The 453,717-nt window shown below is 66.7% G+C and carries 412 protein-coding genes, 4 tRNA genes and 2 pseudogenes (2 of these 418 running past the window's edge); 190 read left to right on the forward strand and 228 right to left on the reverse strand.

What is annotated here, in order from left to right; genetic code table 11:
• Positions 1-406 carry the 3' end of a BstA C-terminal domain-containing protein gene (locus PcP3B5_RS22615; RefSeq protein ID WP_061562471.1) on the forward strand. The gene continues 518 nt to the left of window position 1, outside the view, so the window shows 406 of its 924 coding nt (coding positions 519-924); its start codon lies beyond the left edge, outside the window; the stop codon is at positions 404-406.
• 176 nt (positions 407-582) lie between these two features.
• Positions 583-798 carry a hypothetical protein gene (locus PcP3B5_RS22620; RefSeq protein WP_061562472.1) on the forward strand — a complete coding sequence of 72 codons (216 nt, stop codon included), beginning with the start codon at positions 583-585 and terminating at the stop codon, positions 796-798.
• A gap of 17 nt (positions 799-815) precedes the next feature.
• Here the strand turns inward: PcP3B5_RS22620 and PcP3B5_RS22625 are convergent, their stop codons facing one another.
• From PcP3B5_RS22625 to PcP3B5_RS22640, 4 genes are all read right to left on the reverse strand, one after another.
• Entirely contained in the window at positions 816-1,226 is a 411-nt protein-coding gene (locus tag PcP3B5_RS22625) for a hypothetical protein (RefSeq protein ID WP_061562473.1), read from the reverse strand.
• The gene (locus tag PcP3B5_RS22630) at positions 1,223-1,687 is read right to left on the reverse strand and encodes an ImmA/IrrE family metallo-endopeptidase (protein ID WP_061562474.1); all 465 of its coding nucleotides are present in this window, start codon (positions 1,685-1,687) and stop codon (positions 1,223-1,225) included. Before PcP3B5_RS22630 ends, PcP3B5_RS22625 begins: the two co-directional genes overlap by 4 nt.
• A 111-nt stretch (positions 1,688-1,798) precedes the next feature.
• A complete protein-coding gene (locus tag PcP3B5_RS22635; RefSeq protein WP_237143058.1) occupies positions 1,799-2,062 on the reverse strand; it encodes a hypothetical protein in 264 nt (87 codons plus the stop codon).
• 14 nt (positions 2,063-2,076) lie between these two features.
• A complete protein-coding gene (locus PcP3B5_RS22640) occupies positions 2,077-2,313 on the reverse strand; it encodes a hypothetical protein (protein ID WP_061562475.1) in 237 nt (78 codons plus the stop codon).
• Between the two features lie 149 nt (positions 2,314-2,462).
• Between PcP3B5_RS22640 and PcP3B5_RS31630 the strand changes: the two genes are divergently transcribed.
• The 28 genes from PcP3B5_RS31630 (at position 2,463) to PcP3B5_RS22765 (ending at position 17,158) form a co-directional block, all read left to right on the forward strand.
• The gene (locus tag PcP3B5_RS31630; RefSeq protein ID WP_145923941.1) at positions 2,463-2,972 is read left to right on the forward strand and encodes a hypothetical protein; all 510 of its coding nucleotides are present in this window, start codon (positions 2,463-2,465) and stop codon (positions 2,970-2,972) included.
• 709 nt (positions 2,973-3,681) lie between these two features.
• Positions 3,682-3,894, forward strand: a complete 213-nt coding sequence (locus PcP3B5_RS22645) for a hypothetical protein (protein ID WP_061562476.1) — start codon at positions 3,682-3,684, stop codon at positions 3,892-3,894.
• 3 nt (positions 3,895-3,897) lie between these two features.
• On the forward strand, positions 3,898-4,161 hold the full coding sequence (locus PcP3B5_RS22650; protein ID WP_061562477.1) for a hypothetical protein: 264 nt from the start codon (positions 3,898-3,900) through the stop codon (positions 4,159-4,161).
• A gap of 272 nt (positions 4,162-4,433) precedes the next feature.
• Positions 4,434-4,628: a hypothetical protein gene (locus PcP3B5_RS22655; RefSeq protein ID WP_061562478.1), complete on the forward strand. Its 195-nt coding sequence runs from the start codon at positions 4,434-4,436 to the stop codon at positions 4,626-4,628.
• A 190-nt stretch (positions 4,629-4,818) separates the two neighbouring features.
• Entirely contained in the window at positions 4,819-5,310 is a 492-nt protein-coding gene (locus PcP3B5_RS31045; RefSeq protein ID WP_082656981.1) for an HNH endonuclease, read from the forward strand.
• Complete coding sequence (locus PcP3B5_RS22660) at positions 5,303-6,409, forward strand: DUF7666 domain-containing protein (protein WP_061563329.1); 1,107 nt, start codon at positions 5,303-5,305, stop codon at positions 6,407-6,409. The genes PcP3B5_RS31045 and PcP3B5_RS22660 overlap by 8 nt, the downstream gene beginning before the upstream one ends.
• Entirely contained in the window at positions 6,409-6,900 is a 492-nt protein-coding gene (locus PcP3B5_RS31050; protein ID WP_082816403.1) for an HNH endonuclease signature motif containing protein, read from the forward strand. Before PcP3B5_RS22660 ends, PcP3B5_RS31050 begins: the two co-directional genes overlap by 1 nt.
• Positions 6,901-6,996: 96 nt before the next feature.
• Positions 6,997-7,323, forward strand: a complete 327-nt coding sequence (locus PcP3B5_RS22665; protein ID WP_061562479.1) for a hypothetical protein — start codon at positions 6,997-6,999, stop codon at positions 7,321-7,323.
• Positions 7,320-7,511, forward strand: coding sequence for a hypothetical protein (locus tag PcP3B5_RS22670; protein ID WP_061562480.1), 192 nt, complete (start codon positions 7,320-7,322; stop codon positions 7,509-7,511). Before PcP3B5_RS22665 ends, PcP3B5_RS22670 begins: the two co-directional genes overlap by 4 nt.
• Positions 7,512-7,798: 287 nt before the next feature.
• The gene (locus PcP3B5_RS31910) at positions 7,799-7,942 is read left to right on the forward strand and encodes a hypothetical protein (RefSeq protein ID WP_162493535.1); all 144 of its coding nucleotides are present in this window, start codon (positions 7,799-7,801) and stop codon (positions 7,940-7,942) included.
• 162 nt (positions 7,943-8,104) lie between these two features.
• Positions 8,105-9,163, forward strand: a complete 1,059-nt coding sequence (locus PcP3B5_RS22675; protein ID WP_061562481.1) for a coiled-coil domain-containing protein — start codon at positions 8,105-8,107, stop codon at positions 9,161-9,163.
• A gap of 8 nt (positions 9,164-9,171) precedes the next feature.
• Positions 9,172-10,092: a recombinase RecT gene (locus PcP3B5_RS22680; protein ID WP_061562482.1), complete on the forward strand. Its 921-nt coding sequence runs from the start codon at positions 9,172-9,174 to the stop codon at positions 10,090-10,092.
• Entirely contained in the window at positions 10,089-10,733 is a 645-nt protein-coding gene (locus PcP3B5_RS22685; protein WP_061562483.1) for a lambda exonuclease family protein, read from the forward strand. The genes PcP3B5_RS22680 and PcP3B5_RS22685 overlap by 4 nt, the downstream gene beginning before the upstream one ends.
• Entirely contained in the window at positions 10,730-11,182 is a 453-nt protein-coding gene (locus PcP3B5_RS22690) for a hypothetical protein (protein ID WP_061562484.1), read from the forward strand. Before PcP3B5_RS22685 ends, PcP3B5_RS22690 begins: the two co-directional genes overlap by 4 nt.
• On the forward strand, positions 11,179-11,643 hold the full coding sequence (locus tag PcP3B5_RS22695) for a hypothetical protein (protein ID WP_061562485.1): 465 nt from the start codon (positions 11,179-11,181) through the stop codon (positions 11,641-11,643). Before PcP3B5_RS22690 ends, PcP3B5_RS22695 begins: the two co-directional genes overlap by 4 nt.
• Positions 11,640-11,888 carry a hypothetical protein gene (locus PcP3B5_RS22700; RefSeq protein WP_061562486.1) on the forward strand — a complete coding sequence of 83 codons (249 nt, stop codon included), beginning with the start codon at positions 11,640-11,642 and terminating at the stop codon, positions 11,886-11,888. The genes PcP3B5_RS22695 and PcP3B5_RS22700 overlap by 4 nt, the downstream gene beginning before the upstream one ends.
• Before the next feature lie 305 nt (positions 11,889-12,193).
• On the forward strand, positions 12,194-12,346 hold the full coding sequence (locus tag PcP3B5_RS22710) for a hypothetical protein (protein ID WP_237143059.1): 153 nt from the start codon (positions 12,194-12,196) through the stop codon (positions 12,344-12,346).
• A 109-nt stretch (positions 12,347-12,455) separates the two neighbouring features.
• Complete coding sequence (locus PcP3B5_RS22715; RefSeq protein ID WP_061562488.1) at positions 12,456-12,680, forward strand: hypothetical protein; 225 nt, start codon at positions 12,456-12,458, stop codon at positions 12,678-12,680.
• Entirely contained in the window at positions 12,677-13,678 is a 1,002-nt protein-coding gene (locus PcP3B5_RS22720) for a hypothetical protein (RefSeq protein ID WP_061562489.1), read from the forward strand. The genes PcP3B5_RS22715 and PcP3B5_RS22720 overlap by 4 nt, the downstream gene beginning before the upstream one ends.
• Positions 13,678-14,157: a hypothetical protein gene (locus PcP3B5_RS32260; RefSeq protein WP_237143060.1), complete on the forward strand. Its 480-nt coding sequence runs from the start codon at positions 13,678-13,680 to the stop codon at positions 14,155-14,157. The genes PcP3B5_RS22720 and PcP3B5_RS32260 overlap by 1 nt, the downstream gene beginning before the upstream one ends.
• Positions 14,157-14,519 carry a hypothetical protein gene (locus PcP3B5_RS22730; protein WP_061562490.1) on the forward strand — a complete coding sequence of 121 codons (363 nt, stop codon included), beginning with the start codon at positions 14,157-14,159 and terminating at the stop codon, positions 14,517-14,519. Before PcP3B5_RS32260 ends, PcP3B5_RS22730 begins: the two co-directional genes overlap by 1 nt.
• Positions 14,512-15,003, forward strand: coding sequence for a hypothetical protein (locus PcP3B5_RS22735; RefSeq protein WP_061562491.1), 492 nt, complete (start codon positions 14,512-14,514; stop codon positions 15,001-15,003). The genes PcP3B5_RS22730 and PcP3B5_RS22735 overlap by 8 nt, the downstream gene beginning before the upstream one ends.
• Positions 14,987-15,397 carry a hypothetical protein gene (locus PcP3B5_RS32065; protein WP_070065511.1) on the forward strand — a complete coding sequence of 137 codons (411 nt, stop codon included), beginning with the start codon at positions 14,987-14,989 and terminating at the stop codon, positions 15,395-15,397. Before PcP3B5_RS22735 ends, PcP3B5_RS32065 begins: the two co-directional genes overlap by 17 nt.
• Positions 15,390-15,728, forward strand: coding sequence for a hypothetical protein (locus tag PcP3B5_RS22745; RefSeq protein WP_061562492.1), 339 nt, complete (start codon positions 15,390-15,392; stop codon positions 15,726-15,728). Before PcP3B5_RS32065 ends, PcP3B5_RS22745 begins: the two co-directional genes overlap by 8 nt.
• 57 nt (positions 15,729-15,785) lie before the next feature.
• Positions 15,786-16,064: a phiTE_015 family protein gene (locus tag PcP3B5_RS32720; protein WP_476726660.1), complete on the forward strand. Its 279-nt coding sequence runs from the start codon at positions 15,786-15,788 to the stop codon at positions 16,062-16,064.
• Positions 16,061-16,378 (forward strand): hypothetical protein, encoded by a 318-nt coding sequence (locus PcP3B5_RS22755; protein ID WP_061562494.1) that lies wholly within the window; start codon positions 16,061-16,063, stop codon positions 16,376-16,378. Before PcP3B5_RS32720 ends, PcP3B5_RS22755 begins: the two co-directional genes overlap by 4 nt.
• Complete coding sequence (locus PcP3B5_RS22760; protein WP_061562495.1) at positions 16,375-16,704, forward strand: hypothetical protein; 330 nt, start codon at positions 16,375-16,377, stop codon at positions 16,702-16,704. Before PcP3B5_RS22755 ends, PcP3B5_RS22760 begins: the two co-directional genes overlap by 4 nt.
• Before the next feature lie 208 nt (positions 16,705-16,912).
• Entirely contained in the window at positions 16,913-17,158 is a 246-nt protein-coding gene (locus tag PcP3B5_RS22765; RefSeq protein ID WP_057380215.1) for a hypothetical protein, read from the forward strand.
• Here the strand turns inward: PcP3B5_RS22765 and PcP3B5_RS22770 are convergent.
• From PcP3B5_RS22770 to dapA (PcP3B5_RS22795), 6 genes are all read right to left on the reverse strand, one after another.
• Positions 17,155-18,129, reverse strand: coding sequence for a tyrosine-type recombinase/integrase (locus PcP3B5_RS22770; protein WP_061562496.1), 975 nt, complete (start codon positions 18,127-18,129; stop codon positions 17,155-17,157). The two genes, PcP3B5_RS22765 and PcP3B5_RS22770, sit on opposite strands and share 4 nt — an antisense overlap.
• Before the next feature lie 109 nt (positions 18,130-18,238).
• Positions 18,239-18,328 (reverse strand) — tRNA-Ser (locus PcP3B5_RS22775).
• Between the two features lie 95 nt (positions 18,329-18,423).
• A complete protein-coding gene (gene purC, locus PcP3B5_RS22780; protein WP_009620599.1) occupies positions 18,424-19,134 on the reverse strand; it encodes a phosphoribosylaminoimidazolesuccinocarboxamide synthase in 711 nt (236 codons plus the stop codon).
• Between the two features lie 31 nt (positions 19,135-19,165).
• Complete coding sequence (locus PcP3B5_RS22785; RefSeq protein ID WP_043271106.1) at positions 19,166-19,924, reverse strand: MBL fold metallo-hydrolase; 759 nt, start codon at positions 19,922-19,924, stop codon at positions 19,166-19,168.
• The gene (gene bamC, locus PcP3B5_RS22790; RefSeq protein ID WP_043271108.1) at positions 19,863-21,059 is read right to left on the reverse strand and encodes an outer membrane protein assembly factor BamC; all 1,197 of its coding nucleotides are present in this window, start codon (positions 21,057-21,059) and stop codon (positions 19,863-19,865) included. The genes PcP3B5_RS22785 and bamC overlap by 62 nt, the downstream gene beginning before the upstream one ends.
• 10 nt (positions 21,060-21,069) lie before the next feature.
• Complete coding sequence (gene dapA / locus PcP3B5_RS22795; protein WP_043271110.1) at positions 21,070-21,948, reverse strand: 4-hydroxy-tetrahydrodipicolinate synthase; 879 nt, start codon at positions 21,946-21,948, stop codon at positions 21,070-21,072.
• A gap of 171 nt (positions 21,949-22,119) precedes the next feature.
• Here dapA (PcP3B5_RS22795) and PcP3B5_RS22800 point away from each other — a divergent pair, with 171 nt between their 5' ends.
• Entirely contained in the window at positions 22,120-22,677 is a 558-nt protein-coding gene (locus PcP3B5_RS22800; protein WP_043271112.1) for a glycine cleavage system transcriptional repressor, read from the forward strand.
• A 42-nt stretch (positions 22,678-22,719) separates the two neighbouring features.
• Positions 22,720-23,193, forward strand: a complete 474-nt coding sequence (locus PcP3B5_RS22805) for a peroxiredoxin (RefSeq protein ID WP_009620610.1) — start codon at positions 22,720-22,722, stop codon at positions 23,191-23,193.
• Positions 23,194-23,385: 192 nt separating this feature from the next.
• Here PcP3B5_RS22805 and PcP3B5_RS22810 read toward each other — a convergent pair whose 3' ends face one another.
• Positions 23,386-24,465: an AI-2E family transporter gene (locus PcP3B5_RS22810; protein WP_061562497.1), complete on the reverse strand. Its 1,080-nt coding sequence runs from the start codon at positions 24,463-24,465 to the stop codon at positions 23,386-23,388.
• Between the two features lie 50 nt (positions 24,466-24,515).
• Complete coding sequence (locus PcP3B5_RS22815; protein WP_009620615.1) at positions 24,516-24,767, reverse strand: sulfurtransferase TusA family protein; 252 nt, start codon at positions 24,765-24,767, stop codon at positions 24,516-24,518.
• Between the two features lie 216 nt (positions 24,768-24,983).
• On the opposite strand from PcP3B5_RS22815, the gene PcP3B5_RS22820 reads away from it, so the two are divergent.
• Entirely contained in the window at positions 24,984-26,420 is a 1,437-nt protein-coding gene (locus PcP3B5_RS22820; protein ID WP_009620617.1) for a M48 family metalloprotease, read from the forward strand.
• 401 nt (positions 26,421-26,821) lie between these two features.
• Here PcP3B5_RS22820 and nadA read toward each other — a convergent pair whose 3' ends face one another.
• A complete protein-coding gene (nadA, locus tag PcP3B5_RS22825) occupies positions 26,822-27,880 on the reverse strand; it encodes a quinolinate synthase NadA (RefSeq protein ID WP_009616958.1) in 1,059 nt (352 codons plus the stop codon).
• Between the two features lie 446 nt (positions 27,881-28,326).
• On the opposite strand from nadA, the gene PcP3B5_RS22830 reads away from it, so the two are divergent.
• Genes PcP3B5_RS22830 through PcP3B5_RS22840 form a run of 3 tightly spaced genes read left to right on the forward strand, consistent with a single transcriptional unit; the run spans position 28,327 to position 30,281 of the window.
• Entirely contained in the window at positions 28,327-29,130 is an 804-nt protein-coding gene (locus PcP3B5_RS22830; RefSeq protein WP_009616957.1) for an energy transducer TonB, read from the forward strand.
• 31 nt (positions 29,131-29,161) lie between these two features.
• On the forward strand, positions 29,162-29,878 hold the full coding sequence (locus PcP3B5_RS22835) for a MotA/TolQ/ExbB proton channel family protein (protein ID WP_043271114.1): 717 nt from the start codon (positions 29,162-29,164) through the stop codon (positions 29,876-29,878).
• Between the two features lies 1 nt (position 29,879).
• Positions 29,880-30,281 carry an ExbD/TolR family protein gene (locus PcP3B5_RS22840; protein WP_009616955.1) on the forward strand — a complete coding sequence of 134 codons (402 nt, stop codon included), beginning with the start codon at positions 29,880-29,882 and terminating at the stop codon, positions 30,279-30,281.
• 287 nt (positions 30,282-30,568) lie between these two features.
• Here PcP3B5_RS22840 and gcvT read toward each other — a convergent pair whose 3' ends face one another.
• The 5 genes from gcvT to dinB form a co-directional block, all read right to left on the reverse strand.
• Positions 30,569-31,681, reverse strand: coding sequence for a glycine cleavage system aminomethyltransferase GcvT (gcvT, locus tag PcP3B5_RS22845; RefSeq protein ID WP_043271116.1), 1,113 nt, complete (start codon positions 31,679-31,681; stop codon positions 30,569-30,571).
• A 93-nt stretch (positions 31,682-31,774) separates the two neighbouring features.
• A complete protein-coding gene (gcvP, locus tag PcP3B5_RS22850) occupies positions 31,775-34,636 on the reverse strand; it encodes an aminomethyl-transferring glycine dehydrogenase (protein WP_043271118.1) in 2,862 nt (953 codons plus the stop codon).
• Between the two features lie 14 nt (positions 34,637-34,650).
• Positions 34,651-35,028 (reverse strand): glycine cleavage system protein GcvH, encoded by a 378-nt coding sequence (gcvH, locus tag PcP3B5_RS22855; protein ID WP_043271120.1) that lies wholly within the window; start codon positions 35,026-35,028, stop codon positions 34,651-34,653.
• Between the two features lie 265 nt (positions 35,029-35,293).
• Complete coding sequence (locus PcP3B5_RS22860; protein ID WP_061562498.1) at positions 35,294-36,820, reverse strand: sigma-54-dependent transcriptional regulator; 1,527 nt, start codon at positions 36,818-36,820, stop codon at positions 35,294-35,296.
• Positions 36,821-37,021: 201 nt separating this feature from the next.
• Entirely contained in the window at positions 37,022-38,020 is a 999-nt protein-coding gene (dinB, locus tag PcP3B5_RS22865; RefSeq protein WP_061563330.1) for a DNA polymerase IV, read from the reverse strand.
• Between the two features lie 276 nt (positions 38,021-38,296).
• Between dinB and PcP3B5_RS22870 the strand changes: the two genes are divergently transcribed.
• From PcP3B5_RS22870 to PcP3B5_RS22890, 5 genes are all read left to right on the forward strand, one after another.
• Positions 38,297-38,373 (forward strand) — tRNA-Met (locus PcP3B5_RS22870).
• A gap of 114 nt (positions 38,374-38,487) precedes the next feature.
• Positions 38,488-38,564 (forward strand) — tRNA-Met (locus tag PcP3B5_RS22875).
• Positions 38,565-38,728: 164 nt separating this feature from the next.
• On the forward strand, positions 38,729-41,362 hold the full coding sequence (gene mprF / locus PcP3B5_RS22880; RefSeq protein ID WP_058490887.1) for a bifunctional lysylphosphatidylglycerol flippase/synthetase MprF: 2,634 nt from the start codon (positions 38,729-38,731) through the stop codon (positions 41,360-41,362).
• Between the two features lies 1 nt (position 41,363).
• Positions 41,364-42,644, forward strand: a complete 1,281-nt coding sequence (locus PcP3B5_RS22885; RefSeq protein ID WP_061562499.1) for a virulence factor family protein — start codon at positions 41,364-41,366, stop codon at positions 42,642-42,644.
• A gap of 119 nt (positions 42,645-42,763) precedes the next feature.
• Positions 42,764-43,327: a cytochrome b gene (locus tag PcP3B5_RS22890; RefSeq protein WP_061562500.1), complete on the forward strand. Its 564-nt coding sequence runs from the start codon at positions 42,764-42,766 to the stop codon at positions 43,325-43,327.
• Positions 43,328-43,577: 250 nt separating this feature from the next.
• Here PcP3B5_RS22890 and PcP3B5_RS22895 read toward each other — a convergent pair whose 3' ends face one another.
• A complete protein-coding gene (locus PcP3B5_RS22895) occupies positions 43,578-45,482 on the reverse strand; it encodes a potassium transporter Kup (RefSeq protein WP_061562501.1) in 1,905 nt (634 codons plus the stop codon).
• Positions 45,483-45,732: 250 nt separating this feature from the next.
• On the opposite strand from PcP3B5_RS22895, the gene rimO reads away from it, so the two are divergent.
• The 3 genes from rimO to tsaA all read left to right on the forward strand — a co-directional run bounded on the left by rimO (position 45,733) and on the right by tsaA (position 48,661).
• Positions 45,733-47,055 (forward strand): 30S ribosomal protein S12 methylthiotransferase RimO, encoded by a 1,323-nt coding sequence (gene rimO, locus PcP3B5_RS22900; protein ID WP_061562502.1) that lies wholly within the window; start codon positions 45,733-45,735, stop codon positions 47,053-47,055.
• A 53-nt stretch (positions 47,056-47,108) separates the two neighbouring features.
• The gene (locus tag PcP3B5_RS22905) at positions 47,109-47,570 is read left to right on the forward strand and encodes a YehS family protein (RefSeq protein ID WP_061562503.1); all 462 of its coding nucleotides are present in this window, start codon (positions 47,109-47,111) and stop codon (positions 47,568-47,570) included.
• A 383-nt stretch (positions 47,571-47,953) separates the two neighbouring features.
• Entirely contained in the window at positions 47,954-48,661 is a 708-nt protein-coding gene (tsaA, locus tag PcP3B5_RS22910; RefSeq protein WP_061563331.1) for a tRNA (N6-threonylcarbamoyladenosine(37)-N6)-methyltransferase TrmO, read from the forward strand.
• A gap of 242 nt (positions 48,662-48,903) precedes the next feature.
• Here tsaA and fpr read toward each other — a convergent pair whose 3' ends face one another.
• Positions 48,904-49,680, reverse strand: coding sequence for a ferredoxin-NADP reductase (gene fpr / locus PcP3B5_RS22915; protein ID WP_009616858.1), 777 nt, complete (start codon positions 49,678-49,680; stop codon positions 48,904-48,906).
• 233 nt (positions 49,681-49,913) lie between these two features.
• Here fpr and PcP3B5_RS22920 point away from each other — a divergent pair, with 233 nt between their 5' ends.
• The gene (locus PcP3B5_RS22920) at positions 49,914-50,840 is read left to right on the forward strand and encodes a LysR family transcriptional regulator (protein WP_061562504.1); all 927 of its coding nucleotides are present in this window, start codon (positions 49,914-49,916) and stop codon (positions 50,838-50,840) included.
• 314 nt (positions 50,841-51,154) lie between these two features.
• Here the strand turns inward: PcP3B5_RS22920 and PcP3B5_RS22925 are convergent, their stop codons facing one another.
• Positions 51,155-51,526: a diacylglycerol kinase gene (locus PcP3B5_RS22925; protein WP_009616854.1), complete on the reverse strand. Its 372-nt coding sequence runs from the start codon at positions 51,524-51,526 to the stop codon at positions 51,155-51,157.
• A gap of 82 nt (positions 51,527-51,608) precedes the next feature.
• The gene (gene erdR / locus PcP3B5_RS22930) at positions 51,609-52,259 is read right to left on the reverse strand and encodes a response regulator transcription factor ErdR (RefSeq protein ID WP_009616852.1); all 651 of its coding nucleotides are present in this window, start codon (positions 52,257-52,259) and stop codon (positions 51,609-51,611) included.
• A gap of 226 nt (positions 52,260-52,485) precedes the next feature.
• Between erdR and PcP3B5_RS22935 the strand changes: the two genes are divergently transcribed.
• Positions 52,486-53,367, forward strand: coding sequence for a DMT family transporter (locus PcP3B5_RS22935; protein ID WP_009616850.1), 882 nt, complete (start codon positions 52,486-52,488; stop codon positions 53,365-53,367).
• A gap of 3 nt (positions 53,368-53,370) precedes the next feature.
• Here PcP3B5_RS22935 and PcP3B5_RS22940 read toward each other — a convergent pair whose 3' ends face one another.
• The gene (locus tag PcP3B5_RS22940) at positions 53,371-54,111 is read right to left on the reverse strand and encodes a tRNA-uridine aminocarboxypropyltransferase (RefSeq protein WP_043271142.1); all 741 of its coding nucleotides are present in this window, start codon (positions 54,109-54,111) and stop codon (positions 53,371-53,373) included.
• Positions 54,112-54,278: 167 nt separating this feature from the next.
• Between PcP3B5_RS22940 and PcP3B5_RS22945 the strand changes: the two genes are divergently transcribed.
• Positions 54,279-54,686, forward strand: a complete 408-nt coding sequence (locus PcP3B5_RS22945; protein WP_061562505.1) for a quorum-sensing-regulated virulence factor family protein — start codon at positions 54,279-54,281, stop codon at positions 54,684-54,686.
• Between the two features lie 10 nt (positions 54,687-54,696).
• Positions 54,697-54,918 carry a DUF3820 family protein gene (locus tag PcP3B5_RS22950; protein WP_009616847.1) on the forward strand — a complete coding sequence of 74 codons (222 nt, stop codon included), beginning with the start codon at positions 54,697-54,699 and terminating at the stop codon, positions 54,916-54,918.
• A 14-nt stretch (positions 54,919-54,932) separates the two neighbouring features.
• On the opposite strand, the gene PcP3B5_RS22955 is transcribed toward PcP3B5_RS22950, so the two are convergent.
• Positions 54,933-57,338 carry a phosphoketolase family protein gene (locus tag PcP3B5_RS22955; RefSeq protein WP_061562506.1) on the reverse strand — a complete coding sequence of 802 codons (2,406 nt, stop codon included), beginning with the start codon at positions 57,336-57,338 and terminating at the stop codon, positions 54,933-54,935.
• A gap of 128 nt (positions 57,339-57,466) precedes the next feature.
• On the opposite strand from PcP3B5_RS22955, the gene PcP3B5_RS22960 reads away from it, so the two are divergent.
• Both PcP3B5_RS22960 and PcP3B5_RS22965 read left to right on the forward strand, forming a co-directional pair.
• Positions 57,467-58,888, forward strand: a complete 1,422-nt coding sequence (locus tag PcP3B5_RS22960) for an MBL fold metallo-hydrolase RNA specificity domain-containing protein (protein WP_043271148.1) — start codon at positions 57,467-57,469, stop codon at positions 58,886-58,888.
• An 85-nt stretch (positions 58,889-58,973) separates the two neighbouring features.
• Positions 58,974-60,065, forward strand: coding sequence for an LOG family protein (locus PcP3B5_RS22965; protein WP_058070963.1), 1,092 nt, complete (start codon positions 58,974-58,976; stop codon positions 60,063-60,065).
• 648 nt (positions 60,066-60,713) lie between these two features.
• Here the strand turns inward: PcP3B5_RS22965 and recX are convergent.
• The 3 genes from recX to PcP3B5_RS22980 all read right to left on the reverse strand — a co-directional run bounded on the left by recX (position 60,714) and on the right by PcP3B5_RS22980 (position 62,848).
• Complete coding sequence (gene recX / locus PcP3B5_RS22970; RefSeq protein WP_043271149.1) at positions 60,714-61,178, reverse strand: recombination regulator RecX; 465 nt, start codon at positions 61,176-61,178, stop codon at positions 60,714-60,716.
• Between the two features lie 8 nt (positions 61,179-61,186).
• Complete coding sequence (recA, locus tag PcP3B5_RS22975) at positions 61,187-62,248, reverse strand: recombinase RecA (protein ID WP_043271151.1); 1,062 nt, start codon at positions 62,246-62,248, stop codon at positions 61,187-61,189.
• 87 nt (positions 62,249-62,335) lie between these two features.
• Positions 62,336-62,848, reverse strand: a complete 513-nt coding sequence (locus tag PcP3B5_RS22980) for a CinA family protein (RefSeq protein ID WP_043271153.1) — start codon at positions 62,846-62,848, stop codon at positions 62,336-62,338.
• An 82-nt stretch (positions 62,849-62,930) separates the two neighbouring features.
• Here PcP3B5_RS22980 and mutS point away from each other — a divergent pair, with 82 nt between their 5' ends.
• Together mutS and fdxA are read left to right on the forward strand one after the other, a co-directional pair.
• Positions 62,931-65,504 (forward strand): DNA mismatch repair protein MutS, encoded by a 2,574-nt coding sequence (mutS, locus tag PcP3B5_RS22985; RefSeq protein WP_177330910.1) that lies wholly within the window; start codon positions 62,931-62,933, stop codon positions 65,502-65,504.
• Between the two features lie 66 nt (positions 65,505-65,570).
• Positions 65,571-65,894, forward strand: coding sequence for a ferredoxin FdxA (fdxA, locus tag PcP3B5_RS22990; RefSeq protein ID WP_009616706.1), 324 nt, complete (start codon positions 65,571-65,573; stop codon positions 65,892-65,894).
• Between the two features lie 967 nt (positions 65,895-66,861).
• Here the strand turns inward: fdxA and rpoS are convergent.
• From rpoS to PcP3B5_RS23030, 8 genes are all read right to left on the reverse strand, one after another.
• Positions 66,862-67,863, reverse strand: a complete 1,002-nt coding sequence (gene rpoS / locus PcP3B5_RS22995; RefSeq protein WP_009616703.1) for an RNA polymerase sigma factor RpoS — start codon at positions 67,861-67,863, stop codon at positions 66,862-66,864.
• A gap of 95 nt (positions 67,864-67,958) precedes the next feature.
• Positions 67,959-68,837, reverse strand: a complete 879-nt coding sequence (locus PcP3B5_RS23000) for a peptidoglycan DD-metalloendopeptidase family protein (protein WP_051879000.1) — start codon at positions 68,835-68,837, stop codon at positions 67,959-67,961.
• A gap of 66 nt (positions 68,838-68,903) precedes the next feature.
• Positions 68,904-69,539, reverse strand: a complete 636-nt coding sequence (locus PcP3B5_RS23005; protein ID WP_099049128.1) for a protein-L-isoaspartate(D-aspartate) O-methyltransferase — start codon at positions 69,537-69,539, stop codon at positions 68,904-68,906.
• A 22-nt stretch (positions 69,540-69,561) separates the two neighbouring features.
• Positions 69,562-70,320 (reverse strand): 5'/3'-nucleotidase SurE, encoded by a 759-nt coding sequence (surE, locus tag PcP3B5_RS23010; RefSeq protein ID WP_043271156.1) that lies wholly within the window; start codon positions 70,318-70,320, stop codon positions 69,562-69,564.
• Positions 70,308-71,366, reverse strand: a complete 1,059-nt coding sequence (gene truD, locus PcP3B5_RS23015; RefSeq protein ID WP_043271158.1) for a tRNA pseudouridine(13) synthase TruD — start codon at positions 71,364-71,366, stop codon at positions 70,308-70,310. The genes surE and truD overlap by 13 nt, the downstream gene beginning before the upstream one ends.
• Positions 71,363-71,836, reverse strand: a complete 474-nt coding sequence (ispF, locus tag PcP3B5_RS23020) for a 2-C-methyl-D-erythritol 2,4-cyclodiphosphate synthase (RefSeq protein WP_043271160.1) — start codon at positions 71,834-71,836, stop codon at positions 71,363-71,365. Before ispF ends, truD begins: the two co-directional genes overlap by 4 nt.
• 56 nt (positions 71,837-71,892) lie before the next feature.
• Positions 71,893-72,729, reverse strand: coding sequence for an S-formylglutathione hydrolase (fghA, locus tag PcP3B5_RS23025; protein WP_043271162.1), 837 nt, complete (start codon positions 72,727-72,729; stop codon positions 71,893-71,895).
• Positions 72,730-73,143: 414 nt separating this feature from the next.
• Positions 73,144-74,256 (reverse strand): S-(hydroxymethyl)glutathione dehydrogenase/class III alcohol dehydrogenase, encoded by a 1,113-nt coding sequence (locus tag PcP3B5_RS23030; protein ID WP_043271164.1) that lies wholly within the window; start codon positions 74,254-74,256, stop codon positions 73,144-73,146.
• Between the two features lie 189 nt (positions 74,257-74,445).
• Between PcP3B5_RS23030 and PcP3B5_RS23035 the strand changes: the two genes are divergently transcribed.
• The 3 genes from PcP3B5_RS23035 to yedF all read left to right on the forward strand — a co-directional run bounded on the left by PcP3B5_RS23035 (position 74,446) and on the right by yedF (position 76,846).
• Entirely contained in the window at positions 74,446-75,336 is an 891-nt protein-coding gene (locus PcP3B5_RS23035) for a LysR substrate-binding domain-containing protein (protein ID WP_009616686.1), read from the forward strand.
• Positions 75,337-75,405: 69 nt separating this feature from the next.
• Positions 75,406-76,632, forward strand: coding sequence for a selenium metabolism membrane protein YedE/FdhT (gene yedE, locus PcP3B5_RS23040; protein WP_051878958.1), 1,227 nt, complete (start codon positions 75,406-75,408; stop codon positions 76,630-76,632).
• A complete protein-coding gene (gene yedF / locus PcP3B5_RS23045; protein ID WP_009616683.1) occupies positions 76,598-76,846 on the forward strand; it encodes a sulfurtransferase-like selenium metabolism protein YedF in 249 nt (82 codons plus the stop codon). Before yedE ends, yedF begins: the two co-directional genes overlap by 35 nt.
• Positions 76,847-77,079: 233 nt before the next feature.
• On the opposite strand, the gene PcP3B5_RS23050 is transcribed toward yedF, so the two are convergent.
• The 24 genes from PcP3B5_RS23050 to rpsB form a co-directional block, all read right to left on the reverse strand.
• Positions 77,080-77,652 (reverse strand): glycosyltransferase family protein, encoded by a 573-nt coding sequence (locus PcP3B5_RS23050; RefSeq protein ID WP_051878960.1) that lies wholly within the window; start codon positions 77,650-77,652, stop codon positions 77,080-77,082.
• A gap of 4 nt (positions 77,653-77,656) precedes the next feature.
• Entirely contained in the window at positions 77,657-78,370 is a 714-nt protein-coding gene (ispD, locus tag PcP3B5_RS23055; protein WP_043271166.1) for a 2-C-methyl-D-erythritol 4-phosphate cytidylyltransferase, read from the reverse strand.
• Complete coding sequence (gene ftsB, locus PcP3B5_RS23060; protein WP_024128518.1) at positions 78,367-78,645, reverse strand: cell division protein FtsB; 279 nt, start codon at positions 78,643-78,645, stop codon at positions 78,367-78,369. The genes ispD and ftsB overlap by 4 nt, the downstream gene beginning before the upstream one ends.
• A gap of 75 nt (positions 78,646-78,720) precedes the next feature.
• Positions 78,721-80,010: a phosphopyruvate hydratase gene (gene eno, locus PcP3B5_RS23065; protein ID WP_009616677.1), complete on the reverse strand. Its 1,290-nt coding sequence runs from the start codon at positions 80,008-80,010 to the stop codon at positions 78,721-78,723.
• A 191-nt stretch (positions 80,011-80,201) separates the two neighbouring features.
• Positions 80,202-81,047 (reverse strand): 3-deoxy-8-phosphooctulonate synthase, encoded by an 846-nt coding sequence (kdsA, locus tag PcP3B5_RS23070; protein ID WP_043271168.1) that lies wholly within the window; start codon positions 81,045-81,047, stop codon positions 80,202-80,204.
• Positions 81,048-81,049: 2 nt separating this feature from the next.
• Positions 81,050-82,678 carry a CTP synthase gene (locus tag PcP3B5_RS23075; protein WP_009616672.1) on the reverse strand — a complete coding sequence of 543 codons (1,629 nt, stop codon included), beginning with the start codon at positions 82,676-82,678 and terminating at the stop codon, positions 81,050-81,052.
• A gap of 170 nt (positions 82,679-82,848) precedes the next feature.
• Positions 82,849-84,162 (reverse strand): tRNA lysidine(34) synthetase TilS, encoded by a 1,314-nt coding sequence (gene tilS / locus PcP3B5_RS23080; protein WP_043271170.1) that lies wholly within the window; start codon positions 84,160-84,162, stop codon positions 82,849-82,851.
• Positions 84,163-84,282: 120 nt separating this feature from the next.
• Positions 84,283-85,233 (reverse strand): acetyl-CoA carboxylase carboxyl transferase subunit alpha, encoded by a 951-nt coding sequence (gene accA, locus PcP3B5_RS23085; protein ID WP_043271172.1) that lies wholly within the window; start codon positions 85,231-85,233, stop codon positions 84,283-84,285.
• A gap of 116 nt (positions 85,234-85,349) precedes the next feature.
• Positions 85,350-88,877: a DNA polymerase III subunit alpha gene (gene dnaE / locus PcP3B5_RS23090; protein ID WP_009616667.1), complete on the reverse strand. Its 3,528-nt coding sequence runs from the start codon at positions 88,875-88,877 to the stop codon at positions 85,350-85,352.
• A 97-nt stretch (positions 88,878-88,974) separates the two neighbouring features.
• On the reverse strand, positions 88,975-89,586 hold the full coding sequence (gene rnhB / locus PcP3B5_RS23095; protein ID WP_043271176.1) for a ribonuclease HII: 612 nt from the start codon (positions 89,584-89,586) through the stop codon (positions 88,975-88,977).
• Positions 89,586-90,728 (reverse strand): lipid-A-disaccharide synthase, encoded by a 1,143-nt coding sequence (gene lpxB / locus PcP3B5_RS23100; protein WP_061562507.1) that lies wholly within the window; start codon positions 90,726-90,728, stop codon positions 89,586-89,588. The genes rnhB and lpxB overlap by 1 nt, the downstream gene beginning before the upstream one ends.
• 2 nt (positions 90,729-90,730) lie before the next feature.
• Positions 90,731-91,507: an acyl-ACP--UDP-N-acetylglucosamine O-acyltransferase gene (gene lpxA, locus PcP3B5_RS23105; RefSeq protein WP_009616654.1), complete on the reverse strand. Its 777-nt coding sequence runs from the start codon at positions 91,505-91,507 to the stop codon at positions 90,731-90,733.
• A complete protein-coding gene (gene fabZ / locus PcP3B5_RS23110) occupies positions 91,504-91,944 on the reverse strand; it encodes a 3-hydroxyacyl-ACP dehydratase FabZ (RefSeq protein ID WP_009616653.1) in 441 nt (146 codons plus the stop codon). The genes lpxA and fabZ overlap by 4 nt, the downstream gene beginning before the upstream one ends.
• 48 nt (positions 91,945-91,992) lie before the next feature.
• Positions 91,993-93,054: a UDP-3-O-(3-hydroxymyristoyl)glucosamine N-acyltransferase gene (lpxD, locus tag PcP3B5_RS23115; RefSeq protein ID WP_043271182.1), complete on the reverse strand. Its 1,062-nt coding sequence runs from the start codon at positions 93,052-93,054 to the stop codon at positions 91,993-91,995.
• The gene (locus tag PcP3B5_RS23120) at positions 93,054-93,557 is read right to left on the reverse strand and encodes an OmpH/Skp family outer membrane protein (RefSeq protein ID WP_009616651.1); all 504 of its coding nucleotides are present in this window, start codon (positions 93,555-93,557) and stop codon (positions 93,054-93,056) included. The genes lpxD and PcP3B5_RS23120 overlap by 1 nt, the downstream gene beginning before the upstream one ends.
• A gap of 48 nt (positions 93,558-93,605) precedes the next feature.
• Positions 93,606-95,996, reverse strand: coding sequence for an outer membrane protein assembly factor BamA (gene bamA / locus PcP3B5_RS23125; protein WP_043271184.1), 2,391 nt, complete (start codon positions 95,994-95,996; stop codon positions 93,606-93,608).
• Between the two features lie 73 nt (positions 95,997-96,069).
• A complete protein-coding gene (gene rseP / locus PcP3B5_RS23130) occupies positions 96,070-97,422 on the reverse strand; it encodes an RIP metalloprotease RseP (protein ID WP_043271186.1) in 1,353 nt (450 codons plus the stop codon).
• A 22-nt stretch (positions 97,423-97,444) separates the two neighbouring features.
• The gene (gene ispC / locus PcP3B5_RS23135; RefSeq protein ID WP_061562508.1) at positions 97,445-98,635 is read right to left on the reverse strand and encodes a 1-deoxy-D-xylulose-5-phosphate reductoisomerase; all 1,191 of its coding nucleotides are present in this window, start codon (positions 98,633-98,635) and stop codon (positions 97,445-97,447) included.
• Entirely contained in the window at positions 98,632-99,447 is an 816-nt protein-coding gene (locus PcP3B5_RS23140; protein ID WP_043271190.1) for a phosphatidate cytidylyltransferase, read from the reverse strand. Before PcP3B5_RS23140 ends, ispC begins: the two co-directional genes overlap by 4 nt.
• On the reverse strand, positions 99,441-100,196 hold the full coding sequence (locus PcP3B5_RS23145; RefSeq protein WP_061562509.1) for an isoprenyl transferase: 756 nt from the start codon (positions 100,194-100,196) through the stop codon (positions 99,441-99,443). Before PcP3B5_RS23145 ends, PcP3B5_RS23140 begins: the two co-directional genes overlap by 7 nt.
• A 16-nt stretch (positions 100,197-100,212) precedes the next feature.
• Positions 100,213-100,770 carry a ribosome recycling factor gene (gene frr / locus PcP3B5_RS23150; RefSeq protein WP_043271194.1) on the reverse strand — a complete coding sequence of 186 codons (558 nt, stop codon included), beginning with the start codon at positions 100,768-100,770 and terminating at the stop codon, positions 100,213-100,215.
• A 1-nt stretch (position 100,771) separates the two neighbouring features.
• Complete coding sequence (gene pyrH / locus PcP3B5_RS23155; protein WP_009616635.1) at positions 100,772-101,509, reverse strand: UMP kinase; 738 nt, start codon at positions 101,507-101,509, stop codon at positions 100,772-100,774.
• 204 nt (positions 101,510-101,713) lie between these two features.
• Positions 101,714-102,583: a translation elongation factor Ts gene (gene tsf / locus PcP3B5_RS23160; protein WP_043271196.1), complete on the reverse strand. Its 870-nt coding sequence runs from the start codon at positions 102,581-102,583 to the stop codon at positions 101,714-101,716.
• Between the two features lie 125 nt (positions 102,584-102,708).
• A complete protein-coding gene (gene rpsB / locus PcP3B5_RS23165) occupies positions 102,709-103,449 on the reverse strand; it encodes a 30S ribosomal protein S2 (RefSeq protein WP_009616632.1) in 741 nt (246 codons plus the stop codon).
• A gap of 333 nt (positions 103,450-103,782) precedes the next feature.
• On the opposite strand from rpsB, the gene map reads away from it, so the two are divergent.
• From map to dapC, 3 genes are all read left to right on the forward strand, one after another.
• Complete coding sequence (gene map, locus PcP3B5_RS23170) at positions 103,783-104,565, forward strand: type I methionyl aminopeptidase (RefSeq protein ID WP_009616630.1); 783 nt, start codon at positions 103,783-103,785, stop codon at positions 104,563-104,565.
• A gap of 140 nt (positions 104,566-104,705) precedes the next feature.
• Positions 104,706-107,408: a [protein-PII] uridylyltransferase gene (locus tag PcP3B5_RS23175; RefSeq protein WP_061562510.1), complete on the forward strand. Its 2,703-nt coding sequence runs from the start codon at positions 104,706-104,708 to the stop codon at positions 107,406-107,408.
• Positions 107,409-107,420: 12 nt separating this feature from the next.
• The gene (gene dapC / locus PcP3B5_RS23180) at positions 107,421-108,641 is read left to right on the forward strand and encodes a succinyldiaminopimelate transaminase (protein WP_061562511.1); all 1,221 of its coding nucleotides are present in this window, start codon (positions 107,421-107,423) and stop codon (positions 108,639-108,641) included.
• Positions 108,642-108,940: 299 nt separating this feature from the next.
• On the opposite strand, the gene PcP3B5_RS23185 is transcribed toward dapC, so the two are convergent.
• On the reverse strand, positions 108,941-110,602 hold the full coding sequence (locus PcP3B5_RS23185; protein ID WP_061562512.1) for a Na+/H+ antiporter: 1,662 nt from the start codon (positions 110,600-110,602) through the stop codon (positions 108,941-108,943).
• Positions 110,603-110,790: 188 nt separating this feature from the next.
• Here PcP3B5_RS23185 and PcP3B5_RS23190 point away from each other — a divergent pair, with 188 nt between their 5' ends.
• The 4 genes from PcP3B5_RS23190 to PcP3B5_RS23205 all read left to right on the forward strand — a co-directional run bounded on the left by PcP3B5_RS23190 (position 110,791) and on the right by PcP3B5_RS23205 (position 113,900).
• Entirely contained in the window at positions 110,791-111,141 is a 351-nt protein-coding gene (locus PcP3B5_RS23190; RefSeq protein ID WP_009616622.1) for an ArsC family reductase, read from the forward strand.
• A 32-nt stretch (positions 111,142-111,173) separates the two neighbouring features.
• Positions 111,174-112,208, forward strand: a complete 1,035-nt coding sequence (gene dapD, locus PcP3B5_RS23195; protein WP_061562513.1) for a 2,3,4,5-tetrahydropyridine-2,6-dicarboxylate N-succinyltransferase — start codon at positions 111,174-111,176, stop codon at positions 112,206-112,208.
• 88 nt (positions 112,209-112,296) lie between these two features.
• The gene (locus PcP3B5_RS23200; protein WP_061562514.1) at positions 112,297-113,499 is read left to right on the forward strand and encodes an aminotransferase class V-fold PLP-dependent enzyme; all 1,203 of its coding nucleotides are present in this window, start codon (positions 112,297-112,299) and stop codon (positions 113,497-113,499) included.
• Entirely contained in the window at positions 113,496-113,900 is a 405-nt protein-coding gene (locus tag PcP3B5_RS23205) for a SufE family protein (RefSeq protein ID WP_061562515.1), read from the forward strand. The genes PcP3B5_RS23200 and PcP3B5_RS23205 overlap by 4 nt, the downstream gene beginning before the upstream one ends.
• A 265-nt stretch (positions 113,901-114,165) precedes the next feature.
• Here PcP3B5_RS23205 and tcdA read toward each other — a convergent pair whose 3' ends face one another.
• Positions 114,166-114,984, reverse strand: coding sequence for a tRNA cyclic N6-threonylcarbamoyladenosine(37) synthase TcdA (tcdA, locus tag PcP3B5_RS23210; RefSeq protein WP_061562516.1), 819 nt, complete (start codon positions 114,982-114,984; stop codon positions 114,166-114,168).
• A 215-nt stretch (positions 114,985-115,199) separates the two neighbouring features.
• Between tcdA and PcP3B5_RS23215 the strand changes: the two genes are divergently transcribed.
• The 5 genes from PcP3B5_RS23215 to PcP3B5_RS23230 all read left to right on the forward strand — a co-directional run bounded on the left by PcP3B5_RS23215 (position 115,200) and on the right by PcP3B5_RS23230 (position 120,737).
• Positions 115,200-117,809, forward strand: coding sequence for a glycosyltransferase (locus tag PcP3B5_RS23215; protein ID WP_061562517.1), 2,610 nt, complete (start codon positions 115,200-115,202; stop codon positions 117,807-117,809).
• A 403-nt stretch (positions 117,810-118,212) separates the two neighbouring features.
• Entirely contained in the window at positions 118,213-119,361 is a 1,149-nt protein-coding gene (gene dapE / locus PcP3B5_RS23220; protein ID WP_061562518.1) for a succinyl-diaminopimelate desuccinylase, read from the forward strand.
• Positions 119,358-119,531: a hypothetical protein gene (locus PcP3B5_RS32070; protein WP_167361010.1), complete on the forward strand. Its 174-nt coding sequence runs from the start codon at positions 119,358-119,360 to the stop codon at positions 119,529-119,531. The genes dapE and PcP3B5_RS32070 overlap by 4 nt, the downstream gene beginning before the upstream one ends.
• 1 nt (position 119,532) lies before the next feature.
• Complete coding sequence (locus tag PcP3B5_RS23225; RefSeq protein ID WP_058490947.1) at positions 119,533-120,342, forward strand: putative RNA methyltransferase; 810 nt, start codon at positions 119,533-119,535, stop codon at positions 120,340-120,342.
• Positions 120,343-120,353: 11 nt separating this feature from the next.
• A complete protein-coding gene (locus tag PcP3B5_RS23230; protein WP_061562519.1) occupies positions 120,354-120,737 on the forward strand; it encodes a hypothetical protein in 384 nt (127 codons plus the stop codon).
• 310 nt (positions 120,738-121,047) lie between these two features.
• On the opposite strand, the gene PcP3B5_RS23235 is transcribed toward PcP3B5_RS23230, so the two are convergent.
• The 5 genes from PcP3B5_RS23235 to PcP3B5_RS23255 all read right to left on the reverse strand — a co-directional run bounded on the left by PcP3B5_RS23235 (position 121,048) and on the right by PcP3B5_RS23255 (position 126,131).
• Positions 121,048-121,257, reverse strand: coding sequence for a cold-shock protein (locus PcP3B5_RS23235; protein WP_003082372.1), 210 nt, complete (start codon positions 121,255-121,257; stop codon positions 121,048-121,050).
• 388 nt (positions 121,258-121,645) lie between these two features.
• Complete coding sequence (locus PcP3B5_RS23240; RefSeq protein ID WP_061562520.1) at positions 121,646-122,620, reverse strand: DUF4340 domain-containing protein; 975 nt, start codon at positions 122,618-122,620, stop codon at positions 121,646-121,648.
• Positions 122,621-122,630: 10 nt separating this feature from the next.
• Positions 122,631-124,466 carry a GldG family protein gene (locus PcP3B5_RS23245; RefSeq protein ID WP_061562521.1) on the reverse strand — a complete coding sequence of 612 codons (1,836 nt, stop codon included), beginning with the start codon at positions 124,464-124,466 and terminating at the stop codon, positions 122,631-122,633.
• Positions 124,467-124,476: 10 nt separating this feature from the next.
• Positions 124,477-125,211, reverse strand: a complete 735-nt coding sequence (locus PcP3B5_RS23250) for an ABC transporter permease subunit (RefSeq protein ID WP_009616584.1) — start codon at positions 125,209-125,211, stop codon at positions 124,477-124,479.
• Entirely contained in the window at positions 125,208-126,131 is a 924-nt protein-coding gene (locus tag PcP3B5_RS23255) for an ABC transporter ATP-binding protein (protein ID WP_061562522.1), read from the reverse strand. The genes PcP3B5_RS23250 and PcP3B5_RS23255 overlap by 4 nt, the downstream gene beginning before the upstream one ends.
• A 312-nt stretch (positions 126,132-126,443) precedes the next feature.
• Between PcP3B5_RS23255 and plsB the strand changes: the two genes are divergently transcribed.
• From plsB to PcP3B5_RS23320, 20 genes are all read left to right on the forward strand, one after another.
• A complete protein-coding gene (gene plsB / locus PcP3B5_RS23260; RefSeq protein ID WP_061562523.1) occupies positions 126,444-128,936 on the forward strand; it encodes a glycerol-3-phosphate 1-O-acyltransferase PlsB in 2,493 nt (830 codons plus the stop codon).
• Between the two features lie 191 nt (positions 128,937-129,127).
• Positions 129,128-129,574, forward strand: coding sequence for a low molecular weight protein-tyrosine-phosphatase (locus PcP3B5_RS23265; RefSeq protein WP_043271232.1), 447 nt, complete (start codon positions 129,128-129,130; stop codon positions 129,572-129,574).
• A gap of 32 nt (positions 129,575-129,606) precedes the next feature.
• Positions 129,607-131,835: a polysaccharide biosynthesis tyrosine autokinase gene (locus PcP3B5_RS23270; protein WP_061562524.1), complete on the forward strand. Its 2,229-nt coding sequence runs from the start codon at positions 129,607-129,609 to the stop codon at positions 131,833-131,835.
• Between the two features lie 95 nt (positions 131,836-131,930).
• Complete coding sequence (gene rfaH / locus PcP3B5_RS23275) at positions 131,931-132,431, forward strand: transcription/translation regulatory transformer protein RfaH (protein ID WP_061562525.1); 501 nt, start codon at positions 131,931-131,933, stop codon at positions 132,429-132,431.
• 105 nt (positions 132,432-132,536) lie between these two features.
• Positions 132,537-133,859: an oligosaccharide flippase family protein gene (locus PcP3B5_RS31060; protein ID WP_082816405.1), complete on the forward strand. Its 1,323-nt coding sequence runs from the start codon at positions 132,537-132,539 to the stop codon at positions 133,857-133,859.
• The gene (locus PcP3B5_RS23280) at positions 133,843-135,237 is read left to right on the forward strand and encodes a bifunctional cytidylyltransferase/SDR family oxidoreductase (RefSeq protein ID WP_061562526.1); all 1,395 of its coding nucleotides are present in this window, start codon (positions 133,843-133,845) and stop codon (positions 135,235-135,237) included. The genes PcP3B5_RS31060 and PcP3B5_RS23280 overlap by 17 nt, the downstream gene beginning before the upstream one ends.
• 4 nt (positions 135,238-135,241) lie before the next feature.
• Complete coding sequence (locus tag PcP3B5_RS31065) at positions 135,242-136,063, forward strand: LicD family protein (protein WP_082816406.1); 822 nt, start codon at positions 135,242-135,244, stop codon at positions 136,061-136,063.
• Between the two features lie 20 nt (positions 136,064-136,083).
• Positions 136,084-137,178, forward strand: coding sequence for a hypothetical protein (locus PcP3B5_RS31635; RefSeq protein WP_145923942.1), 1,095 nt, complete (start codon positions 136,084-136,086; stop codon positions 137,176-137,178).
• Between the two features lie 54 nt (positions 137,179-137,232).
• Positions 137,233-138,324, forward strand: a complete 1,092-nt coding sequence (locus PcP3B5_RS30415; protein ID WP_070065512.1) for a glycosyltransferase — start codon at positions 137,233-137,235, stop codon at positions 138,322-138,324.
• Positions 138,325-138,336: 12 nt separating this feature from the next.
• The gene (locus tag PcP3B5_RS31070) at positions 138,337-139,356 is read left to right on the forward strand and encodes an NAD-dependent epimerase/dehydratase family protein (RefSeq protein WP_082816407.1); all 1,020 of its coding nucleotides are present in this window, start codon (positions 138,337-138,339) and stop codon (positions 139,354-139,356) included.
• Between the two features lie 27 nt (positions 139,357-139,383).
• On the forward strand, positions 139,384-140,406 hold the full coding sequence (galE, locus tag PcP3B5_RS31075; protein WP_082816408.1) for a UDP-glucose 4-epimerase GalE: 1,023 nt from the start codon (positions 139,384-139,386) through the stop codon (positions 140,404-140,406).
• Positions 140,407-140,647: 241 nt separating this feature from the next.
• Entirely contained in the window at positions 140,648-142,060 is a 1,413-nt protein-coding gene (locus PcP3B5_RS23290) for an undecaprenyl-phosphate glucose phosphotransferase (RefSeq protein WP_061562528.1), read from the forward strand.
• A 181-nt stretch (positions 142,061-142,241) separates the two neighbouring features.
• Positions 142,242-142,514, forward strand: a complete 273-nt coding sequence (locus tag PcP3B5_RS31080) for a hypothetical protein (RefSeq protein ID WP_082816409.1) — start codon at positions 142,242-142,244, stop codon at positions 142,512-142,514.
• Between the two features lie 139 nt (positions 142,515-142,653).
• Positions 142,654-143,757 carry a polysaccharide biosynthesis/export family protein gene (locus PcP3B5_RS23295; protein WP_061562529.1) on the forward strand — a complete coding sequence of 368 codons (1,104 nt, stop codon included), beginning with the start codon at positions 142,654-142,656 and terminating at the stop codon, positions 143,755-143,757.
• 18 nt (positions 143,758-143,775) lie between these two features.
• Positions 143,776-144,435: a YjbF family lipoprotein gene (locus tag PcP3B5_RS23300; protein WP_061562530.1), complete on the forward strand. Its 660-nt coding sequence runs from the start codon at positions 143,776-143,778 to the stop codon at positions 144,433-144,435.
• Positions 144,432-145,199 (forward strand): capsule biosynthesis GfcC family protein, encoded by a 768-nt coding sequence (locus PcP3B5_RS23305; RefSeq protein WP_061562531.1) that lies wholly within the window; start codon positions 144,432-144,434, stop codon positions 145,197-145,199. The genes PcP3B5_RS23300 and PcP3B5_RS23305 overlap by 4 nt, the downstream gene beginning before the upstream one ends.
• Entirely contained in the window at positions 145,196-147,280 is a 2,085-nt protein-coding gene (locus PcP3B5_RS23310) for a YjbH domain-containing protein (RefSeq protein WP_061562532.1), read from the forward strand. The genes PcP3B5_RS23305 and PcP3B5_RS23310 overlap by 4 nt, the downstream gene beginning before the upstream one ends.
• Positions 147,281-147,357: 77 nt before the next feature.
• Complete coding sequence (locus PcP3B5_RS31085) at positions 147,358-148,392, forward strand: acyltransferase family protein (RefSeq protein WP_082816410.1); 1,035 nt, start codon at positions 147,358-147,360, stop codon at positions 148,390-148,392.
• A gap of 281 nt (positions 148,393-148,673) precedes the next feature.
• Complete coding sequence (locus PcP3B5_RS23315; RefSeq protein ID WP_061562533.1) at positions 148,674-149,078, forward strand: YbaY family lipoprotein; 405 nt, start codon at positions 148,674-148,676, stop codon at positions 149,076-149,078.
• 112 nt (positions 149,079-149,190) lie between these two features.
• Complete coding sequence (locus PcP3B5_RS23320) at positions 149,191-149,868, forward strand: DUF4197 domain-containing protein (RefSeq protein WP_043314638.1); 678 nt, start codon at positions 149,191-149,193, stop codon at positions 149,866-149,868.
• Between the two features lie 245 nt (positions 149,869-150,113).
• Here the strand turns inward: PcP3B5_RS23320 and PcP3B5_RS23325 are convergent, their stop codons facing one another.
• Positions 150,114-153,185, reverse strand: coding sequence for an efflux RND transporter permease subunit (locus PcP3B5_RS23325; RefSeq protein ID WP_061562534.1), 3,072 nt, complete (start codon positions 153,183-153,185; stop codon positions 150,114-150,116).
• 6 nt (positions 153,186-153,191) lie between these two features.
• Positions 153,192-154,295 (reverse strand): efflux RND transporter periplasmic adaptor subunit, encoded by a 1,104-nt coding sequence (locus PcP3B5_RS23330; RefSeq protein ID WP_043271249.1) that lies wholly within the window; start codon positions 154,293-154,295, stop codon positions 153,192-153,194.
• A gap of 97 nt (positions 154,296-154,392) precedes the next feature.
• On the opposite strand from PcP3B5_RS23330, the gene PcP3B5_RS23335 reads away from it, so the two are divergent.
• Positions 154,393-155,025, forward strand: a complete 633-nt coding sequence (locus tag PcP3B5_RS23335; RefSeq protein ID WP_043271250.1) for a TetR/AcrR family transcriptional regulator — start codon at positions 154,393-154,395, stop codon at positions 155,023-155,025.
• Between the two features lie 354 nt (positions 155,026-155,379).
• Here the strand turns inward: PcP3B5_RS23335 and PcP3B5_RS23340 are convergent, their stop codons facing one another.
• The 7 genes from PcP3B5_RS23340 to ppc all read right to left on the reverse strand — a co-directional run bounded on the left by PcP3B5_RS23340 (position 155,380) and on the right by ppc (position 162,569).
• Entirely contained in the window at positions 155,380-156,165 is a 786-nt protein-coding gene (locus PcP3B5_RS23340; RefSeq protein WP_061562535.1) for a class I SAM-dependent methyltransferase, read from the reverse strand.
• A 47-nt stretch (positions 156,166-156,212) separates the two neighbouring features.
• The gene (locus PcP3B5_RS23345) at positions 156,213-157,040 is read right to left on the reverse strand and encodes an isocitrate lyase/PEP mutase family protein (RefSeq protein ID WP_009616552.1); all 828 of its coding nucleotides are present in this window, start codon (positions 157,038-157,040) and stop codon (positions 156,213-156,215) included.
• A gap of 51 nt (positions 157,041-157,091) precedes the next feature.
• Positions 157,092-157,952, reverse strand: coding sequence for a DUF72 domain-containing protein (locus PcP3B5_RS23350; protein ID WP_141766176.1), 861 nt, complete (start codon positions 157,950-157,952; stop codon positions 157,092-157,094).
• On the reverse strand, positions 157,949-158,299 hold the full coding sequence (locus tag PcP3B5_RS23355) for a hypothetical protein (protein ID WP_009616550.1): 351 nt from the start codon (positions 158,297-158,299) through the stop codon (positions 157,949-157,951). The genes PcP3B5_RS23350 and PcP3B5_RS23355 overlap by 4 nt, the downstream gene beginning before the upstream one ends.
• Positions 158,300-158,362: 63 nt before the next feature.
• Entirely contained in the window at positions 158,363-159,037 is a 675-nt protein-coding gene (tsaB, locus tag PcP3B5_RS23360; protein ID WP_061562536.1) for a tRNA (adenosine(37)-N6)-threonylcarbamoyltransferase complex dimerization subunit type 1 TsaB, read from the reverse strand.
• A gap of 87 nt (positions 159,038-159,124) precedes the next feature.
• The gene (gene adk, locus PcP3B5_RS23365) at positions 159,125-159,772 is read right to left on the reverse strand and encodes an adenylate kinase (RefSeq protein ID WP_009616548.1); all 648 of its coding nucleotides are present in this window, start codon (positions 159,770-159,772) and stop codon (positions 159,125-159,127) included.
• A 160-nt stretch (positions 159,773-159,932) separates the two neighbouring features.
• Entirely contained in the window at positions 159,933-162,569 is a 2,637-nt protein-coding gene (gene ppc, locus PcP3B5_RS23370; RefSeq protein WP_061562537.1) for a phosphoenolpyruvate carboxylase, read from the reverse strand.
• A gap of 194 nt (positions 162,570-162,763) precedes the next feature.
• On the opposite strand from ppc, the gene PcP3B5_RS23375 reads away from it, so the two are divergent.
• Entirely contained in the window at positions 162,764-163,111 is a 348-nt protein-coding gene (locus tag PcP3B5_RS23375; RefSeq protein WP_009616546.1) for a hypothetical protein, read from the forward strand.
• A gap of 457 nt (positions 163,112-163,568) precedes the next feature.
• Here the strand turns inward: PcP3B5_RS23375 and hda are convergent, their stop codons facing one another.
• Both hda and PcP3B5_RS23385 read right to left on the reverse strand, forming a co-directional pair.
• Entirely contained in the window at positions 163,569-164,276 is a 708-nt protein-coding gene (hda, locus tag PcP3B5_RS23380; RefSeq protein ID WP_009616904.1) for a DnaA regulatory inactivator Hda, read from the reverse strand.
• Between the two features lie 144 nt (positions 164,277-164,420).
• Positions 164,421-165,461: a DUF2066 domain-containing protein gene (locus PcP3B5_RS23385; RefSeq protein ID WP_061562538.1), complete on the reverse strand. Its 1,041-nt coding sequence runs from the start codon at positions 165,459-165,461 to the stop codon at positions 164,421-164,423.
• A gap of 215 nt (positions 165,462-165,676) precedes the next feature.
• On the opposite strand from PcP3B5_RS23385, the gene purM reads away from it, so the two are divergent.
• Genes purM through PcP3B5_RS23400 form a run of 3 tightly spaced genes read left to right on the forward strand, consistent with a single transcriptional unit; the run spans position 165,677 to position 168,115 of the window.
• The gene (gene purM / locus PcP3B5_RS23390) at positions 165,677-166,738 is read left to right on the forward strand and encodes a phosphoribosylformylglycinamidine cyclo-ligase (RefSeq protein ID WP_043271266.1); all 1,062 of its coding nucleotides are present in this window, start codon (positions 165,677-165,679) and stop codon (positions 166,736-166,738) included.
• Positions 166,738-167,388: a phosphoribosylglycinamide formyltransferase gene (gene purN, locus PcP3B5_RS23395; RefSeq protein ID WP_009616901.1), complete on the forward strand. Its 651-nt coding sequence runs from the start codon at positions 166,738-166,740 to the stop codon at positions 167,386-167,388. The genes purM and purN overlap by 1 nt, the downstream gene beginning before the upstream one ends.
• Positions 167,389-167,398: 10 nt before the next feature.
• Positions 167,399-168,115, forward strand: coding sequence for a DUF3108 domain-containing protein (locus PcP3B5_RS23400; protein ID WP_009616899.1), 717 nt, complete (start codon positions 167,399-167,401; stop codon positions 168,113-168,115).
• Positions 168,116-168,172: 57 nt separating this feature from the next.
• On the opposite strand, the gene PcP3B5_RS23405 is transcribed toward PcP3B5_RS23400, so the two are convergent.
• Entirely contained in the window at positions 168,173-168,712 is a 540-nt protein-coding gene (locus PcP3B5_RS23405; protein ID WP_043271268.1) for a DUF2058 domain-containing protein, read from the reverse strand.
• A 163-nt stretch (positions 168,713-168,875) separates the two neighbouring features.
• Between PcP3B5_RS23405 and PcP3B5_RS23410 the strand changes: the two genes are divergently transcribed.
• On the forward strand, positions 168,876-169,808 hold the full coding sequence (locus PcP3B5_RS23410) for an aspartyl/asparaginyl beta-hydroxylase domain-containing protein (protein ID WP_061562539.1): 933 nt from the start codon (positions 168,876-168,878) through the stop codon (positions 169,806-169,808).
• Positions 169,809-170,098: 290 nt separating this feature from the next.
• On the opposite strand, the gene mazG is transcribed toward PcP3B5_RS23410, so the two are convergent.
• From mazG to cysM, 4 genes are all read right to left on the reverse strand, one after another.
• Positions 170,099-170,932, reverse strand: a complete 834-nt coding sequence (gene mazG / locus PcP3B5_RS23415; protein WP_061562540.1) for a nucleoside triphosphate pyrophosphohydrolase — start codon at positions 170,930-170,932, stop codon at positions 170,099-170,101.
• Positions 170,925-173,183: a GTP diphosphokinase gene (gene relA / locus PcP3B5_RS23420; protein WP_061562541.1), complete on the reverse strand. Its 2,259-nt coding sequence runs from the start codon at positions 173,181-173,183 to the stop codon at positions 170,925-170,927. Before relA ends, mazG begins: the two co-directional genes overlap by 8 nt.
• A 90-nt stretch (positions 173,184-173,273) precedes the next feature.
• Positions 173,274-174,638, reverse strand: a complete 1,365-nt coding sequence (rlmD, locus tag PcP3B5_RS23425; RefSeq protein ID WP_061562542.1) for a 23S rRNA (uracil(1939)-C(5))-methyltransferase RlmD — start codon at positions 174,636-174,638, stop codon at positions 173,274-173,276.
• 1 nt (position 174,639) lies between these two features.
• A complete protein-coding gene (gene cysM / locus PcP3B5_RS23430) occupies positions 174,640-175,539 on the reverse strand; it encodes a cysteine synthase CysM (RefSeq protein ID WP_058487256.1) in 900 nt (299 codons plus the stop codon).
• A gap of 332 nt (positions 175,540-175,871) precedes the next feature.
• On the opposite strand from cysM, the gene PcP3B5_RS23435 reads away from it, so the two are divergent.
• Complete coding sequence (locus PcP3B5_RS23435) at positions 175,872-178,100, forward strand: TonB-dependent receptor domain-containing protein (RefSeq protein ID WP_043271276.1); 2,229 nt, start codon at positions 175,872-175,874, stop codon at positions 178,098-178,100.
• A 30-nt stretch (positions 178,101-178,130) separates the two neighbouring features.
• On the opposite strand, the gene PcP3B5_RS23440 is transcribed toward PcP3B5_RS23435, so the two are convergent.
• Positions 178,131-179,510, reverse strand: coding sequence for a HAMP domain-containing sensor histidine kinase (locus PcP3B5_RS23440; RefSeq protein ID WP_061562543.1), 1,380 nt, complete (start codon positions 179,508-179,510; stop codon positions 178,131-178,133).
• The gene (locus PcP3B5_RS23445; RefSeq protein WP_061562544.1) at positions 179,488-180,198 is read right to left on the reverse strand and encodes a response regulator transcription factor; all 711 of its coding nucleotides are present in this window, start codon (positions 180,196-180,198) and stop codon (positions 179,488-179,490) included. The genes PcP3B5_RS23440 and PcP3B5_RS23445 overlap by 23 nt, the downstream gene beginning before the upstream one ends.
• 140 nt (positions 180,199-180,338) lie before the next feature.
• On the opposite strand from PcP3B5_RS23445, the gene PcP3B5_RS23450 reads away from it, so the two are divergent.
• The 4 genes from PcP3B5_RS23450 (at position 180,339) to PcP3B5_RS23465 (ending at position 185,029) form a co-directional block, all read left to right on the forward strand.
• Positions 180,339-183,113 (forward strand): response regulator, encoded by a 2,775-nt coding sequence (locus PcP3B5_RS23450; RefSeq protein WP_061562545.1) that lies wholly within the window; start codon positions 180,339-180,341, stop codon positions 183,111-183,113.
• Positions 183,114-183,121: 8 nt separating this feature from the next.
• Positions 183,122-184,111 (forward strand): 2-hydroxyacid dehydrogenase, encoded by a 990-nt coding sequence (locus PcP3B5_RS23455; protein WP_043317768.1) that lies wholly within the window; start codon positions 183,122-183,124, stop codon positions 184,109-184,111.
• Positions 184,112-184,190: 79 nt separating this feature from the next.
• A complete protein-coding gene (locus PcP3B5_RS23460; protein ID WP_061562546.1) occupies positions 184,191-184,631 on the forward strand; it encodes a hypothetical protein in 441 nt (146 codons plus the stop codon).
• On the forward strand, positions 184,628-185,029 hold the full coding sequence (locus PcP3B5_RS23465) for an META domain-containing protein (protein WP_009616877.1): 402 nt from the start codon (positions 184,628-184,630) through the stop codon (positions 185,027-185,029). The genes PcP3B5_RS23460 and PcP3B5_RS23465 overlap by 4 nt, the downstream gene beginning before the upstream one ends.
• A 153-nt stretch (positions 185,030-185,182) precedes the next feature.
• On the opposite strand, the gene cadR is transcribed toward PcP3B5_RS23465, so the two are convergent.
• Positions 185,183-185,650, reverse strand: a complete 468-nt coding sequence (gene cadR / locus PcP3B5_RS23470) for a Cd(II)/Pb(II)-responsive transcriptional regulator (RefSeq protein WP_009616544.1) — start codon at positions 185,648-185,650, stop codon at positions 185,183-185,185.
• Positions 185,651-185,735: 85 nt separating this feature from the next.
• Between cadR and PcP3B5_RS23475 the strand changes: the two genes are divergently transcribed.
• The 3 genes from PcP3B5_RS23475 (at position 185,736) to lptF (PcP3B5_RS23485) (ending at position 189,410) form a co-directional block, all read left to right on the forward strand.
• The gene (locus PcP3B5_RS23475; RefSeq protein ID WP_061563332.1) at positions 185,736-188,000 is read left to right on the forward strand and encodes a heavy metal translocating P-type ATPase; all 2,265 of its coding nucleotides are present in this window, start codon (positions 185,736-185,738) and stop codon (positions 187,998-188,000) included.
• A gap of 183 nt (positions 188,001-188,183) precedes the next feature.
• The gene (locus tag PcP3B5_RS23480; RefSeq protein ID WP_043314625.1) at positions 188,184-188,585 is read left to right on the forward strand and encodes a DUF4398 domain-containing protein; all 402 of its coding nucleotides are present in this window, start codon (positions 188,184-188,186) and stop codon (positions 188,583-188,585) included.
• Positions 188,586-188,630: 45 nt separating this feature from the next.
• A complete protein-coding gene (gene lptF / locus PcP3B5_RS23485; RefSeq protein ID WP_043314624.1) occupies positions 188,631-189,410 on the forward strand; it encodes a lipotoxin F family OmpA-related lipoprotein LptF in 780 nt (259 codons plus the stop codon).
• A gap of 446 nt (positions 189,411-189,856) precedes the next feature.
• Here the strand turns inward: lptF (PcP3B5_RS23485) and PcP3B5_RS23490 are convergent, their stop codons facing one another.
• The 18 genes from PcP3B5_RS23490 to PcP3B5_RS23575 all read right to left on the reverse strand — a co-directional run bounded on the left by PcP3B5_RS23490 (position 189,857) and on the right by PcP3B5_RS23575 (position 209,660).
• The gene (locus PcP3B5_RS23490) at positions 189,857-190,375 is read right to left on the reverse strand and encodes an O-acetyl-ADP-ribose deacetylase (RefSeq protein ID WP_061562547.1); all 519 of its coding nucleotides are present in this window, start codon (positions 190,373-190,375) and stop codon (positions 189,857-189,859) included.
• A gap of 47 nt (positions 190,376-190,422) precedes the next feature.
• Complete coding sequence (locus PcP3B5_RS23495) at positions 190,423-190,755, reverse strand: PA3694 family proteiin (RefSeq protein ID WP_043271290.1); 333 nt, start codon at positions 190,753-190,755, stop codon at positions 190,423-190,425.
• Positions 190,752-191,672, reverse strand: a complete 921-nt coding sequence (locus tag PcP3B5_RS23500; RefSeq protein ID WP_061562548.1) for an alpha/beta hydrolase — start codon at positions 191,670-191,672, stop codon at positions 190,752-190,754. Before PcP3B5_RS23500 ends, PcP3B5_RS23495 begins: the two co-directional genes overlap by 4 nt.
• A 146-nt stretch (positions 191,673-191,818) precedes the next feature.
• Positions 191,819-193,123 (reverse strand): flavohemoglobin expression-modulating QEGLA motif protein, encoded by a 1,305-nt coding sequence (locus tag PcP3B5_RS23505; protein ID WP_043271293.1) that lies wholly within the window; start codon positions 193,121-193,123, stop codon positions 191,819-191,821.
• Positions 193,120-193,683: a hypothetical protein gene (locus PcP3B5_RS23510; RefSeq protein ID WP_043271295.1), complete on the reverse strand. Its 564-nt coding sequence runs from the start codon at positions 193,681-193,683 to the stop codon at positions 193,120-193,122. Before PcP3B5_RS23510 ends, PcP3B5_RS23505 begins: the two co-directional genes overlap by 4 nt.
• Before the next feature lie 54 nt (positions 193,684-193,737).
• Positions 193,738-194,451: a TetR/AcrR family transcriptional regulator gene (locus PcP3B5_RS23515; RefSeq protein WP_061562549.1), complete on the reverse strand. Its 714-nt coding sequence runs from the start codon at positions 194,449-194,451 to the stop codon at positions 193,738-193,740.
• Positions 194,452-194,844: 393 nt separating this feature from the next.
• A complete protein-coding gene (gene lysS, locus PcP3B5_RS23520) occupies positions 194,845-196,350 on the reverse strand; it encodes a lysine--tRNA ligase (RefSeq protein ID WP_061562550.1) in 1,506 nt (501 codons plus the stop codon).
• Positions 196,351-196,468: 118 nt separating this feature from the next.
• Positions 196,469-197,564, reverse strand: a protein-coding gene (gene prfB, locus PcP3B5_RS23525) for a peptide chain release factor 2 (protein WP_116422981.1) whose coding sequence is annotated in 2 segments (ribosomal slippage) — positions 196,469-197,491 and positions 197,493-197,564 — 1,095 coding nt in all. Because the reading frame shifts where the segments join, the coding sequence is not laid out codon by codon here.
• A gap of 78 nt (positions 197,565-197,642) precedes the next feature.
• Positions 197,643-198,665 carry a response regulator gene (locus PcP3B5_RS23530; protein WP_061562551.1) on the reverse strand — a complete coding sequence of 341 codons (1,023 nt, stop codon included), beginning with the start codon at positions 198,663-198,665 and terminating at the stop codon, positions 197,643-197,645.
• Positions 198,666-198,701: 36 nt separating this feature from the next.
• A complete protein-coding gene (gene cheB / locus PcP3B5_RS23535; protein WP_058073167.1) occupies positions 198,702-199,709 on the reverse strand; it encodes a chemotaxis response regulator protein-glutamate methylesterase in 1,008 nt (335 codons plus the stop codon).
• 180 nt (positions 199,710-199,889) lie between these two features.
• Positions 199,890-202,142, reverse strand: a complete 2,253-nt coding sequence (locus PcP3B5_RS23540; RefSeq protein WP_061562552.1) for a hybrid sensor histidine kinase/response regulator — start codon at positions 202,140-202,142, stop codon at positions 199,890-199,892.
• Positions 202,139-202,807 (reverse strand): chemotaxis protein CheW, encoded by a 669-nt coding sequence (locus PcP3B5_RS23545; RefSeq protein ID WP_061562553.1) that lies wholly within the window; start codon positions 202,805-202,807, stop codon positions 202,139-202,141. Before PcP3B5_RS23545 ends, PcP3B5_RS23540 begins: the two co-directional genes overlap by 4 nt.
• On the reverse strand, positions 202,800-204,041 hold the full coding sequence (locus PcP3B5_RS23550) for a CheR family methyltransferase (RefSeq protein WP_061562554.1): 1,242 nt from the start codon (positions 204,039-204,041) through the stop codon (positions 202,800-202,802). Before PcP3B5_RS23550 ends, PcP3B5_RS23545 begins: the two co-directional genes overlap by 8 nt.
• A complete protein-coding gene (locus tag PcP3B5_RS23555) occupies positions 204,038-204,538 on the reverse strand; it encodes a chemotaxis protein CheW (RefSeq protein WP_061562555.1) in 501 nt (166 codons plus the stop codon). The genes PcP3B5_RS23550 and PcP3B5_RS23555 overlap by 4 nt, the downstream gene beginning before the upstream one ends.
• Positions 204,513-206,132: a methyl-accepting chemotaxis protein gene (locus tag PcP3B5_RS23560; protein WP_061562556.1), complete on the reverse strand. Its 1,620-nt coding sequence runs from the start codon at positions 206,130-206,132 to the stop codon at positions 204,513-204,515. The genes PcP3B5_RS23555 and PcP3B5_RS23560 overlap by 26 nt, the downstream gene beginning before the upstream one ends.
• Positions 206,133-206,304: 172 nt before the next feature.
• Positions 206,305-207,048 (reverse strand): YkgJ family cysteine cluster protein, encoded by a 744-nt coding sequence (locus PcP3B5_RS23565; protein WP_061562557.1) that lies wholly within the window; start codon positions 207,046-207,048, stop codon positions 206,305-206,307.
• Between the two features lie 102 nt (positions 207,049-207,150).
• Positions 207,151-208,092 (reverse strand): class I SAM-dependent methyltransferase, encoded by a 942-nt coding sequence (locus PcP3B5_RS23570; RefSeq protein WP_061562558.1) that lies wholly within the window; start codon positions 208,090-208,092, stop codon positions 207,151-207,153.
• Between the two features lie 71 nt (positions 208,093-208,163).
• Positions 208,164-209,660, reverse strand: coding sequence for a methyl-accepting chemotaxis protein (locus tag PcP3B5_RS23575; RefSeq protein WP_061562559.1), 1,497 nt, complete (start codon positions 209,658-209,660; stop codon positions 208,164-208,166).
• Between the two features lie 148 nt (positions 209,661-209,808).
• On the opposite strand from PcP3B5_RS23575, the gene PcP3B5_RS23580 reads away from it, so the two are divergent.
• Positions 209,809-212,172 carry a DNA polymerase II gene (locus tag PcP3B5_RS23580; protein ID WP_061562560.1) on the forward strand — a complete coding sequence of 788 codons (2,364 nt, stop codon included), beginning with the start codon at positions 209,809-209,811 and terminating at the stop codon, positions 212,170-212,172.
• 412 nt (positions 212,173-212,584) lie between these two features.
• On the opposite strand, the gene PcP3B5_RS23585 is transcribed toward PcP3B5_RS23580, so the two are convergent.
• Both PcP3B5_RS23585 and PcP3B5_RS23590 read right to left on the reverse strand, forming a co-directional pair.
• Complete coding sequence (locus PcP3B5_RS23585; protein WP_043314602.1) at positions 212,585-214,207, reverse strand: MFS transporter; 1,623 nt, start codon at positions 214,205-214,207, stop codon at positions 212,585-212,587.
• A 120-nt stretch (positions 214,208-214,327) separates the two neighbouring features.
• Entirely contained in the window at positions 214,328-215,986 is a 1,659-nt protein-coding gene (locus PcP3B5_RS23590) for a GMC family oxidoreductase (protein ID WP_061562561.1), read from the reverse strand.
• Positions 215,987-216,118: 132 nt separating this feature from the next.
• Between PcP3B5_RS23590 and PcP3B5_RS23595 the strand changes: the two genes are divergently transcribed.
• The gene (locus PcP3B5_RS23595; protein WP_061562562.1) at positions 216,119-217,012 is read left to right on the forward strand and encodes a LysR family transcriptional regulator; all 894 of its coding nucleotides are present in this window, start codon (positions 216,119-216,121) and stop codon (positions 217,010-217,012) included.
• Positions 217,013-217,069: 57 nt separating this feature from the next.
• On the opposite strand, the gene PcP3B5_RS23600 is transcribed toward PcP3B5_RS23595, so the two are convergent.
• The 5 genes from PcP3B5_RS23600 to PcP3B5_RS23620 all read right to left on the reverse strand — a co-directional run bounded on the left by PcP3B5_RS23600 (position 217,070) and on the right by PcP3B5_RS23620 (position 220,594).
• Complete coding sequence (locus tag PcP3B5_RS23600) at positions 217,070-217,396, reverse strand: hypothetical protein (protein WP_058073170.1); 327 nt, start codon at positions 217,394-217,396, stop codon at positions 217,070-217,072.
• The gene (locus tag PcP3B5_RS23605; protein WP_061562563.1) at positions 217,393-217,968 is read right to left on the reverse strand and encodes a hypothetical protein; all 576 of its coding nucleotides are present in this window, start codon (positions 217,966-217,968) and stop codon (positions 217,393-217,395) included. The genes PcP3B5_RS23600 and PcP3B5_RS23605 overlap by 4 nt, the downstream gene beginning before the upstream one ends.
• 471 nt (positions 217,969-218,439) lie before the next feature.
• Positions 218,440-218,922 (reverse strand): serine protease inhibitor ecotin, encoded by a 483-nt coding sequence (gene eco, locus PcP3B5_RS23610; RefSeq protein ID WP_009616510.1) that lies wholly within the window; start codon positions 218,920-218,922, stop codon positions 218,440-218,442.
• A gap of 119 nt (positions 218,923-219,041) precedes the next feature.
• Complete coding sequence (locus PcP3B5_RS23615) at positions 219,042-219,776, reverse strand: DUF533 domain-containing protein (protein WP_061562564.1); 735 nt, start codon at positions 219,774-219,776, stop codon at positions 219,042-219,044.
• A 95-nt stretch (positions 219,777-219,871) separates the two neighbouring features.
• Complete coding sequence (locus PcP3B5_RS23620; protein ID WP_061562565.1) at positions 219,872-220,594, reverse strand: tellurite resistance TerB family protein; 723 nt, start codon at positions 220,592-220,594, stop codon at positions 219,872-219,874.
• A 326-nt stretch (positions 220,595-220,920) separates the two neighbouring features.
• Here PcP3B5_RS23620 and PcP3B5_RS23625 point away from each other — a divergent pair, with 326 nt between their 5' ends.
• The 8 genes from PcP3B5_RS23625 to PcP3B5_RS23660 all read left to right on the forward strand — a co-directional run bounded on the left by PcP3B5_RS23625 (position 220,921) and on the right by PcP3B5_RS23660 (position 229,771).
• Positions 220,921-221,832 (forward strand): LysR family transcriptional regulator, encoded by a 912-nt coding sequence (locus tag PcP3B5_RS23625; protein ID WP_009616507.1) that lies wholly within the window; start codon positions 220,921-220,923, stop codon positions 221,830-221,832.
• A 114-nt stretch (positions 221,833-221,946) separates the two neighbouring features.
• On the forward strand, positions 221,947-223,455 hold the full coding sequence (locus PcP3B5_RS23630; protein ID WP_061562566.1) for a gamma-aminobutyraldehyde dehydrogenase: 1,509 nt from the start codon (positions 221,947-221,949) through the stop codon (positions 223,453-223,455).
• Between the two features lie 119 nt (positions 223,456-223,574).
• Positions 223,575-224,720, forward strand: coding sequence for a putative ABC transporter substrate-binding protein YdcS (gene ydcS / locus PcP3B5_RS23635; protein ID WP_061562567.1), 1,146 nt, complete (start codon positions 223,575-223,577; stop codon positions 224,718-224,720).
• A gap of 218 nt (positions 224,721-224,938) precedes the next feature.
• Positions 224,939-225,967, forward strand: coding sequence for an ABC transporter ATP-binding protein (locus PcP3B5_RS23640; protein ID WP_061562568.1), 1,029 nt, complete (start codon positions 224,939-224,941; stop codon positions 225,965-225,967).
• A 1-nt stretch (position 225,968) separates the two neighbouring features.
• Positions 225,969-226,919: an ABC transporter permease gene (locus tag PcP3B5_RS23645; protein WP_061562569.1), complete on the forward strand. Its 951-nt coding sequence runs from the start codon at positions 225,969-225,971 to the stop codon at positions 226,917-226,919.
• Positions 226,909-227,730 (forward strand): ABC transporter permease, encoded by an 822-nt coding sequence (locus PcP3B5_RS23650; protein WP_043314960.1) that lies wholly within the window; start codon positions 226,909-226,911, stop codon positions 227,728-227,730. Before PcP3B5_RS23645 ends, PcP3B5_RS23650 begins: the two co-directional genes overlap by 11 nt.
• A gap of 85 nt (positions 227,731-227,815) precedes the next feature.
• Positions 227,816-229,240, forward strand: a complete 1,425-nt coding sequence (locus PcP3B5_RS23655) for a gamma-aminobutyraldehyde dehydrogenase (protein WP_061562570.1) — start codon at positions 227,816-227,818, stop codon at positions 229,238-229,240.
• 39 nt (positions 229,241-229,279) lie between these two features.
• The gene (locus tag PcP3B5_RS23660) at positions 229,280-229,771 is read left to right on the forward strand and encodes an ester cyclase (protein WP_058073172.1); all 492 of its coding nucleotides are present in this window, start codon (positions 229,280-229,282) and stop codon (positions 229,769-229,771) included.
• Positions 229,772-230,042: 271 nt separating this feature from the next.
• Here PcP3B5_RS23660 and PcP3B5_RS23665 read toward each other — a convergent pair whose 3' ends face one another.
• From PcP3B5_RS23665 to PcP3B5_RS23680, 4 genes are all read right to left on the reverse strand, one after another.
• The gene (locus PcP3B5_RS23665; RefSeq protein WP_061562571.1) at positions 230,043-231,080 is read right to left on the reverse strand and encodes a zinc-dependent alcohol dehydrogenase family protein; all 1,038 of its coding nucleotides are present in this window, start codon (positions 231,078-231,080) and stop codon (positions 230,043-230,045) included.
• A 77-nt stretch (positions 231,081-231,157) separates the two neighbouring features.
• Positions 231,158-231,487 carry a hypothetical protein gene (locus PcP3B5_RS23670; protein ID WP_061562572.1) on the reverse strand — a complete coding sequence of 110 codons (330 nt, stop codon included), beginning with the start codon at positions 231,485-231,487 and terminating at the stop codon, positions 231,158-231,160.
• Positions 231,488-231,623: 136 nt separating this feature from the next.
• Positions 231,624-232,730 (reverse strand): NADH:flavin oxidoreductase/NADH oxidase, encoded by a 1,107-nt coding sequence (locus PcP3B5_RS23675; protein ID WP_009616489.1) that lies wholly within the window; start codon positions 232,728-232,730, stop codon positions 231,624-231,626.
• Positions 232,731-232,832: 102 nt separating this feature from the next.
• Entirely contained in the window at positions 232,833-233,159 is a 327-nt protein-coding gene (locus PcP3B5_RS23680) for a ferric uptake regulator family protein (RefSeq protein WP_237143061.1), read from the reverse strand.
• A 210-nt stretch (positions 233,160-233,369) separates the two neighbouring features.
• Between PcP3B5_RS23680 and PcP3B5_RS23685 the strand changes: the two genes are divergently transcribed.
• From PcP3B5_RS23685 to PcP3B5_RS23695, 3 genes are read left to right on the forward strand one after another with little or no spacing between them, the layout of a single operon-like run.
• Positions 233,370-234,539, forward strand: a complete 1,170-nt coding sequence (locus PcP3B5_RS23685) for a PepSY-associated TM helix domain-containing protein (RefSeq protein ID WP_061562573.1) — start codon at positions 233,370-233,372, stop codon at positions 234,537-234,539.
• A 5-nt stretch (positions 234,540-234,544) separates the two neighbouring features.
• Positions 234,545-235,075: a hypothetical protein gene (locus PcP3B5_RS23690; RefSeq protein ID WP_061562574.1), complete on the forward strand. Its 531-nt coding sequence runs from the start codon at positions 234,545-234,547 to the stop codon at positions 235,073-235,075.
• A complete protein-coding gene (locus tag PcP3B5_RS23695; RefSeq protein WP_061562575.1) occupies positions 235,072-235,380 on the forward strand; it encodes a hypothetical protein in 309 nt (102 codons plus the stop codon). The genes PcP3B5_RS23690 and PcP3B5_RS23695 overlap by 4 nt, the downstream gene beginning before the upstream one ends.
• A 10-nt stretch (positions 235,381-235,390) precedes the next feature.
• Here PcP3B5_RS23695 and PcP3B5_RS23700 read toward each other — a convergent pair whose 3' ends face one another.
• Both PcP3B5_RS23700 and PcP3B5_RS23705 read right to left on the reverse strand, forming a co-directional pair.
• Positions 235,391-236,140, reverse strand: a complete 750-nt coding sequence (locus tag PcP3B5_RS23700; protein WP_009616479.1) for an AraC family transcriptional regulator — start codon at positions 236,138-236,140, stop codon at positions 235,391-235,393.
• 67 nt (positions 236,141-236,207) lie between these two features.
• Positions 236,208-237,098, reverse strand: a complete 891-nt coding sequence (locus PcP3B5_RS23705) for an ATP-binding protein (RefSeq protein WP_058487291.1) — start codon at positions 237,096-237,098, stop codon at positions 236,208-236,210.
• Positions 237,099-237,179: 81 nt separating this feature from the next.
• Between PcP3B5_RS23705 and PcP3B5_RS23710 the strand changes: the two genes are divergently transcribed.
• The 8 genes from PcP3B5_RS23710 (at position 237,180) to cmoB (ending at position 245,624) form a co-directional block, all read left to right on the forward strand.
• A complete protein-coding gene (locus PcP3B5_RS23710; RefSeq protein ID WP_061562576.1) occupies positions 237,180-237,986 on the forward strand; it encodes an AraC family transcriptional regulator in 807 nt (268 codons plus the stop codon).
• A gap of 55 nt (positions 237,987-238,041) precedes the next feature.
• Positions 238,042-240,441 (forward strand): endopeptidase La, encoded by a 2,400-nt coding sequence (gene lon / locus PcP3B5_RS23715; protein WP_061562577.1) that lies wholly within the window; start codon positions 238,042-238,044, stop codon positions 240,439-240,441.
• A 789-nt stretch (positions 240,442-241,230) separates the two neighbouring features.
• Positions 241,231-241,626, forward strand: a complete 396-nt coding sequence (locus tag PcP3B5_RS23720) for a protease inhibitor I42 family protein (protein ID WP_043271366.1) — start codon at positions 241,231-241,233, stop codon at positions 241,624-241,626.
• Between the two features lie 97 nt (positions 241,627-241,723).
• Positions 241,724-242,386 carry a lysoplasmalogenase gene (locus tag PcP3B5_RS23725; RefSeq protein WP_061562578.1) on the forward strand — a complete coding sequence of 221 codons (663 nt, stop codon included), beginning with the start codon at positions 241,724-241,726 and terminating at the stop codon, positions 242,384-242,386.
• 7 nt (positions 242,387-242,393) lie between these two features.
• Entirely contained in the window at positions 242,394-243,143 is a 750-nt protein-coding gene (locus PcP3B5_RS23730) for a substrate-binding periplasmic protein (RefSeq protein WP_061562579.1), read from the forward strand.
• Between the two features lie 86 nt (positions 243,144-243,229).
• Positions 243,230-243,802, forward strand: a complete 573-nt coding sequence (locus PcP3B5_RS23735; RefSeq protein ID WP_009616464.1) for a hypothetical protein — start codon at positions 243,230-243,232, stop codon at positions 243,800-243,802.
• A 116-nt stretch (positions 243,803-243,918) separates the two neighbouring features.
• The gene (gene cmoA, locus PcP3B5_RS23740; protein ID WP_061562580.1) at positions 243,919-244,659 is read left to right on the forward strand and encodes a carboxy-S-adenosyl-L-methionine synthase CmoA; all 741 of its coding nucleotides are present in this window, start codon (positions 243,919-243,921) and stop codon (positions 244,657-244,659) included.
• Positions 244,656-245,624: a tRNA 5-methoxyuridine(34)/uridine 5-oxyacetic acid(34) synthase CmoB gene (gene cmoB / locus PcP3B5_RS23745; protein WP_061562581.1), complete on the forward strand. Its 969-nt coding sequence runs from the start codon at positions 244,656-244,658 to the stop codon at positions 245,622-245,624. Before cmoA ends, cmoB begins: the two co-directional genes overlap by 4 nt.
• A gap of 246 nt (positions 245,625-245,870) precedes the next feature.
• On the opposite strand, the gene pdxJ is transcribed toward cmoB, so the two are convergent.
• From pdxJ to lepA, 7 genes are all read right to left on the reverse strand, one after another.
• Positions 245,871-246,614, reverse strand: a complete 744-nt coding sequence (gene pdxJ, locus PcP3B5_RS23750) for a pyridoxine 5'-phosphate synthase (protein ID WP_009616458.1) — start codon at positions 246,612-246,614, stop codon at positions 245,871-245,873.
• Positions 246,607-247,311 carry a DNA repair protein RecO gene (gene recO, locus PcP3B5_RS23755; RefSeq protein WP_009616456.1) on the reverse strand — a complete coding sequence of 235 codons (705 nt, stop codon included), beginning with the start codon at positions 247,309-247,311 and terminating at the stop codon, positions 246,607-246,609. The genes pdxJ and recO overlap by 8 nt, the downstream gene beginning before the upstream one ends.
• A gap of 52 nt (positions 247,312-247,363) precedes the next feature.
• Positions 247,364-248,272, reverse strand: a complete 909-nt coding sequence (era, locus tag PcP3B5_RS23760; protein ID WP_058487298.1) for a GTPase Era — start codon at positions 248,270-248,272, stop codon at positions 247,364-247,366.
• Positions 248,265-248,954 (reverse strand): ribonuclease III, encoded by a 690-nt coding sequence (rnc, locus tag PcP3B5_RS23765; protein WP_009616452.1) that lies wholly within the window; start codon positions 248,952-248,954, stop codon positions 248,265-248,267. The genes era and rnc overlap by 8 nt, the downstream gene beginning before the upstream one ends.
• Complete coding sequence (locus tag PcP3B5_RS23770) at positions 248,951-249,328, reverse strand: DUF4845 domain-containing protein (RefSeq protein WP_009616451.1); 378 nt, start codon at positions 249,326-249,328, stop codon at positions 248,951-248,953. The genes rnc and PcP3B5_RS23770 overlap by 4 nt, the downstream gene beginning before the upstream one ends.
• 138 nt (positions 249,329-249,466) lie before the next feature.
• Positions 249,467-250,321: a signal peptidase I gene (gene lepB / locus PcP3B5_RS23775; protein WP_009616449.1), complete on the reverse strand. Its 855-nt coding sequence runs from the start codon at positions 250,319-250,321 to the stop codon at positions 249,467-249,469.
• A 5-nt stretch (positions 250,322-250,326) separates the two neighbouring features.
• Entirely contained in the window at positions 250,327-252,126 is a 1,800-nt protein-coding gene (gene lepA, locus PcP3B5_RS23780; protein ID WP_009616447.1) for a translation elongation factor 4, read from the reverse strand.
• A gap of 318 nt (positions 252,127-252,444) precedes the next feature.
• Between lepA and PcP3B5_RS23785 the strand changes: the two genes are divergently transcribed.
• A complete protein-coding gene (locus PcP3B5_RS23785) occupies positions 252,445-254,934 on the forward strand; it encodes a TonB-dependent receptor (protein WP_061562582.1) in 2,490 nt (829 codons plus the stop codon).
• Positions 254,935-255,315: 381 nt separating this feature from the next.
• Here PcP3B5_RS23785 and PcP3B5_RS23790 read toward each other — a convergent pair whose 3' ends face one another.
• Genes PcP3B5_RS23790 through rpoE form a run of 5 tightly spaced genes read right to left on the reverse strand, consistent with a single transcriptional unit; the run spans position 255,316 to position 259,399 of the window.
• A complete protein-coding gene (locus tag PcP3B5_RS23790; protein WP_009616442.1) occupies positions 255,316-256,731 on the reverse strand; it encodes a DegQ family serine endoprotease in 1,416 nt (471 codons plus the stop codon).
• A 34-nt stretch (positions 256,732-256,765) separates the two neighbouring features.
• On the reverse strand, positions 256,766-257,221 hold the full coding sequence (locus tag PcP3B5_RS23795; protein WP_061562583.1) for a SoxR reducing system RseC family protein: 456 nt from the start codon (positions 257,219-257,221) through the stop codon (positions 256,766-256,768).
• Positions 257,218-258,174 carry a MucB/RseB C-terminal domain-containing protein gene (locus PcP3B5_RS23800; RefSeq protein WP_061562584.1) on the reverse strand — a complete coding sequence of 319 codons (957 nt, stop codon included), beginning with the start codon at positions 258,172-258,174 and terminating at the stop codon, positions 257,218-257,220. Before PcP3B5_RS23800 ends, PcP3B5_RS23795 begins: the two co-directional genes overlap by 4 nt.
• Before the next feature lie 19 nt (positions 258,175-258,193).
• Positions 258,194-258,781, reverse strand: a complete 588-nt coding sequence (locus tag PcP3B5_RS23805; protein WP_043271382.1) for a sigma-E factor negative regulatory protein — start codon at positions 258,779-258,781, stop codon at positions 258,194-258,196.
• Positions 258,782-258,811: 30 nt separating this feature from the next.
• Positions 258,812-259,399 carry an RNA polymerase sigma factor RpoE/AlgU gene (gene rpoE, locus PcP3B5_RS23810; protein ID WP_009616435.1) on the reverse strand — a complete coding sequence of 196 codons (588 nt, stop codon included), beginning with the start codon at positions 259,397-259,399 and terminating at the stop codon, positions 258,812-258,814.
• 393 nt (positions 259,400-259,792) lie between these two features.
• Between rpoE and nadB the strand changes: the two genes are divergently transcribed.
• The 5 genes from nadB (at position 259,793) to pdxA (ending at position 265,735) form a co-directional block, all read left to right on the forward strand.
• Positions 259,793-261,397 carry an L-aspartate oxidase gene (gene nadB / locus PcP3B5_RS23815; protein WP_009616433.1) on the forward strand — a complete coding sequence of 535 codons (1,605 nt, stop codon included), beginning with the start codon at positions 259,793-259,795 and terminating at the stop codon, positions 261,395-261,397.
• A gap of 73 nt (positions 261,398-261,470) precedes the next feature.
• The gene (locus tag PcP3B5_RS23820; RefSeq protein WP_061562585.1) at positions 261,471-262,253 is read left to right on the forward strand and encodes a DeoR/GlpR family DNA-binding transcription regulator; all 783 of its coding nucleotides are present in this window, start codon (positions 261,471-261,473) and stop codon (positions 262,251-262,253) included.
• 213 nt (positions 262,254-262,466) lie between these two features.
• Positions 262,467-263,471 carry a 2-keto-3-deoxygluconate permease gene (locus tag PcP3B5_RS23825; protein WP_043314938.1) on the forward strand — a complete coding sequence of 335 codons (1,005 nt, stop codon included), beginning with the start codon at positions 262,467-262,469 and terminating at the stop codon, positions 263,469-263,471.
• Positions 263,468-264,715, forward strand: a complete 1,248-nt coding sequence (locus PcP3B5_RS23830) for a four-carbon acid sugar kinase family protein (RefSeq protein WP_061562586.1) — start codon at positions 263,468-263,470, stop codon at positions 264,713-264,715. Before PcP3B5_RS23825 ends, PcP3B5_RS23830 begins: the two co-directional genes overlap by 4 nt.
• 18 nt (positions 264,716-264,733) lie before the next feature.
• On the forward strand, positions 264,734-265,735 hold the full coding sequence (pdxA, locus tag PcP3B5_RS23835; protein ID WP_043271390.1) for a 4-hydroxythreonine-4-phosphate dehydrogenase PdxA: 1,002 nt from the start codon (positions 264,734-264,736) through the stop codon (positions 265,733-265,735).
• A gap of 2 nt (positions 265,736-265,737) precedes the next feature.
• On the opposite strand, the gene PcP3B5_RS23840 is transcribed toward pdxA, so the two are convergent.
• Both PcP3B5_RS23840 and PcP3B5_RS23845 read right to left on the reverse strand, forming a co-directional pair.
• Positions 265,738-266,190 (reverse strand): protein YgfX, encoded by a 453-nt coding sequence (locus PcP3B5_RS23840; protein ID WP_058073181.1) that lies wholly within the window; start codon positions 266,188-266,190, stop codon positions 265,738-265,740.
• Positions 266,174-266,428, reverse strand: a complete 255-nt coding sequence (locus PcP3B5_RS23845) for an FAD assembly factor SdhE (protein WP_009616418.1) — start codon at positions 266,426-266,428, stop codon at positions 266,174-266,176. The genes PcP3B5_RS23840 and PcP3B5_RS23845 overlap by 17 nt, the downstream gene beginning before the upstream one ends.
• A gap of 162 nt (positions 266,429-266,590) precedes the next feature.
• Between PcP3B5_RS23845 and ygfZ the strand changes: the two genes are divergently transcribed.
• Together ygfZ and PcP3B5_RS23855 are read left to right on the forward strand one after the other, a co-directional pair.
• Positions 266,591-267,535: a CAF17-like 4Fe-4S cluster assembly/insertion protein YgfZ gene (gene ygfZ / locus PcP3B5_RS23850; protein WP_061562587.1), complete on the forward strand. Its 945-nt coding sequence runs from the start codon at positions 266,591-266,593 to the stop codon at positions 267,533-267,535.
• A 48-nt stretch (positions 267,536-267,583) separates the two neighbouring features.
• On the forward strand, positions 267,584-268,420 hold the full coding sequence (locus tag PcP3B5_RS23855; protein WP_009616407.1) for an HDOD domain-containing protein: 837 nt from the start codon (positions 267,584-267,586) through the stop codon (positions 268,418-268,420).
• Between the two features lie 346 nt (positions 268,421-268,766).
• On the opposite strand, the gene PcP3B5_RS23860 is transcribed toward PcP3B5_RS23855, so the two are convergent.
• Together PcP3B5_RS23860 and PcP3B5_RS23865 are read right to left on the reverse strand one after the other, a co-directional pair.
• Entirely contained in the window at positions 268,767-270,182 is a 1,416-nt protein-coding gene (locus PcP3B5_RS23860) for a sensor histidine kinase (RefSeq protein WP_052267731.1), read from the reverse strand.
• Positions 270,175-270,846: a response regulator gene (locus PcP3B5_RS23865; RefSeq protein ID WP_009616396.1), complete on the reverse strand. Its 672-nt coding sequence runs from the start codon at positions 270,844-270,846 to the stop codon at positions 270,175-270,177. Before PcP3B5_RS23865 ends, PcP3B5_RS23860 begins: the two co-directional genes overlap by 8 nt.
• 185 nt (positions 270,847-271,031) lie before the next feature.
• Here PcP3B5_RS23865 and PcP3B5_RS23870 point away from each other — a divergent pair, with 185 nt between their 5' ends.
• The 4 genes from PcP3B5_RS23870 to PcP3B5_RS23885 are packed head-to-tail and all read left to right on the forward strand — an operon-like array spanning position 271,032 to position 275,346.
• Positions 271,032-272,324: an OprD family porin gene (locus PcP3B5_RS23870; protein ID WP_061562588.1), complete on the forward strand. Its 1,293-nt coding sequence runs from the start codon at positions 271,032-271,034 to the stop codon at positions 272,322-272,324.
• A 22-nt stretch (positions 272,325-272,346) separates the two neighbouring features.
• Positions 272,347-273,330, forward strand: coding sequence for a Bug family tripartite tricarboxylate transporter substrate binding protein (locus PcP3B5_RS23875; protein ID WP_058487308.1), 984 nt, complete (start codon positions 272,347-272,349; stop codon positions 273,328-273,330).
• Positions 273,331-273,347: 17 nt separating this feature from the next.
• The gene (locus tag PcP3B5_RS23880) at positions 273,348-273,818 is read left to right on the forward strand and encodes a tripartite tricarboxylate transporter TctB family protein (RefSeq protein WP_061562589.1); all 471 of its coding nucleotides are present in this window, start codon (positions 273,348-273,350) and stop codon (positions 273,816-273,818) included.
• 10 nt (positions 273,819-273,828) lie between these two features.
• Entirely contained in the window at positions 273,829-275,346 is a 1,518-nt protein-coding gene (locus PcP3B5_RS23885; RefSeq protein ID WP_043271401.1) for a tripartite tricarboxylate transporter permease, read from the forward strand.
• A gap of 126 nt (positions 275,347-275,472) precedes the next feature.
• Here the strand turns inward: PcP3B5_RS23885 and recJ are convergent, their stop codons facing one another.
• The 3 genes from recJ to PcP3B5_RS23900 all read right to left on the reverse strand — a co-directional run bounded on the left by recJ (position 275,473) and on the right by PcP3B5_RS23900 (position 279,127).
• Positions 275,473-277,188 carry a single-stranded-DNA-specific exonuclease RecJ gene (gene recJ, locus PcP3B5_RS23890; protein WP_061562590.1) on the reverse strand — a complete coding sequence of 572 codons (1,716 nt, stop codon included), beginning with the start codon at positions 277,186-277,188 and terminating at the stop codon, positions 275,473-275,475.
• 157 nt (positions 277,189-277,345) lie between these two features.
• Positions 277,346-277,885: a YaeQ family protein gene (locus PcP3B5_RS23895; protein ID WP_009616386.1), complete on the reverse strand. Its 540-nt coding sequence runs from the start codon at positions 277,883-277,885 to the stop codon at positions 277,346-277,348.
• Positions 277,886-277,954: 69 nt separating this feature from the next.
• Positions 277,955-279,127: a GGDEF domain-containing protein gene (locus tag PcP3B5_RS23900; protein ID WP_058073188.1), complete on the reverse strand. Its 1,173-nt coding sequence runs from the start codon at positions 279,125-279,127 to the stop codon at positions 277,955-277,957.
• Positions 279,128-279,385: 258 nt separating this feature from the next.
• On the opposite strand from PcP3B5_RS23900, the gene PcP3B5_RS23905 reads away from it, so the two are divergent.
• Positions 279,386-280,585 (forward strand): CaiB/BaiF CoA transferase family protein, encoded by a 1,200-nt coding sequence (locus PcP3B5_RS23905; RefSeq protein ID WP_061562591.1) that lies wholly within the window; start codon positions 279,386-279,388, stop codon positions 280,583-280,585.
• Positions 280,586-281,005: 420 nt separating this feature from the next.
• On the forward strand, positions 281,006-281,329 hold the full coding sequence (locus PcP3B5_RS23910; protein WP_043314928.1) for a hypothetical protein: 324 nt from the start codon (positions 281,006-281,008) through the stop codon (positions 281,327-281,329).
• Between the two features lie 60 nt (positions 281,330-281,389).
• Here the strand turns inward: PcP3B5_RS23910 and PcP3B5_RS23915 are convergent, their stop codons facing one another.
• The 5 genes from PcP3B5_RS23915 to xerD form a co-directional block, all read right to left on the reverse strand.
• The gene (locus PcP3B5_RS23915) at positions 281,390-281,674 is read right to left on the reverse strand and encodes a DUF3509 domain-containing protein (protein WP_061562592.1); all 285 of its coding nucleotides are present in this window, start codon (positions 281,672-281,674) and stop codon (positions 281,390-281,392) included.
• Positions 281,675-281,805: 131 nt separating this feature from the next.
• Positions 281,806-283,215 (reverse strand): threonine synthase, encoded by a 1,410-nt coding sequence (thrC, locus tag PcP3B5_RS23920; RefSeq protein WP_061562593.1) that lies wholly within the window; start codon positions 283,213-283,215, stop codon positions 281,806-281,808.
• Positions 283,216-283,304: 89 nt separating this feature from the next.
• Positions 283,305-284,609 carry a homoserine dehydrogenase gene (locus PcP3B5_RS23925; RefSeq protein WP_061562594.1) on the reverse strand — a complete coding sequence of 435 codons (1,305 nt, stop codon included), beginning with the start codon at positions 284,607-284,609 and terminating at the stop codon, positions 283,305-283,307.
• A gap of 172 nt (positions 284,610-284,781) precedes the next feature.
• On the reverse strand, positions 284,782-285,510 hold the full coding sequence (locus tag PcP3B5_RS23930) for a DsbC family protein (protein WP_009616374.1): 729 nt from the start codon (positions 285,508-285,510) through the stop codon (positions 284,782-284,784).
• 298 nt (positions 285,511-285,808) lie between these two features.
• Complete coding sequence (xerD, locus tag PcP3B5_RS23935; RefSeq protein WP_009616372.1) at positions 285,809-286,705, reverse strand: site-specific tyrosine recombinase XerD; 897 nt, start codon at positions 286,703-286,705, stop codon at positions 285,809-285,811.
• A 95-nt stretch (positions 286,706-286,800) separates the two neighbouring features.
• Here xerD and PcP3B5_RS23940 point away from each other — a divergent pair, with 95 nt between their 5' ends.
• Together PcP3B5_RS23940 and PcP3B5_RS23945 are read left to right on the forward strand one after the other, a co-directional pair.
• The gene (locus tag PcP3B5_RS23940; RefSeq protein WP_043271413.1) at positions 286,801-288,633 is read left to right on the forward strand and encodes a cation:proton antiporter; all 1,833 of its coding nucleotides are present in this window, start codon (positions 286,801-286,803) and stop codon (positions 288,631-288,633) included.
• 116 nt (positions 288,634-288,749) lie between these two features.
• Positions 288,750-289,427 (forward strand): cyclic di-GMP-binding domain-containing protein, MshE-related, encoded by a 678-nt coding sequence (locus tag PcP3B5_RS23945; protein WP_061562595.1) that lies wholly within the window; start codon positions 288,750-288,752, stop codon positions 289,425-289,427.
• A 350-nt stretch (positions 289,428-289,777) separates the two neighbouring features.
• Here the strand turns inward: PcP3B5_RS23945 and rplS are convergent, their stop codons facing one another.
• The 5 genes from rplS to ffh form a co-directional block, all read right to left on the reverse strand.
• Positions 289,778-290,128: a 50S ribosomal protein L19 gene (gene rplS / locus PcP3B5_RS23950; RefSeq protein ID WP_009616363.1), complete on the reverse strand. Its 351-nt coding sequence runs from the start codon at positions 290,126-290,128 to the stop codon at positions 289,778-289,780.
• 44 nt (positions 290,129-290,172) lie between these two features.
• Positions 290,173-290,916, reverse strand: coding sequence for a tRNA (guanosine(37)-N1)-methyltransferase TrmD (trmD, locus tag PcP3B5_RS23955; protein ID WP_009616361.1), 744 nt, complete (start codon positions 290,914-290,916; stop codon positions 290,173-290,175).
• A gap of 24 nt (positions 290,917-290,940) precedes the next feature.
• Positions 290,941-291,474, reverse strand: a complete 534-nt coding sequence (gene rimM / locus PcP3B5_RS23960; protein WP_009616348.1) for a ribosome maturation factor RimM — start codon at positions 291,472-291,474, stop codon at positions 290,941-290,943.
• A 5-nt stretch (positions 291,475-291,479) separates the two neighbouring features.
• Positions 291,480-291,728, reverse strand: a complete 249-nt coding sequence (gene rpsP / locus PcP3B5_RS23965; protein WP_009616346.1) for a 30S ribosomal protein S16 — start codon at positions 291,726-291,728, stop codon at positions 291,480-291,482.
• Positions 291,729-291,870: 142 nt separating this feature from the next.
• Positions 291,871-293,244: a signal recognition particle protein gene (gene ffh, locus PcP3B5_RS23970; RefSeq protein WP_061562596.1), complete on the reverse strand. Its 1,374-nt coding sequence runs from the start codon at positions 293,242-293,244 to the stop codon at positions 291,871-291,873.
• A gap of 192 nt (positions 293,245-293,436) precedes the next feature.
• Here ffh and PcP3B5_RS23975 point away from each other — a divergent pair, with 192 nt between their 5' ends.
• From PcP3B5_RS23975 to PcP3B5_RS23985, 3 genes are all read left to right on the forward strand, one after another.
• Positions 293,437-294,237: a cytochrome C assembly family protein gene (locus tag PcP3B5_RS23975; RefSeq protein ID WP_009616342.1), complete on the forward strand. Its 801-nt coding sequence runs from the start codon at positions 293,437-293,439 to the stop codon at positions 294,235-294,237.
• Positions 294,238-294,283: 46 nt separating this feature from the next.
• Positions 294,284-295,582, forward strand: a complete 1,299-nt coding sequence (locus PcP3B5_RS23980; RefSeq protein ID WP_061562597.1) for an HlyC/CorC family transporter — start codon at positions 294,284-294,286, stop codon at positions 295,580-295,582.
• A 281-nt stretch (positions 295,583-295,863) separates the two neighbouring features.
• Positions 295,864-297,165 (forward strand): MFS transporter, encoded by a 1,302-nt coding sequence (locus PcP3B5_RS23985; protein ID WP_061562598.1) that lies wholly within the window; start codon positions 295,864-295,866, stop codon positions 297,163-297,165.
• A gap of 330 nt (positions 297,166-297,495) precedes the next feature.
• On the opposite strand, the gene PcP3B5_RS23990 is transcribed toward PcP3B5_RS23985, so the two are convergent.
• Genes PcP3B5_RS23990 through PcP3B5_RS24010 form a run of 5 tightly spaced genes read right to left on the reverse strand, consistent with a single transcriptional unit; the run spans position 297,496 to position 300,788 of the window.
• Positions 297,496-298,227: an SGNH/GDSL hydrolase family protein gene (locus PcP3B5_RS23990; RefSeq protein ID WP_061562599.1), complete on the reverse strand. Its 732-nt coding sequence runs from the start codon at positions 298,225-298,227 to the stop codon at positions 297,496-297,498.
• Complete coding sequence (purT, locus tag PcP3B5_RS23995; protein WP_043271419.1) at positions 298,224-299,405, reverse strand: formate-dependent phosphoribosylglycinamide formyltransferase; 1,182 nt, start codon at positions 299,403-299,405, stop codon at positions 298,224-298,226. Before purT ends, PcP3B5_RS23990 begins: the two co-directional genes overlap by 4 nt.
• Positions 299,406-299,443: 38 nt before the next feature.
• A complete protein-coding gene (locus tag PcP3B5_RS24000; RefSeq protein WP_009616323.1) occupies positions 299,444-299,632 on the reverse strand; it encodes a DUF1289 domain-containing protein in 189 nt (62 codons plus the stop codon).
• Positions 299,629-300,153: a gamma carbonic anhydrase family protein gene (locus PcP3B5_RS24005; RefSeq protein WP_061562600.1), complete on the reverse strand. Its 525-nt coding sequence runs from the start codon at positions 300,151-300,153 to the stop codon at positions 299,629-299,631. The genes PcP3B5_RS24000 and PcP3B5_RS24005 overlap by 4 nt, the downstream gene beginning before the upstream one ends.
• 38 nt (positions 300,154-300,191) lie before the next feature.
• Positions 300,192-300,788 (reverse strand): CoA pyrophosphatase, encoded by a 597-nt coding sequence (locus PcP3B5_RS24010; RefSeq protein ID WP_009616320.1) that lies wholly within the window; start codon positions 300,786-300,788, stop codon positions 300,192-300,194.
• A gap of 136 nt (positions 300,789-300,924) precedes the next feature.
• On the opposite strand from PcP3B5_RS24010, the gene PcP3B5_RS24015 reads away from it, so the two are divergent.
• On the forward strand, positions 300,925-301,479 hold the full coding sequence (locus PcP3B5_RS24015; protein WP_009616318.1) for an NUDIX hydrolase: 555 nt from the start codon (positions 300,925-300,927) through the stop codon (positions 301,477-301,479).
• 59 nt (positions 301,480-301,538) lie between these two features.
• Entirely contained in the window at positions 301,539-302,039 is a 501-nt protein-coding gene (locus PcP3B5_RS24020) for a L,D-transpeptidase family protein (protein WP_009616312.1), read from the forward strand.
• Positions 302,040-302,098: 59 nt separating this feature from the next.
• Here the strand turns inward: PcP3B5_RS24020 and PcP3B5_RS24025 are convergent.
• From PcP3B5_RS24025 to purL, 5 genes and pseudogenes are all read right to left on the reverse strand, one after another.
• Positions 302,099-303,040 (reverse strand): annotated as a pseudogene (locus PcP3B5_RS24025) (IS4 family transposase); the annotation flags it as partial.
• A gap of 23 nt (positions 303,041-303,063) precedes the next feature.
• The gene (locus PcP3B5_RS24030) at positions 303,064-304,236 is read right to left on the reverse strand and encodes an IS4 family transposase (protein WP_061560270.1); all 1,173 of its coding nucleotides are present in this window, start codon (positions 304,234-304,236) and stop codon (positions 303,064-303,066) included.
• Positions 304,237-304,287: 51 nt separating this feature from the next.
• Positions 304,288-304,740 (reverse strand): transposase domain-containing protein, encoded by a 453-nt coding sequence (locus PcP3B5_RS24035; RefSeq protein ID WP_420820137.1) that lies wholly within the window; start codon positions 304,738-304,740, stop codon positions 304,288-304,290.
• Positions 304,741-304,833: 93 nt separating this feature from the next.
• The gene (locus tag PcP3B5_RS24040) at positions 304,834-305,151 is read right to left on the reverse strand and encodes a YqfO family protein (RefSeq protein ID WP_043271426.1); all 318 of its coding nucleotides are present in this window, start codon (positions 305,149-305,151) and stop codon (positions 304,834-304,836) included.
• Positions 305,152-305,688: 537 nt separating this feature from the next.
• Entirely contained in the window at positions 305,689-309,585 is a 3,897-nt protein-coding gene (gene purL / locus PcP3B5_RS24045) for a phosphoribosylformylglycinamidine synthase (protein ID WP_061562601.1), read from the reverse strand.
• A gap of 315 nt (positions 309,586-309,900) precedes the next feature.
• Here purL and mltF point away from each other — a divergent pair, with 315 nt between their 5' ends.
• Entirely contained in the window at positions 309,901-311,370 is a 1,470-nt protein-coding gene (gene mltF / locus PcP3B5_RS24050; RefSeq protein WP_043271429.1) for a membrane-bound lytic murein transglycosylase MltF, read from the forward strand.
• Positions 311,371-311,727: 357 nt separating this feature from the next.
• Here the strand turns inward: mltF and tadA are convergent, their stop codons facing one another.
• On the reverse strand, positions 311,728-312,246 hold the full coding sequence (tadA, locus tag PcP3B5_RS24055; protein ID WP_043314914.1) for a tRNA adenosine(34) deaminase TadA: 519 nt from the start codon (positions 312,244-312,246) through the stop codon (positions 311,728-311,730).
• On the reverse strand, positions 312,234-313,625 hold the full coding sequence (locus PcP3B5_RS24060; protein WP_009616296.1) for a multicopper oxidase family protein: 1,392 nt from the start codon (positions 313,623-313,625) through the stop codon (positions 312,234-312,236). Before PcP3B5_RS24060 ends, tadA begins: the two co-directional genes overlap by 13 nt.
• A gap of 209 nt (positions 313,626-313,834) precedes the next feature.
• On the opposite strand from PcP3B5_RS24060, the gene PcP3B5_RS24065 reads away from it, so the two are divergent.
• A complete protein-coding gene (locus PcP3B5_RS24065; protein WP_061562602.1) occupies positions 313,835-314,620 on the forward strand; it encodes a crotonase/enoyl-CoA hydratase family protein in 786 nt (261 codons plus the stop codon).
• Positions 314,621-314,703: 83 nt separating this feature from the next.
• Here PcP3B5_RS24065 and guaA read toward each other — a convergent pair whose 3' ends face one another.
• Positions 314,704-316,281: a glutamine-hydrolyzing GMP synthase gene (gene guaA / locus PcP3B5_RS24070; RefSeq protein WP_043271436.1), complete on the reverse strand. Its 1,578-nt coding sequence runs from the start codon at positions 316,279-316,281 to the stop codon at positions 314,704-314,706.
• Positions 316,282-316,395: 114 nt separating this feature from the next.
• A complete protein-coding gene (gene guaB, locus PcP3B5_RS24075; protein WP_009616195.1) occupies positions 316,396-317,865 on the reverse strand; it encodes an IMP dehydrogenase in 1,470 nt (489 codons plus the stop codon).
• 137 nt (positions 317,866-318,002) lie between these two features.
• On the opposite strand from guaB, the gene xseA reads away from it, so the two are divergent.
• Together xseA and PcP3B5_RS24085 are read left to right on the forward strand one after the other, a co-directional pair.
• Positions 318,003-319,382, forward strand: coding sequence for an exodeoxyribonuclease VII large subunit (gene xseA, locus PcP3B5_RS24080; protein ID WP_061562603.1), 1,380 nt, complete (start codon positions 318,003-318,005; stop codon positions 319,380-319,382).
• Between the two features lie 314 nt (positions 319,383-319,696).
• Positions 319,697-320,533, forward strand: a complete 837-nt coding sequence (locus PcP3B5_RS24085) for a M23 family metallopeptidase (RefSeq protein ID WP_043314909.1) — start codon at positions 319,697-319,699, stop codon at positions 320,531-320,533.
• A 3-nt stretch (positions 320,534-320,536) separates the two neighbouring features.
• Here PcP3B5_RS24085 and PcP3B5_RS24090 read toward each other — a convergent pair whose 3' ends face one another.
• From PcP3B5_RS24090 to PcP3B5_RS24105, 4 genes are all read right to left on the reverse strand, one after another.
• A complete protein-coding gene (locus PcP3B5_RS24090; protein WP_061562604.1) occupies positions 320,537-320,944 on the reverse strand; it encodes a DUF6491 family protein in 408 nt (135 codons plus the stop codon).
• A gap of 100 nt (positions 320,945-321,044) precedes the next feature.
• Positions 321,045-321,557, reverse strand: coding sequence for a copper chaperone PCu(A)C (locus PcP3B5_RS24095; RefSeq protein WP_061562605.1), 513 nt, complete (start codon positions 321,555-321,557; stop codon positions 321,045-321,047).
• A 117-nt stretch (positions 321,558-321,674) separates the two neighbouring features.
• A complete protein-coding gene (locus PcP3B5_RS24100) occupies positions 321,675-323,786 on the reverse strand; it encodes a TonB-dependent copper receptor (RefSeq protein WP_145923943.1) in 2,112 nt (703 codons plus the stop codon).
• Between the two features lie 115 nt (positions 323,787-323,901).
• Positions 323,902-324,249 carry a DUF2946 domain-containing protein gene (locus PcP3B5_RS24105; protein ID WP_061562607.1) on the reverse strand — a complete coding sequence of 116 codons (348 nt, stop codon included), beginning with the start codon at positions 324,247-324,249 and terminating at the stop codon, positions 323,902-323,904.
• A gap of 467 nt (positions 324,250-324,716) precedes the next feature.
• Between PcP3B5_RS24105 and leuA the strand changes: the two genes are divergently transcribed.
• On the forward strand, positions 324,717-326,387 hold the full coding sequence (gene leuA, locus PcP3B5_RS24110; protein WP_043314905.1) for a 2-isopropylmalate synthase: 1,671 nt from the start codon (positions 324,717-324,719) through the stop codon (positions 326,385-326,387).
• A gap of 693 nt (positions 326,388-327,080) precedes the next feature.
• On the opposite strand, the gene PcP3B5_RS24115 is transcribed toward leuA, so the two are convergent.
• From PcP3B5_RS24115 to dapA (PcP3B5_RS24130), 4 genes are all read right to left on the reverse strand, one after another.
• Positions 327,081-327,365: a type II toxin-antitoxin system RelE/ParE family toxin gene (locus PcP3B5_RS24115; RefSeq protein WP_009616187.1), complete on the reverse strand. Its 285-nt coding sequence runs from the start codon at positions 327,363-327,365 to the stop codon at positions 327,081-327,083.
• Positions 327,355-327,594, reverse strand: coding sequence for a CopG family ribbon-helix-helix protein (locus tag PcP3B5_RS24120; RefSeq protein ID WP_009616186.1), 240 nt, complete (start codon positions 327,592-327,594; stop codon positions 327,355-327,357). The genes PcP3B5_RS24115 and PcP3B5_RS24120 overlap by 11 nt, the downstream gene beginning before the upstream one ends.
• A gap of 106 nt (positions 327,595-327,700) precedes the next feature.
• On the reverse strand, positions 327,701-328,036 hold the full coding sequence (locus PcP3B5_RS24125; protein WP_043315869.1) for a DUF5629 family protein: 336 nt from the start codon (positions 328,034-328,036) through the stop codon (positions 327,701-327,703).
• Positions 328,037-328,101: 65 nt separating this feature from the next.
• Complete coding sequence (gene dapA / locus PcP3B5_RS24130) at positions 328,102-328,968, reverse strand: 4-hydroxy-tetrahydrodipicolinate synthase (protein WP_061562608.1); 867 nt, start codon at positions 328,966-328,968, stop codon at positions 328,102-328,104.
• A 342-nt stretch (positions 328,969-329,310) separates the two neighbouring features.
• Here dapA (PcP3B5_RS24130) and PcP3B5_RS24135 point away from each other — a divergent pair, with 342 nt between their 5' ends.
• Both PcP3B5_RS24135 and PcP3B5_RS24140 read left to right on the forward strand, forming a co-directional pair.
• On the forward strand, positions 329,311-330,264 hold the full coding sequence (locus PcP3B5_RS24135; protein ID WP_061562609.1) for an aldo/keto reductase: 954 nt from the start codon (positions 329,311-329,313) through the stop codon (positions 330,262-330,264).
• An 87-nt stretch (positions 330,265-330,351) separates the two neighbouring features.
• A complete protein-coding gene (locus tag PcP3B5_RS24140) occupies positions 330,352-331,293 on the forward strand; it encodes a sulfotransferase (RefSeq protein WP_082816412.1) in 942 nt (313 codons plus the stop codon).
• Positions 331,294-331,906: 613 nt separating this feature from the next.
• On the opposite strand, the gene PcP3B5_RS24145 is transcribed toward PcP3B5_RS24140, so the two are convergent.
• The 22 genes from PcP3B5_RS24145 to trmJ form a co-directional block, all read right to left on the reverse strand.
• Positions 331,907-333,010: an IS110 family RNA-guided transposase gene (locus tag PcP3B5_RS24145; protein WP_061561966.1), complete on the reverse strand. Its 1,104-nt coding sequence runs from the start codon at positions 333,008-333,010 to the stop codon at positions 331,907-331,909.
• 198 nt (positions 333,011-333,208) lie between these two features.
• Positions 333,209-334,003 carry an amidohydrolase gene (locus PcP3B5_RS24150; protein ID WP_061562611.1) on the reverse strand — a complete coding sequence of 265 codons (795 nt, stop codon included), beginning with the start codon at positions 334,001-334,003 and terminating at the stop codon, positions 333,209-333,211.
• On the reverse strand, positions 333,991-335,139 hold the full coding sequence (locus PcP3B5_RS24155) for a pyridoxal phosphate-dependent aminotransferase (RefSeq protein ID WP_061562612.1): 1,149 nt from the start codon (positions 335,137-335,139) through the stop codon (positions 333,991-333,993). Before PcP3B5_RS24155 ends, PcP3B5_RS24150 begins: the two co-directional genes overlap by 13 nt.
• A gap of 96 nt (positions 335,140-335,235) precedes the next feature.
• Complete coding sequence (gene der / locus PcP3B5_RS24160) at positions 335,236-336,723, reverse strand: ribosome biogenesis GTPase Der (RefSeq protein ID WP_009616178.1); 1,488 nt, start codon at positions 336,721-336,723, stop codon at positions 335,236-335,238.
• An 86-nt stretch (positions 336,724-336,809) separates the two neighbouring features.
• Positions 336,810-337,952, reverse strand: coding sequence for an outer membrane protein assembly factor BamB (gene bamB, locus PcP3B5_RS24165; protein ID WP_145923944.1), 1,143 nt, complete (start codon positions 337,950-337,952; stop codon positions 336,810-336,812).
• 1 nt (position 337,953) lies between these two features.
• Complete coding sequence (locus PcP3B5_RS24170) at positions 337,954-338,598, reverse strand: YfgM family protein (protein WP_009616176.1); 645 nt, start codon at positions 338,596-338,598, stop codon at positions 337,954-337,956.
• Positions 338,599-338,624: 26 nt separating this feature from the next.
• Complete coding sequence (gene hisS, locus PcP3B5_RS24175; protein ID WP_043271459.1) at positions 338,625-339,914, reverse strand: histidine--tRNA ligase; 1,290 nt, start codon at positions 339,912-339,914, stop codon at positions 338,625-338,627.
• Positions 339,915-339,932: 18 nt separating this feature from the next.
• Positions 339,933-341,045 (reverse strand): flavodoxin-dependent (E)-4-hydroxy-3-methylbut-2-enyl-diphosphate synthase, encoded by a 1,113-nt coding sequence (gene ispG / locus PcP3B5_RS24180; RefSeq protein WP_009616174.1) that lies wholly within the window; start codon positions 341,043-341,045, stop codon positions 339,933-339,935.
• Between the two features lie 2 nt (positions 341,046-341,047).
• Positions 341,048-342,082, reverse strand: a complete 1,035-nt coding sequence (locus PcP3B5_RS24185; protein WP_009616173.1) for a helix-turn-helix domain-containing protein — start codon at positions 342,080-342,082, stop codon at positions 341,048-341,050.
• A complete protein-coding gene (gene pilW / locus PcP3B5_RS24190; protein WP_009616172.1) occupies positions 342,079-342,834 on the reverse strand; it encodes a type IV pilus biogenesis/stability protein PilW in 756 nt (251 codons plus the stop codon). The genes PcP3B5_RS24185 and pilW overlap by 4 nt, the downstream gene beginning before the upstream one ends.
• An 18-nt stretch (positions 342,835-342,852) precedes the next feature.
• Positions 342,853-343,995, reverse strand: a complete 1,143-nt coding sequence (gene rlmN / locus PcP3B5_RS24195; RefSeq protein WP_009616171.1) for a dual-specificity RNA methyltransferase RlmN — start codon at positions 343,993-343,995, stop codon at positions 342,853-342,855.
• A 27-nt stretch (positions 343,996-344,022) separates the two neighbouring features.
• A complete protein-coding gene (gene ndk, locus PcP3B5_RS24200) occupies positions 344,023-344,454 on the reverse strand; it encodes a nucleoside-diphosphate kinase (RefSeq protein ID WP_009616170.1) in 432 nt (143 codons plus the stop codon).
• Positions 344,455-344,941: 487 nt separating this feature from the next.
• Positions 344,942-345,142 (reverse strand): Fe-S cluster assembly protein IscX, encoded by a 201-nt coding sequence (gene iscX, locus PcP3B5_RS24205; protein WP_009616169.1) that lies wholly within the window; start codon positions 345,140-345,142, stop codon positions 344,942-344,944.
• A gap of 10 nt (positions 345,143-345,152) precedes the next feature.
• Positions 345,153-345,491, reverse strand: a complete 339-nt coding sequence (gene fdx / locus PcP3B5_RS24210) for an ISC system 2Fe-2S type ferredoxin (RefSeq protein WP_009616168.1) — start codon at positions 345,489-345,491, stop codon at positions 345,153-345,155.
• Positions 345,492-345,497: 6 nt separating this feature from the next.
• A complete protein-coding gene (hscA, locus tag PcP3B5_RS24215; RefSeq protein WP_061562614.1) occupies positions 345,498-347,357 on the reverse strand; it encodes a Fe-S protein assembly chaperone HscA in 1,860 nt (619 codons plus the stop codon).
• Positions 347,358-347,402: 45 nt separating this feature from the next.
• Positions 347,403-347,924, reverse strand: a complete 522-nt coding sequence (hscB, locus tag PcP3B5_RS24220) for a co-chaperone HscB (protein ID WP_043273029.1) — start codon at positions 347,922-347,924, stop codon at positions 347,403-347,405.
• A 7-nt stretch (positions 347,925-347,931) separates the two neighbouring features.
• Positions 347,932-348,255: an iron-sulfur cluster assembly protein IscA gene (iscA, locus tag PcP3B5_RS24225; RefSeq protein WP_009616165.1), complete on the reverse strand. Its 324-nt coding sequence runs from the start codon at positions 348,253-348,255 to the stop codon at positions 347,932-347,934.
• A gap of 25 nt (positions 348,256-348,280) precedes the next feature.
• Complete coding sequence (iscU, locus tag PcP3B5_RS24230) at positions 348,281-348,667, reverse strand: Fe-S cluster assembly scaffold IscU (protein ID WP_009616164.1); 387 nt, start codon at positions 348,665-348,667, stop codon at positions 348,281-348,283.
• Positions 348,668-348,695: 28 nt separating this feature from the next.
• The gene (locus PcP3B5_RS24235; RefSeq protein ID WP_009616163.1) at positions 348,696-349,910 is read right to left on the reverse strand and encodes an IscS subfamily cysteine desulfurase; all 1,215 of its coding nucleotides are present in this window, start codon (positions 349,908-349,910) and stop codon (positions 348,696-348,698) included.
• A 28-nt stretch (positions 349,911-349,938) separates the two neighbouring features.
• Positions 349,939-350,436 (reverse strand): Fe-S cluster assembly transcriptional regulator IscR, encoded by a 498-nt coding sequence (iscR, locus tag PcP3B5_RS24240; RefSeq protein ID WP_009616162.1) that lies wholly within the window; start codon positions 350,434-350,436, stop codon positions 349,939-349,941.
• 139 nt (positions 350,437-350,575) lie between these two features.
• Positions 350,576-351,352 carry a serine O-acetyltransferase gene (gene cysE / locus PcP3B5_RS24245; RefSeq protein WP_009616161.1) on the reverse strand — a complete coding sequence of 259 codons (777 nt, stop codon included), beginning with the start codon at positions 351,350-351,352 and terminating at the stop codon, positions 350,576-350,578.
• Positions 351,345-352,124, reverse strand: coding sequence for a tRNA (cytosine(32)/uridine(32)-2'-O)-methyltransferase TrmJ (gene trmJ / locus PcP3B5_RS24250; protein WP_043273030.1), 780 nt, complete (start codon positions 352,122-352,124; stop codon positions 351,345-351,347). Before trmJ ends, cysE begins: the two co-directional genes overlap by 8 nt.
• Positions 352,125-352,276: 152 nt before the next feature.
• Between trmJ and suhB the strand changes: the two genes are divergently transcribed.
• A complete protein-coding gene (gene suhB, locus PcP3B5_RS24255) occupies positions 352,277-353,092 on the forward strand; it encodes a type III secretion system regulator SuhB (protein ID WP_043315890.1) in 816 nt (271 codons plus the stop codon).
• A 357-nt stretch (positions 353,093-353,449) separates the two neighbouring features.
• Here the strand turns inward: suhB and PcP3B5_RS24260 are convergent, their stop codons facing one another.
• The 6 genes from PcP3B5_RS24260 to queA form a co-directional block, all read right to left on the reverse strand.
• Positions 353,450-353,986, reverse strand: coding sequence for a glycine zipper 2TM domain-containing protein (locus PcP3B5_RS24260; protein ID WP_009616158.1), 537 nt, complete (start codon positions 353,984-353,986; stop codon positions 353,450-353,452).
• A gap of 182 nt (positions 353,987-354,168) precedes the next feature.
• The gene (secF, locus tag PcP3B5_RS24265) at positions 354,169-355,086 is read right to left on the reverse strand and encodes a protein translocase subunit SecF (protein WP_009616157.1); all 918 of its coding nucleotides are present in this window, start codon (positions 355,084-355,086) and stop codon (positions 354,169-354,171) included.
• A 13-nt stretch (positions 355,087-355,099) separates the two neighbouring features.
• Complete coding sequence (gene secD / locus PcP3B5_RS24270; protein WP_061562615.1) at positions 355,100-356,962, reverse strand: protein translocase subunit SecD; 1,863 nt, start codon at positions 356,960-356,962, stop codon at positions 355,100-355,102.
• A gap of 66 nt (positions 356,963-357,028) precedes the next feature.
• Positions 357,029-357,370 (reverse strand): preprotein translocase subunit YajC, encoded by a 342-nt coding sequence (yajC, locus tag PcP3B5_RS24275; protein WP_009616155.1) that lies wholly within the window; start codon positions 357,368-357,370, stop codon positions 357,029-357,031.
• Positions 357,371-357,409: 39 nt separating this feature from the next.
• Positions 357,410-358,528 carry a tRNA guanosine(34) transglycosylase Tgt gene (tgt, locus tag PcP3B5_RS24280; RefSeq protein ID WP_134163504.1) on the reverse strand — a complete coding sequence of 373 codons (1,119 nt, stop codon included), beginning with the start codon at positions 358,526-358,528 and terminating at the stop codon, positions 357,410-357,412.
• Positions 358,529-358,540: 12 nt separating this feature from the next.
• On the reverse strand, positions 358,541-359,584 hold the full coding sequence (gene queA / locus PcP3B5_RS24285; RefSeq protein ID WP_061562616.1) for a tRNA preQ1(34) S-adenosylmethionine ribosyltransferase-isomerase QueA: 1,044 nt from the start codon (positions 359,582-359,584) through the stop codon (positions 358,541-358,543).
• A gap of 103 nt (positions 359,585-359,687) precedes the next feature.
• Here queA and PcP3B5_RS24290 point away from each other — a divergent pair.
• From PcP3B5_RS24290 to PcP3B5_RS24320, 7 genes are all read left to right on the forward strand, one after another.
• A tRNA-Leu gene (locus PcP3B5_RS24290) sits at positions 359,688-359,773 on the forward strand.
• A 216-nt stretch (positions 359,774-359,989) separates the two neighbouring features.
• On the forward strand, positions 359,990-361,684 hold the full coding sequence (locus PcP3B5_RS24295) for a LuxR C-terminal-related transcriptional regulator (RefSeq protein WP_061562617.1): 1,695 nt from the start codon (positions 359,990-359,992) through the stop codon (positions 361,682-361,684).
• Positions 361,685-361,776: 92 nt separating this feature from the next.
• On the forward strand, positions 361,777-362,622 hold the full coding sequence (locus PcP3B5_RS24300; protein ID WP_009616151.1) for a hypothetical protein: 846 nt from the start codon (positions 361,777-361,779) through the stop codon (positions 362,620-362,622).
• A 55-nt stretch (positions 362,623-362,677) separates the two neighbouring features.
• The gene (locus PcP3B5_RS31645) at positions 362,678-367,006 is read left to right on the forward strand and encodes a YadA-like family protein (protein ID WP_061562618.1); all 4,329 of its coding nucleotides are present in this window, start codon (positions 362,678-362,680) and stop codon (positions 367,004-367,006) included.
• A gap of 46 nt (positions 367,007-367,052) precedes the next feature.
• Positions 367,053-367,283, forward strand: coding sequence for a hypothetical protein (locus PcP3B5_RS24310; RefSeq protein WP_009616149.1), 231 nt, complete (start codon positions 367,053-367,055; stop codon positions 367,281-367,283).
• Positions 367,284-367,501: 218 nt separating this feature from the next.
• A complete protein-coding gene (locus PcP3B5_RS24315) occupies positions 367,502-368,947 on the forward strand; it encodes a SulP family inorganic anion transporter (protein WP_061562619.1) in 1,446 nt (481 codons plus the stop codon).
• A 90-nt stretch (positions 368,948-369,037) separates the two neighbouring features.
• The gene (locus PcP3B5_RS24320; RefSeq protein ID WP_058487342.1) at positions 369,038-369,370 is read left to right on the forward strand and encodes a hypothetical protein; all 333 of its coding nucleotides are present in this window, start codon (positions 369,038-369,040) and stop codon (positions 369,368-369,370) included.
• A gap of 78 nt (positions 369,371-369,448) precedes the next feature.
• On the opposite strand, the gene PcP3B5_RS24325 is transcribed toward PcP3B5_RS24320, so the two are convergent.
• A complete protein-coding gene (locus PcP3B5_RS24325) occupies positions 369,449-370,990 on the reverse strand; it encodes an EAL domain-containing protein (protein ID WP_061562620.1) in 1,542 nt (513 codons plus the stop codon).
• A 167-nt stretch (positions 370,991-371,157) separates the two neighbouring features.
• On the opposite strand from PcP3B5_RS24325, the gene PcP3B5_RS24330 reads away from it, so the two are divergent.
• Entirely contained in the window at positions 371,158-371,670 is a 513-nt protein-coding gene (locus tag PcP3B5_RS24330) for an RDD family protein (protein WP_061562621.1), read from the forward strand.
• A 271-nt stretch (positions 371,671-371,941) separates the two neighbouring features.
• Here the strand turns inward: PcP3B5_RS24330 and lptG are convergent, their stop codons facing one another.
• Positions 371,942-373,009, reverse strand: coding sequence for an LPS export ABC transporter permease LptG (lptG, locus tag PcP3B5_RS24335; protein WP_009616143.1), 1,068 nt, complete (start codon positions 373,007-373,009; stop codon positions 371,942-371,944).
• Positions 373,002-374,126, reverse strand: coding sequence for an LPS export ABC transporter permease LptF (gene lptF, locus PcP3B5_RS24340; RefSeq protein ID WP_061562622.1), 1,125 nt, complete (start codon positions 374,124-374,126; stop codon positions 373,002-373,004). Before lptF (PcP3B5_RS24340) ends, lptG begins: the two co-directional genes overlap by 8 nt.
• A 200-nt stretch (positions 374,127-374,326) precedes the next feature.
• Here lptF (PcP3B5_RS24340) and PcP3B5_RS24345 point away from each other — a divergent pair, with 200 nt between their 5' ends.
• From PcP3B5_RS24345 to PcP3B5_RS24365, 5 genes are all read left to right on the forward strand, one after another.
• Positions 374,327-375,814 carry a leucyl aminopeptidase gene (locus tag PcP3B5_RS24345; RefSeq protein ID WP_061562623.1) on the forward strand — a complete coding sequence of 496 codons (1,488 nt, stop codon included), beginning with the start codon at positions 374,327-374,329 and terminating at the stop codon, positions 375,812-375,814.
• Between the two features lie 34 nt (positions 375,815-375,848).
• Positions 375,849-376,277 carry a DNA polymerase III subunit chi gene (locus PcP3B5_RS24350; RefSeq protein ID WP_061562624.1) on the forward strand — a complete coding sequence of 143 codons (429 nt, stop codon included), beginning with the start codon at positions 375,849-375,851 and terminating at the stop codon, positions 376,275-376,277.
• 15 nt (positions 376,278-376,292) lie between these two features.
• Entirely contained in the window at positions 376,293-376,664 is a 372-nt protein-coding gene (locus PcP3B5_RS24355; protein WP_009616139.1) for a hypothetical protein, read from the forward strand.
• 398 nt (positions 376,665-377,062) lie between these two features.
• Complete coding sequence (locus PcP3B5_RS24360; RefSeq protein ID WP_061562625.1) at positions 377,063-379,912, forward strand: valine--tRNA ligase; 2,850 nt, start codon at positions 377,063-377,065, stop codon at positions 379,910-379,912.
• Positions 379,913-380,001: 89 nt separating this feature from the next.
• Positions 380,002-380,292 carry a nucleotidyltransferase family protein gene (locus PcP3B5_RS24365; RefSeq protein WP_043273056.1) on the forward strand — a complete coding sequence of 97 codons (291 nt, stop codon included), beginning with the start codon at positions 380,002-380,004 and terminating at the stop codon, positions 380,290-380,292.
• Between the two features lie 667 nt (positions 380,293-380,959).
• Here the strand turns inward: PcP3B5_RS24365 and PcP3B5_RS24370 are convergent.
• The gene (locus PcP3B5_RS24370; RefSeq protein ID WP_061562626.1) at positions 380,960-382,864 is read right to left on the reverse strand and encodes a M14 family metallopeptidase; all 1,905 of its coding nucleotides are present in this window, start codon (positions 382,862-382,864) and stop codon (positions 380,960-380,962) included.
• A gap of 210 nt (positions 382,865-383,074) precedes the next feature.
• Between PcP3B5_RS24370 and PcP3B5_RS24375 the strand changes: the two genes are divergently transcribed.
• The 4 genes from PcP3B5_RS24375 (at position 383,075) to rlmF (ending at position 388,709) form a co-directional block, all read left to right on the forward strand.
• Positions 383,075-384,730 carry a thiamine pyrophosphate-binding protein gene (locus PcP3B5_RS24375; protein WP_061562627.1) on the forward strand — a complete coding sequence of 552 codons (1,656 nt, stop codon included), beginning with the start codon at positions 383,075-383,077 and terminating at the stop codon, positions 384,728-384,730.
• Between the two features lie 94 nt (positions 384,731-384,824).
• Positions 384,825-386,657, forward strand: coding sequence for an SLC13 family permease (locus tag PcP3B5_RS24380; protein ID WP_061562628.1), 1,833 nt, complete (start codon positions 384,825-384,827; stop codon positions 386,655-386,657).
• A 17-nt stretch (positions 386,658-386,674) separates the two neighbouring features.
• Positions 386,675-386,971, forward strand: coding sequence for a winged helix-turn-helix domain-containing protein (locus tag PcP3B5_RS24385; RefSeq protein WP_009616132.1), 297 nt, complete (start codon positions 386,675-386,677; stop codon positions 386,969-386,971).
• A 748-nt stretch (positions 386,972-387,719) separates the two neighbouring features.
• A complete protein-coding gene (rlmF, locus tag PcP3B5_RS24390; protein WP_061562629.1) occupies positions 387,720-388,709 on the forward strand; it encodes a 23S rRNA (adenine(1618)-N(6))-methyltransferase RlmF in 990 nt (329 codons plus the stop codon).
• Here the strand turns inward: rlmF and PcP3B5_RS24395 are convergent, their stop codons facing one another.
• The 4 genes from PcP3B5_RS24395 to sbcD form a co-directional block, all read right to left on the reverse strand.
• The gene (locus PcP3B5_RS24395) at positions 388,710-389,252 is read right to left on the reverse strand and encodes a hydrolase (protein WP_043315924.1); all 543 of its coding nucleotides are present in this window, start codon (positions 389,250-389,252) and stop codon (positions 388,710-388,712) included.
• Positions 389,253-389,646: 394 nt separating this feature from the next.
• Positions 389,647-390,333, reverse strand: coding sequence for a Dps family protein (locus PcP3B5_RS24400; RefSeq protein ID WP_203228526.1), 687 nt, complete (start codon positions 390,331-390,333; stop codon positions 389,647-389,649).
• A 191-nt stretch (positions 390,334-390,524) separates the two neighbouring features.
• Complete coding sequence (locus PcP3B5_RS24405; protein ID WP_061562630.1) at positions 390,525-393,965, reverse strand: AAA family ATPase; 3,441 nt, start codon at positions 393,963-393,965, stop codon at positions 390,525-390,527.
• Positions 393,965-395,185, reverse strand: coding sequence for an exonuclease subunit SbcD (gene sbcD / locus PcP3B5_RS24410; RefSeq protein WP_061562631.1), 1,221 nt, complete (start codon positions 395,183-395,185; stop codon positions 393,965-393,967). Before sbcD ends, PcP3B5_RS24405 begins: the two co-directional genes overlap by 1 nt.
• A gap of 106 nt (positions 395,186-395,291) precedes the next feature.
• Between sbcD and PcP3B5_RS24415 the strand changes: the two genes are divergently transcribed.
• Complete coding sequence (locus PcP3B5_RS24415; RefSeq protein WP_061562632.1) at positions 395,292-396,659, forward strand: TAXI family TRAP transporter solute-binding subunit; 1,368 nt, start codon at positions 395,292-395,294, stop codon at positions 396,657-396,659.
• 64 nt (positions 396,660-396,723) lie between these two features.
• Positions 396,724-397,728: a nucleoid-associated protein YejK gene (gene yejK, locus PcP3B5_RS24420; RefSeq protein ID WP_009616125.1), complete on the forward strand. Its 1,005-nt coding sequence runs from the start codon at positions 396,724-396,726 to the stop codon at positions 397,726-397,728.
• A gap of 430 nt (positions 397,729-398,158) precedes the next feature.
• On the opposite strand, the gene PcP3B5_RS24425 is transcribed toward yejK, so the two are convergent.
• The 3 genes from PcP3B5_RS24425 to PcP3B5_RS24435 form a co-directional block, all read right to left on the reverse strand.
• Complete coding sequence (locus PcP3B5_RS24425; RefSeq protein ID WP_061562633.1) at positions 398,159-399,094, reverse strand: glutathione S-transferase family protein; 936 nt, start codon at positions 399,092-399,094, stop codon at positions 398,159-398,161.
• Between the two features lie 74 nt (positions 399,095-399,168).
• Positions 399,169-399,468, reverse strand: coding sequence for a GIY-YIG nuclease family protein (locus tag PcP3B5_RS24430; RefSeq protein WP_061562634.1), 300 nt, complete (start codon positions 399,466-399,468; stop codon positions 399,169-399,171).
• Positions 399,465-400,163, reverse strand: coding sequence for a glutathione S-transferase C-terminal domain-containing protein (locus PcP3B5_RS24435; protein WP_061562635.1), 699 nt, complete (start codon positions 400,161-400,163; stop codon positions 399,465-399,467). Before PcP3B5_RS24435 ends, PcP3B5_RS24430 begins: the two co-directional genes overlap by 4 nt.
• A 260-nt stretch (positions 400,164-400,423) precedes the next feature.
• Here PcP3B5_RS24435 and PcP3B5_RS24440 point away from each other — a divergent pair, with 260 nt between their 5' ends.
• Positions 400,424-401,596, forward strand: coding sequence for an IS4 family transposase (locus PcP3B5_RS24440; RefSeq protein WP_061560270.1), 1,173 nt, complete (start codon positions 400,424-400,426; stop codon positions 401,594-401,596).
• 328 nt (positions 401,597-401,924) lie between these two features.
• Here PcP3B5_RS24440 and pcsA read toward each other — a convergent pair whose 3' ends face one another.
• The 5 genes from pcsA to PcP3B5_RS24465 all read right to left on the reverse strand — a co-directional run bounded on the left by pcsA (position 401,925) and on the right by PcP3B5_RS24465 (position 407,127).
• Complete coding sequence (gene pcsA, locus PcP3B5_RS24445; RefSeq protein ID WP_099049080.1) at positions 401,925-402,641, reverse strand: phosphatidylcholine synthase; 717 nt, start codon at positions 402,639-402,641, stop codon at positions 401,925-401,927.
• 261 nt (positions 402,642-402,902) lie between these two features.
• The gene (locus tag PcP3B5_RS24450) at positions 402,903-403,676 is read right to left on the reverse strand and encodes an amino acid ABC transporter ATP-binding protein (RefSeq protein WP_009616120.1); all 774 of its coding nucleotides are present in this window, start codon (positions 403,674-403,676) and stop codon (positions 402,903-402,905) included.
• Between the two features lie 12 nt (positions 403,677-403,688).
• The gene (locus tag PcP3B5_RS24455; RefSeq protein ID WP_043273078.1) at positions 403,689-404,786 is read right to left on the reverse strand and encodes an amino acid ABC transporter permease; all 1,098 of its coding nucleotides are present in this window, start codon (positions 404,784-404,786) and stop codon (positions 403,689-403,691) included.
• A gap of 9 nt (positions 404,787-404,795) precedes the next feature.
• Complete coding sequence (locus PcP3B5_RS24460) at positions 404,796-405,980, reverse strand: amino acid ABC transporter permease (protein ID WP_043273080.1); 1,185 nt, start codon at positions 405,978-405,980, stop codon at positions 404,796-404,798.
• A gap of 118 nt (positions 405,981-406,098) precedes the next feature.
• A complete protein-coding gene (locus PcP3B5_RS24465; RefSeq protein WP_058487356.1) occupies positions 406,099-407,127 on the reverse strand; it encodes an amino acid ABC transporter substrate-binding protein in 1,029 nt (342 codons plus the stop codon).
• Between the two features lie 468 nt (positions 407,128-407,595).
• On the opposite strand from PcP3B5_RS24465, the gene PcP3B5_RS24470 reads away from it, so the two are divergent.
• The 6 genes and pseudogenes from PcP3B5_RS24470 to PcP3B5_RS24495 all read left to right on the forward strand — a co-directional run bounded on the left by PcP3B5_RS24470 (position 407,596) and on the right by PcP3B5_RS24495 (position 415,596).
• Complete coding sequence (locus PcP3B5_RS24470) at positions 407,596-408,249, forward strand: alpha/beta hydrolase (RefSeq protein WP_058072566.1); 654 nt, start codon at positions 407,596-407,598, stop codon at positions 408,247-408,249.
• Positions 408,250-408,428: 179 nt separating this feature from the next.
• Positions 408,429-409,367 (forward strand): GGDEF domain-containing protein, encoded by a 939-nt coding sequence (locus tag PcP3B5_RS24475; RefSeq protein ID WP_009616115.1) that lies wholly within the window; start codon positions 408,429-408,431, stop codon positions 409,365-409,367.
• Positions 409,368-409,471: 104 nt separating this feature from the next.
• Complete coding sequence (gene rhlB / locus PcP3B5_RS24480) at positions 409,472-411,010, forward strand: ATP-dependent RNA helicase RhlB (protein ID WP_009616114.1); 1,539 nt, start codon at positions 409,472-409,474, stop codon at positions 411,008-411,010.
• A 1,780-nt stretch (positions 411,011-412,790) separates the two neighbouring features.
• Positions 412,791-413,297 (forward strand): annotated as a pseudogene (locus tag PcP3B5_RS32665) (methyl-accepting chemotaxis protein); the annotation flags it as partial.
• A 412-nt stretch (positions 413,298-413,709) separates the two neighbouring features.
• Positions 413,710-414,852 carry an NAD(P)/FAD-dependent oxidoreductase gene (locus PcP3B5_RS24490; protein ID WP_061562637.1) on the forward strand — a complete coding sequence of 381 codons (1,143 nt, stop codon included), beginning with the start codon at positions 413,710-413,712 and terminating at the stop codon, positions 414,850-414,852.
• A gap of 513 nt (positions 414,853-415,365) precedes the next feature.
• Positions 415,366-415,596 (forward strand): hypothetical protein, encoded by a 231-nt coding sequence (locus tag PcP3B5_RS24495; protein WP_009616111.1) that lies wholly within the window; start codon positions 415,366-415,368, stop codon positions 415,594-415,596.
• Between the two features lie 331 nt (positions 415,597-415,927).
• Here the strand turns inward: PcP3B5_RS24495 and moaA are convergent, their stop codons facing one another.
• The 8 genes from moaA to PcP3B5_RS24535 all read right to left on the reverse strand — a co-directional run bounded on the left by moaA (position 415,928) and on the right by PcP3B5_RS24535 (position 427,450).
• Positions 415,928-416,917: a GTP 3',8-cyclase MoaA gene (gene moaA / locus PcP3B5_RS24500; RefSeq protein ID WP_061562638.1), complete on the reverse strand. Its 990-nt coding sequence runs from the start codon at positions 416,915-416,917 to the stop codon at positions 415,928-415,930.
• A gap of 100 nt (positions 416,918-417,017) precedes the next feature.
• Positions 417,018-417,836 carry a peptidylprolyl isomerase gene (locus PcP3B5_RS24505; protein WP_061562639.1) on the reverse strand — a complete coding sequence of 273 codons (819 nt, stop codon included), beginning with the start codon at positions 417,834-417,836 and terminating at the stop codon, positions 417,018-417,020.
• A gap of 65 nt (positions 417,837-417,901) precedes the next feature.
• Entirely contained in the window at positions 417,902-418,588 is a 687-nt protein-coding gene (narI, locus tag PcP3B5_RS24510) for a respiratory nitrate reductase subunit gamma (RefSeq protein WP_061562640.1), read from the reverse strand.
• A 2-nt stretch (positions 418,589-418,590) separates the two neighbouring features.
• Positions 418,591-419,322: a nitrate reductase molybdenum cofactor assembly chaperone gene (gene narJ, locus PcP3B5_RS24515; RefSeq protein WP_141679736.1), complete on the reverse strand. Its 732-nt coding sequence runs from the start codon at positions 419,320-419,322 to the stop codon at positions 418,591-418,593.
• Positions 419,323-419,339: 17 nt separating this feature from the next.
• Positions 419,340-420,875: a nitrate reductase subunit beta gene (gene narH, locus PcP3B5_RS24520; protein WP_043273090.1), complete on the reverse strand. Its 1,536-nt coding sequence runs from the start codon at positions 420,873-420,875 to the stop codon at positions 419,340-419,342.
• An 11-nt stretch (positions 420,876-420,886) separates the two neighbouring features.
• Positions 420,887-424,666, reverse strand: coding sequence for a nitrate reductase subunit alpha (locus tag PcP3B5_RS24525; RefSeq protein ID WP_043273091.1), 3,780 nt, complete (start codon positions 424,664-424,666; stop codon positions 420,887-420,889).
• Positions 424,667-424,729: 63 nt separating this feature from the next.
• Positions 424,730-426,136, reverse strand: a complete 1,407-nt coding sequence (locus tag PcP3B5_RS24530; RefSeq protein WP_051879269.1) for a NarK family nitrate/nitrite MFS transporter — start codon at positions 426,134-426,136, stop codon at positions 424,730-424,732.
• A 12-nt stretch (positions 426,137-426,148) separates the two neighbouring features.
• A complete protein-coding gene (locus PcP3B5_RS24535) occupies positions 426,149-427,450 on the reverse strand; it encodes a nitrate/nitrite transporter (RefSeq protein ID WP_009616103.1) in 1,302 nt (433 codons plus the stop codon).
• Between the two features lie 173 nt (positions 427,451-427,623).
• Between PcP3B5_RS24535 and PcP3B5_RS24540 the strand changes: the two genes are divergently transcribed.
• The 3 genes from PcP3B5_RS24540 (at position 427,624) to PcP3B5_RS24550 (ending at position 431,457) form a co-directional block, all read left to right on the forward strand.
• Positions 427,624-429,486, forward strand: coding sequence for a histidine kinase (locus PcP3B5_RS24540; protein WP_061562641.1), 1,863 nt, complete (start codon positions 427,624-427,626; stop codon positions 429,484-429,486).
• The gene (narL, locus tag PcP3B5_RS24545; RefSeq protein ID WP_009616101.1) at positions 429,483-430,136 is read left to right on the forward strand and encodes a two-component system response regulator NarL; all 654 of its coding nucleotides are present in this window, start codon (positions 429,483-429,485) and stop codon (positions 430,134-430,136) included. Before PcP3B5_RS24540 ends, narL begins: the two co-directional genes overlap by 4 nt.
• A 952-nt stretch (positions 430,137-431,088) precedes the next feature.
• Positions 431,089-431,457, forward strand: coding sequence for a putative zinc-binding protein (locus PcP3B5_RS24550; protein WP_009616100.1), 369 nt, complete (start codon positions 431,089-431,091; stop codon positions 431,455-431,457).
• A gap of 8 nt (positions 431,458-431,465) precedes the next feature.
• On the opposite strand, the gene ubiT is transcribed toward PcP3B5_RS24550, so the two are convergent.
• The 9 genes from ubiT to PcP3B5_RS24595 form a co-directional block, all read right to left on the reverse strand.
• Positions 431,466-431,942, reverse strand: a complete 477-nt coding sequence (ubiT, locus tag PcP3B5_RS24555; RefSeq protein WP_058072773.1) for a ubiquinone anaerobic biosynthesis accessory factor UbiT — start codon at positions 431,940-431,942, stop codon at positions 431,466-431,468.
• A complete protein-coding gene (locus PcP3B5_RS24560) occupies positions 431,936-432,826 on the reverse strand; it encodes a U32 family peptidase (RefSeq protein ID WP_043315940.1) in 891 nt (296 codons plus the stop codon). The genes ubiT and PcP3B5_RS24560 overlap by 7 nt, the downstream gene beginning before the upstream one ends.
• An 11-nt stretch (positions 432,827-432,837) precedes the next feature.
• Complete coding sequence (ubiU, locus tag PcP3B5_RS24565) at positions 432,838-433,833, reverse strand: ubiquinone anaerobic biosynthesis protein UbiU (protein ID WP_009616097.1); 996 nt, start codon at positions 433,831-433,833, stop codon at positions 432,838-432,840.
• 60 nt (positions 433,834-433,893) lie between these two features.
• Positions 433,894-435,129: a molybdopterin molybdotransferase MoeA gene (locus PcP3B5_RS24570; protein ID WP_061563334.1), complete on the reverse strand. Its 1,236-nt coding sequence runs from the start codon at positions 435,127-435,129 to the stop codon at positions 433,894-433,896.
• The gene (gene moaB, locus PcP3B5_RS24575; protein WP_009616095.1) at positions 435,126-435,698 is read right to left on the reverse strand and encodes a molybdenum cofactor biosynthesis protein B; all 573 of its coding nucleotides are present in this window, start codon (positions 435,696-435,698) and stop codon (positions 435,126-435,128) included. The genes PcP3B5_RS24570 and moaB overlap by 4 nt, the downstream gene beginning before the upstream one ends.
• A gap of 83 nt (positions 435,699-435,781) precedes the next feature.
• Complete coding sequence (gene moaE, locus PcP3B5_RS24580; protein ID WP_009616094.1) at positions 435,782-436,234, reverse strand: molybdopterin synthase catalytic subunit MoaE; 453 nt, start codon at positions 436,232-436,234, stop codon at positions 435,782-435,784.
• 4 nt (positions 436,235-436,238) lie between these two features.
• Positions 436,239-436,487: a MoaD/ThiS family protein gene (locus tag PcP3B5_RS24585; RefSeq protein ID WP_009616093.1), complete on the reverse strand. Its 249-nt coding sequence runs from the start codon at positions 436,485-436,487 to the stop codon at positions 436,239-436,241.
• Positions 436,484-436,960, reverse strand: coding sequence for a cyclic pyranopterin monophosphate synthase MoaC (gene moaC / locus PcP3B5_RS24590; RefSeq protein WP_009616092.1), 477 nt, complete (start codon positions 436,958-436,960; stop codon positions 436,484-436,486). The genes PcP3B5_RS24585 and moaC overlap by 4 nt, the downstream gene beginning before the upstream one ends.
• A gap of 1,085 nt (positions 436,961-438,045) precedes the next feature.
• Positions 438,046-439,437, reverse strand: coding sequence for a PhoH family protein (locus tag PcP3B5_RS24595; RefSeq protein ID WP_061562642.1), 1,392 nt, complete (start codon positions 439,435-439,437; stop codon positions 438,046-438,048).
• Between the two features lie 407 nt (positions 439,438-439,844).
• On the opposite strand from PcP3B5_RS24595, the gene yaaA reads away from it, so the two are divergent.
• From yaaA to PcP3B5_RS24645, 10 genes are all read left to right on the forward strand, one after another.
• Positions 439,845-440,624 carry a peroxide stress protein YaaA gene (yaaA, locus tag PcP3B5_RS24600; protein WP_061562643.1) on the forward strand — a complete coding sequence of 260 codons (780 nt, stop codon included), beginning with the start codon at positions 439,845-439,847 and terminating at the stop codon, positions 440,622-440,624.
• An 854-nt stretch (positions 440,625-441,478) separates the two neighbouring features.
• On the forward strand, positions 441,479-442,789 hold the full coding sequence (gene algD / locus PcP3B5_RS24605; RefSeq protein ID WP_043312658.1) for a GDP-mannose 6-dehydrogenase: 1,311 nt from the start codon (positions 441,479-441,481) through the stop codon (positions 442,787-442,789).
• A gap of 144 nt (positions 442,790-442,933) precedes the next feature.
• On the forward strand, positions 442,934-444,415 hold the full coding sequence (gene alg8, locus PcP3B5_RS24610; protein ID WP_009616088.1) for a mannuronan synthase: 1,482 nt from the start codon (positions 442,934-442,936) through the stop codon (positions 444,413-444,415).
• A gap of 58 nt (positions 444,416-444,473) precedes the next feature.
• Entirely contained in the window at positions 444,474-445,661 is a 1,188-nt protein-coding gene (locus tag PcP3B5_RS24615; RefSeq protein ID WP_061562644.1) for an alginate biosynthesis protein Alg44, read from the forward strand.
• 10 nt (positions 445,662-445,671) lie between these two features.
• Positions 445,672-447,069, forward strand: a complete 1,398-nt coding sequence (algK, locus tag PcP3B5_RS24620; protein WP_009616086.1) for an alginate biosynthesis TPR repeat lipoprotein AlgK — start codon at positions 445,672-445,674, stop codon at positions 447,067-447,069.
• An 83-nt stretch (positions 447,070-447,152) separates the two neighbouring features.
• Positions 447,153-448,586: an alginate export family protein gene (locus PcP3B5_RS24625; protein WP_061563335.1), complete on the forward strand. Its 1,434-nt coding sequence runs from the start codon at positions 447,153-447,155 to the stop codon at positions 448,584-448,586.
• Positions 448,587-448,771: 185 nt separating this feature from the next.
• Positions 448,772-450,382 (forward strand): mannuronan 5-epimerase AlgG, encoded by a 1,611-nt coding sequence (gene algG, locus PcP3B5_RS24630; RefSeq protein ID WP_061562645.1) that lies wholly within the window; start codon positions 448,772-448,774, stop codon positions 450,380-450,382.
• 11 nt (positions 450,383-450,393) lie between these two features.
• The gene (locus PcP3B5_RS24635; protein WP_043273116.1) at positions 450,394-451,827 is read left to right on the forward strand and encodes an alginate O-acetyltransferase; all 1,434 of its coding nucleotides are present in this window, start codon (positions 450,394-450,396) and stop codon (positions 451,825-451,827) included.
• 57 nt (positions 451,828-451,884) lie between these two features.
• Positions 451,885-452,958 carry a mannuronate-specific alginate lyase gene (locus tag PcP3B5_RS24640; protein ID WP_145923995.1) on the forward strand — a complete coding sequence of 358 codons (1,074 nt, stop codon included), beginning with the start codon at positions 451,885-451,887 and terminating at the stop codon, positions 452,956-452,958.
• A gap of 327 nt (positions 452,959-453,285) precedes the next feature.
• Positions 453,286-453,717, forward strand: the 5' end (the start) of a protein-coding gene (locus tag PcP3B5_RS24645) for an MBOAT family O-acyltransferase (RefSeq protein ID WP_061562647.1). The gene runs 1,131 nt beyond the window's last position; 432 of the gene's 1,563 nt are visible here — the first part of the coding sequence; it begins with the start codon at positions 453,286-453,288; its stop codon lies beyond the right edge, outside the window.

Genomic DNA, 453,717 nt, shown 5'->3' on the forward strand with positions numbered 1-453,717 from the left:
GCCTATCGGTCATTTCACAATTTTCTCAGAAATCAATGGATTGGCAGTTGACCTGATCAATGCTGATCTTCCAGTGAACGACAAGACAATCCCTGACATCAGCGTAGGTCTCGCCTGGGGTAAGTATTGGAGAGACAATGATCTTGCAGTGATGTACGGCGCGAGGATCGAGTACGAGCACAATTTCCCAAGCTACTATCCACAATCCGCAAGCAACCCTCAAAAGCCTTTTGCATATCCTGATGCGGCACTACCTACTTTCAGGAACTGGTTCAGGGAAGAATACCTCCCTACCAAGTTCCCCAAGTACATACTGACGAAAGCCAAGGTACTGCGCGGAGGCACAGAAGAAGCGACAGCCATCGCCAATATGTACACGCAGGGGAAATTGCCTGGGCGAGATTAGAACCCAGCCCCGCACCGCGGGGCTTTTCGTTTCTGCCCCTTGACCGTCCTACTCGTTTTGGTAAATTTCTCCTGCCCTGGAGCTGGGAAGACAGCAGCTATCAGGACAAGGCCGCGCCATTGAGTGCGGCCTTTTCGTTTCCGGCCTAAGCTGAGTCCTCCGCTCTGGAGGTTTCCATGGCCGACTCCCCTCTCCCCGCCCTGCTCTACCGTCTCAACCTGAACATCAACGCCATCGGCTCGGCTGTCGAAGAGTTGGCGATCTGGGTTGAGCAACGAGGCTCCATCGAAACCTCAGACGCAGTGAAGCTCCACCTGGAGACGCTGACCGAGAACGCGGACTTCATTTCGGAGGCGCTGGTGGAGCTGATCGCGCGCGAAGAAGAGAGATAGCAAAGCCCCGCTGCGGGCTACTGCTTTTGGTCCTTCATGATGTCGAGAAGGTCCTTTGCCGTTTGCATGCTCAACGGCAGCGGCGAGTCCTGCCCCTCTGATGCTTTCTCCCGATGGTGGAAGTAACGCATCAAAGCTATGAGCAGGACCGTTGGTATAGACGCCAAAGCCAGAATGATAGGAATGTCAGTGGCTGCATGGGACTTAAAACTGAGCACGACATACCACTTCCCAAAGACGAAGCGACCATTACCGAGGAAGATGAACCCAACCAGCATAAGGTAGAAAAACCCAACCAATTGCATGGCTCGCCGGGCCAGCTTCTGCTCCCATTCGAAGCGCCAAATCTCCTTTCTCAGATAGTTCTGAAGGATTCTTGGATCTACGGAGCTTTCGCCTTCGGCCAATCCCTGGTCGTCGTTCCTCATAGGATGCCGAGGTTTCTCAGGCGATATTCCATTGCAGCGGTCGAAACACCGAAGGTAGCGGCCAGCTTTTTAAGATCGGCAACCTTCTCTTCGAAAATCATGTGCTTCACCAAGGCGGCGGGCATCAGAAGCGATGCGGCAAAGCGGTTTGCCGCAACCTCTCTAGGATCGCGCACGCTAGCGCTCATCTGCTTGTCGGTATCACGCGGGGCGTCAACATCGCCATTTATATGGTGCCCGATCTCATGAGCTACCGTGAAGCGACGGCGTACTGCGGAATCAGCAGGATTGTAGGTAATCAGCGGATCACCATCGCGATAGCTGTAATGGCCGCTTTCGCGGTCAAGCGGCGAACCTGCCTGAACCTCAATGCCCATCTTCTCGGCAATGGTGATGGGGTCGACTGGAAGCTTGAAGTCCCAATGAGCCTTCAGGACGTCAAGCGCGGTGCTGTATCTCATGCGTCCCTCCTCTCTATGGCTGATGACAAGCTTTTGGCGGCGACATTATGCTTGCGCCGCCGTAATAGTCAATTTGGGCGCAATTGGCATTGTTTGCAAGGGTGGTACGAGTCAGAACTGCTCGACGTCCAGCAGCGCCCAGGGCCGCAGTCCCTGCGCCTTGGCCTGCTTCTCGGCCGCCAATATTGCCTCGGTCCGGCTGATGCTCCGCGAGCGGTGCTCGAAGCGGAACGCCGGGCCGCTATCGCCCCTCACGCTCAAGACCACCAGGTAGCCGCCAACCGGCCTGCTGGCGTCCTTTGTCGTCTTCTTTCTCGCCGGGACTATGCCCAGGGCTTCGCGCATCTGTAGTTCGAGGTCTTCAGTAGATGACATGGCTGTTTCTCGCCTCAGCGCCCCACTTCCCTTCTGACCATCTCCCGATACTGCTCAGGCTGTAGCGCCTCGATCTGCTCTGCGGCCCACTCCCGCCACTTCCCCTTCCGCCGATCCTTCTCGCCCAGGATGCGCGCGGCCTCTCCCTTCGCTCTGTCCAGGTTCTGCTGCCAGTAGGCGAACAACTCCGACTTCTCGTCTTCTATCGCCCGGCGTTCGTCCATCGGTAGGTTCGCAAGGTTGTAGCTCATAAGCCCTCCGTTTTGAGGGGGGGATTGTACCTGATGGGGCGCCCATTCCCGCCTGATACGAAGCCTGAGGATACTTGGCGCGGTCAACGTCTGCGTGATGGCTACGGGCCAGGATGATAGGATGCCGGTTTCACCTCAAGGAGAGAGCCATGCGACACGCCATTACCGCCTTCCTGGTATCTGCTTCTCTGCTAGCTGGGTGCGCAGCTTCTAGCCAGTCGTCTAGATCGCAATACACAGCAGTGCCTGCAAAGAAAGATCCACACACTTTCAAGCCGATTGATTTTGAGTACGACTCAAAATTGCCAGAGGCGACGAATTTCTCCCGACAACTGGACATACCAATTTTCCAGTGCTCTCTTGAGGCGGAAACTGGCAGCTATGCCGTTCGCTACGGGGATAGACAAGGCATTGCTGAATATACTCAATCGCTGCTCGACTGCATTAAGCACGCTAGAGGCGAGAGTGATGCTGCCGTCTCCCGTCTGAAGGCCGCGAAAGTCCCTAGAAAGCAGTCCGATCTAGCAAAAGACCTTTACGCCAAATGGTCAGCCTACCTATTGACGATGAGCCCCTATTCCCGTCCAGACCTTAAGGCCAAGGCCGACTACCTTGCTGCCAAGCAGGCGCTCATCACAGAAGTGAAATTCTCGGAGTAGCCAACGCCCGCCAGTTACCACTGGAAGCCCGCCGCGTGCGGGCTTTTTTGTGCCTGCAAGAAAAAATTTAGCGTTTGCTATTGCAATGCAATTTAGCAGTTGCTAATTTTACCTCACACCAACGCAATCCACCGCGCTGGCAAGGCAGAGATGCCTCGGCGAAGCCGGAAGCTCTTTTCACAATTCGGGAACCCTCTGCTGCACCACCGTCGCGACGACGCTGGAAGAGGCAAAAGACGCAGCCTGAGCTGGGCCAGATAGTCCAGCCGTGCAAGCCCATGCATTGCACGCGACGTCGCTCAAGTCACCTGCCAATAGACCAAAGAAGCAAACGCAGGAGTGGGAATGAACCCCGACATGGAGAAGCGACCGAGATGACACCAATAGGAGGAACCCACCCATGCAGTAACAAGCCCAGCCGATGTTCGGATCGGCACCTCGCGAGCAGCTGCCCACATCACCAGGCCGCCGGGCTGCAGTAGGCCGCGAGAGAAATCGGAACCCCATGACCTGCTCCGTATGCCGATTGAAGGCGCAGCGAGGGAAGCCCAAGGCCAAACACATCGAGTCCGAGCTGCTATCGGCAGTGGTGAGGACAGCACCACCCGCGGGTTGTAGAAGCCCAGTTAGGCGAACGCGGAGCAACACCGATTTCCCAGATGCCCTTCGTAAGAGGGGCATCGAGGAAGTCAACCAGGAGGAAAGGCTCATGAACATCAGCGTTTTTAGCTTCAGCGCCTACAAGCTCGACGTAAACCCATCAAGTCGAACCGAGGTCAGCGTTTCTGCCTATGACGCTGATGGCGCCTCGGTGCTGGAGAACTTCGACATCGAGCAGATCGTTAACCACTTTGGCGCCGAGGCCCTTCTCGATGAGATCGGGGAGCAGGTCGCCCGCCGCCACTTCGACATTGAGGGATAAGAGATGGCCGCTACCTACGGGCGCAGCCCGGCAGAGATCGCCGAGGACATGGTGCTGACCATGGCCTCCCCCATCTTCAACATCAGCCGCGAGTTTGCAGCGCGTTATTGCGAGCAGCGCTTTGAGCTCGAATCAGCCAAGCCCATTCGTGAGCAGGCAGCGGAACTGCTGGATGGGTGGGAAGGCACGAACGCGAATATCGCCGCAGCGATGCAGCTTTGGCCGGTTTGGTGCTACGCCACTCGTGCGCACCGGTCCAACACCTGACCCGAAACACGCCGCGCGAGACGCCAGATTGCTGAGCGCGGCGGGAAAGCATCACTTCTGCACCTGGGCGACCGGGTGCAGCGGGATGACAACCGGAGGAACCAGCAATGGCCACCAAAGCTTACGAGTGCGGCCGATGCAATGAGGTCTATGAGTAGCACTGGCAAGCTGAGCGGTGCTGCCAGCCAGAGATTTACGACGTCTGGACCTGCGATATATGCGGCGAAGTCCATGAAGAGAAGGACGACGCAAATAGCTGCTGCCACGACAAGATGCCTGCCGAGGAGACCGTCAGCTGCCCGAACTGTCTTCGTCTGCACGCCCATGCGCAACAGGTCTACGCGATTGAGGTCGCCGGGCACTGCTCCGAATGCAACCCGAACTACTCGCTCGATCAGCGCTGGAGCATCGAGGACAAGCTCGAAGAACTGGCAGACGAGCGTGCCGTGCAATGCGGCAGTACCTGATCAAGCGCCATCTGAACCACGGCACCGAAGACCCGCGATCGGCAGCCTGACTTCCCCGGCAAAGACGCCACCTCTTAGCCCGGTTCGCCGGGCATTTTTCCGCCCTCTTTCGCATGCCGACGCATCGCCGGCAGCCGAAATCGCGCACCAGCCCTCGGCCAAGGGCATTCGCACTCAAAAGGAACGCATCATGACCAGTAAAAACGTACTGACAGCGGAGCGATTGCGCTCGCTGATGGAGTACTCACCGGAAAGCGGGGTGTTTACGTGGCTTAAGGGTAAGAGAGCTGGGCATGAAGCAACTTCTCGACATGGATGCGGATACCTAACAGCGCGAGTTGATGGGCGCGCATACCTTCTGCATCGCCTCGCTTGGCTGTACGTACACGGACGATGGCCCAACGACCAGATCGACCATATCAATGGGGATCGATCTGACAACAGGCTCTCCAATCTTCGCGAATGCACAAACGCAGAAAACTGCCAGAACGTCAGGGCTCACTGCGACGGATCGGGTTTTATCGGTGCCGCATTCGATAAGCGTCGAGGCCGATGGCAAGCAGGCATCGGGATAAACGGACGCCGACGATTCCTGGGTTATTTCGACACCCCTGAGCAAGCCTCAGCTGCATATCAAGAGGCCAAGAAAAACATTCATGCATTTGGAGGCAAGAATGCCTAATCGCGCACCTGCAAAAGAAGAGGTCGTTACCTCATTTAAGGGCTTCAACCAGGACCTGACCTGCCGCGGCTACCAGTTCGAGATCGGCGGCACCTATAAGCACGAAGGGGATGTCGAGGCATGTGCCTCCGGCTTCCACGCCTGCGAGTATCCGCTGGATGTGTTGGGCTACTACCACCCTGTAGGTAGCCGCTTCGCGCTGGTCGAGCAGTCCGGCGACCTGAGTCGCCACGACGGCGATTCGAAGGTCGCCAGCCGCAAGATATCCATCAAGACCGAGTTGACCATCGCGGGCCTGGTGAAGGCGGCCATCGAGTACACCACCAGCCGGTGCAAGCCGGTCGACCCGGAGTCGCCTGCGTCGAGCACCGGCGACTACGGCGCGGCGTCGAGCACCGGCAACCGCGGAGCGGCGTCGAGCACCGGCGACTACGGCGCGGCGTCGAGCACCGGCAACTACGGCGCGGCGTCGAGCACCGGCGACCAGGGCGCGGCGTCGAGCACCGGCGACTACGGCGCGGCGTCGAGCACCGGCGACTACGGCGCGGCGTCGAGCACCGGCTACCAGGGCGCGGCGTCGAGCACCGGCTACCAGGGCGCGGCGTCGAGCACCGGCTACCGCGGAGCGGCGTCGAGCACCGGCTACCAGGGCGCGGCGTCGAGCACCGGCTACCAGGGCGCGGCGTCGAGCACCGGCGACTACGGCGCGGCGTCGAGCACCGGCTACCAGGGCGCGGCGTCGAGCACCGGCGACTACGGCGCGGCGTCGAGCACCGGCAACTACGGCGCGGCGTCGAGCACCGGCGACTACGGCGCGGCGTCGAGCACCGGCGACCAGGGCGCGGCGTCGAGCACCGGCGACCAGGGCGCGGCGTCGAGCACCGGCAAGCACTCGGTGGCAATGGCATGCGGAATCGAAGGCAAAGCCAAGGCATCCGCCGGTAGCGCCATCGTTCTCTGCTACCGAGACACCGACGCGGAAGGCGATGACTACGCCCGAATCGTGCACATCAAGGCAGCCATCGCCGGACAGGACGGCATCAAGCCGGATGTTTTCTACGTTCTCAATAAGAACGGTGAGTTTGTGGAGTGCGATTAATGAAAACCGTAGAAGAACGTTTCTGGGAGAAGGTCCCAAACAGGCCAGAAGAAGGGTGCTGGGAATGGGGCGCATCAACTAAGCCTGAGGGCTATGGACAAATGAACGTGAATGGCCGCCCGGCATTTGCGCACAGAGTTAGCTTCGAGATCGCGAATGGACCAATCCCCGCTGGGATGTTGGTGAGGCACAAATGCGATAACAGCCTGTGTGTTCGTCCTGATCATCTGGAGCTCGGAACGCAGACCGACAACATGCGAGACATGATTTCCAGAGGGAGAGCCAGACATCCAGGACAGCCAGGAGAGCTCAATCCTGCCGCCAAGTTAACTAATGCTGAAGTCTCTGAAATTCGCTCGGACACGACTAGAAGTCTGTCTTCACTGGCGCGCGAGCATGGTGTCTCGCCACAGCGGATTTCGCAAATACAACAGCGCAAAACTCGCCATCAGTTGAGCGCCGAAGGCGAGTTCGTCGAAGTCGACGAATGACCAGAACAGCGAACGAGTCGAGGGGCTAGCGCAGCCAGGCCTGACACATCCGGGGAAGTGCCCGGCGCTCGTCCTAATCCCTCCCAGGAGGAAACCATGAACGCAGTCCAGCACTTCAAAGCGGAGGAGGAAGACTCGCTCCGCCGCGAATACCTCACCGAACAGGTGGCCCAGCTGCTCAAGGGCAACGACGCCGACAACGTCCTGTTCTTCACCAAGACGCGCCCACAGGTCGTTCAGGGGTTCGCTGATGCGGTCATGGAACTGCTTGGTGAGCTTGGCGGCCGGGAATGTCCTGTGGTGCAAATCCTCATCGCCCTGGAGCAGGACAAGCCTGAACTGGCATCGGCCATCTACCATGCCAGGTTGCGAGAACACATCGTTGCCCTGGCCGAGCAGATCATTCAGGAGCGTGCCGCATGAAGTACGACGTCGATCTTCACTATCCGAAGCAGACCCGCCAGCCGGTCTATACGGTTCGCCTTGAGGCGATCAGCGAAAGCCAGGCCGTGGCCCATGCCAAGATCTTCGCGCGCCAGGAAGGCTGGAAAGGCGATCCGCTGAAGCATCGCGTGTACCAGGCCAGGGAGGACGAAGCATGGTCTGCATAGCTGCTACCTTCCCGGACTTGATCAAAGCCCTGCACTGCCAGGGCTTTTCTTTGCCCGTCTTCCGGCGCTCGCCGTTCAAGCAGGCTGGGCGCTGGGTGTGCGAGGTGTGCGATGGCCGGTAAAGCTTCAGCAAAGCGCGCACACGCTGTGGCTAAACGTGCCGCACGCCTGTACCGCGACGGACTATCGCTAACGCAGATATCGGAAGCGACCGAAATCCCGCGCGAGCAGGTCAAATCACGGATTGAGTTAGGCCAACGTCTTCTGCAGTTGGAGGCACAGCCGTGATGCGCAAAGCCCTCCAGAACGGCCTGATCCTCGCCGTCGTCTCCATGCTGATCTTCTTCAAAGCCATCGAGTTCGCCGACGCGATCACTGGCCGGCACACCATCGAACAGCCCATTACGTACCCGAGTTCGGCGGGCGGGTAGTCCTGATATCCGAAACGGGATCAGCCGGTGAGTGCCCGGTGAGTTAACCCCGGCAGCCAAGGCCCGGAGCGCCCTTTTCTACGCCCGTGCGACTTGGCCGAGTGGCGCCGTAAGCGCCTCCCTTCTTTCAACTGGCTGCGCGATGCGCGGCAAGGACTCCCTATGAACGCAGCAACCGAAATTGCCTTGGTACCCAAGGAAAACGCCCTGCAGGTCTACAGCGCCGAGAATGGCCTTGACCCTTACCTGCAGCAGATTCGCGCCGAGATAGACTCCTTTGCGCCCGACGTGAGCACTCGCAAGGGTCGTGAGGCAATCGCCTCGATCGCCCACAAGGTTGCCCGCTCCAAGACTGCGCTCGACAACATCGGCAAAGACCTGGTGGCTGAGCTGAAGGAAGTCCCGAAGAAGATCGACGCCGAGCGCAAGCGTATGCGCGATCTGCTGGATGCCTGGAAGGATGAGGTGCGCCGACCGCTGACCGAGTGGGAAGAGGCTGAGGCGGCACGGGTAGCTCGCATCCAGGCCCAGGTAAGCCGGCTGGCTGATACCGATTTAACCGACATGTCGGCGGCGGATATCAAGGCATCGATCGACAACCTTGAAGCGCACGTCATCGATGCGCGCTACGAGGAATTCGAAGCCGAGGCACATCGGATAAAGGCATCCAGCCTCTCCACCCTTCGCGAAGCCTTGGTCAAGCGTGAACGGCAAGAAGCCGAGCAGGCCGAACTGGAGCGCCTGCGCGCCGAAGCAGCGGCACGCGAGCAGAAAGAGCGCGAGGAGCGCATTGCCCGGGAAGCGGCTGAAGCCGAACGACTGGCCGCCGAACGCCGCGCCCAGGAAGAGCGCGACGCCGCCACTCGCCGCGAAGCAGAAGCCAAGGCTGCTGCTGAGCGCCGTGAATTGGAGCTGAAGCTGCAGGCCGAGCACGCCGAACGCGAGAAGGTGGAGGCTCAGCGCCGCGCCGAACAGGCAGAGCGTGATGCTCAGGCCCGCGTCGAGGCAGCCGCTGCGGCTGAACGCCAACGCCAGGCCGACGAGCAGGCCCGCATCGAACGCGAGACCGCTGCCCGCGAAGCCGACAAGGCCCACAAGAAAGCCATCAACAATGAAGCCCTGGCGGCTCTGATCGCCGGCGGCATGCCCGAGGAATGCGCCAAGCAGGCGATCACCCTGATCGCTCAGCGCAAGGTTCCTCACATCACGATCAATTACTGAGGTTCACCATGGCCAACGACCTTGCCCTCATCGAGCAGGACATCTATGGCGCCCGCGACTCGTTCGCCAGCGTCCTGACCGACAGAACCCTGAACTTCGAGCGCGAGGCCGGCTTCGCCATCCAGGCCATCGCGGCGAATGACTACAGCATCGGTATCGCGAAGAGCAATCGGCAGTCTGTCGTCGATGCGATCACCAACATCGCCGCCATCGGCATCAGCCTGAACCCTGCCAAGAAACAGGCCTATCTGGTTCCTCGGGACAAGAAGATCTGCCTGGACATCAGCTATATCGGGCTGATGGATCTCGCCATGGCAACCGGTGCGATCCGGTGGGCGCAGGCCGAATTAGTCTATAGCGGCGATAGCTTTGCGCTGAACGGCTTCGACAAGCCTCCTTCTCACTCCTACCAGCCATTCGCCAAGGATCGCGGTGATGTAGTTGGCGTGTACGTGGTGGTGAAGACCGCAGACGGTGACTACCTGACCGAGACCATGAGCATCGACGACGTGAATAAGATTCGCGACCGGTCGAGCGCCTGGAAGGCATGGATCGAGAAGAAGAAGTCGTGCCCCTGGGTCACTGATCCAGGCGAGATGGCTAAGAAGACCTGCGTCAAGCGTGCCTACAAGTTCTGGCCGAAGACCGAGCGCCTGGAGCAGGCCATCCACTACCTCAATACAGAGGGAAACGAGGGGCTGGCCTCCCTCAACCGGCAGCCGGACAGTGATCTGTCCGAGAAGTGGATTTCTCTAGCTGTCGAGGCCGTATCCGCCGAAGCGCTCAGGTCCGTATGGACCCAGGGACTAGCCGAGATTAAGAAGGCCGGCGATATGGCGGCCTACAGCAAATTCAAGGCCTGCATCGAGAAGCGCAACGAGTTCTTCAAGGCGCAAGAGGCCAACACCATCGAGGGTGAAACAGCATGATCCTCATCGAATGCGATCAAGGCTCGGAACGCTGGCATTCGGCGCGGGCTGGAGTAATCACCGCCAGTATGTTCGGTGACGCACGGGCGAAGCTGAAGACTGGACCAAGCAAGGGGAAACCGACTGCTGCCGCCCTGGACTATGCATTCAGGCTCGCCGTTGAGCGCATCAGTGGAGAGCCTCTGGATGGCGGTTTTGAAACCTGGCAAATGCGCCGAGGCAACGAGCTCGAACCTCAGGCCCGAATGGAGCATGAGATACAGACCGGCCTCTTTATACAGCGTGCAGGGTTCGTGACCACCGACGATGGATGTTTTGGTGCCAGTGCCGACGGCCTGATCGGCGAGGACGGGGGCAGCGAGTACAAGTGCTTCCTGGCCCCCGAGAAGCTCCGCGCCTTCCACATCGACAACGACGCCAGCGGGATCATGGACCAGGTGCAAGGCTGCATGTGGATCACGGGCCGCAAGTTCTGGCACGTCGGCATGTACTGTCCTGCACTGGAGCCTGTAGGCCGTCAGCTCTGGTGGCAGGAGTTCAAGCGCGACGACGACTACATCGAGGCCCTGGAGGAAGACCTGTGGCAGTTCAAGCTGCTGGTCGACCAGTACGAGGCCAAGCTACGGGAGAAGGCAGCATGAGTATGATCCCCATCTACTACCGCACACGTCATCCGCTGAAAGATCGTCGAGATGAACTGGCCGGACTAATCGAAGAGTTCTTGGCGCACGGCGGCGAGATTCAACAGATCCCTGACGGGGTATCTGGCTTCGAGGACTCACCCACCTTCAACCATGCCATCTCTCACCCTGAGCGTCGGGCTCACGAGAAGAAGCTGTCGGCCAAGGCGCGCAGTAGCGACATGAGCCTGGCCATCGAGGGTCACAAGAAGGCAGCGCAGCTCACCAGAGATCAGAAGTCTCGAGAGCTTCGCAAGATGGCGGCGGATGGAATGTCGATCCAGGCATCCGCCAAGGCCATGGGCATCTCCTACAACTACGCCCGCCGCATTGCCAACGAAAACCAGATCACTTTCCGGACTAGGACGATCAAGGACGTCGCGGACAAGTTCTGCGGAGATGCGCCATGAGCAAGCGGAAGCCGAACAACATGCGTCATCGCATGGAGCGATCCTGCCGCGCGCTGCTCAGATCGAACCACGTCGCAGTGGTCAACCTCGACCCGAGCGGCCGTCAGGGCATGGTCAACTGGAAGAACTGCAAGTCCATCCCGCCGGGTAGGCAGATCGCCGACGCTATCTGCGATATCGCCCACAGATGGACCATCTACATCAGCGCCTTCTGCATCGACCAACGCGGCCAGCGCTACATCAAGTCGGTCGAGATCGCGCCGCAGGGCATCTACCTGGCGGCGCACCTCACCGATGCAATCGAGGCCACCTACAAGGCCCTGGTCGATGAGTGCAATCCGAACCACCTGGTAGCATCCGGCTGGATCGCCATTCCCTCCGCCGTCTCGCTCGACGAAGACCAGGCCGCGCGCGTGTTTGATGCCGTAGGTGCCTGGGATCAGCAAATGGTGGCCGCATGACTGCCAAGACAGCAGCCGAACGCAAAGCCGAACAGAGAGAACGCGACAAACTGAAGGAGGCCGAACGCCTGGCGCGCCTCCTCTCCCGCCGCATCAGTCTGGACCTGTTCAAGGCCACTGACATGGCACTGATTCGCACCATGGCAAGGCTTGGAATCGACAAGCCGCAGGACGTGATTCAACGCCTGATCCATGGCTCTGACCGACTCGACGACGAATCACTGGCCGAGCTGACCAGCTATTAGTCACGCCACCTTGTCACGCATCACTTAAGCCACCCCACCCCATCCCTTACACGCCATAAGCAGTAGCGCTTAGGCGGAGCTTTGTCTGGAGAAATCATGAAGCTCACAACAATCCCTCGCATCAAGGGTATCGACCTGCGCCGCAAGAGATTCCAGGCGAGGCGCCGGCTGTTCGCGCACAAGAAAGCGTGGCCGATGCATGGAGGCCCGTTGCACAAGGCATGGCTCTGCAGCCCTGGAACCCTTCGCTTCAGCATTCCCGGATGGGCCGGCTACTACGACGGCGATAACAGGTGGATAGAGTCATGAGCACGCACGAATTCCTGAAGAAGCAGATCGACCAGCAATTGCAGGCTGAGGGCTTCAACTCGCGCATCTCCTTCCAGGTTGCCGATGAAGCGCTGGAATACTTCCGCAGGACTGCTCACTTCAAAGGGGGGCTCTCGCTGATTGCCTGACCTTCGCTCGCAGACGTGCCAAGGAGCTTGCCAAGCTCAGCGGCGACAAGAAGTCCGCCTGACCTACCCCACTCCCTGCCATTGCGCCACTACGGCGCGAGGACACCCCATGCCCCTCGACGAATCAGCCGTTCAGCGCGGTATCACCGAGCTGATCGCGAACCCGCACGCGCATTACCAGGCCCAGCTTGAGGAAGCCCTGTTCCACGAGCAGGCTCTCGATCTGATCCGGCGCCTGAAGGTCTATGCGGACCGCAGCGCCTCACCGATAGCCCATGAACTCTGCGTTGAAGCGACTGAGTTCGTGGCCAAGCATACGAGGACGAAACCATGACCATGGCAATGGAACTGATCCGTCACATCGCCGGCCTCTACAGCGGGAAGGCCATCAAAGGGGATTTCACCCAGGTCTACATCACCGGGAACGAAATCTGGATGGCTCAGCAAATCCTCGCCTCGCAGCAGGCAGAGGGCGCGCAGGGGGACCTGGACGAGTACGCCGAGTTCGAAAGCTGGCTTGAGCGTGAGAAGCCCGCAGGTTGCGTTGGCGACATGGAGCGCGGCTGGATGGCCCGCGCCGCCCGGGCGCAACCCCCCTCGGCGCCGGATCTGGACGATCAATCGTTCGACGACAACGCCGAGCGCCTCACCAGAGACGCGCTCGGCCCAGGAGCGGGAATCAATCCGAACGCCACGTCAATCGACGACCTGTTCCTCGACGAAACCCCGGCGCCGGAACTGGAGCGGCCGGAGGTGATGGCTGTGCTCGTTCTAGGCGGAGTGTTCGATGGCGGGGAGCTTGGCGACAACGATATTGTTACCGTCAATCCCGCAATTGAGCGCCTTCAGGCAGCACTGGTCACCGATGGGGAGGTGCTTGTCGAGCTGATGACCGTCGCCCAGCACGAGCGCATCGTCGGGGCGCTGCGGGAGAAGATTGACGGGGCTGAATCGCAGGCTGAATACCAAACCCGAAGGGCCGAACACTTCGCAAAAGAACGCGACGCCGTTCTGTCTCGCCTGGCCGAGTTGGAGAAGCAAGCGCCAGTGGCAGCAGTCTCGGAAGAGACGTTCAGCGCTGACGGCACGAGCGACATCATCACTCGCAACCTGCCCATCGGAACGATGCTCTACGCCGCCCCGGTCGCCCAGGCTGGGCAGGTGCCGGAGGAAGTGCGCGAGGCTGTCGAATGGGCAGATCACCTGCTCTTTGAGTGCGGGGCCCTGGTGCAAACCCGAGCACCTTCGGTCCACGTTTACAACAAGGCATTCGCGGCAATCGAAGCAGCCAAGACGTTGCTTGCCGGCGCGCCGGCGAAGGGGGGTGAGTGATGGCCGTCTTCGAAGTGGTGAGCGGCGGCGACCGCAGCAGCCTGATCAAGCGCTTCGAGCGCAAGAGCAAGCAGCAGGCCATCAGTGAACTGGTGGACTTCCATCTCCTCAGCTGCGCCCGCATCGAGAAGCTGGAGTTGGAACTGGCTAAGTACGAGCCGGACATCGCCGCCTGGCGCGACGTGGCAGCCGAGCGCCGCCGGCAGGTTGAATCCAAGGGCTTCGACGCAGGCCACGACGACATGGCCACCCGGGGACAGATCGCCCGGGCGGCCAGCTGTTACGCGCTCCATGCCGGTGGCATCGGCACGGACTGGCCGGACGGCATTCGGAATGGCTCGGCACTGTTCTGGCCCTGGGACAAGGAGTGGTGGAAGCCCAAGTCGGCGCGCGAGAACCTGGTGCGCGCTGCCGCACTGATCCTGGCCGAGATCGAACGCCTTGACCGTGCCGCCGCTCCGGCGCAGGGAGGTGAGTGATGAATGACATTTGCGCGACCTTCATCCTCTGCTGCCAGCTCGGCACACTCTGTGGGCAGGCGTCGATTAAGGACCTCCCAGGGTGCTGGGAGCACAAGGTGGACGAGGACTGGAGCATATCGTTCAACGGGCACAGCGAAGAGGTCCGCGACTCCACCGGGTCGCCGGTGCCGCCGCTTTCAATTTGGGTCAAACACAGCCGCTATTTCGCCGACGGCATCATCACGCCATTCGGCGGAATGATCGTCGGTGGACGCGAGGCAGAAGATGACTTGATGTCAGCGCTTGAGGCAGCCATTCGCGCCAAAGGCGGCACACCAGCGACTGAAGCCGAGCAGGCTCAGGGAGGTCGCGATGACTGATATCGACGCAATGGCGACCCGCTTCGCTGAGCTGTACATGGCAAAGCTGGAAGAGCGCGGGCAGTGCATCCTCGCGAAGGCTGACATAGAGCGCCTAGAAGCCGAGGCCCAGGCGCTAAGGGAGGAAGTCGCAGCCCTGCGCGCAAGGGTGGTGGTTATGCCGGAGCGCATGGAGTTCCCGCCTATGCCAATGCACCCATGCGTCGAAGATCACGAGGCGTGCGGAGAAGTCCACGGATGGAACGCCTGCCTCAACGAACTGGCGCGTCTCAACGGCCAGACGGTGAGTGAAAGGCTGTTGCGTGATCTGCTGAAGTCCGCACAGAAGCTCTCAGATCGTGCCTCTAACTTCATGGTGTCCGGCGTTGAGTTCATCGAGATCGGCGACAACAACAGCGCAGTCATGGAGCTTGAAGTGACGCTAGAAGCGCTGCGCGCCCTGCTCGACGAGGGGAAGGAGGACGTCAATGCGCCAAGCCACTGAACGAGATTTCCGCCGTCCCGAGTTTATGGATGCTAATGCCGAGGATTATGAAATTCGCGATGACGGCGCAGTTGTTCGGAAGGATCGATGGGAAATGGGAATTCGCCACCTGGCCTGCTTGGTTGGCCTCTCTCGTGAATTTGAGATTCCTGATGTCCTAGCGCGCGCAGAGGAAGTGCTCGGAGGCTGGATGATAGCTGAGCCAGATGATTTCTCCGACATGCTGACGGGCAAGGTCGACCTAAAGCTAAGTTGCGGATCGATTCTGGTTGGCTGCGAGGAAAGTGGTGGTTATTTGACTTGGGGTTTCAGCATGAAGCGATTCATAGCCGAGGACATGGGAGCAGACGTTATCGAGTGGCGTCGAACGAAGGAGGGAGACGGTCATGCCTGAGCTGAAGCTCTGTCCGTTCTGCGGGGATGCCTTGGAGTTCCTTGTCATTGCGCGTGACTGGTACCGGGTCGCTCATCCCGAGAACGATCTGTGCCCGCTCAGCGGACACGACTACACCTACGCGCAAACCGCTCAGGGGCTGAAAACTCTGCAGGAGGACTGGAACCGGCGCGCCATCCCCGCCGACCAGGTGCTGGTGCCGCGCCGCCTCCTCGAAGACATCGAGAAAACCTGGCGCATCCCACACCCTCAGGCGCGGGAGCTCAATGAGCGCACCAAGCGGGCAATCGAAGAAGGCCTGCACGAACTCCGCGCCCTCCTCCAGCGCTAACCACGCCGGCTCATAGAAGCTCATAGCCGGCTCATATCCCCTTAACCGCACACCCATATGGGAGGCAGAACTGTGCCTGACATTCGAGAAGAGTTTGAAGCTTGGGCGACCAGCCGGTGCGTATCCATCACGAGAGCGCCTGAAGCGATGATGTTCTTCGGGGGTCGCCGTGTCCCTGCTGGTGGCTACATCATGGCTGACACAGAGCTTGCCTGGACCGCCTGGCAAGCCAGCCGCGCGGCTCCGAGGGTGGAGCTGCCGGACTGGGAGTTCCCGCATCACTCCGAGGTAGTCGAAGCCCTCCAGCAAGCCGGAATCGAGGTGAAGCAGCCATGACCGACACCAACAAGCTGAAGGACCTGGCGGAGCGGGCCCTTGGTTCTTCCTTCAACGCAGACGCCATGAGCTCACCGCTTGGCCAGTTCATCGCCGCCGCCAACCCTCAAGCCATCCTCGGGCTGATTGAGCGCCTGGAACGCCTGCAGGAGGCCTTCGACGAAGCCAACGAGATGCTGGCTCGCATAGGTGACTTCGCACACGACAAGAGCACCGGCCCGGGAGTGCCAGATGCATTATGGGAGGTCCGCAGCATGGCCTACAGCGCAGTTCGGATTGGTTTCGACGCAGCCCTGGAAGGAGGCGAGAGATGAGCGACCGTGAACTGCTGGAACTGGCGGCCAGGGCGGTCGGCATCGAAGGGAAGTTCTTCGAAAGCGAGAACGGCATCCACACCGGTATCTACCGGCCTGGGCTCGACTACTACTGGAACCCGCTGATCAGCGACTCCGAAGCGTTTCGGCTGGCTGTTGATCTCCAGCTCTGCACGTCCACCGGCGAACTGGCCTGCGCTGCAAGTTGGTCTCCGCATTCAGCGTGGTTGCATGAGGTTGTCGAGAAGCATGATGGCGATAAGCGCGCAGCTATGCGCAGAGCCATCACCCGTGCCGCGGCCGAGATCGGGAGGCAGATGGAATGAGCGATCCACCCTGCCCTCCAAATCGTCACGTCTGGATCTTCTCCACACCCCTGCATATTCGCTGCAGCAAGTGCGGTGCCATCGGCCAGCGGTGGCCGTCCCGGGCTGAGCGCGCCGAGTTCATCCGCGGTCGCTGGTTCTACCTGCAGCCCAAGTTCTGATCACCATTCCACCATCGCCGCACCAGCGGCGCGATGAGGTATTGCCCATGGAACCAGAAATCATCCATATCCCGGAGGTGGCCAGGCTGCTCGGGAGGACCGAATCGTCTATCCGCAGCGCAATCCAGGCGCGTCCGGATTGGCTTCCGCCGTACTTCAAACAGGGGGTTCGGGTGTGCTGGAGGCTGGAGACGGTGCGCAAGTTCCTGCGCGAATACGAGGCGGGAGAGCACAAGGCTCCGAAGGTTGGTCGGCCACGGCGTGATCCGCCGCGGCTGCTGAAGATAGGCTAGCCGAGCTTGTCTGCCAGATCGTGCGGGGAAAGGTGGGTGTAGCGTTTGAGCATGGCCAGCGTCTTGTGGCCGGTGATCGCAGCAACCTCCATCATCGAGAAGCCCCGTTCGAATAGGCGGGACGTGGCTTCGTGGCGCAAGTCGTGGAAGGTGAGGTCCTTCACTCCTGCGGCCTCGCAAGCCCTGGGGAAGTAGTTGCTGACGGTGTTCGGCGCCAGGCTGAACACCTTGCCGTCAATCCGCGCCGGCAGGGACTTGAGCAGCTCGCGTGCGCGGGAGGACAGCGGCACAGACCGACGCTCGCCGTTCTTCGTGTCCTCCAGGATCGCCACCTTGTCGCGGATCTGCTCGCGACGCAGCAGAAGCAGTTCTGAGCGGCGCATTGCCGTGTCGGCCGCCAACTCGATAATCACGGGCAATTCAGGGTGGAGCTTCGCCGCTTCCTCGTAGAGCTTCCTTAGCTCAACAGTGGTCGGTCGTCGCTCCCGTGCCTTGCTGCCCTTTGGCATGCGCAGGTTCTTGCAGGGATTGGTCAGCCCTTCCAGTCGCCATTCCTTCGCCGCCACGGTGTAGAGGTGGCTGATAATGGCCAGGTTCAGACGAACGGTAGCAGGCGAAGCGCCAGCCTTGAATCGTTCATCGCGGTACTCGGCCAGGTCGGAGGGGGTGATTTCTCCAAGCGCCTTGTCGGCGAGCGGGTGCTCAAGCCAGCGCTTGATCCGAACACGCTCCTGGTCGGCGCCTTTCTTGTGCTCGGTAACCTCCTCCTGATACTGCCTCAGGGCTTTGCCGAGCGTGGTCCGCATGGCTGCTCTGGTATCGACGAAGCGCGAGCGCGACATATCACCTTCGATCTCGGCCGCCCAGCGCTGGGCCTCGGCCTTGGTATCGAAGGTTGCAGAAAGAGTGGGGTGTCCTTTGCGGCGAATCTGCGCCCGCCAGGCGCTGCCGCGCTTTTCGTAGTACGCCATGCGGCGAACTCTAGTGGGGGAATGGGGGAATGTCACGCAAAGTCATTCCCCCAAAATTCCCCCAAAAGAAAAGGGCTCCAGAAGCGTAAACCTCTGGAGCCCTTGTATATGGCGGAGAGATAGGGATTTGAACCCTAGGAGCCATTGCTGACTCAACGGATTTCGAATCCGTCCCGTTCGACCACTCCGGCATCTCTCCGTGCGGCGCGCATCATATCAGCTTGATCGGCGAACGCGAAGCCTTCTTTTGAGAAATTTTCGCGTGCTATCAGATGCTTGCGCGCCTGGAACAGGTCAGAGCGGTACGCCCAGGCGCTGCGCCACTTCCTCGTAGGCCTCGATCACACCGCCCAGGCCCTGGCGGAAGCGGTCCTTGTCCATCTTCTTGCGGGTTTCCTTGTCCCACAGGCGGCAGCCGTCGGGGCTGAATTCGTCGCCGAGGACGATCTGGCCGTGGAACACGCCGAATTCCAGCTTGAAGTCCACCAGCAGCAGGCCGGCGTCGTCGAACAGCTTGCTCAGCACTTCGTTGACCTTGAAGGAGTAGGCCTTCATCTGCGCCAGCTGTTCCAGGGTCGCCCAGCCGAAGGCCTGGACGTGGGATTCGTTGATGAAGGGGTCGCCCAGGGCGTCGTTCTTCAGGAACAGCTCGAAGGTCGGCGGGTTGAGCTGCAGGCCCTCTTCCACGCCCAGGCGGCGCACCAGGCTGCCGGCGGCGTAGTTGCGCACCACGCACTCGACCGGGATCATCGCCAGCTTCTTCACCAGCACTTCGTTGTCGGCCAGCAGCTTGTCGAACTGGGTCGGGATGCCCGCCGCTTCCAGCTTCTGCATGATGAAGGCGTTGAACTTGTTGTTCACCATGCCCTTGCGGTCCAGCTGTTCGATGCGCTTGCCGTCGAACGCCGAGGTGTCGTTGCGGAACAGCAGGACGAGGCGGTCGGGGTCGTCGGTGGTGTAAACCGATTTGGCCTTGCCGCGATAGAGTTCTTCGCGTTTTTCCATGATGGGCTCCGCTTGCTAGGTTGGTAGGGGGTCAGGCGATTTCGCGCCAGTCCAGCCCCGAATGCTGATCGGCTACCTGCAGCCAGTCCGGGTCGCACCCGAGGGTGTCGACGAAACATTGCCGGGCCAGCTGCGGCGTGTTGTTCTTTTCGCTGAGGTGGGCCAGCACCAGGTGCTGCAGCCCTTCCCAGCCCAGTTCCGCGACGAACTGCGCGGACTGACGGTTGTTCAGGTGTCCCCACTGGCCGCCCACGCGGACCTTCAGCGGGTAGGGATAGGGGCCGCGCGCCAGCATGTCGCTGTCGTGGTTGGCCTCCACTACCAGGGCATCCAGGCCACGATAGCATTCCAGCACCTCGGCGGTGACGCTGCCCAGGTCGGTGAGCTGGCCGAAACGCCGCCGGCCATCGGAAATCACGTATTGCAGGGGCTCGCGGGCATCGTGGGCCACGCCCACCGCGGTCACTTCCAGGCCCTTCAGCTCCAGGCGCTGGCCGGCCTTGAGCAGGCCCGCCGGCTGCAGCGGCTTGCGCAGCCCGCGCAGGGTGCCGTCACTGAGGTACACGGGAATGCCGTAGTGCCGGGCCAGCAGCTCGACGCCGTGGACATGATCGGAATGCTCGTGGGTCACCAGGATGGCGTCCAGCTCGCCGGGGTGCACACCCAGGCGAGCCAGACGCTTGATGGTTTCACGCAGCGCAAAGCCGCAATCGATCAGTACCCGGGTGTCAGAACTGCTCACCAAGGCCGAATTGCCCCGGCTTCCGCTCCCCAGTACCGCGAAACGCATTGCGCATGCTCTCTTGAAGTTTTTCCAGGACGCTCTGCGCGACGTCGGTCGGCGCGGAGGTGTTGATGTCCTTGTCGAGGGTGACCTGCACCGTGTTGCTCACGGTGGTCAGGCGCACCTGGTAGCGCTGCGCCTTGGCGTCTTCCTCGGCCTTGGCCTTCTCTTCGCTGGCGCCGAACAGGCGGCTGAAGAAGCCGGGCTTCTTCGCTTCCTCGAGCTTCTTCGCGCCCTCGGCGACGTTCACGTAGTAAACGCCCAGGCTGCGGTTGAGGTCGTCGACGCGGATGTCGGCGCGTTCCAGGGCGCGGCCGACGCTGACCCAGGCGCGGTCGAAGTCGGAGTCGAGGGTCAGCATCGGGTTGCCGTTACCGTCCTTCTCCAGGGTCACGCTGCCGGGGGTGTCGTAGGTGGAGTGCGCGGCCAGCAGGGACACCGAACCGCCCTTCTCGGCGCTGGTGGACATGTTGGCGAGCATTTCGTCGAGCAGCGCGGCGTCCAGCGCCGGGACCACCGGCTTGCCCGGCCAGTCGGCGCTGGCGCTGCTGCCGGCCGGACGGGTTTCGCTGAGGACGTAGACTTCGCTGGTGTTGGTCTGCACGCCCGGCTCGATGCGCACGCGCACGCGCGCCTCGCTGCTGGGGTCGACGCCGGCGACGCGGCTGCCCAGGCGGCGGGCCAGGGGCGCGGAGAGCTGCGTCAGCGGCTGCCAGTTGGTGGAGAACTCACCGGTCTGCGGACGCTCGTCGGCGAAGGAGAAGCCGTTGTCCTGGAAGAACTGGTGGGCCACCGGCCAGACTTCCGCCGGCGGGCGCTGAGCGATCAGCCAGCGCGAGTCGCCGCTCTTCTGCAGGCTGTAGTCGCTGGAGCTGCCGGCGTTGGCCAGGGGCAGCGGGCGCGGCACTTCGAACTCGCCCGCCTTCTCGTGGCTGTCGGCGATGTTCATGGGAATCGGCAGCAGCGGGTCGAGCTGCTTGCTCTGCAGCCCTTCGGGCACCTTCATCGGCCCGGTCTGCCGGGAATCCAGATAGTCGGTGCCGCGGTCACGGAAGTAGCCATCCTTGCCCCACAGCCAGCCGCAGCCGGAGGTGTTGCCGATGACCAGGGCGAGCGCGGTCAGTCCTGCCAGTCGCTTCATGCGATGCTCCTCAGGCCAGCACGCCGGTCTGGCGCATGGCCTGACGCAGCGGCTCGTGGCAACGCGGGCTGAGCCAGGTCAGGGGCAGGCGGATGCCCTCGGGGATCAGGCCCATCTCGTGCAGGGCCCATTTCACCGGAATGGGGTTGGATTCGATGAACAACGCCTTGTGCAGCGGCATCAGGCGGTCATTGATGGCGCGCGCGGCGGCGGCGTCACCGCGCATGGCGGCGGCGCACAGCTCGCTCATGGCGCGCGGGGCGACGTTGGCGGTCACCGAGATGTTGCCCTTGCCGCCCATCAGCATCAGCTCGACGGCGGTGGCGTCGTCGCCGGAGTAGACCAGGAAGTCCTTGCCGACGCGCTCGAGCACTTCCTTGCCGCGCTGCAGGTCGCCGGTGGCTTCCTTGATGCCGATGATGTTCGGCACCTTGGACAGGCGCTCGATGGTCTCCGGCAGCATGTCGCAGGCGGTGCGGCCGGGGACGTTGTAGAGGATCTGCGGGATGGCCACGGCTTCGGCGATGTGGCGGAAGTGCTGGTACAGGCCTTCCTGGGTCGGCTTGTTGTAGTACGGGGTGACCAGCAGGCAAGCGTCGGCGCCGCCGCTCTTGGCCGCTTCGGTCAGTTCGACCGCCTCGCGAGTGGAGTTGGCGCCGGTACCGGCGATCACCGGGATGCGGCCCTTGACCTGGTCGACCACGCGGCGGATGACTTCCAGGTGCTCGGCGACGTCGAGGGTCGCCGATTCACCGGTGGTGCCGACGGCGACTATGGCGTTGGTGCCTTCCTGCAGGTGGAAGTCCACCAGCTTGGCGAGGCTGTCCCAGTCCAGTCGACCCTGAGCATCGAAGGGGGTGACCAGCGCCACCATACTGCCCGCAATCATGCAACCGCTCCTGCCGGAAAAAGAAAGCCGTAATGGTACTGGTGCCACCTGCCTTGCACAAGCTGAGCGCGGCGCCCGGCGCACGCCGGACATTCCCCTGGCGGCCGCTTTTCGCTACCCTTCCCCCTTTGTCGACGCGGCCCTCTTGGCCGCCCATCCCAGGAAAGCTGCATGTCCGCCTCCCACCCCCGTGAACAATTCCTGCTGATCAGTGCCCTGGGGCCCAACCCCATGGAGCTGACCAGCGTGCTCTGCCGCACCTGCGTGGACAACCGCTGCTCGGTCGTCAGCAGCCGCCTGACCCGCCACGGCGAGTTCAGCGCGCTGGTGCTCCAGGTGTCCGGCAGCTGGGACGCCCTGGCCCGCCTCGAGGGCGGCCTGCCGGCGCTGGCCAAGCGCCATGCCTTCACCCTCAGCCTGACCCGCAGCAACGCCCACGTCACCCGCGCCCAGGCCCTGCCCTACGTGGCGTACGTCAGCGCGGTGTACCGCCCGGACATCCTCAACGAGCTGTGCCAGTTCTTCATCGACCACAACATCGAGCTGGAGAACCTGACCTGCGACACCTACCAGGCGCCGCACACCAACACCAGCATGCTCAACGCCACCATCACCGTGACGCTGCCGGCCGGCACCCAGATCAGCTGGCTGCGCGACCAGTTCCTCGACTTCGCCGACGCCCTGAACCTGGACGCGCTGATCGAACCCTGGCGCCCGCAGCACCCGTAAGTCGCCAGTATTTCCAAGGCCGATATTTCCAAGGAGAGCTCCATGGCCGTCGAACTCGACAAACCCGTCGCCGATTTCCAGGCCCCGGCCACCAGTGGCCAGCAGGTGCAACTCTCGGCCCTGAAAGGCCAGCAGGTGGTGCTGTACTTCTACCCCAAGGACAGCACCCCGGGCTGCACCACCGAAGGCCAGGGCTTCCGCGACAAGATCGAGGCCTTCGCCAAGGCCAACACCGTGATCTTCGGCGTCTCCCGCGACGGCCTGAAGTCCCATGAGAACTTCAAGGCCAAGCAGTGCTTCCCCTTCGAGCTGATCAGCGACAAGGACGAGGCGCTGTGCCAGCTGTTCGACGTGATCAAGCTGAAGAAGCTCTACGGCAAGGAATACATGGGCGTGGACCGCAGCACCTTCCTGATCGACGCCAAGGGCGTGCTGCGTCGTGAGTGGCGCGGGGTCAAGGTGCCTGGCCATGTCGACGAGGTTCTTGCCGCTGCCCAGGAGCTGGCCAAGGCCTGAGCCCGCTGCCAGGAAATCCCTCTCCACACCAGGAGAGGGAGCTGTTCGTGCCACCGGGGCGGCCGGCACGGCCGGAGAATCCAATCGCGGACGGAATCCGCTCCTACGCCCGCGCTTCCCTGTAACTGTAGGAGCGGACTCCGTCCGCGATGTAGGACGGAGCGGCCTGGGCTCCCCCGCTCAGCCAAACGCTCACATCATCGGACTGACCTGAGGCTGCGCCTCCGGCTGCCGCGGCCAGGCATCGAGCACCGCCTTGACCAGGGTGGCCAGGGGAATGGCGAAGAACACCCCCCAGAACCCCCACAGCCCGCCGAACAGCAGCACCGCGCAAATGATCGCTACCGGATGCAGGTTCACCGCCTCGGAGAACAGCAGCGGCACCAGCACGTTGCCATCCAGCGCCTGGATGATCGCGTGGGCAACCATCAGGTAGATGAACTGGTCGCTCCAGCCCCACTGGAACAGCGCGATCAGCGCCACCGGCACGGTCACCACCACCGCGCCTATGTAGGGCACCACCACCGACAGGCCGACCAGCAGGGCCAGCAGCGCCGCGTAGTTCAGCCCCAGGGCGACGAAGGCCACGTAGGTGACGCCGCCGGTGATGATGATCTCGATCACCTTGCCGCGGATGTAGTTGGCGATCTGCTTGTCCATCTCCGCCCACACCTGCTTCATCAGCCCGCGCTCGCGCGGCAGGTAGCTGCGGAACCAGTTGTAGAAGCGCCGGCGGTCCTTGAGGAAGAAGAACACCAGGATCGGCACCAGCACCAGGTAGATCATCACGTTGACCAGCACCGGCAGGCCCGACAGGGAGAAGGTCAGCGCCCACTGGCCGAGCTGGCCGAGTTCGTTGCGCGCGGTCTCGATCAGGCGCAGCACCTGCTCCTCGGTGACCATCGCCGGGTAGCGCTCGGGCAGCATCAGCAGCACCGACTGCCATTCGCCGAACATCCGCGGCAACTCGTTGAGCAGGGTGAACAGCTGCTTCCAGATCAGCGGCACCAGCACCAGCAGGAACAGCGCGAGCATGCCCAGGAACAGCGCGTAGACCAGCCACAGGGCGAACAGCCGCGGCACCCGCAGGCGCTCCAGGTGGCCCTGCAGGCCCTTGATCAGGAAGGCGATGACCATGGCCGCGAGCACCGGCGCGAGCATGCTGCCGAAGGCCAGGATGACGGTGAAGCCAAGGGCCAGGATGACCGCCAGCACCACTGCTTCCTCGTCGGAAAAGTAGCGCTGCATCCAGCCTTGCAGAACTTTGAGCATCGGGGTTCCTGCGATCGATGAGGACGCCGTCCCGGGCGTCCGGGGGCGGGTTACTTCTTGCGCAACCAGTAGCGGTACAGGCCGTCTTCGACCTCTTCATGCAGCAACTGGTGCCCGGCCAGCTGGGCGAAGGCGCGGAAATCGCGCTGCGAGCCGGCATCGGTGGCCGTCACCTTGAGCACCTGGCCACTGGCCAGGCGGTTGAGCTCCAGCTTGGCCTTGAGCAGGGGCAAGGGACAATTGAGACCGCTGGCGTCCAGTTCCGCGTCACAAGGAATTTCGGCGGACGAGACAGGTGGCATGGCGACGCACTCCGAGATGGGCGCCCAAGAATACCGAATCCGTTGGAAAAGCCGCCAGGGGCCGGCATGCACGCGGCCTTAAGCGATCCTTCAGGCGCGCGGCCTACAAGGGTTGGACGGCCTTCGCACAGACGGCCGCCGGGCGCCGCCCCGACCTAGGCATGGGCGACGACCTGCGGCTAAAGTAGAGCCTTTCCCGGAACGAGCTCCCTGTACATGAAAGTACTGCGCCCCGCCCTGCTGTCGCTTGCCTGCCTGTTGGCCATGCCCACCCTGGCCGACGACCTGCCCGCCCTGGGCGACGCCAGCTCGTCCATCGTCTCGCCGGAACAGGAGTTCCAGCTCGGCCGCGCCTGGCTGAGCATGCTGCGCAACCAGGTCGACTCGATCAACGACACCCAGCTCAAGGACTTCGTCGAAAGCAGTGTCTACCGCCTGGCGGAAACCAGCGACCTGCAGGACCACCGCCTGGCCTTCATCCTGATCAAGGACCCGCAGATCAACGCCTTCGCCGCCCCCGGCGGCGTCATCGGCGTCAACGGCGGCCTGTTCCTCTACGCCCAGACCGAAGGCGAGTACGCCGCGGTGCTGGCCCACGAACTCGGCCACCTGATCCAGCGCCACTTCGCCCGCGGCCTGGAAGCGCAGAAGCAGATGCAGCTGCCGGTGATGGCGGCGATGCTCGCCGGCATCGTGGCCGCGGCGGCGGGCGCCGGGGATGCCGGCATCGCCGCCATCGCCTCGACCCAGGCGGCGGCGATCCAGAACCAGCTGCGCTTCTCCCGGCAGAACGAACAGGAAGCCGACCGCGTCGGGGTGACCAACATGGTCCGCGCCGGCTACGACCCGCGCTCCATGCCGACCATGTTCGAGCGCCTGGCGCGGCAGTACCGCTACGACGCCAGGCCGCCGGAGTTCCTGCTCACCCACCCGGTGACCGACTCGCGTATCGCCGACACCCGCAACCGCGCCGAGCAGTACCCGCAGGGCGGCAAGGAAGACTCGCTGCGCTACCAGCAGATGCGCGCCCGCGTACAGCTGCTCTTCGAGGAAACCCCGGGCATCGCCGGCAAGCGCTTCCGCGCCATGCTCGACGACAATCCCAAGCTCGACGCCGCGCGCTACGGCCTGGCGCTGTCGCAGATCCGCGTCGGCCAGCTCAACGACGCCCGCGCCACCCTCCAGCCGCTGCTGGCCAAGGCGCCCAACGACGTGGCCTACAACCTGGCCCAGGTCGACCTGGACATCACCTCGAACAAGCTCGGCGACGCTCTCGCCCGGGTCCAGCGCCTGCTCGGCCAGTACCCCGGCAACTACCCGCTGGTCCAGGCCCAGGCCGACATCCTGCTCAAGCAGAACAAGGCCGCCGACGCCGAGAAGATCCTGATCAAGCTGACCCAGGACCGCCCGCTGGACCCGGACGTCTGGAGCCGCCTGGCCGACGCCCGCACCATCGACGGCAACGCCATCGGCGTGCACCAGGCCCGCGCCGAGTACCTGGCGCTGACCGGCGACTACCCCTCGGCCATCGAGCAGCTGGACTTCGCCAAGCGCCGCGCCGGCGGCAACTTCACCCTGGCCGCCAAGCTGGACGCGCGCCAGCAGGCGTTCCGCGAGCAGGAGAAGATCCTCAAGGAGATGATGCGCGGTTGACCGGCCTGGCGGCCGGATCGCGGTCGTAGAAGCGATTGCGGGCTCTTCGTAGGAGCGGACCTTGTCCGCGATAGCCGGACGTTCCGGCGCGATTCGCGGATGAGATCCGCTTACGCCGCCCCACCCGCGCCATTCCCCTGTAGGAGCGCGCCCTGCGCGCGAATCGCGGGCAGGGCCCGCTCCTACAACTCACCATGAGGCATGGCGTCCCCCGTAGGAGCGGACCTTGTCCGCGATAGCCGGACGTTCCGGCGCGATTCGCGGATAAGATCCTACGCGCCGCCCCACCCGCGCCATTCCCCTGTAGGAGCGCGCCCTGCGCGCGAATCGCGGGCAGGGCCCGCTCCTACAGTAAAAGAAAAGCCCGGCATCGCCGGGCTTTTTCATCTCCGCTGGAAGGCTCAGGCGTTGCCCGCCACCTTCAGCCTCGCCGCCTGGGTGAACTCCAGCATGCGCTTGAGCGGGCGGATGGCCCGCGGGATCAGCGCCGGGTCGACGAAGATCTCGCCGCTGCCTTCCTTCAGGCAGGCCAGGGTGCGCTCCAGGGTGTTCATGGCCATCCACGGGCAGTGCGCGCAGCTGCGGCAGGCCGCGCCGTTGCCGGCGGTGGGGGCCTCGATGAACTCCTTGTCCGGGCACAGCTGCTGCATCTTGTAGAAGATGCCGCGGTCGGTGGCGACGATGAAGCGCTTGTTCGGCAGGGTCTGCGCGGCCTTGATCAACTGGCTGGTGGAACCCACCGCGTCAGCCAGCTCTACCACCGCCTCAGGCGATTCCGGGTGGACCAGGATGGCCGCGTCCGGGTACAGCGCCTTAAGGTCTTCCAGCTGCTTGGCCTTGAACTCCTCGTGGACGATGCAGGCGCCGTCCCAGAGCAGCATGTCGGCGCCGGTCTCGCGCTGGATGTAGCGGCCCAGGTGCTGGTCGGGGGCCCAGAGGATCGGCTCGCCGTTGTCCATCAGGTGCTCGACGATCTCCACCGCGCAGCTGGAGGTCACCACCCAGTCGGCGCGCGCCTTCACTGCCGCCGAGGTGTTCGCGTACACCACCACGGTGCGTTCCGGGTGCTGGTCGCAGAAGGCCGAGAACTCCTCCACCGGGCAGCCCAGGTCCAGCGAGCAGGTGGCCTCGAGGGTCGGCATCAGCACGCGCTTCTCGGGGTTGAGGATCTTCGCCGTCTCGCCCATGAAGCGCACTCCGGCCACCACCACGGTCTGCGCCGGGTGCTGGTTGCCGAAGCGGGCCATCTCCAGGGAGTCGGAGACGCAACCGCCGGTCTCCTCGGCCAGGGCCTGGATCACCGGGTCGCAATAGTAGTGCGCCACCAGCACGGCGTTCTGCGCCTTCAGCTCGGCGGCGATGGCCGCGCGGTACTCGGCCTCTTCCTGCGCGCTCAGCACACGGGGCTGCTTGGCGGCGAGGTGGGCCTGGACCAGGAGGCGTTCGGATATCTGCGTCATGTCTTCACTGCACCTGCGGGGGTACGACCAGCTGTGGGGGCGATTTTACATCGCCGCGAAAGCGAGCGCGCGATCTTGCGGGGAAAGCCGCCGGGAGGCAAGCGCCAGGCGGCCGCGGGCTGGCGCGGGCCTGGGTATGGAACTCGGCAACGGCGATGGTTTCGGGGCACCTGGCGACGCCCTGTCGCGAAGGCTCTGGAACGGGCTTCGGCGCCCAGCCCTGCGGGCATATTTTTCATGCCGCAAAGGCATGAAGGCTTCCAGCGGATCGGCCAAGCCCTAGTGCCACGCCGCCTGCAGCGATCCGCACGAATCACTTATTCCTTAAGGAAATTTAAATAAGGCAAACAATTACTTTAATAGCTAAGGCGTTCCCTCAATCATCCAGCCCGTACCCGGTGCCTCCACGGTGCCGCGCTTTCGCTAGAAACCCGAGGAGATCGTCCATGGCCAACCCCCAGCCCGCCGTCGCGCAGGACCCGCTCCTGCGCCACGCGCCCGGTGGCGATATGGTCGAGCTGGGCCGGCCGCTGCGCCCGCCCCTGCAGCTGGTGCGCCACGTGCCGGCGAAACACAGTGTGCTGGGCCGCCGCGAAGCGCTGCTGCTCGGCCTGCTGGTCCTGACCCTGCATGGCTCCGTGGCCTACTGGCTGAGCCAGCAGCCCACGCCCAGGCTGCCCGAGGTGCCGCCGCAGGTACCGCCCATGACCATCGAATTCAGCGCTCCCACCCCGCCGGTGGTGGAACCGCCGCCACCCGAGCCGACGCCGCCGGTGGTGGAGGAACCGCCGCCGCCCGTGGTGGACGAGAACGCGGTGAAACCGCCGCCGCCCAAGCCGATCCCCAAGCCCAAGCCGAAACCGGTGGCCAAGCCCAAACCCAAGCCGGTGGAACAGCCGCCCGCGCCGCCCAAGGCGGAAACCCCGCCGGCACCGCCCGCGCCCCCGGCTCCACCGGCGCCGGCCCCGGTCACGCCGCCCTCGGCCCACGCCGGCTACCTGCACAACCCGGCGCCGGAATACCCGGCCCTGGCGCAGCGCCGCGGCTGGGAAGGCACGGTGCTGCTGCGCGTCCACGTGCTGGCCAGCGGCGGCCCGAGCGAAATCCAGGTGCAGACCTCCAGCGGCCGCGAGGCCCTCGACCAGGCGGCGATCAAGGCCGTGCAGCGCTGGAAGTTCGTACCCGCCAAACGCGGCGACGTGGCCCAGGACGGCTGGGTCAGCGTGCCCATCGACTTCAAACTGAATTGATCTGCGACCCGTTCGCACAGGAGAGAACCCCATGAGTCTGCCCCTCAACCCCGTGGAATCCGTCGAAGGCGCGGTGATCTGGCTGCTGGCCGGCTTCTCCGTCCTCACCTGGAGCCTGGCCCTGGTCAAGGGCATCCAGTTCGGCCGGCAGAAGTCCCAGGACCGCCGCTTCCAGAAGCAGTTCTGGGGCGCCACCAGCCTCGAATCGGCCGGCGAGCAGTCCGCCGGCCAGCCCGGCGCCGGCGCCCGCGTGGCCCAGGCCGGCTTCGCCGCCATCCAGGTGCCGGACGGCAACCAGCATGACCTGGCCCAGTCGATCAACCACCAGGACCGCCTGGAACGCGCCCTGCGCCAGCAGATCCAGCGCGAGCGCCGCTCCCTGGAATCGGGCTTGGCGGTGCTCGCCTCGATCGGCTCCACCTCGCCCTTCATCGGCCTGTTCGGCACCGTGTGGGGCATCATGGAAGCGCTCAAGGGCATCAGCGCCGCGGGCTCGGCGAGCCTGGAAACCGTGGCCGGCCCGATCGGCTCGGCACTGATCGCCACCGGCGTGGGCATCGCCGTCGCCGTGCCCGCGGTGCTGGTCTACAACTACTTCCTGCGCCGCCTGAAGCTCACCGCGGCCGACCTCGACGACTTCGCCCACGACTTCTACAGCCTCGCCCAGAAGAGCGCCTTCCGCGTCATCGTGCACCCCGCCACGGCCCGCAAGCCGGTGGCCGGCAAGAACGTGAAGGAGGCGAGCTGACATGGCCTTCTCGACCCAGGACAGCGACGAGGTTCTTTCCGAGATCAACGTCACCCCGCTGGTGGACGTGATGCTGGTGCTGCTGGTGGTGTTCATCGTCACCGCGCCGCTGCTGACCAACGCCATCCCGATCAACCTGCCCAAGACCGAATCGGTGGCCCCGCCGGAACAGAAGGATCCGCTGGTGGTGAGCATCGACGGCGCCGGCAAGTGGTTCATCAACAAGGACGAAATCCAGCCCGAGCTGCTGCAGGGCAGCCTGGAGGCCGCCAAGGCCAAGGAACCTGAACTGCGCGTGCAGCTGCAGGCCGACGAGGGCGTGAACTACGGCCAGGTGGCCAAGGCCATGGCCTCGATCGAAAAGGCCGGGATCACCAAGCTATCGGTGATCACGGCGCGCTGAGAGGCTCCGCGCGGATCTTCATGTAATACCCCACCGAAACATCCGTTCTTCCAGGTCGCTTTCTTCAACTCAGGCAGGGGAAAGCGGCCTTTTTTTATCTTCGCGAAAGAGCCTTGAGGTCGGACACATCGACCGTAGGGCGCATAACGCCTGCGGCGTTATCCGCCGTTCGGACGCTTCATTTCGCACCCGCATGACCATGGCGCTCGGAACTACGGCGTATAACCGCGAACGGTCATACGCCCTACCCCGCTTTTCGTAGGAGCGGACTCCGTCCGCAATGCTCCTCAACCGCGGTAATACCGCTGCGGCACGAACGGCGTGCGCGCCACCTTCATCGGCACGCGCTTGCCGCGCACCATGGCGAACACTTCGCTGTCCAGCGCGGCATGGGCGCTGGCCACGTAGCCCATGGCCACCGGCGCGCCCAGGCTCGGGCCGAAGCCGCCGCTGCTGACCTTGCCGATCACCGCACCTTGCGCGTCGACTATCTCCGCACCCTCGCGCACCGGCACCCGCTCCTGCGGCAGCAGGCCGACGCGCTTGCTGGCCACGCCTTCGCGCTGCTGGGCGAAGATGCGCTCGGCGCCGGGGAAGCCACCGGCACGCTCGCCATCGGCGCGGCGCACCTTGGAGATGGCCCAGCCCAGGCTCGCTTCCACCGGGGTGGTGGCGCTGTCCATGTCGTGGCCATACAGGCACAGGCCGGCTTCCAGGCGCAGCGAGTCGCGCGCGCCAAGGCCGATCGGCTGCACTTCTTCCTCGGCCAGCAGCGCGCGGGCCAGGGCTTCGGCCTGGGCCACGGGCACGGAAATCTCGTAGCCGTCCTCGCCGGTGTAGCCGGAGCGGCTGACGTTGCATTGCGCGCCCAGCAGCTCGACGCTCGCCACCTGCATGAAGGTCAGGTCCTTCACCGCCGGGGCGAAGCGCGCCAGCACCTCGGCCGCGGCCGGGCCTTGCAGGGCCAGCAGGGCGTGGCTGTCGAACAGCGACTCGATCTCGCAGCGCGCGCCGATGTGCTGGCGCAGGTGCGCCAGGTCCTGGTCCTTGCAGGCGGCGTTGACCACCAGGAACAGGTGGTCGCCGGCGTTGGCCACCATCAGGTCGTCGAGGATGCCGCCCTCGGCGTTGGTGAACAGCGCGTAGCGCTGCTGGCCGAGCGGCAGGTCGAGGATGTCCACCGGCACCAGGCTTTCCAGCGCAGCAGCGGCGTCGGCGCCGCGCAGGCGCAGCTGGCCCATGTGCGACACGTCGAACAGGCCGGCCCGGGCGCGGGTGTGCAGGTGCTCCTTGAGCACGCCCAGCGGATATTGCACCGGCATCTCGTAGCCGGCGAAGGGAACCATCTTCGCACCCAGTTCCAGGTGCAGGTCGTACAGCGGCGTCTTGGCGAGGCTCATGGCGTCTCCTTGGCGAAAAAAAGGCCGCGCCGGCGCATCCGGCGCCCACCGCGGCCACGGCGCCCGCAGGAGCGGGCACAGGGACTTAAGGGTTCACGCGTCCTGGTAGTCGGCGATCGACGGGCAGGAGCAGGCCAGGTTGCGGTCGCCGTAGACGTTGTCCACGCGGCCCACCGGCGGCCAGTACTTGCCGTCCACCAGGCTCGCCAGCGGGTACACCGCCTGCTCGCGGCTGTAGGGGTGCGACCACTCGCCAACCAGCTCCGCCGCGGTGTGCGGAGCGTTCTTCAGCGGGTTGTCGTCCTTGTCCAGCTCGCCGCGTTCCACCGCGCGGATTTCCTCGCGGATGCGGATCATGGCGTCGCAGAAGCGGTCCAGCTCCTCTTTCGACTCGCTCTCGGTGGGCTCCACCATCAGCGTGCCGGCCACCGGGAAGGACATGGTCGGGGCGTGGAAGCCGAAGTCGATCAGGCGCTTGGCCACGTCGTCGACGTTGATCCCGCTGGTTTCCTTGAGCGGGCGCAGGTCGAGGATGCACTCGTGGGCCACCAGGCCGTTCTCACCGGTATAGAGCACCGGGTAGTGCTCTTCCAGGCGGCGGGCGATGTAGTTGGCGCCGAGGATGGCCGCCTGGGACGCGCGCTTGAGGCCCTGCCCGCCCATCATGCGGATGTACATCCAGGTGATCGGCAGGATGCTGGCGCTGCCGAAGGGCGCCGCGCTCACCGCGCCCTGCTTGCGCTCCAGCTGCTCGCCGTGGCCGGGCAGGAAGGGCGCCAGGTGCGCCTTCACGCCGATCGGGCCGACGCCCGGGCCGCCGCCGCCGTGGGGGATGCAGAAGGTCTTGTGCAGGTTCAGGTGCGAGACGTCGCCGCCGAACCTGCCCGGCGCGCACAGGCCGACCATGGCGTTCATGTTGGCGCCGTCGATGTACACCTGGCCGCCGTTGTCGTGGACGATGGCGCAAATGTCGCGCACCGCTTCCTCGAACACGCCATGGGTCGACGGGTAGGTGATCATGATCGCCGCCAGGCGCTCGCGGTGTTCCTCGGCCTTGGCCTTGAGGTCGGCCAGGTCGACGTTGCCGCGCGCGTCGCAGGCGGTGACCACCACGCGCAGGCCGGCCATCTGGGCGGTGGCCGGGTTGGTGCCGTGGGCCGAGGACGGGATCAGGCAGATGTCGCGGTGCCCTTCGCCACGGCTGGCGTGGTAGGCGCGGATGGCCAGCAGGCCGGCGTATTCGCCCTGGGAGCCGGCGTTGGGCTGCAGCGACACGGCGTCGTAGCCGGTGGCGGCGCAGAGCATGGCCTCCAGTTCCGCGGTCATGGCCCGGTAGCCGGCGGCCTGCTCGGCCGGGGCGAAGGGGTGCAGGTTGCCGAACTCGGCCCAGGTGATCGGGATCATCTCGCTGGCGGCGTTCAGCTTCATGGTGCAGGAGCCCAGCGGGATCATGCTGCGGTCCAGCGCCAGGTCCTTGTCGGCCAGCTTGCGCAGGTAGCGCATCAGCTCGGTTTCCGAGTGGTAGCGGTTGAACACTTCGTGGCGCAGGAAGGCCGAGGTGCGCAGCAGCGCTTGCGGCAGCTGGTCGCCGACACTGGCGGCCAGGGCGGCGAAGTCCGGCAGCGCCTGGCCGGCGGCGAACACCGCCCACAGGGCTTCGACGGCGGCCTGCTCGCAGGTCTCGTCGAGTGAGACGCCGACGCGGCCGTCGTCGATCACCCGCAGGTTGATGCCGGCGGCCTGGGCGGCGGCGTGGACTTCGGCGGCCGGGCGCGCGGTGGCGACGCTCAGGGTGTCGAAGAAGTATTCCTGCTCGACCTTGTGGCCCAGCTGCGCCAGGCCGGCGGCGAGGATGGCGGTCAGCCGGTGCACGCGCCGGGCGATATCGCTCAGGCCCTGCGGGCCATGGTAGACCGCGTACATGCTGGCGATGTTGGCCAGCAGCACCTGGGCGGTGCAGATGTTGCTGGTGGCCTTCTCGCGGCGGATGTGCTGCTCGCGGGTCTGCATGGCCAGGCGCAGCGCCGGGTTGCCGAAGCGGTCGATGGAGATGCCGACCAGGCGGCCGGGCATGTCGCGCTTGAAGGCGTCGCGGGTGGCGAAGTAGGCCGCGTGCGGGCCGCCGAAGCCCAGCGGCACGCCGAAGCGCTGGGCGCTGCCGAGGACCACGTCGGCGCCGAATTCGCCCGGCGGGGTGAGCAGGGTCAGCGCCAGCAGGTCGGCGGCCACGGCTACCAGGGTGCCGGCGGCGTGGGCGCGCTCGATCAGCTCGCGGTAGTCGATGACCGCGCCGGTGCTGGCCGGGTATTGCAGCAGCACGCCGAAGTAGGCGGAAAAGTCCTGCAGCGCGGCTTCGTCGCCGACCACCACTTCGATGCCCAGCGGCTCGGCGCGGGTGCGCAGCACGTCGAGGGTCTGCGGGTGGCAGTGCGCGGAGGCGAAGAAGGCCTGGGCGGCCTTGTTCTTCGACAGGCGCTTGCAGAAGGTCATGGCCTCGGCGGCGGCGGTGGCTTCGTCCAGCAGCGAGGCGTTGGCGATCTGCATGCCGGTGAGGTCGCCGATCAGCGTCTGGAAGTTCAGCAGCGCTTCCAGGCGGCCCTGGGAGATTTCCGGCTGGTAGGGGGTGTAGGCGGTGTACCAGGCCGGGTTTTCCAGGAGGTTGCGCAGGATCGGCGCCGGGGTGTGGCAGGGGTAGTAGCCCTGGCCGATGTGGTTGCGTAGCAGCTGGTTCTGCGCGGCGATGGCGCGCAGGTCGGCCAGGGCCTGGGCCTCGCCCTGCCCCGCGCTGCCGTCGAGCACGCTGGTGCCCTTGATGCTGTTGGGGATGACGCTGTCGGTCAGGGCGTCGAGGCTGGCGTAGCCGACCAGTTCGAGCATGGCCTGGGTGTCGGCCTCGCGCGGGCCGATGTGGCGGGCGATGAATTCGTTGCGGGTGCTCAGTTGGACCTTGCTCATGCGGGCTCCCCGGTTCAGGCGCGGGCGGACAGGTAGGCTTCGTAGCCGGCCTGGTCCATCAGGGTGTCGAGGGCGGCGGCGTCATCCAGGCGGATGCGGAAGAACCAGCCGTCGGCCAGCGGCGCCTGGTTGACCAGCTCCGGGCCGTCGATCAGCGCGGGGTTGACCTCGGTGACCTCGCCGGCCAGCGGCATGACGATGTTGCTGGCGGCCTTCACCGACTCCAGCACCGCCACTTCGGCGCCCTGCTCATGGCGGCCGAGCTCCGGCAGCTGGACGTAGACCACGTCGCCCAGGGCCTCCTGGGCATAGTCGGTGACGCCAACGGTCACTTCGCCGGAAGCTTCGAGGCGCAGCCATTCATGGTCGGGTGTGAAGCGCAGGGTGGTCATGGGTCGTCCTCTTGGTCTCGAATCGAGCCGTCGGGTGGCTCGCGATTTTTCCCGGCACGAGAGCAAGGGTGATGCCAAAACCAATAAAACACTTATAAATCAATCAGTTGATTAATATAACCGCCAGGTGCGATCCAGCCTTTGGAACGAAATCATTCCACAAAAACCAACCAGTCTCCTGGCCTTTAGCGCATCAGGGCCCCGGCTGGCGCGGCCGCCGCCAAATGGAACGAAAACGCTCCACCGGAGCGAAATCGTTCCACTCTCAGCGCTCGCCGATCCCGTATTTGCGCAGGCGCTGGCCGATGGCGGTGTGCGAGGTGCGCAGCCGCGCGGCCAGCTGACGCGTCGAGGGGTAGGCCGCGTAGAGCCGTTGCAGCAGCGACTTCTCGAACTGCTGCACGGCCTCCTCCAGGCTGGTGACTTCCTCGTCGGCGGCCTGGCGGGTGTCCAGCTCGGTGCCGGCCACTTCCAGGTCCTCGACGCCGATCACCTCGCCCTCGCCGATGGCCGCGGCGCGGAAGATCTTGTTCTGCAACTGGCGCACGTTGCCGGCCCAGCGGTTGCCCAGCAGCAGCGGATGGGTTTCCGGCGCCAGGCGGCACGCCGGGCGCTGGATCTGCGTGCAGGCCAGGCGCAGGAAGTGCTCGGCCAGCAGCAGGATGTCCTGGCCGCGCTCGCGCAGCGGCGGCACCTGCAGGTTGAGCACGTTGAGGCGGTAGTAGAGGTCTTCGCGGAAGCTGCCCTCGCCAACCATCTTCGCCAGGTTGCGGTGGGTGGCGCAGAGCACCCGCACGTTCACCCGCACCTCGCGCTCGCCGCCGATGCGGCGGAAGCAGCCGTCGCTGAGGAAGCGCAGCAGCTTGGCCTGCAGGTAGGGCGACATCTCGCCCACTTCGTCGAGGAACACTGTGCCGCGGTCGGCCAGCTCCAGCAGGCCCGGCTTGCCGCCGCGCTGGGCGCCGGTGAAGGCGCCGGAGGCATAGCCGAACAGCTCGCTCTCGGCCAGGCTTTCCGGCAGCGCCGCGCAGTTCAGCGCCAGGAAGGGCTCCTCGCGGCGCGCGCTCAAGGCGTGGCAGGCGCGCGCCACCAGTTCCTTGCCGGTGCCGGTCTCGCCCTGGATCAGCAGCGGCGCGTCCAGCCCGGCGACCTTGCGCACCCGCGCCTTCAATTGCATCAGCGGCGCGGAACGGCCGATCAGGCCTTGCAAGCCCTCGGCGTGGTCGTGGTGCAGCAGCGACAGACGTTCGCCGATGCGGCTCGGCGGGTAGAGCGTCAGCAGGCCGCCGTCCAGCGCATCGCCAGTGCCGCGGATCGGCGTGGCGTCCAGCAGCAGCGGCTGGCCACCGAGGCTGACCTCGTGCATCGGCAGGCGGAAGCCCTTCTCCACCAGGTGCTCGGCCAGGCCCGGTTCATCGAACAGGGTAGACAGCGACTCGCCGGCCGGCTGGCGGCCGCACAGGTCGATCAGCCGCGGGTTGGCGAGGAGCACCCGGGCCTGGGCGTCCACCGCCAGCACCGGGTCGCCCATGGCCGCCAGCAGCGCGTCCAGGTGCAGGCTACGGCGCTGGCCGGGGAGCATGTCGACGATCTGCACCGAGAGCACGCCGCGCACCCGCAGCAACGCGCCGTGCAGTTCGTGCAGCACTTCCTGGCGCAGCTCGGGGGCGTCTATATAGACGTTCGGCGGCACCATCTCCACCGCGTCCAGATTCAGGTTGCGCGCGCCCAGCAGCGCCAGGACTTCCTGGGTGATGCCGACGCGGTCGGTGAAGGTGACGTGGATTCGCATGCTCGGGGCCCTGGCTACGCGCTGCGCATGATCGGACTTTTACCCAACGCCGGCAACGCTCAGAACCTGTCTACGAGCTCGCGAGCTAGAGCAGAACAAGGCAAAAACAGGGGAGGGAGCGCAGTTTAGTCCACTAAATGAGCATCACTCGCCTGTTTTTAACGCAGTTATGCCGACGCGCAGCAGATCGTAGGCAGGTTCTCAGAACAGGCTGAGTTGCTCGGCCCTGCCACGCAGGTCGACCAGGCGCACGCCCACGCCGATCAGCCGCACCGGCCGCTCGCCGCGCTGGAAGGCCTGGGCCAGCAGCAGCCGGTAGCTGTCCAGGTCGCGGCTGGCGTTGGCCTGCTCCAGGGTGGTCTGGGTGAAGTCGTGGAACTTCAGCTTGACGAAGGGCTTGCCCGGCCGGTAGCTGGCGTCCAGGCGCTGCATGCGCCGCTGCAGTTCGTCGAGCAGGCCGGGCAGCTCGGCCAGGCAGGCGTCGACGTCGGGCAGGTCGCGGTCGAAGGTGTTCTCCACGCTGATCGACTGGCGCCGGCTGTCCACCTGCACCGGGCGCTCGTCGATGCCGCGGGCGAGGTTCCACAGGCGCTCGCCGAAGCCGCCGAACTCGCGCACCAGCGCCAGGCGCGACCAGTCGCGCAGTTGCCGGCAGTCCTGCACGCCCAGGCGCGCCAGCTTCTCGGCGGTGACCTTGCCCACGCCGTGGAGCTTTTTCACTGGCAGCGCGGCGACGAAGTCCTCGACCTGCTCCGGGGTGACCACGAACAGGCCGTTGGGCTTGCGCCAGTCGCTGGCGATCTTGGCCAGGAACTTGTTCGGCGCCACCCCGGCGGACACCGTGATGCCCAGCGACGACCAGACGCGCCGGCGGATGTCCTGGGCGATCAGCGTGGCGCTGCCGGAAAACTGCTGGCAGTCGCTGACGTCGAGGTAGGCCTCGTCCAGGGACAGCGGCTCGATGAGGTCGGTGTAGTCGCGGAAAATCCCGTGGATTTCCCGCGACACGCCTTTATAGACGTCCATGCGCGGGCGCACGATGGTCAGGTCCGGGCACAGCTTGACCGCGGTGCGCATGGCCATGGCCGAGTGCAGGCCGTAGACGCGCGCCTCGTAGTTGCAGGTGGCGACCACCCCGCGCTTGTCCGGCGAGCCGCCCACGGCCAGCGGCTTGCCCGCAAGGCTCGGGTCGTCGCGCATCTCGATGGCGGCGTAGAAGCAGTCGCAATCGATGTGGATGATCTTTCGCTGCCGGGAACTCAACGCGGAACCTGCTCGGAGGGGATAGCGCCGGAACTCGGAGGAGATACCCCGTCCGTTCCTGCGCATTAGCTGAAGGCTTCCATGGTAATGCAAAACGGCGCGAACGCCTGCGCCGCCCGCCCGCTGCGGCCCCGCTTCGCTAAGCATCTGAAGAAAAACCAGTTTTTCTGAAAAAACGGTTGACAGGGTGGCCGTCCTGAGTAGAATGGCCGCCGCGGGATGGAGCAGTCTGGTAGCTCGTCGGGCTCATAACCCGAAGGTCGTTGGTTCAAATCCAGCTCCCGCAACCAACATAGAAAAAGGCCACTCTTCGGAGTGGCCTTTTTCGTTTGCGCTCAATTTAAATAATTGATCGGAAAGCAGAAATCGATTGACAGGGTGTTCATCCCGAGTAGAATGGCCGGCGCGGGATGGAGCAGTCTGGTAGCTCGTCGGGCTCATAACCCGAAGGTCGTTGGTTCAAATCCAGCTCCCGCAACCAACATAGAAAAAAGCCACTCTGCGGAGTGGCTTTTTTCGTTACAGCGGAAAAAGACCGAGCCTGATCCAGGCCGCGGCCCCCATAATTGCAGTCATTTGTTCCCATGGACTTGGGAATTCGCGCGGGTGCCCCCACCTGTCGCGCAACAGCCATTGAGGTGCCCGATGCGCGTCGACTCCACCGCGCCTGAGACTCCGGAAACTGCCAGCGCTCCTTCCCGCCCGCGCCTGATCGAACGGCTCGGCGCCCACCGCCAGGCCATCGGCGTCGGCGTCACCCTGCTGCTGTTCGCCCTGGCGCTGGTGGCCTGCTACCACCTGCTGCGCGACATCGACCCCTATTCCCTGCACGACGCCCTGCTGGACATCCCCGGCAACGCCCTGCTCGGCGCCCTGGCCGCCACCGTGGCCGGCTTCGTCTGCCTGCTCGGCTACGAATGGTCGGCCACCCGCTTCGCCGGGGTGAAGCTGCCGCTGCCGACGCTGCTCACCGGCGGCTTCAGCGCCTTCGCCATCGGCAACGCGGTGGGCCTGTCGATGCTCTCCGGCGGCTCGGTGCGCTACCGCCTGTACGCCCGCGCCGGGCTGAACGCCATGGAAGTGGCGCGCATGACGCTGTTCGCCAGCCTGTCCCTGGGTTGCGCGCTGCCGGTGCTGGCGGCCATGGCGGCGCTCAGCGACCTGCCCGACGCGGCCCTGGCGCTACGCCTGCCGCAGTGGCTGGTAGCGGTCCTGGCAGTAGCGATCCTGGCCTTCTGCGTGCTGCTGGTGATCGGCATGGAGCGGCGCCGCGAGGCGGAACAGCCGTCGCCGGACAGCCAGCTGATCCGCATCGGCCGACGCTCGGTGCGCCTGCCGGGCCTGCGCCTGTCGCTGCTGCAGCTGCTGATCACCGCGCTGGACGTGGCCGCCGCCGCCACCGTGCTCTACCTGCTGCTGCCCGAGGCGCCGCCGTTCGGCGCCTTCCTGCTGGTCTACATGATCGCCCTGGCCGCCGGCGTGCTCAGCCACGTGCCCGGTGGCGTCGGGGTGTTCGAGGCGATCCTGCTGGCGGCCTTCTCCGGGCAGATCGGCGCCGCGCCCCTGGCCGCCGCGCTGCTGATGTACCGCCTCATCTATGTGGTGCTGCCGCTGCTGCTGGCCTGCCTGCTGCTGCTGGTGGTCGAGGCGCGGCGCATGCTCCTGGCGCGCCAGGCCATGCGCGTGGCCTCCGGCCTGGCCGCGCCGGTGCTGGCGGTGCTGGTGTTCATTTCCGGCATCGTCCTGCTGTTCTCCGGCGCCACCCCGTCCATCGACACCCGCCTGGAGGAGCTGGACTTCCTGGTCCCGCACCGCCTGGTGGACGCCTCGCACTTCGCCGCCAGCCTGATCGGCGTGCTCTGCCTGCTGCTGGCCCAGGGCCTGCGCCGGCGCCTGTCGGCGGCCTGGGCGATCACCCTGGTGCTGCTGCTCAGCGGCGCGGTGCTGTCGCTGCTCAAGGGCGTGGACTGGGAGGAAGCGTCGATTCTCGGCGTCACCGCCCTGCTCCTGGCGATATTCCGCCGCTCCTTCTACCGCCGCAGCCGGCTGATGGAAGTGCCCTTCTCGCCGCTGTACCTGGCCGCCGCCGGCTGCGTGCTGGCCAGCTCCATCTGGCTGTTCCTCTTCGCCTACCAGGACGTGCCCTACAGCCACGAGCTGTGGTGGCAGTTCGCCCTCGACGCCGACGCCCCGCGCGGCCTGCGCGCCCTGCTGGGCAGCTGCCTGCTGCTGGCCGCGGTGGGCCTGACCTGGCTGCTGCGCACCTCGCCGCCAGCGATCCACGAGCCAACGCCCGAGGAACTGGACCGCGCCGCCGCCATCCTCGCCCGCTCCGAGCAGCCCGACGGCGGCCTGGCGCTGTCCGGCGACAAGGCCCTGCTGTTCCACCCGAGCCAGGACGCCTTCCTCATGTACGCCCGCCGCGGCCGCAGCCTGGTGGCGCTGTACGACCCGATCGGCCCGACCCAGGCCCGCGCCGAGCTGATCTGGCAGTTCCGCGACCTCTGCGACCTGCACCACGCGCGCCCGGTGTTCTACCAGGTGCGCGCGGAGAACCTGCCGTTCTACATGGACATCGGCCTGACCGCCCTCAAGCTCGGCGAGGAAGCGCGCGTGGACCTGCAGCGCTTCGACCTGGAAGCCAAGGGCAAGGACATGAAGGACCTGCGCTACACCTGGAACCGCGGCCAGCGCGACGGCCTGGCCATCGAGTTCCACGAAGCCGGGCAGGCGCCGCTGGACGAGCTGCGGGCGATTTCCGACGCCTGGCTGGGCGGCAAGGCCACCCGCGAGAAAGGCTTCTCCCTGGGCCGTTTCACTCCCGAATACCTGCGCTACTTCCGCGTCGCCGTGGTGCGCCATCAGGGTCGCGCGGTGGCCTTCGTCAACCTGCTGGAAACCGCCAGCCACGGGCTGGCCAGCCTGGACCTGATGCGCGTGGTGCCGGACGCGCCGAAGATGACCATGGAATTCCTCATGCTCGGCCTGATCCTGCACTACAAGGAGCACGGCTACGCCCGCTTCAGCCTCGGCATGGTGCCGCTCTCGGGCCTGCAGCCGCGCCGCGGCGCGCCGCTGGCCCAGCGCCTGGGCGCGCTGGTGTTCCACCGCGGCGAACAGTTCTACAACTTCCAGGGGCTGCGTCGCTTCAAGGACAAGTTCCAGCCCGACTGGGAACCCCGCTACCTGGCCGTGCCCGCCGGACTGGATCCGCTGGTGGCGCTGGCCGATACCGCCGCCCTGATCGCGGGCGGCCTGTCCGGACTGGTGAAACGCTGATATGTCGAAACGTCGCTGGCGCCTGTTGGCCATCGTCCTGCTGCTGATAGTCGCCGCTGCCGCCGCAGCCGTGGCGCTGTGGTTCCACCCGCTGTCCCAGGCGCGCCTGGAGCACGGCAAGTTGCCCGACGGCAGCCCGGTGAGCCTGGCCATTCCCGCCCGCCATCCGACCGCCACCGTGCTGTTGGCGGTGCCCCAGGACAACAAGCTGGACGACGCCCAGCTGCTGGCCCTGGCCCACGACAACGGCGCCCGGGTAGTGCAGTTCCTCTTCCCCGACAACGACTGCGTGGCCCAGCAGCACCGCGTGCAGGCCGCGCTGAACCTGCTCGACGCCCAGCCCACCCTGGTCGCCGGCGTGCGCCAGGGCGGCGCCTGGGCCTGGCGCTGGCTGGCCGGGCAGAACAGCGACAAGGCCAAGGCCCTGTCGGTCGGCTTCGCCCTCGACAAGCCCGACTGCGCCGCGCCCAAGCTGCCGCAGAGCGCGCCCCACGGCCACTGGACCGCGGCCTGGAACGACAACCCGGACGACGGGACCGCGCGCTTCGCCCGCACCCAGCAGAATGCCGAGACCGTCATCGCCAACTACTACGACAGCCTGCCGGTGGTCCTCGACGACCAGCTCAAGCGCCTGATCCAGGGCAGCGGCGACGACTTCCCGGTGGTCGAGGTGCCGGCCGCCAAGCCGTCGCCCACCGTCACCCTGTTCTATTCCGGCGACGGCGGCTGGCGCGACCTGGACCGCGACGTCGCCGGGCAGATGGCCGAGCTGGGCTACCCGGTGGTGGGCATCGACGCGCTGCGCTACTTCTGGGAGCACAAGAGCCCCGAGCAGAGCGCCGCCGACCTCGCCCTGCTGATGCAGCACTATCGCGAGAAATGGGGCGCCACCCACTTCGTGCTGGCCGGCTACTCCTTCGGCGCCGACGTGCTGCCGGCCATCTACAACCGCCTGCCCGAGGCCGACAAGCAGCAGGTCAGCGCCGTGCTGCTGCTGGCCCTGGCGCGCAGCGGCAGCTTCGAGATCGAAGTGCAGGGCTGGCTGGGCAAGGCCGGCCAGGAAGCCGCCACCGGCCCGGAACTGGCGCGCATGCCCGGGCCCAAGGTGCTCTGCGTGTACGGCATCGACGAGAAGGACGAGAGCGGCTGCACCCAGCCCCAGGCCATCGGCGAGAACCTCGAACTGCCCGGCGGCCATCACTTCGACGAGAACTACCCGGCCCTGGCCAAGCGCCTGGTCAACGCCATTCGCGCGCGCCAGGTGCCGCCGAACGAGTCCTGAGCCGAAGGCTGGCTTACACTTCAGGCATTGGCTGCGTCTTCAGCCTGGCTTCAGGCTGCGGACGCAAGCTGCCCCGACCCGCCGCCACGAGCGGGACAGCCTGAAGAGAAGGAGTTTCCATGAGCCAGCCCCCCTACCCGCGCCGCTACGGCAGCCTGTCCATCGCCCTGCACTGGCTGATGCTGGTGCTGATCGCCGGCGTCTACACCTGCATCGAACTCAAGGGCAACTACCCCAAGGGCAGCGACACCCGCGCCCTGCTCAGCCAATGGCATTTCATGCTCGGCCTGAGCGTGTTCTGCCTGGTCTGGCTGCGCCTGATCGGCCGCTTCATCTACCCCACCCCGCCGATAGTGCCCGCCCCGCCGGCCTGGCAGATGCTGCTGGCCAAGGCCGTGCACGTGGCGCTCTACGCGATGATGATCGGCCTGCCGCTGGCCGGCTGGACCATCCTCAGCGCCGCCGGCAAGCCGATCCCCTTCTGGGGCCTGCAACTGCCGCCGCTGGTGGCGGAGAACGCGGACCTGGCCAAGCAGGTCAAGGCCGTGCACGAGACCGTCGGCAACATCGGCTACTTCCTGATCGGCCTGCACGCCGTCGCCGCGCTGTTCCACCACTTCATCAGCCGCGACAACACCCTGGTGCGCATGCTGCCCGGCGCCGGCGAGGCGCGGCCGGAGTAACCGCGCCATCCCGCACCTGCGCGCGAATCGCGGACGGAGTCCCGTAGGATGGGTTGAGCTTGCGAAACCCATGCGGTTGCGGTGATGGGTATCGCTTCGCTCAACACCATCCTACGAAAAGCCGTGCATCCTGGAACCGTAGGAGCGGACTCCGTCCGCGATCGGCCGATCCCATGCACGGTCGCTTGGCGAGCCCCCAGAACGAAAAAGCGCGCCCTCAGGCGCGCTTTGTCTTCCCCAGCAAAACCACTCAGATCTCCACCTGCGTCCCCAGCTCGATCACCCGGTTCAGCGGCAGGTTGAAGTAGCGCAGGTTGCCGTTGGCATTCTTCAGCAGGAAGGCGAACAGCCCCTCGCGCCAGCGCGCCATGCCGATGCGCCGGGACGGGATGACCGTCTCGCGGCTGAGGAAGTAGGTGGTGCGCATGGGGCTGAAGTCCAGCTCGTTGAGGTGGCAGTACTTCAGCGCCGCCGGGATGTCCGGGTCCTCCATGAAGCCGAAGTGCAGCAGCACGCGGAAGAAGCCCTCGCCGTAGGCATCCACCTCGAAGCGGCGGTCGGTGGCGACCCGCGGGCTGTCTTCGTTGACCACCGTGAGCAGCACCACCTGCTCGTGCAGCACCTGGTTGTGCAGCAGGTTGTGCAACAGCGCGTGGGGCACGGCGTCGGAGCGCGCGGTGAGGAACACGGCGGTGCCCTGCACGCGGTGCGGCGGCTGCGAGCGGATGCTGGCGATGAACAGCGGCAGCGGCAGCGAGCCTTCGTCCAGGCGCTCCACCAGCAACTGGCGGCCGCGCTTCCAGGTGGTCATCAGGATGAACAGGGCGATACCGGCCACCACCGGGAAGGCGCCGCCCTGCACCACCTTCGGCAGGTTGGCCGAGAAGAACAGCACGTCCACCAGCAGCATCATGCAGAAGAACGGAATGGCCAGCCACAGCGGCCACTTCCAGTGCAGCCAGAGCACCACGCCCATCAGCAGGGTGGTCACCAGCATGGTCCCGGTCACCGCCACGCCGTAGGCCGAGGCCAGCGCCGCGGACGACTCGAAGCCCAGCACCAGCAGCACCACGCCGACCATCAGCGCCCAGTTCACCCCGGCGATGTAGATCTGCCCCTGCTCCTGGCTGGAGGTGTGCTGCACGAACATGCGCGGCACGAAGCCCAGCTGGATGGCCTGGCGGGTCAGTGAGAAGGCCCCGGAAATCACCGCCTGGGAGGCGATCACCGTGGCCACGGTGGACAGCGCCACCATCGGCAGCAACGCCCAGGACGGCGCCAGCAGGTAGAAAGGGTTACGCGCGGCCTCCGGGTTGTAGAGGATCATCGCGCCCTGGCCGAAGTAGTTCAGCACCAGGCCCGGCAGCACCAGGGCGAACCAGGCGCGGGAAATCGGCTTGCGGCCGAAGTGGCCCATGTCCGCGTACAGCGCCTCGGCGCCGGTCAGCGCCAGCACGGTGGCGCCGAGGATGGCCACGCCGATGCCCGGATGGACGATGAAGAAGTTCGCCGCCCAGTAGGGGTTCATCGCGTTCAGCACCACCGGGTGCTGGTAGATGCCGTACAGGCCGAGCGCGCCCAGCACCACGAACCAGATCACCATCACCGGGCCGAACAGGATGCCGATGCGCGCCGTGCCATGGCGCTGGATGAGGAACAGGCCGACCAGCACGATCAGCGCCAGCGGCACCACCCAGTGCTCCAGGCCGTCGAAGGCGATCTCCAGGCCCTCGATCGCCGAGAGCACCGAGATCGCCGGGGTGATCATGCTGTCGCCATAGAACAGCGAGGCGCCGAACAGGCCCAGCACCACCAGCACCGAGCTCAGCCGCGGGTAATCGTGGGCGGCGCGGCGCGCCAGCGCGGTCAGCGCCATCACCCCGCCCTCGCCCTGGTTGTCAGCGCGCAGGACGAAGATCACGTACTTGATCGAGACCACCCAGACCAGCGACCAGAAGATCAGCGAGAGGATGCCGAGGATGGCGTCGTGCCCCACCTGCACGCCGTAGCCGCCGACGAAGACTTCCTTGAGCGTGTACAGCGGGCTGGTGCCGATGTCGCCGTAGCAGACGCCCACCGCGGCCACCATCATGCCCAGGGCGGAGCTTGAATGGTTTTCCTGCTGCTCCGCGGTTCCAGCGCTGGCGTTGGACATGTAACAAAATTCCTCTAGGAAAAATTCGGCGCATCCTGCGCCGACGGGCCCGGCGATGCAAGAGCCACGAAAACCTGATCTGAGTGACTATAGAAGGTGTTTGCCGCCCTTACCCTGTGTCTGCCGGCGCTTTCGCCGGCCGCTGCGGCAGCTTGTCTCACGGAGGCTGGTCAAGCGCGTGGGACGCCGCTAGAATTGCGCACTTTTTGATCAGAGGCGCCGCCAGCGCGCCCTTAGAGGTTAGCCGCCCATGTCCACCGCAACGCCCAAAGTCGGTTTCGTCAGCCTCGGTTGCCCCAAGGCAACGGTCGACTCCGAACGCATCCTCACCCAGCTGCGCATGGAGGGCTACGAGATCGTGCCCACCTACGAGGACGCCGACGTCGTTGTGGTGAACACCTGCGGCTTCATCGACAGCGCCAAGGCCGAGTCTCTGGACGCCATCGGCGAGGCCATCGCCGAGAACGGCAAGGTCATCGTCACCGGCTGCATGGGCGTGGCCGAGGACAGCATCCGCGACGTGCACCCCAGTGTGCTGGCCGTGACCGGCCCGCAGCAGTACGAGCAGGTGGTCAGCGCCGTGCACGAGGTGGTGCCGCCCAGGGCCGAGCACAATCCGCTGGTCGACCTGGTGCCGCCGCAGGGCATCAAGCTCACCCCGCGCCACTACGCCTACCTGAAGATTTCCGAGGGCTGCAACCACAGCTGCAGCTTCTGCATCATCCCGTCGATGCGCGGCAAGCTGGTCAGCCGCCCGGTGGGCGACGTGCTCAGCGAGGCCCAGCGCCTGGTCAAGGCCGGCGTCAAGGAACTGCTGGTGATCTCCCAGGACACCAGCGCCTACGGCGTGGACCTGAAGTACAAGCTGGACTTCTGGGACGGCCAGCCGGTGAAGACGCGCATGCTGGAGCTGTGCGAAGCTCTGTCGAGCATGGGCGTGTGGGTGCGCCTGCACTACGTCTACCCCTACCCCAACGTCGACGACGTCATCCCGCTGATGGCCCAGGGCAAGCTGCTGCCCTACCTGGACATCCCCTTCCAGCACGCCAGCCCGAAAGTGCTCAAGTCCATGAAGCGCCCGGCCTTCGAGGACAAGACCCTGGCGCGCATCAAGAAGTGGCGCGAGCTCTGCCCCGAGCTGACCATCCGCTCGACCTTCATCGTCGGCTTCCCCGGCGAGACCGAGGAAGACTTCCAGTACCTGCTCGACTGGCTGACCGAAGCCCAGCTCGACCGCGTCGGCTGCTTCCAGTACTCCCCGGTGGAAGGCGCCCCGGCCAACGACCTGGGCCTGGAGTCGGTGCCCGATGACGTCAAGCAGGAGCGCTGGGAGCGCTTCATGGCGCACCAGCAGGCGATTTCCGCCGCGCGCCTGCAGCTGAAGATCGGCAAGGAAATCGAAGTGCTGATCGACGAAGTGGACGCCGAAGGCGCGGTGGGCCGTTCCTGGGCCGACGCTCCGGAGATCGACGGCGCCGTCTACATCGATACCTTCGACGTGAAGCCGGGCGACAAGGTGCGCGTGCGCATCACCGATGCCGACGAGTACGATCTCTGGGCCGAGCTGGCCTGAGTCGCCGAAAGCCCCGCCTTGCGGGGCTTTTTCTTTCAACCGGGACACTACCGATGCTCAACAACGACATCCTGCGCAGCCTGCGCTACAGCCTCGACATCGCCGACCGCGAGGTCGCCGCCATCGCCGGCCTGGCCGGATTGGCGCTGGACGAGGCCGAAGTCGCCGCGCTGCTGGCCCGCGAGGACGAACCCGGTTACCGCGAGTGCCCGGACGAAGTGCTGGCGCGCTTTCTCGACGGCCTGATCATCCACCGCCGCGGCCGCGACGACAGCCGGCCGCTGCCACCGCTGGAACTGCCGCTGACCAACAATCTGGTGTTGAAGAAGTTGCGGGTGGCCTTCGAACTGCGCGACCACGACCTGCTGGCGATCCTCGACGACGCTGGGCTGGTGATGACCAAGGGGGAACTCAACGCGCTGTTCCGCACCCCCGGCCACAGTAACTACCGTCCCTGTGGCGACCAGTTGCTGCGCAATTTCCTCAAGGGCCTGGTCCGGCGCGACAGGCGCTGAGCCGCGGGCGGCCATGCCCTGGGTCTGGCCGCCCACGCACTTGTCTTGCGCCGAGGTGCTCTTCGTAGGATAGGTTGAGCTTGCGAAACCCATGCGGTCGTGGCGATGGGTATCGCTTCGCTCAACACCATCCTACGAAAAGCCGTGCTTCCTGGAACGTAGGACTTTGTCCGCGATTGGGTTCACCGGCCACGCCGGAGGCCCCGGTGGCACGAACGGCTCCCTCTCTCCCTCCGGGAGAGGACTGGGGTGAGGAGCGAAACCAGACCTGGACACCTTCTACGGCTGGCTGTTGCTGCGCAGGCGCCGGCGATGACGCAAGCGGCGGGGTTTGCAGTGCCGATCGGGTAACATTGCAGCCCCTGCTCCACGCGCGTGCCACCATGTCCTACTCCGTCTCCCCCATCGGCCATATCCGCTCCTGCTTCAAGGAGAAGTTCGCCATCCCGCGCCAACCGCAGCTGGCCCCGGCGGCGCGGGGCGTGCTGGAGCTGCTGCCGCCATTCGACGGCGGCGAGGCGGTGGAAGGCCTGGAGCAGGTCAGCCACGTCTGGCTGCTGTTCCTCTTCCACCAGGCCCTGGAAGACAAGCCGCGGCTCAAGGTGCGCCCGCCGCGCCTGGGCGGCAACCGCTCCCTGGGCGTATTCGCCACCCGCGCCACGCACCGGCCCAACGGCATCGGCCAGTCGGTGGTGCGCCTGGAGAAGGTCGAGCCCGGGCGCCTGTGGCTGTCGGGCATCGACCTGCTGGATGGCACCCCGGTGCTCGACATCAAGCCCTACGTGCCCTATGCCGACGCCGTGGCCGACGCGCGCAACGCCATCGCCGAGGCGCCGCCGGCGCCGATCCCGGTGCAGTGGAGCGACGCCGCCCTGGCCCAGGCCCGGGAGCAGGCCCTGCGCCTGGGCGAGCCGGTAGTCGAGCTGGTCGAACAGTGCCTGGCCCAGGACCCACGCCCGGCCTACCAGCAACCCACGCCCGAACGCCGCTACGGCGCACGGCTGTGGGACCTGGACGTGCATTGGCATTACCCCGAGGCGGGGGTGATCCGGGTATTGGATGTGCAACCCGCCCCCTCTAATCGCGGATAAATTTGCACGGCGCGCCGAGGCGCTTTTCGTAGGATGGGTTGAGCTTGCGATACCCATCGGACCGTGGTGATGGGTATCGCTTCGCTCAACCCATCCTACGCCAGCGTTTCGCCACCTCACCTTGTAGGAGCGCGCCCTGCGCGCGATTCGCGGGCAGGGCCCGCTCCTACGCACGGCATTTCCCCGTATCCGCCATGAACGAAAAAGCCCGCCGGGTGGCGGGCTTTTTCAGCGGGCTGCGCTTACTTCTCGACGAAGGCGCGCTCGATCAGGTAGTCGCCCGGCTCGCCCATGCGCGGGGAGATCTGCAGGCCGAAGCCGTTCAGCACTTCGCTGGTCTCGTCCAGCATGCTCGGGCTGCCGCAGATCATGGCACGGTCGTCCTGCGGGTTCATCGGCGGCAGGCCGATGTCGGCGAACAGCTTGCCGCTGCGCATCAGGTCGGTCTGGCGGCCCATGTTGCGGAACTCTTCACGGGTGACCAGGGGGTAGTAGATCAGCTTCTCTTTCACCATGTCGCCGAAGTACTCGTGCTCCGGCAGGACCTTGGTGATGAAGTCGGCGTAGGCCAGCTCGCTGACCCAGCGCACGCCGTGGACCAGGATGACCTTGTCGAACTTCTCGTAGACTTCCGGGTCCTGGATCACGCTCAGGAACGGCGCCATGCCGGTGCCGGTGCTCAGCAGGTACAGGTGCTTGCCGGGCTTGAGGTCGTCCAGCACCAGGGTGCCGGTGGGCTTGCGGCTGACCATCAGCTCGTCGCCTTCCTTCAGGTGCTGCAGGCGCGAGGTCAGCGGGCCGTCCGGGACCTTGATGCTGAAGAACTCCAGGTGCTCCTCGTAGTTCGGGCTGGCGATGGAGTAGGCGCGCATCAGCGGGCGGCCGTTGACTTCCAGGCCGATCATCACGAACTGGCCGGTCTTGAAGCGCAGGCCCGGGTTACGGGTGGTCTTGAAGCTGAAGAGGGTGTCGTTCCAGTGGTGCACGCTGAGAACGCGCTCGGTGTACAGGTTGCTCATCAAGGACTCCTAGAGATTCGTGGCGCACCCCAGCAGATCCCGGACGTAGCGCGATTGCGCGACATTTTATAGGGGGCGAGAATATCCGCAAAATAAATTATCTGGATATTGCTAATCCAAAACGCAGATAAGGGACGCCTGGCGGCCAGCGCGCGCCAGCTTACGCCCCCTGCCGCCCCGCCTGGGGCGACCGAATGTCGCGCCCCTCGCCCGCCACGGAGCCAGCCGAACCGATGAAATTCACCCTGCGCCAGATGGAAGTCTTCGTCGCCGTGGCCCAGCAGGAGAGCGTGTCACGCGCCGCCGAGGCGCTGTCGATGTCGCAGTCGGCCACCAGCACGGCCCTGGGCGAACTGGAGCGGCAGTTCGACTGCAAGCTGTTCGACCGCGCCGGCAAGCGCCTGACGCTGAACGCCCTGGGCCGCCAGTTGCTGCCCCAGGCGGTGGCGCTGCTGGACCGCGGCAGCGAGATCGAAACGCTGCTCAACGGCAAGAGCGCCTTCGGCTCCCTGGACCTGGGCGCCACCCTGACCATCGGCAACTACCTGGCCACCCTGCTGATCGGCACCTTCATGCAGCGCCAGCCGGACTGCCGGGTGCGCCTGCACGTGCACAACACCGCCCACGTGGTGCAGCGCATCGCCCACTACGAGCTGGACCTGGGCCTGATCGAGGGCGACTGCCAGCACCCGGACATCGAGGTGCAGCCGTGGATGGAGGACGAGCTGGTGGTGTTCTGCGCGCCGCAGCACCCGCTGGCCAACGCCGGGCCGGTGGACCTGCAGCGGCTCAGCAGCGAGGCCTGGATCCTCCGCGAGCAAGGCTCGGGCACCCGCCTGACCTTCGACCAGGCCATGCGCCATCACATCGAGCCGCTGAATATCCGCCTGGAGCTGGAGCACACCGAGGCGATCAAGCGCGCCGTGGAGTCGGGCCTGGGCATCGGCTGCATCTCGCGCCTGGCCCTGCGCGACGCCTTCCGCCGCGGCAGCCTGGTGCCGGTGGACACCCCGCAGCTGGACCTGCGCCGGCAGTTCTACTTCATCTGGCACCGGCAGAAGTACCAGACCGCGACCATGCGCGAATTCCTCGACCTGTGCCGCAGCGAGACGGCGGGCATCAGCCGCAGCGACGAGATCGTGCTGCCGATGATTCCCTGAGGCGGTCTTGTCGACCACGCCGGGACGCTCTTCGTAGGATGGGTTGAGCCTGCGAAACCCATGCTGCCGTGGTGATGGGTATCGCTTCGCTCAACCCATCCTACGACGGCATTTCTCCGCACTTTGTAGAGCGTAGGGCGGATAACGTTCGACGTTATCCGCCGTTTGGCCTTGGCTTCAGGCGCGCTCCGGGTTTGGCCACGGAGTGCCTGTTTCAGGGCACTCCGGGCTCGACCGAGGAGCCGGGCACGAGGCCGGTGTAGCGGCGTATGACCGCGAACGGTCATACGCCCTACGCGCCTGCTCCCATGGGCTCAGCCCAGCAGGATCACCGCCCAGGTCACGGTGATGATGCTCAGCGCGACGAACTGCGCGGCGCTGCCCATGTCCTTGGCGTTCTTCGACAGCGGGTGGCGCTCCAGGGAGACGCGGTCGACCACCGCTTCCACCGCCGAGTTGAGCAGCTCGACGATCAGCGCCAGCAGGCACACGGCGATCATCAGCGCGCGCTCGCCGCGGCTGACGTCGCAGAAGAACGCCAGCGGGACGAGGATGACGTTGATCAGCACCAGTTGGCGGAAGGCCGCCTCGCCACGGAAGGCGGCGACGAAACCGGCCATGGAATAGCCGGCGGCGTTGAGGATGCGCTTCAGGCCGGTCTGGCCCTTGAAGGGGGAAGAAGTCACGAAGGGCTCTCTGCGAAAAAAGACGCGGCACTCTAAACCAGGTGCCGTAGGAAAGTGTGAAACCGAGGTCACGGGCGGCCGATCAGGCGCCCGGAACCGTTTCCATCTGTTGCAGCAACAGCGCCGCCTGGGTGCGGGTGCGCACGTTGAGCTTGCGGAAGATCGCCGTGACATGGGCTTTGACGGTGGCCTCGGAAACGCTCAGTTCGAAGGCGATCTGCTTGTTCAGCAGGCCCTCGCAGACCATGGTCAGCACGCGGAACTGCTGCGGCGTCAGGCTCGCCAGGCCGGCGCTGGCGGCGCGCACTTCCTCGCTCAGCTCGGTCACCGCGTCGGCCTGCGGCGGCCACCAGACGTCGCCGTCGAGCACCGCGCGCACCGCCTGCTGCAGGGTGGCCATCTCGCTGGACTTGGGGATGAAGCCGCTGGCGCCGAACTCGCGGGAGCGCTGCACCACGGCGGCGTCCTCCTGGGCCGAGATCATCACCACCGGGATCTGCGGGTACTGCCCGCGCAGCAGCACCAGGCCGGAAAAGCCGTAGGCGCCGGGCATGTTCAGGTCCAGCAGGACCAGGTCCCAGTCGGCCTTCTCGTTGAGCCTGGCTTCCAGCTCGGCGATGCTCGCCGCCTCCACCAGTTTCGCTTCGGGGCCCAGGCCCAAGGTGAGGGCCTGGTGCAGGGCACTGCGGAACAGCGGATGATCGTCAGCGATCAGGATTTCATAGGAAGCCATGTAAGTTCCTTGATGGCCAGGCTCGATCCCGGCCGCGGATAACGGCGGGGCCAGCATGGGAAAGGTCGTGACCTGATTGGCGCATTGTACGCAAATGCATCGGCCGATGCCTGCCGAGAATGCAGATGCGGGCGACTCCCGGCGCACCCGCTGACGGAATGGACAGCTTTTCAAAGTCCCCGGCTTGCGGCAGAGTTGCGCTCTTTTTTTGCCTGCCGAGAACACCATGAAGAGCCATGCCCTGCGCGCCGATATCCTGATGCTGGTCACCGCCATGATCTGGGGCGTGTCCTTCGTCGCGCAGCGCCTGGGGATGGATGCCATCGGACCCTTCCTCTATACCGGCCTGCGCTTCGCCCTCGGCGCGCTGATGCTGCTGCCGCTGCTGGCCTGGTCGGCCAGGCGCGGGGCCCAGCCGTTCAACCGCGGCCTGCTGCTGGCGGGCCTGGCCATCGGCACCGCGCTGACCCTGGGCATCAACCTGCAGCAGGTCGGCCTGCTGTTCACCAGCGTGACCAACTCCGGCTTCATCACCGGCCTGTACGTGATCATCGTGCCGCTGCTGGGCCTGCTGCTGGGCCACCGCACCGGCACGGGCACCTGGCTCGGCGCGGCGCTGGCGGTGGTGGGCATGGCCATGCTGAGCATCGGCCCGGGCTTCAAGGTGGCCTCCGGCGACTGGCTGCAACTGACCGGCGCGCTGGTGTGGGGCTGCCACGTGTTGCTGGTGGGCCTGTTCGCCAGCCGCTACGACGCCATCCGCCTGGCCTTCCTGCAGTTCGTCACCTGCTCGGTGGTGAGCATGGCGCTGGCGCTGGTGTTCGAGGAAATCCACTGGGACGCCATCGTCCAGGCCGGCCCGGCGCTGCTCTACGGCGGCCTGCTCGGCGTCGGCACCGGCTTCACCCTGCAGGTGATCGCGCAGAAGCACGCCATCGCCTCCCACGCTGCGATCATCCTCTCGCTGGAAGCGGTATTCGCCGCCATCGCCGGGGCGATCTTCCTCGACGAGAGCCTGCACGCGCGCGGTTACTTCGGCTGCGCGCTGATGCTCGCCGGCATGCTGGTGGCCCAGCTGTGGCCGCAGAAGAAGGCCGCGGCGGCCTGAACCCTAGAGCGCGGTGTAGGGCCGCAGGGCCTGGTGCGCCGGGCTCTGCTCGTCCAGACCGCGCTGGTGCTTGGCGCCCAGGTAGCGCTCGCTGAACACGTCCAGGTAGGCATCCAGCGCATCCCCCGCGCGCTGGTCGCCAGACAGGCCCAGGCACAGCGCCGCCACTTCCGCGGTGCACAGGTGCTCGTCGAACTTGGAGCGGCGCAGGCGGTAGCGCGACAACGCGTCCGGGGTGATGCTCAGCACCGGGAAGCGGTCCAGGTAGGGGCTCTTGCGGAACATCTTGCGCGCCTCGTTCCAGGTGGCGTCCAGCAGGATGAACAGCGGGCGCTTGCCGGGCTGCGGCGCGACCTTCTCCACCACCCGCTCGGCGGCGACGAACTCCCCCGGAAACACCACGTAGGGCTGCCACTGCGGATCGTCCAGCAGCGCCAGCAGGGCCGGGTCGACCTCGATCCGCGACCAGCCGAAGGCCCAGGTGTCCGGCACCGTCTCGGCGATCAGCCAGCCGGTATTGCTCGGCTTCAGCGGCTCGGTATCGAACATCACCAGGCACATGCCGGCGTTGGCCTGCACCTGCGGCTGCCAAGCGCACATGCAGTAGTCCGGGCGCAGGCGGCAGCCGGCGCAGCGCGGCGAACGCGAGCCGCGGGCCACGAAGGGCTTCACGCAACGGGCCAGGCGCTCGGCGCGCAGGCGGGCGACGGCATGGTTCTTGGTGGCGGGATGGACGGGCGACATCGGCGACTCGGGTGGGCGATCACGGCGGGCGGCGATTGTAACAGAGCCCCTGCGCGCCAAGGCCGCTCGGCAGCCAGGCGGTTTTCAGGGACAATGGGGGATTTGCGGCGCCGGCGAACCGTGCCGGCGTCGCGCGGTCGAATACGCACCCGTTTCAGGAGAAGCCCATGCTGCGCCTAACCGCCCTCGCCCTCTGCCTCGTCCTGCCCGTGGCCCACGCCGCGTCGCTCAAGGACTTCGAACTGGCCAAGACACTGGAGAAAGTCGCCAAGGAAAGCAGCGAAGGCACTCCGCGCGCGATCAACGAGGACATCCTCGACCAGGGCTATACCGTCGAAGGCAACCAGTTGATCAACCACCTCAGCGTGCGCGCCAGCCACGCCGCGAAGATGCGCGCCAACCCCGAGAGCGTGCGCAGCCAACTGGGCGACAGCGTGTGCAGCAACACCGGCTACCGCCAGTTGCTGGCCCAGGGCGCGGTGCTCACCTACGACTTCACCGAGTACCACAGCAACGCCCCGGTGGCCGTCGAGCGCTTCGATGCCGGCAGTTGCCGCATCAAGCTGCAGAAGTGAAGCCGGCGCCATGCTGGAGTCGGAAAAGCTCAACCTGCTGAAGATCGCCCGCACGCCGATGCCCTTCGGCAAGTACCAGGGACGCATGCTGGTGGACCTGCCGGAGGAGTACCTGCTGTGGTTCCAGCGCAATGACAGCTTTCCCAAGGGCGAGCTGGGCCGCCTGATGCAGATTGTGCTGGAACTGAAGGTCGAGGGCCTGGACTCCCTGGTCAAGCCGCTGAAGCGCTGAGGCGCCTCAGCGTTTCAGCGCAGGGCCCGCGGGTCCCCCTTGCCGGCCAGCGCCGCGACCTCCTCGGCGGTCAGCAGCGCGCTGCGCGGTACTTCCAGCAGGCGCGCGCAGGCCGCCAGCACATCGCCCCAGCAGGCCCGGTTGGCGAAGAGCATGCCGGGCTCGTCGAGGGTCCCGCCGCGGTTGCGGTAGCCCAGCACCGAGCTGCGCAGCGCATCCGGCAGGATCGGCCAGAGATGCCCGCGCGCCACTTCCGGGCGCATGTGGGTGAGCAGCACGCGGCGCCCGTAGGCGTCCGGGAACAGTTGTTCGATCAGCGCCTCGTCGGCCACCGCCGCCAGTTCCCAGTTGTCCCTCGGCGCGCGGAAGCGCCCGGGCTCCTGCAGGTAGACCAGGCGGTACGGGTAGCCGGCTTCGGCCAGGCGCTCCACGGCGCGGCGCATCTCGCCGAGCTGGTAGCTGCCGTTGGCGATCAGCAGCAACGGATCGCTGCCGGGATGTTCTTCCACCACGATGGCGCCATCGCGCGCCAGTTGTTCCGCCTGGGCCCGGTCGAACAGGTTCGGCCGCTCGCGCTTGGGCGCCACCACACAGGCGAGCTGCCCGCGGCTGCGGTAGATCTGCGGCAGCAGCGCCAGCAGGCTGTTGTGGTCGGCGGGGAACAGCACCCGCACCATGTCGCTCATCTCGCCCAGCAGGCTTTCGCAGAAGGTGGTGTCCTGGTGCGATTGCTGGTTCTTGCCGTTCTCCCAGGTGTGCGAGGTGGCCACCAGCGGCCAGCCGAGCCAGCCGGCCGGGCGCCCCGCCTCTTTCTGCAGGCGGGCGAAGATCAGCGTCTGGCGCACCGCGCCGAGCATCTTCACGCAGAACGCCTCGTAGCTGGCCACCAGGTTGAGCCCGCCCTGGTTGGCCAGGCAGGCGGAGACCACGGCCTCCTCGTTGAGCGCGGTGATGACCCGCCCGTCGACGGCCTCCAGCGCGCTCTCCGGCTGGCAGACGCGGTGCTTCAGCGCCTTGAGCACGCCGCCCAGGCGGTTGCTGGCCAGCTCGTCGGGGTTGCCGACGCGGGCCCGCAGGTCCGGGTTCGCCGCGCACAGTTCGCTGAAGAAGCGGTCCAGCGCCAGCATCGGCGAGCACTGGTCGTTGCGGTAGTGCAGCTCCGGCAGGCTGGGCTCGATGGGCCGCCGCACCGCCAGCGGGTTGTCGCGCTCCAGCAGGCGCCCCTGGCGGCTCGCGGTGAACAGCGCGCAGGCGGCGTCCAGCTCCGTTTCCGGCACCCACAGCCGCGCCGCGTGCTGGTTGAACAGCTCACGGGCGTTCGCGTCGTCGCGGGGGTTGCCCGGCAGCGGCAGGTTGTGCGCGGCGTTGCTGCCGGCGCCGTAGAAGCCGAAGCCCTTGACCGTCTCGGCGATGCCGTAGGGAATCGGCAGCGGGTACTGCAGGATGCCGCTGTTCTTCTCGTGCACGCGGTGCGCCAGGCGCTGTTCCATCTCCCAGAGCGCGCAGACGAAGGCGGCCGGGTCGCGGCCGTCGAAACTCAGCGGGTCGAAGCCGCAGCCGCTCAGGTGGTGCTTGAAGCCTTCCAGGCCTTCTCGGGTGCCCAACTGGGTACGCTGCTCGATGCGCCGGCCATTGGCGATCATCACCGGCAGGGCCACGCCGCAGTCTTCGGCGCGCCACCAGCGCGGCATCCAGTCGCTGCCGCGCTGCTCCTCGGCGGCGCCGTCGGAGAGGAAGGCCACCAGGGTCTCGCCGGGCAGCGGCAGGTGCGCATACTGCAGTTCGGCGAAGCCCAGGTAGCCGCCTTCGGCGATGCCGCCGGCGGTATGCGGGTTGACGTGGCTGCCCAGGGGCACGGCGACGCTGCCGTCCGGCGCCTGGGCGTAGCTGTAGAAGTCCTGCACCAGGCGCTCCAGGCCGGCGGCGTCGATGCTGTAGCGCCGCGCCTGCTCGGGGTGCAGGTTGGCGGTCAGCACGTTGAGCGCCTCGATGGCCGCCACGCAGTGCCCCTGCCCCATCAGCCAGCCGCGGGTGGTGCCGGTCAGGGCATTGAGCGCCAGGTAGCCGGCGTAGGCCGGCACCATGTTCAGGGCGCCGCCGGTGTGGCCCTCAGGGTTGGCCTTGAAATCCTCGGCCTGCAGCGGCGTGCCATCCAGGTGCACACGGCGCGCGTAGGTCATGTGCACCACCAGCCAGAGCCCGGCGCAGGTCAGCCGGTCCAGCGCGCGGAACATCCGGTAGACGCTCGCCAGGTCCGGCTGCAGGCCGGCCTGGACCAATTGATGAGTCACGCGGAAGACCGCAGCCTGGGTCAGCGCGCTATGCTCAAGCGGACCGTATCCGCTCAGCCATTCGGCGAATGCCGGCTGCTCCGCCGCGTGCGCGGCCAGTTCGTCCGGACTGGGCAGTATCTGCGACATGCTCGACGTTCTCCCTGGGGCTATGGGGGAAGTCTAGGTCGCCGGATGGGAGGGGCGCTGACCTGTATCAACGCCATTTCGTTCCAGCTACGCGAGTCTGAAATACCGAATCCTGCTAAGGAGGCCCCATGGCCCTACTCACCTTCATCGGCGCAGCCCAGGAAGTCACCGGCTCCTGCTACCTGCTGGAAACCCGGGACGGCGCGCGTGTGCTGCTCGAGTGCGGCATGCGCCAGGGCCGCAGCAACGGCAAGAGCACCCGCGACAACGAGGCCGGCAACCGCACGCCCTTCCCCTTCGACCCGAAGAGCCTGAACGCGGTGGTCATCTCCCATGCCCACATCGACCACAGCGGGCTGCTGCCGCGCCTGGCGAAGGAAGGCTACAAGGGGCCGATCTATGCCACCGAGTCCTGCTGCGAGCTGCTGGAACTGATGCTGATGGATTCGGCCAACATCCAGGAAAAGGACGCCGAGTGGGAGAGCAAGTGGCGCGCCCGCCTGAACAAGCCGCCGGTCACCCCGATCTACACCGTGGAAGACACCGAGAAGGCCCTGAAGCTGCGCCGCAGCGTCAGCTACGGCAGCACCGTGGAAGTGGCGCCCGGCATTCGCGTGACCTTCCACAACGCCGGGCACATCCTCGGCTCGGCCATCGTCGAGATCGAGATCCACGAGCAGGGCCTGACGCGCCGCCTGGTGTTCTCCGGCGACCTGGGCAACACCTGCTCGCCGCTGATGCGCACGCCGACGCCACTGAGCCGCGCCGACGTGGTGCTGCTGGAATCCACCTACGGCGACCGCGACCACCGCGACAACAACGAGACGCTGCTGGAACTGGCGGACATCCTCGAACAGGCGCAGAAGGACGGCGGCAACGTGCTGATCCCCGCCTTCGCCGTCGGCCGCACCCAGGACCTGCTGTTCTACCTCGGGCGCTTCTACCAGGAAGGCCGCCTGCCGCAGCAGATGGTCTTCCTCGACAGCCCCATGGCCGCCCGGGCCAACGACATCTACCTGCGCCACTCCGGCGAGTTCTCCGACAGCGACCGCGAATACATCCGCGGCACCGGCACCGTGAAGCTGTCCGAATGGCTGCCGCTGCTACGCACCACGCAGACGCCGGAAGACTCCATGGCGATCAACCGCATCAAGAGCGGCGCCATCATCATCGCCGGCAGCGGCATGTGCACCGGCGGGCGCATCGTCCACCACTTCAAGCACAACCTCTGGCGCGAGGAGTGCCACATCGTCTTCCCCGGCTTCCAGGCCAAGGGCACGCTGGGCCGCGCCATCGTCGACGGCGCCGAGAGCGTGCGCGTGCTGCGCCAGCGCATCGCCGTGCGGGCGAAGGTCCACACCCTCGGCGGCTTCTCCGCCCATGCCGGACAATCGCAATTGATTCAGTGGGTTGGCCACTTCGAGAACAAACCCGAGCTATACCTGATACATGGCGAGCGGGAAAAGATGGATGCCCTGCAGGCCGCACTGCTCGAACGCCTCGACTGGAAAGCCAACATTCCCGAACAGGGGGACCGTATCGCAATCTGAAACAGGGTCATCGCCGACTGTCATCGGCGGCATGTCAGACTGGCGCACGCCTACGACAAGGGGTTGAAGAACAAGGAGTATCCCCATGCCCTATGAACCCGAGGACTACCTTTCCCGGCACTTCCAGACCAGCGGCACCGACCTGACGCAAAAGGTCGAGGAGCTGGCCGCCCTCGCCGCGCCGGGCGACAGCCCGAACCTGCCGCTGTACCGCGAGATGCTCTTCACCGTGGCGCGCATGGCCCAGGCCGACCGCAACCGCTGGGACGCCAAGATCATGCTGCAGACGCTGCGCGAGATGGAGCACGCCTTCGCCACCCTCGAGCAGTTCAAGCGCCGGCGCAAGGTCACGGTGTTCGGCTCGGCGCGCACGCCCCCGGACCACCCGCTGTACGCCCTGGCCCGGGACCTGGGGCGCACCCTGGCGCGCTACGACCTGATGGTCGTCACCGGCGCCGGCGGCGGCATCATGGCCGCCGCCCACGAAGGCGCGGGGCTGGAGAACAGCCTGGGCTTCAACATCACCCTGCCCTTCGAGCAGCAGGCCAACCACACGGTGGCCGGCACCAACAACCTGCTGTCGTTCCACTTCTTCTTCTTGCGCAAGCTGTTCTTCGTCAAGGAAGCCGACGCCCTGGTGCTCTGCCCTGGTGGCTTCGGCACCCTGGACGAGGCGCTGGAAGTGCTGACGCTGATCCAGACCGGCAAGAGCCCGCTGGTGCCGGTGGTGCTGCTCGACCAACCCGGCGGGCATTACTGGGAGCAGGCGCTGCAGTTCATGCAGGAGCAACTGCTGGACAACCGCTACATCCTGCCCAGCGACATGCACCTGATGAAACTGGCCCGCTCGGTGGAGGACGCGGTCGGGGAGATCGCCCACTTCTACAGCAACTTCCACTCCAGCCGCTGGCTCAAGGACAACTTCGTCATCCGCCTCAACCACCGCCTCAGCGACAGCGCCATGCAGCGCCTGCACGAGGAGTTCGGCAACCTCTGCCTGCACGACGGCTTCCACCAGCAGGCCTGCGGCGAACTGGAAAAGGACGAGCCGGAATTCACCCAGCTCACGCGCCTGGCCTTCGCCTTCAACGGCCGCGACCACGGCCGCTTGCGCGAGTTGGTGAACTTCATCAACGACAAGCAGAACTGGACCGAAGCCTGCCCCGTTCCGGCATAGGCCACCGCACCTGTAAGCGGGCCCTGCCCGCGATTCGCGCGCAGGGCGCGCTCCTACATGGGATGGCGCGGGTGGATGGCGCGCGGATCTCATCCGCGATCCGCGCCGGGACGTCCGGCTATCACGGACGGAGTCCGCTCCTACGCTCTCCGGCCCCCGTGGGATGGGTTGAACGAAGCGATACCCATCACCATGGCCCGATGGGTATCGCAAGCTCAACCCATCCTACGAAAAGCGCCTCGGTGCGGTGGACAAGGCCCCCATGTCCAACCGTAGGGCGTATAACCGTTCGCGGTTATACGCCGTTGGCCCGACGTGACACCGAATCGACGAATAACGCTGGCGCGTGATTCCGGGAAAACGGTGTATGGAATGGCGTAGGGGCAACTGTCTTGCCAACCACGCCGGGGTGTTCTCTGTAGGAGCGAGCTTGCTCGCGAACAAACTCCACTGCAGGGTTTATTCGCGAGCAAGCTCGCTCCTACGATAAGCCGTGCCCGCATCTGTACAAACGGATCTTATCCACGAACCACGCCGATACCGCCAGCTATCGCGGACCAGCCAGGGGAACGTGGTATGTGAATGGCGTAGGAGCGGACTCCGTCCGCGATCCGGCCGACAGGCCGGTCACTGGTGCCGGCCCGGGACTCAATCGTCCCCGCCCCGCCCGCTGAACAGGCGGTTGATGGCTTCCATGGAAAACCCCCGGTAGGCGAGGAAACGCCCCTGCTGGGCACGCTCCCTGGCGTCCTGGGGCAGGCGGGGGAACTTGCGTCGCCACACATCCTGCAATTGCGCTCGCCAATCGACATCCGCCTCGCCCAGGGCCTTTTCGATCTCGCCACGGGGCAGGCCGCGCTGGCTCAGTTCCTCGCGGATGCGCAAGGGGCCATAGCCGCTGCGCGCCTTGCTGGCGATGAAGGCTTCCAGGTAACGGGATTCGTTGAGCAGCCCTTCCTCGGCCAGGCGGTCGAGGGCGGGCTCGATAAGTTCCGCAGGCGCGCCGCGCTGGCGCAACTTGCGGACGAGCTCGGCGCGACCGTGCTCGCGTCGCGCCAGGAGGTCCATGGCGGCCCGCCGCACGGCGACGGGCGTATCGAGCACGGTCGGCATCGGCGGGATCAGTAGTCGAGGTCGGCTTCAGCGGCCTCGGCAGCTTCGGCTGCAGCCAGCTCGGCCTTGGTCGGCGCCGGCTGGTTGTTCAGCAGTTGCTCGCGGATGGCCTTGTCCAGCACCGCGCAGATTTCCCCGTTCTCTTCCAGGTACTTGGCGGCGTTGGCCTTGCCCTGGCCGATCTTGCTGCCCTGGTAGCTGTACCAGGCGCCGGATTTCTCCACCAGGCCCAGCTGCACGCCCAGGTCGATGATCTCGCCGGTGCGGTAGATGCCCTTGCCGTAGAGGATCTGGAACTCGGCCTGGCGGAACGGCGGGGCGACCTTGTTCTTCACCACCTTGACGCGGGTTTCGCTGCCGACCACCTCGTCGCCTTCCTTCACCGCGCCGGTACGGCGGATGTCCAGGCGCACGGAGGCGTAGAACTTCAGGGCGTTGCCGCCGGTGGTGGTCTCCGGGTTGCCGAACATCACGCCGATCTTCATGCGGATCTGGTTGATGAAGATGACCAGGCAGTTGGCGTTCTTGATGTTGCCGGTGATCTTGCGCAGCGCCTGGGACATCAGGCGGGCCTGCAGGCCGACGTGGGCATCGCCCATCTCGCCTTCGATCTCGGCCTTGGGCACCAGCGCCGCCACGGAGTCGACGATGATCACGTCCACCGCGTTGGAGCGCACCAGCATGTCGGTGATTTCCAGGGCCTGCTCGCCGGTGTCCGGCTGCGAGACCAGCAGGTCGTCGACGTTGACGCCCAGCTTGCCGGCGTAGTCCGGGTCCAGCGCGTGCTCGGCGTCGACGAAGGCACAGGTGGCGCCCTGGCGCTGGGCTTCGGCGATGACCGAGAGGGTCAGGGTGGTCTTGCCCGAGGATTCCGGGCCGTAGATCTCGACGATCCGGCCTTTCGGCAGGCCGCCGATGCCCAGGGCGATGTCCAGGCCGAGGGAGCCGGTGGAGATGGCCGGGATGGCCTGGCGCTCGTGGTCGCCCATGCGCATGACCGCGCCCTTGCCGAATTGGCGTTCGATCTGTCCCAGGGCCGCGGCCAGGGCGCGCTTCTTGTTGTCGTCCATTGAAGTCCTCGCGAAGTCAGGCGGCCGGGATGGGCCACGAACAACTGTATAAGTAGACAGTATTATTTCACAGGGCAAGGCGCTCGCCTACCCCCGAACGGGATTTTCCCCGACGGCCAGTCGCAACACCCCGTCCAGAGCGGTCGCCACCGCCTGCCGGCGCACCGCGAGGCGGTCGCCGGGAAAATGGAAGCACTGCGGGTAGCATTGTTCGCCATCGGCCCAGCACAACCAGACGGTTCCTACAGGCTTCTCTGGCGAACCACCGTCCGGACCGGCGATGCCGCTGACCGCCACAGTGAAACGCGCGCCGCTGCGCGCCTGTGCGCCGCGGGCCATGGCCTCGACCACTTCCCGGCTGACTGCGCCAACCTGTGGGAAAAGTTCGTCAGGCACGCCCAGCTGCGCGGTCTTCTGCGCATTGGAATAGGTGACGTAGCCGGCGTCGAACCAGGCCGAGCTGCCGGCGATCCGCGTGATCGCCTCGGCGATGCCGCCGCCGGTGCAGGACTCGGCGGTGCTGACCCGCGCCCCAAGCCGCTGCAATTGCGCGCCCAGGCGCGCGGCCAGGTCGGTGATGCCCTCGTCGCTGATGCTCATTGCGTACTCCGATGCTTAAGCCGCCAGGCCGGATACCGTACACTAGGCGCTTTTGCATATAGAAGACGGACCGCCCAAAGTCATGAGCCAAAGCGACCTTTCCGCCCACACCCCGATGATGCAGCAATACTGGAAGCTGAAGAGACAGCATCCGGAACAACTGCTGTTCTACCGCATGGGCGACTTCTACGAGCTGTTCTACGAGGACGCGAAGAAGGCCGCCAAGCTGCTCGACATCACCCTCACCACCCGCGGCCAGTCCGCCGGCACGCCGATTCCCATGGCCGGCATTCCCTTCCACGCCGTGGAGGGCTACCTGGCCAAGCTGGTCAAGCTCGGCGAGTCGGTGGCGATCTGCGAGCAGATCGGCGACCCGGCCACCAGCAAGGGCCCGGTGGAACGCCAGGTGGTGCGCATCCTCACCCCCGGCACGGTCAGCGACGAGGCGCTGCTGGACGAACGCCGCGACAACCTGCTGGCCGCCCTGCTGGGCGACGAGCGGTTGTTCGGCCTGGCGGTGCTGGACATCACCAGCGGCCGCTTCAGCGTCCAGGAAATCCGCGGCTGGGAAACCCTGCTGGCCGAGCTGGAGCGCCTGAACCCCGCGGAACTGCTGATCCCCGATGACTGGCCCGCCGGCCTGCCGGCGGAGAAGCGCCGTGGCGTGCGGCGTCGCGCGCCCTGGGACTTCGACCGCGACTCGGCGTTCAAGAGCCTCTGCCAACAGTTCGCCACCCAGGACCTGAAGGGCTTCGGCTGCCAGGACCTGACCCTGGCCATCGGCGCCGCCGGCTGCCTGCTGGCCTACGCCAAGGAAACCCAGCGCACCGCCCTGCCGCACCTACGCAGCCTGCGCCACGAGCGCCTGGACGACACCGTCATCCTCGACGGCGCCAGCCGCCGCAACCTGGAGCTGGACACCAACCTCTCCGGCGGCCGCGACAACACCCTGCAATCGGTGGTGGACCGCTGCCAGACCGCCATGGGCAGCCGCCTGCTGACACGCTGGCTGAACCGCCCGCTACGCGACCGCGCCGTGCTGGAAGCCCGCCAGGAATCCATCGCCTGCCTGCTGGAGCGCTACCGTTTCGAGAACCTTCAGCCACAGCTGAAGGAAATCGGCGATGTCGAGCGCATCCTCGCCCGTATCGGTCTGCGCAACGCCCGCCCGCGCGACCTGGCGCGCCTGCGCGACGCCCTGGCCGCCCTGCCGGAGCTGCAACGCGGCATGACCGAGCTGGAAGCCCCGCACCTGGGCGAACTGGCCGCCAGCATCCGCACCTACCCGGAACTGGCCGACCTGCTGGCGCGCGCGATCATCGACAACCCGCCGGCGGTGATCCGCGACGGCGGCGTCATCAAGCGCGGCTACGACGCCGAGCTGGACGAACTGCAGACGCTCAGCGAGAACGCCGGCCAGTACCTGATGGACCTGGAGATCCGCGAGAAGGAACGCACCGGACTGTCGGGTCTGAAGGTCGGCTACAACCGCATCCATGGCTACTACATCGAGCTGCCGCGCATGCAGGCCGAGCAGGCGCCGGCCGATTACCAGCGGCGCCAGACGCTGAAGGGCGCCGAACGCTTCATAACCCCGGAGCTGAAGGCCTTCGAGGACAAGGCGCTGTCCGCCCAGAGCCGCGCCCTGGCCCGCGAGAAGCAGCTCTACGAGGAGCTGGTGGAGCTGCTGATCGCCCAGTTGGCGCCGCTGCAGGACACCGCCGCCGCCCTGGCCGAGCTGGACGTGCTGGCGAACCTGGCCGAGCGCGCGCTGAACCTCGACCTGAACCGCCCGCGCTTCGTCGAGGAGTCGGGCATCCTCATCGAGCAGGGCCGCCACCCGGTGGTGGAGCAGGTGCTGGATACGCCCTTCGTGGCCAACGACCTGAAGCTCGACGAAGACACCCGCATGCTGGTGATTACTGGCCCGAACATGGGCGGTAAATCTACCTATATGCGGCAAACGGCGCTGATCGTGCTGCTGGCGCACATCGGCAGTTTCGTCCCGGCGGCGCGCTGCGAGTTGTCGCTGGTGGACCGCATCTTCACCCGTATCGGCTCGTCCGACGACCTCGCCGGCGGCCGTTCCACCTTCATGGTGGAGATGAGCGAAACCGCCAACATCCTGCACAACGCCACCGACCGCAGCCTGGTACTGATGGACGAAGTGGGCCGCGGCACCAGCACCTTCGACGGCCTGTCGCTGGCCTGGTCCGCCGCCGAGCACCTGGCGCACCTGCGCGCCTTCACCCTGTTCGCCACCCACTATTTCGAGCTGACCGTGCTGCCGGAAAGCGAACCGGTGGTGGCCAACGTGCACCTGAACGCCACCGAGCACAACGAGCGCATCGTCTTCCTGCACCACGTGCTGCCCGGCCCGGCGAGCCAGAGCTACGGCCTGGCGGTGGCGCAACTGGCCGGCGTGCCCGGCCCGGTGATCCTGCGCGCCCGCGAGCACCTGGCGCGCCTGGAAACCACCAGCCTGCCCCACGAGGCGCCGCGCCAGGAGGCCGGCCAGCCCGCCGCGCCGATGCAGAGCGACCTGTTCGCCAGCCTGCCGCACCCGCTGATCGACGAGCTTGCACGCATCAAACCCGATGACCTGACACCGCGCCAGGCGCTCGATTTGTTATATGCATGGAAGACGCGAATCTGACGGACAGCGGAACAAGCTGCTAGAATCGCGCGCGCTTAGCCGCCCGCCTGAGGAGAGAATTAGAAAATGACCTTCGTCGTCACCGACAACTGCATCAAGTGCAAATACACCGACTGCGTGGAAGTCTGCCCGGTGGACTGCTTCTACGAAGGCCCGAACTTCCTGGTGATTCACCCGGATGAGTGCATCGACTGCGCCCTGTGCGAACCGGAATGCCCGGCACAGGCGATCTTCTCCGAGGACGAGGTCCCGGAGAACATGCAGGAGTTCATCGAGCTGAACAAGGATCTGGCCGAGGTCTGGCCGAACATCACCGAGAAGAAGGACCCGTTGCCGGATGCGGAAGAGTGGGACGGCGTCGCCGACAAGCTCAAGCACCTGGAGCGCTGATCGCATCCTCCAAGCTCCAAGGCCCGCCTCGCGCGGGCCTTGTGCCATCTGTGACGGCACTTTTTCGCGGGCAAAAAAAGGGGCGGGATGGCCCGCCCTTTTTTCCCTACCCCATCATCCTGATGAATCGCATCCCGCGACGTCCTGACCGGCATCCCTGTCGGCCTGCGTCATTCCCTGTACGCAAGAGTGATATTAGCTTTCCGTACAAAAGCGGCAAGCGGCTGCGGGTCGCACCCCGGAAGGACCAGGATTAGTGCAGTCGAAAATAAAGCCTTTTAAATTCAATTGGTTATTTATAAAGACTGAAGAAAAGGGCCCCTTGCCGGCAAGCCGAATCGTCAAAGGCTCACAGCACGTGTAAGCGATGGCTTACAAAACCAAACTCAAAAACTGCTGTCTCGCCTGGTTCGAGCGGCCGGGGAGTCCGCTCCTACCGCACGAGCGAGCATGGCTTTTCGTAGGATGGTGTTGAGCGAAGCGATACCCATCAGCGCAACCGCATGGGTTTCGCAAGCTCGAAGCTCGGGCGTAGGAGCAACTGTCTGCGTCGAGGTGCGTAGGATGGGTTGAGCTTGCGAAACCCATCGGGCCATGGTGATGGGTATCGCTTCGCTCAACCCATCCTACGGGGCTTTCCTGGAACTGTAGGAGCGGATCTCATCCGCGAATCGCGCCGATACGTCCGGCCATCGCGGACAAGGTCCGCTCCTACGGGGGAGGAATGCCGTGCTTCCCGGCTACCTGTATGTCCGCGATTGGATACACCGACCACGCCGGACGCCCCGGTGGCACGAAAGGCCCCCTCTCCCGCTTGCGGGAGAGGGTTGGGGAGAGGGCGCTCTTGGAACCCGGCACAACAACCATCGGCAAACCCCATTCGCGGCAAGGCCCGCTCCCACAATTGGCACAGGCGAAAAAAAGCCCGGCAACCAACGCTCCGGGCTTTTTCGTTACGGGCGGCGCCTTACTGGAACAGCGCGTCGCTCGACAGGCCGTTCTTCTCCAGGATCTCCCGCAGGCGCTTGAGCGCCTCGACCTGGATCTGCCGCACCCGCTCGCGGGTCAGGCCGATTTCCTGGCCGACCTCTTCCAGGGTGCTGCTTTCGTGGCCGCGCAGGCCGAAGCGGCGGATCACCACCTCGCGCTGCTTGTCGGTCAACTCGGACAGCCACTGGTCGATGCTCTGGCTCAGATCGTCATCCTGCAGCAGTTCGCAGGGGTCGGTGGGACGATCGTCGGTCAGGGTGTCGAGCAGCGTCTTGTCCGAATCCGGGCCGAGGGACACGTCCACCGAAGTCACCCGCTCGTTGAGGCCGAGCATGCGCTTGACCTCGTCGACCGGCTTCTCCAGCAGGTTGGCGATTTCCTCGGGGGACGGCTCGTGGTCCAGCTTGTGCGTCAGCTCGCGGGCCGCGCGCAGGTAGACGTTGAGTTCCTTGACCACGTGGATCGGCAGGCGGATGGTGCGGGTCTGGTTCATGATGGCCCGTTCGATGGTCTGGCGAATCCACCATGTCGCGTAGGTGGAGAAGCGGAAACCCCGTTCCGGATCGAACTTCTCCACCGCCCGGATCAACCCCAGGTTGCCTTCCTCGATCAGGTCGAGCAGGGACAGGCCGCGGTTGACGTAGCGCCGGGCGATCTTCACCACCAGGCGCAGGTTGCTTTCGATCATGCGCCGACGCCCGGCGGGATCGCCCCTTTGCGCGAGCCGCGCGAAGTGGACCTCCTCCTCGGGAGTCAGCAGTGGGGAAAAACCGATTTCGTTGAGGTAGAGCTGAGTGGCATCCAGGGCTCGGCTGTAATCGATGTGCTTGTGCTGCTTCGATGACAGCGAGCTGGCCTTGCCGGTGACCTGAAGTGAGACCTGCTCTTCGGCAAGTGACTCGTCGAATGTGATGGCGGGCTCCAGCAACAGCAGCTCGTCATCCACGTCAAACTCCGGCCCTTCTTTTTTGAGTGCCATGTCGTTATCCCTTGCTGAGTTCGACAACAAGCCCGGACGAATCCATATCCTTGGGACGTCCAAGCCCGCTCACCCACGCGGGATGCGGCGGTCGATCAACGAGGAGGCAGGTATTGCAAGGGGTCCACGGGTTTGCCCTGACGGCGAATCTCGAAGTGCAGCTTCACCCGGTCCGTGCCCGTGGAGCCCATCTCGGCAATGCTCTGCCCGACCTTGACCTGTTGCCCTTCCCGAACGAGCAGCCTGCGGTTGTGGCCGTAGGCACTCACGTAGGTATCGCTGTGCTTGATGATCACGAGTTCGCCGTAGCCCCGCAAACCACTACCGGCGTACACAACCGTGCCATTCGACGCAGCCAGGACAGGCTGGCCCAATTGCCCGGCTATATCAATCCCTTTATTCAAACTCCCGTTTGATGCAAAGCGGCCTATCAAAGTGCCACTGGTCGGCCACATCCAGCCCTCCACACCCTTGCCGGAAGCCTGCGAAGGGGCAGTGCTGGCGGGGGGTGTCGAATTGCTGACGGTAGCCGCGGGAGCGGGCTTGGCCGGTGCCGGAGAACCGGCGGCGGGCTTGCCGACCACTACCGGCGCGACGGACGGCGTGGTTTTGGCGACGACGGGCTGTGCCGACGTGCTGGAGCCGGCGCCGCCGAAACGAATGGCCTGCCCCGGGCGGATGGTGTAGGGCGGCGGGATGTTGTTGTGCGCGGCCAAGGCCTTCCAGTCCCAGCCGTAGCGGAAGGCGATCGAGTACAGAGTGTCGCCGCGGCGCACCACGTACTGCCCGCTGGTGGTCGCCGGCGTGCGCTCGGCCTGGTTGCGGTCGACCACCTTGACCTTGCCCCCGGAGGAGGATGCGCAGGCCGCGAGCAGGGAACAGAATGCTGCCGCCAGCAGCAAGCGAACGCCGCTCCGAATCCAGATCCATTGCTTCTGGGCCGCGATAGGGCTCACCCCTTCCCCCTTATCCATCGAATATGTGCCCTGCATCTCGCCGTTATGCTTCCCCTGGCCGCGCGACGGCGCTCCCGCCGCCGTTCAGCCCAGGGGGCCGTTGAGCAGGGGAACGAAGCGCACCGAATCCAGCACGCGCCGGTCGAATCCGTCGCCGGTGCGCTCGATCAGCATCAGTTGCTGCACTTCGCCGCTGCCCACCGGGATCACCAGGCGCCCGCCCGGCGCCAACTGGTCGAGCAGCGCCTGCGGGACCTCGGCGGCTGCCGCGGTGACGATGATACCGTTGTACGGTGCCAGCGCCGACCAGCCTTCCCAGCCATCCCCCCAGCGAAAGACAACATTTCTCAGGTTTAGCTCCGCAAGGCGCTCCTTGGCGCGGTCCTGCAGGGCCTGAATCCGCTCGACGGAGAACACCCGCTCGACCAGTTGCGCCAGCACCGCGGTCTGGTAGCCGGAGCCGGTGCCGATCTCCAGCACCTTGTCCAGGGGGCCGGCGGCCAGCAGCAGCTCGGTCATCCGCGCCACCATGAAGGGTTGCGAGATGGTCTGATTGTGGCCGATGGGCAGCGCGGTGTCCTCGTAGGCGCGGTGCGACAGCGCCTCGTCGACGAACAGGTGGCGCGGCGTGCGGCGGATCACCTCGAGCACCCGGGCGTTGGATAGGCCTTCCTCGTACAGGCGCTGGATCAGCCTTTCGCGGGTGCGCTGGGAGGTCATGCCGATGCCGCGGCGGCTCAGTTCATCGGCCATGGTCCAGCCCTCCGATCCAGTCCTGCAGTCCATTGAACGCCTCGCGGAAGGTTCGGTCCAGTTGCAGCGGCGTGACCGAGACGTAGCCCTGCATCACCGCATGGAAGTCAGTGCCCTCGCCGCCGTCCTCGACGTCGCCCGCCGCCGCGATCCAGTAGCCTTCGCGCCCGCGCGGATTGACCACCTTGACCGGCGCCGCGGCGCGCTTGCGGTGGCCCAGGCGGGTCAGCTGGACGCCGCGGATGCGTTCCAGCGGCAGGTTCGGGATGTTGACGTTGAGTACGGTGCGCGGCGGCAGTTCGAGCCGCTCGTGGTTCTGCACCAGCAGGCGGGCGAAGTGCATGGCGCTGTAGAGGTTGTCCGGCTGCCGCGAGAGCAGCGAGAAGGCGAACGCCGGCCGCTCCAGGAAGCGGCCCTCGATGGCGGCGGCCACGGTGCCGGAATAGAGCACGTCATCGCCCAGGTTGGCGCCCAGGTTGATACCCGAGACGACCATGTCCGGCAAGGTGTCCAGCAGGCCGTTGAGGCCCAGGTGCACGCAGTCGGTCGGCGTACCGTCGACGCCGATGAATCCATTGCTCAGGCGCTGCGCGTGCAGCGGCCGGTCCAGGGTCAGCGAGCTGCTGGCGCCGCTGCGGTCCTGTTCGGGAGCGACCACCACGCATTCGGCATGTTCGCTCAGCGCGTCGTAAAGCGCGGCGATACCGGGTGCGTTCACCCCGTCGTCGTTGGCAATCAGTATGCGCATGGGTTTTCCGTCTGCCCTGCCGGTACCAGCTCGACCAGCTCGCGCACGACGACGGTGGCGAAGCAGCCTGCCGGCAGGACGAATTCCAGTTGCAGAATGTCAGGGGCCGGATAATGCCATGCCAGGGCCTGGATGGGGAGGCGCAGGATGCGCCGTTCGTGCGCCAGGTCAGCATTGCCCAGCCACTGGCAAAGCGCCACTTCGGCGGCGCCCACGGCATTTTCCAGCTCGCCGCTGGCGCCGCCGGCCGGCGAGGCGCCCTTGCCCCAGAGCGGTCCGGTGGGGTGCAGGTCGAGTTCGGCCAGGCGCGGGTCGGCGCATTCCGCCTCGCCCGCCGGGAAGAAACTGCGGCTGTCGGTGAAGGCCAGCAGGTCGCCGACCTGGGCGTGGTTCCAGCTACCGTCCGTCACCCGCCGCGCCAGCACCTGGTTGAACAGGTAGCTGCGTCCGGCCGAGAGCAGGCGCGAGCGCAGGTTGCGCTGCTCCGGCAGGATGCCGCGCTCGGCACAGCTGCGGGCGTCCACGACGTTGCCGCCGTCGAAGCCGAAGCGCTGGCTGCCGAAATAGTTGGGCACGCCCTCGGCGGCGATACGTCGCAGCCGCTCGTCGAGCGCCTGGTGCTCGCCTTGCAGTTGCGTCAGGCGCAGGGTGAAGCCGTTGGCCGCGTGGGCGCCACGCTGCAGCTTGCGCTGGTGGCGGGTGCGCTTGAGGATGCGCAGGGCGTCGTCCTCGGCCGCGGTCAGGTCGGGGTCGGCCTTGCCCGGCAGGTGCAGGCTGAACCACTGGCGCGTCAGGGCCTGGCGATCCTTGAGCCCGGCATAGCTGATCAGCCGCTGCGACACTCCAGCCGCACGGGCCAGGCGGCGCGCGGCATCCTCGGTGTTCAGCCCGCGCTTCTCCACCCATAGCCAGAGGTGTTCGCCTTCGCCAGACAGCGGGATGTCCAGCACCTCGTCGACCTGGAAGTCCTCGGCCACCGCCTTGAGCACCGCCTGCCCGCAGGGTTCGCCATGGGCGCGCGGGCCCAGCAGTTCCAGCTCGGTCATGGGCGGGCCAGCAGGGCGACGGCGTGCACCGCAATGCCTTCCTCGCGCCCGGTGAAGCCGAGCTTCTCGGTGGTGGTGGCCTTGACGTTGACCTGGTCGAGGTCGACCTGCAGGTCCTCGGCGATGCTGCCGCGCATGGCTTCGATGTGCGGCGCCATCTTCGGCGCCTGGGCGATGATGGTGGCGTCGACGTTGCCGATCACGTAGCCCTTCCCGTGCACCAGGGCCACCACGTGGCGCAGCAGCGCGCGGCTGTCGGCGCCCTTGAAACGCGGATCGGTATCGGGGAAGTGCTTGCCGATGTCCCCCAGGGCGCAGGCGCCGAGCAGCGCGTCGCTCAGCGCGTGCAGCAGCACGTCGCCGTCGGAGTGGGCGATGAGCCCGAACTTGTGGGGGATGCGCACGCCGCCGAGGGTGATGAAGTCGCCCTCGCCGAAGCGGTGTACGTCGTAGCCATGGCCGATACGCATAGAAAAACGCCCTGAGTCAGTCAGGGCGTCGATTCTACCGGAAAGCCGCGACGCCTTCAGGACAGCGCCCGCGCGTGGTGGCGCAGGTGGTCGTCGATGAAGCTGGCGATGAAGTAGTAGCTGTGGTCGTAGCCCGGGTGCAGGCGCAGCTCCAGCGGGTGCCCCGCCGCTTCCGCCGCCTGGCGCAGGGCCTCGGGCTTGAGCTGGGTGGCGAGGAAGTCGTCGCGCTCGCCCTGGTCGACCAGGATCGGCAGGCGCTCGCTCGCGCTGGCCAGCAGTTCGCAGGCATCCCACTCGGCCCAGGCGCTGCGGTCTTCGCCCAGGTAGCGGCCGAAGGCCTTCTGCCCCCAGGGGCAGTCGCTGGGATGAGCGATGGGCGCGAAGGCCGACAGCGACTGGTAGCGCCCCGGATTGCGCAGCGCGCAGACCAGCGCGCCGTGGCCACCCATGGAGTGCCCGGCGATGCCGCGGCGGCTGGAGACCGGGAAGTTATCCTCGATCAGCGCCGGCAACTCGTGCACCACGTAGTCGTGCATGCGGTAGTTGCGCGCCCAGGGTTCCTGGGTGGCGTTGAGGTAGAAGCCGGCGCCCAGGCCGAAGTCCCAGGCGCCCTCCGGGTCGCCCGGCACGTCCGCGCCACGCGGGCTGGTGTCCGGCGCCACTATCACCAGGCCCAGTTCGGCGGCCAGACGCTGGGCGCCGGCCTTCTGCATGAAGTTCTCGTCGGTGCAGGTCAGCCCCGACAGCCAGTAGAGCACCGGCAGTCCGGCCTCGGGCTCGGCCTGGGGCGGCAGGTAGATGGCGAACACCATGTCGCAGCCGAGCGCCTGGGAACGGTGGCGGTAGCGCTGGTGCCAGCCGCCGAAGCTCTTGGTGCTGGAGACGATTTCCATAAAAAGCTCCGTGTAAAGACGAGGAAAGCGCTGGAGGCTGGACGAAAAAGCGCTACGTATAGCCTTCAGCCTCCAGCGCTCTCGTCGGCTTTTCAGTAATGGATGACCAAGTGGATGCTCTTGCCTTCGTGCATCAGGTCGAAGGCCTCGACGATTTCCATAAAAAGCTCCGTGTAAGGACGAGGAAAACGCTGGAGGCTGGACGAAAAAGCGCTACGTATAGCCTTCAGCCTCCAGCGCTCCCGTCGGCTTTTCAGTAATGGATGACCAAGTGGATGCTCTTGCCTTCGTGCATCAGGTCGAAGGCCTCGACGATTTCCATAAAAAGCTCCGTGTAAGGACGAGGAAAGCGCTGGAGGCTGGACGAAAAAGCGCTACGTATAGCCTTCAGCCTCCAGCGCTCTCGTCGGCTTTTCAGTAATGGATGACCGAGCGGATGCTCTTGCCTTCGTGCATCAGGTCGAAGGCCTCGTTGATCTTGTCCAGGCCCATGGTGTGGGTGATGAAGGTGTCCAGCGGGATTTCGCCCTTCTGCGCCTTCTCCACGTAGCTGGGCAGCTCGGTGCGGCCGCGCACGCCGCCGAACGCCGAACCGCGCCAGACGCGCCCGGTGACCAGCTGGAACGGCCGGGTGCTGATCTCCTGGCCGGCGCCGGCGACGCCGATGATGGTCGACTCGCCCCAGCCCTTGTGGCAGCACTCCAGCGCCGCGCGCATCAGCTGCACGTTGCCGACGCACTCGAAGGAGTAGTCCACGCCGCCGTCGGTCATCTCGACGATGACGTCCTGGATCGGCTTCTGGTGGTCCTTCGGATTGACGAAGTCGGTGGCGCCCAGTTCCCTGGCGATGTCGAACTTGGCCGGGTTGATGTCGACGGCGATGATCCGCGAGGCCTTGGCCATCCTGGCGCCGATGATCGCCGCCAGGCCAATGCCGCCCAGGCCGAAGATCGCCACGGTGGCGCCCTCTTCCACCTTGGCGGTGTTGAGCACGGCGCCGATGCCGGTGGTGACGCCGCAGCCGAGCAGGCAGACCTTCTCCAGCGGGGCGTCCTTGGGAATCTTGGCCAGGGAGATTTCCGGCAGCACGGTGTACTCGGAGAAGGTCGAGCAGCCCATGTAGTGGTAGATCGGCTGGCCGTTGTAGGAGAAGCGGCTGGTGCCGTCGGGCATCAGGCCCTTGCCCTGGGTGGCGCGCACGGCCTGGCAGAGATTGGTCTTGCCGGATTTGCAGAATTTGCACTCGCGGCATTCGGCGGTATACAGCGGGATCACGTGGTCGCCAACCTGCAGCGAGGTCACGCCCTCGCCCACCGCTTCGACGATGCCGCCACCCTCGTGACCGAGGATGCACGGGAAGACGCCTTCGGAATCCTCGCCGGACAGGGTGTAGGCGTCGGTGTGGCAGACCCCGGTGGCGACGATGCGTACCAGCACCTCGCCCTTCTTCGGCGGCGCCACGTCCACCTCGACCACCTGCAGCGGCTGGTTGGGGGCGAAGGCGACGGCGGCACGGGACTTGATCATCTCGGAACTCCTGGCGGGTTGATGCATGGGCCTCCGCCTTCGGGGCGGAAGCGGCCGGCGATGGATGCCGGCGGAAACCGGGTGGCCCGGCGAAAAACGCGGGGCACAGCCTTGGAAGTGTAGAAAAGTGCCTGGAAAGAAATAATCAGGCAATAATCAAAACTTTATTGCCATACAGGGACAATCCAGATGAATCGCTGGGAAGGCCTCGACGAATTCGTCGCGGTGGCGGAAACCGGGCAGTTCACCGCCGCCGCCGAACGCCTGGGCGTGTCCTCCTCCCACGTCAGCCGGCAGATCGCCCGCCTGGAGGAACGCCTGCAGACCCGTCTGCTCTACCGCAGCACCCGCCGCGTGTCGCTGAGCGAAGCCGGGCAGACCTTCCTGCAACACTGCCAGCGCCTGCAGGACGCCCGCGACGAGGCGCTGCGCGCGGTCAGCGACCTCTCCGCCGAGCCCAAGGGCCTGCTGCGCATGACCTGCGCGGTGGCCTACGGCGAGCGCTTCGTGGTGCCGCTGGTGAACGCCTTCATGGCCGACTACCCGCAGCTGCGGGTGGACATCGAGCTGTCCAACCGCCAGCTCGACCTGCTCCACGAGGGCTTCGACCTGGCCATCCGCCTCGGCCGCCTGAGCGACTCGCGCCTGGTGGCCACGCGCCTGGCGCCGCGGCTGATGTACCTGTGCGCCACGCCCGGCTACCTGGAGCGCCACGGCGCGCCGCGTTCGCCGGCAGAATTGGCGCAGCACAACTGCCTGGTGGGCAGCAGCGACATCTGGACCTTCCTCGAGGACAGCCGCGAGACGCAGCACCGCGTGCAGGGCAACTGGCGCTGCAACAGCGGCCAGGCGGTGCTCGACGCCGCGCTGCGCGGCTTCGGCCTGTGCCAGTTGCCGGACTACTACGTGCTGGAGCACCTGCGCAGCGGGCGGCTGGTTTCCCTGCTGGAGGAACACCAGCCGCCGAACACCGCGGTCTGGGCGCTGTACCCACAGCAGCGGCATCTGTCGCCGAAGGTGCGGCAACTGGTGGACTTCCTCAAGGACGGCCTGCAGCGGACGCATCCGGGGTTGTCCTGAAACAGGGTGGTTTCCGGCGATTCGGTTAGAATTACCGGTTTACCACGCTACCCTGCCAAGGATGCCGCCATGTCCGCTCTTTCTGCCTTCCGCGAGCGCTACCTGCTGCGCTTCTGGTCACCGCTGCCGACCCTGGTCGCGCTCGGCGTCGCCTCTGCCTACTACTTCGCCCTGACCGGGACCTTCTGGGCCGTCACCGGGGAGTTCACCCGCTGGGGCGGCCACGTGCTGTCCTGGTTCGGCGTGCCGGTGCAGGACTGGAGCTACTTCAAGATCATCGGCCTGCAGGGCACGCCGCTGGACCGCATCGACGGGGTGATGATCATCGGCATGTTCCTCGGCGCGCTGTGCTGCGCGCTCTGGGCCGGCAACGTCAGCCTGCGCTGGCCGACCAGCCGACGCCGCCTGCTGCAGGGCCTGGTGGGCGGCATCATCGCCGGCTTCGGCGCGCGCCTGGCCATGGGCTGCAACCTGGCGGCGTTCTTCACCGGCATCCCGATGTTCTCGGTGCATGCCTGGGCCTTCATGCTTTCCACCGTGATCGGCGCCTGGTTCGGCGTGAAGCTGAGCCTGCTGCCGTTCCTGCGCACGCCGCTGAAGGTCACCGGCAAGGCCGCCAGCCTGCCCGACGCGGCCAGCCTCGCCCGCCGCGCGAAAGTGCAGTGGCGCCTGGGCCTGGCGGTGCTGGCCGTGGCCGCGCTGTTCGCCGCCTGGCGCTTCGAGGTGTCGCTGGTGCTGGGCCTGGCCACCCTGTTCGGCCTGCTGTTCGGCGGCCTGATCGAACGCGCGCAGATCTGCTTCACCAGCGCCGCCCGCGACCTCTGGACCACCGGCCGGACCAAGGCCGCCTTCGGCATCCTGCTGGGCATGGCCGCGGCCTGCGTCGGCACCTTCGCGGCGATCCACCTGGGCGTGGCGCCGAAGACCTTCTGGATGGGCCCCAACGCGGTGATCGGCGGCGTGCTGTTCGGCATCGGCATCGTCCTCGCCGGCGGCTGCGAGACCGGCTGGATGTACCGCTCGATGGAAGGCCAGGTGCATTTCTGGGTGGTCGGCGTCGGCAACGTCATCGGCGGCACCCTGGTGGCGGTGTACTGGGATGCGCTGGGCAGCGCCCTGGCCCTACCCTATCCCAAGCTCAACCTGCTGCAGATGTTCGGTCCCGGCGGCGGCCTGCTGCTGACCTTCGCCGGCCTGGCGCTGTGCATGCTGCTGGTACAGTTGAACGCCAACCGTTTCACCCATTCGAGGAAACCCGCCAATGAGCGCGAACAAGACGCCGACGCTGTCGCTTGACCTGCGCGGCGAGCACTGCCCGTACAACGCCATCGCCACCCTGGAAACCCTGGAGACGCTGAAGCCGGGCGACCTGCTGGAAGTGGTCACCGACTGCTCGCAGTCGGTGCACGGCATCCCCGAGGATACAAAGCGCCACGGTTACAACTGCCTGGCGGTGGAACAGCATGGGGCGCTGTTCCGTTTTCTCATCGAGGTGCCGTTGTTGGGGTGAGCCCTGGCGATCCCCATGCGGGCGGGGTTTCTCGTAGGAGCGAGCTTGCTCGCGAACGGACTCCGCTGCGGGCTCATTCGCGAGCAAGCTCGCTCCTACGAAAAGCGCCCACACCGCTCCTACGTTGTTTATTGGGTTCCCGCGTTCGCGGGAACCCAATAAACAATTGCTCCTACGCACAACCCCACCTTGTAGGAGCGCGCCCTGCGCGCGAAATCGCGGGCAAGGCCCGCCTAGGCCGAATCGCCACGGCCGGTATTGCGGCCGTGGCGGTGCAGGAAATCGTGGATGTGCCCGGGGAAGCGCGAGCCGACCCAGGCGAATGCCAGGTACTTGAGCAACTTGCCGGTGAAGATCGCCAGCAGCACGCCGGGATAGTGCAGCGGCACGTTGGACAGCACCACCAACGCCGGCGTCTGCGGCAGCGGCGAGATGGACACCAGGAACAGCGCCAGCAGGCCGTAGCGGCGGGTCCAGTCCATCACCTGCGCCCAGCTTGGGTCCTGCAGCAATTGCGGGAAATGGGCGTACAGGCTGGCCCAGCCCATGTGGTGCAGGACGATCACCAGCAGCAGCGCCCCCAGCGCGCTGCCCAAGGCGGCGCTCAGTGCTATGCCGCCCCAGCGCCGTGGCGCCACCAGGACCGCCGGCACCACCACAGAGGTGATCGGGTAGGCGGCGGTGCAGGTACCCAGCAGCGCCAGGCCCAGGCACAGCCAGGGCATGCGCCAGCCGTCGCCGGCCCAGCGCAGGATGCGGTGCAAGTCGCCTTCGAGCCTGGGCAGGAACCTCGCAAGGCGCTTCATGGTTTCAGCGTTTTCCGAAAGTCCGTTGCAGCCGCTGCAGGTCTTCCGGGGTGGTGACCTTGATGTTGTCGGCGCGGCCTTCGACCATCTTCGGCGCGTTGCCGGCCCACTCCATCGCCGAGGCCTCGTCGGTGATCGCCGCCCCCGCCACCAGGGCATCGGCCAGGGCGCGGTGCAGGGCGCCGAGGTGGAACATCTGCGGCGTGTAGGCCTGCCAGACCACGCTGCGGTCGACGGTTTCCAGCACCCGGCCATCGGCGCCGACGCGCTTGAGCGTGTCCCGCGCCGGCACGCCGAGCAGGCCGCCCACCGGGTCGTTGTCCAGTTCGCCGAGCAGCCGGTCCAGGTCGCCGCGGCTCAGGTTCGGTCGCGCCGCGTCGTGCACCAGCACCCAGTCGTCGCTGGCGGCGCCCCGTTCGTTGAGCAGCAGCAGGCCGTTGAGTACGGAGTCCGCGCGCTCGCGGCCGCCTTCGGCACGCAGGATGCGCGGGTCGGCGGCACAGGGCAGGTTCGGCCACCAGGGATCGTCAGGCGCCAGGCAGACCACCAGGCCCTTGAGCATGGGGTGGCCGAGGAAGCAGTCGAGGGTATGTTCGAGAATGCTGCGGCCGGCGAGGTCGAGGTATTGCTTGGGGCGGTCGGCGCGCATCCGCGAACCGATGCCCGCGGCGGGGATCACGGCCCAGAAGGCCGGCAGGGAGATGTCGCGGAATTTCATTGCGCCAGCTGGTAGAGGGTTTCCTTGTCCTTGACCATGCCGAGTTCGTGGCGGGCACGCTCCTCGACCGTCTCGGTGCCTTTCTTCAGTTCCGCCACCTCGGCCTCGAGGATGCGGTTGCGCTCGAGCAGGCGCTGGTTCTCGCCCTGCTGGTCGGCGATCTGCTTCTCCAGCTCGCGCACTTGCGCCAGGCTGCCGTCCCCTACCCACAGGCGATACTGCAGGCCGGCGAGGCCCAGGAGCAGGACGAGGAACAGCCAGTAGGGGCTGCGCAGCTTACTCAGACGCAATTGTGGACTCCATGTGCGAAGGGGTGGCTCGCGCCACCCCTTCACCGTACCAGACTAGCCTCAGCCGCGGAATTCCGCGCGGCCACGGTACGGCGCCTTGGCGCCCAGCTGCTCTTCGATGCGCAGCAGCTGGTTGTACTTGGACACGCGGTCGGAACGGCACAGCGAACCGGTCTTGATCTGGCCGGCGGCGGTGCCTACGGCCAGGTCGGCGATGGTGCTGTCCTCGGTTTCGCCGCTGCGGTGCGAGATCACCGCGGTGTAGCCGGCAGCCTTGGCCATCTGGATGGCTTCGAGGGTCTCGGTCAGCGAGCCGATCTGGTTGAACTTGATCAGGATGGAGTTGCCGATGCCCTTCTCGATGCCTTCCTTGAGGATCTTGGTGTTGGTCACGAACAGGTCGTCGCCGACCAGTTGCACCTTGCCGCCGATCTTGTCGGTGAGGACTTTCCAGCCGGCCCAGTCGGACTCGTCCATGCCGTCTTCGATGGAGATGATCGGGAAGCGCTCGGCCAGGCCGGCCAGGTAATCGGCGAAGCCGGCGGCGTCGAACACCTTGCCTTCGCCTTCGAGGTCGTACTTGCCGTCCTTGAAGAATTCGCTGGAGGCGCAGTCCAGGGCCAGGGTCACGTCGTCACCCAGCTTGTAGCCGGCGTTGGCCACGGCTTCGGCGATGGCGGCCAGGGCGTCTTCGTTGGAAGCCAGGTTCGGTGCGAAACCGCCTTCGTCGCCCACCGAGGTGCTCAGGCCACGGGCCTTCAGCACGGCCTTGAGGTGGTGGAAGATCTCGGCGCCCATGCGCAACGCGTCGGCGAAGGTCTTGGCGCCTACCGGCTGGACCATGAACTCCTGGATGTCGACGTTGTTGTCGGCATGCTCGCCGCCGTTGATGATGTTCATCATCGGCACCGGCATGGAGTACACGCCCGGGGTGCCGTTCAGGTCGGCGATGTGCGCGTACAGCGGCACGCCCTTGGCCTGCGCGGCGGCCTTGGCGGCGGCCAGGGACACGGCCAGGATGGCGTTGGCGCCCAGCTTGGCCTTGTTGTCGGTGCCGTCGAGTTCGATCATCGCCTGGTCCAGCGCCCGCTGCTCGACCGGGTCCTTGCCCAGCAGCAGGTCGCGGATCGGGCCGTTGATGTTGGCCACGGCCTTCAGCACGCCCTTGCCCAGGTAACGGCTCTTGTCGCCATCGCGCAGTTCGAGTGCCTCGCGGGAACCGGTGGAAGCACCGGACGGGGCGCAGGCGCTGCCGACGATGCCGTTGTCCAGGATCACGTCCGCTTCAACGGTCGGGTTGCCGCGGGAGTCCAGGACCTCACGGCCCTTGATGTCGACGATCTTTGCCATTCTTGATAACACTCCGAAGATAGATAAACGGGGCGGCTGGTGAGACTTTAGAACCTGTTCAAGGTCTCGCCGAGCGCAGCTCAGGCAAGGCGGAAGCAAGCGAAAAAGCGCAGTTTACATAGAGTAAATGAGCATCTTTTCGATTGTTTCCAACGCAGCATGGGCAAGCGCAGGCAGACATTGTCAGGTTCTCAGGCGGTCTCGATGGTGGGGAAACTCTTCACCAGGTCGTCCAGCTGCTTGAGCTGGGACAGGAAAGGCTCGAGCTTGTTCAAGCGCAGGGCGCACGGGCCGTCGCACTTGGCGTGCTCGGGGTCCGGGTGGGCCTCGAGGAACAGGCCGGCCAGGCCCTGGCTCATGCCGGCCTTGGCCAGGTCGGTGACCTGGGCGCGGCGGCCGCCGGCGGAGTCGGCGCGGCCGCCCGGCATCTGCAGGGCGTGGGTCACGTCGAAGAACACCGGGTACTGGAACTGCTTCATGATGCCGAAGCCGAGCATGTCCACCACCAGGTTGTTGTAACCGAAGGAGGAGCCACGCTCGCAGAGGATCAGTTGGTCGTTACCGGCTTCCTCGCACTTGGTCAGGATGTGTTTCATCTCCTGGGGCGCGAGGAACTGGGCCTTCTTGATGTTGATCACCGCGCCGGTCCTGGCCATGGCCACCACCAGGTCGGTCTGCCGGGACAGGAACGCCGGCAGTTGGATGATGTCGCAGACCTCGGCCACCGGGGCGGCCTGGAAGGGCTCGTGGACGTCGGTGATGACCGGCACCTTGAAGGTCTTCTTGATCTCTTCGAAGATCTTCAGCCCCTCTTCCAGCCCCGGACCGCGGTACGAGTTGATGGACGAGCGGTTGGCCTTGTCGAAGCTGGCCTTGAACACGTAGGGGATGCCGAGCTTCTCGGTGACCCGCACGTATTCCTCGCAGACCTGCATGGCCAGGTCGCGCGACTCCAGCACGTTCATGCCGCCGAACAGCACGAAGGGCAGCTCGTTGCCGATCTGGATGTCGCCGACGCGGATGATCTTCTGGCTCATGTTCAGGCCTTCCCGGCTTGCTTCAGGGCGGCGTTGACGAAGCCGCTGAACAGCGGGTGGCCATCACGCGGAGTGGAGGTGAACTCCGGGTGGAACTGGCAGGCGACGAACCACGGATGGTCCGGGGACTCGACCACTTCCACCAGGGCGCCGTCGCCGGAGCGGCCGGAAATCTTCAGGCCGGCTTCCTGCAGTTGCGGCAGCAGGTTGTTGTTCACTTCGTAGCGGTGGCGGTGACGTTCGACGATCACGTCCTTGCCGTAGCAGTCGTGCACCAGGGTGCCGGCTTCGAGCTGGCATTCTTGGGCGCCCAGGCGCATGGTGCCGCCCAGGTCGGAGGCCTCGGTGCGCACTTCGGTGGCGCCGGTGGAGTCCTGCCATTCGGTGATCAGGCCGACCACCGGGTGGCCGCTGGACTTGTCGAATTCGGTGGAGTTGGCGTCCTTCCAGCCCAGCACGTTGCGGGCGTATTCGATGACCGCCACCTGCATGCCCAGGCAGATGCCCAGGTAGGGGACCTTGTTCTCGCGGGCGTACTGCACGGCGGTGATCTTGCCTTCCACGCCGCGCAGGCCGAAGCCGCCCGGGACCAGGATGGCGTCGGCGCCGTCGAGCAGGCCGGTGCCCTGCTGCTCGATGTCCTCGGAGTCGATGTAGCGCAGGTTGACCTTGGTGCGGCTCTGGATGCCGGCGTGGGTCATGGCCTCGATCAGCGACTTGTAGGCGTCGAGCAGTTCCATGTACTTGCCGACCATGGCGATGGTGACTTCACGCTCGGGGTTGAGCTTGGCGTCGACCACCCGGTCCCACTCGGACAGGTCGGCCGGGCCGCACTCCAGGCCGAAGCGCTCGACGACGATGTCGTCCAGGCCCTGGGCATGCAGCACCGACGGAATGCGGTAGATGGTGTCGACGTCTTCCAGGGAGATGACCGCGCGCTCTTCGACGTTGGTGAACAGGGCGATCTTGCGGCGCGAGGAGACGTCCACCGGGTGGTCGGAGCGGCAGACCAGCACGTCCGGCTGCAGGCCGATGGAGCGCAGCTCCTTGACCGAGTGCTGGGTCGGCTTGGTCTTGGTCTCGCCGGCGGTGGCGATGTACGGGACCAGTGTCAGGTGCATCAGCATGGCGCGGCGCGAGCCGATTTCCACGCGCAGCTGGCGGATCGCCTCGAGGAACGGCTGCGACTCGATGTCGCCGACGGTGCCGCCGACTTCCACCAGGGCCACGTCGGCATCGCCGGCGCCCTTGATGATGCGCCGCTTGATCTCGTCGGTGATGTGCGGGATCACCTGCACGGTGGCGCCCAGGTAGTCGCCGCGGCGCTCCTTGCGCAGCACGTCCATGTAGACGCGGCCGGTGGTGAAGTTGTTGTTCTGGGTCATGGTGGTGCGCACGAAGCGCTCGTAATGGCCCAGGTCGAGGTCGGTCTCGGCGCCATCGTGGGTGACGAACACCTCACCGTGCTGGAACGGGCTCATGGTGCCCGGATCGACGTTGATGTAGGGGTCCAGCTTGAGCATCGTGATCTTCAAGCCACGCGCTTCCAGAATGGCAGCCAAGGAAGCCGAGGCGATGCCTTTCCCCAATGAAGAAACAACACCACCCGTGACGAAGATGTAGCGCGTCATGAAAAGCCCTGAATGTCAGCGTTTAGGCGGCTGGGCCGCCGGGGAAGCGAATGAATGGGCCGCGGCCCAAACCGCGGCGCATGCCGCGCTCAATAGCGAACTCCCGCCGATTCCGTGGGAATCGACGGGAGCGGTACAAGACGGGAGCGTAGTCTACCGGAAAGGCCCTTTCAGCTCAAACCCGGGTCATTCGTCGGGGCTGTCCAGCGCAGGCGCCAGCCCGTCTCGCCGGCCTGGCGCAGCGCCGGCAGGTTGGCCACGCCGAGCAGTTGCCCGCCGCGCCAGAGCAGCGGCAGCCGCGGCCGGACGAAGGCCGGCACGGCGCTTTCGTTGAGCAGCCGCTTGAGGTCGCGGTGGCCGCGTTGGGCCAGTTCCAGCTGCTCGCCGCCGCGCCGGCAGGTCACCCGCAGCGGCCCGACGGGCGGTGCACCTTCCAGGTGCAGAAGGCCATTGCCGGGCAGCGCCAGGGGCTGCGACGGGTCGTCCCAGGGCAGCTCGCACGCCGGCGCCTGCAGCCAGGCGCCCGACAGCCACCAGAGCCGCCCGCCGCTGCGCTGCAGCTCGCCGCCGCCCAGGCGCCAGACCGGCGCGGCATCCCCGGCGGCATCGCGCAGGGCCTGCCAGCCGGCCCAGTGGGCGCTGTCCGGCATCGGCGTGAAGGGCGCCAGCCAGTGGCGCAGGGCGTTGCGCTGGCGGCTTTCGCCAAGCGCCAGCAGCGGCGCGAGGGCCAGCGAAGGTACATGCAGCCAGTCGAAGTCGTTGCCGGGCAGCGCCGCCGCCAGGTCCTGCTGCGCCAGTTCGGCCAGCAGCGCCTCGGCCTCGGCCAGGTGCGCGGCGCTGCGGGCGATGTTATCCACAGCCCGCGGCCAGCGCTCGGCGAGCAGCGGCAGCACGCGCTGGCGCAGGTAGTTGCGGGCGAAGGCGGTATCGGTGTTGGACGGGTCTTCGATCCAGCGCAGGCCATGCTCGCGAGCGTAGGCTTCGAGTTCGGCGCGGGAGACGTCCAGCAAGGGCCGCAGCAGCATGCCTCGCCCCAGCGGCCGGGCTGCGGGAATGCCGGCCAGGCCACGCACACCGGCGCCGCGCAGCAGGCGGAACAGCAGGGTCTCGGCCTGGTCGTCGCGGTGCTGGGCGGCCAGCAGGCAGTCGCCCGTTTTCAGGTGTTTCGCAAAAGCCTCGTAGCGTGCACGACGCGCGGCCTGCTCCAGGCTCGCGCCCGTCGGTACCGTTACCCGTTCGACCAGCAGAGGAACGCCCAGCTCGCGGCAGAACGCCTCGCAGTGCGCCGGCCAGGCGTCGGCCGCGGCCTGCAGGCCGTGGTGGACATGGATGGCGGACAGAGGCGGCAGGGATTCAGTCTTGGTCAGTTGTACCAGCAGGTGCAACAGCACGGAGGAATCCAACCCACCGGAGAAGCCTACCCGCCACGCCGGGGCCTGGCGCCAGGGGGCCAGGGCGGAGAGCAGGCGGGATGGTAGGGGCATAGAGGGGACAGGGGGCTGGAAGCTGGAAGCTGGAAGCTGGAAGCTGGAAGCCGAAGAGCGTGAGGGAGGCGGGCTTTTCGCTCTTGCCTTCAGCTTCCAGCTTCCAGCTTCCAGCCGCCCTCAAGCGATCCCGTAGCTCATCAGCCGCTCGTAGCGGCGCGCCAGCAGCTCCTGGGTGCTCAGGCCCTTGAGCATGCCCAGCTGCGACTTGAGCGCGTTGCGGATGCTTTCCGCTGCAGCGGCCGGGTCGCGGTGGGCGCTGCCCAGCGGTTCGGGGATCACGGTGTCGACGATGCCCAGGTCCTTCAGGCGCGCCGCGGTGATGCCCATGGCTTCGGCGGCTTCCGGGGCCTTTTCGGCGGTGCGCCAGAGGATCGAGGCGCAGCCTTCCGGGGAGATCACCGCGTAGGTGGAGTACTGCAGCATGTTCAGGTTGTCGCAGACGCCGATGGCCAGGGCGCCGCCGGAGCCGCCCTCGCCGATGACGGTGGCGATGATCGGCGTCTTCAGGCGCGCCATCACGCGCAGGTTCCAGGCGATGGCCTCGCTCTGGCCGCGCTCTTCGGCGTCGATGCCCGGGTAGGCGCCGGGAGTGTCGATGAAGGTCAGGATCGGCATCTTGAAGCGTTCGGCCATTTCCATCAGGCGGCAGGCCTTGCGGTAGCCTTCCGGACGCGGCATGCCGAAGTTGCGGCGCACCTTCTCGCGCACTTCGCGGCCCTTCTGGTGGCCGATGACCATCACCGGCTGCTCGTCCAGGCGGGCGACGCCGCCGACGATGGCGGCGTCGTCGGCGAAGTGGCGGTCGCCGTGCAGTTCTTCGAACTCGGTGAAGATGTGCTCGATGTAGTCCAGGGTGTAGGGCCGGCGCGGGTGGCGCGCGAGCTGGGCGATCTGCCAGCTGCTCAGGTTGCCGAAGATGTTCTCGGTCAGCGCGCGGCTCTTGTCTTCCAGGCGGGCGATTTCATCGCTGATGTTGATGGAGTTGTCGTTGCCGACCAGACGCAGCTCTTCGATCTTGGCTTGCATGTCGGCGATCGGCTGTTCGAAATCGAGGAAGTTCGGGTTCATGGGCTATCCGTCGTGCTGAATGGCGGCAGGGCCTGGTCCGTATGGCGCCCTACCTTACGGTATCGGGCGCCCAGGGTCGAGACTGGCGGGCGGGCGGCGTTCGGCCACCGGCCACGCTAGCGGTAGTTGAGGAAGACGTTGTCGCGTCCGAACTGGTCACGCAATGCCTGAATCAGCGCATCGGCCGGGTCGATGCGCCAGTCGTCGCCGAACTGCAGCAGGGCGCGGGCGTCGCTGGAACTGTAGTCGACGGTGACCGGGCAGTTGCCGCGATGGCGGCCGCACAGCTCGGCCAGCCAGCGCAGGCGGTCGCCCTTGAGCGCATCCGCGGCGACCTTCAGCCGCAGGCTCTCGGCCAGCGCGGTGCGCGCCTCCTCCAGGCCCATGACGCGCTTGGCGCGCAGGCGCAGGCCGCCGGAGAAGTCGTCCTGGCTGACCTCGCCCTCGATCACCACCATGGCGTCGGTCTGCAGCAGGCCCTGGTTGGCGGCGAAGGCCTCGGCGAACAGCGAGGCCTCGATGCGCCCGGAGCGGTCGTCGAGGGTGACGAAGCCCATCTTGTCGCCGCGCTTGTTCTTCATCACCCGCAGGTTGACGATCAGCCCGGCCACGGTCTGGGTGTCGCGCGCCGGCTTCAGCTCGACGATGCGCTGGCGGGCGAAGCGGCGCACCTCGCCTTCGTACTCGTCGATCGGGTGGCCGGTGAGGTACAGGCCGAGGGTGTCCTTCTCGCCTTTCAGGCGTTCCTTGAGGGTCAGTTCCTTGGCCTTGCGGTGGTTGGCGTAAACGTCGGCTTCCGGCTCGGCGAACAGCCCGCCGAACAGGTCCATGTGGCCGCTGTCGTGGCTGCGCGAGGTCTGCTCGGCGGCCTTGATGGCTTCCTCCATGGACGCCAGCAGCACCGCGCGGTTGCGGTCGATATCGGCCAGGTAGGCCTTGGGCTCTTCGTGGAAATACGGCCCCAGGCGGTCCAGGGCGCCGGCGCGGATCAGCGCATCGAGGGTGCGCTTGTTGATGCGCTTGAGGTCGATGCGGTCGCAGAAGTCGAACAGGTCCTTGAACGGCCCGCCCTCGGCGCGGCATTCGGTGATGGCTTCCACCGGGCCTTCGCCGACGCCCTTGATCGCGCCCAGGCCGTAGACGATCTGGTTGTCGTCGTCGACGGTGAAGCGGAATTCGGAGTTGTTCACGTCCGGGGCGACGATGCGCAGCTTCATGTGCCGGCATTCTTCGATCAGCGTCACCACCTTGTCAGTGTTCTGCATATCCGCGGTGAGTACCGCGGCCATGAAGGGCGCGGCCCAGTGCGTCTTCAGCCAGGCGGTCTGGTAGGACACCAGGCCGTAGGCGGCCGAGTGCGACTTGTTGAAGCCGTAGCCGGCGAACTTTTCCACCAGGTCGAAGATGTTGCCCGCCAGGTCCTTGTCGATGCCGTTGTTGGCGCAGCCCTCGATGAAGCCGCCGCGCTGCTTGGCCATCTCCTCGGGCTTCTTCTTGCCCATGGCGCGGCGCAGCATGTCCGCGCCGCCGAGGGTGTAGCCGGCCATCACCTGGGCGATCTGCATCACCTGTTCCTGGTACAGGATGATGCCGTAGGTGGGCTTGAGCACCGGCTCCAGGCCCGCATACTGGTAGTCCGGGTGCGGGTAGGAGATTTCCTCGCGGCCGTGCTTACGGTTGATGAAGTCGTCCACCATGCCCGACTGCAGCGGGCCGGGACGGAACAGCGCCACCAGTGCGATCAGGTCTTCCAGACAGTCCGGCTTGAGCTTCTTGATCAGCTCCTTCATGCCGCGCGATTCCAGCTGGAACACCGCGGTGGTCTCGGCCTTCTGCAGCAGGTCGTAGGTCTTTTTGTCGTCCAGCGGGATGCGGTCGATGTCGACCAGGTTCTCGTCGCCGGCCTTGCGCTGGATGCGATGGATGATCTCCATCGCCCACTTGATGATGGTCAGGGTGCGCAGGCCGAGGAAGTCGAACTTCACCAGGCCGGCGGCCTCCACGTCGTCCTTGTCGAACTGGGTCACCAGGCCGCCGCCCTCTTCGTCGCAGGCGATGGGCGAGAAGTCGGTGAGCTTGGTCGGCGCGATCACCACGCCGCCGGCGTGCTTGCCGGTGCCGCGGGTGACGCCTTCCAGCTTCAGGGCCATGTCCCAGATTTCCTGGGCTTCCTCGTCGGACTTGAGGAAGTCGCGGAGCATTTCCTCCTGCTCGAAGGCCTTGTCCAGGGTCATGCCGACTTCGAAGGGGATCATCTTCGACAGCTTGTCGGCCAGGCCGTAGGACTTGCCCTGCACCCGCGCCACGTCGCGCACCACCGCCTTGGCGGCCATGGAGCCGAAGGTGATGATCTGGCTCACCGCGTTGCGCCCGTAGGCGTCGGCCACGTAGTCGATCACCCGGTCGCGGCCTTCCATGCAGAAGTCCACGTCGAAGTCGGGCATGGAGATACGTTCGGGGTTGAGGAAGCGTTCGAACAGCAGGTCGTAGGCCAGCGGGTCGAGGTCGGTGATCTTCAACACGTAGGCAACCAGCGAGCCGGCACCCGAACCCCGGCCTGGCCCCACCGGCACGCCGTTGTTCTTGGCCCACTTGATGAAGTCCATCACGATCAGGAAGTAGCCGGGGAAGCCCATCTGGATGATGGTGCCCAACTCGAACTCCAGGCGGTCGACGTAGACCTGGCGCTTTTCCTCGTAGTTCGGCGTGTCCTTGGGCAGCAGCACCGCCAGGCGCTCCTCCAGCCCCTCGTAGGAGACATGGCGCAGGTAGTCGTTGATGTCCATGCCTTCGATGGGAATCGGGAAGTTGGGCAGGAAGTACTTGCCCAGCTGCACTTCGATGTTGCAGCGCTTGGCGATCTCGACGGTATTTTCCAGGGCCTCGGGCAGGTCGCTGAACAGCTCGGCCATTTCTGCCGGCGATTTCAGGTACTGCTGGTCGGAGTAGTTGCGCGAGCGGCGCGGGTCGTCCAGGGCGCGGCCTTCGCCGATGCACACACGGGTCTCGTGGGCCTCGAAGTCTTCCTGCTTGATGAAGCGCACGTCGTTGGTGGCCACCAGCGGCGCGCCGCTGCGCTCGGCCAGCGCCACGGCGGCGTGCAGGTGTTCCTCGTCGTTGACCCGCGCGGTGCGCTGCACTTCCAGGTAGAAGCGGTCGGGGAAGACTTCCATCCACTCGGCCAGCAGCGAGTCGGCCAGCGCGTCCTCGCCGTCGAGCAGGGCATGGCCGATCTCCCCTTCCTTGGCCGCGGATAGCGCGATCAGGCCTTCGGCGGCCTCTTTCACCCAGTCGCGCTCGATGATGATCTCGCCGTTGCGCTGGCCTTCCTGCCAGCCGCGGGAGATCAGCTCGGTGAGGTTGCGGTAGCCCTTGGCGTTCATCACCAGCAGGCTCAGGCGGCTGAGCGGGCCGTCCTCGTCGCGGCTGGCCAGCCAGATGTCGGCGCCGCAGATCGGCTTGATGCCGGCGCCCATGGCGGTCTTGTAGAACTTCACCAGCGAGCACATGTTGCTCTGGTCGGTGATCGCCACCGCCGGCATGCCGGCGCCGGCCACTGCCTTGCACAACGGTTTGACCCTGACCAGGCCGTCGACCAGGGAGTACTCGGAGTGCAGACGCAGGTGGACGAAGGAGGCGGTCATGGTGGTCCTATGCAACGCGGAAACGATAAGCGGCCGATTGTACCGGCCCGCTCCGCAAAGCTACAGGCTTCAGATCGCCACTGCCGCCCTGCGGCGCTCAGAGGATGCCGGACGGGCTTTCCAGCAGCGCGCGCACCGGGGCGAAGGAGCGCCGGTGGATGGGCGTCGGGCCCAGGCGCTTGAGGGCTTCCAGGTGCACCGGCGTCGGGTAGCCCTTGTGCCCGCCGATGCCGTAGCCCGGGTAGAGGGCTTCCATTTCCTGCATCTCGCGGTCGCGGGAGACCTTGGCCAGGATGGAGGCGGCGGCGATGGCCGGCACCTTGGCATCGCCCTGCACCACCGGGGCCGCCGGCACCCTGAGTTTCGGGCAGCGGTTGCCGTCGATCAGCGCCAGTTTCGGGGTGACGCTCAGGCCCTCCACCGCGCGCTGCATGGCCAGCATGGTGGCGTGGAGGATGTTCAGCCGGTCGATCTCCTCGACCTCGGCGCGGGCGATGAACCAGGCCAGGGCTTTCTCGCGGATCTCGTCGAACAGCGCCTCGCGACGCGCCTCGCTGAGCTTCTTCGAGTCGTTCAGGCCGATGATCGGCCGCGCCGGGTCGAGGATCACCGCGGCGGTGACCACCGGGCCGCAGAGCGGGCCGCGGCCCACCTCGTCGACCCCGGCCACCAGTTCCTCGACCAGGTCGAAATCCAGGCCCATCTGCATCAGCGTTTCTCCACCAGGGCGAGCACCGCCTCGGCGGCCTGCGCGGACGCATCCTGGCGCAGGGCGCGGTGGATGGCGTCGAAGGATTCGGTCTGCGCGCTGCCGTCGTCCAGCAGCGGCAACAGGTGTTGCGCCAGGGCCTCGGGGGTCGCCGCGTCCTGGATCAGCTCGGGGGCCAGCAGGCGCCCGGCGAGCAGGTTCGGCAGCGAGATGTAGGGGCTCTTCACCAGGCGCTTGAGGATGGCATAGGTCAGCGGCGCGACCTTGTAGGCCACGACCATCGGCCGCTTGTACAGCAGCGCTTCGAGGGTCGCGGTGCCGGAGGCGATCAGTACCGCATCGCAGGCGGCCAGGGCCTCGTGGGACTGGCCGTCGAGCAGTTGCAGCGGCAACTGGCGGCCCTGCAGCATCTGCTCCAGTTGCGCGCGCCGCTCGGGGCTGGCGCAGGGCAGCACGAAGTGCAGGCCCGGGCGCTGCTGCAGCAGGCGTTCGGCGGTATCCAGGAACAGCGCGCCGAGCTTGCCCACCTCGCCGCCGCGGCTGCCCGGCAGCAGCGCCACCACCTGGGCGTCGGCCGGCAGGCCGAGCTGCGCGCGCGCGGCGGCGCGGTCGGCTTCCAGGGGGATGGTGTTGGCCAGCGGATGGCCGACGAAGCGCACCGGCACGCCGTGCTCTTCGTAGAACTTCGCCTCGAAGGGGAACAGAGCCAGCATCAGGTCGCAGGCCTGCTTGATCTTCAGCACGCGCTTCTGCCGCCAGGCCCAGACCGAGGGGCTGACGTAGTGCACGGTGCGAATGCCGGCGCGGCGCAGTTGCAGCTCCAGCCCGAGGTTGAAGTCCGGCGCGTCGATGCCGATGAAGACGTCGGGGCGCGCGAGTATCAGGTTGCGGATCAGGTCCTTGCGCCGGCGCAGCAGCTCGCGCAGGCGGCCGAGGACCTCGACCAGGCCCATGACCGCCAGGCGCTCCATGGGGAATTCGGAAACCAGGCCCTGGGCCTGCATGCGCGCACCGCCCACGCCGATGAACTCGACCTCGGGGTGGCGTTCGCGCAGGGCCTGCATCAGGCCGGCGCCAAGGATGTCCCCCGAGGCCTCGCCCGCCACCAGGGCGACGCGCAGCTTGCCGGTGCCCGCCGCCATGGTCAGCGGGTGATGCCGCGGGTGGCGCTCTGGATGGAGTCGCAGAACACCGCGACTTCCGGGAACTGCGCGGCGGATTCGGCCAGCTCGGCGAGCGCCTCTTCCACTGTCAGGCCCTGGCGGTACACCACCTTGTAGGCCCGGCGCAGGGCGTGGATGGCCTCGGCACTGAAGCCGCGGCGGCGCATGCCCTCGAAGTTCATGCTGCGCGCCTCGGCGGGGTTGCCGAAGACGGTCACGTAGGCCGGTACGTCCTTGCCGATGGCGGTGCCCATGCCGGAGAAGCTGTGGGCGCCGATGCGACAGAACTGGTGCACCAGGGTGTAGCCGGAGAGGATCGCCCAGTCGTCCACGTGCACGTGGCCGGCCAGCGCGGTGTTGTTGACCAGGATGCAGTGGTTGCCGATCACGCTGTCATGGCCGACGTGGACGTAGGCCATGAACAGATTGTGGTCGCCGATGGTGGTTTCCGAGCGGTCCTGGATGGTGCCGCGGTGGATGGTCACACCCTCGCGGATCACGTTGTGGTCGCCGATCACCAGGCGAGTCGGCTCGCCCTTGTACTTCAGGTCGGGAGTGTCCTCGCCGACGCTGGAGAACTGGAAAATCCGGTTGTGTCTGCCGATCTTCGTGGGGCCCTTGAGCACCACGTGCGGACCGATCACCGTACCTTCGCCGATTTCCACATCCGGCCCGACGATGGACCAGGGGCCCACCTCTACGTCGTCGGCCAGCTTTGCCCGCGGATCGATGATGGCGCGAGGATCGATCAAACTCATAGTTTGCGTTCCGCACAGATGATTTCGGCCGAGCACACCGGCTTGTCATCGACGGTGGCGTGGCAGTCGAACTTCCAGATGCCGCGCTTCACGCTGATGAACTGGGCATGCAGGTTCAACTGGTCGCCCGGCAGCACCGGCTGGCGGAAGCGCAGCTTGTCGGAGCCGACGAAGTAGTACAGGGTGCCGTCGGCCGGCTTCACGTCGAGCATCTTGAAGCCGAGGATGCCGGCCGCCTGGGCCATGGCCTCGATGATCAGCACGCCGGGCATGATCGGGTGCTGCGGGAAGTGGCCATTGAAGAACGGCTCGTTGATGCTGACATTCTTGTAGGCGCGAATGCGCTTGCCTTCGATGTCCAGCTCTACCACCCGGTCCACCAGCAGGAAGGGGTAGCGATGAGGCAGGTATTCGCGAATCTCGTTGATGTCCATCATGTTCAGGGGAGCCTGTTCAGAAAAGGGAAACGCCAAAAAATGCGTGACTCACGCATCAGATGGAGTGTCTCCGCTCGGGGTCACGGCGGCCAGGCGCTTTTCCAGCTGTTGCAGACGACGGGCCATGTCGTCCAACTGGCGAATACGGGCAGCGCTCTTCTTCCATTCAGCGGCGGGCTGCATGGCCGTGCCGGATGAGTAGGCGCCCGGCTCGGTGATCGAGCGGGTGACCATGGTCATGCCGGTGACGAAGACGTTGTCGCAGATCTCGATGTGCCCGACCAGGCCGACGCCGCCGGCGAGCATGCAATGCCTGCCGATCTTGGCGCTGCCGGAAATCCCGCAGCAGCCGGCCATGGCGGTGTGATCGCCGATCTGCACGTTGTGCGCGATCATGATCTGGTTGTCCAGCTTGACGCCGTTGCCAACCAGGGTATCGGACAGCGCACCACGGTCGATGGTGGTGTTGGCGCCGATCTCGACGTCGTCGCCAATGGTGACGCCGCCGATCTGCGCGATCTTCTGCCAGGCGCCCTGCTGCTTGGCGAAGCCGAAGCCTTCGCCGCCGAGCACCGCGCCGGACTGGATCACCACGCGCTTGCCGATGCGCACGTCGTGGTAGAGGGTCACGCGCGGGGCCAGCCAGCCGCCCTCGCCGATCACGCTGCGCGCACCGACGAAGCAGTGGGCGCCGAGGGTGACGCCGGCGCCGATCTGCGCGCCGGCCTCGATCACCACGTAGGGGCCGATGCTGGCAGTGGGATCGACGCTGGCGCTGGCATCGACCACCGCGGTGGGATGGATGCCGGCAGGCGCCCTGGGCTTGGGATCGAACTGGTGCGACAGCCCGGCGTAGGCCAGGTAGGGGTCGGGCACCACCAGCGCGTTGCCGGTGAAGCCTTCGGCGTCGGCGGCGGTGAGCAGCACCGCGCCGGCCCGGCTGTCGGCCAGGAACTTGCGGTACTGCGGGTTGGCCAGGAAGCTCAGTTGCTCCGGGCCTGCGTCCTGCAGGGTGGCCAGGCCGTGGATGACCACGGCCGGGTCGCCACGCAGCTCCGCCTGGAGCTGAGCGGCCAGTTCGGCGAGGGTATGGGACCGCGGGCTCATCATCAGCGCAGCTGGTTCATCCGCTCGATGACCTGGCGGGTGATGTCGTACTGGGGTTTGACGTCGACCACCGCGCCGCGCTCGACCACCAGGTCGTAGCCGCCCTTCTTGATGGTTTCCTCGACGGCCTGGTCCAGCTTCGGCTTGAGCTTCTTGAGCATTTCGCGGTCGGCGGAGGCCTTGGCTTCGTTCAGCTCCTTGGACTGGAACTGGAAGTCGCGGGCCTTCTGCTTGAAGTCGTCCTCGGCCTTGTCGCGCTCGGACTTGGACAGCTTGCTGCCGCCATTGACCAGCTTGTCCTGCAGGGCCTTGGCGTCGCTTTCCAGGGCGCGCAGCTTGCTCAGCTGCGGGCCGAATTTCTTCTCGGCATCGACGGCGTACTGCTTGGCCGCATCGGACTCGAGGAGCGCCATCTGGTAGTTGAGCACCGCGATCTTCATGTCGGCGAACGCGGGGCTCGCCATCAGGGCGGCGGTGATCAGGACGAACTGGGTCAACTTACGCACATTGCACTCCTGCACAAAGCTAGGTTGTCTATACAACAAGATGGCGAATCAGAAGGTCTGCCCCAGGGAGAACTGGAAGATCTGGGTTTCCGCGTTGTCCGGCTTCTTGATCGGGGTACCGAGGCTGAAGCTCAGCGGGCCGAGCGCGGTGATCCAGGTCAGACCGACACCCACGGACATGGCCATGTCGTTCAGCTTGATACCGTCGCAACCCTGGGTGGTGGACAGCGGGCAGTCCGAGTCGAACACGTTGCCCACGTCCCAGAACAGTACGGTACGCAGCTGGCTCTGGTCCTTGACGAAGGGCAGCGGGAACAGCAGTTCGGCGCCGCCGGTGATCATCACGTTACCACCGAAGGCCTGCGGATCCTGGTCCGGGTCGGTGTAGCGGCCCTTGCCGTCGGGCCCGGATACCACGGCGCCAGTGGCCGGGTCAACGACACGGCTCGGCGTACTGCGCGGGCCGAGGGAGCTGTCCTTGAAGCCACGCACCGAGTTGAAGCCGCCGGCGTAGTAGTTCTCGTAGAACGGCAGGCGCTCGGTGGAGCCGTAGCCGTCGCCGTAGCCCAGCTCGGTGTGGAAGCGCATGGTGTAGGTGTCGGACAGCGGCGCGAAGATCTGGCCCCGGTAGTCCAGCTTGTAGAACGACAGGTCGCTGCCGGGGATGGTCGATTCCAGCACCAGGCTTTGCGAGTGGCCGCGGGTGGCCAGCACGCCCTTGTTCAGGGTGGACTCGGACCAGCCGATGGAGGCCTTGAAGTTGGTGAAGTTGTCGCCTTCCTTCTCGAGGAAGTCGAAGATCTCGTCGACGGTGTAGGCGCCGGTGTCGATGGTGTCGCGCTGCACAGTCAGGCCGTAGGTCAGGCGCGAGGTCTCGCTGATCGGGTAGCCGATGCTGACGCCGGCGCCGAGGCTGTTCACCGAGTAGTCGGAGACGTCGACGTCGAGCTTGTCGTAGTCGGTCTTGCGGTAGAAGGCGTTGTAGCCCAGGCTCACGCCGTCGACGGTCCAGTAGGGGTCGACGAAGCCGAAGTTGTAGCGGGTCTGGTAGTCGGACTTGGTCAGGCCGATGCTGACCTTGTTGCCGGTACCCAGGAAGTTGTTCTGGCTGATCGAGCCACCGAGGATCAGGCCGGCATCCTGGGCGAAGCCGATGCTGGCGGTGATGGAGCCGGAGGGCTGCTCTTCCACGCTGTAGTTGACGTCCACCTGGTCGTCGGTGCCCGGAACGGCCGGGGTCTCGACGTTGACCGTCTTGAAGTAGCCCAGGCGCTCCAGGCGCTGCTTGGACTGGTCGATCAGGTAGGTGCTGGCCCAGCCGCCTTCCATCTGGCGCATCTCGCGGCGCAGCACCTGGTCTTCGGTCTTGGTGTTGCCGCGGAAGTTGATGCGGTTGACGTAGGCGCGCTTGCCCGGGTCGACCACGTAGGTGATGGACACGGTCTTGTCGTCGTCGTGGGCTTCGGGCACGCCGTTGACGTTGGCGAAGGTGTAGCCCTCGTTGCCCAGGCGGCGGGTGATCAGGTCGGAGGTGGAGGTCATCACCTTGCGCGAGAACACCTGGCCCGGCTCGACCAGCATCAGCTTCTTGATTTCCTCTTCCGGCACCTTGAGGTCGCCGGTCAGCTTCACGTCGCGGACCTTGTACTTCTCGCCCTCGTTGATGTTGACGGTGATGTAGACGTGTTTCTTGTCCGGCGTGATGGAAACCTGGGTGGAGGCGATATCCATGTGGATGTAGCCGCGGTCCAGGTAGTAGGAGCGCAGGCGTTCCAGGTCGCCGGAGAGCTTCTCGCGGGAATACTTGTCGTCGTTCTTGAAGAAGGACAGCCAGTTGGTTTCCTTCAGCTCGAACAGGCCGGTCAGGTCCTCGTCGGAGAACACGGTGTTTCCGACCACGTTGACGTGGGCGATGGCCGCCACCGTGCCTTCGTTGACGGTGATCTTCAGCGCCACGCGGTTGCGCGGCTGCGGAGTGACCTGGGTCTCGATGTTGGCCGAGTAGCGGCCCTGGGCCACGTACTGGCGCTGCAGCTCGTTGCGCACGCCTTCGAGGGTGGCGCGCTGGAAGATTTCGCCTTCGGCCAGGCCCGATTGCTTGAGGCCCTTCATCAGGTCTTCGGTGCTGATGGCCTTGTTGCCTTCGATCTCGATGCTGGAGATGGACGGGCGCTCGACCACGTCGATGACCAGTACGTTGCCATCGCGGCCGAGGTGGATATCCTGGAAGAAGCCGGTCTTGAACAGCGAGCGGGTCGCCTCGACCAGACGGCGGTCATCGATCTGGTCACCGACGTTCAGCGGCAGGGCGGCGAACACGCTACCCGCGGATACGCGCTGCAGGCCGTTGACGCGGATGTCGGAAACTGTGAAGGACTCTGCGTGAACCTGGGCGATCATCAACGCGGAAAGAGCCGCGGGTAACAGAAAGCGTTTCATGGAGTCCTTTTTTTTCCAACTGACAAATAAAGAATCTGCCGCGTGAGGCGGCAGATCCGAAACCCAATGGCAGCTACAGTCGACTCAGATCGTTGACCAGGGCCAGCAACATGACCCCAACGACCAGGCTGATGCCGATCTGCATCCCCCAAGCCTGGACCCGCTCTGACAATGGGCGGCCACGCACCCACTCGACCAGGTAGAACAACAGATGCCCGCCATCGAGGACGGGTATCGGCAACAGGTTGAGAACCCCCAAACTTATGCTCAGATAGGCGAGGAAATGCAGAAAATCCCCTACGCCGGACTGGGCCGAAGCGCCCGCCACTTTAGCAATGGTTATCGGCCCGCTCAAGTTTTTTACCGAGAGCTGGCCCAGCACCATTTTCTTTAGAGAATCCAGGGTTAGCAGACTCATCGACCAGGTTCGGGAGAGCGCTTCGCCCACCGCGGCGACCGGACCGAAGCTGACCTCGCGGAGCATTTCCGCCGGCCACTGGCCACCGGCCACACCGGCCCCCAGGTAACCGGCACGGGCCTTGCCCTCGCCTTTCGCCGCCAGTTTCAGGGTCAGCTCGCGCTCCTGGCCGTCGCGCAGCAGGGCGATGCTCACGGACTGCTCCGGACGAGCGCGTACCTTGTCGACCACCTGCTGCCAGTCGTCCACCGCCTGGCCGTCCACCCGCAGCAGCCGGTCGCCGATGGCCAGGCCCGCGGCCTTGCCGGGGCCCTGCGGGTCCAGTTCGGCGATCACCGGCGGCATGGCCGGACGCCACGGCTGGATGCCCAGGCCGCCGATGGGATCGGGGTTGTCCGCGCTCTTCAGCCAGGCCTTGATCGGCAACTGGTGCAGGCTCTGCGCCGAGGAGCCCGGCTCGCGCACACTGACGCTCAGCTCGCCGGTCTCGCCCAGGCGCCGCACCAGGCGCAGGTTGACCGCCGCCCAGCCGTCCACCGGCTCGCCATCCACCGCCAGCACTTCCTGGCCGGCGGCCAGGCCGCCCAGCGCCGCCGGGCTGTCGGGCACGATGGAGCCGATGACCGGGCGCACCTGCTGGGTGCCCAGCATGGCGAGGATCCAGAAGAACAGGATGGCCAGCAGGAAGTTGGCCACAGGGCCCGCCGCGACTATGGCGATGCGCTGGAATACCGTCTTGCGGTTGAAGGCCTGGTCGAGCTGGTCGAGAGGCACCTCGCCCTCGCGCTCGTCGAGCATCTTCACGTAGCCGCCCAGGGGAATGGCGGCCACCACGAATTCGGTGCCGTGGCGGTCGTGCCAGCGCACCAGGGGCGTGCCGAAGCCCACCGAGAAGCGCAGCACCCTGACCCCACAGCGGCGCGCCACCCAGAAGTGACCGAACTCGTGGAATGTCACCAGGACGCCAAGGGCGATGATCAGCCCGACGACCATGTAAAGTGCGCTCATCTCTACCTCCAGGGCTCAGGGCCTAGCGACCACGCCCATGCAACCAGGCCTGCGCGGCTTCGCGCGCACGGCGGTCGGCCTCCAGCACCACGTCGAGGCTTTCGACCGGCATGGCGGCCTCGCGGTTCAGCACCTCGTCGATGATAACCGCGATCTCGGTGAAACGGATGCGCCGTTCGAGGAATGCGGCCACCGCCACCTCGTTGGCGGCATTGAGCATCGCCGGCGCGCTGCCGCCCGCCTCGGCCGCCTGGCGCGCCAGGCGCAGGCAGGGGAAGCGTTGTTCGTCGGGGGCCTGGAAGTCCAGGCGGGCGATGCCGAACAGGTCCAGCGGCGATACCCCGGAGTCGATGCGCTCGGGCCAGGCCAGGGCGTGGGCGATGGGTGTGCGCATGTCGGGGTTGCCCAGTTGGGCCAGCACCGAGCCATCCACGTAGTCGACCAGGGAATGGATCACGCTCTGCGGGTGGATCACCACCTCCACCTTCGACGGCGGGGCATCGAACAGCCAGCAGGCCTCGATCAGCTCCAGGCCCTTGTTCATCATGCTGGCAGAGTCGACGGAAATCTTCCGTCCCATGGACCAGTTGGGGTGGGCACAGGCCTGCTCCGGGGAAACTTCCGACAGTTGATCCAGCGGCGTCTCGCGGAACGGGCCGCCGGAGGCGGTCAGCAGGATGCGTCGCACGCCGACCTGGCCCAGGCCCCGGGCGTAGTCGCCAGGCATGCACTGGAAGATCGCATTGTGCTCGCTGTCGATCGGCAGCAGCACCGCGCCATGGGCCTGCACTTCGTGCATGAACAGGGCGCCGGACATCACCAGCGCCTCCTTGTTGGCCAGCAGCACGCGCTTGCCGGCCTGCACCGCCGCCAGGGTCGGCTTGAGGCCGGCGGCACCGACGATGGCGGCCATGACCACGTCCACTTCGGGATGGCCGGCGACCTCGCACAACCCCGGCTCGCCCACCAGTACGCGAGTGGCCAGGCCTTCGGCCTGCAGGGCGCCCCGCAGATGGCGGGCCTGCTCGTCGCTGGCGACCACCGCGAAACGCGGCCGGTGGGCCAAACACAGGGCCTCCAGCTCGGCGAGACGGGAATGCCCGGTGATGGCGAAGACGCTGTAGCGCTGCGGATGCCGCGCGAGGACGTCCAGGGTGCTCAGGCCGATGGAGCCGGTGGCCCCCAGCACGCAGACCTGCTGCGGCGCGCTCATGGCGTGCCCCAGCCGGTGGCCCAGAGCAGCACGGTGAAGACCGGGATGGCCGCGGTCAGGCTGTCGATGCGGTCGAGGACGCCGCCATGGCCCGGCAGCAGGTTGCTGCTGTCCTTCAGGCCCGATTCGCGCTTGAACATGCTCTCGGTCAGGTCGCCGACCACCGACAGCGCCACCACCACCGCCGCGCAGGGCAGCGCCAGCAGCAGTTCGCGCACCGACCAGTCACGATAGATGGCCACCGCGAAGGTGATCGCCAGGCTCAGCGCCAGGCCGCCGTAGAAGCCTTCCCAGCTCTTGCCGGGGCTGACCCGCGGCGCCAGCTTGCGCTTGCCGAAGGCCTTGCCGGAGAAATAGGCGCCGATGTCGGCGGCCCAGACCAGCACCATGACCGCGACTATCAGCCAGTTGGCCAGTGGCCACTGCTTGAGCACCACCAGCCCCTGCCAGGCCGGCAGCAGGATCAGCAGGCCGATCAGCAGGCGGCGCCAGCGGCCGCCCCAGCTGGAGGCGCTGTCCGGGTAGGTGAGCACCATCACGGTAGCCAGCAGCCACCAGAGCACCGCCAGCAACAGCACGGCCCCGGCCAGCTGCGGCAGCCAGTACAGCAGCAGCATCAGCAGCGCGACCACACCGGCATAGCCGACGCGGGCCGGCTGCTCGTTGTAGCCGGCCAGGCGCGCCCATTCCCAAGCGCCGAGGGTCACCACCAGGCCGATGAACAGCGCGAAGGCGAGGCCATCGAGGAGGAAGAAACCACCCAGCGCGATGGGCAGCAGCACCAGCGCCGTGATGATCCGTTGTTTCAGCATGACGGGGGGGCCTCGGCCTGCACCTGCTCGCTGGTCTTGCCGAAGCGACGCTGGCGGGTGGCATAGTCGGCCAGCGCTTCGCGCATCGCCGCGCTCTTGAAGTCCGGCCAGTAGAGATCGGAGAAGTACAGCTCGGCGTAGGCCAGCTGCCACAACAGGAAGTTGCTGATGCGGTGCTCGCCGCCGGTGCGGATGCACAGGTCCGGCAAGGGCTGGTCGCCGGTGGTCAGGCAACCCTGGATCAGCTCGGGGGTGATGTCGTCCGGCGCCAGGTGCCCGGCCTGCACTTCGCGGGCCAGGCGCTGGGCGGCCTGGGTGATGTCCCACTGGCCGCCGTAGTTGGCCGCCACCTGCAGCAGCAGCCCCTTGTTGCCGGCGGTGAGGTTCTCCGCTTCGCGCATGGCGGCCTGCAGCTCCGCGTGGAAGCGGCTGCGATCACCGATGATGCGCAGGCGGATGCCGTTCTCGTCGAGCTTGCGCACCTCGCGGCGCAGGGCCATGAGGAACAGCTCCATGAGCGCACCGACCTCGTCGACCGGGCGCTGCCAGTTCTCGCTGGAGAAGGCGAACAGCGTCAGGACCTCGACACCGGCCTCGGCGCAGGTCTTGACCACCGCACGCACCGCGCTGACGCCGGCCTTGTGCCCGGCAACGCCGGGCAGCAGGCGCTTCTTCGCCCAGCGGTTGTTGCCGTCCATGATGATGGCCACGTGACGTGGCACCGCGGCCAACTGCTTGGTCTTGTCCATGACTGCAACCTGGCCGTCAGACGGCCATCAGATCCGCTTCCTTGGCCTCGAGGGCCTTGTCGATCTCGGCGACGAACCTGTCGGTGAGCTTCTGCACCTCGTCCCCGGCGCGACGCTCTTCGTCCTCGCTGATTTCCTTTTCCTTCTGCAGGTCCTTGAGCTGGGCCAGGGCGTCGCGGCGGATGTTGCGCACGGAGACGCGGGCCTGCTCGGCCTCGGCGCGGGCCTGCTTGGTGAAGCCCTTGCGGGTTTCCTCGGTCAGGGCCGGCATGGGGACGCGGATGGTGGTGCCGGCGGTGGCCGGGTTCAGGCCCAGGTCGGAGGTCATGATGGCCTTCTCGACCGCCTGGATCATGCTCTTGTCGAACACGTTCAGGGCCAGGGTGCGGGAATCCTCGACGGTGACGTTGGCGACCTGGCGCAGCGGGGTGTCGGAGCCGTAGTAGGACACCATGACGCTGTCCAGGATGCTCGGGTGCGCACGGCCGGTGCGGATCTTGGCGAAGGCGTGACCCAGGGCCTCCAGGGTCTTGCCCATGCGCTCCTGCGCTTCTTTCTTGATCTCGTTGATCATGTCAATCCTCCTCGATCAGGGTGCCCTCGGCACCACCAACAACAATATTCAGCAGCGCGCCCGGCTTGTTCATGTTGAACACCCGCAGCGGCATTTTCTGGTCGCGGCACAGGCAGATGGCGGTCAGGTCCATCACGCCCAGCTTGCGGTCGAGCACTTCATCGTAGGTCAGGCGCTCGAACTTCTCGGCGTTCGGGTCCTTGAACGGATCGGCAGTGTACACACCATCGACCTTGGTCGCCTTCAGCACCACGTCGGCATCGATTTCGATGGCGCGCAGGCAGGCGGCCGAGTCGGTGGTGAAGAAGGGGTTGCCGGTACCGGCGGAGAAGATCACCACTTCGCCGCTGGCGAGGTGGCGCATGGCCTTGCGGCGGTCGTAATGGTCGGTGACGCCGACCATGCTGATGGCCGACATGACGATGGCGGTGATGTTCGAGCGCTCCAGGGCGTCGCGCATGGCCAGGCCGTTCATGACGGTGGCCAGCATGCCCATGTGGTCGCCGGTGACGCGGTCCATGCCGGCCGCCGACAGGGCCGCGCCACGGAACAGGTTGCCGCCGCCGATGACCAGGCCGACCTGCACGCCGATGCCGACCAGTTGGCCGATCTCCAGGGCCATGCGGTCCAGGACCTTGGGGTCGATACCGAACTCTTCGCTGCCCATCAGGGCTTCGCCGCTCAGTTTTAGAAGAATGCGTTTATAGCGAGGTTGACGTGCGCTCAGCTGCTGAGCCATGACCTTTTTCTCCTGCGGCGATGTGGAATGCGGGGCGCCTGTCCGGGCGCCTGTCGGGGAAGCCTGGCCCTACCAGGCTAGCAGCGCCGCGAACCGACGAACGGTGCGAAGCCGTGGAGACCGCCCCGAATGGTCTCCCCACTTTGACGAAGAGGCCGCACGCGCGAGCGGGCAGCCTCTTCCGGGGCGACGGTGGAAACCGTCTTATTGCTTGGATGCAGCTACTTGAGCAGCAACCTCGGCAGCGAAGTCGGCCTCGGCCTTCTCGATGCCCTCGCCCACTTCGAAGCGAACGAAGGAGACGATCTCGGCGCCGGCTTTCTTGGCCAGTTCACCGACCTTGACTTCCGGATCCTTGACGAACGGCTGCTCGACCAGGCTGGCTTCGGCGAGGAACTTGTTGATGCGGCCCTTGACCATGTTCTCGACGATGTTTTCCGGCTTGCCGGCGATCTTGTCGGCGTTCAGCGCCAGGAAGATTTCCTTTTCCTTGGCCACGGCTTCTTCGGAAACCTGCGACGGATCCAGGAACTGCGGGTTGCTGGCGGCGACGTGCATGGCGATGTCACGGGCCAGTTCGGCGTTGCCGCCTTTCAGGGTGACCAGTACGCCGATGCGGTGACCGTGCAGGTAGGCGCCGACCACGTCGCCTTCGGCGCGGGCCAGACGACGGATGTTGACGTTCTCGCCGCACTTGGCGACCAGGGCCTCACGGGCGGACTCCTGCTCGGCGATCAGCGGAGCGGCGTCGCTCAGCTTCTGGGCGAAAGCCTTGTCCAGGCTGGCGGCGACGAAGTTCTTGAAGTCGTCCTGCAGGGCCAGGAAGTCGGTCTGCGAGTTGACTTCGATGATGGTGGCGGCCTTGGCGTCGTCGGCCACTTTCACCGCGATGGAACCTTCGGCGGCGATGTTGCCGGCCTTCTTGGCAGCCTTGATGGCGCCCGAAGCGCGCATGTCGTCGATGGCCTTCTCGATGTCGCCTTCGGCGGCAACCAGGGCCTTCTTGCACTCCATCATGCCCTGGCCGGTACGCTCGCGCAGTTCTTTAACCAGTGCTGCAGTGATCTCTGCCATTTGCAAATCCTCTTGAGTTGGTTCTCAAAACCAGATCGCCCGGCGGGCCGGGCGGAATTCGGGAGTGGCAAAAAGGGGGCCAGGCCCCCTTTTTGCGCACCGCTGGACGTCTGGACGTCCCGGAATCAGCCTTCGGCGGATTCGGCCGGCGCTTCTTCGACGAACTCGTCAGCACCGCCCTGGGCGTTCTGACGGCCGCGCAGTACGGCTTCGGCCATCGAACCCAGGTACAGCTGAACGGCGCGGATGGCGTCGTCGTTACCGGGGATGACGTAGTCGACGCCGTCCGGGCTGCTGTTGGTATCGACGATGCCGATGACCGGGATGCCCAGCTTGTTGGCTTCGGTGATGGCGATGCGCTCGTGGTCGACGTCGATCACGAACAGCGCGTCCGGCAGGCCGCCCATGTCCTTGATGCCGCCCAGGCTGCGATCCAGTTTTTCCAGATCACGGGTGCGCATCAGGGCTTCTTTCTTGGTCAGCTTGTCGAAGGTGCCGTCCTGCTGCTGGGTTTCCAGCTCGCGCAGGCGCTTGATCGACTGACGGATGGTCTTGTAGTTGGTGAGCATGCCGCCCAGCCAACGGTGGTCGACGTACGGCATGCCGCAACGGGCGGCTTCTTCGCGAACGATCTTGCCGGCGGAACGCTTGGTGCCGACGAACAGGATCTTGTTCTTGCCCTGGGCCAGGCGCTCAACGAAGGTCAGGGCCTCGTTGAACAGCGGCAGGGTCTTTTCCAGGTTGATGATGTGGATCTTGTTGCGCGCGCCGAAAATGAACTTGCCCATTTTCGGGTTCCAGTAACGGGTCTGGTGGCCGAAGTGCACACCGGCCTTCAGCATATCGCGCATGTTGACTTGGGACATGATAGTTCCTCGATAAGTCGGGTTGGGCCTCCATGCATCCCAATGACCAACCCCCGAACGCGTCGCAGGGCACCCAGGTCATCGTGTCGATGCATGTGTGGGTTAGGCTTGAACAGGCCATAGCCTGCAAAAGCGGGGCGCTTTATATCACACAAAGCTGCTGGAGGCTAGAAGCTGGAAGCCGGACGACAGGCGATCGACGCACCGCCGCTTTTCGCTCTTCGCTCCAGCCTCCAGCCTCCAGCCTCCAGCCTCCAGCCTCCAGCCTCCATGGCAGCCTGCCGCCTGCGAAACTGTTACCATTGCCTTTTTCCGCCCGCGTCCGAGAATTCTATGACCGTCACCATCAAGACGCCCGAAGACATCGAGAAAATGCGCATCGCCGGCCGCCTGGCCGCCGAGGTGCTGGAAATGATCGGCGAGCACGTCAAGCCCGGGGTCACCACCGACGAACTGGACCGCATCTGCCACGACTATATAGTCAACGTCCAGCAGGCCATCCCCGCGCCCCTGAACTACAAGGGCTTCCCCAAGTCCATCTGCACCTCGATCAACCACGTCGTCTGCCACGGCATCCCCAACGAGAAGCCGCTCAAGGAAGGCGACATCGTCAACATCGACATCACCGTCATCAAGGACGGCTACCACGGCGACACCAGCAAGATGTTCCTGGTGGGCAAGACCCCGGAATGGGCCGACCGTCTGTGCCAGATCACCCAGGAATGCATGTACAAGGGCATTTCCGTGGTCAAGCCCGGCGCGCGCCTGGGCGACATCGGCGAGGTGATCCAGAAATACGCCGAGAAGAACGGCTTCTCGGTGGTGCGCGAGTACTGCGGCCACGGCATCGGCAAGGTGTTCCACGAGGAGCCCCAGGTGCTGCACTACGGCCGCGCCGGCACCGGCCTGGAGCTCAAGGAAGGGATGATCTTCACCATCGAGCCGATGATCAACCAGGGCCGCCCGGAAACCCGCCTGCTGGGCGACGGCTGGACCGCCATCACCAAGGACCGCAAGCTCTCCGCCCAGTGGGAGCACACCGTGCTGGTGACCGCCGACGGCTACGAGATCCTCACCCTGCGCAACGACGAGAGCTTCCCGCGCACCAGCGCGTGAGCGGCGTTGCAATCTCGCCGACGGCTGGGTAGAACATAGAAATCCCGGCCCGGCACCCTCGCCGGGCCTGGCGCCACGCGCCCAGGCCCGGACGATGACTTGCCCCTGCCCTCCCCCATCCCAGAATCAGGAAGGCCGCCATGCCGCAGGTGGATCCCGAGTTGTTCGACCCTGGGCAGTTCCAGGCGGAACTGGCCCTCAAATCCAGCCCCATCCCCGCCTTCAAGAAGGCCATCCGCCAGGCCAACGAGGTGCTGGACGCGCGCTTCAACGGCGGCCGTGACATCCGCCGGCTGATCGAGGACCGCGCCTGGTTCGTCGACCAGATCCTGCAGCAGGCCTGGCAGCGCTTCGCCTGGTGCGAGGACGCCGACATCGCCCTGGTGGCGGTGGGCGGCTACGGCCGCGGCGAGCTGCACCCGCACTCGGACATCGACATCCTGGTGCTGCTCGACAGCGAGGACCAGGAGGTCTTCCGCGAGCCCATCGAGGGCTTCCTCACCCTGCTCTGGGACATCGGCCTGGAAGTCGGCCAGAGCGTGCGCTCGGTGGCCGAGTGCGCCGAGGAAGCGCGCGCCGATCTGACGGTGGTGACCAACCTGATGGAGTGCCGGACCATCTCCGGCCCCGACCACCTGCGCCAGCGCATGCTCGAAGCCACGGCCACCAGCCAGATGTGGCCCAGCGGCCAGTTCTTCCTGGCCAAGCGCAAGGAACAGATCCACCGCCACACCAAATACAACGACACCGAATACAACCTGGAGCCCAACGTGAAGGGCTCGCCCGGCGGGCTGCGCGACATCCAGACCATCCTCTGGGTGGCCCGCCGCCACTTCGGCAGCCTCAACCTGCACGCGCTGGTCAAGGAAGGCTTCCTGGTGGAAAGCGAGTCCAGCGTGCTGGCCTCCTGCCAGGAATTCCTCTGGAAGGTCCGCTACGCCCTGCACATGCTCGCCGGGCGCGCCGAGGACCGCCTGCTGTTCGACCACCAGCGGCGCATCGCCGGGATGCTCGGCTACCAGGACAACGACGCCAAGCTGGCCGTCGAGCGCTTCATGCAGAAGTACTACCGGGTGGTGATGGCGGTCTCCGAGCTGAACGACCTGATCATGCAGCACTTCGAGGAAGTCATCCTGCGCGCCGGCGAAGGCGGCCAGGTGACGCCGCTGAACAGCCGCTTCCAGGTCCGCGACGGCTACCTGGAGGTGACCAACGCCAACGTCTTCAGGCGCACCCCCTTCGCCCTCCTGGAAATCTTCGTGCTGATGGCCCAGCACCCGGCGATCAAGGGCGTGCGCGCCGACACCATCCGCCTGCTGCGCGACAGCCGGCACCTGATCGACGACGACTTCCGCCACGACATCCGCAACACCAGCCTGTTCATCGAGCTGTTCAAGTGCCGCGAAGGCATCCATCGCAACCTGCGGCGGATGAACCGCTACGGCATCCTCGGCCGCTACCTGCCGGAGTTCGGCCTGATCATCGGGCAGATGCAGCACGACCTGTTCCACATCTATACGGTGGACGCCCACACCCTCAACCTGATCAAGCACCTGCGCAAGCTGCAGCGCCCGGACATGGCCGAGAAGTACCCGCTGGCCAGCAAGATCATGGAGCGCCTGCCCAAGCCCGAGCTGATCTACCTCGCCGGGCTCTACCACGACATCGCCAAGGGCCGTGGCGGCGACCATTCCGAGCTGGGCGCGGTGGACGCCGAGCTGTTCTGCCAGCGCCACCAGCTGCCGCAGTGGGACACCCAACTGGTCAGCTGGCTGGTGCAGAACCACCTGGTGATGTCCACCACCGCGCAGCGCAAGGACCTCTCCGACCCGCAGGTGATCTTCGACTTCGCCCAGTTGGTCGGCGACCAGACGCGCCTGGACTACCTCTACGTGCTCACCGTGGCCGACATCAACGCCACCAACCCGAGCCTGTGGAACTCCTGGCGCGCCAGCCTGCTGCGCCAGCTCTACACCGAGACCAAGCGCGCCCTGCGCCGCGGCCTGGAGAACCCGCTGGACCGCGAGGAGCAGATCCGCCAGACGCAGAGCGCGGCCATCGACATCCTGGTGCGCGACGGCATCGACCAGGACGACGCCGAGCAGCTCTGGAGCCAGCTGGGCGACGACTACTTCCTGCGCCACAGCGCCGCCGACGTGGCCTGGCACACCGAGGCCATCCTCCAGCACCCGGACGACGGCACGCCGCTGGTGCTGATCAAGGAAACCACCCAGCGCGAGTTCGAGGGCGGCACGCAGATCTTCATCTACGCCGCCGACCAGCACGACTTCTTCGCCGTGACCGTGGCGGCGATGGACCAGCTCAACCTGAACATCCAGGACGCGCGGATCATCACCTCCACCAGCCTGTTCACCCTCGACACCTACATAGTGCTCGACGCCGATGGCGGCTCGATCGGCGACAATCCCCAGCGCATCGCCGAAATCCGCCAGGGCCTGGTGGACGCGCTGAAGAATCCCGACGACTACCCGAACATCATCCAGCGCCGCGTGCCCCGGCAGCTCAAGCACTTCGCCTTCGCGCCGCTGGTGACCATCTCCACCGACGCCTCGCGCCAGGTCAGCGTGCTCGAGGTCATCGCCCCCGACCGCCCGGGCCTGCTGGCGCGCATCGGCGGGCTGTTCCTGGACTTCGACCTGTCGGTGCGCAACGCCAAGATCGCCACCCTCGGCGAGCGCGTGGAAGACGTGTTCTACGTCACCGACGCGCACAACCAGCCACTCTCCGACCCGGACCTGTGCAAGCGACTGCAGGCGGCCCTGGTCGAGCAGCTTTCACAGGCCAACGGCCAGGAAACCGTTCCGGTCCGCATCAGCATCTGACGAGCGATTCACATGAACCCAGACCTCGACCTGCTCCAGCCCTACCCCTTCGAGAAGCTCCGCGCCCTGCTCGCCGGCGCCCAGCCGCCGGCCGGGCTTGCGCACATCGCGCTGTCCATCGGCGAGCCCAAGCACCGCTCGCCGGAATTCGTCGCCAAGGCCCTGGCCGACAGCCTCGACCAACTGGCGGTGTACCCGACCACCCTGGGCCTGCCGGCGCTGCGCGAAACCATCGCCGCCTGGTGCGAGCGCCGCTTCGGCGTCCCCGCAGGCTGGCTGGACGCCGCCCGCCACGTGCTGCCGGTGAACGGCACCCGCGAGGCGCTGTTCGCCTTCACCCAGGCGGTGGTCGACCGCAGCAAGAACGGCCTGGTGATCAGCCCCAACCCCTTCTACCAGATCTACGAAGGCGCGGCCCTGCTGGCCGGCGCGCAGCCGCACTACCTGGCATGCCGCGCCGAGAACGGCTTCAACCCGGACTTCGACGCGGTGCCGGCGGAGGTCTGGCAGCGCTGCCAGATCCTCTTCCTCTGCTCCCCGGGCAACCCCACCGGCGCGCTTGTCCCCCTCGCCGAATTGAAGAAGCTGATCGCCCTGGCCGACAAGCACGACTTCCTGATCGCCGCCGACGAGTGCTACAGCGAGCTGTACTTCGACGAGCAGAACCCGCCGCCCGGCCTGCTCAGCGCCTGCGCCGAACTGGGCCGCTCGGACTTCAAGCGCTGCGTGGTGTTCCACAGCCTGTCCAAGCGCTCCAACCTGCCGGGCCTGCGCTCGGGCTTCGTCGCCGGCGACGCCGAGGTGCTGAAGAAATTCCTCCTGTACCGCACCTACCACGGCTGCGCCATGCCGGTGCAGACCCAACTGGCCAGCATCGCCGCCTGGCAGGACGAAGACCACGTGCGCGCCAACCGCGACCTGTACCGCGAGAAGTTCGCCGCGGTGCTGGACATCCTCGCCGGCGTGCTCGACGTGCAGCGCCCGGACGGCAGCTTCTACCTGTGGGCGAAGACGTCCATCGCCGACACCGAGTTCTGCCGCGGCCTGTTCGACCAGCAGCACGTCACCGTGGTGCCGGGCTCCTACCTGTCCCGCGAAGTGAACGGCGAAAACCCCGGCGCCAACCGCGTGCGCATGGCCCTGGTCGCGCCGCTGGCGGAATGCGTGGAAGCGGCCGAACGAATCAAGCGCTTCGTCCAGGCCAGCCCAGATCAAACCCGGAGCCGCCCGTAGCCAAAGCCAAACGGCGGATAACGCCGTAGGCGTTATCCACCCTACGCCAAGCCCACCGGCAATGTAGGGCGAATAACCGTTCGCGGTTATCCGCCGTTTCACCCAGGCCAAAGCCCGCGCCCAGATCAACCTCGGAGCCGCCTGCAGCCAAGGCCAAACGGCGGATAACGCCGTAGGCGTTATGCGCCCTACACCAAGCCCACCCGCGACGTAGGGCGAATAACCGTTCGCGGTTATCCGCCGTTTCACCTGGGCCTCAGCCCGCGCCGAGGTCAACCTCGGAGCCGCCTGTAGCCGCTCTACACCCACCGCCCCGCCTTGCTGGTCAGCCAGGCCTCCTGGGAGTCCAGGTCGCCGAGCACCTTGCGCATGGTCTCGTCGTCCACCAGGTTCTCCCGGCGCAGCTGGTACAGCTCCAGGCGCTGGGTACGCAGCGCCTTGATGCGCAGGGCCTGGTCGGCCAGCTCCAGGCTGCGCGCCCGCTCCCGCGCCTCGGCGCTGTCCGGAGCCGGGTCGAGCTGCTGGCGGTACTCGGCCATCAGCCGCGCCTTCACCTCCGCCAGCCGCGCGGCCTCCTCGGCATCCACCTTCTCGCCGGCCGGCATTTCCTCCTTCTCCAGCATGCGGATGGCCGCCACCGCGGTGCGCCGCCATACGGAGCGGTACTCCAGCTCGGACTGGTCGTTACTGGCCACCGGCAGCCCCTTGAGCAGGGCCGGCAGGCCCAGGGTGGCCGCCAGCAGCGAAACCAGGATCACCCCGGCGGCGATGAAGATGATCAGGTCGCGCTGCGGGAAGGCCTCGCCGCTGCCCAGCAGCAGCGGCACCGACAGCACGCCGGCCAGGGTCACCGCCCCGCGCACCCCGCCCAGCGCCGAGATCGCCGATAGCCGCAGCACCGGCTCGCCGGGCTTGCCGCCCAGCTCGATGCCCCACCAGCGCTCGAAGCGCAGCGACAGCTTCCAGTAGCACCAGACCCAGGCGAAGCGCAGCAGGATCAGCACGGCATACACCGCCAGCACGTAGAACAGCAGTTGCGAGGAACGCCACAGGCTGTCGCCGGCGTGGTGCGTCACCGACTTGAGGATGTCCGGCAGTTGCAGGCCCAGCAGCAGGAACACCACGCCGTTGAAGGCGAACTCCAGCATCGACCAGACGCTGCGGTTGAGCACGCGGGTGTGGGTCTGCCGCGGCAGCAGGTCGGTCCAGCTCTGCATCATGCCCGCCGCCACCGCCGCGAGAATGCCAGAGACGCCCAGCTCCTCGGCAACCATGTACACCGCGAAGGGCAGCAGCAGCATCAGCACCACGTGGGTGGCCGGGTCGTCCCAGCCGCGGCGGATCATCCAGGCGCGGATGCGCCCCAGCAGCCAGCTCAGCACCACGCCGCAGGCCAGGCCGCCCACCGCCACGAGCAGGAAGCTCAGGCTGGCGTCGAGCAGCGAGAAGGCGCCGGTCATGGCCGCGGCCACGGCGAACTTGAAGGCCACCAGGCCCGAGGCGTCGTTCATCAGCGCCTCGCCCTGCAGCACATGCATCAGCCGCCGCGGCAGGCGGTTCTGGGCGATCGCCGACACCGCCAGGGCGTCGGTGGGCGACAGCACCGCGGCCAGGGCGAAGGCCGCGGCCCAGGGAATCTCGGGAATCAGCAGGTGGATGAAGGCGCCGCCACCGGCCACGGTGAACAGCACCAGGGCGAAGGCCATGGTCAGGATCGGCCAGCGCATCTGCCAGAACTCGCCCTTGGGCATGCGCCAGCCATCGGCGAACAACAGCGGCGGAATGAACAGGAACATGAACAGCTCCGGGTCCAGCGCCACGTGCAACCCCAGGCTGGGCCATGCCAGGACCGCCCCCGAGGCGATCTGGATCAGCGGCAGCGGCAAGGGCAGCAGTTGCGCCAGCAGGCGCGTGCCCCCGACCACCAGCAGCAGGATGAGCACGGTATACACGGTTTGCATCGACGATCTCCCAGTCGCCAGTTCGCGGCGCCCCATTGGAACATCCAGAGACGCTCTCCATCAGCCCCCGGGCGAGCAATAGACTATTGCAATCGCAAAAGAATCGTCCCGCCCTCCCCGCCCCCGCAAGTTCACGGGAAAATGGCATAATCCCGCGCTTGCCAAAGGAACGACGAGGAGCGCCGCCCATGACCCAGCGGACCATCTACGGAATCAAGGCCTGCGACACCATGAAGAAAGCCCGCACCTGGCTTGAGGAACACGGCGTCGACTATGCCTTCCACGACTACAAGACTAGCGGAATAGACCGCGCGCACCTTGAGCAATGGTGCGCCGAGCACGGCTGGCAGACGGTCCTGAACCGCGCCGGCACCACTTTCCGCAAGCTCGACGAGGCGCAGAAAGCCGACCTCGACGAGTCCCGCGCGATCGAGCTGATGCTCGCCCAGCCGTCGATGATCAAGCGTCCGGTGCTGGACCTTGGCGACCGCACCCTGGTCGGCTTCAAGCCCGACGCCTACGCCGCCGCGCTGGCCTGACACTTTTTCACCGTTTTTTCGAGGAACCGCACATGTCCCAATCCCTGTTCAGCCTGGCCTTCGGCGTCGGCACCCAGAACCGCCAGGACGCCTGGCTGGAAGTCTTCTACGCGCAGCCGCTGCTGAACCCGGCCGCCGAGCTGGTCGCCGCCGTCGCGCCGATCCTCGGCTACGAGAACGGCAACCAGGCCATCGCCTTCAGCAACCAGCAGGCCTACCAACTGGCCGACGCGCTGAAGACCATCGCCCCGGCCCAGGCCGCCCTGCTCAACCGCCTGGCCGAAAGCCAGAAGCCGCTGGTCGCCACCCTGCTGGCCGAAGACGCCGCCCCCGCCTCCACCCCCGAGGCCTACCTGAAGCTGCACCTGCTCTCGCACCGCCTGCTCAAGCCCCATGGCGTCAACCTGTCGGGCATCTTCCCGCTGCTGCCGAACGTGGCCTGGACCAACATCGGCGCCGTCGACCTGGCCGAACTGGCCGAACTGCAACTCGAAGCGCGCCTGAAGGGCAAGCTGCTGGAAGTCTTCTCGGTGGACAAGTTCCCGAAAATGACCGACTACGTGGTCCCGGCCGGCGTGCGCATCGCCGACACCGCCCGCGTGCGCCTGGGCGCCTACATCGGCGAAGGCACCACCGTGATGCACGAAGGCTTCGTCAACTTCAACGCCGGCACCGCCGGCCCGGGCATGATCGAAGGCCGCGTCTCCGCCGGCGTGTTCGTCGGCAAGGGTTCGGACCTGGGCGGCGGCTGCTCGACCATGGGCACCCTGTCCGGCGGCGGCAACATCGTCATCAGCGTCGGCGAAGGCTGCCTGATCGGCGCCAACGCCGGCATCGGCATCCCGCTGGGCGACCGCAACATCGTCGAAGCCGGCCTGTACGTCACCGCCGGCACCAAGGTGGCGCTGCTGGACGACCAGAACAACCTGGTCAAGGTGGTCAAGGGCCGCGACCTGGCCGGCCAGCCGGACCTGCTGTTCCGCCGCAACTCGCAGACCGGCGCGGTGGAGTGCAAGACCAACAAGACCGCCATCGAGCTGAACGAAGCGCTGCACGCGCACAACTAAGTCAGAGCTGGAAGCTGGAAGCCAAAAGCCGGAAGCGGGCTGCACAAGGCACTTCCAGCTTCCAGCTTCCAGCTTCAGGCTTACAGCCATGCTTCTTTCCCCCTGGCGCTCCGCCTTCCCCGCCCTCGCCGCGCTGGCAGCCGAGGAGCAGACCTACCTCGACAGCGCCGCCACCGCGCAGAAGCCCCAGGCCATGCTCGACGCCCTGGCCGGCTACTACGCCAGCGGCGCGGCCAACGTCCATCGCGCCCAGCACCTGCCCGGCGAACGCGCCACCCGTGCCTTCGAGGCGACGCGCACACGCCTGGCACAATGGCTGGACGCCGGCAGCCCGGAACAGCTCGTGTTCACCCACGGCGCCACCGAGGCCCTGAACCTGCTGGCCTACGGCCTGGAGCCGCTGTTCGGCGAAGGCGACGAGATCGCCATCAGCGCCCTGGAGCACCACGCCAACCTATTGCCCTGGCAGCAACTGGCGCTGCGCCGTGGGGCGAAGCTGGTGGTGCTGCCGCTGGACGACCGCGGGGTCATCGACCTGGAGGCCGCCAGGCAGCTGATCGGTCCGAGCACCCGCCTGCTCGCCGTGAGCCAGTTGTCCAACGTGCTCGGCACCTGGCAGCCACTGCCGGAGCTGCTGGCCCTGGCCCGCGCGCAAGGCGCGCTGAGCGTGGTGGACGGCGCCCAGGGCGTGGTCCATGGCCGGCACAGCCTGTCCGCCCTGGGCTGCGACTTCTACGTGTTCTCCAGCCACAAGCTCTACGGCCCCGAGGGCCTGGGCCTGCTCTGGGGCCGCGCGGACGCGCTGGCGCGCCTGCGCCACTGGCAGTTCGGCGGCGAGATGGTGCAGAACGCCGATTACCAGAGCGCGCACTTCCGCCCGGCGCCGCTGGGCTTCGAAGCCGGCACCCCGGCCATAGGCGCGGTGATCGGCCTGGGCGCCAGCCTCGACTGGCTGGCCCGCCAGGACGCCGCGGAAATGGCCGCCCACGAGGCCCTGCTGCACGCACAGCTGCTGGCCGGGCTGCGCGCCCGCGACGGTGTGCGCCTGCTGGGCGAACCCCAGGCAGCGCTGGCCAGCTTCGTGGTGCGGGACGTACACAGCGCCGACCTCGCCCACCTGCTCACCGAACAGGGCGTGGCGGTGCGCGCCGGACACCACTGCGCCATGCCGCTGCTCAAGCGCCTGGGCCTGCCCGGCGCCATCCGCGTGTCCCTGGGCCTGTACAACGACGGCGCTGACCTGGAGCGCTTCTTCCGCGCCCTCGACGGCGCCCTGGAACTGCTGCGATGAGCCTGCCCGAAGCCGCCCGCCAGGCGCTGGAAGCCTTCGCCGGGCAAGCCTCCTGGGAACAGCGCGCGCGCCTGCTGATGCAATGGGGCGACAGGCTGGAGCCGCTGGACGAGTCGGAACGCAGCGAGGCCAACCGCATCCATGGCTGCGAAAGCCTGGTCTGGCTGGTGGCCGAACAGCGCGACGGCGCCTGGCACTTCCGCGCCACCAGCGACGCGCGCCTGCTGCGCGGGCTGATCGCGCTGCTGTTGGTGCGGGTGCAGGGATTGCCGGGGGAGGAACTGGCGCAACTGGACCTGGGGCAGTGGTTCAACGAACTGGGCCTGGGTCGACAGTTGTCGCCCTCGCGCAGCAATGGGCTGAATGCGGTGCTCCAACGCATGCGCGAACTCGTTTCGTAGGAGCGAGCTTGCTCGCGAACAACCGAGTCAAGCTCAACTCCGGAGCGATATCGAAGTCCGCCCCCTCTCCCCAGCCCTCTCCCTGAAGGGAGAGGGGGCCGTATGGTGTGAAGCGCACTAACGGCGCTCACTGCTACTCCGATGTTGCCGGCAAACGCAGAGGTATCCGCTGGCACGGACAGTCCCCTCTCCCTTCAGGGAGAGGGTTAGGGAGAGGGAGCGGAGTAACAGCAAACACCTCGATAACAGGTGAGCACCGTTCGCGTTAAGAGGGATTTCCAGCCGCGCTACGCTCCGAAGGCCGCCGCGCCCCCGCCACCAACTTATCCACAGCCCTCGCCGCCGCAGCCATGCCAAAGGTGGCCGTAACCATCATCACCGCCCCGAAACCACCCGCGCAGTCCAGCTTCACCCCTTCGCCGACGAAGCCCTTGGCCTGGCACACGCTGCCGTCCGGCTTGGGGTAGCGCAACTGCTCGGTGGAAAACACGCAGGGCACGCTGTAATGCCGCCCCGGCGTGCGCGAGAAGTTGTAGTCGCGGCGCAGCAGCGAGCGCACCTTGGCCGCCAGCGGATCGTTGAAGGTCTTGTTCAGGTCGGCCACCTGCACCTGCGTCGGGTCGACCTGGCCGCCGGCGCCGCCGGTGGTGACGATCTGGATCTTGCGCCGCTTGCACCAGGCGATCAGCGCCGCCTTGGCCGGCACGCTGTCGATGCAGTCGATGACGAAGTCCATGTCGGTGGTGATGCAGTCGGCCATGCTCTCGCGGGTGACGAAGTCCGCCACCGCGTGGACCTTGCACGCCGGGTTGATGGCGCGGATGCGCTCGGCCATCACCGCCACCTTGGGCTTGCCCACGGCGCCTTCCAGGGCGTGGACCTGGCGGTTGGTGTTGGTCACGCAGACGTCGTCCAGGTCGAACAGGGAAATCTCGCCGACGCCGCTGCGCGCCAGCGCCTCGGCCGCCCAGGAGCCGACGCCGCCGATGCCGACCACCGCCACGTGGGCCGCGGCCAGGCGCTCCAGGCCCTGGGTGCCGTACAGGCGGGCGATGCCACCGAAACGCTGATCGTCCACTACCATCACAGTGTCTCCGCAAAAAACGCCCGGCATTCTATAGGAAGGCGGGCGCCAGGGCCGGCCGAATTGACGCCCGGCAAGGCCATAACCGGCCACCAGGGACATTCTATGCCGCCCCCGCGGCGCCGGACGGGAGCTATACACCCAGGGGGGTGCGGGGTAGGATGCGCGCCGACCCGTTCCCGGCCCCGAAACACCGACAGGAACCCGATCGCTCCATGCCATCACGCAAATTCGGCCTCAACCTGGTCGTGCTGGTCGCCCTGGCCGCCCTGCTCACCGGCGTCTGGGCCCTGTACAACCGCCCGGTGAGCGCGCCGGACTGGCCGGAAAGCATCTCCGGCTTCTCCTTCTCGCCCTTCCGCCTGGACCAGAGCCCGCAGAGCGGCCGCTTCCCCAGCGACGAGCAGATCCGCTCGGACCTGGAACTGGTCTCGCGGATGACCGAGAACATCCGCACCTACTCGACCAAGGGCAGCCTTTCCGACATCCCCTTCCTCGCCGAGGAGTACGGGATGCGCGTCAGCCTGGGCATCTGGATCAGCGCCGACGAGGCCGAGAACGAGGCGGAGATCGCCCGTGGCATCGAGATCGCCAACCGCTCGCGCAGCGTGGTGCGGGTGATAGTCGGCAACGAGGCGCTGTTCCGCCGCGAGGTCACCAAGGACCAGTTGATCGGCTACCTCGACCGCGTCCGCGCCGCGGTGAAGGTACCAGTGACCACCGCCGAGCAGTGGCACATCTATGAGAAGTACCCGGAGCTGGCCCTGCACGTCGACCTGATCGCCGCCCACGTGCTGCCCTACTGGGAGTTCGTGCCCATGCAGGACTCGGTGCAGTTCGTCCTCGACCGCGCCCGCGACCTGCGCCTGAAGTTTCCGAAAAAGCCGCTGCTGCTGGCCGAGGTCGGCTGGCCCAGCAACGGCCGCATGCGCGGCGGCGCCACCGCCACCCAGGCCGACCAGGCCATCTACCTGCGCGAACTGACCAACGCGCTGAACAAGAAGGGCTACAACTACTTCGTGGTCGAGGCTTTCGACCAGCCGTGGAAATACACAGACGAAGGCTCGGTGGGCGCCTACTGGGGCGTGTTCAACGCCGCGCGCCAGCCCAAGTTCAACTTCCAGGGCCCGGTGGTGGCCATTCCCAAGTGGCGCGTGCTGGCCATCGCCTCGGTGGTGCTGGCGCTGCTCACCTTCACTCTGCTGCTGATCGACAGCAGCGCCCTGCGCCAGCGCGGACGGACCTTCCTCGCCGTGGTCTCGTTCGTCTGCGCGTCCATCCTGGTGTGGATCGGCTACGACTACAGCCAGCAGTACAGCACCTGGTTCAGCATCACCGTCGGCGTATTGCTGGGCATAGGCGCGCTGGGCGTGGTGATAGTGCTGTTCACCGAGGCCCACGAGCTGGCCGAGGCGGTATGGACGCGCAAGCGCCGCCGCCTGTTCCTGCCGGTCACCGCGGCCGACGCCTACCGGCCCAAGGTCTCCATCCACGTGCCCTGCTACAACGAGCCGCCGGAGATGCTCAAGGAGACGCTGAACGCCCTGGCCAGGCTCGACTACCCGGACTTCGAGGTCCTGGTGATCGACAACAACACCAAGGACCCGGCCGTGTGGGAGCCGGTGCAGGCCCACTGCGAACTGCTCGGCCCGCGCTTCCGCTTCTTCCACGTGGCGCCCCTGGCCGGCTTCAAGGGCGGCGCGCTGAACTACGCGCTGCAGTTCGTCGCGCCCGACGCCGAAGTCATCGCGGTGATCGACTCCGACTACTGCGTCGAGCCGGACTGGCTCAAGCACATGGTGCCGCATTTCGCCGACGCGCAGATCGCCGTGGTGCAGTCGCCGCAGGACTACCGCGACCAGCACGAGAGCGCCTTCAAGCGCCTGTGCTACGCCGAGTACAAGGGCTTCTTCCACATCGGCATGGTCACCCGCAACGACCGCGACGCGATCATCGAGCACGGCACCATGACCATGGTCCGTCGCCAGGTGCTGGACGAGCTGAAGTGGGCCGAATGGTGTATCACCGAAGACGCCGAGCTGGGCCTGCGGGTGTTCGAGCGCGGCCTCTCGGCGGCCTACTTCGAGCGCAGCTACGGCAAGGGCCTGATGCCCGACACCTTCATCGACTTCAAGAAGCAGCGCTTCCGCTGGGCCTACGGCGCCATCCAGATCATGAAGCGCCACACCGACGCCCTGCTGCGCGGCCGCGGCCCGGACGGCAGCAAGCTGACCGGCGGCCAGCGCTACCACTTCGTCGCCGGCTGGCTGCCGTGGATCGCCGACGGCATGAACATCTTCTTCACCCTCGGCGCGCTGCTGTGGTCGGCGGCGATGATCATCGTGCCCAAGCGCGTCGACCCGCCGCTGCTGATCTTCGCGATCCTGCCGCTGACGCTGTTCGCCTTCAAGGTGGGCAAGATCCTCTTCCTCTACCGCCGCACCGTGGGCGTGAACCTGCGCGACGCGCTGTTCGCCGCGCTGGCCGGGCTGTCGCTGTCGCACACCATCGCCAAGGCGGTGCTGTACGGCTTCGTCACCCGCTCCATCCCGTTCTTCCGCACGCCGAAGATGCGCGCAAGCCACGGCCTGCTGGTGGCCCTGGCGGAAGCCCGCGAGGAAGTCTTCATCATGCTCCTGCTGTGGGGCGCCGCCCTGGGCATCGTCCTGGTGCAGGGCGTGCCCAGCCCGGACCTGATGTTCTGGGTGGTGATGCTGCTGGTGCAGTCACTGCCGTACCTGGCGGCGCTAATCATGGCCCTGCTCTCCTCGCTGCCGCGCCCGCGCGAGGAAGAGGCGCTGAGCGGGTCCGAGCAGGTGGGCTGAACGGCCAGGCGCTTTTCGTAGGATGGATTGAGCCTTGGCGATACCCATGCGGTCATGGCGATGGGTATCGCTTCGCTCAACGCCATCCTACGAAAAGCCATGCTCGCTCATACGGTAGGAGCGGACCTTGTCCGCGATAGCCGGACACCCCGGCGCAGTTCGCGGATGAGATCCTCCTACAGGTGGCTTCCGACACGCGGGAGTCTCCTGACGTAGGATGGGTTGAGCGAAGCGATACCCATCACCGCGGCAGCATGGGTTTCGCAGGCTCAACCCATCCTACGAAAGCACCCCGGCGCAGTCGGCAAGACAGTCGCGCCCCGCTGCGACCAGACGACGCGCTGTCCCCGCGCTTTTGCTTTAAGATGTGCGCCTTTTCCGTTTCACCCTGGATGCCTTGCCCATGTCCCAGTCGCCGACCCTGGCCCTCGCCTGCGAGCTGATCCGCCGGCCCTCCGTCACTCCCGTCGATGCCGACTGCCAGCAGCTGATGATGCAGCGCCTGGCCGCCTGCGGCTTCGACCTGGAGCCGATGCGCATCGAAGAAGTGGACAACTTCTGGGCCCGCCGTGCCGGTCGCGATGGCGGCGAAGGCCCGGTGCTGTGCTTCGCCGGGCACACCGACGTGGTGCCCACCGGCCCCGCGCAGGCCTGGCAGCACCAGCCGTTCGACGCCCTGATCGACGCCGACGGCATGCTCTGCGGGCGCGGCGCGGCGGACATGAAGGGCAGCCTGGCGGCCATGATCATCGCCACCGAGCGCTTCGTCGCCGAGCACCCGGACCACCGCGGCAGCATCGCCTACCTGATCACCAGCGACGAGGAAGGCCCGGCGCAGCACGGCACCAAGGCCGTGGTCGAGCGCCTGCGCGCGCGCAACGAACGCCTGGACTGGTGCATCGTCGGCGAGCCGTCGAGCACCACCCTGGTCGGCGACGTGGTCAAGAACGGCCGCCGCGGCTCCCTCGGCGCCACCCTCAAGGTGCGCGGCGTGCAGGGCCACGTGGCCTACCCGCACCTGGCGAAGAACCCCATCCACCTGGCCGCCCCGGCCCTGGCCGAACTGGCCGCCGAGCACTGGGACGACGGCAACGCCTTCTTCCCGCCGACCAGCTTCCAGATCTCCAACATCAACGGCGGCACCGGCGCCACCAACGTCATCCCCGGTGAGCTGGTGGTGGTGTTCAACTTCCGCTTCTCCACCGAATCCACCCCGGAGGGGCTGCAGCAACGCGTCGCCGCCATCCTCGACAAGCACGGCCTGGACTGGCACATCGACTGGGCGCTGTCCGGCCTGCCGTTCCTCACCGAGCCGGGCGAACTGCTCGACGCCGTGGCCGCCAGCATCCAGGCGGTGACCGGCCGGCAGACCACTCCCTCGACCTCCGGCGGCACCTCGGACGGGCGCTTCATCGCCACCCTGGGCACCCAGGTGGTCGAACTGGGCCCGGTCAACGCCACCATCCACCAGGTCAACGAGCGGGTGCTGGCCAGCGACCTCGACCTGCTGAGCGAAATCTACTACCAGACCCTGGTGCGGCTGCTGGCATGAAAGACGTGAAGAAAGGCTTCTGCCTGGCCGCCACCCAACCCGACATCCCACCGCCGGCCCCCGCCGCCGAGCGGCGCTACGCCCTGCGCAGCTACCAGCTCAACCTGCGCCAGCGCAGCCTGCCGCTGCTCACCGTGCTGAGCCCGCTGCGCACGGAGCGGAAAGACTGAGATGCTCACCTGCCCGATCTGCCAGGCGCCGCTGGAACACCTCGACAACAGCGTGAAGTGCCCCGCCGGGCACAGCTTCGACCGCGCGCGCCAGGGCTACCTGAACCTGCTGCCGGTGCAGCACAAGAAGAGCCGCGACCCGGGCGACAACGCCGCCATGGTCGAGGCCCGCCGCCAGTTCCTCGGCGCCGGCCACTACGCCCCGCTGGCCCGGCGCCTGGCCGAGCTTGCCGCCGAACGCGCGCCGGCGCGCTGGCTCGACATCGGCTGCGGCGAGGGCTACTACACCGCCCAGCTCGCCGAAGCCCTGCCCGCCAGCGACGGCTACGCCCTGGACATCTCCCGCGAGGCGGTGAAAGCCGCCTGCCGCCGCGCCCCGCAGCTGACCTGGATGGTCGCCAGCATGGCCCGGGTGCCGCTGGCAGACGCCAGTTGCCAATTGCTGGCCAGCGTGTTCAGCCCCATCGACTGGAACGAGGCCGCGCGCCTGCTGGCTCCCGGCGGCGGCGTGCTGCGCCTGGGCCCGGGCCGCGACCACCTGCTGGAGCTGCGCCAGCGCCTGTACGACGAGGTGCGCGAGTACGTCGACGACAAGCACCTGGCCGACCTGCCGCCGAGCCTGGCCCTGGCCCATACGGAAAGCCTGAATTTCCGCCTGGCCCTAGACAGCCGCGAAGCCCGCGAGACGCTGCTGGCGATGACGCCCCACGGCTGGCGGGTCAACCCGCAGCGCCGCGAGCGCATCCTCGCCGAGCCCTTCGAGGTCACTGTGGCGGTGCGCTACGATTGGCTGGAACGCCAAAAACCCTGACGAGGACGCCCATGCGCCAACCGGATATCGAGATCTACCTGAAGGACGCCGACCAGGCCGCCGTCGGCGCCTGGCTGGCCGAGGCGCTGGGCCCCTGCAGCGAATGGCGACGCCAGGGCGAGACCTTCAAGTGCCTGGCCGACAGCCCCAGCGGGATGATCCCGCTGACCTGGCTGCCGCAGGCGGTGGGCAAGTGGCACAGCCTGTTCATCGACAGCGACGCCACGCCCTGGGACGACGACCTGGCCTGCGCCAGGGCGGCCAACGCCGCGCTGGGCGTGGAGGTGCGCTGCGCACCGGGCAGCTGGAGCGAGGAACAGGGCGAGGAAGACGCCGACCGCTGGCTGAAGGTGACCGCCGAGGGCGTCGCCGAGATCATCTGGCGAACCGGCTGAAGCACGAAAACGACGCTGGCGCGATACGCGGCGTCGTTGCTGAAGAGCCGGGCGCCAGGCGCCGGCTGGAAAACGAAGGCCCGTCTCGCGACGGGCCTTTGTCTTCGGGGGCTCAGAGCCTGTTTACGATCTCGCGAGCTAGAGCAGAACAAGGCGCAACGACCAACGGGAGTAACAGCCGAAGGCTGGCCCGAAGGGCGAGCGCAGCGAGTCAAACAGGCGAGGAAGCGCAGTTTAGCTAGCTAAATGAGCATTACTCGCCTGTTTTCAACGCAGTTATGCCGACGCGCAGCAGATCGTAAACGGGTTCTCAGACCTTGGAGACGTCTTCCGCCTGCAGGCCTTTCTGACCCTGGATCACCGAGAACTCCACTTTCTGGCCTTCGACCAGGGAGCGGTGACCTTCGCCACGAATGGCGCGGTAGTGGACGAAAACGTCCGGACCGCTGTCGCGTTGAATGAATCCATAACCCTTGGCGTCATTGAACCACTTGACGGTTCCGACCTCACGATCAGCCATTACCACACTCTCCAACTCGCTATTATTTTTGGGTGGCCCCCGGGAATGAGGACTGCAACGGCTCGACAGGCGGAGGGTTGTCCGCATTGACCGTCCAGGGCCTTAGCCGCTGGATGGGCAATTCGAATAACGCCCCAATGACGACCGCGCTCCCGAGTATATAAATCAAAAGTTACAGCTGGAAAGCACTTTTTCGCCTCAGTGCCAGCACCGTGACCGATGCGGCCAAAGTGCCATTTTACGGGGCTTCCAAGGCCATTCTGGTGCACTTGGACGATGTAACGGAGTTGTAAGTTTTGTCATTGTCGGCGTGCTGTAGCGCACATTTCCGCACGCCCGTGGCGAAAGTTGCCGACCGGAACTTCGCCCGGCCGGCCTTTGAAATACCTCAAGGTTTCTTCGCGGTGAAATCCGCCAGGTGCCTGGCCAGCGCCTCGTACTGGTTGGCTTCGATGCGGTAGGCCCAGCCCTTGCGCGCCTGGATCTGCCCGTCGGCGAACCCCTCGACGCGGTCCAGCAGCAGCCAGTTCTGCCCGCCCTGCTCCAGCACGCGCCCGCTCAGGCTGGCGCCATCGAGGGTCTTGAGCGCCAGGCTCAGCCGCGGCGGCCCCTTGAACTGCACCTGGTCCAGCGGCGCCGTTTCGCTGAAGGTCAGGGCGCCGAAGGGCGTGGCCATGCCGTTGGCGATGGACTCGTAGGCCAGCTTGGCGTCCCTGGGCAACTGGCGTACCCGCAGGTTGGGCTCGCCGGCCTTGTCGCGGAATACCGTCAGGGTTTCCCCGCCGGGGTAGCTCACCGACACCTCGGCGACCTTCTCGAAGGGAATGCTGGTGATGCGCCGGTCCAGCCAGTCCAGCTCGTCGGGCGGCAGGCGCAGGTCCTTGTCGATCAGCCAGACCTGCTCGTCGCCGGGCTGGCGCACCAGGCGCCCGCCCTGCTGCGCGGCCTTGCCCACCAGCAGCTCCAGCGGCGCGCCGGCGCTGCGCTCCAGGCTCAGGCGCACGCCGGCGCCCTCGCCCTGATCGGCGACGCCGAGCTGGGCGAAGTTGCCCGGCTCGCGGGTCTTGGCCTCGACCTTGCGCGCCTGCGCCAGGTCGTGCAGCAGGTCGCCGACCAGGCGCCCGGCCGCCGGGTAGCCGGCCTTGGCCGGCATCACCCAGCGCCCGTCCTGGCGCGCCACGCGGATGTCCGGCTGGCCGGGGCGGCGCACTGTCACCGCGCTCACCTGCTGCGCGTCCAGGCCCGGGAAATAGCGCACCTCCGCCGGCGGCGCCAGGCGGGCCGGCTCGCGCTGCAGCCAGGCAAAGAGGCCGCCGAGCGCCACCACCAGGACCACCAGCAGGATCAGACTCTTGCGTTGCATGGCTGCCTCCTCAGGCCTGGCGCCGGCGGCGCCACCACCACAGGGCGAGCACGCCCAGGGTCAGCAGCAGCGGCACGGCGGCGATGTTGATGATCTTCAGGGTGCGGCCGAGGGACTCGATATCCGCGTTGAGCTGGAACTGCACGTCGCGCAGCTCCTTGCGGATGCGCACGCGCTCCTGGATGAACTGCTGCATCGCGCTCTGCTGCTCCGGCGTCAACTCCAGGGCCTTGCCCGGGTCGGGGTTCTGCAGCGCGGCGAGCTTCTGCTCGGTGTCGGCCAGGCGCTGCTTGAGCGCGTCGGCCTTCTCGCGGAAGCGCGTCTCGGCCTGGCGCTGCAGTTCGTCCACCACGGTGAACGGGCGGCTGAAGCGGCCGCGCGAGCGCACGCTGATCAGCGCGTCGGAGCCGGCCAGGTTGTCCAGCGCGTTGATCACGAAGCTGGCGTTGTCGGCCCAGGGCTGCGGCACGCGCTGGCCGAAGAAGTCCTGCACCTGCACCCACATGCGGTCGGTGAGCAGGTCGGTGTCGGCCACGGCGATGACGTTGATGCTGTCGGCGCTCTTCAGGCCATCCTTGCGGCCTTCGATGCCATTGGGGAAGGCGCTCTGCGCCGGGCCCTGGATGCGCGCGGCCATGACGTAGCGCTGGCCGGTGGGCTTGAGCTGGGCCATCAGCTCGCCGGGGTCGCGCAGGGTGGCGAAGCGCTGGGCGTCGAAGGGCATCGCCTGCGCCGAACTCTGGATCAGCGGCGTGAAGCGGGTCTTCGCGTCCTTGAGCGGTTCGAGGATGCCGGCGGTGGCCAGGGTCAGGTTCTCCAGCCCGGCGGTGGCCACGTCGTTGGCATCCAGCGCCTTGGCGTCGAGGTTCAGCCAGGCCGGGTGGTGCGCCGCGCGCTGGCCCTGGCCCATGCTCACCGACATGGCGTAGCTGGCATCACCGAGCACCTTGCCCGGTAGCAGTTGCACGCCCCAGGCCCTGAACAGCGGTTCGAGGTCGGAGGCCTGGTCGCCGGGGCCATCCAGCGCGGCCATGGGCGAGGATTTGTCGGCCTCGCTGAAGGGGTCGACGAAAGCCAGCAGCTTGCCGCCGCGCAGCACGAACTGGTCGATGGCGTAGAGCGTCTGCTGCGGCAGGTGCTTGGGGTGCACCAGCAGCAGCACGCTGACGTCGTCCGGAATGGCGTCGACGTCGGGCTTGAGGCTCTTCAGGTCGAACTGCTGGCGCACCTCGTCGAGCAGCATCCAGGGCGAGCTGGGCTGCTGCGTCTGCATGTCGAAGCCGCCGGTCATCTGCAGGGTGCTGAGCACGCCCACCACCGGCCGCTTGGGATGCGCCAGGGCGTTGACCAGGCGGCTGAGGTCGTACTCCAGGAACGCCTCGTGGTCCGGCTGGAAGAACGGGATCACCTGGATGTTGTCCAGCGCGTCGGTGCCGGCCAGGCCGAAGTACAGGGTGTCGCCGCCCTGGTTCAGCGGCACCGCCTGCAGGCCGAACTCGGCGGCCTTGTCCTCCTCCTCGGAGAACGGCTGCGGGTCGATGACGTGCAGGCGGATCTTGCCGTCGGCCTCGCGCTCGTAGGCCTTGAGCAGTTCCTCCACGCGCTTGGCGTAGTTGCGCAGCGGGACCAGGTCCTTGCTGCCCTTGTCGGAGAAGAAGAAGTACAGGTTGATCGGCTCGCCGATGGAGCCCAGCACCTTCTTCGTACCGTCGGAGATGGTGTAGAGCTTCTGCTGCGTCAGGTCCAGGCGCGCGCCGGTGAAGGCCAGCCCGGACACCAGGTTGAAAGCCAGGAACAGCAAGGCGATGACCAGCAGCCCGGCGGCGGAATACATCAATTTCTTCATGCGGGCTTCCTCAATCGGCTTTCTTCAGGTCGACCACCACCGCCGTGGCGGCGAGCCAGGCGACGATCAGGCTGGCGAAGAACAGCAGGTCGCGCAGGTCGATGACGCCCTTGCTGATCGCATCGAAGCGCGTCAGGAAGCTCATCGAGGCCACCGCGTCCAGCAGCCACTGCGGCGCCCAGGCGTTGAAGGCGTCGAGCACCAGGGGGAAGCCGCTGACGATGAACACGAAGCACATCACCACGGCGAGGATGAAGGCGATCACCTGGTTCTTCGCCAGCGCCGACATGCACGAGCCGATGGCCAGGTAGCCGCCGGCCAGCAGCCAGCTGCCGAGGTAGCCGGCGAGGATGGCGCCGTTGTCCGGCTCGCCCAGGTAGTTGACCGTGAGCACCATGGGGAAAGTCAGCAGCAGCGCGATGCCGGCGAACACCCAGGCGGCGAGGAACTTGCCGGTGACCGCTTCGAAGCGGGTGATCGGCAGGGTCATCAGCAGCTCGATGGAGCCGGATTTGCGCTCCTCGGCCCACAGGCGCATGGCCAGCGCCGGGATGAGGAACAGGTAGAGCCAGGGATGGAAGTTGAAGAAGGCCGTCAGATCCGCCTGGTTACGCTCGTAGAAATTGCCCAGGTAGAAGGTGAAGACCCCGGACAGCACCAGGAAGATGACGATGAACACGTAGGCCAGCGGGGTGGCGAAGTAGCTCGCCAGCTCGCGCTTGAAGACCACCGGCAACTGCTTCATGCCGCCTCCCCCCTGGTCAGGCTGCGGAACACCTCGTCGAGGCGGCCGCGCTCCACGTCCAGCTCGCGGATGCGCCAGCCGCGCTCGGCGATCAGCGCATTCACCTGTGGGAAGATCACCTCGCCGGGCTTGGCCAGCAGCGTCAGGCTGTGCTCCAGCGGGTTCTCCTCCAGGGCCGCCACGCCCGGCAACGCGGCCAGGGCGGCGCGGTCCAGCTCGCCGTCGGCGACCAGGGTAACCGCTTGGTGGTAGCGCGAGCGGCTTTCCAGTTCGAAGGGCGTGCCGTCGGCCAGCAGGCGGCCATTGGCGATCACTACCGCGCGGGTGCAGACCGCGGAGACCTCTTCGAGGATGTGGGTGGAGATGATGACGATGCGCTCGCGGGCCAGGCCGCGGATCAGCTCGCGGACCTGGTGCTTCTGGTTCGGGTCCAAGCCGTCGGTGGGCTCGTCGAGGATCAGCACCCGCGGGTCGTGGAGGATCGCCTGGGCCACGCCGACGCGGCGCTTGAAGCCCTTGGAGAGGGTCTCGATGGACTGCTCGCGGACACTCTCCAGCTCCAGTTGCTCGACCACCCGCGCCACCCGCTCGCGCTTCTGCGCGCCGCGGTAGCCGCGGACCTCGGCGATGAATTCGAGGAAGCCGCGCACGCGCATGTCGCCGTAGCAGGGCGCGCCCTCGGGCAGGTAGCCGATCAGGCGCTGGGCCTGCAGGGTCTGCGTCTGGATGTCGAAGCCGTGGATGCTCGCGGTGCCCGAGGTGGGCGCGAGGAACCCGGTGAGCATCTTCATGGTGGTGGACTTGCCGGCGCCGTTGGGGCCGAGAAAGCCCAGGACTTCCCCCGGTTGCACACTGAACGACAGGTCGTCCACCGCGGTGTGCTGCGCGAATCGCTTCGTGAGTCTGCTTATTTCGATCATTTCTCTCACCGTTGCGCCAAGAGCCCGCCGCGAACTCGGAACACACGGGGCAGACGAGCTCCCACAAAATGCCGCCGGGAATATATGAACCGACGGACGGCAGTGCAAGGTGGAGACTGTGACGAAAAAGTACACTGCCGTGCATGAAAATTTATTTAGGAATGCGGTCCCATTCCTACATCGAAAGCGGCCGAGCGGAGGTCATAGCATGCTTCCAGGCTGCCGTCCCACCCTTTTGCCTGCCGTAGCGTTGCGGCACACTAGCGTCCGCTTGGTCGCCGCCGAGCCCCGTTCAACTGCCTGCGAGCCCGTATGCCCCGTTACCCGTTCCGCCGCTTCGGCTTTGGCGTCCTGCGCCGCCTGCTCTACCTCTGGGTGCGCTCGGAAACCATCAACCAGTCGTCCCTGAGCCTGAAGATCGACCGCAGCAAGCCGGTGCTCTACGTGCTGCAGCAGCCTTCGGTGAGCGACCTGGCGGTAGTCGACACGGAGTGCCGCAAGGCCGGCTTGCCGCGCCCGGTGATGCCGGTGGCGGTGGGCAGCAGCATCGAGCCGGCGGCCTTCTTCTACCTGACGCCTGAGCCCGACTGGCTCGGCCGCCAGGACAAGCGCGGCGCGCCGCCGGCGCTGATGCGCATGCTCGCGGCCATCGGCCAGAACGGCGTGGACGACGCGCAGATCGTCCCGGTCAGCGTGTTCTGGGGGCAGTCGCCGGACAGCGAGAAAAGCGCCTGGAAGCTGCTGTTCGCCGACAACTGGGCGGTGACCGGGCGCCTGCGCAAGCTGGCGCGCATCCTCATCCTCGGGCGCAAGACGCGCGTGCAGTTCTCCGCGCCCATCCACCTGCGCGAGCTGGTCGACCAGGGCAAGGGCCAGGAGCGCACCCTGCGCATGGTCCAGCGCATCCTGCGGGTGCACTTCCGCAACCAGAAGACCGCGGTCATCGGCCCGGACCTTTCGCACCGCCGCACCCTGGTCAAAGGCCTGCTGCGCGCGCCCCTGGTGCGTCAGGCCATCCAGGAAGAGGTCGAAACGCAGCACCTCTCCACGGAAAAGGCCGAGGCCCTGGCCCTGCGCTACGCCAACGAGATCGCCGCGGACGTGTCCTACCCGGTGATCCGCTTCCTCGAAGTCACCCTCACCTGGTTCTGGAACAAGCTGTACGAAGGCGTGCGGGTCAACCACATCGAGCGCGTGCAGGACGTCGCCCAGGGCCACGAGATCGTCTACGTGCCCTGCCACCGCAGCCACATCGACTACCTGCTGCTGTCCTACCTGCTGTTCCGCAACGGCCTGACGCCGCCGCACATCGCCGCCGGCATCAACCTCAACATGCCCGTGGTCGGCTCCATCCTGCGCCGCGGCGGGGCCTTCTTCATGCGCCGCAGCTTCAAGGGCAACCAGCTGTACACTGCGGTGTTCAACGAATACCTGCACACCCTGTTCAGCCGCGGCTTCTCCACCGAATACTTCGTCGAGGGCGGGCGCTCGCGCACCGGGCGCATGCTGCACCCGCGCACCGGCATGCTCGCCATCACCCTGCGCAGCTTCCTGCGCGACTCGCGCCGGCCGATCGTCTTCGTGCCGGTGTACATCGGCTACGAACGCGTTCTGGAAGGCCGCACCTATCTGGGCGAGTTGCGCGGCGCGGCGAAGAAGAAGGAATCCATCTTCGACCTGTTCAAGGTGGTGGGCGCACTGCGCCAGCGCTTCGGCCAGGTGTGGGTGAACTTCGGCGAGCCGATCCACCTGGACAGCTTCCTCGAACAGCACGAACCCGGCTGGCGCAAGCAGGAACTCGGCCCGGAATACCGCCCGGCCTGGCTGCCGGAAGCCACCAACCAACTGGCCCGCGAAGTGGCCCGCCACCTCAACGACGCAGCGGCGATCAACCCGGTCAACCTGGTGGCCCTGGCACTGCTCTCCACCAGCCGCCTGGCCCTGGACGAACGCGCCCTGGAACGCGTGCTGGACCTGTACCTGGCGCTGCTGCGCAAGGTGCCCTACTCGCCCAGCGCCACCCTGCCCGACGGCGACGGCAAGGCGCTGATCGAATACGTGAAGAGCATGAACCTGCTCGCCGAACAGAAGGACGCCCTGGGCCGCATCCTCTACCTGGACGAGCAGAACGCCGTCCTCATGACCTACTACCGCAACAACGTCCTGCACGTATTCGCCCTGCCGGCGCTGATCGCCAGCTTCTTCCAGAGCAACGCGCGGATCAGCCGCGAACAGCTGCTCAACTACACCCGCGCGCTCTACCCCTTCCTGCAACAGGAACTGTTCATCCGCTGGGACCTGGACCAGCTCGACGCCGTGGTCGACCAGTGGCTGGCCGCGCTGGTGGAACAGAACCTGCTGAAACAGGACGGCGACGCCTACGTGCGCCCGGCGCCCAGCTCGCGCGAATACGTGCTGCTGACCCTGCTCGCCCGCGCCATCACCCAGACCCTGCAGCGCTTCTACATGGCCATCGCCCTGCTGCTCAACGCCGGGCAACGCCAGCTCAGCGCCGAGGAGCTGGAGAACCTGTGCACCGTCATGGCCCAGCGCCTGTCCATCCTCCACGGCCTGAACGCCCCGGAGTTCTTCGACAAGACACTGTTCCGCAACTTCATCCAGGCCCTGCTCGACCAGCGCGTGCTGCGCAAGGACGAGGAAGGCAAGCTGAGCTACCACGAAAAGCTGGGCGAAGTGGTCGAAGGCGCGGCCAAGCGCGTGTTGCCGGCGGAGATCCGGTTGTCGATTCGGCAGGTGGCGCTCGAACGCCCGTCCCAGGAAGAAACCCCAGCCCCCGCCCCCTGATCTTCCAATCCCCGGGGCCGCCAGACGACAAGCGGTCGGCCCCCGCCAAACCCGCGTACCCATGGCAATTCGCCATTTTCAAAAGTCTGAAGCCCGTCACAGAAGGGTTGTGAGCCTTGACTCAAGGTGCCGCGACTCTTACATTTCCCCGCTTTCATACATACATATCTGTAGGATCAAGGAACGTTCCCGTGTTCAAAAGGATATTGGTCGTCTGCGTCGGTAACATTTGCCGTAGTCCTACCGCAGAACATCTGCTGCGCCAGCGCCTGGCCGGCAGCGATATCCAAGTGAGCTCCGCCGGCCTCGGCGCCCTGGTCGACAAGCCCATCGAAAGCCACGCTCTCGCCATCCTCCAGCAACACGGCGAGCAGCCGCACGAACACCGAGCCCGCCAACTGACCTCCAGCCTGCTGCGCGAATCCGACCTCGTCCTGGTCATGGAAAAGCGCCACCTGCAAGGCGTCAGCCAGATCGCCCCGGAAGCCCGCGGCAAGACCTTCCTGCTCGGCAAGTGGCAGGACGATCGCGAAATCCCCGACCCCTACCGCCAGAGCACAGCCGTGTTCGAACACGCCTACGCGCTGATCGAACAAGGCGTCGACGCCTGGGCCAAACGCATTCGCCCGACCCGCTAAGCCTCACTGACAAAGAAGTAAAAGAAGCCCCCATGCAACAGCAACCCGCGGTAGCCATTCACGACAAAGACGATGACGAGATCGACCTGCTCGGTCTGCTCGGCACCCTGATCGACCACAAGTGGCTGATCGCCGGCATCACCGCGGGCTTCATGGCCGTGGGCGTTGCTTATGCGCTGCTGGCGACGCCGATCTACCGATCGGATGCGATCGTGCAGGTGGAGCCGAAGAAGCCGACCATTCCGGGGTTGTCGGATATGGGGGATTTGCTGGGGGCGCAGTCGGAGGCTATTACCGAGATCCAACTGCTGACTTCGCGTGCGGTCATCGGCAAGGCGGTGGATAACCTCAAGCTGAATATCGTGGTGGAGCCGTCGCGCTTCCCGCTGATTGGTGGCTTCCTGGCTCGACATTTCCGGCCGGAAACTCCTGATGAAGTCGCGGCGCCGGTGTTCGGCCTGAGCCGTTTTGGCTGGGGTGGTGAGGAGTTGAAGGTCTTCCAGCTCGATGTGCCGGAAAATCTCCTCGAAGAGGATCTGACACTTATCGCCGGAGAAAACGGCACCTTTACCCTGCTCGATGACGATGACAATGTTCTCGTGCAGGGCAAGGTAGGTGAGGCTTACGACCAGAATGGAGTGAAGGTTCAGGTCGAATCCCTACGCGCCAACCCGGGTACGCATTTCAATGTAGTGCGTGAGCGCCGCCTGACTACCATCCTGCGCTACCAGGACAACCTGAACGTTGCGGAGACAGGCAAAGAGTCCGGCATCATCAGCCTGTCGCTGGAAAACGACGAGCCGGCCCGCGCCCTGCAAGTACTGGACGAGATCAGCAAGCTGTACGTCCGGCAGAACGTGGAACGTGCTTCTGCCGAAGCAGCTTCCAGTCTGGAATTCCTGCGTGGCCAACTACCCGATGTGCGCCGCGAGTTGGAAAGGGCTGAAGATGCCCTGAGCGCTTATCAGACCCGTGCCAAGTCGGCTGACATAAGCCTGGAAACCAAGGCTCTGCTGGACCAGGTAGTCGCCCTGGATACCAGCATTTCCGAGCTCAAGCTGCAGCAAGCGGAAATGGACCGCAAGTTCACCCGCCAGCATCCGGCCTACCAGGCCCTGCAGAAACAGATCGGTGAACTTACCTCCAAGCAGAATGGGCTGTCGCACAGGGTAGAAGGCCTGCCGGAAACCCAGCAGGAACTACTGCGTCTCACTCGCGACGTGCAAGTCAGTACCGCCATCTACACGCAGTTGCTGAACAAGGCCCAGGAACTGGACGTGATGCGTGCCGGCGCTGTGGGTAACGTGCGCATCATCGATACCGCGGACGTGGACATCACCAAACCGGTCAAGCCCAAGAAGCCTCTGGTGGTCCTGATGGCCACCCTGCTCGGCCTGCTCTTCTCCGTAGGTCTGGTCCTTCTACGCAAGGCCCTGAACCGTGGAATTGAAACACCGGACGCCATCGAGCAACTTGGCCTGCCCGTTTATGCCTCGATTCCTTACAGCGTCTTGCAGAAGGCTGAGGAAGATAGGCGCGACAAAGGCCGTGGTCGTGCAGCCAAGGCTGCTCCCCTGCTCGCCATCAGTCACCCCACTGACCTGGCCATCGAATCCCTGCGTAGCCTGCGCACCAGCCTGCATTTCGCCATGCTGGAAGCCGGCAATAACCGCCTGATGATTTCCGGCCCCAGCCCTGCGGTAGGCAAGACCTTCGTGTCCTCCAACCTGGCTGCCGTCATCGCCCAGACTGGCCAGCGCGTGCTGCTAGTGGATGTGGACATGCGCAAGGGGTACCTGCACAAGGTGCTCAACAGCGGTGAAGAGAATGGTCTGTCCGACGTCTTGGTCAAGCGCTGCGACTTCAACACTGCCGTGCGCACCACCGAGATCGAAGGTTTCCACTTCATTCCGCGTGGCCAGATCCCGCCGAACCCGTCCGAACTGCTGATGCACCCCAACTTCACGGCCTTCCTCGAAGAAGCCAGCCAACAGTTCGACCTGGTAATTCTGGATACCCCGCCGCTGCTGGCAGTGACTGACGCCGCCATTGTCGGCCGCCAGTCTGGTACCAGCTTGATCGTCACCCGTTTCGGCTTGAACCCGGCACGGGAAATTGAATTGACCATTCGCCGCTTCGCGCAGAACGGTATCGAACTCAAAGGCGCCATCTTCAATGGTGTCGAGAAGCGCGCCTCGGCCTATTACGGCTATGGCGGCTACGGCTACTACCACTACGAATACAAATCGGACAAAGCCTGATCGAGGAGAGGCCAGGGAAGGCCTTATCCATATACCCGTCCGCATAGCGGACATTGGAACGCCGCAGGAGCAGTCAGTCCTGCAACGAGGGAGTCATGCCGGACACAACCGGAAAACGCTGGTATCTGGTGCAATGCAAACCACGCCAGGCCCCAAGGGCCTTGGAGCACTTGGAACGTCAGGGATACGAGTGCCTACTCCCCATGCATCAGATCGAACGCCTGCACAAAGGACAGCTGCAGCAGTTTAGCGAACCACTTTTTCCTGGATATATTTTTATTTGTCTGGATAAAGTAGAAGACAATTGGCTCCCCATTCGCTCAACTCGTGGCGTCAGCCGAATTGTCAGTTTTGGTGGACAACCGACTCCAGTACCGGAAGGTACAATTCTCGACATTACCAACAAAAAATCGAAAATCGCCCCCGTATTTGAAAAAGGTAACCCCATAGAAATTTTCAACTCTGGATTACCGCCAATAGAAGCTATCTTCTTGGAGAAAAACGGAGAGGAACGCGTATTACTGTTACTTCACTTACTCCAAAGAAATATTGTAATTGATGCTCCCTTAGGCAATATCAGAAAAATCGGGATCTAACGCAAGTCTGAGTCCTCCCTAGATATTTTGTAAAAACCACACCGCTTCATACAGGTCTGGGATTTAGCAAGAAAGCACTCGCCTACCACTTGAGTCCTCAGGAATATGACCAAAAATCCTGGGGCGGTAGCGTTTCAAAAACTCAGCCACTCGCTGCTGAGAGCAGAGAAGATGCAGTCAAACCTAAAAAAAATCGCCGGAAATGCTGGAGCCTTACTGGCAATACAAATCGCAAACTATTTGCTTCCCTTCGTTTTGGCTCCCTATCTAACTAGAACTCTTGGAATTACTGAATATGGGATCGTTGCACTAGGCCTTTCAATAATACAGATTTCCGGAATAATTACGGACTATGGATTCAGCATATCTGCTACATACATGGTCGCTAAGGCAACCTCAAAACCAGACATTAACTATATTGCAGGTGCAGTTTATACCTGCAAGGCAATACTGCTAATACCCGTTATCATATTTATATATTCGTTCCCACTAGCAGCAAACAAATACATAGAGCACAAAGAATATTTTTGGTTAATATCTCTATCCATCCTTGGAATAGCCTTCCAGCCGACCTGGCTATTTCAAGGCTTGGAAAAAATGAAACTTATAACTCTGTACACTGTTTTTTCAAGGGTTTTACTAATTGCATCAACCATAATTTTTGTCAAAGAGCAAGGTGATGTTTGGATATTTGCTATATGCAATGGCTTATCACAAATTGCTGCCACTGCTATCAGCATTTATTCCCTCAAGAAAATTGGATATTCTCCGAAATGGAAAAGCTGGAATTACGCATTCACAACTTTCAGGGAGTCCACCGAATACTTCTGGTCACGCGCAGCAGTAGGAACATATGGCGCAGGCGCAATATTTGTACTGGGGCTAATATCTACACCAATCCAAGTAGCCTACTATTCGGTGGCAGAACAGTTTTACAGAGGTGCTCTTGCCCTTTATAGCCCCCTAACGCAAGCATTGTATCCTCATATGGCAAAACATTGCGACCTGTCGATCTATAGAAAAATTTTCACACTGGTCCTCCTTAGTGGTGCTCTAGGAATAACGACTGGAATCCTCTTAGGAAAACCATTGATCAGCTTTATATTTGGCGAAACGTATACATCCGCCTATCCGGTGCTAGTAATATTCATGATTTCGCTTGGGGCCGCGGTACCCTCGATAATGCTGGGGTATCCTCTGTTAGGAGCTCTCGGCAACAGTAAAGCGGCTAACTATAGCGTAATGTATGCAGGACTCCTTCAGGTAGCACTCATAATATTTTGTGCAAGCAAAGGCTTTACTCAGGCAATAAACATAGTAACAACAGTCCTGATCTCCGAAATATTCGCTTTCTCCTACAGAGCATATTTCGCAAAAAGAATATTTAATCAATTCAAGCTGGAAGCAAGACATGCAAAAGCCAATTAAGAACATTGCAGTTATACTTGCCGGCGGCCAAGGAACACGCAGTGGATTCCGAAAACCCAAACAACTTATAAAACTAGCAGGAAGGCCGATAATCGAACATACCCTTCAAGCATTTAACTTAAATAGCAATATCCATGAAATCGTCATAGTCTCAAATAATGACTGCATAGAAACTATAGAGCAAGTTGTCCTCCAGGGAAGATTTGACAAAGTAAAATCTATAGTGAATGGCGGCCTGGAGAGATATGAGTCATCTTTATCTGCCATCCATGCAACTGAGCATCATTGCTTGACACATGATGTCAGGCTTGTTTTCCACGATGCCGTTCGCCCTTTGATTAGCCAACGAATTATTGATGACGTAATTCAAGCCCTAGATTGCTATGGGGCGGTAGATGTAGTCGTTAAAACGACAGATACTATCATCATGGCTGATCCAGTAACCAATACAATATCCAGCATTCCCAATCGGACTAACCTTAGAAACGGACAAACTCCACAAGCGTTTTCCCATTCCGTTATTAAAAGAGCTTATGAGATAAGCCAAAATGACCCTAACTTCACCACAACAGATGATTGTGGTGTAGTACTAAAATATCTCCCCAATGAAAAGATTTACCTTGTAGAAGGTGAAAATCAAAATATCAAGCTCACATATGAAGAAGATCTTCATATACTCGATAAGCTTTGCCAACTGAGATCAACGGAGAGCCAAGAATCTCAAAATATAAGCCTGTCACTTTCTCGCCTAAAAGATAAAGTTCTTGTAGTATTTGGTGGGACCAGCGGGATAGGTCAAGAAATTGCCAGTCTTGCAGAGGCTTATCAAGCCAAGGTCGCAGTAACGAGCTCAAGAGAAGGCGTTGATATAACCATCCCCGAACAGGTCAAGTGCTTCCTTCAAAATATCCGCAACCAGTTTGGTCGTATTGATTATGTCGTCAATAGCGCTGCAGTTTTGCACAAGCAACCCCTGCTGGATATGACTCCAAACGAAATAAGCAAGTCAATTCAAATTAACTATAATGGGGCAATAAATGTTGCCATGGCTTGCTTTGAGCACCTCCGAGAATCCCAAGGCCAAATACTGAACTTTACATCAAGCTCTTATACTTATGGTCGTGCATTTTACAGCCTCTATAGCTCATCAAAAGCAGCAGTAGTGAATTTAACTCAAGCTCTTGCAGATGAGTGGCATGGATATGGCATAAGAGTTAATTGCATAAATCCAGAGCGCACTGCAACACCAATGAGAACAAAGGCATTTGGTCTCGAACCCATGGACTCTCTATTAAGTGCAGAAGCCGTTGCAGAAAAGTCACTGCTAGTTCTACTGAGCGAACATACAGGCCAAATTTTTGACGTAAAAAAAACATAAAGCCATGAGCGCAACAACTCAAAAAGAAATACAGGCGAAGATTCTCGAGATTCTTAAAGCTGTTCATGCACTTTGTGAAAAGCATGAATTAAAATATTTCATGCTCGGTGGAACTTTAATTGGAGCTGTACGTCATCAGGGATTTATACCTTGGGATGATGATATAGATATAGGAATACCCAGGATAGACTACGAGAAGTTTATAAAAGTCTCCTGTGAACTTCCTAAACCTTTCATATTAAGCCATCCTGATAATGATCCAGAATATGTTTACCCATATGCAAAGTGCTATGATTCTTCAACGACTGTGACAGAAGACTTTGCGCTACCTTTTACAAGAGGAGTATGGATAGACATATTCCCAATCGACAACACCTTTAAAAATAGCCTTCTACAAAACATTCATTTTTATGCAAGCAGAGTCGTAAGACTGTTAATTACACATAAAACAAGAGCCTATAGAGCCAAGTCCATAAAAAACAGAATTATCAGGGACACACTATCTATTGTGTGCCAACCATTACCGCGAAAATTCTTATTTAACATTCTCAACTATATTCTAAAGATCAAAGAGCGAAGCAATTCATCTTTTTGTGGGAATTTTCTTGGTCGCTGGGGAACAAGAGAGATAGCCAGGTCTGTAGTCTTTAACGGAAGAGCTGAATTCCTCTTTTCATCAAACAGCTTCTTTGGCCCTGTACTTTACGATGAGTACCTAAAGAAAATCTATAAAAATTATATGCAACTACCTCCCATTGAAAAACAAATTTCTGATCATTCGACCTTAAACATAGATCTTAACAAGTCTTACCAACGAAGCAATTAACCTGAAAAAGGTTAAACCACATGAAAATAGTAAAACTATCATCTTCATTTACAGGGCGAATGGACAAGAGTACTTCCGCCATAATATGGATAGCTATAGCTGCACTATTGATACTCATTGCTTTTACAAAAAAATCTATTTTCCCAGAAAGATTTTTTTTTGATGAAGAAGCAATTTGGAGCTTTATGCAATATGCTCCTAGATTTAATATCGGGGAAGCCTACTCAAGCACCGCTGCATTTTATAAACTCCTTGGCGCGAGTCCGCAAAGCAATACTTTTATCGCCCTATCTTGCCTCGGAATAATATTCACTATTTACCGATCAACTCAGTATGAGAAAATAACATCAATTGATTTCGTCACACTCATGCTTATTATCTATTTCGGAATTTTAAGCATGACCTATATGACTTTGCTGAGCAAAGACCTTATTGTATTTTTAATATTGTATAGTTTCATTCCTCTCGCCAGAAATGGTATGCGAGGCTTAGTATTGTGGACACTCGTTGCAGCACTTTATGCTGCCTACTTTAGATTATATTGGATACTTTTCCTCCTCGAATTCTGGGGAGTTTTTTTCCTTTTACGCTTTCGGAATCACCCCATATTATTATTACTCTATATACCTCTATCTCTATTAGCACTAAGTATTGCTTTCAAGGTATTGCTGGGAGTCGAACTAGACTCCTTTAGAACATCAATCAATGATGTCCGAGAAGCTGACAACGCTAGGACAATGATACTTCCCTGGGTATCCGGATCTGGTATATTTTCTGGCTGGATAAATTCTTCAATTACATGGGCAACTCTGATAGTACCTATTCCTTTAGCTGTACTCATCACACCATACTACTTAAGCATAACACTCTTCATATTAATGTTTTATTACAAGCTTTGGAAAAAAGCTCTAAACAAATTAGATTTTAAGAATAATCTATCTGGCTCCTCAAGCGCGCTACTTATAATATCCTTTACAGCGATACAAAGCATATTTGAGCCTGATTACGGAAGTTACCTAAGACATTTAACGCCTTTCTTTCCAGTATTCCTTTACGCAATACTAACTCCATCACTCCAAAATAAGCAAAAATCGTCTGCTTGCATTAAGACCTAGCAGACTGAAATTGTTCACAATTAGGCGTCAATGGATTGAATACTAGGATAATAAATGGAAAATAACTCGAAAAAAATAACCCACATTATTGAGGCCACAGCTACTGGAACGTTGGCAATGGCCTCATTGCTTGCAAACTCACAGGCGACTGCAGGTTATAGGGTAGAGGTTATCTACTCAAAGAGAAATGAAACTCCAAAAAATATAAGCTCCTACTTTTCATCTGAAGTCCAACTCATCAACATCCAGATGAATACGTGGAGAAGTAAATTATCTAGTATATTGAAAATTCGAAACAAGCTAAAGCAAAGCCGCCCCGATAATATTTTCTTACATTCATCTTTTGCTGGCTTTATCGGTCGTTTAGCCTGCATCGGAACGCTAGGTGAATCAAGATTTTTATACATACCTCACTGCATATCTTTCATGAGGAAAGACATTGGACATATTAAAAATTTTGCTTTCAAGACTCTAGAAGCATTGGCCTCAATAAAGAAATCAGAATATATAGCCTGCTCAAACAGTGAAAAAAAAGAAATTGAAAAAAACATTCCCTTTAGAAAATGCCATCTTGTAGAAAATGCGGTAAATCTTGAAGGGATATTTAAAAAAGAAAATATTGAACCGAGGCCTGGAGTCACTGTAATTACCGTTGGACAGATCCGGCCTCAAAAAAATCCTGGCCTTTTCTCTGAAATAGCAAAAGCAGTCAAATCTTACGACACCAAAATAAATTTCTTGTGGGTCGGCGATGGTGATGAGAACTCCAAGGAACTTCTCAAAAGTGCAGGAGTTGAAGTACTCGGCTGGCTTCCTAAAGAGGTTGTCTGGGGTCAACTCTCAAACTCCGATATCTACCTTTCAACTGCAAGCTGGGAGGGTATGCCTGTTTCAATTATTGAGGCATTGGTATCGGGACTTCCTGTTGTAGCCTCCCATTGCGCAGGAAACGTTGATGTTATTGAGCACAAGAAGAATGGTTGGCTGTTTAATACAAAGTCTGAAGCCAGTGAGCATATTCTGAATTTAGCCAAAGAACTCGAAGTTGCTAAAGAAGTCGTCAGAAAGGAGATTAAAGTCATAGAGCAGAGATTTAGTGCAAAGCGCTATATTGAAGACATCGAAAAGATACTTCATCCTTTATAGTAGGATAGACCAATGAGTTGCGCTGTTATTTTTGGGGGCACTGGATTTATTGGCGTATTTTACGCCAAGTATCTTCTAGAAAACAAAAGTTATGAAAAAATATACTTATTTGATAAACAACCGATTTCGGAAAAAGCCTTCTCTCATCGGAAGTCATTAGTTGAAAACTCCCCCCGACTCATTGAGATACAGGGAGATGTGCGAGAGCCGATAAACTGGACTCCCCCTGAAAAGGTCGAATTGATAGCAAACTTTGCTGCTGTTCATCGGGAACCTGGTCATGAGGACTTCGAATACTACGAGACTAATATATACGGAGCCGAGAACGTATGCGGTTGGGCAACACGTGTAAACTGCAACAACATCATATTCACTAGCTCCATTTCCCCCTATGGCCCAAGCGAGGAACAAAAAGACGAGGGCACCCTCCCCGTTCCTCAAACGGCTTACGGCGGCTCAAAATTAGTCGCGGAGAAAGTACATCAGGCTTGGCTGGCGGGTCGTCCGGAACAGCGTCACTTAGTCATTGTCCGCCCAGGAGTAGTCTTCGGACCCGGAGAGGGGGGGAATGTTTCAAGGCTCATAAAGGCTGTCATAGGTCGCTATTTTTTCTATATGGGTAACCGTGACACTCGAAAAGCAGGGACCTATGTCAAGGAGCTCTGCTCGGCCATACACTGGGTCTTGCAGCGTCAAGAAAAAGAAGGACGTAATTTTACGCTCTTCAATATGTCCATGAATCCAGGCCCCTCGATTCAGGAATACGTCGAAGCAGTTTGCAGTACTGCAAACATCAAACGCCAAGTTCCGGCAGTCCCCTATCGACTTCTTCTTGGCGTCGCGCATATTATTGATTTTTTTGCTCGTCCACTAGGTATCAAGCATCCCTTCAGTCCGGTGCGCATACATAAGCTGGTCAGATCAAACAATATCCACCCAGGCTACTTGGTTAAAAATCAGTACCCCTATCGCTACACTTTGAGTTCTGCTTTTATAGATTGGAAAGCCGAAGCCCCAGAAGAGTGGAAATAACTCAGTAGCAATTTCGATAGATATTCCATGAAGAACAAAATTCTAGTAACGGGAGGAGCTGGTTATATTGGCTCTCATACCACGCTAGCCTTACTTGAAGCAGGCTTCCAAGTTGTCGTATTCGACAGCCTAGTTAATAGCTCACCTGAATCATTAAAGCGAATCCAGGTAATTTGCGGGAAAGCGCCAATTTTTATCCAAGGTGACATTCGAGACCAGTCTCTTCTGTACAAAACCCTAATTGAACATGAGATTGAATCGGTTTTACACTTCGCCGGACTCAAGGCTGTTGGTGAAAGTGTTGAGAAGCCACTGGAATACTACTCCAATAACATCCAAGGAACTTTAAGCTTATGCCAAGCTATGGCACAGGCTGATGTATACCATTTGGTGTTTAGTTCCTCTGCCACTGTCTATGGCATTCCAAAAAAAATGCCTATCAGCGAAGAAACCCCCACCAACAGCCCCACTAGCCCTTATGGTCGCTCCAAGCTGATGGCGGAGGAAATACTCCGTGATCTGGCACAATCTGACTCGCGCTGGAGTATAGCTTTACTACGCTATTTCAACCCAGCGGGAGCCCATGAAAGTGGGCTGATTGGCGAGGATCCGAATGGTATACCTAACAATTTGATCCCTTATATAAGTCAAGTTGGAATAGGCAAACTAAAAGAGCTTTCAGTATTCGGTCATGATTACTCCACCAAGGATGGCACAGGTGTTAGAGACTATATTCATGTAGTCGATCTCGCCGACGGTCACTTGAAGGCTCTGAAAGCTATATCCACTCTCCCGGGAGTACATACATGGAACTTGGGGACAGGGACTGGATATAGTGTGCTAGAAATGATAAAAGCCTTTGAAAAAGCCAGCCAAGTGAAAATATCCTACCGAATAGTCCCTCGTCGCTCTGGAGATATTGCAGAGTGCTGGGCTGACCCCACCAAAGCCGCTCAAGATCTTGGTTGGCGTGCCAAGCGTGGACTTGACTCGATGATGTCCGATACTTGGCGCTGGCAATCAAAAAACCCGAACGGCTATAAAAAATAGACAAAAGAAAAATTGCCAATGCGCAGCAGCTCTTGCTCTATAGGAAATTTTCTAGCTTTCCGCCGAGAAGCATCAATTATCCCTATTACCATTCTTATTTAAGGTATCAGGCTAGTCATCAGAACCTAGTATTCAGATGACCTAAAGCTGCTTCCTGTTCACTCGATATAAAGTCCAGTGAATTGATCTAATTAGAAACTCAGAGCATGTCCGCAATTTATAAATATCAAGGAGTGCCGCAATGAACAAAGACCGCGGAATCCTCCGCCCACATCAGGCCAGTATTTCTGTTCTGCAGAAAATTCTGGATCTGTTGGTGATCAGTGCCTCCATGGGAGTAGTTATATACTTCAATGGTATTCCACTTGATAGCTCCCAAACTATTGCGACACTATTGGCTCTGGTCATTTTCTACTTGCTTAGTGACTTCAGCCAACTGTATACATCTTGGCGAGGTGAGCGAGTACGTGAAGAACTACGAAAAGTAGGAGGGGTTTGGGCAATTAGCTTTATGGGGGTATTCATTTTCGAATACTTCGTGCTAGATATACCTCTACTGAAAGATTCAGCCCTATTACAATGGTTTTCCCTGAGCACTATTAGTCTTTGCGGCTATCGAATTCTACTTCGAAATCTGCTGAATGCCCTTCGTCGTCGCGGCTTCAACACCCGCTCTGTAGCGATCGCGGGGGCCGGGGCTCTTGGCCAGCGACTGGCAGTAAATATAGCTAGTGCCCCCTGGATGGGGCTGGATCTACTCGGTTTCTTCGATGACAAGCAACGTGATCCAATCCGTCTGGCTAATAGCAAAATACGCTTACCCATATCGGGAGACCTTGAACAACTAGTAGAACAGGCACGCGCAGGCCAAATTGATCGTGTCTACATCACCCTGCCTATGCGCAGCGAAGCACGTATTAAATGGTTGGTTGCACAACTAAGCGATACTACCGTATCAGTTTACATAGTACCTGACGTATTTGTCTTCGAACTCCTTCACTCCCGTAGCCAGAATATCAATGGTGTACCTACCATCAGTATTTTTGATAGTCCAATGACGGGAGCCAACACAATAATTAAACGTTTGGAAGACATTCTTCTATCATCTCTAATTCTCTGTCTTATAGCTGTGCCAATGCTGGCCATTTCGATTACTGTAAAATTCTCCTCACCAGGCCCCGTGTTTTTCCGACAAAAACGCTACGGCATCGATGGCCGCCCGATCGAGGTCTGGAAATTTCGCAGTATGCGAGTAATGGAAAACGGGACCGATGTCGTCCAGGCGACACGAGGGGATAATCGAATCACTGCGGTTGGCGCATTCCTGAGGCGTACCTCTCTGGATGAACTTCCTCAATTCATCAACGTGTTGCTGGGTGACATGTCCATCGTCGGTCCTCGTCCCCATGCGGTTGCACACAATGAACAATACCGTGGACAAATCAACAGCTACATGCTTCGCCACAAGGTAAAGCCCGGTATTACAGGTTGGGCCCAGGTCAATGGCTGGCGCGGCGAGACCGACACGCTGGACAAGATGCAGAAGCGCGTCGAACACGACCTTGCCTACATCCACAATTGGTCCCTCTGGTGGGACCTGAAAATCGTTTTTCTCACGGTGTTTAAGGGATTCATCCACAAGAACGCCTATTGAGAGAACAGAAGGCTGAAGAACTCCGGAGCTCGCCATTAACCAAACCGTGGATTCTGGCAAGCCGAAGGCTTGGCTGGATTCAGTGTCTGCAATGGCGCCGGGGCTTTTCTGCTTGCGCTGGCCTCGTGCCAGCCTTAACCTTCCTTCTTTCTGAAGGAACGACCCCACAAGGAGTCTTAACGTGAAAAAACTGCTGACGTTCGCCGCCCTGGCGACCCTGAGCACGTCGCTGCTGGCGGCGGAAGCACCGGCCGACGCGCCGTCTTCTTCCGAGCCGCTGACCCTGTCCACCCCGGTTGCCGGTGGTGTCACCGTAGGTGGCGCCATCGGTATCGGTGCTGCCGTAGTGGCAGCCGGCGTTGCCGCTTCCAATAGCGGTGGCGGCGGTGGCCATGACGGCACTCCGGGTACTACCGGTACCACCGGTACCACTGGTACCACCGGCACTCACTGATACCAGTCTGTAGCCGCTGAACCCTGCCGCCGCGTCATCACGGCGGCAGAGTTCATCTCATTCCGTTTCCTATCAACTCCGTTCACGGCCCCCGGTCTTCCGGGCGTTGCCGTATCGGTTTGCTGCGTAGTTCCTTCCCATGATTCGCTCTTTATCCGTTGCCGTTGTCGCCGCTCTTTCGCTCCAGGGCTGCATGTTCGCCCCTGGCCAGAATATGGATACCAGCCGCATCGTTCGCGATGACTCCGCCGAGAGCAGCCGCGTTGAGCTGGTGCAGATCACCCCAAAACTGTTGGCCGTGAACGCTGCGACGGAAACAGGGAGCAAAGTGCCAGCAGAGTTGTTGGCCTATCATCCTCAGGACTATCGCATTGGTCCTAGTGATGTGCTGTACATTACCGTTTGGGACCATCCTGAACTCACTACTCCGTCCGGCTCCCAGCAGCAGATCGACGCGAACGGCCGCCTGGTACGTCCCGATGGAACCTTGTTCTACCCCTATATCGGGACGGTGCAGGTTGCTGGCAGAACTATCGAAGAAGTACGCACAGAAATAGCCAGCCGTTTGTCGCAATATGTGGAAAGCCCTCAGGTCGACTTAGCCATCATGCGCTTTGCCAGCCAGAAGGTCGTGCTGACCGGCGCCTTCGAAAAATCAGGCCCTCAATCCATTACCACCACCCCGCTCAGCCTGATGGAAGCCATCGGTAATGCCGGAGTAAATGCAGAAACTGCCGATCTTGCCGGTCTGAGACTCAAGCGAGACGGTAGGGAATACCCATTGAACCTGGATCTGGCAGGTGACCAGCAGAGCGAGTTGTATAGCGTTTATCTGAAAAGCGGCGATCAGATTTACCTCCCCTACAACGACCGTCGAAAGGTCTACTTGATGGGTGAGGTCACTAGACCGATGGCTATCAACTACAAGACCAAACAACTCAATCTGGCAGATGCGTTGGGTAGCGTGGGTGGTTTGAACCAGACTACAGCCAATGGCAAGTCGGTCTATGTAATCCGTGGCGTCGAGGATCTGGAGCGCGAGCCGGCCAAAGTTTTCCAACTGGATGCTCAGTCTCCTACAGCCTTCATCCTAGCCCAGCGTTTTAACCTTGAACCTCAGGATGTGGTCTATGTCGGCCCAGCTGGCATTACCCGCTGGAACCGCTTCATCAGCCAGTTGGTTCCTTCAGCAGGAATCCTGGGAACTGGGGCCAACATCAAGAACGACCTGAACGACAACTAACGTAGGCTCAGGTCGACCGTGAAACTCCTCCAATTCGCCGCCCTGGCCGGGGCGGCCTTGTCGCTATCCGCCTGCAACCCTCTGATGCAGGCGTCGTGGGATACCCTGCGCGCCGCCACCCAGGGCCCGAAGCCGCTTGAGCTGACCCAGGCCCAGGTGGATGCGGTGCCCTATTACCAGATCAAGCTGCAAACCCAGGGCGGCGAAGCCGTAATGGCGCTGGTACGCCAGCAGGGCGACCTGCAGTTCTGGCTCGCTTCTACCCACCAGGTGCTGATGATGCGGGATGGCCTGGTGGTCCGCACCACGGGCTTCGGCGACAACCTCGCTGGCACGCGCCTGGGTGCCGACTCGCCGTTCCACACCGGCCTGCACAAGCTGGCCGATGGGCAGCGCAGCGAGCGCTGGATCGACCTGGCGAGCGGTTATCGCCTTGGGATTCCCGTACAGAGCAGTTTCCACAAGGTCGGCCTGGAGCGCGTGAGCATCCTCGAGCGCGACTACGACCTGCTGCGCGTCGATGAAGACATCCGCGCTCCTCTTCTAGGCCTCAGCGCCACGAATAAATACTGGGTGGACCCCAAGGACGGCTTCGTGATGCAGAGCCTGCAACAGGTCACGCCCGACCTGCAGGTTGCGATCACCCAGTTGCGTCCATATCGGGGGGCAGGCAAATGAGCATTCGCCTTCTCGCCCTGGTCGCACTGCTACTGGCCGGCCCGGCCATGGCCGGCGATTCCGTCGAAGTTCGCGGCGACGCTGCCAAGCCCGGTCCCGTGGCCATTACCGCGACTACTCGCCTTGGCGACGTCTTCCGTACCGCCCAGGTCAATGCCGAAGGTTATTGGCTGGGCGCCGCGTGGCTGCAATCGAAGCTTGTGCCGGAGCAGAAGCGCCTGAAGGCCGGCATCCTGTTCGATCTGTCCATGCTGCAGCAGAAAGCCCTGCTGGACGATCAGTCTGCGCTTTCCACCCTCGCCAAGCGCCTCTATGAGCAGATGGCCAGCCTGCCGGTCAGCGGTCGACGCCTGCACCTGCTGGACCCTGTCGAGGTTGAAGTCACCCCGGCGCAGAACAGCCTGGTGTTTCCTGGCGACATTTTCATTTTCCCGGCCCGGCCGAGTGCAGTACGTGTGCTGGGTGCCGTGGCGGCCGACTGCTACTTCACCCACGTGCCGATGCAGCAGGCACGCGACTATTCCGCTGCGTGCCCGTCGCTGCCGGAAGCCGATCCCGACTATGTCTATCTGATCCAGCCGGACGGCCAGGTCACTCGCCTCGGCATCGCCCTGTGGAACCTCCAGGAAGGCCAGCCCGCTGCGCCGGGTGCGACCATCCTGGTACCGATCAAGGCGGCCGGGCCGGATAGCCCCGTCCCGCAGTTGAATGAAGAAATGGCCAGGTTCATCGCCACCCAACCGTTGTCTGAGGTGGCGCAATGAAGCTCCGCTATTCCCTCTGCCTGCTGCTGCCATGGACCATGGCCCACGCGGAGCCTTACCACAGCCGCAACGACTTCGGCGTGATGGGCTTGTTGCAAACACCGACTGCGCGCATGGCTACAGCCGGCGAGGTTGCCATTACGGCCAACCGTGTCGATCCGTATTCGCGCTACAGCTTCTCTCTGCAGCCTTTCGACTGGCTGGAAACCTCGTTCCGCTATACCTCCATCAGCAACCGTAACTATGGCCCGGAAAGCCTCAGCGGCGACCAGAGCTACAAGGACAAGGCGGTCGACGCCAAGCTCCGCCTGCTCCAGGAAAGCCGCTGGCTGCCGGAAGTGGCCCTGGGCGCCCAGGACATCGGTGGTACCGGCCTGTTCTCCAGCGAATACTTCGTTGGCAACAAACGCTTCGGCAACTTCGACCTGAGCCTGGGTGTTGCCTGGGGCTACCTGGGCAACCGGGGCGACTTCGACAACCCGCTGGGCTGGATCGACGACAAGTACGACACCCGCCCGGAGGCCACCGGCACCGGTGACTTCAGTACCAGCTCCTACTTCCGCGGCTCGCCGTCGCTGTTCGGTGGCGTGCTCTGGCAAACACCCTGGGATCGCCTGTCGGTGAAACTGGAATACGACGGCAACGACTACAAGAGCGAGCCCCAGGACAACAACCAGGACCAAAGCTCCCCGATCAACCTCGGCTTCGTCTTCAAAGCCAGCGACTCGGTAGACCTGACCGCCGGCTGGGAACGTGGCAACACCGCCATGTTCGGCATCACCCTGCACACCAACTTCGCTTCCCGCTCGGCGCCGGCCAAGACCTTCGACCCACCGGCCGAACCGCTGCCGGCCAAGGCGCCGGACCTGCATCCGGACCAGGTCGACTGGGCGAACGTATCCAGGCGCCTGCAGAACAACGCCGGCTACAAGGTCGAGCGCATCACCCAGCGCGACAAGGAAATCGTCGTCTACGGCGAGCAGACCCGCTACCTCTACCCGCCCAAGGCGGTGGGGCGCGCGGCGCGCATCCTCGACAACAGCGTGGATGACGACATCAAGTACTTCACCGTGGTGGACAAGCGCTACGACATGCCGGTCACCGAGACCAGCGTGCCGCGTGAGACCTTCCGCGAGGTGGTGAACAACGACCGCCCGCTGGACGACCTGCGCCGTGGCACCGAAAGCAACTGGCCGCTGCCGCACCAGGAGAAGGTGCTTTACACACAGAACCCGGATCCGTTCAGCTACGGCCTCGGCCTGGGCTACAAGCAGAACGTCGGCGGCCCCGACGGCTTCCTGCTCTACCAGTTCACCGCGGACCTGAACGGCGAGTACCGCTTCACCCCGGACACCTGGTGGAGCGGCTCGCTCAGCGCCAACCTGCTGAACAACTTCGACAAGTTCAAGTACGACGCGCCATCCAACCTGCCGCGCGTGCGCACCTACCTGCGCGAGTACTGGACCACCTCGGACGTGACCATGCCGACCTTCCAGTTGAACAAGGTCAAGCGTCTGGACGAGGACATGTACGGCATGGTCTACGGCGGCTACCTGGAGTCGATGTTCGCCGGCGTCGGTGGCGAGCTGCTGTATCGCCCGCTGGGCGAACGCTGGGCCATCGGTGGCGACCTCAACTATGTGCGCCAGCGCGATTTCGAGCAGGACTTCGGCCTGCGCGACTACAAGGTGCTCACCGGCCACGTCACCGGCTACCTGAAGACCGACTTCCAGGACGTGCTGGCCGCGGTCAGCGTGGGCCGCTACCTGGCCCGCGACTGGGGCACCACCATCGACCTGTCGCGCGAGTTCAGCAACGGCGTGCGCTTCGGCGGCTGGGTGACGCTCACCACCGCCTCCAAGGAAGAGTACGGCGAAGGTAGCTTCGACAAGGGCATCTACGTGTCCATCCCCTTCGACGAGATCATGAGCAGCTCGACCATGCGCCGCGCCAACCTGGCCTGGGCCCCGCTGACCCGTGACGGTGGCGCCCGCCTGGGCCGCAGCTACTCGCTGTATACCCTCACCGACGGGCGCAACGTCGATATGTTCGACGGCAGCTTCAGCAAGATCACTGAGTAAAGGTCAAAATCCACTCAGATCACAAAATTTAAATTCGAGAGTTTTTAAAGCCCTCATCTTAGACCAAAGGAAGAATAGTGCTCTCGTCAATTCAACATCTTAGAGGCATCGCCGCCTTACTAGTACTAATACATCACGCCATTCACAAGCAAGGCCAAATATCTGGAACTGACACATCCTGGGACTTGGGCATATCCGGCGTTGATCTATTTTTTATTATCTCCGGCTTTATTATGTGCCATATCACAACGGCTAGAGAAACATACCCACGGGATTTTTTCCTCGCTCGAATCCGCCGTATCATTCCGCTCTACTGGAGCCTCTCACTAGTCGCCCTTACAATATTCACAATCAAGCCTGAAATTGTAAACAGTAGTGGCGGGACAACCTCAATCCTAAATTCTTTCACGCTCATACCAAACGGCGAAAAATTTCTAATCCAAAACGGATGGACACTAAGTTATGAGTTTTTGTTTTACATAATTTTCGCAACAGCACTATGGGCAAACTATAAATTCCGACTCCTACTGGTTTCAATATCGATTACACTTCTCGTAATATTTGGGTTAACAACACTCCCCCAAAACCCAACAATCGCCTTCGCCACCAGCCCAATACTACTTGAGTTCCTGATGGGAATTCTGGCTTATCTATACATAACGCACGCACCAAAATCAAATATAATAAACCTAGCACTTCTAGCTTCTGGACTTCTCTTCCTAATATTTAATAGCACAAAAGTAGACGGAGCCAATAGAAGCTTTTTCTATGGTATTCCTTTAGCATTAATATTTTCTGGAGTCGTATGCAATGAGCGAATATTCAATCGCCTTGAAAGAAGCAAAATATTAAAAGCATCAAAAGAAATCGGCAATGCCTCTTACTCGATTTACCTTTCACATCCTTTCGTTATAGCCGCGACTGGAATTATAATAAGAAAATTCAACCTAGAGATCAGCCCCACCCTTTCTATTTTAATCATGATATCCACATCCATATTCATGGGGTATATATGCCACATAACATTGGAAAGAAAGCTCTCAGAAATATTCTCCTCAAAAAGACAAAATCCTAACTCCTACAAGCAACCCAATAAAGAATTAACCCCCTAAATATTTCCGAACAAGACAAGAGCATATAAATACTCCCACATAAGAATCCAGTGCATACAGGCAGCACCAACTGGTCAAACAAAGGAAAGTTTTTTCGAAAACAGCACACTAATACTGGGCAGTCAGAAAAGCTATAGTCATTACCCACAAGTCCTGTCTATGAAGAGGCTTCCCGGTGGTTCGGCCTCAAGTTAAGGAAACCTCCGCTTACAACCCCTCTCGCAACCTTTGCGCCTAAGCTGTGTCGGATGACGCCCGTTCTATCCGGAAGGAATCCGTCGATGAAGCTCACCGCCCTCCCCCTCCTGTTCATGACCGGCGTGCTTGCCGCCTGCGCTTCGAATTCGCCTCCGCAGAGCGCTTCGCTCAGCGGCGAGGTGTTCTATCTGCAGCGCATCGCGCCGCCGCCGGGGGCGCAGGTTTCGGTGAGCCTGCAGGATGTTTCCCTGGCCGATGCGCCGGCCGTGGAGCTGGCTTCGCAGACGCTGCCCGGCGGGCAGCAGGTGCCGGTGGCCTTCAAGCTCGATTACGACCCGCAACGGGTCCAGCCCGGCCATAGTTATGCGGTCAGTGCGCGTATCGAGAATGCCGGGAAGCTGCTGTTCATCAGCACCGAGCGCCACAGCGTCAAGCTCGACGGCAGCGATCCGCAGCCGCTGCGCATCCGCGTCGACGCGGTGCGCTGATCCGTCCTCCTGCGACCGGGTTCCGTTGCCGGCGCGGCCTCGCTAAGCTTGCCCCTTCTTCCTTCGCCGAGACGCTCGGCGAAGGTTCCGCCCTGCCCCACAAGGAATCCCGATGCTGCGTTTCACCGCCCTGCTGGCCGGCGCCCTGTTGTCCGCCAATGCCTTCGCCCTGTCCCTCGCCAACCTCAGCCAGACCGACGCCAGCGGCGGCCTCAAGGATGCCCTGAGCCAGGGCGCGCAGATCGCGGTCAAGCAGTTGGGCAAGCCTGGAGGCTTCACTAACGATCCGGCCGTGCGCATCGAGCTGCCGGGCAAGCTGGGCAAGGCCGCCAAGGTGATGAAGCAGTTCGGCATGGGCGCCCAGGTCGACCAGTTGGAAGCCAGCATGAACCAGGCCGCCGAGGCCGCCGTGCCGCAGGCCCAGGCGCTGCTGGTGGATGCGGTGAAGAAGATGACCGTGCAGGACGCCAAGGGCATCCTCGCCGGCGGCGACGATTCCGCCACCCAGTACCTGGAGCGCAGCAGCCGCGAGCAGCTGCGCCAACGCTTCCTACCGATCGTCAAACAGGCCACCGACAAGGTCGGCCTAGCCAAGCAGTACAACGCCTTCGCCAGCCAGGCCGCGGCCTTTGGCGTGGTCGATGCCAAGGATGCGAATGTCGAGGGCTATGTCACCGAGCAGGCGCTGGATGGGCTGTTCAAGGTGATCGCCCAGCAGGAGAAGGGGATTCGGGAGAATCCGGCGGGGGCGGCTACCAGTTTGGCGAAGAAGGTTTTTGGGGCGCTTTGAGGCCCGCGGAACTCGTAGGAGCGAGCTTGCTCGCGAAGGGTGTTTTTCCGATTACATCGTCGTATCAGGTGACTCCGCTCCCTCTCCCCAACCCTCTCCCTGAAGGGAGAGGGAGCTGTCCTGAGTAGCCTGGAAGGTAGGCGCCATCCTGCGGTGTTGTGGCTGCAAATACCGTTCGCGAGCAAGCTCGCTCCTACAGGGTGGTCCTGGGCCCTAGGGCGTATGACCGCGAACGGTCATACGCCCTACGCAGGTTCCTGCTTCACCCTGAACCAGGCGGCGTAGAGCGCCGGCAGGAACAGCAGCGTCAGCGCCGTGGCGACGATCAGGCCGCCCATGATGGCCACCGCCATGGGCCCGAAGAACGCGCTGCGCGACAGCGGGATCATCGCCAGCACCGCCGCCAGCGCGGTCAGCACTATGGGGCGGAAGCGCCGCACCGTGGCCTCGATGATGGCGTGCCAGCGGTCCAGGCCGTGAGCGATGTCCTGCTCGATCTGGTCCACCAGGATCACCGAGTTGCGCATGATCATCCCGGCCAGGGCGATGGTGCCGAGCATGGCGACGAAGCCGAAGGGCTTGTGGAACGCCAGCAGGAACAGGGTCACGCCGATCAGCCCCAGGGGCGCGGTGAGGAACACCATGGCCATGCGCGAGAAGCTGCGCAGTTGGATCATCAGCAGGGTCATCACCACCACCAGGAACAGCGGGATGCCGGCGTTCACCGAGTTCTGCCCCTTGGCCGAATCCTCCACCGTGCCGCCTACTTCCAGCAGGTAGCCGTCAGGCAGCTCGGCGCGGATCGGCTCGAGGGTCGGGGAAATCTGCTTGACCAGGGTGGCCGGCAGCGAGTCGTCGTAGATGTCCGCGCGCACGGTCACCGTCGGCAGGCGGTTGCGCCGCCAGATGATGCCTTCCTCGAAGCCGTACTCCAGGGTCGCCACCTGCGACAGCGCCACGCTGCGGCCGTTGTTGGTGGGGATGGCCAGGCTCGGCAGCTGCGACAGGTCCTGGCGCTCGCGGGCGTCGCCGCGCAGGAGGATCTCGATCAGCTCGTTGTCCTCGCGGTAGTAGCTGACGGTGGAGCCGGTCAGCGAACTCTGCAGGAACTGCGAGACGTCCTGGGTGCTCACGCCCAGGGCGCGGGCGCGGTCCTGGTCGAGGTTGAGGCGGATGACCTTGCTCGGCTCCTCCCAGTCCAGATGCACGTTCACCACATGGGGGTTCTCGCGCATCTTCGCCGCGACCTTGCGCGCCAGCTCACGCACTTGCTGGATGTGCTCGCCGGACACCCGGAACTGCACCGGGTAGCCCACCGGCGGACCGTTCTCCAGGCGGCTGATGCGGCTGCGCACCGTGGGGAAGTCCTCGGCCATGCGCTGGATCAGCCACTGGCGCACCTCCTCGCGGCCCTTCAGGTCCTTGGCCAGCACCACGAACTGGGCGAAGCTCGCCGCCGGCAGCTGCTGGTCCAGCGGCAGGTAGAAGCGCGGCGAGCCGGTGCCGACGTAGGCCACGTAGTTCTCGATGCCCGGATGCTCGGCGAGCAGCTTCTCCAGGCGCTTGACCTGCTCGGCGGTGGCGGCCAGCGAGTCGCCCTCGGCCAGCTTCAGGTCCACCAGCAACTCCAGACGCACCGACGGCGGGAAGAACTGCTGCGGTATCAGGCGGAAGGCGGCGATGGAGCCGACGAAGGCCAGCAGGGTCAGGACGATCACCGTCTTGTTGTGGCGCACGCACCACTCCACCAGGCGCCGGAAGTGCTGGTAGAAGCCCGTCGAGTAAGGGTCGTGGCCCTTGTCGCTGCCGCCGTGCTTCTCCGCGTGGCGCTTGGCCAGGTCCGGCAGCAGCTTGGCGCCCAGGTAGGGCACGAACATCACCGCGGCCACCCAGGACACCAGCAGCGCGATGGTCACCACCTGGAACAGCGAGCGGGTGTATTCGCCGGTGCCCGACTGCGCGGTGGCGATCGGCAGGAAGCCGGCGGCGGTCACCAGGGTGCCGGTGAGCATCGGGAAGGCGGTGCTGGTCCAGGCGAAGCTGGCCGCCTTGAGGCGGTCGTAGCCCTGCTCCATCTTCACCGCCATCATCTCCACGGCGATGATCGCGTCGTCCACCAGCAAGCCCAGCGCCAGCACCAGCGCGCCGAGGGAAATCTTGTGCAGGCCGATGTCGAAGTAGCGCATGCAGACGAAGGTCATCGCCAGCACCAGCGGGATCGACAGCGCCACCACCAGGCCGGTGCGCAGGCCCAGGGAGAAGAAGCTCACCAGCAGCACGATGACCAGCGCCTCGGCCAGCACCCGGACGAACTCGCCCACGCCTTCACGCACGGCGGCCGGCTGGTCGGACACCTTGCGCAGCTCCATGCCCGCCGGAAGGTTCTGCTGCAGGCGGTGGAACTCGTTTTCCAGCGCCTTGCCCAGCACCAGGATGTCGCCGCCGTCCTTCATCGCCACGGCGATGCCGATGGCGTCCTCGCCCATGAAGCGCATGCGCGGCGCCGGCGGGTCGTTGAAGCCGCGGTGCACCTCGGCCACGTCGCCGATGCGGAAGGTGCGGTCGCCCACGCGGATGGGGAACTGGCGGATGTCCTCCACCGAATCGAAGCGCCCGGAAACCCGCAGCTGCACGCGGTCGCTGGCGGTCTCGAAGAAACCGGTGGCGCTCACCGCGTTCTGCTCCTCCAGGGCCTTCTGCACCGCGGCCAGGGGCAAGCCGAGGGTGGCCAGCTTGGTGTTCGACAGGTCGATCCAGATCTTCTCGTCCTGCAGGCCGACCAGCTCGACCTTGCCGACGTCCTTGATGCGCTGCAGCTGTAGCTGGATGCGGTCGGCGTAGTCCTTCAGCACCGCGTAGTCGAAGCCCTTGCCGGACAGCGCGTAGATATTGCCGAAGGTGGTGCCGAACTCATCGTTGAAGAACGGCCCCTGGATGCCCTGCGGCAGGGTGTAGCGGATGTCGCTGACCTTCTTGCGGATCTGGTACCACAGCTCGGGGATGTCCCTGGACTTGAAGTCCTCGCGGGCGACGAAGGTCACCTGCGACTCGCCCGGGCGCGAGAAGGAGACTATGCGGTCGTAGTCGCCGGTCTCCATCAGCTTCTTCTCGATGCGCTCGGTGACTTGGCGCGAGACTTCCTCGGCGGTGGCGCCGGGCCAGTTGGTCTTGACCACCATGGCCTTGAAGGTGAAGGGCGGGTCCTCGCTCTGGCCGAGCTTGGTGTAGGACAGCGCCCCGGCGATGCCCAGCAGCAGCATCAGGAACAGCACGATCGGCCGGTTCTGCAACGCCCAGGCGGAGAGGTTGAAGCGCATCCTGCGTCACTCCTTCGCCAGCAGCTTGACCGAACGGTTCTCGCGGTCGACCGGGCGTACCTGCTGGCCTTCGCGCAATACCTGGACGCCCGCGGCGACCACCCAGTCGTCGGGCTGCAGCCCTTCGAGCACCGGCACCCGGTCCTCGGCGTAGGGCCCGATGCGCACCGGCCGGCGGTGCAGGCTGGCATCCTTCGGGTCGACCACCCAGACGAACGGCTGGCCGCCCTCGGCGCTCACCGCCGCCAGCGGCACGGCCAGGGGCACGGCGCCCTCACTGTGGATGTACACCCGGGCGCTCTGGCCCAGTTCGGCCGGCACCTTGGCATCGTCGAAGGCCACCCGCGCGGCGAAGGTGCGCGACTGTGGGTCGGCGGCCGGCGACAGTTCGCGGATGTGGCCGCTGAAGCGCTTGTCCGGCTGCGACCACAGCTCGACGCTGACGCCCTCGCCGATGCGGAAGCGCTCGATGGCGTGTTCGGGGAAGCTGATCAGCACTTCGCGGTCACCATCGGCAGCCAGGGTGAAGACCGTCTGCCCGGCGGCCACCACCTGCCCCACTTCGACGCGCCGCGCCGAGATCACCCCGTCCTGCGGCGCACGCAGCACGGCGTAGTCGGCCTGGTTGCGCGCCACGTCGTACTCGGCGCGCACCTGCTTCATGCGCGCCTCGCCGGCGCGGTAGGTGTTCTCGATGTTGTCGAACTGCGACTGGCTGACCAGCTTGCGCTCCAGCAGCACCTTGTAGCGCTGGTATTCCGAACGCACGGTCTGCAGGTTGGCCTCGGCGGCGGCGACCTGGGCGCGGTTGGCCTCCAGCTGCAGGCGCACGTCCTCGGGGTCGAGTTCGGCCAGCGGCTGGTCGCGGCGCACGCGCTCGCCGGTCTCCACCAGGCGCTTGGCCACCTTGCCGCCGATACGGAACGCCAGCTCCGGCTCGTGGCGGGCGCGCACCTCGCCCGGGTAGGCCTCGGTGACCGAACGCGCCAGCTGCGGCTGCACGACCATGGCCGGGCGCAGCGCCGGCTTGGCCGGTTCGCCGTTGCCGCAGGCGGCTAGGGTCAGGGAGAAGGCGAGAGGGACAGCGACGGACAAGGCATGGCGGAACATGATGTATGACCTTTCGCGAAACGCAGTTGAATTCTTATACTCGGCGGTATAGTAAGAATACAAAACCGACCAGTCCAGTATTTGAAGCGAAAATAAAATGTCCCAGCCTCCCATCCCCAACGGCCCCGGCCGCCCCAAGGACCCGGCCAAGCGCCAGGCGATCCTCGAAGCCGCCAAGGAGCTGTTCGTGCGCAACGGCTACGACGGCAGCAGCATGGAAGCCATCGCCGCCGAGGCCGGGGTTTCCAAGCTCACCGTGTACAGCCATTTCACCGACAAGGAGACGCTGTTCTGCGAGGCGGTGCAGGCCAAGTGCGCCGAGCAGGTGCCGGAGCTGTTCCACGAACCGCCGGCCGACGCGCCCACGCAGGAGCTGCTGCTGAACATCGCGCGCGGCTTCAACCGCCTGATCAACAGCCCCGAGGCCATCGCCCTGAGCCGCCTGATGATCGCCCAGGGCGGGCAGAACCCGGCGCTGTCGCAGATGTTCTTCGACGCCGGCCCGCAACGCGTGCTGGACCAGATGCAACGGCTGATCGCCCAGGCCCAGCGCAAGGGCGAACTGCGCGAGGGCGACGCACGCAACGCCGCCGAGCACTTCCTGATGCTGGTGCAGGGCTGCCTGCACTTCCGCCTGCTGATCGGCTGCGTCGAGCGGCCGCCGGTGGAGGAGAGCGAAAGGCATGTGCAGGAGGTGGTGGAGTTGTTTTTGCGGGCTTATCGGCCTTGAGGCGTATGCCGTAGGCGCTTCTCCTGTAGGAGCTAGCTTGCTCGCGAACGGTGCTCACCTGGGACCTCGATGTCAGTGCTTGACTCCGCTCCCTCTCCCTAACCCTCGGCTGCGCGCCCCGCCCTGAAGGGAGAGGGGACCGTTCGGCATGCGCTGATGTTTCCGTATTAGCCGGCTTGCAGCGAGTGGCCGGCTGACACCAAATCCTTTCTCGGCACGGACAAGCCCCCTCTCCCTTCAGGGCGGGGCGCGCAGCCGAGGGCTGGGGAGAGGGAAAGGCGTCAACCCAACACACCACAGCCGCCGGTAAATCCCTTTCGCGAGCAAGCTCGCTCCTACGAAAAGCCCCTCCGCTCAGGGCTTGAGCGACTTCAACGGATAGATGTCATACCGGCTCGACTTCCCTTCCAGGCTGTAGCTCGGCTTGGCGCCCTCGATGATCGGCGCCTTGCGCGGGCGCTTGACCACCACGCGGTGGCTGGCCAGGGCCAGGGCCGCCTGGAGCAGCGCCGGGGCGTCCATGTCGTCGCCCACCAGGGGGCGGAACAGGCGCATTTCCTTTTTCACCAGGGCGCTCTTGTCGCGGTGCGGGAACATGGGGTCGAGGTAGATCACCTGGGGCGCCTCGCCCTGCCAGGCGCCCATCAGGTCGATGGCGTTGCCCTGGTGCAGTTGCATGCGCGCCACTATCGGCGCCACTTCCAGGTCTCGCGCCGCGCGGGCCAGGCCGTCTTCCAGCAGGGCGGCGATCAGCGGTTGACGCTCGATCAGCTGCACCTCGCAGCCCAGGGTGGCGAGGACGAAGGCGTCGCGGCCCAGGCCGGCGGTAGCATCGAGCACATGTGGCCGCACACCCGGCTGCACACCCACCGCCTTGGCGATCATCTGCCCGCTGCCGCCGCCGAACTGGCGGCGGTGGGCGGCGGCGCCTTCGAGGAAGTCCACGCGCACCGGGCCCGGCGAGTCCGGGCCCAGTTGCAGCAGTTGCAGGCCCTGCTCACCCAGTTGCAGGGCGAAGTCAGCCGCGCCCTCCTCCGCCAGTTCCAGGCCCAGGCGCCGGGCCCACTGGCCGGCGGCTTCGCGGTAGTGGGGCTCCAGGGCCTGGACGATGATGCGGGGAGTGTCTGCGCTGGCGCTCATGCGGGTCGATCCGGTGCAAAAGCGCCGATTCTACCGCAGGCCCCGGCTCAGCGCCGGAACAGCGCGTTGAGGCGGGCGAAGGGCATGCCTTCCTGGGTCGCCTCCAGGCGCCCGCCGGCCAGTTCGCTGGCGGCGTGGAAGAAGGCGCCGTAGGCCACCCGCGCCAGCGACGAACCCAGGCTGATGCGCTTCACGCCCAGCTCGGCCAGGTCGCTCAGCGACAGTTGCAGGGCCGGCGAGCCGACCAGCACGTTCACCGGCCGCGGCGCCACCGCGCGCACCACCGCGTCGATCTGCTCGCGGGTGGTCAGCCCCGGCGCGTAGAGCACGTCGGCGCCGGCCTCGGCGAAGGCCACCAGGCGGCGGATGGTGTCGTCCAGGTCGTCGCGGCCGTGCAGCAGGTTCTCCGCGCGGGCCGCCAGGGTGAAGGGGAACTCCAGGGAATGCGCGGCCTGCACTGCCGCGCGTACACGCTCTACCGCCAGTTCGAAGGGATAGATGGGATCGTCCGGGCGGCCAGTGGCGTCCTCGATGGAGCCGCCGACCAGGCCGATGCTGGCGGCCAGGCGGATGGTCGCCACGCAGTCCTCGGGCGCGTCGCCGTAGCCGTTCTCCAGGTCGGCGGCCACCGGCAGCGGCGTCGCCTCGACGATGGCGCGGGCGTTGGCCAGGGCTTCCTCGCGGCTCACCTCGCCTTCGGCGTCGCAGCGGCCGAGGGCGAAGGCCAGGCCGGCGCTGGTGGTGGCCAGGGCCTCGAAGCCCAGGCCAGCGAGCATTTTCGCCGAGCCGGCGTCCCAGGGGTTGGGCAGGACGAACAGGCCGTCGCGCCGGTGCAGGGCCTGGAAGGCCAGGCCGCGTTCGTGTTGGGTGGTCATGGGGGCGCTCTCCGTGCGAATGGGAGCTTGCAGGTTAGCGCAACCGCGGCCTCAGAGCAGGCCCAGTTGCTCCACTTCCGGCTGCGGCAGCTGCAGCGCCGGCAGGCCCGGCAGACGCTCGGCCAGCAGGGCGTGGAAGCGCTGTGCCTGCTCGGCGGCGCGGTGGTTGTCCGGGGTGTGGAGGAACACGTGAGGCGTCAGGCCGTCTTCGATCCAGCCGGCCACCTTGTCCACCCAGGGCGTCAGGTAGGCCTGGTTGGCGTCCAGGTCCGGCCCGCCGATGAAGCGCACCTGCGGGCTGTCGCTGAAGGCCGCCGGGCGCACCGGAATCCTCGGTTTCTTCGACTGCGCATGGCGCACCGCCGGGTCATCGGACTGGCAGGCGAACAGCGCCCGCGAATCCAGGCAGATGCGTTCCACGCCGCGTTCATGGAGCAGGCGGTTGAGCAGCCGCTCCTCCTCGCCTTTCTCGAAGAACGCCGGGTGGCGCACTTCCACGGCGATGCGCCGGGCGCCGAACTCGTCCAGCCAGGCGGCCAGCTCGCCCAGGCGCTGCGGGCCGAAGCCGGCGGAAAGCTGCAGCCACAGCGGGCTCACCCGGCTGCCCAGCGGCGCCAGCAGGTCGAGGAAGTCGCGTGTGGCGCCGAACTGCTCGCGCAAATCGCCTTCGTGGCTGATGTCGCGGGGCAGCTTGGCGCAGAAGTGGAAGTCCGCCGGCATGGTCTGCGCCCAGCGCTGCAACGTGTCGGCGCTGGGCCGGGCGTAGAAGGTGGTGTTGCCCTCCACCGCATTGAACACCTGGCTGTAGAAGCCCAGGGTGTCGGCCGGGCGCAGGTCGGCGGGGTAGAAGCTGCCGCGCCAGGCGGGCTCGTTCCACGACGGGCAGCCCAGGTAGTACGGCAGGCCCATCAGGCGTAGAGGTCGATGCCCAGCACTTCCGGGGCGTCGTAGCCGCCCAGCGGCAGGTTGGCGGTGCTGCTGTAGCTGGCCAGGGCCTGGGCGGCGCGGTTGCTGACCGGGCGCTGGTAGGCCAGGACGTCGCTGAGGACGATGGGCAGGCTGCCGCTGCCGGCGTTGCCCGGCTCCACGTAGCGCGTCTGCGCCTGCTGCTCCAGGCCCTGGCTGGCGGCCACCGAGGCCGGCTGCTCGCGACGCGCCTCGGCCTCGCGCATGACCTCGCGATAGGGCGTGACCGCGGTGCCGGGGCGGCTGCCGGAGTCGGGCGTGATGGAGTAGCTGGACAGGCCGTCGATGCGCATGTTCAGGGCTCAGCGGGTAAGGATTTCACTCTAGCGAGCGTCCAGGGGCTTGGCAATCGCCGGTCAGCCGGCCTTGGGCGTGGCCACGTTGTCGCGCAGGTAGACCGGCTGCGCCTGGTCCGCCGGCACGGCATCGCCGCGTTCCCAGGCGAACAGCGCCAGGCCCAGCAAGTCTTCGGCGTTGGGCAGCAGGCTGGCGTCCTCGGCCCGGACCTTAACCGCCAGGCGCTCGCGGTAGCCCCAGCCGGTGCCGGCGCCGAACCAGTCGCCCTCGGCGTCGCGCGGCAGCGCCACCTTTTCCGGCGGCAGCACCGCCTCGGCGCCGGCCAGGCGCATCTCGCCCTGCTCCAGGCGGTAGCAACCCCAGTAGACCTCGTCCATGCGCGCGTCGATGGCGGCCGCCACCTGGCTGGCGCCGTGCTCGCGGTGGGCGCGCTGGGCCAGCACCGCGAGGTCGGAGATCGGCAACACCGGCTTGTCCAGGGCGAAGGCCAGGCCCTGCACCACGCCGATGGCGATGCGCACGCCGGTGAAGGCGCCGGGGCCGCGGCCGAAGGCGATGGCGTCCACCGCGCCCAGGGCGATGCCGGCCTCGTCGAGCAGTTCCTGCACCATGGGCAGCAGGCGCTTGGCGTGCAGCCGCGGGATCACCTCGTGGCGGCTGAAACGCCGGCCGTCGTGCAGCAGGGCGACGGAGCAGGCTTCGGTGGAGGTGTCCAGGGCCAGCAGGGTGGGCATCGGGGTTTTCCGGCAAGCTGAAAAAGGGCGGGCATTATAAACGCCAAAGGCCCGCAAGCGGGCCTCTGGTGCAGGTCGGGCGGCGACTCAGCTGAGCGCGGCCAGGACCTTGGCGGTGATCTGGTCCACCGAGCCGACGCCTTCGACGCGGCTGTACTTCGGGGTGCCTTCGACGGCGGCCAGCTTCTGGTAGAAGTCGACCAGCGGCTTGGTCTGGGTGTGGTAGACCGACAGGCGGTGGCGCACGGTCTCTTCGCGGTCGTCTTCGCGCTGGATCAGGTCTTCGCCGGTGACGTCGTCCTTGCCGGCGACCTTCGGCGGGTTGTGCTCGACGTGGTACACGCGGCCGGAGGCCGGATGCACGCGGCGGCCGGCCATGCGGCTGACGATCTCTTCGTCGTCGACGGCGATCTCGATCACGTGGTCGATGCTCACGCCGGCTTCCTTCATGGCCTCGGCCTGGGGAATGGTGCGCGGGAAACCGTCGAACAGGAAGCCGTTGGCGCAATCGGGCTGGGCGATGCGCTCCTTGACCAGGTTGATGATCAGGTCATCCGAAACCAGGCCGCCGGCATCCATCACGCTCTTGGCCTGCAGGCCCAGCTCGGTGCCGGCCTTGACCGCTGCGCGCAGCATGTCCCCGGTGGAGATCTGCGGAATGCTGAACTTCTCGGTGATGAAGCGGGCCTGAGTACCTTTGCCGGCACCGGGCGCCCCGAGCAGAATCACACGCATCGATATGCTCCTTAGTCTTGTTGAAAGCGAAATCCCGGATCTGCCTTATGGGGCCTATCTGAACATGCTTGAAATGGCGCAGGAATACGCCGAAAGGCTGATCAAGATACACAGCGCACCCTGAGCGCACAAGCCACCGGAAAGTCGTGGCCGGGGCCGCTCAACCGGTGTTGCGCAGCCCCGCGGCGATGCCCGCCACCGTCACCAGCAGGGCCTGTTCCAGACCGCCGCAGGCGTCGCCTTCGCAGCGTCTGGAACGGGCCAGCAGCTCCGCCTGGAGCAGGTGCAGCGGGTCCAGGTAGATGTTGCGCACGGCGATCGATTCGCGGGTTTCGGTGGCCTGCGCCAGCAGGCGCTGCTGGCCGGTCAGGCCGAGCACCACGCGCAGCGCCTGCGACAATAGGTCGCGTAAATGCACACCTAATGGTCGCAGTTCCGATTGCACCAGACGTTCGTCGTAGAGTTGGGCGATTTCGCCGTCGGCCTTGGCCAGGACCATCTCCAGCATGTCGATGCGCGCGCGGAAGAACGGCCACTGCTCTCGCATGCGCTGCAGCAGGCTGCCCTCGCCGCGGTCGATGGCGTTGAACAGCGCGGTCTCCCAGCCCAGCCAGGCCGGCAGCATCAGCCGCGTCTGCGTCCAGGCGAAGATCCACGGGATCGCCCGCAGGCTCTCGATGCCGCCCTGGCGGCGCTTGGCCGGGCGGCTGCCCAGGGGCAGGCGGCCGAGTTCCTGTTCCGGCGTGGCCTCGCGGAAGTAGTCGACGAACTGCGGCGTCTCGCGCACCACCTGGCGGTAGGCGGCCAGGGAATCGGCGGCCAGGCGCTGCATTTCCTCGCGCCAGGCCGGCTCCGGCGCCGGCGGCGGCAGCAGCGTGGCCTCCAGCACCGCGGCCAGGTAGAGGTCGAGGTTCTGCCGGGCGATGCCGGGCAGGCCGAACTTGAAGCGGATCATCTCGCCCTGTTCGGTGGTGCGGAAGCGCCCGGCCACCGAGCCCGGCGGCTGCGAGAGGATGGCCGCGTGGGCCGGGCCGCCGCCGCGCCCGACGGTGCCGCCGCGGCCATGGAACAGCAGCAGCTCGACGCCGTGGGCGCGGCAGATGTCCACCAGCGCTTCCTGGGCGCGGTACTGCGCCCAGGCCGCGGCCAGGGTGCCGGCGTCCTTGGCCGAGTCGGAGTAGCCGATCATCACTTCCTGCGGCCCGGCCAGGGCTTCGCGGTAGGCGTCCAGGCCGAGCAGGCGGTCGATGCAGGGGCCGGCGTTGTCGAGGTCGTCGAGGGTTTCGAAGAGTGGCACCACGCGTAGCGGCCGGCGCAACCCGCACTCCTTGAGCAGCAGTTGCACCGCCAGCACGTCGGACGGCTGGCCGGCCATGGAGATGACGTAGGAACCCAGCGAGGCCGCCGGCGCGGCAGCCGCCACGCGGCAGGTGGCCAGGACTTCGGCGGTGTCGGCGCTGGCCTGGTAGTCCGCCGGCAGCAGCGGGCGATGGTTGCCCAGCTCCTCCAGGAGGAATTCCTGGCGCACCGCCTCGTCCCAATCCTGATAGCGGCCCAGGCCCAGGTACTCGGTGATTTCGCTCAGGGCGGCGGCGTGGCGGCCGGAGTCCTGGCGGATGTCCAGGCGCGTCAGGAACAGGCCGAAGGTGGCGGCGCGGCGCAGGCTGTCGAGCAACGCACCGTCGGCGATCACGCCCATGCCGCAGGCGTGCAGCGAGCGGTGGCACAGCTCCAGCGGCGCCAGCAGCTCGCGGTTGTCCTGCAGCACCGCCTCGGGTGCAACCTCGTCTTCGCTCAGCGCGCGTTCGGCCCAGGCCCGCGTGGCGCGCAGGCGTTCGCGCAGTTGCTTGAGCAGGGCGCGGTAGGGTTCGGCCACCTCGCCGGTTTCCGCCAGCAGTTCCTCGCTGGCCTGCTGCATGGAGAGATCGGCGGCCAGGCTGTCGACGTCGCGCAGGTAGAGGTCGGCGGCCATCCAGCGCGCCAGCAGCAGCACCTCGCGGGTGATGGCGGCGGTGACGTTGGGGTTGCCGTCGCGGTCGCCGCCCATCCAGGAGGCGAAGCGGATGGGCGCGGCTTCCAGCGGCAGGCGCTGGCCGGTGCAGCTTTGCAGGGTCTCGTCGACGTGGCGGAGGAAGTCGGGCACGGCGTGCCAGAGGGAATGCTCGATCACCGCGAAGCCCCACTTGGCCTCGTCCACCGGCGTTGGCCGGGTGCGGCGGATCTCGTCGGTGTGCCAGGCCTCGGCCACCAGCCGGCGCAGGCGCGTGTCCACCTGCTCGCGCTCTTCGGGGAGCAGGTCGGTGTGGTCCTTGGCCGCCAGTTGCGCGGCCATGGCGTCGTATTTCTGGATCAGGGTGCGCCGCGCCACTTCGGTGGGGTGCGCAGTGAGCACCAGCTCGATGTCCAGCTGCGCCACCTGGCGCGCCAGCTCCGCCGGCTCCACGCCGGCCTTGCGCAGGCGCCCCAGCAGCTCGCCCAGCACGCGCTGCTCGAAGGGCTGCGGCTCCTTCGGCCCGCGGCGGCGGATGCGGTGGTACTGCTCGGCGATGTTGGCCAGGTTGAGGAACTGGTTGAAGGCCCGCGCCACCGGCAGCAGCTCGTCCTCGCCCAGGCCGTCGAGGGCCGCCGCCAGTTGCCGCGCGCCTTCGGCCGAACCGCGCCGCGCCGCCTTGGCGCCCTGGCGGATCAGCTCGACCTTGTCGAGGAAGGCCTGGCCGTACTGGTTGCGGATGGTCTGTCCGAGCAGTTCGCCCAGCAGGTGCACGTCCTCGCGCAGGCGCGCGTCGATATCCGCCATGGGGGTTCTCCGTGTCTGGATTCTCTTACAGTGCCGCCTGGCGACACTCACTGACAAGCGTGCGACGAACGCCCGCGATCCTGCTCCGACAGCGTCTAGGCTAGATGTGATCCCGAAGGATTCGGGAAATTCTTCCCGGCGGCTCCAAAAGGGCCGTCTTCCCCGCCGGCCACGAGCCGGCCCATGAGGTGAACATGAAGATCCGCGATCTGGTACGCCATTGGGAACAGAACGCCAGGGGGCGCATGACCAGCCACAGCTACAGCATCCCGCTGGACGTGGAAACCGCCGCGCGCCTGGCCGCGCTGCACGACATGTACCCTAAGCGCAGCGTCGAGGAACTGCTCGGCGAACTGGTCGGCTCGGCCCTGGAAGAACTGGAGGCGAGCTTCCCCTACGTGAAGGGGCAGAAGGTGGTGGCGCTGGACGAACAGGGCGACCCGCTCTACGAGGACGTCGGCCCTACCCCGCGCTTCCTGCAGCTGTCGCGCAAGTACCTGCATGAGCTGACGGGGCACAAGGAAGAGCCGAGCCACAGCTGAGCGTAGGGCGCATAACGCCTATGGCGTTATCCGCCGTTTGGCCTTGGTCCCCGGCGCGCTTCGGGTTCGGTCACGGAGCGCCTGTTTCCGGGCACTCCGAGCCCCGTAGGATGGGTTGAGCGAAGCGATACCCATCACCACCACCGCATGGGTTTCGCAAGTTCAACCCATCCTCCGAAACTACAGGGGAACGGTGTGGTTGGCACAGCGAGCGGATCTCATCCGCGAATCGCGCCGGGACGTCCGGTTATCGCGGACAAGGTCCTACGCCCTCCGGCAAACACAAGACCCGTAGGATGGCGTTGAGCGAAGCGATACCCATCGCCACGACCGCATGGGTTTCGCAAGCTCGACCCATCCTACGAAAAGCCCCGGCGCAACGTCGTAGGGCGAAGAGCATACGGCTCCGGATAACTTGCAGCTTATGGCTTGCGGCTTGCAGCTCCCCCGAAGGGGCCTACCAGCCCAGGGTTTCCTTGAGGAAGGGGATGGTCAGCTTGCGCTGGGCCTGCAGCGAGGCCTTGTCCAGTTCGTCCAGCAGGTCGAAGAGGAATTCCATGCTGCGCGCGCCGCGGGTGAGGATGAAGCGCCCGACTTCGTCGGTGAGGTGCAGGCCGCGGCGCGAGGCGCGCAGTTGCAGGGCGCGGAGCTTTTCCTCGTCGGTCAGCGGGTGCAGCTGGAAGATCAGCGAGAGGGTCAGCCGCGACTTCAGGTCGGGCAGCTTGACCGGCAACTCCCGCGGCGGCATCGAGGCCGCCAGCAGCAGGCGGCGGCCGGCGTCGCGCAGGCGGTTGAACAGGTGGAACAGCGCCTCTTCCCACTCCGGCAGGCCGGCCAGGGCCTCGATGTCATCGAGGCAGACCAGTTCCAGCTGTTCCAGATCGTCGAAGATCGCCGGGCCGTATTGCACCAGCTCGGCCATCGGCAGGTACACCGAGGTCTCGCCGTACTGCTCGAAGCGCAGGCAGGCCGCCTGCAGCAGGTGGCTGCGCCCCACGCCCTCGACGCCCCACAGGTAGATGAGGCTCTCCGCCCAGCCGGCGTCGCAGTCGCACAGCCGCTCGACATACCCCAGCGCCGCGGCATTGGTGCCGGGGTAGAAGTTGGCGAAGGTGGCATCGTCGCGCAGACGGATGCCCAGGGGGAGCTGCATAGGTTGTTTCATGCCGGGCGGGGCTTTTCTTCGAAAACGCTTACAGTGAAGCCGTACGGATCAAAAGTGTAACCAAATCATCATTTTGGCGCATCCGAAAAGGCGCCGGAGGCGCAGCATACTGCGAATCCGGCGCCAGGCCCACCCGCGGCGTGACTACCAGCGGAAGCGCATGACGTTGCTCGGCGCCGCGGGCTGCGCCGGCAGCGGCTGGCCATTGGCGTCCAGCGCCGGCTGGGCCGGCTCGGCCGGAGCCTCCTGCAGATGCGCCAGGCCCAGTTGGGCGCGCAGCTGGTCGGGGCTGGCGTTGAGGCGGTATTGCAGGTTGTCGCCCTGGGCCAGCAACAGCTTCGCGCCCATCGGGTCGAGCAGCTTCTGCAGTTGGGCATAGCGTTCGAGGTTGGCGCCCTGCACCTGCAGGGTCAGGGCGCTGGCCGCGCCCGGCGCGCCGACGAAGCGCGGCGCCAGGCGCTGGCTGACCGCCAGCATCACGGCATCGGCCAGGGCGTCCGGGCTGTCGCCCTGGGCCTGGCCCTGTTCGCGCGAGTCGCCCAGCCACAGGCGCCATTGCGCCTGCCACTTGCCGCCGTCTTCCTTGGCGTCGACCGCCAGCAGGCCGTCGGCGGAATAGCGCTCGGAGGCGGCGCGCAGCGCGTCGGGCTGCGCGGCGGTGATGTTCTGCGCGGTGCCCACGCCCTGTTCGGAGAGGTCGGCCATCGGCAGCAGCAGCGGCAGGCCGCGGCGCTGGGCGGCGCGGTTGAGCGGCGCGGCGCCTTCCTGGCTGTCGCCCACCAGGCTGCTGCCGGCGGCGCTTTCGTTCAGCCACCAGGCCAGCAGGCTCGGACGGTTGGCGCCCCAGACCGGCAGGCCGGCCTGGCGCAGGGCGTTGTTCACCGAGGCGGGGTCGAAGTCCACCACCAGTGCCAGCGGCGGGCCGTTCTCGTAGCCGTACTGGCTGATCAGTTGCTGCGGGTCCTTGAAGTAGCCGGCCAGCGCGCCGCTCTGGGCGGCGCGGGCATCGCCGGTCAGGCGCAGCACCAGGGTCTGCAGCGCGCGGGACAGGCCGGCGCTGCGCTCGTCCGGCTGCTGCGAGGCCACCGGCTCGTGCACCTGGTAGAGGTTGCCCAGCGCGGCGGCGAAGGACGGCAGGCTGAGCAACGACAGGCAGAGGATCAACAGGCGGGCGGTAAATCGCATGACAGGCTCTCGACGAACGGAATAAGGAAGGGAACGGCACCTGGCAAGCCCTTCCGGAAGGCCTATACCTTAAACAGCCCTCCGGTCAGCGGCAACAGCGCGAGATGGCCGCTGCCGGGCAAGCCTGATAAAATCCCGCGCCTCCCGCGAGGTCGCCGCGAATCCTTCGCGCCGCGGCCGGCAGACGAATCACTCCTTTCTACAGGCCTGGATACATGAGCAGCAAGCAACCCTCGTTGAGCTACAAGGACGCCGGTGTGGACATCGACGCCGGCGAAGCCCTCGTCGAACGCATCAAAGGCGTCGCCAAGCGCACCGCGCGTCCTGAAGTCATGGGCGGCCTGGGCGGCTTCGGCGCGCTCTGCGAGATCCCGGCCGGCTACAAGCAGCCGGTGCTGGTTTCCGGCACCGACGGCGTCGGCACCAAGCTGCGCCTGGCGCTGAACCTGAACAAGCACGACAGCATCGGCCAGGACCTGGTCGCCATGTGCGTCAACGACCTGGTGGTCTGCGGCGCCGAGCCGCTGTTCTTCCTCGACTACTACGCCACCGGCAAGCTCAACGTCGACGTCGCCGCCACCGTGGTGACCGGCATCGGCGCCGGCTGCGAACTGGCCGGCTGCTCGCTGGTCGGCGGTGAAACCGCCGAGATGCCCGGCATGTACGAGGGCGAGGACTACGACCTGGCCGGCTTCTGCGTCGGTGTGGTGGAGAAGGCCGAGATCATCGACGGCTCGAAGGTGGTCGCCGGCGACGCCCTGGTCGCCCTGCCCTCCTCCGGCCCGCACTCCAACGGCTACTCGCTGATCCGCAAGATCATCGAAGTCTCCGGCGCCGACATCGAGGCCACCCAGCTCGACGGCAAGCCCCTGGCCGACCTGCTGATGGCGCCGACGCGCATCTACGTCAAGCCGCTGCTGCAACTGATCGAGCAGACCGGCGCGGTCAAGGCCATGGCCCACATCACCGGCGGCGGCCTGCTGGACAACATCCCGCGCGTACTGCCGGACAACGCCCAGGCAGTGATCGACGTGGCCAGCTGGCAGCGCCCGGCGGTGTTCGACTGGCTGCAGGAGAAGGGCAACGTCGACGAGCACGAGATGCACCGCGTGCTGAACTGCGGCGTGGGCATGGTCATCTGCGTTGCCCAGGACCAGGTCGAGGCCACCCTCGCCTCCCTGCGCGCTTCCGGCGAGCAGCCCTGGGTCATCGGCCGCATCGACGCCTGCGCAGCGGACGCCGAACGCGTGGTGCTGAACAACCTGAAAGGCCACTGATGTCCCGTCCTTGCAATGTCGTGGTGCTGATTTCCGGCTCCGGCAGCAACCTGCAAGCACTGATCGACAGCCTGGCCGACGGCGCCACGCCGGCAACCATCCGCGCGGTGATTTCCAACCGCGCGGACGCCTACGGCCTGCAGCGCGCCGCCGCCGCGGGCATCGCCACCGAGGTCCTGGACCACAAGGGCTTCGCCGACCGCGAAGCCTTCGACGCCGAGCTGATCCGCCGCATCGACGCCCACGCCCCGGACCTGGTGGTCCTGGCCGGCTTCATGCGCATCCTCAGCTCGGCCTTCGTGCGCCACTACCACGGCCGCCTGCTGAACATCCACCCCTCGCTGCTGCCCAAGTACAAGGGCCTGCACACCCACCAGCGGGCGCTGGAGGCCGGTGACGCCGAGCATGGCTGCTCGGTGCATTTCGTCACCGAGGAACTCGACGGCGGCCCTCTGGTCGTACAGGCGGCAATCCCGGTAGAGTCGCAAGACACGCCGGAGACGCTCGCCGCGCGGGTGCACGTGCAGGAGCACCTGATCTACCCGCTGGCCATGCGCTGGTTCGCCGAAGGCCGTTTGCGCCTGGGCGAGCGAGGCGCCATGCTGGATGGCCAGGCGTTGCCGGCCACCGGCTACCCGTTCCGAACCTAGGAGATTCGCGATGCGTAGAGTCCTGCTGTTCCTGATGGCCCTGCTGACGTTGCCGGCGTATGCCGCCTCGTTCCAGATCAAGCCGTTCGAGGCCAGCTACACCGCGGACTGGAAGCAGATGCCGCTGAGCGGGACCGCTTCCCGCAGCCTCAAGCAAGGCGACGGCGGCAACTGGGAACTCGACTTCCAGGCCTCCATGCTGCTCGCCAGCCTGAAGGAGAGCAGTTCCTTCAAGGTCGAAGGCGATACCTACCTGCCGCAGACCTACCACTGGGCCCGCGAGGGCCTGGGCAAGAACAAGTCCACCGACCTGCAGTTCGACTGGGCGCAGAAACAGGTCACCGGCAGCGACCGCGGCGACGCCGTGCGCCTGCCGCTGAACCGCGGCCAGCTCGACAAGTCCACCTACCAGCTGGTGCTGCAGCACGACGTCGCCGTCGGCAAGAAGAGCATGAGCTACCAGGTGATCGAGGGTACCGACACCGATACCTACGACTTCCGCGTGCTCGGCGAGGAGAAGGTCGCCACCCAGGCCGGCCAGATCGACGCCATCAAGGTCGAACGCGTGCGCGACCCGACCAAGAGCAACCGCAAGACCGTCCTCTGGTTCGCCAAGGACTGGGACTACCTGCTGGTGCGCCTGTACCAGCAGGAGACCGACGGCAAGGAGTACCAGATCATGCTCAAGGACGGCACCGTCGACGGCAGGCAGGTCAAGGGCTCGTAACCTCGGGCAGCATGAAAAAAGCCGGGCATCCGCCCGGCTTTTTCGTTTCCGCAGCTGTCACCACATGAGGTCGTCGGGCACCACGTAGTCCTTGTACGGATCGTCCTCGTCCGGCTCGCCGCTGGGCTCGTTGAGCAGCACCACGCGGCGCTCGTCGCGTTCCTGGATGCGCAGCGCGGCATCGCGCGGGACTATCTCGTAGCGCCCGTCGTAACTGACGATGGCCAGGCTGCCGCGGCTGAGCTTGTCGCGGATCAGGGCGTTCACCGCGATGCGCTTGACCTTCTTGGCGTCGACGAAGTTGTAGTAGTCGTCGCCCTCCATCCTGGGCAGGCGGGTGCCTTCGATCAGTTGCTTGACCTGCGCGGCGCGAGCCTTCTTCTCGGCCTTCTCCTGCTGCTGGCGGTTCAGCTCCTGGTCGCGGGCCAGCTTTTCGGCCTGGGCCTGCAACGCGGCCTGGCGCTGGCTGTCGTCCTTCTCGGCCTGGCCCTTGTGCTCCAGGCGCTGCTGTTTCTGCTTCTGCTTGCTGGCCTGCTTGGCCTGCTTTTCGTTGACCAGCCCGGCTTTCAGCAACTGGTCACGCAATGACATGCTCATTGGCTAACGACTCTCCGACAGCCTGCGAATATGACGCAGGACAATTCTGACGTGGCGGAAAATTCAGCGGCGACGCGCGCTGAGGGTATAATCCTCGGGCCTGTGTCGGCGTTGCGCAAGTGGCCGGCCGTTTTTCAGCCAAACAGGGCGGACTCGCCATCCCATGATCAAGCTCCTCGTCCTCGCGATCCTCGCCATCTTCCTCATCGCCATTCTCTACGTGCACCTGCGCGGCAAGGTACGCCTGCCGTTCCTGCGCCAGGTGGTCAACCACTCGGCCTGGTTCGCCCCGTACAACTCGCTGATGTACCTGAACTCCAGCGTACCCTCCAAGCCCTACCTGGACCGTGAGCGCTTCCCGGAACTCGACAAGCTGCGCGACAACTGGCAGATGATCCGCGAGGAAGCCGAGCAGCTGTTCGACGAGGGCTACATCCGCGATGCCCTGAACAACAACGAGGCGGGTTTCGGCTCCTTCTTCAAGAAGGGCTGGACGCGCTTCTACCTGACCTGGTACGACGGCCCCCTGCCCTCCGCGCAGCGCCTGTGCCCGAAGACCGTGGAGCTGGTCAGCAGCATCCCCAACGTCAAGGGCGCGATGTTCACCCGCCTGCCGCCGAACAGCCACCTGAACAAGCACCGCGACCCCTACGCCGGCTCCCTGCGCTACCACCTGGGCCTGGCCACGCCGAACTCGGACAGTTGCCGCATCTTCGTCGACGGCCAACCCTACGCCTGGCGCGACGGCGAGGACGTGATGTTCGACGAGACCTTCGTGCACTGGGTGAAGAACGAGACGGACGAATCGCGCCTGATCCTCTTCTGCGACGTCGAGCGTCCGCTCAAGTCGCCGCTGCTGACGCGCATCAACCGCCGCGTCAGCGCCTTCCTCGGCCGCGCCACCGCGCCGCAGAACGTCGAGGGCGAGCGCGTCGGCGGGATCAACCAGGCCTACTCGGTGCTGATTCGCATCGGCAACGGCGTGGGTGCACAGGTGAAGAAGTTCAAGCGCCGGTATCCCAAGGCCTACCGCATCGGTCGGCCGATTCTGGCGGTGCTGTTGCTGGTGTTGCTGATTCGCTGGATGTTCACGTAGGGCGCATAACGCCTATGGCGTTATCCGCCGTTTGACCTTGGTTACCAGCCCGCTCGGTATCGAGCCTGGCGCGGGTCACGCATTCCCCCAGATCGACCGAGGCAGGGTCGATGAGAAAGGTGAGGCGGCGGATAACCGCGAACGGTTATTCGCCCTACGCTACTGGAAGCACCGGCGTAGCGGACCTTGTCCGCGATTGGACTCCCCGGCCACGCCGGACGCCCCTGTGGCACGAACAGCCCCATTCGCGAGCAAGCTCGCTCCTACGAAAAGCAAAAAGCCCCGGCGAACTAGCCACACCCCAGCGGATTCTTCTCCTCCCGCTTGGCCTCGCCCCAGAGCGCATCCAGCTCTTCCAGGCTGCATTCCTCGGCCTTGCGGCCCTGGTCGCGCAGGGCGGTCTCGATGTAGCGGAAGCGCCTTTCGAACTTGCCATTCGCCGCGCGCAGGGCGGTTTCCGGGTCGACCTTCAGGTGCCGGGCCAGGTTGACCACCACGAACAGCAGGTCGCCGATCTCCTCTGCCTGGGCTTCGGCGTCGCCGTCGGCCATGGCTTCCAGCACTTCGTCCAGCTCTTCGCGCAGCTTGTCCACCACCGGCAGGGCTTCCGGCCAGTCGAAGCCGACCTGGGCGGCGCGCTTCTGCAGCTTGGCTGCGCGGCTCAGGGCCGGCAGCGCCACCGGCACGTCGTCCAGCAGCGACAGTTGCACCGGCTCGGCGGCCTTGGCCGCGCGCTCCTCGGCCTTGAGTTCTTCCCAGCGCTGCTTCACCGCCGCTTCCGCCAGCTTCGCCGCGTCGGGCTCGCCGTACAGGTCGCCGTCGGGGAACACATGGGGATGGCGGCGGACCAGCTTGGCGGTGATGCCGTGGACCACCGCGTCGAAGTCGAAGCGCTGCTCCTCGCGGGCCAGTTGGGCGTAGTAGACCACCTGGAACAACAGGTCGCCGGCCTCCTCGCGCAGGTGCTCGAAGTCGCCGCGCTCGATGGCGTCGGCGACCTCGTAGGCTTCCTCGATGGTGTAGGGGGCGATGCTCGCGTAGTCCTGCTTGAGGTCCCAGGGGCAGCCGTGCTGCGGGTCGCGCAGGCGCGCCATGAGGTACAGCAGGTCGTCGAGCTTATACATCCTTGCCACCCGCGCGGTCGCGCCGCGCCTCGATGATGTTGGGCAGTTGCGAGATGCGCGCCAGCAGGCGGCCCAGGGAGTCCAGGCCAGGGATCTCGATGGTCAGGCGCATGGTTGCGGTGTTGTCGTCCTTGTCCGAGCGGGTGTTCACCGCCAGCACGTTGATGCGCTCGTTGAGCAGCACCTGGGACACGTCGCGCAGCAGGCCGGAACGGTCGTAGGCGCGGATGACGATGTCCACCGGGTAGGTCTGCACCGGCACCGGGCCCCAGCTCACCTGGATCATCCGCTCCGGCTCGCGGCCGGCCAGTTGCAGCACGGTGGCGCAATCCTGGCGGTGGATGGTGACGCCGCGGCCGAGGGTGATGTAGCCGACGATCGGGTCGCCCGGCAGCGGCTGGCAGCAGCCGGCCATCTGCGTCAGCAGGTTGCCCACGCCCTGGATCTGGATGTCGCCGCGCTTGCCGTGGCCGATGCGGCTGGGCTTGCGCGGGATGAGTTCGAGCTGCTCGTTGCCACGCTCCGGCTCCACCAGGGCCTGGGCGTAGTTGACCACGTGGGCCAGGCGCAGGTCGCCGGCGCCGAGGGCTGCGAACAGGTCCTCGCCGGTCTTGTAGTTGGCCTTCTCGGCCAGCTTCTCGAAGTCCACCGGCGGCAGCGCCAGGCGCCCCAGTTCGCGCTCGAGCATGGCCTTGCCGGCGGCGACGTTCTGGTCGCGGGCCTGCAGCTTGAACCAGTGGACGATCTTCGCCCGCGCCCGCGAGGTGGTGACGTAGCCGAGGTTCTGGTTCAGCCAGTCGCGGCTCGGGCCGCTGTGCTTGCCGGTGATGATTTCCACCTGCTCGCCGGTCTGCAGGCTGTAGTTCAGCGGCACGATGCGCCCGTTGATCTTGGCGCCGCGGCAGTTGTGGCCCACCTCGGTGTGCACGCGGTAGGCGAAGTCCAGCGGCGTGGAGCCCTTGGGCAGGTCGATGGCGTGGCCGTCGGGGGTGAACACATACACCCGGTCCGGCTCGATGTCCACGCGCAGCTGCTCGGCCAGGCCGCCGATGTCGCCCAGTTCCTCGTGCCACTCCAGGACCTGGCGCAGCCAGGAGATCTTCTCCTCGTAGTGGTTGGAGCCGGACTTGACGTCGGTGCCCTTGTAGCGCCAGTGCGCGCACACGCCCAGCTCGGCTTCCTCGTGCATGGCGTGGGTGCGGATCTGCACTTCCAGCACCTTGCCCTCGGGGCCGATCACCGCGGTGTGCAGCGAGCGGTAGCCGTTTTCCTTGGGGTTGGCGATGTAGTCGTCGAATTCCTTGGGGATGTGCCGCCACAGGGTGTGCACGATGCCCAGCGCGGTGTAGCAGTCGCGCATCTCCGGGACCAGCACGCGCACCGCGCGCACGTCGTAGATCTGGCTGAAGTCCAGGCCCTTGCGCTGCATCTTCCGCCAGATCGAGTAGATGTGCTTGGCGCGGCCGGACAGGTCGGCCTTGATGCCGGTGGCGGCCAGGGCGTCCTTGAGCTGCTGCATCACGGTGGCGATGTACTGCTCGCGGTCCAGGCGGCGCTCGTGCAGCAGCTTGGCGATCTGCTTGTACTGGTCGGGCTCCAGGTAGCGGAAGGACAGGTCCTCCAGCTCCCACTTGATGTGGCCGATGCCCAGGCGGTGCGCCAGCGGCGCGTAGATGTCGAACACCTCGCGGGCGACGCGCATGCGCTTCTCCTCGTCGGCGTTCTTCACCGCGCGGATGGCGCAGGTGCGCTCGGCCAGCTTGATCAGCGCGACGCGCACGTCGTCGACCATGGCCACCAGCATCTTGCGCAGGTTCTCGATCTGCGCCTGGGTGCCGAGCACCATGGACTGCCGCGGGTTGAGGCTGGCGCTGATCGCCGCCATGCGCAGCACGCCCTCGATCAGCTTGGCCACCACCGGGCCGAAGCGCTGCTGCACTTCCTCCAGCTTGACCTTGCCCTCGCGGACGCCACGGTAGATCACCGCGGCCACCAGCGACTCCTGGTCGAGCTTGAGGTCGGCGAGGATCTCGGCGATCTCAAGGCCGGTCTGGAAGCTCGAAGTGCCATCGGCCCAGGCGGCTTCCACCTGGCTGACCGCCTTGTTCTCGGCCTCGCGGGCGAACTCGCAGGCCTCCAGCAGGACCTTGCGATCCAGCACCGGGACCAGGGTCTGGACGTGGTCCAGCCAGGCCTCGAGGTTGATGCTGCCGTCGGTGTTGACCGGCTGGTGCGCTCTCACCTGTACCATCTTGTCTACCCTTCCCCACGGTGTGCCGTGGCACACCGCTCGACTGCGCCGGCCTTTCTGGCGTGGGCCGGTCGGATTGCGCAGGTCGTCCTAACCTGCCTCGAACAGAGCCATCGCCTCCACATGCGCCGTCTGCGGGAACATGTCGAGGATTCCGGCACGCTTCAGGCGATAGCCCTGACGGGCCAGTTCGCCGGCGTCGCGCGCCAGGGTCGCCGGGTTGCAGGACACATAGAGTACCCGCTCGGCGCCCAGTTCACGCATGCCCCGCGCCATCTCGAACGCGCCGTCACGCGGCGGGTCGAGCAGCACGGCGGAAAATCCCTTGGCCGCGTCCCCGGCGAACCAGCGCGCCGCGGACAGCGGCTGCGCCAGGTCGGCCTGGTGGAACACGGCGTTGTCCAGGCCATTGGCCCGGGCGTTGGCCGCGGCGCGCGCGACCATGCTTTGCACGCCTTCCACGCCCACCACGCAGGCGGCGCTTCGGGCCAGCGGCAGGGCGAAATTGCCCAGGCCACAGAACAGGTCTAGCACCCGTTCCGCCGGTGCGGGGGCCAACCAGTCCAGCGCCTGCGCGACCATGGCCGCGTTGACCGGCTCGTTGACCTGGACGAAGTCCCCCGGCCGGTAGGCCAGGGTCAGGTCCCAGGCGTCCAGGCGGTAGCCCAGGCGCCCTTCGCCGTCGGCCGGCGTCGGTTCGCCGTCGCCCTGCAGCCACAGCTGCACATCCCGTGCCGAACAGAAGGCCCGGAGGCGTTCGAGGTCGGCGGCGGGCAGAGGTTCGGTGTGGCGCAGCAGCAGGGCGCAGGCGGTGCCGTGGAACAGCTCGACGTGGCCGATGGCCCGCGGACGCTGGAAACCCTGCAGCAGCGCCGGCAGCTCGCGGGCCAGCGCCTGCAGTTCGGGCACCAGCACCAGGCAGTCGTCGAAGGCGACGATGGCCTGGCTGGCGGCGGCGCGGAACCCCACCTCCAGGCGCTGGGCCTTGGCATCCCAGCGCACGGCGATGCGGGCCCGGCGGCGGTAACCGAATTCGGGGCCGGCCAGGGGCGCTGCCCACTCTTCCGGGACGATGTCGCCGAAGCGCTGCAGCTGCTCGGCCAGGGTGCGCTGCTTGAGCGCCAATTGTCCGGCGTGTGGCAGGTGCTGCAGGGTACAGCCACCGCACTTGCCGGCTACCGTACAGGGTTCGGCGCGGCGCTCCGGCGCGGCGGCCAGGATGCGTTCGCCGCGGGCGTCCACCACCTGGCTGCGCGCGGCCAGCACGCGGGCCTCGACCTCTTCCCCGGGCAGCGCGCCGGTGACGAACCAGGTGCGCCCTTCCAGGTGCGCGATGCCGCGGCCGTCATGGGCCAGGCGCTCGATGCGCAGGCGCTGCTTCTTGCCCACCGGCACGCCGGCGTTGCGGGCGCCGCCGCTGGGCTGAAAGCGCAGGCCGCTTCTGTGCTTGGCCATGTCAGCTGGGGTCGTAGATTCCGGAGGACAGGTAGCGGTCGCCGCGGTCGCAGATGATCGCCACCAGCACCGCGTTCTCCAGTTCGCGGGACAGGCGCAGCATGGCCGCCACCGCACCGCCGGAGGACACGCCGCAGAAGATGCCTTCCTCGCGGGCCAGCCGGCGCATCACGTCCTCGGCCTCGCTCTGGTGCATGTCCACCACGCGGTCGACGCGGCTGGCGTCGAAGATCTTCGGCAGGTATTCCTGCGGCCAGCGGCGGATGCCGGGGATGGACGAGCCTTCCATCGGCTGCAGGCCGACGATCTGCACCGCCGGGTTCTGCTCCTTGAGGTAGCGCGACACGCCCATGATGGTGCCGGTGGTGCCCATGGAGCTGACGAAGTGGGTGATCTCGCCGTTGGTCTGGCGCCAGATCTCCGGGCCGGTGCCCTGGTAGTGGGCCACCGGGTTGTCGCCGTTGGCGAACTGGTCCAGCACCTTGCCCTTGCCTTCGCGCTGCATCTGGTCGGCCAGGTCGCGGGCGCCTTCCATGCCCTGCTCCTTGCTCACCAGGATCAGCTCGGCGCCGTAGGCGGTCATGGCCGCCTTGCGTTCGGCGGTGGAGTTGTCCGGCATGATCAGGATCATGCGGTAGCCCTTGATCGCCGCGGCCATGGCCAGGGCGATGCCGGTGTTGCCGGAGGTGGCCTCGATCAGGGTGTCGCCGGGGTGGATGTCGCCACGCAGCTCCGCGCGGGTGATCATCGACAGCGCCGGGCGGTCCTTCACGGAGCCGGCCGGGTTGTTGCCTTCGAGTTTCACCAGCAGGGTGTTGGAGGTTTCCCCGGGCAGGCGCTGCAGGCGCACCAGCGGAGTATTGCCGATGCACTCGGCGATGGTGGGGTACTGCACGGTCATGGAGTCGCTCGTCGTCAGCAAGGCCAATCTGGATAGCGGCCTATGATACCGGTAAACCGCCGCCGGCCATATCGGCAAGCGCAGCGAGTGGCATCGGCGGCGGCATCCGCGCCTGCCTCGCCGCCCCGGATTCCTTGCTCGGAGACCGGAACATCCGCGTAGGAAATCTCCGCAATTAACATGCTGCCACAATGCGTTCCAGCCCCCATGAGCCGGGCGCTGCAGTGCGATTTCAGGCCTCTGCGGACATATGCAGTAACCTTCATGAAGATGAAAATGATTTGCGTTACCGACAGGCTCCGCCGCCATCACGAGCAGTCAGGAGTCTACCGATGTCCATTCCTCTTTCCCGCACTTCCCTGGCCGGCGCCATCGCCCTGGCCATGGCCGGCCAGGCCCAGGGCAACGACACCCTGAGCCTGGGCGACACCGTGGTCACCGCCGCCGGCTACGAACAGAAAGTCACCGAGGCGCCAGCCAGCATCAGCGTGCTGACCCGCGAGGAACTGCAAGAGAAGCGCTACAGCAACCTGGCCGAGGCCCTGGAAGACGTCGAAGGCGTCGACATCGGCCAGAGCACCGGCAAGACCGGCGGCCTGAACATCAGCATCCGCGGCCTGCCCAGCGACTACACCCTGGTGCTGATCGACGGCCGCCGGCAGAACAGCGCCGGCAACATCACCCCCAACGGCTTCGGCGAGACCTCAACCAGCTTCATGCCGCCGCTCTCGGCCATCGAGCGCATCGAGGTGATCCGCGGCCCCATGTCCACCCTCTACGGCTCCGACGCCATGGGCGGGGTGGTCAACATCATCACCCGCAAGGTGGCCCGCGAATGGGGCGCCAGCCTCAGCCTCGACCACACCGTCCAGGAACACCGCGACTACGGCGACAGCAGCGGCACCAGCCTCTACGCCAGCGGCCCGCTGGTGGCCGACCGGCTCGGCCTGAACCTGCGCGGCAGCTTCTTCGATCGCAGCGCCTCGGACCTGAGCTTCGACGACGGCGCCACCGTCAGCCGCCGCGGCGCCTCCCCGGTGGAAGGCCAGAACTACAACATCGGCAGCCGCCTGACCTTCACCCCCAACGCCGAGCACGACATTTCCCTGGACTTCGAGCGTGGCCGCCAGGCGTACAACAACGACGACTGCCAGCTGGGCACCCTCGACGGCAAGGCCGGCGGCAGCGCCACCGACGGTTGCAACCGCGACGCACCGACGCGCGCCAACGGCTACAAGGACGAACTGCGCTTCGAGCGCGACCAGTTCGCCCTCTCCCACACCGGCCGCCTGGGCTTCGGCACCCTGGACAGCAGCCTGACGCACAGCACCACCGAGACCATCGGGCGCACCATCCCCGGCACCGTCGGGCGGCCCTACAGCGGCTACCCGTCGATCGTCGGCGGCGACGACCGCACCCTCAAGTCCACCGACCTGGTGCTGGACAGCAAGCTGGTGATGCCCCTGGGCGAGGCGCACATGTTCACCCTCGGCGGCCAGTACTGGGACGCGAAGGTCGAGGACGGCATCGCCACCGAGGAATTCCAGCAGAGTTCCTGGGCGCTGTTCGCCGAGGACGAGTGGCGCCTGCGCCAGGACCTGGCGCTGACCCTCGGCGGCCGCTACGAGGACCACGAGGCCTTCGGCGGGCACTTCAGCCCGCGCGCCTACCTGGTGTGGAACACCACCGACAGCTGGACGCTCAAGGGCGGCGTCAGCCAGGGCTACAAGACGCCCACGCTGAACCAGCTGCACGACGGCATCAACGGCGTCAGCGGCCAGGGCCAGATCCTCACCATCGGCAGCCCCGACCTGGACCCGGAAACCAGCACCAACACCGAATTCGGCGTCTACTACGACAACCTCGCCGACTTCAACGCCAACCTCACGCTGTTCCACACCCGCTTCAAGGACAAGATCGACAGCGGCACCCCGATCCCCAACTGCAACTGGCCGGACGCGCCGAACCAGGCCGGCTGCATCGACATGGGCAGCAGCTTCCTGCAGGAGAACTTCGCCCAGCAGGTGAACATCGGCAAGGCCCGCACCCAGGGCGTGGAACTGGCTGGGCGCTGGGCCTTCGCCCCGGCCCTGAGCGCCTCGCTGAACTACACCTACACCGACAGCGAGCAGCTCAGCGGCGACGACAAGGGCGCCCCGCTGACCAACACCCCGCGACACATGGCCAACCTGCGCCTGGACTGGCAGGCCAGCGAGCGCCTGAAGCTCTGGCTGAAGGGCGAATACCACGGCGAGCGGGCGCGCTTCACCGCGCGCTACGCCAACCTCAACGCGACCAACCAGGCCATCGCCGACCAGTTGGGCGACCTCGACGCCTACCAGGTGTTCCACCTCGGCGGCTCGTTCAAGGCCACGCGCAACCTGACGCTGAACGCCACCCTGTACAACCTGTTCGACAAGGACTTCCTCGGCGGCGACTCCTACACCGCCGCCAACGGCACCACGGGCTGGGCCTCGCACTACATCCAGGGCAGCGCGGGGACCAGCGGTACCCTGGAGGAAGGGCGCCGGCTGTGGCTGTCGGCGGTGATGGAGTTCTGACGGCCGCCGGTCGCCTGGCGCCGCACGGCGTCAGGCGGCCGGCAGGCGCAGGTGCATGCGCAGGCCGGGGTTGCCGCGCTCGGCCCAGAGTTCGCCGCCCTGCAGGCGGATGGCGCTGCGGGCGATGCTCAGGCCCAGGCCGAAGCCCTCGCCGGAACGCGCCGCGGAAAGGCGGGTGAAGGGCAGGAAGATGCGCTCCAGGTCGGCGGCCTCCACCCCCGGCCCCCGGTCGGCCAGGCACAGGTGCCAGTAGTCGCCTTCGCGCTGGCCGAGCAGGCGGACGCAACCGCCCTCCGGGGAATGCCGGATGGCATTGCGCAGCAGGTTCTCCAAAGCCTGCGCCAGGCCATTGAGGTGGCCGCGGACGACGCAGTCCGCCGACACCTCGCAGTGGAAGCGCGAAGGCGCCCAGCCGGACTCGAAGCCGGCGTCCTCCACCAGCAGTTCCCACAACGGCAGGATGGCGACGTCCTCCAGCGGCAGGCGCGGCCGCTCGGTGTCCATCCAGGCCAGCTCCAGGGTGTTGGCCACCAGCCGCTGCATGACTTCCACCTCGCGCTCCAGGCGCAGGCGCAGCGGGTCCTCGGCCGGCGCGCTCTCGGCGGCGACGCGCAGGCGGCTGAGCGGCGTGCGCAGCTCGTGGGACAGGTCGCGCAGCAACTGGCGCTGGAACTCCACGTGGCCGCTCAGGCGCTGGGCCATGTGGTCGAAGGCGCGGCCCAGCTCGCCCAGCTCGTCGCGGCGGACGCTGACCTCGCGGGCGGCGCCCGAGCCCAGGTCGTCGGCGCGCAGCGCGTTGGCGTGCTCGCGCAGGCGCGCCAGCGGGTGGATCAACTGGCGGTAGAGCAGCCCGCACAGCAGCAGCGCCAGCGCGGCGGGCACCACCCCATGGGTGAAGATCCGCGCCAGCGTGGAGTAGCCGGCGGGCTTGAAGCGTTGCGGCAGCTGCAGCACCAGGCGACCGTCGGCGGGGTGCTCGGGGAAGGGGATGCCGATGTAGGGCAGGCTCCGGCTGCGGTTGCTCACCGGCCAGTCGAGGCCGCGCTGGAAGGTCAGGCGCGTGGCCTCCTCGATGCTCAGCGGCTGGCTGCCCAGGGGCTGCAGGCGGCCGTCCAGCGCCACCATCCAGGTCTGCTCGCTGGCCCGCATGCGTGCCAGCCAGTCGTCCACCGCGGCCTCGCCGCCGGCGTTCCAGGCCCGTTCCAGGTCGGCCGCGTAACCGCGGAGCACGGCCTGGGCCTGGGTATCGAGGAAATAGCCGCGGCGCTCGACCTGGCGGCCCCAGGTCCAGGACAGCCAGATCAGCACCAGGCAGAGCAGCACCACCGGCACCGCCAGGCGCCAGAACAGCGAATGGCGGCTGGGCAGTACCTGGCGCGCGCGCCGCTCACTCGGCGCTAGCGAAAACATAGCCCTTGCCCCAGACCGCGCGCAGTTGATGGCGCGCATAACCGATGGACTGCAGCTTGCGGCGCAGGTGGCTGACGTGCATGTCCAGGCCACGGTCGTGGGCGGTGTAGCCACGGTTCAGCACCTGCTGGTAGAGGAACGGCTTGCTCAGGGTTTCGTCGACGTTGCCGAGGAAGGTTTCCAGCAGGCGCTGCTCGGTGGCGGTGAGCGCCGCGGCCTGGCCTTCCCAGGCCACCTCGCAGGGTTCCTCGCTCAGCCGCAGCCCGGCGTCCGCGGGGCCGGCCGGCAGCAGGCTGCCGCGCTCCAGGGCGACGCGACGGAGGATGGCGTCGATGCGCACGTTCAGTTCCGCCAGGCTGAAGGGCTTGGGCAGGTAGTCGTCGGCGCCCTGGGAGAAACCGGCGATGCGGTCCTGCTCGGCGCCCAGGGCGGACATCAGGATCACCGGCACGCGCTGCTCGCGGCGCAGCTGGCGCAGGGCCTCCAGGCCGCTGCAGCCGGGCAGCATGACGTCCAGCAGGACCAGGTCGAAGGCCTCGCTCAGCGCCTGGTCGAGCCCCTCGCGGCCGTCGCGGCACCAGGTCACGGCGAAGCCGCGCTGGCTCAGGTGGCTGTGCAGGTGGGCGCCCAGGGTAGGGTCGTCCTCGATGGTCAGCAGGCGGGGTTGGCTGGTGGCGGTCGGCGTCATGACAAACAAGACTTATTCGCGAACGACAAGTATTCATGACAGCGCCTGTCCAGGGCAAGCGCAGCCGTCCGGCGGTCAATGTTCGGGATTCCCGCCCGGCGACCCGCTAAACTGCCCCGAAACCGTTTGGGAGGACGCGCGTGTTCAAGGATCTCGGCATCAAGGGGCGGGTGCTGCTGCTCACCCTGCTGCCCACCAGCCTGCTGACGCTGGTGCTGGGCGGCTACTTCACCTGGGTGCAGCTGTCGGACATGCGCGTGCAACTGATCGAGCGCGGCCAGCTGATCGCCGAGCAGCTCGCCCCGCTGTCGGCCTCCGCCCTGGACCACGGCGACCTGCCGCTGCTGGAGCGGATCGCCAACGAGGCCCTGGACCAGCCCGACGTGCGCGCGGTGACCTTCCTCAACCCCGAGCGCGTGCGCCTGGTGCATGCCGGGCCGAGCATCCTCACCCCCATGCCCAGCGGCGACGGCAGCCACCTGAGCCTGGTCAGCAGCCTGGACACTACGCACTTCCTGCTGCCGGTGCTGGGCCGCCACCGCAGCCTGTCCAGCACCCCGGAAGAGGACGCCAACCGCCTGCTCGGCTGGGTCGAGCTGGAACTCTCGCACCACGGCACCCTGCTGCGCGGCTACCGCAGCCTGTTCACCAGCCTGCTGCTGATCGTCACCGGGCTGGTGGTCACCGCCCTGCTCTCCCTGCGCATGAGCCGCGCCATCAGCGCGCCCCTGGGGCAGATCGCCCAGGGCGTCGCGCAGCTCAAGGAAGGCCGCCTGGAAACCCGCCTGCCGGCCCTGGGCAGCCACGAGCTGGACGAGCTGGCCGCGGGCATCAACCGCATGGCCGAGGCGCTGCAGAGCGCCCAGGAAGAGATGCAGCACAACATCGACCAGGCCACCGAGGACGTGCGGCAGAACCTGGAGACCATCGAGATCCAGAACATCGAGCTGGACCTGGCGCGCAAGGAGGCCCTGGAGGCCAGCCGCATCAAGTCCGAGTTCCTGGCCAACATGAGCCACGAGATCCGCACCCCGCTCAACGGCATCATCGGCTTCACCAACCTGCTGCAGAAAAGCGACCTGACCGTGCGCCAGCAGGACTACCTGGGCACCATCCAGAAGTCCGCCGAGAGCCTGCTGGGGATCATCAGCGAGATCCTCGACTTCTCCAAGATCGAGGCCGGCAAGCTGATCCTCGAGAACATCCCGTTCAACCTCCGCGAGCTGGTCCAGGACACCCTCACCATCCTCGCCCCGGCCGCCCACGAGAAGCGCCTGGAGCTGGTCAGCCTGATCTACCGCGACACCCCGCTGAACCTGGTGGGCGACCCGCTGCGCCTGAAGCAGGTGCTGACCAACCTGGTGAGCAACGCCATCAAGTTCACCCACGAAGGCACCATCGCCGTGCGCGCCATGCTCGAGGACGAGAACGACGAGCGCGCGCAGCTGCGCATCAGCGTGCGCGACACCGGCATCGGCCTGACCAACGCCGACCTGCGCGCGCTGTTCCAGGCCTTCAGCCAGGCCGACAACTCGCTGTCGCGGCAGGCCGGCGGCACCGGCCTGGGGCTGGTGATCTCCAAGCGCCTGATCGAGCAGATGGGCGGCGAGATAGGCGTGGACAGCAGCTCCGGCGAGGGCTCGGAATTCTGGATCAGCCTGAGCCTGCCCAAGGCCCGCGAGGACAGCGACGACAACCTGCCTGCGCCGCCCAGCGGCCACCACGTGGCGCTCTGCGAACCCCATGAGCTGACCCGCGCCGCGCTGCACCACCAGTTGGAGGACTGCGGCCTGGAAGTGCACGAGTTCGAGGACCTCGACGCCCTGCGCGCGGCCCTGGACAAGCCCTCCGACGCCGGCAGCGCGCCGATCGGGCTGGCGGTGCTCGGCGTCAACCTCGCCGACAGCCAGCCGGACGTGCTGCGCCAGACCATCCGCGACTTCGAGTTCAAGGGCTGCAAGACCCTGGTGCTCTGCCCCACCGTCGACCAGTCGCAGTACAACGCCGTGCTGCCCGAGGGCCAGGTGCAGAGCAAACCGGCCTGCACGCGCAAGCTGCAGCACGCCCTCGACCAGCTCCTGCACCTGCGCCCGGCGCGCCAGGACAAGCCCTCGCCGCGGGCCGAGCGCCAGGTGCCGCACCTGCTGTGCGTCGACGACAACCCGGCCAACCTGCTGCTGGTGCAGACGCTGCTTTGCGACCTGGGCGCGGAAGTCACCGCGGTGGACAACGGCCTGGCCGCGGTGGAAGCGGTGCAGCGCGAGCGTTTCGACCTGGTCTTCATGGACGTGCAGATGCCCGGCATGGACGGCCGCCAGGCCACCGAGGCGATCCGCCACTGGGAAGCCCAGCGCGAGGTCAGCCCGGTGCCCATAGTCGCTCTCACCGCCCACGCCCTGGCCAACGAGAAGCGCGCCCTGCTGCAGGGCGGCATGGACGACTACCTGACCAAGCCCATCGACGAGCGCCAACTGGCCCAGGTGGTGCTCAAGTGGACCGGCCTGGCCCTGGCCGGCCGCGGCGTGGCGGCCCAGGGCGCGCGCTTCGCCGCCGACGGCCTGGCCGTGCTCGACCCCGAGGAAGGCCTGCGCCTGGCCGCCGGCAAGGCCGACCTGGCCGCCGACATGCTGGCCATGCTGCTCGCCTCCCTGGCCGCCGACCGCCAGGCCATCCGCCTGGCCCGCGAGCGCAACGACCGCGCCACCCTGATCGAGCGCGTGCACCGCCTGCACGGCGCCACCCGCTACTGCGGCGTGCCGCAACTGCGCGGCGCCTGCCAGCGCGCGGAAACCCTGCTCAAGCAGAACGACCCGCAGGCCGGCGCCGCGCTGGAGGACCTGGACCACGCCATCGGCGAACTGACCCGCGCCACCGAAAGCCATACCGGGCAGCGCACGCCCCACGACACCCATTGAGGCCGGCCATGCGCATCATCCTGTTCAGCAGCCAGAACTACGACCGCGAGAGCTTCCTCGCCGCCAACCCCGGCCACGGCTTCGAACTGCACTTCCAGCAGAGCCCGCTGCGCCCGGACACCGCCGCCCTGGCCATGGGCTTCGAGGTGGTCTGCCCGTTCGTCAACGACGACCTCTCGCGGCCGGTGCTGGAGCAACTGGCGGCCGGCGGCACGCGGCTGATCGCCCTGCGCTCGGCCGGCTACAACCACGTCGACCTGGCCGCCGCCCACGCCCTGGGCCTGACCGTGGTGCGGGTGCCGGCCTACTCGCCGCACGCGGTGGCCGAGCACGCCGTGGGGCTGGTCCTGGCCCTGTGCCGGCACCTGCACCGCGCCTACAACCGCACCCGCGAAGGCGACTTCTCGCTGCACGGCCTGACCGGCTTCGACCTGCACGGCAAGACCGTCGGCGTGGTCGGCAGCGGCCAGATCGGCCAGGTGTTCGCGCAGATCATGCGTGGCTTCGGCTGCCAGGTGCTGGCCTACGATCCCTACCCCAACCCGGCCATCGAGGCCCTCGGCGGGCGTTTCGTCGGCCTTGACCAACTGCTGGCCGAGTCCGACATCATCAGCCTGCACTGCCCGCTCAACGACGCCACCCGCCACCTGGTCAACGCCGACAGCCTGCAGCGCATGAAGCGCGGCGCCATGCTGATCAACACCGGCCGCGGCGCCCTGGTGGACACCCCGGCGCTGATCGAGGCGCTCAAGAGCGGCCAACTGGGCTACCTGGGGCTGGACGTCTACGAGGAGGAAGCGGAAATCTTCTTCGCCGACCGCTCCGACCTGCCGCTGCAGGACGACGTGCTGGCGCGCCTGCTGACCTTTCCCAACGTGATCATCACCGCGCACCAGGCCTTCCTCACCCGCGAGGCGCTGGCGGCCATCGCCGGGACTACGCTGGACAACATCGGCGCCTGGCGCCAAGGTGCCCCTGTCAACCTCGTCGCCCCCTGAGCCCCGGGGCCGTGGCCACGCCGCCACGGTCGCGAGTCCGGGCCACTTCCCCTACTATGGGCGGACTTTCGGAGGACCCATGGCTCAACACGATTTCCGCTACAACCTGCTCAACCCGCAACACACACTGAACGAATGCCGCGCGCTCGGGCCGGGCCTCTACCAGGTCACCGGCAACGGTGGCTCGATCCAGAACGGCGACACCCTGCTGGTCAGCCTCAAGGGCAGCCGCGACCTGAGCATGACGCTGACGGTGGACAAGGTGCGCCACCTGATCAACCCGCCGGGGCAATGGACCGCGGTGGCCAAGGGCCCGGTGTTCAAGGAACTGTCGATCCTCAACTGGCAGGTCAAGTGCGACGGCTGCGGGACCATGCTGGACTTCGAGTTCGCCGTCGACGCCAGCCTCGGCAAGCCCGCCCACGCCCCCGCCGCCACCGCTCGGATCACCGAACTGGGCTGGACGGTGGACGGCGACCGCCACCTCTGCCCCGCCTGCCAGGTCCGGGGGAACCCATGAACAAGACACTGACGACCCTGCTCGGCGCCCTGCTGCTGGCCGGCTGCGCCCAGCACCCGACTGAACCGGAAAGCGACCAGGCCTACCGCGTGGAATGGATCGGCAAGCGCCCGCTGGTGGGCCGCAGCCACGTCAGCCTGACCTTCGACGGCCAGGGCCGCGCCTTCGGCAACGCCGGCTGCAACCACTGGTTCGCCAGCTACCAGTTGGACGGCGAAACGCTGAGCTTCGGCCAGCCCGGCAGCACCCGGCGGATGTGCGCGCCGGCGCTGATGGAGCAGGAGCAGCGCTTCTTCCAGGCGCTGGGCGAAGTGCAGCGCTGGGAAATAACAGACAAGGGCGAACTGCGCCTGCTCTCGGCCGACAGCCGCGTGCTGCGGATGTGGCCGGAAGATTGAGGCGCCCAGCGGCTCTTCGTAGGATCGAGGGGGACGCCTAGTTCTTGCTCGCGAACGAGGCTTCCGGGGACTCTGTCGCCAGGCCTGAAAGCGCCCTTGCCGGCGCAATCGCGGATAAATCCGCTACGAGGGGAATGCCTACGCTGTTTTTTCTCAATGCCGGCCATGCACCCCGGGCACGTGCAGGTGCCCGGCCTCGGCGCAGGCTTCCGGCACCGCCGAGGGCTCGGCGGGCAGCTGCAGTTCGCGGAGGATGCCGCAGTCCTCGCTGTTGCCGCTGCCGCTGCAGCGGGCGCGCAGCTCCTGCAGTTGCTGGCGCAGCGACTGCAGCTCGGCGATGCGCACTTCCACGTGGTGCAGGTGCTCGTCGATCAGCCGGTTGGCGGTGCCGCAGTCGGACTCGGGGCGGTCGCGCAGGCCGAGGAGGATGCGGATTTCCTCCTGGGTCATGTCCAGCGAGCGGCAGTGGCGGATGAACGACAGCCGCTCGACGTGGGCGTTGTCGTACTGCCGGTAGTTGCCGCCGGTGCGCGCCGGCTCCGGCAGCAGGCCCTCGCGCTCGTAGTAGCGGATGGTCTCCACCGGGCAGCCGGTCAGTTTCGCCAGTTCACCGATCTTCATCAGCCTTTCCTCCCGGAACCGCTTGACTCTGTAGTTGCTACAGGGTGTGCAATCGCAAGCATACCGTCAAATGGGAAACGACCTGATGACCGACGCCAACAGCCGCCAGCCTGGATGCGGGCCCTGCTGCCACGACCACGCCCCCGCCGCCGTGCATCGCCATGAACACGAGCATGGGCATGACCACCACCACGAGCGCCCGCGCCACGCCGAACCGGCGCAGCTCGCCGCCGCAGCCGCCGCCACTGGTGAGCTGCGCTGGAGCAGCCTGCGCATCGAGGCCATGGACTGCCCCACCGAGGAGCGCCTGCTGCGCGACGCCCTGGGCAAGCTGCCGGCGGTGGAGCAACTGGAATTCAACCTGATGCAGCGCCTGCTCAAGGTGCAACACCGCTTCGACAGCCTGGAGCCGCTGCAGAAGCTGGTCGCCTCCCTGGGCATGCAGGCCGAGGCCGTGGAAGACGGCCAGCCGCTCGCCAGCGCCCCGGCCAGGCACAAGCCCTGGTGGCCGCTGGCCCTGGCCGGGGTGCTGGCGCTGGCTGCGGAAGTCTGCGAGTGGTTCGCCCTCGGCCCGCAGTGGCTGGTGGCAGCCCTGGCCGTGGCGGCCATCCTCGGCGCCGGCCTGCCGACCTACCGCAAGGGCTGGATCGCCCTGAAGAACCGCGACCTGAACATCAACGCGTTGATGAGCATCGCCGTGACCGGCGCCATGCTCATCGGCCAGTGGCCGGAAGCGGCCATGGTCGCGGTGCTGTTCGCCATCGCCGAGCTGATCGAGGCGCGCTCCCTGGAACGCGCGCGCAGCGCCATCCGCGGCCTGCTGCAACTGGCCCCGGAACAGGCCACGGTGCTGCGCGACGGGCAGTGGCAGGACGTGCCGGCCAAGTCGGTCGCCGTGGGCGAGCGCGTGCGCGTGCGCCCCGGCGAGCGCATCGCCCTCGATGGCGAGGTGGTCGACGGCCGCTCCAGCGTCAACCAGGCGCCCATCACCGGCGAGAGCCTGCCGGTGGAAAAACAGGCCGGCGAAGCCCTGTTCGCCGGCAGCATCAATGGCGAGGGCGCGCTGGAATACGCGGTGAGCCGCGGCGCCGACGACAGCACCCTGGCGCGGATCATCCACGCCGTGGAAGAAGCCCAGGGCTCGCGGGCGCCGACGCAGCGCTTCGTCGACCAGTTCGCGCGCATCTATACGCCGGTGGTGATCCTCATCGCCATCGCCACCGCGCTGATCCCGCCGCTGGCCTTCGGCGGCGCCTGGCTCGACTGGGTGTACCGCGCCCTGGTGCTGCTGGTGATCGCCTGTCCCTGCGCGCTGGTGATCTCCACCCCGGTGACCATCGTCAGCGGCCTGTCGGCGGCGGCGCGCGTCGGCATCCTGATCAAGGGCGGTGTGTTCCTCGAACTGGGCCGCCAGCTGCAATGGCTGGCCCTGGACAAGACCGGCACCCTCACCGAAGGCCGCCCGACGCAGACCGACTTCCACGGCCTGCGCGGCGACGAGGCGCGCGCCCGGGTGCTTGCCGCAAGCCTGGCGACACGCTCCGACCACCCGGTATCCCAGGCCGTGGCCCGCGCCGCCGAGGCCGATGGGCTGGCGCTGTACGGCGTCGACGCGCTGGAGGCCATCCCAGGCCGGGGCGTGAAGGGCGTGGTCGACGGCCGCCTGCACCACCTGGGCAACCATCGCCTGGTGGAGGAACTGGGGCTGTGCTCGGCGGCGCTGGAAGCACGCCTAGATGCCCTGGAGCAACAGGGCAAGACCGTCATCGTGCTGCTCGACGACGAAGGCCCGCTGGCCCTGTTCGCCGTGGCCGACGCGGTCAAGCAGACCAGCCGCGAGGCCCTCGTCGAGCTGCACGGCCTGGGCGTGAAGACACTGATGCTGACTGGCGACAACCCGCACACCGCGGCCGCCATCGCCGCCCAGGTGGGCATCGACCAGGCCCGCGGCAACCTGCTGCCCGAGGACAAGCTGCGCGAGGTCGAGCAGCACCAGGCCGGCGGCGCGCGGGTGGGCATGGTCGGCGACGGCATCAACGACGCCCCGGCCCTGGCCCGCGCCGACATCGGCTTCGCCATGGGCGCGGCGGGCACCGACACGGCCATCGAGACCGCCGGCGTGGCGCTGATGGACGACGACCTGCGCAAGCTGCCGCAATTCATCCGCCTGTCGCGCCGCACCCACGCCGTGCTGGTGCAGAACATCAGCCTGGCGCTGGGCATCAAGGCTGTATTCCTGGCCCTCACCCTGGCCGGCCTGGGCACCCTGTGGATGGCGGTGTTCGCCGACATGGGCGCCAGCCTGCTGGTGGTGTTCAACGGCCTGCGCCTGCTCCGCCTGCGCTTCTGAAAGCCGCGCCGCAGACATGGCCGCCCCGCCGGGCGGCCATTTTTTTTGAACCCTCGGACAAGTCCTCAAGTCCCCAGTAGTACCTGGCCATCACGGGACAACGCCGCAGCGCAGGGCTGCGAACGGCCGGGCCGGGCACCGCCCGCTGAGAATCCGCGTTCCCCAGACGAGAGGACTCGAACAATGGAACTGAAAACACACCAACCCCGCCTCGCCTTCCTGCGCACGGGCCTGCTGGCCGGCCTCGGCGCCCTGGCCCTGGCCGGCTGCGCCGGCAACCCGCCGAGTGAACAGATGGCGGTCACCGAATCGGCGGTGAACGCCGCGGTCAGCGCCGGCGGCCCGCAGTACGCGCCGCTGGAGATGAAGACCGCCCAGGACAAGCTCGCCCAGGCGCGCATCGCCCTCAACGACAAGGAATACGAGCAGGCCAGGCGCCTGGCCCAGCAGGCCGAATGGGACGCTCGCGTGGCCGAGCGCAAGTCGCAGGCGGTCAAGGCGCAGAACGCCGTCAAGGACGCCCAGCAGGGCGTGATGGAAATCCGCGAGGAAGGGCTGCAGAAGCTCCAGCAGCCACAGCAGTAGGCGCCCTTCCCCATTCCCCCCTCCGGATCATTAAGGACGACAGCCATGCGTAAACTCATCGCCCTCCCCGCCCTCTCCAGCCTGGCGCTGCTGCTGGCCGCCTGCGCCCACGAGCCCAACGCCAACCTGGAGAAGGCCCGCAGCGACTATTCCGCCCTGCAGGCGCAACCCCAGGCCACCCAGCTCGCGGCCCTGGAAACCAAGGACGCCGGCGACTGGCTGGCCAAGGCCGACAAGGCCTACCGCGACGGCGAGAAGCAGCAGGACGTGGACCAGTTGGCCTACCTGACGCAGCAGCGCATCAACCTGGCCAACCAGACCATCGCCCTGAAGAGCGCCGAAGGGCAGCTGCAGAACGCCTCGGCGCAGCGCACCCAGGCCCGCCTGGACGTGCGCACCCAGCAGCTCAAGGAGCTGCAGGCGAAGCAGACCCAGCGCGGCACCCTGGTGACCTTCGGCGACGTGCTCTTCGACCTCGACCGCGCCGACCTGAAGCCCGAGGCCAGCCACAACATCCAGCAACTGGCCAGCTACCTGCAGCAGAACCCCGAGCGCAAGGTGCTGGTCGAGGGCTACACCGACAGCAGCGGCTCGGCCGGCTACAACCAGGGCCTGTCCGAACGCCGCGCCGACTCGGTGCGCATGGCCCTGCTGGCCCAGGGCGTGGACCCGGCGCGGGTGACCACCCGCGGCTACGGCAAGGACTACCCGGTGGCGAGCAACGCCACATCCTCCGGCCGCGCGCAGAACCGCCGGGTGGAAGTGACCATCTCCAACGACGCCAAGCCGGTGGTGCCGCGGTCGTCGGTGGATAGCGATTACTGACGCGGCTATCCATGTAGGAGCAGACCTTGTCCGCGATAGCCGGAACCACCGGCGCGCTTCGCGGATGAGATCCTACGGTTCCAGGAAGCACGGCTTTTCGTAGGATGCGTTGAGCGAAGCGATACCCATCACCACGGCAGCATGGGTATCGCAAGCTCAACCCATCCTACGAGCTCCTCGGCGCAAGACAGTTGCTCCTACGCCGCCCCACCCGCACCCTTCCCATGTAGGAGCGCGCCCTGCGCGCGATTTCGCGGGCAGGGCCCGCTCCTACAGGTTACTGTGCGACACCTATCCCACCGTAGGAGCGGACCTTGTCCGCGATGGCCGGAACCACCGGCGCGATTCGCGGATGAGATCCGCTGCCCCACCCGCACCCTTTCCATGTAGGACGATTTCGCGAGCAGGGCGCGCTCCTACGAAGAGCACCTCGGCGTAGTCGGCGCCTAGGCGCCACCCCGCAGCAGGCGTCGGTAGAGTTCGGCCATGTCTTCGGCGAAAGGCACCAGCAACAGACGTTGCAGGCTGCTGCCGGCGGGGCGCTGGCGGCGCAGTTCGGCGACGGCGATGCTGGCCGCCGCTTCCAGGGGATAGCCGTAGATGCCGCAGCTGATCGCCGGGAAGGCGATGCCCTCCAGCTCATACTGTTCGGCCAGCGCCAGGCTGTTGCGGTAGCAGGCGGCGAGCAGGTCCGGCTCGCCGTGGCCGCCGCCGCGCCAGACCGGGCCTACCGTGTGGATGACGTGGGCGGCGGGCAGGCGGAAGCCGGGGGTGATCTTGGCCTCGCCGGTCCTGCAGCCGCCCAGGTTGCGGCAGTGGTTCGCCAGTTCCGGGCCGGCGGCGCGGTGGATGGCGCCGTCCACGCCCCCGCCGCCGAGCAGCGAGCTGTTGGCGGCGTTGACGATGGCGTCGATGCGCAGGGTGGTGATGTCGCCCTGCCAGACGTGGATTTCGGGGTTGCTCATGGTCGCGCCCTCCAGGTTGCTCCCAGCCTGGCCCCCGAAGCATGCCGTCAGCGGACTTCCTGCGGGGTTTCCTCGCCGGCGCAGCGCACGGCGTGCTTCCTGTTGTCCACCAGCACGCCGGAGAGGCCTTTCTGGGTGGTGTCGAACAGCACCAGTACGCCGTCGATGCATTGCGCGATCTGGTTGGCCGGCTCCAGCGAGAGCTTCACGTCCTGCCCGGGAATGCTCTTGAGCATGGTGAACTCGGCCAGCAGCAGGGCGTCCTGCTCCTTGGCGAAGTGCAGGTAGCCGTAGTACCAGAGCGTGCCCACGCTGACGATGATGCTGCCGATGGCGGTGAGGATGTACGGGATCATGTTGCGGTCGGTGCTGGTGGTCATGGCTTGCCCTGGGACTGGCTGGCCGGCTCGGCCGGCGGATCGGTGTTGGGGACTTCGGCCAGGCGGCGCAGGCCGCTGAAGTGCTGCGGGTCGTCGAGGAAGCGCAGCATCACTTCGCGCCAGGTCGGTTCGCCGAAGGTTTCCACGTGCCCGCCGCGGGTCAGCTGGAAGACTTTCGGCGGCCGCGCCGCCTTGTACAGGCTCAGGCCGTTGTCCAGGGGCACGATGGTATCGTCGATGCTGTGAAAGAACAGCACGGGTGCGCCAGAAAGTCGCGGCATGGCGCGTATCGCGCTGTCGCCATCGGGCACGAACCAGGACAGCGGAATCTGCAGCGGCCAGGTCAGCCAGGCAGTGCCCAGGGTGTAGCGCGCCACTTCGCGGTAGCTGGCGGGCACGCCGTCGAGCACCACGGCCTTGAGCTGCTTCACCCGCTCGGGATGCTGCGCCAGATAGTGCACGCCCATGGCGCCGCCCAGGCTCTGGCCGAGCAGGATCAGCGGCTTGCCCTGGGCCTCGGGGGCCTTGTCCAGCCAGGCGAAGGCCGCGTCCATGTCCTGGTACACCGCCGGCAGGCTGGGCTCGCCCTGGGAATGGCCGTAGCCGCGGTAGTCGAGCATCAGCACCTGGTAGCCCTGTTCCGGCAGCCAGAAGGTGGCCCCCAGGTGCCAGGCCATGTTGCCGCCGTTGCCGTGCAGGTGCAGCACCGTGCCCTTGACCGGCACCCCGGGCTTGGCCGGCAGCCACCAGCCGGCGAGCCTGACGCCGTCGGCGGTGGTGAGGGTGACGTCGCGGTAGTCCAGCTTGGCCCGCGCCGGGGTGATGGCCACGTCGGGGCTGGGGTAGAACAGCAGCGAGCTGCAGCCGCCGAGCAGAAGCAGCAGGGACAGCGCGGCGGCCTTGAAGCGGTGGGTCATGGTCGGGTCATCCTTGGGGCCGGGATCGCTCCCACACCGGTAGCACGGAAGCGCTTTCGTAGGATGGGACGAGCGGAGCGATTCCCATCGATGGGTATCGCTTCGCTCAACGCCATCCTACGGAGCCTGAACGGGTCGGCATGGCGTCAGAGGATATTCGCGTAGTCCGCCTCGATGCGGTCCAGGCTCAGGTGGTTGAGGAAGTTGGAGAAGCACATCCAGGCTGACAGCGCGTTGAGGTCGCGGAACTGCGGAGGCAAGTACTTCGGCGGCACCACCAGGCCCTCGTCCACCAGTTGGCGCAGGGTGCGCATGTCTTCCAGGGTGGCCTTGCCGCAGAACAGCAGCGGGATCTGCTCCAGCTTGCCCTTGCGCACGGCGAGCTGGATGTAGTTGTAGATGAGGATGAAGCCCTTCAGGTACGACAGGTCCTTGGTGAACGGCAGCCCGCCGGGCGTGGAGCCGCGGAACACCCGGCTGGCGTTCTGGTAGCTGCTTTCCTGGCTGTAGCCCTGCTCGCGGTAGAAGTGGAACACCTCGAGGAAGTCCGCGCCCTCCTCCGCCATGTGGATGGCGCGGGTGCGGTTGGTCAGCTTGCGCAGGCGCGTGGGGTAGGAGGCGAAGGCGATCACTTCCATGAGGATGGCCAGGCCCTCCTGGGTCACGGTGGAGGACGGCGGGCCCTTGGCCAGGAAGGTGCAGATCGGCTGGTTCTGCCCGTTCAGGGTGGTGCCCACGTGCACCAGGCCCTCGTGGACTTCCAGGGCGCGCACGTCGCGCTCGTTGAACATGGCGTCGGCGCGCACCTTGATGTAGTCGGCGCCGGCCGCGGCGTCGGCGACTATGCCGTCGGACTCGAACACGCGGATGGTGTCCTCGGCCTCGCCGAAGGTCTTGTTCAGGCGCTCCTGCAGCATGGCCACCGCTTCCTTGGCGGTGAGCGTCTTGGGTTCGTCCTTGAGGTCGCCGCGGTCGGCGATGTTGTTCAGGTAGTCCGAGAGCATCAGGCCGAGGTCGGCCAGGGTCGGGTCACCGGCGTGGAAGGCGTCGGAGGCCGAGCCGTAGAGTTCCTGGGAGATCAGCCCGAAGTCCTGGGTGCCGCGCGCCTCCAGCATGCGGATGACCATGCGGTACTCGCGGCACATGCGCCGCATGATCTGCCCCACCGGGTTGAACTGGCCGAGCTGGCGGGTGATGTCGCGCTCCAGGTTCTGGAATTCCTGCTTCTTGGCGTTGCCGTCGAAGGCCAGCGGGCGGCCGTCGTAGTAGCCACGGTCGACCTTGGGCGCGTGCTTGCCGCGGCCCTTGAGAAAGTCCGCGCGCACGCTGTCGTCCCACTTGATGGCATCGAGCACGCGGATCGGCGTCTGCGCCTCCACCAGGCGGTCGGACAGGCCGCGGATGATCTGCTGGTACTCGCTGGGCGTGCTTTTCTTGCGCCGCGGGTTCATGGGCGTTCTCCCGGAGTCACTCGCTGGAAGCGTAGCGCTTCGTTGAAGACTTCGGCGTTGGCGGGCTCGTCCAGGTAGGCCAGGACGTCGCCCAGGGGGCTGGCCACCAGGGCGCCGGCGCCCTGCTCGCTGTCCACCTTCTGGCCCTGCAGGGTGCCCTTGGCCATGGCCTGGAGGATCTGCTCGACGTCCAGCGAGTAGACCACCAGCTCGTCCTTGTCGGTGATCTCGAAGCCGGCCAGCACGTAGTTGCCGCCCTGGCTCTTGGGCAGTTCGGCGGACAGGTACCAGCGCTGGCCGTGGTGGACCACGGTGAAGGGCAGGTCCTCGGCGCTGTCGGTGTTGCCGCTGTCGTCGTAGTAGCTGAAGGCGCGGTACAGGCCCTCGCCGGTGCGGCTGATCTCGAGGAACTGTTCCTCGCCGTATTCGTCGATCCGCGACCACTGGCCGAGCAACTGCTTGGGCGCGGCCTCCTTCGCCGGGATCGGCTCCTTGAAGGTCACCAGGCAACCGCCGAGCAGGAAGATGCTCAACAGCAGCAAGGCGCGCCAGGCTTTCATCGAAGTCTCCTCAGGGGCCGCGTGCGGCACGCCATATGGGGTCGTCGGCGGGCTTCAGAGGCCCAGCACCAGGTACAGGTAGCGGGTCAGGATGGCGCGCATTTCCACGGTGTCCAGGTGCTCCACGCCATCCAGCAGGCCCTGATACTCCATCTGCAGGATGATGGCCGTCAACACCTTGGCGTCCTGTTCCGGCTGCTGCGAGCCGAGCACCTCGAAGAAGTGCACCACGCCCAGGGAGAGGATGCGCCTGTGGCTCTGCGCCAGCTGTTCCAGGCGCGGGTTGAGCAACGCCTCCTGGCGGAACGCCTGCTCGGCCAGCAGGTGCTCGCGGCGCTCGGTGAGCTGCACGCGCACGTACTGGATGGCCAGCTCGGTGATGCGGTCGGCCAGCTCGCGGCGCGCCTCGGGGCTGCCGGTGAGGCCGGAGGCCAGGGCCTGCAGGTCGCCCTCGACGCTGGCCCAGAAGGCCGACAGGGCTTCGGCGCTGCGTTCGACGAAGAGCGCGAAGGTGTCGGTGATGAGGTCGTCGATGTCCTTGAAGTAGTAGGTGGTGGCCGACAAGGGCACGTCCGCCTCGGCCGCCACCGCCCGATGCCGCACGGCCCGCACGCCCTCGCGGACGATGATGCGCATGGCCGCGTCGAGGATCGCTTGGCGGCGCTGCTCGCTGCCCTGGCGGGCGGCCTTGCGGCCCTGGTACTGGACACTCTCGGCCACCGCACTGGCGGCCTGGGCGGCGCTGTCTCTGGAAACTGCTCGGGGCACGGTCTTTCCTCCGCTCGCGGGCGATGGCGCATTGTTCGGGCTTTTGCTTGGGGAATCAATTGGGGCGGGGTGCCTCCCGGGTATGTGGGTGCATGAGGTGGCCTCCGCACCCTCTCCCCAGCCCTCTCCCTGAAGGGAGAGGGGGCTTGTCCGTGCCAACGGGAAGAGTGGCTTTAGCCGGCAATCTCGTGGTTACCGGCTGACTCAGGAATATCAAAACACACCGAACAGTCCCCTCTCCCTTCAGGGAGAGGGTTAGGGAGAGGGCGCTCTCAAACCCAGCGCCCAAATCCCCGGCAAGCACCGTTCGCGAGCAAGCTCGCTCCTACGAAGAGCCTTGCCCTCAGGCACGAAAAAGCCGCCCTAAGGCGGCTTCTCCACTTGCTCCAGCGCTTACGCCTGCGGGCGCATGTGCGGGAACAGGATCACGTCGCGGATCGACGGCGAGTCGGTCAGCAGCATCACCAGGCGGTCGATGCCGATGCCTTCGCCGGCGGTGGGCGGCATGCCGTATTCCAGGGCGTTGATGAAGTCGGCGTCGTAGTGCATCGCCTCGTCGTCGCCGGCGTCCTTCTCCTTGACCTGCAGCATGAAGCGCTCGGCCTGGTCTTCGGCGTCGTTCAGCTCGGAGTAGGCGTTGGCGATCTCGCGGCCGCCGATGAACAGCTCGAAGCGGTCGGTGACGCTCGGGTCCCGGTCGTTGCGGCGGGCCAGCGGGGAGACTTCGAAGGGGTACTGGGTGATGAAGTGCGGCTGTTCCAGCTTGTGCTCCACCAGCTCCTCGAAAATCATCACCTGCAGCTTGCCCAGGCCTTCGTGGCCGAGGACCTTGGCGCCGGCCTTCTTGGCGATCTCGCGGGCCTTGTCGACATCCTGCAGGTCGGCCGCGGTGATGTCCGGGTTGTACTTGAGGATGGCGTCGAACACCGACAGGCGGGCGAACGGCTCGCCGAAGTGGAAGACCTTGTCGCCGTAGGGCACGTCGGTGGTGCCGAGCACCGCCTGGGCCAGCTCGCGGAACAGTTCCTCGGTCAGGTCCATGTTGTCTTCGTAGTCGGCGTAGGCCTGGTAGAACTCGAGCATGGTGAACTCGGGGTTGTGCCGGGTCGAGACGCCTTCGTTGCGGAAGTTGCGGTTGATCTCGAAGACCTTCTCGAAGCCGCCGACCACCAGGCGCTTGAGGTACAGCTCCGGGGCGATGCGCAGGAACATGGCCATGTCCAGCGCATTGTGGTGGGTGGCGAAGGGCTTGGCCGCGGCGCCGCCGGGGATGGTCTGCAGCATCGGGGTTTCCACTTCGAGGAAACCGCGCTCGGACAGGAAGCGGCGGATGTGGGCGATCACCTGGGAACGCACGCGGAAGGTGTGGCGGGTTTCCTCGTTGACGATCAGGTCGACGTAGCGCTGGCGGTAGCGCTGCTCGGTGTCGGTCAGGCCGTGGTGCTTGTCCGGCAGCGGGCGCAGCGACTTGGTCAGCAGGCGCACGCTGCTCATGTCGACGTACAGATCGCCCTTGCCGGAGCGAGCCAGGGTGCCTTCGGCGCCGATGATGTCGCCCAGGTCCCAGGTCTTGATCTCGGCCAGGGTATCTTCGGGCAGGGTCTTGCGGTTGACGTAGACCTGCAGGCGGTCGCTGCTGTCCTGCAGGACGATGAAGGCGCCACGGTTGAGCATGATGCGACCGGCGACCTTGACCGGGATGGCTGCGGCTTCCAGCTCTTCCTTGGTCTTGTCGGCGTACTGCTTCTGCAGGTCCGCGAAATAGGCGTCGCGGCGGAAGTCGTTGGGGAAGGCGATGGCCCTGGCCTCGCGCACGGCGGCAAGCTTTTCCTTGCGCTGGGCGATCAGCTTGTTTTCTTCCTGTTGCAGCTCGTGCTGGTCGAGTTGTTGGTCGCTCATGGTCGTTCTATCTGCCTGGCGTCGATTCATTCAATTAGGGATAACAACTGTAGGAGCGAGCTTGCTCGCGAAGCTCTTCAGCGGGTTCGCGAGCAAGCTCGCTCCTACGGGGTGCGGTCTACAGGCCCTGTTTAAGGCTGGCTTCCAGGTATTCGTTGAGGTCGCCATCAAGCACCTTGTCGCAATCGCTGCGTTCCACGCCGGTACGCAGGTCCTTGATGCGCGACTGGTCGAGCACGTAGGAACGGATCTGGTGGCCCCAGCCGATATCGGACTTGGTGTCTTCCAGCGCCTGCGAGGCGGCGGTGCGCTTCTGCATCTCCTGCTCGTACAACCGGGCCCGCAGCATTTTCATGGCGGTGTCCTTGTTGGCGTGCTGGGAGCGTTCGTTCTGGCACGCCACCACGGTGTTGGTCGGCACGTGGGTGATACGCACCGCGGAGTCGGTGGTGTTCACGTGCTGGCCGCCGGCGCCGGACGAGCGGTAGGTATCGATGCGCAGGTCCGCCGGGTTGATCTCGATCTCGATGTTGTCGTCGATCTCGGGCGAGACGAACACCGCGGTGAACGAGGTGTGGCGACGGTTGCCGGAGTCGAACGGGCTCTTGCGCACCAGGCGGTGCACGCCGATCTCGGTGCGCAGCCAGCCGAAGGCGTACTCGCCCTTGATGTGCACGGTGGCGCCCTTGATGCCGGCGACCTCGCCCTCGGACAGCTCGACGATCTCGGCGTCGAAGCCGTTCTTGTCGGCCCAGCGCAGGTACATGCGCAGCAGCATGTTGGCCCAGTCCTGGGCCTCGGTGCCGCCGGAGCCGGCCTGGATGTCCAGGTAGGCGTTGTTCGGGTCCATCTCGCCGCTGAACATGCGGCGGAATTCCAGCTTCTCGAGGATTTCGCGCAGGCGCTGGACTTCCGCTTCGACGTCGCCGACGGCGCCTTCGTCGTTCTCCTCGACCGCCATGTCGAGCAGGTCGCGGGAGTCGGCCAGGCCGCCGGTCAGCTCGTCGAGGGTCTCGACGATCTGCGCCAGCATGGCGCGCTCGCGGCCCAGGTTCTGGGCGTATTCGGGCTTGTTCCAGACCGCCGGGTCTTCCAGCTCGCGGTTTACTTCGATCAGACGATCATGTTTCAGATCGTAGTCAAAGATACCCCCGAATGGACTGGGTACGGTCGGAGAGGTCCTTGATGCTGTTGAGGATCGGTTGGATTTCCATGGCGGTCAGCACTCACGGGTAATGGCGTGGAAAAACCCGGAAGTATACCCGAGAAAGCCGCCCGTGGGCGGCTGTGCGTCAGCCGGTTGCGCCGCCGTCCACCCCCACCTGGTTGCGTCCGCCGTGCTTGGCGTTGTAGAGCGCGCGGTCGGCGTGTTCGATCAGCCGCAGGCAGCTTTCGCCCTGCCCCGGGGTGAGGGTCGCCACGCCGACGCTGACCGTCAGCACCGCGCCGGAATCCGGCTGCTCGTGGGCGATGCCCAGGGCCTGCACGGTCAGCCGCAGCTTTTCCGCCAGCAGCCGCGCGCCGCCCGGCGAGGTGCCCGGGAGGATGATGGCGAACTCCTCGCCGCCGTAGCGCGCCGGCAGGTCGGAGGAGCGCGCGCAGCTTTCGCGGATGGTCCCGGCCACGCGGCGCAGCGCCTCGTCGCCGGCGACGTGGCCGAAGGTGTCGTTGTAGGCCTTGAAGTGGTCGACGTCGATCAGCAGCAGCGACAGCAGGCTCTGCTCGCGCAGGGCGCGGCGCCATTCCATTTCCAGGTACTCGTCGAAGTGGCGGCGGTTGGACAGCCCGGTGAGGCCGTCGGAGTTCATCAGCCGCTGCAGCACCAGGTTGGTCTCCAGCAGCTTCTGCTGGCTCTCGCGCAGGGCGCGGTAGGCCTCGTCGCGCTGCTGCAGGGCAAGGTAGGAGCGCGAGTGGTAGCGCACCCGCGCCACCAGTTCGATGGCGTCGGGCAGCTTGACCAGGTAGTCGTTGGCCCCGGCGGCGAAGGCGGCGCTCTTGACCTGCGGCTCCTCCTTGGTCGACAGGACGATGATCGGGATGTCGCGCGTCTGCGGGTGGCGGCGGTACTGGCGCACCAGCTCCAGGCCGTCGGTGTCGGGCATCACCAGGTCCTGCAGGATCACCGTCGGGCGGATCTGCAGGGCCTGCTCGATGGCCTGGGTGGCGTCGGAGCAGAAGTGGAAGTCGATGCCGCCGTCCTCGGCCAGGGCGCGGCGCACGGCCTCGCCGATCATGGCCTGGTCGTCGACCAGCAGGACCATGACCGCGGTGTCGTCCGGAGTGATCAAGGGGTTCTCGCTATGCTTGGGGTTCATCGTCGTCGTGGCGCCGCTGGCGCTGCCTCCGGAATGTCAGCCGTACAGTTCGCCCAGGCGCCGGGCGATGTCGCCCAGGGCTCGGATCTCGGTGGCGGCGCCGATCGCCGCGGCGGCCTTGGGCATGCCGTAGACGGCGCTGCTGGCCTGGTCCTGGGCCAGCGTCAGGAAGCCGCGTTCGCGCATGTGCTTCAGGCCCTGGGCGCCGTCGCGGCCCATGCCGGTGAGCAGCACGCCGGTGGCCTGGCCCACCCAGTTGTCGGCCACGCTGTCGAAGAACACGTCGATCGAGGGCCGGTAGATGTGCCCGCAGGGTTCGGCGGTGTAGGCCAGCTCGCCATTGCGTTGCAGGCGGATGTGGTCGTTGGTGCCGGCCAGCAGCACGCAGCCGGGCTGCGGCACTTCGCCGTTGCGCGCCAGGCGCACCGGGATGCGCGCCTGGCTGGCCAGCCATTCGGCCATGCCGGCGGCGAACACTTCGTCCACGTGCTGCACCACCACCATGGCCGCAGAAAAGCTCGCCGGCAGCAGGCCCAGCAACTCGGCCAGGGCCGCCGGACCACCGGCCGAGGCGCCCACGGCCACCAGGCGGCGGGCCTTGGCCGGGTTTTCGCGCACGGCGACCTCGCTGCGCGGCCGGCTGTTGCCCGGGGCCGACAGCCAGGCCAGGTTCTGCAGCTTGCGCAGCAGCGGGCGGGCCGCCTCCAGGGAGTCGCCGACGCCCAGCGCCGGGGTGTTCACCGCGTCCACCGCGCCGCAGCCCATGGCCTCGAACACCCGCGAGAGGTTCTGCTCCAGGTCCACGGTGACCACGATGATGGCGCAGGGCGAGGCGGCCATGATCCGCCGCGTGGCCTCCACACCGTCCATCACCGGCATCAGCAGGTCCATCAGCACCACGTCGGGGGTCTGCGCGGCGCACATTTCCACCGCCTCGGCGCCGTTGCTGGCGACCCAGAGCACGCGGTGCGTGGGTTCGAAGGCCAAGGCCCGGCGCAACGCTTCCACCGCCAGAGGCATATCGTTGACGATGCCAATCCTCATCTTAGGGTCGGCTCCCGTTTCGGCGCGAGCCGCGTTGCCGCGCAACCCGAAGGGACGGGCCGCATTTTGCGCAGCGCCGCGTTACTCGTCGTTCATTTGGAATAACCAAACCTCTCTCCTCGCGCCTTGCTCTGCGCAAAATGCGGCTCCGTCGCGGCCGCGCCGAAACGGGAGCCGACCCTACGCACCTCCAATTAGATCGACCACCGCATCCAGCAGGGCCTCGTCGTGGAAACTGGCCTTGGCCAGGTAGTAGTCGGCGCCGGCATCGAGCCCGCGGCGGCGGTCCTCCTCGCGGTCCTTGTAGGACACGACCATGACCGGCAGGGCTTGCAGGCGGGCGTCGCGGCGGATCAGCCCGACCAGTTCTATACCGTCCATGCGCGGCATGTCGATATCCGTGATGACCAGGTCGAAGCGCTCCGAACGCAGGGCGTTCCAGCCGTCCATGCCGTCCACCGCCACCGCCACGTCGTAGCCGCGGCCGGCCAGCAGCTTGCGCTCCAGCTCGCGCACGGTGAGCGAGTCGTCCACCACCAGCACGCGCTTGCGCAGCGCCGCACCCTGGCGGTTGCCGGCGTCGATGCGCTCCAGGCGGCCGCTGGCCAGCAGCTTGTCCACCGAGCGCAGCATGTCCTCGACGTCGAGGATCAGCACCGGCGTGCCGTCGTCCAGCACGGCGCCGGCGGACACGTCCTGGACCTTGCCCAGGCGCGCGTCCAGCGGCATCACCACCAGGGTGCGTTCGCCGATGAAGCGCTCCACCGCCACGCCGTACAGGGTGTCGCGCTCGCGGATCAGCACCAGCGGGATGTCGCCCTCCGGCGCGCGGCCTTCCGAGCGCTGCAGCAATTGGTGCGCGGCCACCAGGCCGACGTGCCGGCCCTCGTGCCAGAACTGCTGGCGGCCCTCGATCTGCACGATCTCCTCCGGCGCCAGGCTGCGCATGCGCTCGATGTGCGCCAGGGGGAAGGCGTAGGCCTCGCCGCCGATTTCCACCACCAGGCTGCGCACCACCGAGAGGGTCAGCGGCACCTCGATGTGGAAGTGGCTGCCCTGCCCCGCCACCTGCTCCATGCGGATGCCGCCGCGCAGCTGGCGCACCATGTGCTGCACGGCGTCCAGGCCGACGCCGCGGCCGGAGACCTCGGTGACCTGCTCGCGCAGGCTGAAGCCGGGCAGGAAGAGGAAGGCCAGCAGCTCTTCCTCGGACAGCCGCGCGACCGTCTCCCCGGTGGACAGGCCACGGCGCACTATGCCTTCGCGCAGGCGTTGCAGGTCGACGCCGGCGCCATCATCGCGCAGGTCCAGCACCAGCATGCCGGCGTGGTGCCGCGCCAGCAGGCGGATCAGCCCCTGCTCCGGCTTGCCGGCCCGGCGCCGCGCGTCCGGCGTCTCGATGCCGTGGTCGACGGCGTTGCGCAGCAGGTGCGTCAGCGGCGCTTCGAGTTTCTCCAGGACCTCGCGGTCGACCTGGGTGGACACCCCGTCCACTTCCAGGCGCACCGACTTGCCCAGCTCGCGGCCGAGGTCGCGGACCATGCGCGCCTGGCCGCCGAGCACGTCGGCGAAGGGCCGCATGCGGCAGGCCAGGGCGCTGTCGTAGAGGGTCTGGGCGCGCTGCGAGCTGGTCCAGGCGAACTCGTCCAGCTCGGCCATCTGTTCGCCCAGCAGTTGCTGGCACTCGCCGACCAGACGCCGGGCATCGGCGAGGAAGGCCTGGGCCTGCGGGTCGAGGCTGGCGCCGGCGGCGTCGCGGGCACCGTCGAGCAGGCGGCTGGCGGTGGCCTGCAGGCGCTTGAGGCGTTGCATCGAGGCCAGTTGCGGTTGCAGGCGCTGGGAGTCGACCAGGGCCTTGCTGGAAAGGTCGAGCAACTGGTTCAGGCGCTCGGCGGTGACGCGCAGCACCCGGCCGGTGCCCTCCTCGCCCTTTTTCTCGACTGCGGCGGGCGCCGGCTCGGCGGTTTCGGCCGGCGGCTCTGGCAGCGCAGCCGGCGGCGCTTCGGCGGCGACAGGTGCGGCGGGCTGCGCAGGCTCCGCGCCCAGCAGTGTCTCCAGGCGCTGCACCAGGCCGGGCACCGCCGCGCGCGCCTGGGCAGCACGCTCGGCCTGGACGTCGGCGATGTGCAGCAGGATATCGGTGCCGGCCAGCAGCGCATCTATGTGCTCCGCGCCCAGCAGCAGGCGGCCGTCCTGGGCGGCCACCAGGCATTCCTCCATGACGTGGGCGACCTGCACGCCCTCGTCCAGGCCGACGATGCGCGCGGCGCCCTTGAGCGAATGCGCGGCGCGCATGCAGGCCTCCAGTTGCGCGGCCTGGCGCGGCTCGCGCTCCAGCGCCAGCAGGCCCTGGCCGAGCGCCTGGGCCTGGGCCTCGGCCTCCAGGCGGAAGAGTTCCAGCAGCGAGGCGTCCTTCATCTGCTCGGGGGTCATGCCAGGCTCCGGGCGGCGGCGGCAAGCAAGGCCTGGTGGTCGAGCAGGCGCACGCTGCGCCCGCGCCACTTCAGCACGTCGTGGGTGAAACGGCTGCCGGCCGCCGCGGCGACGCGCGCCTGGCCCGGCGCCAGCGGGTGGATGCCATCCACCTCGTCCACCGGCGCCAGGACCGGCCCGCTGTCGGTGGCCAGCACCAGCATGCGCGGCAGGCGGCGGCCCTCGTCCTCGCGCGGGGCGGAAGGCGCCAGGCCGAGCAGTTCGGCCAGCGACAGGCAGGCGACCAGCGCGCCGTGCACGTTGGCCACGCCCAGCACGACCGGCGAGCGCTGGTGCGGCAGCGAATGCACCGGGCAGTTCGGCGCCACCTCCGCCAGCGCCAGGGTGCGCAGGGCCAGCCATTCCTCGCCGAGACGGAACAGCAGGTAGGCATCGCCCGGCGGCGCATCGTCCTCGACGCTGGCGGCCTGCTCGCCTTCGGCGCCCAGTGCGTAGCGGTCCAGCAGGCGCACGGCGGCGGCGGCGTGGACCGGGCAGTTGCGGCAGTGGATGTGTTCGGCCAGCCGCGGGCAGGACTTGTCGCCACGGATGCCGATGCGGTTCCAGCAGTCGTCCACCGCCTGTTCGGCGGCCTCCGGATGCAGGTGGTAGCGCTGCTCAGGCATCGCGCTTCACTCCTCGCGCGGCGCGCTCCTGCAGGCGTCGCGCGCCTTCCCGGTCGCCGCGGGCGGCCAGCAGGGCGGCCAGGTGCAGCAGGCTTTCCTGGTGGTCGGGCTGCAGGTACAGCGCCTTGCGGTAGTAGCCCTGGGCCTGTTCGTTGCGGCCCTCGGCATCGGCCAGCAGGCCGAGCCAGTAATAGGCCTGGGCCGCCGGGCCGTGCTGGGCCAGGTAGGCCTCGCAGGCGGCGCGGGCCTGGGCCGTCTGGCCCTGGTTGGCCAGCCGGGCGATTTCCGCCAGGCCCTGTTCGGCACCGCTCGGCGGCGCTACCGCCGGCCTGGCGGGTGGCGGCGAAGGCGCGCGGCGCGGTGCCGGGCGCGGCGCCACTGTCGGCGGCGGCGTGGTTTGCATGGTGGGGCGCGGCCTGGCCGCCGGCGCCTCGGGTTCCGCCGCCACCCGCAGGAAGGCGAAGGACTGCGGCACGCCCAGCGCGCGCAGCCCCGGGCGCGACGTCAGGCTGGCCTCGGCCGGGCCGATGAACAGCGCGCCGTCCTCGCGCACCAGGCGCAGCAGCACCTGCACGGCGCGTTCCTGGGTGTCGCGGTCGAAATAGATCAGCAGGTTGCGGCAGAACAGGAAGTCGTAGGGCGCCTCCTCGGCCAGCAGGCCGGGCGCCAGCAGGTTGCCGCGGCGCAGGCGCACGCGGCGGCGCACCCGCTCGTCGAGGCGGTAGTCGGGGCCCTCGGCATGGAAGTAGCGGTCGCGGAAGCCCAGTTCGCTGCCGCGGAACGAGTTGCGCCCGTACACGCCATGGGCCGCGCGCTCCAGCGAGGCCGGGCTGACGTCCAGGGCGTCGATCTGGAAGGCCGCCTCCGGCAGCCCCGCGTCGAGCAGGGCCATAGCGATGGAGTACGGCTCCTCGCCGGTGGAACAGGGCAGGCTGAGCAGGCGCAGGGGCCGCGCGCCGGCCAGCTCCAGCTGCCGGCGCAGGGCCAGGCGGCCGAGGGCGGCGAAGGATTCGGGGTAGCGGAAGAACCAGGTCTCCGGGACTATCACCGCCTCGATCAGCGCCTGCTGTTCCTCGGCGGAGCCCTGCAGGCGCTGCCAGTACGCCTCCAGGTCGCCGCCGCTGCTGCGGTTGGCGCACTGGCGCACGGCGCGGGCGATGACCGCCTCGCCCACCGACTCCGCGTCCAGGCCGATGCGCGCCTTGAGCAGTTGGCTGAAACGCTCGTCGCTCATGGCCGTTCACCCTGGGCCAGGAGCAGTTCGCGCACGTGTTCGGGCAGCAGTTCGTCCACCTGCACGCGCTGCAGCAGGCCCTCGGCGTCTTCCAGCACCGGCCCCAGGTAGCGCGCCTCGACCGGCTCCAGGCCGTAGTCGCGGAAGGCCGCCGGGTCGCGGCGCAAGGTCTGGCTGGCCTGTTCCAGGATCAGCCCCAGGCGCCGCTGCGGGCCGCTGCCGGCGAAGCGGTAGTCCACCAGCACCAGGCGCGTGCTGGTGTGCCGCGGCGCCGGGCGGCCGCAGGCGATCTGGCTGAGGTCGAGCACCGGCAGCAGTTCGCCGCGGTGGACGAACAGCCCGGCCACCCAGGCCGGTGCCTCGGGCACCTGCTTGAAGCGCCGCAGCGGCAGGACCTCGACGATCTCATGCACGTCCAGCGCGTAGCGGTCGGCGCCCAGGCGGAACTGCAGGTACAGCCGCCCGCCGGCCTCAGACCTTGAAGCGCGAGACGCCATTGCGCAGTCCATTGGCCACAAGGTTCAGCTCGTCGATGGCGAAACCGGCCTGGCGCAGCGACTCCACGGTCTGCCCGGTGGCCTCGCCCAGTTGCACCAGGGCCTGGTTGATCTGCTCGGCGCCAGTGGCCTGCGCCTGCATGCCTTCGTTGACCATCTGCACCCGCGGCGCCAGGGCCTGCACCTGGTGGATGATCTGCGACAACTGCTCGCCGACCTGGCCGACCTCGGCGATGCCGCGGCGCACCTCCTCGGAGAACTTGTCCATGCCCATCACCCCGGCGGACACCGCCGACTGGATCTCGCGGACCATCTGCTCGATGTCGTAGGTGGCCACCGCGGTCTGGTCGGCCAGGCGACGCACCTCGGTGGCCACCACGGCGAAGCCGCGGCCGTACTCGCCGGCCTTCTCCGCCTCGATGGCGGCGTTGAGCGAGAGCAGGTTGGTCTGGTCGGCGACCTTGACGATGGTGGTGACCACCTGGTTGATGTTGCCGGCGCGCTCGTTGAGGATCGCCAGCTTCGCGTTGACCAGCTCGGCGGCGCCCATCACCTGGTGCATGGTCTCTTCCATGCGGGCCAGGCCCAGCTGGCCGGAGCCGGCCAGGGTGGAAGTCTGCTCGGCGGCGCTGGAGACCTCGGTCATGGTGCGCACCAGATCGCGCGAGGTGGCGGCGATCTCCCGCGAGGTGGCGCCGATCTCGGTGGTGGTGGCGGCGGTCTCGGTGGCGGTGGCCTGCTGCTGCTTGGAAGTGGCGGCGATCTCGGTGACCGAGGTGGTGACCTGGATGGCCGAGCGCTGCGCCTGCGCCACCAGGGCCTTGAGCTCCTCGGCCATGCCGTTGAAGCCACTCTCGATCACCCCGAACTCGTCGTTGCGCTCCAGCGCCAGGCGCGCGGTGAGGTCGCCGCCGCTCATGGTCTCGAGGGTCTTCACCACCTTCTCCACCGGGCCGGTGATGGCGCGCATCAGCAGCAGGCCGAGGACGCCGGCGGCGAAAATCGCCAGCAACAGCGAGACCAGCATGGTGACCTCGGCCACCTCGACCAGGTGGACGATGGCGATGGCCGCCGAATCGGCGATCTGCTTGTTCAGCGCGATCAGCTCGTTGAGCGTCTGGCGGCCCTTCTCCCAGGCCGGCAGCAGATCATGCAGCAGCGACTGGCGGGCGGCCTCGTGGTCCTTGTCGTAGAGGTCGAGCAGTTGCTCCAGCTGCGCCTGGAAATCCACTGCCTGCTGCTTGTAGCGGGCCAGCAGCTCGCGGTCGGCCGACTCGTGCACGGTGGACTCGTAGGTGGCGATGCGCTGCAGCAGGGTCTCGTGCAGCTCGCGGAAGCCCTGGCGGCCGGCGGCATCCAGCGGCTTGCCGTCGCCCAGGCCGACCAGGGCCTGGGTGCGCAGCATGGTGTCGGTCCAGGAGGAGCGCACCGTGGTCAGCGCATAGGTGCCCGGCATGGCGTCGGTGCTGACGCGGCGCGAATCACGCTCGACGGCGAGCAGGGTGATGTAGGAAACCACCACCATCAGCAACATGATCGCGATCACGACCGCGAAGCTGGCCAGGATACGTCGGCGGAGCGTCCAATTCTTCACAGTATTCCCCTGGTGATGATCGGCTGTCTGACAGATAAAACCTGCAGACGAAGGCAGATTGGCGTCAGCCTTCTTTTCAGTTCTAGCGGAAAATGCCGCATATATTATCCGCACCGGCGAATTTTCGGCGTCATTATTCCGAAGGACTACTACCCGACCATCCCCTCCCCCATCAGGCCGCGCGCAATGGAATGAAGGCGCAGTCGTCGGCCAGCAGGGCGGCGATCATCGCCCCGGTTTCCTCCAGTTGGCGGGCCAGGTCGTCGCTGGAGACATGCAGCTGCCAGTCCGCCGCGGAGTTGGCCGGCGTCTGCGCGCGCACCGCGTCCAGGGCCGCCAGGAAGGCCTTGCGCTGCGGCAGGTAGGCGGTGAAGCCGTCGCCCTTGAGCGCCGAGACGCTGATGCCCAGGCGCTCGCAGATGGCCGCCTTGGCGGCGATCTCCTCGCGGTCGGCCTGGCGCGAACGCTCGATCAGCGCCGCCAGTTCGGTGTCCACCAGGCGTCCGCCGACGATCAGCTCCGGGCCCTCGTCCCAGACCTGCGGCGGGCAGTCCTTGGCCTCCGCGCGCAACGGGATGTGCGGGTTGATCTCCATGGGGTAGATGCGGCACACCAGCGGCCGCCGCTCGTAGATGCCGCAGCGCATGTCGCTGCCCAGGTGGCGGCAGGCGCCCTGGTTGAAGGCGGCGAAGGTGATCGCCAGGTGCGCCTGGGTGCTGCCGCAGCGGACCGGCAGCGAACGGCGCAGCACGTGCTCGCGCTGCCCCTCCGGCAGCCCGGCGCCGTCGTCCAGCACCGCCTCCAGCAGGACGATCAGGCTGCCGCCGTCGGCCACCCAGTCGCGGGATTCGTCGAGGGTCAGGGGTACGTGGTGGTCATGGCAGCACTTGCCGCAACCGTTGCAGGAAAAGCGCATGGGATTCGCTCCGTGGCCAGGGGATGACGGAAAACCGGCGTTTTCCGTGCCATGGCCGATGCGGAGCAGATTGTGTGCCAGGTGTTACATCCAGGTGCGGGCTTAGCCCGGGTAGGCGAACACCAGCGCCTTGAGCGCCGCATCCTCATCGACGTCGGCGAACTCCGGCGGGTTGTCCAGGCGCTCGACGAAGGCCAGTTCCGGCGCCTCGGCGGCCATGCCCTGGATAAGGAAGGCCGGGCTCACGGACGGATCGTTGACGCAGGCCAGCACCCGCCCACCGGGCGCCAGCAGCTCGGGCAGGCGGCGCAGGATGCGCGGGTAGTCCTTGCCGAGGGCGAAGCTGCCCTTCTGGAACGACGGCGGGTCGATGATCACCAGGTCGTAGGGCCCGGACTTCTTCACCTTGCCCCAGGACTTGAACAGCTCGTGGCCGAGGAATTCCACCCGCGACAGGTCGTGGCCGTTCAGCCGGTGGTTGTCGCGCCCGCGGCTCAGGGCGGCGCGCGCCATGTCCAGGTTGACCACGTGCTCGGCGCCGCCGGCGATGGCCGCCACCGAGAAGCCGCAGGTGTAGGCGAACAGGTTGAGCACCCGCTGCCCGGCGGCCCGGGCCTGCACCCACTGGCGGCCCAGGCGCATGTCGAGGAACAGGCCGTTGTTCTGCTTGCGCCCCAGGTCCAGCAGGTAGCGCAGGCTGTTCTCGCTGACCACGCGCTCCTCCGGCACCTCGCCGAACAGGGCCTGCATGGCGCTGTCCGGGCGGTAGCGGTGCTGCAGCAGCAAAGCCTCGGCGCCGCTGGCGCGCCATTGCGGCGACTCGCCAAGGCCCAGCAGCAGGCGCTCCAGCGCCGCCAGTTCATCTTCGCCCGGCTCGCGGAACAGCGACACCAGCAGCACGCCCTGCAGCCAATCCGCGGTCACATGCTCCAGCCCCGGCCAGCGCCGGCCGCGGCCGTGGAACAGGCGGCGAACCTCGGCGGGCGGTGCCTCCAGGGCGGCCAGCAGCTGTTGCAGAAGTACGTCGAGGGCTTGTGCGTTCATGGCGTCGGGGCTGGGAAAAGGGGCGGCCATTCTGGACAGGATCGGCGCAAAAGAGAACCGCCCGTAGCGCCTCAGCGGGTGACCTGGAAGCGCTCGGTCAGGCGCTGCAGGCGCCCGCTCAGCTCCTGCAGGCGCGAGCCCTCGCGCTCCAGGGCCTGGGCATCGCTGTCGTTGTGCTCGGCCACGCCCTGCACGTCCTGTAGGTGGAGGATGACCTCCTCGCTGACGGAACTCTGCTCCTGGGTGGCCGTAGCGATGAGCTGGTTCATCTGGCTGATGCTGGCGATGCCCTCGGTCATGCGCAGGAGCAGTTCGCTGGTGCGCCGGCTGCGCGACACGCATTGCTCGACGTTCTCCCGGCTGCTCGACATGGCCTGGGCCGCGGCGCGGCTGCCACTTTGCAGGCGGCCGATCACTTCCTGGATCTCGCGGGTGGACAGCGCGGTCTTCTGCGCCAGGTTGCGCACCTCGTCGGCCACCACGGCGAAGCCGCGGCCCTGCTCGCCGGCCCGCGCGGCCTCGATGGCGGCGTTGAGCGCCAGCAGGTTGGTCTGTTCGGCGATGCCGCGGATGACTTCCACCACCCGGCCGATCTGCTGGGCCTGGGCGTCCAGGTCCTGGACCTGGCGGTCGCTGTCGTCGATCTGGCTGGCGAGGCGGCCGATCTCCTCCAGGCTCTCGCGCATCAGCTCGCTGCCGTCGCGCGCCTCCTGGTTGATGCGCAGGGCGGTCTGCGCGGCCTCGTCGGCATTGGCCGCCACGCCCTCGATGGTGCTGCCCATCTGGCGCATGGCACCGGACATGTGCGCGGTCTCGCCCAGTTGGCGCCGGGCGCCGTCGCGCAGCGTCTGGGTGGTGCTGGCCAGCTGCTGGGCCAGTTCGTTCAGCCCCAGGGCATCGCGCAGGACCACGGCGACCAGCTCGTCCAGCCGCGCGAGGAAGCGGTTGAGGCGCGAGTTCATGGCGCCGGACACCGGGCTGCGGTAGCTGAGGTCGACCACGTCGCTTTCGGTCAGGCGGCTCACCGAGGCCAGCAAGCCCATGGCGCCGCGGGCCTCGGCGTGGGACTGGATGGCCAGGTAGACCAGGATCGAGCTTTCCAGCACCACGTAGAAAGCGTGCAGGAAGATGATCGGCCATGTGCCCTGGGGCGCCACCCACAGCCCGCTGCCGCCCTGCTGCAGAGCGAAGAAGGCCAGGTGGTGGACGGCGATGAAGCTGGCGGCGACCACGATGGGCAGCCAGTCGCGGTAGAACACCAGGATCGCCAGCAGCACGAAGATGCCGAAGTGCATCTCGATGATCCCGCCGCTCTGGTTGATCTGCAGGGCGGCGAAGGCCATGAAGGCGACGCCCATGCAGCAGCGCATCAAGCGCCGGCCACCGATCAACGGGTTCAGGCCATGCATGGCCGCCAGCGTGCCGCCGCCGATCAGCAGGGCCTGCCCCCAAGTATCGTGCCAGGCGGCCAGGGCGAGCGAGTAGGCGAACATCAGCCAGAGCACGCCGAACATGATGCGGTCGGCCTTGCGGTAGTGGTTTTCCAGGGAGAAGGAAGAGTGAGGCATGACGAATAGGGTACCGGCGGGTGGAATGACCCCCGCTTATCGGCCGCTACCGCCGCCAACCTTAGGCCTTTCGTCCAGAGGCGGCCGGGCGCGCGTCCGGCGCCCCGGGTAGAATGAACGCCTGAAAGATTCTTCCCAGGGGTTACCGGTGGCAGCACAACACGGCTTCGTCCTCACCCGGCACTGGCGCGACACGCCCGCCGGCACCGAGGTGGAGTTCTGGCTGGCCACCGACGCCGGCCCGCGCCGGGTGCGCCTGCCGCCGCAGACCTCGGTGGCCTTCCTCCCCGCCGCCCAGCGCGAGGCGGCGCAGCGCCTGCTGCAGGGCGAAACCGGCGTGGAGCTGCGCCCGCTGCAGTTGCGCGACTTCGAGCAACGCCCGGTGCTGGGCCTGTACTGCCGCCAGCACCGCCAGCTGATGGACCTGGACAAGCGCCTGCGCGCGGCCGGCACCGAGGTGCTGGAAGCCGACATCCGCCCGCCGGAGCGCTACCTGATGGAGCGCTTCATCACCGCCCCGGTGAGCTTCGATGGCGAGGCCGATGCCGAGGGCGTGCTGTGCGAAGCCGTGCTCAAACCGGCACCGGACTATCGGCCACGGCTGAAGCTGGTGTCCCTGGACATCGAGACCGACATCCACGGCAACCTCTATTCCATCGCCCTGGAAGGCTGCGGCCAGCGCCAGGTGTACATGCTCGGCCCAGCCAACGGCGATGCCAGCTGGCTGGACTTCGACCTGGCCTACCGCGACAGCCACGGCGAACTGCTGGAAAGCCTCAACCAGTGGCTGGCCGAGCACGATCCCGACGCCATCATCGGCTGGAACCTGGTGCAGTTCGACCTGCGCGTGCTGCGCGAGCACGCCCAGCGCCTGAAGATCCCCCTGCGCCTGGGCCGCGACGGAGACGAGATGCACTGGCGCCAGCACGGCAGCGGCAGCAACCACTACTTCGCCGCGGCCGCCGGGCGGCTGATCATCGACGGCATCGAGGCATTGCGTTCGGCCACCTGGAGCTTCCCCTCCTTCAGCCTGGAAAGCGTGGCGCAGACGCTGCTGGGCGAAGGCAAGGCGATCGACAACCCCTACGACCGCATGGCCGAGATCGACCGCAAGTTCGCCGAGGACAAGCCGGCGCTGGCCCACTACAACCTCAAGGACTGCGAGCTGGTCACGCGCATCTTCGCCAAGACCGAGCTGCTGCACTTTCTGCTCGAACGCGCCAGCGTCACCGGCCTGCCCGCCGACCGCAGCGGCGGCTCGGTGGCGGCCTTCACCCACCTGTACCTGCCGGCCATGCACCGCCTTGGCTTCGTCGCCCCCAACCTCGGCGGCAAGCCGCCGGAGGCCAGCCCCGGCGGCTTCGTCATGGACTCGCGCCCTGGGCTGTACGACTCGGTGCTGGTGCTGGACTACAAGAGCCTGTACCCGTCGATCATCCGCAGCTTCCTGATCGACCCGGTGGGCCTGGTGGAAGGCCTGCGCCAGCCGGACGACGAACACGCGGTGGAAGGCTTCCGCGGCGCCCGCTTCTCGCGCAGCCGGCACTGCCTGCCGGCCATCGTCGAGCGCGTGTGGCAGGGCCGCGAGGCGGCCAAGCGCGAGGGCAACAAGCCGCTGTCCCAGGCGCTGAAGATCATCATGAACGCCTTCTACGGCGTGCTCGGCTCCAGCGGCTGCCGTTTCTTCGACCCGCGCCTGGCGTCGTCCATCACCATGCGCGGGCACCAGATCATGCGCCGCACCCGCGAGCTGATCGAGGCGCAGGGCCACCAGGTGATCTACGGCGACACCGACTCCACCTTCGTCTGGCTCGGCGGTGCCCACGCCGAGGCGGACGCCGAGCACATCGGCCGCGCCCTGGTGCAACGCATCAACCAATGGTGGAAGGAGCACCTGCGCGAAACCTACGACCTGGAAAGCGCCCTGGAGCTGCAGTACGAAACCCACTACCAGCGCTTCCTGATGCCCACGGTGCGCGGCGCCGAGGAAGGCAGCAAGAAGCGCTACGCCGGCCTGGTGCGGCGCGCCGACGGCAGCGAGGAAATGGTCTTCAAGGGCCTGGAAACGGTGCGCACCGACTGGTCGCCGCTGGCCCAGCGCTTCCAGCAGGAGCTGTACGAACGCATCTTCCGCCGCCAGCCCTACCAGGACTACGTGCGCGACTACGTGCGCCGCACCCTGGCCGGCGAGCTGGACGCCCTGCTGGTCTACCGCAAGCGCCTGCGCCGGCGCCTGGACGACTACGAACGCAACGTCCCGCCCCACGTGCGCGCAGCCCGTGCCGCCGACGACTACAACCAGAGCCAGGGCCGCCCGCGGCAATACCAGCACGGCGGCTGGATCAGCTACCTGATCACCACCGCCGGCCCCGAGCCCCTGGAAAACCGCCGCGCGGCCATCGACTACGAACACTACCTGACACGCCAGCTGCAACCGGTGGCCGACGCCATCCTGCCCTTCGTCGGCGACGACTTCGCACGGCTGGTCGATCGGCAGATGGCGTTGTTCTAACACGCCCACCCACGAGAGGAGTTCCGTCGTAGGATGGTGTTGAGCGAAGCGATACCCATCAGCGCAACCGCATGGGTTTCGCAAGCTCAACCCATCCTACGAAGAGCACCCCGGCGCGGCCTGCAAGACAGTTACGCCTACGGTTCAGAAAAGCACGGGCGTAGGAGCGGACTCCGTCCGCGATTGGATTTGCCGGCCACGCCGGATGCCCCGGTGGCATGGACGGGTGAGCGCGCCCTGTGCGCGATTCGCAGACGTCCGCTCAGGTTGACGCCGAACTTCCCGAGCGCACCGGACAGCCTACTCTCCCTTCAGGGAGAGGGGACAGAGTCAACCTGGCACACAGCTGCCGCCGGAAGGCACCCTTCGCGAGCAAGCTCGCTCCTACGAAGAGCCCCCGGCGGCGCCGTGATCAATCGGCATGGATGTCGTTGTGCCGCGTCTCGCGCAGGAACAGCAGCGAGCACACCAGGCTCACGCCGGTGATCAGCACCGGATACCAGAGGCCGTAGAAGATGTTGCCGGTGTACACCACCAGGGCGAAGGAGATGGTCGGCAGCAGGCCGCCGAACCAGCCGTTGCCGATGTGGTACGGCAGCGACAGCGAGGTGTAGCGGATGCGCGTCGGGAACAGCTCGACCATCAGCGCCGCCAGCGGGCCGTAGCAGCAGGTGGCGATGAAGATCAGCGCCACGATGATGGCGATCACCATCGGCCGGTTCACCAGCGAGGCGTCGGCCTGGGTCGGGTAGCCGGCTTCCTTCACCGCGGCGCCCAGGGCGGCGGCGTCGAAGCCTTCGATGCGCTTCTCGCCCACGCTTACCACCAGCTCGCTGCCGGCCGGCGCGGCCTGGGTGCTGTAGGGCACGCCGCCTTTCACCAGCAGGGTCTTGGCCTTGTCGCAGGGGCTGTCGAATTTGGCCTTGCCCACCGGGTCGAACTGGAAGGTGCAGGTGGCCGGGTCGGCCATCACCACCACCGGGGCCTGGCGCGAGGCCTGGTCGATCTGCGGGTTGGCGTAGTGGGTCAGGGCCTTGAACAGCGGGAAGTAGAACACCGTCGCCAGCAGCAGGCCGACCACCAGCACCGGCTTGCGCCCGACCTTGTCGGACACCCAGCCGGCCAGCACGAACAGCGGCGCGCCTATCACCAGGGAGATGATCAGCAGCACGTTGGACAGCCCCGGGTCGACCTTGAGCACCTGGGTGAGGAAGAACATCACGTAGAACTGCGCAGCGTAGAAGGTCACCGCCTGGCCGGCGTTGATGCTGAACAGGGCGATCAGCACGATCTTCAGGTTGCTCCAGCGGGTGAAGGACTCCTTGAGCGGCGACTTGCTGATCTTGCCCTCGGCCTTCATCTTCAGGAACGCTGGCGACTCCTGCATGGACAGGCGGATCCAGGTGGAGATGCCCAGCAGCACGATGGAAATCAGGAACGGCAGGCGCCAGCCCCAGGTCTCGAAGGCTTCGCCTGTGGCCTGGCGGCAGCCCCAGATCACCAGCAGCGACAGCAGCAGGCCGGCGGTGGCGGTGCACTGGATCCAGCTGGTGTAGGCGCCGCGCTTGTTGGCCGGGGCGTGCTCGGCGACGTAGATGGCCGCGCCGCCGTATTCGCCGCCCAGGGCCAGGCCCTGCAGCAGGCGCAGGGCGATGAGGATGATCGGCGCGGCCACGCCGATGCTGGCGTAGGACGGCAGCAGGCCGACGCAGAAGGTCGACAGGCCCATCAGCAGGATGGTGGCGAGGAAGGTGTACTTGCGCCCGATCATGTCGCCCAGGCGGCCGAACACCAGGGCGCCGAAGGGCCGCACCAGGAAGCCGGCGGCGAAGGCCAGCAGGGCGAAGATGAAAGCGGTGGTGTCGTTGACGCCGGCGAAGAACTGCTTGCTGATGACCGCTGCCAGCGATCCGTAGAGGAAGAAGTCGTACCACTCGAACACGGTGCCGAGCGAGGAAGCGAAGATCACCTTGCGCTCTTCGCGGCTGCTGGAGCGCCCCCGTTCGAACGACTGGGGCTGTGCTAGATCGGTCATTACGGCTCTCCTGCCCCTCGTGGGGGCTCTTATTGTTGTTTCAGCCTCGACCGCCACGGCCCGGGGGCCGCGCGACGCTGTCTGCTGTCGAACCTCGTGTTCGTCCCGCCGGGGTGGCCGTCAGGACAGGGCCTTCTCCTCCCGGCCGCTGATAGGGATGACCTCCGCCTGCCGCGAGGGTTCGGCCAGGATCATCCGCGCCGCCTTCTCGGCGATCACCAGCACCGGCGAGCAGCTGTTGCCGGAAGTGAGCGTGGGCATGATCGAGGCGTCGGCGATGCGCAGGCCGGGGATGCCGTGCACGCGCAGCTGGCTATCGACCACGGCATTCGGCCCGCTGCCCATGCGGCAGGTGCCGGCAGGGTGGAAGATGGTGGTGCCGATGTCAGCCGCGGCGCGGTGCAGGTCTTCCTCGCTGTGGAAGTCCGGGCCGGGCTTGTATTCCTCCGGGCGGAAGCGCGCCAGGGCCGGCGCGGCGGCGATGCGGCGGGTCAGGCGGATGGCGTCGGCGGCCACCTTGAGGTCTTCCGGGTGGCTCAGGTAGTTGGGCTGGATCAGCGGCTTGGCGCGCGGGTCGGTACTGCGGATGCGTACGCTGCCGCGGCTTTGCGGGCGCAGGTCGCATACCGAGGCGGTGAAGGCCGGGAAGGCGTGCAGCGGCTCGCCGAAGCGCTCCAGGGACAGCGGCTGCACGTGGTATTCGAGGTTGGCCGAGGCCTGGCCGGGGTCGGACCTGGCGAAGGCGCCCAGTTGGCTCGGCGCCATGGACAGCGGGCCGCTGCGCTTGAACAGGTACTCCAGGCCCATGCCGACCTTGCCCCAGGGCGTGGCGGCGATGCGGTTCAAGGTGCGGGTGCCCTGGATGCGGTAGATCAGCCGCAGTTGCAGGTGGTCCTGCAGGTTCTCGCCGACGCCGGGCAGCGCGTGGCGCACGCCGATGCCCAGTTGTTCCAGCAAGGGCCGCGGGCCGATGCCCGAGCGCTGCAGCAGGGTTGGCGAGCCGATGGCGCCGGCGCACAGGATCACCTCGCGGCGCGCCCGCAGTTCGCGGCGGGCGCCCTGCCAGTCCACCACCAGGCCTTTGGCTCGGCCGTCTTCGAGGATCAGTTGCTGCGCCTCGACATTCGTCAGCACCAGCAGGTTCGGGCGCTGCTCGACCGGGCGCAGGAAGGCCTTGGAAGCATTCCAGCGCACGCCGCCGCGCTGGTTCACCTGGAAGTAGCCGCAGCCTTCGTTGTCGCCGCCGTTGAAGTCGTCCACCGAAGCGATCCCGGTCTGCGCCGCCGCCTCGCGGAAGGCATCGAGGATTTCCCAGGACAGCCGCTGCTGCTCCACCCGCCATTCGCCGCCGCCATGGTGGATAGCGCTGTCGCCGGCGAAGTGGTCCTCCATGCCGAGGAACAGCGGCAGCAGGTCGTTCCAGCCCCAGCCGGGGTTGCCCTCGGCGGCCCAGCCGTCGTAGTCGCGGGCCTGGCCGCGCATGTAGATCATGCCGTTGATCGACGAGCAGCCGCCGAGCACGCGGCCGCGGGGGTACTTGATGGCGCGGCCGTTGAGGCCGGGCACCGCTTCGGTGTCGAAGCACCAGTCGGTGCGCGGGTTGCCGATGCAGTAGAGGTAGCCGACGGGGATGTGGATCCAGGGGTAGTTGTCCGGGCCGCCGGCTTCGATCAGCAGCACGCGGTTGGCCGGGTCGGCGGACAGGCGGTTGGCCAGCAGGCACCCGGCGGGGCCGGCACCCACGATCAGGTAGTCGAAAGCGTCCAGTGCCTGGGGCATGGGCTGACCTCCAGTTGTTCTTATAGTTAGTCGTTCTTATCGATGCGTCGCTTGAGGCTAGCCGCTCATTCGCGATAAAAAAACGAACATTTCGAGTCAGCTGCTGATCGTTTTCTAACAACGGAGCCCGCCATGTTCGACTGGAACGACCTGCGCTACTTCCTCGAACTGCACCGCAGCGGCCGCCTGCTGGCCACCGCGCGCAAGCTGGGCACCACCCACGCCACCGTGGCCCGGCACATCGAGAACATCGAACGCGACCTGGGCACCCAGCTGTTCGCCCAGCACACCGGCGGCTACCAGCTGACCCCGGCGGGCCTGGCGCTGCTCAAGCACGCCGAGGCCATGGAGAACACCGCCCTGCTCGCCCAGGAGGAAATGAGCCAGAGCATCAGCCCGCTGGGCCAGGTGCGCCTGGGCGTGACCGAGGGCCTGGGCACCATGTTCCTCGCCCCGCGCCTGGGCGAGCTGATGCGCCAGTACCCGGGCCTTGAGCTGGAACTGGTGTCGGTGCCGCGCTTCGTCAGCATCACCAACCGCGAGGCAGACATCGCCATCACCTTGGAAAGGCCCAACGCCGACCTGGTGATCAGCCGTCGCCTGACGCGCTACCGCCTGAGCCTGTTCGCCAGCCCCGCCTACCTGGAAAAGGCCCCGCCCCTGCGCGACCGCGACGACCTGTGCAAGCACCAGTGGATCGGCTACGTGGACGACCTGCTGTTCAGCCAGGAACTGATGTTCCACCACAGCTTCTGCCGCCACCCCCAGGTGGTGTTCCGCAGCACCAGCGTGGTGGCCCAGCAACAAGCCGCCCAGGCCGGCGTCGGCCTGGCCATCCTCCCGCAGTTCATGGGCCTGCACGACCCGCTGCTGGTGCCGGTGCTGCCGGAGGAATTCATCGAGCGGGAGTACTGGATGTGTACGCGACGGGAGTTGCACCGGTCGGTGCGGCTGAGGTTGGTTTGGGATTTTCTGGTGGAGTTGTGTGAGCGGGAGCAGGGGATTCTGGTTGAGAGCAAGGCCTGAACGGAACAGGAAGACGGTGGAGTCCGCTCTACCTGGGCTTCGCCAGGCCCTGCACGTTCAGAAGCCCATGGCTGCGATTGCCAGAGGCGATTTGAAATGGAGCAGGGTATGTCGGGCGCAGATCAGGTAGGTCCTGTCGTTATCCTTGAGACGCGCAATGAATCTCTTCAATTGGGATTTGGCGAGCTGACTGAGCGGATTGCCGAAGTTGATCGGCTGCGGAATGTAATCCATGGCCGCGGAGCAGTTATCCATTTCCCTGACCATTTCAATTACCAGTTCGAGCACAGCCTGATTGATATTCCAATACTGCGCCTGGGGCCCGTACCAGGTCACCAGGACCTCTTTCAGGGCTTGCTCATCAGCGGGATCGATCCGGCTCATCGATCCGACCTCCTGATGCTGCGAACCACTTCGAGCGCCATCGACTCCGGCCCCCTCACCTGGATCAGGTCAACATGGCTCTGACGGAGCACGAGGATTTCGAAGACACCCTCGGGGCTGTCCAATTCGCGCAGCAGAATCCGGGTGTCTGCCATACCGAACGCGCGTACCTGTGACTTACAGTCGAGCCGGAAGACTTTGCGCAACATAGCCAACTCCTGCGCCTGCCTCTCGGTGAGGGCTGTGGCAGGTTCCACGCCATAGATCAGCCGGTACACCTGGGCGACGGATTGGATGTGCGGAAAGATCTCTCGAAATTCCGGGAAGGTTTCCGAGGTGACGCGCTGATGGCTGACGAATTGCCGGTCGGGATAGGCTGCGATCAGGCCGTCAGTACTGAGAAAGGCCTTGGGCGTCCCCGGAAGGTCGAACTGGATGCCTCCCAGGAGAACCGGCAGATAACGTCCTGCCTTGTACTCCAATGGCTCTTCTTTCGGAGGGCTGAAAACGCAGTTATTCGCCAGAGCGAATAGCGGGAAGAACAGAAGAATAATGCTGGTGATGTATCGCATCCAAAGCGTCCTTGATCGTTACGGGCCAGGACTATTATCGAGAGGATGCCCGCTTCCTCCGGCCTGTAATGCGTATGGAGTTTCCCTGCAAGGGCGTATGAAAGCGGGTCTTGGCACTCGACTGCAAATACCGAACCGGCCAGCCAGAACGCCGCTGCCCTACACAGCTAAACCGTGGCGCTCTTCGTAGGATGGGTGGAGCGAAGCGATACCCATCGCCGTGCTTGGCCGGGCGCCAGCAGTGCTGGCGGGATCGCGGACGGAGTCCGCTCCGACAGGTCGCCGGAAAACACGACATTCCTCTCCCCGTAGGAGTGGACCTTGTCCGCGATTGCCGGAGGTTTCGGCGCGGATCGCGGATAAGATCCGCTACGCTGCCCCACCCGCGCCATTCCCATGTAGGAGCGCGCCCTGCGCGCGAATCGCGGGCAGGGCCCGCTCCTACAGGATGCATGGGTTTGGTCGGGGGGTTTATTCGGCGCGGGCGTGTTCGACCTTGTCCGAGGCGGACCAGATGCGGTAGCGGACTTCGATGTCCTTGGGGGCGTAGATCACGATCGGCAGCTTGCTGTTGTAACGCAGCAGGAAGCCGTCGCCGACCACCGGTACGAAGTCCTTCCTGCTGGTGCCTTGCGGGCAGGCCATCAGGGTGCTGGCCGGGCCGCCGACCTTGTCCAGGCGGTAGTAGGGGTAGCCCCAGCCTTCCAGGGTCTTTTCTTCCAGGCTGCCGCCCAGGCGCTGGCGGTTGCAGTCGACGGTGAGGGTCTTGCCGGCCAGGACTTCGACCTTGAAGTTCTCTTCGTGGGCTTGCTGCGGCAAGTGGATGACCTGGCGCACGAAGCCGTCTTCGGCCTTGGGATAGGGCGCCACGTCTTCGAGTTTGGCGGCGTTGGCCAGGGTGGCGGTGGCGCTGAGCAGCAGCGCGGTGCAGAGGGTGAAACGGGTGAAGGGCATGACGCCTCCTTGCCGGTTGAGGGCGAACGCATCGCGCAGGATGCGTTCGTCCGGATTGATTGCATCCCTTCGACCATGCGCCTGTGCGAATGCGCGGCCCGGGGCCGCGCGAAGTTGTTTCAGGCTACTTCACCGCCGGTCTTGGCCTGCTGTTCCAGGTGCGCCTGCAGCTCCGGGTCGAGCTGCAGCTGGTAGGCCAGTTCGTCCAGGTAGTTGCGTTCGCTTTCCTGCTGGTCGTCCACCAGCATCACGCTGGCCAGGTACATTTCCGCGGCCTTGCCCGGGTCGCCTTGCGCGGCCTGGGCCACGTCGGCGGCTTCGAGGGGTTTCTGCACTTCGTTGTCGAGCCAGGCTTGCAGTTCCGGTTCGCCGGCGTGGCGGGAGATTTCCGCGTAGATCGCCTGCTTTTCCTTGTCGTCGATGCGGCCGTCGGCCTTGGCCGCGGCGATCAGGGCGATGAGGATGGCGTGGCTGTGGGCTTCGGCTTCGTCGCCGGAGAGCTGGTCGACGGTGGTCGGCGGCTGTTGCCGCGCGGCGGCCGCCTGTTGCTGCTGCCAGTTCTGGTAGGCCTGGAAGGCCATCATGCCCAGGGAGGCGAGCATGGCGTAGTTGACCCCGCCGCCGCTGGAGCGGCCCTGGCTGGCCGGGGCGCCGCCGCCGAGCATGCTGCCCAGCACGCCGCCGAGGCCGCCGAGACCGCCGAGGCCTCCGGCCGCTGCGCCACCGCCGGTGGCTCCGCCGAGCAGGCCGCCAAGCAACCCGCCAAGGCCACCCAGGCCGCCTGCGCCGCCCTGTTGCGCCTGCGCGCCCTGGCCGGCCCGCAGCAGTTGTTCCAGCAGATCCGTGGTGTTCATGGCAGCGCCCTCGGCGTGGTTGCAGTCAGGCAACGATAGTCCCGGTGGCGGATTCCGCCAATGCCGTCCGGGACTATTCAGGGGCGCGCTGAGAATCAGGCCGGCAGTGCCTGCAGGGCCTTCTGCGCCTGGGCTTCCAGCTCGGCCTTGAGGCCCGGGTCGAGGCTCAGTTGGCGGGCCAGTTCGTCGAGGTAGGCGCGCTCCATGTAGTTCTCCTCGTCGACCATGAGCAGGCTGGCCAGGTACATCTCGGCGGCCATTTCCTCGCTCTGCGCGGCCCCCGCCACTTCCCGCGGGTCCAGCGGCTTGGCCAGTTCGCGGTCGAGCCAGCCCTGCAGCTCCAGGTCGCCGGTGAGCTTGGCGATCTCGCCGTCGATCAACTGGCGTTCGCGGGTGTCGATATGGCCATCGGCCTTGGCCGCCGCCACCAGGGCGCGGAGGATGGCGTGGCTGTGGGCCTCGGCTTCCACCGGCGGCAGGCGGTCGACGGTCTGCGGTTCGCCGCGCGGCGCGCTGGCCTGCTGGCGCTGCCAGTTGCCGTAGGCCTTGTAGGCGATCACCCCGAGGGCGGCCAGGCCGCCGTAGGTGACGACCTTGCCGCCCATCTTCCGCGCCTTCTTGCTGCCCAGCAGCAGGCCCAGCGCGCCGGCGGCCAGGGCGCCGCCACCGGCGCCGGAGAGCAGGCTGCCGATGTCCAGGCCGCCCTTGCCGGCGCCCTGCCCGGCCTGGGCTTGGCCGCCGGTCTGGGCGAGCCCCTTGTTCTGCAGGAGTTCCTGGCCGGATTTGAGCAGTTGGTCGAGCAGGCCACGGGTGTTCATGGCGGTCTCCTGGGTCGGTAGAGGGAAACCTCGACTCTAGCGCCCGCTCCCGTATGTGCGCAGGCGCAGAGTGCTTCGGGATATTGCTGGGGAGTACGAATCGCGGGCAGGGCCCGATCCTACAGGCGCAGGAGAACGTCGTCGTAGGATGGGTTGAGCGAAGCGATACCCATCGCCGCGGCTCGCGAATGACCCCCGCGGCGGAACCCGTTCGCGAGCAAGCTCGCTCCTACGAAGAGCGGGCGGGTTGGGCGGGTGCTTTCATTCGATTTAAAAGAATGCTCCTATAGATTTTCGATAAAGCACAAAGCCATGGCCCGCCACCCATGATGACCCTGCGCCAGATCCGCCATTTCATCGCCGTCGCCGAGACCGGCTCGATCTCCGCCGCCGCCCAGGCGGTGTTCATTTCCCAGTCGACCCTGACCCTGGCCATCCAGCAGTTGGAGGAGGAGATCGGCGTGCGCCTGTTCGAGCGCCACGCCAAGGGCATGACGCTCACCCACCAGGGCCACCAGTTCCTGCGCCAGGCGCACCTGATCCTGGCCACGGTGGAGAACGCCAAGCGCAGCCTGCAGCAGAGCACCGACAAGGTCGCCGGCAGCCTGACCATCGGGGTGACCAGCCTGGTCGCCGGCTACTACCTGGCCGACCTGATCACCCGCTTCCAGCGCGCCTACCCCAACGTGCAGACGCGCGTGGTGGAGGACGAGCGGCCTTATATAGAGCACCTGCTGGTGAGCGGCGAGATCGACGTCGGCGTGCTGATCCTCTCCAACCTGGAAGACCGCCACGCCCTGCAGACCGAGGTGCTCACCCACTCACCGCACCGCCTCTGGCTGCCGGCCCAGCACCCGCTGCTGGAGCGCGACAGCATCGGCCTGGCGGACGTCGCCGGGGAGCCGCTGATCCAGCTCAACGCCGACGAGATGGGCCTGCACACCCAGCGCATCTGGTCACGCGCCGGGCTGGTGCCGCAGGTGACGTTGCGCACCGCCTCGGTGGAGGCCGTGCGCAGCCTGGTGGCCGCCGGCCTCGGCCTATCGATCCAGCCGGACATGACCTACCGCCCCTGGTCGCTGGAAGGCGACATCATCGAGGCGCGCCCGCTGGTGGACCTGGGCGAGCCGCTGGACGTCGGCCTGGCCTGGCGCCGCGGCACGGCGCGGCCGGCGCTGGTGGACCCGTTCCTCACCGTGGCCCGCGAGCAACCCAACGCCAAGCGCCCTTCCATCTAGCAGCATTCGATTTAATCGAATGCCATTTTCAGTATTTAGAATTTGTCGACCTCAGGCCCGGAATCTAGTCTCTGGCTTCATACAGAAGGGCCGGGCAACCCAGCGGAGCAGCCCATGGCCCCCGAAAACAAGACCGAGAAGAAAAGAGCCGCGAAGATGAACGCCCTGGCGAGCACCCCGACCCTGTACACCGAGCTGCTGATCGACGGTCAGCTGACGCCCGGGCAGGGCCTTGCCGAGGCGATCCTCAACCCCGCCAGCGGCGAAACCCTGGTCTCGGTCGCCGATGCCTCCCCCGAGCAGATCGAACAGGCCATCGACGCCGCCCAGCGCGCCTTCCCGGCCTGGTCGCGGACCACCCCGGCGCAACGCTCCGCCGCGCTGCTGGCCATCGCCGATGCCATCGACAAGCGCGCCGACGCCCTCGCCCGCCTGGAAGCCCTGAACTGCGGCAAGCCGCTGCACCTGGCGCGGCAGGACGACATCCCCGCCACCGCCGACGTGTTCCGCTTCTTCGCCGGCGCCGTGCGCTGCCAGCAGGGCCAGTTGGCCGGCGAGTACGTGCCCGGGCACACCAGCATGGTGCGCCGCGACCCGGTGGGCGTGGTGGCCTCCATCGCGCCCTGGAACTACCCGCTGATGATGGCCGCGTGGAAGATCGCCCCGGCCCTGGCCGCCGGTAACACCCTGGTGTTCAAGCCCTCCGAGCACACCCCGCTGTCGGTCCTGGCGCTGGCCCCGGCGCTGGCGGACATCCTCCCGCCGGGCGTGCTCAACATCGTCTGCGGCGGCGGCGAGAACGTCGGCAGCCACCTGGTCGGCCACCCGCGGGTGCGCATGGTCTCGCTGACCGGCGATATCGTCACCGGGCAGAAGATCCTCCAGGCCGCCGCGCGCACCCTGAAGCGCACCCACCTGGAGCTGGGCGGCAAGGCGCCGGTCATCGTCTGCAATGACGCCGATATCGAGGCGGTCGTCCAGGGCGTGCGCACCCACGGCTACTACAACGCCGGGCAGGACTGCACCGCCGCCTGCCGCATCTACGCCCAGGCCGGCATCCACGACCGCCTGGTAGCCGAGCTGGGCGAGGCGGTGGCAAGCATCCGCTTCGCCCGCAAGCGCGACGCGGACAACGAGATCGGCCCGTTGATCAGCGCCCGCCAGCGCGACCGCGTGGCCAGCTTCGTCGAACGCGCCCTGGGCCAGCCGCACATCGAGCGCGTGACCGGCGCCGCCGTGCACTCCGGCCCCGGCTTCTACTACCAGCCCACGCTGCTGGCCGGCTGCAAGCAGCAGGACGAGATCGTCCAGCGCGAGGTGTTCGGCCCGGTGGTCACGGTCACCCGCTTCGACCAGTTGGAGCAGGCGGTGGACTGGGCCAACGACTCCGAGTACGGCCTGGCCTCCTCGGTGTGGACGCAGAACCTGGACAAGGCCTTCCAGATCGCCAACCGCCTGCAGTACGGCTGCACCTGGATCAACACCCATTTCATGCTCGCCAGCGAGATGCCCCACGGCGGCCTCAAGCGCTCGGGCTACGGCAAGGACCTGTCCAGCGACTCGCTGCAGGACTACAGCGTGGTGCGCCACATCATGGCCCGCCACGGCGACCGCCTGGATTGAACGCCCCGGCGGGCCCGCCCGCCGGTACATAAGAAATGCCCCGGCGGTACGCCGCGCGAGGGCCGTTGCTCGATTGACACTGCCCCACCAATAGAGACAACAAACGAGGGAGACATCGCATGCGCAAGACAGCACTGTTCAGCGCCATCACCACCGCCCTGCTGGCCAGCGCCGGCGTACAGGCCGCCGACGCCATCAAGGCGGTCGGCGCCGGTGAAGGCCGCCTGGACATCATCGCCTGGCCGGGCTACATCGAACGCGGCCAATCCGACAAGGCCTACGACTGGGTTACCCAGTTCGAGAAGGACACCGGCTGCCAGGTCAACGTGAAGACCGCCGCCACCTCCGACGAGATGGTCAGCCTGATGGCCAAGGGCGGCTACGACCTGGTCACCGCCTCCGGCGACGCCTCGCTGCGGCTGATCTACGGCAAGCGCGTGCAGCCGATCGACCCCGAGCTGATCCCCAACTGGAAGAACGTCGATGCGCGCCTGAAGGACGCGCCCTGGTACACCGTCAACGGCAAGACCTACGGCACCCCATACCAGTGGGGCCCGAACGTGCTGATGTACAACACCAAGGTCTTCCCCAAGGCGCCGGACAGCTGGAGCGTGGTGTTCCAGGCGCAGGACCTGCCTGACGGCAAGCCGAACAAGGGCCGCGTGCAGGCCTACGACGGCCCGATCTACATCGCCGACGCCGCGCTGTATCTGAAGAGCACCCAGCCGGAACTGGGCATCCAGGACCCGTACCAGCTGACCGAGGCGCAGTACGGCGCCGTGCTCGACCTGCTGCGCAAGCAGCATTCGCTGATCCACCGCTACTGGCACGACGCGACCGTGCAGATGAGCGACTTCAAGAACGAGGGCGTGGCCGCCTCCAGCTCCTGGCCGTACCAGGCCAACGCGCTGAAGGCCGAGAAGCAGCCGATCGCCACCGTGTTCCCGAAGGAAGGCGTCACCGGCTGGGCCGACACCACCATGTTGCACGCCGAAGCCGCGCACCCGAACTGCGCCTACAAGTGGATGAACTGGTCGCTGGAGCCCAAGGTACAGGGCGACGTCGCCGCCTGGTTCGGCTCGGTGCCGGCCGCGCCGGAAGGCTGCAAGGCCAGCGCGCTGCTCGGCGCCGAAGGCTGCGCCACCAACGGCTTCGACCAGTTCGCCAGGATCGCCTTCTGGAAGACCCCGCAGGCCGAGGGCGGCAAGTTCGTGCCCTACAGCCGCTGGACCCAGGATTACATCGCGATCATGGGTGGCCGTTAAGCACGAGGCTTCGCTTCGCGCCTGACTGGCTCCCCTCTCCCTTCAGGGAGAGGGGCTGGGGGAGAGGGCAATGCCCCGTGCCGATGCCAAGGCAACCCTCTCCCCGTCCCTCTCCCTGAAGGGAGAGGGGGCGCCCAGCCAACCATCCGTTTCTGATTCACCCGATTTTTCCGGGCAGGGCCTTCGTACGCCGGATTCCTGCCCCTGGAGCGTGCCCCATGACCACCCCCGCTGTTCAATTCACCCAGGTCTCCCGCCAGTTCGGCGAGGTGAAAGCCGTCGACCGGGTATCCATCGACATCAAGGACGGCGAGTTCTTCTCCATGCTCGGCCCCTCGGGCTCGGGCAAGACCACCTGCCTGCGCCTGATCGCCGGTTTCGAACAGCCCTCCGCCGGCTCCATCCGCATCCATGGCGAGGAGGCCGCCGGCCTGCCGCCATACCAGCGCGACGTCAACACCGTGTTCCAGGACTACGCGCTGTTCCCGCACATGAACGTGCTGGAGAACGTCGCCTACGGCCTGAAGGTGAAAGGCGTGGGCAAGGCCGAACGCCTCAAGCGCGCCGAGGAAGCCCTGGGCATGGTCGCCCTCGGCGGCTACGGCAGCCGCAAGCCGGTGCAGCTCTCCGGCGGTCAGCGCCAGCGCGTAGCCCTGGCCCGCGCCCTGGTCAACCGCCCGCGGGTGCTGCTGCTGGACGAACCCCTGGGCGCGCTGGACCTGAAGCTGCGCGAGCAGATGCAGAGCGAGCTGAAGAAGCTGCAGCGCCAGCTGGGCATCACCTTCATCTTCGTCACCCACGACCAGAGCGAAGCGCTGTCGATGTCCGACCGCGTGGCGGTGTTCAACAAGGGCCGCATCGAGCAGGTCGACACCCCGCGCAACCTGTACATGCAACCGGCCACGCCCTTCGTCGCCGAGTTCGTCGGCACCTCCAACGTGCTGCGCGGCGACCTGGCCCAGAGCCTGACCGGCAACGCCCAGCCGTTCTCCATCCGCCCCGAGCACATTCGCTTCGCCAGCGGCGAACGCGGCGCCGGCGACCTGGAGATCAGCGGCCTGCTGCACGACATCCAGTACCAGGGCGCCGCCACCCGCTACGAAATCCGCCTGGACAACGGCCAGAACCTCTGCCTGAGCCAGGCCAACAGCCAGTGGGACGCCGCCGCCGTGGCCCACCAGCCGGGGCAGCGCGTCACTGCGCGCTGGGCGCGCGAGGCCATGGTGGCGCTGAACGAGGGCGCCTGAGATGGAACTGACGATGAACGCGCAGGCGCCCATGGCCGGCAACGGCCCGCTGCGCCGGCTGTCCAACCTGCTGTACCGCAAGCCGACGCTGTACCTCTCGCTGCTGCTGGTGCCGCCGCTGCTGTGGTTCGGCGCCATCTACCTGGGCTCGCTGCTGACCCTGATGTGGCAGGGCTTCTACACCTTCGACGACTTCACCATGACGGTGACGCCGGATCTGACCTGGGCCAACTTCGCCGCCCTGTTCACCCCGGCCAACTTCGACATCATCCAGCGCACCCTGGCGATGGCCATCGCCGTGTCCATCGCCAGCGGCGTGGTGGCCTTCCCCATCGCCTACTACATGGCGCGCTACACCAGGGGCAAGACCAAGGCCTTCTTCTACATCGCGGTGATGATGCCGATGTGGGCCAGCTACATCGTCAAGGCCTACGCCTGGACCCTGCTGCTGGCCAAGGGCGGCGTGGCCCAGTGGTTCATCCAACACCTGGGGCTGGAGGGCGTGCTGAACCTGCTGCTGGGCCTGCCCGGCGTGGGCGGCAACACCCTGTCCACCTCGCACCTGGGGCGCTTCCTGGTGTTCGTGTACATCTGGCTGCCGTTCATGATCCTGCCGATCCAGGCCTCCCTGGAGCGCCTGCCGCCGTCGCTGCTGCAAGCCAGCGCGGACCTCGGCGCGCACCCGCGGCAGACCTTCCTGCAAGTGATCCTGCCGCTGTCGATCCCGGGCATCGCCGCCGGCTCGATCTTCACCTTCAGCCTGACCCTCGGCGACTTCATCGTGCCGCAGCTGGTGGGCCCGCCGGGCTACTTCATCGGCAGCATGGTCTACGCCCAGCAGGGCGCGATCGGCAACATGCCGATGGCCGCGGCCTTCACCCTGGTGCCCATCGTGCTGATCGCCGTGTACCTGTCCATCGTCAAACGCCTGGGGGCCTTCGATGCACTCTGACTCCTCATCTCAAGAGAAGGCTTCCTGGGGCCTGAAAGCCGCCGCCTGGGGCGGGCTGGTGTTCCTGCACTTCCCGATCCTGATCATCTTCATGTACGCCTTCAACACCGAGGACGCCGCGTTCAGCTTCCCGCCGCAGGGCTTCACCCTGCACTGGTTCAGCGTCGCCTTCGGCCGCCAGGACGTGCTGGAGTCGATCAGCCTGTCGCTGAAGATCGCCTGCATCGCCACCCTGATCGCCATGCTCCTGGGCACCCTGGCCGCGGCCGCGCTGTACCGCCGCGACTTCTTCGGCAAGGAAGGCATCTCGCTGATGCTGATCCTGCCCATCGCCCTGCCCGGCATCATCACCGGCATCGCGCTGCTCTCGGCGTTCAAGACGCTGGGGATAGAACCGGGCTTCCTGACCATCGTCATCGGCCACGCGACCTTCTGCGTGGTGATCGTCTACAACAACGTGATCGCCCGTTTCCGCCGCACCTCCCACAGCCTGATCGAGGCCTCGATGGACCTGGGCGCCGACGGCTGGCAGACCTTCCGCTACGTGATCCTGCCGAACCTCGGCTCGGCCCTGCTGGCCGGCGGCATGCTGGCCTTCGCCCTGTCCTTCGACGAGATCATCGTCACCACCTTCACCGCCGGCCACGAACGCACCCTGCCGATCTGGCTGCTCAACCAGCTGACGCGCCCGCGCGACGTGCCGGTGACCAACGTGGTGGCCATGCTGGTGATGCTGGTGACCATGCTGCCGATCCTCGGCGCCTACTACCTGACCAAGGGTGGCGAGGGCGTGGCGGGGAGTGGCAAATAGAACCCCTCAGGACTGCCGCAAGCGGCGGCCCCACAAGAAAGACCAACGATTACGCCACAAGCTCCTGACCAAGAGGACTTAAAGAATGCAAACCAAACTGCTGATCAACGGCCAACTGGTCGCTGGCGAAGGCGAGAAACTCGCCGTGCTCAACCCCTCCCTGGGCACTACCCTGGTGGAGATCGCCGAGGCCACCCCGGCCCAGGTCGACGCCGCCGTGCAGGCCGCCGACGCCGCCTTCGACGCCTGGTCGCAGACCGCGCCGAAGGACCGCTCGCTGCTGCTGCTGAAACTGGCCGACACCATCGACGCCCACGCCGAGGAACTGGCCCGCCTGGAATCCAACAACTGCGGCAAGCCCTACAGCGCCGCGCTGAACGACGAACTGCCGGCCATCGCCGACGTGTTCCGCTTCTTCGCCGGCGCCAGCCGCTGCCTGCAGGGTTCCGCCGCCGGCGAATACCTGCCCGGCCACACCTCGATGATCCGCCGCGACCCGATCGGCGTGGTCGCCTCCATCGCGCCCTGGAACTACCCGCTGATGATGGTCGCGTGGAAACTCGGCCCGGCCCTGGCCGCCGGCAACACCGTGGTGCTCAAGCCCTCCGAGCAGACGCCGCTGACCGCCCTGCGCCTGGCCGAGCTGATGGCCGACATCTTCCCCGCCGGCGTGGTCAACCTGGTCTTCGGCCGCGGCCCCAGCGTCGGCGAGCCGCTGACCACCCACCCGAAGGTGCGCATGGTCTCGCTGACCGGCTCGGTCGCCACCGGCAGCCGCATCATCGCCGGCACCGCCGACACCGTGAAGCGCATGCACATGGAGCTGGGCGGCAAGGCCCCGGTGATCATCTTCGACGACGCCGACATCGACGCCGCCGTGGAAGGCATCCGCACCTTCGGCTTCTACAACGCCGGCCAGGACTGCACCGCCGCCTGCCGCATCTACGCGCAGAAGGGCATCTACGCCAAATTCGTGGAGAAACTGGGCGAAGCCGTCGCCAGCATCCGCTACGGCGAGCAGGACGACCCGGACACCGAACTCGGCCCGGTCATCACCGAGCAGCACCTGGAGCGCGTCATCGGCTTCGTCGAGCGTGCCCGCCAGCAGCCGCACATCGAGGTGGTCACCGGCGGCAAGCGCGCCGACCGCCCCGGCTTCTTCTTCGAACCGACCGTGCTGGCCGGCGCCCGCCAGGACGACGAAGTGGTGCGCCGCGAGATCTTCGGCCCGGTGGTCTCGGTCACCGAGTTCGACGACGAGGCGCAGGCGCTGGCCTGGGCCAACGACTCCGACTACGGCCTGGCCAGCTCGGTGTGGACCAGCGACATCGGCCGCGCCCACCGCCTGGCGGCCCGACTGCAGTACGGCTGCACCTGGGTCAACACTCACTTCATGCTGACCACCGAGATGCCCCATGGCGGCATGAAGCTTTCCGGCTACGGCAAGGACATGTCCATGTACGGGCTGGAGGACTACACCGCCGTTCGTCATGTGATGTTCAAGCACTGAGGCCCACAACCCGCGGGCGCGCCCGCAACGGAGGCAAGCATGCGTCACCTCGTCAGAGCTTTCTACCTGCTGTCGCTGTTCACCCTCGCCGGCCTGGCCCAGGCCGCCAGCTCTTCATCCCAGGAAACACCGAAACAGATAGTCGACGCCTACATGGCCGCGTGGAACGCCCACGACGCCGAGAAGGCCGCCGGCTACCTGGCCAAGGACGCGGAGTACTTCGACGTCACCGTCGGCACCCCGCAGAAGGGCCGCGAGGCCGCGCGGGACAACGTGATCAAGGTCTTCGTCGGCGCCGTGCCGGACCTGAAGTGGAAGATGAACGGCAAGCCCATCGTCGACAAGGACGGCATCGCCTTCCAGTGGACCTTCAGCGGCACCAACACCGGCGCCTGGGACGCGCAGACGCCGGCGACCAACAAGCCGCTGTCGTTCGACGGTGTGAGCTACGTGAAGGTCAAGGACGGAAAGATCGTTTACCAGGGGGATTACTACGACGCCCTTGGGTTGCATAAGCAGTTGGGGTGGTGAGGTTGGCCTGGGGCTGGAAGGTTTGCGCTAGCCCCACCAACCCTCTCCCCCCGCCCTCTCCCTGAAGGGAGAGGGAGCCTTACGGTGTGAAGCGCAACATCGATGCTCGCCGGCAAACACCACCCGTTTCCGCCAGCACGGACAGCCCCCTCTCCCTTCAGGGAGAGGGTTGGGGAGAGGGAGCGGAGTCAATACACCACGCCAACATCGCAGGAATACACGGTTCGCGAGCAAGCTCGCTCCTACGAAAATACGCAAAGCCCCCCCGCCATCAAACCTCGATGATCACCTTCAACGCCTTGTTCTGCGCCGCCTTGCCGAAGGTCTCGTAGGCCTGGAGGATGTCGCCCAGGGCGAAGCGGTGGGTGATCAGCTGTTCGGGCTGCAGCTTGCCGGCCTGCACGCTCTTGAGCAGCATCGGCGTGGTCACCGCGTCCACCAGGCGGGTGCGCAGGGTGATGTTGTGCGACCACAGGCGCTCCAGGTGCAACTCCACCGGCACCCCGTGCACGCCCAGCACGGCGATGTCGCCGCCGGGCGCGATCAGTTCCTCGCACAGGCTGAAGGTGCTCGGCACGCCCACCGCTTCCACCGCGCTGTCCACGCCCAGGCCGTCGGTCAGCGCCCTCACCTTCTCCAGCAACTGCGGGTCGCCGGCGTTGAAGCAGTCGGTGGCGCCGAAGCCCTTCGCCACTTCCAGGCGGTTGTCGTCCAGGTCGATCATGATGATCCGCGCCGGCGAGTAGAACTGCGCGGTGAGCAGCGCGGCCAGGCCCACCGGGCCGGCACCGACGATGGCGAGGTTGCCGCCGGGCTGCACGCGGCCGTTGAGCACGCCGCACTCGAAGCCCGTGGGGAGGATGTCGCTGAGCATCACCATCGCCTCCTCGTCCGCCTCGGCGGGCAGGTGGTACAGGCTGGTGTCGGCGTGGGGGATGCGCACCTTCTCGGCCTGGGTGCCGTCGATCAGGTGGCCGAGGATCCAGCCGCCGGTGCGGCAGTGCGAGGTCATGCCCTTGCGGCAGAAGTCGCACTTGCCGCAGGCGCTGATGCAGGAGATCAGCACGCGGTCGCCGGGCTTGAACTGGCTGACCGCCGCGCCGACCTGCTCGACCACCCCGACGCCCTCGTGGCCGAGGATGCGCCCGGGTCGGCAGGCTGGCACGTCGCCCTTGATGATGTGCAGGTCGGTGCCGCAGAGGGTGGTGCGGAGCAGGCGCACCACGGCGTCGCCGGGCGCCTGCAGTTCGGGGTCGGGGCGCTCTTCCAGGGCGATGTCGCCGACACCGCGGTAGACCAGGGCTTTCATGGCCGGGCTCCTTTCGGGGAATGGTCAGGACAGGCTAGTCCCGCCCCGGCGGCCAGGGCCTGATCCCGATCAAAGGCTCATTCGGCGCTGGGCAGCTCGGTGATGTGGATTTCCGTCAGCAGCGGCTCGGGCTTGAGCTGGCTGCGCTTGAGCAGCGGGCAGAAGCGCGCCAGGCTGCCGATCAGCTCCCACTGGGTTTCCAGGTCGCCGGCCAGGTGGGCGATGTCGTTCAGGGCGCGCTGGCCGACCTGCTGCAGGTGCGGGTCGGCGCTGCGGCCCAGCTCCAGGGAAAGCTGGCCGATCAGGGTGCTGAGGGCGGACATGTTGCGCGTCGCCAGGGCCAGGATGTTCGCCAACAGGGCGATCTCCGATTCCGGCACGGCGGAGGGTGGGGTGCGTGCGTCCATGCGTGTACCAGTGGGAAATGCGTCGTCCTGACGCGTTGCGGCGGAGCATAGCAGCAAAATGCCTGCATACGATCCATTTCACATTTTGTTGTACGAAAGTGCTGGCGCGCCGCCCGACGGACGGCGCGCCATGGCCTCAGGCTTCGCCCAGGGGTTTGCGCATCGGCGTGCCGCGCTGGGCCGCGCGCAGGTACTGCGCCGGCCAGGGCACCTGCTGGCCGCCCAGCTCGTCGGCGGCGTTGAGCGGCCAGTAGGGCTCGCGCAGCAGCTCGCGGGCCAGCAGGATCAGGTCGGCCTGGCCGGTGCGCAGGATGTGCTCGGCCTGCACCGGCTCGGTGATCATGCCGACGGTGCTGCTGGCGATCTCGGCCTCCTTGCGCACGCGCTCGGCGAACTGCGTCTGGTAGCCCGGGCCCACCGGAATCTCGGCGTTCACCGCGGTGCCGCCGGAGGACACGTCGATCAGGTCGACGCCCAGGTCCTTCAGGCGCCGGGCCAGCGCCACCGTCTCGTCGGGGTTCCAGCCGTCCTCCACCCAGTCGGTGGCCGACAGGCGCACCAGCAGCGGTAGTTCTTCAGGCCACACCTCGCGCACCGCCTGGGTCACTTCCAGCAGGTAGCGGATGCGGTTCTCGAAACAGCCGCCGTACTGGTCGCGGCGCTGGTTGGACAGCGGCGAGAGGAACTGGTGCAGCAGGTAGCCGTGGGCCGCGTGCACCTCCACCACCTTGAAGCCCGCCGCCAGGGCGCGCTCGGCGGAGCGGACGAAAGCCTGGGTGACCTCGGCCATCTGCGCCTCGGTCAGCGCCGTGGGCGTGGTGTGCTTGGGGTCGAAGGCGATGGCCGACGGTGCCAGCGGCACCCAGCCGCCCTCGGCCACCGGCATGCTCCCCGGCTTGCCCAGCCAGGGCGCATAGGTGCTGGCCTTGCGCCCGGCGTGGGCCAGCTGGATGCCGGCCACAGCGCCCTGGGATTCGATGAAACGGGTGATGCGCCGCAGGGGCTCGACCTGCTCGTCCTTCCACAGGCCCAGGTCGCGGTCGGTGATGCGCCCTTCCGGAACCACCGCGGTGGCCTCCACCAGGACCAGGCCCGCGCCACCCACGGCGCGGCTGCCCAGGTGCACCAGGTGCCAATCGTTGGCCAGGCCGTCCTCGGCCGAGTACTGGCACATGGGGGAAACGCCGATGCGGTTGGGCAAGGTCAGTTGGCGCAGGGTCAGGGGCTCGAACAGCTGGCTCATGGCTACACTCCCTCAGGTTCTTTCAACGAATGATCGACACTTCAACTGTAGACCGGGTTGGCCGGCCGACACGCCAATCGTTCGTCCACGACCCCCTCGGCCCTAAGCCAACAGCTCTGTCTCCAGGCCGTAGCGGCGCTGCGCATCGCGACGCAGCACGCCGCTGGCATGCAGGCGCCGCAAGGTCTGGCGCACGCAGTTGGGCGAGATGGGCGCGGCTTCGTCCAGCAGGCGCTGGTGCAGCGCCGACACGCTGTAGAAGCCGCCGGAACAGAGCACGTCCAGTACCTTCAGGCGCGGCAGGCTGCAACGCAGGCCGGCGCGTTCGAGCAGCTTGCGCGCCGGGCGCAGTTCGCGGCGCAGCGCCAGCGGCAGGACCTCGGGCCGGCCGTCGGCGGCCGCGTCGGGGAAGCGAGGGTGGAGGGTCACGAAAGAGTCCTTTTCCGGGCCGCCATTGCGGCTTTCTCTAATGAAGACGAACGAGCGGGGCAAAACCGGCAACCGGAGCGATGAAATAATTTATTGCAAACCCACTGGCCGATTTCTCCGTCTCATCCGTCCTTATCCATAGAATCCCCGGCCAATGGCGGGGCCCCGGCGGCATCGCCGCCTCCTCACTGCGTGAAGCCTGAAGCTCCCATGTCCAAGAAATCCCGTGCCAGGAACTGGTTCCTGATCCACAGCTGGCTGGCCTTGCCCATCTGGTTCTTCGTCTTCCTGGTGTGCATCACCGGCACCCTGGCCACCGTCAGCCAGGAGATCGTCTGGCTGGCCAACCCGGCCATCCGCGCCAACGCGCCGCCCGGCGACGCCCAGCGCCTGGGCTACGACGCCCTGCTGGCCGCGGTCCGGCGCCAGCAGCCGCAGGCCCATGTGCAAGGCCTGCACGTGCCGAGCGAAAGGCACTTCGCCATAGAAGCCCAGGTCAGCTACCCGGACGCGCGCAACGCCACCCTCTACGTCAACCCGTACAGCGGCGCCATCCAGGGCGAGGCGCCGCTGTTCGACTTCCGCAACTTCACCCGCGCCCTGCACGGCTGGTGGCTGGTGCCCTTCAGCCACGGCTACAGCTGGGGCTGGTACCTGGTGACGCTGCTGGGCCTGCCGATGCTGGCCTCGCTGGTCACCGGGCTGGTGGTCTACAAGCGCTTCTGGCGCGGCTTCCTCGCCCCGCGCCTGCGCCTGAACCAGGGCGCGCGCATCTTCTGGGGCGACTTCCACCGCCTGACCGGGATCTGGTCGATCTGGTTCATCACGGTGATCGCCGTCAGCGGCACCTGGTTCCTGGTCCAGGCGGTGCTCTATGACAACGCCATTTCCATCTCCAGCGAGGGCGTGCCGGCCATCATCCAGCCCGAGCAGGTGCCGCCGGGCGTCGACGGCGGGCCGCCGCCGCGCATCGGCCTGGACCAGGCGCTGGCCGTCGCGCAGCGCGAGATTCCCGGCTTCGAGCCGCGCTACCTGACGCTGCCGGGCGACGCCTTCGCGCCCATCGGCCTGCTCGGCCACGGCTGGTTCCCGCTGCTGTTCGAGCGCGCCAAGGTCAACCCCTACGACGGCAGCCTGGCCGCCACCCGGCGCCTGGGCGACCGCAGCGGCCTGGAGTTCTTCAGCGAATCCATGCGCCCGCTGCACGTGGGCGACTTCGGCGGGCTCTGGGTGAAACTGATCTGGTTCGCCTTCGGCCTGCTGCTCAGCCTGATGGTGCTCAGCGGCCTGCAGATCTGGAGCAAGCGCACCCTGCTGGCCACCGCCAAGCAGTTGAAGAAGCAACGCGCCCCGCAGCGCACCGCGGCCCTCACGGAGTGAACGCCATGCCCGCCCGTCAATCTTCGCGCCTGCGCCGCCAGTGGCTGCGCTGGCGCTTCCACCTCAGCGCCCTGCTGGTGCTGATCCCCCTCGGCTACCTGCCGGCGTTCCTCCACGACGCCCGCGTCGACCGCGGCCTCACCGGCCTGGGCGAACGCGAGGTCGGCGAACTGCAGGTCGGCCCCTGGCACGCGCGCCTGGCCGAATGGGAAGTCGGCGACCCCGAGGACGAAGGCCGCGCCGGCCACCTCAAGGCCTTCACCCTGGCCTGGTGCCAGGGCTGCGAGCAGCGCATCCGCGCGGCCTACCTGCGCATCGGCCGGCCCTACAGCCTGAGCGCCCCCGGCGCGCTGCTCAGCGGCAGCCCGTACCAGCAGTTCACCGAGGTGGCGGTACCGCCACGCGCGCGCGCCGACGACCAGTTGTGGCTGACCGTCGAAGCCTGGGACGGCAGCGTGCACCAGGCCAGCCTGCCCCTCGCCGAGGCCTCCCCGTCGCTGGTGGCCTGGCTCGACCGCCAAGGAGCATCCCAATGAAAGCCCTGCTTCCCCTCCTCCTGCTGGGCCTCGCCCCGCAGGCAATGGCCCACGCGCCCTTCCTCGAATGCAAGGCCCTGGACGCCGAGCGCATCCGCTGCCTGGGCGGCTTCAGCGACGGCAGCCAGGCGCAGGGCGTGAAGCTGCGGGTCCTCGGCCATGACGGCCAGGCGCTGCTGGAAGAACGCCTCGGCGCCGACTCCAGCCTGACCTTCCAGCGCCCGGCGGTGCCCTACTTCGTGCTCTTCGACGTCGGCCCCGGCTACCGCGCCGAGGTCGACTCCCGCGACATCACCGGCCCCTAAGGCGGCCGGCTCAACCTCGACGCAGGGCCCCGGGCGTGAGCCCCAGGTAGCGGCGCATCGCCGTGGTCAGGGCGCTCTGGCTGGAGAAGCCGCACTCCTCCGCCACCCGCACCAGCGCCAGGTCGGTCTCACGCAGCAGGCGCGCGGCGGCGTCCAGGCGCTGCTTGAGCAGGTACTGGTGCGGCGTCAGGCCGACGCTGTCCTTGAACTGAGCGTGGAAATGGCTGGGGCTCAGGCAGGCCACCTGGGCCAGTTCGGCCACCGTGATGCGCCGCGCCAGGTGGCTGCGGATGTGCCCGTCCAGGCGCTGCATGTCCAGCGGGCCGGTGGGCGGCCGGGGCGTCTCGCCGAACAGGCGCAGGTGCAGGGCGCGCAGCAGTACGCCGCCCAGCGCCCTGGCCAGCAGCGGGTCGCTGCCGTAGCGCGCCAGTTCCGCGCCGGCGTAGCTGAGCAGGTTCTGGAAGTCGGCGTCCAGCGTCGGGTAGCGCGGCGCCTCGAACAGCCGCGCCAGCAGCTCGCGGTCCTCGTCCGCCACGCCTGGCGCCTGCAGGTCGAGGATCAGCATGCGGTTGTCGCCCGTGCCGGCGAAGGCATGCCGGGCATCGCCCGGCACCAGGCAGGCGCGCATGCGGCAGACCTCGCCGCCGCGCCCGTCGACCTCGAACTCGGCGCGGCCGGCCAGGGCCATCACCAGTTGGTGATGTTCGTGGTCGTGGGCGTGGGACTGCTCGGGCAGGCGAGCGAGACGTGCGTGCAACATCGGCTGGAGGCGTGCGTGGCTTTCCCGCACTCTAGCGAAGTTGCGCGGCCCTGCCCAGCCGCGCCGGTCAGCCGGCGTGGCGCCCGGCGTAGTCGCGGGCGAACTGCGCGGCGATGCGTCCGGAGCGCGAGCCGCGGTGGGTGGCCCAGCGGATCGCCTCGGCGCGGCTGGCCTCGATGGCCTCCTCGCCCAGGCCGTGGGACTGCAGCCAGCGCGCCACCGCCTCCAGGTATTCGTCCTGGCTGAAGGCATAGAAGGAAATCCACAGGCCGAAACGTTCGGACAGCGAGACCTTCTCTTCCACCGCCTCGCCCGGGTGCAGCTCGCCGTTCTCGCCGCGGGAGAAGGCCAGGTTGTCGGCGGCGCGCTCGGCCAGCAGGTGGCGGCGGTTGGAGGTGGCGTAGATCAGCACGTTGCCGGCCTGCCCCGCCACCGAGCCGTCGAGCACCGTCTTCAGGCCCTTGTAGCCGGTCTCGCCGTCCTCGAAGGAGAGGTCGTCGCAGAACAGGATGAAGCGCTCCGGGCGCTGGCGGACCAGCTCGATGATCTGCGGCAGGTCGCCCAGGTGCTCCTTGTCCACCTCGATCAGGCGCAGGCCCTCGGCGTGGAAGGCGTGCAGGCAGGCCTTCACCAGCGAACTCTTGCCGGTGCCGCGGGCGCCGGTGAGCAGCACGTTGTTGGCCGGGCGGCCCTGGACGAACTGGCGGGTGTTGCGCTCGATCAGCGCCTTCTGCCGCTCGACGTTGCGCAGGTCGTCGAAGGCGATCAGCGCCGGCTCGCGCACCGGCGTCAGTTGCGCCTGGGCCACCCCGGCGTGGGGGCGGTATTCCCAGAGGTAGGCGATCACTTCCGGCTGCAGCGCCTGGGCCGGCTGCGGCGGCAGGTTGCGCTGCAGCAGGTCGGCGATGCGGGTGAGCTGCTCGGTGAGCGGTTGCAGGGCAGTGGCGAAGTCGGACATGGGAAAAACCGGGCGCGAAGGGATTGGCGAGCATGCTAGTAACGGGCGAGACTGGCCGTCTAACGCAAAACGGGCGATGAAATGCGAGAAGCGGACATTCCTTCCATCCACGGCGACCAGCACGCCACCGGCCCGGTGACCGCCGTCGCCCTGGACTACGCCGACGGCCACCAGGTGCCCAGCCACAGCCACCAGCGCGCGCAGTTGCTCTACGCGGTGCGCGGGGTGCTGGTGGTGGGCACTGCCGGCGGCCTCTGGGTGGTGCCGGACAACCGTGGCCTGTGGGTTCCCGCCGGCGTCGAGCACTGGACGCGGATGGTCGGCGAGGTGCGCGTGCGCACTCTCTACATCGAGCCGGACAGCGCGCCGCACCTGCCCACCGCGTGCACGGTGCTGGCCATTTCGCCGCTGCTGCGCGAGCTGATCCTGGCCGCCGTCGGCATCGCCGGCGAGGTCCCGGCGGACAGCCGCGACGGCCGCGTGCAGCGCCTGCTGCTCGACGAGCTGACCAGCGAGCCGGCGCTGCCCCTGCACCTGCCGCTACCCAACGAGCCGCGCCTGCGCCGGCTGTGCCGGGACATGGGCCTGGAAGCCGGGCTCCAGGACTGGGCCGCGCGGGCCAAGGTCGACGCCAAGACGGTGCGCCGCTGGTTCCTGCGCGACACCGGGCTGACCTTCGGCCAGTGGCGCCAGCAGGCCCGGCTGCTGCGCGCCCTGGAGCTGCTGGGCAGCGGCGTCAGCGTGCTGGAGGCGGCGCTGGAGGTCGGCTACTCCACGCCCAGCGCCTTCAGCGCCATGTTCAGCCGCCAGTTCGGCCGCCCGCCCAGCGACTTCCTGCGCCCGCCGCGGGAAACCTCCGGCAACAGGCCGCGCTCGTCGGGGAATTGAAAGTCGCGGGCCGATTCCCCATCTAGACTGTCATGTTCAATCAGTCAGGTGCCTCATGAGCGACCAAGACGAGATTCACGATATCCACAGCGCCGAGGAGGTCACCGGGACCGGCCTGGTGCTGCCCGGCCAGAAGCTGCCGACCACCGTCTACGTCATCCCGATCCACAACCGCCCGTTCTTCCCCGCGCAGGTGCTGCCGGTGATCGTCAACGAAGAACCCTGGGCGGAAACCCTGGAACTGGTGGCCAAGACCGACCACCACTGCCTGGCGCTGTTCTTCATGGACAACCCGCCGGACGACCCGCGCCACTTCGACCCGGACAGCCTGCCCGAGCACGGCACCCTGGTGCGCGTGCACCATGCCAGCCGCGAGGGCGGCAAGCTGCAGTTCGTCGCCCAGGGCCTGGCGCGGGTGCGCATCCGCGGCTGGATCAAGCGCCACCGCCCGCCGTTCCTGGTGGAGGTGGACTACCCGCACACGCCCAGCGACTCCAGCGACGAGGTCAAGGCCTACGGCATGGCGCTGATCAACGCGATCAAGGAGTTGCTGCCGCTCAACCCGCTGTACAGCGAGGAGCTGAAGAACTACCTGAACCGCTTCAACCCCAACGACCCCTCGCCGCTCACCGACTTCGCCGCGGCCCTGACCACCGCCCCCGGCAACGAGCTGCAGGAGGTGCTGGACACGGTGCCGATGCTCAAGCGCATGGAGAAGGTCCTGCCGCTGCTGCGCAAGGAGGTGGAAGTCGCGCGCCTGCAGAAGGAGCTGTCGGCCGAGGTCAACCGCAAGATCGGCGAGCGCCAGCGCGAGTTCTTCCTCAAGGAGCAGCTCAAGACCATCCAGCAGGAGCTGGGCATCACCAAGGACGACAAGAGCGCCGACGCCGACGAGTTCCGCGCCCGCCTGGAAGGCAAGATCCTCCCCGAGCAGGCGAAGAAGCGCATCGACGAGGAGCTGAACAAGCTGTCGATCCTGGAGACCGGCTCGCCGGAATACGCGGTCACCCGCAACTACCTGGACTGGGCCACCGCGGTGCCCTGGGGCGTGCTGGGCAAGGACAAGCTCAGCCTGCCCCACGCGCGCAAGGTGCTGGACAAGCACCACGCCGGCCTCGAAGACGTCAAGGACCGCATCCTCGAATTCCTCGCCGTGGGCGCCTTCAAGGGCGAGATCGCCGGCTCCATCGTGCTGCTGGTGGGCCCGCCCGGGGTGGGCAAGACCAGCATCGGCAAGTCCATCGCCGAGAGCCTCGGCCGGCCGTTCTACCGCTTCAGCGTCGGCGGCATGCGCGACGAGGCGGAGATCAAGGGCCACCGCCGCACCTACATCGGCGCCCTGCCGGGCAAGCTGGTGCAGGCGCTGAAAGACGTCGAGGTGATGAACCCGGTGATCATGCTCGACGAGATCGACAAGCTCGGCGCCAGCTACCAGGGCGACCCGGCCTCGGCGCTGCTGGAGACGCTGGACCCGGAACAGAACGTGGAATTCCTCGACCACTACCTGGACCTGCGCCTGGACCTGTCCAAGGTGCTGTTCGTCTGCACGGCCAACACCCTGGACTCCATCCCCGGGCCGCTGCTCGACCGCATGGAGGTCATCCGCCTGTCCGGCTACATCGCCGAGGAGAAGCTGGCCATCGCCAAGCGTCACCTGTGGCCCAAGCAGCTGGAAAAGGCCGGGGTGCCGAAGGAGCGGCTGTCGATCAACGACGCCGCCCTGCGCGCGGTGATCGAGGGCTACGCCCGCGAGGCCGGGGTGCGGCAGCTGGAGAAACAGCTCGGCAAGCTGGTGCGCAAGGCCGTGGTCAAGCTGCTGGAAGACCCCGAGGCCAAGCTGAAGATCGGCGCCAAGGACCTGGAGAGCTACCTCGGCATGCCGGTGTTCCGCACCGAGCAGCTGCTCTCCGGCATCGGCGTCATCACCGGCCTGGCCTGGACCAGCATGGGCGGCGCCACCCTGCCCATAGAGGCGACGCGCATCCACACGCTGAACCGCGGCTTCAAGCTGACCGGGCAACTGGGTGACGTGATGAAGGAGTCGGCGGAAATCGCCTACAGCTACATCACCGCCAACCTGAAGAAGTACGGTGGCGACGCCAACTTCTTCGACCAGGCCTTCGTCCACCTGCACGTGCCCGAGGGCGCCACGCCCAAGGACGGCCCCAGCGCCGGCGTGACCATGGCCAGCGCGCTGCTGTCCCTGGCGCGCAACCAGGCGCCGAAGAAGGGCGTGGCCATGACCGGCGAGCTGACCCTCACCGGCCAGGTGCTGCCCATCGGCGGGGTGCGCGAGAAGGTGATCGCGGCGCGCCGGCAGAAGATCCACGAGCTGATCCTGCCCGAAGCCAACCGCGGCGACTTCGAGGAACTGCCGGACTACCTCAAGGAAGGCCTGACGGTGCACTTCGCCAAGCGCTACGGCGACGTGGCCAAGGTGCTGTTCCCGGCCTGAGGGCCAGCGCTGCGCCGGAACGCTCTTCGTAGGGTGGGTTGAGCTTGCGATACCCATCGGACACTGGTGATGGGTATCGCTTCGCTCAACACCATCCTACGGGGTGTTGTGTTTGCCGGAGGGTGTAGGAGCGGACCTTGTCCGCGATAGCCGGAACTATCGGCGCGATTCGCGGATGAGATCCGCTCCTACGCCGCCCCACCTACACCATTCCCATGTAGGAGCGCGCCCTGCGCGCGAAATCGCGGGCAGGGCCCGCTACAGGTTGCCCCGAGGCACGGCATTCCCCCGTAGGACCTTGTCCGTGATCGCCGGCCATCCCGGCGCAATTCGCGGATGGGATCCGCTCCTACGCCGCGCCACCTACACCATTCCCATGTAGGAGCGCGCCCTGCGCGCGAAATCGCGGGCAGGGCCCGCTCCTACAGGTTGCCCCGAGGCACGGCATTCCCCCGTAGCGGACCTTATCCGCGATAGCCGGACGTCCCGGCGCGATTCGCGGATGGGATCCGCTCCTACGCCGCCCCACCTACACCATTCCCATGTAGGAGCGCGCCCTGCGCGCGAAATCGCGGGCAGGGCCCGCAGGTTGCCCCGAGGCACGGCATTCCCCCGTAGGAGCGGACCTTGTCCGCGATGGCCGGCCATCCCGGCGCGAGCTGCAGGCTGACACGGCTCGCGCCTACGAAGAGCCTCTCACCCATGCCGTTCCCTGGGGACGTATGGCCCCACCGCGTCGGACCTTTGCGATATCCTCCCGCCTGTCCGGACCCAGCCCGAGGAGTCGTCATGCCGTCGCCCCGCCCCCTGCTCGCCCTGCCCCTGCTGTTGCTCGCCGCCTGCGCCAGCCAACCCAAGCCCGTGGTCAGCCTGGAAGACGACAAGCCCTGCAAGCCCCTGGAACTTCACCAGGGCCAGGAACTGGTGCTGATGCTGCCGAGCAACCCCACCACCGGTTTCCGCTGGGAAGTGCGCAACCCTGCCAGCCACGTGCTGGCCAGCCTGGGCCCGGAGGTCTACAACAACCCCGAGGACAGCGGCCTGGTCGGCAGCGCCGGCGAGTCCACCTGGCGCTTCCGCGTCACCGCCAGCGGCGAGGACCATCTGCAACTGGCCTACCGCCGCCCCTGGGAGGCTGACGTCGCCCCCGAGCGCACCTTCGACTGCGCGCTCAAGGCGTACTGAACGCGGCGCCAAATACCACCCGATCTGACGCCCGCGGCCTGGGGCGGCGGCGACGGCTGCGGCACAGTCGACGCACCCTGCTGCGGAGAATCGACAGATGCGCTGGCTGCTCCCCCTGGCCGTCCTCGCCGGCCTCGCCTACCTGCTCGGCATCGCCCTCGACCTGCCCTGGCTGCGCATGCTCTGCAAGCCGCTGCCGATCATCGCCCTGCTGGGCTGGGTGAGCCGCGAACCCGCCACCGCCTACCGCCGCTGGATCACCCTGGGCCTGGCGCTATCGCTGCTCGGCGACGTGCTGCTGGAATGGCCGCTGAATGCCTTCGTGCCCGGCCTGTGCGCCTTCCTCCTCGCTCACCTGGCCTACCTCGCCGCCTACCTTGGCGAGACACGGCGCCCCGCGCCATTGGCCCTGGCTTGCGCCGTGGTGCTGGGCGGCGGGCTGTTCCTGCTGCTCGACCGCCAGGGCCTGGGCCCGCTGCGCCTGCCCATCGCGGCGTACAGCCTGGTGATCGCCAGCATGCTCTGGCGCGCCCTGGCCCGGCTGCCGCAGGCCTCGCCCGGCGCCCACCTGGCCGCCGCCGGCGCCCTGCTGTTCGTGATCTCCGACGGCATGATCGGCATCAACCGCTTCGTCTCGCCCTTCGCCGGTTCCGGCTACGCCATCATGCTCAGCTACTGGCTCGGCCAACTGGGCATCGCCGCCTCGGTTAGTGCGCGCCATACGCCTCTGCCATACTCGCAGGCGAACCCCCTCGCCTGAGGACGCCATGCTGCGCTCCACCCTCACCGCCCTGTGCTGCGCGGCAGCCCTGGGCGCCACCGCCGAGCCGCTGCGCCTGGGCGGCGACGACTGGTGCCCCTACCTGTGCCCGCAGACGCCGGAGAAACCCGGCTACCTGCTCGAAGGCCTGGGCCAGGCCCTGCCCGAGCCGCCGCAGTTCGAGAACCTGCCCTGGTCGCGGGCCCTGCAGATGGCCCGCGAAGGCCTGATCGACGGGGTGATCGGCGCCTACGCGGAGGAAAGCCAGGGGCTGCTGATCGGCCGCGAGCCCATCGCCTGGGCCGACATGCATTTCTACACCCGCGCCGACAGCGACTGGCGCTACCGCGACCCGGCCTCCCTCGACGGGCTCGCCGTCGGCCTGGCGCAGGGCTATTCCTACGGCGAGCAACTGGACGCCTGGCGCGACCGCAACCTGGACGACCACGAGCGGGTTCAGGTCCTCAGCGGCGAGCGCGTGCTCGAACGCAACCTGCAGAAGCTGCTGCTCGGCCGCGTCGACGTGGTGGTCGAGGACCGCCGCATCGTCGACCGCTACCTTCAGCGCCAGGGCCTTGCCGGGCAGGTCCGCAGCGCCGGCGAGCTGCCCAGCCCGCGGCCGATGTACGTGGCCCTGAGCCCACACCTGAAGAACGCCGACGCACGCCTGGCGCAGCTCGACGAGGGCCTGCGCAGGCTGCGCGAAGGCGACGCCTGGGCACCGCTGATGCGCGAGTACCTGGTCTCTGTCGACTGACACATTCGCCCTGTAGAAAAGTCCGGCAGGCGCTGCCGTCATCGTCTATAGATCAAATACCAGGGAGTATCGAATGGAGAGGTTTCATGCGTGCTGAAGTCCGTTTGCTGGGGATGCTTGGAACCTGTCTGATGCTTGGCGCGTGCGGCAGCCTGCTACCCAGCGAACGCGCCGAGGTGCAGTCCCCCTTCATCGACTACCAGGACGCCGAGCACCGCTACGAACAGGTGGTGCCGGGCCGGACCACGCGCTCGCAACTGCTCAGCCTGGGCTTCGACCCGCTGACCCAGGGCAACGCCAAGATGCTCTCGTTCATCGACGTGCGCCTGCTCTTCGTGCAGCCGAACATCCCCATCGACTACCTGCCCGACGGCCTGGTGACCTGCCTGCAGGCCAAGGACCGCTGCATCGGCTATTCCTTCGACTTCAACAAGACCGACAGCCAGCGCATCGGCAGCTTCTGGGCCGACATGTTCAACTTCCGCAAGCGCCGCCAGGTCCAGGGCTGGTCGTTCCGCCCGGTGTTCGTGCTGATCGACGACGTGGTGGTGCACAAGGTCAGCAACGGCGAGCCGAACATCCGCCGCGTGGAAGACAAGAAGAACCCCTTGGGCCCGCTGCAGGGCGCCGGCGAGTACTTCTCCGACAAGCTCAAGTGAGGCGCCGGGCTCGTCGCCCGGAGGTTGGGGCGCCGCGCCCCGCTCGGCTACAATGCGCACCCCGGCGCCCGAGACTGGCGCCGGCCGTCCGCACCACCGTACCGAGGCCCCACCGCGTGAGCGAGTCTGACCGCATCTTCGCCCAACCCCTGGAACACGTCGCCGACTTCACCTTCAACGAGGACGTGGCGCGCGTCTTCCCGGACATGATCAAGCGCTCGGTGCCGGGCTACCCGACCATCGTCGAGAACATCGGCGTGCTCGGCGCGCGCTTCGCCCAGCCGCACAGCCTGATCTACGACCTGGGCTGCTCGCTGGGCGCGGTGACCCAGGCGCTGCGCCGCCACGTCAGGGCCGATGGCTGCCGGGTGCTGGGCGTGGACAACTCCGCCGCCATGCTGGCGCGCTGCCGCGAGTACCTCAGCGCCCAGGACGCCATGTACCAGGAACTGCTGCCGGCGGACCTGCTGGAGGCGGACATCCTGGCCATGGACTTCCAGAGCTGCTCGCTGGTGGCCATGAACTTCACCCTGCAGTTCATCGAGCCGGGCAAGCGCCTGGAGCTGCTGCAGCGCATCCGCCAGGCCCTGCTGCCCGGCGGCGCGCTCATCCTCTCGGAGAAGCTGCGCTTCAGCGACGACGCCGAGCAGGAGCTGCTGAACGAGCTGCACCTGGACTTCAAGCGCGCCAACGGCTACAGCGAGCTGGAGATCGCCCAGAAGCGCACCGCCATCGAGAACGTGATGCGCCCGGACACCCTGGACGAGCACCGCGAGCGCCTGGCCCAGGCCGGTTTCTCCAAGGTGGTGCCGTGGTTCCAGTGCCTGAACTTCGCCTCGCTGGTCGCCCTGCCATGATCGAACGCTTCGCCCTCGACAGCCTGCGCCGGGAACTGGCCAGCACACCCCTGCAAGCCTGGAGCGAATCCCTCGCCGCGCAGCTCGCGGCCAAGGTGGCGGACGGCCACGGCGACCTGGAACGCTGGCTGGCCGCCGTCGACCAGTTGCCCGGACTGCGCGCCGAAAGCGTCGAGCTGGCCCGCTGCTTCGCCCTGGAAGGCCCCTGCGACGACACCACCCGCGCAGCGCTGAGGACCGCCCTGCAGGGGCTGATCCCCTGGCGCAAGGGGCCCTTCGACGTGTTCGGCGTGCACATCGATACCGAGTGGCGTTCGGACTGGAAATGGGAGCGCGTCTCGCCACACCTGGACCTGGCCGGCAAGCGCATCCTCGACGTCGGCTGCGGCAACGGCTACTACCAGTGGCGCATGCTCGGCGCCGGTGCCCGCAGCGTGGTGGGCGTGGACCCGAACTGGCTGTTCTTCTGCCAGTTCCTGGCGATGAAGCGCTACCTGCCGGAGCTGCCCGCCTGGCACCTGCCGCTCACCCTGGAGGAGCTGCCTTCGAGCCTGGAAGGCTTCGACACCGCGTTCTCCATGGGCGTGCTCTACCACCGCCGCTCGCCCATCGACCATCTCTACGCGCTCAAGGACTGCCTGCGCCGCGGCGGCGAACTGGTGCTGGAAACCCTGGTGGTGGAAGGCGACGTCACCACGGTGCTGGTGCCGGAGGACCGCTACGCGCAGATGCGCAACGTCTGGTTCCTGCCCTCGGTGGCGGCCCTGGAACTGTGGCTGCGCCGCGCCGGCTTCACGGATGTGCGCTGCGTCGACCAGAGCCGCACCACGGTGGAGGAACAGCGTTCCACCCAATGGATGCGCTACCAGTCGCTGCCGGAATTCCTCGACCCGCACGACCCCAGCCGCACCATCGAAGGCCTGCCGGCGCCGCTGCGCGCCACCCTGGTGGCGCGCAAGCCCTAGGCCTGCGCACGCGCCCTGCGCGCGAATCGCGGGCAGGGCCCGCTCCTACGGTTCCAGGAAGCACGGCTTTTCGTAGGATGGGTTGAGCTTGCGATACCCATGCGGTTGCGGTGATATGGGTATCGCTTCGCTCAACACCATCCTACGAAAAGCAGTCTCGGCGTAGGGCGTATAACCGTTCGCGGTTATACGCCGATACACCGCGGCCTCCACCAACGCCGAGGCCGCGCCCGGAACCCCTAGGGCTCAGCGCTTGGCCGCCGCCACGATCAACGCCTTCATCTCCGCCACCGCCTGCTTGAAGCCGACGAACAGCGCGTGGGCCACCAGGGCGTGGCCGATGTTCAGTTCGTTGATCCCGGCGATCGCCGCCACAGCCTCTACGTTGTGGTAGTGCAGGCCGTGGCCGGCGTTGACGATCAGTCCGTGGGACAGGCCGGCCTCCACGCCGTCGCGGATGCGCGCCAGTTCCAGCGCGGTTTCCGCCGCGCCGTGGGCGTCGGCGTAGCGCCCGGTGTGCAGTTCGATGGCCGGCGCGCCGACGCGGGCGGAGGCTTCGATCTGCCGCGGGTCGGCGTCGATGAACAGCGACACCTCGCAGCCGGCGGCGGCCAGGCGCTGCACCGCGGCGTGGATGCGCGCCTCCTGGCCGGCCACGTCCAGGCCGCCCTCGGTAGTCAGTTCCTGGCGGGTTTCCGGGACCAGGCAGACATGCGCCGGGCGGATCGCCTCGGCGAAGGCCAGCATCTCCTCGGTCACGCCCATCTCGAAGTTCATGCGCGTCTGCAGCACCTCGGCGAGCACGCGCACGTCGCGGTCCTGGATGTGCCGGCGGTCCTCGCGCAGGTGCACGGTGATGCCGTCGGCGCCGGCTTCCTCGGCGTCCAGCGCCGCTTTCACCGGGTCCGGGTAGCGGGTGCCGCGGGCCTGGCGCAGGGTCGCGACGTGGTCGATGTTGACGCCGAGGAGGATGCGGTTGGCTTCAGTCACGGGGAGGTTCCTTGCGATTCATGAAGAGTTCGCGGCTGACCAGCGGTCGGCCGCCGAGGTGCGGCGCCAGGGCCTGGCGCATCAGGCGCTTGGCCGCGGCCAGGGCGCCGGGGGCGCTCCAGTCGGCCTCGGCCATGGCCAGTAGGTCGGCGCCGTGGAACAGGCCCGGCTGGAAGCCGCCCACCGGCTCCAGGCCGGCGTCGGGCAGCAGGCGGTAGAGGCCGCCGGGGACGATATCTTGTCCGACAATATCGCGATCGAGGGCGAAACCATAGCCCAGCTCGTCCAGCAGCCGCCATTCGAAGGCACGCAGCAAGGGCTCCAGCGGGCGTCCGGCGGCCAACGCCGGCAGGGTCGCGCGGTAGTGCTCGAACAACCCGGGATGGGCGACCTCGGCCGGCAGCACACGAATCAGCAGTTCGTTCAGATACAAGCCGCTGAACAGCGCCTCGCCCGCCAGCAGGTTGGGGATGCCGGCAGCTTCCAGGCGGCTGACGTTCTTCAGCTCGCCGCGGCCGCGGAATTCCGCCTCCAGCGGCACGAACGGCCGCGCCAGCGCCCCGGACTTGCCGCGCGCGCCGCGCAGCACGGCGCGCAGGCGGCCTTCGGGGGTGAAGAAGTCCACCAGCGCGCTGGTTTCCTTGTACGGGCGGCTGTGCAGGATGAAGGTCGGCAGGGGAACGCTGACGAGGCTCATGCGCGGGTGCGGCCTTCAGGCGGCCCGTTGGAGCGGGCCGCGCGGGTGGGTGTCAGAGGTCGCCGTAGCCGAGCGAGCGCAGGGCGCGTTCGTCGTCGGACCAGCCGCCCTTCACCTTGACCCAGAGGTTGAGCATGACCTTGGAGTCGAACAGCACTTCCATGTCCTTGCGCGCGCTCTGGCCGATGCTTTTGATGCGCTCGCCCTTGTCGCCGATGATGATCTTCTTCTGCCCTTCGCGTTCCACCAGGATCAGCGCGTGGATGTGCAGCACGCGGCCTTCCTGCTTGAACTCCTCGATCTCCACGGTGATCTGGTAGGGCAGCTCGGCGCCGAGCTGGCGCATGATCTTCTCGCGCACCAGCTCGGCGGCGAGGAAGCGGCTGCTGCGGTCGGTGATCTGGTCTTCGGGGAAGAAGTGCTCGCTTTCCGGCAGGCGCTCGGCCACCAGTTTTTCCAGCAGGTCGAGGTTCTGCCCGTGCTGGGCGGAGATCGGCACCACTTCGGCCTTGGGCAGTTGCTCGGTGAGCCATTGCAGGTGCGGCAGCAGTTCGGCCTTGTCTTCCAGGCGGTCGACCTTGTTCACCGCGATCAGCACCGGGCAGCTGACGTGCTGCACGCGGTCCAGGACCATCTGGTCCTCGTCGGTCCAGCGCAGGCGGTCGACGACGAAGATCACCACGTCGACGTCCTTCAGCGCGGCGCTGGCGGAGCGGTTCATGTAGCGGTTCAGCGCCTTGTCGTTGTCCTTGTGCAGGCCGGGGGTGTCGACGTACACCGCCTGCACCGCGCCTTCGGTCTTGATGCCGAGCAGGGTGTGGCGGGTGGTCTGCGGCTTGCGCGAGGTGATGGCCAGCTTCTGCCCGAGGATGTGGTTGAGCAGCGTCGACTTGCCCACGTTGGGGCGGCCGACGATGGCGACGTAGCCGCAGCGGCTGATGTCGTCGTGTTGTTCAGTCATGGCCATTCTCCACGCCCAGGGCCACCAGCGCGGCGGCGGCGGCCACCTGCTCGGCGATGCGGCGGCTGCCGCCGTGCCCGTGGGTCTTGTCGTTCAGCAGGGCCACTTCGCACTCGACGAAGAAGGTCCGGCAATGCGGTTCGCCCTGGATGTCCACCACGTCGTAGCGCGGCAGCTCGCAGGCGCGCGACTGCAGGAACTCCTGCAGGCGCGTCTTGGGGTCCTTGTTGGTGTCCACAGGGGTCAGCTCGCGTAGTTGCGGGCCGAGCCAGGCGAGGATGCGCTCGCGCGCGGAATCCATGCCGGTGTCCAGGTAGATGGCGCCGATCAGCGCTTCCATGGCGTCGGCGAGGATCGACTCGCGGCGGAAACCGCCGCTCTTGAGCTCGCCCGAGCCCAGGCGCAGGTAGTCGCCCAGTTCGAAGCCACGGGCCAGCAGGGCCAGGGTCTCGCCCTTGACCAGCCGCGCGCGCAGGCGCGACAGCTGGCCCTCGCGGGCCTGCGGGAAGTGGCTGAACAGGGCTTCGCCGATGACGAAGTTGAGGATGGCGTCACCGAGGAACTCCAGGCGCTCGTTGTTGCGCCCGGCGAAGCTGCGATGGGTCAGGGCCAGGACCATCAGGTCCTGGTCCTTGAAGGTGTAGCCGAGCTTGCGCTCGAGTCGATCCAGGGTATTGCTCACGGCGTTCTTACACGGAATTCTTTGTCGAAGTGGACCACCAGGTCGAGGTTCTCGATCAGCGGCTCGCGTTTTTCATACTTCAGATGCGCGCGGAACTCGTTGTTGTCCTGTTCCACGGTCAGCGCGTCCTCGAGCTTGAGGTCGCGGATGTTGTTGATGGTCAGCGCCTTGTCCACGTAAGAGTAGAACTCCGGGACGCTGCGCACATCCGCCGCCTTGTCGGTTTCCACCGATTTGATGGCCTTCTCGATGGCGTAGTAGTCGAGGTAATGCGGAATGATCTTGAATGCGGTACTGGCCAGGAAGGCCACAATGGCCAGCACCACCAGCCAACCCAGCAACGACATCCCCTTCTGCGAACCTGCGTACTTCATGCTGACCTCATGTCGGTATGGTTCTCATCCCCCGCCACCGGCGGTTCCAAGTGCAAGCGGGGCAGACCCGCTCCCCGCGTGCCGCCCCGCCCTTCGTTCTAGCACCGACCGGCGGCCGGCGCTCGACGCATCTCACATTCAGTGAATCACGCCGACCCGCGAGAAGTTCGGCAGGTTGCGCAGTTTCGGGTCCGGCCAGCTCATCCACACGGCGAAGGCCTTGCCGACGATGTTGCGGTCCGGAACCATGCCCAGCAGCTCCTTGGGGATCTTCGGATCGTTCCAGTAGCGGCTGTCGTTGGAGTTGTCGCGGTTGTCGCCCATCATGAAGTAGTGCCCGGCGGGTACCGTCCACTCCTTGCCGGGCTCCACGCGGTAGCGCGTCATCTCCTTGCGGATCAGGTGCTCGGCCTCGCCCAGCTTCTCCTGGTAGAGGGTCACGCTGCCCAGGCTGCCCGGCTCCTCGCCGATCAGTTGCTCGGCCACCAACTGGTCGTTGACGTACAGGCGCTTGTCGCTGGTGTAGCGGATGCGGTCGCCCGGCACGCCGACCACGCGCTTGATGTAGTTGATGTTCGGGTCGCTGGGGTAGCGGAACACCATGACATCGCCGCGCTGCGGGTCGCCGACCGGGATCACCTTGGCGTCCAGCACCGGCAGGCGGATGCCGTAGGCGAACTTGTTGACCAGGATGAAGTCGCCGACCTCGAGGGTGGGCTTCATCGAGCCGGAGGGGATCTGGAACGGCTCGACCAGGAAGGACCGCAGCACCAGCACGATGAACAGCACCGGGAAGAAGGACTTGCCGTACTCGATCAGCACGGGTTCCTTGTTCAGCTTGTCCAGCACTTCCGGATCGGGCTCGGTGACCGAGCCCTGGTAAGCGGAAATGGCGGCCCGGCGGCGCGGTGCGAAGAGCACCAGGTCGACCAGGGCCAGGGCGCCGCACAGGGCGACGGCGATCACCAGCAACAGCGGGAAATTCAGCGTCATAGAATCTAACTGTCCACTTTGAGCACGGCGAGGAAGGCTTCCTGGGGAATCTCCACGCTACCGACCTGCTTCATCCTTTTCTTACCGGCCTTCTGCTTCTCCAGCAGCTTGCGCTTACGGCTCACATCACCACCGTAGCACTTGGCCAGCACGTTCTTCCTGAGCGCCTTGACCGTCGAGCGGGCGATGATCTGCCCGCCGATGGCCGCCTGAATCGCGACGTCGAACATCTGACGCGGGATCAGTTCCTTCATCTTCTCCACCAGCTGGCGCCCCTTGTAGGGGGCGTTGTCGCGGTGGACGATCAGGGCGAGGGCGTCCACCTTCTCGCCGTTGATCAGCACGTCGAGACGGACCAGGTTGGCCGGCTCGAAGCGGTCGAAGCTGTAGTCCAGCGAGGCGTAGCCGCGGCTGGTCGACTTCAGACGGTCGAAGAAGTCCAGCACCACTTCGTTCATCGGCAGGTCGTAGATCACCTGGACCTGGCCGCTGAGGAAGTGCATGTCGCGCTGTACGCCGCGCTTTTCGATGCACAGGGTAATGACGTTGCCCAGGTGCTCCTGAGGCACAAGGATGGTGGCCCGGCAGATGGGCTCGCGCATCTCGTCGATGGACGAAAGGTCGGGCAGCTTGGACGGGTTGTCGACATAGAGGATGTCGCCGTTCTTCTGCACGATCTCGAAGATTACGGTGGGCGCCGTGGTGATCAGGTCCAGGTCGTATTCGCGCTCCAGGCGCTCCTGGATGATCTCCATGTGCAGCATGCCGAGGAAGCCGATGCGGAAGCCGAAGCCCAGGGCCTCGGAGCTTTCCGGCTCGTACTGCAGGGCGGCGTCGTTCAGCGTCAGCTTCTGCAGGGCTTCGCGGAAGTCCTCGAAGTCGTCGGAGCTGACCGGGAACAGGCCGGCGTAGACCTGCGGCTTGATGCGCTTGAAGCCGGGCAGCACGGCCACGTCGGGGGTGGTGCTGAGGGTCAGGGTATCGCCCACCGGCGCGCCGTGGATGTCCTTGATGCCGGCGATGATGAAGCCCACTTCGCCGGCCTTGAGGTCCGGGGTCTCGGTGTGCTTGGGCGAGAACACGCCGACGCTGTCCACCTGGTGCAGCTTGCCGGTGGACTTCACCAGGATCTTGTCGCCCTTCTTGACACGGCCGTGCTTGACGCGCACCAGCGAGACCACACCCAGGTAGTTGTCGAACCAGGAGTCGATGATCAGCGCCTGCAGCGGCGCCTCGATCTCGCCCTCGGGCGCCGGGATGGTCTGCACCAGGCGTTCGAGCACCTCGTCCACGCCCATGCCGCTCTTCGCCGAGCAGGCCACGGCGTCGGTGGCGTCGATGCCGATGATGCTCTCGATCTCGTCCTTCACCCGGTCCGGGTCGGCCTGCGGCAGGTCCATCTTGTTCAGCACGGGCATGACTTCCAGGCCCTGCTCGATGGCGGTGTAGCAGTTGGCCACCGACTGCGCCTCGACGCCCTGGCCGGCGTCCACCACCAGCAGCGCGCCCTCGCAGGCAGCCAGGGAGCGGCTGACTTCGTAGGTGAAGTCGACGTGGCCGGGGGTGTCGATGAAGTTCAGCTGGTAGGTCTTACCGTCCTTGGCCTTGTAGTACAGGGTGACGCTGTGGGCCTTGATGGTGATGCCCCGCTCGCGCTCCAGGTCCATGGAGTCGAGGACCTGCGCTTCCATCTCGCGGTCGGACAGACCACCGCACATCTGGATGAAGCGGTCGGCCAGGGTCGACTTGCCATGGTCGATGTGGGCGATGATGGAGAAGTTGCGGATATGACTCAGGTCACTCACGGCTTGACACACTCGGAAGGCTGAAGGCGGCGATCCGCCGAAAAATAGCCGGGGAGTTTACCTGAATCCGCAGCCAGGCGTCACCCTGCGCCGCAGCGTTGCCGACGCCCAGCGGCCGCCATCCAGTACGTTCGTACGATGCGCCCGCATCCAACGTAGGATTTTCCCACCCCACCCAGGGCCCTAGTGTCCTCCGTGCAGCCGCACGCCGGCCAAGGCCACCCCTCCCCACCGAGCACCTGCGCGCCTGGCCCTGGCGCGGCGGAGCGATTCGGCCGCGCCGCTCCATAACGCCAACAAGAACCAGGAAGCACTGCCATGCCCCGACGCCACCCCTTCGGCCCGAGCGCCCTCGCCCTGCTCGTGGCCCACGCCGCCGGCCTCGCCCTGCCCGCCCGCGCCGCGGACGGCGAGCAGCCCCTGTCGCTCGGGCAGAGCGAGGTGATCAGCAGCCTGCCGCTGCCCTCGCTGGGCGTTTCCCGCGACCGGATCGCCGCGCCGGTACAGACCTTCAGCGGCGAGGACATGCAGAAGAGCCAGGCGCTCGACCTGGCCGACTACCTCAAGCGGCGCAGCGCCGGGGTCTACGTCAACGAGATCCAGAACAACCCGCTGCAACCGGACATCAACTACCGCGGCTTCACCGCCTCGCCGCTGCTCGGCACGCCCCAGGGGCTGTCGCTGTACCTCGACGGCGTGCGCATGAACCAGCCGTTCGGCGACGTCGTCAGCTGGGACCTGATCCCCGACAACGCCATCGCCGGCGCGCAACTGATGCCCGGCAGCAACCCGCTGTTCGGCCTCAACACCCTGGGCGGCGCGCTTTCGGTGCAGACAAAGAATGGCCGCGACAACCCCGGCGGCGCCGTCCAGGCCACCCTGGGCTCCTATGGGCGCAGGATCGGCGAGGCCGAATACGGCGGCAGCGAGGGGCAATGGGACTGGTTCTTCGCCGGCACCCACTTCGAGGAAGACGGCTGGCGCGACCACTCCGACTCCGACGCGCAGCAGTTGTTCGGCAAGCTCGGCTGGCAGAGCGAGGCCACCGACCTGAAGCTGACCTACAGCTTCGCCGACAGCGACCTCAACGGTAACGGCATGGTCCCCGAGAGCTTCCTGCGCCGCGACCGCGACAGCGTGTACACCTACCCGGACAACACGCAGAACACCGCCAACTTCCTCAACCTGCAGTGGAACCACGACTACAGCGACGACCTGAGCGCTTCCGGCAACCTCTACTACCGCCACATCAAGACCGACACCTTCAACGGCGACATCAACGACGAGTCCCTGCCCGAGGGCATCGGCGAAGCCGGGCAGAACATCCTGCCGGCGGCCGGCGGCTACACCAGCGCGGCGAACCTGGCGGCCTGCGTCGCGCAGTTCGAGCCGGGCGGCGAACCCGGCGAGAAATGCACCGGGATGATCAACCGCACCAGTACCACCCAGAGCAACATCGGCCTGTTCGAGCAGTTCTCGCTGCGCAACCGCCTGTTCGGCAAGGAAAACCTGCTGTCCCTGGGCGGCGGCTTCGACTACAGCCAGGTACGCTTCCGGCAGTCGGCCGAATACGGCGCGCTCACCGCCGACCGCGGCATCGTCGGCACCGGCGTGTACGCCGAAGCCGGCAACGCCTTCAACCTGGACGGCGAACTGGACGACCGCGCCGCGCGGCTGAAGGGCAACACCCGCACCTGGAGCCTCTACAGCAGCGACACCCTGAGCCTGGCCCCGACGCTGGATCTCACGCTGTCCGGGCGCTACAACGCCATCTCGGTGCGCAACCACGACCAACTGTCCCACTACGAACTCGACGGCGACGCCCTGGGCGATACCGTCGACGAGAACGCCTCGCTCAGCGGCAAGCACAACTTCAACCGCTTCAACCCGGCCATCGGCCTGACCTTCCGCCCGACCCCCAGCCTGACCACCTACGTCGGCTACAGCGAAGGCAGCCGTGCCCCGACCACCATCGAGCTGGGCTGCGCCAACCCCGAGTCGCCCTGCCGCCTGCCCAACTCCATGGCCGGCGATCCGCCGTTGGAACAGGTGGTGACGCGCACCTGGGAAGCCGGCCTGCGCGGCCTGATCGGAAACAACGTGCAGTGGAACGCCGGGCTGTTCAGCGCGCGCAACAGCAACGACATCATGTTCGTGTCCTCCAGCACCAGCGGCAGCGGCTACTTCGCGAACTTCGGCGAAACCCGCCGGCGCGGCATCGAAACCGGCATCTCCGGGAATTGGGGCGACTGGGCGCTGGCCGCCAACTACACCTTCATCGACGCCACCTACCGCTCGGGCGAGACCTTCCTCGGCGAAGCCAACAGCAGCGCGGAGGACGGCAACATCAGCGTGAAGTCCGGCGACCGCATTCCGCTGGTCCCGCGCAACATCCTCAAGCTGTCGGCCGACTACGCGGTGACCGAGCGCCTGAGCCTCGGCGCCGATGCCATCAGCGTCTCCAGCGCCTACGTGCGCGGCAACGAGAACAACGACCACCAGAGTGGCGGCCTGTACCAGGGTGGCGGCGAGATCGGCGGCTACACCGTGTTCAACCTCAACGGCGCCTACCAGCTCACCCCGGCCTGGCGCGTCTTCGCCCAGGTAAACAACCTGTTCGACCGCGAGTACGCCACCGCCGGCATGCTTGGCGCCAATCCGTTCGACGACAATGGCGTGATGCGTACCGATGGTGCTGCCGGCAATGGCACGGTCAATGGCAGGAGCAGCAATTCCGTGGGTGAGACCTTCGTTGCTCCGGGGGCGCCGCGTACCGCCTGGCTGGGGGTGCGCTGGGCGTTCCGCTGAGCCGCGCTGAATGCGCCTAAGAAAAAACGCCGTTTCCTGAGGGGGAAACGGCGTTTTTCATTTGGCCTTCAGAAGTATTCCGGTGCGCCCGGAGGTTTCTGCGTGCGGCGTTATCCGCCGAATCGCGGACAGAGCCCGCTCCTACGCTTCCAGGAAGCACGGCTTTTCGTAGGATGGCGTTGAGCGAAGCGATACCCATCAGCGCAACCGCATGGGTTTCGCAAGCTCAACCCATCCTACGAAAAGCACCTCGGCGCAAGACAGTTGCTCCTACGGTTCAGGGAAGCACGCCGTAGGAGCGGACTCCGTCCGCGGTTGGATTCATCGGCCACACCGGATGCCCCGGTGGCACGACCCTTTTCCGGCCTACCTACCCGCCAGTCACTCCCCCAGCTTGAAGGTGATGAAGCTGGCACGCCCCTGGCGCAGAACGCGCATGGACACCGACTTGCCCTTCGGCAGCGCCTTGGCGATGTCGGAGAAGGCCTTGGCGGAATCCACCGTGCGGTTGTTCAGGTGGGTGATGACGTCGCCCGGACGCAGGCCGATCATCGCCGCCGGGCCGTCCTGGACGTCCTTGATCACCACGCCGCCCTTGATGTCCAGCGACTTGCGCTGTTCGGCGGTGAGGTCGGCGACGGTCACACCCATGCGGTTGCTGCTGCGCTCGGCGCCCTGCCCTTCGACGGCGGCGACTTCGTCGTCCTCGTCCGGCAGGTTGCCGATGGTCATGTTCAGGGTCTTGCGCGAACCATCGCGGAACACGTCCAGGGCCGCCTTGTCGCCCGGCTTCATGCCGCCGACCAGGTGCGGCAGGTCGGCCGACTCGTTGATGGTCTGGCCGTTCAGGCTGAGGATCACGTCGCCGACCTGCAGGCCGCCCTTGGCCGCCGGGCCGTCCTGCACCAGCTGGGCCACCAGGGCGCCGGCCGGCTTGTCCAGGCCGAGGGATTCGGCGAGGTCCTTGCTGACTTCCTGGATCACCACGCCCAGCCAGCCGCGGCTGACCTTGCCGCCTTTCTTCAGTTGGTCGGCCACGTTCATGGCGACGTCGATCGGGATGGCGAAGGACAGGCCCATGAAGCCGCCGGAGCGGGTGAAGATCTGCGAGTTGATGCCGACCACCTCGCCCTGCAGGTTCAGCAGCGGGCCGCCGGAGTTGCCCGGGTTGATGGCCACGTCGGTCTGGATGAAGGGCACGTAGTTCTCGTTCGGCAGGCTGCGGCCCTTGGCGCTGACGATGCCGGCGGTCACCGAGTGGTCGAAGCCGAACGGCGAGCCGATGGCCAGCACCCACTCACCGACCTTGAGCTTGTCGGAATCGCCCAGCTTGAGGGTCGGCAGGCCCTTGGCCTCGATCTTCAGCAGGGCCACGTCGCTGCGCGGATCGGCGCCGATCAGCTTGGCCTTGTGCTCGCTGCGGTCGGACAGGCGCACGACGATCTCGTCGGCGTCGGCGACCACGTGGTTGTTGGTCAGGACGTAGCCATCATCGGAAATGATGAACCCCGAACCCAGGGATTGCGCCTCGCGCTGCGCCCCACGCGGCGGGCGTTGGCCACGCGGCATGCTGCGCTCGATGAAGTCGCGGAACATCGGCGGCAGGCCTTCCAGGTCGGGCATCTGAGCGCTGGCGACCTGGTCCGGCACCTTCTGGGTGGTACTGATGTTCACTACGGCCGGCGAAGCCTTCTCCACCAGCGGGGTGAAATCCGGCAATTCGGCGCGGGCGACCACCGACAGGCTCAAGGCCAGCAGGGCGACCATCGCGGCCATACTGCGTTTCAGGGTTTGCATGGACTACTGCTCCCGTATTCAAAGGGAAGTGGACTTAGGCGGGGCCCTCGGCCCCTGTGACCAGCGTGCGCAGCACAACCGGCTGCAACGCCGGGTCATCCGAATGGCGCCGGGCATGGCGCCGTACCCACAGCCAGGTCACGAGGAAACCCGCGAGGCCGGCCAGGATCAACCAGGGCTCGGCGAGGCCGGCGCACCACGCGAGCAGCGTAGCGGCGAACAGGCCGAGCAGGGGGAATAGATAGAACATCAGGGCGCATTTCAACAAGAGGTCCTCGCGTATGCCGAGCACCACCTCGTCACCCACCCCGAGCGGGAAAGCAGAAAGGGCGCGGACTTCGCCGCGCCCCGCAGAGGAGCCCAATTGCTGCAACAATCCCTGGCCGCATCCGGCTTTGGCGCTGCAGGCTGAGCAGGTGCTCTGGCGCAGCGTCTGGACCCGCACCGCTGCGGATTCGACGCCGATCACCCGCCCCCGCTCTTCGATCACTGCGCGGCGGCTCCCTGGGCGGGCGCCTGCGGACGCACCGACATGGCGATGCGCTCGGCGGTCCCGGTGGGAATCTCGCCGACAACGGTGACCATCATGCCGCCATCTTCGGTATTGAGGCGTTTGGAGACCACCGAGGTCGGGCCCAGTTGGGTGCGCGCGTCGTCGATCCTGGCGCCGTGCAGCGGCTCGATGAAGATCGAGAAACGCGCCAGGCCATCGCCATAGTCCATGCTGACGACGCTATCGTCCGATACCGGGCTGCGGCGCTCATAGGTGTTGTTCAGGGTGAAACCCGGCGGCACCCATTCCGAGCGCCAGCTGCTGGCGACCGGGGCGTCCGGCTTGCCCGCGGGAACCGCCTGGCAGGCCTCGGAGGGCTGCAGGCCGCTGTCGTCCGGCGCCGCGGTGCTGAACTGGGTGAACTGCAGGCGTTCCAGCGGCTGGCCCTTGTCGTTGAGCAGCAGCGATTTCAGCGGCAAGCCGGTTTCCTGGTCCAGGTGCAGCTCGAAGCCGTAGCGGTACTGGTCGCGGGGGATCAGCCCGATCACCGTGGCCGCGCGCCCGGCGATACGGGACTGGCCGACCATGCGGATGTCGTACCAGGAAGCCAGGTCGTCCGAGACCAGCTTGCGCACCGGCCATAGCTGCCCGGCGCCCAGCTGCCCGGCCATGCCGCCGGCGATGCACTGGGTCACGCCATCGCGCTTGACCACTTCCTGGCGCGGGCCGTCCAGCTGCAGCCAGTGCTCGCGCACCGAGCCGTCGGGCTCGACCAGACGCCAGACCTCATGGGTGGAGAAGATGCCGTTGCGCTCGTAGACGAAGGTGCCTTGGAAGCTTTGTCGCTGCTGGCCCTCGGTCAGCCGCTTGACCCACGCCTGAACGTCGGCGGCCTGTACCGGCATTGCCAGCAGACCGCCCAGGAAGAACAACAGGAAGGTGGCGCGCATGACGCTCCTTAAAGGGGTTTCAGCGACTTTCCAGGCTGGCGGCTCGCGCGTAAGGCAGGGCGCTGTCGGCACCGTTCACCGCCGACTGCTGGGCATGCTGGCGGAGATATCCCGGAAGACGCTGTTCGTGCCAGGTGGTGGGGCTGCCCGCGCCACCAGTGATGACCTGCGGTGCGTCCTCGTCCTGGCTGTAGCCGGCCAGTACCGCCGGGCCCTGCACCTGCGGCAGGGTGATCTGCGGCGTGGCGCCTTGCTGGGCCAGGCTCGGAGCAACGCTATCATTCTGATGGTATAGACGAACACCCGCCAGCACGGCCAGTGTCACCGATGCGGCGACCGCCACGCGTCCGACGTTGCGCCACGGATTGCGCCGCGGCTGTGCCGGGGCGGCCTCCTCGGCCAGCGCAGCCGACACCGCGGCGGCGATGTCCAGCTTGGGCAGCACCGGCTCGCGGTGCATCACCGACCGGGCCAGTTGATAGCGCGACCAGGCGGCACGCATTTCCGCGTCTTCACCGCAGGCTGCGAGTACCCGGCGCAGTTCGAGTTCGTCCGCTTCGTTATCCATCAGCGCGGACAGCGACTCCTGCAGGGCTTCACGACTCATGGCGTACCTCTCTTGGCTGTTCCGCCGTATTCAGGGCTGTTCATCATGCAGCAACGGCTGCAAGGCTTTGTCTATCGCTTCCCGCGCACGGAAGATCCGTGAGCGGACCGTACCCACCGGGCATTGCATCACGGTGGCGATATCCTCGTAGCTCAATCCCTCGAATTCGCGCAGGGTCAATGCCGTGCGCAGGTCCTCTGGCAGTTGCTGGATGGTGCGATGGACCGTTTCCTCGATCTCGTCCCGCAACATTGCCCGTTCCGGCGATTCGATGTCCTTCAGGGCGTGGTCGCCATCGAAGAACTCCGCATCCTCGGCTGTCACATCGCTGTCCGGTGGTCGCCGACCGCGCGCCACCAGGTGGTTCTTCGCGGTATTGATGGCGATCCGGTACAACCAGGTATAAAAGGCACTGTCACCGCGGAAGTTGCCCAAGGCGCGATACGCCTTGATGAAAGCCTCCTGCGCAACGTCCTGGGCTTCCTGGGCGTCGTGCACGAACCGCACGATCAACCCGAGGATCTTGTGCTGGTATTTCAGCACCAGCAGATCGAAAGCCCGTTTGTCTCCGCGCTGTACCCGTTCAACCAGTTGCTGATCCTGTTCCTGGGTTAGCATGCATGCTCCTCAACAAGCCCGGAGGAGCTGCGAGCACCCTGCAGAATCGCTCTGCCAAGATAGACTCGGATGTCTTGCAAAAGTTCTCCCCTCCAAGCGTACGCCGCACAGTTTTTTTGTCGCTTCACCGCGACCCGGCCGGACCCATTGTCCAAGCCCTTGAAAATCCACTGCAATCGGCGAACAACCACAGCCTTCTCGCGCGTCGGGAACCCCGTTGCAAGAAGGTTTCGGACATTCACCGTTAGAACCAGAAAGACTGAAATAGTTCCACCTGCCGCCCCTGGCGCATGAACGCGGGGCTTGCGCCAGAAATACGGCGGCAGGCACAAGGCCGCTATTGTGCCGATCCCCCCTTCTATATACTAGGCCGCCACCAATCGGAATCCGGGCATGAGCGAGCACTTTCATCACGACGTCCTTGTGATCGGCAGCGGGGCCGCGGGCCTCAGCCTGGCCCTGACATTGCCGCAGCACCTGCGCATCGCCGTGCTGAGCAAGGGGGAACTGTCCCAGGGCTCGACCTTCTGGGCCCAGGGCGGGGTCGCCGCGGTGCTGGACGACACCGACACCGTCGAGTCCCACGTGCAGGACACCCTGGACGCCGGCGCCGGCCTGTGCCGGGAAGACGCCGTACGCTTCACCGTCGAGCACAGCCGCGAGGCCATCCAGTGGCTGATCGACCAGGGCGTGCCCTTCACCCGCGACAGCGAGGCGGGCCGCGAGGACAACGGCTTCGAATTCCACCTCACCCGCGAGGGCGGCCACAGCCACCGGCGCATCATCCATGCCGCCGACGCCACCGGCGCGGCCATCTTCAACACCCTGCTGGAACAGGCCCGGCAGCGCCCGAACATCGAGTTGCTGGCGCAGCGCGTGGCGGTCGACCTGATCACCGAACGCAAGCTCGGCCTGCCCGGCCAGCGCTGCCTCGGCGCCTACGTGCTGAACCGCGACAGCGGCGAGGTGGACACCTTCTCGGCGCGCTTCACCGTGCTCGCCTGCGGCGGCGCCAGCAAGGTCTACCTCTATACCAGCAACCCGGACGGCAACTCCGGCGACGGCATCGCCATGGCCTGGCGCGCCGGCTGCCGCGTCGGCAACCTGGAATTCAACCAGTTCCACCCCACCTGCCTGTACCACCCGCAGGCCAAGAGCTTCCTCATCACCGAGGCGCTGCGCGGCGAAGGCGCCTACCTGCGCCTGCCCAACGGCGAGCGCTTCATGAAGCGCTTCGACCCGCGCGCCGAACTGGCCCCGCGGGACATAGTCGCGCGCGCCATCGACCACGAGATGAAGCGCCTGGGCGTGGACTGCGTGTACCTGGACATCAGCCACAAGCCGGCCGAGTTCATCAAGGAACACTTCCCCACGGTGTACGAGCGCTGCCTGACCTTCGGCATCGACATTACCCGCGAGCCCATCCCGGTGGTGCCGGCCGCCCACTACACCTGCGGCGGCGTGCTGGTGGACGAGCACGGCCACACCGACGTGCCGCACCTCTACGCCATCGGCGAGACCAGCTTCACCGGCCTGCACGGCGCCAACCGCATGGCCAGCAACTCGCTGCTGGAGTGCTTCGTCTACGCCCGCTCCGCCGCCGCCGACATCCAGGCGCGCCTGGAAAGCACGCCGGCCACCCCGGCCCTGCCGAGCTGGGACGCCAGCCAGGTCACCGACTCGGACGAGGACGTGATCATCGCGCACAACTGGGACGAACTGCGGCGCTTCATGTGGGACTACGTCGGCATCGTGCGCACCACCAAGCGCCTGCAGCGCGCCCAGCACCGCGTGCAGATGCTGCTCAGCGAGATCGACGAGTTCTACAGCAACTACAAGGTCAGCCGCGACCTGATCGAATTGCGCAACCTCGCCGTGGTCGCCGACCTGATCATCCGCTCGGCCATGCAGCGCCACGAAAGCCGCGGCCTGCACTACACCCTGGACTACCCGGGGCTGCTGCCCGAGGCGCGCGACACCATCCTCAGCCCCCGCTAGCCCGCCCCGCCCGCCACCGCGGGCGGCCTGCGCAACGGCCAACCGGCAGCCCCGACAGCAAAGCGAGACCGCCATGAAACCGACCGACCGCCAGCGCGCCATCCTCGACCTCGTTCGCCACCGCGACACCAGCGTGGAAGAACTGGGCGCCGCCCTGGGCGTTTCGGAGGCCACCGTGCGCCGCGACCTCAGCCTGCTGGCCCAACAGCGGCGGCTGGTGCGGACCCACGGCGGCGCCACCGCGCTGATCGGCACCCACGAGCCGGAAGCGAGCCTGGAGGAGCGCAACGCCAGCCACCGCGAGGAAAAGATGGCCATCGCCCGGGCCGCGGCCGCGCACATCCGCGAGGGCGACAGCATCTTCCTCGACAGCGGCACCACCTGCGCGGCGCTGGCGGCGCATCTGCGCACGTTGCAGAACCTGCACGTCATCACCAACAACCTGCTGGCGCTCACCGCGCTGGCCAATGCCCCGGGCGTGCGGATCACCCTGATCGGCGGCGATCTGCGCAACACCGGCATGAGCACCTTCGGCCCGCTGGCGGAACTGTCGCTGAGCCGGCTGAGCTTCGACCGCGCCTTCCTCGGCGCCGACGGCGTCGTCGCCGGGTTCGGCCTCTGCGAAGCCAGCGCCCAGCAGGCCTACCTCAAGGAATGCGTGATCAGGCGGGCGGCCGAGGTGTACATACTGGCCGACGCCGAGAAGCTGGGCCGCGCGCGCCAGCAGCACTGGACGCCGCTGGAGCGGGAATGGCGCCTGATCACCTCGACGCCGGACGAAAGAACGCTCGAACCCTTCCGCCAGTTGCCCATGGCCACCGTAGAGCTGGCGCCGGCCAGCTCGTCCGCCCGCTGAAGCGGACCCCTTCCCTCGCCCGCCCAGCCTCCAGCCGCTGCCCTCCGCGACCTGCCAGCCATCCTCTACTGATCGAAATGCGCAAGCTCATGATTGACTTGCGCAGGACTTGTCCTTTAAATCGCATTCCGATGATCGATTCAATCAAGTACATGAGCGATTCGATCAAATCCCCCTACAACAAGTCGAACAAGAACGAACAGGTACCTGCCCATGATCCAGATCCCGATCAAGCGCACGATCGAGCGTATTCCCGGCGGCATGATGATCGTCCCGCTGCTGCTCGGTTCGCTGGTGGCCACCTTCGCGCCGGACACGCCGAAATTCTTCGGCTCCTTCACCAATGCCCTGTTCACTGGCGCGCTGCCCATACTCGCGGTGTTCTACGTCTGCATGGGCGCGAGCATCAACGTCCGCACCACGCCCTACCTGCTGAAGAAAGGCGGCGCGTTGTTCGCGACCAAGGTCGGCACGGCAATGCTCCTCGGCATCCTGCTCGGCCAGTTCCTGGGGGAACAACCCATCTCGGCCGGCTTCTTCGCCGGCCTGTCCACGCTGGCCGTGGTGGCGGCGATGAACGACACCAACGGCGGCCTGTACATGGCGCTGATGGGCCAATACGGCCGCCCCGAGGACGTCGGCGCCTATTCGGTGATGTCCCTGGAGTCCGGCCCCTTCCTGACCATGCTCACCCTGGGCGTCGCCGGGCTCTCGGCGTTCCCCTGGCCGACCTTGCTGGGGGCGATACTGCCGCTGCTGCTGGGCATCCTCATCGGCAACCTCGACCGTGAAATGCGCGAATTCCTCGGCAAGGCGGTGCCGGTGCTGATCCCCTTCTTCGCCCTCGCCCTGGGCGCCAGCCTGGACCTGCACAAGGTCTGGCAGGCCGGCGTGCTCGGTCTTCTGATGGGCGTGGCGGTGGTGGTGCTGACCGGCATCCCGCTGTACTTCGCCGACCGCCTGACCGGTGGCACTGGCGTCGCCGGTGCCGCGGCGGCCACCACGGCGGGCAATGCCGCGGCCGTGCCGGCCCTGGTCGCCGCCGCCAACCCGGTCTACGCCCCGGCCGCAGCCAGCGCCACCATGCTGGTCGCCTCCTGCGTGGTGGTCACCGCCATCCTCACGCCCGTGCTGGTCTCCACCCTGGCCAAGCGCGTCCGGCAGCGGGCCGAAAGCGCCGGGCAGCGCGACTCGATGGCGCCGGAGTCGCCCCGATGAACATGCTGATCATCGCCGACGACCTGTCCGGCGCGGCGGACTGTGCCGTGGGCTTCGCCAGCCGCGGCTGGCGAAGCCTGGTGATGCTCGACGCCCGGCCGACGCAGGCGCAGGTCGAGGTCATCGCCGTGGACACCGACAGCCGCCGCCTTGATGCGGCACAGGCCGCGCAGCGCAGCGTCGCGGCCTTCCATGCCCTGGCCAGGCCGGGCCAGCGGCTGTACAAGAAGATCGACTCGACCCTGCGCGGCAACTGGGCCGCGGAAGTCGCCGCGCTGCATCCCCTGGCGGGCCTGGCGCTGGTCGCCCCCGCCTTTCCAGAAATGGGCCGCACGGTGCGCGACGGCCAGGTGCTGGTGCACGGCGCGCCGCTGGAAAGCACCGACACCTGGCGCCTGGAACATGCCGATGCGCCGGCCGACATGGCCAGGATGCTCGGCGCCGCCGGGCTGCGCGTCGAACACTGCGCTCTGGAACAGCTGCGCCGGTCGGCGGCGCAAGTGGCCCAGATCATCCAGTCGGCCATGGAGCGCGGCGTCCAGGCCCTGATCTTCGACGCCGAGACGGCCGAGGACCTGCGCCTGCTGGCACGGGAAACGGCGGAGGCGGAACTCCGGGCGTTCTGGGTCGGCTCCGGGGGCCTGGCAAGGCAGATAACCGAAGCGCCTGCGCCCTCCCCTTCGCAAACAGCAGCCGTCGAGACCGGCCATCTCCCATCGCAACTGGCGACCGTGGTGCTGGCCGGCAGCCTTTCCGCCGTCGCCGACCGGCAATGCGAGGAACTGCAGCGGCGCAGCGACATCCGCCAGCTCAGCCTGCCGCCGGCCGTGCTGCGACAGGGCAGCGAGCATGCCGACTGGCCGGACTGGCAGGCGCAGGTGGGCGCGCTGCTCGAACAAGGCCGCGACCTGCTGCTGCGCATCGGCCGCGACGAACGCCTCGATCCCGCCGAGGGCGCCCTGCTTTCGGCCAATCTCGCCGCCCTGCTCAAGCCGCATTTCCATCGGGTCGGCGGCCTGGTCGCCACCGGCGGCGAAACCGCACGGGCGATGCTCGGCGCGGTCGGCATCGACGGCCTGCAACTGGTCGGCGAGATCGAGGCCGGCAGCGTCCTCAGCCATCCCCTGGCCCCGGCGGGCGGCCACCGGCCCGGCATCGTCACCAAGGCCGGCGCCTTCGGCAGCCCCGAAGCCCTCTATCGCGCGTGGCGCCACCTGCGCGACGCGCAACAGTCCCCCTCCTGAATTCAGAGTGCCCCACCCATGAACGACTATCTTCCCGTAATCGGCATCACCATGGGCGACGCCGCCGGCGTCGGACCGGAGATCATCGTCAAGAGCCTGGCCAGCGCCGGGCTCCACCGATTCTGCCGCCCGCTGGTGATCGGCGATGCGCAGCGCCTGGAGAAGGCCGACCGGCTGCTCGGCGGGCTGGCCCGGGTACGGCGCATCGAGGATGCCGACGACGCCCGCTTCGAGCCGGGCGTGATCGACTGCATCGACCTCGGGCTCATCCCCGACGACCTGCCCTTCGGCGTGCTGTCCCCCGTGGCCGGGGATGCGGCCTACCGGTTCATCGCCCGCGCGGTGGACCTGGCCAAGGCCGGGAAGATCGACGCCATCTGCACCGCCCCGCTGAACAAAGAGGCCCTGCACGCCGGCGGCCACAAGTTTCCCGGCCACACCGAGCTGCTCGCCCACCTGACCAACGTCGACGAAGTGTCCATGATGCTGGTGGCCCCCAAGCTGCGCGTCATCCACGTCACCACCCACATCGGCATCATCGACGCCATACGCCGCATCGAGCCCGGCCTGGTGCAGCGCACCATCGAGCGCGGCCACGAGACCCTGGTGCGCTCCGGCATCCCGCAGCCGCGCATCGGCGTCTGCGGCATCAACCCGCACGCCGGGGAAAACGGCCTGTTCGGCTACGGCGAAGAGGAAGAGAAGATCATCCCCGCCGTCAGCCTGCTGCAGGCGCGGGGCCTGGACGTCACCGGCCCGCTGCCGGCCGACACGCTGTTCTACCGCGCCGGCCGCGGCGACTTCGACCTGGTGGTGGCCATGTACCACGACCAGGGCCACGGCCCGGTGAAGGTCCTCGGACTGGAAGCCGGGGTGAACGTCACGGTCGGCCTGGACGTGGTGCGCACCTCGGTGGACCACGGGACCGCCTTCGACATCGCCGGCAAGGGCATCGCCGACGAACGCAGCCTGCTGGAGGCGCTACGCCAGGGCGCGGAGCTGGCGAACAGGCCGCGCTGAAGCTACTGCGGCGCCGCCCATCTTCCCCGACTGAAGCGCAGCCGCACGCGCAGACGGCGGTGGGCCTGCGCCGCCAGGCTGTCGGCCGGCAGGCACAGGCCGCGGCTCAGGCGCTGGCCCGGCAAGCGGAAGCGCAACACGATCAGCGCCGGCAGCGCGAGGCTGTCGGCGCGCAGTTGCACCGCCTGCCAGCCGTCGGCCGGGCTCCATAGCTGCCAGCCGTCGGCGTCGTGGCGCAGAGCGCGGTAGGCGTGGCGGCTGCGCAGCAGGACCTGGCGCGGCAGCACCCACAGGGCATGGATCAGGCAGAGCAGCAGGCCGGCGGCCTGCCAGAAGGCGGGAATGGCGGCCAGATACAGCGCCGCCACGGCGAGCGCCAGGCTCGCCAGGTAGGCCGCCAGCAGCCGCTCGGACGGCCGCCAGTGGCACTCGAAGGGCTCACTTCGGTTGGACACGGTCCAGGATCATGCGCACGATGTGGCGCAGGTCGGCGTCTTCCGGCTCGCCGCGCTGCATGAACCAGCCGAACATGTCCTGGTCCTCGCATTCCAGCAGCATACGGAAGCGCGCCTGGTTCTCGGCGTCCAGGCCCGGGTAGACCTCCTGCACGAAGGGCACCAGCAGCACGTCCAGCTCCAGCATGCCGCGGCGGCTGTGCCAGAAGAGTCGTTTCAGTTCGGTTTCGTCGGTCATCTGCGGGTCCTCGGCGCTACATCGGAAACCCCACGGTGCGGCGCCTGCCGGATTCCGTGAAGCGAGCGGCATTATACGCATGCCCTCGCCCGGCGGCACCCGCTGACAAGCGCAGGTCCCGGCTCTATCATGGAAAGCCTAACTTTCTTCCAGCGACCCGCAATGGCCGATTCCGCGTTCTACACCGCCCTGACCCACGAAGGAGTCCTCGCCGTCCGTGGCGCGGACGCCGCCAAGTTCCTGCAGGGGCAGTTGACCTGCAACCTCAACTACCTCGACGCCACGACTTCCAGCCTGGGCGGCCGCTGCACGCCCAAGGGGCGCATGACCTCCAGCTTCCGCATCGTCGCCGAGGGCGACGGCTACCTGCTGGCGCTGGCCGCCGAGCTGCTGGAAGGGCAACTGGCCGACCTGAAGAAGTACGCCGTGTTCTCCAAGGCCAGCCTGAGCGACGACAGCGCCGCCTGGCTCCGCTTCGGCCTGAGCGGCGGCGACGCCGTGCTCGCCGGCCTCGGCCTGGAACCGCCCGCCGAAGCCGACCGCGTGGCGCGCAACGGTGATTTGCTGGCCATCAACCTGGGCCATGGCCGCGCCGAACTCTGGGTGCCGGCGGCCCGCGCCAGCGAAGTGCGCGAGGCGCTCGACGCCGGCCTGGACGAAGGCACCCTCAACGACTGGCTGCTGGGCCAGGTGCGCGCCGGCGTCGGCCAGGTCTTCGGCGCCACCCGCGAGCTGTTCATCCCGCAGATGATCAACCTGCAGGCGGTCGGCGGCGTGAGCTTCAAGAAGGGCTGCTACACCGGCCAGGAAATCGTCGCGCGCATGCAGTACCTCGGCCGCCTCAAGCGCCGCCTGCACCGCCTGGCGCTGGACGCCGCCGAGCTGCCCGAGCCGGGCGCCGCGCTGTTCTCGCCGGTGCACGGCAGCAGCGTCGGCGAAGTGGTGCTGGCCGCCCGCGCCGCCGAAGGCATCGAGCTGCTGGCGGTGCTGCAGGACGACGCCGTGGCCGACGGCCGCGTGCGCCTCGGCCAGGCCGAGGACGGCCCGGCCCTGCGCCTGCTGACGCTGCCCTACGTTCTCGACAGCGACCGCGAAATCCAGCGCTGACCGAATCGCCTGCCGGGTGGGGAGCCCGGCGTCCCTCAAGGAACTGCCATGAGCAAGCTTGCCGAAAAAGTACAACAGGAACTGCTGCGGGCCATCGACAACGACGAACTGGTGCTGCCCACCCTGCCCGAGGTGGCGCTGCGGGTCCGCGAGGCGGCGGAGGACCCGGACGTCAGCATCCATGACCTGGCCCGGGTGATCGGCAACGACGCCGCGCTCACCGCGCGCATCATCAAGGTGGTGAACAGCCCGCTGCTGCGCACCAACAAGGAGATCACCGACCTGCAGATGGCCATCGGCCGCCTGGGTATCAACTACACCAGCAACCTGGCCACGGGCCTGGCCATGGAGCAAATGTTCCAGGCCACCTCCGACGTGGTCGACCGCAAGATGCGCGAGGTGTGGAACAAGAGCGTCGAGGTCGCCGGCATCTGCCACGCGCTGTGCCGCCACTACACCCGGCTGATGCCCGACCAGGCGACCCTCGCCGGCCTGGTGCACCAGATCGGCGTGCTGCCGATCCTCACCTACGCCGAGGAGAACAGCGAACTGCTGGCCGACTCCATCAGCCTCAACCACGTGATCGAGCGCATCCACCCGGTCATCGGCGACCGCATCCTCAAGGCCTGGGAATTCCCCGCGCCCATCGCCGAAGTGCCCGGCCACTACCTGGACTTCACCCGCGACTCCGCCAAGGCCGACTACGTGGACATCGTCCAGGTCGCCACCCTGCAGAGCTACCTGGGCAGCCAGCATCCCTTCACCGAAATGGACTGGAGCGACATCCCGTCCTTCGCCAAGCTGGGCATCGACCCGCAGGCCAACCTCAACGAGGACGAAGACCTGTCGGCCGCCATGGAGGCGGCGATGGGGATGTTGCAGTAGGCTGCCGGTCCGGCATTGGCGCGAGGCTCTTCGGAGGAGCGAGCTTGCTCGCGAATAGCGTTCTACCGGAAAGGTTTGGTGTCGCTCCGAAGAGCGCCCTCTCCCTAACCCTCTCCCTGAAGGGAGAGGGGACTGTTCGGAGCGTTTGGATATTCCAGTGTTAGCCGGTAAGCATTGAAATTTCCGGCTAACACCATGTTCTCAGCCGGCACGGACAAGCCCCCTCTCCCTTCAGGGAGAGGGCTGGGGAGAGGGAGCGGAGTCAATCCAAACACCGAAGCCCGCCGGCAAGCGCTGTTCGTCGCGAGCAAGAACCAGGCGTCCCCCTCGCTCCTACGAAAAGCGCCTAGCCGCCCCTCGCGTCCTCCAGCGGAAAACTCACCCGCACCAGCAACCCACCCAGCTCGCCATGGGCCAGCTCGATGCGCGCCCGGTGCGCCGCGCAGATCTCCCCGACGATCGCCAACCCCAGCCCGGTGCCCTCCTGGCGCTTGCGGTAGAAGCGGCCGAAGACCTTGTCGCGCTCCTCCGCCGGGATGCCCGGGCCGTCGTCCTCGATCTCCAGCACGGCCGGCGACTCGACGCGGATCACCACGTTGCCGGCGGCATGGGCCAGGGCGTTGGCCACCAGGTTGTCGAGCAGTTCGTGGAGCAGCGTCGGATCGCCCTTGATCCACACCGGCCGCTCGGCCTCCAGGGCCAGGGCCACGCCGCGCGCGTGGGCCAGCGGCGCCAGCACCATGCCCTGCTCGCGGGCCAGGGCGCCCAGTTCGATGGCCTCGCCGCCGCCCTCGGCGATGGCCCGGGCGCCGCTTTCCACCCGCGCCAGGGACAGCAGCTGGTTGGCCAGCCCGGTGACGCGGTCGGTGTACTGCACCGCTTCCTCCAGCGTCTCGCGCCAGCGTTGCGGCTCCTGCTCGCGCAGGCCCAGCTCCAGCCGCGCCTTGAGCGCCGCCAGCGGCGTGCGCAGTTCGTGGGAAGCTTCGGCGATGAACTGCGACTGGCGCTCGAACAGGCTGCGCAGGCGCACGGTGAAATGGTTCAGCGCCGCCACCAGCGGGCGCAGTTCGCGCTGCACCGCCACCGGCGGCAGGGGCCGCAGGTCGTCCGCCTGGCGCTCCTCCACCGCCGCGCGCAGGCGGTCGAGCGGGCGCAGGCCGGCGCTCACCGCGTACCAGACCATGACCAGCGCGGCCAGCGCCGACAGCGCCAGGTTGAGCAGGGTGTCGGTGAGCAGCTCGCGGGCCAGGCGCTCGCGCGCGCCGAGGGTCTCGGCCACGCGGATTTCCGCCATGCCGTTGACCGTCGGCTGGCTGACCGGCTGCAGCAGGCTGACCACGCGCACGCCCTGGCCCTGGTATTCGCTGTCGTAGAAGCGCGCCAGCGCCGGGTAGTCGTCGGTGCGCAGAGTTCCCGGCGGCGGCGCCGGCAGGTTCTCGTAGCCGGAGATGGACTGCCCGCGGGTGTCGATCACCTGGTAGAAGATGCGCCCGGCGCTGTCGTAGGCGAAGCTGTCCAGGGCCACGTAGGGCACGTTGGCGCGCAGGCTGCCGTCGCTGTCGTAGAGGCCGTCGGCGATGTCCCGCGCCGAGGCCAGCAGGGTGCGGTCGTAGGCGATGTCCGAGGCGTGGCGGGCACGCTGGTAGGTGGCCAGGCTGCCCAGCAGGAGCAGCACCAGCAGCAACCCGCCCAGGCGCCACAGCAGGCGCCAGCGCAGGCTGCCGGAACCGGGCAGGGCCAGGCGCCGGAGCACCTCAGGCATCCACGGCCTCGAGCAGGTAGCCCAGGCCGCGGAAGGTGACGATGCGCACCGCGTCGCCTTCCAGCTTCTTGCGCAGGCGGTGCACGTAGATTTCGATGGCGTCGGCGCTGGCGTCCTGGTCCAGGCCGAACACCTGGGCGGCCAGCTGCTCCTTGCTCAGCACCCGCCCGGGGCGGGCGATCAGCGCTTCCAGCACGGCCTGCTCGCGGGAGGTCAGGGTCAGCGCCTCGCCGGCCAGGCTGAAGCGCCGCGCGCCCAGGTCGTAGACCAGCTCGCCGCAACGCTGCTGCTGTTCGCCGCCGAGCACGCTGCGCCGCAGCAAGGCCTTCACCCGCGCTTCCAGTTCGCTCAGCTCGAAGGGCTTGGCCAGGTAATCGTCGGCGCCGAGGTTGAGGCCATGGACGCGGTCCTTGACCTCGCCGCGGGCGGTCAGCATCAGCACCGGCAGGGTCTTGCCGCGGCCGCGCAGGCGCGCCAGCACTTCGAAGCCGTCCAGGCGCGGCAGGCCGACGTCGAGGATCGCCAGGGCGTATTCCTCGCTGGCCAGGGCCAGGTCGGCGGCCACCCCGTCGCGCAGCAGGTCGACCGTCCAGCCCGCGCCCTTGAGCGCCTGCTGCACGCTGTCGCCCAGTTGCGGATGGTCTTCGACCAGAAGGATGCGCACGGCGGTATTCCTCGCTCGGATGTAGACAGGTGCACGCAGTTTACCCGCCCACGGGCGCCTGTGAACGGCTGAAAGCCTGGTGAAAGGCAGCAGCGCTAGGATCGCCCGTCAGACGACGCAGATCGTCCCAAAATCGGCTGGCGGCGTGGCGCCATCCACACAAGAACAAGAAATGGAGTCCACCGATGCTGACTGTCCAGCACCCGGCCCGTGGGGCCAATCCCGTCCTGTTCCGTGTTTTTCCCGCCGGTTTCGGCGCGGCCCTGGCCCTCGGCGGCCTGGCCGGGGAAGCCGAGGCTTCCGGCTTCATCGAAGACAGCAGCCTGAAGCTGCAGACGCAGAACATCTACTTCAACCGCGACTTCCGCGACGGCGCCGGCCAGTCCAAGCGCGAGGAGTGGGCGCAAGGTTTCATCCTCGACTTCCAGTCCGGCTACACCGACGGCACCGTCGGCGTCGGCCTCGATGCCCTGGGCATGCTCGGCCTCAAGCTCGACTCCAGCCCCGACCGCACCGGCAGCGGCCTGCTGCCCACCCACGACGACGGCCGCGCCGCGGACGAGTACAGCAAGCTCGGGCTGACCGCCAAGTTCAAGGTCTCGCAGACCGAACTCAAGCTCGGCAGCCTGATCCCCGACCTGCCCACCCTGCAGCCCAACGACAGCCGCCTGTTCCCGCAGATATTCGAAGGCGGCCTGCTGGAGTCCCGCGACCTGCCCGGCCTGACCTTCACCGGCGGGCGCCTGGAAAAGGCCATTGATCGCGACTCCACCGACGCCCAGGACCTGGCGCTGAACAACAAGAACAAGCGCTTCACCGGCAGCGTCGCCGGCGAGCACTACGACCTGGCCGGCGGCGACTACAAGTTCGACGAGCACTTCACCGGCCGCTACCACTACGCCGAGCTGGACGAGGTGTATCGCCAGCACTTCGTCGGCCTGCTCAGCAGCCACAAGCTGGGCGACGGCAAGCTGACCACCGACTGGCGCCTGGCGATCAGCGACGACGACGGTGCCGCCCGCGGCGGCAGGATCGACAACCGCGCCTTCAACGCCATGCTCGGCTACGCCATCGGCGCCAACAGGTTCAGCGTCGGCTGGCAGCAGATGGACGGCGACAGCGCCTTCCCCTACATCGACGGCAGCAACCCCTACCTGGTGAACTTCGTCCAGGTCGGCGACTTCGCCGAGACCAAGGAACGCTCCTGGCAGCTGCGCCACGACTTCGACTTCGCCGTGTTCGGCCTGCCCGGCCTGACCCTGATGAACCGCTACCTCAAGGGCGACAACGCCGAGATCAACGGGCGCGCCGGCGAAGGCCGCGAGTGGGAACGCGACACCGACCTCAAGTACGTGATGCAGAGCGGCCCGCTGAAGGACTTCGGCGTGCGCCTGCGCAACGCCACCTACCGTTCCAACTTCGCGCGCAACGCCGACGAAACCCGCGTCTACCTCACCTATTCCCTGGCGATCTGGTAAACAACAACAAGAAGAGGCCCCGATGATGACCAAGCTCCGCACCCTCCCCCTGCTTCTCGCCGCCGGCGCGCTGTTCACCGCCGCCGTCGCCCACGCCGAGCCCAAGCGCCCGGAATGCATCGCCCCGGCCGCCCCCGGCGGCGGTTTCGACCTGACCTGCAAGCTGGCGCAGAGCGCCCTGCTGGACGAGAAGCTGCTGTCCAGCCCGATGCGCGTCACCTACATGCCCGGCGGCGTCGGCGCGGTGGCCTACAACGCCGTGGTCGCCCAGCGCCCGGCCGACGGCAACAGCATCACCGCCTTCTCCAGCGGCTCGCTGCTGAACCTGGCCCAGGGCAAGTTCGGCCGCTACGACGAGAACGCGGTGAAGTGGCTGGCGGCCATCGGCACCAGCTACGGCGCCATCGCCGTGCGCGACGATTCGCCCTACAAGAACCTCGCCGACCTGGTGGCCGCGCTCAAGGCCGACCCGGGCAAGGTGGTGATCGGCTCCGGCGGCACCGTCGGCAGCCAGGACTGGATGCAGACCGCGCTGATCGCCAAGGCCGCCGGCATCGATCCGAAGCGGCTGCGCTACGTCGCCCTGGAAGGAGGCGGCGAGATCGCCACGGCGCTGCTGGGCGGGCACATCCAGGTGGGCAGCACCGACATCTCCGACTCCATGCCGCACATCCGCGCCGGCAAGATGCGCCTGCTCGCGGTGTTCGCCGAGGAGCGCCTGCAGGACGAAGGCATGGCCGACATCCCCACCGCCAGGGAGCAGGGCTTCGACATCGTCTGGCCGGTGGTGCGCGGCTTCTACGTCGGGCCCAAGGTCAGCGACGAGGACTACCAGTTCTGGAAGGCCTCGTTCGACAAGCTGCTGGCCTCGGAGGACTTCGCCAAGCTGCGCGACCAGCGCGAGCTGTTCCCCTTCGCCATGACCGGGCCCGAGCTGGACAGCTACGTCAAGCAGCAGGTCGCCCGCTATCGGCAGATGGCCCATGACTTCGGCCTGATCCAGTAAGCCGCGAGGTTCCCGACATGCACGCCCCCCACTCGCTGCCGCAGCGGCTGTTCGCCGCTGCCTGGCTGCTGGCCTGCCTCGGCCTGGCCGCCGTGGCCTGGAACTACCAGGCGCCCTTTTCCTACGAACCGGTGGGCCCGCGCGCCTACCCGCTGCTGTGCCTGGCGCTGATGGCAATCGGCCTGGCCTGGCTGATCCTGCGGCCGATGCCGGCCCGCCACGACGACGAGCAGCCGCTGGAAGGCGCGCTGCTGCGCAAGGTGGTGGCGTGCATCGGCCTGCTGCTGGTCTACGCCGGGCTCTTCGAGCCGCTGGGCTTCATCCTCGCCAGCGCCCTGGTGGGCAGCTTCATCGCCCTGCTCTACGGCGGCAAGCCGGCCGTCAGCGTGCTCACCTGCACGCTGCTGAGCATCGGCCTGTACCTGCTCTTCGACCGCACCCTGGACGTCCCGCTGCCGCGGGGCGTGCTCGATTTCCTGCCCTTCTGAGGACACCGTCATGGATACCCTGAGCTATCTCGGGCAGGGCTTCGGCGTCGCCCTGAGCCCCTACAACCTCGTCACCGCGCTGATCGGCACGCTGATCGGCACCGTGGTCGGCCTGCTCCCGGGCCTGGGTCCGATCAACGGCGTGGCCCTGCTGATCCCGGTGGCCTTCGCCCTCGGCCTGCCGCCGGAGTCGGCGCTGATCCTGCTGGCCGCGGTGTACCTGGGCTGCGAATACGGCGGGCGGATCTCCTCGATCCTGCTGAACATCCCCGGCGAGGCCTCCACCGTGATGACCACCCTGGACGGCTACCCCATGGCGCGCAACGGCCTGGCCGGCGTGGCCCTGTCGCTGTCGGCCTGGAGTTCGTTCATCGGCGCCTTCATCGCCACCTGCGGCATGGTGCTGTTCGCCCCGCTGCTGGCGAAATGGGCGATCGCCTTCGGCCCGGCGGAATACTTCGTGCTGATGGTCTTCGCCATAGTCGCGCTCGGCGGCCTGGCCGGCGACCGCCCGCTGAAGACGCTGCTGGCGGCGCTGCTCGGGCTGTTCCTGTCCAGCGTGGGCATCGACGCCAACAGCGGCGTGTACCGCTTCACCTTCGAGAGCATCCACGTCGCCGACGGCATCCAGTTCGTGGTGCTGGTGCTGGGCCTGTTCTCGGTCAGCGAGATCCTCCTGCTGCTGGAGAAGACCCACCACGGGCACAAGGCCGTGGAAGCCAGCGGGCGCATGCTGTTCAACCTCAAGGAGGCGGCCTCGGTGTTCGTCGTCAACCTGCGCTGCGGCCTGCTCGGCTTCGTCATGGGCGTGCTGCCCGGCGCCGGCGCCACCCTGGCCAGCGCCGTGGCCTACATGACCGAGAAGCGCTACGCCGGCGCCAGCGGCAAGTTCGGCCAGGGCGACATGCGCGGCCTGGCCGCCCCGGAAACCGCCATCGGCGCTTCCGCCTGCGGCGCCCTGGTGCCGATGCTGACCCTCGGCGTGCCCGGCTCGGGCACCACCGCGGTGATGATCGGCGCGCTCAGCCTGTACAACATCACCCCCGGCCCGCTGCTGTTCCAGGAGCAGCCGACCATCGTCTGGGGCCTGATCGCCTCGCTGTTCATCGCCAACCTGATGCTGATCATCCTCAACGTGCCGATGGTGCGGGTGTTCACCCGCATCCTCTCGGTGCCGAACTGGGCGCTGGTGCCGGGCATCGCGATCATCACTGCCATCGGCGTGTACGCCGTGCATGCCACCACCTTCGACCTGTTCCTGATGGTCGGCATCGGCATCCTCGGCTACATCCTGCGCAAGCTCGACTTCCCACTCTCGCCGCTGCTGCTGGGCTTCATCCTCGGCGGGCTGATGGAGCAGAACCTGCGCCGCGCGCTGTCGATCTCCAACGGCGAGCTGGGCATCCTCTGGTCCAGCCCCATCGCCATCGGCACCTGGGCCCTGGTGGCGGCGATGCTCGGCCTGCCGCTGTACCGCGCCTGGCGCCGCCGCCTGGCCCGGCGCAACGCGGCGCTGGCCGGCGCCTGAGAAAGACCAACCACGCTCGCCGCGTTCTCTCCTGCGGCGATTTCAGACCCGCCTTGCGCGGGTCTCTTTTTGCCTGAAGTGGGCGCTCGTAAAACCCTGCGAAGCGATACCCATCGGCCGGCGAGCTCAGCGTGGCGCCAGGTGCACCACCATCAACTGCACGCTCTCGTTGCCGCGGTATTCGTTGACGTCCAGCTTGTAGGCCACTTCCGCCCAGCGCACCGTCGGGTTCGGCCAGACCTCGCGGTCGACGTTGAAGGCGATGCCGTCCAGCTGCAGCGAACCGCACTCGGTCTTGAGCACCAGCTTCAGGTGGCGCTCGCCGACGATGCGCTGCTGGACGATCTGGAACACCCCGTGGAACAGCGGCTCGGGGAAGTGCTGGCCCCAGGGGCCGGCCTGGCGCAGGGCGCGGGCCAGTTCCAGGTGGAATTCGGTCAGGCTCAGCTGGCCGTCGGAGAGGATGCGCCCGGTGAGGTCGTCCTCGCTGAGCTGGCGGCGCACCTCAGCATCGAAGGCTGCGGCGAAGGCGCCGAAATGCCCTTGCGGCAGCGACAGCCCGGCGGCCATGGCATGCCCGCCGAACTTGCTGATCAGCCCCGGATGGCGCGCAGCCACGGCATCCAGCGCATCGCGGATGTGCAGGCCCGGCACCGAGCGCGCCGAGCCCTTGAGGCTGCCGTCGCCGGCGTCGGCGAAGGCGATGGTCGGGCGGTGGTAGCGCTCCTTCAGGCGCGAGGCGAGGATGCCGATCACGCCCTGGTGCCAGTCCGGGTCGAACAGGCACAGGCCGAAGGGCATTTCCTCCATCGGCAGTTCCTTGAGTTGGGCCAGGGCCTCGCGCTGCATGCCCTGCTCGATGGCCTTGCGGTCCTGGTTGAGCTGGTCGAGCTGCACCGCCATGTCGCGGGCCAGGGCCTCGTCCTCGCAGAGCAGGCATTCGATGCCCAGGGACATGTCGTCCAGGCGCCCGGCGGCGTTCAGCCGCGGGCCGAGAATGAAACCCAGGTCGGTGGAAGTGATGCGCCGGGCATCACGCCCGGCCACTTCCAGCAGCGCACGCAGGCCCGGGCGGGCGCGGCCGGCGCGGATGCGCGCCAGGCCCTGGTGCACCAGGATGCGGTTGTTGGCGTCCAGCGGCACCACGTCGGCGACGCTGCCCAGGGCCACCAGGTCGAGCAGCTCGGCCAGGTTAGGCTCCGGCGTGCCGCTACGGGCGAACCAGTCCAGCTCGCGCAGGCGCGCGCGCAGGGCGAGCATCACGTAGAAGATCACGCCGACCCCGGCCATCGCCTTGCTGGGGAATTCGCAGCCCGGCTGGTTGGGGTTGACGATGGCGTCCGCCGCCGGCAGCTCAGGGCCCGGCAGGTGGTGGTCGGTGACCAGCACGCGCAGCCCGGCGGCCTTGGCCGCGGCCACGCCGTCGATGCTGGAGATGCCGTTGTCCACGGTGACCAGCAGCTCCGGGCGTTTCTCCAGGGCGACCGCGACTATCTCCGGGGTCAGCCCGTAGCCGTATTCGAAGCGGTTCGGCACCAGGTAGTCGACCCAGGCCGCGCCGAGCAGGCGCAGGGCCAGCACGCCGACGCTGCTGGCGGTGGCGCCGTCGGCGTCGAAGTCGCCGACGTAGAGGATGCGCTGGCGCTTCTCCAGGGCGTCGACCAGCAGCTCGACGGCGGCGTCGATGCCCTTGAGCATGCGGTACGGGATCAGTCGCGCCAGGCCCTTGTCCAGTTCCTCGGCGGACTTCACGCCACGGGCGGCGTAGAGGCGGGTCAGCAGTGGCGGCAGGTCGCCGAGGTCGGGCAGGGTTTCCGGCAACGGGCGGGGGTCGATGCGCATCAGAGCTTTCCAATCCTTCCATTTCAGCCTGACCTTGCGCCTTGCGAGCTAGAGCACGGCTAGGCGAAAACAGGCACGGGCGCGGAGTTTACCGAGTGTAAGTGAGCAAGCCCGGGCCTGTTTCGACACAGCCGGGCCGACGCGCAGCTAGCGCAACTCAGCGTTCGCCCATCAGCCATTCGAGTTGCAGTTCATGCTGGCCGTTCTCATCGGTGACGAAGATCGTCCCCTCGCTGATCATCACGGTCCAGTTGATCGAGCGCGGCAGGTCGCGGGCCAGCTCCTCCAGCGGTTCCTGGGGCACGGCGGCGACATTCAGGTTCTTCAGGTGGCGCACGCCGTCGAGGACCTTGGTGGTCCATACGCGCAGGTTGCCGTAGGCCAGCAGCGAGAGCTTCTCGCAGCGCCGCGAGCACCACACCAGGCGCTCGCTGTCCGGCTGGCCGACCTCGATCCAGTGCAGGATACGGTCGTCCAGGCTCTTCTCCCACAGCGACGGTTCCTCGACGTCCGACAGGCCGCGGCCGAAGGCCAGTTGCTCGTTGTACCAAAGCACGAAGGCGATCAGGCGGACCGCCAGGCGCTCCTCGGTTTCCGAGGGGTGGCGGGCGACGGTGAAGCGCAGCGTCTCGTAGACGCCGCGGTCCAGGTCGGTGAGGCTGATGTCGGCCTTGTAGGGGGTGGCGGAGAGGGCCATGGTCTATCCCAGCGATGCGAAGGCGGCAAGTCTACCCCGATTGCGCCGGCCCTGCCGCCCCCGTCGCGCTCAGCGGTGGCCGCGGCCCTCGCGCCCCGGCCCGGGGGCCGACAGCTCGATGCGGTTGCGGCCCTTGGCCTTGGCCAGGTACAGCGCCTGGTCGGCCAGCGACAGCAGCCGCGCCAGCTCGTAGCCGCCCTCCTCGCTGGTGGCCACGCCGATGCTGACGCTGAGCAGGCCATCCGCGACGAACGGCACCTCGGCGAACTCCCGGCGGATGCGTTCGGCCACCTGGCAGGCGGCTTCGGTGCCGGCGCCGATCAGCAGGCAGGCGAACTCCTCGCCGCCGATGCGCCCGAACACGTCCTGGCGGCGCATGCGCGAGGCGGTGATGCGGCTGAACTCCTGCAGGGCGCGGTCGCCCACCGGGTGGCCGTAGGCGTCGTTGAGGCGCTTGAAGTTGTCCAGGTCGCAGACCAGCAGCGCCACCGGCTCGCCACGCTCGGCGCACAGGCGCAGCAGGCGCTCGCCGGAATCCATGAAGGCGCGGCGGTTGCCGATGCCGGTCAGGGGGTCGCTCAGGGCCGCCGAGCGGAACTTCAGCTCGGCGCGGTCCTTGACCATGGTCAGGGTGGTGAAGGCCAGGCCGACGGCGACCATCATGGTCTCGAACACCAGCAGGGTGAACAGGGTGGTGTAGGTGCCGGCGGGCACGACCGGCGCCTCGCCGCGGTCGACGAAGATGCGCAGGGTGTAGAAGCCGGCGTGGAACAACAGCAGGGCCAGGGTCGGGCGCAACGGCACTTCCAGGCGCTGGCGGCTGCGCCACAGCTCGGCGGCGGCGAGCAGGCAGTAGACCACGGTCAGCGCCGAATGGACCTGGATGCGCAAGACCATCGACTGCAGGAAAGCCGGCCACAGGCACAGCAGCAGCCAGAGCACGGCGCCCGCGGCCACGCCGGGCCAGTAGGGTGCGCGCCCGGCGAACACCCGCATGCTGGTCCACAGCAGCGCGCAGGAAAGCGCCACCACCATGTTGCCGGCGACGATGGCCAGCAGCTCCAGGCCGAAGCTGCGCAGGGCGATGAGGAAGGTGGACAGCGCCCCGAGCAGGAGCATGGCGGCCATGTAGCCGAGGGTCGGCTCGCGGCGCCCGCCGTACCAGGCGAAGAACATCAGCACGCCGACCAGGGCGAGGATGTACAGGTCCACCAGCAGCAGGGTGGGCAGGCTCAGCGACATGCGCCCTCCTTCGGCATCCCGTGCGCAGGCGACGTAGGGTCGACGGAAGGAGAAAGATCAACGGCGCCCATGAACGGATACCCGGCCGGCCTGAAAAGGGTGTGGGAATGTTCCCTACTCTACGCGTCCGGCGTCGATCGCGGAACGCCTTCACAACCGATCGGTCAGCTTTGCCCGCGCCGCCGCCCCGGCCATGGCTTGCGGCGGGCCGGCGACGGCCCTAGAGTCGCCCCACTGCCCGACTGACGGAAACCCTCGATGAACGCCACCGCCAAACCCCTCGCCGGCCTCAAGGTCGTGGAACTCGGCACCCTGATCGCCGGCCCCTTCGCCGCGCGCCTGTGCGCGGAGTTCGGCGCCGACGTGACCAAGATCGAGTCGCCCGACGGCGGCGACCCGCTGCGCAAGTGGCGCAAGCTCTACGAGGGCACCTCGCTGTGGTGGTTCGTGCAGGCGCGCAACAAGCGCTCGCTGACGCTCAACCTCAAGCAGGAAGCCGGCCGCGAGGTGCTGAAGAAGCTGCTGGCCGAGGCCGACATCCTCATCGAGAACTTCCGCCCCGGCGTGCTGGAGAAGCTCGGCCTGGGCTGGGACGTGCTCCACGCGCTGAACCCCAGGCTGGTGATGGTGCGCCTGTCCGGCTTCGGCCAGAGCGGCCCCTACAAGGACCAGCCGGGCTTCGGCGCGGTGGGCGAATCCATGGGCGGGCTGCGCTACATCACCGGCTTCGAGGACCGCCCGCCGGTGCGCACCGGCATCTCCATCGGCGACTCCATCGCCGCCCTGTGGGGCGTCATAGGCGCGCTCATGGCGCTGCGCCACCGCGAGGTCAACGGCGGCCAGGGCCAGGTGGTGGACGTGGCGCTGTACGAAGCGGTGTTCGCCATGATGGAGTCCATGGTCCCTGAGTTCGACGTGTTCGGCTTCATCCGCGAGCGCAGCGGCAACATCATGCCCGGCATCACCCCGTCCTCGGTGCACACCACGGCCGACGGCAAGCACGTGCAGATCGCCGCCAACGGCGACGCCATCTTCCGCCGCTTCATGCTCGCCATCGGCCGCCAGGACCTGGCCGACGACCCGCAGCTGGCCGGCAACGACGGCCGCGATGCGCGTCGCGACGAGCTGTACGGGGTGATCGACCGCTGGGCCCGCTCGCTGCCGCAGGAAAAGGTGCTGAAGGTGCTGAACGAGGCCGAGGTGCCGGCCAGCCGCATCTATTCCGCCGAGGACATGTTCGCCGATCCGCAATTCCTCGCCCGCGAGATGTTCCTCTCGGCGAAGCTGCCGGACGGCAAGCCCTTCAAGATGCCCGGCATAGTGCCCAAGCTCTCGGAAACCCCCGGCTCGGCCGAATGGATAGGCCCGAAGCTGGGCGAGCACAACGATGCGATCCTGGCGGAACTGGGCTACGACGCCGGACAGATCGCGGCGCTACGGCGGGATGGGGCTGTTTGATAGCGGTAAGCACACTGCTCTTGTAGGAGCGAGCTTGCTCGCGAACGGTGTCTACCTTCGGCGATGGAGTATCAGGGAGATTCCGGCCCCCTCTCCCCAGCCCTCGGCTGCGCGCCCCGCCCTGAAGGGAGAGGGGGCTTGTCCGTGCCGAGATAGGTCAGGGTTCCAACCTTGAACTAGATGCTTGCCGGCTAACTCCAGAACAACCGTTTCTGCCCAACGGTCCCCTCTCCCTTCAGGGAGAGGGTTAGGGAGAGGGGACGGAGCCAAGCCACAGCGTCGAAGTCACAGGTAACTCCAGTTCGCGAGCAAGCTCGCTCCTACGAAAAGAACGGAATCACCCGGCTGATCCACGCGGGAAAATCCACTACCTGATCCTTTCGGCGCCCATTCCGGGCGCCCCGCAGAGGAGAAGGCTCCATGGAGATGAACCAGCACTGCCTGGACACGCTGCGCAAGCTGGCCCAGGGCATCGACCCGCGTAGCGGCCTGCCGCTTCCCGAGCAGGATGCCTGCCAGGCGCCGGAGGTGATCCGCGCACTGTTCCAGGCCATCCAGGCCCTCGAAGCCCAGAGCAAGGTACGCCCGCCGCCGGAGCAGGCCGGCAAGCCCTGGAGCGAGGAAGAGGAACAGGCCCTGCTGCAGCGCTTCGACGAGGGCGAACCCATCACCGCCATCGCCCGCGCCCATGGCCGCACCACCGGGGCCATCCGCGCCCGCCTGGTGCAGTGCGGGCGCCTGTAGAAACACGAATGCCGCCGTCCCGGGCCGGGACGGCGGCATTCGCGATGGAACCGGCGGGGCTCAGGCGTCGTAGCTGAGCACCTGGGCGGCGCGCTGGCGCAGAGCGTGGATCACGTCATTGCAGATGCGCCCCTCCTGCACCGCCAGGTCGCGGCTGATGGCCTCCAGCGCCTCCTGGCTGCTGCGCTCGTCGGCCAGCTGTTCGCCACTGAGGACGCGACGCAGGATGACCTCGCCTTCGGAAGTGCTCAGGCTCAGCACCCGGCCACCGTCCGGACGCGCGGGGCCGAGATCGTGGGCGTACTGGCTGAAGATGGCTGCGAGCAGGGGCTCGAGTCGGTCCATGGGGTTCTCCTGGGATACAACGGATACGTCAGGAAAAGACCTCTATCTGAAGGAAAAAGTTCAATAACCTCAGATATTTGCCCCGCAAACGAAAAAGCCCGCCAAGGTGGCGGGCTCTTCCTGCGGCCGGTTTAGAGCGGCTTGCCGCGGTTGCCGTGGGCGCTGACGAAGGCCTGGACCTTGGCCAGTTCGTTGGGCAGCACGGTGCAGCGTTCCTCGCGCTGGAACAGGTCGGCCAGGTGCGCCGGCAGCGCCGGGGCCGCCTCGATGCCGGCCTTCTCCACCGCTTCCGGGAATTTCACCGGGTGCGCGGTGCCCAGGGTGACCATGGGGATGGCCAGGCTGCGGCGGCATTCGCGGGCGGCGCGCACGCCGATGGCGGTGTGCGGGTCGAGCAGTTCGCCGCACTCGGCGTAGACCTCGGCGATGGTCTGGCAGGTCTGCTCGTCGTCCACCGCCAGGGAGTCGAACAGGCGGCGCGCCTCGGTCCAGCGGTCATCCTCGACGGACAGCTTGCCGGTGGCCTTGAAGCCGTCCATCAGCTCGGCGATGGCCTTGCCGTTGCGGCCGTGCAGGTCGAACAGCAGGCGCTCGAAGTTGGACGAGACCATGATGTCCATGGACGGCGACAGCGACGCGTGCAGGGTGTCCTTGTCGTAGCGGTTGCCGGACATGAAGCGGTGCAGGATGTCGTTGCGGTTGGTCGCCACGATCAGTTGGCTGACCGGCAGGCCCATGTTGCGCGCCAGGTAGCCGGCGAAGATGTCGCCAAAGTTGCCGGTGGGCACCGAGAAGGCCACCGAACGGGCCGGCGCGCCGAGCTGGATGGCGGCGTGGAAGTAGTAGACGATCTGGGCCATGATCCGCGCCCAGTTGATCGAGTTGACCGCCACCAGGCGGGTGCCTTTCAGGAAGCCCTGGTCGGCGAAGCTGGCCTTGACCATCTCCTGGCAGTCGTCGAAGTTGCCTTCGATGGCGATGTTGTGGATGTTTTCGCCGAGGATGGTCGTCATCTGCCGGCGCTGCACCTCGGACACGCGGTTGTGCGGGTGCATGATGAAGATGTCGACGTTCTCGCAGGCCTTGCAGCCTTCGATGGCCGCCGAGCCGGTGTCGCCGGAGGTGGCGCCCATGATCACCACGCGCTCGCCGCGCTTGGTCAGCACGTGGTCGAGCAGGCGGCCGAGCAGTTGCAGGGCGAAGTCCTTGAAGGCCAGGGTCGGACCGTGGAACAGCTCCAGCACCCACTCGTTGCCGTTCAGCTGGCGCAGCGGCGCCACGGCGTTGTGGGCGAAGACGCCGTAGGTCTCTTCGAGGATCTTCTTGAAGTCGGCGTCCGAGATGCTGCCGGCGACGAACGGGCGCATCACCCGGAAGGCCAGCTCGTGGTACGGCAGGCCGGCCCAGGAGGCGATCTCCTCGACGGTGAAGCGCGGCAGGTTTTCCGGCACGTACAGGCCGCCGTCGCTGGCCAGGCCAGCCAGCAGCACGTCTTCGAAGTTCAGCGCGGGCGCCTGGCCGCGGGTACTGATGTAGCGCATGTTAGAAACCTTTCTTGAAAACCGATAAAAGCGCTGGAGGCTTGAGGCTGGACGTAGAAGCCTTCTCGTCCAGCCTTCAGCCTATAGCCTTACGCGAGCTGCTCTACACGAATGCGTACGACGTTGCCGACCACGTCATCCAGCGCTTCCAGCGCGGCGATGGCTTCGATGATGCGGGACTCGAGCACGCGGTGGGTAACCAGGATCATCGGCACCAGACCGTCATGCTCTTCGACTTCCATCTGCATGATCGATTCGATGTTGATGCCGCGCTCGGAGAGGATGGTCGCCACCTGGGCCAGTACGCCCGGGTGGTCCTTGGCCTGGATGCGCAGGTAGTAGGCGCTTTCGCAGGCTTCGATCGGCAGGATCGGGTGGTCGGAGAGCGAGTCTGGCTGGAAGGCCAGGTGCGGCACGCGGTTCTCCGGGTCGGTGGTGAGCACGCGGACCACGTCGACCAGGTCGGCGACCACCGAGGAGGCGGTGGGCTCCATACCGGCGCCGGCGCCGTAGAACAGCGTGGAACCGGCGGCGTCGCCGTTGACCATCACGGCGTTCATCACGCCGTTCACATTGGCGATCAGGCGGTCGGCCGGGATCAGCGTCGGGTGCACGCGCAGCTCGATGCCAGCGTCGGTGCGGCGGGCCACGCCCAGGTGCTTGATGCGGTAGCCCAGGGCCTCGGCGTAGTTCACGTCGGCGGTGGTCAGCTGGGTGATGCCCTCGGTGTAGGCCTTGTCGAACTGCAGCGGGATGCCGAAGGCGATGGACGCCAGGATGGTCAGCTTGTGCGCGGCGTCGATGCCCTCGACGTCGAAGGTCGGGTCCGCTTCGGCGTAGCCCAGCGCCTGGGCTTCCTTGAGCACGTCGGCGAAGGCGCGGCCTTTCTCGCGCATCTCGGTGAGGATGAAGTTGCCGGTGCCGTTGATGATGCCGGCCAGCCAGTTGATGCGGTTGGCCGCCAGGCCCTCGCGGATCGCCTTGATCACCGGGATGCCGCCGGCCACTGCGGCCTCGAAGGCGACGATCACGCCCTTCTCGCGGGCCTTGGCGAAGATTTCGTTGCCGTGCACGGCGATCAGCGCCTTGTTCGCGGTGACCACGTGCTTGCCGTTCTCGATGGCCTTGAGCACCAGCTCGTGGGCCAGGGTGTAGCCGCCGATCAGCTCGATGACCACGTCGATTTCCGGGTTGTTCGCCACGTCGAAAATGTCGGCAGTGATGGGGGTGCTGCCGGTTTCGCATTTCGGATTGGGACGACGGGCGGCAATCTGCGCAACCTCGATACCACGCCCGGCACGGCGGGCAATCTCCTCGGCGTTGCGTTTGAGTACATTGAAGGTACCGCCACCGACGGTCCCCAACCCACAGATTCCCACTTTCACCGGTTTCACGCTGAAACTCCCCATCATCGCGGCAAACGGGATACGTCCCGGCCCGCGGCGCATGCGCGGCGAGGGCGGTGACGTACCCTACGAAGGCCGGGCGAACGCCCGGCCTCATGGTTAAAGGAACCGCACATTACGAAGCGGCTCCCTATTAGTCAAATCAGGCGCAGGGCCCGATTCACTTGGTGTCCAGCACCAGCTTGGCGATTTCGCCGGCGCTCTGGTAACCCGGCAGCATCTGGCCGCTTTCGAGGATGATCGCCGGGGTGCCCTGCACGCCGACCATCTGGCCCAGCTGGAACTGCTTGTCCACCGGGTTGGGGCACTGCGCGGCCTTGATTTCCTTGCCGTGGAACATCTCGGTCATGGCCGCCGCGCGGTCCTTGGAGCACCACACCGCCTGCAGTTGCTGGTCACCCGGGGACTTCGGCCCCTGGCGCGGGAAGGCCAGGTAGCGCACCTCGATGCCGCGCTTGTTCAGCTCCGGCACCTCGGCGTGCAGCTTCTGGCAGTAGGGGCAGGTGGTGTCGGTGAACACGGTGATGTGCGCCTTGGCCTTGCCCTGGGCGGGGAACACCACCATGTCGCTGGCCGGCAGCGCATTGATGGTCTTGGCCACGCCGGCCGCCTCGGCGACCTCGGTGATGTTGGTGGCCGCGCCGTCCTTCACCTGGTAGATGTTGCCCTGCACCACGAAATTGCCGTCGACGCTGGCGTAGAGCACCCGGCCGCCCTTGAGCTGGACCTGGTACAGGCCCTGCACGGGGCTGGCGCTGATGGTTTCGATGGGCAGGTCGGGCTGCAGCGACTGCAGGGTCTTGCGGATGGTCTGGTCGGGCTCGGCGGCCAGGACGAGGGTGCTGGCGAGGCCCAGGGCCGCGGCAGCCAGGAAACGGGACAGACGCATGGAAAACTCCTGTGGATGAACCTCGCAGCCTACCACAGCAGAGCCTGCGGACCGAACCGCGAGCTTGTAGCACGAGGCTTCAGGGCGCGCCGTTGGTCGATCAGATCAAGCGGCGGATAACCGCGAACGGTTATTCGCCCTACACCAGACAGGCCTATCTTGCCGGCTACGCCGAGGCGCGCCTCAACGGATGGGTTGAGCCTTGGCGAAACCCATGCGGTCGTGGTGATGGGTATCGCTTCGCTCAACCCATCCTACGGGGTGTCCGGCCCATCGCGGACGGAGTCCGCTCCTACGCTCAACCGCGCGGGTGGTGCTGCGCGTGCAGCTCCTGCAGGCGCGCGCGGGCGATGTGGGTGTAGATCTGCGTGGTCGACAGGTCGCTGTGGCCCAGCAGCATCTGCACCACGCGCAGGTCGGCGCCATGGTTGAGCAGGTGGGTGGCGAAGGCGTGGCGCAGGGTGTGCGGCGACAGCGACTTGCCGATGCCGGCGACCTTGGCGTGGTGCTTGATGCGGTGCCAGAAGGTCTGGCGGGTCATCTGCTCGCCGCGCAGGCTGGGGAAGAGCACGTCGCTGGGGCGGCCGCCGAGCAGGTCGTCGCGGGCGTTGCGCAGGTAGCGTTCGAGCCAGACGATGGCTTCCTCGCCCAGCGGCACCAGGCGCTCCTTGCTGCCCTTGCCGAACACCCGCACCACGCCCTGGCGCAGGTTGAGCTGCTCCAGTGTCAGGCCGACCAGCTCGCTGACGCGCAGGCCGCAGGCGTAGAGCACCTCCAGCATGGCGCGGTCGCGCAGGCCCAGCGGGTCCTCGGTCTCCGGCGCGGCCAGCAGTGCTTCCACGTCAGCCTCGGACAGCGACTTGGGCAACGGCTTGCCCAGTTGCGGCAGTTCCACCTGCAGGGTCGGGTCCTCGGCGATGAGCCCCTCGCGCAGGCAGTAGCGGTAGAAACCGCGCACGCCGGAGAGGAAGCGCGCGGTGGAGCGGGCCTTGTAGCCCTGGGCCAGGCGCCAGGCCAGGTGGTCGAGGATCGCCTCGCGGCCGGCGCGCTCCAGGCTCACGCCCTGCTCCCCCAGCCAGCCGTTGAACAGCGCCAGGTCGCTGCCGTAGGCCAGGCGGGTGTTGTCGGCAAGGCCCTTTTCCAGCCAGAGGGCGTCGAGGAAGCGGTCGATCAGCGGGTGCGCAACGGGATTCACGGCGGTTTTCGGATTCTAAAGCGGACGGGGCGCGGCTAGTCTTCCACAGGCGGGCCGTTCGCGGCCAGCCATCCCCTCGTCAAGGAATCCTCCGCATGGATGAAACCCGAGTTCTGCTTTCCCTCGGCGGCATCGGCGCCGGCGCCCTGCTCTGCCAGTGGCTGGCCTGGCGCCTGCGCCTGCCGGCGATCCTCTTCCTGCTGCTGTCCGGCATCCTCGCCGGGCCCCTGCTCGGCCTGCTCGACCCGCAGGCGCTGTTCGGCCCGCTGCTGTTCCCCCTGGTCTCGCTGTCGGTGGCGCTGATCCTCTTCGAAGGCAGCCTCACCCTGCACTTCAGCGAGTGGCGCGAGATCGGCAAGGTGGTGCAGCGCATGGTCACCTGGGGCGCGCTGCTGACCTGGGGCGTGATCGCCCTGGCGGTGCACTGGCTGCTGGACTTCAGCTGGGAGATGGCGCTGCTGTTCGGCACCCTCACCCTGGTCACCGGCCCCACGGTGATAGTGCCGATGCTGCGGGTGGTGCGGCCGAAGGCGGCCATCGCCAACATCCTGCGCTGGGAGGGCATCGTCATCGACCCCATAGGCGCGCTGCTGGCGGTGGTGGTCTACAGCTTCATCGCCGCCAGCGACACCGGCAGCGGCTGGCGCCACAGCCTTGGCGCCTTCGCCGGGGTGATCGCCTGCGGCAGCGCCTTCGGCATCCTCGGCGGCCTGGCCCTGGGCCAGGTGCTGCGCCGCCAGTGGCTGCCGGACTACCTGCACAACCTGGCCGCACTGTCGGCGGTGCTGGGCATCTTCATCGGCGCCAACCTCACGGTGCACGAGTCCGGCCTGCTGGCGGTGACGCTGATGGGCATGTGCCTGGCCAACATGAAGGGCGTGGACGTGCGGCAGATCCTGCACTTCAAGGAAAACCTCAGCGTGTTGCTGATCTCCGGCCTGTTCATCGTCCTCGCCGCGCGCCTGGACCTGTCCGCCCTGCTCGGCCTGGGCCCGGCGGCGCTGCTGGTGCTGGCGCTGATCCAGTTCGTCGCCCGCCCGCTGAACGTGCTGGTGAGCAGCGCCGGCTCGTCGCTGAACTGGCGCGAGCGGGCGCTACTGGCCTGGATAGCACCGCGCGGGATAGTCGCGGCGGCGGTCTCGGCGATCTTCGCCATCCGTCTGCAGGAGGCCGGTCACCAACAGGCCCAGTTGCTGGTGCCGCTGACCTTCCTGGTGATCATCGGCACCGTGGTCCTGCAAAGCGCCACCGCGCGGCCCCTGGCGCGCCTGCTGAAAGTGGCGGAGCCGGCGCCCAGCGGCTTCCTCATCGTCGGCGCCAACCCGGTGGCGCGGGCCATCGGCGCGGCGCTGAAGAACGCCGGCAGCCGCGTGCTGCTCACCGACTCCAGCTGGGAGAACATCCGCGCCGCGCGCATGGACAACCTGCCCACCTACTTCGGCAACCCCACCTCGCAGCATGCCGAGGCGCACCTGGACCTGGTCGGCCTCGGCCACCTGCTGGCCCTGTCGCCCTCCGGCGAGCTGAACACCCTGGCCTGCATGCGCTTCCGCCACGAGTTCGGCGCGCGCCTCTTCAGCCTGACCAGCGGCCAGGAGAGCCGGCGCACCGACAAGCACCGCGCCAGCGACCAGCACCGCGGGCACAACCTGAGCCCGCGCGAGCTGAGCTACCCGCAGTTCGCCGGCCTGCTGTCCCGCGGCGCCGAGGTGCGCAGCACCCTGCTCAGCGAGAGCTTCGGCTGGGAGCAGTACCAGGCGCTGTACGGCAACGCCGCCACCCTGCTGTTCGCCCGCGATCCGTCGGGCTGGATGCACGTGGCCAGCAGCACCCGGCCGCTGAACCCCGCGGAAGGCTGGCTGGTGATAGCGCTGATCGAGGAAGGCGCCCACGCGGCCGGCAAGGAGGACGACCGGCAGTCGGAATGAGCCGGGATCGGCTGGCGAATCGTTCGTCAGCCTATCCTAAGATGGGTGACAGGGCAGGGTGCCGGAGGCAATGATTGCACCACGCCATCATTCTTTCAGCTCCACGGTCCACAACCATGCCCAACACCCAGAATTCCCGCCTCGGCCAGATTCTCGTCAGCAAGGGCCTGATCAGCGCCGCCCAACTGGACCAGGCGATCCAGCTGCAATTGCGCAACGGCCTGCGCCTGGGGGAAACCCTGATCGCCCAGGGCTGGGTCAGCGAACGCCAGGTCAAGCGGGCGCTGAAGAAGCAGAACAACCTGCGCCTGGCCGCCACCCTGGTGGCGGCCCTGCTCGGGCCCTTCCAGTTGGCCAGCGCGGACATCCAGCGCCAACAGGCCCCGGCGATCAGCCAGAGCCACCAGCAGCGCGGGCTGAAGCCACTGAGCGACAGCGAGATGAGCGGCATCAACGCCCAGGGCTTCGACGAAACCCTGCAGAGCCTGTTCGTCAGTGCCGAGGCCGGTGACGGCGTGGGCACCATGAAGCAACTGGCGCGCCTGGTGCTGCCGGTGGTGGACAGCCTGCAGGCCGAGACCTCGATGAGGGACGTGGTCTACGACACCGAGCACATGACCTCCAGCCTCAACCCCGACGGCTCGATCAGCCTGCGCCTGCCCAGCTCCATCGGCGAGATGCGCTTCGACAACATCCGCGTCGCCGGCGCCCCGCAGAGCCAGAGCATGGGCAGCCTGAGCCTGCAGGACATCGACCTGACCCAGGCCTCGCTGCACGTCAGCATGCGGCCCTGAGGAAGCCGGGAAGCCCGCTCCTACCGTACCGGCAGGCACGGCTCTTAGTAGGAGCGAGCTTGCTCGCGAACCGCATGGCACCGCGTTTGTTCGCGAGCAAGAACCAGGCGTCCCCCTCGATCCTACGAAGAGCACCTACGCCGTCGTTCTCGGCAGCGGCATTTCGGGCCAACGGCGGATAACCGCGAACGGTTATGCGCCCTACGGTTCCGGAGGCACAGTTGTAGGAGCGCGCCCTGCGCGCGAAATCGCGGGCAGGGCCCGCTCCTACAGGCGTCCCCGGCAAATCCCAGGCATGAAAAAAGCAGCCCGAGGGCTGCTTTTTTCCGGATCGACTGGGAGTCGTGGACTCAGACCAGTTTTTCCTTGATGCGCGCTGCCTTGCCGGACAGTTCGCGGAGGTAGTACAGCTTGGCCTTGCGCACGTCGCCGCGACGCTTGACGCTGACGCTGTCGACCAGCGGGCTGTAGGTCTGGAAGGTACGCTCTACGCCTACGCCGTTGGAGATCTTGCGAACGGTGAACGCGCTGTTCAGGCCGCGGTTACGCTTGCCGATCACGACGCCTTCGAAGGCCTGCAGACGCTGACGATCGCCTTCCTTCACTTTCACCTGGACGATTACGGTGTCGCCGGGGGCGAACGCCGGAATCTCTTTGTTCATCTGTTCAGCTTCGATCTGCTGAATGATCTTGTTGGTCATCTCAGTGCTCCTAAGACAAGCGCTTGGCGCTCGCCATCGATACGTTAACTATCGTCCCGCTGGCGGATGTATTCCTCCAGCAGCTTCTTCTCTTCTCCAGAAAGCGAGCGGCAATCCAGAAGATCGGCACGTCGTTCCCAGGTCCTTCCAAGGGACTGCTGCAAACGCCAGCGCCGGATGTGTTCGTGGTTGCCGCTTAGCAGCACCTCGGGAACACGTTTGTCTGCGTACACCTCGGGTCGGGTGTAGTGCGGACAGTCGAGCAGGCCGTCGGTGAACGAGTCCTCCTCGGCGGAGTCCACGTGGCCCAATGCACCGGGCAACAACCGTGTGACCGCGTCGATCAGCACCATGGCCGGAAGCTCACCCCCGGACAGGACATAATCGCCAATCGACCATTCCTCATCCACGTGCTCTTCGATGAAGCGCTCGTCGATGCCTTCGTAACGCCCGGCTATGAGGATCAACCGCTCCTCGTTCGCCAGTTCCTTCACGGCCGCCTGCGTCAGTTTGCGGCCCTGCGGCGACAGGTAGATCACCTTCGCCGGTCCGCCTGCGGCTTGCCGGGCATCGCCCAGTGCGCCTTCCAGCGGCTTGATCTTCATCACCATGCCCGGACCACCGCCGAAGGGCCGGTCGTCCACCGTCTGGTGACGGTCATCAGTGTTGTTGCGTGGGTTGAAACACTCGAGCCGGATCAGCTCCTGTTTCACCGCACGGCTGGTGATGCCGTAGTCACTGATGGCGCGGAACATCTCCGGAAAGATGCTGATGACTCCGATCCACATGGGTTGAAACTCCTACCCTGCGGGTCAGAAATCCGCGTCCCAGTCCACCCTGATCTCGCCAGCCGCCAGGTCCACCGATTGCACGCATTGCTCCGTATAGGGCAACAGGCGCTCGCGGTCATCCAGGCTGCCCGCACAGGGCTTGACCACCATCACGTCGTTGGCGCCGGTCTCCAGCATGTGGTCGAGTATCCCGAACAGTTGCCCGTTCGTGTCGATCACCTTGAGACCTTCCAACTGGCTCCAGTAGAACTCGCCGTCGTCCAGCTCCGGGAGCTCGCTGCGCGGTACCAGGATCTCGAAATCCGCATAGGTGCGGGCGACTTCGCGATCGTCCAGTCCCTTCAGCTTCGCCACCAGGACATTGCCCTGCACGCGGCCACTGACCAGTTCAGCCTGTCGAACCTCGGTGCCACGCTTGAGCGTCCAGCGCCGGTAGTCCAGCAGGTTGTCCAACGGGTCGGTAAAGGAATACACCTTCACCTCGCCACGAATGCCATGCACGGAAACTATCTTGCCGAGTACGATCATTTCCTCGGCGGCAGGCATCGTGTTCATCAATCTCAGGCAGCCTTGGCGGCGTCCTTGAGCAGTTGAGCGACGCGCTCGGACGGTTGAGCGCCCTGGCTCAGCCAGTAGTTGACGCGCTCCTGGTTGACCGAGAGCTTGACTTCGGCGCCAGTGGCGACGGGGTTGAAGAAGCCGACGCGCTCGACGAAACGGCCGTCACGAGCGTTGCGGCTGTTGGTCACGGTCAGGTGATAGAACGGGCGCTTCTTGGAGCCGCCACGAGCCAGACGAATGGTTACCATGCGTACGTTGTTCCTATGGTTTGCTTGCAAAAAAGAAATGCAGCCCTCGGGCAAGGAGCCCGAAAGGCCGCATATTCTATGAGCTAAAGCCCCGCGCCGCAAGCCGCAGCACGTCGGCCCGCCAGCCAGGCGGGCCGGCGGGTCACATCTTCGGCATGCCGCCGGGGAACATGCTCCCCATGCCGCGCATCATCTTGGCCATGCCGCCCTTGGCGGTGACCTTCTTCATCATCTTCTGCATCTGCTTGTGCTGCTTGATGAGGCGGCCGACGTCCTGCACCTGGGTGCCCGAACCCATGGCGATGCGGCGCTTGCGCGAGCCGCTGATCACTTCCGGGTCGCGGCGCTCGGCGGGGGTCATGGAGTTGATGATCGCCTCCATCTGCTTGAACTGCTTCTCCGCCGCGCCCTGGGCGTTGCCCATCTGCGCCAGGTTGACGCCGCCGAGCATCGGCAGCTTGTCCATCAGGCTGCCCAGGCCGCCCATGTTCTTCATCTGCTGCAGTTGGTCGCGGAAGTCTTCGAGGTCGAAGCCCTTGCCCTTCTTGATCTTCTTCGCGAGCTTCTCGGCCTTCTCGCGGTCCATGTTCTGCTCGGCCTGCTCGATCAGGCTGAGCACGTCGCCCATGCCGAGGATGCGCGAGGCCACGCGGTCCGGGTGGAAGGGGTCGAGCGCTTCGCTCTTCTCGCCCATGCCGAGGAACTTGATCGGCTTGCCGGTAATGGCGCGCACCGACAGCGCGGCGCCGCCGCGGGCGTCGCCGTCGACCTTGGTCAGCACCACGCCGGTCAGCGGCAGGGCGTCGTTGAAGGCCTTGGCGGTGTTGGCGGCGTCCTGGCCGGTCATGGCGTCGACCACGAACAGGGTTTCCACCGGCTGGATCGCCGCGTGGACCTGCTTGATCTCGTCCATCATCTGGCTGTCGACGTGCAGGCGACCGGCGGTATCCACGATCACCACGTCGATGAACTTCAGCTTCGCCTCGCGGATCGCCGCCTCGGCGATGGCCACCGGCTTCTGGCTGGTGTCCGAGGGGAAGAAGGTCACGCCGATGTCGTTGGCCAGGGTTTCCAGCTGCTTGATCGCCGCCGGGCGGTAGACGTCCGCCGAAACCACCAGCACCGACTTCTTCTTGCGCTCCTTGAGGAAGCGCGCCAGCTTGCCGGCGGTGGTGGTCTTGCCCGCGCCCTGCAGGCCGGCCATGAGGATGACCGCCGGCGGCGCGGCGTTGAGCGCCAGGTCCTCGTTGGCCGCGCCCATCAGCTCGACCAGCTCGGCCTGCACGATCTTCACGAAGGCCTGGCCCGGGGTCAGGCTCTTGGACACCTCGGTGCCGACCGCGCGCTCCCTGATGCGGTTGACGAAGTCCTTGACCACCGGCAGGGCCACGTCGGCCTCGAGCAGGGCCATCCGCACTTCGCGGAGCGTATCCTTGATGTTGTCCTCGGTCAGCTTGGCTTTGCCGGTGACCTGGCGCAGCGTTTGCGAGAGGCGGTCTGTAAGGTTTTCGAACATGCGCGTTCCTATCGGGCCGGGAGCGGCCGGGGTGGGCGTGGCAGCAAGCGCGGGATTATAACCAACTGCGAAGGCCACAGACACCGCCGATGATCCCGCCGCAGCGAGAAAGCGAAGCGTTCCCGGCTGCTTTCTAGGCATGGGCGTTCTGTGCCAAACTCGGCACCTTTCGAAGGATTCGCCCAAGACGCTATGCACCCTCTGCTGCCCAGCCTGCTCGCCGCCCTCCTCTACTTGGGCGCCACGGCCTACCACGGTGTCTGCCTGGCGCGCCGCGCCGCGCCGAACAAACCCCTGCTGCTGGTGCTCGGCCTGGCCGCGCTGGTCGCCCAGTGCCTGGGCCTGACGCCGCAACTGCTGACCGACGCCGGGCTGGTGCTGGACTTCTTCAACGCCGCCAACCTGATCGCCGCGGCGGTGATCGCCCTGACCCTGCTGGCCTGCCTGCGCATCCCGGTGGAGAACCTGCTGCTGTTCCTCTTCCCGCTGGGCATGCTGACCGCCGCGCTGTCGGTGCTGGTGCCCCACGGCACCCTGGAGCCGATCAACGAGCAGCCGGGCATCCTCGCGCACATCCTGCTCTCGGTGCTGGCCTACGGCCTGCTCACCATCGCGGTGTTCCAGGCCCTGCTGCTGCTGGTGCAGGACCATCGCCTGAAGCACAAGCACCCGGCCGGGCTGATCCGCAACTTCCCGCCGCTGCAGACCATGGAAAGCCTGCTGTTCGGCTTCCTCTGGGGCGGCTGGGTGCTGCTCTCGCTGTCGCTGGTGTCCGGCTGGCTGTTCCTCGACAACCTGTTCACCCAGCACCTGGCGCACAAGACCATCCTCTCCTGCTTCGCCTGGGTGGTCTTCGCCGTGCTGCTGTGGGGCCGCCACCAGCTCGGCTGGCGCGGGCACAAGGCGATCCGCTGGACCCTGGCCGGCTTCTGCCTGTTGATGCTGGCCTACTTCGGCAGCAAGCTGGTCAAGGAATTCATCCTGCACATCTGAGCCCGGCGGCGCCTGGGCGCCACGGAACGCTGAGGGAACCCGACGCATGGGCGACATCCATCCCGGCTACCTGATCGGCCTGCTGGTCGTCCTGCTGCTGTGTTCGGCGTTCTTCTCCAGCGTCGAGACCGGCGTGCTCAGCCTGGACCGCTACCGCCTGCGCCACCAGGCCAAGCAGGGCAACCGCGCGGCGCGGCGCACCAGTTGGCTGCTGCTGCGCACCGACCGCCTGCTGGGCACCATCCTCATCGGCAACAACCTGGTCAACGTCATCGCCTCGTCCCTGGCCACCCTGCTGGCCCTGCGCCTGTGGGGCGACTTCGCGGTGGCGCCCACGGCCCTGGCGCTGACCCTGGTGCTGCTGATCTTCGGCGAGATCACCCCCAAGACCTACGCCACCCTGCGCCCGGAACGCGTGGCCTTCCCCGCCAGCCTGCCACTGCTGTGGCTGCAGCGCCTGTTCAGCCCGCTGCTGTGGCTGATGAACGGGGTGAGCAACGGCATCCTGCGGCTGTGCGGCCTGGACCCGGTGCAGCGCCGCAGCCGGCCGCTGAACAACGACGAGCTGCGCAGCGTGGTCAGCGAATCCAGCGAGAAGCTCAGCGCCAACCGCCAGGACATGCTGCTGAGCATCCTCGACCTGGAAAAGATCACCGTGAACGACCTCATGGTGCCGCGCAACGAGGTGCAGGGCATCGACCTGGACGACGACGTGGAAAGCATCATCGGCCAGCTGCGCAACACCACCCACACGCGCCTGCCGGTGTTCCGCAACGACATCAACCAGGTCGAGGGCATCGTCCACATGCGTCAGATCGCCCGCCTGCTGACGCACAACCAGCTGACCAAGGACAGCCTGCGCGCCGCTTGCCTGGAGCCCTACTTCATCCCCGAGAGCACGCCGCTGTCGACCCAACTGATCAACTTCCAGAAGCAGAAGCGGCGCATCGGCATCGTCGTCGACGAGTATGGCGAGGTGATCGGCATCATCACCCTGGAAGACATCCTCGAGGAGATCGTCGGCGAGTTCAGCAACGCCGACGCCCTGCGCAACCCGGACATCCACCCCCAGGCCGACGGCACCTACGTGATCGACGGCTCGGCGAACATCCGCGAGCTCAACCGCGCCCTCGGCTGGCAGTTGCCCAGCGAGGGGCCGAAGACCCTCAACGGCCTGGTCACCGAGGCCCTGGAGCAGATCCCCGACTGCCCGGTGTGCCTGCGCATCGGCCCCTACCGCCTGGAAATCCTGCAATCCGGCGAGAACCGCGTGAAGAGCGTGCGCGTCTGGCTCACCGGGCGCGCCGCCGCGCCGGCGCCGGGCAGCGCCGACGGGCTTGCCTGAGCGGCCGGCCCGCGCCCTATAATCGCCCCTTGCTTACCCAGCATCCCGCGCCAGGGCCTGCGCTACCCGCGCAACGCCCGGCGCCAGTCGACCGCCCGCCAGCCCGAGCCCGGCCCCGTGCCTGCACCCGGCGAAGCACCCGGCCTCGCCCCGACCCGCCGCGAGGTTCCCGTCCCTGCCCCTACCCGGGTGGCGCTTCCCGCCTCGCGCACGGGCGTAGCCTCCATCGCCGCCGGACACGCCCGCAGAGCCGTGCCGGCCATGACTGACAGGGACATCCCATGACCACCGCCAGCCTTGCCGCTGCCGCCGAACAGCAACCCGCCAACTCCACCGCGCGGGTCGCGGTCGCCAGCTTCATCGGCACCGCCATCGAGTTCTACGACTTCTACGTCTACGCCACCGCCGCCGCCCTGGTGATAGGCCCGGTGTTCTTCCCGCAGACCTCGGGCACCGCGCAGATGCTCAGCGCCTTCATTACCTTCGGCATCGCCTTCCTCGCCCGGCCGCTGGGCTCGGCGCTGTTCGGCCACTTCGGCGACCGCATCGGGCGCAAGTCGACGCTGGTCGCCTCGCTGCTGCTGATGGGCCTGTCCACCACCCTGATCGGCCTGCTACCGGGCTACGACAGCATCGGCGCCTGGGCCCCGGCGCTGCTCTGCCTGCTGCGCTTCGGCCAGGGCCTGGGGCTGGGCGGGGAATGGGGCGGCGCCGCGCTGCTGGCCACGGAGAACGCGCCCAGGCACCGCCGCGCCTGGTTCGGCATGTTCCCGCAGATGGGCCCGTCGATCGGCTTCCTCGCCGCCAACGGCCTGTTCCTCGGCCTGGCCATGACCCTCAGCGAGGAACAGTTCCGCGCCTGGGGCTGGCGCATTCCCTTCATCCTCAGCGCGCTGCTGGTGATCGTCGGCCTCTACGTGCGCCTGAAGCTGTCGGAAACCCCGGTGTTCGCCAAGGCCATGGAACGCCAGGAGCGCTCCAGCCTGCCGATCGCCGAGCTGTTCGCCCAGCACTGGCGCCCGGTGCTGCTGGGCGCGCTGGCCATGGTGGTGTGCTACGCGCTCTTCTATATCTCCACGGTGTTCTCGCTGAGCTACGGGGTGACCAGCCTGGGCTACAGCCGCGAGCAGTTCCTCGGCCTGCTGTGCTTCGCCGTGCTGTTCATGGCCGCGGCCACGCCCATCTCCGCCTGGCTGAGCGACCGCTACGGGCGCCGCCCGGTGCTGATCGTCGGCTGCATCGCCGCCATCCTCTCCGGCTTCATCATGCAGCCGCTGCTGAGCCAGGGCTCGTCGGTGGAAGTGGCAGCCTTCCTGGCCCTGGAGCTGTTCCTCATGGGCGTGACCTTCGCCCCCATGGGCGCCCTGCTGCCGGAACTCTTCCCCACCCGCGTGCGCTACACCGGCGCCTCGGCGGCCTACAACCTGGGCGGCATCCTCGGCGCCTCGGTAGCGCCCTACATCGCCCAGAAGCTGGTGGGCATGGGCGGGCTGAGCTGGGTCGGCGGCTACGTGTCGGTGGCGGCGGCGCTGAGCCTGATCGCGGTGCTGTGCCTGCATGAGACGCGGGAGCGGGAGCTCTGAGCGGCGCCGATCTCCTGTAGGAGCGCGCCCTGCGCGCGAATCGCGGGCAGGGCCCTACAAGAGCAGGGGAAGCGCCGTGTTTCCTGGATACGTAGCGGATCTCATCCGCGAATCGCGCCGATACGTCCGACCATCGCGGACAAGGTCCTACGAGGCATGGTGTGGCGGGGCGCAGGGGCAACTGTCTTGCGCCGAGGTGTTCTTCGTAGGATGGGTTGAGCTTGCGAAACCCATGCGGTTGCGGCGATGGGTATCGCTTCGCTCAACGCCATCCTACGAAAAGCCGTGCTTCCTGGAGCTGCAGGAGCGGACTCCGTCCGCGATCCGGCCTCAGCAGCGCTCCACGGCCACCAGCCACTGGGCCAGGTGCTCGCCCCACACCTGGTAGCCCAGCGCCGACGGGTGATAGCCATCGATGGCGAGATACTGCGGCTGCATCTCCAGCCCCACCGCGCAGTATCCAGCGCCTAGCGCCGTAGCCAATTCCCGCAACTGGCCATCCAGCAACGCAGCGCGCCAGCCCAGCAACTGCCGCAGCAGCCAGGGCAAGGCGCGGAAATGCCGCAGCGGCGGCACCGCCGTGCACACCACTCGCGCGCCATCGGCCTGGAAATGCCCGATCAGCCGGGCGATGGCCGCCCGCCAGCGCTCGGCGGAACTGAAATGCGTGGTGTCGTTGACGCCGAAGACCAGCGCCACCAGGTCATACCCCCCGTCGGCCAGCGGCAACAGGCGCTCGCAGGCCTCACCGGCGGTAATGCCGTTCTCCCCCAGCGCCCGCCAGGCCACCGGCCGTTGCAGACGCGCCGCCAGGGCCGTGGCCAAGCGCCCGGCCAGGGCGAAGTCCAGGCAGGAGGCGCCGACGCCGGCGACGGTCGACTCGCCCAGCAACAGCAGGCGCAGGGGCTCGCCGGGAAATTCCGCGCCGGCCAGACGCTCGCAGGCCCCCGCCGCCGGGGCCAGGCGCAGCGCCGTGCGCCGGGTGCGCACGGCCATCGGCAGGGCCAGCGGCAGCAACGGCAGCGCCGCCGCCCACCAGGCCAGCCCCGCCAGGCGGTTCACAGCTCGATGACCACCGCCTCGGCCGAACGGGTGGCCTTGGCCCGCGCTTCCTCGATGGATTCGGCGCGCGCCAGGGCCACGCCCATGCGCCGCTGGCCGGAGACTTCCGGCTTGCCGAACAGGCGCAGGGCGCTGTCCGGCTCGGTCAGCGCGGCGCCCAGGTTGCCGAAGCTGACCTGCTGCGACTCGCCGTCCACCAGGATCACCGCCGAGGCCGAGGGCCCGAACTGGCGGATCGCCGGGATCGGCAGGCCGAGGATGGCCCGCGCGTGCAGGGCGAATTCGGAGAGGTCCTGGGAGATCAGCGTCACCAGGCCGGTGTCATGGGGGCGCGGCGAGACTTCGCTGAACCACACCTGGTCGCCCTTGACGAACAGCTCCACGCCGAACAGGCCGCGCCCGCCCAATGCCTCGGTGACCGCCTTGGCCACGCGCTCGGACTCGGCCAGGGCCTTCGGGCTCATGGCCTGGGGCTGCCAGGATTCGTGGTAGTCGCCCTTGACCTGGCGGTGGCCGATGGGCGCGCAGAAGGTGGTGCCGCCGACGTGACGCACGGTGAGCAGGGTGATCTCGTAGTCGAAGTCGATGAAGCCTTCGACGATCACCCGGCCCTTGCCGGCGCGGCCGCCTTCCTGGGCGTAGTCCCAGGCGGCCTTGAGCTCGGCGTCGGACTTGAGCACGCTCTGGCCCTTGCCCGAGGAGCTCATGATCGGCTTGACCACGCAGGGGTAGCCCACCGAGGCGACACCAGCGAGGTAGTCCTCGTAGGAGTCGGCGAAGTGGTACGGCGAGGTGGGCAGGCCCAGCTCCTCGGCGGCCAGGCGGCGGATGCCCTCGCGGTTCATGGTCAGCTGCGCGGCGCGGGCGGTGGGCACCACGGTGTAGCCCTCGGCCTCCAGCTCCACCAGGGTCGAGGTGGCGATGGCCTCGATTTCCGGGACTATGTAGTGCGGCTTCTCCTGCTCGATCACCGCCCGCAGGGCGGCGCCATCGAGCATGCTCAGCACATGGCTGCGGTGCGCCACCTGCATGGCCGGGGCGTTGGCGTAGCGGTCGCAGGCGATCACTTCGCAGCCCAGGCGTTGCAGTTCGATCACCACTTCCTTGCCCAGCTCGCCGGAGCCACAGAGCAGTACGCGGGTCGCCGTGGGCGACAGGGGGGTTCCAATACGGGGCATTGCGTGCAACCTCGGGAAGGGGATGTTCTGTCGGCGCGCTAGAGCAGCACGCCCTGTTCGCGAGCGCGCTCGTGGCACAGGCGCAGCACCTCGCGGCGCTCGTCGTTGTCCATGCGGCCCCAGCGGGTGATTTCGTCGGCCGTGCGCTGGCAGCCTATGCACAGGTCCTGATCGTCCAGGGTGCAGACGTAGACGCAGGGCGAGGCCACCGGGCGCTCCTGGCTCATTCTTCCTGCCCGGCCAGGTCGCGGGCGTAGCGCTGGGCGTTGTGCACGTAGTGGGCGGCGCTGGCTTCGAGCATCTTCTTCTGCTGCTCGGTCAGCTCGCGCACCACCTTGCCGGGCGAGCCCATGACCAGCGAGCCGTCGGGAATCACCTTGCCCTCGGGGATCAGCGAATTGGCGCCGATGATGCAGTACTTGCCGATCTTCGCGCCGTTGAGCACCACGGCGTTGATGCCGATCAGGCTGTAGTCGTCCACCGTGCAGCCGTGCAGCATGACGTTGTGGCCGATGGTCACGCCCTTGCCGATGTTCAGCGGGAAGCCCATGTCGGTGTGCATCACGGTGCCGTCCTGGACGTTGCTGTTCTCGCCGATGTGGATCAGCTCGTTGTCGCCACGCAGCACGGCGTTGAACCAGACGCTGGCGCCGGCGTCCAGGCGCACCTTGCCGATCACCGCGGCGTTCGGGGCGATCCAGCTGTCGGGGTGGGTTTCGACTCGGGCGTCGCCCAGGCGGTATTTCATCGGTGGCTCCTCAGGCATCTCGTTGTTGTACGCGCCGCTCAGCTGAGCTTGATGAATTGTGGCGGCGCTTGGTGCAGGTCGATGCGGTCATCGAACAGCAGGTTGACCAGTTCGACGACCATGATCGCCGACAGGCCCCAGATCTTGTATTCGCCGAAGCGGTAGCTGGGCACGTACCAGCTGCGCCCGAAGTAGTCGATGCGGTGGGTCATTTCCCGCGGGTCGCCGCGGAAGAACTCCAGCGGCACCTTGAACACCGCGGCGATCTCGCCGTCGTTGGGGGTGTACTCGACGAAGTCGGGAACGAAACCGACGAACGGCGTCACCTTGATGCCATGGCGCGAGACCAGGGTGCTCAGCGGCCCGACCACCTCCACCAGGCTCGGCGGCAGGGCGATCTCCTCCTCGGCCTCGCGCAGCGCGGTGTGGATCAGGTCGACGTCCTCGGGGTCGCGGCGCCCGCCGGGGAAGGCCACCTCGCCGCTGTGGGTGGACAACCCGGTGGCGCGCAGGGTCAGCACCAGCTCCTCGCTGGGGGTGATGGGCAGCAGCACCGCCGCTTCGGGGAAGCGCTGCTCGCTGTTCAGGTCCTGGGGGGTGTGCGCCGTGATGCGCCGGCGCAGCTCGTCCAGCATGCGGACATCCTGCGTGTAAGCCATTCTCTCAATTGTGGAATCATGGCATGAAAGGCTGCCTCGCCCAAGCCCCACCCCCTTGCTGCGCGGGCCTTCCGGCGAGCAAGATGGCTGTATCGATTCCCAGGGAAAGTGCATGAAATTCTGCAGTCAGTGCGGCGCCAGCGTGAGCCTGCGCATCCCCAGCGGCGACAACCGGCCGCGCTACATCTGCGACCAGTGCCATACGGTGCATTACCAGAACCCGCGCATCGTCGCCGGCTGCCTGCCGGTGTGGGAGGGGCGCATCCTCCTGTGCCGCCGCGCCATCGCCCCGCGCCAGGGCTTCTGGACGCTGCCGGCGGGCTTCATGGAGAACGGCGAGACCCTCGAGCAGGCCGCCGCCCGCGAGACGCTGGAGGAAGCCTGCGCCCGCGTGCGCCAGTTGCAGCTCTATACCCTGTTCGACCTGCCGCACATCAGCCAGGTGTACATGTTCTTCCGCGCCGAGCTGGCCGACCTGGATTTCGCCGCCGGCGAGGAAAGCCTGGAGGTGGGCCTGTTCGAGGAATCGGCGATTCCCTGGTCGGAGCTGGCTTTCCCCACCGTGGGCCGTACCTTAGAATGCTACTTCAGCGACCGGCAGAGGCAGGACTTCCCGGTGCGCAACGAGGCCATTGCACCCATGCCGGGCCACTACAAGAAGACCTGAACACTTTGCAGGGCCGTGCATCGCGGCGCTTTATCGAACATCCGGGGGATAGTCTTTCCATGCGCTGGCTGCTTGCCTTTCTGTGCCTGACCTTTGCCGCTCTATCGCAGGCCAATGCGACGCCGACCCTGGAAGGCCGCATCGACAAGGTGCTGGTGCTCAAGTCCGAGCACAAGCTGCACCTCTTGAGCAACGGCAAGATCCTCAAGAGCTACCGCATCTCCCTGGGCAAGAGCCCGCGCGGCACCAAGCTGGCCGAGGGCGACAACCGCACGCCGGAGGGCTTCTACTGGATCGACTGGCGCAAGACCAGCGACAAGTTCAACCTCTCCATGCACATCTCCTACCCCAACGCCCGCGACGTGGTGCGCGCCCGCGAGAAGGGCCTGTCGCCCGGCGGCATGATCATGATCCACGGCACCCCGCTGAGCGACGAGTACCCGGAGTGGTACTTCTCCACCCTCGACTGGACCAATGGCTGCATCGCCATGACCAACCCGGACATGCAGGAGGTCTGGAGCCTGGTCAAGGACGGCACGCTGATCGAGATCCGCCCCTGACGGTGGAACGAAAAAGGCGCCCTCGGGGTAATGCCAGTCAGTTAAGCTGACTGGCATTTTCATTTTCGTGTCGAATATTTTGCTGGTCGCTGCTTCACCGTTCTCGGGAACCAGCGATCAGGTCGCCGATGAGGTAGGACATACTGCGCCGCTGAGGCCTGCAAATCTGCCAGAAATCCTGGCAAGTTACCGGGATGGTTCAGCGACGTGCCATGCAGCAAGCCCAGGATTGCCCAACTGCAGGCGGTAAAACTCATTTCGCATGGGTATACCCCCGGGCACTGCCTCGACATCTGTACCATCTGATAACGTAACAGGTTGTAGCCCAGCAGCACGCCCCACAGTTCTTGCGCAATCATCTCCGGAGTCTTGCTTCTCAGGGTGTATTCGCCGCCCAAAAGTCCTTGCTTGATCTCCCGATAGCCCAGTTCGATTTCCCAGCGCTGACTGTAAAGATCGACGATCTCATCGCCAGGGAAACGCAGCGGATCGGTCATTGAGGTCAAGACGCTCACCACCTTTCCTTTGATCGTTTTGCTCAGCAACCTCGCTCGAATTTCCAACGGCAAGTCTGGCCATTGTTTGCGAGCCTGAGGCGATGTACGCAGAACGACCTGGGCATCATTGCGCCCAAGCTTGTGCTCTACCTCATACTGAGTGCCCTTTTTCAAAGGGATCAGCCAGTGTCGATGCTCGCCGTGCGATTGCCAGTGATGCAGCAAGCCCAACGAGTAGAAACCTTTGTCGAACAGGGTCAACGAATGATTCGGCGTGGTGGCGATCAGCTGTTCTGCCAGCTTCATTTCGCTACTGTGATAGCCCTCGAAAGTGCTGCTTATCAGTAGATGGCTGGTCAGCTCCATCTGACAGACCATCCGAACTTGAGGAAAGCTGCCGTCACCATGCTGGTTGGTCGCGCTGCCGTAGCACGCACGATTTTCTGCGGTATCAGGCGTATTCCAGACAACGCCGTCCACGCCAAGCAGCGTCAATCCCAACCACTGCCACTGCTGTCCGGCACGCCTCATGCTATTAACAGCTGCCCCTGACGCAGGTTGATCTCGCGTATTCGCTCCTGCCGTCGTCGGTAACGTTCGGCCTCCAGGCCTGGGCGCTGAAACAGCGTTGCCTGTACCTCCACCATCAGCATCCACAGGCTTTGCCGCGTTCCCGTCCTGCGTTGGTAAAGGTTCAGCAGCAAGTAGCTGATCAGCGCACAGAGAATCTGGATGCGCACGGCATTCTCGCTACGGCCCAGGAAACGCCTGACCTTCAGGTGTTGCTTGATCCATTTGAAAAACAGCTCGATCCGCCAGCGATCCCGATAGCGCTCGGCGATTTCTGCCGCCGGGCTGCTCAGGTCGTTGGTCGCCAGGCTCAGAGGCGGCTCATCGCCTGGGCGGTTCACCAGGATCCGCCGCAGGGGCTGGGTGTAGTGATTACGCCGTCGGCCACCTGGGTTGCGGTTGGAGAAGCTCACCTCTTCGTCTCGCAGGATCGTTTCCCGGTCTTGCTGGGGAACCTCGCGCTGGGCCAGGACCTTGAGCCGCACATTGGACTTGAATCGTGTGACGAAGCGGGCCTTCTGGGCATCCAGGCTCGCCCACCAGTTGAAGTCGTAATAGCCCTTGTCGAATACGTAGGTGGCCTGTGGCTCGATACCCAGCGTCCGGCCTTCGTCGATGTCGTTGACGTTGGCTGCGCTGAAGCTGCAATGCACCGGTGCTGCCGCCTGCTCGGCATACAGCACATGGACTTTCAGCCCCTGGGAGCGGGTTCGATTGGACAGCGTCCATTCGTCGAAGCCAGGGCCCTTGAGGGTGATCGTGGTGGAGTCCAGCAGGTACAGCAGTTCCTTCCCGTCACGGCGTAACTGCCGGCAGACGCCCGCCATCAGGTAGTGCGCAACCTGGGCGAAGACCTCGGTATTACGGCGTTCGTTGGCATCGGCCAGGGTGGAACGCCGGATCGGGCCCGTCCCCAGGTGATAGTGCTGATGGGGATGGCTGTTGAAGCTGGTTTCAAGCGCCCGCAGGCTGCTCACGCCGGCCAGTTGGGCATACACCATGGCGACCAGGTGATCCCAGCTGCCAAAGCGCTTGCTGTGCTTGTCGGCGCCGTGTTCGGCGACCAGTCGATCGAAGACGCCGCGAGGCAGCGCTTTTAGTACATCGTGAAAACGGCTTATCCTGAACATCTTGCGGGGGCTGTGAGGTTGAGTTGGCGCTCAACGGTTTAACCCGTGCCTTCAGCCCCCGCAAGCCCTCCAGACGCCCCCTCGAAAATATTCCGGACAGTAGTGCAACCACTGCGGATGTTTGGTTTCTTCGTGCCATCGCTGCTGGGTCAGCGTAAAGACTTCGCGTACAGCTTCGCTACCCAGCCGCTGCCGCCCTTGCACAACAGCGCTGGGCGCCACCAGCGGCCGCTTGCCCGGTAGCATGATGTCCATGTGGTTCACGACATCCCAAGCCGACATCCGGCGGAACAACGCCATGCCGATGATGCACCACACCAGGCTTTCAAGCGGAAGACGACGCTTGCGAATGGTCGAGACACCTGCAGTCTCGAAAGCCTGTTTCACGATGTCTGGATCGAGCAAAGCTCCCAGCCCCTCCAGCGCATGAGGCCGCGATGCCATTTCGTGAGTGAGGGACAGGGCTTGTGACAGGCGCATAAAAAATCCGATGCTCGTTTCCAAGCATCGGATTTTGCGGCCTGCAGACTAAAGGTCAATGTGTCAGCCTTAACTGACTGGCATTAGCCCTCGGGCGCCTTTTTCATTTTGCGGTGGCTAGAAGACCATGTCCGACAATCGCCACACCTCGAAGGCCGGCGTCTCGTAGGGGTGCGCGGCCTTCAGCGCCTTGACCGAGTCGTGGATCAGCTCGTCGGCCACCACCATCTCCACCTTCCATTCGGCCACCTGCTCGACGAGGCCGGCCGAGCCGAGGAAGGGGTTGCTGCCCTGCAGCGGGCGGAACTGGCCCTGGCCGAGCACCTGCCAGCAGCAGCTGTCGTAGGCACCGATGCGTCCTGCACCTGCGGCGAACACCGCTTTCTTCACCGTCTCCAGGTGAGTCTCGGGAACATAGAAGCAGAGTTTGTACATCGGACGCTCCGTGGCGGAAAACGGGACCGGGTGGGGAGTCGAGGAGCGAATGCTGCCATAGGTGATGGCATTTTGCCTCCAATGACTCAGCGGTCATGCTCGGCAAATATCGACAGCGCGATTGCCTTCACGTTCTGAGGGAAAATTCCCAAGATTCGTAAAACGTGATGGAGTCCAGATTCAGTCGGCATCACTTTCCGATAAAGCGCCGCCAGCGCCCAGCCCAACCTTTGGCGGGGCCCCGATTCGCCACATTTGAATGCTCGCAGGAGCAACTGTCTTGCCGGCAGCGCCGAGGCGCTCTTCGTAGGATGGGTTGAGCTTGCGATACCCATGCGGTTGCGCTGATGGGTATCGCTTCGCTCAACACCATCCTACGAAAAGCCATGCTCGCTCATACGGAGCCACCTGTAGGAGCAGGCCCTGCCTGCGATTCGCGCGCAGGGCGCGCTCCTACAGGAGGTCGGGTTCGCGAGCCCGCAACGAAAAAGGGGAAGGCCGAAGCCTTCCCCTTTTCCTGCTGCGTCAGATGCGGCCTCAGCCCACCCAGACGCGGGCGTTGCGGAACATGCGCATCCAGCCGCCGTCTTCCTGCCACTCGTCCGGGCGCCAGGAGTTCTGCACGGCGCGGAACACCCGCTCCGGGTGCGGCATCATGATGGTCACGCGGCCGTCGCGGCTGGTCAGGCCGGTGATCCCGCGGGGCGAGCCGTTGGGGTTGGCCGGGTAGGTCTCGGTGACCTTGCCGTGGTTGTCGACGAAGCGCAGCGCCACGCAGCCGGACAGGTCCGACTCGAGCAGGGCTTCCTCGCTTTCGAACTCCGCATGGCCCTCGCCGTGGGCGATGGCGATGGGCAGGCGCGAACCGGCCATGCCCTGCAGGAAGATCGACTGCGACTCCTGCACCTGGACCATGGCCACACGCGCTTCGAACTGCTCGGAGCGGTTGCGCACGAAGTGCGGCCAGAACTCGGTGCCGGGGATCAGCTCGTGCAGGTTGGACATCATCTGGCAACCGTTGCACACGCCCAGGGCGAAGCTGTCCTTGCGCTCGAAGAAGGCCTGGAAGCCGTCGCGGGCGCGGGCGTTGAACAGGATCGACTTGGCCCAGCCCTCACCGGCGCCGAGCACGTCGCCGTAGGAGAAGCCGCCGCAGGCCACCAGGCCCTTGAAGTCTTCCAGGCTGACGCGGCCGGCGAGGATGTCGCTCATGTGCACGTCCACCGCGGCGAAGCCGGCGCGGTCGAAGGCCGCGGCCATTTCCACCTGGCCGTTGACGCCCTGCTCGCGGAGGATCGCCACCTGCGGGCGCACGCCCTTCTTGATGTAGGGCGCGGCGATGTCGTCGTTGACGTCGAAGCTGAGCTTGGCGGACAGGCCGGGATTGTCCTCGGCCAGCAGGCCGTCGAACTCCTGGTCGGCGCACTCGGCGTTGTCGCGCAGGCGCTGGATCTGGTAGCTGGTTTCGCTCCAGATGCGCTGCAGCAGGCGGCGCTCGGCGCTGTACACCGGCGCGCCGTTGAAGCCCAGCTCGATGGCGTCGCCGTTGACCGGCTGGCCGATCACCGCCACGCAGTCGCCCAGGCCGGCGGCGCTGAACTGCGCCAGCACTTCCGGGGTGGCCGCTTCGCGGACCTGGATGACCGCGCCCAGCTCCTCGCTGAACAGCGCGGCATTGAGTTCCTCGCGGCTGGAAGCCAGGTCGTCGAGGCGCAGGGACAGGCCGCAGTGGCCGGCGAAGGCCATTTCCAGCACGCTGGCCAGCAGGCCGCCGTCGGAACGGTCGTGGTAGGCCAGCAGGTGGCCGTCGGCGTTGAGGCCCTGGATCACCGCAAAGAAGGCCTTGAGGTCCTCGGCGTCGTCGACGTCCGGGGCCCGCTGGCCGATCTTGCCGTAGGTCTGCGCCAGGATCGAGCCGCCCAGGCGGTTCTTGCCGCGGCCGAGGTCGATGAGGATCAGGTCGGTCTCGCCCTTGTCCAGGCGCAGCTGCGGGGTGAGGGTCTTGCGCACGTCGTTGACCGGGGCGAAGCCGGAGATGATCAGCGACATGGGCGCGGTGACGCTCTTCTCCACGCCCGCATCCTGCCAGCGGGTCTTCATGGACATGGAGTCCTTGCCCACCGGGATGGTGATGCCCAGCGCCGGGCACAGCTCCATGCCCACCGCCTTGACGGTGTCGTACAGGCGCGCGTCCTCGCCCGGGTGGCCGGCGGCGGCCATCCAGTTGGCCGACAGCTTGATGTCGGAGATCGCGCCGATGCGGGCGGCAGCCAGGTTGGTGATGGTCTCGCCGATGGCCATGCGGCCCGAGGCCGGGGCGTCGAGCAGGGCCAGCGGGGTGCGCTCGCCCATGGCCATGGCTTCGCCGGTGTAGACGTCGAAGCTGGTGGCGGTGACGGCGCAGTCGGCCACCGGCACCTGCCAGGGGCCGACGAACTGGTCGCGGGCCACCAGGCCGGTGATGGTGCGGTCGCCGATGGTGATCAGGAAGCTCTTGCTGGCCACGGCCGGGTGGCGCAGCACGCGCTCGGTGGCCTCGCCCAGGTCCAGGGCGGCGGCGCTGAAGTCATCGCCGATCTCGGCTTCGCGGGCGACCGAGCGGTGCATGCGCGGCGGCTTGCCGAGCAGCACGTCGAGCGGCATGTCCACCGGCTTGTTGCCGAAGTGGCTGTCGGCGACGGTCAGGTGCTTCTCCTCGGTGGCTTCGCCGACCACGGCGAACGGGCAGCGCTCGCGCTCGCAGATGGCCTTGAAGGTCTCGAAGTCGGCGGCGTCGACGGACAGGACGTAGCGCTCCTGGGACTCGTTGCACCAGATTTCCAGCGGGCTCATGCCCGGCTCGTCGTTGGGCACCGCGCGCAGTTCGAAGCGGCCGCCGCGGCCGCCGTCGTTGATCAGTTCCGGCAGGGCGTTGGAGATGCCGCCGGCGCCGACGTCGTGGATGAACTTGATCGGGTTGTTCGCGCCCAGCTGCCAGCAGCGGTCGATGACCTCCTGGCAGCGGCGTTCCATTTCCGGGTTCTCGCGCTGCACCGAGGCGAAGTCCAGGTCGGCGGCGGAAGCGCCGGTGGCCATGGACGAGGCCGCGCCGCCGCCCAGGCCGATGAGCATGGCCGGGCCGCCGAGCACGATGAGCTTGGCGCCGACGCTGATCTCGCCCTTCTGCACGTGGTCTTCGCGGATGTTGCCCAGGCCGCCGGCGATCATGATCGGCTTGTGGTAGCCGCGCACTTCCTCGCCGCGCGGGGTCGCCACGGCCTGCTCGAAGGTACGGAAGTAGCCGGTCAGGTTGGGACGGCCGAATTCGTTGTTGAACGCGGCGCCGCCCAGCGGGCCTTCGATCATGATGTCCAGCGCGGTGACGATGCGCTCGGGCTTGCCGTAGGGCACTTCCCAGGGCTGCTCGAAACCGGGGATGTTCAGGTTGGAGACGGTGAAGCCGACCAGGCCGGCCTTGGGCTTGGCGCCGCGGCCGGTGGCGCCCTCGTCGCGGATTTCGCCGCCGGAGCCGGTGGAGGCGCCGGGGAACGGGGCGATGGCGGTCGGGTGGTTGTGCGTCTCGACCTTCATCAGGATGTGCACCGGCTCTTCGCTGGCGCCGTACTGGCGGGTCTCGGGGTTGGGGTAGAAGCGCCCGGCGACCGAGCCCACCATCACCGCGGCGTTGTCCTTGTACGCGGACAGCACGCCTTCGCGGTGCATTTCATAGGTGTTCTTGATCATGCCGAACAGGCTCTTGTCCTGGGCCTGGCCGTCGATGTCCCAACTGGCGTTGAAGATCTTGTGGCGGCAGTGCTCGGAGTTGGCCTGGGCGAACATCATCAGCTCGACGTCGTGGGGGTTGCGGCCCAGCTCGACGAAGCTCTTCACCAGGTAGTCGATCTCGTCCTCGGCCAGGGCCAGGCCCAGCTCCAGGTTGGCCTTCTCCAGCGCGGCGCGGCCGCCGCCGAGGATGTCGACCACGGTCAGCGGCTTGGGCTGGGCATGGCTGAACAGGCCGGCGGCCTCTTCCATCTGGTTCAGCACCAGTTGCGTCATGCGGTCGTGCAGGCGCGCGGCGACTTGCGCGGCGTCGGCCTCGGACAGCTCGCCGGCGACGTAGTAGGCGATGCCGCGCTCGATGCGCTCGAGCTTCGCCAGGCCGCAGTTGTGAGCGATGTCGGTGGCCTTGCTGGACCACGGCGAGATGGTGCCGAAGCGCGGCACCACCAGGAACAGGCGGCCCTTGGGCTCCTGCACCGGCACGCTCGGGCCGTACTTGAGCAGCCGTCCGAGCACCTGTTCCTCATCGGCGGTCAGCACGCCACTGACCTCGGCGAAATGCGCAAACTCGGCGTACAGCCCGGTGACAGCGGGTACCTGCCGGGTCAGCAGGTCGAGCAGTTTGCCGTGGCGGAAGGCGGAAAGGGCGGGAGCGCCGCGCAGGATCAGCATTGTCGGAACAGCCTCTGGAGACAGGGGAATTCGCAGGGCCGGGAGGGCCGGCCCGCAGAGGCCGTGCATTCTACCGTAAAGCATGCCCCGGCGGCACCTGCAGCTCGGCCGACGGCAAGGGCTTTCTGCCATTGGGCGGGGGAGCGGCGCCATTCATCTTCGAACGCTTTCGAGCAGGCCCGGCGCACGCACGCGCCAGGCGCGCCTGCGCGCCCCTGAGCGGCGTCTGGCCCGGCCCCTGAAATGAAGCCGCTAGCAGAGATACCCCCGGCTGTCCAGATATTGGGCTCCGCGACCTTGGCGTATACTGCGCCGATGTTTGCCCTGAACCCGTCCCGCGTGCGCTCCGCCGTATGGATCCTGGCGACCTGTATCTTTCTGCTGCTCTCCGGCTGTAGCGAGGCGAAAGCCCCCACGGCCCTGGAGCGGGTACAGAAGGACGGAGTGCTGCGGGTGATAACCCGCAACAGCCCGGCCACCTACTTCCAGGATCGCAACGGCGAGACCGGCTTCGAATACGAGCTGGCCAAGCGCTTCGCCGATCACCTGGGGGTGAAGCTGCAGATGGAGACCGCCGACAACCTCGACGACCTCTACAGCAAGCTCGGCCAATCCGGCGGCCCCGACCTGGCCGCCGCCGGCCTCACCCCCGGCGGCGAGCGGGAGACCTCCGTACGCTTCTCGCACTCCTACCTGGACGTCACTCCCCAGGTCGTCTACCGCAATGGCGACCCGCGCCCCACCCGCCCGGACGACCTGGTCGGCAAGCGCATCGTGGTGCTCAAGGGCAGCAGCCACGCCATGCAGCTGGCCGAGCTGAAGAAGAAGTACCCGAAGCTGGAGTACAAGGAATCCGACGCCGACGAGATGGTCGACCTGCTGCGCATGGTGGACGTCGGCGACATCGACCTGACGCTGATCGACTCCAACGAGCTGGCGATGAACCAGGTCTACTTCCCCAACGTGCGCGTGGCCTTCGACTTCGGCGACGCCCGCGGCCTGGCCTGGGCCTTGCCCGGCGGGACGGACGACAGCCTGTACGCCGAGGTCAACAAGTTCCTCGACAAGGTCAAGCAGGACGGCACCCTGCAGCACCTGAAGGACCGCTACTACGGCCACGTCGACGTGCTCGGCTACGTCGGCGCCTACACCTTCGCCCAGCACCTGCAGCAGCGCCTGCCGCGCTACGAAACGCACTTCAAGCAGATCGCCCAGACGCTGAAGATGGACTGGCGCCTGCTTGCCGCCATCGGCTACCAGGAATCCATGTGGCAGCCCGACGCCACCTCCAAGACCGGCGTGCGCGGCCTGATGATGCTGACCAACCGCACCGCCCAGGCCATGGGCGTGTCCAACCGTCTAGACGCCAAGCAGAGCATCCAGGGCGGCGGCAAGTACTTCGACCAGATCCGCGACGAGCTGCCGGACAGCATCAAGGAGCCGGACCGCAGCTGGTTCGCCCTGGCCTCCTACAACATCGGCAGCGCCCACCTCGACGACGCCCGCAAGCTGGCCCAGCAGGAAGGCCTGAACCCGGACAAGTGGCTGGACGTGAAGAAGATGCTGCCGCGCCTGTCGCAGAAGCAGTGGTTCCGCAAGACCCGCTACGGCTACGCCCGCGGCGGCGAGACCGTGCATTTCGTGCAGAACGTGCGGCGCTACTACGACATCCTCACCTGGGTGACCCAGCCGCAGCTCGAGGGTGGCCAACTGGCCGAAAGCGGCCTGCACCTGCCGGGGGTGAACAAGACCCGGCCCAGCGAAGAGCCTGACGAGAAGCTCTGAAGCGCAGAGCCTCTGCGGACGGAGTCCGCCACGAGGAAACTCCATGCCCCACGACAACTGTAGGAGCGGGCCCTGCCCGCGATTTCGCGCGCAGGGCGCGCTCCTACATGGGAATGGCGCGAGTGGGGCAGCGCGTAGGAGCGGATCTCATCCGCGAATCGCGCCGGAGCCTCCGGCAAACACAACACCCGTAGGATGGTGTTGAGCGAAGCGATACCCATCACCATGATCCGATGGGTATCGCAAGCTCAACCCATCCTACGAAAAGCGCCTCGGCGCTCCGCCGGCAAGACAGTTTTCAGGAATGCACTATCGCAGGAGCAGACTCCGTCCGCGATTCGCGTAGGACGCCGCGCCCTATCCCTTGCGCCGCGCCTTAAAAAAGGCCGACAGCATCGCACTGCACTCCTCCGCCAGCACCCCGCCCTCCACCAACACCTTGTGGTTGAGGAACTCCTGGGCAAAGAACTCCCCCCGGCTGACCACCACCCCCGACTTGGGCTCGGTGGCGGCATAGACCAGGCGCTGGATGCGCGCGTGCACCAGCAGGCCGGCGCACATGCTGCAGGGCTCCAGGGTGACGTAGAGGGTGCTGCCGGGCAGGCGGTAGTTGCCGGCCGCCGCCGCGGCTTCGCGGATGGCGACCATCTCGGCGTGAGCGCTGGGGTCGTGGGCGGTGATCGGCTGGTTGAAGCCACGGCCGACGACCTGGCCCTCCAGCACCAGCACCGCGCCCACCGGCACCTCGCCCAGGGCCGCGCCCTGCTCGGCCAGGGCCATGGCCTCGCGCATGAATTCGCGGTCGCGGCTGCGGTCGATCACCGGGGCCAGCCCCTTCACCGTCGGGTGGCCCTTGCTGTTGGTCAGCCGCACCAGGCGTCACCCACGGCGATGGTGCCCATCAGGCCGGTCTCCATATGATCGATGACGTGGCAGTGGAACATCCACAGGCCGGGGTTGTCCGCCACCAGCGCCACCTTCGCGCTCTCGTTCTTGCCCAGCAGGTAGGTATCACTGTAGTACGGGATGATCTTGCGGCGGTTGGACGCCAGCACCTTGAAGGTCATGCCGTGCAGGTGGATCGGGTGCTGGTACTGCGTCAGGTTGCGCAGGGTGAAGATGTAGCTCTTGCCCAGCTCCAGCTTGGCCAGCGGCGGCGCGTTGTGCTTGTGCTCCTCGCCGCCCTGCCAGGCCACGCCGTTGATCTGCCACAGCGACGGGGTCGCCTGGCCCTTGGAGTAGTCGGTCATGGCGCCCACCCACTCGAACTTGAAGTCGATGGTCTCGGCCTTGTCCAGGTCCGGCTCGCTCACCGGGTTGTGCGGCAGCGCCGGCGGCCATTCGGCGGAACCACCCTGCAGCGGCGCCACGCCGCGCACCGTGCCCAGGCGCACCACGCCGTCGCGCAGGGACAGCTCCTGGCCCTCGGCCGGGCCGCGGATGGCCAGCTCCAGGCGCATGCCCGGGCCGATCCAGTATTGCTCGTCGAGGTCCCGCGGCTCCACCGGGTGGCCGTCGATGGCGTAGATCTTCGCCTCGCTGCCCGGCAGGTTGAGCCGGTAGGTCACGGTGTTGTCGATGTTGAGGATGCGCACGCGGGTCACCTGGCCGGCGGGCAGCTCGATCACCGGCACGTGCTCGCCGTTGATGGTCGACAGGCTGCCGCGGGTGCCCTCGCGGGCGGCTTCGCGCGGCACGCTGAAGGCGGTGAAGGCGCCCTGCTCGTCCACGTGCCAGGTCTTCAGGCAGAGGATTTTCTCGTGACTGAAGCCGCTGGGCTCGCGCTCGTCGATGATCAGCGGGCCGACCAGGCCGCGGCCCAGCTGCTCGCTGCTCATCAGGTGCGGGTGGTACCAGTAGCTGCCGGCGTCGGGGGTCTTGAACAGGTAGACGAAGCTCTGCCCCGGCTGCACCGGCGGCTGCGAGATGTAGGGCACGCCGTCCATCTCGATGGGCAGGCGGATACCGTGCCAGTGGATGGTGGTCGGCTGGTCCAGTTTGTTGGTGAAGCGCACGCGCAGCCAGTCGCCCTGGCGGGCGCGGATCTCGAAGCCGGGGAAGCGGTTGCCGTAGAGCAGCGCCGGGGTCTTGTGCCCGGGCACCAGCTCCAGGTCCATGGGCGCGGCGATCAGTTCGTAGTCGTGCTCCGCGGTCACCTGCGGGCGCGCCAGCCATAGACGCGCGCCGCCGGCGCCGAGGCCGACCACGGCGAGGCCGGCGATGCCACCCAGTACCTGTCTGCGGGTAAAGCTCATGTCTCCCCCAACCCCTGCGGGTATCTCGCAAATGCAAGATTTTCTCATTTTCCCGGTGGCAAGGCGAGCGCGAAGACGGCGCGCGATGTCGCATCCCGGGCGGCCCCAGCAAATGCCTGACAGACATGGACAGCGGCGCCGCGGAAGGCTATCTGGATAACTTCGCTTCCACGGCGGCACGCCGCCATTGACGACGAGAGAGACGAGGCATGAGCCAGAAACTGAAGGTGGAACGCAAGGGCCATGTGCTCTGCATCGGGCTGAACCGCCCGGAGAAGTACAACGCCATGGACGTGGAGCTGTACCTGGCACTGGCCGACGCCTACGGTGAACTGCAAGGCGACGACGAACTGCGCTGCGGCCTGCTCTACGGCGAAGGCCAGCACTTCTGCGCCGGCCTGGAGCTGGACAAGTGGGGCCCGCAGTTCACCAGCGGCCGCTTCCCCGAACTGCCTCCAGGCGCCTGCGACCCCTTCGGCCTGGACCCGGCGCGGCGGGTGGCCAAGCCGATCGTGGTCGCCGCCCGCGGCGTCTGCTTCACCGCCGCCCTGGAACTGATGCTGGCCGCCGACGTGCGCGTCGCCGCGGAAGATGCCCGCTTCGGCCAGATCGAGGTCAAGCGCGGCATCTATGCCGTGGGCGGCGCGACCATCCGCTTCGTGCAGAACATCGGCTGGGGCAACACCATGCGCTACCTGTTCACCGGCGACGAATTCGACGCCCGGGAAGCCCAGCGCATGGGCCTGGTGCAGGAAGTGACGGCCCCCGGCGAGGAATTCGCCACAGCCCTGGCCATAGCCGAACGCATCGCCCGCCAGGCCCCGCTGGGCGTGCGCGCCACCCTGGCCAGCGCGCGCCTGGCCCTGGCCGAAGGCGAGACGGAAGCCGCCCGCCGCCTGCTGCCGGACCTGCAACCGCTGATGGGCAGCGACGACGTCAAGGAAGGCGTGGCCTCCTTCCTCGAACGCCGCGAGGCGAACTTCGTCGGCCGCTGAAACGACGACGGGGCGGCGTGGATGACCACGACCGCCCCGTCTTCCAGTTGCCGGCGCCGCTCAGCGGCGCCGGCGTGCTGGGATCACTCCCACTCGATGGTCGCCGGCGGCTTGCTCGACACGTCGTAGGTGACGCGGGAGATGCCTTCGATCTCGTTGATGATGCGGTTGCTGACCTTCTCCAGCAGCTCGTAGGGCAGGTGCGCCCAGCGTGCGGTCATGAAGTCGATGGTTTCCACCGCGCGCAGGGCCACGACCCAGGCGTAACGGCGGCCGTCGCCGACCACGCCGACGGATTTCACCGGCTGGAACACCACGAAGGCCTGGCTGGTCTTGTGGTACCAGTCGAAGTTGCGCAGCTCTTCGATGAAGATGTGGTCGGCGCGGCGCAGCAGGTCGGCGTATTCCTTCTTCACTTCGCCGAGGATGCGCACGCCCAGGCCCGGGCCGGGGAACGGGTGGCGGTAGACCATGTCGTAGGGCAGGCCCAGTTCCAGGCCGATCTTGCGCACTTCGTCCTTGAACAGCTCGCGCAGCGGCTCGACCAGTTCGAACTGCATATCTTCGGGCAGGCCGCCGACGTTGTGGTGCGACTTGATCACGTGGGCCTTGCCGGTCTTGGCGCCGGCCGACTCGATCACGTCGGGGTAGATGGTGCCCTGGGCGAGGAACTTCACGTCCTGCAGCTTGGTGGCTTCCTCATCGAAGACCTCGATGAAGGTGCGGCCGATGATCTTGCGCTTCTCTTCCGGGTCGGCGACGCCGGCCAGGCGGCCGAGGAACTTGTCTTCGGCGTTGGCGCGGATCACCTTGACGCCCATGTTCTCGGCGAACATGGCCATCACCTGGTCGCCCTCGTGCAGGCGCAGCAGACCGTTGTCGACGAACACGCAGGTCAGCTGGTCGCCGATGGCCTTGTGCAGCAGGGCCGCGACCACCGAGGAGTCGACGCCGCCGGACAGGCCCAGCAGCACCTTGGCGTTGCCCACCTGGGCGCGCACGGTGGCGATGGCGTCGTTGACGATGTTCGACGGCGTCCACAGGGCTTCGCAGCCGCAGATGTCCAGCACGAAGCGCGAGAGGATGCGGCCGCCCTGCTTGGTGTGGGTCACTTCCGGGTGGAACTGCACGCCGTAGTAGCCGCGGGCGTCGTCGGCCATGGCGGCGATCGGGCAGCTCGGGGTGCTGGCGAGGATGTGGAAGCCCTCGGGGATGTCGGTGACCTTGTCGCCGTGGCTCATCCACACGTCGAGGCCGAGCACGCCGTCTTCATCGACGTGGTCTTCGATGCCGTCCAGCAGGCGCGCCTTGCCGACCACGTCGACGCGGGCGTAGCCGAACTCGCGCAGGTCCGAACCCTGCACCTTGCCGCCCAGCTGCTCGGCCATGGTCTGCATGCCGTAGCAGATGCCGAACAGCGGCACGTTCAGGTCGAACACCGCCTTGGGCGCGCGCGGGCTGTCCAGCTCGTGCACCGACTCCGGGCCGCCGGCCAGGATGATGCCGCGCGGGGCGAAGGCGCGGATGTCGTCGTCGCTCATGTCGAACGGGTGGATTTCGCAGTACACGCCGATCTCGCGCACGCGGCGGGCGATCAGCTGGGTGTACTGGGAACCGAAGTCGAGGATCAGGATCCGGTGAGCGTGAATGTCTTGGGACATGGGCTTTCCTTCGGAATAGCTGGAAGCTGAAAGCCAGAAGCTGGAAGCAGAGACCGGAATTCAACTTCCAGCTTCTGGCTTCCAGCTTCCAGCGCCAATTCGATTGCGACCCGATCAACCTACACGGTAGTTCGGGGCCTCTTTGGTGATCTGCACGTCATGCACGTGGGATTCGGCCATGCCGGCGCCGGTGATGCGCACGAACTGCGGCCGGGTGCGCATGTCCTGGATGTCGGCGCTGCCGGTGTAGCCCATGGCGGCGCGCAGGCCGCCCATCAGCTGGTGGACGATGGCGGTCAGCTGGCCCTTGTACGGGACGCGGCCTTCGATGCCCTCGGGGACCAGCTTCTCGGCGCCGGCGGAGGCGTCCTGGAAGTAGCGGTCGGAGGAGCCGGTGGCGCCGGCCATCGCACCCAGGGAGCCCATGCCGCGGTAGGACTTGTAGGAACGGCCCTGGAACAGCTCGATCTCGCCCGGAGCCTCTTCGGTGCCGGCGAACATGGAGCCCATCATCACGCAGTAGGCGCCAGCCACCATGGCCTTGGCCAGGTCGCCGGAGAAGCGGATGCCGCCGTCGGCGATCAGCGGGACGCCGGTGCCTTCGAGGGCGGCGGCGACGTTGGCGATGGCCGAGATCTGCGGCACGCCGACGCCGGCGACGATGCGGGTGGTGCAGATGGAGCCCGGGCCGATGCCGACCTTGACCGCGTCGGCGCCGGCGTCGGCCAGGGCCTTGGCGGCTTCGCCGGTGGCGATGTTGCCGCCGATCACCTGGACCTGCGGGAAGGTTTCCTTCACCCAGCGCACGCGGTCGATCACGCCCTTGGAGTGGCCGTGGGCGGTGTCCACCACCACTACGTCGACGCCGGCAGCGACCAGCGCGGCGACGCGCTCGGCGGTATCGGCGCCCGTGCCGACGGCGGCGCCGACGCGCAGGCGGCCCTGCTCGTCCTTGGAGGCCAGCGGGTAGGTCTTGGCCTTCTCGATGTCACGGAAGGTGACCAGGCCGGTGAGGCGGAACTGTTCGTCGACCACCAGCATCTTCTCGATGCGGTTCTCGTACAGCTTGGCCTTGATCTCTTCCAGGGCGGTGCCTTCGCGGGCGGTGATCAGCTTGTCCTTGGGCGTCATGATCGCCGCCACGCTGTCGCCAACGTTCGGCTTCACGCGCAGGTCGCGGCCGGTGACGATGCCCACCAGCTCGCCCTCTTCCACCACCGGGAAGCCGGAGAAGCCGTATTCGCGGGCGATCTGCAGCAGCTCGATGATCTTGGTCGAGGGCGTCACGGTGACCGGGTCGCGAACGATGGCGGTCTCGTGCTTCTTGACCTTGCGCACCTCGGCAGCCTGCTGCTCGATGCCCATGTTCTTGTGGATGATGCCGATACCGCCTTCCTGCGCCATGGCGATCGCCAGGCGGGATTCGGTCACGGTATCCATGGCGGCGGACACCAGCGGGATGTTCAGTTCGATGCCCCGGGTCAGGCGAGTCTTCAGACTCACGTCCTTGGGCAGGACCTCGGAGTAACCGGGGATGAGGAGGACGTCGTCGAACGTCAGGGCTTCTTGGCTGATGCGCAGCATGGCGAGGGCTCCCACACGGGAAAATGGAAGCGCGGCATTATACCCCAGCTTCACGCTCGGGCTCAACGCGCCCGACCGCTGGATTCGCGGGTTTCGCGCTGGCCCTCGGCAAGGCCCCGGGCTTATCATCCAGCGCCATGCTCAATGACCCTTTTCAACGGCTGGGCCTCGACCGCGAGGTGCTGACCGTCAGCCAGCTCAACCAGCGCGCCCGCCAGCTCCTAGAGGACGTGTTCCCGCAGGTGTGGGTGGAAGGCGAGATATCCAACCTCGCCCGCCCCGCCTCCGGGCACATCTATTTCACCTTGAAGGACGGCAACGCCCAGGTGCGCTGCGCGCTGTTCCGCCAGCACGCCCTGCGGGTGCGCCAGGCCCTGCGCGACGGCCTGGCGGTCAAGGTGCGCGGCAAGGTCTCGCTGTTCGAGGGCCGCGGCGACTACCAGCTGATCGCCGACGCCGTCGAGCCGGCCGGTGATGGCGCCCTGCGCCTGGCCTTCGAGGCGCTGAAGCAGAAGCTCGCCGCCGAGGGCCTGTTCGCCGCCGAGCGCAAGCGGCCGCTGCCGGCCCATCCGCGGCGCATCGGCATCGTCAGTTCGCCCACCGGCGCGGTGATCCGCGACATTATCAGTGTGTTCCGCCGCCGCGCACCCCAGGTCGAGCTGACCCTGGTGCCCACCGCGGTGCAGGGCCGCGAGGCCACCGCGCAGATCGTCCGCGCCCTGAAGCTGGCCGATGCGCGCGGCTTCGACGCCATCATCCTGGCCCGCGGCGGCGGCTCGCTGGAGGACCTCTGGTGCTTCAACGAGGAAGTCGTGGCCCGCGCCATCGCCGCCTGCGCCACCCCGGTGGTCAGCGCCGTGGGACACGAGACCGACGTTTCCATCAGCGATTTCGTCGCCGACGTCCGCGCGCCCACGCCCTCGGCCGCCGCCGAGTTGCTGGCGCCGCACGCCGGCGACCTGCAGCAGCGCCTGGACGGCCTGCGCCGCCGGCTGATCCTGCGCATCCAGGACCGTCTGACCCGCGAGCGCCTGCGCCTGGAAGGCACCGCCCGGCGCCTGCGCCACCCCGGCGAGCGCCTGCGCCAGCAGGCCCAGCGCCTGGACGACCTGGACATGCGCCTGCGCCGCGCCTTCGAGCGCCAGCTGCAGGTGCGCCAGGAACGCATCGGCCGCCTGCAGACGCGCCTGCAGGCACAGCACCCGGACCGGGCCCTGGCGCTGCTGCGGCAGAAGCTCGACAGCCTGGCCGCGCGCCTGCCCCACGCCACCCGGGCGATCCTCCGCGAACGCCGCCAGCGCCTCGACGGCCTGGCCCAGAGCCTGCACATCGTCAGCCCGCTGGCGACCCTCGGGCGCGGCTACAGCATCCTCCTCGACGAACGCGGCCAGGCCATCCGCCGCGCCGCCCAGGCCCAGCCCGGCCAGCGCCTGACCGCAAAACTGGGCGAAGGCCAACTGGAAGTGCGGGTGGAAGACAACCACCAGGCCCCGATCACCCTCTCGCTGCTGGACTGACCTGGGCATTGGTCGAAATCGCGGACGGAGTCCGCTCCTACGTTTCCAGGGAAACACGGCTCTTCGTAGGATGGGTTGAGCGAAGCGATACCCATCACCACGACCGCATGGGTTTCGCAGGCTCAACCCATCCTACGAAGAGCCCTCCGGCGCAAGATTGCCCGTAGGATGGCGTTGAGCGAAGTGATACCCATCACCCCGGCGCAGTCGGCAAGATAATTGCGCCTACACACAGGACGAATAACCGCCAACGGTTACACCGCCGGGGTTCATGCCATGTAGACTGCCGGCTTTACCGGATTTACGGAAAGCCCATGTTCCGCGTCTTCTGCCTGCTGTTCGCCACCCTTCTCGCCCTGCCCTCCCATGCCGAGGGCTTCATCAGCCGCACCCTGAACAAGCCAGTGCCCGGCGGCGTCGCCGTGGTCCAGCTGGGCAGCGCGGGGCCGGCGCCGAGCGCCAGCTACCAGGGCAAGCCGGTGCTGGTGGTGCGCGAGGAAGGCCGCGACTGGATCGCAGTGGTCGGCATCCCGCTCAGCGTCAAGCCGGGCCAGCAACAACTGCAGGTGAAGCAGGCCGGCGCCAACCGCAGCCTGCCGTTCCAGGTCGGCAGCAAGCACTACCGCGAGCAGCGCATCACCCTGAAGAACACCCGCCAGGTCAACCCGCTGCCCGAGGACCTCAAGCGCATCAACCGCGAGCTGGCCGAGCAGACCGCCGCCTACCGCAGTTTCAGCCCCGGCACGCCGAGCAACCTGGTGCTGGACAAGCCGGTCAACGGCCCGCTCTCCAGCCCCTTCGGCCTGCGCCGTTTCTTCAATGGCGAGGAACGCAACCCGCACTCCGGGCTGGACTTCGCGGTGCCCGCCGGCACGCCGATCAAGGCCCCGGCGGCGGGCAAGGTGATCCTGATCGGCAACTACTTCTTCAACGGCAACACCGTGTTCGTCGACCATGGCCAGGGCTTCATCAGCATGTTCTGCCATATGTCGAAGATCGACGTGAAACTCGGCGATCAGGTGCCGCGCGGCGGCGTGGTCGGCCGCGTCGGCGCCACCGGCCGGGCCACCGGGCCGCACATGCACTGGAACGTCAGCCTCAACGACGCCCGCGTCGATCCGGCGATCTTCATCGGCGCCTTCAAGCCGTAAGCTTCATTCCGCGCGGGTGGGAATGCGCTCCAGACGGTAGAGCTCGCCGATCAGGCAGGGCTCGGGGATGCCGCTCGAGTCATACGAGAGGATGCGGTCGAGCCTGGTCACCGCTCCCACCGTGCTGCCGATGCTCAGGCGGTTGCTGAACGACAGGTTGTCGCACGGCGAGGAGAAGGCCACCAGATAGCGCCGCCCGGGCGCGTGGCCGAGGACGATATGGCCTTTGTCGAGGTATTCCCAGCCCTGGGTTTCCCATACCGGGATCGATTTCACCGCCTCGCCCTGGCGGTAGCCGAGGCGTTCCAGGTGCTGGTCGAGGGGCAACGGGTCGTTGCGCAGCCCGGACTGGCTACAGGCGGCCAGCAGGACGGCAGCCGCCAGCATGGCGGCGCTGCGGACATTGCGCATGCTCACCTCCCGGCCACGATGGGTGGCCATGCCGAGCCGAAACCGGCCCGGCTCCATTTTCCCACCCTGGGGAAAGGCCGGCGCACGGCCGGCCGGACGGTCAGTTCATCTTCATCCCAGGCATGTCGTGACCCGACATATCGTGGCCGGACATGCCGTGCTCACCGGCCTCGGGCGCCTGTTTCTGCACCTGCACCTCGACCTTGAGGTCGCCGGCCTGCTGGAAGTGCAGCGTCAGCGGGAAGCGCTCGCCGTCGGCCAGCGGCTTCTTCAGGCCGAGCAGCATCAGGTGGTAATGGCCCGGGGCGAAGGTGACGGTGCCGCCGGCGGGGATGTCCACGCCGTCGACCTTCTGCATCTTCATCATGCCGTCCTTCATCTGGTGCTCGTGGACCTCGGCGCTGGCCGCGCGCTCGGTGTCGGCGCCGAGCAGGCGGTCGGCCGCCTTGCCGTGGTTGTGCACGACGAAATAGGCCGCGCCGTTCTCCGAGTTGGCCGGCAGCAGCAGCGACCAGGGGTGTTCGACGTCGAGGTCGCCGGCCTTGTATTCGTGGGCCAGCAGCGGGGTGGAGAAGGACAGCATGGCCGCCAGGGCCAGGAGGGTCTTGCGCATGTTGGAAACTCCTAACGATCTCATGGGCCGCCCGTCGAGCGGGCGGCTTCGCCGGGGGCTCGGTCAGCATAGCTGCTGGGCGCCCCCACTCATACCGGCGGCCGCGGCCGCCGGGGCTCAGAAGCTGAAGTCCACCTTGGTCCAGAGCGTGCGGCCCGGTTCGCGGATCGCCTGGGGGTCGTTCGCCGGGTAGCCGAAGCCGGCGTTGCCGGCGAGGTTGAGGTGCTCGGCGTAGTCCTTGTCGAACAGGTTGTCGACGCCGGTGCTGACCTTGAAGTGCTTGTTCACGCGGTAGGCGGCGTTGAGCGAGAAGACGCCGAAGCCGGCGCTCTCGTCGAAGTCCTTGCCGACCACGTTGCCCTGCCCCTCGGCCACCCGCCCCTGCTTCGCCACCAGGCGCCACAGGGCGCCGGCGCTCCAGTCGCCCTGCTCGTAGGTCAGGCCCAGGCGGGTTTCCAGCGGCGGCATCTGCGGCAGCGCGCGGTCGTCGCTGGTGTTCTTGCCCCAGGCGTAGGCCAGGGTCGCGTCGGTCTTCCAGTTCGGCGCCAGTTGGTAGGCCGCGCCCAGCTCGCCGCCCATGATGCGTGCGTCGACGTTGGTCGCCTGGGACGTTGCCCCCATCATGCCGCCGCTGGTGTAGGTGAACAGGATGTAGTCGCGGATCTCGCCGACGTAGCCCGAAGCCCAGGCCTTGAGCTTCTCGCCCTCGTACTGGGCGCCGAAGTCGAGCTGGGTGGTCTTCTCCGGCTTGATGGCGTCGAAGGCGTTGGCCGAACCGGCCGGCCCCATGTTCGGAGAAAACAGCTCCCAATAGTCGGGGAAGCGCTGCACGTGGCCAAGGCCGGCGTAGAGCGTGGTGGGCGAGTCGGCCAGGTCGTGCTCGTAGCGCAGGAAGCCGCTGGGCAGGGTGTCGGCGCGGGTATCGTCGGCCGTGGGGTTGGGCCGCGTCGTCATTCCCGAGCCGGTGGTCTGCCGGTAGTCCTTGGCCGAGGCGCGGTCCAGGCGTGCGCCGGCGATCACCCGGTCGCGCTCGGCGGCGTACCAGGTCAGCTCGGCGAAGGCGCCGTAGTTGTGGAAGGTCGCGTCCTTGTTCCACGGCACCTCGTCGTAGGCGCCGATGCCCATGGCGCTGCGCTGGCGGTGCTCGCTGCTCTGGGCGTCGACGCCGGAGATCAGTTTGAAGTCGTCCCAGCGCCAGGTGGCCGCCAGGCGCCCGCCGAGGGTGCGGCGGTCGACGTTGGAGGCCATGGGCCCGGCCATCATGCCGGTACCCGAGGGCGTGCGCAGGCTGTAGTTGTCCATCACGTGGTCGGCGTAGTTGTAGTAGACCTGCGCCTCCAACTTGTCGAGCACGCCGCCGAGGTTGGACTTCTCGAAGCGCAGGCCCAGGCTCTCGCGCTTGAACTGCGAGCCATCCATGCCGCGCCCGGCGTAGCGCGCCTCGCCGTCGCCCTTGCCGGCGGTCAGTTCGACCAGGGTGTCGGCGTCCGGCGTCCAGCCCAGGGTGACGTCGCCGTTCCACTTGTTCCAGCGCGAGGGCACGGTATTGCCGCCACCGTCCTCGTAGTCGTCGGACTGCGAGCGGTTGCCGGTGAAGCGCAGGTAGCCCTCGGGGCCGCCGGCGGCGGCGTCCAGCACGCGGTCGAAGCGGCCGTTGGAACCGGCCACCAGGCTGCCGTTTATCCGCGTACCCAGTTCGCCGAAACGCTCCGGATCGCGGTCGAAGCGGATGGTCCCGGCCGAGGCGCCGGGGCCCCAGATCACGGTTTCCGGGCCCTTGACCACGGTGAGCCGATCATAGGTCTCCGGCGATATATAGGAAGTGGGCGCGTCCATCCGCGCCGGGCAGGCGCCGAGCATCACGCCGCCGTTGGTGAGGATGTTCAGCCGCGAGCCGAACATGCCGCGCAGCACCGGGTCGCCGTTGCTGCCGCCGTTGCGGATGGCGGAGAAGCCGGGGATGGTCTTCAGGTAGTCGGCGCCGTCGCTGGCCGGGATCGGCTGGCGCGCCTGCTTCGGGTCGGTGACCACGGTCAGCGGCGAACTCTGCGCCACCGCGGTGATGACACTGGGTTGCAGTTCGATGGCGTGGTGGCCGGCGTGCGGGTCGTCGGCCTCGTCGGCGCGAACGGAAGGGCTCAGGCCGACGATGCCGCCGAGGGCGGTGAGTGCGCAAAGGGTGCGTAGGCGTGCCGGGCGAACGCGCCCGCGCAGGAAGAGTCTGGACATGCGAAATTCCATGATCGATGACGATGTTCTTCTGGCCAGGCACGGCGGACGCGCGCGGAGGGGAGGAAGGTTCCTCTGCGCGATGGCGCTTGCGCTGGCTACGGCGAAAGAAAGGTCAGGCGCTCATGGACGGTGGCGCGCGCGAACGGGCGCCGGGGAAGATCGGCGAAGGCGGGATGGATTGTTCGATGACGACCTGAGGCGCCGGGGCGGCCCCGGGCAGGTCGGCGGAGAGCGCCAGGCGCGGGGTTTCCAGCGCCGGGCTGTGGAGCAGCAGGCCGCAGTAGCCGCACTTCTCCATGAAGTGGTCGGCGGAGAAGCCCTGCTGCGTGGCATCGGGGCCGTGGTGGCCGCCGCGCATCTGTTCGGAGCAGGCCATGCCCTCCATGCCGGCCATGGCCGGCATGGGGTGGTCCATGGGCATGGACTGCGACAGCAGCGGGCCGAGGTGGATCATCAGCATGGCGAAGAGCGCCAGCCAGATGCCCGTGCCTTGTCCTGTGCCTCGCCGTCTGCGACCTGTCACTGGAAGTCCCCGAATCGATTGGCGGCGTTTTACCCTGCCGGGCCGATGGGTGCAATTCGCCGATGGCTCAATGCCGTGCGGCATGGAGACGCATCAGGGAGTAAAGCAGAAAAAGCGCTTCGCAATTCCTTGCGCAATAAAGCGAATACAGAAGCAGAAAATCTCGTTTATTTTTATAACCCGATGATGGCTACCAATTTTTCCACAATGCTTGCCATCCACCCCCAAAGCGCACTAGGGTGGTCGTCATGAAAACCGCACACACCCTCATCCTGCTTCGCCAACACGCCTGCCTGCGCCTGGTCAGCCCGCGACTGCGTGGCTGAATCCGTTTCCCGGCTTCACCTCTTCATCTTTCTACCGCGCAGGGCCGCCGCTGGCCCGGAAGAACAAGGATTCCGCCCATGACCATGCTCAAAGACCCGTCGAAGAAATACCGTCCCTTCACCCCGATCACCCTGCCCGACCGCACCTGGCCGGACAAGATCATCGACAAGGCGCCGATCTGGCTGAGCACCGACCTGCGCGACGGCAACCAGTCGCTGATCGAGCCGATGGACGCCGAGAAGAAGATGCGCTTCTTCAAGTGCCTGGTGCAGGTGGGCCTGAAGGAAATCGAAGTGGGCTTCCCGTCCGCCTCGCAGACCGACTTCGACTTCGTCCGCGAGCTGATCGAGGGCGGCCACATTCCCGATGACGTCACCATCCAGGTGCTGACCCAGGCCCGCGACGACCTCATCGAGCGTACCTTCGAATCCCTGAAGGGCGCCAAGCGCGCCATCGTGCACTACTACAACGCCTGCGCGCCGAGCTTCCGCAAGATCGTCTTCAACCAGGACAAGGAAGGCGTCAAGCAGATCGCCATCGCCGCCGGCAAGACCATCAAGCGCCTGGCCGCCGCCGCGCCGGAAACCCAGTGGGGCTTCGAGTACTCCCCCGAGGTGTTCAGCTCCACCGAGACCGACTTCGCCGTCGAGGTGTGCAACGCGGTGATCGACGTGTTCCAGCCGACCCCGGCCAACCGCCTGATCCTCAACCTGCCGGCCACCGTCGAGTGCGCCACGCCGAACAACTACGCCGACCAGATCGAGTGGTTCGGCCGCCACATCGACAAGCGCGACAGCGTGATCATCAGCCTGCACACCCACAACGACCGCGGCACCGGCGTGGCCGCCTCGGAGCTGGCGCTGATGGCCGGCGCCGACCGCGTGGAAGGCTGCCTGTTCGGCAACGGCGAGCGCACCGGCAACCTCTGCCTGGTGACCATGGCGCTGAACATGTACACCCAGGGCATCAACCCGGGGCTGGACTTCTCCGACATCGACGCCGTGCGCAAGGTGGTGGAAGAGTGCAACCAGATTCCGGTGCACCCGCGCCACCCCTACGTCGGCGACCTGGTCCACACCGCCTTCTCCGGCTCCCACCAGGACGCCATCCGCAAGGGCTTCGCCCAGCAGAAGGACGACGCCGTGTGGGAAGTGCCCTACCTGCCGATCGACCCGGCCGACATCGGCCGCAGCTACGAGGCGGTCATCCGCGTCAACAGCCAGTCGGGCAAGGGCGGCATCACCTTCCTGCTCGAACAGGAATACGGCATCAGCCTGCCGCGCCGCATGCAGATCGAGTTCAGCCAGGTGGTGCAGAACGAGACCGACCGTCTCGGCCTGGAAATGACCGCCGAGCAGATCTACAACCTGCTGCAGAGCGAGTACCTGCAAGCCGTCTCGCCGTTCGGCCTGAAGAACTACCGCCTGCAGGAAGAGAACGGCATCTGCGCCATCGACATCGACGTGACCCACAAGGGCGAGCAGCACCGCTGGCACGGCAAGGGCAAGGGCACCCTGGAAGCCCTGGTCGCCGCGCTGCCGGTGGAAGTCGAGATCATGGACTACAACGAGCACGCCATCGGCGCCGGCACCAACGCCCGCGCGGCAGCCTACATCGAGCTGCGCGTCGAAGGCGGCCGCTCGCTGCACGGCATCGGCATCGACGAGAACATCACCACCGCCAGCTTCCGCGCCCTGTTCAGCGCGCTGAACCGCGCCGTGACCCTGGGCCAGGCGAAAGCTGCCTGAACCCGCCGGTGATGTGAAAAAGGGGCCTTCGGGCCCCTTTCTCATCTTCTCGGTCAGGCGTCGATTCGTAGGATGGGTTGAGCTTGCGATAGCCATCGGACCCTGGTGATGGGTATCGCTTCGCTCAACCCATCCTACGGGGTGTGGTGTTTGCCGGAGGCGTAGGAGCGGACCTTGTCCGCGATGACCGGACGTCCCGGCGCGGATCGCGGATGAGATCCGCTCCTGCGCTGCCCCACCGCACCATTCCCCTGTAGGAGCGCGCCCTGCGCGCGATTCGCGGGCAGGGCCCGCTACAACCCGCCGGGAGGCATGGCGCTTTCCGTAGGATGGGTTGAGCTTGCGATACCCACCGGACCCTGGTGATGGGTATCGCTTCGCTCAACCCATCCTACGGGGTGTGGTGTTTGCCGGAGGCGTAGGAGCGGACCTTGTCCGCGATGACCGGACGTCCCGGCGCGGATCGCGGATGAGATCCGCTCCTGCGCTGCCCCACCCGCACCATTCCCCTGTAGGAGCGCGCCCTGCGCGCGATTCGCGGGCAGGGCCCGCTACAACCCGCCGGGAGGCATGGCGCTTTCCGTAGGATGGGTTGAGCTTGCGATACCCATCGGCATGGCTACGAAGAGCATTCTGCCTCAAGCGTTCTCCAGCGTTTTCGCTTGTAACTTTCTCCGCAGCACGCTTGCCGGGCTACCACCGCTCGGGAGGCAGGCGCCGGGTGTGGAAGATGCGCAGGATCTGCAGCTTCCCGTCACGAACGCGATAGGGGATCAGGTAAGGGTGGCCAGGCATGGGCCATTCGCGGGTGCCGGGTACGCGTCCCTCGCGCCCCATCGCGGGGTGGAGGGCCAGTTGTGCGATGTCGTCGAACACCGCAGCGACGAAGTCGCGTGCGGCGGCCGGATTGTGCTGGGCGAGATAGGCGGCTTCGTCGTCGAGGTTCTGCAGCGCTTTGCGCAGCCACTCAACCTGCATTGCGCGTCCACTTGTGCAGTACCGCTTCGACTTCCGCCTCGCTGGCGAAGTCACCGGCATCGGCCTCTACGATGGCCTGCTGGATTTCGCCGATCTGCCAGGCTTCCCGGGCGAGGTATTCGTCCAGTGCCTGGGCGGCGAGGAAGTTCTTGCTGCGGCCGGTCGCCTGGGCAAGCCTCGCGAGGGTATCGGACTGATCGTCCGACAGACGCAGGGACATCACGGGCATGGGGCACCTCGGTTGTAATATGTATCGCTACAACATACTACAACACACTACAGGCCACTCGAACTACCGATCGCCCGGAAGCGCCCACCGGCCAGCCAGGGGAATGCTATTCGTCGTCGCCGCTGGCGCTCACCGCGCCCAGGCAACGCAGGCGGTGCTCGCTGCCGTCGGATTGCAGCGTCCAGCTGTCGTCGCTGGCCTCGTACTGGGCTTCCATCACCTCGTTGTAGGTGAACTGCCAGCGCCGCTTGTCACGGCCGTCGACCACCTCCACGCGCAGCACCACGTCTTCGCTGGCGAAGGCCTGGCCGGCTTCGGCGGCGATCTCGGCGCGGTCCAGCAGGTCTTCGTCGAGGCTGAATTCCCAGGCGTGCAGGCCGTCCAGTTCGAGCATGTCGGTCAGTTCGAGCTGGTCCAGCAGGTAGAGGGTTTCGTCGGACATTTTTCGTATTCCCGGTGAGACAGGCCGCCATCATAGAGCAAAGCCCCGCCGGCGGCCCTCCCCGCCTAGTCGGCCAGCGCCGCCAGCACGCCGCGCAGACGCTCGACGGTGCCCGCCGAGCAAGGCTGCATGGGCTCGCGCAGCTCGTCGGCGATCAGCCCCTGCAAGGCCAGGGCGGCCTTCAGCGGCGCCGGGTTGGGCTCGGCGAAGGCGGCCTGCATCCACGGCAGCAGGCGCAGGAAGGTGCCCCGCGCGCCGGCCAGGTCGCCCGCCTCCGCCTGGCGCTGCATGCGCACGTAGAGGTCGGCGCGCACGTGGGCGGACGCGGAGATGGCCCCCGCGCCGCCCAGGCACAGGTTGGCGAAGATCTGCAGGTCCTCGCCGGCCAGCACTTCGACGTCGCCGTCGGCGATCAGCGCCAGGGTGGTCTCGAAGTCGCCACTGCAATCCTTGACCGCGGCGATGCGTGGGTGGCGGACTATGCGCCGCAGGGTCTCGCGCTCAATGCGCACGCCGGTGCGGTAGGGGATGTCGTAGAGCACCACGGGAACGCTGGCGGCGTCGGCCACGGTCTGGAAGAACGCCTCCAGGCCCTGCTGCGACGGGCGGATGTAGTAAGGCGCCGGCACCAGCAGACCGGCCACGGGGCGGCGCTGGATTTCCCGCTGGAAGGCCAGCAGCTCGCGCTGGTTGTTGCCGGCCAGGCCCATGATCACCTGCTGCGGCGGCACCCACTGCAGTACGGCGTCGAGCACCGCCAGTTGCTCCTCATGGCTGAGCGCGGCGGCCTCGCCGGTGGTGCCGCAGACCACGAAGCCGGCGACGCCGTCCTCCAGCAAGCTGCCCACCAGGCCGCGCAGGGCGGCGAAGTCGATTTCCCCGGCACGCAAGGGCGTGGCCAGGGCCACCCAGATCCCACGAAACGTAGACATGCGAAAACTCCTTGTGGCTGACCGTCTGGTCGCCGTCAGGGAGGGTGCGGGATGCAAGCGGGGGAAGATCGACCTGGCGCCTGGTTGTCCTGTCAGCCCATCTGACGGGACAGCGCGCCCCGGTCAAATGAGCGACTGTTTCTTCGATTTCTTGGCAACGGCGACGCACGCGCAGGCCGGGGCGAAAGAGCCCGGGAGCGGCAGCGAGTGGTCGGAGTTGGCGAACATGGGAAGTCCGTTGCGCGAATCAGGCACCGAATATGCTCAACGTCGGACTTGGCTGTCAACCTTCTCCTAGGGTCTATGCTGGTTCAACCACACCGCAGTATGGAGAAGTGACAGGTGAACTCTCGCGAACTGGGCCACTCCGGGCTGGCCATTCCGCCGCTGGTGTTCGGCGGCAACGTCTTCGGCTGGAGCGCCGACGAGGCGACTTCCTTCCGCCTGCTCGACGCCCTGCTGGACGCCGGGCTGAACTGCATCGACACCGCCGACGTTTACTCGCGCTGGGTGCCCGGGCACAAGGGCGGCGAGTCCGAGGCCATCATCGGCAAGTGGATGAAGCAGCGCGGCAACCGTAGCAAGATGATCATCGCCACCAAGGTCGGCATGGACATGGGCAACGGCCACAAGGGCCTTTCCGCCGCGTATATCGAACAGGCCGTGGAGCACTCGTTGCAGCGCCTGCAGACCGATTACATCGACCTCTACCAATCCCACTGCGACGACACCCACACTTCCCTGGAGGAAACCCTCGGCGCCTACGCCGAGCTGGTGAAGAAGGGCAAGGTGCGCGTCATCGGCGCCTCCAACTACGACGGCCGGCGCCTGCGCGAGGCCCGCGAGGTGGCCGAGCACCTGCACATGCCCAGCTACCAGAGCCTGCAGCCGAACTACAACCTCTACGACCGCGCCGACTACGAGACGCGCCTGGAACCGACGGTGCGCGAACTGGGCATCGGCGTCATCCCCTACTACGGCCTGGCCGGCGGCTTCCTCAGCGGCAAGTACCGCAGCGAAGCCGACCTGGACAAGAGCCCGGCGCGGGCGGACAAGGTCAAGGGCTACCTGAACGAGCGCGGCGTGACCATCCTCGTGGCCCTGGACGAAGTGGCCGAGGAATACGACGCTACCCCGGCCCAGGTGGCCCTGGCCTGGCTGATCGCCCGCCCCGGCATCACCGCTCCCATCGCCAGCGCCTCCAACCTCGAGCAGTTGCCGGACCTGGTCGCGGCGACGCGGCTGCAACTGAGCCAGGAGGATATCCACCGGCTGGATGCGGCGAGCGCCTATTGAGGCGCCCGCCGGGTGGCCGCGGAGACTTGCCGCGGCCTCCCATGGCCCCGTACTCTCTGCTGCGCATCTCCCCCGACAAGAAGAAAAATGGAGCAGAGAATGCTGTCCACGCCGCAACGCCTCTGGCAGGTTCTGAAGTCCAACCCGCAGCGCGAAGAATCGCTCCTGACGGAAACCGCCGACATCGCGGTGCCAGACGACCGCGGCCTGTTCGTCATCGGCGCGGCGCGCAGCGGCACCACCGTCTTCCAGAACGCGCTGAACAGCTCGCCGGAGATCTTCCTCCTCGGCGAACCGGCGTTGCAGGACGACCTGGGCACCCCGGACTTCGCCGCGCGCTACAACGCCATGCACAGGTCCTGGGGCAACCAGGAGAACAAGAGCAGCTTCTGCCCGCCGCTGTTCCAGCAAGACGCCCCCTGGCACCACTACCTGGCCCGGCTCGCCCGGCACCACCGCTACGTCGGCAGCAAGATCGTGGTCAATCCCCACGAAGCCGCGCGCACCTGCCAGCAGTTGTTCGAATTCCATTGCCGGTATTTCTACCGCTCGCACTACGTCTTCACCTTCCGCAACCCCATCGACGTGCTCATGTCGACCCGCGGCCTGGCCGAGCTGAACGGCGACGAGGCGGCCGGCTACGACACGGTACTCAAGAGCTTCCTGCAGGTAATGGCGCTGTACATCCGCTTCCTGCGCAACCTGCCCTCGGTCAGGGCGGTGTTCCACGAGGACCTCGGCGAGGCGGTGCTGCGCGACACCGGCGCATGGCTGGGCGTCGACCTGGGCGAGGCCGCCGGCTACTACGACAACGCCCGGGTCAGGCGCTACAGCCTGGATCAGGTGCCGGAGCACGCCCGCGCCCTGGCGGAAGAGGTCATCGCCGCCTACGAGGAACTGCGCGGGCAGGTCGCCGGCGGCATGCGCCTGGTGCAGCTGGAGCAGAATTCCAACCACATCGATCCGGCGCACTTCACGCCGCTGGGCAACCTGCATCGGCGTATCGAGGGGTTGCTGGCGGCGTCCTGACGGTCGAATCGCGGACGGAGTCCGCTCCTACAGGGGCGCGAGGCATGGCATTTCGCCTGTAGGAGCAACTGTCTTGCGGGCCGCACCAAGGCGCTCTTCGTAGGATGGGTTGAGCTTGCGAAACCCATGCGGTTGCGCTGATGGGTATCGCTTCGCTCAACACCATCCTACGAAAAGCCATGCTCGCTCATGCGCTAGGAGCGAGCTTGCTCGCGAATGGTGATTACCGGCGACAACCGTGTTGTGGGTTACGCCGCTCCTCTCCCGCAAGCGGGAGAGGGGGCTGTCCGGCATTGCAAGGTTCGGCATCAACCTGTAGGAGTGCGCCCTGCGCGCGATTCGCGGGCAGGGCCCGCTCCTATGTATGGACTCACCCCCACCGTCAACCCGCTTTTGAACATGAAAACCCGACTGCATCTATGTATTAGGCCTGTTCGAGGAAGCCACGTCGGGCTTCTGGCCAACATTGGGTAAGCCCGCGGAATGCCGATTACAAAGAGGCCTCGAAGGCCGGTAGGAGCGTAGGCATCGATCCGCGACGGTCTGACCAGGGGTCAATGTTCTTCAGCAAGGGTTGGAGCGACTTGGCGCCCCGTTGGCGGGAACTCGTTGATCAGTGGCTCATTTCCATCTCCCGGCAAGCATTCGGCTTGCGCTGGTAGGTTTGTTCGCTGCACAGCAGCACCCAGGCGATACGCAGGTTGCGGTTGGCCAGTCGCACTGCTGCGCCCTTGCGCCCCAGACGTTGTAGCCAGCGCTGCAGGCGCCGATCATCCGGGTGTTCGGAATCGGGCCGCAGTTGCTTCAACACCGCATGCGAGCCCACCACCATCAGGCTGCGCACATAGGCGTCGCCACGTTTGGTCATCTTGCCCAGCCTTACCTTCTGCCCGCTGCTGTGCTGGTCGGGCACGATGCCGAAGTAGGCAGCGAACTGACGCGCATTGGCGAAACGTTCCGGCTCGACCTGTTTGGCCAGCAAAGCCGTAGCCGTGATCGGACCGATACCACGTACCGTCATCAGCCGTTTCGCTGTCGGGTCGGCGGCGGCACAGGCTTCCAGACGCCCGGTCAGCGCGGCGATACGCTCGCCCAGCCGTTGCCATTCGTTCAGCATCTCGTCGATCAGCTCGCGCAGCAGCGCCGGCAACGGCTGGCTGGCGTCTTCCAGCACCCGGGTGACACCTTGCTTCAAGCCCACATCCCCCTGCGCCAGGGCGATGCCCTGCTCCAGCAGCAGCCCGCGGATCTGATTGCCCATGGCGGTGCGCCGCTGCACATAGCCCCGCCGGACACGGTGCCAGGCCTGCATCGCCAGCGCCGCGACGCTCTTCACCGGCACCGACGCGATACTGCTATCCCGGCCCGCCCGCAGAATGGCGTGGGCATCATTGCGATCATTCTTCGCTCCGCTCCGGTGCTCGGCCACCCGCTGGGCCGGCAGGATACGCACCGGGTTGCCCTGCGCCTGCAGCAGCCGGGCCCAGGCTTGTGCTCCAGGGCCGGTCTCCATCAGCACCGTCACGCCCTCCGGCAGCTTCTGCAGAAACACCTGAAACGCTTCACGCGACTTGATTCGCTGTTCGTACGCCAGTTGACCCAGGGCGTCTTCCCCCGCCACCTGGAAGACCTTTTTCGCCAGATCCACGGCGACTGTCGTGCACACCGATACATCGGTTGCAGACACCGGCTTATTCATCGTCGTATGCTTTTTCATGGACTCACCCTCACTGTCGGTGGCTTCTTAGACCGCCACCGTGGCGCCTCGACGCCTTGGTGAGGGTGAGTCCATCCAATTACAGGGAGGCACGGAGCAGGCCCAGCGATTGCGTCGACAGGGACGGCGTGCAGTCGAGCGGGGCGATGGGTATCGCTTCGCTCAACACCATCCTACGAAAAGCGTCTGCCTACAGCCTCAGGGCTCGATGACGAAGCGGTCGGCGTCGAGGTAGGCCGGGAAGCGTTCGCGGTAGGCGGCCAGCGCCTGGGCCGAGAGGCTGGCGTGGAACACACCGTCGCCGTTGGCCGCTTCCAGCAGCGCTTCGCCCTGGAAGTCCAGCACCTGGCTGTCGCCGGCATAGGCGTGGCCCTTGCCGTCCTCGCCCACGCGGTTCACCGCCGCCACGTAGCACAGGTTCTCGATGGCCCGCGCCGGCAGCAGGCGGTTCCAGTGCAGGCGCCGGGCGGCCGGCCAGTTGGCGGTGTAGAGCAGCAGGTCGGTGTCCTGGGCGTCGCGGCTCCAGGCCGGGAAGCGCAGGTCGTAGCAGACCAGCGGACGCACCCGCCAGCCCTTCCACTCCAGCAGCACCTGGCGCTCGCCCGGCGTGTAGTGCTTGTGCTCGCCGGCCATGCGGAACAGGTGGCGCTTGTCGTAGTGCAGGATCTCGCCGTCCGGGCGGGCCCAGAGCAGGCGGTTGCGGTGGCTGCCGTCGGCGGCGCGGACGATCACGCTGCCGGTCACCACGGCGTCCAGGCGCGCGGCCTGGTGGCGCAGCCAGGCGTAGGTCTCGCCCTCCTCCGCCTCGGCCAGGGCCTCGGAGTCCATGGAGAAGCCGGTGGTGAACATCTCCGGGAGGATGACGATGTCGGTGCCGCGGGCCTGTTCCAGCAGCGCGTCGAAGTGCGCGCGGTTGGCTGGCGCGTCGTGCCAGGCCAGGGTGGTCTGCACCAGGGCCAGGTTCAGGTCGGGCAGTTGGCTCAGATCGCGCATAGCTTGTCCGCCGCCTGGCGCAGCGTCTCCTCTTTCTTGGCGAAGCAGAAGCGCACCAGGCGCATGTCCGCCGGGGCCTGCTGGTAGAACACCGAGACCGGGATGGCGGCTACGCCGTGTTCGCGGGTCAGCCACTCGGCCATGGCGACGTCGTCCAGGTCCGGGCGGATCGCCGAGTAGTCGACCACCTGGAAGTAGGTGCCGGCGGCGCGCTGGAAGCTGAAGCGCGAACCGTTCAGCAGGTCGCAGAACAGGTCGCGCTTGGCCTGGTAGAAGCCCGGCAGCTCGCGCAGGTGCTCGGGGTGCGCGGCCATGAAGTCGGCCAGCGCCCACTGCAGCGGGGTGACGCCGCAGAAGTTCACGTACTGGTGGATCTTGCGCATTTCCGCCGACAAAGCCTGCGGCGCCACCACGTAGCCGGTCTTCCAGCCGGTGACGTGGTAGGTCTTGCCGAAGGAGCTGACCACGAAGGCCCGGGCATAGAGTTCATCGTGGGCCAGCACGCTGGCGTGCTGCACACCGTCGTAGATCAGGTGCTCGTAGACTTCGTCGCTGATGACGTAGATCTCGCGCTCGCGGATCAGCGCCGCCAGGCGGTCCAGGTCGGCGCGGTCGATCAGCGCGCCGCTGGGGTTGTGCGGGCTGTTGAGGAAGATCAGGCGGGTGCGCGGGGTGATGGCGTCGGCCAGGCGCTGCCAGTCGATGCGGAAGTCCGGCAGGTTCAGCGGCACGTGCACGCAGCGGCCGCCGGCCAGTTCCACCGAGGGTTCGTAGCTGTCGTAGCAGGGGTCGAGGACGATGGCCTCGTCGCCGGGGCGGATCAGCGCCTGCACGGCGCAGAAGATCGCCTCGGTGGCGCCGGGGGTGATGGTCACTTCGGCATCGGCGCTGACGTTGCGCCCGTAGAAGGCGGCGACCTTGGCCGCCACCTGCTCGCGCAGCGCCGGCAGGCCGGTCATCGGGCAGTACTGGTTGTGCCCGGCCATGACGTGGCGGGCCACCGCCTCGCGCAGGGCGGCGGGGCCGTCGAAGTCGGGGAAGCCCTGGGACAGGTTGAGCGCGCCACACTCGGCGGCGAGCTGCGACATGCGGGTGAAGATGGTGGTGCCGACGTTGGGCAGTTTGCTGGTGAGCATGGCGAAGGACTGCAGGCGAAGGGGGTTGCCTAGCTTAAAGCTGGAAGCTGGAAGCTGGAAGCGCCCTACTTCCGGCTTCCAGCTTCAGGCTTGCGGCTAGCGCTTCTTGTCTTTCTTTTTCTTTTCGGCCTTCTTGTGGTGCGACATCAGCCGGCGCTTCTTGTTGACCTGGCGCTCGGTGAGCTGGGTCTTCTTGCCTTCGAAGGGGTTCTCGCCGCCTTTGTACTCGATGCGGATCGGCGTGCCGACCAGCTTGAGCACGCGCCGGTAGGTCTTCTCCAGGTAGCGGGTGTAGGCCTTGGGCACCGCTTCGGTCTGGTTGCCGTGGACCACGATCAGCGGCGGGTTGGCGCCGCCCAGGTGGGCGTAGCGCAGCTTGATGCGGCGGCCGTTGACCATCGGCGGCTGGTGCGTCTGCACCGCGTCCTCGAGGATCTGCGTCAGCTTGCTGGTGGGCCAGCGGGTGACGGCGGAGCGGAACGACTCCTGCACCGACTTGTACAGGTGGCCCACGCCGGTGCCGTGCAGCGCCGAGATGAAGTGGATGTCGGCGAAGTCGACGAACAGCAGGCGGCGCTCCAGTTCGGTCTTGACGTAGTCGCGCTCGCCCGACTCCATGCCGTCCCACTTGTTCAGCGCGATGACCAGCGCGCGGCCGGTCTCCAGCACGAAGCCGAGCAGGTTGAGGTCGTGCTCGACCACGCCCTCGCGGGCGTCCATCACGAAGATCACCACGTTGGCGTCCTGGATGGCCTGGAGTGTCTTCACCACCGAGAACTTCTCCACCGCCTCGAAGATCTTGCCGCGGCGGCGCACGCCGGCGGTGTCGATCAGGGTGTACTTCTCTTCGTTGCGCTCGAACGGGATGTAGATGCTGTCGCGGGTGGTGCCGGCCTGGTCGTAGACGATCACCCGCTCCTCGCCGAGCATGCGGTTGACCAGGGTCGACTTGCCGACGTTGGGGCGGCCGATGATGGCGATCTTGATGCCATCCTTCTCGCTCGGGCCGGGGATGCGCTTGGCTTCCTCGCCCTCGGCGACTTCTTCCAGCTCGTCCGGCAGGTCGTTGTCTTCCGGCGCCTCGGGCTCGGGCTGGAACATCTCGCCCAGGGCCGTCTGCAGCATGTGGGTGATGCCGCGGCCGTGGGCGGCGGCGATGGTCAGGGCGTCGCCCAGGCCCAGCGGGCTGAATTCGGCGCGGGCGATGTCCGGATCGACGGTGTCGATCTTGTTGGCCACCAGGTAGCTGCGCTTGTTCCGCTTGCGCAGGTGCTCGGCGATCATCTCGTCGGCGGCGGTCAGGCCCGCGCGCGCGTCGACCATGAACAGCACCGCATCGGCTTCCTCGATCGCCTGCATCGACTGCTCGGCCATCTTGGCGTCGATGCCTTCCTCGTCACCGGTGATGCCGCCGGTATCGATGACGATGAATTTCTTGCCCTGCCACTTGGCCTCGCCGTACTGGCGATCGCGGGTCAGGCCGGCGTACTCGGCGACGATGGCGTCGCGAGTCTTGGTCAGGCGGTTGAACAGGGTGGACTTGCCGACGTTGGGGCGGCCCACCAGGGCGATTACGGGAACCATGCGGCTCTCCAGGAAATTTCAGGAATTCGTAAAAAACACGCCGGCCGCTGTCGTCATCCAACAGCGGCCGGCAGGTAGAACATAGCTTAGCGAATGGTGAAGGCGACCAGCTTTCCGCTGTTGCCGTACACGTACATCCACCGGTCGACCACCAGCGGGCGCACGCGCACGCCGTCGCCGTCGACCTTCTCGCGGCCGACGAAGCGGCCGTCCACCTGGCTCAGCAGGTGCACGTAGCCTTCCAGGTCGCCCACCACCACGTTGCTGGAAAACACCGCCGGGGCCGACAGCTGGCGGCGCGCCAGGGCGTCGTTGCTCCACAGCGAGGACGAGCTGCGGCCGTCCAGGGCCTCCACGGTGCCGCTGGCATCGCTGACGTAGACGCTGCCGATGCCTTCGGCGACGCCGGCGTAGCTGGAGGCCTCGCGCTGCCAGATCACCCGGCCGCTGGCTAGGTCGAGGGCGGCGGCGCGGCCCTGGTAGCTGGCTACGTAGATCACGTTGTCGACCAGGGTCAGGCCGCCGTCGATGTCCACCACGCGGTCCAGCTCGGAACGGCCCTGGGGCACGGCGACGCGGGTTTCCCAGATCGGCAGGCCACGCTGCACGTCCACCGCCACCACCTTGCCGCTGGCCAGGCCGGCGATGGCCATGCGCCCGGCGATGATGGGGGCGCCGGTGCCGCGCAGGGTCAGCACGGGCACTGTGTTCTCGTACACCCAGCGCTGGTTGCCGGTGCTGGCGTCGAGGGCGATCAGCTTGTCGTCCTGGGTCTGCACGATCACCACGTCGCCGTCGGTGGCCGGCGCCGCCAGCACTTCGCTGGGCACGCGGGTACGCCACTTCTGCTCACCGTTGGCGGCGTTCAGGGCGATGACGTCGCCCTTCAGGGTGCCGAGCAGCACCAGGCCGCCACCGACGCCGACACCGCCGGAGATCGGCAGGTCGAGGTCCTGTTTCCAGAGCACGTCGCCGTTCTCGCGCTGCATGGCCATGACGCGGCCTTCGGCGGAAGCGGCATAGATGCTGGAGCCGTCCACGGCCGGCTGCAGCAGTTCGTAGAGGTCGCCCTGGCCGTCACCGACCGAGCGGCTCCACTGCTTGTCCAGGCGCACCTCTTCCTTGAAGTCGGTGAGTTCCGCAGGCGGCAGTTCCTTCTTGCTGTTGCTGCTGCAACCGACCGCGAGCAGGGCCAGCGCCAGCAGCGCCGCATGTTTCCAGCGCAGCATCTCAGGCACCTCCCTTGGCGAGGTCGTCGAGTTTCACCTGCAGGGCGCCGGCAGCGGCTTCCTCCGGCAGGGCGGCCTTGGCCTTCTCGTAGGCGCTGCGGGCGTCGTCGGTGCGCTTGAGCTGCACCAGCAGGTCGCCCTTGAGTTCTTCGCGGCTGGAGACGTAGGCCTTGTCGGCGTCGCCTTCGAGCAGCTTCAGGCCGTCCTCGGCCTTGCCCTGGGCGGCCAGGACACGGGCCAGGCGCTGGCGGGCCAGTTCGCCGAGCGTGGCGTCAACCGGCTTGTCGACCACGGCCTTCAGCTCGCTGGCGGCATCGTCCAGTTTGCCGGCGTCCACCGCCACCTTGGCGACGAACAGGCGGCCGTACTGGGCGTAGTGGGTACCGCCGTACTCGCTGGTCAGCTTGTTGGCCAGCTCGGCGACGCGCGCGGTATCCGGCTGGCCGGAGGGCGTCAGCGAGGCTTCGACCAGTTGCTGGTAGAGGATGGAGGCGTTCTGCGCCTGGTTGGCCTGGTACTTCTTCCAGGCCTGCCAGCCGAACACCACCACCAGCGCCAGGGCGGCCCCGGTGAGCAGGGGCATGCCGTTGCGCTGCCACCAGTCCTTGAGATCCGCCAGTTGTTCTTCTTCGGTACGCGTGGTCACCCCAATACTCCTAATCCGCTCGATTCTCAGGCCCGCTGGATGCAGGCTGCCAGGTGCTCGGGCAGAGCCTCCCAGGCTATGTTCTGTTGCTCACCCTCGCCACGCAGGGGCTTGAAACCTACCACGCGCGCGGCCAGTTCGTCGTCACCCAGGATCAGGGCGAATTGGGCACCGCTCTTGTCGGCTTTCTTGAACTGGCTCTTGAAGCTGCCGGCGCCGGCATTGAGCAGCAGGCGGATGCCGGGGACGGCGTCGCGCAGCTTCTCGGCCAGGCTCAGGGCGGCCAGTTCGGCCGGCTCGCCGAAGGCGCAGACGTAGACGTCGGCCGGGCGCTTCAGCTCGGCGGGCACCACGCCCAGGGTCTCCAGCAGCAGCACCAGGCGTTCCACGCCCATGGCGAAGCCCACGCCCGGCGTCGGCTTGCCGCCGAACTGGCCGACCAGGCCGTCGTAGCGGCCCCCGCCGCAGACGGTGCCCTGGGCGCCGAGCTTGTCGGTGACCCATTCGAAGGCGGTGCGGCAGTAGTAGTCCAGGCCGCGCACCAGCTTCTGGTTGATCTCGTAGCGCAGGCCGACCGCGTCCAGGCGGGCCTTCAGGCCCTCGAAGTGGGCGATCGACTCTTCGTCCAGGTAGTCGTGCAGGGTCGGCGCGCCGACCAGCAGCGCCTGGGTGCTTTCCACCTTGCTGTCGAGGATGCGCAGCGGGTTGGTGGTCATGCGCCGCTGGCTGTCTTCGTCGAGCTGCTCGAAGCGTTCCTGCAGGTAGGCCACCAGCGCTTCGCGGTAGCGCGCGCGGGCCTCGCTGGAGCCCAGGGTGTTGAGCTGCAGAGTCACGGCGTCGGCCATGCCCAGCTTCTGCCACAGGCGCCAGGTGAGGATGATCAGCTCGGCGTCGATGTCCGGCCCCGGCAGGTTGAAGACTTCCACGCCGATCTGGTGGAACTGGCGGTAGCGGCCCTTCTGCGGCTTCTCGTAGCGGAACATGGGCCCGGTGTACCAGAGTTTCTGCACCTGGCCGCCGCCGGTCAGGCCGTGTTCGAGCATGGCCCGCACGGTGCCCGCGGTGCCTTCGGGGCGCAGCGTCAGCGACTCTTCGTTGCGGTCAAGGAAGGTGTACATCTCCTTGTCGACCACGTCGGTGCCTTCGCCGATGCCGCGGGCGAAGAGTTCGGTGAACTCCATGATCGGCAGGCGGATTTCGCTGTAGCCGTATTCTTCCAGCAGGCCGGCGAAGGTGTTTTCCAGGTAGCGCCATACCGGGGTCTGGTCCGGCAGGATGTCGTTCATGCCACGAATGGCTTGCAGGGACTTGCTCACATGTTGTCCTTGTTGCGGTCAGCCGCGCACGATCAGGGCGGCGTCGGCTTCGGCCTTGGCGGCCGCTTTTTCGCGGATCAGCCGTTCCAGCTCATCCACCAGGTTTTCGTTCTGCAGCTTCTGCGCCGGCTTGCCGTCGATGTAGACGAGGTTGTTCGGCGTGCCGCCGGTGAGGCCGATGTGGGCCTCCTTGGCCTCGCCCGGGCCGTTGACCACGCAGCCGATCACGGCCACGTCCATCGGCACCAGCAGGTCTTCGAGGCGGCCTTCGAGCTCGTTCATGGTCTTGACCACATCGAAGTTCTGCCGCGAGCAGCTCGGGCAGGCGATGAAGTTGATGCCGCGCGAGCGCAGGTGCAGGGACTTGAGGATGTCGAAACCGACCTTGATCTCTTCCACCGGGTCGGCGGCCAGGGAGATGCGGATGGTGTCGCCGATGCCCTCGGCCAGCAGCATGCCCAGGCCCACCGCGGACTTCACGGTGCCCGAACGCAGGCCCCCGGCCTCGGTGATGCCCAGGTGCAGCGGCTGCTCGATTTCCTTGGCCAGCAGGCGGTAGGCCGCCACGGCCATGAACACGTCGGAGGCCTTCACGCTGACCTTGAAGTTCTGGAAGTCCAGGCGCTGGAGATGCTCGACGTGGCGCATGGCCGATTCCAGCAGGGCCTCGGGGGTCGGCTCGCCGTATTTCTTCTGCAGGTCCTTCTCCAGCGAACCGGCGTTGACGCCGATGCGGATCGGGATGTTCTTGTCGCGGGCCGCGTCCACCACTGCCTTGACGCGGTCCTCGCGGCCGATGTTGCCGGGGTTGATGCGCAGGCAGTCGACGCCCAGCTCGGCCACGCGCAGGGCGATCTTGTAGTCGAAGTGGATGTCGGCCACCAGCGGCACGCGGACCTGCTGCTTGATCTTGCCGAAGGCCTCGGCCGCGTCCATGTCCGGCACCGAAACGCGCACGATGTCCGCGCCGGCGTCTTCCAGGCGGCGGATCTGCGCGACTGTGGCGGCCACGTCCAGCGTATCGGTGTTGGTCATGCTCTGTACGGCGATGGGCGCGTCACCGCCCACCGGCACCGAGCCGACCCAGATCTTGCGGGACTGGCGGCGTTTGATCGGAGAAGCGCAATGCATCTTTAGTTACCACCCAACTTCATGCGTGCCGTCTCGCCGCGGGAATAGGGCGAAACGTCGACCGGCTGGCCGTTGTAGCTGACCTGGGCGCCGCGGGCGAAGCCCAGGCGCAGCTCCAGGGGAACCTTGGCGGCGACTTCCATGGAGTCGCCCTTGCGCTTGAGCGCGCTGACCAGGACCTTGCCGTCGGCATCGGTGACCTGGGTCCAGCAGTCGGCGATGAACTGCACCTTGACCACGCCCTGGCCGGCCGAAGCCACCACCGGAGCGGCAGCCGGGGCAGCAGGTTCGGCTGCGGGCGCGGCCGGAACCGCCGGGGCGGCAGGAGCGGCCGGAGTCGCAGGCACGGCGGCGGTGTTGGCGGCCGGCGCGGCGGGAGCAGCCGGCGCGGCGGGGGCGGCCACCTGGGGCGCGGTCTCGGCCGGGTTGGCCGGGGCCTCGGCATTCTGTTCGGGCTCGGCGGCGCCGCTGTCGCCAGCCGGTTCGCTCGGCGCGCTGGCCTTGTCCTCGGCGACGGCCTGGTCTTCGGGCTCGTCGAGGCTGTGCACTTCGGTGGTGCCGTCGGCGCTCTCGACCTCGACGTGCTCCAGGTTCAGGCCGCTGTTCTCGGCGAGGTTGCGCCCGGCGCGCTCCTGCCACCAGAAGTAGCCGAAGCCCACCAGCAGGGCCAGCAGCAACAGGCTGAACAGGCGCAGCAGGTTGCGCGACAGGCGCATCGGCTCGGCCACCCGGCCGAGGCTCTGCACGTTGCTGCCGGTGGCGTCGGTGCCGGTGTACTGGTCGAAGGCGCTGACCATCTGCGCCTGGTCCATGCCCAGCAGCTTGGCGTAGGCGCGCACGTAGCCGCGGGCGAAGGTGTGGCCCGGCAGCTTGTCGAAATTGCCCAGTTCCAGCTGGCGCAGGGAGTTCTCGGTGAGGTTCAGTTGACCGGCCACCTGCGAGGTCGACCAGCCCCGGCTCTCGCGCGCCTGGCGCAAGGCCTCACCCGGATTGGCGCGGCTCGTGCTGGCGACTTCTGGCTGCGACGTCTTCATCATTTCTCTGCCTGGTATGCCTGGTATTCGGGGGATGCGGGATACAGGCGCTTGAGCTGCAGGCCGTAGCTGGCGGCGGTGTCCTTGTCGTCAAAGACCCTGGCCAGCCGCACGCCCAGCAGCAGGCTCTTGGCGTTCTGCTGTCCCTGCTTCAGGTATTCGTTGTAGTAGTCGCGCGCCGGCACGTACTGGCGATCGTCGTAGGACAGCTGCGACATTTCCAGCAAGGCGCTGGGTTGCCGGCGGTTCAGGCGCAGGGCCTTTTCGAAGTACTGCTTGGCCTGCTCGCGCTGCTTCAGCTGGAGGCTGACCAGGCCGAGGTTCTCGAAGACCCGCGAGCGCTCCGGGTAGAGGCTGTCCTCGGCGGCCTTCTGGAAGGCATTGGTGGCCTCGTCGTAGCGCTTCTGTTCGTACAGGAAGCTGCCGTAGTTGTTCCAGATGCGCGCATCCGAGCGCGAGGACAACGCCTTGCGGTATTCCTGCTCGGACAGCTTGGGCTCCATCTCCTGCTGGTAGACCAGGGCCAGCGCGGCGTGGGCGTCGGCGCTCGAGGAGTCCAGCTCCAGGGCCTGGCGCAGCGGCACCTTGGCCTGCTCGGTATTGCCGTTCTGCAGGTAGCCGATGGCCAGCTGGATGTAGGCGTCGCGGGCCTCTTCACGGCCCTTGGCGGTGCTCAGGGGATCCTGCTTCCCAGACGTCACGCAACCCGCCAGCAGGCTGGCCAGGAACACGAACAGCGCGGCGCGCAAGGTCATCGGAATCCTCCCTCGAGATCAGTTTCGATTGGCGGGCGCCTTCTCGGCGTCGGCCGCCAGCTGGCGTACGGCGATGTAGCGTTCGCTGCGGCGGGTACGGTCCATCACCTGGCCGACCAACTGGCCGCAGGCGGCGTCGATGTCGTCGCCGCGGGTGGTGCGCACGGTGACGTTGAAGCCGCCCTTGTGCAGCATGTCCTGGAAACGGCGGATCGAGTTGTTGCTCGGCCGCTCGTAACCGGAATGGGGGAACGGATTAAACGGAATCAGGTTGATCTTGCAAGGAATTTCCTTGAGCAATGCGATCATCTGCTCAGCGTGCTCGGGCTGGTCGTTGACGTCCTTGAGCAGGGTGTACTCGACGGTCAGCACGCGTTCCTTGCCCAGGCGGCCGATGTAGCGCTGGCAGGCATCCAGCAGCACCGCCAGGGGATACTTCTTGTTGATCGGCACCAGCTGGTTGCGCAGCTCGTCGTTGGGCGCATGCAGCGACAGCGCCAGGGACACGTCGGTGACTTCGCCGAGCTTGTCGATCATCGGCACCACACCGGAGGTGGACAGCGTCACCTTGCGCTTGGAGATGCCGTAGCCGAAGTCCTCCATCATGATGCTCATGGCGGTGACGACGTTGTCGAAGTTCAGCAGCGGCTCGCCCATGCCCATCATCACCACGTTGGTGATGGCGCGGTCGATCTTGCCGGGCACGGTGCCGAAGGATTTGTTGGCGAGCCACACCTGGCCGATGATCTCGGCGGAGGTCAGGTCGCTGTTGAAGCCCTGCTTGCCGGTGGAGCAGAAGCTGCAATCCAGGGCGCAGCCGGCCTGGGACGACACGCACAGGGTGCCGCGGCCGTTCTGCGGGATGTACACGGTCTCGACGCAGCTGCCGGACGCCACGCGCACCACCCACTTGCGGGTGCCGTCGCTGGAGATGTCCTGGCTGACCACTTCGGGGCCGCGAATCTCGGCACAGGCCTTGAGCTTTTCGCGCAAGGCCTTGCCGACATTGGTCATGGCGTCGAAATCCTCGGCGCCAAAGTGGTGAATCCATTGCATCACCTGGCCGGCGCGGAAGCGCTTTTCACCGATGGACTCGAAGAATTCCTCGAGCTGGGGCTTGGTCATGCCCAGCAGGTTGGCCTTTGCAGCGGTATCAGTCATGGATTCACCCTCGCCCATTCGCCTGGATCAGCGAATGCGCTCGCACACCTCGGTGCTGGAGAAGAAGTAGGCGATCTCGCGGGCAGCCGAAGCTTCCGAGTCGGAACCGTGAACGGCGTTCTCGTCGATGGAAACGGCGAAATCGGCGCGGATGGTGCCGGCGTCGGCTTTCTTCGGATCGGTGGCGCCCATCAGCTCACGGTTCTTGGCGATGGCGTCTTCGCCTTCCAGAACCTGCAGGACGACCGGGCCGGAGGTCATGAAGGCGACCAGGTCCTTGAAGAAGGGGCGCTCTTTGTGCTCGGCGTAGAAGCCGCCGGCTTCGCGCTCGGACAGCTGGACCATCTTGGAAGCGACGACGCGCAGACCGGCCTTCTCGAAGCGGGTCAGGATTTCGCCGATGACGTTCTTGGCGACGGCGTCGGGCTTGATGATGGAGAAGGTACGTTGCAGGGCCATTTGGGATAACTCCGAAAAGCAAGGTTGGTAATGCCGAGAAGCCCCTGGGACGAGCCCAGGAGCTTCTGTGATTCAGGGTGAGCCGCGCGACAGCGGCAGCCTCTGGCTGGCACGCGCGGGGCCGGTACGCACGCAGCGCTCCGGCGGTATCGACAGGCACCGCGGGGAACCTGAGCGAACACCTAAAGATAAAACCCGCGAATTATACGCGGGTTCGGGGAAAAGCATAAGGGCGGCTGGAAGCTAGAAGCTAGAAGCTAGAAGCTAGAAGCTAGAAGCTAGAAGCTAGAAGCTAGAAGCTAGAAGCTAGAAGCTAGAAGCTAGAAGCTAGAAGCTAGAAGCTAGAAGCTAGAAGCTAGAAGCTAGAAGCTAGAAGCTAGAAGCTAGAAGCTAGAAGCTAGAAGCTAGAAGCTAGAAGCTAGAAGCTAGAAAGCGTGGCGCCTTTCACTTCCGGCTTCAAGCTTCCGGCTTCCAGCTTCCAGCCCACCTATTCCGCCTCTTCGATCCAGGCGCCCTGGATGGCTTCCAGGACCTTCTCGCCGCCGCGCGACGGGTCGTCGCTGAATTCCGGCAGGCCGACCACCCAGTTGTGCAGGTCGACGAAGTTGACGTAGCGCGGGTCCACGTCGGGATGGCTATCGGCCAGCTGGATGGCGATTTCCAGCACATCGGTCCATTTCAGGCTCATGTCCGCTCCCTCAATGGCCTTCGGAAACCTGGTTGATGGTGTATTTCGGAATCTCCACCACCAGGTCCTCGTCCGCCACCACCGCCTGGCACGACAGGCGCGAATCCGGCTCCAGGCCCCAGGCCTTGTCCAGCATGTCGTCTTCCAGCTCGTCGGACGGCTCCATGGAGTTGAAGCCCTCGCGCACGATCACGTGACAGGTGGTGCAGGCGCAGGACATCTCGCAGGCGTGCTCGATATCGATGCCGTTGCGCAGCGCAGCCTTGAGGATGGTCTCGCCCGGCTGGGCCTCGACCACCGCGCCCTCCGGGCAATGCTCGGGGTGGGGCAGAAATACGATCTGCGGCATCTTCGCTTATTCCTCGATTTCGTTGAGCCGGCGACCGGCCAGGGCGGCCTTGACGGAAGCGTCCATCCGTCGCGCGGCGAAGGCGTCGGTCACCTGGGACAGACGCTTGATCTGTTGCTCGATGGCGGCGGTATCGCTACCGGCGGCCAGTTCGCGCAGGGTATCCATGCTGGCTTCGATGGCCAGCCGCTCGTCGGCGTCCAGCAGGCGCTCGCCATCGGCGTCCAGCGCCGAGCGCACGGCTTCGAGCAGGCGCTGGGCCTCGACCTGCTGCTCGCGCAGCGCGCGGGCGTTCATGTCGTCGCCGGCGTACTGGAAGGAGTCCTGCAGCATGCGGGCGATCTCGCCGTCGGTCAGGCCGTAGGACGGCTTGACCTGGATGCTCGCCTCGACGCCGGAACTCATCTCGCGGGCGGACACCGCCAGCAGGCCGTCGGCGTCCACCTGGAAGCTGACGCGGATCTTCGCCGCGCCGGCCACCATCGGCGGGATGCCGCGCAGCTCGAAGCGCGCCAGGGAGCGGCAGTCCTTGACCAGCTCGCGCTCGCCCTGCAGCACATGGATCATCATGGCCGTCTGGCCATCCTTGTAGGTGGTGAACTCCTGGGCGCGGGCCACCGGAATGGTGGTGTTGCGCGGGATCACTTTCTCCATCAGCCCGCCCATGGTCTCGAGGCCCAGGGACAGCGGGATGACGTCCAGCAGCAGCAGCTCTTCGCCGCGCTTGTTGCCGGCCAGGGCGTCGGCCTGGATGGCGGCGCCGATGGCCACCACCTGGTCGGGGTCGATGTCCACCAGCGGTTCGCGGCCGAACAGCTCGCCCACCGCCTGGCGCACGCGCGGCACGCGGGTGGAGCCGCCGACCATGACCACCGCGCCGATGTCTTCCAGCTCGATGCCGGAGTCGCGCACGGCGCGACGGCAGGCCTTGAGGCTGCGGGCGACGAAGGGTTCGATCAGGGCGTCCAGCTGGCTGCGGTCCAGCTTGCCGCGCCAGTCGCCATAGGCGACCTCGACGCTTTCGTTGAGGGTCAGGGCTTCCTTCGCCGCGCAGGCGGCCTGCAGCAGTTGGCGCTGGCTGCCCGGGTCGAGGTCGTCGGAAGCGCCGGCCTGCTGGATGATCCAACTGGCGATGGCATGGTCGAAGTCGTCGCCGCCCAGGGCGCTGTCGCCACCGGTGGCCAGGACCTCGAAGACGCCGCGGGTCAGGCGCAGGATGGAAATGTCGAAGGTGCCGCCGCCCAGGTCATAGATGGCCACCACGCCCTCGGCGTTCTTGTCCAGGCCGTAGGCGACCGCCGCGGCGGTGGGCTCGTTGAGCAGGCGCAGCACGTGCAGGCCGGCCAGGCGCGCGGCGTCCTTGGTGGCCTGGCGCTGGGCGTCGTCGAAATACGCCGGCACCGTGATCACCGCGCCGACCAGTTCGCCACCCAGGGTGGCTTCGGCGCGCTGGCGCAGGCTGCGGAGGATTTCCGCGGAGACCTCGACCGGGCTCTTCGGGCCCTGCACGGTCTCGATGAAGGGCATGTGCGACTCGCCCTGGGTGAAGCGGTAGGGCAACTGGCCACCGAGCTGCTTCACATCCTCCAGGCCACGGCCCATCAGGCGCTTGACCGAGATGATGGAGTTCAGCGGGTCGGCGGAGGCGCCGCGCCTGACCGACTCGCCGACCTCGACGCGGTCGGCCAGGTAGCGCACCGCCGAGGGCAGGATCAGGCGCCCCTCGGCATCGGCCAGGGGTGCGGCGACGCCGCTGCGCACGGCGGCGACCAGGGAATGGGTGGTGCCCAGGTCGATGCCCACGGCCAGCCGGCGCTGGTGCGGCTGAGGGGTTTGTCCGGGCTCGGCGATCTGCAATAGGACCATGCGGCTTCTAATCAGGCGTAACGGGCGCGGCGCGGGCCGCGCGGATTAATCGTCGAGTCGCTCTTCGAGCTGGCGCACTTCCTGCGCCAGCTTGTCGAGAAACTGCATGCGGCGCACCAGGCGCTCGGCTTGCTCGCGGCGCGCGGCGTCGTCCCAGCAATCGGCGAAGCTGTCCTCCAGCTGCTGCTGGGCGGCCTTCAGGCGGCGCTTGAAGGCGGCTACGCCATCCAGGTCGGCGCTGTCCTGCAGGTCTTCCAGCTCCTCGCGCAACTGCATCTGCTGCAGGAGGAACTCCGGGTCCTGCACCGTCGCTTCCAGCGGCAGCGCCTGGCCACGCAGGGACAGCAGGTACAGCGCCCGGCGCGGCGCGCTCTTCAGCGTCTGGTAGGCGTCGTTCAGCTCGGCGGCGCGTTCCAGCGCCACGCGCTGCTCGCGCTCGGAAGCATCGGCGAAACGGTCCGGGTGGACACTGCGGACCAGCTCACGGTAACGCTGGCCAAGGGCATCCAGATCGAGGCGGAAAGCCGGCTGCAGGTCGAAGAGCGCGAAGTGGCAAGGACTACCCACGCCGGCCTCAGACGTTGAAGCTTTCGCCGCAGCCACACTCGCCACGAACGTTCGGGTTGTTGAACTTGAAGCCCTCGTTGAGGCCTTCCTTGGTGAAGTCCAACTCGGTGCCGTCGAGGTAGACCAGGCTCTTCGGGTCGATGATGACCTTCACGCCGTGGCTCTCGTAGACCAGGTCCTCGGGCGCCAGCTCATCGACGAACTCGAGCACGTAGGCCAGCCCGGAACACCCGGTGGTGCGCACGCCAAGACGAATGCCCTCGCCCTTGCCGCGCCCCTCGAGGGAGCGCTGGACATGCTTGGCGGCGGCTTCGGTCATGCTGATGGCCATGGGAACTCCTTACTCAACTGAGCGGTTAGAGCAGACCCTTCTTCTGCTTGTAGTCGCGCACGGCCGCCTTGATGGCGTCCTCGGCGAGCACCGAGCAGTGGATCTTCACCGGCGGCAGGGCCAGCTCTTCGGCGATGGTGGTGTTCTTGATGGATTCGGCCTCGTCCAGGGTCTTGCCCTTCATCCACTCGGTGGCGAGGGAGCTGGAGGCGATGGCCGAACCGCAGCCGTAGGTCTTGAACTTGGCGTCTTCGATCACGCCCTGCTCGTTGACCTTGATCTGCAGGCGCATCACGTCGCCGCAGGCCGGCGCGCCGACCATGCCGGTGCCGACATCGGGATCCTCGGCGTCGAGCTTGCCGACGTTGCGCGGATTTTCGTAGTGGTCGATGACCTTGTCACTGTATGCCATGGCTAATCCTCACTCTCTATGGGGCGGGTCAGTGGGCCTGCCATTCGACCTTGGACAGGTCGACGCCCTCTTTGAACATGTCCCACAGCGGCGAGAGCTCGCGCAGCTTGGAAACGGCTTGCCCCACGATACCGGCGGCGTAATCGACCTCTTCCTCGGTGGTGAAGCGGCCGAAGGTGAAACGGATGGAACTGTGCGCCAGCTCGTCGTTGCGGCCCAGGGCGCGCAGCACGTAGGACGGCTCCAGGGAGGCGGAGGTGCAGGCCGAACCGGAAGAGACCGCGAGGTCCTTCAGGGCCATGATCAGCGACTCGCCTTCCACGTAGTTGAAGCTCAGGTTCAGGTTGTGCGGCACGCGCTGGGTCAGGCTGCCGTTGACGTAGAGCTCTTCCAGGCCTTCGAGCTTGGCGAAGAAGCGGTCGCGCAGGGCGCGGATGCGCTCGTTCTCGGCGTGCATTTCTTCCTTGGCGATGCGGAAGGCCTCGCCCATGCCGACGATCTGGTGGGTGGCCAGGGTGCCCGAGCGCATGCCGCGCTCGTGGCCGCCGCCGTGCATCTGGGCTTCCAGGCGCACGCGCGGCTTGCGGCGCACGTACAGGGCGCCGATGCCCTTGGGACCGTAGGTCTTGTGGGCGGAGAAGGACATCAGGTCGACCTTGAGCTTGTCCAGGTCGATGTCGACCTTGCCGGTGGACTGCGCGGCGTCGACATGGAACAGGATGCCGCGCGAGCGGGTCAGCTCGCCGATGGCGGCGATGTCGTTGATGGTGCCGATCTCGTTGTTCACGTGCATGATCGAGACCAGGATGGTGTCGTCACGCAGCGCCGCCTCGACCATGGCCGGGGTGATCAGGCCTTCCTCGGTGGGGTCGAGGTAGGTCACTTCGAAGCCTTCGCGCTCCAGCTGGCGGGTGGTGTCCAGCACCGCCTTGTGCTCGATCTTCGAGGTGACGATGTGCTTGCCCTTGCTGCCGTAGAAGTGCGCCACGCCCTTGATGGCGAGGTTGTCGGACTCGGTCGCGCCGGAGGTCCAGACGATCTCGCGGGGGTCGGCATTGACCAGCTCGGCGACCTGGCGGCGGGCGTTCTCCACGGCTTCCTCGGCCTTCCAGCCGAACACGTGGGAGCGCGAGGCGGGGTTGCCGAAGTTGCCGTCCACCAGCAGGCAGTCAGCCATCTTCTGAGCGACGCGCGGATCCACCGGGGTGGTGGCGGAGTAGTCGAGGTAGATCGGCAATTTCATCAGGTAACTCCTACAGGCTGGCGCGCGCTCAATCGATGGCGGACGCTTCAATCTTATCGAGGCTCGGCCGTTTGCCGGTGCCTCCGCAACGACGCTCATCCTGCCGCTGCGCGACTTCCTGGACTTCACGGCGCTCGACCAGGTCGGCGAGGCTGATGCCGCTGAGGAATTCGTGGATCTGCTGGCTGAGGTCGCACCAAAGGTGGTGGGTCAGGCAGGTGTCGCCGGAGTGGCAATCCCCCTGCCCCTGGCAGCGCGTGGCGTCGACCGATTCGTTGACCGCATCGATCACCTGGGCGACGTGGATGCCGGCCATGTCGCGGGACAGCTGGTAGCCGCCGCCGGGACCGCGCACGCTGGTCACCAGGTTGCCACGGCGCAACTTGGCGAACAGCTGTTCGAGATAGGACAGGGATATGCCCTGGCGCTCGGAAATGTCCGCCAGGGAAACCGGACCACGCTGGGCATGCAACGCCAGGTCGAGCATGGCGGTTACGGCATAGCGGCCTTTGGTGGTCAGACGCATGGGACATTCCCGAATGGATCACTGGACTGGCGAAAGGATGCCATTTCCGAGTATTTGAGTCAACTATAAGACCTATCAAATTACTCGGGATTAGCCAGCGAAGGGCGGCATAATGTAGCAGGAAATCGTTAGCGACGCATCAATGCGCCGCCTTGCCCTCTTCATCCTTGACGCCGGCGAAGTCCTCTTCACGCAGCTCTGGCAGTTTTTTCGCACAGTAGTCGCTACCCAGGGCCGTCAGCGCCTGGCACATGCCCTCCAGCCGGCCGTCGACCGCCTGCAGGTGGTCGAGCAACTGACCGATGGCGCGGGCCACCGGGTCGGGCATGTCCTGGCTGACGCCGTAGGCGTCGAAGCCGAGCTTCTCGGCCATGGCCTGGCGCTTGGCCTGCTGCTCGGCATCGTCCTTCATGATGATGCGCCCGGGAATGCCGACCACGGTGGCGCCCGGCGGCACTTCCTTGGTGACCACGGCGTTGGAGCCCACTTTCGCCCCGGCGCCGACGGTGAACGGGCCGAGCACCTTGGCGCCGGCGCCGACCACCACGCCGTCGGCCAGGGTCGGGTGGCGCTTGCCCTTGTTCCAGCTGGTGCCGCCGAGGGTCACGCCCTGGTAGAGGGTGACGTCGTCACCGATCTCGGCGGTCTCGCCGATGACGATGCCCATGCCGTGGTCGATGAAGAAGCGCCGGCCGATCCTGGCGCCGGGGTGGATCTCGATGCCGGTCATCCAGCGGCCGAAGTTGGACACCAGGCGCGCCAGCCACTTCCAGCCGGAAGTCCACAGCAGGTGCGCCAGGCGGTGCAGCCACACGGCGTGCAGGCCCGGGTAGCAGGTGAGTACCTCGAAGGCATTGCGCGCTGCCGGGTCGCGATGGAATACGCTCTGGATATCTTCGCGCACACGCTCAAACATCATCTTCACTCCGCTTGCAGGCCGCGCCCTGCGCGGCCTTCTGTGTTTCGGTGAGGATACCCCGGAGGATATTCATCTCCAGCTTGCTGACCCCGGCGCGGCCGTACAGGCGGCGCAGGCGCGACATCAGGTGCCGCGGCTTCTGCGGGTCGAGAAAGCCGATGTCGACCAGGGTGGACTCCAGGTGCGAATAGAAGCGCTCCAGCTCGTCGGCGGTCACCGGCAGGCTGTTGAGCATGGCGGTGGTCTCCAGCTTCTCCTGCTTGGTCGGCTGGCCTTCGGCGGCCAGCCAGGCCATGCGCACCTCGTAGGCGAGCACCTGGACCGCCGTCGCCAGGTTCAGCGAGCTGAACTCGGGGTTGGCGGGAATGTGCACGTGGAACTGACATCGCTGCAATTCTTCGTTGGTCAAACCCGCGTACTCGCGGCCGAACACCAGGGCCACCTCGCCGCCCTGCTGGGCGTGCTGCAGGCTGGTGGTCGCGCACTCGCGGGGGTCGAGCAGCGGCCAGGGGATGCGCCGGTCACGGGCGCTGGTGCCGAGCACCAGGCTGCAGCCCACCAGGGCGTCTTCCAGGGTCGGCACCACCTGGGCGGCGTCGAGGATGTCGGTCGCCCCGGAGGCGCGGGCCACCGCCTCGCCGCTGGGGAAGTCCATGGGGTCGACCAGCACCAGGCGCGACAGGCCCATGTTCTTCATGGCCCGGGCGGTACCGCCGATATTGCCGGGATGACTGGTGTTCACCAGCACCACGCGAATTCTGTCGAGCAACCGAAGCTCTCCACACAAGCAGATACGAAAAGGAACGGAATCCTACCGCAGCGCTCGGTCTTGCGCCACGCAAGCGACAGGCCGCCCTATGAGCGCCACGGTTTTCTGGTACAATGTTCGGCTTTCTTTAACATCATCCAGGTGACCTCTCCATGCAGCCCATGCTGAACATCGCCCTGCGCGCGGCCCGCAGCGCCGGTGAACTGATCTTCCGCTCCATCGAACGCCTGGACACCCTCTCGGTCAACGAAAAAGACGCCAAGGACTACGTCACCGAAGTCGATCGCGCCGCCGAACTCAGCATCGTCACCGCCCTGCGCAAGGCCTACCCGAACCACGGCATCATGGGCGAGGAAGGCGGCTTCCTCGAGGGCAGCGGCGAAGGCGCCGACTACCTGTGGATCATCGACCCGCTGGATGGCACCACCAACTTCATCCACGGCGTCCCGCACTTCGCCGTCAGCATCGCCTGCAAGTACAAGGGCCGCCTGGAGCACGCCGTGGTCCTCGACCCGGTGCGCCAGGAAGAGTTCACCGCCAGCCGCGGCCGCGGCGCCGCGCTGAACGGCCGCCGCCTGCGGGTGAGCAACCGCAAGAGCCTGGAAGGCGCCCTGCTGGGCACCGGCTTCCCGTTCCGCGACAGCCAGCTGGACCACCTCGACGCCTACCTGGGCATGTTCCGCAGCCTGGTCGGCCAGACCGCCGGCATCCGCCGCGCCGGCGCCGCCAGCCTGGACCTGGCCTACGTCGCGGCCGGCCGCTTCGACGCCTTCTGGGAATTCGGCCTGTCCGAGTGGGACATGGCCGCGGGCGCCCTGCTGGTGCAGGAAGCCGGCGGCCTGGTGAGCGACTTCACCGGCAGCCATGAATTCCTCGAGAAGGGCCATATCGTGGCCGGTAACACCAAGTGCTTCAAGGCGCTGCTGACCAGCATCCAGCCGCACCTGCCGCCGTCGTTCAAGCGCTGAGCATCAGCCAAATGAAAGAGCCCGGCCATGTGCCGGGCTTTTTTGTTCGGCAAGCTCAACCCATCCTACGAAAGCACCCCGGCACAGCCCCTCCCTGTAGCGGACCTTGTCCGCGATAGCCGGAGGTATCGGCGCGATTCGCGGATAAGATCCGCTCCTACGCCCCCGGCAAGCACACCCCGTAGGATGGCGTTGAGCGAAGCGATACCCATCACCGCAACCGCATGGGTTTCGCAAGCTCAACCCATCCTACGAAGAGCACCTCGGCGCAGCCGGCAAGACAGTTGCTCCTACGAAGAACGCCCCTGTCGGAAACGAAAAAGGCGCCCCGCGGGGCGCCTTCTAGTGCTTCGATGCTTACTGCTGGCTGAGGATCAGCCGGCCGCTCTTGTCCACCGGGATCTGGCTGCCCGGGTCGCGGTCCATGCGCACCTGGCCGGCCTTGCCGTCGAGCATGTACTTGACGTCGTAGCCCACTACTTTCTCGCTGGTGTCGTTCACGGTGCTGCAGCGGGTTTCGGTGGTGGTGTAGGTGTCACGCTCCTGCATGCCTTCCTGCACCTTGTTGCCGGCGTAGCCGCCGCCGACCGCACCGGCCACGGTGGCGATCTTCTTGCCATTGCCGCCGCCGATCTGGTTGCCCAGCAGGCCGCCGGCGATGGCGCCGATGGCGGTGCCGACGATCTGGTGCTGGTCCTTGACCGGGCGCTGGTGGGTGACCGCCACGTCCTTGCAGACCTGGCGCGGTGTCTTGATGGTCTCCTTGACCGGCTGGACGGCGACCACCTCGGCATACTCGGGGCCGCGGTCCACCAGGCTGTACGTGGCCACCGCTCCACCTGCCGTAACGCCGACTGCGCCCAACACGGTACCGATGAGCAACGACTTGTTCACATAGACCTCCTGGCTTTCCTTTCATATGGGCACTTGCCCTTGTCCTTGCCTTGGAGCAGGGAATCCTTAGGAAAGTTCCGACATTCCTTCGCGATCCGCCACTGCATGCCGACACACGGCCGGATCGCGCACAAAGAAAAACTCCCGCCGGAGCGGGAGTTTCGAGGAGCGGCGGGACGGCCTCAGGGGCGGTCGTCGACTTCCTTGGCCTGCGGCGGGATCAGGTCCTCGGCCGAGAGCTTCAGCCAGATCAGCACCACGTCGGCGATGTAGATCGACGAGTAGGTGCCGGCCAGCACGCCGACGAACAGCGCGATGGAGAAGCCGAACAGGTTGTCGCCGGCGAAGAACAGCAGCGCGGCGATGGCCAGCAGGGTGGAGATCGAGGTGGCCAGGGTCCGCAGCAGGGTCTGGCTGGTCGAGATGTTGATGTTCTCGATCAGGCTGGCCTTGCGCAGCACGCGGAAGTTCTCGCGCACCCGGTCGAAGATCACGATGGTGTCGTTCAGCGAGTAGCCCACCACCGCCAGCACCGCGGCGAGCACGGTGAGGTCGAAGGTGATCTGGAAGAACGACAGCACGCCCATCACGATGATGGCGTCGTGGATCAGCGAGAGAATGGCGCCCACGGCGAACTTCCACTGGAAGCGGAAGCCGACGTAGATGAGGATGCCGCCCAGGGCCAGGAGCATGCCCAGGCCGCCCTGGTCGCGCAGTTCCTCGCCGACCTGCGGGCCGACGTATTCCACGCGCTTGAGGCTCGCCGGGTTCTGGGTATCGGCCTGCTGCAGCGCCGCGGCGACCTTCTTGCCCAGCTCCGGGTCTTCGCTGGGCATGCGCACCAGCACGTCCCTGGTGTCGCCGAAGCTCTGCACCACGGCCTCGGCGTAGCCGGCCTTGACCAGCTCGTCGCGGACCTTGCCCAGGTCGGCCGGCTGCTGATAGTTCAGCTCGATGAGGGTGCCACCGGTGAAGTCCAGGCCGAAGTTGATGCCCTTGGTGATCCAGCTGCCGAGGGCGATCAGGGTGAGGACCAGGGTGGCGGCGAACGCGATGTTGCGCACGCCCATGAAGTTGATGGTACCGATCTTGATATTCATCTCATGATCCCCCTTAGATCCACAGCTTCTTGAAGTCACGCCCGCCGAAGATCAGGTTGACCATTGCGCGGGTGACCATGATGGCCGTGAACATCGAGGTGAGAATGCCCAGCGACATGGTCACGGCGAAGCCCTTCACCGGGCCGGTGCCCATGGCGTAGAGGATGCCGCCGACCAGCAGCGAGGTCAGGTTGGCGTCGACGATGGCGGTGAAGGCGCGGTTGAAGCCTTCGTGGATGGCGCGCTGCACCGACATACCGCCAGCCAGCTCCTCGCGTATCCGCGAGAAGATCAGCACGTTGGCGTCCACCGCCATGCCCATGGTCAGCACGATACCGGCGATGCCCGGCAGCGTCAGGGTCGCGCCGAGGATCGACATCAGCGCCACCAGCAGGACCATGTTGAAGGCCAGGGCGACGGTGGCGATCACGCCGAAGAAGCGGTAGATGACGATGATGAACAGCGACACGAACACCATGCCCCACAGGGAGGCGTCGATGCCCTTGGCGATGTTGTCCGCACCCAGGCTCGGGCCGATGGTGCGTTCCTCGGCGAAGTACATCGGCGCGGCCAGGCCGCCGGCGCGCAGCAGCAGGGCCAGTTCCGAGGACTCGCCCGGGCCGTCGAGGCCGGTGATGCGGAACTGGTTGCCCAGGGCCGACTGGATGGTCGCCAGGCTGATGATCTTCTTCTCTTCCTTGAAGGCCGGGACGGCGACTTCCTGCTCGACGCCGTCGACCACCTGCTTGGCATAGCGGGTGATCGGCTTCTGCTCGATGAACACCACCGCCATGCTGCGGCCGACGTTGTTGCGGGTGGCGCGGTTCATCAGCTCGCCGCCGTGGCCGTCGAGGCGGATGTTCACCTGCGGGCGGCCGTTCTCGTCGAAGCTGGCGCTGGCGTCGGTGACCTGGTCACCGGTGATGATCACGCTGCGCTCCAGGGCCACCGGCGGGCGGTGCGGCTCGCGGAATTCGAAGGTCTCGGTGGCCGACTTGATGGCGTCGGGCTCGGCGGCCAGGCGGAACTCCAGGTTGGCGGTCTTGCCGAGGATGCGCTTGGCTTCGGCGGTGTCCTGCACGCCCGGCAGCTCGACCACGATGCGGTTGGCGCCCTGGCGCTGCACCAGCGGCTCGGACACGCCCAGCTCGTTGACGCGGTTGCGCACGGTGGTGAGGTTCTGCTTGATCGAGTATTCGCGGATTTCGGCGAGCTTGGCCGCGGTCATGGCCAGGCGCAGCACCTGCATGCCGTTGCGCGAATCCTGGGTCACCTCGAAGTCGCGGTAGTCCTTGGCGATCAGCGCCTTGGCCTTGTCCAGCGATTCGTCGTCGGTGAAGCCCAGCTGGATGGCGCGGTCCTGCACCGGCAGGCTGCGGTAGCGCAGGCGCTCCTTGCGCAGGGCGCTCTTGATCTCGCTCTCGTAGACGTTCAGGCGGGCGTCGACGGCCTTGTCCATGTCCACTTCGAGGAGGAAGTGCACGCCGCCGGAAAGGTCGAGGCCCAGCTTCATCGGGTGGGCGGCGATGTTGCGCAGCCAGTTCGGGGTGGTCTGCGCCAGGTTCAGGGCGACCACGTAGTCGTCGCCCAGGGCGCGACGCACGATGTCCTTGGCGGGAAGCTGGTCTTCCTGCTTGACCAGGCGGATCAGGCCGCTGTTCTTGCCGAGGCTGCCCGCCTTGACGGCGATGCCCGCGTCGGTCAGCGCCTTGCTGGCCTTGTCGATGTCGGCCTGGGTGATCTGCAGCGCGCTGCTGGCGCCGCTGACCTGCACGGCCGGATCGTCCGGGTAGAGGTTGGGTGCGGAATAGATGAAGCCGACGGCAAGCACCGCCAGGATCAGCAGGTATTTCCACAGGGGATATTTGTTGAGCATTGATACCGCCCGTTATGACGCGGGGCGCTTCATGCGCCCCGTCTATTGGTTTTCTTTGCCTGGAACTCAGATGGCCTTGAGCGTGCCTTTCGGCAGGGTCGCGGCGATGGCGCCCTTCTGGAACTTCAGCTCGACGTTGTCGGCGACCTCGACGACCACGAAGTCCTCGGCGACTTTCAGCACCTTGCCGGCGATACCCGCGGAAGTGACGACTTCGTCACCCTTCTGCAGGCTGGACAGGAGGTTCTTGTGCTCCTTGTTACGCTTGGCCTGCGGACGCCAGATCATCAGGTAGAAGATGACCAGGAAGCCGACCAGGAAGACCCACTCAAAACCAGTGCCCATCGGGCCTGCGGCGGCCGCGGGAGCAGCGGCGTCGGCGTAGGCGGCGGGAATCAGAAAGCTCATCGGATACTCCTGTCTCTATATTCTTTTGGAAAATCGGGATCAATCGCCCAACGGCGGCGTCGGAAGGCCGCGTTTGGCATAGAAGGCGTCGACAAAGGCGGCCAATGTACCCTGTTGGATTGCCTCGCGCAAACCAGCCATAAGCCGCTGATAATGCCGCAAGTTATGGATGGTATTGAGCATGCTGCCGAGCATTTCCCCGCACTTGTCCAGGTGGTAGAGGTAGGCGCGGGAGAAGTGCTTGCAGGTGTAGCAATCGCAGGTCGGATCCAGCGGCGACTCGTCGTGCTTGTGCACGGCGTTGCGGATCTTGATCACCCCGGTATCGACGAACAGATGGCCGTTGCGCGCGTTGCGCGTGGGCATCACGCAGTCGAACATGTCGACGCCGCGGCGCACACCTTCCACGAGGTCCTCGGGTTTGCCCACCCCCATCAGGTAACGGGGTTTGTCGGCCGGCATGCGCGGCGGCAGGAAGTCCAGCACGCGGATCATCTCTTCCTTGGGCTCGCCCACCGACAGGCCGCCGATGGCCAGGCCGTCGAAGCCGATCTCCTGCAGGCCTTCCAGCGAGCGCATGCGCAGTTCCTCGTGCATGCCGCCCTGGACGATGCCGAACAGCGCCGAGGGGCTGTCGCCATGGGCGATCTTCGAGCGCTTGGCCCAGCGCAGCGACAGCTCCATGGAGCGCTTGGCCACGTCGAACTCGGCCGGATACGGGGTGCACTCGTCGAAGATCATCACGATGTCCGAGCCCAGCGCGCGCTGCACCGCCATGGACTCCTCGGGGCCCATGAAGACCTTGGCGCCGTCCACCGGCGAGGCGAAGTACACGCCCTCTTCCTTGATCTTGCGCAGCGCGCCCAGGCTGAACACCTGGAAGCCGCCGGAATCGGTGAGGATCGGCCCCTGCCACTGCATGAAGTCGTGCAGGTCGCCATGCTTGCGGATCACCTCGGTGCCCGGGCGCAGCCACAGGTGGAAGGTGTTGCCGAGGATGATCTGCGCGCCTATGCCCTCGATGTCGCGCGGCAACATGCCCTTGACCGTGCCATAGGTGCCCACCGGCATGAACGCCGGGGTCTCGACCACTCCGCGGGGGAAGCTCAGGCGGCCGCGCCGGGCCTTGCCGTCGGTGGCCAGCAGTTCGAACTTCATGAAACTCATGGATCAGTCCTCGGGCCCGCGCGGCGCGGGGTTGCGGGTGATGAACATGGCATCGCCGTAGCTGAAGAAACGGTATTCGTGCTCCACCGCCGCGGCGTAGGCGGCCATGGTCTGCGGGTAGCCGGCGAAGGCCGAGACCAGCATCAGCAGGGTCGACTCGGGCAGGTGGAAGTTGGTCACCAGGGCATCGACCACATGGAAGGGCCGGCCCGGGTAGAGAAAGATGTCGGTGTCGCCGCTGAAGGGCTTGAGCTGGCCGTCGCGGGCCGCGCTCTCCAGCGAACGCACGCTGGTGGTGCCGACGGCGATCACCCGGCCGCCACGGGCGCGACAGGCGGCCACGGCGTCGACCACGTCCTGGCCGACCTCCAGCCACTCGCTGTGCATGTGGTGGTCTTCGATCTTCTCCACGCGCACCGGCTGGAAGGTGCCGGCGCCGACGTGCAGGGTGACGAAGGCGGTGTCCACGCCCTTCTCGCGGATGGCCGCCAGCAGCCCTTCATCGAAATGCAGCCCGGCGGTGGGCGCGGCCACGGCGCCGGCGCGCTCGGCGTAGACGGTCTGGTAGCGCTCGCGGTCGGCGGCCTCGTCGGGCCTGTCTATATAGGGAGGCAGCGGCATGTGCCCGACGCGCTCCAGCAGCGGCAGCACGTCTTCGGCGAAGCCCAGTTCGAACAGCGCGTCGTGGCGCTGCAGCATCTGCGCCTCGGCGCCGCCGTCGATGAGGATCTTCGAACCCGGCTTGGGCGACTTGCTCGAACGCACGTGGGCCAGCACGCGGCGGCTGTCCAGCACGCGCTCGACGAGGATCTCCAGATTGCCGCCGGACTCTTTCTGGCCGAACAGCCGCGCCGGGATCACCCGGGTGTTGTTGAATACCATCAGGTCGCCCGGCCGCAGGTATTCCAGCAGGTCGGCGAAGTGACGGTGGCTGAGGGCGCCGCTCGGCCCGTCCAGCACCAGCAGGCGGCTGGCGCGACGTTCGGCGAGCGGATGGCGGGCGATCAGGGCCTCGGGCAGATCGAAATGGAAGTCGGCGACGCGCATGGGGTATATCTCGAAGGGCCGGATATATTACTGGAATTGCGATGGCATCGCCACGCGGGTGGATTGACCGGTACCGAGGGCCTCCCTATACTGCCGCGCCATTGCCTCGGTGGCGGAATGGTAGACGCGGCGGATTCAAAATCCGTTTCTGGCGACAGAGTGAGAGTTCGAGTCTCTCCCGAGGCACCATCCAGATTCCCAGCGAATCTCGGAACACCAGAAGAACCGGCCATCGAGCCGGTTTTTTGTTGCCCGCCCTTCCCCGCCCTTCCCTCTGCAAGCCCCTTCGGGCTCCGCCATGCCGCGTCGCGCCCCGCGAACGGGGCGGCGGCTCCAGCCCATGCCCCGCCTTTTCGCCAATCGCCGGTTTTTTTACTACTCTGCTCGGCAACCCGAGGTGTCCGCATGGCGAACATACTGCTTGCATGCATTGAACCCCTGTTCAGCGCCGGTGCCAGCTCCGCCCTGAAAGACCAGGCGCATGAGGTTCCCACCCGTGTGTTCAACGGGGCCGCCGCGATAGCCGCGCTGCGGAGCACTGCGCCGGACCTGCTGGTGCTCGACTTCATGCTTCCGGATACCAACGGCACCGAAGTCCTGCAGTGGCTGCGGCAAAGCGGACGCAACCTCCCCGTGCTGGTCCTGGGAAACGACTACCAGCCCCATTTCATCGATCTCGCCCGCCAATACGGGGCAGCCGGGTACCTGTCCAGGTCCGAGCCGCCCGAGCAGTTGCTTCTCGCGGTTCGAACACTGCTCAGTGGCCGGACCTTCTTTCCGCGCCATGCCTTCGAGGATGTGTCGCGGCGCCCGGGCGACCGCCAGGAGAGCCGGCTGCTGGCCACCCTGTCACCCCGCGAGCTGACCGTGATGAAGCAACTGGCGCAGGGCAACCCGATCAAGTCCATCGCCGCCACGATGAAGCTGAGCCCCAGCGCCGTCAGCACCTACAAGACGCGCCTGTTCCAGAAGCTGGACCTGCACTCGAACGCGGACCTGCTGGCGTTCGCCTGGCGGCATGGCGTCGCCCCCGCCGCGGGCCTGGGGAAAATGCATTTCGCCAGCGGGCAAGGCCCGCGCCTGCAGGAATTCATCGAAATGCTGCCCTTCCCGACGGCACTGCGCGCGCGGGACGGGGCCCTGCTGCTGTGCAACCAGAGCTTCGCCGACCTGCATGGTCTTTCCCGGCAGGCGTGCCTGGGCATGGAGATCGCCCCCAACGGCATCGTAGGGGAACAACTCACCGAGCAGGTGCGTCGTGGCTATCTCAAGGCCGTGGCCGACGCCAGGTCCTTCGTGTCGGATTTCGTGGCCCACTTCCCCCAGGGCCCCCGCACCGTCCGGGTCTGGGGCGTGCCCCACCGGGACGAAAGCGGCCAGGTGCTCGGCATGCTGTGTGCGATCGTGGATGTCAGCGACTTCGACAGCGAAGTGGCACAACTGACGCAAGCGCAGCAGCGAATGCTCTCCCTGCGGCAGCTGCGCACCCATTTTTTCATCGCCGAATGCAAGCGCTTCGAAGAGCAGCTATCGATCCTGGAAGAGCAACTGGCCGACCTGGCGAAAAGCACCCCGGAGGCGGCTTCGCTGCGAAACCCCGTCGGCATGCTCAAGCGACATACCGAGCTGCTGCTGGAACTGGCCGAACTGGACCAGGGCAACAGGGTTCCGCTACCGGAGACCTGCGACCTGAACGCGCTCACCAACCAGGCGCTCGAGACCTTCGCCAGGCGCTACGCCGCCAGCGTGACGCTCTCGCTGCCGCAAACGGCGACATGCGCCTGGATGGACGCCGGACTGTACGGCGAACTGTTGGCGACGGCCCTGGCCTTCGTCAGCGCGGAGTCCTCGGCGAACCTGCATGTGGAAGCACGGCAGGAATACCGCGGCCACGGCGAGTCCGTCTGGCGGATCGACGTGAACACCCCGGATGCCGGCCTCCCCTTCGACAGGTTCGACGCCCATCTCGGCCTGGCCAGGCGTCTGGCCCCCCTGATACGGGCGTCGCTGACGTTTTCCGGCTTGCCCTTGCGGCTGCCCTGCGTCATCGAACTGCAGTTGCTCTCCGGCCCTGAACCGCCGCCCTCTCCCCCCGCGTAGCGCAATCGCTACAACGATCCCGGCGCATCACGACAGCCACACGAAGCCTTCGGCCATAGCCTGCCCCCATCGTTTTCTTGGGAGCAGACATCATGTTCGGATTCAGCGCTCATAGCCTTCGAACGAACGCCAGAGGCCGCGGCCGGCGTGGCCGCCCCTCGCAAGCCACCTGGCTGCTCATCGCCCTGGCCTGCTGGCTGTTCGCCGCAATGGTCAACGCCAGCGAAAGCCAGCAGCTTCTGGGCACCGCCCATGCGGCCTATCTCGCCGGCGATTTCCAGGGCGCCGACCGCCTCCTCGACAAACTCCTGGCCAAGGGCACCAGCAGCGGACGGCTCGAAATGGAACTGGCCCTGGTCGACGACGCCCTGGGCAGGCCGCAGCAGGCACGGCGCCACTACGACCGGCTGGGCCGCTCCGTCTGGAGCGACCTGGTCGCCCTGCCTTCCGCCGCCAACCTGGCCGCCCTGGGGCGCTACCGCGACGCCGACCGTGCCTTCGCGCAAATCGCCTCGAAGGGCGCGAACGCCGATGAGAAGGCCTATGCGCAGCTCTGGCGGCTATGGCTGGTCACGCGCGACAACGCCTCCTCCAGGCGCGCCCGCGACACGGCGTTCAAGCGCCTGCTCGCCGCAGTGCGGCCCGACGACGCGGCGCAGCATGCGCTGGTCGAGCTGTATCGCGGCAAGGCCGACTCCGCCAGTGTTTTCGCGGCGATCGACCGGATGCCGCTGACGCTGCCGCAACGCCGGGCCCTGATCGCCGAAGCCACCCTCTTCGCCGGCGGCTACCTGCAAGGCATGCGTAACGACGCTGCCGCTGCCCGATGGCTCTACCAGGTGGAGCTGGGGCTACCGCCGGTGGCCTGTCCGGAGCGCCCGCTGATTGCCCAGGCGGCACGCGCCCTTCCCCCTCTCCCCACCTCGAACGCCCGCTGATCCCGGATCAGGGGCCTCTCACCATTTGCGGGGAGCTCCCCGCAAGGAGTCTCTCATGAACAAGTCATTCCGACTGGTCTGGAGTGCGGCGCGCCGCGCCTGGGTAGTCGCCAGCGAATTCGCCAGAAGCCACGGCAAGCACCGCAACCGCGGCCTGGCCGGCGCAGTGGGCCTGCTTTCCTCCGCCTGCCTGGCGCTGTTCGGCATTCCTGCCGGGGCGGTCACCGAAGCCGAGATCGAGGGCGACGACAAGGCCAGCGCCAGCCAGGTGGTCCAGCCGCGCGCCGAGGTGCGCCTGGGCGCCATGCTCACCAGCGTGCAGGAAGGCACCGGCGCCAGTGCGTCAGGTGTAAACAGCACGGCCCTGGGCGACTACGCCACGGCATCGGCAAGCCACGCCACCGCCGTCGGCCCGTGGGCGGCCGCCTATGGCGACAACAGCGTGGCGCTTGGACGAAATACCGAGGCCAAGGGCGACAGCAGCCTGGCCATCGGCCGCAACGCCGCCACCAGCCAGGCCAGCAGCACCGCCCTGGGCGCGTACTCCTCGGCATCGGGCCTGGCCAGCACGGCGATCGGCAAGGGAGCCAGCGCCCAGGGCGAGCACAGCACCGCGCTGGGCCTGGATTCGCAGGCGGCCGGCGCCAATGGCCTGGCCCTGGGGGCCTGGGCTGGCGCCAACCATGCCAACTCGGTAGCCCTGGGTGCCGGCTCGGCGACCGACAGGAACGATAGCGTCTCCATCGGCAACGCCAACCTCGACCGCCAGTTGACCCATGTAGCCGACGGCACCCAGGCCAACGACGCCATCAACCTTTCCCAGCTGGAGACGCTGCGCCAGCAAGGCGAAGCAGCGCTGCAGTCGGTTTCCGACTGGCTCAGCGACGTCTATGAAAGCGGGACGAAGTATTTCCAGGCGAACTCCGACAAGGCGATGGCCCAAGCCAACGGCCAGGACAGCGTAGCCATCGGCCCCGAGGCCGTGGCTTCGGGCAGCGACAGCATCGCCATGGGCAGCGCCGCCCAAGCCAGCGGCGCGAACGCCACTGCGGTGGGTGTCTCCGCCGATGCGGCGGGCGAACGTGCCCTCGCCCTCGGGGCCTGGAGCCAGGCCACGCAACTGCGCAGCACCGCCGTGGGCGGTAGCGCCGAAGCCACCGCACAGGACAGCACCGCGCTCGGCGCCGAAGCCGAAGCTGCCGCCTTGGCCAGCACTGCCGTGGGCACCTGGTCCAAGGCCAGCGGTATCGGCAGCGTGGCTCTCGGCAAGGAAGCCCTGGCCTCCCAGGGCGATGCCAGCGCCCTGGGCATCGCGGCCCAGGCCACCGGCGACGGGGCGACCGCAGTTGGCGCAAGAACCGCAGCCAGCGGCGAAAACGCCACTGCGCTGGGCAAGCTGGCCAGCGCCACCGCCGGCGGCTCGACCGCGCTCGGCACGCAAAGCTCCGCCAGCGGCGCGAACGCCACTGCGGTGGGTGTATCCGCCGACGCGGCGGGCGAACGCGCCCTTGCCCTCGGGGCCTGGAGCCAAGCCACGCAACTGCGCAGCACCGCCGTGGGCGGTAGCGCCGAAGCCACCGCACAGGATAGCACCGCGCTCGGCGCCGAAGCCGAAGCCGCCGCCTTGGCCAGCACTGCCGTGGGCACCTGGTCCAAGGCCAGCGGTATCGGCAGCGTGGCTCTCGGCAAGGAAGCCGTGGCGTCGCATCAGGGCAGCGTCGCACTGGGCCTGAACTCCGCCACAGGAGCGGACAACGAGGTCTCGGTCGGCAACGCCGACCTGCAGCGCCGCATCGCCAACGTGGCCGAGGGCACCCAGGCCACCGACGCGGTCAACCTCTCGCAACTCCAGCGCCTGGGCGAAGAAGCGGCCGACGCCATTGGCGACGTAGCGGACTGGCTGGGCGACGTTTACCAGCGCGGCACACGCTACTTCCGCGCCAACTCCGAGCTCCCGGACGCCAACGCCAGCGGCGAGAACGCCATTGCCATAGGCCCGCAGTCCGAATCCAGCGGCAGCAACGCCATCGCCATGGGCACGGCGGCGCTGGCCAGCGGCGAGAACGCGCTGGCAGCCGGCAACCAGGCCCACGCATCCGGCCAGCACGCGACGGCCGTTGGCGTCAGGGCGGATGCCCTCGGCGATCGCGCCACCGCGCTGGGCGGCTGGAGCCAGGCCACCGGTGAGCGCAGCACCGCGCTGGGCAGCAGTGCCGAAGCCACCGCCAGCGACGCGCTGGCAGTGGGTGTCGATGCCGAAGCGAGCGCGAACTCCGCCACCGCCGTCGGCAACTGGGCGATGGCCCATGGCATTGGCGCCACCGCGGTCGGCAAGGAGGCCCGGGCCAGCACCCATGGCAGCACGGCGATAGGCCTGCAGGCCCAGGCGACGGGCAGCAGCGCCACCTCCGTCGGCGGCTGGTCCAGCGCCAGCGGCGCCGGCGCCAGCGCCCTGGGTGTGCAGGCGCAGGCCAGCGGTGAAAAGAGCTCCGCACTGGGTACCAGCGCGCAGGCCAGCGGTCAGCAAAGCACTGCCGTCGGCGCCTGGAGCCAGGCCACCGGCGGGCACAGCGTGGCCTTGGGCAACAGCGCCGAAGCCACGGCGCAAAGCGCCACCGCCCTGGGCGCCGAAGCCGAGGCGGCGGCCCTCGCCAGCACGGCGGCCGGCGCCTGGTCCCGCGCTCTGGGCGTAGGCAGCACGGCGCTCGGCAAGGAAGCCCTGGCCTCCACCGACGGCAGCACCGCCCTGGGCATCGCCTCGGCGGCGACAGGCCAGGCCGCCAACGCCATCGGCGGCTGGTCCGTGGCCAGCGGCGAGCACTCCATGGCGCTGGGCACCGCCAGCCGCGCCGAACACGCCCGCAGCGTGGCCCTGGGCCATGGCTCGGTAACCGATGCCGACGACAGCGTTTCGGTGGGCAACCAGGATCTCAAGCGGCGGATCACCAACGTCGCCGCGGGTAGCGATGACACCGACGCCGTGAACGTCTCCCAACTCAACGCCACCCGCGACGAAGTGAGCGAACTGCGCGGTGACGCCCTGCTCTGGGACGACTCCCTGGGCGCCTTCAGCGCCATGCATGGCAGCGCCGGCGCAACCAGCCGCTCGCGCATCACCAATGTCGAGGAAGGCCGGATCGCCGCGGACTCCAGCGACGTGGTGGTCGGCTCGCAGCTGTACCGCACCGACACCCGCGTCAGCGCCCTGGAGGACGGGATCAACCAGACCGGCGTGTCACGCTACTTCCGCGCCAATTCGGAAAAGGCCGATGCCTCTGCGGCCGGCGCGGACTCCATCGCAGTCGGACCGGCCGCCTCGGCCACCGGCACCTCGTCCATGGCCCTGGGCGACGCCGCCCAGGCGAGCGGCGAGCGCAGCATGGCCGCCGGCGCCGGCGCCTCCGCCAGCGCGGCGGACGCCACGGCAGTGGGCAGCGCCGCACAAGCCAGCGGCGAACGCAGTACCGCCATCGGCAGCGGCGCCAATGCCACCGCCAGCAACGCCGTGGCCCTGGGCGCGGACTCCCTGGCCGATCGCGACAACAGCGTTTCCGTGGGCAGCCAGGGCAACGAGCGGCAGATCACCAATGTCGCCCGCGGCACCGCCGGCACCGACGCGGTCAACGTCGACCAGCTCACGGACGCCGTCAACACCTCGGCCGGCGCCCTGAACGACAGCGTGGCGCAGGTGGACCAGCGGGTCAGCGATGTCCATAACCATGTGACCAACCTGCAGAACGGCACCGACGGCATGTTCCAGAGCAACAACAGCTCTGCGCTGAGCAAGCCGCAGGCTGTCGGCCAGGATGCGATCGCCGGCGGCGCCGGCGCCCAGGCCAGCGGCAGGAACAGCGCGGCGATCGGCACCAGGGCCCAGGCGAGCGCCGAGCACAGCACCGCGCTGGGCGAAAGCGCCCACGCCAAGGCCTCCAACTCGGTGGCCCTGGGCGCCAACTCGGTGGCCGACAGGGCGAACACGGTATCCGTCGGCAGCGCGACCAACGCCCGGCAGATCACCAATGTGGCCGCCGGCACCCAGGCCACCGACGCCGTCAACCTCGGCCAGTTGAACAGCGGCATCAGCGGCGCCAAGGCCTACACCGACGCCAGCTACCACGCCCTGCGCAAGGACATGAACGAACTGGACGACGAACTCAGTGCCGGCATCGCCGGGGCCATGGCCATGGCCAGCCTGCCGCAGCCCCATGCGCCGGGGGCAAGCATGACCTCCGCCGGCCTGGGCAACTTCCGTGGCGAGCAGGCGCTGGCGGTCGGCGTGTCGCACATCACCAAGGACGGCAAGTGGGTCACCAAGCTCCAGGGAAGCGCGGACAGCGATGGCGACGTCGGCGTCTCGGTAGGCGTTGGCTACCAGTGGGATTGACTCAGTGTGACGGGGGCGCGTCCGCGCGCCCCCGCAGGTGGAAGCCATGTTTCTCGATCCGAAGAATATCCACAGCTCTCTGATGACGACCGCCTACAACAACGACATGGCGGCCGAGCTTCTCGCCGACTACCTGAAGGGGCTGCCTGTCGCCAACCCACTCTCGCAACACCTGATCGAAGGTGTGGTGGAGGCGTTGAAGGAGACATCCCTGCACATGGAGGAAATCGCCGCACTCATAGCCACCGGCAAGCTGGCCATTTCCAGCAGTCGCTGAACAGGCCATTCATTCGCCGCTCGCAACAGCGGCGCCTTTCAAGGGTTCGCTGCCACCTGTGGGCAGCGAACCCTTCGCCATGAGGGAAGCACCGGGGTGGGGCCCGGACAAAACGGCATGCGCCGCGACTGGTTCGAGCATGCGGCATTGCGTACCATGCGCGTCCTCTATCCGCACCACCCGCGGCCGGCACCACCGGCCCTGACCTCAGGAACGCCATGAAACCCGCCCGTCTGCGCGCCGACATCCTGGCCGGCCTCACCACGTCCTTCGCCCTGGTGCCCGAGTGCATCGCCTTCGCCCTGGTGGCCCACCTCAACCCGCTGATGGGCCTGTACGGCGCCTTTTTCATCTGCACCCTCACCGCCCTGTTCGGCGGGCGGCCGGGCATGGTTTCCGGGGCCGCCGGCTCCATGGCCGTGGTAATAGTGGCGCTGGTGGTGCAGCACGGCGTGCAGTACCTGCTGGCCACCGTGCTGCTGGGCGGCCTGGTGATGATCGCCTTCGGCCTGCTGCGCCTGGGCAAGCTGGTGCGCATGGTGCCGCACCCGGTGATGCTGGGCTTCGTCAACGGCCTGGCGATCGTCATCGCCCTGGCCCAGCTGGAGCACTTCAAGACCGGCGGGGCCTGGCTCGACGGCGCGCCGCTGTACCTGATGCTGGGCCTGGTGGCGCTGACCATGGCCATCGTCTACCTGCTGCCGAAGCTGACCCGCGCGGTGCCGCCGGCGCTGGTGGCGATCCTCGGCGTCGGCCTGCTGGTGTACCTGCTCGGCCTGCCCACGCGCACCCTCGGCGACATGGCGCACATCGCCGGCGGCCTACCCGCCTTCGCCCTGCCGCAGGTGCCGTGGAACCTGGAGACGCTGCGGATCATCGCGCCCTACGCCATCCTCATGGCGCTGGTCGGCCTGCTGGAAACCCTGCTGACCTTCAACCTCACCGACGAAATCACCCGGAGCCGCGGCTACCCGGACCGCGAGTGCGTGGCCCTGGGGGCGGCCAACATGGTCTCCGGGGCGTTCGGCGGCATGGGCGGCTGCGCCATGATCGGCCAGACCATGATCAACCTTGGCTCCGGCGGCCGCGGGCGGGTTTCCGGGGTGGTCGCCGGGGTGATGATCCTGCTCTTCGTGCTGTTCCTCTCCCCGCTGATCGAGCGCATCCCGCTGGCGGCGCTGGTCGGGGTGATGTTCGTGGTGGCCCAGCAGACCTTCGCCTGGGCCTCGCTGCGGGTGCTGAACAAGGTGCCGGCGAGCGACGTGCTGGTGATCGTCGTGGTGACCGTCATCACCGTGTTCACCAACCTGGCCACCGCCGTGCTCTGCGGCATAGTCGTGGCCGCCCTGGACTTCGCCTGGAAGCACGCCCGCGAACTCTACGCCGACAGCCACCTGGAGGCCGACGGCAGCAAGCTCTACCGCCTCCACGGCACGCTGTTCTTCGCCTCCACCACGACCTTCCTGGAGCAGTTCGACCCGGCCGGCGACCCGCCGCAGGTCACCCTGGACTGCCGCCACCTGAGCTTCGTCGACTACTCGGCCATCGCCGCGCTGAAGACCCTGCGCGAGCGCTACGCCAGGGCCGGCAAGCACCTGCGCGTGGTGCACCTGTCCGAGCGTTGCAAGCAGTTGCTCAAGCGCGCCGGGGTGCAGCACGGCTGATTCGGACGTTCATCCGAAAATGACCGGCAGCGCTGGCGCGCCGGGAACCCTGTGGAATAATGCCGCCCCTTTTTTGACTAGGAGGTCCACATGGTCACTCACTTCCTGATTGGCACCAGCCAGGCCGCCTGCGGCCGCAGCGACCCGAACGTGGCGGGCTCGCAGGACGTCGCGCAGGTCAGCTGCAAGACCTGCCGCCGCACCAACGCCTTCACCCAGGCGCAGGAAGCCGCGGGCAGCGCGCCCGCCGTCCCGAAGCCTGCGCCGGCTGCGGCGCCGAAGAGCAAGCAGCCCGCCCGCGCCCCGGCACCGGCGCAATCCGGCCGCGACGCCGCCCGGCAAGCCTGGCAGGCGCGCCTGAGCGCCCTGTCCGGCAAGACCCGCCTGCCCCGCGGCAACCGCCGCGCCCAAGCTTACGTCTGATCGCCGCTGCGCTGCCGACGGTGCCCGCTGGGCGCCGTCGGTATGGGCTCGGCATACGCAGTTCAGTCCACCACCGTCCTAGACGCCCGCGCGGACGCGGCGCTCCAGTTCGGCGACGAACTCCGCCAGCGGCATCGGCTTGCCGAACAGGTAGCCCTGCAGGCAGGGCACGCCGCGGGCCGCCAGGTAGTCGCGCTGCGCCGGCGTCTCGATGCCTTCGGCGATGACCTGCAGGTCCAGGCGGTCGCAGAGGTCGAGGATGCTGTCGAGGATGTGCCGGGAGCGGCTGTCGTCGTCGACGGTGGCGACGAAGCTCTTATCGATCTTCAGGGCGTCCACGCGGAAGCGGCGCAGGTAGGCCAGGCTGGAATGGCCGGTGCCGAAGTCGTCTATCGCCAGGGTCACGCCCAGCTCGCGCAGGCAGCCGAGCAGGTCGTCGGTGGGGGTGTCGATCAGTTCGCGCTCGGTCAGCTCCAGCATCAGTTGCACCGAACCCACCGGGAAGGCGCCGAGGAAGTCCAGGCAATCGGTCAACAGGCTGCTGCTGCGGCAATTCACGGCGCTGACGTTGACGCCCAGGTGGAAACCCTCACCCAGCAGGTGCGCGTGCTTCGGCAACTGGGCCGCCAACTGCTGCAAGAGCGCGCGGGTCATGGGCACGATCAGGCCGCTCTGCTCGGCCAGGGGGATGAAGATGTCCGGGCTGACCAGCCCCGCGCGCGGGTGGCGCCAGCGCATCAGCACCTCGGCGCCGATCCAGCGGCCGCTGGCGGCGTCCACCAGCGGCTGGAGGAAGGGCACGAATTCGCCGGCGTACATGGCCCGCTCGATCTCGCGGGCAGGCGTCGCCGCGCGCCCCAGCATCCAGTGGCAACCGAGGCCGAACAGCCCGCCAAGCACCGCCAGCATGGCGAACAGCGGCCAGTAGTCGTCGCGCATCACGCCCCACTGGGCGCCGGCCGGGAAGCCACCGACCACCTGGTAGGGAAAGCGCGTCGAGGCCTGGCGCGTTTCGGCCAGGGGGAAGGCGTCGGGCGCACCCTCGTGCACCTCGCCCGCCTCGTCCATCCAGCGCGGGCCGACCTGGACCAGCAGTTCGCTGCGCTGGTTCACCAGTTGCAGGACGTTGCTCAGGTAGCGCCCGTCCACCGCCGCCAGCACGGCGGCGGGGCCTTCGGCCAGGCGGTACACGATCAGCGCGAAGTCCGGCGTCACCGCATTGCCGGGCAACAGGTTGAGGCGCCCGTCGACGAAATCGGCCGTGTTCACCGCTTCGTCGACGTTGCCGAACAGCGAGCTGCAGAACACCCGGTCGTCACGCACCAGGTTGACGGTGCGCACGAAGGGCACGGTGGCGACCTGCTCGCGCAGCACCAGCTCGGCCGCGGAGCAGGGCCCTTCGGCGTAGGCGATGGTGGCCCGCGCCGAGCCGGCGGCGTTGCCGAGCATGATATCGATCAGATGCAGCGCCTCGCTCGAGGCGAGCCCCGCTTCGCGCTGGAGGCTGACCAGTGTCTGCCAATAGATGATGCCCCCGCCCAGCAGCAGCGGCAGCAGGGCGACCAGCAGGGAAACGCACAGGCGCCAGAGCAGGCGCCGGACTTTGCTCGATCCAGGCATCCGTGTCATCCCGGGCGCCGCCGCTGTCATCGGGCTCGGCGAGCAGCCTGAGCGGGCGCCTGAAACCAGCGTAGATCATTCCGCCTGCGGCACCTGGCCTCGGTGGCGATCGACCAAAGGTCGTATAATCCCCGCCCTCGTCCCTGCTCCGAGCGCCGAACGACGCCATGCCCAAAGCCCGACTCCAGCCGGAGGGGAACTTCCCCCCCGCGCCCCTGCTGCGCCGCTTCGCGGCCATGTTCTACGACTTCCTGCTCTGCGTGGCCCTGCTGATGGTGGTCACCCTGCTCTACCAGCAGGTGCTGCTGCGCCTGCTCCTGGGCGGCGAAAAGCTCAGGCAGCTCGCCGACCAGGGCGCTCTGGTCGGCGACCCGCTGCTGTCCAGCCTGCTGTTCATCAGCCTGTTCGCCTTTTTCGCCAAGTTCTGGACGCACAAGGGCCAGACCCTCGGCATGCAGGTCTGGGGCGTGCGCGTGCAGAACGCCGACGGCACGCCGATCAGCCTGATGCAGGCGCTGCTGCGCTTCATGATCGCCATCGGTTCCTGGGCCTGCGGCGGGCTGGGCTTCCTGTGGATGCTCTGGGACAAGGACAAGCGCACCTGGCACGACCGCTATTCGGAGAGCGTGGTGATCCAGATTCCCAAGGCGGTGCGCAAGGCGACGCAGGGGCGGGGGTGAGGCTGGGGCCGTTCGTGCCGCCGGGGCGTCCGGCGTGGCCGGTGAGTCCAATCGCGGACGGAGTCCGCTCCTACGGCTCCAGGAAGCACGGCTTTTCGTAGGATGGCGTTGAGCGAAGCGATACCCATCAGCGCCACCGCATGGGTTTCGCAAGCTCAACCCATCCTACGAAGAGCACCTCGGCGTAAGCCTAAGGTTCAGGGAGGTACGGGCGTAGGAGCGGACTCCGTCCGCGATCAGGCCCGCCGGCCGCACCGAACCGCCAGGGATATCACCCCGCCCGCTTGAGCAACCACGCCCCCAGCAGCGCACAGATCGCCGCCGGCAGCAACACCGCCAGCAACGGCGGGAAGTTGAACACCTGGCTCGACGGCCCCAGCAGATCCTGGGCGATGCGGAAGGTGAAGCCCACCAGCACCCCGGTGAACACCCGCTGGCCAAGGGTCACGCTGCGCAGCGGGCCGAAGATGAAGGAGATGGCCATCAGCACCAGGGCCGCGGTCACCGCCGGCTGCAGTACCTTGGTCCAGAATGCCAGCCAGTAGCGGTTGGTGCTCAGGCCCTGGTCCTTGAGGTAGTGGATGTATTCCCACAGGCCGCTGATGGACAGCGCCTCGGGCTCCATCACCACGGTGCTGAGCAGTTGCGGGCTGAGCTGGATGTTCCAGGCCTCCGACGGCGCGCTGACCACTTCGCTGCGCTTCTCCTGCGGGTGCAGCAGCGTGGTGCTCACCTCTTCCAGCGTCCACTGGCCGTCGCGGAACACCGCGCGCTTGGCGAAGCTGGCGCTCTTGAGCACGTGGCCCTCGGCGAAGTCGTAACGCGTCACGCCCAGCAGGGTGCCGTCGGCCTGCACCACGTTGATGTGGATGAATTCCTGGCCCTGGCGGTGCCACAGGCCGTTGCGCGAGCTGACCGCGCCGCCGCTGCTCTGCGCCAGGGCGCGGTCGCTCTGGGCCTGGGTCTCGGTGTAGGGCACCACGTATTCGCCGATCAGGATGCCGGCGAACATCAGCACCAGCATCGGCTTCATCACCGCCCAGACGATGCGCTGCAGCGACACCCCGGCGGCGCGCATGATGGTCAGCTCGCTGTTGCTGGCCAGGGTGCCCAGGCCCACCAGGCAGCCGATCAGCGCGGCCATCGGGAGCATGTCGTAGGCGCGGCTGGGCGCGGTGAGCAGCACGTATTTCAGGGCCACGCCCAGGGTGTAGTTCTCGTCCAGGGCACCGAGCTGATCGATGAAGGCGAACAGCAGGGCCAGGCCGAGGATCACCCCCAGCACGGCGAGGATGGCGACGAAAATGGTGATGCCGATGTAGCGGTCGAGCTTACGCATGCTTGCGCTCCTTCACGGAGCGTGCGCGCGAGGCCGCCCATTTCAGACTCAGCGGTTCCCAGAAGGCCAGCAGCAGGCCGATGGCCAGGAAGATCGCATGCACCCACCACAGCCCCAGGGCCATGGGGATCTTGCCCTTGTCGAGCATGCCGCGGGCGGCGATCAGCAGCGCCAGGTAGGCCATGTACAGCAGCACCGCCGGCAGCAGCTTGAGGAAGCGGCCCTGGCGCGGGTTGACCTTGGACAGCGGCACCGCCAGCAGGGTGACGATGAACACCAGCAGCGGGATGGAGAAGCGCCACTGCAGCTCCGAGCGCATGCGCGGTTCCTTGCTGGCGAACAGGTCGCTGGTGGGGATGGCGTCGCGGTCGTCGATCTCGCTGCTCACCTCCGGCTTGGGCAGCAGCACGCCGTAGGTGTCGTACCTGATGGCGCGGTAGTCGGCCTGGCCGGGCACGCCGTCGTAGCGGAAGCCGTCCTTGAGGATCAGGTAGCGGCTGCCGTCGGGGTGGATCTGCTGCTGTCCGCTGGTCGCCACCAGCACCGCGAGGCCGCGGTCCTGGCCGTTGCGCGGCGGGTTCTTGTCGGAGATGAACACCCCGCCGAGCTGGGTGCGGTCGTTGCTCAGCTGCTCGGTGTAGGTCACCCGCGAGCCGTCGCGCATCGACTGGAAGCGGCCCGGCGCCAGGGTGTCGAACTCGGTCATGGCGTCCTGCTTGTTCAGGATCAGCTGCATCTGCGCGATGCCCTGGGGCGCCAGGGACAGGCTCAGCCAGGCCACCAGCAGGGCGATCAGCGCCGCCGGCGCCATGCTGTAGGCCAGCAGGCGCTGCTGGCTCATGCCGGTGGCGGTGAGCACCGTCATCTCGCTTTCCAGGTACAGCCGGCCATAGGCCAGCAGGATGCCGAGGAACAGCCCCAGGGGCAGGATCAACTGGAGGAAGCCGGGCAGGCGCACGCCCATGATCATGAACAGCGAGCCGGGGTCCAGCATGCCCTGGGCGGCCTGCGCCAGGTACTTGATGAAGCGGCCGCTCATGATGATCACCAGCAGCACGGCGCTCACCGCGCTCATGGTGACCAACACTTCACGGGACAGGTAACGGAAGACAATCAAACCGGGCACTCCAGGGTTGTCACGCTCGGGCGGCTACGCTCAAACTAGCCGCCGTGAGGCACTGCCGGCCCGCATTGCAGCGGGCCGGTGAAAAATACGCGGCATTATCCTGCGATTCGCCGGGCCTGTCACTGCGCAGACACCGGGACGGGTCGCCGACCGCCCGCCACTTCGACCCTTCGCTCCGGGGACACCTTGTCATGGAATTCCTTGTAAAAAGCGTCAGTCCGCAAACCCTGAAGACCGCCACCCTGGTGCTCGCCGTCGGCGAAGGCCGCAAGCTCGGCACCGTGGCCCAGGCCGTGGACACCGCCAGCGGCGGCGCCATCGCCGCCCTGCTCAAGCGCGGCGACCTGGCCGGCAAGGTCGGCCAGACCCTACTCCTGCAAGCTTTGCCCAACCTTAAGGCCGAACGCGTGCTGCTGGTGGGCGCGGGCAAGGAGCGCGAACTCTCCGACCGCCAATACCGCAAACTGGTTTCCTCGGTGCTGGCCAGCCTGAAGAGCCTGGGCGGCGGCGACGCCGTGCTGGCCCTGGGCGACCTGGCGGTCAAGGGCCGCGACGCCCACGGCAAGGCGCGCCTGCTGGTGGAGACGCTGGCCGATGGCCTGTACGTGTTCGACCGCTTCAAGAGCCAGAAGGCCGACGCGCCCAAGCTGAAGAAGATCACCCTGCTGGCCGACAAGGCCGACGCCCCCGCCGTCGAGCAGGGCGCCAGGCAGGCCCAGGCCATCGCCAACGGCATGGCCCTGACCCGCGACCTCGGCAACCTGCCGCCGAACCTCTGCCACCCCAGCTTCCTGGCCGACGAGGCCAAGGCCCTGGCCAAGGCGCACAAGAACCTCAAGGTCGAGGTGCTGGACGAGAAGAAACTCCGCGAGCTGGGCATGGGCGCCTTCCTCGCCGTGGCCCAGGGCAGCGAGCAGCCGCCGCGGCTGATCGTGCTGCAGTACAACGGCGGCAAGAAGGACGAGGCGCCCTACGCGCTGGTGGGCAAGGGCATCACCTTCGACACCGGCGGCATCAGCCTCAAGCCCGGCCTGGGCATGGACGAGATGAAGTTCGACATGTGCGGCGCCGCCAGCGTCTTCGGCACCTTCCGCGCGGTGCTGGAACTGCAGCTGCCGATCAACCTGGTGGGCCTGCTGGCCTGCGCCGAGAACATGCCCAGCGGCCGCGCCACCCGCCCCGGCGACATCGTCACCACCATGAGCGGGCAGACCGTGGAAATCCTCAACACCGACGCCGAAGGCCGCCTGGTGCTGTGCGACACCCTGACCTACGCCGAGCGCTTCAAGCCCCAGGCGGTGGTGGACATCGCCACCCTCACCGGCGCCTGCATCGTCGCCCTGGGCGCCAACACCTCGGGCCTGATGGGCAACAACGACGCCCTGGTGCGCCAACTGCTCAAGGCCGGCGAGCACGCCGACGACCGCGCCTGGCAACTGCCGCTGTTCGACGAGTACCAGGAACAGCTGGACAGCCCCTTCGCCGACATCGCCAACATCGGCGGGCCGAAGGCCGGCACCATCACCGCCGGCTGCTTCCTCTCGCGCTTCGCCAAGAAGTACCACTGGGCGCACCTGGACATCGCCGGCACCGCCTGGATCAGCGGTGGCAAGGACAAGGGCGCCACCGGCCGCCCGGTGCCGCTGCTCACCCAGTACCTGCTGGACCGCGTGAAGTAATGGCAAAGCGCAATCGTTCGACGGGATCGCCGGCATGACGCGGGTCGACTTCTACGTCATCCCCAGCGCCGATCCCGACGCGCGCCTGACCATCGCCTGCCGCCTGGCCGACAAGGCCTGGCGGCAGGGCATGCGGGTGTACCTGCTGTGCGCCGACGAAGCCCAGCGCGAGGCCCTGGACGCGCGCCTGTGGAGCTTCCGCAAGGAAGCCTTCGTGCCGCACAACGCCGCCGAGGAAGACGCCCAGGCCCCGGTCACCCTGGGCCTGGGCGGGCCGCCGGCGGGCCGCCGCGACCTGCTGATCAACCTGACGCTGGCGGTGCCGGCCTTCGCCGGCGAGTTCTCGCGCATCGCCGAACTGGTGGTGGAGGAGCCGGCCATCCGCCAAGCGGCGCGGGAGAATTTCCGCTTCTACCGCGAGCAGGGCTATCCTTTGCAGGACCATCGCCTGCCGCGCCTCTGACGCTCTACCGGAAAAATGGACAGCCGCAAGCCACCGCAAGACCCCGACCACCTGCTCGACGACCTGGAGTCGATCCACGACCTGCTCGGCGAGCCGGATGGCGAACCGCCCCTGCTCACCGAATCCTTCGAGCCGGACAACATCCCCCTGCTCTCCGACGTGGTCCAGGCCTCGCCGCGGCCGGCCCCGGCCGAGGAAGAGCCCGAGGACGACCTGCCTCCAGCGGGCCACAACCGCGAACAGGCCCGCCTGGACAGCGAACTGCGCGCCGCCGCGCAACTGATCCTGCAGGACGTGATCGACGACTTCGTGCCGCAGATCGAAGCCGAACTGCAGCGCCGCCTGGAAGCGCGCCTGCAAAGGCTGCTGGCGCAGCGCAAGCCCTGACGCCGGCCCTGCCGGCGCGATCGCGGATGAGATCCGCTCCTACGGGTCACCTCACACCACGCCCATTGTAGGAGCGCGCCCTGCGCGCGAATCGCGGGCAGGGCCCGCTCCTACAGGTTGACGCCGGACCTCCCGCCCACGCCGAACGGCCCCCTCTCCCTCCGGGAGAGGGCTGGGGTGAGGGCAACGGGGCCACCTCCGTAACTCCATCCTGCCCATTGTAGGAGCGCGCCCTGCGCGCGATTTCGCGGGCAGGGCCCGCTACAGGTTGACGCCGGACCTCCCGCCCACGCCGAACGGCCCCCTCCAGCCCCCTGATCGCCGGTGGCCGCCGCCCCTCGGCAGCCGTTATACTCTCCGGTTTTCCGTCTAGCCGCTAACAGGGTCCCGCCGCGCTCATGGACAAGACCTACCAGCCCCACGCCATCGAATCCCACTGGTACCCCACCTGGGAGCAGAACAACTACTTCGCCCCGCAGGGTTCCGGCGAGCCGTACACCATCATGATCCCGCCGCCGAACGTCACCGGCAGCCTGCACATGGGCCACGGCTTCAACAACGCCATCATGGACGCGCTGATCCGCTACCGCCGCATGCAGGGCCGCAATACCCTGTGGCAGCCGGGCACCGACCACGCCGGCATCGCCACCCAGATGGTGGTGGAGCGCCAGTTGGCCGCCCAGGGCATCGCGCGCCACGACCTCGGCCGCGAGAAGTTCCTGGAGAAGGTCTGGGAGTGGAAGGAACAGTCCGGCGGCACCATCACCCGGCAGATCCGCCGCCTGGGCTCCTCGGTGGACTGGTCGCGCGAGCGCTTCACCATGGACGACGGCCTGTCCAACGCGGTGAAGGAAGCCTTCGTCCGTCTGTTCGACGACGGCCTGATCTACCGCGGCAAGCGCCTGGTCAACTGGGACACCAAGTTCCACACCGCCATTTCCGACCTGGAAGTGGAGAACCACGATGAGAAGGGCCACCTCTGGCACCTGCGCTACCCCCTGGTCGACGGCCACAAGACTGCCGACGGCAAGGACCACCTGGTGGTCGCCACTACCCGCCCGGAAACCCTGCTCGGTGACAGCGCGGTCGCCGTGCACCCGGAGGACGAGCGCTACCAGGCCCTGATCGGCACCTTCGTCGAACTGCCGCTGGTGGGCCGGCGCATCCCGATCATCGCCGACGACTACGTCGACCGCGAGTTCGGCACCGGCTGCGTGAAGATCACCCCGGCCCACGACTTCAACGACTACGAAGTCGGCAAGCGCCACGACCTGCCGCTGATCAACATCTTCGACAAGGACGCCGCCGTTCTCGCCACCGCCCAGGTGTTCAAGCTCGACGGCAGCGTCAACCCGGATGTCGACGCCAGCCTGCCGGCCGCCTACGCCGGCCTGGACCGCTTCGTCGCGCGCAAGCAGATCGTCGCCGACTTCGAGGCCAGGGGCCTGCTGGAGAAAATCGACGACCACGCGCTGAAAGTGCCCAAGGGCGACCGCTCCGGCACCATCATCGAGCCCTGGCTGACCGACCAGTGGTACGTCTCCACCAAGCCGCTGGCCGAACCCGCCATCGCCGCGGTAGAAGACGGCCGCATCCAGTTCGTGCCCAAGCAGTACGAGAACATGTACTTCAGCTGGATGCGCGACATCCAGGACTGGTGCATCAGCCGCCAGCTGTGGTGGGGCCACCGCATCCCGGCCTGGTACGACGAGGCCGGCAACGTCTACGTCGGCCGCGACGAGGCGGAGGTGCGCGCCAAGCACAACCTGGGCGACCAGCCCCTGCGCCAGGACGAAGACGTGCTGGACACCTGGTTCAGCTCGGGCCTGTGGACCTTCTCCACCCTCGGCTGGCCGGAACAGACGCAATACCTGAAGACCTTCCACCCCACCGACGTGCTGGTGACCGGCTTCGACATCATCTTCTTCTGGGTGGCGCGCATGATCATGCTGACCATGCACCTCATCAAGAACGAGGACGGCACCCCGCAGATCCCGTTCAAGACCGTGTACGTCCACGGCCTGGTGCGCGACGGCCAGGGCCAGAAGATGTCCAAGTCCAAGGGCAACGTGCTCGACCCGCTGGACATCGTCGACGGCATCAGCCTCGACGCGCTGCTGGAAAAACGCACCAGCGGCATGATGCAGCCCAAGCTCGCCGAGAAGATCGCCAAGCAGACCAAGGCGGAATTCCCCGAAGGTATCGCCAGCTACGGCACCGACGCCCTGCGCTTCACCTTCTGCTCGCTGGCCTCCACCGGCCGCGACATCAAGTTCGACATGGGCCGCGTCGAGGGCTACCGCAACTTCTGCAACAAGCTGTGGAACGCCGCCAACTTCGTCATCGAGAACACCGATGGCCAGGACACCGGCGTGAACGGCGAGCCGGTCGAGCTGTCCGCGGTGGACCGCTGGATCATCTCCGCCCTGCAGCGCACCGAGCAGGAAGTCGCCCGCCAGCTCGACGCCTTCCGCTTCGACCTGGCCACCCAGGCCCTCTACGAGTTCGTCTGGGACGAGTACTGCGCCTGGTACCTGGAACTGGTCAAGCCGGTGCTGTGGGACGAGAACGCGCCCATCGAGCGCCAGCGCGGCACCCGCCGCACCCTGGTGCGCGTGCTGGAGACCGCGCTGCGCCTGGCGCACCCGTTCATGCCCTTCATCACCGAGGAAATCTGGCAGCGCATCAAGGCCTCCGCCGGCAAGAGCGGCGACACGCTGATGCTGCAACCCTGGCCGGTGGCCGACGAGGCGAAGATCGACGCCGCCGCCGAAGGCGACATCGAGTGGGTCAAGCAGCTGATGCTGGGCATCCGCCAGATCCGCGGCGAGATGAACATCTCCATGGCCAAGCGCATCGACCTGGTGCTGAACAACGCCTCCCCCGAAGACCACCGCCGCTTGGCCGACAACGAGCCGCTGCTGATGAAGCTGGCCAAGCTGGAGTCGGTGCGCGTGCTCGACGAAGGCGAGGAACCGCCGATGTCGGCCACTGCGCTGGTGGGCGAGCTGCAGGTGCTGGTGCCCATGGCCGGGCTGATCGACAAAGCCGCCGAGCTGGCGCGCCTGGACAAGGAAATCCAGCGCCTGGAAGGCGAGGTCAAGCGCGTGGGCGGCAAGCTGGCCAACGAAGGCTTCGTCGCCAAGGCCCCAGCCGAAGTCATCGAGAAGGAACGCGCCAAGCTCGCCGAAGCCGAGCAGGCGGTGACCAACCTGATCCAGCAGCGCGAGAAGATCGCCAGCCTGTAACAGGCGTCATCCACAAGGCCCGTGAATGCGGGCCTTGTGCTTTTCGCTTGTGCTACCTTCTGGCGTATCCCCGGAGCCCGGCCACCGCCATGAACCGCACCAACGCCCTGAACCTGCTGCAAAGCTGCAAGCCCGAGCTGGCCGAGCGCTTCGGCGTGGTCCGGCTCGCCCTGTTCGGCTCTACCGTGCGCGATGCCGCAAGGCCCGACAGCGACGTGGACATCCTGGTGGCCTTCGACGGCCCCGCCACCTCCGAGCGCTACTTCGGCGTGCAGTTCTACCTCGAGGACCTGCTGGGCAGCAGCGTCGACCTGGTCACCGAAAAGGCCCTGCGCCCCGAACTGCGGCCCTTCATCGAGGCGGAGGCGGTGAATGTCTGAGGCGTCCGGGCGCGTCTGGCACTTCTATGTCGACGACATGATCACCTGCGCGGAGAAAGCCCTGAGCTATGTCCGCGATAGCCGGAGGCTCCGACGCGATTCGCGGATGAATCCGCTCCTACGCTCCTACGCTGCCCCACCTGCGCCATTCCCCTGTAGGAGCGCGCCCTGCGCGCGAATCGCGGGCAGGGCTGTTCTCCTACAGTTGTCGTGAGGCATGGAGTTTCCTCGTAGGAGCGGACCTTGTCCGCGATAGCCCAAGCTACTGGCGCAATTCGCGGATGAGATCTCCTACGCCGCCCCACCTGCGCCATTCCCCTGTAGGAGCGCGCCCTGCGCGCGATTCGCGGGCAGGGCCCGCTCCTACAGTTGTCGTGAGGCATGGAGTTTCCTCGTAGGAGCGGACCTTGTCCGCGATGAACCAAGCCACCGGCGCGATTCGCGGATGAGATCCGCTCCTACGCTGCCCCACCTGCGCCATTCCCCTGTAGGAGCGCGCCCTGCGCGCGAATCGCGGGCAGGGCCCGCTCCTACAGGTACAGGAGAAGCACCGTCGTAGGAGCGGATCTCATCCGCGATTGCGCCGGCAGGGCCGGCGTTCGGTCCATCGCGTGCGGAGTCCTACCATACCGGCGGGCCCGGCTTCTCGTAGGAAGAGCCCTGTCCCTCAGAACACCGTGCCAACCGGGTAGACGTAGGCATTCACGTCATAGAAGGGCGTGCGCTGGTAGAACCATTCCAGCCGCGCATGCGGGTCCTTGGCGAAGGCCTTGTCCTCCTTCAGCTTTTTCTCGAACTCGGCCTTCAGCTGCGGGTCCTCGGCGAGCATCTTGCGCGCCATCGGCTCCATCACGTACTCCTCCGGCTCTTCCGCGGACACCAGGGTCGAGTTGAAGAAGCCCCAGGACCAGAAGGAATCCGGGCTCTCGGCGGTCAGCAGGTTGATCGCCAGCACACCCAGCGGCTGGTCGGTGTCGATCACCACCGAGCCGGCCGGGTAGGTCTGCAGGCGCTGGAACGGCTTGCCGGTTCCGCTGACCAGCAGGTGCCCCTCGTAGCCGGGGATTTCGTTGGCCGCCGCGCGGTCCGGTTCGAAGCCGCCGGCCAGCTTGATGTCGTCCATGCGGTACAGGGTGACCTCGATGGCGGTCGGCTGCTCCAGGGTCTTCATGCGGATGCCGTGGGCCTTGAGCCGGGCGATGACCTCGCTCCACTGCACCGGCACCACGTACTGTTTCGGCCGCTTGACCACCAGGTCGGGCACCGAGTTGTCGCTGATCGGCACCTGCAAGGTCTTCGGCTTGTTGCTCCAGACGATGGTCCTGGCGCCGGTGATGGGCGATTGCTCGTAGCGGTAGTCGCCGACGACGAAGGGCGTGTGCTGCTCCTTGCCCGGCTTCCAGGTGAGGATCACCTCCTTCTGCGCCTCCAGGCGCTCGCGGTCCTTGGCGATGGCGGCCTTGAGCGACTCGGCGTTGTCGCCGATCACCTGGAACATCGCCTTGAGCATCACGTAGTTGCCCAGCACCTGGGTTTCGTAGGGATGCAGCGCGTGCTGCTCGATGAGGATCGAGGGCACGTTGCGGATGTCGCCGTACTGGTTGGAGAAGCGCGCAAGGTCCGTGCGGTAGGGGTAGTAGCCCTTGGCCGGGTCCTGGTTGTCGTTGAGGCTGATGCACTCGTGCACCACGTGGCCGTCGCCCTCCAGCTCCTTGTACACCGGGCCGCGCATGACCTTGTCCATCCACTGGCTGGACGCCGGCGACCAGCCGTTGCCATTGTGGCAGTAGGAGCTGTCGTAGGGGTACATGGCGCCGTCGGTGGAGTGGGTGTCGGCGAAGAAGCTCAGGTCGTACTGGTTGAACACCCAGGCGACGTTGCGGATTTCCGCGCTGTCGAGCTTGGTGAAGTCGCGGTTGAGGTTGAGATTCTGGCCGTTGACGCGCCAGCCGGTGACCTCCGGGCCGTTCTGGTTGATGCGCCCGTAGGGGCTGCGGCGCAGGTCGCCGTCGACGTTCACGGTGGGGATGAAGAGGATGTTGACCTTCTCCAGCAGCCCGGCCAGTGGCTTGGCCCCGGCGGTCATGTCGCGCAGCAGCATGAACATGGCGTCCTTGCCGTTGGCCTCGCCGGGGTGGATCTCGGCCTCGACGAAGAGCGTCGGCTTGCCCGAGCCGTTCAGCCCGGCCGGCGATTTGTCGGCCTCGGTGGACGCGGTCACCAGCAGCATCGGCTCGCCGCTGGCGCTCTTTTCCGGCAGCTCGCTCAGCTGCAACCTGCCGCCGGACGCATCGGCCAGCTTCTTCAGGTACTCGCGGGTCTGGTGGTAGTCGCTGGTCTGCCGGAAGCCGCTGGACTCGGCCAGGGTGATCAGCGGATCGTCGGGCTTGGCGAGGTAGCGGGTGCTGCTCAGCTTCTGCTCGAACATCGGCGGCAGGATGCGCTGCCTGGCCGCCGCCGGGTAGCCGCTATCGTCGACGTAGCCGGGTGCCTGGGGCAGCGCGGCCAGGGCCGGCAGGCTGCCGCTCAGCAGCAGTGCGGCGTACAGCGGGTGGAATCCTCGATGGCGCATGGTGGGCCTCCTTTCGCGGTGAGCCATGGCCCCGAGAACCTTAGACCATGATCCGCGCGGCCGAAGGGGCCGGTTGTCGCAGACGTCATTCCGGGGTGGAATGACTACCCGAAGAAAGCTCGCTTGGCGCGGCGCAGGCTTTGGGCCGAAGATCGACGCGCCAGCGCGGCCCGGAAAGCCGCCGTCCCGACTTCCACAGGAGCCCGCACCATGTCCGACCTCCCCGCCCGCAATGGCGGCCAGATCCTCGTCGAAGCCCTGCTGCGCAACGCGGTGGACACCGTCTATTGCATTCCCGGCGAAAGCTACCTGCCGGTGCTCGACGCCCTGCACGACGCGCGTTCGATCCGCACCATCGTCACCCGCCACGAAGGCGCCGCCTCGAACATGGCCGACGCCTACGGCAAGCTCACCGGGCGCCCGGGCATCTGCTTCGTCACCCGCGGGCCGGGTGCCACCCACGCGGCCAACGGCGTGCACACGGCGAAACAGGACTCCACGCCGATGATCCTCTTCGTCGGCCAGGTGGAAAGCGCCTTCAAGGGCCGCGAGGCGTTCCAGGAGGTGGACTACCGGCAGATGTTCGGCGGCCTGGCCAAGTGGGCCACGGAGATCGACGATATCCAGCGCATTCCCGAAGTGGTGGCCCAGGCCTTCGCCGTGGCCCAGTCCGGCCGCCCCGGCCCGGTGGTGGTCGCCCTGCCGGAGGAAGTGCTGTTCGGCACCGCGCAGGTGGCGGACGCGCCCGCCCCGCGCATTGCGCAGGTCGCCCCGCCGCTGGCCGCGCTGGAGGAGCTGCGCAGCCTGCTCGCCCGCGCCCGCAAGCCGCTGCTGGTGATCGGCGGCACCGGCTGGGACGAGGCCGGGCGCCGCGCCCTGCAACGCTTCGCCCGGGCCAACGAACTGCCGGTGGCGGCCTCGTTCCGCCGCCAGGACCTGTACGACAACCGCGACGAGCAGTACGTCGGCCAGCTCGGCTTCGGCGCCTCGCCCAAGCTCGCTGCGCGGGTGCGGGAGGCCGACCTGCTACTGGTGCTCGGCTCGCGCCTGAGCGAGACGCCCAGCGCCGGCTACACCCTGGTGCGCAGCCCGAAACCCGAGCAGACGCTGATCCACGTCCACCCCGACGCCAGCGAGCTGGGCCGCGTCTACCAGGCCGACCTGCCGATCCAGGCCAGCCTGCCGGCCATGGCCGCCGCCCTCGACGCCCTGGCGCCCCTGGAAAACCGCCCCTGGGCCGAATGGACCGCCGAGGCCCGCGCCGACTACCTGGCCTACTCCACCCCGCCGGCCAGCCCCGCCGAACTGCAGGGCGTGGACCTGGCCGCGGTGGTCGGCCACCTCGCCGAAACCCTTCCCGAAGACGCGGTAATCAGCAACGGCGCCGGCAACTACGCCGTCTGGGTACACCGCTTCTACCGCTACCGCGCCGCCCGCAGCCAGTTGGCGCCCACCAACGGCGCCATGGGCTACGGCTTCCCCGCCGCCATCGCCGCCAAGCTGCGCGAGCCGCAGCGCGAGGTGGTGTGCTTCGCCGGCGACGGCTGCTTCATGATGTACCCGCAGGAACTGGCCACCGCCGTGCAGTTCGGCGCCGCGCTGATCGTCATCGTGGTCAACAACGGCATGCTCGGCACCATCCGCATGCACCAGGAGCGCGAGTATCCGGGGCGCATCTCGGCCACCGAGCTGCACAACCCGGACTTCGTCGCCCTGGCCCGGGCCTTCGGCGCCCACGGCGAGCTGGTCGAGCGCACCGAGGACTTCGCCGCCGCCTTCCAGCGCGCCCGGGCCTGCGGCAAGCCGGCGCTGATCGAGCTGCGCACCGACCCACGGCAGATCACCCCGGTAGCACGGCTTTCCTGAAAACCGCCAAAGGCTTCGCTAAGCTGCATCGGATCAAGGCATTGCGCCCGTCGCCCGGGCACAATGCCCGCCGATTCGCCGGCTAAGGAAGCGCATGAATCCGCAACTGCTCTGGGTCCTGTTCCTGCTCGCCACCGCGGTGGCGCTGTTCGTCGTCAACCGGCCGCGCATGGACGTGGTCGCCCTGCTGGCCATGGTCGCCCTGCCGCTGACCGGCGTGCTGAGCGTGCAGGAAGCCCTGGCCGGCTTCGCCGACCCCAGCGTGGTGCTGATCGCCGCGCTCTTCATCATCGGCGAGGGCCTGGTGCGCACCGGCGTGGCCTACCGCATCGGCGAATGGCTGACGCACAAGGCCGGCAGCGACGAGACGCGCCTGCTGGTGCTGCTGATGCTGGCGGTGGCCGGGCTGGGCTCGGTGATGAGCTCCACCGGCGTGGTGGCGATCTTCATCCCGGTGGTGCTCAGCGTCGCCGGGCGCCTGAACGTCTCGCCGGCGCGGCTGATGATGCCGCTGAGCTTCGCCGGGCTGATCAGCGGCATGCTCACCCTGGTGGCCACGCCGCCGAACATGGTGGTGCACAGCGAACTGGTGCGCGAGGGCGAGCCGGGCTTCGGCTTCTTCAGCTTCACCCCCATCGGCCTGGTGATCCTGGTCCTGGGCGTGGCCTACATGCTGGTGGCCCGGCGCTGGCTCGGCGATAACCACGACGGCCCCGGCAACGCCGCGCAGCGCCGCTCGCTGCGCGACCTGATCCGCGACTACCAGTTGGCCGGGCGCGAACGCCGGCTGCGCATCCGCGCCGACTCCACGCTGGCCGGCATGACCCTCGGCGACGTCCAGCTGCGCACCGAGCGCGGCACCAACGTGATCGCCATCGAGCGCCTGGCGCGCTTCCGCCTGAAGATCCTCAGCCCCGGCGCCGACGTGGTGCTGCAGGTCGGCGACGTGCTGCTGGTGGACATCTACCAGCCGGGCATCGACCTGCTCGCCCTCTACCACGAATACGGCCTGGAGCCGCTGAGCCTGCACGGCGACTACTTCACCGAGCGCGCCCACGAGGTGGGCATGGCCGAGGTGACGCTGCCGCCGGAGTCCGCGCTGCTGGGCAAGAGCATCCTGCAGCTGGGCTTTCGCAGCCAGTACGGGCTCAATGTGGTGGGCCTGCGGCGCAACCGCGAAGCCGTGGTCGACGGCCTGCTGGACGCCAAGCTGAAGGTCGGCGACACCCTGCTGGTGGTGGGCGCCTGGAAGGACATCCGCCAGCTCCAGGGCCAGGGCCGCGACTTCCTGGTGCTGAGCCTGCCGGCGGAGGTGGACGAGGCCGCGCCGGCGGCCAGCCAGGCGCCCCACGCGCTGCTGAGCCTGGGGGTGATGGTGCTGCTGATGGTCAGCGGCCTGGTGCCCAACGTGCTGGCCGCGCTGATCGCCTGCCTGCTGATGGGCGCCTTCCGCTGCATCGACATGGACAGCGCCTACCGCGCCATCCACTGGCAGAGCCTGGTGCTGATCGTCGGCATGCTGCCCTTCGCCCTGGCCCTGCAGAAGACCGGCGGCATCGACCTGGCGGTGCAGGCCCTGGTGGCGGCCCTGGGCGGCGCCGGGCCCTACCTGATCCTCGCCAGCCTGTTCCTGCTCACCGCGCTGATCGGCCTGTTCATCTCCAACACCGCCACCGCCGTGCTCATGGCGCCGGTGGCCATCGCCACCGCCAGGGCCCTGGGCGCCCAGCCGGAACCCTTCGCCATGATAGTGGCGCTGGCCGCCTCGGCGGCCTTCATGACGCCCATCTCCTCGCCGGTGAACACCCTGGTGCTGGGCCCCGGGCACTACCGCTTCGGCGACTTCGTCAGGGTCGGCGTGCCCTTCACCCTGCTGGTGATGATCGTCAGCGTGTTGCTGGTACCCTGGCTGCTGCCGCTGTATTGACCGAACAAGGAAAGCCCATGGAAGTGAGCAAGACCAAGAGCAGTTTCTACCGCCGCCTGTACGTCGCCTGGCTGGTGCACAGCGGCCAGGCCAGCAGCGTGCCGGCGCTGATGGAAGCCACCGGCATGCCCCGGCGCACCGCCCAGGACACCCTGGCGGCGCTGGCCGACCTGGACATCGACTGCGTGTTCGAACAGCACGCCGGAGAGCGCAACAACGCCGGGCACTACCGCATCCGCGACTGGGGCGCCATCGACCCGCGCTGGATCGAGGCGAACCTGGGCAAGATCAAGGCGACTCTGGAATACCCCTGAATCCGCCTTGTAGGAGCGGACCTTGTCCGCGATAGCCGGACATATCGGCGCGGTTCGCGGATGAGATCCGCTCCTACGCCGCCCCACCCACGCCATCCCCATGTAGGAGCGCGCCCTGCGCGCGAATCGCGGGCAGGGCCCGCTCCTACAGGTTGCCGGGGAGCACGGCATTCCTCCCCCGTAGGAGCGGACCTTGTCCGCGATAGCCGGGGGTATCGGCGCGATTCACGGATGAGATCCGCCTACGCTACCCCACCCACGCCATTCCATGTAGGAGCGCGCCCTGCGCGCGAAATCGCGGGCAGGGCCCGCTCCTACAGTTCCAGGGACGCACGGGCGTAAGCGGACCTTGTCCGCGATAGCCGGAACTATCGGCACGATTCGCGGATGAGATCCGCTCCTACGCCGCCCCACCCACGCCATTCCCCTGTAGGAGCGCGCCCTGCGCGCGAATCGCGGGCAGGGCCCGCTACGTTTCCAGGAAAGCACGGTCGTAGGAGCAACTGTCTTGCGCCGAGGTGCTTTTCGTAGGATGGGTTGAGCTTGCGATACCCATGCTGCCGGGGTGATGGGTATCGCTCCGCTCAACGCCATCCTACGAAAAGCCGTGCTTCCTGGAACCGTAGGACCTTGTCCGCGATAGCCGGACGTCCCGGCGCGGTTCGCGGATGAGATCCGCTCCTACGAGAAGCAGAAGGCGCGCTTCTGTGGGAAAATCGCCCTCCGCTCTCCTGCCCTGCCGCCCGCCATGCCCAAGCCGCCGAAACGCCCCGCCAAGCCGCAACCGCTGCGCGATCCCGCCGCGAAGAAGCCCGACCTGCTGCACCCGCGTAACCGCCACCAGGGGCGCTACGACTTTCCCAGCCTGATCGCCGCCAGCCCCGAGCTGGGCGAATACGTGATCACCAACCCCTACGGCAAGCCCAGCATCGACTTCGCCGACCCGCAGGCGGTGCGGGTGTTCAACCGCGCGCTGCTCAAGGCGCAGTACGGCATCGGCCACTGGGAAATCCCCGCCGACTTCCTCTGCCCGCCGATCCCCGGCCGCGCCGACTATGTGCACTACCTGGCCGACCTGCTGGCCGAGGACAACGAAGGCCGCGTGCCGCGCGGGCCCGGCGTGCGCGTGCTGGACATCGGCGTCGGGGCCAACTGCATCTACCCGCTGATCGGCCACCGCGACTACGGCTGGCGCTTCCTCGGCGCCGACATCGAACCCGCCGCCCTGGCCTCGGCGCACAACATAGTGCTGGGCAACCCGGGCCTGACCGAGGCCATCGAGCTGCGCCAGCAGAGCGAGCCGCAGCACATCTTCCACGGCCTGCTGCACGCCGACGAACGCTTCCACGCCAGCCTGTGCAACCCGCCGTTCCACGCCTCCCCCGAGGAAGCCCGCGCCGGCAGCCGGCGCAAGTGGAAGAACCTCGGCAAGCTCGACCCCTCGCGCAAGCTGCCGCTGCTGAACTTCGGCGGGCAGAGCAACGAGCTGTGGTGCGAGGGCGGCGAGATCGCCTTCCTCAAGCGCATGGCCAGCGAAAGCCGCGAAGTGGCGCAGCAGGTGCAGTGGTTCAGCTCGCTGGTGTCCAAGGCCGGCAACCTCGACGACTTCCGCCGCGCCCTGAAGAAGGCCGGCGCGCTGCAGGTGCGCACCCTGGACATGGCCCAGGGGCAGAAGCAGAGCCGCTTCGTCGCCTGGACCTTCCTCGACGCCGAGGCGCGCGCCGCCTGGTACCCCTGACTAGCGGATGAACTCGCGGCTGACGGCGCGGAAGGTCTCGCTGCCGGCGCGCTCCAGCCATTCGAAGGCGACCATCTCGCGGTTGACGATCACCGCGCCGGCCTGGCGCATGCGCTCCAGGGCCAGGGCCTTGTCCTCCGGGCGCCGCGAGCCGACCGCCTCGGCCACCACGTAGACCTCGCGGTCCTCGGCCAGCAGGCCGAGCACGCTCTGCAGCACGCAGACATGGGCCTCGGTGCCACACACCACGAACTGCCGGCGCTCACCGCCGGGCAGTTGCAGCAGACCCGGGTCGGCCACCGCGGAGAAGGCGATCTTCTCCAGGATGGCCGCGGCCGGCAGGTGCTCGCGCAGCTGCGCCAGGGTCGGGCCCAGGCCCTTGCTGTACTGCTCCGTGGCCAGCACCGGCACGCCCAGGCGCTGCGCCACGGCCAGCAGCCAGGCGCTGTGCTGCAGCAGCGCCTCGGCGTCGTGGATGGCGGGGAACAGGCGTTCCTGGATGTCGATGAGGAGGAGGGTCGAGGTGGGGGCGTGGAGCAGCATGGGGAGTCTCCTGGGGTAGCGTTCTTCTTTTTCGGCTTGCTGTGTGGGGGTGTCAACCGGGAAAGCAGGTCGACACAAATGCAGGGAAGAGAATGAGCGAAGGTGAAGCGCTGGAGCGACGTCTAGTCCGCTCCCTCTCCCCAGCCCTCGGCTGCGCGCCCCGCCCTGAAGGGAGAGGGGGCTTGTCCGTGCCGAGAAAAGGCTTGGTTTCAGCCGGCAGTCTCTGTGTGGCCGGCTGACTCCAAAGCATCAGCATCTGCCCAACGGTCCCCTCTCCCTTCAGGGAGAGGGTTAGGGAGAGGGAGCCACACCCACAAGCCACGCAGAAACCTCCCCTCGCGCCCAAGAAAAAGGCCCCTGCAAAAGGGGCCCTCCTCTCTTCAGCCATGCACCCTCAATGCCCCGTCACATCCCCGCGGCGGCTGGTCTCGAAGAGGAACCAGGTGCGCTGCTCGGTCTCGTCGATCCAGTTCTCGATGAGGCTGGCGGTGGCGATGTCGTGGTACTCGTCGCACAGATCGTGGACTTCGCGCATGTAGGCGGTCAGCGACTTGTTGTCTTCCTGCAGCTCGGCCAGCATGTCCAGCGGCTGGACGAACTCGGCGTCGTTGTCGGCGATGCGCTTCAGGCGGCCGATGTGGCCGATGGAGCGGATGGTGTTGCCGCCGATCTTGCGCACGCGCTCGGCGATCGGGTCGGTCATGGCGAAGATTTCGGTGGCCTGGTCGTCCAGCAGCAGGTGGTAGTCGCGGAAGTGCGGGCCGCTCACGTGCCAGTGGAAGTTCTTGGTCTTCAGGTACAGGGCGAAGACGTCGGCCAGCAGGCGGCTCAGGGCCGCGCTGAGGTCGCGGGTGGCGTCCTTGGACAGGTCCGACGGGGTCGCCAGGGCCGGTGCGCGGCGCGGTGCCGGCTTGGCCGCGGCGGCGGGCTTGGCGGCAGCCGCCGGTTTGGCGGCGGGTTTCTTCGCTGCCGGCTTCTTCGCCGCGGCAGGTTTGGCAGCGGCCGGCTTGGCCGCAGCCGGCTTGCTGGCGACGGTCTTGGGTGCAGCGGGTTTCTTCGCAGTGGCTGCGGTTTTCTTCATCTCGATCACCTCAAGGGGTCTTGTGGATGCCGCCCCTGTGCGTGCCGAAACTGGCGGTCCGGGACGAGCCTGACGCACTCCCTGCGTTATTCCTCTCACGGCCAAGAGTGCGCTCTTGAGCCTACCTCGCCGCGCTTCGATTGCAAGTCGTCGCGCCGCCCAACGTGCGGCGCAATGACGCCGGGCAAGGCTCAGGATTGCACGGCGAAGCACGCGTCGAGGCGGCTGTACCCCATACCGACACCTTTGTGCACCTTGAGTTGCACGGGGATGCGTTCCTTGAGCGCCTCGACGTGGCTGATCACGCCGATGCTCTTGCCGCTGGCGTTGAGGCTGTCGAGGGCGTCCAGCGCCACTTCCAGGGTCTCGCCGTCGAGGGTGCCGAAGCCTTCGTCGAGGAACAGCGAGTCGATGCTGGTTTTGTGGCTGACCAGGTCGGACAGCGCCAGGGCCAGCGCCAGGCTGACCAGGAAGCTCTCGCCGCCGGAGAGGGTGCGGCAGTCGCGGGCGACATCGCCCTGCCAGGTGTCCACTACCTCCAGTTCCAGCTCGCCGTCGCTGCGCCGCGCCAGTTGGTAGCGGCCGTGCAGGCGCTGCAGTTGCCGGTTGGCCAGGTGCACCAGGTGGTCGAGGGTCAGGCCCTGGGCAAAGCGCCGGTACTTGGCGCCATCGGAGGAACCGATCAGGCCGTTCAGGCGCTGCCAGAGATCGTGGTGCGCCTCTTGCGCGGCAATCTCGGCGAACAGCGCCTGCTGGCTGGCGCGGCGGGCGTCGTCGCCTTGCAGTTGCGCGCGCACTTCGCCCTGGCGCTGGCCCAGTTCGCGCAGCTGGGTGGCGAGGGCCTGCAACTGCTCGTCGAGGGCCGCCAGCTCCAGTTCGCCCAGCGGTTGCGCGCGCAGTTGGCGCTCGGCTTCCTCGGCGGCGACGCGCAACGCCACGGCTTCGGTCAACGCGGTGTCCAGGCGCGTCTTGAGTTCGCCCAGGCGCTGGCGCTCGCCATCTTCCAGCAACGCGGCGAGGAAGGCCGCCAGGTCGGCGAACGGGCTTTCAGCTAACCCCTGCTGCCAGGCTCGCTCGCATTCGGCCAGAGTCGTGCGCGCCTGCTCCAGGTGCGCGGCAAGGCTCTGCTCGCGGCCGAGCAGCGCATCGGCCTGGCGCTGCGCCGCCTGTAGGGCCGCCTCCGCCGCTTGCAGGGCCTGTTGTGGCTGCGCCTCGGGCTCCAGCTCCGGCAATGCCGGCTCGCCACTGGCGCTCCAGCGTTCGCGCCATTGCCCGGCCTGCGCTTCGGCTTCCTGCAACAGGCGCCGGGCTTCGCGCTCGGCCTCCTGCAGTTGCTGGTCCCGTTGCTGGGCCTGCTGCCAGGCGCGCCATTCGCCTTCGCGCTCGGCCAGCCAGGCTGCGCCTTGCTCGGGCAAGGCGGCGGCGAAACCGTCGAGGCTGGCCAGCAGTTCGGCGGCCTGGCGTTCGGCCTGGGTTTGCAGTTGCTCCAGGCGTTGCTGCTGTTCCGCCTGGCGCTGCTGTGCGTTGTCCAGGTCACGACGCAGCAGGGCCTCCTGCTGCAGCGCGGCCGCATGGCTGCGCTCGGCGCTCTCGCGGGCACTCGCGGCCTGCTGCAACTCGCCCTTGAGCGCATCGAGCGCCGCCAGGCATTCCTGCAGGTCGGCCAGGGCCTGTTCCTGGGCCTGGCGGATCGCGGCCAGGCCGGCGGCATCCTCGATGGCGAGGTTCTGTTCGGCCGACTGGCTCTGCCATTGGGCATCGAGCTGGTGCAGTTGTTCGCGCAGTTGCTCCAGCTGTTGCCGGGCCTGTGCTGCCTGGGCCGTCACGTCGGAGAGTTCGTCGCGCAGCGCCACGCCGTCGCTTTCCAGAGCGGCCAGGGCCGCGCGGCATTCATCGAGGGCGCGGCGCGTCTGCGACACGTCCAGCGCCTGGTAGCTGGCGATGGCCGGGTGTTCGTGGGAGCCGCACAGCGGGCAGGCCTCGCCGGGCTGCAACTGTGCGCGGTAGGCCTCCAGGGCCTGGATGCGCTGCTCCTGCTCCAGCAGCTTCTCCTTGTCGGCGACCTGCTGCTTCAGCGTCTTGTAGCGCTCGCGCAGTTCGGCGATTGCGGCTTCCTTCTGCGCCTGGCGTTGCTGCAGCGAGTCGAGCTGGGGTTGCAGGCGGGCAGCCTGCGCGTTGGCCTGTTCGCGGCTCTGCGCCAGCTGTTGCAGGCGGTCCAGCGCCCTGCCCTGTTGCTGCAACTGCTGCCAGCGCTCGCGCAGGGCGCTTTCGCCGGCGCCTTGCAGCAGGGACTGCAAGCGCGCCTGCTGCTGCGCCTCGGCCTGGCGCGCCGCGTCCAGCGCCTGCCCGGCGCCGGCCAGGGCCTGGCCCTGGGCGGTGAGCTGGCCGTGCAACGATTGGATGGCGGAGGCTTCCTGCTCCAGGCGTGCGCGGGCGCCCTGCAGTTCGCCGCCGAGCTGTTCGCGCTGGACGAATTGCGCGCGCCAGCCCCCCAGCAGTTCGCCCAGGCGGGCGCGTTGCGGGTGCGCGGCGAGCTGCGCCTGCACCTCGTGGCGCTGCGTTGCGAGTTCATCGATGGCGCGCTGGCGCTGCCCCGCCCACTGCTCGCTGTACTGGCTGGCCTGCCACAGGCTGCGCACGGCCTGCTCGGCGCAGTCCCGCTGCTGGCGTCGCAGGTCCGCCAGGCCGGTTTCGTCCCGCTCCAGCGCCTGGCGCGCCTGTTGCCAGGCCCCATGCAGGGGCTGCAGGCGCGCCGCCGGCTCGCTGGCAGCCAGGCGCTGCAGGTCGGGAGTTGCCTGGAGCAGGGCATCGCGGGCCTGCTGCTCCCGCGCGGCGGCCTGCTGGTGCTGCTGTTCGGCACGGGAAAGGTCCTCGCGCCAGCGGCGCTGGGCCTGCAGTTCGGCCTGGCGCTGGAGCAGCGGGGCTTCCTCGGCCAGCAGGCGTGCAGCCTCGGCCTGCAACTCGCCGCGCTGTTCCTCGCTGAGCAGCTCCATGCCTTCGGCACGGCTCTTCAGCAGCTCCAGATCGTTCTGCGCCGCCTTGCTGCGCTCGTACACGCGCTGGGAAATCAGCCCGTAGATCTCGGTGCCGGTGAGTTCTTCCAATAGTGCCGCGCGGTCGTTGGCGCTGGCTTCGAGGAAGGCGGCGAAACCGCCCTGGGCCAGCAGCATGGACTTGGTGAAGCGGCCGAAGTCGAGGCCGGTGAGCTGCTCGGTCTGGCGCAGCTTGTCGTTGATCTTGTCGGTGAGGATTTCCCCCTCGCCGCCGGCCGCCTCGATGCGCGCCAGTTCCACCTTGGGCGCCTGCAGCGCGCCGTCGACCTTGTCGCGGGCCCGGCGCTGGCTCCAGAAGGCGCGGTAGCGGCGGCCCCTGACCTCGAACTCGACCTCGGCGAGGCAGTCGGCGGTGTGCCGCGTCATCAGCTCGTTGCCGCTCTGCGACAGCGTGTTCATGCGCGGCGTGCGGTGGTACAGGGCCAGGCAGATGGCGTCCAGCAGGGTGGTCTTGCCGGCGCCGGTAGGCCCGGTGATGGCGAACAGGCCGTTGCCGGCGAAGGGCTCGGCGGCGAAGTCGATCTTCCACTCGCCCTTGAGCGAGTTGAGGTTCTTCAGGCGCAGGCTGAGGATGCGCATCAGGCTTGCTCCTCCCGCAGTTCGGCGACCACCTGGCGGTACAGCCCGGCCAGTTCCTGGCGCAGCGGCGGCGCCAGGTCCTCGGCGTCCAGGCGTTGTTCGAAGACGTCCTCGGCGGAGAGTTCGTCGAGGGTCTCGCGCGCCTCGCCGAACAGCCCCACCTGCTGGCTACCACGTTCGCGGCGGGTGCGCAGCACTTCCACCGGCAGTTCCTCGCAGAGCTTCTCCAGGCGCGCCTGCAGGTCGTTCAGGTAGTCGTCGCTGCGCACCAGCACTTCCACCCACACCGGCCGTTCCGGCGTGCCCAGGCTGGCGGCTTCGGCCAGCGCCGCGGGCAGGCTGTCGAGGTCGCCGGCCAGCGACTGCAAGGGCTGGAAGCAGGGCACGGCCAACGGCGTCACCGCGCGCAGGCCGCTTTCGTCGAGGTCCACCAGCAGCACCTCCTTGGCCTGCCGCGCCTCGTCGAAGCTCAGGGCGATGGGCGAGCCGCAGTAGCGGATGTGCTCCAGGCCGCCGACCTTCTGCGGCCGATGGATATGCCCCAGGGCGATGTAGTCCGCCGCCGGGAAGGCGCTGGTGGGGAAGGCTTCCAGGCTGCCGACGTAGATTTCCCGCACCGACTCGCTGGCGCTGGCGCCGACCGTGGTCAGGTGCCCGGTGGCGACTATCGGCAGCTTGCCACCGAGTTCGGCACGCTTGGCCTCGGCCAGGGCGAACAGTGCCTGATAGTGCGCCTGGATGCCCTGTTGCAGGGCCAGCTGCTTGTCCTGGGCGCTCTGCCCGGCCTGGCTGGCCAGCAGGTCGCGCGGGCGCAGGAAGGGAATGGCGCAGAGCACCGCGCCCGGCGTGCCGTCGCGTTGCGGCAGCACCAGCAGTTGCCGGTCGAGGTCGGCGCCGGCGGCGGCGATCACCCGCGTGCCGAGCACCGCCAGCAGCTCGCGGGATTCCTCCAGCATGGCCACCGAGTCGTGGTTACCGCCCAGCACCACCAGGCTGGCGCCGGTCTCGCGCAGTTCGACGATGAAGCGGTTGTACTGCTCGCGGGCGTAGCTGGGCGGCGCGCCGGTGTCGAACACGTCGCCGGCGATGATCACCGCATCCACCGCGTGCTCGCGCACGCGCTCCACCAGCCAGCGGCAGAAGGCGCGGTGTTCGGCCTCGCGGCTCTTGCCCATGAAGTGCTGGCCGAGGTGCCAGTCGGAAGTGTGGAGGATGCGCATGCGCCTGCTGTCCCGCTGTCTGATCCAGCCGGCGATGATACCCGCTTCCGGGGTGCGCCCGCGCCAGGCTGGCTATCCTGAAGGAACGCCGGCCGGGAATCAGACCATGCAACGCCTGCTCAACATGCTCCGCGACCTCGCCATCCTGGTGCGCGCCAACCTGTGGATAGTGCCCGTGCTGGCCGCCCTGGTGGCCGCGGTCTTCTACTTCGTCGCGCCGCCGCCGCCGATGAGCGCGACCCTCGCCACCGGCGCCCCCGACGGCGGCTACGCGGCCTTCGGCGAAAAGTTGCGGGCCGAGCTGGCCGAACAGGGCTTCGAGCTGAAGCTGGTGCCCAGCGCCGGCTCGCGGCAGAACATGGACCTGCTGCTGGACGAGCACAGCGGCGTGGACATCGCCCTGGTGCAGAGCGGCCAGGAACGCCAGCTCGCCGCCGGGCAACGGCAGCGCCTGCAAACCCTCGGCGCCATGTTCCAGGAGCCGCTGTGGCTGTTCCAGCGCCGCGACGTGCACATCGACCGCATCGCCGACCTGCTGCCCCTGCGCGTGGCCCTGGGCAGCCGCGGCAGCGGCACCGAGGCGATCACCGCGGCCATCCTGCAGGCCAACGGCATCAAGGATGAGCAGCACCCCGCCGGCTGGCAGGCCAGCGGTGGCGATAGCGCCGCCGACGCGCTGCTGGCCGGCAGCCTGGACGCCGCCTTCTTCGTCGGCCCGGCGGACAACCCGCTGATCCAGCGCCTGGCCGCCAGCGATCAACTGCTGCTGGCCGGCTTCCGCCGCGCCGACGCCTACGAGGCGCGCCTGCGCTTCCTCAAGCGCCTGGAGGTGGGCGAAGGCCTGCTGAACCTGGAACACAACGTGCCGCACCGCAACCTGACCACCCTGTCGCCGGTGGCCACCCTGGTGATCAACGAGCGTTTCCACCCGGCGCTGACGCCGCTGATCCTCCAGGCCGCGCGCCAGGCGATGCGCCAGGGCAGCCTGCTCGACGCCCCCGGCGCCTTCCCCGCCGCCGAGCCGCGCACCCTGCGCCTGAACGAGGACGCCGAGCGCTACTACAAGAGCGGCCTGCCGCTGCTGCAGCGCTTCCTGCCGTTCCGCATCGCCTCCCTGGCCGACCGCTACATCATCCTGCTGATCCCCTTCATCGCCATCCTCATCCCGCTGTTCAAGTCCATCGGCCCGCTGTACCGCTGGCGCATCCGCGCACGCATCTACCGCTGGTACCGCTACCTGCGGGAAATCGACCGGCGCCTGGACGAGCACACCGGCAGCGCGGAACTCAGCCGCGAGATCGAGCGCCTGGAGAGCCTGGAGGCCGAGCTGTCGCGGGTGGAGGTGCCGCTGTCGTACTACAACGAGCTGTACGAGCTGCACCTGCACCTGAACTACGTGATCCGCCGCCTGCGCCAGCTGCGCCGCAACCGCCGCGAGCGCGACGGCGAGGCGCCGCTGGACAAGGCCGGGTGAGCGTGGCGCGTCGCGCTCGGGTAAACTGGCGGCTTTGCCACCATCGTCCAGAGCCGAGCCCGAGATGCCGATTCGTCACGCCATCGTCCACCTGATCGACAAGAAGCCCGACGGCAACCCCGCCACGTTGCACGCGCGCGACGCCGAACTGGGCGACTCCCAGGCCATCGAGAACCTCATGGCCGACCTCAACGAAAGCTACAACGCCAAGCCGAACAAGGCCTGGGGCCTGTTCCAGGAAGAGTCCGGCGCCTACCCGTTCAGCGGCTGGCTGGCCGAGTACCTGGACGGCGGCAAGGACTTCGTCGCCTTCAGCCGCCAGGCCGTGGAGCACCTGAAGAGCCTGATGGAGGAGTCCAACCTCTCCACCGGCGGCCACGTGCTGTTCTGCCACTACCAGCAGGGCATGACCGACTACCTGAGCATCGCCCTGCTGCACCACAGCGAGGGCGTGGCGGTGACCGAGGCCCTGGAAGTGGCGCCCTCGCGCCACCTTGACCTGGGCCAGTTGCACATGGCGGCGCGGATCAACTGCTCGGAATGGCGCAACAACAAGGCCTCCAAGCAGTACATCTCGTTCATCAAGGGCAAGGGCGGCAAGAAGGTCTCGGACTACTTCCGCGACTTCATCGGCTGCCAGGAAGGCGTCGACGCCCCCAGCGAGACGCGCACCCTGCTCAAGGCCTTCAGCGACTACGTGGAAAGCGAGGACCTGCCCGAAGAGCAGGCCCGCGAGAAGACCGACACCCTGGTCGACTACGCCACCAGCCAGGCGCGCCTGGGCGAGCCGATGGCCCTGGACGCGCTCTCCGAGCTGATGGACGACCAGGCGCCGCGGGCCTTCTACGACTACATCCGCAACAAGGACTACGGCCTGGCCCCGGAAATCCCCGCGGACAAGCGCACCCTCAACCAGTTCCGCCGCTTCACCGGTCGCGCCGAGGGCCTGTCGATCAGCTTCGAGGCGCACCTGCTGGGCAGCAAGGTGGAGTACGACGAGGAGCGCGACATGCTGATCATCCGCGGGTTGCCGACGCAGCTGCACGACCAGCTCAAGCGCCGCAAATAACCGCGAATCGCGGACGGAGTCCGCTCCTACGTTTCCAGGAAGCACGGTCGTAGGAGCAACTGTCTTGCGCCGAGGTGCTTTTCGTAGGATGGGTTGAGCTTGCGATACCCATGCTGCGGAGTGATGGGTATCGCTCCGCTCAACGCCATCCTACGAAAAGCCGTGCTTCCTGGAACCGTAGGACCTTGTCCGCGATAGCCGGACATTCCGGCGCGATTCGCGGATGAGATCCGCTCCTACGCGCGCCCACCCACGCCATTCCCCGTAGGGCGCATAACGCCTACGGCGTTATCCGCCGTTGTCCCGGCTGTAGGAGCGGGCCCTGCCCGCGATTCGCGCGCAGGGCGCGCTCCTACAAGGGAATGGCGTGAAGGGAATGGCGTGGCTGGCGCTTTTCGGGCCAAAGGCCAAGGGCCGTGGCTCCTGCGTTTCAGCGTGCCTCGACGGCGAACCCCAGCCGCGGGAAGTGCACATGCACCACCCCGGCGCGCGGGTCCTCGCGGCGCAGGATCAGTTCCTCGCTGCCCACGTGCAGCAGTTCCCCCTCCACCGGATCGACGCCGTAGTCGGTCGCCGCGATGGCCACCCGCTGGCCGGCCCGCAGGCCGTTGGCGTCGCTGAACGGCTCGTCCGGCAGCGCCGCCGGCTGGCTGTCGCGGGCCACGGCGATGGCTTCCTCGCCGCTCATCTCGCTGTGCGCGCCATGGCCGAAGCCGAGCACCCGGCCCAGCCAGGCCACCACCGACGGGTAGGCGTCCACCAGCGGCGAGGTCACCGGAGTGGCCTTGACGAACCAGAGCACGTGGGCGACGGCGAAATCCGCCACGGACGGCTCGCCGAACAGGAAGTCGCCCTCCTCCCGCGCCAGTTGCTGCTCCAGCCGCGCCATGAACACCGGCCATTGCTGCCGCGCCTGCTCGGCCGGCAGGCGCGCGGCGCTGCCGCCGCTGAACAACTGGCTGCGGTCGGCGACGAAGGCCTTGAGGAATTCCGGCGGCAGCTTGCCGAAGCGCACGGCGATGGACTCGGGCTGGAACACCAGGCTCACGCCGTGCTGGAACAGCACCGAATCGGCCCAGGCGGCGAAGGCGGCAACAGTGAATTCCTGGCCCTCGGGGAACAGCGCCGGGGTGGCCTTCTCCTGCTCCAGGCGGCGGGCGATCAGCGCGGTGTCGCAGTAGACGTCGGCGCCCACCTGCAGCACCGGCGTCTTGCGATAGCCGCCGGTGAGCGCCAGCAGGTCGGGCTTGGGCATGATCGGCGGGATCAGCACCGAGCGCCACGACAGCTGCTTGAAGCCCAGCAGCAGGCGGGCCTTCTCGGCGAAGGGGGAAGTCGGGTAGTGGTGAAGGATCAGCTCGGACATGCGGGGCTCCGTTGGCCGGCGTTGAGGGCCTTCCAGCTTACCCCGCCGCGGCGCGCGGTCCTACCCGGTCGAAGCTATGGACGGCTATCCGCCGCGCTGATGGCCAGGGCCGCGCCGGCCAGCGCCAGGCGCTCCTTGGCCGGCTTGCCCAGGGCCTTGATCGCCCGCTCGCGGCGCAGCGCCTCGCCCTTGCCGGCGCAGGCCTCGACGTATACCAGCGCCTGCGCCGGGCTGGAATGGAAGAAGCGCGCGCCACGCCCGCTGCAGTGCGCCTCGAAGCGCCGCTGCGGGTCGTCGCTGATGCCGCAGTAGAGCGCGCCGTTGGCGGCGCGCACCAGGTAGACGAACCAGGGCTTGGGCTCGGCCTGGGTCATGTCCAGACCCGCTGCTGCATGCGTTCGCAGTAGCCGACCAGGCGCTCGTATTCGCGCGCCATGTGGTTGAGGGGGGTTTCCAGGGTGCACAGCACCAGGTTGGCGAGTATCCCGTAGGCCGCGGCATCGGCGCTGCAGGGCTGGGCGCCGCCGAAGTACGGCAGGTCGCCGAGCATGCCGTCGAGGGCGTCGAGGTCCTGGCGGGCGAAGCTCAGCAGTTCCTCGCGGCTGTGGGCGGTCAGGCCGCGGCCACGCATCTCGCCGCGGATCTTGCGGCGCACCAGCGCGCCGACCACCGGCCGCAGCGGCGCCGGGATGCCGCGCAGCAGCACCGGGGCGACCTGGCGCCAACCGTCCTCCTCCAGCCAGCGGAAGTACACCAGCAGCGGCGCCAGGTGCTCGTCGCACAGCCGCGTGATCGACACCGCCCAGCCACGCCCGCGGGCATCGAGGCCGGCGTCCAGGTCCAGGGCGAAGCGCTGCTGCAGGTCGTGGATGATGATCTCGGTATCGGCGACGGTCTGCCCCTCGACCTTGATGAAAGGCAGCTTGCCCTTGGGCCCCTTGCGCGGGTCCGTCACGTGCTGCACCTGGTATTCCAGCCCGGACAGGCGCAGGAAAGTCTCCAGCTTCAGGCAGAAGGGGCTGACGTTGGGCACATTGAAGGCCGGGGGGAACTGGAACAGGGTGATCATGGCGAGGCTTCCTGCGCGGGCTCGCCTGGTATTTAAGCGCATGCCAGGCGCCGCGGCGAGCCCTGTCGGAGTGCTATCAGACATGACCGGGTTCGCCGGGTGGCTCGGGTGCCGCCTCCGTAACGGTTCTGAAACCCGTCATTCCCGCGAACGTACACTACTGTCCGGAATATTTTCGAGGGGGCGTCTGGAGGGCTTGCGGGGGCTGAAGGCACGGGTTAAACCGTTGAGCGCCAACTCAACCTCACAGCCCCCGCAAGATGTTCAGGATAAGCCGTTTTCACGATGTACTAAAAGCGCTGCCTCGCGGCGTCTTCGATCGACTGGTCGCCGAACACGGCGCCGACAAACACAGCAAGCGCTTTGGCAGTTGGGATCACCTAGTCGCCATGGTGTATGCCCAACTGGCCGGCGTGAGCAGCCTGCGGGCGCTTGAAACCAGCTTCAACAGCCATCCCCATCAGCACTATCACCTGGGGACGGGCCCGATCCGGCGTTCCACCCTGGCCGATGCCAACGAACGCCGTAATACCGAGGTCTTCGCCCAGGTTGCGCACTACCTGATGGCGGGCGTCTGCCGGCAGTTACGCCGTGACGGGAAGGAACTGCTGTACCTGCTGGACTCCACCACGATCACCCTCAAGGGCCCTGGCTTCGACGAATGGACGCTGTCCAATCGAACCCGCTCCCAGGGGCTGAAAGTCCATGTGCTGTATGCCGAGCAGGCGGCAGCACCGGTGCATTGCAGCTTCAGCGCAGCCAACGTCAACGACATCGACGAAGGCCGGACGCTGGGTATCGAGCCACAGGCCACCTACGTATTCGACAAGGGCTATTACGACTTCAACTGGTGGGCGAGCCTGGATGCCCAGAAGGCCCGCTTCGTCACACGATTCAAGTCCAATGTGCGGCTCAAGGTCCTGGCCCAGCGCGAGGTTCCCCAGCAAGACCGGGAAACGATCCTGCGAGACGAAGAGGTGAGCTTCTCCAACCGCAACCCAGGTGGCCGACGGCGTAATCACTACACCCAGCCCCTGCGGCGGATCCTGGTGAACCGCCCAGGCGATGAGCCGCCTCTGAGCCTGGCGACCAACGACCTGAGCAGCCCGGCGGCAGAAATCGCCGAGCGCTATCGGGATCGCTGGCGGATCGAGCTGTTTTTCAAATGGATCAAGCAACACCTGAAGGTCAGGCGTTTCCTGGGCCGTAGCGAGAATGCCGTGCGCATCCAGATTCTCTGTGCGCTGATCAGCTACTTGCTGCTGAACCTTTACCAACGCAGGACGGGAACGCGGCAAAGCCTGTGGATGCTGATGGTGGAGGTACAGGCAACGCTGTTTCAGCGCCCAGGCCTGGAGGCCGAACGTTACCGACGACGGCAGGAGCGAATACGCGAGATCAACCTGCGTCAGGGGCAGCTGTTAATAGCATGAGGCGTGCCGGACAGCAGTGCGCGAACGTAGGGCGTATGAGCGTTCACGGTTATCCGCCCTTGGTCGTGCCACCGGGGCGTCCGGCGTGGCCGGGGAATCCAATCGCGGACAGAGTCCGCTCCTACGCCGCCCAACCCACGCCATTCCAATGTAGGAGCGCGCCCTGCGCGCGAAATCGCGGGCAGGGCCCGCTCCTACACCTTCCAGCAAATATGACACCCCGTAGGATGGGTTGAGCTTGCGAAACCCATCCTACGAAGAGCCATGCTCGCTCATGCCATAGGAGCGGACTCCGCCCTGCGATGAAACCGGAACGCCCCGCCCTGCCTCAGTTGAACCACTCCATGGCCGTGCGCCAGACACACACGCCGACGAAATACGCCGAAGCCACGAACCACAGCCACAACAGCCAGGTCTGGTCCACCGGCTGCTGCAGGATCAGCAACGCGCTGCTGAACATCCAGACGAAGGTCACCGCGATGTTCAGCGGCATGAACTGGCGCACCCGGAAAGGGTGCAGGAACTTCATCCGCGTCAGCGTCAGGGCCGCCAGCACCAGCACCGTGACCAGGCTCACCCACGGGCCGGGCCCGAGGACGAAGAAATACACCGCCACCACGTTCCAGGCCGCGGGGAAGCCGACGAAGTAGTTGTCCTTGCTCTTCATGTTCACGTTGCAGAAGCAGAACAGCGAGGACACCAGGATGACGCCGACGATCGCCAGCTCGCTGTGCACCGGCAGCGGCACGTAGCGGTAGATGAAGATCGCCGGGATGAACACGTAGGTGAGGTAGTCGATCACCAGGTCCAGGGTGGAGCCGTCGAAGTGCGGCAATACCGCCTTGACGTCGAACTTGCGCGCCAGGGTGCCGTCCAGGCCGTCCACCAGCAGGGCCGCGCCCAGCCACAGCAGGCAGGCCTGCGGGCGGTTGTCGACCAGCGCGAGCAGCGCCAGCAGGGCCAGGATGACGCCGCTGGCCGTCACCGCGTGGGCGCTCCAGGCCTTGGCTTTGCTCAGGTTCAACGGAGTGAGGGTCAGGTTCACGGCGCTTCTCTTCAGTCAGGCGGCAGTGCGAGCTATTTCAACGTATAGCCCATCCGTGGGTTTCCACAGGATGCTCCTGGGTATCGGAACACCGATCCGACGGCCGAGTTCAGCCGGCCGGCCTTGGTGGGCGTGGAAAAGGCCAGGATACGCCGAAGCGCACCCGCAGCGCCAAGGGCGCTGACGAGCGTAGGACGGCTTTGCGACGGCTTTCGGACGCCAGGGATGCGGCGCGGCCCGCGGGGGCCGCGCCGCGCGGGCTCAGTGGATGATCTGGCTGAGGAACAGCTTGGTGCGGTCGGATTGCGGGTTGTCGAAGAACTGGTCCGGCGGCGCCTGTTCGACGATCTCGCCCTTGTCCATGAAGATCACCCGGTTCGCCACGGTGCGGGCGAAGCCCATCTCGTGGGTCACGCAGAGCATGGTCATGCCGCTCTGGGCCAGGCCGATCATGGTGTCCAGCACCTCCTTGACCATTTCCGGATCGAGCGCCGAGGTGGGTTCGTCGAACAGCATGATCTTCGGCTTCATGCACAGCGCCCGGGCGATGGCCACGCGCTGCTGCTGGCCGCCGGAGAGCTGCCCGGGGAACTTGCTCGCCTGCTCGGGGATGCGCACCCGCTCCAGGTAGTGCATGGCCACTTCCTCGGCCTCGCGCTTGGGCATCTTGCGCACCCACATCGGCGCCAGGATGCAGTTCTGCAGCACGGTCAGGTGCGGGAACAGGTTGAAGTGCTGGAACACCATGCCGACCTCGCTGCGGATCGCCTCGATCTGCTTGAGGTCGTTGGTCAGCTCGGTGCCGTCGACGATGATGCTGCCCTGCTGGTGCTCCTCCAGGCGGTTGATGCAGCGGATGGTGGTGGACTTGCCCGAACCGGACGGGCCGCAGAGGACGATGCGTTCGCCCTGGCGCACGGTGAGGTTGATGTCCTTGAGCACGTGGAACTGGCCGTACCACTTGTTCACGCCCTTCATCTCGATCATCACGTGATCGCCGATGGCCGGGACGGTCTTGTTGCTGGCTTCAGACATGATGACGAACTCCTAACGCTTGTGGCCGGTGTCCAGCTTGCGCTCCAGGTGCATGGAGTAGCGGGACATGCCGAAACAGAAGACCCAGTAGACCAGCGCGGCGAACACGTAGCCCTCGGTGGACATGCCCAGCCAGGCCGGGTCCGCGGTGGCGCGCTTGATGCTATTCAGGAAGTCGAACAGACCGATGATGATCACCAGGCTGGTGTCCTTGAACAGCGCGATGAAGGTGTTGACGATGCCGGGGATCACCAGCTTCAGGGCCTGGGGCAGGATCACCAGGCCCATCATCCGCCAGTAGCCCAGGCCCATGGCCGCGGCCGCCTCGTACTGGCCCTTGGGGATGGCCTGCATGCCGCCGCGGACCACCTCGGCGATGTAGGCGGCCTCGAACAGCACCACCATCACCATGGCGCGCAGCAGCTTGTCGAGGTTCATGCCCTCGGGCAGGAACAGCGGCAGCATCACCGAGGACATGAACAGCACGGTGATCAGCGGCACGCCGCGCCAGAACTCGATGGTGGTGACGCACAGGACCTTGATCGCCGGCATCTTCGAGCGCCGCCCCAGGGCCAGCAGGATGCCCAGCGGCAGCGCCCCGGCGATGCCCACGGCGGCGATCACCACGGTCAGCATCAGGCCGCCCCACTGGCTGGTGGGCACGTTGTCCAGGCCGAGGAAGCCGCCGTGCAGCAGCCAGTAGGACACCAGCGGCAGCGCCAGCAGGTAGGCCAGGCCGTACTTGAGCTTGTGCTGGAACTGGCGCAGGAACAGCGGCGCGGCGCCGACCACCACCAGCAGCACGTTGAGGTCCACCCGCCAGCGCAGCGCCTCGGGGTAGAAGCCGTACATGTACTGGCCGAGGCGGGTGCTGATGAACACCCAGCAGGCCCCCTCGCGGCTGCAGTCGGCGCGGCTCTCGCCGACCCAGTCGGCCTTGAACACGGCCCATTCCAGCAGCGGCGGGACGATCAGCCAGATGACGTAGAGCCCGACCAGGGTCAGCAGGGTGTTGATCCAGCTGGAGAACAGGTTGGCGCGCAGCCAGCCGATGACCCCGACGCTGAGCGCCGGCGGCGGCAGATCGGGCTTGAAGGTATGGTTTGCCATGGCGTCCCCCTAGCGTTCGATCAGCGCGATGCGCTTGTTGTACCAGTTCATCAGCAGCGAGATGCTCAGGCTGATGGCCAGGTACACGCTCATGGTGATGGCCATGGTCTCGATGGCCTGGCCGGTCTGGTTGAGCACGGTGCCGGCGAACAGCGAGACCATGTCCGGGTAGCCGATGCCGGCGGCCAGCGAGGAGTTCTTCGCCAGGTTCAGGTACTGGCTGGTCAAAGGCGGCACTATCACCCGCAGCGCCTGCGGGATGATGATCAGCCGCAGCGTCTGCCCGGGGCGCAGGCCCAGGGAGCCGGCGGCCTCGGTCTGGCCGTGGCTGACCGCCTGGATGCCGGCGCGCACCGTCTCGCCGATGAAGGCGGCGGTGTAGATCGACAGCGCCAGGACGATGGACACCAGCTCCGGGATCACCACCCAGCCGCCGCGGAAGTTGAAGCCCTGCAGCACCGGCACGTCCCAGTGCACCGGCACGCCGGCCACCAGGATGGTCAGCGCCGGCAGCACGATCAGCGTGGCCAGGCCCGTGAGGAACACCGGGAAGGTCTTGCCGGTGGCGTGGCGGCGCACCTTGGCCCAGCGCCAGAGCACGGCCCAGGCGACGATGGCCAGGAGGACGGCGATGAGGAACGCCGGCAGCGCCTCGGTGGCCACCGGCGCCGGCATCTGCATGCCGCGGTTGTTGAAGAACAGCAGGCCGCCGACGCTCAGGCTCTGCCGCGGCCCGGGCAGCTGCGCGAGCACGGCGAAGTACCAGAAGAAGATCTGCAGCAGCGGCGGGATGTTGCGGAAGGTCTCGATGTACACCGTGGCGATCTTGCGCACCAGCCAGTTCGGCGACAGCCGGGCCACGCCGAGGACGAAGCCGATGATGGTCGCCAGGACGATGCCGATCACGGTCACCAGCAGGGTGTTGAGCAGGCCGACGAAGAACACCCGCCCGTAGGTGTCGGACTCGCTGTAGTCGATCAGGTGCTGGGAGATGCCGAAGCCGGCGCTGTTGCCCAGGAAGCCGAAGCCGGACTGGATGCCGCGGTGGGCGAGGTTGGTCTGGGTGTTGTCGAAGAGGAACCAGCCGAACGCCACCACGGCGACGACGGCGATGATCTGGAAGGCCCAGGCGCGCACGGCCGGGTCGCTGAGCGACAGGCCGCGCGGGCGCCGGGCTTTGACGGAATTCTGCATGTAAGCCCTCTCGCAGGCCGCCCCGGCGGGCACGGGGCTACGCCCGTGACCGCGCGGGGGACCTCACGTCGTTCGAAACAGGGCCCGCGCCCAGGATCCGGGCGCGGGCTGTGGGAGGTCAGCGCACCGGCGGTGCGTACTGCAGACCACCCTTGTTCCACAGGGCATTGAGGCCGCGCTTGATCTTCAGCTCGCTGCCTTCGCCGACGTTGCGCTCGAAGATCTCGGCGTAGTTGCCGACCTGCTTGACGATCTGCACCGCCCAGTCCTTCGGCAGCTTCAGGTCCTTGCCGTAGTCGCCCTCGGCGCCCAGCAGGCGGTTGATGTCGGGGTTCTTCGAGGACTTGGCCATCTGCTCGACGTTCTTCGAGTCGATCCCCAGCTCCTCGGCGTTGAGCATGGCGAACAGCGTCCAGCGGACGATGTCGAACCATTCCTCGTCGCCCTGGCGCACGGCCGGGCCGAGGGGCTCCTTGGAGATCACTTCCGGCAGCACCACGTAGTCGTCCGGCTTGGCCAGCTTGATGCGCTGCGCGTAGAGCTGCGACTGGTCGGAGGTGAGCACGTCGCAACGTCCGGATTCCAGCGACTTGGCGCTTTCGTCGGAGGTGTCGTAGGTGATCGGGGTGTACTTGAGGTTGTTCGAGCGGAAGTAGTCGGACAGGTTCAGCTCGGTGGTGGTGCCGGCCTGGATGCACACGGTGGCGCCGTCCAGCTCCTTGGCGCTGCTCACGCCGAGCTTCTTGTTCACCAGGAAGCCCTGGCCGTCGTAGTAGGTCACGCCGGCGAAGTTCAGGCCCATGGCGCTGTCGCGGGAACTGGTCCAGGTGGTGTTGCGCGAGAGCACGTCGATCTCGCCGGACTGCAGCGCAGTGAAGCGCTCCTTGGCGGTCAGCGGAGTGAACTTGACCTTGCTGGCGTCACCGAAGACCGCGGCGGCGATGCCATGGCAGACATCGACGTCGATGCCCTTGTAGACCCCCTTGGAATCGGCATAGGAGAAGCCCGGCAGGCCGTCGCTGATGCCGCACTGCACGAAGCCCTTCTTCTTCACCGCGTCCAGGGTGGCGCCGGCCTGGGCCAGGCCGCTGAGCCCGAGGACGCTCAGAGCGGTCAGCACCGCCAGTGTGGATTTCACCATCTTCATCGATCACCTCCAGTTTGCTTTTATTCGTGTTGGAGTCCCGGCCCACTCGCCCTTGTGAGGCGCCGCACGGTCTGCTCCGGACCTTGCATTGAAGTGGAAACCTTAGGTCAGTCTAGCCGGCTCTGCGGATACGTCCCGCACCACCGCCCGGGCTGCCCGCTCGCGGATGACGCGAGCCGGACGTATTGCGGGGGCCGCCCTCACCTCGGCGGCCTGTTCAATGGGCTGCCCGCCCCGCCGACGGCACTGGTTTCCGGATGGGGGTCGGATAGAGTGTTACGCCGGCGGGACGGATCGCAGCCTGGTGCCTGAGTTAGCAAGGGCCGTACCAGAATGCCTCCCGCCCCCCGTTTCGGCGAAGGTCAAGTCGATAAGTTATGGCAAAGCGACATCCTTTTCGCAGATTCGCCGATCCTTTTTCCGGTGTGCGCGCCTTTGCGGCGCACATGCCCCATCCTGGAGCCCCCGATGAGCCAACCCCTGCTACTCGAACCCACCCAGCCGGCCGACTCGTGCGTCATTTGGTTGCACGGCCTGGGCGCCGACCGTTACGACTTCGAACCGGTGGCGCGCATGCTACAGAAGGTCCTGCCGCGCACCCGCTTCATCCTGCCCCAGGCGCCTACCCGCCCGGTGACGGTGTTCAACGGCATGCCGGCGCCCAGCTGGTACGACATCAAGGCCATGGCGCCGGCCCGGGCCATCGACGAGGCGCAGCTGGACGCCTCGGCCGACGCGGTGATCGCGCTGATCGAGGGCCAACTGGCCGAGGGCATCGCGCAGCGGCGCATCGTCCTGGCCGGCTTCTCCCAGGGCGGCGCGGTGGTGCTGCACACCGGCTACCTGCGCTGGCCGGGCGAGCTGGGCGGGGTCATGGCGCTGTCCACCTATGGCCCGACCTTCGACGACGACCTGCAACTACCCGAGGCCAAGAAGCAGCAGCCGGCGCTGTGCCTGCACGGCACCTACGACGATGTGGTGGCGCCCGCCATGGGCCGCGCCGCCTACGACTTCCTCCAGCGGCAGGGCGTGGCCGTGCAGTGGCGCGACTACCCCATGGCCCACGAAGTCAGCAACCAGGAGATCGCCGACATCGCCGCCTGGCTGCGCGAGCGCCTGTGACGGCGCATTGCGGGCCTCTCGCGGGGTAGTCGTCAGGCTGGGCCGACCGCTGGTCGGTCCACCACGCCAGCGAATTGCCAGTACGCAAAAGTCATTAATACTGAAGTTCCCGAAGGACGAACCAGACTACGGAGAGTCGTCGTGCCCCTCAGCGGAACCTGTCGAAAGCCCCATCAGCCATGAAGCCGACACAGTGGCAGCAGGATATCCAGCAGTTGCGCCACCTGCGGCTGTTCCAGAACGTCGCCGGGACCGCCTTGCAGCGGCTGCTCAACGAATTCCGCGCGCTGGAGCTGGAGGCCGGCGAGGTCCTGCTTTCGCCCTTCAACCGCAACCACTTCCTCTACCTGGTGCTCGAAGGGCAGCTCAAGGTCTACCTCGGCTCCCTGGACAATTCCCCGGTGTCCACCCTGGGCAGCGGCGACTGCGCCGGGGAAATCAGCTTCATCGACCATGACCACCCGTCGGCCTACGTGGTGGCCACCGAGGCCACCCGCGTGCTGCGCCTGCACCGCGAGGCGCTGCTGAGCCTGTTCGAGCACTCCCCGCAATTGATGCAGAACCTGCTGGAGATGCTCTGCGCGCGGGTGCGCCAGGGCAACCGGATCATCCTCAACACCGAGCAGAACGCCAACATCGACACCCTCACCGGGCTGTTCAACCGGCGCTGGCTGGAGCACGTCTACGAGCGCGAGAGCACCCGCTGCGCGTTCAACGAGCAGCCGCTGGCGATGCTCATGCTGGATGTCGACCACTTCAAGGACTACAACGACCGCCACGGCCACCTGGCCGGCGACTACGCCCTCTGCCTGGTGGCCCATACCCTGCGCAGCCAGCTGCGGCCCAAGGACAGCATGGCGCGCTTCGGCGGCGAGGAATTCGTCATCCTGCTGCCGGAAGTGAGCCTGGACGAGGCCCGCGCCATCGGCGAGCGCCTGCGCATGAGCCTGGAGCAGATCGACTCCTTCTATTCCCCGCTGGGCGCCCTGCCCGGCGTCACCGTGTCCCTCGGCGTGGCCGAGATGCACCTGCAGGAGAGCCTGCAGGGCCTGCTGCGGCGCGCCGACGAGGCCCTGTACCGGGCCAAGCAGCACGGCCGCAACCGCCTCTGCGGCTGATCCACGGCAGGCTTTGGCCAACGCCCCCAACGCACGGATTTCGCCTGGCTGGCAACTTGCTTTACACTGGCGGCCGTTCAATCCTTAACCACTACGAGATCACCGTGCTCAAGGCACTCAAGAAAATCTTCGGCAAGGGCGAGGGCGAGCAGCCCGCCGCAACGCCCACCCCAGCCCCCTCCTCCCCCGCAGCCGCCAGCCAGGACGGCGAACAGCGCCCGCGCAAGCCGCGCGCTCCCCGCCCCGAAGGCGAACGCAACGACAAGCCGCCGCGCCCGCCCAAGGGCGACAAGCCGCGCGGCGAACGCCAGGACCGCGGCGGCGACCGCCCGGAGAAGGCCGAGCGCACCGACAAGCCGCCGCGCGAAAAAACCGAGAAGACCGAGCGCCCGCGCCGCGAGCGCAAGCCCAAGGCGCAGGTTGTGGACAACTGGAAGCTGGAAGACTTCGTGGTCGAGCCGGCCGAAGGCAAGACGCGCTTCCACGACTTCAACCTCGACCCGCGGCTGATGCACGCCATCCACGACCTCGGCTTCCCCTACTGCACGCCGATCCAGGCGCAGGTGCTGGGCTTCACCCTCAGGGGCCAGGACGCCATCGGCCGCGCCCAGACCGGCACCGGCAAGACCGCCGCCTTCCTCATCTCGATCATCACTCAGCTGCTGCAGACGCCGCCGCCCAAGGAACGCTACATGGGCGAGCCGCGCGCGCTGATCATCGCGCCGACCCGCGAGCTGGTGGTGCAGATCGCCAAGGACGCCGTGGGCCTGGCCAAGTACACCGGGCTGAACGTCATGAGCTTCGTCGGCGGCATGGACTTCGACAAGCAGCTCAAGACCCTCGAATCGCGCTACTGCGACATCCTCGTGGCCACCCCCGGCCGCCTGCTGGACTTCAACCAGCGCGGCGAGGTGCACCTGGACATGGTCGAGGTGATGGTGCTGGACGAGGCCGACCGCATGCTCGACATGGGCTTCATCCCCCAGGTCCGCCAGATCATCCGCCAGACCCCGTACAAGGGCGAGCGCCAGACCCTGCTGTTCTCCGCCACCTTCACCGACGACGTGATGAACCTGGCCAAGCAGTGGACCGTGGACCCGGCCATCGTCGAGATCGAGCCGGAGAACGTCGCCAGCGACACCGTCGAGCAACACGTCTACGCCGTGGCCGGCAGCGACAAGTACAAGCTGCTGTACAACCTGATCGCGCAGAACGACTGGACCCGCGTGATGGTCTTCGCCAACCGCAAGGACGAGGTCCGCCGTATCGAGGAACGCCTTACCAAGGACGGCATCAGCGCCGCGCAGATGTCCGGCGACGTGCCGCAGCACAAGCGCATCAAGGTCCTGGAAGGCTTCCGCGAAGGCAAGATCCGCGTGCTGGTGGCCACCGACGTGGCCGGCCGCGGCATCCACGTCGAAGCCATCAGCCACGTGATCAACTTCACCCTGCCGGAAGACCCGGACGACTACGTGCACCGCATCGGCCGTACCGGCCGCGCCGGCAGCACCGGCACCTCGATCAGCTTCGCCGGCGAGGACGACGCCTTCGCCCTGCCGCCGATCGAAGAGCTGCTGGGCCGCAAGATCACCTGCGAGATGCCGCCCGCCGAGCTGCTCAAGCCGGTGCCGCGCAAGCACTGATCCCCGCGCGAAACGGAAAAAGGCGAAGCCACGGGCTTCGCCTTTTTCGTTTCCGCCGGCGTTACGCCCGGTGACGCCAGGCGAGCGCGGTGACGCACCGGCGCGGTGCGCAACGCCCCATTCGTCCCGCCGGGTCCGCCGGGACGACGCCTCCCCTCTCCCCACCAAACAATGGCACCCGGCCATCGTCCTGCCTGGGCCCGGGGCTGATAGCCGAGCAGATAAACGAACGGCCTGATCGATTTTGTTTACGTTCGTAAATAAATTTGCACGCTTCTTGCAGAATTTTTTACGACGCCTTTCAGAACAAGCCTTCGGAATCCCGCCCATGCCCTTGCGCGCCAAGCTCGCCCTCAGTTTCCTGCTCATCGGCCTCATCCCGGTGCTGGTCATGGCCATGGTGGTCTATCACCAGGCCAGCCGCGCCCTCGAAGAACAGAGCCTGAACGCCCTGGAGGCGGTGGCCAGCATCAAGCAGCGGCAGCTGATGGACGCCTGGCAGGCGCGCCACGACCAGCTCAGCAGCCTGGCCGGCAACCTCGGCGCCAACTACGCGGGGCTGGAGAGCGAGGCGCTGGTCACCACCGCCAACTACGACCGCCCGGTATTCGAAAACTTCACCAAGACCTTCGGCTACCGCGAGCTGCGCCTGGTGGCCAGCGACGGCAGCGTGGTCTTCAGCCTGGGCCGCGGCGCCGACTACCAGCAGAACATGAACGCCGCGCAATGGCGCGATACGCCCTTCGGGCGCTTCGTCCGCGGCGCCCTGGGCAGCGGCAAGGCGAGCATCAGCGACCTGGAGCCGGCCCTGGACGACAAGCAACCGGTGCAATGGCTGGCCGCGCCGATCAAGGACCACGACAAGCTGCAGCTGCTGCTGGTGCTGGAACTGCCGCTGAAGGCGATCAACGACGTGATGCAGAGCCGCCAGGGCCTGGGCGAGGCCGGCGAGACCTACCTGGTGGGCGGCGACGGGCGCCTGCGTTCGGACTCGGCGCGTTTCGCCGACCATCGTGTGCGCCGCGCCGGCGACGCGCCCGCCGCCCTCCCCGGCCAGGCCAGCGAAAAGGCCCTGGCCGGCGAACAGGGACGCCTGACCGAGACCGGCCTGAGCGGCGCGACGGCGCTGAAGTCCTTCGTGCCGCTGAACCTCGACGGCCTGCACTGGGCGCTGGTGGCGGAAATGGACCAGGACCAGGCCTTCGCCCCGGTGCGCAAGCTGATGTGGCAGATGCTGGTGCTGGGCCTGCTGACCCTCGCCGGCGTGGCCGCCGGCACCTGGCTGGTCAGCCGCAGCGTGATGCGCCCGCTGGGCGGCGAACCGGCGAGCATGGCGGCCCTGGCCCAGCGCCTGGCCAACGGCGAGCTGAAGCTGGCCGGCGGCGCCGATGCCGGCAGCGGCCTGATGCAGGCCCTGCACGAGATGGCCGCGGCCTGGCGCCAGGTGGTCGAGCGCCTGCGCCAGGCCAGCGAGGCGGTGGGCGACGCCAGCGGCGACATCCTCGACGCCGCCGGACGCACCAGCAGCCACCTGGACCAGCAGCAGGAAGCCCTGGAGATGGTGGTCAGCGCCGTCGACCAGATGGCCGCCACCGTGCAGGAAATCGCCGGCAGCGCCAGCCGCAGCGCCGACGGCAGCGCGGCCGCGCGCGAGGCCTTCGTCACCATGCAGGGCACCCTGCAGCGCATGATCGGCCGCCAGGACCAGCTGCTCGCCGGCCTGCGCGACGCCGACCGGGTGGTGCAGGCCCTGGCCGGCGACAGCCAGCAGATCAACTCGGTGCTGGAGGTGATCCGCTCGATCGCCGAGCAGACCAACCTGCTGGCCCTGAACGCCGCCATCGAAGCCGCCCGCGCCGGCGACGCCGGCCGCGGCTTCGCCGTGGTGGCCGACGAAGTGCGCAGCCTGGCCCAGCGCACCCGCAGCGCCACCGACGAGATCGTCACCATAGTCGGCACCCTCGGCGACTCCTCCACCCAGGCCCAGGCCAGCATGGGCGGCGCCAGCGAACAGGCGCGCACCCTGGAGCACGACACCCAGGCGGTGCTGGACTCCCTCGGCGCCCTCGACGAATCCCTGCAGGGCGTGCACGCCATGGCTTTCCAGATCGCCGCGGCGGCCGAACAGCAGGCGGCCACCACCCAGGAAGTGAACCAGCACATGCACCGCCTGAGCGACATGACTGCGGAGAACCGCAAGACCGCCGCGCACACCCGCGACTGCGGCGAGCACTTGCGCAAGGTGGCCGGGAGCCAGGAGGCGTTGGTGGCGCAGTTTCAGCTCTAGCACTCACCGGAAACGTCGGCGGCTTGGTTCAACGCCTTTCCCTCTCCCTAACCCTCTCCCTGAAGGGAGAGGGGACCGTTGGGCAGACGCTGGTGCTCTGGAGTTAGCCGGCAACGCCGAAAGCTGCCGGATGAAACCTAGCCGTCTCTCGGCACGGACTGCCCCCTCTCCCTTCAGGGAGAGGGCTGGGGAGAGGGAGCGGACTCAACCCGAAATACAGCCGCCGCCGGCAAACACCATTCGCGAGCAAGCTCGCTCCTACAGGCTGACGCCGCCCTTCCCCGCCAGAGCCCTCCCTCCTTGCCGCCCCCACCCCCAAAATTCCAGAATGGAAAAATCATCCATCCCGGAGCCCCGGCATGCCCATCACCCTTCCCTCGCCCGCTGCCACCCGCCTGACGCAGAGACGCCCATGACCGAGGTCGACTTCCTGATCATCGGCGCCGGTATCGCCGGCGCTTCCACCGGTTACTTCCTCGCGCCCCACGGCAAGGTCGCCGTGCTCGAGCGCGAATCCCACGCCGGCTACCACTCCACCGGCCGCTCGGCGGCGCTGTATACCGTGGCCTACGGCACGCCCCAGGTACGCGCCCTGACCGCCGCCAGCCGGGCCTTCTTCGACGCCCCGCCGGAGGGCTTCGCCGAGCACCCGATCCTCAGCCCGCGCGGCGAGTTGATCGTGGACTTCGCCGGCGACGCCGAGGAACTGCGCCGCCAGTTCGACAGCGCCCGCGCCAATGTGCCGGAGATGCGCCTGCTGGACGCCGACGAGGCCTGCGCCATGGTCCCGGTGCTGCGCCGCGACAAGGTCCACGGCGCGCTGTACGACCCCAGCGCCGCCGACATCGACACCGACGCCCTGCTGCAGGGCTACCTGCGCGGCATCCGCCGCAACGGCGGCAGCGTGCAGTTCGACAGCGAGGTGCTCGCCGCGGCCTACGTCGATGGCCAGTGGGAAGTACGCACGGGCCAGCAGAGCTACCGCGCCCCCGTGCTGGTCAACGCCGCCGGCGCCTGGTGCGACAAGCTGGCCGAACTCGCCGGCGTCGCCCCGCTGGGCCTGCAGCCCAAGCGCCGCGCGGCCTTTCTCTTCGCTCCGGGCGAAGGCGTGGACAGCCACGCCTGGCCGGTGCTGGTGAGCCTGGACGAGTCCTTCTACTTCAAACCCGACGCCGGCCTGCTGCTCGGCTCCCCGGCCAACGCCGACGCGGTGGAGCCCCACGACGTGCAGCCCGAGGAACTGGACATCGCCCTGGGCATCCACCGCATCGAGGAGCACACCACGCTCAGCATCCGCCGCCCCAGCCACACCTGGGCCGGGTTGCGCTCGTTCTTCGCCGATGGCGAGCTGGTGTCCGGCTACGATCCGCAGGCGCCCGGTTTCTACTGGGTGGCCGGCCAGGGCGGCTATGGCATCCAGACCTCGGCGGCCATGGGCCAGGCCAGCGCTGCGCTGATCCGTGCCGACGAGTTGCCCGAGGTGCTGGTGCGCCATGGGCTGAGTGCGGACGGGTTGGCTCCGGCGCGGCTCAAGCCAAGGTCAAACGGCGGATAACCGCGAACGGTTATCCGCCCTACGCCGCACCAGCCGTGGCATTCCCCTGCACGCGATTCGCGGGCAGGGCCCGCTCCTACAGGTTGACGCCGAACTTCCCGCCGACGCCGAACGGCTCCCTCTCCCTCTGGGAGAGGGCTGGGGTGAGGGCAACGGAGCCAGCCCGCCCCCTCCGTCCCCCCCTCCCCATTGTAGGAGCGCGCCCTGCGCGCGATTTCGCGGGCAGGGCCCGCTACAGGGTGACGCCGAACTTCTCGCCGACGCCGAGCGGCCCCCTCTCCCTCTGGGAGAGGGCTGGGGTGAGGGAGCGGAGCCTGCCTGGCACACACAGCCACCGGCAAGCACCGTAGGCGGGCACGCAAAGACAGCCCTTCCACGTAGTCATGCTCGCGCACACCGGACGTTTCCCACCGTCCGGCGCGCCCATCCCGAATGGCCCGCCTGCGCGGTGGCCGGGAGAATGCGGGTCGGCCCATCCCGGGCCGATCCCTTTCCTGCTTGCGAGAAACAGCCATGAACGATCTGAAAGTACTCAACGAAAACGAAATCGACCAGGTAGCCGGCGGCTTCCTCTTCGGCATGCTGGGCGACCTGTTCGGCACTTCCGGCTCGCAGTCCGGCGGCCTGCTGGGCGGCGTGTTCAACGTGCTGCAGAACCTGCCGATCGTCGGTGGCCTGTTCGGCCTGGTCAACAGCATCTTCGGCGGCCTGTTCGGCGGCGGCTCCTCCAGCAACCCGCGCTGAACGCCAGGCGACGGATAACGTCGCCGCACTCTCTTTCGCCCCGGGCGGACTACCCCCTACGAGGGATGTCAGTGCCCCGGCGCTGGCCTAGTCTGACTTGCAACGACAGCCATATGGAGGGACCGCCAGACGAGATGATCTGCCTTTCCAACCACGGTTATCCAGCGCAGACATGCGCCCAGGCCCCAGCGAACCGCTCATTTCGCCGGGGCCTTTTCTTTGCGGGACGGAAAAGCACGACCGTAGGATGGGTTGAGCTTGCGATACCCATCGGGACGGGGTGATGGGTATCGCTTCGCTCAACCCATCCTACGAAGGGGCGTTCTTTAGATCAGCCGCCGCTGAGGTTCATGAAGCGCAGCACCTGCACATCGCCGCCGGTGTTGAACTCGTGGCGGGCGGGCTTGCGTTGCAGGGCAGCGTGCAGGGCGTCGAGGATCGGCGCGTCGTCCAGCGGGTAGCGGCGCAGCAGGCCGCGCAGGTCCACGGAGTGCTCGTGGCCCAGGCACAGCAGCAGGCGGCCTTCGGCGGTCAGGCGCAGGCGGTTGCAGGTGGCGCAGAAGTTGTGCGAGTGCGGCGAGATGAAGCCGATGCGCGTGCGCGGGTGTTGCGCCAGGCGCACGTAGCGCGCCGGGCCGCCGCTGTGCTCGGCGCTGTCCAGCAGTTCGAAGCGCTCGGCGATCAGCGCGCGCACTTCGTCGCTGGAGCAGAAGCTCTCCTCGCGGTCGCGGCCGACCTGGCCCAGGGGCATTTCCTCGATGAAGCTGATGTCCAGTTCGTTGGCGATGGCGTAGTCCACCAGCGCCGGCACCTCGTCGGCGTTGCGCCCCTTCATCACCACGCAGTTGAGCTTGATCCCGGAAAAGCCCACCTCCCGCGCCGCGTCTATGCCGCGCAGCACCTGGTCGAGGCGGCCGGTGCGGGTGATGGCCTGGAAGCGTTGCGGGTCCAGGGTGTCGAGGCTGATGTTCAGGCGCGTCAGGCCCGCGGCGCGCAGGTCGCCGGCCAGGCGGACGAGTTGCGAGCCGTTGCTGGTCATGCACAGTTCGCGCAGGCCGGGCAGCGCGGCCAGGCGTTCGCACAGGCCGACGATGCCGGGGCGCACCAGCGGCTCGCCGCCGGTGAGGCGCAGCTTGCGCACGCCGCGTTCGACGAACAGCCGGGCGACGCGCTCGATCTCTTCCAGGGTCAGCACCTGCTGGCGTGGCAGGAAGCGCATGTTCTCGGCCATGCAGTAGACGCAGCGGAAGTCGCAGCGGTCGGTCACCGACAGACGCAGGTAGTCGATCTTGCGGCCCTGGCCGTCGATCCAGTCGGACATGTGGGTGCTCCGGTTGATGCGTTGGCGAAGGCGGACGATCCGGCCCTCTCCCCAACCCTCTCCCTGAAGGAAGAGGGGGCTGTCCAGTGCGGCGCCTGCCTCACTGCACCAGCGGCGAGTCCGCGGCGTCGAAGGCGAAGCCCTCGATGTGCGCCTCGCCGGCCAGCACGGCGATGTACTGGCTGACCGCGCGCTGCAGCACCTGGGCGCGCAGGTAGGCGGCGATGCGCGGGCGGGCTTCGGCGAAGGGCAACGGTTCGCCGCCTTCGCGCGCCAGCAGTTCGACCACGTGCAGGCCGTAGCGGCTTTCCAGGGGCTGGGCCAGCAGGCCGGGGGTTTCCCGCAGCAGGCGTTTCTCGAATTCGGGCACGGTCTGGCCCGGCTCGATCCAGCCCAGGTCGCCGCCTTCGTTCTTCGACGGGCAGGCGGAGAAGCGCATGGCCTTTTCGGTGAAGCGCTCGGGGTGTTGGCGCAGCTCTTCCAGCAGGCTCAGGGCCTGTTCGCGGGCCTTGGCGCGGCCTTCCAGGTCGTCCGGGGCGCAGGCCAGCAGGATGTGCCGCAGGCTCATGCGCCAGGGGCTGGTCAGGCGACCGGGGTTGGTTTCATACCATTGCCGGCAGCTGGCTTCGTCAGCCTCGGGTGTCCCGACGTCACGGTCGACCAGGGCACGGATGCGGGCTTCCTCGGGCGCCTCGCCCTCCTCCGCCTCGGCGCTGATGCCCAGCGCGTCGGCGCGCTGCAGCAGCAGCTGGCGCACCACCAGCGCGCGGCAGGCGGCGTGCAGCGCCTCGGCGTGGCTGGTGGCCGGGTGGTACTGGAGTTCGCGGGCCAGTTCGTCGGCGTCGATGGCGATGCCGTTGACCGCCAGCTTCGGCAGCTCGACGTGTTCGACGCGGTTTTCGTAGTGGGAGCAGCTCATGGGGTTCACCTTCGGGCGGCGGATAACCGCGAACGGTTATCCGCCCAGTGGGTTGGCGCGATGGATCAGGCCGCGCGGCTCTTCTGGCGGACCACCTGGTAGCGGCGGCCCAGGTACCACACCGGGGCGCTGACGATGTGCACCAGGCGGGTGAAGGGGAAGAGCACGAACAGCGTCAGGCCGAGCATCACGTGCAGCTTGTAGACCAGCGACACCGGGGCGATGGCCTCGGCCGCGGCCAGCGGCTGCAGGGTGACCACCGACTGCGCCCAGTCGGCCAGCATGACCATCACAGAGCCGTCCAGGTGGTGGGTGGAGGCGACGATGGTGGACAGGCCGAGGATCAGCTGGGCGTAGAGCACCAGCAGGATCATCAGGTCCGAGGCGTTGCCGGTGGCGCGCACCCGGGCGTCGGTCAGGCGGCGCAGGATCAGCCCGGTCAGGCCGATGAAGCAGAGCACGCCGAAGAAGCCGCCGGAGACCATGGCCAACAGCTGCTTGTGCTCGGTGCTGATCAGGTGCTCGTAGACCGCGTGCGGCGTCAGCAGGCCGACGAAGTGGCCGGCGAGGATGAACAGCACGCCCACGTGGAACAGGTTGCTGTACACGCGCATGCCTCTCTTGCTCAGCATCTGGCTGGAGCCGGCCTTCCAGGTGTATTGCGACAGGTCGAAGCGCGCCCAGCTGCCCACCAGGCAGATGAACAGGGCGACGTAGGGGTAGACCCCGAACAGCAGGGTATTGAACGACATGATCAGGCTCCTTGGCTGGCCACCCGGCGCGGCGGCACCGGCTGGGCGACCCATTGCAGGGGTTGTTCGAGGGCGCTGGAGGGCTGCCGCGGGTTCGACGGGCAGCCGGCGGCGGGTTCGCCGAAGCTCACCTGGGTTTCCTCCCAGGCCTTGTCCAGCGCCTCCAGGCTGTCGTCGCGAGCCTCCTGCTCGCAGTCGCGGTGCAGCCCGGCCAGGTCCGGGCGCTCGCCGGAGAGTTCCAGCAGGCCGTGGAACACCGCCGCGTAGGCGCTGCCGCGCTCGTCCAGGCGCGTCGCCAGCAGGGCGAGGATGTGCGCCACCTCGGCCAGGCCGACGCGCGCGCCCTCGGCGTCCTGCAGGGCGAGGAACTCCAGGTACAGCGGCAGGTAGTCCGGCAACTCGTTGACGTGGATGGCCAGGCCCGCGGCGTTGTAGCGGTGCAGCAGGTCGACCATGGCCTGGCCGCGGTCGCGGCTCTCGCCGTGGACGTGCTCGAAGAGCAGCAGCGAGACCGAGCGGCCGCGTTCGAACAGGCCGTCGTAGCGCGCCTGCACGTCCAGCAGGTCGCCCTGGCAGAGTTCGTTGAGCAGCGCGGCGAGGCCGTCGCGCTGCGCTTCGGGCAGGTCGCTGGTGCGGATCAGCGCGTGCAGCGCCAGGCTTTCCTCGCGCACTTCCGGGCGCGGGTAGTCCAGCAGCAGCGCGCAGAGCTTGAGCAGTTGGCTGTGGCTTTCCAGGGAGATAGTCATGGCCTTCACTCCTGGATCTGCACGGTCTGGATGACGTTGCGGCGGTCCACCGGCTTGCCGCCGAACAGGTTCACGCCGGAGTTGCCCGAGCAGCCGCTGCCGAAGCTGAAGCCGCAGCCCGAGCGCTCGGCGAAGGCGTCGGAAAGCGCCTCCTCGCGGTGCGCGGTGGGGATGACGAAGCGGTCCTCGTAGTTGGCGATGGCCAGGTAGCGGTACATCTCTTCCACCTGTTGCACCGACAGCCCTACCTTGGCCAGCACGTCCAGGTCCTGCTTGCCTTCCACCTGCTCGGCGCGCTTGTAGGCGCGCATCGCCAACAGGCGCTTGAGGGCGCGCAGCACCGGCGCGGTGTCGCCGGCGGTGAGCAGGTTGGCCAGGTACTGCACGGGGATGCGCAGCGATTCGACGTCCGGGATCACCCCGTCGCTGCCGATGTGGCCCTCGGCGGCGGCGTTCTGGATCGGCGACAGCGGCGGCACGTACCAGACCATCGGCAGCGTGCGGTATTCCGGGTGCAGCGGCAGGGCCAGCTGCCAGTCCATGGCCAGCTTGTACACCGGCGACTTCTGCGCCGACTCGATGACGCTGTCCGGCACGCCGTCCTTGCGCGCCTGCTCGATCACTTTCGGGTCGAACGGGTCGAGGAAGATTTCCAGCTGCTTCTGGTACAGCTCGCGCTCGTCGGCGCAGCTGGCCACTTCATGGATGCGGTCGGCGTCGTAGAGCAGCACGCCGAGGTAGCGGATGCGCCCCACGCAGGTCTCCGAGCACACGGTGGGCTGGCCGGCCTCGATGCGCGGGTAGCAGAAGATGCACTTCTCGGACTTGCCGCTCTTCCAGTTGAAGTAGATTTTCTTGTACGGGCAGCCGCTGATGCACATGCGCCAGCCGCGGCACTTGTCCTGGTCGATGAGGACGATGCCGTCCTCTTCGCGCTTGTAGATCGCCCCGCTCGGGCAGGACGCCACGCATGCCGGGTTCAGACAGTGCTCGCACAGGCGCGGCAGGTACATCATGAAGGTGTTCTCGTACTCACCGTAGATGTCCGCCTGGACCTGGTCGAAGTTCTTGTCCTTGCGCCGCTTGGCGAACTCGGTGCCGAGGATTTCCTCCCAGTTCGGGCCCCATTCGATCTTCTGCATGCGCTGCCCGCTGATCAGCGAGCGCGGCCGCGCCACCGGCTGGTGCTGCGCCTTGGGCGCGGTATGCAGGTGCTGGTAGTCGAAGTCGAAGGGTTCGTAGTAGTCGTCGATCTCCGGCAGGTCGGGGTTGGCGAAGATGTTCGCCAGCACCCGGAACTTGCCGCCGATGCGCGGGACGATGGAGCCGTCGGCGTTGCGCACCCAGCCGCCCTTCCACTTCTGCTGGTTCTCCCACTCCTTCGGGTAGCCGATGCCGGGCTTGGTCTCGACGTTGTTGAACCAGGCGTATTCCATGCCTTCGCGGCTGGTCCAGACGTTCTTGCAGGTGATGGAGCAGGTGTGGCAGCCGATGCATTTGTCGAGGTTCAGCACCATGCCGACTTGCGAACGAATTTTCATGGCGTCTCTCCTCAAATGTCCCGGGGCAGCGGCTGCGGCAGGGCGTCGCCGCCCAGGCCGCCATGTTCCGGCTCGTCGAGCCAGTCGACCTTGTTCATCTTGCGCACCACCACGAACTCGTCGCGGTTGCAGCCCACGGTGCCGTAGTAGTTGAAGCCCCAGGCCTGCTGGGCGTAGCCGCCGATCATGTGGGTGGGCTTGAGCACCACGCGGGTCACCGAGTTGTGGTGGCCGCCGCGGGTCTTGGTGGTCTCGCTGCCGGGCACGTTCACGATGCGTTCCTGGGCGTGGTACATCAGCACCATGCCGTCCTTCACCCGCTGGCTGACCACCGCGCGGCAGGTGGCGGCGCCGTTGGCGTTGAAGACTTCGACCCAGTCGTTGTCCTCGATGCCGGCGCGCTTGGCGTCATGCTCGCTGAGCCAGATGATCGGCCCGCCGCGCGACAGGGTGAGCATCAGCAGGTTGTCGCTGTAGGTGGAGTGGATGCCCCATTTCTGGTGCGGGGTGATCCAGTTCAGGGTGATCTCCGGGTTGCCGTTGGGCTTCTTGTTGAACAGCTTGTCGGTGCTGCGGGTGTTGACCGGCGGCCGGTAGCTGACGAAGCCTTCGCCGAAGGCCTGCATCCACGGGTGGTCCTGGTAGAACTGCTGGCGGCCGGTGATGGTGCGCCACGGGATCAGTTCGTGGACGTTGGTGTAGCAGGCGTTGTAGCTCACGTGCTCGTCTTCCAGGCCCGACCAGGTGGGGCTGGAGATGATCTTGCGCGGCTGCGCCTGGATGTCGCGGAAGCGGATCTTCTCCTCTTCCTTGGGCAGCGCCAGGTGCTCGTGCTCGCGCCCGGTGATCTTGGCCAGCGCGTTCCACGCCTTGACCGCCACCTGGCCGTTGGTTTCCGGGGCCAGGGCGAGGATCACCTCGGCGGCGTCGATGGCGCTCTCGATGCGCGGCCGGCCCTGGCTGACGCCCGGCTCCAGCACGCGGTGGTTGAGATCGCCCACCAGCTTGACTTCCTTCTCGGTGTTCCAGCCGATGCCCTTGCCGCCGTTGCCCAGCTTGTCCAGCAGCGGGCCGAGGGAGGTGAACTTCTTGTAGGTGTTCGGGTAGTCGCGCTCGACCACATGCAGGGTGGGCATGGTTTTGCCCGGCAGCGCTTCGCACTCGCCTTTCTTCCAGTCACTGCCGCCGAAGGGCTGGGCCAGTTCGTTGGCGGTGTCGTGCAGCAGCGGCACGGTGACCAGGTCCTGCTCCACACCCAGGTGGCCGACGGCGACCTCGGAGAACTTCTTCGCGATGGCCTTGTAGATTTCCCAGTCGCTCTTGGCCTCCCACGCCGGGTCGATGGCGGCCGACAGCGGGTGGATGAAGGGGTGCATGTCGGAGGTGTTGAGGTCGTCCTTTTCGTACCAGGTGGCCGTCGGCAGGACGATGTCCGAGTACATGCAGGTGGAGGACATGCGGAAGTCCAGGGTGGTGACCAGGTCGACCTTGCCTTCGGCGCCCTGCTCCACCCAGTCCACCTCGGTGGGACGCGGGCCGCCGGCCTTGCCGAGGTCCTCATTCATCACGCCGTTCTTGGCGCCCAGCAGGTACTTGAGCATGTACTCGTGGCCCTTGCCCGAGCTGCCCAGCAGATTGGAACGCCAGATGAACATGTTGCGCGGGAAGTTCTGCGCGTCGTCCGGCTTCTCGCTGGCGAAGCGCAGGTTGCCGGCCTTGAGCTCGCGCACCACGTAGTCCTGCACCGGCAGCCCGGCGCGTTCGGCGTCGGCGGCGATGCGCAGCGGGTTGCGGTCCAGCTGCGGCGCGGAGGGCAGCCAGCCCATGCGCTCGGCGCGGATGTTGTAGTCCACCGCGTGCTCGGGGAACTGCTTGCTGTCGGCCAGGGGCGAGAGCACTTCGTGCATCGACAGCTTTTCATGGCGCCACTGCGAGCTGTGCAGGTAGAAGAAGCTGGTGCCGTTCATCTGCCGCGGCGGGCGGCTCCAGTCGGTGCCGAAGGCCAGCGGTACCCAGCCGGTCTGCGGGCGCAGCTTCTCCTGGCCGACGTAGTGGGCCCAGCCGCCGCCGCTCTGGCCGATGCAGCCGCACATCATCAGCATGTTGATGACCGCGCGGTAGTTCATGTCCATGTGGTACCAGTGGTTCATCGCCGCGCCGATGATGACCATGGCCTTGCCGTGGGTCTTGTCGGCGCTGTCGGCGAACTCGCGGGCCACCTGGATGGCGCGGGCGGCCGGCACGCCGGTGATGCGTTCCTGCCAGGCCGGGGTGTAGGGGGTGTCGGCGTCGTCGAAGCCGCGGGCCACGTTGGCGCCGCCCAGGCCGCGGTCGACGCTGTAGTTGGCCATCTGCAGGTCGTAGACGGTGGCCACGCGCAGGGTCTTGCCGTCGGCGCCCTGGATGTCGCGGAAGGGCACGCGGCGCAGCAGCACCTCGTCGTTGTCCACGCCCTTGAAGTGCGGGTGCAGCTGGCCGGCGAAGTACGGGAAGCCCACCTCGCAGGCGTGCTCCGGGCCGTCGATCAGGCTCAGGCTCAGGCGCGTCTCGCGGCCCTGGCCGCCTTCCTTCTCCTCGATGTTCCACTTGCCCGACTCGCCCCAGCGGTAACCGATGGCGCCGGTGGGCGAGACCAGCTCGCCGCTGCTTTCATCGAAGGCGATGGTCTTCCACTCGGGGTTGTTGTCCTGGCCCAGCTGGCCGTCGAGGTCGGCGGCGCGCAGGTAGCGGGTCGGCTTGAAGGCGCCCTCGCCATGCGGCTCCAGCAGCACCAGCATGGGCATGTCGGTGTACTGCCGGCAGTAGTCGACGAAGTAGGCGCGCGGCTTGTCGAGGTGGAATTCCTTGAGGATGACGTGACCGAAGGCCATGCCCAGCGCGGCGTCGGTGCCCTGCTTGGGGTTGAGCCAGAGGTCGGTGAGCTTGGCCACCTCGGAGTAGTCCGGGGTCACGGACACGGTCTTGGTGCCCTTGTAGCGCACCTCGGTGAAGAAGTGCGCGTCGGGGGTCCGCGTCTGCGGCACGTTGGAGCCCCAGGCGATGATGTAGCTGGAGTTGTACCAGTCGGCCGACTCCGGCACGTCGGTCTGCTCGCCCCAGATCTGCGGGCTGGCCGGCGGCAGGTCGCAGTACCAGTCGTAGAAGCTCAGGCACACCCCGCCGATCAGCGACAGGTAGCGGGCGCCGGCGGCGTAGCTGACCATGGACATGGCCGGGATCGGCGAGAAGCCGATGACGCGGTCGGGGCCGTAGGTCTTCACGGTGTAGACGTTGGCCGCGGCGATGATCTCGGTGACCTCGTCCCAGCTGGAGCGCACGAAGCCGCCCAGGCCGCGCTCGCTCTTGTAGCTTTTCGCCTTGGCGGCGTCCTCGACGATGCTCGCCCAGGCGTCCACCGCGTCCTTGTGCGCGGCGCGCGCCTCGCGCCACAGCTTGAGCAGCGGCTTGCGCACCTTGGGGTACTTCAGGCGGTTGGCGCTGTAGATGTACCAGGAGTAGCTGGCCCCGCGCGGGCAACCGCGCGGCTCGTGGTTGGGCAGGTCCGGGCGGGTGCGCGGGTAGTCGGTCTGCTGGGTTTCCCAGGTGATCAGGCCGTTCTTCACGTAGATCTTCCAGGAGCAGGAACCGGTGCAGTTCACCCCGTGGGTGGAGCGCACGATCTTGTCGTGCTGCCAGCGCTGGCGGTAGCCGTTCTCCCAGGCGCGGCTCTCGTTGGAGACCTCGCCATGGCCGTCGGCGAATTCGCCCTGTTTCTTCTTGAAGAACTGCAGGCGGTCGAGCAGGTAACTCATCTGTATCTCCTCACCCGGTCTACGCCGGGCGTTCAAACGCTAATCAGGCTCGCGAAACGGGGCTCAGCAGGGGCTTTCCGCACCCTTGCGCGCATACCACCACCAGGTCGCGACTATGCAGCTGAGGTAGTAGGCGACGAACACGTAGAGGGCGCCCTCGGCGCTGCCGGTCATGTGCAGCGAAGTGCCGAAGGCCTTGGGGATGAAGAAGCCGCCGAAGGCGCCGATGGCGGCGGAGAAGCCGATCACCGCGGCCGACTCCATGCTGGCGTTCCGGGCCGCCTCGGCCTCGCTGTAGCCGCCGCGCTTGAAGCGCGCGGCCCATTCGTTGCGGAAGATCACCGGGATCATGCGGAAGGTGGAGCCGTTGCCGATGCCGGCGAAGAAGAACAGGCCGATGAAGGCGCCGAGGAAGCCGAAGAAGCTGCCCGCGCCACCGTCGCCGGGGAGGAAGGCGATCACCGCGAACACCCCGGCGATCATCGCCGCGTAGTTCCACAGGGTGATGCGCGCGCCGCCGAACTTGTCCGCCAGCCAGCCGCCCAGGGGTCGGCTCAGGGCGCCCACCAGCGGGCCAAGGAAGGCGTACTGCAGCGGGTTGATGTCCGGGAACTGGGTCTTGCTGAGCATGGCGAAGCCGGCCGAGAAGCCGATGAAGCTGCCGAAGGTGGCCACGTACAGCCAGCACATCAGCCAGTTGTGCTTGCGCTTGAAGATCACCGACTGCTCGCTGAACGAGGCCTTGGCGTCGGCGATGTCGTTCATCCCGAACCAGGCGGCGACGGCCACCACGGCGATGAACGGCACCCAGATCCAGCCGGCGTTCTGCAGCCACAGGCGGCCGCCGTCGGAAAGCTGCTGCGGCTCGCCGCCGAAGCTGCCGAACAGGCCGCCGGCCACCGCCAGGGGCACGGCGAACTGCATCACCGAGACGCCCAGGTTGCCCAGCCCGGCGTTCAGGCCCAGGGCCGTGCCCTGCTGGCTCTTGGGATAGAAGAAGCTGATGTTGGACATGCTGGAGGCGAAGTTGCCGCCGCCGAAGCCGCACAGCAGGGCGATGGTGGCGAACACCCAGTAGGGCGTCTGCGGATCCTGCACGGCGAAGCCCAGCCAGATGCACGGGATCAGCAGCGAGGCGGTGGACAGCGCGGTCCAGCGGCGACCGCCGAACACCGGCACCATGAAGGAGTAGAACACCCGCAGGGTGGCGCCGGAGATCGACGGCAGCGCGGCCAGCATGAACAGCTGGTCGTTGCTGAAGGCGAAGCCCACGGCGTTCAGGCGCACGGTGACGGTGCTCCAGATCATCCACACGGAGAAGGCCAGCAGCAGAGCCGGGATGGAGATCCACAGGTTGCGCGTGGCGATGCGCTTGCCGGACTGCGCCCAGAACTGCGAGTCCTCGGGGCGCCAGTCGACCAGCAGGGGCCCCCGCGCGGCTTTGAGTTGGGAATTGGCGATCATGCCCATGTCGGCACTCCGTCAGGATTGGCTGGAAGTCAGAGGGGAAAGGTCGACGTCGGCCGTCTGGGCCCGGCCGTCGAGGCGGCGCTGCTGCTTGATCGCGTAGTGCATCCAGACCATGCAGACGATGGTCAGGCCGAACAGCAGCATGAAGCAGGAGGAACGCACGCCGATGTGGTCGGCGGCGTAGCCGAACAGGATGGGCAGGCAGAAGCCGCCGAGGCCGCCGATGACGCCGACCATGCCGCCGACGGTGCCCATGTTCTGCGGGTAGTAGTCGTGGATGATGCGGTACACGCTGGCCTTGCCGAAGCCCTGGGCGATGCCGACCACGAACACCAGGAAGGTGAACAGCCAGACGTTCAGGCCCACGCCCAGGCTGAGGTCGCCCTGGATGCCGTGGATGGTCATGGTGGTCTGCGGGTAGGACAGGAAGAACAGGCACACCAGGCATACCCAGAACACGCCCCAGTTCACCGCGCGGGCGCCGTAGCTGTCGCTGAACCAGCCGCCCAGGGCGCGGATCAGGCCCGACGGCAGGGTGAACAGCATGGTGATGAAGGACGCGGTCTTAAGGTCCAGGCCGTACTCGGCGATGTAGTACTTGGGCAGCCACAGGGCCAGGGCGACGAAGCCGCCGAAGACGAAGAAGTAGTACAGGCCGAAGCGCCACACCCGCAGCTCGGCCAGCGGCGCCAACTGCTTGGCCAGGGTCGGCCGGGCGCGGCTGGCGTCGGCCTCGCCGCCCTTGGCGTGGGCCGGGTCGTTCCAGGTGCAGAACCAGAACAGCGCCGCGGTCACCAGCATGGCCACCGAGTACACCTGCGGCACCATGCGCCAGCCGAAGGCGACCACGATCAGCGGCGCCACCAGGTTGGTGATGGCTGCGCCCGCGTTGCCGGCGCCGAAGATGCCCATGGCGGTGCCCTGGCGCTCCTTCTCGAACCAGGCCGAGGTGTAGGCGATGCCCACCGCGAAGGAGCCGCCGGCCAGGCCGACGAACAGGCCCAGCACCAGGTACTGCCAGTACTGCGTGGCGAAGGCCAGGCCGTAGATGGGGATGGCCACCAGCAGCATGTGGATGAAGAACACGATGCGCCCGCCGAAGCGGTCGGTGATCAACCCCAGGGGCAGGCGCACCAGCGAGCCGGTGAGGATCGGCAGCGCCACCAGCAGGCCGAACTGCGCCTCGGACAGGCCCAGTTCCGCCTTGATGCGGATACCGATGATCGAGAACATCGTCCAGACCGCGAAATTCACGGCGAACGCCAGTGTGCTCATGCCGAGCACGGAGTACTGTTTCTGTCGATGCGATGCCATGGCCAACACTCATTCGTCGATGCCGTTGGCCGCACGTTAGGCAGAGCCCATTCGGCGTCCGTTGACCGCGATCAATGAGCCCGGGGCCGTTTCATGGGCAGATGTGCGCCGCTACCTACAAATGGGTATCGTCGAAATGCATGCACAACACTTTGATTTAAAAGGTTTTTTCAATGAATACAGGCACTCGTTCGGAGCCTGATGCGGCCGAGCGGTTCTTTGGAGGTATGGCCCCCGCCAGCCGCCAGACCCTGCGCCGCTCCATCGTCCTGCGCTTCGGCTGCTACCTCACCCTGCTGGTGTCCCTGGCCCTGGCCGGCATGTTCAGCGCCCTGCTGTTCGCCGACTACTCGCACCAGGACGCGGCGGTGATCAACCAGGCCGGCTCGCTGCGCATGCTCAGCTACCGCCTGGCCCTGGAACCCTCGGCGGAAGGCCGCCAGGCGCTGCGCCGGACCCTCGGCGAACGCCTGGAAAGCAGCGAGATCGCGCGCCTGCTGCAACGCGCCGACGCCGACGACCCGCTGCGCCACCAGCACCAGCTGCTGCGCCTGGAACTGGCCAGCCTGGACGTCGCCCAGACCCCGGCCCTGGCCACCCTCGACACCCTGGTCGGGCACATCGACGCCTTCGTCGGCACCCTGCAGCGCAACGCCGAGCAGCGCTCGCAGATGCTCAGCACGGTGCAGGGCCTGTGCCTGTTCCTCAGCCTGCTGGTGGTGTTCGTCAGCCTCTACGACCTCAGCTACCACGTGGTCGGCCCGCTGCGCGAGCTGACGCAGACCGCCCGCCGCCTGGGCCGCGGCCAGCTGGAGGCGCGCGTCAGCTACAGCGGCGAGGACGAGCTGAGCCAGCTGGGCGAGCGCTTCAACCAGATGGCCGAGGAGCTGCAGGGCATCTACGGCGAGCTGGAAGCGCGGGTGGCGGACAAGACCCGCGCTCTCTCCCACAGCCACCAGCGCCTGGAACTGCTCTACGCCAGCGCCCGCCGCCTCGGCCAAAACCCCTACGACGAACGCAGCCTGCGGCCGCTGCTGGGCCAGCTGGAGCAGGTGCTGCAGGCCGGCAAGGTGACCCTCTGCCTGAACAAGGACGGCGTCGAGCGTGCCTACAACTCGCTGACCCCCAGCGGCGCCATCGCCGACTTCTGCCTGCAGGGCGACTGCGGCACCTGCCGCACCCGGGCCGACAGCTGTGGCGAGGGCGGTGGCCTGCAACCACTGCTGATGTTCCCCCTGGCCAGCGGCGAACACCGTTTCGGCGAGCTGTTCGTGGAAGCCAGCGGGCGCCTGGAAGAATGGCAGGCGCAATGCATCGCGGCCTTCTGCGACAACATCGCCCGCACCTTCGCCCTGACCCTGCAGCAGGAGCAGGAAAGCCGCCTGGCGCTGTTCGCCGAGCGCAGCACCATCGCCCGCGAGCTGCACGACTCGCTGGCGCAGTCGCTGTCGTACCTGAAGATCCAGGTCAGCCGCCTGGGTACCCTGCTCAAGCGCGAGGCGCCGGCGCAGAAGATCGACGAAACCCTGGACGAGCTGCGCGAGGGCCTCAACAGCGCCTACCGCCAGCTGCGCGAGCTGCTCACCACCTTCCGCCTGAGCCTGGAGCGCTCCAGCCTGGCGGTGGCGCTGGAGGACACGGTGCGCGAGTTCGCCGAGCGCGGCGAACTGACCATCGAGCTGGACAACCGCCTGGCGCACATCCCGCTCAACCCCAACGACGAGATCCACCTGCTGCAGATCGTCCGCGAGGCGCTGTCCAACGTGGTCCGCCATGCCCACGCCGACTGCGCGCGGGTGGTGCTGGCCGAGGACGACGACGGCCAGGTGCTGGTCAGCATCGAGGACGATGGCGTGGGCCTTGACCCAACGCAGAACCGCAACGGCCACTATGGGCTTAGTATCATGCGCGAACGCAGCCAGACCCTCGGCGCCGACTTCCACATCGCCCCGCGCGAGCCGCGCGGCACCCGCGTCAGCCTGAGCTTCCAGCCACACCCCCTGTCCCAACGTCAGCGCGAGGAGTCCACCCCATGACCGCCAGCCCCACCGACGATCGAGCCCGCATCCTGCTGGTGGACGACCACCCGATGATGCGCCGCGGGGTGATCCAGCTGCTGGAGTTCGAGGACGACCTCAGCGTGGTCGGCGAGGCCGGCAGCGGCGAGGAAGCCCTGCGCCTGGCCGCCGAGCTGGACCCGGACATGATCCTGCTGGACCTCAACATGAAGGGCATGAACGGCCTGGAAACCCTGCGCGCGCTGCGCGAGAACGGGGTGGACGCGCGCATCGTGGTGTTCACCGTGTCCGACGACCGCGGCGACGTGATCAGCGTGCTGCGCGCCGGCGCCGACGGCTACCTGCTCAAGGACATGGAGCCCGAGCGCCTGCTGGAGCACATCCGCCAGGCTGCCACCGGCCAGCTCAGCGTCAGCCCGCAACTGACCCAGGTGCTGGCCCAGGCCCTGCGCGGCGACGAGCACCCCAAGCGCCTGGAAGACCTGACCGACCGCGAACGGCAGATCCTCCGCCAGCTCGCCCAGGGCTTCAGCAACAAGATGATCGCCCGCAAGCTGGACATCACCGAAGGCACGGTGAAAGTCCACGTCAAGCGCGTGCTGCACAAACTGGGCATGCGCTCGCGGGTGGAAGCGGCGGTATGGGCGGTGGAGAACCGCCTGGGTTGAAAACCAGGACCGGACCGGCGCGATTCGCGGATAAGATCCGCTCCTACGCAACCCCGTCCACGCCATTCCCCTGTAGGAGCGCGCCCTGCGCGCGAATCGCGGGCAGGGCCCGCTCCTACAATTGGCGTATAACCGCGAACGGTTATACGCCCTACGCTCCCGGGAAGCACGGTCGTAGGAGCAACTGTCTTGCGCCGAGGTGCTCTTCGTAGGATGGGTTGAGCTTGCGATACCCATGCTGCCGTGGTGATGGGTATCGCTTCGCTCAACGCCATCCTACGAAAAGCCGTGCGTCCTGGTACCGTAGGACCTTATCCGCGATGGCCGGAACCAACGGCGCGATTCGCGGATGAGATCCGCTACGCAACCCCGGCTACGCCATTCCCCTGTAGGAGCGCGCCCTGCGCGCGATTCGCGGGCAGGGCCCGCTCCTACAATTGGCGTATAACCGCGAACGGTTATACGCCCTACGCTCCCGGGAAGCACGGTCGTAGGAGCAACTGTCTTGCGCCGAGGTGCTCTTCGTAGGATGGGTTGAGCTTGCGATACCCATGCTGCCGTGGTGATGGGTATCGCTTCGCTCAACGCCATCCTACGAAAAGCCGTGCTTCCTGGCACCGTAGGACCTTGTCCGCGATGGCCGGACGTCCCGGCGCGATTCGCGGATAAGATCCGCTCCTGCGCCGCCCCACCTACACCATTCCCCTGTAGGAGCGCGCCCTGCGCGCGATTCGCGGGCAGGGCCCGCTCCTACAGGTTACCGGGAGGTACGGTATTCCTCCTCCGTAGGAGCGGACCTTGTCCGCGATAACCGGACATACCGGCGCGATCCGGGGCCCCATGTAAAACCCTCATACCTCCACAGGAGTAGCCGTCAGCACGAATTGACGCAGGTCATGTCGCCGCGCCTGGCCGCCGCCGGACACTGCGCACTCACTGCGCGGAGGTCGTCATGCACCCGAAGTCCCAGTTGCCCCTCGTGTATTCCTGTTCCGGCTGTTCCAACCTGGCCCAGTTGGCCAATGACCTGGCCCTGCGCCTGGACCGCGACGGCCTGGCGGAGATGTCCTGCATCGCCGGCGTCGGCGGCGACGTGCCGCCGCTGGTGAAGAAAGCCTGCTCCGGCCGGCCGATCCTCGCCCTGGACGGCTGCCACCTGCACTGCGTGCGCGGCTGCCTGGCGCGCCATGGGGTGATCCCCGCGCACGCGCTCACCCTCACCGACTACGGGCTGCGCAAGCGCTACGGCGAAAGCAGTTCGCTCGACGATTTCGAGATGCTCTACGAGGAACTGCAGTTCCTCCTGCTCAGCAGCGCCTGAGCATCGCCTCAGGCCTGCTGCGCCTGCACGCTGCGGGCGGCGCGCTGCAGGCCGTTCCACAGCCAGGGCGGCAGGCTGTCGGGGTCGAGGCTGTCGATCAGGTTCTTCAGCGCCAGGCCCAGTTCGGTGTCGCCCTCGATCACCAGGCGGCGGCGGAAGAACAGGGTGTCGGGGTCCTCCTGACGCCCGGCCAGCAGCAGGAAGTCGCGCCAGCCGCCGCGGATGGTCACGCTGGGCACCGGGCCTTCCGCCAGGTGCAGGCCGTTGCGGCCGCGGGTGAGGTTCCAGCCCAGGCCCAGGTCGCTCACCTCCAGGCGCAGCCAGTGGCCCTCCAGCAGGTCGAAGTCCCCAGCCGCCAGGGGCGCGGCGAACAGGCGGTTGGCGGCGCGTTGCAGCACCGCCCGCTGCAGCGGCGCGGGCACCCGCGCGGCCAGCGGCAACAGGCGTTCGGCGGCGCGCAGGGCGCCGGTTTCGAGATTCAGCACAGGTTCACCTCATCGCTGCGCAGCATGCCGGGGCGGCCATGCCAGTAACCGTTGCAACCTTCCACCGCCAGCGGCGGCGCGGCGCCGCGGCGCACCCGGTCGAAGGCCTGGACCACTTCCACCATGCCCTGCGCCCGCGGGCTCAGGCGCAGCATGTCGGCGCCGCAGTCGCGCAGCGAGGCGTAGTCGGCCAGCAGGTTGCCCGGCTCGCCGGACATCGTCTGGATGCCGTTGAGGGTGAACAGCGGCGCGCCTTCCTGGCTGAGCATCGACATCCCCTCCGGGTAGTTCTGGCAGCAGAACTGGCAGTCGTCCTTGGGCCGGTTCTCCGCGCGGGCGGTGAAGCAGCGCGCGGAGTACGCCAGGGGCAGGTGGCCGTAGGCGAACACCTCGGTTTCCAGGTCCTCCAGGCCCAGCTCCCGGGCCTGCTCCAGCACCGCCAGCACCTGCTCGCCGGAGCATTCCACCGGCGGCACCCAGCGGCGCAGGCCGCAGCCGTGCAGTTCGGCCAGGGCATGGCCGTTGTACAGGTTCAGCGCCGGGCCGCCGACGAATTCCACGCCCAGCCCATGCAGTATCTGCACCGCGCCCATGTCGTTGGCCTCCACCCGCAACTCGCCGTTGCCGCACAGCCGGCGCAGCGCCGACAGCTCGGAGGCCGCCTCGATCAGCGCCAGCCCCGAGAGGAGGATTTCCGCCCCGCTCTGCTGCGCCAACTCGCGGCCCAGGCCCAGCCAGTCGTCCAGCGACAGGGCGCGGCGCTTGGAGCACACGGTCTCGCCGAGGTAGATGGCGTCCAGCGGCTGTTCGGCCATCTGCGCGTAGAAGTCCAGGAGTGTCCGGCGGTCCCAGTAGAACAGCACCGGCCCCAGGCTGAGTTTCATCAGGCTTTCCCTCACTGCCAGGAACGATGGTAGGCGCCCAGGGTGGTCTGGTGGCCTTCGGAAAGTTTCTCCAGCGCGGCCTGCCACTGCGCCTGCGGCTGGTAGCGCTCCGGCGCGCGGCGCCAGCTGTCCAGCGCCTGGCGCCAGACGCGGGTGACCTGCTCGACATAGGCCGGGCTGCGCTGGCGGCCCTCGATCTTCACCGCCGCCACGCCGATCTGCGCCAGCTGTGGGATGAGGTCGATGGTATTGAGGCTGGTGGGCTCCTCCAGGGCATGGAAGCGCTGGCCGTCGACCACGAAGCGGCCCTTGCAGAGGGTCGGGTAGCCGGCCGGCTCGCCCGGCGCGTAGCGGTCGATCAGCACTTCGTTCAGGCGCGAGGTCAGCCCCTCGGGCTCCTCGCTCCAGCGCACCGCCTTGGCCGGCGAGCAGACGCCGCAGAGGTTCGGCGACTCGCCGGTGACGTAGGAGGACAGGTGGCAGCGCCCCTCGGCCATGATGCACAGGCTGCCGAAGGCGAAGACTTCCACCGGCACCGGGCTGTTCGCCGCCACCTGGCGCACCTGGGCCAGCGACAGCACACGCGGCAGCACCGCGCGGCGGATGCCGTAGCGCTCGTGGTAGAAGGCCAGCGCCGCGACGTTGGTCGCCGAGCCCTGCACCGACAGGTGCAACGCCAGCTCCGGATGGCGCCGCGCGGCGTAGCCGAGCACCGCGCAGTCGGCGGCGATCAGCGCGTCCACGCCCAGTTCGGCGGCGTGGTCCACGGCCCGCTGCCAGCGCGGCCAGCCGGCGGCGCCGGGGTAGGTGTTGACCGCCAGGTAGAGCTGCCGGCCGGCCGCGCGGATCAGCCCCAGGCCCTCCTGCAATTGGCGATCGTCGAGGTTCAGCCCAGCGAAGTGGCGGGCGTTGGTGTCGTCGCGGAAACCCACGTAGATGGCGTCGGCGCCTTCGCGCAGCGCCGACTTGAGGGCGGGCAGGCTGCCCGCCGGACATACCAGTTGCATGCTTCCCCCTTGCATGGAACGGCCGCCGCGCCTCGGCGAGGCCGGCGGCCAGGGCTGACGTCAGCCGTACAGTTCGCTGAACGGCAGGTAGGCCACGGGCTCGCCGGCGGCGAGGGTGCGCCCCGCCTCCACCACCGCCAGGCCGTCGGCCCAGCTGGCGGCCAGCAGCATGGCCGAGCCCTGCTGCGGGTGGATTTCCACCCGGCTGGCGCCGCTGGCGTCGGTGGCCAGGCGCGCCCGCAGGTACTGGCGGCGCTTGTTCGGCTGCGGCCAGGCGAAGGCCGCCGGCAGGTTCAGCGGCGCCAGCGCGGTCTCGGCCAGCCCCTGGGCGCGGCGCAGGAAGGGCCGCGCCGCCACCAGGGCGGTGACCAGCGCCGCCGCCGGGTTGCCCGGCAGGCCCAGCCAGGGCTTGCCGGCCACGCTGCCGAAGGCCAGCGGCTTGCCCGGCTGCATCGCCAGGCGCCACAGGTGCAGCTCGCCGAGGGCGCCGACCGCCTGCTTGAGATGGTCGCGCTCGCCCACCGAGACGCCGCCGCTGCTGATCAGCACGTCGCATTCGGCGGCGGCCAGTTCCAGGGCGTCGCGGCTGGCGGCCAGGGTGTCGACCAGCACTTCGTATTCCTGTACGTCCAGGCCCCATTGGCGCAGCAGGGCGCCGAGGCTGAAGCGGTTGGCGTTGTAGATCTGCCCCGGCGCCAGCGCCTGGCCGGGCTCGCGCAGCTCGTCGCCGCTGCTCAGCAGGCATACGCGCAGGCGCCGGTACACCGGCACCCGGGCCTGGCCCACGGCGGCCAGCAGGCCCAGTTCCTGGGGTCGCAGGCGGAGTCCGGCGCGCAACAGCGGCGCGCCCTGGCGCAGTTCTTCGCCACGGCGGCGCACATGGCTACCGACCGTGACCGGCGGCAACCACACACGGTCGCCTTCGGCCCGGCAATCCTCCTGGGCCACCACACTGTCGGCCCCCGGCGGCAAGGGCGCGCCGGTGAAGATGCGTACAGCGCAACCCGCCGGCAACGCCTGGTCGCCCGCCTCGCCGGCGGCGATGCAGCCGGCCAGCGCCAGGCTGCCGCCGCCCGCCGGCACGTCGGCCGCGCGCAGGGCGTAGCCGTCCATCGCGCTGTTGTCCCAGTGCGGCAGGTCACAGGGGGCTTCCAGGTCGCTGGCCAGCACCCGGCCGAGGGCATCGGCCAGGGCCACGGATTCCACCGCCGGCGGCGCCGGGGCGCGCGCCAGCAGCTCGGCCAGGGCCTCGTCCACCGGTTTCAGGCCGTGGCCGTCACAGCCGCAGCCGCTCATGACCGGCTGCCGCAGGCACAGGCGCCGCCGCCGCAACCGCCCTCGGGCCTGGGCGGGGTCTTCAGGTGCGGCACGAAGTTGCACGGCCGGGTGCGGCTGTCCAACTGCGCGGCGAGAATTTCCCGCCAGGCGGTGCGGCAGGCGCCGGGCGAGCCGGGCAGGCAGCAGACCAGGGTGCCGTTGGTGACGCCGGCCAGGGCCCGCGACTGGATGCTGGAGGTGCCGATCTCGCCCAGGGAGACCTGGCGGAAGAGTTCGCCGAAGCCCTCGACGCGCCGCTCCAGCAGCGGCTCGACGGCCTGCGGGGTGTTGTCGCGGGCGGTGAAGCCGGTGCCGCCGGTGATCAGCCCGACCTGGATGCGTGGGTCGGCGATCCAGGCGCAGACCACCGCGCGGATCTGGTGGATGTCGTCCACCACCAGGCGCCGCTCGGCCAGCACGTGGCCAGCCTCGCGCAGGGCGTCGGCCAGGGTCTGGCCGGAATCGTCGGTTTGCAGGGTGCGGGTGTCGCTGACGGTCAGCACGGCGATCTGCAGGCTCTGGAAGTCCTGCGTGGCCAGGTGGCTCATGGCTGCCTCCGGGGAAGGATGAGACTGCGGCCAGCCTGCGCCTCGGCGGCTGGCCTGCCCATTCCTCGGAAGAGGTAGCGCGACTATTTGTCCCAGCGCTGCGCCGCGGCCTGGTCGCTGCAGCGGCCTTCCACCCAGCGCGGGCCTTCGGCGGTGTCTTCCTTCTTCCAGAAGGGCGCGCGGGTCTTGAGGTAGTCCATGACGAAGTTGCAGGCGTCGAACGCCGCCTGGCGGTGGGCGCTGGCGGTGCCGACGAAGACGATGGGCTCGCCCGGCTCCAGGCGGCCGATGCGGTGGAGGATCTCCAGGCGCAGCAGCGGCCAGCGCTCCCGGGCCTGCCCGGCGATCTTCTCCAGGGCCCTCTCGGTCATGCCCGGGTAGTGTTCGAGGAACATGCCGCCGACCTCGCGGCCGTCGTTGAAGTCACGCACGTAGCCGACGAAGCCGACCACCGCGCCGATGCCGACGTTGGCGGCATGCAGCGCGTTGACCTCGGCGCCGGGGTCGAAGGGGCTTTCCTGGACGCGGACGGCCATGGCCTCAGCCTCCGGTGACGGTGGGGAAGAAGGCCACCTCGTCGCCATCGGCGAGGGGCTCGTCGAGGGCACACAACTCCTGGTTGCGCGCGCACATCAGGTTCTGCTCGGCCAGCACCTGCCAGGCGCCGCCGCGTTGCAGCAGGTGTTCGCGCAGGCCGTCGACGCTGGCGAAGGCCTCGCTCCAGCCCAGCTGCTCGCCGTCCAGGCCGAGGGCCTCGCGGTAACGGGCGAAGTATTGCACGCGGATCATCGGCCCTCCTCCGCACGATAGTGGCCGCTCTTGCCGCCGAGCTTCTCCAGCAGGCGCACGCCCTCGATGGTCATGCCCTTGTCCACGGCCTTGCACATGTCGTAGATGGTCAGCGCGGCGACGCTGGCGGCGGTCAGCGCCTCCATCTCCACGCCGGTCTGCCCGGCCAGCTTGCAGCGCGCCTCGATGCGCACGGCGTCCTCGCCGTCGGCCTGCAGCTCGACCTTGACGCTGGTGAGCAGCAGCGGGTGGCACAGCGGGATGAGTTCGTGGGTGCGCTTGGCCGCCTGGATGCCGGCGATGCGCGCCACGGCGAACACGTCGCCCTTGGGGTGGCCGCCGTCCTGGATCAGGCGCAGGGTTTCCGGGCGCATGCGCACCCGCGCTTCGGCCACGGCTTCACGGGAGGTCACCGCCTTGTCGGTGACGTCGACCATGTTGGCGCGGCCCTGGGAATCGAGATGGGTGAGCAAGGAAGGTCTCCGGGTAGAACGAGCGATGGCAACCAGTGTACGCCCTGGATGGGCCGTGGGGGGCCTGGCGAGAGGTGAAAAAGGAGGGGGGATTGTATACAAAAAGAGGTAGGGCGGGTCCAGGTCGGACGCTGGAATGGTGGCGGAGTCCGTCACCCTCACCCCAACCCTCTCCCAGAGGGAGAGGGGGCCGTTCGGCGTGGACGGAAAGTTCGGCCTCAACCTGTAGGAGCGAGCTTGCTCGCGAACAGGAGCTGCCGGCTGACTGCATGGCCCCCCGATCTGCCCAACGGTCCCCTCTCCCGCTTGCGGGGGAGGGTTAGGGAGGGGGTGCGGAGTCCAGGCCAAACGCTGGAGCAGCGGCGAAGTCCGTAACCCTCTCCCCAGCCCTCTCCCTGAAGGGAGAGGGGGCCGTCCGTGCCGGCTGGGAGAGCGGCTTTAGCCGGAAATTACGGTGGGGCCGGCTGACTGCCTAGCCCCTCGTTCTGCCCAACGGTCCCCTCTCCCGCTTGCGGGGGAGGGTTAGGGAGGGGGTGCGGAGTCCAGGTCAAACGCTGGAGCAGCGGCGAAGTCCGTAACCCTCTCCCCAGCCCTCTCCCTGAAGGGAGAGGGGGCCGTCCGTGCCGGCTGGGAGAGCGGCTTTAGCCGGAAATTACGGTGGGGCCGGCTGACTGCATGGCCGCCCGTTCTGCCCAACGGTCCCCTCTCCCGCTTGCGGGGGAGGGTTAGGGTGGGGGGCGAGTTCAGGCCGAGCGCTGGAGCAGCGGCGAAGTCCGTAACCCTCTCCCCAGCCCTCTCCCTGAAGGGAGAGGGGGCCGTCCGTGCCGGCTGGGAGAGCGGCTTTAGCCGGAAATTACGGTGGGGCCGGCTGACAGCATGGCCGCCCGTTCTGCCCAACGGTTCCCTCTCCCGCTTGCGGGGGAGGGTTAGGGTGGGGGTGCGGAGTCCAGGCCAAACGCTGGAGTATCGGCGAAGTCCGTAACCCTCTCCCCACCCCTCTCCCTGAAGGGAGAGGGGGCTTTCCGTGCATAGGGGAAGACTCGCGTACTCCGGCCAGCCCAGCAGGAGCCCGGCCGGCTCCGCGTTTACAGATGCGCCTCGGCGAACTCCGCCAGCACCGAGCGCGGTACCCCTTGCAGGGTCACGTGCACGCCGTGGGGGAAGTCCTTGAAGCGTTCGGTCAGGTAGGTCAGGCCGGAGCTGGTGGCCGACAGGTAGGGGGTGTCGATCTGCGCCAGGTTGCCCAGGCAGATCACCTTCGAGCCGTTGCCCGCGCGGGTGATGATGGTCTTCATCTGGTGCGGGGTGAGGTTCTGGCACTCGTCGATGAGGATCAGGCTCTGCTGGAAGCTGCGGCCGCGGATGTAGTTCAGCGACTTGAACTGCAGCGGCACCTTGCTGAGGATGTAGTCGACGCTGCCGTGGGTGCATTCGTCGTCCGAATGCAGGGCTTCGAGGTTGTCGGTGATGGCCCCCAGCCAGGGCTCCATCTTCTCGGCCTCGGTGCCGGGCAGGAAGCCGATGTCCTCGTCCAGGCCCTGCACGCTGCGGGTGGCGATGATGCGCCGGTAGCGCTTGGTGACCATGGTCTGCTCGATGGCCGCGGCCAGCGCCAGGATGGTCTTGCCCGAGCCCGCGGCGCCGGACAGGTTGACCAGGTGGATGTCCGGGTCGAGCAGCGCGTACAGCGCCAGCGACTGGTACAGGTCGCGCGGGCGCAGGCCCCAGGCTTCCTGGTGCAGCAGCGGCTCCTGGTGCAGGTCGAGGATCAGCAGTTCGTCCTGCTGGATGCCCTTGATCCAGCCGACGAAGCCCTGCTCGTCGACGATGAACTCGTTGATGTGCACCGCCGGCAGGTTGTCGGTGAGCTGCACGCGGTGCCAGGTGCGGCCGTGGTCCTGGCGCGTCTCCACCTTGCTGACGCGGTCCCAGAACGAGCCGTTCAGCGAGTGGTAGCCGCGCGGCAGCAGGGCCACGTCGTCGATCAGCTGGTCGGTGTGGTAGTCCTCCGCCGCCACCCCGCAGGCGCGCGCCTTCAGGCGCATGTTGATGTCCTTGGTGACCAGCACCACCCGGCGGCTGCTGTTGCGGCTCTGCAGCTCCACCAGCTGGTTGATGATCTTGTTGTCGTTGAGGTGCTCCGGCAGCCAGGTGATCGGCTCGGCGCGCTTGCTCATGAGAATCGACAGGCTGCCGCAGGGGCCGCTCTTGCCGCGCTGGATGGGAACCCCGTCCTCCACCTGCTCCGGGCTCGCCTCGCCCAGCACCTGGTCGATCAGGCGGATGGCCTGGCGGCATTCGGCGGCGACGGAGTGCTTGCCGGCCTTGAGCTTGTCGAGTTCCTCCAGCACCGTCATCGGGATGGCGACGTGGTGTTCCTGGAAGTTGAGCAGGGCGTTGGGATCGTGGATCAGAACGTTGGTGTCGAGGACGTAGAAGATCGGCTGGGTGGTGCTGGAACGTCCGTGGTCATCCATACGCGTGTCACCTCATTCTGGGGGCGTTACGACGGAATGCCGTGACAGCGCTCCGCCGTGCGGTGAGACGCCGGCTCTCGATGCCGGGGCTCGAGAGAGGTGCAAGCAAGGGACGGGCCGGGGCCGCCACCTGTCTGCAGGGTTCGGCGGTCTACGGCTCCAGAAATACAGGAAAAATTGTGACGGTAGAAAGTCTTTTTCCTTATCAGGCGAATTTTTTTCGCCGGCTGACGAAATACCTTGGCGCGGCTGCGTTACGGCGCTAATTTTATTAATCCGATCATCGGCTTATCCGCGCCCGACGGTCTTCCCGCGTCCCGCCTCATTGGCCCCGCCTATCGTCCCCATGGGTGGAGCCGGCCCCGGCAACTCCCTACAATCGCCCGACGCTTCGAGGAGACCGCACGATGCTGATGGTGATTTCCCCCGCCAAGACCCTGGACTACGAGACCCCGCCGGTCACCGACCGCCACACCCTGCCGCTGCACCTGGACGATGCACAGGAGCTGATCGGCGTGCTGCGCGAGATGACCCCGGCGCAGATCGGCAGCCTGATGAGCCTGTCGGACAAGCTCGCCGGCCTGAACGCCGCGCGCTACGCCAGCTGGCACCCCGACTTCAGCCCGGCCAACGCCAAGCAGGCGCTGCTGGCCTTCAAGGGCGACGTCTACACCGGCCTGGCCGCCGAGGACTTCGACGCCGCCGACTTCGACTTCGCCCAGCGCCACCTGCGCATGCTCTCCGGCCTTTATGGCGTGCTGCGGCCGCTGGACCTGATGCAGCCCTATCGCCTGGAGATGGGCACCCGGCTGGCCAATGCCCGCGGCGCCAACCTCTATGAGTTCTGGGGCGAGCGCATCAGCGCCTGGCTCAGCGAGGACCTCGCCGAGCAGGGCGACGCCGTGCTGCTCAACCTGGCCTCCAACGAATACTTCGGCGCGGTGAAGCGCAAGGCGCTGGACGCCCGCATCATCGACACCGAGTTCAAGGACCTGAAGAACGGCCAGTACAAGATCATCAGCTTCTACGCCAAGAAGGCCCGCGGGCTGATGGCGCGCTACGTGATCAAGGAGCGCCTGACCGACCCCGAGGGCCTGAAGGACTTCGACTACGCCGGCTACCGCTTCGCCGCCGAGGAGTCCTCCGCCGACCGCCTGGTGTTCCTGCGCGACCACCCCGACGCCTGACCTGCCCCCGAAAGTGACGGCCAAACGGCCGTCACGCCCCCTCCCCCGCTACCGTCGATCCCCCTCCAGCCCCCATGTGCCGCCGAATTACCCACACGGCGAAAATGGTCAAGGCTACCGTTCGTCGGCAACAGCCAAGACATTGAAAAAATTTTTCTCGCTCCCGCGCGCCATCACCACGGCAGAAAAGCGCCTTTTTTGCCATCGCGCATGTAATCCATTGGCCATTAAAAGCACCCCGCCATTACATGCAATTCACGATTGCAAGTTGCACGAAATACCTTGAAACACCCTCCCCGACATCCTGAACGGCAGCTGAACGAAGTGTAAAACGACTGAATCACCGCGGAACTTTTTCCAATCATTGCATTTTGCAAGTCCGCCAAAAACGACAGTCGTGTTTCAGCTTGATATCAAAAGCGCCTTATTTGATGGCGATTGGATATTTAATTCCGACCACTCCTCAGGATGGGTGGCAGGAACTATCGAGCGGCCTCGAACATCCTACTTCCGCAACGCCCATCATGGGTTTGTTGCCCATAACCAGGTTTTTCGAAAACGCATCGAGCGCTGCTCGAGGGACTCGTTCAACCTGAATAATTTCAATGAGTTATGAAATTAATGCAGAACTCCAAAGCAAACTTTAGTGCATCAGAAGAGTGCAATTAGTTCTAACTTTGCAATCACCCTGAAACATTAAAGTGCATGCCGCGGAACTCTGCCCGAATTGAGTGCAGAAAATTCGAGTCACTCACGGACTGCCTGAAGCGGCGCGCCTGACAGGGGCGCCGCAGCAAAAGGGAATTGGCCAGAAGGCCAACTTTTAACAGCTCGACAAAGCAGAGGTGAATACGATGCGTATCAGCATCTTTGGTCTTGGCTACGTCGGTGCAGTATGCGCCGGTTGCCTGTCCGCCCGTGGTCACGAAGTGATCGGCGTGGACGTTTCCACCACCAAGATCGACCTGATCAACCGCGGCAAGTCGCCCATCGTCGAACCGGGGCTGGAGCCCCTGCTGGAACAGGGCATCCGCACCTCGCGGCTGTCGGGCACCACCGACTTCAAGCAGGCGGTGCTGGACAGCGACGTCTCCTTCATCTGCGTCGGCACCCCGAGCAAGAAGAACGGCGACCTGGACCTGGGCTACATCGAGAGCGTCTGCCGCGAGATCGGCTACGCCATCCGCGAGAAGGCCGGCCGCCACACCGTGGTGGTGCGCAGCACCGTGCTGCCGGGCACCGTGAAGAACGTGGTGATCCCGATCATCGAGGACTGCTCGGGCAAGAAGGCCGGCGTCGACTTCGGCGTGGGCACCAACCCCGAGTTCCTGCGCGAGAGCACCGCGATCAAGGACTACGACTTCCCGCCGATGACCGTCATCGGCGAGCTGGACGCCCAGACCGGCGACCTGCTGGAGGAAATCTACCGCGAGCTGGACGCGCCGATCATCCGCAAGTCCATCGAGGTCGCGGAGATGATCAAGTACACCTGCAACGTCTGGCACGCCGCCAAGGTCACCTTCGCCAACGAGATCGGCAACATCGCCAAGGCCGTCGGCGTCGATGGCCGCGAGGTGATGGACGTGGTCTGCCAGGACCGCAAGCTGAACCTGTCGCGCTACTACATGAAGCCCGGCTTCGCCTTCGGCGGCTCCTGCCTGCCCAAGGACGTGCGCGCCCTCACCTACCGCGCCGGCCAGCTGGACGTCGAGCACCCGATGATCGGCTCGATCATGCGCAGCAACGCCTACCAGGTGCAGAAGGCCTTCGAAATCATCACCGCCCACGGCAGCCGCAAGGTCGGCCTGCTCGGCCTGTCGTTCAAGTCCGGCACCGACGACCTGCGCGAGAGCCCGCTGGTGGAGCTGGCCGAGATGCTCATCGGCAAGGGCTACGAGCTGCAGATCTTCGACCGCAACGTCGAGTACGCCCGCGTCCACGGCGCGAACAAGGAGTACATCGAGTCGAAGATCCCCCACGTCTCCTCGCTGCTGGTCTCCGACCTCGACCAGGTGGTGAAGACCTCCGACGTGCTGGTGCTGGGCAACGGCGACGAGCTGTTCGTCGACGTGGTGAACCAGGCGCCGCAGGGCAAGAAGGTGGTCGACCTGATCGGCTTCATGTCCCACGGCTCCGACGAGCGCGCCGAAGGCATCTGCTGGTAAGCGCCGCCGGCTCTTCGCAGGAGCGAGCCTGCTCGCGAACGCTCTTCCCGGCGGTACCGGTGCCGGGGCGGTTCGCGAGCAAGCTCGCTCCTACGGGAGCCCACCTGTTCCCACGAAGCCAAGACGCGACTGACGGACCTGACCATGGACGCATACAAACGAGCCCTCGGCGAAGCCACCGGCTGGCTGGCCTTCCTCTGCCTGCTGATGGGCCTGGCGCTGATCGTGCCCCCCACGGTGTTCGACCCCAATGCCCGCGACTTCCTGCTGATCATCGGCGCGGTGGGCATCTGGCGTTATTCCATGGGCGGTCTGCACTTCCTGCGCGGCATGCTCTTCCTCCACGTCGTCTACCCGCACTACAAGCGGCGCCTGCGCAAGCTCGGCAAGGCGGCGGACCCGTCCCACGTCTACCTGATGGTCACCAGCTTCCGCATCGACGCCATGACCACCTCCATGGTCTACCGCTCGGTGATCCAGGAGGCCATCGCCTGCGGCTACCCGACCACCGTGGTCTGCTCCATCGTCGAGATGTCCGACGAGGTGCTGATCAAGCAGCAGTGGCAGAAGCTCAACCCGCCCGCCCACGTGAAGCTAGACTTCGTGCGCATTCCCGGCACCGGCAAGCGCGACGGCCTGGCCCACGGCTTCCGCGCCATCTCCCGGCACATGCCCGACGAAGGCTCGGTGGTGGCGGTGATCGACGGCGACACCGTGCTCGAACCCGGCGTGGTCCAGGCCACGGTGCGCTGGTTCAAGCTGTTCCCCCAGGTCGGCGGCCTGACCACCAACGAATTCTGCGAGGTGCAGGGCGGCTACGTGATGAGCCAGTGGCACAAGCTGCGCTTCGCCCAGCGCCACATCAACATGTGCTCCATGGCCCTGTCCAAGCGCGTGCTGACCATGACCGGGCGCATGTCGGTGTTCCGCGCCGCGGTGGTCACCGACCCCGACTTCATCGCCGACGTCGAGGCCGACCACCTGGACCACTGGCGCCTGGGGCGCTTCCAGTTCCTCACCGGCGACGACAAGTCCAGCTGGTACAGCCTGATGCGCCTGGGCTACGACACCTTCTACGTGCCGGACGCGGCCATCAACACCGTCGAGCACCCGCCGGAGAAAAGCTTCGTCAAGGCCAGCCGCAAGCTGATGTTCCGCTGGTACGGCAACAACCTGCGGCAGAACTCCCGCGCCCTGGCCCTGGGCCCGCAGCGCCTGGGCTGGTTCACCACGGTGGTGCTGTTCGACCAGCGCCTGTCCATGTGGACCTGCCTGCTGGGCCTGGTGGCGGCGATCATCGCCAGCATCAAGTACAGCATCACCTTCCTGCTGGTGTACCTGCTGTGGATCGGCATCACCCGCCTGATCCTCACCCTGCTGCTGTCGCTGTCCGGCCACCCGATCGGCCCGGCCTACCCGCTGATCCTCTATTACAACCAGATCGTCGGCGCCCTGGTGAAGATCTACGTGTTCTTCCGCCTCGACCAGCAGTCCTGGACGCGCCAGAGCACCAAGCTCGACCGCGGCCTGAACAGCTACCAGCGCTGGTTCAACACCTGGTCCTCGCGCGCCATGACCTTCTCTGCCGCCAGTGTGTTCGTCGCCGTACTCCTGACGATCGTATGACCCCTTGAGCAACCGGCCCGCGGCCGATCCGACCCGTTTCGAACATAGGACCGACTTCATGAATACCGCCGTCAACGTCAACGTCGTGCACGAATCCGAAGCCCAGCGCCAGCACGCGCGGGTCAAGCTGCCCGCGCGCATCCGCTACATCGGCGCCAACCGCGAGGGCGTCGACGCAAGGCTCTTGGACCTTTCCGCCGGCGGCTTCGCCTTCATCGCCGGCGGTGCGCCGACCCGAGACAGCGCGCCGATCCAGGTCGGCGACATCCACAAGGGCAAGCTGCTGTTCCAGATCGACAGCATCAGCTTCGCCCTGGAAGTGGAGTTCCAGGTGCGCTCCTTCGACCCGGACAGCCGCCGCACCGGCTGCGAGTTCCAGCACCTGAAGCCGCGCGAGGTCGCCGCCCTGCGCTACCTGATCACCGCGTACCTGGCCGGCGAGGTGGTCAGCGTCGGCGACATGCTCAACACCCTGCAGCGCGAGAACTTCACCAAGGCCCGCAAGCACGGCGGCGCCGGCGGCGGCATGGGCTTCTTCGGGCGCATCCGCGCAGTGACCCTGAGCACCGCCATCTTCGTGGTCGGCGTCGGCGCCTTCGCCTTCATCCTCAACCAGCTGTACAACCTGTACTTCGTCACCCATGCCGACTCCGGCGTGGTCAACATCCCCGCCCAGCAGATCACCATGCCCCGCGAGGGCACCGTCGACAGCCTGGTGCAGATGGACGCCGAAGTGGCCAAGGGCGCGCCCATCGCCACCTTCTCCACCAGCCTGCTGGACCTGCTCAAGGGCAACCTGTCCGACGAGCAGCTCAACCCCGGCAACATCGAGAAGCTCTTCGGCCACCAGCTCAAGGGCACCCTCACCAGCCCCTGCGACTGCCGGGTGATCGAGCAGCGCGTCGCCAACGGCCAGTACGCCAACAAGGGCGACGTGATCTTCACCCTGGCCCCGCGCGACGCCAGCGCCACCGTCGAGGCGCGCTTCGCCTACCGCAACGCCGCCGAGCTCTCGCCGGGCACCCTGGTGCACTTCCAGGTCGCCGGCGACAGCGAAGTGCGCAGCGGCCGCATCCTGCGCACCGCGCCGGTGGACGGCGACCTGTCCTCGGAGATCCGCGCGCAGATCCAGCCCGAGCAGCCGCTGGACAGCCAGCTCGCCGGGCGCCCGGCGGAAGTCAGCATCGGCGGCCTGCCCGGCCGCACCCTGCTGAACAAGGCCATGGCCATGGCCACCGCGCGCTGAGGACCCAAGCATGAACGCCATCGCCCACCATCCGCTGCGCGGCGCCGCCCTGGCCCTGGCCATCGGCCTGGCCGCCGGCTGCGCCGGCCTGCCGGACCAGCGCCTGGCCGACGAAGCCATGGCCCGCGGCGACATCGCCACCGCCCAGGCCAACTACCAGGCCCTGGCCACCCTTGGCTACACCGACGCGCAGATCGGCCTGGCCGACATGCAGGCCGCCAGCGGCGACAGCGCGGCCCAGGCCAAGGCAGAGAAGCTCTACCGCGACGCCGCCGAGACCTCGCCGCGGGCCCGCGCGCGCCTGGGCAAGTGGCTGGCGGCCAAGCCCGGCGCCACCGACGCCGAGCACCGCGAGGCCGAGCAGTTGCTCAACCGCGCCTTCAACGAAGGCGAGGACAGCGCCCTGGTGCCGCTGATCGTGCTCTACCTGCAGTACCCGCAGGCCTGGCCGGGCGTGAACCCGCAGCAGCGCATCGACCAGTGGCGCGCCCAGGGCCTGCCCCAGGCGGACCTGGCGCAGATCATCCTGTACCGCACCCAGGGCACCTACAACCAGCACCTGGGCGAGATCGAGCAGGTCTGCCAGCGCTGGCTGACGCGCATGGACGTGTGCTGGATGGAGCTGGCCACCGTCTACCAGGTGCAGGGCAACGCGGACAAGCAGAAGGCCCACCTCGACCGCCTGCGCGCCGCGCACAAGGCCGGCCGGGTACCGCCCGAGCGGGTGGAATCGGTGGCCCAGGTGCTGGCCGACGCCGACCTCGGCAAGCCCGACCCGCAGACCGCCCAGGCCCTGCTCAACGAACTGGCGCCGACCTACCCCGCGGCCTGGGTCGACCTGGCCAAGCTGCAGTACGACTACCCCGAGCTGGGCGACGTCGAGCAGATGCTCGACTACCTGAAGAAAGCCCAGGACGCCGCCCAGCCGCGCGCCGAGCTGCTGCTCGGGCGCCTGTACTACGACGGCAAGTGGATGCCCCAGGACCCGCAGAAGGCCGAGCAGCACCTGCTCAAGGCCGCCGCCAGCGAACCCCAGGCGCACTACTACCTGGGGCAGATCTACCGCCGCGGCTTCCTCGGCAAGGTCTACCCGCAGAAGGCCGCCGACCACCTGCTGATCGCCGCCCGCGCAGGCCAGGCCAGCGCCGACATGGCCCTGGCCCAGCTCTGGTCGCAAGGCCGCGGCGTGCAGCCCAACCGCGTCAACGCCTACGTCTTCGGCACCCTGGCGCAGCGCCAGCAGATACCCCAGGCCGGCGACCTGATGAGCGAACTGCAACCGCAACTGCAGCCGGCCGAACTGAGCCAGGCGCAGCAGCTGCTCAAGCGCGAGGAACAGGCCCGCGGCGCCAACTGGCAGGCCACCGTCAGCCTCATGCAGAACGAACAGGAACAAGAAAGCCTATGAAGCGCCCCGACCCGACCTCCGCCCCGCTGTTCCAACCGATCCGCCTGGCCCGCGCCATCCGCCGCGCCCGGCTGTTCCCGGCGATGCTCGGCGCCGGCATGAGCCTGGCCGGCACCCTGTTCGCCGCCGGCGCCTGGGCCGACGACACGCCGCCCAAAAACTACGGCATCGACATCAAGATCACCGCCGAGTCCGAGGACGACCGCGACCTGGGCACCGCCCACGGCGGCGACCTCAACGGCATCGGCATCGACCTGCGGCCCTGGGCCTTCGGCCAGTGGGGCCAGTGGAGCGCCTACGTGATGGGCCAGGCGGTGGCCGCCACGGACACCATCCAGACCGATACCCTGCAGTCCGACGAAGTCGACGCCAGCGGCCGCGACAGCGGCGACAACAAGCGCGAGCCCGACGACGCCTACCTCGCCCTGCGCGAATTCTGGGTGGACTACGCCGGCCTCACCCAGTACCCCGGCGAGCACCTGCGCTTCGGCCGCCAGCGCCTGCGCGACGACAGCGGCATGTGGCAGGACACCAACATCGAGGCGCTGAACTGGACCTTCGACACCACCCTGCTGCGCGCCCACCTGGGCGCCGCCCAGCGCTTCTCCGAGTACCGCACCGACATCACCGACCTGGCGCCGGAAGACGAGGACCGCACCCACGTCTTCGGCGACATCTCCACGCAATGGGCGCCGCACCACTGGGTGGGCCTGCGCCTGCACCACGCCGACGACAGCGGCAGCCTGCCGGATGCGGGCGAGACCATCGACTCGCTGGACAAGCGCTCCACCGGCGACCTCACCTGGGTCGGCATCGAGGCCAACGGCGACGGCTACAACTACCGCTCGCAGATGCCGCTGAACTACTGGGCCAGCGCCACCTGGCTGAGCGGCAACCGCGACCGCCTGACCAGCGCCGCGGTGGACGGCGAGCGCGTGGCCACCGGCAAGCAGAGCGGCGACGTCAACGCCTACGGCGTCGACCTGGGCCTGCGCTGGAACATCGACGAGCAGTGGCGCGCCGGTGTCGGCTACGCCCGCGGCAGCGGCGGCGGCCACGACGGCGAGGACCAGTACGAGCAGACCGGCCTGCAGAGCAATCGCTCCAACTTCACCGGCACCCGCGCCCGCGTGCACCGCTTCGGCGAGGCCTTCCGCGGCGAACTCTCCAACCTGCAGGACGCCACCCTGTTCGGCGCCTGGCAGCTGCGCGACGACTACGACGCCAGCGTCGTGTACCACAAGTTCTGGCGCGTGGACGGCGACTCGGACATCGGCAACAGCGGCATCACCGCGCCCCTGGAGAACAACTCCAAGGACATCGGCCAGGAAGTCGACCTGGTGGTCACCAAGTACTTCAAGCAGGGCCTGCTGCCCGCCTCGATGAGCCAGTACATCGACGAGCCCTCGGCCCTGGTGCGCTTCCGCGGCGGCGTCTTCAAGCCCGGCGACGCCTACGGCAGCCACGTCGACTCGACGATGCACCACGCCTTCGTCGATTTCATCTGGCGCTTCTGAGGATCAGGGCGATGCGAACTGGCAGTCACTGGTTCCCCGCGTTCGCGGGGATGACGGAAAACCCCTCCCGCGTGCGAACGGGCACGGGGAGCGCGGGGGTTCGCATCCCCCGCCCGGCGACCGTCACTCCCGCGCACGCGGGAGCCCAGCGCCTTCCGGCTCCACGCCCACAGGGAGAACCCACCATGAACCGCCACCCTCTACCCCTGGCCGCCCTGCTGCTCGGCGGCCTGCTGGTCGCCACGGGCCCCGCCTGGGCCTCGACCCCGGCGGCCAACGCCAAGGACGCCGAGGCCAGCGAGCAGCCCTCGCCGGCCAACCAGCCCGGCCACGTCCAGGGCCTCAAGGAAACCGGCAACTACACGGTCACCGCGCTGCCCGAGGGCCCGCTGCACCTGGACCCGCCGAAGCTGCCCGACCTCTCCGGCTACACCGCCGAGGCGGTGGCGAAGAAGATCGTGCGCAAGCCCGGCGGCAAGGCCGTGGTGCAGCGCATGGTGCAGCAGCAGCCGCTGAAGGAATTCACCGGCGGGCAGAACCGCCTGGCCGAGTGGGTCAAGCGCCAGCGGCAGATGCCCCAGGCCATCTTCATCGAAAGCGGCTACGTCAACCTCGCGCAGCTGGCCGGCAAGCTCGGCAAGGCGCTGGAGCAGGTCGAGCCCGGCGTGTTCGTCGCCCGCCTGCCCATCGTGGTCAGCCAGGGCGCGACCCTCGAGGTCGACGGCAAGGTCAGGGAACTGCGTCTGTCCCAGGACCGCGGCGCCTTCCTGGTCAACGACGGCAAGCTGTTCGTGCACGATACCAAGGTCACCGCCTGGAACGAAGCCCGCGGCGAGCCGGCCTGGTTCAAGAGCCCCAACGAGTTCCGCCCGTTCCTGGTGTCCTGGGGCGGCGCCGAGGCCTACCTGGTGAACAGCACCTTCACCAGTTTCGGCTACAACGCCTCCAAGGCCTACGGCATCTCCATCTCGCAGTACAGCCCGGGCATGGACAAGACCATGAAGCGCCCGCGGCCCAAGGGCTGGGTGATCGGCTCGACCTTCGTCGACAACTGGTACGGCTTCTACTGCTACGAGGCCGACGACCTGGTGGTGCGCGGCAACACCTACCGCGACAACGTCATCTACGGCATCGACCCGCACGACCGCTCGCACCGCCTGATCATCGCCGAGAACACCGTGTACGGGACGAAGAAGAAGCACGGCATCATCGTCTCGCGCGAGGTCAACGACAGCTGGATCTTCCGCAACAAGACCTACGACAACCACCTCTCCGGGATCGTCCTGGACCGTAACTCCGAGCGCAACCTGGTGGCCTACAACGAGGTGTACCGCAACCACTCCGACGGCATCACCCTGTACGAGAGCGGCGACAACCTGATCTACGGCAACCAGGTGCTGGGCAACCGCCGCCACGGCATCCGCATCCGCAACAGCGTGAACATCCGCCTGTACGAGAACCTCGCCGCCGGCAACAAGCTGATCGGCGTGTACGGGCACATCAAGGACCTGTCCAACACCGACCGCAACATCGACCTCGACCCCTTCGACACCAAGGTGTCGCTCATCGTGGTCGGCGGCAAGCTGGTGGGCAACGGCTCAGGTCCCTTGTCGGTGGATTCGCCGCTGTCGCTGGAACTCTACAAGGTGGCCATGCTCGGCCCGACCAAATCCTCCGGCATCAGCTTCAACGGCGTGCTCGGCGAGAAGCAGGACCAGATCCTCGACCTGCTCGTGCGCCAACAGCGCGCCGTGCTGATCGACCCCGTGGAAAGCCAGGCCGAACTGCAGAATTGAGGACCCGTACCATGACCATCCGCCCCCATCGTCTGCTGCGCCTGTCGACTCTGGCCGCCGGCCTGCTGCTGGCCCACGGTATTCTTGCTGCGGGCGCCGCCGACGCCGGCGCGCCGACCTACAGCGCCCTGCCCGCCGCCGGCCTGTGCCCGGCCGCGGCCGACGACAAGGCCTACAACACTAAGTACCTGGGCTTCTTCACCCACCTGGTGCCGGCCCAGGAAGACTGGCTGTTCCGCACCACCTACGACCTGCGCACCGACTTCGGCACCACGCCCGAGGGCTGGCGCGAACTCAAGGCGCTGCGTGAGGCACTGGAGCGCCGCGGCGTCGAGCTGATGGTGGTCTACCAGCCCACCCGCGGGCTGATCAACCGCGAGAAGCTCAGCCCCGAGGAGAAGGCCTCGTTCGACTACGAACTGGCGAAGAAGAACTATCTGGCGACCATCGCCAAGTTCCGCGAGGCCGGCATCTACACCCCGGACTTCTCGCCGCTGTTCGACGAGAAGGAAGCCCACCCCTACTACTTCAAGGGCGACCACCACTGGACGCCCTACGGCGCCATGCGCAGCGCCAAGATCGCCGCCGAGACGCTGAAGCAGATGCCCGCCTATGCCGACATCCCGAAGAAGGAATTCGAAAGCAAGCGCGTGGGCCTGCTGTCCAAGCTCGGCACCTTCCACAAGGCCGCCGCGCAACTGTGCGGCAGCAGCTACGCGCCGCAGTACGTCGACCGCTTCGAGACCGAGCCGGTGGGCGACAGCGGCGGCGGCGACCTGTTCGGCGACGGCGGCGACCCGCAGGTGGCGGTGGTCGGCACCTCCAACAGCGGCCCGGCGTACAACTTCGTCGGCTTCCTGGAGCAGTACGGCAAGGTCGACATCCTCAACAACGCCGTCTCCGGCGGCGGCTTCGACAGCTCGCTGCTGGCCTACCTGACCAGCAAGGAGTTCCACGACAAGCCGCCGAAGATCCTGGTCTGGGAATTCGCCACCCACTACGACATGGCGCAGAAGAGCTTCTACCGCCAGGCCATGCCCCTGGTGGCCAACGGCTGCGCCGAGCAGAAGGCCGTGCTCAGCCGCAAGGTCAAGCTGCACGCCGGGCGCAACGAGGTGCTGCTCAACAGCGCGGCGCTGCCGATCCGCAGCGGCAGCTACACCGCCGACGTCACCTACAGCGACCCGGGCATCCACGAGCTGAAGAACACCGTCTGGTACATGAACGGCCGCCGCGAGCAGCTGAAGATCGAGCAGTCCAAGGCCGTCGACACCGGCGGGCGCTACGTCTTCGAACTGCGCAACGACGAGGACTGGCCGGACCAGCAGTTCCTCTCCCTGGAGATCGAGGCGCCGGACGACATGCCGGCCGGCCTCGAGGTCGAGGCGAAGCTGTGCCAGACCCCGCAGATCAAGGCCACCGCCAGTACCGTGGCCGGGAGGTAATCCATGTCCATCCAGCGACTTTCCCGCAACAAGGGCCTGCGCCTGCTGTGGCCGGCCATGGCCCTGAGCAGCCTCGCCGCCCTCTACGGGCAGAGCAGCCAGGCCGCCGACCTGGTGCCGCCGCCGGGCTACTTCGCCGCGGTCGGCGAGCGCAAGGGCGACGCCGACAGTTGCCCGGCAGTGCCCACGCCCTACACCGGCTCGCTGCAGTTCACCAGCAAGTACGAGGGCTCCGACTCGGCGCGTGCCACCCTCAACCTGGCCGCCGAAGGCAAGTTCCGCGCGCAAATCAAGGACATCACCGACATGGAGCGCGGCACCACCAAGCTGATCACCCAGTACATGCGCAGCGGCCACAAGGGCGACCTGGACTGCGCGCTGAACTGGCTGACCACCTGGGCCCGAGCCGATGCGCTGGAAAGCGCCGACTTCAACCACACCGGCAAGTCCATGCGCAAATGGGCCCTGGGCAGCCTGTCCTCGTCCTACCTGCGCCTGAAGTTCTCCAGCAGCCGCCCGCTGGCGGCCTACCCGCAGCAGGCGGCGCAGATCGAGCAGTGGTTCGGCAAGCTCGGCACCCAGGTGGTCAGCGACTGGAGCAACCTGCCGCTGAAGAAGATCAACAACCACAGCTACTGGGCGGCCTGGTCGGTGATGTCCACCGCCGTGGTGACCAACCGCCGCGACCTGTTCGACTGGTCGGTGCGCGAATTCAAGGTGGCCGCCAGCCAGGTCGACGCCCAGGGCTACCTGCCCAACGAACTCAAGCGCCGCCAGCGCGCCCTGTCCTACCACAACTACAGCCTGCCGCCGCTGGCGATGATCGCCGCCTTCGCCCAGGTCAACGGCGTGGACCTGCGCCAGGAGAACAACGGTGCCCTGCAGCGCCTGGCCGAAAGGGTGATGCAGGGGGTGGACGACCAGCAGGACTTCGACCGCCGGACCGGCAACGACCAGGACATGAGCGACCTGAAGGAAAACAGCAAGTTCGCCTGGCTGGAGCCCTACTGCGCGCTCTACAGCTGCGCGCCGAAGACCCAGGACTGGCGCAGGAAGATGGAGCCGTTCAACAGCTTCCGGCTGGGCGGGGATGTGACCAAGGTGTTCAACCGCGGCAACGGCGGGAGCTGATGCGCTCAATGGGAGTGGGTGCAGGCCGGCACGTGCCGGCTGACACAACGGTTTCCACCTGCACCGAACAGTCCCCTCTCCCTTCAGGGAGAGGGTTAGGGAGAGGGCAAGAACCTCCCCGCAACACCGAAACACCCGGCTGAACCCCGCAACGAAGACGGGCCCAGCCACCCCCGACCCAAGCGCACAAGACGCCGGGCGGGCGCACCACCTTAGCGACAAAACGGGGAGGAACTGGCGGGTGACACCGGCCTTTTCCTTGCGCGCCACGCGGCGCCGGAAGGGCTGGAGCCACCCTGGGTACGAAGCTCCAGAGCGAGACGGGCAATGGTCTTTTCTTCCAACGTGTTCCTGTTCCTGTTCCTGCCGATCTTCCTCGGCCTGTACTACCTGAGCGGGAACCGCTACCGCAACCTGCTGTTGCTGGTGGCCAGCTACGTCTTCTACGCCTGGTGGCGGGTGGACTTCCTCGCCCTGTTCGCCGGCGTGACCCTGTTCAACTACTGGATCGGCCTGCGCATCGGCGCCGCCGGCGTGCGCACCCTGGCGGCCAAACGCTGGCTGATCCTCGGCGTGGTGGTCGACCTGGCCGTGCTGGGCTACTTCAAGTACGCCAACTTCGGCGTCGACAGCCTCAACCAGATCATCACCTCGTTCGGCATGCAGCCCTTCGTGCTGACGCACATCCTGCTGCCCATCGGCATCAGCTTCTACACCTTCGAGTCGATCAGCTACATCATCGACGTGTACCGCGGCGAC

Origin of the sequence: Pseudomonas citronellolis (genome assembly GCF_001586155.1) — a bacterium.
Taxonomy (GTDB): domain Bacteria; phylum Pseudomonadota; class Gammaproteobacteria; order Pseudomonadales; family Pseudomonadaceae; genus Pseudomonas; species Pseudomonas citronellolis.

Coding starts and splice junctions, on each gene's coding strand:
- PcP3B5_RS22620 (WP_061562472.1), top strand. CDS start 583: ATGGCCGACTCCCCTCTCCCCGCCCTGCTCTACCGTCTCAACCTGAAC.
- PcP3B5_RS22625 (WP_061562473.1), bottom strand. CDS start 1,226: ATGAGGAACGACGACCAGGGATTGGCCGAAGGCGAAAGCTCCGTAGAT.
- PcP3B5_RS22630 (WP_061562474.1), bottom strand. CDS start 1,687: ATGAGATACAGCACCGCGCTTGACGTCCTGAAGGCTCATTGGGACTTC.
- PcP3B5_RS22635 (WP_237143058.1), bottom strand. CDS start 2,062: ATGTCATCTACTGAAGACCTCGAACTACAGATGCGCGAAGCCCTGGGC.
- PcP3B5_RS22640 (WP_061562475.1), bottom strand. CDS start 2,313: ATGAGCTACAACCTTGCGAACCTACCGATGGACGAACGCCGGGCGATA.
- PcP3B5_RS31630 (WP_145923941.1), top strand. CDS start 2,463: ATGCGACACGCCATTACCGCCTTCCTGGTATCTGCTTCTCTGCTAGCT.
- PcP3B5_RS22645 (WP_061562476.1), top strand. CDS start 3,682: ATGAACATCAGCGTTTTTAGCTTCAGCGCCTACAAGCTCGACGTAAAC.
- PcP3B5_RS22650 (WP_061562477.1), top strand. CDS start 3,898: ATGGCCGCTACCTACGGGCGCAGCCCGGCAGAGATCGCCGAGGACATG.
- PcP3B5_RS22655 (WP_061562478.1), top strand. CDS start 4,434: ATGCCTGCCGAGGAGACCGTCAGCTGCCCGAACTGTCTTCGTCTGCAC.
- PcP3B5_RS31045 (WP_082656981.1), top strand. CDS start 4,819: ATGACCAGTAAAAACGTACTGACAGCGGAGCGATTGCGCTCGCTGATG.
- PcP3B5_RS22660 (WP_061563329.1), top strand. CDS start 5,303: ATGCCTAATCGCGCACCTGCAAAAGAAGAGGTCGTTACCTCATTTAAG.
- PcP3B5_RS31050 (WP_082816403.1), top strand. CDS start 6,409: ATGAAAACCGTAGAAGAACGTTTCTGGGAGAAGGTCCCAAACAGGCCA.
- PcP3B5_RS22665 (WP_061562479.1), top strand. CDS start 6,997: ATGAACGCAGTCCAGCACTTCAAAGCGGAGGAGGAAGACTCGCTCCGC.
- PcP3B5_RS22670 (WP_061562480.1), top strand. CDS start 7,320: ATGAAGTACGACGTCGATCTTCACTATCCGAAGCAGACCCGCCAGCCG.
- PcP3B5_RS31910 (WP_162493535.1), top strand. CDS start 7,799: ATGCGCAAAGCCCTCCAGAACGGCCTGATCCTCGCCGTCGTCTCCATG.
- PcP3B5_RS22675 (WP_061562481.1), top strand. CDS start 8,105: ATGAACGCAGCAACCGAAATTGCCTTGGTACCCAAGGAAAACGCCCTG.
- PcP3B5_RS22680 (WP_061562482.1), top strand. CDS start 9,172: ATGGCCAACGACCTTGCCCTCATCGAGCAGGACATCTATGGCGCCCGC.
- PcP3B5_RS22685 (WP_061562483.1), top strand. CDS start 10,089: ATGATCCTCATCGAATGCGATCAAGGCTCGGAACGCTGGCATTCGGCG.
- PcP3B5_RS22690 (WP_061562484.1), top strand. CDS start 10,730: ATGAGTATGATCCCCATCTACTACCGCACACGTCATCCGCTGAAAGAT.
- PcP3B5_RS22695 (WP_061562485.1), top strand. CDS start 11,179: ATGAGCAAGCGGAAGCCGAACAACATGCGTCATCGCATGGAGCGATCC.
- PcP3B5_RS22700 (WP_061562486.1), top strand. CDS start 11,640: ATGACTGCCAAGACAGCAGCCGAACGCAAAGCCGAACAGAGAGAACGC.
- PcP3B5_RS22710 (WP_237143059.1), top strand. CDS start 12,194: ATGAGCACGCACGAATTCCTGAAGAAGCAGATCGACCAGCAATTGCAG.
- PcP3B5_RS22715 (WP_061562488.1), top strand. CDS start 12,456: ATGCCCCTCGACGAATCAGCCGTTCAGCGCGGTATCACCGAGCTGATC.
- PcP3B5_RS22720 (WP_061562489.1), top strand. CDS start 12,677: ATGACCATGGCAATGGAACTGATCCGTCACATCGCCGGCCTCTACAGC.
- PcP3B5_RS32260 (WP_237143060.1), top strand. CDS start 13,678: ATGGCCGTCTTCGAAGTGGTGAGCGGCGGCGACCGCAGCAGCCTGATC.
- PcP3B5_RS22730 (WP_061562490.1), top strand. CDS start 14,157: ATGAATGACATTTGCGCGACCTTCATCCTCTGCTGCCAGCTCGGCACA.
- PcP3B5_RS22735 (WP_061562491.1), top strand. CDS start 14,512: ATGACTGATATCGACGCAATGGCGACCCGCTTCGCTGAGCTGTACATG.
- PcP3B5_RS32065 (WP_070065511.1), top strand. CDS start 14,987: ATGCGCCAAGCCACTGAACGAGATTTCCGCCGTCCCGAGTTTATGGAT.
- PcP3B5_RS22745 (WP_061562492.1), top strand. CDS start 15,390: ATGCCTGAGCTGAAGCTCTGTCCGTTCTGCGGGGATGCCTTGGAGTTC.
- PcP3B5_RS32720 (WP_476726660.1), top strand. CDS start 15,786: ATGGGAGGCAGAACTGTGCCTGACATTCGAGAAGAGTTTGAAGCTTGG.
- PcP3B5_RS22755 (WP_061562494.1), top strand. CDS start 16,061: ATGACCGACACCAACAAGCTGAAGGACCTGGCGGAGCGGGCCCTTGGT.
- PcP3B5_RS22760 (WP_061562495.1), top strand. CDS start 16,375: ATGAGCGACCGTGAACTGCTGGAACTGGCGGCCAGGGCGGTCGGCATC.
- PcP3B5_RS22765 (WP_057380215.1), top strand. CDS start 16,913: ATGGAACCAGAAATCATCCATATCCCGGAGGTGGCCAGGCTGCTCGGG.
- PcP3B5_RS22770 (WP_061562496.1), bottom strand. CDS start 18,129: ATGGCGTACTACGAAAAGCGCGGCAGCGCCTGGCGGGCGCAGATTCGC.
- purC (WP_009620599.1), bottom strand. CDS start 19,134: ATGGAAAAACGCGAAGAACTCTATCGCGGCAAGGCCAAATCGGTTTAC.
- PcP3B5_RS22785 (WP_043271106.1), bottom strand. CDS start 19,924: ATGCGTTTCGCGGTACTGGGGAGCGGAAGCCGGGGCAATTCGGCCTTG.
- bamC (WP_043271108.1), bottom strand. CDS start 21,059: ATGAAGCGACTGGCAGGACTGACCGCGCTCGCCCTGGTCATCGGCAAC.
- dapA (WP_043271110.1), bottom strand. CDS start 21,948: ATGATTGCGGGCAGTATGGTGGCGCTGGTCACCCCCTTCGATGCTCAG.
- PcP3B5_RS22800 (WP_043271112.1), top strand. CDS start 22,120: ATGTCCGCCTCCCACCCCCGTGAACAATTCCTGCTGATCAGTGCCCTG.
- PcP3B5_RS22805 (WP_009620610.1), top strand. CDS start 22,720: ATGGCCGTCGAACTCGACAAACCCGTCGCCGATTTCCAGGCCCCGGCC.
- PcP3B5_RS22810 (WP_061562497.1), bottom strand. CDS start 24,465: ATGCTCAAAGTTCTGCAAGGCTGGATGCAGCGCTACTTTTCCGACGAG.
- PcP3B5_RS22815 (WP_009620615.1), bottom strand. CDS start 24,767: ATGCCACCTGTCTCGTCCGCCGAAATTCCTTGTGACGCGGAACTGGAC.
- PcP3B5_RS22820 (WP_009620617.1), top strand. CDS start 24,984: ATGAAAGTACTGCGCCCCGCCCTGCTGTCGCTTGCCTGCCTGTTGGCC.
- nadA (WP_009616958.1), bottom strand. CDS start 27,880: ATGACGCAGATATCCGAACGCCTCCTGGTCCAGGCCCACCTCGCCGCC.
- PcP3B5_RS22830 (WP_009616957.1), top strand. CDS start 28,327: ATGGCCAACCCCCAGCCCGCCGTCGCGCAGGACCCGCTCCTGCGCCAC.
- PcP3B5_RS22835 (WP_043271114.1), top strand. CDS start 29,162: ATGAGTCTGCCCCTCAACCCCGTGGAATCCGTCGAAGGCGCGGTGATC.
- PcP3B5_RS22840 (WP_009616955.1), top strand. CDS start 29,880: ATGGCCTTCTCGACCCAGGACAGCGACGAGGTTCTTTCCGAGATCAAC.
- gcvT (WP_043271116.1), bottom strand. CDS start 31,681: ATGAGCCTCGCCAAGACGCCGCTGTACGACCTGCACCTGGAACTGGGT.
- gcvP (WP_043271118.1), bottom strand. CDS start 34,636: ATGAGCAAGGTCCAACTGAGCACCCGCAACGAATTCATCGCCCGCCAC.
- gcvH (WP_043271120.1), bottom strand. CDS start 35,028: ATGACCACCCTGCGCTTCACACCCGACCATGAATGGCTGCGCCTCGAA.
- PcP3B5_RS22860 (WP_061562498.1), bottom strand. CDS start 36,820: ATGCGAATCCACGTCACCTTCACCGACCGCGTCGGCATCACCCAGGAA.
- dinB (WP_061563330.1), bottom strand. CDS start 38,020: ATGCGCGACGACCCGAGCCTTGCGGGCAAGCCGCTGGCCGTGGGCGGC.
- mprF (WP_058490887.1), top strand. CDS start 38,729: ATGCGCGTCGACTCCACCGCGCCTGAGACTCCGGAAACTGCCAGCGCT.
- PcP3B5_RS22885 (WP_061562499.1), top strand. CDS start 41,364: ATGTCGAAACGTCGCTGGCGCCTGTTGGCCATCGTCCTGCTGCTGATA.
- PcP3B5_RS22890 (WP_061562500.1), top strand. CDS start 42,764: ATGAGCCAGCCCCCCTACCCGCGCCGCTACGGCAGCCTGTCCATCGCC.
- PcP3B5_RS22895 (WP_061562501.1), bottom strand. CDS start 45,482: ATGTCCAACGCCAGCGCTGGAACCGCGGAGCAGCAGGAAAACCATTCA.
- rimO (WP_061562502.1), top strand. CDS start 45,733: ATGTCCACCGCAACGCCCAAAGTCGGTTTCGTCAGCCTCGGTTGCCCC.
- PcP3B5_RS22905 (WP_061562503.1), top strand. CDS start 47,109: ATGCTCAACAACGACATCCTGCGCAGCCTGCGCTACAGCCTCGACATC.
- tsaA (WP_061563331.1), top strand. CDS start 47,954: ATGTCCTACTCCGTCTCCCCCATCGGCCATATCCGCTCCTGCTTCAAG.
- fpr (WP_009616858.1), bottom strand. CDS start 49,680: ATGAGCAACCTGTACACCGAGCGCGTTCTCAGCGTGCACCACTGGAAC.
- PcP3B5_RS22920 (WP_061562504.1), top strand. CDS start 49,914: ATGAAATTCACCCTGCGCCAGATGGAAGTCTTCGTCGCCGTGGCCCAG.
- erdR (WP_009616852.1), bottom strand. CDS start 52,259: ATGGCTTCCTATGAAATCCTGATCGCTGACGATCATCCGCTGTTCCGC.
- PcP3B5_RS22935 (WP_009616850.1), top strand. CDS start 52,486: ATGAAGAGCCATGCCCTGCGCGCCGATATCCTGATGCTGGTCACCGCC.
- PcP3B5_RS22940 (WP_043271142.1), bottom strand. CDS start 54,111: ATGTCGCCCGTCCATCCCGCCACCAAGAACCATGCCGTCGCCCGCCTG.
- PcP3B5_RS22945 (WP_061562505.1), top strand. CDS start 54,279: ATGCTGCGCCTAACCGCCCTCGCCCTCTGCCTCGTCCTGCCCGTGGCC.
- PcP3B5_RS22950 (WP_009616847.1), top strand. CDS start 54,697: ATGCTGGAGTCGGAAAAGCTCAACCTGCTGAAGATCGCCCGCACGCCG.
- PcP3B5_RS22955 (WP_061562506.1), bottom strand. CDS start 57,338: ATGTCGCAGATACTGCCCAGTCCGGACGAACTGGCCGCGCACGCGGCG.
- PcP3B5_RS22960 (WP_043271148.1), top strand. CDS start 57,467: ATGGCCCTACTCACCTTCATCGGCGCAGCCCAGGAAGTCACCGGCTCC.
- PcP3B5_RS22965 (WP_058070963.1), top strand. CDS start 58,974: ATGCCCTATGAACCCGAGGACTACCTTTCCCGGCACTTCCAGACCAGC.
- recX (WP_043271149.1), bottom strand. CDS start 61,178: ATGCCGACCGTGCTCGATACGCCCGTCGCCGTGCGGCGGGCCGCCATG.
- recA (WP_043271151.1), bottom strand. CDS start 62,248: ATGGACGACAACAAGAAGCGCGCCCTGGCCGCGGCCCTGGGACAGATC.
- PcP3B5_RS22980 (WP_043271153.1), bottom strand. CDS start 62,848: ATGAGCATCAGCGACGAGGGCATCACCGACCTGGCCGCGCGCCTGGGC.
- mutS (WP_177330910.1), top strand. CDS start 62,931: ATGAGCCAAAGCGACCTTTCCGCCCACACCCCGATGATGCAGCAATAC.
- fdxA (WP_009616706.1), top strand. CDS start 65,571: ATGACCTTCGTCGTCACCGACAACTGCATCAAGTGCAAATACACCGAC.
- rpoS (WP_009616703.1), bottom strand. CDS start 67,863: ATGGCACTCAAAAAAGAAGGGCCGGAGTTTGACGTGGATGACGAGCTG.
- PcP3B5_RS23000 (WP_051879000.1), bottom strand. CDS start 68,837: ATGGATAAGGGGGAAGGGGTGAGCCCTATCGCGGCCCAGAAGCAATGG.
- PcP3B5_RS23005 (WP_099049128.1), bottom strand. CDS start 69,539: ATGACCTCCCAGCGCACCCGCGAAAGGCTGATCCAGCGCCTGTACGAG.
- surE (WP_043271156.1), bottom strand. CDS start 70,320: ATGCGCATACTGATTGCCAACGACGACGGGGTGAACGCACCCGGTATC.
- truD (WP_043271158.1), bottom strand. CDS start 71,366: ATGACCGAGCTGGAACTGCTGGGCCCGCGCGCCCATGGCGAACCCTGC.
- ispF (WP_043271160.1), bottom strand. CDS start 71,836: ATGCGTATCGGCCATGGCTACGACGTACACCGCTTCGGCGAGGGCGAC.
- fghA (WP_043271162.1), bottom strand. CDS start 72,729: ATGGAAATCGTCTCCAGCACCAAGAGCTTCGGCGGCTGGCACCAGCGC.
- PcP3B5_RS23030 (WP_043271164.1), bottom strand. CDS start 74,256: ATGATCAAGTCCCGTGCCGCCGTCGCCTTCGCCCCCAACCAGCCGCTG.
- PcP3B5_RS23035 (WP_009616686.1), top strand. CDS start 74,446: ATGAATCGCTGGGAAGGCCTCGACGAATTCGTCGCGGTGGCGGAAACC.
- yedE (WP_051878958.1), top strand. CDS start 75,406: ATGTCCGCTCTTTCTGCCTTCCGCGAGCGCTACCTGCTGCGCTTCTGG.
- yedF (WP_009616683.1), top strand. CDS start 76,598: ATGAGCGCGAACAAGACGCCGACGCTGTCGCTTGACCTGCGCGGCGAG.
- PcP3B5_RS23050 (WP_051878960.1), bottom strand. CDS start 77,652: ATGAAGCGCCTTGCGAGGTTCCTGCCCAGGCTCGAAGGCGACTTGCAC.
- ispD (WP_043271166.1), bottom strand. CDS start 78,370: ATGAAATTCCGCGACATCTCCCTGCCGGCCTTCTGGGCCGTGATCCCC.
- eno (WP_009616677.1), bottom strand. CDS start 80,010: ATGGCAAAGATCGTCGACATCAAGGGCCGTGAGGTCCTGGACTCCCGC.
- kdsA (WP_043271168.1), bottom strand. CDS start 81,047: ATGAGCCAGAAGATCATCCGCGTCGGCGACATCCAGATCGGCAACGAG.
- PcP3B5_RS23075 (WP_009616672.1), bottom strand. CDS start 82,678: ATGACGCGCTACATCTTCGTCACGGGTGGTGTTGTTTCTTCATTGGGG.
- tilS (WP_043271170.1), bottom strand. CDS start 84,162: ATGCCCCTACCATCCCGCCTGCTCTCCGCCCTGGCCCCCTGGCGCCAG.
- accA (WP_043271172.1), bottom strand. CDS start 85,233: ATGAACCCGAACTTCCTCGATTTCGAACAGCCGATCGCCGACATGCAA.
- dnaE (WP_009616667.1), bottom strand. CDS start 88,877: ATGACCGCCTCCTTCGTCCACCTGCGTCTGCACTCCGAGTACTCCCTG.
- rnhB (WP_043271176.1), bottom strand. CDS start 89,586: ATGCAGATGGGCCTGGATTTCGACCTGGTCGAGGAACTGGTGGCCGGG.
- lpxB (WP_061562507.1), bottom strand. CDS start 90,728: ATGGCGGCGGGCACCGGCAAGCTGCGCGTCGCCCTGGTGGCGGGCGAG.
- lpxA (WP_009616654.1), bottom strand. CDS start 91,507: ATGAGTTTGATCGATCCTCGCGCCATCATCGATCCGCGGGCAAAGCTG.
- fabZ (WP_009616653.1), bottom strand. CDS start 91,944: ATGATGGACATCAACGAGATTCGCGAATACCTGCCTCATCGCTACCCC.
- lpxD (WP_043271182.1), bottom strand. CDS start 93,054: ATGATGAGCCCGCGGTCCCATACCCTCGCCGAACTGGCCGCTCAGCTC.
- bamA (WP_043271184.1), bottom strand. CDS start 95,996: ATGAAACGCTTTCTGTTACCCGCGGCTCTTTCCGCGTTGATGATCGCC.
- rseP (WP_043271186.1), bottom strand. CDS start 97,422: ATGAGCGCACTTTACATGGTCGTCGGGCTGATCATCGCCCTTGGCGTC.
- ispC (WP_061562508.1), bottom strand. CDS start 98,635: ATGAGCGCGCCGCAGCAGGTCTGCGTGCTGGGGGCCACCGGCTCCATC.
- PcP3B5_RS23140 (WP_043271190.1), bottom strand. CDS start 99,447: ATGCTGAAACAACGGATCATCACGGCGCTGGTGCTGCTGCCCATCGCG.
- PcP3B5_RS23145 (WP_061562509.1), bottom strand. CDS start 100,196: ATGGACAAGACCAAGCAGTTGGCCGCGGTGCCACGTCACGTGGCCATC.
- frr (WP_043271194.1), bottom strand. CDS start 100,770: ATGATCAACGAGATCAAGAAAGAAGCGCAGGAGCGCATGGGCAAGACC.
- pyrH (WP_009616635.1), bottom strand. CDS start 101,509: ATGGCTCAGCAGCTGAGCGCACGTCAACCTCGCTATAAACGCATTCTT.
- tsf (WP_043271196.1), bottom strand. CDS start 102,583: ATGGCAGAGATCACTGCAGCACTGGTTAAAGAACTGCGCGAGCGTACC.
- rpsB (WP_009616632.1), bottom strand. CDS start 103,449: ATGTCCCAAGTCAACATGCGCGATATGCTGAAGGCCGGTGTGCACTTC.
- map (WP_009616630.1), top strand. CDS start 103,783: ATGACCGTCACCATCAAGACGCCCGAAGACATCGAGAAAATGCGCATC.
- PcP3B5_RS23175 (WP_061562510.1), top strand. CDS start 104,706: ATGCCGCAGGTGGATCCCGAGTTGTTCGACCCTGGGCAGTTCCAGGCG.
- dapC (WP_061562511.1), top strand. CDS start 107,421: ATGAACCCAGACCTCGACCTGCTCCAGCCCTACCCCTTCGAGAAGCTC.
- PcP3B5_RS23185 (WP_061562512.1), bottom strand. CDS start 110,602: ATGCAAACCGTGTATACCGTGCTCATCCTGCTGCTGGTGGTCGGGGGC.
- PcP3B5_RS23190 (WP_009616622.1), top strand. CDS start 110,791: ATGACCCAGCGGACCATCTACGGAATCAAGGCCTGCGACACCATGAAG.
- dapD (WP_061562513.1), top strand. CDS start 111,174: ATGTCCCAATCCCTGTTCAGCCTGGCCTTCGGCGTCGGCACCCAGAAC.
- PcP3B5_RS23200 (WP_061562514.1), top strand. CDS start 112,297: ATGCTTCTTTCCCCCTGGCGCTCCGCCTTCCCCGCCCTCGCCGCGCTG.
- PcP3B5_RS23205 (WP_061562515.1), top strand. CDS start 113,496: ATGAGCCTGCCCGAAGCCGCCCGCCAGGCGCTGGAAGCCTTCGCCGGG.
- tcdA (WP_061562516.1), bottom strand. CDS start 114,984: ATGGTAGTGGACGATCAGCGTTTCGGTGGCATCGCCCGCCTGTACGGC.
- PcP3B5_RS23215 (WP_061562517.1), top strand. CDS start 115,200: ATGCCATCACGCAAATTCGGCCTCAACCTGGTCGTGCTGGTCGCCCTG.
- dapE (WP_061562518.1), top strand. CDS start 118,213: ATGTCCCAGTCGCCGACCCTGGCCCTCGCCTGCGAGCTGATCCGCCGG.
- PcP3B5_RS32070 (WP_167361010.1), top strand. CDS start 119,358: ATGAAAGACGTGAAGAAAGGCTTCTGCCTGGCCGCCACCCAACCCGAC.
- PcP3B5_RS23225 (WP_058490947.1), top strand. CDS start 119,533: ATGCTCACCTGCCCGATCTGCCAGGCGCCGCTGGAACACCTCGACAAC.
- PcP3B5_RS23230 (WP_061562519.1), top strand. CDS start 120,354: ATGCGCCAACCGGATATCGAGATCTACCTGAAGGACGCCGACCAGGCC.
- PcP3B5_RS23235 (WP_003082372.1), bottom strand. CDS start 121,257: ATGGCTGATCGTGAGGTCGGAACCGTCAAGTGGTTCAATGACGCCAAG.
- PcP3B5_RS23240 (WP_061562520.1), bottom strand. CDS start 122,620: ATGCAACGCAAGAGTCTGATCCTGCTGGTGGTCCTGGTGGTGGCGCTC.
- PcP3B5_RS23245 (WP_061562521.1), bottom strand. CDS start 124,466: ATGAAGAAATTGATGTATTCCGCCGCCGGGCTGCTGGTCATCGCCTTG.
- PcP3B5_RS23250 (WP_009616584.1), bottom strand. CDS start 125,211: ATGAAGCAGTTGCCGGTGGTCTTCAAGCGCGAGCTGGCGAGCTACTTC.
- PcP3B5_RS23255 (WP_061562522.1), bottom strand. CDS start 126,131: ATGATCGAAATAAGCAGACTCACGAAGCGATTCGCGCAGCACACCGCG.
- plsB (WP_061562523.1), top strand. CDS start 126,444: ATGCCCCGTTACCCGTTCCGCCGCTTCGGCTTTGGCGTCCTGCGCCGC.
- PcP3B5_RS23270 (WP_061562524.1), top strand. CDS start 129,607: ATGCAACAGCAACCCGCGGTAGCCATTCACGACAAAGACGATGACGAG.
- rfaH (WP_061562525.1), top strand. CDS start 131,931: ATGCCGGACACAACCGGAAAACGCTGGTATCTGGTGCAATGCAAACCA.
- PcP3B5_RS31060 (WP_082816405.1), top strand. CDS start 132,537: ATGACCAAAAATCCTGGGGCGGTAGCGTTTCAAAAACTCAGCCACTCG.
- PcP3B5_RS23280 (WP_061562526.1), top strand. CDS start 133,843: ATGCAAAAGCCAATTAAGAACATTGCAGTTATACTTGCCGGCGGCCAA.
- PcP3B5_RS31065 (WP_082816406.1), top strand. CDS start 135,242: ATGAGCGCAACAACTCAAAAAGAAATACAGGCGAAGATTCTCGAGATT.
- PcP3B5_RS31635 (WP_145923942.1), top strand. CDS start 136,084: ATGAAAATAGTAAAACTATCATCTTCATTTACAGGGCGAATGGACAAG.
- PcP3B5_RS30415 (WP_070065512.1), top strand. CDS start 137,233: ATGGAAAATAACTCGAAAAAAATAACCCACATTATTGAGGCCACAGCT.
- PcP3B5_RS31070 (WP_082816407.1), top strand. CDS start 138,337: ATGAGTTGCGCTGTTATTTTTGGGGGCACTGGATTTATTGGCGTATTT.
- galE (WP_082816408.1), top strand. CDS start 139,384: ATGAAGAACAAAATTCTAGTAACGGGAGGAGCTGGTTATATTGGCTCT.
- PcP3B5_RS23290 (WP_061562528.1), top strand. CDS start 140,648: ATGAACAAAGACCGCGGAATCCTCCGCCCACATCAGGCCAGTATTTCT.
- PcP3B5_RS23295 (WP_061562529.1), top strand. CDS start 142,654: ATGATTCGCTCTTTATCCGTTGCCGTTGTCGCCGCTCTTTCGCTCCAG.
- PcP3B5_RS23305 (WP_061562531.1), top strand. CDS start 144,432: ATGAGCATTCGCCTTCTCGCCCTGGTCGCACTGCTACTGGCCGGCCCG.
- PcP3B5_RS23310 (WP_061562532.1), top strand. CDS start 145,196: ATGAAGCTCCGCTATTCCCTCTGCCTGCTGCTGCCATGGACCATGGCC.
- PcP3B5_RS23315 (WP_061562533.1), top strand. CDS start 148,674: ATGAAGCTCACCGCCCTCCCCCTCCTGTTCATGACCGGCGTGCTTGCC.
- PcP3B5_RS23320 (WP_043314638.1), top strand. CDS start 149,191: ATGCTGCGTTTCACCGCCCTGCTGGCCGGCGCCCTGTTGTCCGCCAAT.
- PcP3B5_RS23325 (WP_061562534.1), bottom strand. CDS start 153,185: ATGCGCTTCAACCTCTCCGCCTGGGCGTTGCAGAACCGGCCGATCGTG.
- PcP3B5_RS23330 (WP_043271249.1), bottom strand. CDS start 154,295: ATGTTCCGCCATGCCTTGTCCGTCGCTGTCCCTCTCGCCTTCTCCCTG.
- PcP3B5_RS23335 (WP_043271250.1), top strand. CDS start 154,393: ATGTCCCAGCCTCCCATCCCCAACGGCCCCGGCCGCCCCAAGGACCCG.
- PcP3B5_RS23340 (WP_061562535.1), bottom strand. CDS start 156,165: ATGAGCGCCAGCGCAGACACTCCCCGCATCATCGTCCAGGCCCTGGAG.
- PcP3B5_RS23345 (WP_009616552.1), bottom strand. CDS start 157,040: ATGACCACCCAACACGAACGCGGCCTGGCCTTCCAGGCCCTGCACCGG.
- PcP3B5_RS23355 (WP_009616550.1), bottom strand. CDS start 158,299: ATGCGCATCGACGGCCTGTCCAGCTACTCCATCACGCCCGACTCCGGC.
- tsaB (WP_061562536.1), bottom strand. CDS start 159,037: ATGCCCACCCTGCTGGCCCTGGACACCTCCACCGAAGCCTGCTCCGTC.
- adk (WP_009616548.1), bottom strand. CDS start 159,772: ATGCGTGTGATTCTGCTCGGGGCGCCCGGTGCCGGCAAAGGTACTCAG.
- ppc (WP_061562537.1), bottom strand. CDS start 162,569: ATGGCGGATATCGACGCGCGCCTGCGCGAGGACGTGCACCTGCTGGGC.
- PcP3B5_RS23375 (WP_009616546.1), top strand. CDS start 162,764: ATGAAGATCCGCGATCTGGTACGCCATTGGGAACAGAACGCCAGGGGG.
- hda (WP_009616904.1), bottom strand. CDS start 164,276: ATGAAACAACCTATGCAGCTCCCCCTGGGCATCCGTCTGCGCGACGAT.
- PcP3B5_RS23385 (WP_061562538.1), bottom strand. CDS start 165,461: ATGCGATTTACCGCCCGCCTGTTGATCCTCTGCCTGTCGTTGCTCAGC.
- purM (WP_043271266.1), top strand. CDS start 165,677: ATGAGCAGCAAGCAACCCTCGTTGAGCTACAAGGACGCCGGTGTGGAC.
- purN (WP_009616901.1), top strand. CDS start 166,738: ATGTCCCGTCCTTGCAATGTCGTGGTGCTGATTTCCGGCTCCGGCAGC.
- PcP3B5_RS23400 (WP_009616899.1), top strand. CDS start 167,399: ATGCGTAGAGTCCTGCTGTTCCTGATGGCCCTGCTGACGTTGCCGGCG.
- PcP3B5_RS23405 (WP_043271268.1), bottom strand. CDS start 168,712: ATGAGCATGTCATTGCGTGACCAGTTGCTGAAAGCCGGGCTGGTCAAC.
- PcP3B5_RS23410 (WP_061562539.1), top strand. CDS start 168,876: ATGATCAAGCTCCTCGTCCTCGCGATCCTCGCCATCTTCCTCATCGCC.
- mazG (WP_061562540.1), bottom strand. CDS start 170,932: ATGTATAAGCTCGACGACCTGCTGTACCTCATGGCGCGCCTGCGCGAC.
- relA (WP_061562541.1), bottom strand. CDS start 173,183: ATGGTACAGGTGAGAGCGCACCAGCCGGTCAACACCGACGGCAGCATC.
- rlmD (WP_061562542.1), bottom strand. CDS start 174,638: ATGGCCAAGCACAGAAGCGGCCTGCGCTTTCAGCCCAGCGGCGGCGCC.
- cysM (WP_058487256.1), bottom strand. CDS start 175,539: ATGACCGTGCAGTACCCCACCATCGCCGAGTGCATCGGCAATACTCCG.
- PcP3B5_RS23435 (WP_043271276.1), top strand. CDS start 175,872: ATGTCCATTCCTCTTTCCCGCACTTCCCTGGCCGGCGCCATCGCCCTG.
- PcP3B5_RS23440 (WP_061562543.1), bottom strand. CDS start 179,510: ATGTTTTCGCTAGCGCCGAGTGAGCGGCGCGCGCGCCAGGTACTGCCC.
- PcP3B5_RS23445 (WP_061562544.1), bottom strand. CDS start 180,198: ATGACGCCGACCGCCACCAGCCAACCCCGCCTGCTGACCATCGAGGAC.
- PcP3B5_RS23455 (WP_043317768.1), top strand. CDS start 183,122: ATGCGCATCATCCTGTTCAGCAGCCAGAACTACGACCGCGAGAGCTTC.
- PcP3B5_RS23460 (WP_061562546.1), top strand. CDS start 184,191: ATGGCTCAACACGATTTCCGCTACAACCTGCTCAACCCGCAACACACA.
- PcP3B5_RS23465 (WP_009616877.1), top strand. CDS start 184,628: ATGAACAAGACACTGACGACCCTGCTCGGCGCCCTGCTGCTGGCCGGC.
- cadR (WP_009616544.1), bottom strand. CDS start 185,650: ATGAAGATCGGTGAACTGGCGAAACTGACCGGCTGCCCGGTGGAGACC.
- PcP3B5_RS23475 (WP_061563332.1), top strand. CDS start 185,736: ATGACCGACGCCAACAGCCGCCAGCCTGGATGCGGGCCCTGCTGCCAC.
- PcP3B5_RS23480 (WP_043314625.1), top strand. CDS start 188,184: ATGGAACTGAAAACACACCAACCCCGCCTCGCCTTCCTGCGCACGGGC.
- lptF (WP_043314624.1), top strand. CDS start 188,631: ATGCGTAAACTCATCGCCCTCCCCGCCCTCTCCAGCCTGGCGCTGCTG.
- PcP3B5_RS23490 (WP_061562547.1), bottom strand. CDS start 190,375: ATGAGCAACCCCGAAATCCACGTCTGGCAGGGCGACATCACCACCCTG.
- PcP3B5_RS23495 (WP_043271290.1), bottom strand. CDS start 190,755: ATGACCACCAGCACCGACCGCAACATGATCCCGTACATCCTCACCGCC.
- PcP3B5_RS23500 (WP_061562548.1), bottom strand. CDS start 191,672: ATGACCCACCGCTTCAAGGCCGCCGCGCTGTCCCTGCTGCTTCTGCTC.
- PcP3B5_RS23505 (WP_043271293.1), bottom strand. CDS start 193,123: ATGAACCCGCGGCGCAAGAAAAGCACGCCCAGCGAGTACCAGCAGATC.
- PcP3B5_RS23510 (WP_043271295.1), bottom strand. CDS start 193,683: ATGAAAGCCTGGCGCGCCTTGCTGCTGTTGAGCATCTTCCTGCTCGGC.
- lysS (WP_061562550.1), bottom strand. CDS start 196,350: ATGAGCGACCAACAACTCGACCAGCACGAGCTGCAACAGGAAGAAAAC.
- PcP3B5_RS23530 (WP_061562551.1), bottom strand. CDS start 198,665: ATGAACCCCAAGCATAGCGAGAACCCCTTGATCACTCCGGACGACACC.
- cheB (WP_058073167.1), bottom strand. CDS start 199,709: ATGAGGATTGGCATCGTCAACGATATGCCTCTGGCGGTGGAAGCGTTG.
- PcP3B5_RS23540 (WP_061562552.1), bottom strand. CDS start 202,142: ATGACCCCCGAGCAGATGAAGGACGCCTCGCTGCTGGAACTCTTCCGC.
- PcP3B5_RS23545 (WP_061562553.1), bottom strand. CDS start 202,807: ATGCCTGAGCAGCGCTACCACCTGCATCCGGAGGCCGCCGAACAGGCG.
- PcP3B5_RS23550 (WP_061562554.1), bottom strand. CDS start 204,041: ATGAGCGACGAGCGTTTCAGCCAACTGCTCAAGGCGCGCATCGGCCTG.
- PcP3B5_RS23555 (WP_061562555.1), bottom strand. CDS start 204,538: ATGGCGTCTCGCGCTTCAAGGTCTGAGGCCGGCGGGCGGCTGTACCTG.
- PcP3B5_RS23565 (WP_061562557.1), bottom strand. CDS start 207,048: ATGCGCTTTTCCTGCAACGGTTGCGGCAAGTGCTGCCATGACCACCAC.
- PcP3B5_RS23570 (WP_061562558.1), bottom strand. CDS start 208,092: ATGAACGCACAAGCCCTCGACGTACTTCTGCAACAGCTGCTGGCCGCC.
- PcP3B5_RS23575 (WP_061562559.1), bottom strand. CDS start 209,660: ATGCCTCACTCTTCCTTCTCCCTGGAAAACCACTACCGCAAGGCCGAC.
- PcP3B5_RS23585 (WP_043314602.1), bottom strand. CDS start 214,207: ATGACCGATCTAGCACAGCCCCAGTCGTTCGAACGGGGGCGCTCCAGC.
- PcP3B5_RS23590 (WP_061562561.1), bottom strand. CDS start 215,986: ATGCCCCAGGCACTGGACGCTTTCGACTACCTGATCGTGGGTGCCGGC.
- PcP3B5_RS23595 (WP_061562562.1), top strand. CDS start 216,119: ATGTTCGACTGGAACGACCTGCGCTACTTCCTCGAACTGCACCGCAGC.
- PcP3B5_RS23600 (WP_058073170.1), bottom strand. CDS start 217,396: ATGAGCCGGATCGATCCCGCTGATGAGCAAGCCCTGAAAGAGGTCCTG.
- PcP3B5_RS23605 (WP_061562563.1), bottom strand. CDS start 217,968: ATGCGATACATCACCAGCATTATTCTTCTGTTCTTCCCGCTATTCGCT.
- eco (WP_009616510.1), bottom strand. CDS start 218,922: ATGCCCTTCACCCGTTTCACCCTCTGCACCGCGCTGCTGCTCAGCGCC.
- PcP3B5_RS23615 (WP_061562564.1), bottom strand. CDS start 219,776: ATGAACACCACGGATCTGCTGGAACAACTGCTGCGGGCCGGCCAGGGC.
- PcP3B5_RS23620 (WP_061562565.1), bottom strand. CDS start 220,594: ATGAACACCCGTGGCCTGCTCGACCAACTGCTCAAATCCGGCCAGGAA.
- PcP3B5_RS23625 (WP_009616507.1), top strand. CDS start 220,921: ATGATGACCCTGCGCCAGATCCGCCATTTCATCGCCGTCGCCGAGACC.
- PcP3B5_RS23630 (WP_061562566.1), top strand. CDS start 221,947: ATGGCCCCCGAAAACAAGACCGAGAAGAAAAGAGCCGCGAAGATGAAC.
- ydcS (WP_061562567.1), top strand. CDS start 223,575: ATGCGCAAGACAGCACTGTTCAGCGCCATCACCACCGCCCTGCTGGCC.
- PcP3B5_RS23640 (WP_061562568.1), top strand. CDS start 224,939: ATGACCACCCCCGCTGTTCAATTCACCCAGGTCTCCCGCCAGTTCGGC.
- PcP3B5_RS23645 (WP_061562569.1), top strand. CDS start 225,969: ATGGAACTGACGATGAACGCGCAGGCGCCCATGGCCGGCAACGGCCCG.
- PcP3B5_RS23650 (WP_043314960.1), top strand. CDS start 226,909: ATGCACTCTGACTCCTCATCTCAAGAGAAGGCTTCCTGGGGCCTGAAA.
- PcP3B5_RS23655 (WP_061562570.1), top strand. CDS start 227,816: ATGCAAACCAAACTGCTGATCAACGGCCAACTGGTCGCTGGCGAAGGC.
- PcP3B5_RS23660 (WP_058073172.1), top strand. CDS start 229,280: ATGCGTCACCTCGTCAGAGCTTTCTACCTGCTGTCGCTGTTCACCCTC.
- PcP3B5_RS23665 (WP_061562571.1), bottom strand. CDS start 231,080: ATGAAAGCCCTGGTCTACCGCGGTGTCGGCGACATCGCCCTGGAAGAG.
- PcP3B5_RS23670 (WP_061562572.1), bottom strand. CDS start 231,487: ATGGACGCACGCACCCCACCCTCCGCCGTGCCGGAATCGGAGATCGCC.
- PcP3B5_RS23675 (WP_009616489.1), bottom strand. CDS start 232,730: ATGAGCCAGCTGTTCGAGCCCCTGACCCTGCGCCAACTGACCTTGCCC.
- PcP3B5_RS23685 (WP_061562573.1), top strand. CDS start 233,370: ATGTCCAAGAAATCCCGTGCCAGGAACTGGTTCCTGATCCACAGCTGG.
- PcP3B5_RS23690 (WP_061562574.1), top strand. CDS start 234,545: ATGCCCGCCCGTCAATCTTCGCGCCTGCGCCGCCAGTGGCTGCGCTGG.
- PcP3B5_RS23695 (WP_061562575.1), top strand. CDS start 235,072: ATGAAAGCCCTGCTTCCCCTCCTCCTGCTGGGCCTCGCCCCGCAGGCA.
- PcP3B5_RS23700 (WP_009616479.1), bottom strand. CDS start 236,140: ATGTTGCACGCACGTCTCGCTCGCCTGCCCGAGCAGTCCCACGCCCAC.
- PcP3B5_RS23705 (WP_058487291.1), bottom strand. CDS start 237,098: ATGTCCGACTTCGCCACTGCCCTGCAACCGCTCACCGAGCAGCTCACC.
- PcP3B5_RS23710 (WP_061562576.1), top strand. CDS start 237,180: ATGCGAGAAGCGGACATTCCTTCCATCCACGGCGACCAGCACGCCACC.
- lon (WP_061562577.1), top strand. CDS start 238,042: ATGAGCGACCAAGACGAGATTCACGATATCCACAGCGCCGAGGAGGTC.
- PcP3B5_RS23720 (WP_043271366.1), top strand. CDS start 241,231: ATGCCGTCGCCCCGCCCCCTGCTCGCCCTGCCCCTGCTGTTGCTCGCC.
- PcP3B5_RS23725 (WP_061562578.1), top strand. CDS start 241,724: ATGCGCTGGCTGCTCCCCCTGGCCGTCCTCGCCGGCCTCGCCTACCTG.
- PcP3B5_RS23730 (WP_061562579.1), top strand. CDS start 242,394: ATGCTGCGCTCCACCCTCACCGCCCTGTGCTGCGCGGCAGCCCTGGGC.
- PcP3B5_RS23735 (WP_009616464.1), top strand. CDS start 243,230: ATGCGTGCTGAAGTCCGTTTGCTGGGGATGCTTGGAACCTGTCTGATG.
- cmoB (WP_061562581.1), top strand. CDS start 244,656: ATGATCGAACGCTTCGCCCTCGACAGCCTGCGCCGGGAACTGGCCAGC.
- recO (WP_009616456.1), bottom strand. CDS start 247,311: ATGAGCCTCGTCAGCGTTCCCCTGCCGACCTTCATCCTGCACAGCCGC.
- era (WP_058487298.1), bottom strand. CDS start 248,272: ATGACTGAACAACACGACGACATCAGCCGCTGCGGCTACGTCGCCATC.
- PcP3B5_RS23770 (WP_009616451.1), bottom strand. CDS start 249,328: ATGAAGTACGCAGGTTCGCAGAAGGGGATGTCGTTGCTGGGTTGGCTG.
- lepB (WP_009616449.1), bottom strand. CDS start 250,321: ATGACGCTGAATTTCCCGCTGTTGCTGGTGATCGCCGTCGCCCTGTGC.
- PcP3B5_RS23785 (WP_061562582.1), top strand. CDS start 252,445: ATGCCCCGACGCCACCCCTTCGGCCCGAGCGCCCTCGCCCTGCTCGTG.
- PcP3B5_RS23790 (WP_009616442.1), bottom strand. CDS start 256,731: ATGCAAACCCTGAAACGCAGTATGGCCGCGATGGTCGCCCTGCTGGCC.
- PcP3B5_RS23800 (WP_061562584.1), bottom strand. CDS start 258,174: ATGCGCGCCACCTTCCTGTTGTTCTTCCTGGGCGGTCTGCTGGCAATG.
- PcP3B5_RS23805 (WP_043271382.1), bottom strand. CDS start 258,781: ATGAGTCGTGAAGCCCTGCAGGAGTCGCTGTCCGCGCTGATGGATAAC.
- rpoE (WP_009616435.1), bottom strand. CDS start 259,399: ATGCTAACCCAGGAACAGGATCAGCAACTGGTTGAACGGGTACAGCGC.
- nadB (WP_009616433.1), top strand. CDS start 259,793: ATGAGCGAGCACTTTCATCACGACGTCCTTGTGATCGGCAGCGGGGCC.
- PcP3B5_RS23820 (WP_061562585.1), top strand. CDS start 261,471: ATGAAACCGACCGACCGCCAGCGCGCCATCCTCGACCTCGTTCGCCAC.
- PcP3B5_RS23825 (WP_043314938.1), top strand. CDS start 262,467: ATGATCCAGATCCCGATCAAGCGCACGATCGAGCGTATTCCCGGCGGC.
- PcP3B5_RS23830 (WP_061562586.1), top strand. CDS start 263,468: ATGAACATGCTGATCATCGCCGACGACCTGTCCGGCGCGGCGGACTGT.
- pdxA (WP_043271390.1), top strand. CDS start 264,734: ATGAACGACTATCTTCCCGTAATCGGCATCACCATGGGCGACGCCGCC.
- PcP3B5_RS23845 (WP_009616418.1), bottom strand. CDS start 266,428: ATGACCGACGAAACCGAACTGAAACGACTCTTCTGGCACAGCCGCCGC.
- ygfZ (WP_061562587.1), top strand. CDS start 266,591: ATGGCCGATTCCGCGTTCTACACCGCCCTGACCCACGAAGGAGTCCTC.
- PcP3B5_RS23855 (WP_009616407.1), top strand. CDS start 267,584: ATGAGCAAGCTTGCCGAAAAAGTACAACAGGAACTGCTGCGGGCCATC.
- PcP3B5_RS23860 (WP_052267731.1), bottom strand. CDS start 270,182: ATGCCTGAGGTGCTCCGGCGCCTGGCCCTGCCCGGTTCCGGCAGCCTG.
- PcP3B5_RS23870 (WP_061562588.1), top strand. CDS start 271,032: ATGCTGACTGTCCAGCACCCGGCCCGTGGGGCCAATCCCGTCCTGTTC.
- PcP3B5_RS23875 (WP_058487308.1), top strand. CDS start 272,347: ATGATGACCAAGCTCCGCACCCTCCCCCTGCTTCTCGCCGCCGGCGCG.
- PcP3B5_RS23880 (WP_061562589.1), top strand. CDS start 273,348: ATGCACGCCCCCCACTCGCTGCCGCAGCGGCTGTTCGCCGCTGCCTGG.
- PcP3B5_RS23885 (WP_043271401.1), top strand. CDS start 273,829: ATGGATACCCTGAGCTATCTCGGGCAGGGCTTCGGCGTCGCCCTGAGC.
- recJ (WP_061562590.1), bottom strand. CDS start 277,188: ATGCGCATCGACCCCCGCCCGTTGCCGGAAACCCTGCCCGACCTCGGC.
- PcP3B5_RS23895 (WP_009616386.1), bottom strand. CDS start 277,885: ATGGCCCTCTCCGCCACCCCCTACAAGGCCGACATCAGCCTCACCGAC.
- PcP3B5_RS23900 (WP_058073188.1), bottom strand. CDS start 279,127: ATGTCGCTGAGCCTGCCCACCCTGCTGCTGGTGGACCTGTACATCCTC.
- PcP3B5_RS23905 (WP_061562591.1), top strand. CDS start 279,386: ATGAACGCCACCGCCAAACCCCTCGCCGGCCTCAAGGTCGTGGAACTC.
- PcP3B5_RS23910 (WP_043314928.1), top strand. CDS start 281,006: ATGGAGATGAACCAGCACTGCCTGGACACGCTGCGCAAGCTGGCCCAG.
- PcP3B5_RS23915 (WP_061562592.1), bottom strand. CDS start 281,674: ATGGACCGACTCGAGCCCCTGCTCGCAGCCATCTTCAGCCAGTACGCC.
- thrC (WP_061562593.1), bottom strand. CDS start 283,215: ATGCGCTACATCAGTACCCGCGGCCAGGCGCCCGCGCTGAACTTCGAA.
- PcP3B5_RS23930 (WP_009616374.1), bottom strand. CDS start 285,510: ATGCGTCTGTCCCGTTTCCTGGCTGCCGCGGCCCTGGGCCTCGCCAGC.
- PcP3B5_RS23940 (WP_043271413.1), top strand. CDS start 286,801: ATGGATGAAACCCGAGTTCTGCTTTCCCTCGGCGGCATCGGCGCCGGC.
- PcP3B5_RS23945 (WP_061562595.1), top strand. CDS start 288,750: ATGCCCAACACCCAGAATTCCCGCCTCGGCCAGATTCTCGTCAGCAAG.
- rplS (WP_009616363.1), bottom strand. CDS start 290,128: ATGACCAACAAGATCATTCAGCAGATCGAAGCTGAACAGATGAACAAA.
- trmD (WP_009616361.1), bottom strand. CDS start 290,916: ATGTGGATCGGAGTCATCAGCATCTTTCCGGAGATGTTCCGCGCCATC.
- rimM (WP_009616348.1), bottom strand. CDS start 291,474: ATGAACACGATGCCTGCCGCCGAGGAAATGATCGTACTCGGCAAGATA.
- rpsP (WP_009616346.1), bottom strand. CDS start 291,728: ATGGTAACCATTCGTCTGGCTCGTGGCGGCTCCAAGAAGCGCCCGTTC.
- ffh (WP_061562596.1), bottom strand. CDS start 293,244: ATGTTCGAAAACCTTACAGACCGCCTCTCGCAAACGCTGCGCCAGGTC.
- PcP3B5_RS23975 (WP_009616342.1), top strand. CDS start 293,437: ATGCACCCTCTGCTGCCCAGCCTGCTCGCCGCCCTCCTCTACTTGGGC.
- PcP3B5_RS23980 (WP_061562597.1), top strand. CDS start 294,284: ATGGGCGACATCCATCCCGGCTACCTGATCGGCCTGCTGGTCGTCCTG.
- PcP3B5_RS23985 (WP_061562598.1), top strand. CDS start 295,864: ATGACCACCGCCAGCCTTGCCGCTGCCGCCGAACAGCAACCCGCCAAC.
- purT (WP_043271419.1), bottom strand. CDS start 299,405: ATGCCCCGTATTGGAACCCCCCTGTCGCCCACGGCGACCCGCGTACTG.
- PcP3B5_RS24000 (WP_009616323.1), bottom strand. CDS start 299,632: ATGAGCCAGGAGCGCCCGGTGGCCTCGCCCTGCGTCTACGTCTGCACC.
- PcP3B5_RS24005 (WP_061562600.1), bottom strand. CDS start 300,153: ATGAAATACCGCCTGGGCGACGCCCGAGTCGAAACCCACCCCGACAGC.
- PcP3B5_RS24010 (WP_009616320.1), bottom strand. CDS start 300,788: ATGCTGGACGAGCTGCGCCGGCGCATCACGGCGCACACCCCCCAGGAC.
- PcP3B5_RS24015 (WP_009616318.1), top strand. CDS start 300,925: ATGAAATTCTGCAGTCAGTGCGGCGCCAGCGTGAGCCTGCGCATCCCC.
- PcP3B5_RS24020 (WP_009616312.1), top strand. CDS start 301,539: ATGCGCTGGCTGCTTGCCTTTCTGTGCCTGACCTTTGCCGCTCTATCG.
- PcP3B5_RS24030 (WP_061560270.1), bottom strand. CDS start 304,236: ATGTTCAGGATAAGCCGTTTTCACGATGTACTAAAAGCGCTGCCTCGC.
- PcP3B5_RS24040 (WP_043271426.1), bottom strand. CDS start 305,151: ATGTACAAACTCTGCTTCTATGTTCCCGAGACTCACCTGGAGACGGTG.
- purL (WP_061562601.1), bottom strand. CDS start 309,585: ATGCTGATCCTGCGCGGCGCTCCCGCCCTTTCCGCCTTCCGCCACGGC.
- mltF (WP_043271429.1), top strand. CDS start 309,901: ATGTTTGCCCTGAACCCGTCCCGCGTGCGCTCCGCCGTATGGATCCTG.
- PcP3B5_RS24060 (WP_009616296.1), bottom strand. CDS start 313,625: ATGAGCTTTACCCGCAGACAGGTACTGGGTGGCATCGCCGGCCTCGCC.
- PcP3B5_RS24065 (WP_061562602.1), top strand. CDS start 313,835: ATGAGCCAGAAACTGAAGGTGGAACGCAAGGGCCATGTGCTCTGCATC.
- guaA (WP_043271436.1), bottom strand. CDS start 316,281: ATGTCCCAAGACATTCACGCTCACCGGATCCTGATCCTCGACTTCGGT.
- guaB (WP_009616195.1), bottom strand. CDS start 317,865: ATGCTGCGCATCAGCCAAGAAGCCCTGACGTTCGACGACGTCCTCCTC.
- xseA (WP_061562603.1), top strand. CDS start 318,003: ATGCTCAATGACCCTTTTCAACGGCTGGGCCTCGACCGCGAGGTGCTG.
- PcP3B5_RS24085 (WP_043314909.1), top strand. CDS start 319,697: ATGTTCCGCGTCTTCTGCCTGCTGTTCGCCACCCTTCTCGCCCTGCCC.
- PcP3B5_RS24090 (WP_061562604.1), bottom strand. CDS start 320,944: ATGCGCAATGTCCGCAGCGCCGCCATGCTGGCGGCTGCCGTCCTGCTG.
- PcP3B5_RS24095 (WP_061562605.1), bottom strand. CDS start 321,557: ATGCGCAAGACCCTCCTGGCCCTGGCGGCCATGCTGTCCTTCTCCACC.
- PcP3B5_RS24100 (WP_145923943.1), bottom strand. CDS start 323,786: ATGTCCAGACTCTTCCTGCGCGGGCGCGTTCGCCCGGCACGCCTACGC.
- PcP3B5_RS24105 (WP_061562607.1), bottom strand. CDS start 324,249: ATGCTGATGATCCACCTCGGCCCGCTGCTGTCGCAGTCCATGCCCATG.
- leuA (WP_043314905.1), top strand. CDS start 324,717: ATGACCATGCTCAAAGACCCGTCGAAGAAATACCGTCCCTTCACCCCG.
- PcP3B5_RS24115 (WP_009616187.1), bottom strand. CDS start 327,365: ATGCAGGTTGAGTGGCTGCGCAAAGCGCTGCAGAACCTCGACGACGAA.
- PcP3B5_RS24120 (WP_009616186.1), bottom strand. CDS start 327,594: ATGCCCGTGATGTCCCTGCGTCTGTCGGACGATCAGTCCGATACCCTC.
- PcP3B5_RS24125 (WP_043315869.1), bottom strand. CDS start 328,036: ATGTCCGACGAAACCCTCTACCTGCTGGACCAGCTCGAACTGACCGAC.
- dapA (WP_061562608.1), bottom strand. CDS start 328,968: ATGTCTACGTTTCGTGGGATCTGGGTGGCCCTGGCCACGCCCTTGCGT.
- PcP3B5_RS24140 (WP_082816412.1), top strand. CDS start 330,352: ATGGAGCAGAGAATGCTGTCCACGCCGCAACGCCTCTGGCAGGTTCTG.
- PcP3B5_RS24145 (WP_061561966.1), bottom strand. CDS start 333,010: ATGAAAAAGCATACGACGATGAATAAGCCGGTGTCTGCAACCGATGTA.
- PcP3B5_RS24150 (WP_061562611.1), bottom strand. CDS start 334,003: ATGCGCGATCTGAGCCAACTGCCCGACCTGAACCTGGCCCTGGTGCAG.
- PcP3B5_RS24155 (WP_061562612.1), bottom strand. CDS start 335,139: ATGCTCACCAGCAAACTGCCCAACGTCGGCACCACCATCTTCACCCGC.
- der (WP_009616178.1), bottom strand. CDS start 336,723: ATGGTTCCCGTAATCGCCCTGGTGGGCCGCCCCAACGTCGGCAAGTCC.
- bamB (WP_145923944.1), bottom strand. CDS start 337,952: ATGCTGCGCTGGAAACATGCGGCGCTGCTGGCGCTGGCCCTGCTCGCG.
- ispG (WP_009616174.1), bottom strand. CDS start 341,045: ATGCATTGCGCTTCTCCGATCAAACGCCGCCAGTCCCGCAAGATCTGG.
- PcP3B5_RS24185 (WP_009616173.1), bottom strand. CDS start 342,082: ATGATGAAGACGTCGCAGCCAGAAGTCGCCAGCACGAGCCGCGCCAAT.
- pilW (WP_009616172.1), bottom strand. CDS start 342,834: ATGACCTTGCGCGCCGCGCTGTTCGTGTTCCTGGCCAGCCTGCTGGCG.
- rlmN (WP_009616171.1), bottom strand. CDS start 343,995: ATGACTGATACCGCTGCAAAGGCCAACCTGCTGGGCATGACCAAGCCC.
- ndk (WP_009616170.1), bottom strand. CDS start 344,454: ATGGCCCTGCAACGTACCTTCTCCATCATCAAGCCCGACGCCGTCGCC.
- iscX (WP_009616169.1), bottom strand. CDS start 345,142: ATGAGCCTGAAATGGACCGATGTGCTGGAAATCGCCATCCAGCTGGCC.
- fdx (WP_009616168.1), bottom strand. CDS start 345,491: ATGCCGCAGATCGTATTTCTGCCCCACCCCGAGCATTGCCCGGAGGGC.
- hscA (WP_061562614.1), bottom strand. CDS start 347,357: ATGGTCCTATTGCAGATCGCCGAGCCCGGACAAACCCCTCAGCCGCAC.
- iscA (WP_009616165.1), bottom strand. CDS start 348,255: ATGGCCATCAGCATGACCGAAGCCGCCGCCAAGCATGTCCAGCGCTCC.
- iscU (WP_009616164.1), bottom strand. CDS start 348,667: ATGGCATACAGTGACAAGGTCATCGACCACTACGAAAATCCGCGCAAC.
- PcP3B5_RS24235 (WP_009616163.1), bottom strand. CDS start 349,910: ATGAAATTGCCGATCTACCTCGACTACTCCGCCACCACCCCGGTGGAT.
- iscR (WP_009616162.1), bottom strand. CDS start 350,436: ATGCGTCTGACCACCAAAGGCCGCTATGCCGTAACCGCCATGCTCGAC.
- cysE (WP_009616161.1), bottom strand. CDS start 351,352: ATGTTTGAGCGTGTGCGCGAAGATATCCAGAGCGTATTCCATCGCGAC.
- suhB (WP_043315890.1), top strand. CDS start 352,277: ATGCAGCCCATGCTGAACATCGCCCTGCGCGCGGCCCGCAGCGCCGGT.
- secF (WP_009616157.1), bottom strand. CDS start 355,086: ATGAATATCAAGATCGGTACCATCAACTTCATGGGCGTGCGCAACATC.
- secD (WP_061562615.1), bottom strand. CDS start 356,962: ATGCTCAACAAATATCCCCTGTGGAAATACCTGCTGATCCTGGCGGTG.
- yajC (WP_009616155.1), bottom strand. CDS start 357,370: ATGAGCTTTCTGATTCCCGCCGCCTACGCCGACGCCGCTGCTCCCGCG.
- tgt (WP_134163504.1), bottom strand. CDS start 358,528: ATGAAGTTCGAACTGCTGGCCACCGACGGCAAGGCCCGGCGCGGCCGC.
- queA (WP_061562616.1), bottom strand. CDS start 359,584: ATGCGCGTCGCCGACTTCCATTTCGATCTGCCCGAGGCCCTGATCGCC.
- PcP3B5_RS24295 (WP_061562617.1), top strand. CDS start 359,990: ATGGCGAACATACTGCTTGCATGCATTGAACCCCTGTTCAGCGCCGGT.
- PcP3B5_RS24300 (WP_009616151.1), top strand. CDS start 361,777: ATGTTCGGATTCAGCGCTCATAGCCTTCGAACGAACGCCAGAGGCCGC.
- PcP3B5_RS31645 (WP_061562618.1), top strand. CDS start 362,678: ATGAACAAGTCATTCCGACTGGTCTGGAGTGCGGCGCGCCGCGCCTGG.
- PcP3B5_RS24310 (WP_009616149.1), top strand. CDS start 367,053: ATGTTTCTCGATCCGAAGAATATCCACAGCTCTCTGATGACGACCGCC.
- PcP3B5_RS24315 (WP_061562619.1), top strand. CDS start 367,502: ATGAAACCCGCCCGTCTGCGCGCCGACATCCTGGCCGGCCTCACCACG.
- PcP3B5_RS24320 (WP_058487342.1), top strand. CDS start 369,038: ATGGTCACTCACTTCCTGATTGGCACCAGCCAGGCCGCCTGCGGCCGC.
- PcP3B5_RS24325 (WP_061562620.1), bottom strand. CDS start 370,990: ATGCCTGGATCGAGCAAAGTCCGGCGCCTGCTCTGGCGCCTGTGCGTT.
- PcP3B5_RS24330 (WP_061562621.1), top strand. CDS start 371,158: ATGCCCAAAGCCCGACTCCAGCCGGAGGGGAACTTCCCCCCCGCGCCC.
- lptG (WP_009616143.1), bottom strand. CDS start 373,009: ATGCGTAAGCTCGACCGCTACATCGGCATCACCATTTTCGTCGCCATC.
- PcP3B5_RS24345 (WP_061562623.1), top strand. CDS start 374,327: ATGGAATTCCTTGTAAAAAGCGTCAGTCCGCAAACCCTGAAGACCGCC.
- PcP3B5_RS24350 (WP_061562624.1), top strand. CDS start 375,849: ATGACGCGGGTCGACTTCTACGTCATCCCCAGCGCCGATCCCGACGCG.
- PcP3B5_RS24355 (WP_009616139.1), top strand. CDS start 376,293: ATGGACAGCCGCAAGCCACCGCAAGACCCCGACCACCTGCTCGACGAC.
- PcP3B5_RS24360 (WP_061562625.1), top strand. CDS start 377,063: ATGGACAAGACCTACCAGCCCCACGCCATCGAATCCCACTGGTACCCC.
- PcP3B5_RS24365 (WP_043273056.1), top strand. CDS start 380,002: ATGAACCGCACCAACGCCCTGAACCTGCTGCAAAGCTGCAAGCCCGAG.
- PcP3B5_RS24370 (WP_061562626.1), bottom strand. CDS start 382,864: ATGCGCCATCGAGGATTCCACCCGCTGTACGCCGCACTGCTGCTGAGC.
- PcP3B5_RS24375 (WP_061562627.1), top strand. CDS start 383,075: ATGTCCGACCTCCCCGCCCGCAATGGCGGCCAGATCCTCGTCGAAGCC.
- PcP3B5_RS24380 (WP_061562628.1), top strand. CDS start 384,825: ATGAATCCGCAACTGCTCTGGGTCCTGTTCCTGCTCGCCACCGCGGTG.
- PcP3B5_RS24385 (WP_009616132.1), top strand. CDS start 386,675: ATGGAAGTGAGCAAGACCAAGAGCAGTTTCTACCGCCGCCTGTACGTC.
- rlmF (WP_061562629.1), top strand. CDS start 387,720: ATGCCCAAGCCGCCGAAACGCCCCGCCAAGCCGCAACCGCTGCGCGAT.
- PcP3B5_RS24395 (WP_043315924.1), bottom strand. CDS start 389,252: ATGCTGCTCCACGCCCCCACCTCGACCCTCCTCCTCATCGACATCCAG.
- PcP3B5_RS24400 (WP_203228526.1), bottom strand. CDS start 390,333: ATGAAGAAAACCGCAGCCACTGCGAAGAAACCCGCTGCACCCAAGACC.
- PcP3B5_RS24405 (WP_061562630.1), bottom strand. CDS start 393,965: ATGCGCATCCTCAGCCTGCGCCTGAAGAACCTCAACTCGCTCAAGGGC.
- sbcD (WP_061562631.1), bottom strand. CDS start 395,185: ATGCGCATCCTCCACACTTCCGACTGGCACCTCGGCCAGCACTTCATG.
- PcP3B5_RS24415 (WP_061562632.1), top strand. CDS start 395,292: ATGCAACGCCTGCTCAACATGCTCCGCGACCTCGCCATCCTGGTGCGC.
- yejK (WP_009616125.1), top strand. CDS start 396,724: ATGCCGATTCGTCACGCCATCGTCCACCTGATCGACAAGAAGCCCGAC.
- PcP3B5_RS24425 (WP_061562633.1), bottom strand. CDS start 399,094: ATGTCCGAGCTGATCCTTCACCACTACCCGACTTCCCCCTTCGCCGAG.
- PcP3B5_RS24430 (WP_061562634.1), bottom strand. CDS start 399,468: ATGACCCAGGCCGAGCCCAAGCCCTGGTTCGTCTACCTGGTGCGCGCC.
- PcP3B5_RS24435 (WP_061562635.1), bottom strand. CDS start 400,163: ATGATCACCCTGTTCCAGTTCCCCCCGGCCTTCAATGTGCCCAACGTC.
- PcP3B5_RS24440 (WP_061560270.1), top strand. CDS start 400,424: ATGTTCAGGATAAGCCGTTTTCACGATGTACTAAAAGCGCTGCCTCGC.
- PcP3B5_RS24450 (WP_009616120.1), bottom strand. CDS start 403,676: ATGTCTGAAGCCAGCAACAAGACCGTCCCGGCCATCGGCGATCACGTG.
- PcP3B5_RS24455 (WP_043273078.1), bottom strand. CDS start 404,786: ATGGCAAACCATACCTTCAAGCCCGATCTGCCGCCGCCGGCGCTCAGC.
- PcP3B5_RS24460 (WP_043273080.1), bottom strand. CDS start 405,980: ATGCAGAATTCCGTCAAAGCCCGGCGCCCGCGCGGCCTGTCGCTCAGC.
- PcP3B5_RS24465 (WP_058487356.1), bottom strand. CDS start 407,127: ATGAAGATGGTGAAATCCACACTGGCGGTGCTGACCGCTCTGAGCGTC.
- PcP3B5_RS24470 (WP_058072566.1), top strand. CDS start 407,596: ATGAGCCAACCCCTGCTACTCGAACCCACCCAGCCGGCCGACTCGTGC.
- PcP3B5_RS24475 (WP_009616115.1), top strand. CDS start 408,429: ATGAAGCCGACACAGTGGCAGCAGGATATCCAGCAGTTGCGCCACCTG.
- PcP3B5_RS24490 (WP_061562637.1), top strand. CDS start 413,710: ATGACCGAGGTCGACTTCCTGATCATCGGCGCCGGTATCGCCGGCGCT.
- PcP3B5_RS24495 (WP_009616111.1), top strand. CDS start 415,366: ATGAACGATCTGAAAGTACTCAACGAAAACGAAATCGACCAGGTAGCC.
- moaA (WP_061562638.1), bottom strand. CDS start 416,917: ATGTCCGACTGGATCGACGGCCAGGGCCGCAAGATCGACTACCTGCGT.
- PcP3B5_RS24505 (WP_061562639.1), bottom strand. CDS start 417,836: ATGAGCTGCTCCCACTACGAAAACCGCGTCGAACACGTCGAGCTGCCG.
- narI (WP_061562640.1), bottom strand. CDS start 418,588: ATGTCGTTCAATACCCTGCTGTTCGGGGTCTACCCCTACGTCGCCCTG.
- narH (WP_043273090.1), bottom strand. CDS start 420,875: ATGAAAATTCGTTCGCAAGTCGGCATGGTGCTGAACCTCGACAAATGC.
- PcP3B5_RS24525 (WP_043273091.1), bottom strand. CDS start 424,666: ATGAGTTACCTGCTCGACCGCCTGCAGTTCTTCAAGAAGAAACAGGGC.
- PcP3B5_RS24530 (WP_051879269.1), bottom strand. CDS start 426,136: ATGGGCATGATCGCCAATTCCCAACTCAAAGCCGCGCGGGGGCCCCTG.
- PcP3B5_RS24535 (WP_009616103.1), bottom strand. CDS start 427,450: ATGGCATCGCATCGACAGAAACAGTACTCCGTGCTCGGCATGAGCACA.
- PcP3B5_RS24540 (WP_061562641.1), top strand. CDS start 427,624: ATGAATACAGGCACTCGTTCGGAGCCTGATGCGGCCGAGCGGTTCTTT.
- narL (WP_009616101.1), top strand. CDS start 429,483: ATGACCGCCAGCCCCACCGACGATCGAGCCCGCATCCTGCTGGTGGAC.
- PcP3B5_RS24550 (WP_009616100.1), top strand. CDS start 431,089: ATGCACCCGAAGTCCCAGTTGCCCCTCGTGTATTCCTGTTCCGGCTGT.
- PcP3B5_RS24560 (WP_043315940.1), bottom strand. CDS start 432,826: ATGAAACTCAGCCTGGGGCCGGTGCTGTTCTACTGGGACCGCCGGACA.
- ubiU (WP_009616097.1), bottom strand. CDS start 433,833: ATGCAACTGGTATGTCCGGCGGGCAGCCTGCCCGCCCTCAAGTCGGCG.
- PcP3B5_RS24570 (WP_061563334.1), bottom strand. CDS start 435,129: ATGAGCGGCTGCGGCTGTGACGGCCACGGCCTGAAACCGGTGGACGAG.
- moaB (WP_009616095.1), bottom strand. CDS start 435,698: ATGAGCCACCTGGCCACGCAGGACTTCCAGAGCCTGCAGATCGCCGTG.
- moaE (WP_009616094.1), bottom strand. CDS start 436,234: ATGGCCGTCCGCGTCCAGGAAAGCCCCTTCGACCCCGGCGCCGAGGTC.
- PcP3B5_RS24585 (WP_009616093.1), bottom strand. CDS start 436,487: ATGATCCGCGTGCAATACTTCGCCCGTTACCGCGAGGCCCTCGGCCTG.
- PcP3B5_RS24595 (WP_061562642.1), bottom strand. CDS start 439,437: ATGGATGACCACGGACGTTCCAGCACCACCCAGCCGATCTTCTACGTC.
- yaaA (WP_061562643.1), top strand. CDS start 439,845: ATGCTGATGGTGATTTCCCCCGCCAAGACCCTGGACTACGAGACCCCG.
- algD (WP_043312658.1), top strand. CDS start 441,479: ATGCGTATCAGCATCTTTGGTCTTGGCTACGTCGGTGCAGTATGCGCC.
- alg8 (WP_009616088.1), top strand. CDS start 442,934: ATGGACGCATACAAACGAGCCCTCGGCGAAGCCACCGGCTGGCTGGCC.
- PcP3B5_RS24615 (WP_061562644.1), top strand. CDS start 444,474: ATGAATACCGCCGTCAACGTCAACGTCGTGCACGAATCCGAAGCCCAG.
- algK (WP_009616086.1), top strand. CDS start 445,672: ATGAACGCCATCGCCCACCATCCGCTGCGCGGCGCCGCCCTGGCCCTG.
- PcP3B5_RS24625 (WP_061563335.1), top strand. CDS start 447,153: ATGCTCGGCGCCGGCATGAGCCTGGCCGGCACCCTGTTCGCCGCCGGC.
- algG (WP_061562645.1), top strand. CDS start 448,772: ATGAACCGCCACCCTCTACCCCTGGCCGCCCTGCTGCTCGGCGGCCTG.
- PcP3B5_RS24635 (WP_043273116.1), top strand. CDS start 450,394: ATGACCATCCGCCCCCATCGTCTGCTGCGCCTGTCGACTCTGGCCGCC.
- PcP3B5_RS24640 (WP_145923995.1), top strand. CDS start 451,885: ATGGCCCTGAGCAGCCTCGCCGCCCTCTACGGGCAGAGCAGCCAGGCC.